The sequence below is a fragment of the Xanthomonas sp. NCPPB 4467 genome (assembly GCF_041475665.2).
Classification (GTDB): Bacteria; Pseudomonadota; Gammaproteobacteria; order Xanthomonadales; family Xanthomonadaceae; genus Xanthomonas; species Xanthomonas dyei.
Genome location: NZ_CM191260.1, coordinates 4,527,708 through 4,983,874, shown reverse-complemented (window position 1 = coordinate 4,983,874; position 456,167 = coordinate 4,527,708). Strand labels below are relative to the sequence as shown.

Sequence of the window (456,167 nt, the reverse complement as noted above, 5' to 3'; positions counted from 1 at the left end):
GGCCGGCGCAGCCGTGGCCGGCATCGATGCGGCCGCGCTGCAGCAGCGCATTCGCGACGCCATCCTCGCCTTCGAACCACGCCTGATCGCCGACACATTGCGCGTCAGCGTGCACGCCGACGCTGCACGCATGGACAAGCGCTCTCTGCTGTTCACCATCCAATCGGAGATGTGGGCGCAGCCGCTGCCGCTGAACCTGTATCTGAAGACCGCGCTGGACCTGGAAACCGGGCGGCTTGAAGTGATGGAGGGCCACGGCTAATCCCATGGACCCGCGCCTGCTCCCGTACTACACCCGCGAATTGCAGCACGTGCGCGACATGGGCGCCGAGTTTGCGCGCGAGTACCCCAAGATTGCCGGGCGGCTGGGGCTGGATGCGTTCGAATGCGCCGACCCGTATGTGGAGCGGCTGCTCGAAGGGTTCGCGTTTCTGGCCGCGCGTGTGCAGCTCAAGCTGGATGCGCAGTACCCGGTCTTCACCCAGCACTTGCTGGAAATGGTCTACCCGCATTATCTGGCGCCACTACCATCGATGGCAGTGGTGCAGTTGCAGCCGGATCTGAAAGACAGCGGCTTGAGCGCCGGTGTCGACGTGCCGCGGCATAGCGCGCTGCGCAGCCTGATCGGCGCCGGTGAGCGCACCGCCTGCGAATTTCGCACCGCGCATGCGGTGACGCTGTGGCCGCTGCAGTTGGCCGAGGCCAAGTATCTGGAATCGCCGGCTGCGCTGGCGGCGGCGGGTATCGCATTGCCCGCCGGTCGCAGCGTGCGCGCCGGCATCCGATTGCGCTTCGAGCTGGTGGGCGGTGCGCAGACCCAAGGCCTGGCATTGGATCGGCTGCCGCTGTTCCTTGCCGGCGCCGATGGCCTGCCCAAGCGTCTGTACGAACAACTGCATGCCGACACCAGCGCCGTCCTGGTACGTGGCAGCGATGCGCAGGGCGCGACCGTGCAGACGCTGCAAGGCGCCGATGCGTTGCAGATGCGCGGGTACGCCGACGAAGACAGCTTGATCCCGTACGACGGTCGCTCGTTCAGTGGCTACCGGTTGCTGCAGGAATACTTCGCCTGCCCGGAGCGCTTTCTGTTCGTAGAACTCACCGGTCTGCGCACTGCATTGCGTCGCCTGCACGGCACCAGTTTCGAGGTGGTGATCTTGCTGGAACGCAGCGTGCCCAGCCTGGCGGCCGCAGTGAGCGCCGAACACTTCAAGCTGTTCTGTACGCCGGCGATCAATCTGTTCGAACGCCGCGCCGACCGCATCCATCTGCAGACCGGCCAGCACGAGTATCACGTGCTGGCCGATCGCACCCGGCCGATGGATTTCGAGATCCATCATCTGGGCGAGGTGGAAGGCTTCGGCGACCGCCAGGAACCGGAACAACGCTTCACCGCATTCTATGGCGGCGACGCACGCACCTGGCATGCGCGGCATGGCGCGTTCTACACCATGCGCCGCGAGCCACGCCTGCTGTCGGCGCGGCAACGCCGCGATGGGGCGCGCTCCAGTTATGTGGGCAGCGAGGTGTTCGTCAGCCTGGTCGACGCAAACGATCAGGCGCATGCCAGCAACTTGCGTCAGCTCGGGCTGCAGTTGTGGTGCAGCAATCGCGACCTGCCGTTGCACATGCCGGTGGGCAAGGGCACCACCGACTTCAGCATGGACAGCGGTGTGCCGGTGCGCAGCGTGCGCTGCGTGGCCGGGCCGACCAAGCCGCGCCCGGCCGTGTCCGACGGACAAACCGCGTGGCGCCTGCTCAGTCAATTGCAGCTCAATTATCTGTCGCTGTTCGAAGATGGCCCCAACGGTGCGGCGGCGCTGCGCGAGATCCTCACCCTGTATTGCGACCCGTTCGATGCCTCGGCACAGCGGCAGATCGAAGGGGTCAAGCAGGTCACCGGCACGCCGATCGTGCGACGCATTCCGGTGCCGGGCCCGATCACATTCGGCCGTGGTCTGGAGATCACGCTCACTTGCGAAGACGCCGCCTTCGAAGGCACCGGCGCGTTTCTGCTGACCTCGGTGCTGCGGCACTTCTTTGCGCGCTATGTCTCGGTGAATTCCTTTACTGAAACCGTGCTGCGCACCACCGAACGCAACGAGGTGGCCCGATGGCCCGCCCAGCCCGGCTCCCGACCGCGCCTGTAAGCGCCGGTGCTGCCGCGCTGGAACAGGCGCTGCAGACCCGGCCCCAGGACTTCACCCCGTTTGCGGCGCTGCGCGCGATCGAGCGTTGCCATCCGTTGCAGCCGCGCCTGGGCGAATCCGCCCGTGCGGTGGACGACGTGGTACGCCTGCGGCACACCCCATCGCTGGCATTCGCGCCGCACGCACTGGACCGCTACACACCGGCGCACGACGCGCAACCGGCGGCGCTGTACGGGCTGTTTCTTGGCCTGTTCGGCCCCAACGCGCCGTTGCCGCTACACCTGACCGAATACGCCATCGAGCGTGCGCTGCAAGCCAAGGATGGCACCTTCGCTGCATTTGCCGATGTGTTCCATCACCGCATGCTCAGCCTGTTCTATCGCGCCTGGGCGCAGGCGCAGCCCACCGTGCAGGCCGAGCGACCGGCCAGCGATCAGTTCCGTGCGTGGCTGGATGCGCTGGTCGGTATCGCCAGCCCGCATCTGCGCAAGCGCGATGCATTGCCCGACGATGCGCGCCGCTATCACGCCGGCCGGTTTGGCGCTGCCACGCGCACACCGGAAGGCTTGCGCGCCGTGCTGCAGCAGCTGTTCGACTGGCCGGTGCAGGTGCAGGAATTCATTGCCGAATGGATGCGGCTCCCCGCCGATGCGCAGTTGCAATTGGGCCTTGGCCCACGCAATGCGCGGCTCGGTGTGGACAGCGTGGTCGGTGCGCAGGTGCGTGGTGCGCAACAGCGTGTGCGGATTCGGCTGGGGCCGCTGCCGCGCATCGCGTTTCAACGCTTCCTGCCCGGTGGCCACGCGCTACGCCAACTTACCGCGGCGGTACGCAGCTATCTGGGCGACGAATTCGGCTGGGAGCTGCAGCTGCTGCTCCAGGCCGACGAAGTCCCCACCCCGCACCTGGCACGCAATAGCCGCTTGGGCCTGGATACCTGGCTCGGCCGGCGCGCCTGGAGCGTTGCCGACGCCGACGAGGTGCTGCTCCGCCCCTCCGGCTGATCGCACCGCTACCACTGCCGCTCACACACACGCTCACACGCAACGTACCGACTTCGAAGGACGCATCATGGCCGAGATCTCCCGCAGTGCCCTGTTCGGCAAGCTCAATCCACTGGCCTATCGCGGCATCGAAAGTGCCACGGTGTTCTGCAAGCTGCGCGGTAACCCGTATGTGGAGTTGGTGCACTGGCTGCATCAGCTGCTGCAGCTGCAGGACTCGGACCTGCACCGCATCATCAAGCACTTCCAACTCAATCCTTCCACGCTGGCGCGCGATGTCACCGCCGCGCTGGACGGACTGCCGCGCGGCTCCACCGCCGTCACCGATCTATCGGCCAATGTCGAAGAAGCCGTGGAGCGTGGTTGGGTGTATGCCTCGCTCAGCTTCGGCGAGGCGCAGGTGCGCACCGGTTACCTGGTCGTCGGCATCTTGAGCGTGCGCGGTCTACGCAACGCGCTGCTGACGATCTCCAAGGAGTTTGACAAGCTCAAGCCCGCCGTGCTCAACGAGCACTTCGCGCAGATCGTGGCCGGCTCGCCGGAAGATGGACTGCTGCCCAGCGATGGGTTTTCGCTCGGTCACAGTGCGGCGCCGGGCGAAGCCAGCGGTGCCATCGCCCCGGCCGCGATGGGCAAGCAGGAAGCGCTGAAGAAATTCACCAGCGATCTCACCGCGCAAGCGCGCGAGGGCAAGCTGGACCCGATCATCGGCCGCGACGACGAGATTCGCCAGGTGGTGGACATCCTGATGCGTCGCCGCCAGAACAACCCCATCCTGGTCGGCGAGGCTGGCGTGGGCAAGACCGCGGTGGTGGAAGGCTTCGCGCAGCGCATCGCACGCGGCGACGTGCCGCCCGCATTGAAGGACGTGCAACTGCGCACGCTGGATGTGGGCCTGTTGCAGGCCGGCGCCAGCATGAAGGGCGAGTTCGAGCAGCGCCTGCGCGCGGTCATCGACGAAGTGCAGGCCAGCCCCAAGCCGATCATCCTGTTCGTGGATGAAACCCACACCTTGGTCGGCGCCGGTGGCGCGGCCGGCACCGGCGATGCCGCCAACCTGCTCAAGCCGGCACTGGCGCGCGGCACCTTGCGCACCGTGGGCGCGACGACCTTTGCCGAATACAAGAAGTACATCGAAAAAGACCCGGCGCTGAGCCGACGATTCCAGGCCGTGCAGGTGGACGAGCCGGACGAGGCCAAGGCCGTGCGCATGATGCGCGGCGTCGCTTCAATGATGGAGCAGCACCACAGCGTGCAGATCCTTGACGAGGCGCTGGAGGCGGCGGTCAAGCTCAGCCACCGCTATATCCCCGCGCGCCAGTTGCCGGATAAATCGGTGAGCCTGCTCGACACCGCGTGCGCGCGCGTTGCAGTGAGCCTGCATGCCACGCCAGCGGAAGTGGACGACAGCCGCCGCCGCATCGAATCGCTGGATACCGAACACGCCATCATCGAACGCGAGCGTGCGATCGGCATCGTGGTGGATGAGCGCGCGGCTGCGTGTGCCGGCTTGCTCGATGGCGAGCGTCGCCGCTTGCATGACCTGGAACAGCGCTGGGTGTCCGAGAAAACACTGGTCGATGAACTGTTGTCGCTACGCGCACAACTACGCAGCGGCAACGCCCCGGTCGAAGGCACCGGCAGTGCGTTGGAAGCCGAGGCAGAACAGGATGCCTCCGGCGATACCGCCGTGCTCGACGCACCGGTGCAAGTGGATCGCGACACGCTACTGGCGCGCCTGCAACTGGTGCAGGCCGAACTGGCCGCGTTGCAAGGCGAATCGCCGCTGATCCTGCCCACCGTCGATTATCAAGCCGTCGCCGCCGTGGTCGCCGACTGGACCGGCATCCCGGTCGGGCGCATGGCGCGCAACGAGATCGATACCGTCCTGCGCTTGCCGGAGTTACTGGCCAAACGCGTGATCGGCCAGGACCACGCCATGGAGATGATCGCCAAGCGTATCCAGACCAGCCGCGCCGGCCTGGACAACCCGGACAAACCGATCGGCGTGTTCCTGCTGGCCGGCACCTCCGGCGTCGGCAAGACCGAAACCGCACTCGCCCTGGCAGAGACGCTGTACGGCGGCGAACAAAACCTGATCACCATCAACATGAGCGAGTACCAGGAAGCGCACACCGTCTCCTCGCTCAAGGGCGCACCGCCCGGCTACGTTGGCTATGGCGAAGGTGGCGTGCTCACCGAAGCGGTGCGCCGTAAACCGTATTCGGTGGTGCTGCTGGACGAAGTGGAAAAAGCGCACCCGGACGTGCACGAACTGTTCTTCCAGGTCTTCGACAAAGGCTGGATGGAAGACGGCGAAGGCCGCCGCATCGACTTCCGCAACACCTTGATCATCCTTACCAGCAACGCTGGCACCGACCTCATCGCCAGCCTGTGCAAGGACCCGGAACTGATGCCGGATCCCGAAGGCATGGCCAAGGCCTTGCGCGAGCCATTATTGAAAGTATTTCCGCCGGCATTGCTCGGGCGCTTGGTCGCGATTCCGTACTACCCGCTGAGCAACGACATGCTCGGCCAGATCGTGCGGTTGCAGTTGAATCGCATCAAGAGGCGCATCGAGGCGCGCTACAAGATTCTGTTTGAGTACGACGACTCGGTGGTGGAGCTGGTGGTGAGTCGATGCACCGAGAGTGAGTCCGGTGGGCGGATGATTGATGCGATTTTGACCAACTCGATGTTGCCGGAAATTTCACAGGTATTTCTTGCCCGACTGAGCGAGAGCGAGGTGATTAACCAAGCGAGCGTCGGAGTGAGAGATGGTGCATTTCATTACGATTATTGATCATTTTTCTAGTGAAATACTGAAAATGCACCTCATGCATTTGCAGTACGCGAAGCTGACGTAAATAGAAAAAGGAGAATAATATGTTTGTAGGTCGATACGAAGGATTTACGCAGGAGCAGCAATTAGTAATAGGTTCCGCCTGTAACCGGATGCAGCAGCGTGCCGACCGCTCGTTGGATGACGGGACGCCGATTGCCGCATGGTTTGGCGCTGCAGATCGCAACCAAGTACTTCTCAAATTACGGATGATGTCCAATGTTATTGGCGACGCTGGCAGGACGGTTACCTTCGTGAATCGAACGGGTGGGCAGCTTGGGGTGACGTATACAGATGTCTATACGAAAAGTCTCAACCCGGTCGGGCATGGGATACCACTCGCCGGATCCGGAATCGTCGCCTACGTCTTTCCAGTGGATCGTCGCTATGGCGAGATCGGACCGCAATCGACAGTGTCACATGTAGGAAGCGGTATGCGCATCTATATCAACGATGTCTTCTTCGACATCGATCCCGTCATGCAGTCCGCTACGATTTATCACGAAATTACTCACAAAGTACTAGCAACAAATGATCACTGCTACGGTGCCGCAAGCTGTCGACTGCTGGCGACTCAGAATCCGGGAAATGCAATCGATAACGCCGACAATTTTGCTCTCTATCTTGCAAATTGCTGAAGGAAACAAAGGAAGCAAAGGGGCGGATGTAATTAGGCTGCATAAAAAATTGCTGTAGTTGTGGACTCGATATGTGCCCTGTGTGTTCAGCAGTTGAATGTCGCGAATGTAATGGGATGACCGACATTTGTATCCCGGTTCTGCCCCGTCATTTTAAGTCGATTCTAGGATTTCATCACGAAATACGAGGTGATTTATGGTTGATCTAGTATGCAGCGTCTGCAAGAAGACTGCCTCGGGATTGGTAACGAAGCCGGTGAATCCATCGGACCAGCGTCACCGCAAATGCGTCGGTGCAACGGTGGTTGTGCAGGAGAGCGTGGTTGTCCAGAAGTCCGCGCTTGCCGCGGAGGGAAGGATAAAAGCCACATCACGCAAAGCCCTGACTGGCCGCGAGCACCAGGGAAATCATGACAGCCTGACCAAACCGGAAGTGCGCGGAGGTCCCAAGGGCGACCGGCACGATCACGGACGTCGTCAGAATGGCTCGGCGGGGAAAAATTGAAAAGCTTTTAATAATCGTCCAAGCACGATCAATTTGCTTGCCGATTGTTTCTTCCAAAAAAGCTCACGTTCACCTTTAGAAGTCAACCTGACACCGTTCATCTCCCATTGAACGGGATCAAGAAGTGGGTCCAGGGGCGTTACAGGATTTCTTTCGAGTATGACGATGCGCTGATGGAACTGGTGGTGAGTCGGTGCGCTGCGGTAGTGAAACGGACCGACGAATTATTCATGCGGCTTTGGCGAACTCTTTGTTGTCAGAGATTTTTCGGGATTTGTTGACGCTTATTCGGATTGGAGGGCTATTATGATTAATATCAGTGTTAGAAGGCGGTGGTTTTGCTATCAGTCGAGTTATTTAAAGACAGGGTGCCTGGAATGAGAATCCTATTCTGGAATGTCCAGCGGCTTGGTACTGGAACGCCAGGCAGCAAGCAAAAAATAATGGAGCAAGTTGTCGCCGAGGCATTTCATCTGCACAACGCCGAATTTGCTGTCCTATGTGAAGTTACAAGCGACCTTGAGCTTGGAGGCGTGGCCATCAATAAGCAAGTAGTCACTGCTAAGCGGAGCGCAAAGGGGACCAAGGCCCAGCTTGGCTACGCAGCTATCGATGACGACCTGGATGAAAGTATATTAATGCGCTTTAATCCTCCTAGCTTCAGGGACGTTTTCGGGACTTCGCCTTGGAAAAAAGGTGGCGGTGAATTCACGAAGCAAAGTAAGCGTCATGTTGCGTGCTTGGGGGATTTGAACGGGATAAGTTTATATGTTTACCATGCTAATGCTAGCGGGAAGGCGGCTTTTTTAGTTGGGTGGGTAGCCGAAGCGCTGCATCAGCTGCACAACGGCTCCTTTGTGTTAATGGGGGATCTGAATTGTGAGCCTGCTGCTCTCATTCTCGCCATGCAGGAAAGTGGTTCCGATCTTAATTTTTTCAATGTCGCTTTTAATGGAAACACGCATAATGCTAAGATTGGAGTTTCTAAGGTGTACGATTATGCAGTTTCCGGAAGTAATGTTGCGACCAATGTCGAGGTGCTTAATATTGCTCCTGCAGTGGCTAACTTTTCTCAAAGCATCAACCCGCTCGACGACATATCAGACCACTGTCCAATCATTGTGACGTTTTGAAATCCACAGTTGTCAGCAAAGGACCGGAACGAAAAAAGGCACGAAGTAATTAAGCTGGTATCACCAAGCCAGGGTAACGGGGGCAGGTTCTTAGGTATCCCCACGTTTTTAAGGTACCAGGGTCATCTGCTCGCGCACTGCGTCGGGCAGTGAGCGCAAGCGTTCTAGCCAGCGTGAGACAGGTTCCATGGGCCAACGTCGGATCAACGCCTCGCGGCCGACACGCAGTGTCGAGTAGAGCTTGCGCTGACTGTTGCGGGGCGACAGCCAGTGCGCGATGCCGGTGGCTTCGCAGCCCAGTCCTGCCAGCCAGCTGGCGAAGGTGGCCAGCGTATTGAGCAACAACAGGATCTGCAAGCGCTCACCGCGACGGGTCAGGCTGTCTTCCATCGCCTGACCGTAGCGATGCGACTTCAGATCCCGAAATGCCAGCTCGATCTGCATCCTTCGTGCGTACAGGTTGACCAACTGCTTTGCGCTGGGCGCTTGCAGTTGTGGGGAGGCGACGATCAGCCACGGCTCGCGCTCACGCGCTGCTGCTTTCAAACTTGATGATGCGCGCGAGACCTTGGCAGGTGAGCGTCGATTGCGTTGCTGACGTCCCTGCGGTGTCTTGGCATAGAGCACCAGACGGCAATCGAGTGGATCGCTGCGATTGGCCTGCATCGGTGGCAATGCGTGTGCACGGTTGGACGCCAGCCCATGCAAGCGTCGGCTATCGATCCATTGCGCTGCATCATCGGGCACGTCTTGCGGCTTGACCTGCGTGCGTCCGCGCAGACGCCCGACCCAATCCCAGCCCATCGCCGAGACCGCGCGAAACCACGGCGTGCGGAATCCGGCATCCGTGACCAGGATTGGACGCACATCGTCTGGAATCAGTTCCTTGAGGTGTTGCAGAAAACGCTTCTCCGCACCAGGCGAGCCTTGCTGTTTCCCAGCAACCACCATGTCCAGCAACGTGAGCGTGCGCCCACCGATCGGCACGGCTGCGCGCAGCAGACACCATGACTTGTCCGGCTTTAGATCGCTCCAGTCGATGACGATCACCGGCTGCGCGCCGCGCAGCAGCCAATGCGCCATGTCCCGCTCGATCACGGATCGTTCGCCCTGCAACGTGCGATTGCGCAGCAGGCGGTCGCATGCCTTGAGGGGCGCACGTACCCGCCTCGCGCCTGGCCATGCGCGTGCAATGTCGATCAAGGTCAGCCGGCCTCCGTGCAACAGCGCCTCAACCGCGCCAAGCAAGGCGCGTCGACGTAATGCATGCATGCCAGAGAGTGAGTGAGACAGGCACTTCTGCAATACTTCGCTGGCGCGCATGGTCGGCACTCTTCTCTGGCTTAGTCACCTTGAAGCGTGCACCATGCGCGCACCTTCTTCCACACCCTGGCCCAGCAAGTACTTGATCTCGCAGGAAGAAATGTGGGGAAACCTCAGGGGCAGGTTAACCTATCGGTCGACAACGGCGACTTGCGGTGCCGACGAGCCGCTCAATGCTCGCAAAAAGATGCGTCGGCGGCGACTGTGCTTGCGCGTCGGCGGTAAATGTAGTTCGTTTGCGCTTCCATCGCCGGATGGAGCTGTATCTGGCGCAACAAAGGGTGCATGCGACATTGGTCGGCAAGCACTCTGCTTCCGCTTCGCGCTGCCATTGGTAACGCACAGGTGTTGCGACTATCCGGGCCGATCGGTAAAGCTGCCAGGTACGCCTTACCCATACTGGCGATCGAAGAGCCAACATGTACGGCTCCGAGGAATGAAGCCTCATTCCCTGCTATCGGTAAGCTATGCCGTTCCGGGGAGGGGCAAATGAAAAGAAGTCTTGCGGTGGTGATCTATCTGCTGGCGTTGCCGGCGGCGGCGCAGTCCGCCTACAAGTGCAGTGATGCAAAGCTGGGGACCGTGTACCAGTCCACGCCGTGCGCCGACGGCGCCGAGCAGAAGCGTTGGACCAAGCAGGCCGCGACGGCTCTGACGGCAACGTCGGCGGCGCAGGCAGGTGCACAAACGGCATCTGCCACGGCCCAGGAATCGAACCTGGGTTTACGCCTGATCAGTTACGAGCGCCAGCCCAGCCCGGAGGCGTGTACGCGCGCCACCCATGTGCGCGACGGCGCCCGCGCCGATGCCACGATGCGTCGCGACCCCGATTTCATGCAGGCCGTTGAGCGGGCGGTCGTGCAGGCCTGTCGCTAATCGGTCTTTCTAACTCGGGCATGGGCAATCAAGGCAATCCAGGGAGGATCGATGCAAGGACGTGAGGGGGCCTCTTCCAGGTGGGGCGAGTTGTTGATCGTGGTGACAGGCGCGTTCGGGCTGTCGATCTGGTCCAGTGTTTCGGCGCTGGCGCGGGATGCCGTCGAGCCTGTCTTTTCCGAGGCGAGCCTATGGGGCATGGTGTTTTACGAACTGCTTATTCTGGCGATCTTGTTGCCAGTACTGTGGTTCCGCGGCTGGACGCCGCAGTCGCTGGGGCTGCAGTGGCAGCTGCGCGACGTGGTGATGGGGCTCGGCTTGCTGGCAGTTTGCCTGGTGGCCACCTATCCGCTGACGCTGTTGAACGGGCTCATTGGCGGCGGAGAGAGTCAATTCGATGCGATGGTCGTCGGGCAGCTGTCGATCACGGCTGTGCTGGCGATCTCGCTGATCAATCCGATCTTCTAGGAAGGGTTCGTATGCGGTTACGTCATCCGCGCCCTGGAGCCGCGCCATGGCCGGGCGTTCGCAGTGAATGTCAGCGTGGCGATCCGCACGTCGTATCACCTCTACCAGGGCCGGATCGGCTCCATCAGCATATTGGTGATCAGGCTGATCCTGTTTGGCGGGTGGCTCGACGTGGGCGGCTGTGGCCGGCGATCCTGGCGCATGGCGCGCTGGATCTGCTGGGGTTGATGGTCTACACCTGACTGGCCTGGCGTCGCCGCGATGTCGCACACTTGCGCTCTGGTCGAACACAGGACGCGGCGATGGCGCGGCGATATGGATGGAGCGGGATACTGGCGTGGCTGATGACTTTCGGTGCGGTGGCGGCCGGTCCGACTCCGGGCGAATACAGCACCAAGCAAGGCTGGGGCAGCCTGCAGGTCAGCGACAAGGGTGGGGCGCGCCAGTTCGAAATTCTCACCATGGGCGCCAACGGCCACAGCTGCACGCTATCGGGCACCCTGCACGACGACAAGGCGGAAGTGAGCGATGTTGTCGATGCGCCCTGCAAGCTATCGTTCGAACCTGTGGCGGGCGGCTTCACCATCGCCGCACTGACCCAGGATAGCTGCCGCGACTACTGCGGCATGCTTGCCCATTTTGAAGGCGACTATCTGCAGTTGCCGGCCGGTTGCACGTCCGCTGCCAGCAGCCGACGACGTGAGGCGTACCTGCGGGACTATCGCGGCAAGCGCTATGCCGAAGCGCTCGCCGGCATGCAGGCATTCGCAGGCGAGTGCGGCGAGTTTCTCACCTGGCTCGATCGCGACCGTTTCGCCAACGACCGCGCCCTCACCCTGCTGCGCCTGAACCGTCCGCAGGAGTGCCTGGCGACGCTGGACCAGACCATGGCGGGTCGCAGCCGCGACGAGGCCTCGTTCCAGGCGGAGCTGGATCAGAACAGCACGATGCTTCCGCCCAGCGACTGGGACTCCTACCTGCCGATCGCCAAGTCCACATGGTTCAATCGCAAGCTATGCGAGGCGGCCAAGCGCTGAGCATGAGATGGGCTGTGTTGCTGCGCGCAGGTCAGCGCAGTCAGACGGGCTCGCGCCGATGGGCGTTTGTGCGTGACCGTTGCAGATGAAGGCGGATGCTGGCGAGGATGTCGCCGGAGATGGATTTATCGAGCAGGGCGCGTTAGGCGTTGGATCGATCAATCGAATCGGTGCCAAGCGCAAGCCAACAGGGATGTAGCGTTAGTGCGGAGTGCCCGCGCTGGCCAAGATTGGTCGGGCAACTGGACCAGCGATCCGCTGCGGGATCGTCGGTCAGGCGTACACGCACCGGGTTGAGTTGGATGTAGCGATAGCAGCGAAGGACGGAGTCCGCAGTGTCCACAAGGCAGGCTTTGTAGCAGCCTTCCCATAGCGAGCCAAAGCGCCTGGTATGCCCATTGAACGCCGCGTGAGCTCAGGTCGTAGCATAGGTGGGTATGAGGCTGCTATGTTCCCCGATTATGTATAGTGGCCAGGCGCCCTTTATCAGAGTCGCGCGCCGCCCGTGACCACTAGAGCAGAGGTAAGTATGCGGATGTTGACTGCGCTTCTTTCAGCTTCACTTTTATTGCCCAGCTGTAGCGCAGTGTCAGCTGCCAAGCCAGAGCAGTCCGTTGGATATCCCATAGAAATCCAGGGTATTTGGGATCTTGGTCCACAGTCCTGCAAGCTTCCTGTAAATCCTGATTCTGATTCTCCCATACGTATTGAGAAGGTCCGACTGCGTGGGTACGAGCACGAGGAGACACCAGTGTCGATCAGGCTCGTTTCTAACGAGCCGCATGCCTGGGTTGTTTCCGCTATGTCAGACATTGCGCCAGATATAAAAACGGATGACATCTATGTCTTGACTGGCGATAACCTGGTCATATCTGACGGTGAATCAGTTAAGCGGTACCGCCGGTGTAAATAAAAAATTTAAATTGGCATGATCAAGGAGAGACATCATGGCAAATGAAAATGTGGTTCAACCAACCCCGTACAGGCCTCAGCAATTTCATAGCCCCAGGCTTGGCAATCAGCATGTCGAGAATTTCGAAAGCTTGGTGACGCATCACCCGGGAGCGAATGCGCGTGCTCAAGTGGTGGATGGCATTCCAGTCAATGTCGAAAACACACGCACCCGCTCTTACGGTGTGATTGGCGGTGAAATTCAGGAGCTGGAGACACGTAGGACCGACGGAGGCCCATCTAGTGCGCTGGGCCCGGATCAGGTGCTACTGACCAAGGATTTCATGCTTGAAGATAGCCGCATCCCTCCAGGTGCCGCCAATGTTCGGGCAGTAGATGTTCCTTCGCCTATCGCAGGCTACATAGGGCGCGTTGATGCCGAACGGTTTGGTGCCGTCGATATTTATGACCGAAAGGGTGGCGAACTGGTCGCACGTATTTTGCATTTGGATCCAGTTGGCGTTTCGGTAAGTGACAGCGTGGAATATGGCCAGTCGCTCGGTACGCAGAGTAACAAAGGGCTGCCTAATGCCGGCAAGCATGTCCATATGGAGATGGATACACGCTACTACCAGCAATCTGAAAACTACATGGAGGACCTTGCGAGCGGTCGCCTATAGATCGACGCACAAACACGGGCGCATGGCATCGAACCAAGGCCAGTCGTTGATGATGGGACGATCCGCATCGGCGAATCGTCTGACATCGTGCGGCAGGTGCAGCGCACATTGAATGCAGAAGGGTTCCGTGGTGCGGATAACCAACCGCTTCAAGAAGATGGTATGTATCGCTTGTCGATGCAGCCTGCCGTTATTAATTACCAACAGGCTCATGGCTTGTCCCAGACCGGAGATATCGATCCTGCGACGTTGCAGCAAATCGCTCCGCGTGTATTTCCCCCAGAGCTCAATAGAGACGATCACAACGCATTTCCCACATATCGGAACCTGCAGGGCATCGCACCATCACAAGACCCGCTCCATCGCCAAGCTGAAGATGCTGTTCGCCCCCTTGAGCAAGGTTTGGGTAGAGAGTACGACGACAACAGCGCCCGTCTAGCCGCAAGTAGTGCCTATCTCGCCAAGGAGAACGGGCTGTCGCGGATCGATCACGTTGTGCTGAGCGAGAACACTAAGACCGCCCGACAAGGTGAGAACCTCTTCGTTGTCGAGGGTGCGTTGAACGACCCCGCACACAAGATGGCGCATATGAAGACCAACGACGCGATCGCACAGCCGGTTGAGCAGTCTCTTGCGCAATTGCAGTTTCTCAGTGAGACGCAGCAGCAACAGCAGTCACAGCAACAGGAGCAGCAGCGCGAGCACTCGGTCGCTCCCCAGCACCGGATGGTGTGAGGTGATAGTGGGATGACGGCGTCAGGTTCTGAGGTGTTCCCACCTTAAAATAACGGGCTCAGATTCTTTTCACCTACTGCATTGCTGCAGGGGCACCAACGAGAATCGCACCGGCGACGATCTCGAACAGGCGGCCGGACCGATCGGCATGCGAAGGCTGTTCGCGAAGCCAGGCCAAGGCGGCGATGAGGTCGAACAGTTCGTCTCCGTCGATGTCGGCACGCGCTTTGCCATCTGCCTGGGCGCGCGCCAGCAGTGCCGCGCCGGCGGAGCGGAGCCTGACGCAGGAGCTGTGCAGTGCCGACGATTCGTCTTCGATGGCCGACATCATCGGCGCAAGGACGCCGCGCTGGCGGTGCGTGAAGTCGATGATGTCCTGCAGCCACAACACTAATGCCCGGTCCGATGCGTCTGCCTGCTGCAAGCCATCGGCCTTGGTCGCCAGGTCTTCGAAGCTGCTGCGCAATAGCGCCTCCAGCAAGGCCTCGCGCGTGGGGAAGTGCCGGTACAAGGTGCCCAGCCCGACCCCGGCACGGCGGGCGATGTCACGCAGCGATGCCTCCGCGCCTGCTTCTGCGAGGGCTTCCCGCGCCACGTCCAACAAGCGCGCGTTGTTCTTCTGTGCGTCGGCTCTCATGCCAATCCTTTACAATCGGAGCAGTGCTCCGTATATTCGGATCACCGTTCCGTTAAGGATATCGCATGCAAGCCGCTACAGAAACGATGAAGACGATGAAGGCCGTCCGTCAAACCGCATTCGGCGGGCCCGACGTGCTCCGCTACGAAGACGCGCCGATGCCTGCGCTACAACCGGGGGAAGTGCTGATCCGGGTGCACGCCGTCGGCTTGAATCCACCGGACTGGTACCTGCGTGAGGGCTACAAGGCGCTGCCCGCGCAGTGGCGCCCGGCGGTGGATTTTCCGTTGATATTGGGCACGGACGTGTCAGGCGTGATCGAAGCGGTTGCCGACGACGTCGACGCGCTATCGGTGGGCGAGGAGGTCTATGCGATGGTGCGCTTTCCGAGCGGATTGGCAGGAGGCAGCCGTGCGTACGCGCAGTATGTGACCGCGCCAGCAGACGAGGTCGCCGTCAAACCCACCGGGATCGACCATGCACACGCTGCGGGTGCGCCCATGTCGCTGTTGACGGCCTGGCAGTTCATGATCGAGCAAGGGCACAACGCACCCAACCCGCTGCAACCGATGCCGCATGTGCCGGTGGAGCTGCATGGCAGGACCGTGGTAGTCAACGGTGCCGCCGGCGGCGTCGGTCACTTTGCAGTGCAGTTGGCGAAATGGAAGGGTGCGCATGTGGTGGCGATCGCCTCCGGCAGACACGAAGCATTCGTGCGTGAGTTGGGCGCGGATGTGTTCATCGACTACACCCGGGTAACGCCAGAAGATGCCATCAGCGACGCAGATCTGGTCGTGGATGCCGTGGGCGGCCCGGCGACGGGACGATTCCTGCGCACGCTCAAACGTGGTGGAGCGCTGTTTCCGATCTTTCCGCTCGGATTCGACGGCGGGCAAGCCGCCGACGCCTTGGGTGTGAGCGTCTCCACCACCCAGGTCAGATCCAGCGGCGCACAACTCGCTGCATTGGCGCCGCTTCTGCAAGACGGCATCGTGCGCGTGGCCATCGACAGCAGCTTCGATCTGTCGCAGGCGCGGCAAGCACACGAACGCGCAGCGCAAGGCCACATCCAGGGCAAGATCGTGATGACCGTCGAGTGATGGACGATCGCCAGACCATCGTGCGTGCGAATGTTCTCAAGGCTGCGGTGGAGGACTTGCTCAACAATCGTCAGCTGAGCGTGGAAGAGGCCATGGACCGGCACTTCAGCCCCGACTTTCGGCAATGCACTAACGGTCTCCGGGAAGACCGCACTGCCGTAAGCGAACGCATCGTGCAGCTGCGCGAGGATTTGCAGCACGCCACCTTCGTTGTGCGCGACGAGTTTTGCTGCGGCAATCGCTATGCGCAGCGGCACACGATTGCTCTTGCGATGCGTCATGGCCCAGCGCTCGCACTGGATGTCTACGTGTTCGCCGAACGCGATGCCGATGGACGGTTTCTCTGGATCGATGAGGCGGTTCATCCGGCTGCAGTGGCATAAGCCAGCTTGCCATGACGCCGACGCGCCGCCAACAAAACTGCCGCGCTCACCGCCAGGCGCGTGCAGCCGGTGCGTAGTGCGGCATGTACCAAGCGTACACTCCGGTTCCTCCGCGCCGTCCACACCTACCTGCCGGATGGCTGCCCGTTGCGTGTTGTAAGCCGATCGCCTAGAGCGACGTGAAAGCGCTCGGGATTCGCAAGCCCCGTCAGCGCTGCGGTTGTCACAGCGCCGGGTGCAGGTTGCGCACGGTGCTGACGCTTTCCAGTAGCGCTGCGACGTGCAGGATGGTTGATTCTGCCTGCCACTTGCCGACGATCTGCACGTTGATCGGCAAGCCGTCCCTGCTTGTGCCAAACCGCATCGCAACGCCAGGAAAGCCGGTGACTGTTGTGAACGGATAAGTCTGGAGTCAGCGGCCTTGGCGACGCGCAGCGTCATAGGTCACCACACAGCGGTACGCATCGCAGGCTTCACAGAAGCGGGGCATGGAGCGGTTGTCACTTAGCGCGATACGCATGCGATGCCATGAATGTCAAAGCCCGTGCTGTCGCCGTCGCTAGAAACAAGTCAGATGAAGCGGACCCTTTTGGAAGGGTGGTCCATTCTCAACGTTAGCCAGCACGTCCGGTCGAATTTTCATCCAACAAAGCGTCGCATGTCACATGTCTGCATCCCTGCAGATGATTGAGACGTTGTGTCGGGTGTGTGTTCTGCCGCTCGCTAAGGTTGGCTTGAGCCCTACCGGTGCTTGAGGACGACATGAGCCCTGTCGCTGCATCAAGTTCCTGTCGATGCTCTCCGGTCACGTTTTATGGTGACTCTGGAAGCATCAATCAATGTCCCTGACGCTGTAGGCATGGATAAGACGGTGGCGTTGAGTTTCCGGCATCAGAGCTTGGGCATGGCGCTGGCCAACTGCTTCGGAAGGATATTGGAAATCAGATACATCAGGAAATGTTGCGCTGAATAACCAGGTGTCACGCACGCTGCGTCCAACGTTGTGCCAGGGTGCCGGTTGATCGGTCATCCATGGCGAGAGGCGACTCGGGGCGGCCTTCCCAGCCCCCAAGAGGGTAATTATCATGGCTATCACGATCCTTTCCGCTGTGTACGGCACCAGCAAGGCAGGAGTCGATGTCACCCAGGTGTGCCAGAACATCGTCGACACAGGCAACGACGATATCACCGCAAGCAATGCCTTCTTCGGAACGGACCCCGACCCGGGTACGGTCAAGAGCTTTGCGCTTCTCTATAAGAATCCCGCGTTGAACAACGGCAATCCCATCGCGCTCGGTTGCGCGGAAAATGGACAGATCGATCTGGTTCCCAATCCGCCTACCGCCACGACGCCGGTTCCAGTGCCGGGTAAACCCAGTTTTACAGTGGTGCGTGCACTGTACGGCACCGGCAACAACGGGTACGACGTCACCGCAACATGCCAATGGCTGATCAACAATGGTGGTACAGCGATCACGGTGAGCAACGCAACGTTCGGTGGAGATCCCGATCCCAATGTCAAAAAGAACTTTGCCATCGTTTATACGGCTGTGGGCGGCGGCGCGCAGCAGTTTCGTGCCTGTGCAGAAGGCTCGACATTGAACCTGAGTTAGCCGGTTGCTGAGCAGAGTGCGTTGCGCTGATGTGACTCAAGATTGGCCCTGATCGGTAGTTCTCCAGTCCTTCTCCCGTCAGTGGGGAGGGACTGGAGATTATGTAGCGCAGAAGACGATGAGGATGAAGATGGTGCCTTGTCGACCAAGTCGTGGCTAACCATGTCCCAAGATTGCGCCAATAAGATCGGATTAGCCGGCTCTGATTCTTTCATGAATCAATCGCCGGTCATCGGCCACTGCGGCAAGCCGCTGTGGTTTTCCTGTCTTGTTGAAGGTTGAACGAATCATGCGCCCGCCGATCTCTGCCGCACGCTGTCTCCTCCTCGCATTGGTTGCATTGAGCGCAACCGCATTCGCCGCCGAACCGATCACCGGAAAGTGGCTCACCGATAACCAACAGGCACTGGTGGACATCCAGCCGTGCGGCGCAGCGCTGTGCGGCACCATCGTCAAGGTGCTGCGTGTCAAGCCGGGTAGCGCAAAGACAGATGTGTTCAATCCGGATCCTTCAAAGCGCCACAACCCGATGGAAGGAACAGTGATCCTCAGCGAGCTGGTGGATGCGGGGGATCTGTGGAAAGGCAAGATCTACAACCCGGAATCCGGCAAGCGCTATAACGCCAGGGCCAAACGCGATGCCGATGGCTCGTTGAAGGTGGAGGGATGTGTGGCCTTCATCTGCCAGGGCCCAACCTGGCAGCCTGCCAACTGATCGCCGCGCAGACGCACGGTCGGGGAGGCCCGCCAGCTCGATACAGGCAGCACGTTGCAACCTGGGCCGAGCCTCCAAGCGCGGCTAACGAAACGACTGGGTAGCCGCCCGGCGGACGCAGCCGATGTTCGAAATCGGCCGGCCCAACTCGGACACTACGGTTCCTGCGCGCCGTCCAAGCTCAGCTGATACCTGCCCACACGGCGTTGTTAGCCGTCTAAATCGTTACGTATTCAGCCGCCCACCAAGCTGACAATGCGGGATACTGCGCTTCCACGCAGGCGAGATGGACCGGATGTCCGAGCTGCCGATCACCGAGTTGTTGCAGGCCTGGCAGCACGATGCGCCCGGGGCGGGCGACGCGTTGGCGCGGCAGGTCTACGAAGTGTTGCGGGCTACCGCACTGCGCGAGCTGCGCCGCGATGCGCGCGCCGGGCTGCAGGCAACCGAGCTGGTGCACGAAGCGTGGATGCGGCTGGAGCAGGGCCAGCAAGGGTTTCGTTCGCGGACGCACTTCTACGCGGTGGCGGCGCTGCAGATGCGCCACCTGCTGGTGGATCTGGCGCGGCAGCAGGCCAGCGCCAAGCGGCTCGGGCAGGCGGTGACCTTGACGATCAGCTTGTCCGACGGCGCAGCGCGGCCGGAGGCGTTGATGGTGGTGGCCGATGCCTTCGACAAGCTGGCGCGGGTGGATGAGCGCAAGGCCAAGGCCTTTGCGTTGACCGAGCTGGTGGGCTTGAGCGTGGCCGAAGCGGCCGAGCAGCTGGAGGTGTCGGTGCCCACGCTGGAGCGCGACCTGCGGTTTGCGCGGGTGTGGCTGGCGGCGCAGCTGTGAGCGTGGCGGCCACTGCCTGGCAGCGGCTGGAAGCGCTGTTCCATCAGGCCTGCCAGTTACCGGTGCACGAGCGCGAGGCCTTTGCGCATGCGCAGGCCGGCGACGATGCGGTATTGCGCGATGAGTTGCTGGCGATGCTGGCGGTGGAATCGCAGGCCACGCTGCGCGTGCGTGCGCCGCTGAAGCAGGCCGCCGCCGCATTGCGCGCGCCCTTGCCGGAACTGCCGGCCGGTACGCGTTTTGGTGCTTGGGCGATCGACCGGCTGATCGGTGCCGGCGGCATGGGCCAGGTGTATCTGGGCCATCGCGCCGACGGTGCCTACGAGCGCGAGGTGGCGATCAAGCTGGTGGCTGCCGACGCGCTGGATGTGCAGGGCCGTGCGTTGTTCGAGTTCGAATGCCGGCTGCTCGCGCAGATGGTGCACCCGGCCATCGCGCAGATCCACGATGTGGGCACCGATGCGCACGACCGCCCCTACCTGGTAATGGAGTACCTGCGCGGCGAGCCGATCACCTGGTGGTGCGATGCGCATCGGTTGTCGTTGCATGCGCGTGTGTTGCTGATGTTACGGGTGAGCGAGGCGGTGCAGCACGCGCATCAGAAAGGCGTGATCCATCGCGACCTCAAGCCCAGCAACGTGCTGGTCAGCGAGATCGATGGGCGGCCGATGCCGGGCGTGATCGACTTCGGCATCGCCATCGATGCCGCCAACCCGGGCGTGACCTCGGCGCATGGGCGCGGCACGCCCGGCTACATGAGCCCGGAGCAGGCGCGCGGCGCGCAGCAGGTGGACGCGCGCAGCGACATCTACGCATTGGGAGCGATGTTCTACGAACTCAGCTGCGGGCTGGTGCCAGTGGCCGGGCGCGACGGGTTGCCGCAGCGGCCATCGCAGCGCGTGGCAGCGGTACCGCCCGATGCGCGTGCGCGCATCTGCGCGGCGCGTGCGACCACCCATACGCGTCTGCAGCAGCAACTGCGCGATGGCCTGGATGCGATCGTGCTGCGCGCGCTGGCGCCGGAGCCGGTGGCGCGCTACGCCTCGGTGTCGGCGCTGCTGGACGATCTGCATCGCTGGCTCGATGGCTACCCGCCGCGCGCGCTACGCGCTGGCCGGTTATTGCGGTTGCGCAAGTTCACCCAGCGCCATCGCAGTGGCGTGCTGGCCGGTGGCTTGGTGGCAATGGCCGTGATCACTGGCCTGGGCGCCACGCTGTGGTCGCTGCAGCAGGCCGCGCGCGACGCGCAACGCGCGCGCGTTACCGGCGATTTCATGGCCTCGGTGCTGTCCAGCGTGGACCCGGCGATTGCCAAGGACCTGGACAAGACGCTGATGCTGCGTGTGCTGGAGCAAGCCTCGCAGCGCGCCGCGCGCGAGCTGGCCAGCCAGCCCGATGCGCGCACCGATGTGGAAAAGACGCTGGGCGGCACCTTGATCGCGCTGGCCGATTTTCCACAGGCGGTGCTGCATCTGCGCACCGCTCACGCACTGGCGCAACAGAGCATGGGCGCGGGCAGCAGGCCGGCGTTGAAGACGGCCTCCATGCTGGGCCAGGCACTACGCGGTGCAGGCAAGCGCGACGAAGCGGTGCAGGTGCTGCGTCAGGGCATTGCGCAGGCCGAGCATGGCGATTTGCAGCAGCAAGCCATTGGCAATGAAATGCGCGCCTGGCTGGGCTGGACGCTGCGCGATCAGGGCCGCATGGCCGAGGCCATGACCGAGAGCCGGCGCGCTTATGTGGCGGCGCTGGCCAATCCTGCGAGCAGCGCAGATCAACGCATCGATGCCGGCAATGTCTATGCGGCGCTGCTGGCCGATAGCGGGCAACTGCTCCCGGCGATCGCCTTGCAACGCAGCCTGCTGCGCGAGCGCAGCGCCCTTCACGGTCCCGAGCATCCGTTGGTGCTGGCGATGCGCAACAGCCTGTCGGTCTATCTGTTGATGCAACGCGATTTTGCCGGCGCCGAGGCCGAACTTGCGCCGCTGCTGCAGATCACTCGCAGGCTCTACGGGAATAACGCCATGGATACCTTGATGGTGGAAGGCAACCTGGCCGGCGCGCTGCGTCAGCAGGGCAAGGTGGCCGAAGCTGGCCCGCATTATCGGGGGGCGCTGGAGCGCACGCGCGCCGTGTTTGGAGACGATGCGCCCGCCACCATCAGCATGCGCAGCAATCATGCGTTCTGGCTGCTGGACGCCGGGCAGGCGGCAGCCTCGCTGGCCGAGCAGCGGGCAGCACTGGCCACCAGCCTGCGCGTGCTGGGCCGCGCGCATCCGCAGACGGCCGAGATTCTGCGCGGTATGTCCGAAGCCGAGCGCACGCTCGGCCAGACCGCCGCCGCGCGTGCGCATGCGCAGCAGGCGGTGCAGGTGCTCACCGGCATCTTTGGCGATGCCGAAGCGCCGCTAAGTGCGGCGCGGCAGACCCTGGCGTTGGCGGAGCCGGCCGCTTCCAGCGTGGAGACGACGACGACGTCGGTGGCGCGGCGCTGAGACGAATCGTCGGGTAAGCCGCGCCACGCGCCCGGATAGTGCCCGCACTGCCAGCGCCGGAGCGCACCCGTGCAACCTGCCGCACGCCTGACCGATCTGCATGTCTGCCCGATGGTCACCGGTGTGGTGCCGCATGTGGGTGGGCCGATCATCGGGCCTGGCGCACCGACGGTGCTGATCGGTGGCCTGCCGGCCGCGCGCATCGGCGATTCGGCGGTGTGCGTCGGCCCGCCGGACAGCATCGTGATGGGCGCGCCCACCGTGCTCATCAGCGGCCAACCGGCGGCCCGCCTGGGCGATAGCACTGCGCATGGCGGGGTGATCGCCTTGGGCTGTTTTACGGTGTTGATCGGCTGATGACGTGGCCGGGGGCTGCGCGCGGCGATGGCTTGCATGGGTGTCGGGCGACGTCATTGCATGCGACACCTCAGCGATCTTCGATGCGGACTCAGCACTGCTATTGCAATGACCTTTGCATACGCATGCAGCTAAGTGGCTGCACTGCAGCGGCCAATGCACAGCGTGAGCGTGTTTCAAAACGCCGCTAGAAGAAGCCAGGCGCGGCCATTGCCGATACGCAGATGCGTCGCCAGAGATTGCGCGCCACCGTTCCGTTCCGCCGTCATTCGACGCAGCCCCTGCGTCCAATCCTCCTAGGAGATGTCACATGCAGCCTGCCCGTCACGCGACCGCCGAGATGCACGCCGATCTGGATACCGTGCTGCAGACCGCGATGCAGGCGCATCGCAGCGGCAAGCTCGACCAAGCCGCGCGGGCGTATGCCCAGCTGCTGGAGGCCCAGCCCGGCCATGCGCAGGCACTGCATTACCAGGGCGTATTGCTGCATCAGCAAGGCAATAGCGCAGCAGCGGTGGAGGCCATCAGCCAGGCACTGCAACTGGCGTCTGCGCAACCGGATGCCTGCAACAACCTGGGCAATGTGCATCGCGAATGCGGCCGGCTGAGCGAGGCCGAGCAGTGCTATCGACGTGCGCTTGCACTGGAACCTGCGCATGCCGATGCGCTGCCCAATCTAGCCGCCGTGCTCGAAGCGCAGCGCCGCCTCGAGGAAGCTTTCCTGACCTACGCCGCGTTGCTGCACCTCTATCCCGAATCGGCGCATGCGCACTACCTTCTCGGCGTGTTTCTCCGCAACAACGCGCAAGCCGCCGAGCACCTGCAGCAATCGGTGGAGTGCCTGCAACAGGCCTGCAGCCTGGCACCGGAGCATTTACACGCACGCGAAGCGCTGGGCACCGGGCTGTACCTGCTCGGCGAACACACCCAGGCGCAGGCGGTCTACCGTGCATGGCTGGCGCGCGACCCGGGCAATGCCGTGGCCGCGCACATGCTGGCAGCCTGCGGTGGCGCAGCACCGCCGCCACGTGCGGGCGACACCTATGTGCGTGCGCTGTTCGACGGTTTTGCCGATAGTTTCGACGAGCAACTGCTGCACAATCTGGACTATCGCGCGCCGCAGCGGCTGACCGAGGCGCTGGCCGCCTGTCTGCCTGCGCCGCAGGCTGCGCTCACCATGTTGGATGCCGGCTGCGGCACCGGGCTGTGCGCACCGCTGCTACGTCCGTATGCGCAGCAACTGGTCGGGGTGGATCTGTCGCCGGGCATGGTCGCCAAGGCGCGGCAGCGCGGCGGTTACGACGTACTGGAGGTTGCCGAACTCACCGCCTACCTGCAGAGCCGGCATGCGCACTGGGATGTCATCGCATCGGCAGACACGCTGGTGTATTTCGGGGCGCTGCAACCGGTGCTCGACGCTGCGGCCGCTGCGCTGCGGCCGGGCGGGGTGCTGGGCTTTACCGTCGAGGCGCTGGAGAGCGACGCCGATGCGGTGGAACTCGATGCCAGCGGCCGCTATCGGCATAGCCATGCGCATGTGCTGGCTGCGCTACATAGCGCCGGCCTGCAGCCGATTGCCATCGCGTTGGATGTGCTGCGCAGCGAGCGTGGCCAGCCGGTGCATGGCTGGGTCGTGACCGCACGCACAGCTGCACAGTGCTGAGACGAAATGTCGGCTTTGCCGGCTGTACGCGTGTGAGCATGACTCTGGCAGCAGCGGTCCGTTGCCGGCCCGCGGTGGTCTTTGCCGGCCGGTACGTCGGTGCTGCCGGTCAGCGCGTTGTGCGTTGCCCACTCACCTGTGGATGCTTCGATGCCGCGCACCATCACGCTGCACTCCGATCTTGGCGAGCGCCTGCTGCTGCACCGCATGCAGGCCAGCGAAGCGTTGGGGCAGCTGTTCGAGTTCCGCATCGAAGCCTTGTGCACGGATGTGCAGCCCAACCTGCGCGCGCTGCTGGCCACACCGGTCGCCGTCCAGCTGGCCGACGACAACGGTGAGCAACGCTGGTACCACGGCATGGTGGCCACGTGCACGCAGGCCGGCTCCACCGTGATCGATGCGCTCCCCTACACCGTGCTCGAGCTGCACGTGGTTCCGCGGCCGTGGTTGCTCACCCAACGCCGCGATTGCCGCATCTATCAGGACATGAGCGTGCCGGAGATCGTCGCCAGCGTGCTGAGCGAGAGCGGCTACAGCGACATCCAGCAGCGGCTCAGCGCGCACTACCCCAAGCGGGTGTATTGCGTGCAATACCGCGAAGACGACTTCAGCTTCATCAGCCGGCTGCTGGAGCAGGAAGGCATCTATTACTACTTCACGCATACGCGCAACGCGCACACGCTGGTGCTGTGCGACGCGCTGGGCGCGCATGCGGTGCGCAACGGGGTGAACACCCTGCCGTACGTACCACCGGACATGCAGCACCGGCGTCTCTTGCGCTCGGTGGTGAGCCAGTGGCGCAGCGCCCGTGCGCTGCATTCCACACGCCACGCACTGGCCGACTACGACCCGCAGCAACCACGCGCCTCCCTGGCGGCACAGGTCGCCGCGGGTGGCGACGATTTACACGAGGCCGACGGGTTGGACGTCTTCGATTATCCAGGCCCGCATGCGTTGCAAGCCGATGCCAGCCGCTACGCGCAAGTGCGCAACGAGGCGGTCAACGTGCAACGCGCCAGCCACCACGCCACCACCAATGCCTGCGGGCTGATGGTCGGTGCGCTGTTCACCTTGCGCGAGCATCCGTGCGCTCCGCTCAACCAGGAATATCTGGTGCTGTCGGCACACACCACGCTGGCCGCACCGGAGCATGGCGATGAGGCGCCGTTTTCCAGCACTGTGCAGGTGATGGAAAGCCGGCTGCCTTTCCGTAACCTGCGGCGCACGCCCACGCCCAGCATCGCCGGTCTGCAGACGGCCGTGGTGACCGGCGAGACCGACGAAGACATCGTGGTGGATGCACATGGCCGTGTGCAGGTGACCTTTCACTGGGCCAACGCTGCACGCCCGCACGCGGCGCCATCATGCTGGGTGCGCGTGGCCTCGATGTGGGCGGGCAAGGGCTGGGGCGCGATGAGCCTGCCACGTGTGGGACAGGAAGTGGTGGTGAGCTTTCTGGAAGGCGACCCGGACCGCCCGTTGATCGTGGGCAGCGTCTACAACGCCGATCATGCCGTGCCGTTCGCTTTGCCGGAAAACAAGACCCAGAGCGGCATGCGTAGCCGCAGCCTGCTCGGCGGTAGCGCGGATTTCAACGAGCTGCGTTTCGACGACAAGGCCGGCAAAGAAGAAGTCTATCTGCGCGCGCAACGCGACCTGCGCGAAGAAGTGCAGAACGACCACACCGCCACGGTGACCAACGACCAGGTGCTCACGGTCAACCACGATCGCAGCGCACGTATCGACAACAACGACAGCGTGGACGTGGGCAAGAAACTGTTGCTCAAGGCCGGCGAAGAGATCGAGCTGGTCACCGGCAGTTCGCGCCTGGTGATGAAGCGCAACGGCGACATCGTGCTCAGCGGCATCAAGATCCTGATCGATGCGACGACCGAAGCCAAGACCACCTCGATGGCGATCAAGTTGATTGCCGATGCACAGCTGCAGGCCACCTCGCCGGCCACCGAGGTGGTGGGCGATGGCACGCTCAAACTGTCGTCCGGCGGCATGCTCAGCGCCGAAGCCGGCGCGTCGGCCACCGTGAAAGGCCCGCTGGTCAACATCAAGGCCGACGCGCTGGTGCAGGTTGCCGGCGGCCTGATCATGATCGGATGAGCGCGCCCGGTCTCTCGCTGGCGCAGGCGTGTGCGGACATGCAGCTGTCCGCACCTGCACGTGCGCAGCTGGGTGCGCCGATGGCGCCGCAGGACGCGGTGCGTGCGTTGCTGGCGCAAGGGTATGGCGAGGATGCGATCAAGCTGCTCGCGCGTCTGTTGCCCAAGCGCTACGCGGTGGCCTGGCTGTGCCAATGCGCGCGCGGCGAAACGCTGGACGAGGAAGACCGGGTCGGCGCCGCGCTGGCCGAGAAATGGGTACGCGACCCCAGCGAAGCGCATCGCCGCGCGGCGCAGGCGTTTGCGCATGCAGGCGGTTACGTCTCGTTGGGTGCCTGGCTGGCGGCGGCGGTGGCTTGGTCCGGCGGCAGTCTGGCGCCACCGCAACAGGCCACGCCGGTGCCTCCGCCCGAGCACCTGACCGCGCGCGCGGTGGCCGCCGCAATCACCTTGCTTGCGGCACGTGAGCCGGCGCAGCTACAGGCGCGCCGCAACGGGTATGCCGCACATGCGCTGGAGTTGCTGACCAGTGCGCGCGCGCCATGACATCGCCCGTTGGTCATTGCGGCATATGCCAGGCAGACATGCCGTCCTTGAAGACGCCGGCAACCTCTACCTATGCATTGGTCGCAACGTTTTTCAGCCGCGTGAACATCTTGAGATGTCGATTGTGTGTAAGGCGATGACTGCGCCGGTGGCAGAGCGGATGATCTGCGCCGCCGCTGCAGAGCCCTCGCCCGCCCACCATCGCAGGACATGCCGCACGTATGTCCTCGCAGGCTCTTCCGCGGTATCCGTGCCGCGTAAGGTCCGGCGACGGTGGGCGGGCAATGACCAGTCGACACGGCCGGTGTGCGTAGATCTTCTCAACGCGGCCGACCTACTCCCTGGCGCGGTGTCCTCACCGCGCCCTCGACCAACCCCGCTCGGGACCACCTGGGTGACGCTGAGGATGGCTAAACAATCACTGCGTGGCCGCTCGCGACGTTCCATCAACCGCATCACGTTTTTCCCTGATATCGATCATCATTTGCAGGAGCCTGTGTCGTGTCCAGTTCGCAGTTGATCCTCACCGTGAGCGGCGCGTATGCCGCGCAGTTCGGGGCCAGCGCGCAAAAGCGCTTTGCCGGCACCGGCGGCAGCATTGGCCGCTCCGATGAAAGCGATTGGGTGCTGGCGGCGCCGGGCATCTCGCGCACGCATGCGGTGGTGCGTTTTCTCAATGGCATGTACTTCATCGAAGACCGCAGCACCAATGGCATGTCGCTCAATGGCGTGGGGTTGACGCGTGCCGACCCGTGCGCGTTGAGCGATGGCGACCGCCTGCAACTGGACAGCTTCGAGATCCAGGTGCAGGTGCACTCCCTGACTGCCGCATCCGACGTGACGCCTGCGTTCGATCCGTTGCTGGACGCCATGGACGACCGCACCCAGGTCGCGCCGCCGCCATCGCCGATACGCAACGCCACGCCTGCCAACGCGCACGCGTTCGACCTGCTGGACTTCGGTGCCCCGCTTGCGGCGCATCCTGTCACCGACGATCCGCTGGACGGCCTGCTGCTCGGCAGCACGCCACGCGAGCTCGATCCATTGCGGTTGCTCGACCCATTGCCGGCCCCACCCCCGAGCGTGGTGCCCAGCGCATGGAATCACAGCAACGCCAGCCACGATCACTTCCGCCCGCCGGGCAATGGCGACACGCGCGCCACCCTGCCGGAAAACTGGGACCTGACGATGGGCGACTTTGCACCGCCATCGTCGGCGGTGCCCGCGCCCACGCCTGCGTCACCGGTTGCAGCGCCCGCGCCGCAGGCATCAGCCAGCGCGGCTGCATCGACGCTGGCAGTGCCACCGGAGCTGGACCGCATCTTCACCATCGTCGTCGATGGGGTCATGGACGTGCTGCGCGCACGCGCCGAAATCAAGAACACCTTCCGCTTGCCGGTGACGGTGATCCAGCGCTCGGAGAACAACCCGCTCAAGTTCGCCGCCACGGCTGAAGACGCGCTGCAAAAATTGCTGGCTCCGCCAAGCGCTTCGTTCCTGTCCGGTGTGCCTGCCTTCGAGGACGCTTTCGACGACATCCGCTGTCACCAGATGGCGATGCTGGCCGGCATGCGCGCCGCCTTCGACGCGATGCTGTTCCACTTCAGCCCCGACCGACTGGAACAGGAAGTCGACGCCGGCGGCAAGCGCCTGAGCTTCGGCGGCAAGGGCCGCTATTGGGAGCGCTATCGCGACAACTTCGAGCAACTGCGCGGCGACCCGGACGACTGCTTCCGCCGTCTGTTCGGCGACGAATTCGCACGGGCGTACGAAGCGCAGTTGGCGCGGTTGAAATCGGCGCGGCGGCAGCCGGCGCGCGAGCGGTAACCCGATCCAGCAGCGGTAGCAGCGTGCCTGAGCGCGACCGAGCCATCCCGGTAACGCCCCGTCGCGCTCAGGCGCGCTCCTACGAAACGCCGCCCGTTCGGCGACGAGTTCGCCCGCGCCTCGCGCACGCTTAGTCCGGCAGCTGCTTGACGAATTCGATGAAGGCCCGCAGCGCCGGTGGCGTGAGGTTATGGTTGGGGTAGTACAGGTACGGCCCCTGAAACGGCTGCCACCACGGGCGGAGTACCGGTTCGAGCGCGCCGGAATCCAGATGCGGCTGCAGCCATTGCTCGAACAGATAGATGATCCCGCTGCCTGCGATCGCCGATTGAATCGCAAGCTCGATCCCTCCGCCGATTTCCACCAACAATTGCCCGCGCGGAACAATGGTGATCACCTCACCGTTGCGCTCGAACTCCCAATCGGCGATCGCACCGCTTGGGAAGCGGGCACGGATGCAGTCGTGGTCGACCAGCGCGCGGGGATGCGTCGGCCGGCCGCGTCTATCCAGGTAACTCGGCGCCGCGGCCGTGGCGCTGCGCTGCACCCGTGGGCCGATCGGGATGGCAACCATGTCCTGCTGCAGCCGCTCGCCGTAGCGAATGCCCGCATCGCATCCGGCGGCAACGACGTCGACAAAACTTTCTTCGGTCAGGATCTCCACGCTGATATCCGGATGCGCCGCCATGAACGGTGGAATGATCCGCGGCATCACCAGGTTGGCGGCACTGATCGGCACGTTGAGCCGAAGCGTTCCCGTTGGCGTGTTGCGGAACGCGCTCATCACGTCCTTGGCGCCATCCAGTTCGATCAAGGCAGGCTCGACCCGTGCCAGCAATGCCTTGCCCGCGTCGGTCAGCACCACGCTGCGCGTGGTGCGGTTGAACAGCCGCACGCCGAGCCAGGATTCCAGGCGCTTGATCGCATCGCTGAAGTTGGAGGCGCTGCCGCCCGCGCTTTTGGCGGCCTGGCGAAAACCGCCCGCCCGCGCAACGCGCACAAAGGCCTCCATCTCTGCCAGGTGGCTGCTCATTGTTCGAAATTCCGTACAGGCTGTCCAGTTTGTACCCAATTGTCGCACAGGCGCGGCGCCCGTAGATTGGCCATGCACCTCGCAGGCGAGGTCTTTCATCGCCGCAGTCAACGCGCCGCAGTGGCTCGGTTTCGCAGCGCGTTGCAGCCCTGTTACCGGAAAGATCCGGCACAGCCACTGCGCTCACTCAACTCAAGGACACTCCCATGCACAGCACGACGCGTCTTGGTGGCAGCTTTACCCTGCCCGGCACGACCCTTAGCCTCAAGCGGATGGGCTACGGCACCATGCAGCTACCCGGCCCGCACGTATGGGGCCCGCCGCGCGACAAGGCAGCAGCTCTGGCAGTGCTGCGCGAAGCGATTGCGCTAGGTGCCAATCACATCGATACGGCCGCGTTCTACGGGCCGCATATCGCCAACGCACTGATCCGCGAAGCGCTGCATCCTTACAGCGACGAATTGGTGATCGTCACCAAGATCGGCATCCGCCGGGGAAGCGATGCCTCCTGGAACATCGATCTTTCGCCCGAAAGCTTGACGCGGCAGGTGCATGACAACCTCGCCAGTCTCGGTCTGGAGGCACTGGATGTCGTCAATTTGCGGCTCGGCGCACCGATGGAGACCGACGAGCGCTCCATCGCCGAGCCGGTTGCGTGCCTGGCCGAGCTGCAACGCCAGGGCCTGGTGCGCCATATCGGTCTGAGCAACGTCACCGCGGGGCAGGTCGCGCAGGCGCAGTCGCTGGCCAAGATCGTGTGTGTGCAGAACCACTACAACCTGGTCAAACGCGACGATGACGCCCTGATCGATTCGCTCGCGCAACAGGGCATCGCCTATGTTCCGTTTTTTCCGCTGGGCGGCTTCTCACCGCTGCAATCGGACCGACTGTCGGCCGTTGCCAAGCAGATCGGTGCAACCGCGAAACAGGTGGCGCTTGCCTGGTTACTGCAGCGTTCGCCGAACATCCTGGTGATCGCCGGCACCTCCTCCGTGCCGCATCTGTGTGAGAACTTCGCGGCTTCTGCGCTGACCCTGTCCGCAGAGCAGGTGGCGACGTTGGACGGTATTGCGACCGAGGTCGGTACCTCGCACTGAAGTGCACCGCGTGCGCAGTTACCGCAGTTCGCAGTTCGCTGCCGAGACTGCAGGACGCACTTGCCATGCGTGCCGTGTCGGCGCGCTTGGCAGATCCCTGGACCGCGGCCGCTCACAGCCCTTCAATGCATGACGGGCTGACGGCCGTCTGTCCAAACCACATGCCGTGCAATGCCACGCGCAAGGCAACGCATCGCTATGATAGGCCAAGTGCAGCTGCGCGTCTGCCCAGCCGGATTTATTGCAATCAGCGCCGGCAACAACGCATCTCAGGCCGGCCGCCGCCAGCGCGCATCCTCGTCGGCCGACGGCGTCTGAATCTGTGCAGGCCACCTGGCGGGTGCAGGCAGCCGGGCAATCGTATCCAGCCAGGCAGGCGTGAGGCGACGCCAATGACGCAGCGGGCCACTGCGATGGTGTGCCAGCGCCAGCGTCAGTTCTTCGCGGCTTGGGGAAAGCCCGGCAACGGCAAGTGCGAGCGCCGGAAGAATCTCGCGTTCAAAAAACTGTTTGCGTGCCCGTCGAAATACCAAAAGCACCAGCCCCACATAGGCAGTGAACGCGGCAAACGCGATCCACGGGCCAGTCTGTGCAATGGGGACGCCGACGCGTTCGAGCAGGAACTCGATGGGCAGCAGGAGCAGGATCGCGCACGGCAGGCCAAACACCAGTGCCGCCAGTTGCCGCCAATCGAGTTGGGTGGTCGCAAAGCGCTGATCAAGCTGCGGGGACAGCAGTACGAAAGGGGCGTGCAACAGGTCGGCGCGTATCGCCGGATCCAGCGACGCGGCCGAGTCGCGCATCTGCTCCTCGATCTTCAGCCGGCGCGCATGGCGTACGGCGAGCGCCGGCTGCGTGATGTCGATCAATCTGTCGACGGTCTCTGGCGCTGACGCGCGTTGGGTGAACCACGCTGGATCGTGCGGGAGTGCTTGCCGGCAATGTTGGCACACTTGATGTTCATGCGTGTACGTCGCCGCGCCAAGACGCAGACCAAACATCGACCATGCCAGGCCGACGCGCTGGACCTCGAATACCCGGGCGGTGCGGCAGATCAAGCAGAAGTCCGCGATAAAGCCGCAGCCTTGCGCGACGGGACGCTTTTCGACAACAAACACCACGATCAAGGCGCTCTCCCCAGCGACGAATCCGCAGCGCATGGCACCTTTGATGATGTCTGCTGTGCGGGTGCGACAGAGCGTACCGATATCTCCGATGGCAGTCGATTGCCTGAGACATTTTGACGGGTGCGCCTGGCAGGTGCGCCGCAGAATCGCTCCATCGACGCGATCCATCGGGGCCTGGCGACTGCAGCCATCGCGATCGCCAGCGGCATGCAACCGACCAACAACATGACGATCGCGCATGGCACGCCGTGCGGTGGCGCGCGGCGTTTCCCTAGCGAGTGGATCATGCACAACAACAAGGTCGTGTGGAGCGAGGGGCTGTTTCTGCGCCCTCAGCATCTGCAGCAGCAGGAGCGGTACCTGGAGCGCTACGTCGATCTGCGTGCGGCACGGTTGCGGCCGTATGCCTGGGGATTGAGCGAGCTGGAATGGGAAACCGATCTATTGGCGGTGGGCAAGCTGGGCTTGCGGCGTGCGCGTGGGGTGTTTGCCGATGGCACGCCGTTTGCGATGCCCGGCGACGACCCGCTGCCGATGGCGTTGGAGGTAGACCCCAACTGCCGCGATCAGATCGTGTATCTCACGCTGCCGTTGCGGGTGCCTGCGCAACCGGAACTGGGGCGCCCGGAATCGCCGGCCGATCAGTTGTTCCGCTATCGCGTACGTGAAACCGAAAGCGGCGATGCGTCGGGCAGCACCAGCGAGGCGGTGCTGATGGAAGTCGGCGGGTTGAGTACGCGCCTGCTGCCGCAATCGCAGCCACTGGACGGGTTGGACCGCATCGCGGTGGCGCGCATCATCGAATCGCGCTCGGACCGTCAGGTGATCCTCGACCCGCACTTTATTCCCAGCGCGATGGTGTGCCAGGCCGCCTCAAGGCTGACCACGTTTCTGACCGAACTGCTTGGCTTGTTGCATCAGCGCGGCGAGGCGTTGGCGGCGCGGGTCACGCTCACCGATCGCGGTGGCGCTGCCGACATCGCCGATTTCCTGCTACTGCAAGTGGTCAACCGCTGGCAGCCGCAGATTGCGCATTGGGCTGCTGCACCACTGGCGCACCCGGAAGAACTGTTCCGTGCGCTGGTGGCGCTGGCCGGCGAACTCAGCACATTTACCGCGCCGGGCAAGCGCCCGCCGGCATGGCCGGCCTATCGGCACGAGGCGCAGCAGGACAGCTTCGAGCCGGTGATCGGCGCACTGCGCTCCAGTCTGAGCGCGGTACTCGAACAGACCGCCACCCCGTTGCCGATGCAGGCACGCAAATTCGGGGTGTGGGTGGCGATGGTGCCCGACCCGACCTTGCTGGACAGCGCCGCGTTCGTGCTTGCCGCAAAAGCCGACATGCCCAGCGAAGAGTTGCGCCGGCAGCTGCCTGCGCACGCCAAGATCGGGCCGGTGGAGCAGATCCGCGATCTGGTCAATCTGCAGTTGCCCGGCATCGTCGCAACGCCGATGGCGGTGGCCCCGCGGCAGATTCCGTACCACGCCGGCTATCTGTATTTCGAGTTCGACAAGAGCGCCGCGTTGTGGCGAACGCTGAAAACCTCTGGCGGCATCGCATTCCACTTCGGCAGCGAATTTGCCGGGCTGGACCTGCAACTGTGGGCGATCCGGAGTTGAACGCATGAGCCGTCCCGTTACCGACTTCGATGCTGCGTTGGTCGCGCCGCTACCGGCCAACCCGGTCGCTGCCGAACCGGTCGCTGTCGAAGACGCCGACATCAGCGAGCTGCTGGGCCGCAGCGTCAACCCGTTGGTGCAGGCGGCCACGCCGCTGTTGCTGCTGGCGGTGCAATTGCGCCACAGCGCACAACTGCCCGATGTGGCCCGCCTGCGCGAGCAGGTGATGGCGCAGATTCGCCGCTTCGAGCAACGCGCCCGCGATGGCGGCGCGCCGGTCGAAGCGGTCACCGCCGCGCGTTATGTGTTGTGCGCCTTGCTCGACGAGGCGGTGCTCAATGCACCGTGGGGCGAGCGTAGCGGCTGGTCGCAGAAGACATTGCTGGTGGTCTTTCATAGCGAATCGTACGGCGGCGCCAAGTTCTTCCAGATCCTGGAGCGGCTCTGCGCCGATGTGCCGCGGCATCTGGACCTGATCGAGCTGATGTATCTGTGCCTGGCGCTGGGATTCGTTGGCCGCTATCAGATCGAAGCCGGCGGGCTGGCCAAGCTCGGCGAGATTCAGGACGACCTGTTCCGCCGTATCCGCGCCGCGCGCGGCGCCGCGCCGGACAGTCTGGCGCCGCATTGGCGCGGGGTGGAAGACCGTCGCCGGTTGGGTCGCTTCTTGCCGCTGTGGGCCGCTGCGCTGCTGGGGCTGAGCGTGCTGGTGGTGGCCTTCGTGTGGATGCAGACGCGCTTGAACGCCTTGTCGGCGCCGATCAGTGCGCAGGTCGCGCAATGGGGGCTGGCGCCGGCCACGCCACCGGATGCAACCCCGTTGCCGCCGCCGCAGGTGCGCCTCAAACAATTGCTGTCGACCCAGGAGCGCGCCGGTCTGCTGAGCGTGGAGGAGCAGGCCGATGCGCAGACGCGCGTGCGCTTGAGCAGCGCGGCGATGTTCGCCTCCGGCGGCGTCGAGGTGGAGCCGGACCAACGTGGCCTGATCGCGCAGATCGCTGCGGCAATCGATCAATTGCCGGGCCGGGTGATCGTGGTCGGGCACACCGACGACGTGCCGGTGCGCTCGCTGCGCTTTGCCGACAACTACGCTTTGTCGGGGGCGCGTGCCGACGCGGTGGCGCAGCTGTTGCGCACGCATCTGCGCACGCCGGGGCGGGTGGAAGCGCTGGGCGCCGGTGACTCGCAACCGGTGGCGCAGCCAGTGCAATTGCCGGCCAATCGCGCGCGCAATCGCCGCGTCGAGATTCTGTTTCAGCCTGGGGAATGACGATGAAAACGCTGTTGTCCAAGCTGAGTGCCACATTGGTGGTGAGCGTGCTGGCGCTGTGCCTGCTGTCGTTGCTGTTGTGGGTGGGTGGCCCGTATGTCGCCATCGATGGCTGGAGCCCGCTGACCGGTGTGGCGGCACGGCTGTTGGCAATCGTGATGATGATTGCGGTGTGGCTGGGGGTGTTGGCATGGCGGCGTTGGCGCGCGCAGCGGCGCGCCGGCAGTTTGTCCAGCGCATTGGCCGCCCCGGGGCGCGATGACGACCGCGAACTGCGCAGCGGGCAGGAGCGCGCGCAGCTGCAGGCGCGCTTTCAGCAAGCCATTCAACTGTTGCGCAAGCGACGCGGCGGCAGCGATCTGTACACGCTGCCCTGGTATGCGCTGATCGGCCCGCCCGGCTCGGGCAAGAGCACCTTGCTGCAGCATTCCGGCCTGCAGTTTCCGCTGGCCGCGCGCATGGGCGATGCCGCGCTGCGCGGAGTGGGCGGCACCCGCGATTGCGAATGGTGGTTCACCGACGAAGCGGTGTTTCTGGACACCGCCGGGCGCTACACCACGCAGGATTCCGATCAAGCCGTCGATGCCGGCGCCTGGCGCGACTTTCTGCGGTTGCTGCGACGCCATCGCCCACGCCGGCCGCTCAATGGCGTGCTGGTGACCATGAGCATGTCCGACCTGTTGCTGCTGGACGATGGTGAACGCGACACGCATATGCAGGCGATCCGTCGCCGCCTGGACGAGCTGGCCGAGCAGCTGCAGGCCAGCGTGCCGGTGTATCTGATCTTTACCAAGTGCGATCTGGTCGGTGGCTTTGGCGAGTTCTTCGACGATCTCACGCCTGCGCAGCGCAGCCAGGTCTGGGGCATGTCGTTTCCGCTGGCGCACACGCTCGATGGCCGCGCCGCGCGTGGGTTTGCCGACGAATTCAACCTGCTGCAGCAGCAGTTGAGCGCACGCCTGTTCGAGCGTCTGAATCTGGAGCGCGACCGTTTGCGGCGTGCGGCGATCCTGTCGTTTCCGCAGCAGGTTGCCGCGCTCGGCGAGCGTGCACGGCAGTTTGTCGAAGGCACTTTCGCCGGCAATGCCTACGGGCCGGCACCGCTGCTGCGCGGGGTGTACTTCACCTCCGGCACGCAGGAAGGCACGCCGATCGATCGCATGATGAGCGCGGTGGCACGCACCTTTGGTGTGGACGATGCGCGGGTGCATGCCCCGGGCGCGCAACGCCGCACGTTCTTTGTCGAGCGATTGCTGCGCGAGGTGGTGCTGCGCGAATCCGGGCTGGCCAATACCCCGCCCACGCAGCAACGCCGCATGGCGTGGTTGCAGGCGGCCGCCTATGTGGGCGTTGCGGTGTTGAGTGGTGCGCTGCTGGCCGGGTTGAGCGTCAGTTATCTGGGTAATCGCGCCTATCTCCAGCAGGTACGTCAGGCGCTGGATGCACGCCCGGCAGTGCCCGACCCCAATGCCGCCACCGCCATGCCCGAGTACGTGGCGCGCACGCTGCAGCAGGCCGCGGCCACGCAGGCGGTGGTGCGGGTGGCACGGCAGTATCACGCGCGCACGCCGTGGTCGCTGCGGATGGGATTGTTCCAGGGCGCCGCGCTTGGCGATGAAGTGCAGGCCGGCTATCTGCGTCAGCTCAATGCCACCTTGTTGCCGGCGCTGGCGGTGCGCTTTCGCAACGGTCTGGTCGACAACGCGCAGGCGCCGCAGGCGTTGTACTACACGCTCAAGGGCTACCTCATGCTCGGCCAGCCGCGGCATCTGGATGCGGCACAACTCAGCGCGCTGGCGGCCATCGAAGCCGGCAAACTGTTTCCGCGCGATGTGGCGCAGCAGCAAGCGCTGAGCACGCAGTTGCAGGCCTTGCTCGATGCGCCCGAGCGCGTGCGCGCGCTGTCGCTGGACGGCGAGCGCATCGCACAGGCGCGCGCCAGCCTGCGTGCGGCCGATCTGTCGACGTTGATCTACGGCAACCTGCTGCTCACGCCGCCGGCCGGCACCCCGCTGCGGTTGGACAAGGCGTTGGGCTTGCTGGCCGATACCTTCGTGCGGCGCAGCGGCACCGCGCTGTCCACCGCGGTGCCGGCGCTATACACCCAGCCGGTGTTTGCCGGCCTGCAGCGCGATGGCATCGGCCAGGCGGTGGAGCGCTTCGGGCACGACGATTGGGTGTTCGGCGGCGCGCCGCTGGATACAGCCGCCAAGGCCGCGTTGGTGCTTGAGGTGGGCCAGCGCTACGAAGCCGACTACATCCGCTATTGGGATGCGCTGCTGGCCGATCTGCAACTGCGCCCGGCCGCCGATCTGGCCGCTGCCAGCGCAACCGCCGCCAAACTGGCCGGCCCCAGCTCGCCGCTGCGCCTGTTGCTCGGTGTGGTCGGCGAACACACCCAGGCGATGGACCGCGCACCGCCGGCAGACCCGGCGCAGCGCGCCGTGGCTGCAGCGGCCGGCAAGGCGGCTGCCAAGGCCAACGCGGCAGCGGCAAAGCTGCCGGGCGGCGCGGCGATGAGCGCGGCATTGGCCACCCCGGCCGACCCTGCCGCCGCCAACGCACCGGTACCGGGCGCGGCGATCAGCGAGCACTTTCTGGCGCTCAACGCGCTGACTGCCGGCGCACCTGGCGCCACGCCGCTGGATCATCTGCTGAGCGTGCTCGATCAACTGGGCAAGCAGTTGCTGGTGGTGTCGCAAGGCGGCGGCGATGCGGCGGCTGCCAACGCGCAGCTGGCAGTGGCCCGGCAGGAAATGGCGCAGCTACCGCCGCCGGTGACCGACTGGTTGCAAACCCTGGCTGGCAGTAGCGCCACCTTGATGACGCAGGGCGCACGCGCCGCGCTGGATGCGCAGGTGCGCCAATCGGTGGGCGAGGTGTGCAGCGATTTCGTACGCGGCCGCTATCCGTTCGACCCAACGGCGCAGGTCGATATTCCGCTGCAAAATTTTGGCGAACTGTTCGGTACCGGCGGGCGCCTGGATGCGCTCTACACCGGCACCGTGCAACCGCTGCTGGACACACAGGCGCCGCAATGGCGCTGGAAACAAGGCCCGGATGCGGTGGTCGGCGCGCCCGGCCTGCCTGTACAGCTGCAACTGGCGCAGCGCATCCGGCAAAAATATTTTCGCGGCGGGCCCACCCCGCAGATCGGCTTCACCGTGCTGGCGCCCACGCTGGGCGAGGGCGTCACCCGGCTGACGTTGGACATCGAAGGCCAGCGCTACGACTACCAACCCGGTGCGGCGCAGAGCATGCCGATGATCTGGCCCGGGCCGGTACCGGGGCATGTCTCGATTGCCGCCTTCGGCGCCGATGGCGTGGCGCTGGGCACGCTCGACTATCAAGGCGACTGGGCGCTGTTTCGCGCGCTGCAGGCCGGGCATCTGGAAAATCCGTCCGATCTGCGCTTCGTCGCCAGCTTCGCGCTCGGTGGCCACGACGTACAGGTGCCGCTGCGCGCGGGCAACCTGCGCCATCCATTTCTCGACAGCGACGTCCAGCAGTTTGCGTGCGGCGGATGACCATGCCGGCGACCGATCAGATTGGCTTCCATGGCAAGTTGCCCGGCGTGGGCGACTTCGTGCAGCGGCGCTTGCCGGCCAGCTTTGTGCAGCCGTGGGACGCGCATTTTGCCAATTGCCTGGACACGGTGCGCCAGCAGCTCGGCGAGCGCTGGCCCGGCGCATATCGCAGCAGCGGCTTGCGCGCGTTCGCCCTGGGGCCGGGCGTGTGCGGCCCGCAGGCCTGGGCCGGTGTGCTTGGCCCGGGCGAAGATCGCGTGGGGCGTTGCTTCCCGCTGGTCGTGGCGATGCCGTTGCCGCATGCCTGCCTGCCCACACACGTCTGGTTTGGCGCGTTAGCGGCGTGCCTGGGCCGTACACTGCGCGCACGCGCCGATGCGGTGAGCTTCGACGCCGCCGTGCGCGCGCTCGCGGTGCCTGCCACGTCATCCACCACGCATGCACCGGCGCACGGCCAGTCGCTGTGGTGGCCACTGGGCGGCGCTGTGCAGGCGCTGGACGGCCTGCCCGCAGCCGAACGCTATCTGGACTGGCTGCTCGCCGATGCGGACATCACCGAGGTGACCCGATGAGCGCGTTCTATCAATCGGCCGGGCATACCGAAACCGGCAAGGTGCGCCGGCTCAACGAAGACGCGCTGCTGCTGCGCGACGACGCCGGGTTGTGGGTGGTGGCCGACGGCCTGGGCGGCCACAGCGCCGGCGATTACGCCAGCCAGTTGCTGGTGCAGCGGCTGGGCGCGTTGGTGCGCCCACCGGACCTGTGCGACTTTCTCGACGCCATCGACGACACCCTGGCGCAGATCAACGCCGAGCTGCTGCAGGTCGCGCGGCAACGCCGCGTGGACATGATCGCCACCACCGTGGTGGTGCTGGTGCACGACCCGGATTTCATGCTGTGCGGCTGGGTCGGCGACAGCCGCATCTATGCGCAACACGGCGGCCCGCTACGCCAGCTCACCCGCGATCACGTGCATGGCGTGCGCGAGGACGTCACCCAGTTCGGCACTGCCCAGGCCGCCGCCGCCGCGGCCGGCGTGCTCACGCGTGCGGTCGGCGCGCAGGAGCCGTTGTTTGTCGATTGGGTGCTGCTGCCGAGTCTGCCGGGCACGCAATTTTTGCTGTGCAGCGACGGCATCAACAAGGAAATCCCCGACCCGGAGCTGGATGCCGAGTGCCATCGCTTCGGCGATCCCCGCGCGCTGCTGGCGCGGTTGTTCGAACTGGCGATGGGCAGGGCGGCGCGCGACAACGTCACCGCCATCGTCGTCCGCCTGCAGGAGTGAGCGCATGCACCAAGACACTGCCACCGTGACCGAACTGGTCACCGCCATGCGCACCGGCGCATTGAATCTGGAGGCCGTGCTGGCCGCGCTGGGCAAGCGCGCAGCCGTGCCGGATGCCGAATACCGCGACGGCGTGGAAACGCTGTCGCACCTGCAGCGCCAGCAACTACTGGACGATGTCACCGTCACCACGTTGATGCATCGGTTGGATGCATTGCACGCTGGCGCATCGGCAGCGCCGCCAGCAATTTCGCCAACCGCTGCAATCGCTGCAATCGCCGCGCCGCCAGCGGACGACGACGCCACCGTGGTGATGCCGCGCCGCGCTGCGGCGCCGGTCGAAGACGACATCACCCGCGTGCAACCGGCGCAGCCGCTGCCCGGCGATGTGCCCAGCCTCACCAGCCTGGGCCTGGGCACCCAGACCGGTGTGGGCACGCAAACCGGCACCGGTACCGGTACCGGCACCGGCACCGCAGGCACCGCCAGCCTGTCCAGTTGGCAACACCTGGCCGAGGCGGCCGGCGGCGACCATGCCAGTGTCGGCAGCTTGCTCAAGGGACGCTTCCTGCTGGAACGCGAACTCGGGCGCGGCGGCATGGGCGTGGTGTATCTGGCGCGCGACGAGCGCAAGGTGGAAGCGCGCGACCGCGACCCGTGGCTGGCCATCAAGGTACTCAGCGACGAATTCCGCCGCCATCCCGATTCGCTGGTCGCGTTGCAACGCGAAGCCCGCCGCTCGCAGAAGCTCGCGCACGACAACATCGTGCGGGTGTACGACTTCGACAAGGACCGCACCCTGGTCTTCATGACCATGGAGTACATCGACGGCAGCGACCTGAAAACGTTGATCCGCGAGCAGGCCTACAACGGCATGCCGCTCACGCAGGCGTGGCCGCTGATCGATGGCATGGGCCGCGCGCTGATCCGCGCGCATGCCGCCGGCGTGGTGCATTCGGACTTCAAACCCGGCAACGTCATGGTCACTCGCGAAGGCGTGGCCAAGGTGTTCGACTTCGGCATCGCACGCGCCGGCAAGCACGCCGCCGATGTGTCCGGCGAACAGACCGTGTTCGATGCCGCCACGCTCGGTGCGTTGACGCCGGCCTATGCCAGCCTGGAAATGATCCGCGGGCAGGCGCCCACCCCGGCCGACGATCTGTACGCGCTGGGTTGCGTGTGTTTCGAACTGCTCACCGGCAAGCACCCGTTCGACAAACTCAGCGCCGAAGTGGCGCTGCGCGATGGCCGCCGCCCGCCGCCGGTGCCCGGTCTGACCCGGCGCCAATACGCCACGCTGTGCGCCGCCGTCGCATTCCCCGCCGGCCAGCGCCTCAAGCGCGTGGATCAGTTGCTCGATGGCCTGCGCCAGGTGCCGCTGCGCGAACGCGCACTGCCCATGCTCGGTTACGGCGCCGCTGCGCTGGCGGTGCTGGGCACGGGCGGGTGGGGCGTGCAGCGCTACCTGCATCAGCAGCATCTGGCCGAGGTGGTCGCACGCTTCGGTGCGCAGGACCCGCAGCGCTATCGCGACGAAACCCAGGCCATGCAGGCGCTGTCCAGCCTGGAGCCGGACGACCGCCGCCGCCTGCTCACCGACCGTAGCGATCTGATCGAAGATTTCCTGCTGCGTCGCCTGGATGCAGTGTGGAATCCGGCCAACGGCCGCGACGATTACCGCGGCGCGTTGCAGGTGTTTGCGCTGCGCGACCGGCTGCGGCTGTATTCGCCGTCGCTGGATGCGCGCCGGCAGACCATCGAGCGCGAAAAAAACGAGCGCCTCAACGCGCTCGACACCACGCTCAATCGCCAACTCGACGCCGGTCTGCTGTTCCGCAATCAGGCCGACAACGCGCTGGCCACGCTCGACCAGGTGCGCCGCATCGACCCGGCCAGCAGTCTGTTGCATCACGCCGCGCTGGAAGTGCGGCTGGATGCGGCCATTGCACAGGCGGTTGCGGCAGGCCAGCTCAGCACCGCGCGGACCGAGAGCGATCAGGCACGTGCGGCCTTTCCCGACTCGCTGCGTCTGCAGTTGCGCAGCGCCGAGGTCGCATTGGCCGAACAGCAAGCCCGACGCAAGCCGGTGGCTGCGGCGCCGCGCGATGCGGCTGGCGCACGTCAAACGCTGGCCGCCGCGCTGGCACAGCCCGGCACCGATGCGGCGTGGCGCGACCGCGTGACTGCGGCATTGGCCGCCCTGCCGGCGGCCGAGCGCAGCACGCAACAGGGCGCAGTGGCCGAGGCCATCGCGGGCATAGTCGCCGCCCAGTCCGACCCGGCGCAACTGGCGGGCGCGCAGGCACTGGTCAGCTTCGGTCTGCAGCTGGCACCGCAGTCCAGCGCGCTGCTGGCGCAACGCACGCGCCTGCACACCCTGGAGCAACAGCTGCAGCAGGCGCTCGCCCGCGAAAGTGCCGAGGCCGAACTGGCCGGTCGGGTGGAGTCGCTGCGGCGTGCCGCCGCCGCTAACGATCTGGGCAAGACAGGCGATGCGTTGGCGCGTATCCGCGTGCTGCAGCCCAACCATCCGTTGCTGCGCAGCGAGGGCCCGCAACTGCTGTCGCAGGTGTATCGCAACAACGCCGGCGACGCCTTTGCGCAAGGCCGCTACACGCAGGCCGCCGACCTGCTCGCCCAGGGCTTGCAGACCCTGGGCCAACGCGCCGAGCTACGCAGTGCGCAGGCGCGCTATGCCGTCGCCGCCGCAGTGATGGCTGCAGGCACCTTGCCGGCCGCCGAGCGCCAGCAACTGGGTCAGCGCCTGCAGGCGCTGTATCGCAGCGATGCCACCGCGATGGCGCAACTGGAAGCGCAGATGAAAGCCGCCGGGCAACTGCCCGAAGGCACGCTGTCCGCACGCCTGAAACGTGCACCTGGCGTCGATGCGCCCGCATCCGACAGCGTGCCCGCTGGCAGCGCCACCGACGCACCGGCTACCGCGTCGCCACCAAAATCGACGCGCGGCACATCCACCGCCAAGCCCACCACGGCCACCACCGGTGCGGCCCGCAGCACCACGGCCGCTGCCGCACTGCCCACCAGCGTGGATGACGACGCCCTTCCGCCGGTGCCGACCGGCCCGGACCCGTGCGGCGGTGCCGGCCTGCCCGGCCGTGGCGCGGCCTGTTTCGACACGCTGGGCGACACCCGCGGCCCGATGCTGGTGGTGGTGCCCGGCATCGACGGCGGCACGCCGTATGCGTTGTCGCGCGGCGAAGTGGCAGTGGCCGATTTCAACCTGTTCTGCCAGGCCACCGGCCGCTGCACCGCGCAGGCCGCCAGCACGCCCGAGCTGGCGCGCGCGCCGGTGCGCAACATCAGCCTGACCCAGGCCCGCGCCTATCTGCGCTGGCTGACCATCGGCAGCGGCGGTTGGCGCTACCGCCTGCCCAGCGATGCCGAATGGCTGCATGCCGCGCAGGCCGCCAGCAATTGGCGGCAAGCCGAAGACAGCAACTGCGTGCCGCCCACCGCCAGCGCCACCGATGCGGTGCGCGCACCGGTGTCGGCGCGCGGCCGCGATGCCAACCCGTGGGGGCTGATCAACCTCACCGGCAATGTGTGGGAATGGGTCTCCAGTGGCGCCGGCGTGCAGGCGCGCGGCGGCAGCTTTGCCAGTTACTGGTCCGATTGCACCGTGCAGGCCAGTCGCGCCGACAACGGCTCGGCGCAGCCGGACGTGGGCTTTCGCGTGCTGCGGGAGCTGCCATGAGCGGCAGCACGCAGCACCCGGCCAACGTCCAGCTGCATGCGCTGGCCCAGGCGCACCAGCTTGGCCAGATCGATCGCGCGCAGTACCGCGCCCGTCGGCGCAGCGTGCTGGACGCCGCCCGCCAGGCGCAGGGCGCGACCTTGCGCAACCCGCAGCCGCGGTCGCTCGACGACCGCTCCAACCCGCCGTTGCCGCGTGATCGCGCCAGTCGATTGCGCAGGCGTGCCACGGCAATTGTCTTAACGGTGACGGCCGTCGCATTAATGTTGCTGACATTCCATAACTGTACGTCCGGGTTCGACCGGCGTTCAGTCAGGGGCGAGCGCAACCAGGCCGATCGCCATGCGGGCGTGCACACGTCCGCATGCGCAGCACGGCACGTCGGGCATGCGCAACAACGGATGTTTTCAGGGGTAAGTGACGTATGCGTATGACGTGTCTGGCCGCGGCGGTGTCTGCGTGCCTGTTGCTGGCCGCACCTGCGTGGGCGCAGGACCACAGCGCCTCCGATGGTGCGCCCGCAGGCGGCGCCGCGCTGCCGGCGATGAAGGACCGCGGCGATGCCGTCGTCGCCTTGCCGGTGCGCGGATTCCGCGTGCGCGATGTCGGCACCTATCCGGAGGCCGGCATCGACCCGGCGCGCGTGCAGGCGGTGGCCGATGCCGCGTTCGCCGCGTTGGCGCAGGGCCAGCCGGTGGTGGCGCTGCGCTTCGACCAGCTGCAGGCGGTGGCCGACACCGTCACCCGCGCCTATCGCGAAGCCGGCTTCATCGTCAGCACCGCCTACCTGCCGGCGCAGACGCCCGGCCCGGACCAGCTGATCGAGATCCGCGTGCTCGAAGGCCGCATCGGCCAGGTCACCGTGCAAGGCGCCGCGCGCTATCGCGGCACCACCTTGTCGGCGCCGCTGCGCCAGTTGCAGGGGCGCCCGCTGCGCAAGCAGGACGTGGACACCGCGCTGTTGTATGCGCGCGATCTGCCCGGCGTATCGCTGTCGTCGGTCCTGCAACCGGGCCAGAACGCCGGCGAAACCGATGTGGTGCTGGTCGCCAGCGAAGCCGCGCGCCCGTACGTGATCAGCCTGGGCGGCAACAATTACGGCACCGAACTCACCGGCCGCTATCGCGCCCAGGCCGGCATCACCTGGAATAGCCCGCTCGGCCTGGGCGATGTGTTCGCCGCCAACTACGCCTATTCGCTGGCGCCGCGGCAGAGCCAGATCGGCGCGCTGTCGTATGCGTTGCCGGTAGGGCAGGTGTCCGGCCTGAGCGCGGTGGTCGGTGCCAGCCGCAGCGAGCTGGAGGTACGCAACGGCGTGTTCGCCCGGCTCGGCCTCAAGGGCCCCACCTCGGTGGTGTATGCCGGCGCCGACTGGAAATTCATCAATCACGATCTGCTGCAGCTGCAAGGCTCGGCGCGGTATCTGCGCGAAAAATCGCGGCTGGATGCAGCCGGCATCACGCTGTCGGACCAATCCTTCGACGTGGCCGAACTCGGCGTCTCGCTGCGCCGCACCGATCTGCGCTGGCGCGGGGTGGACCTGCTGCAGCTCAGCGTGCGCCAGGCCCTGCGCGATGGCTCGGCCGACCCGGATCTGGTCAGCCCCGACCGCGACAGCCACTTCACCCTGACGCGCTTGTCGTACACGCGCCTGCAATACCTCACCCGCACCCAACGCCTGTATTTCAAGTTCAGCGGCCAGTACAGCAGCGACACGCTGGCGCCGCTGGAGCAATTTGCGATGGGCGGGCCGGACAGCGTGCGCGCCTATCCGGTGTCCGATGCACTGGGCGATCTCGGCTATTACACCGCGCTGGAATATCACGTCGATGCGCCCGGTTTTGCCGATGCTGCCTCGCCGTTCAATGGCCGGCCGTGGCGCGAACTGCTGGAGCTGGACGTGTTCGCCGATCACGCCCGCGTGTTTGCGGCCAATGGCGTCGCGGCGCCGACCAGCTTCGACGCCGCCGGTGTCGGCTTCACCTTCCGCTTGCCGCAGTACGCCAATTTCGAATGGCGCCTCACGGCCGCCCTGCCGACCGGACGCCGCAATGCGTCCGATGGACGCGACGACGCCCGCATCTACACGCGTTTCGGCTTCACTTTCTGAGGGATCTGCGCATGCACGCCAACCACACCGCTTCCACCGTTGCAGCCCGCCCCTGCGAACGCCTGCTGCGTCGATCGCCGCTTGCGCTGGCGCTGGCCGCCGCACTCATGCTCAGCGCACCGGCGATGGCGCAGGTCGCCAGCACCCAGCTGCCCACCGGCGGCAGCATCGTGGGCGGCACCGGCACGATCAATGCGCCCACCGGCACAACGCAGGTGATCGATCAGACCGGCTCGCGCATGGCGTTGAACTGGACGAGCTTCGATATCGGTTCGGCCGCCACGGTGCAGTTCAACCAGCCATCTGCGAGCTCGGTGATCCTCAATCGCGTCATCGGCGGCAATCCCACGCAGATCTTCGGCAACATCACCGCCAATGGTCAGGTGTTCCTGCTCAATTCCAACGGCATCCTCTTCGGCAATACCGCGCAGGTAAATGTCGGCGGCCTGGTCGCCACCACCCTGGGGGCCCAGGACATCAACTTCATCAACGGCAACGACGTCTTTGATGCAAACGGTGGGGTCGCCCGGGTGTCCAATGCCGGCACCATTACCGCCGCCGCCGGCGCGGTCAATCTGATCGGCGCCGAAGTGCTCAACAGCGGCACCATCACCGCCAACGCCGGCAACATCACCCTGGCCGGCGCCGACAAGGTCACCCTCAGTTTCGAGAGCGGTGGGTTTGGCGTGGTCATCGACAAATCGCTGGGATTCGCGCAAGGCACGTTCGCGGTGAATAACTCCGGCAGCCTGATCGCACCCGGCGGCACCATTTCCCTGAGCGCACGCGCAGCACAGGGCGTGTTCGACGCGCTGGTCAACAACAGCGGCGTTGTCCGCGCTGCAGCACTTGCCGGCGGCAGCGACGGCAGTGTCTCGCTGGTGGCCAACGGCGCCGTCAGCAACGGCATCGTCGGCAATGGCAGTATCGATGTCGGCAGCGGCGCCATCAGCTATGTCTCAGACGTCGCCGTACAGCAGGGCGGCGTGCTCACCGCCGGCAACGTGTCCGGCAGCATCGGCGGCAATGCCAGCTTCAGCGGCGCCAACAAGATCGCCAACCTCGGCTTCCTGCAGGTGGCCGGCAACCTGGGCCTGACCAACACCATCGGCCTGGCGCAACAGGGCGCGCTGACGGTCGGCGGCACCAGCACCTTTTCGCTGGGCAACCAGGCGCTGACGCTGAGCGATGGCGGCAATCATTTTGGCGGCAGTGTCGGCCTCACCAGTGGCGCCACCCAGATCACCGACAGCGGTGCATTGACGCTGAGCACGCTGACCACCGGCAACCTCACCGCCACCAGCACCGGCACGCTGAATCTTGGCAGCGGCACGGTGACCGGCGCGCTCAGTGCCACCAGCAACAATGGCGCGATCCAGCAGGCTGGCAACGCCGGCCTCACCGTCACCGGCACCAGCGATCTGCAGGCCGGCACGGGAGCCATCTCGCTGACCACTGCAGGTAACGATTTCCAGCAGGCGGTCAGCCTGCGCGGGGGCACCACCCAGATCAGCGACAGCGGCGCACTGACCCTAGGCACGCTGGCCACCGGCAACCTCACCGCCACCAGCAGCGGTGCGTTGAATCTCGGCAGTGGTGCGGTGACCGGGGCGCTCAGCGCCACCAGCAATGGTGGGCAGATCAGCCAGACAGGCGCGTTGACGGTGAACGGCACCAGCACGCTCGATTCCGGCAACGGGGGCACTGCGCTGAGCGATAGCGGCAACGACTTCGTTGGCGCGCTCACGCTGACCGGTATCGGTATCGCCGTACGCGATGCCAACGATCTCACCATCGTCGGGCTCACCAACGGCAGCAACGGCGCCATTACGCTCACCGCAGGCGGCGCGCTCAACTTGCCCGCGCAGGCCATTGCCACCGGCACCGGCGCGCTGTCGCTGAGCGCGCTCGGTGGCGGGCTCAGCACCGCGGGCGCACTGTCCGGCAACCAGGTGAGCCTGCGCGCGCGCGATGCACTGAACCTTGGTCACAGCGTCCAGGCCGGCGGCAACCTGCTACTGACCAGCGACACCGGGGCCATCACCCAGACCGCCGGCCTGCTCGCTGTCACCGGCACTACCAATGCCACTGCAGCAGCGGGCACCGGCGCCATCCGCCTGGACGGTGCCGGTAACGATTTCGGCGGCGCGGTCTCGCTCACCGGCAGCACGGCGGTGGTCAACGACAGCAACGCGCTCACCCTGGGCGCTATCGCCACCAACACGCTCACCGCCACCAGCCACGGCAGCTTGAACCTGGGCCAGGGCAGCATCGGCGGCATCGTCACTGCCAGCAGCAACGGTGGCGCGATCACCCAGAACGGCGCACTGACCCTGACCGGCCCGGCAACGCTCAATGCAGGCAGCGGCGCGATTTCGCTGGGCAACGGCGGCAACGACTTTCAGGGCGCGCTGACTCTGGTCGGCACCGGCATCGCGGTCAGCGATCTCGACACGCTCAGCGTGACCTCGCTCACCGCCGGTAGCGGCGGGGATGTCACCCTCACCGCTGGCGCCGACCTGGTGTTGCCAGCGCAGGCCATCGACCTCGGCGCGGGCAATCTGCGGCTAAGCGCGCAGGGCGGCACGCTGGCGACCAAGGGCGCGCTCAGTGCCAATCAGATCAGCCTGTCTGCTCGCGACGGGCTGACCCTGGACCACGACATCGATGCCACCAGCACGCTGGCGTTGACCACCACCAACGCCGCCATCACTCAGGGCGGTGGGGCGATCAGCGCTGGCGCACTGGGCACCGTCAACGCCGGAACCGGAGCGATCTCTTTGCTCGGTCCGGGCAACGATTTCACCGCCGGACTGGACGTGACCGGCGGCGCCATCGGCATCTACGATCGCAACGACCTGTCCATCGTCTCGCTGGTCAGCGCCGCCAACAGCGCGGTCGCGCTCACCGCAGGCGGCATGCTGAGCCTGCCGGCGCAATCGATCGACACCGGCAGCGCCACGCTGCAACTGCGTTCGAACAACGGCAGCTTGGCCACCAATGGCGCATTGCGCGGCGGCAATGTCAGCCTCAACGCGCGCACGGGCATCACGCTGTCGCATGACATCACCAGCAGCGGCAACCTGCAGCTGCGCACCACCAACGCTGCGCTCACCCAGCTCGCCGGCAGGCTCGCCATCGATGGCACCACCACGGTCGATACCGGCAGCGGCGCCGTGGCGTTGAACGGCCCGTCCAACGCCTTCATCGGCGCGCTGTCGGTGACCGGTGGCGCGGTGCAGATCAACGCGCTCAGCGCGTTGACCCTGGGCAGCTTCAGCGCCAACGCGCTCACGGTCAGCAGCGGTAGCGCATTGGATCTGGGGCAGGGCAGCGTGGTCACCACGCTGACCGCCACCAGCGCCAGCGGCGGCATCACCCAGACCGGCGGGCTTGAGGTGGGTGGCGCGGCGCAATTCACGGCCGGCACCGACAACATCACCCTGGATGCGAGCGACAACGACTTTCGCGGTGTCGTGGGCCTGAGCGGCAACGCCGTGCAGGTGGTCGATCGCGATCGGCTCACCCTGGGCAACAGCAGCGTCGGCAGCCTGCTGGTCGACAGCAACAACACTGCCATCGACCAGCAAGGCGCGCTGACCGTCAGCGGCAGCAGCCGCTTCGATGCCGGCAGCGGCAGCATCACATTGGCCGACAGCGCCAACAATTTCGCCGGCGCGGTGAATCTGGCCGGCGGCGCCGTGCAGGTGGTCGATGCCAACACGCTCACCCTGGGCACGCTCAACACCGGCGCACTCACCGTCAGCAGCACCGGTGCGTTGAATCTTGGTACCGGCAGCACCGGTGCCTTGACCGCCACCAGCAACAACGGCGCCATCAGCCAGACCGGTGCGCTCACCGTTAATGGGGGTGGCAGCATCAACGCCGGCAGCGGCACGATTGCACTGACCGACATCGGCAATCATTTCAGCAACACGGTGAATCTCACCGGCGGCGCGGCGCAGATCGTCGATGCCAACACACTCACCCTGGGCAGCCTCAACACCGGCGCGCTCACCGTCACCAGCAACGGTGCGTTGAATCTTGGTCAGGGCAGCGTCAATGCCGCGCTGACCGCCACCAGCAACAACGGCGCCATCACCCAGGCCGGTGCACTCACCGTCACCGGCGCAAGCACCCTCAACGCCGGCAGCGGCGCGATCGCACTGACCGATGCCAACAACGATTTCCAGGGCGCCGTCGGCCTGACCGGCAACGGCATCGCCATGACCGATCGCAGCGTGCTGGACGTCTCCTCGATCAATGGCAATAGCAACGGCGACATCGCGCTCACTGCGCAGACGCTCAACCTCCCTGTATCGGCGCTCTCCGCCGGCACCGGCAGCTTGACGCTCACCTCCACCGGCAGCGCCTTCAGTACTCGCGGCGCTATGAGCGGTGCCAACATCGTGCTCACTGCACGCGATGGACTGACACTTGCGCACACCATCAGCGCCGGCAACGCGCTCACGCTGCGCACCAGCAATGCCGCAATCAACCAGACCGGCGGTCAATTGCTGGTTGGCGGTATTACCACCGTCAACGCCGGCTCCGGCGCGATCGTACTGACCAATGCCAACGACTTCACCGACGCGGTCGCCCTCACCGGCGGCGCGGCGCAGATCGTCGATGCCAACACACTCACCCTGGGCAGCCTCAACACCGGCGCGCTCACCGTCACCAGCAACGGTGCGTTGAACCTGGGTACCGGCACCACCGGCAGCTTGACCGCCACCAGCAACAACGGCGCCATCACCCAGGCCGGTGCGCTCACCGTCACCGGCGCAAGCACCCTCAACGCCGGCAGCGGCGCGATCGCACTGATCGATGCCAACAACGACTTCCAGGGCGCCGTCAGCCTGACCGGCAACGGCATCGCCGTGACCGATCGCAGCGTGCTGAACGTCTCCTCGATCAATGGCAATAGCAACGGCGACATCGCGCTCATTGCGCAAACGCTCAACCTGCCTGCATCGGCGATCTCCGCCGGCACCGGTAACTTGACGCTCACCTCCACCGGCAGCGCGTTCAGCACCGGCGGCGCGCTGAGCGGCGGCAACGTCGTGCTCACTGCACGTGATGGCTTGACCCTGGCGCACACCATCAGCGCCGGCAACGCGCTGACGCTGCGCACCACCAATGCCGGAATCAACCAGAGCGGCGGCCAATTGCTGGTCGGCGGCCTCACCACCGTCAACGCCGGCACTGCCGCCATTACCTTGAACGGCGCAAATAATTTCCAAGGGGCAGTGAACCTCGCTGGTGGCGCCGTGCAACTCAACGATAGCGACGCACTGACGCTGGGCACGCTCAACACCGGCGCGTTTACCGTCACCAGCAACGGCACGTTGAATCTGGGCCAGGGCAGCGTCAACGGCGCACTGACCGCCATCAGCAACGGCGGTGTCATCGCCCAAACCAACGCGCTCAGCATTACCGGCGCCAGCACGCTCGATGCCGGCAACGGAGCGATTGCGTTGACCAACGCCAACAACGATTTCGTCGGTGCAGTCGCCGCCACCGGCGATGGCATTGGCTTGGTCGACCGCAACGACCTGCAGCTCGCCAGCGTGCAAAGCACCGGCACTGGCGCGGTAACGTTGGATGCCGGCGGTGCGCTGCTGCTCGCCTCCGCAATCGATACCGGCAGCGGTGCGCTCGATGTGAGCGCACGCGGCGGTACGCTCAGTACGGTCGGTGCGCTGCGCGGTGGCGACGTGCAGCTGACCGGTGCCAACGGCATCGTGCTGGGCAATACCATCGCTGCGTCGGGCAATCTGAGCTTGCGCAGCGACAATGCGGCGATCACCCAGAGCGCAGGCACGCTGCAGGTGGCAGGCAATAGCGTGGTCGATGCCGGCAGCGGCGCGATTGTGCTGGATGCGGCCGGCAACGACTTCCAGGGCCTGCTCGCGCTCAGCGGCGGTGCCACGCGTGTGCGCGATGCCAATGCGCTGACGCTGGATGCGCTGAACACCGGTTCGCTCGATGTCGCCAGCAACGGGGCGCTGAACCTGGGCTTCGGCCTGGTCAATGGCGATCTGGACGCCGCCAGCAACGGCGGTGCGGTGTCGCAGAGCGCCGCGCTGACCGTCACCGGCATCACCCGTATCGACAGTGCCGGCGCTTCCATCGCGCTGGCCGATGCCGGCAACGACTTCCAGTCGGCAGTGAACCTTCGCGGTGGCGACACCCGCGTACGCGACCGCAATGCGCTGACGCTGGGCAATGTAGATGTCGCTGCGCTGGAGGTGAGCAGTGGCCAAGCCTTGAATCTGGGCCAGGGTCGCATTGGCGGCACGCTGGTCGCGCGCAGCGGCGTTGTACCGGCTGCACGCATTCGCGCGCAGGCCCTGCCCACGCCGGCGGCAACCGATGCCGGCATCACTCAACAGGGCGCGTTGACCGTCTTGGGCAACAGCGTGCTCGATGCGGGCAGCGGTGCCATCGTGCTCACCGATGCCGGCAACGATTTCCAGGGCAGCGTGCAGGCCACCGGCGGCAGCATCGCCCTTGTCGATCGCAACGACCTGGCCGTGGCAGCGCAGGCGAGCGGTGCGGTTTCGCTGCAGGCGGGCGGCCAGCTCTCCACCAGCGGCGCGATTGCCGGCAACGCGGTGGCGTTGGGCAGCGGTGGCGCCATGCAGCTGGGGCACGACATCAGCAGCGCCGGCAACCTCAGCGTGCGCAGCGGCGGTGCCATCACCCAAAGTGGCGGCAGCCTGCGCGCAGCGCACCTTGCCGGCAGCGCCGCGGGTGCGGCCACGCTGACCAGCGCCGCCAATGCCATCGGTACGCTCGGCGACTTCCGTGCGCAGGGCCTGGATCTGTTCAGTGCCGGCGCATTGCAGGTGAGCGGGCGCGTGGATGGCGGCAACCTGTTGCGGGTGCGTATCGGTGATGCGTTGCTGCTGGATGGTCAGCTCAGCGCCGCGACCACCTGGCTGCAGGCGGTTGCCGGCATTCGCCAGCGCGCCGGCAGCGCCATCAGCACCAACCTGCTCAGCGGCAGCGCCGGTGGCCCGGTGGTGCTGGGCGATGCCACCACCTTCATCGACAACCGCGTGGTGCAGCTGGGCGATTTCACCGCCAGCACTGGCTTCAGCCTCACCAATGCCGGCGACCTCACCCTGGTGCTGGCCAACGGCAGCAGCGACAGCGTGGATGCCGGCAACAGCGCGTTGGTGCTGTCGGTGCGCGGCGATCTGCTGCAGGAAGGCCGCGCCACCTTGCGCGATGGCACCGGGAACTTCTCCGCCACCGGCCGCATCGGCACCCAGCAGGACCCGATCTACCTGGTCGGCACTGGCGCCCAGGTGATCGACGCGGTGGGCGCGCCACCGGCGTACTTCAACGCGACCACCGCCGAAGGCGGGCTGCTCGAGTTGAGCGGCGGTTCCAGCTTCAACGTGCCGGCTTCGGCGTTTGCCGGCCGCGCGCAGAGCTCGGCCAGCCGCACCATCGCCTTCGTCGATCTCTCTGCCAGCGGGACGCCGTATCGCGCCTTCGGCCTGGTCCGTCCCGGCCTGCGTCTACCCGACGACCAGCAACCGGCGTGCGACGCCGGCGACCCGGACGCGGTCTGCACCCCGCAATAAACCTGATGCCGCCGCCTACCGCGGCGGCTCTCCCCATGGAGCCTGCCATGCACGACGACACTTCCCTGCAGACCCTGCTGGCACCGGTCAGCGACGACGCCCCGGCCGGCCCGGACCTGGAATACGACCCGGACTTCCTGCGCCTGGAACGCGACTCGGCCGTCCGCGCCGAGCGCACCCTGGGCGAGAGCGTCATCGCCGCCGAGGAACCCGACTGGGACAAGGTGCAGGCGCTGGCGCTAGAACTGAGCCGACGCAGTCGCGACCTGCGCATCGCCGGCAAGCTGGGCGCGGCCTGGCTGCGCCTGCGCGGCCTGCCGGGCTGGGCCGACACCCTGGCGCTGATCCGCGGCCTGCTGGAACAGCACTGGGACAGCGTGCACCCGCAGCTGGATGCCGACGACGACAACGACCCGACCTCGCGCATCAACGCCCTGGTCGGCCTGAGCGACCCGATGGGCCTGCTCGGTGCGCTGCGCACCACACCGTTCGTGCAATCGCCGCGGTTGGGCCGCTTCAGCCTGCGCGACCTGCGCGTGGCCAACGGCACCCTCAAGCTGGCCGAGGGCCAGACCGGCCCCAGCCTGGCCGAGATCGAAGCCTGCTGCCTGGACTGCACGCTGGAAACGCTGGCCGCCTCCGCCCAGGCGATCAGCGCTGCATCGGAACATGCGCGCGCCATCGATACCTTGCTCACCGAACACCTCGGCACCGCCGCGCCGGACCTGCGCCCTCTGCTGACCGACCTGCGCGAGCTGGAACGTTTCGTGCTGCCGCACTGGCAGGCGCGCGACAGCAGCGCCAACCCCGCCGCGCCAGACGCCGACGCGGCGCCGGCGGGCGAGGGCAACGACGGGGCGGCCACCAGCGCCCGCCCGGCCGGCGCCATTGCCGGCCCGGACGATGTGCTGCGTCGTCTGGATGAAATCTGCGCCTATTACGCGCGCTGCGAACCTTCCAGCCCGGTGCCGATGTTGCTGCGGCGTGCGCAGCGCCTGGTGGGCTGCGATTTCCTGGCGTTGATGAAGGAGCTGGCCCCGGCCGGCATCGACGACCTGCAACGCGTCACCGGCCCGCTGGAAAACGGCTGAGCGCGGCGAACGCCACCGAGCAAGCCATCGTCAGTCGAGTGCGGATGGACCCGCGCGGAACCGCAGCCTACGCGTGATGCATGCCGACTCAGAGCAGCGGCCGCTCTGGCTTAGGGCGAGCGCAGTCGCTCCACCAGCGGTTCCATCCACAACAGCCAGCCGCACAAGGCGCGCCCGCACCACCATCGACGTCCCTTGCCCCACGGCGGCAGCCCAACCAGCCCGCCGCCCACCTCCAGCCAAAACGCAGTCACACCGCGCTGTTGCCAATCCCGACTCCCAACTCCCCAATCACCAACGATACAACTGCCAATACACCTTGTTGACCTTGTCCTTCTCGGCATCGGTATGCCCGTCGTGGTCGCGGTCGTACAGGAAGTAGGGCGCACCGCGGGCCGGCGTCACGCGCACCATTTCCAGCTGGCCGTTGACGCGGTATTCGTCGACCTTGTCGCCATTGCCCATGGTCTTGCTGGTGACATCCGCACCGGCCGGGACATCGCCACCGGCGCGGCCACCGCCGCTGGTGGCACAGCCGCCAAGCAGCAGCAACGGCAGCAGCAAAAGACGTGCTCTCTTCATCGTTGTCATCCGTTTTAGGTCGTCGGTCAGTATGCGCTGGCGCGGTGCGGCGTGGGTGTGCAGCGTAGAATTGAGGCATGAGCAGATTAGTCCTGATCGATGGGTCCAGTTACCTGTACCGCGCGTTCCACGCGCTTCCGCCGCTGACCAATGCCCAGGGCGAGCCCACCGGTGCGTTGTTCGGCGTGGTCAACATGCTGCGTGCCACCTTGAAGGAACGCCCCGCCTACGTCGCGTTCGTGGTGGACGCGCCGGGCAAGACATTTCGTGATGACTTGTATGCCGACTACAAGGCCAACCGCCCCTCGATGCCCGACGAGTTGCGCGCACAGGTGCAGCCGATGTGCGACATCGTGCATGCGCTGGGCATCGATATCCTGCGCATCGACGGCGTGGAAGCGGACGATGTGATCGGCACGCTGGCGCTGCAGGCCGCCGCAGACGGATTGAGCGTCACCATCTCTACCGGCGACAAGGACTTCGCGCAGCTGGTGCGTCCGGGCATCGAACTGGTCAACACCATGAGCGGCAGCCGCATGGATTCGGACGAGGCGGTGATCGCCAAGTTCGGTGTGCGGGCCGACCAGATCGTCGACCTGCTGGCGCTGATGGGCGATGCCATCGACAACGTGCCCGGCGTGGACAAGTGCGGCCCCAAGACCGCCGCCAAATGGCTGGCCGAATACGACTCGCTCGACGGCGTCATCGCCAACGCCGACAAGATCAAGGGCAAGATCGGCGAGAACCTGCGCGCCGCACTGCCGCGGCTGCCGCTCAACCGCGCGTTGGTCACCATCAAGACCGACGTGGCGTTGGCCAGCGGCCCGCGCGCGCTGGAGCTGCGCGAGCCCAATGCCGAGACCCTGGCTGCGCTCTATGCCCGCTACGGCTTCAGCCAGGCCCTGCGCGAGCTGGGCGGCACAGCGGCCGCCGGCGTGCAGACCGACGCCATGGCCGTGGCGCGTACCGAACCCGGCCGCGCCCGCGGCACCGGCTTCGTCTCCGGCCCGGCCAGCGCGCCGGTGGATCTGGACCCGGCCCTGGCCGCGCCCGGTCAGTACGAGACGATTCTCACCCAGCAACAGCTCGACAGCTGGATCACCCGCCTGCGCGCGGCCGGCCAGTTCGCTTTCGATACCGAAACCGACAGCCTGGACCCGCTGCAGGCCAACCTGATCGGCCTCAGCGTCGCTGCCGAGCCCGGCCAGGCGGCGTACCTGCCGTTCGGCCACGACTTCCCCGGCGCGCCGGTCCAGCTCGACCGCGCCCAGGCGCTGGCCCAGCTGGCGCCGCTGCTCACCGACCCTGCGCTGCGCAAGTTCGGCCAGCACGGCAAGTACGACCTGCACGTGATGCGCCGGCATGGCGTGGAGCTGGCCGGCTACAGCGACGACACCTTGCTGGAGAGCTTCGTGCTCAATTCCGGCAGCGCCCGCCACGACATGGACAGCCTGGCCAAGCGCTACCTGGGCTACGACACGGTCAAGTACGAAGACGTGTGCGGCAAGGGCGCCAAGCAGATCAAGTTCGCCCAGGTCAGCCTGGAAGATGCCACCCGCTACGCCGCCGAAGACGCCGATATCACCCTGCGCCTGCACCAGGTGCTCGGCCCCAAGCTGGCCGCCGAGCCGGGGCTGGAGCGCGTCTACCGCGAGATCGAGATGCCGCTGGTGGAAGTGCTCGCCCGCATCGAGGCCAACGGCGTGTGCGTGGACGCGGCCGAACTGCGCCGCCAGAGTGCGGACCTGTCCAAGCGGATGCTCGCCGCCCAGCAAAAGGCCACCGAGCTGGCCGGGCGCACCTTCAACCTGGATTCGCCCAAGCAGCTGCAGGCGCTGCTGTTCGACGAGCTCAAGCTGCCCGCCGTGGTCAAGACGCCCAAGGGCCAGCCCTCGACCAACGAAGAAGCGCTGGAAGCCATCGCCGACCAGCACGAGTTGCCGCGGGTGATCCTGGAATACCGCGGCCTGGCCAAGCTGCGCAGCACCTACACCGACAAGCTGCCGGAGATGATCCACCCGCAGTCCGGGCGCGTGCACACCAGCTACCACCAGGCCGGCGCCGCCACCGGGCGGCTGTCCTCGTCCGACCCCAACCTGCAGAACATCCCGATCCGCACCGAAGACGGCCGCCGCATCCGCCGCGCCTTCGTCGCCCCGCCCGGGCGCAAGCTGATCGCCTGCGACTACTCGCAGATCGAACTGCGCATCATGGCCCACCTGTCCGGCGACCCCGGCCTGGTGGGCGCGTTCGAGTCCGGCGCCGACGTGCACCGCGCCACCGCCGCCGAAGTGTTCGGCCGCACCATCGACACCGTCAGCAACGACGAACGCCGCGCCGCCAAGGCGATCAACTTCGGGCTGATGTACGGCATGAGCGCGTTCGGCCTGGCCCGCCAGCTCGGCATCGGCCGTGGCGAGGCGCAGGACTACATCGCGCTGTACTTCAGCCGCTACCCGGGCGTGCGCGACTTCATGGACACCACCCGCCAGCAGGCCCGCGACAAGGGCTACGTGGAGACGGTGTTCGGCCGCCGGCTGTATCTGGACTTCATCAATGCCGGCAGCCAGGGCCAGCGCGCCGGTGCCGAGCGTGCCGCGATCAACGCGCCCATGCAGGGCACCGCCGCCGACATCATCAAGCGCGCCATGGTCAGCGTGGATGGCTGGATCGCCGACCACGCGCAGCGCGCCCTGATGATCCTGCAGGTGCACGACGAACTGGTGTTCGAAGCCGACACCGATTTCGTCGACACGCTGCTGAGTGAAGTGACCGCGCGCATGTCGGCCGCTGCTGAATTACGCGTGCCGCTGGTGGTGGATTCGGGCGTGGGCGATAACTGGGATCAGGCGCACTGACGCAGCACATCACGCTGATATGCTGAATGCGCAGACCAGACATAGGCTGGTCAAAACATAATGCGGATGCAGCAGGATTGGAGGAATGAATAACCGTTAAATTCTACATTTTTTTAACAGTTATCTTCACGATCCATCAAGGTGGGAAATGGTGTTATATCCCTCGACGGGCGCAACGCCTGTCGGCAGATCTCTCCCATCCCCTGGAGCAGATCTCGGAGCGGAAACTCCTCCCCAAGTTTCCGTTCCCTGGCCCCGCCGACCTCCCCCTGGTCTGCGGGGCTTTTTTATGTTCGGCATTCAGAATAGGTGCAATCGCGGTGCGTTGCAGCACAGCACTTCGCAGATTGGGCAACTGCCCGATGCGCAATCACAAATTTAAATAGGAGCGATTAACTCGCTCAATCAACACAGCGTTTCACTTCCGCAATTCAGGTTTAACTATGAGTGAATCTGAACGCGTGAATATGCGCGGATGACCCAACGGATAAAGGCGCTGAAACCAATCCCCGCACGGGGAAGATTTCAGCGCCTTCGGATGCGTCGGGCGGAGCGCAGTGCCTCGCAGGGCAGCAACGCTGGCGGCCCCTGCAATCCGGCCCGCTCCGATCACGGCAACCTCACTGTCAGCCCAGCCAGTCGCGCGGCACCAGGTAGTCCAGCAACCGCGCCTCGGCGCTGCCGGGCTCGGCGGTGTAGCCGTATTCCCAACGCACCCGCGGCGGCAGGCTCATCAGGATGCTCTCGGCGCGCCCGCCGCTCTGCAGCCCGAACAGGGTGCCGCGGTCGTAGACCAGGTTGAACTCCACGTAGCGCCCGCGGCGGTACAGCTGGAACTCGCGCTCGCGCTCGCCAAACGGCGTGTCCTTGCGGCGCTGCACGAGCGGCATGTAGGCATCCAGGAAGCCATTGCCCACGGCCTGCTGGTAGGCAAAGTCGCGCTCGAAGTCCTGGCCCAGATCGTCGAAGAACAGCCCGCCGACGCCACGGGTTTCGTTGCGGTGGCGCAGGAAGAAGTATTCGTCGCACCAACGCTTGTGCGCGGCATAGCGCTCCTCGCCGAACGGCGCGCACAGCGTCTGCGCGGTGCGGTGCCAGTGCTGCACGTCTTCATCCACCGGGTAGAACGGCGTCAGATCGAAGCCGCCGCCGAACCACGCGGCAACCGCCTCGCCATCGCGCTCGGCGCGGAAGTAACGCACGTTCATATGCGTGGTCGGCACGTGCGGGTTGTTCGGATGAAACACCAGCGAGACGCCGCAGGCGCGCCAGGTGGCGCCCGCCAGCTCAGGCCGGTGGGCACTGGCCGAGGGCGGCAGGCGCGTGCCGGACACATCCGAAAAGCCGATGCCGGCCTGCTCGAAGACGGCGCCGTCGCGCAGGATGCGGGTGCGCCCCCCACCGCCTTCCTCACGCTGCCACAGATCCTCGGAGAACCGCGCTTGCCCATCGGCGGCTTCCACAGCGGCGCAGATGCGGTCCTGCAGGTCGGTCAGATAATCGCGTACACGGTCGAATTCGTTCATGGCCCAATTCTAAGCCGTGCATCGCGGCGGATGCGCCCACCCGAACGTGGCCGTTTGTCGCAGGGCGATGTGGAAGGTGGACAAGGTCCCGCAGCGGTTAGCGTGTAAGGATCAGTCGAGTTCGCTCTGTGTGTGAAGTTTCAGCACAGCAACCAAGCAAACCGCACGAACCGGTAGTTACGTTCTTCAGCAAAACCACCAACAAACTGTCTGGTGCGGTGTCCTCGCCGCTTGCGGGACCGTGTGGCGGCATGGATGCCGCCACCGAGCCTTATCTGTTCGGAATCTGGCAGTTTAGGTGTCGAGAGCCGGCGTGGGCTGCCGTCAGAGCCTGGATCTCAGCGATCGCCATGTAGCTTGGTACCCACGCCGGATTCTCCCTTGATTCGCCCGAACAGTTGCCCGAGCTGACACTCGAAACGATAAGACTGGGCAAGCGAGGGAGCTCTCGACATTTTTAGCCTAGCGGAGATTTCCCATGAGCGGAATCGGGATCGATGTGTGCAAACACTTTCTGGACGTTGCCATTTTTCGAGGCCAAACCCGTCAGTTCACCAACACTGCAGGCGGTCATCGGAAGCTTGTCGATTGGCTGAAGACGCTGTCGGTGCGGCAGGTGGTGCTGGAGGCGACCGGGGGCTACGAGCTGGCAGCGCTGGATGCCTTGCATCACGCCGCACTGCCGGTAGCGCGCGTCAATGCACAACGGGCACGCAACCTGGCCAACGGTTTGGGACTGGCCAAGACTGACCGGCTGGACGCGGCCATGTTGGCCTGCATGGCCGAGAAGATGGAACTCCATCGGTATGTTCCACTGGAACCCTGGCAGCGCGATCTGGGCGAGCATGTACGTGCCCGTCGGCAACTGGTCGAACTGCTGAAAGCAGCAAGGCAGCAGTTGCTGCAGGTTGCGGAAAAAGCGCTACGAAAGATCCTGCAGGGCAACGTGAACCAGCTTGTGCGCAGCGTGGCGCGGCTAGACAACCTGATCGCCGGGCAGCTGAAGACGCTGCTCATCGAGCAACCGCACCTGGCCGCGTTGAAGACGCTCAAAGGGGTCGGTCCGGTGCTGCTGGCCGTGCTGGTGTCCCGGTTACCGGAGCTTGGGACGCTCAGCGGAAAGCAAATCTCCCGATTGGTTGGCGTTGCCCCGCTCTCGCGCGACAGCGGCGCGATGCGTGGTAAACGGGGGATCGGCGGAGGCCGAGCCGATATCCGGCAGGCGCTGTATATGGCGGCGATGTCCTCGGCTCGGCACGAGCCAGGTCTGCGCGATTTTTACAGATCGCTGCGCACACGCGGCAAGGAAGGCAAGGTCGCCCTCGTGGCGGTGATGCGCAAGATGCTGGTCATCCTCAATGCGCGCGTGCGCGATCAAAGAGCCGCTCTGCAGCCCACCTGAGCGCGCTCGGCGGCCGTGAGTAAACGCAAAAGCGTGCTAGCCAGCGGCCGGCACCTACCGATGAACACGCCCGAAGGAAACCGATCAAAGGTCGCGGATTGAGGTCCTGACCAACACAGTTGCTCCATGGACGGACTCACGGCGTGTCCCGCGAGCGGTGAGGGCACCGCGCACTCGAGGTCTTTCGCGTTTGCTGCAGGGCCCTTGCCCGCCCACCCTCGCAGGACACGCTGCAAGTACGTCAGGGTCCCGCGACGGTGAGCGGGCAAGGACCAGTCGCGTTGATCGGTGCCCAGGGTTTCGGCACAGCAACCAGCAACCCCCGAAATCGCGCGACGCGGTGGTTTGGTTCTTCAGCAAAACCACCAGCAAACTGTCTGGTGCGGTGTCCTCACCGCGCCGTCGACTCCACAGGTTCGCAGATCGCCAGGCAGCCGATCTGCGCGCGGACTGCATGGCTCTCGCCTGCGCCAAAGTCACTGGACCTATGCAAACTCCGCGCGAACAGCTGGCGTGCACAGTCGCCAGGCGAGGGCTGCGTGCACGCAGCCGATGGCCAGTGCGCCCAGGCCGGTGAGTACCAACGCCATCTGTTGCGTGGCCTGCAGGCGTGCCTGCAGTTGCGGCCACTCCGGGCTGTGCAGTACATCGGCCGGCAGCATTGCCTGCACGCCGTCGAACAACGGCCCGATCAACGCCAGCCCGGCAAAATTGAGCAGCCCGGTCGCGATCAGCACCACCACAAAGCCGATGCGCGCCCACTCGCGTCGCTGCAGCAGCGCCCAGCTCAGCCATGCGAACACCACCGACAGCACCACGCCAATCACCGACAACGCCATGCCGTGGTCGATCACCCACTGCCACGACGGCGGCAAGGTCATCCCCGGTGGCAAGGCGAGCGTGGTGGCGTCGGGCACCGCCAGCAGCATCACGACCTGCAACAGGTTGGCCAGTGCGCTGACCACGCCTAGCAACAACGAGACCCATGCCAGCGGCGAGACGAAGCCGCCGCGCGGCTGGGGCGATGTGCGCAGCGCCGCGTTCATTGCAGCGACGCGATATGCGCGGCGACTGCGGCCTGCCCCGGCGGATCCAGCGCGGGTTGCAGCTGTGCGTACCAGCCGGGCAGGGCATCGGCCGGCAGGCACTCGCGCAGCAACGGCGTGCTGCGCTCCAGAAATGCGTCGAAGAACGGCAGGCCGCGGACGTACAAAAAATGACTGTCGGTGATCGACATGCCGGCATAGGCTTCGCGCAGCCACTCCAGATGCGGCAGGGCATGCGCACCGTGACCGGCGCGGGTCAGCGCGGTCAGGAAGCTGGTGCGCGCCGTGGCCGGCGAGGTGGAGCGTTCCTGCGCGTTGAGATCGTCGAAGGTCAGCAGCCATTGCTCGCCGCGCTCGATGTCGTTGCACATCACCGAGGTGGTGGCCAGCTGCAGCGCGTTGTGTGCGGTCGGCTCCAGCTCGTAGAGCGCCAGCCAATACGGATACGCCTCGTGGTAGCGGTCCAGCGCGCTCAATGCCAGCGCGCACAGGCGCTGCGCATCCGCACCGGCCTGCAGCTGCGCTTGCGCCGCGTTGTAGGCGCCCACGTGATCGCCGCGCTGAAACGCGCTCAGCGCCGGCTGCAGTGCGGGGTCGATCTCGGCAGCTGCCTCGCCGGCATCGTCGACAGGCGCCGTCGCGACGGTGGGTTCTGCACGCGGCGGCTTCGCCACGGCGATCTTGCGTCCAAACAAACGGTCCCACAGGCCCATCGCGTCTACCTTGTGTGCGCCAGCAATGAGTGGAAGGTCGCCGCCAGGCCGGCGGCGCACCGGTCCTGCGTCAGAGACCGGTGCAGAGGGCGCACGCACATACCCTCTGCCGATCCTGCGTCAAGCTTAGAGCCACTTGCGTAGGGAGAGGTGAGTGCAACGCAACCAACCTGCGTGCCGGCTGCGCGACGCGTTGCGTTCGGTTTGATTGCCGCAGGCGGTTGCACGCTGCGGCGATCGCTTGCGGACAAGGCGGCGGAAGCGAGCGCCCACAACAAGCTTCAAACGCGCATCTGCGACGTCGCCAGCGATGTGGCGCCTGGAAACGCTGCGCCCGGCACTGCAACCCTCTGTGTGTCGGTGCCTGCAACGCCCGCCTTGCAACGGGCGCAGCGCGTCGGTCAGCGCTGCGGCTTCACCTGCTCATTGAACAGTTTGAGGATGCGCTTGTACTCGTCCAGCCATGCGTCGGCCCGGGTAAAGCCGTGGCGTTCCAGCGGATACGGCGCCACCTGCCAGTTGTCCTTGTGCAACTCGATCAGCTTCTGCGTCATGTCCACCGAGTCCTTGAAGAACACGTTGTCGTCGATCATGCCGTGGGCGATCAGCAGGTGGTCCTGCAGCCCGTCGACGTAGTGGATCGGCGAGGAGGTCTTGTAGGCCTGCGGGTCGAGCTCGGGCGTATTGAGGATGTTGGAGGTGTACTCGTGGTTGTACTGCATCCAGTCGCCCACCGGCCGCAGCGCAGCGCCTGCCTTGAAGGTGCCGGGGCTACGGAACAGCGCCATGTAGGTCATGAAGCCGCCGTACGACCCGCCGTAGATGCCGGCGCGTGCACGGTCGCCCTGCTTGGTGGCGACCAGCCAGTCCAGGCCGTCCAGATAATCCTCCAGCTCCGGATGTCCCATGTTGCGGTAGATCGCGGTGCGCCAGTCGCGGCCGTAGCCTTCGGAGGCGCGGTAGTCCAGGTCCAGCACGATGTAGCCCTGCTGCACTAGCAGGTTGTGGAACATCTGCTCGCGGAAATACGGCGTGTAGCGTTGCGATACGTTTTGCAGATAGCCGGCGCCATGCACGAACATCACGATCGGATACTGCTTGCCCGGCTCGGGAGTCTGCGGCCCGTAGTACTTGCCCCAGACCGTGCCGGCGCCGTGTTTGGACGGCACCTGCACGTACTGCGGTGCGATCCACGTCTGCGCCTTGAAGGCCGGCGTGCGCGTGTCGGTGAGCAGCGTGGCCTGGCCGCCCGCCGCCGGCACCACCGCCAGCTGCGGCGGCAGATAGGCGCCGGAGTAGCGCACCAGCAACTGCTCCCCGTTCGGCGACAGGTCGAAGCCTTCCGCACCGTTCAAGGCCGTCACTTCGGTGAGCTGGTCGGTGCGCAGATCCAGCTTGCACACCTCGTAATCGCCCGGCCATTGCTGATTGCACAGGAAATACATGCCGCTGCCATCGGCGCTGGGCACCGGCATCGACACTTCCCACTTGCCACGGGTGCGTTGGTGCGGCTTGCCGTTACCTTCCACCGTGTAAAGCTGCGAATAGCCGGATTCTTCCGAGAGCAGCCACAGCGTGCGATTGTCGGGCAACCAGCCGAAATCGTTGAAGTCCCAGTTGATCCACGCGCTGTCGCTCAGCCGATGACGCGGCTGCAGCTTGGCGCTGTCCAGATCCACGCTGGCGATCCAGCGGTCCTTGTTGTCCACTGCGCGGATTTCCACCGCCACGTTGCGGCCATCGTCGCTCCAATGCACCGCCGGGCCGCTGCCGTCGCCATCGCTTTCCACGCGCACCGCCCGGTTGCCCTTGAGCGTGTCGCGCTTGGCGGCCTTGCGCAGTGCGGCCAGCGGGTCGGTGGCGATGCCGGGCAGCGCATCGAAGGACAGCTGGCGCGCGCTGCCGGCGACCACATCGACCAGCCACAGCGCATGCGCCACCGGTGCATTGCGACCGACGCGGGAGCGGGTTTCCTGGAATTCTTCGTAGCCGGATTCGGTCACGTACTTGGGCATCTTGCCGGCCTGGCCTTCGTCGGCGTTCTTGGCCTGGGTCACCACCAGCAGGTGGCGGCCGTCCGGCGACAATGCGCTGTCGACGATCTCCACCTCATCGCCCAGATACACCGGCGCTGCTGCGCGCGTGGCGTCTGCGCGGCGCCAGGCATCTTCCTGCGTGCGCAGCGCATCGCGCTGTTCGCGATCGCGACGCAGCGTGGCCAGCGTGGCCAGTTGCTGCTCGCGCAAGACATCGGCCTTGGGCGCGGCATTGGGGTCGCGCTCGGCCTTGACCACGGCCACCTGCGCGGTGCCGCCATCGGCCCGCCAGTGGTACCAGTTGTTGCCCGCGCGCCAGATCGCACCGCCATCGCTGGCGAATTGCGGACGCGATTCGACCTCGTTGCTGCGGGTCAGCTGGGTCAGCGCGCCCGAGCGCAGATCACGCAGGAAAATGTCGCCATTGCGCGCGAACAGCATGCGCTGGCGCGTGGCGTCGTAGCTGGGGTTGGCCGCATCCAGGCCGGCGCGCGCCGTGTCGGCCACGCGGTCCGCCGCCGCGCCGTCGATGCCCTGGCGATAGGTATCGCGTACCGGGCTGCCATCGCGCTTGAGCAGGTACTGCACCTGTTTGCCATCCCACTGCCACCACGCCTGATCGACCGACGGCCCGATCCAGTCCGGATCGGCCATCACCTGTTCGATGGTGAGCGGTGCGCTGGACTGCGCGTGCGCGGCGGCAGCCAGCAACAGAAGGGTCAACGGCAGCAATCTGGGCATCGGAAACAACTGGACGCAAAGGAGAACGCGCAAGCCTAGCAGTTCGCCTTTGCGACGGGCTTGGCCCACAGGTCATGTGTGGGCGGCGTAACGTAGGGTAACCGCATGGCGGGGGTGCCAGGCGGGCGCCACTGTTATTGGGTGCTGCACCTTATTGGAGCCGCCGCACATGGCAATCAGTGCGTTGCGCTCGTATGCAATGCGTCGCCGCACATGCATGGTCGCCAACATCCGCTGGAGAGTCTCTGCGCCTTACCGCCACGCAGGTTGAAGTGCTCGGCGCGCGATTGCGCTAACACAAGTATGCAGGCGACGTTCTACCGACCAATGTCCACGCCTGCGAACCTCGGCGCTAGCGCGCGCACGTCGGCCCGCACTGATCCAGAGCGGATTCACCCGCTCAGCCAGCTCCAGATGGTTGCCGGTCTGCACTTTGCGCCAGCAACGCGTCGCGGCCACGGACGGCCGCCGGGAACCTCCCGACTTGCCAGCGGCCCGGGTGGCGGCCAAGCTAACGCGCTTTTGCGATTGTCGATCCACATGTCCAGCCTGCCTGCTTCCGTTGTATCCCACCCCATGGCTGTCGGCGCGCCTGGTCGGCCGTTGGCGTGGCGCGCGGGGCAGTCGGTGGATCTGGCGACCTTCGTCGCGCATGTGCATGGCCTGGCGCAGCAGCTGCCGGAGGGCCGCCATGCGGTCAATCTGTGCGAAGACCGCTACCGCTTCATGGTGGCGTTCTATGCCTGCGCGCTGCGCGGGCAGGTGTCGCTGCTGCCGTCGTCGCGCGCGCCGGCGGTGGTGGGCGAAGTGCAGGCCGGTCACGCCGATGCCTATTGCCTGGGCGATCTGGCGTTGGAGCTGGCGCCGCCGCGCTACTGGCAACTGCCGGAGGCGCTGCCGCAGGCGGACGGCCCGATTCCGCAGCTGGCCGATGATGCACTGGTGGCGATCGGCTTCACCTCCGGCAGTACCGGTCGCCCGCAACCTAATCCCAAGACCTGGGGCAGTTTTCTGACCAGTACCCGGCAGGATCTGGTCGCGCTGCAAAGCCTGTGGGCGCACACCGACGCGGTGCCGCACGTGGTAGCCACCGTGCCGCCGCAGCACATGTACGGCATGGAATTGTCGGTGTTGCTACCGATGGTGACCGAGCTGGCAGTGCACGCGGGCCGCCCGTTCTTTCCGGACGATGTGGCGCGTGCGCTGGCCGACATTCCCGCTCCGCGCGTGCTGGTGACCACGCCCGTGCACCTGCGCGCCCTGGTCGAATCCGGGGTGGTGTTGCCGCCGTTGGCTGGTATCGTCTCGGCCACTGCGCCGCTGGCGCAGGAGGTTGCCGCCGCAGCCGAGGCGCGGTTTGGCGGCGAAGTGCGCGAGATGTTCGGCTCCACCGAAACCTGCGTATTCGCCGTGCGCCGCACCGCGCTGGAAGCCGCATGGACCCCGCTGCCCGGCGTGCGACTTGAAACCCAGGCCGCAGGCACCTTGGTGCATGCGCCGCATCTGGCCACGCCGGTGCTGCTGGCCGACATGATGGACGTGGCCGACGACGGGACCTTTCAGGTACGCGGACGCCAGGCCGATTCGCTGGAAATCGCCGGCAAACGCGCATCGCTGGCCGACCTCACCCGCCGTCTGCTCGCCATCCCCGGCGTGATCGACGGCATCATCGTGCAGCTGGCGCCGGACGCAGGTCAGTCGGTGGGCCGCATCGCCGCATTGGTGGTCGCCCCGACCCTGGACGAAGCGCAGATCCTGGCCGCATTACGCGTCAGCGTCGACCCGGTATTCCTGCCGCGCCGCCTGCGCAAGCTCGCCGTGCTGCCACGCAACGAAACCGGCAAACTGCCGCGCGATGCGGTGCTGGGATTGCTCAACGGCTGAGCAGGTTTGGGCAATGCCCTCTGCAGGCCGATGCCAACGGCTGCGTGAGTGGATTGCTTACTGGCCGGGTGCTGGATGAGCGCAGAGGTAGGCCGAGAAACGCGTCAGCAGCTGAGTTTTCTGCATCGCCTCCAGGGTCGCATGCACTTGGCAGGCCAATCCGTTCTGATCCGCACAGCGCGCATCGGCTGTGTTGGCCGCACTCAAGCGCGTGCGATCACGCTGCGTCAGCTGCGCCTGAAACTCGTCCTGCGCAAAATCCAGATCACCTGGCGTGATCGATCTGATCCGTTGGGCTGGGCAGCGCCGATCTGCCTGATCTGCCAGCGCTTCGAACGCCGCTTGCCCTGCGTATTTCTGCGCTCCGGCAGGGCTTGCGGCCGCCAGGAGGATTGCGAGAACAAGCATGCTGTCTCCGTGAGAGCGTCGTCTGCTCGACTGAGCGCACGATCTCACCGATGTCGACGCTCTGCCAGCGCCTGCGCCATGCATAGTCAGTGGCCAGATGGGTAACAGCCTGGCCGCGATGACGGCGGTATCTCGCGATGCGTGCCGCACGCGGTTTTCAGCGGGTAGCGGGTGGCCACGGTCTGCGGCACACCGGCACACACGGCATCACTCAGCCGTGCACACCATCGATCTCCACCGCCAGCTCATCGCGGCAGATCACCGCGTGCAGCAGCAGGCGCGGCACCGCGTCGCCGAAGCGGGCGTCCAGGGCCTGCGCGACCTTGGCCAGGTCGTCCTGCTCGCGGACATACACCTTCAGGCGGGTGCCGGCGCCGAACTGTGCGGGTAGCGCCGGTGCATGGGTGCGTGCGGCACCGAGCAGGGCATCGAAATTGGCGAAGGTTTCTTCCAACTGCGCCAGCAACTGGCCGGTATGCATCGAGGCATGGCCCACCACCGCGGCGGTGCCTGACAGCAGCAGCGGCATGTCGCTGCCGGCGGGCGGCAGCATGGCGCGCGCAAAACTCGGCGGCTGCGGGCCGTATTGGCGCGGGTAGTTGTAGGCGCTGACCTGGCGCGGGTTTTCCAGCGGCGTGCCGGCATCGGCGGCGGCCAGCCAATAGATCTGGATGATGCGTTCGGCATCGCAGCGGCCCACCGCAGTGGCGGCCGGCAACTGCGCGACGTCGAAAGCGCCCAGTCCACGCGCACGGCCCACGCAAAACTGGCGATAGCGCTCACGGTCGCCGCTGCCCAGGGTGATGGCATCCAGGTAGTTCCAGATGCGCAGCAGGCGCGGGGTCTGGCTGGTGGACACGAATGCGGTGATTTCCGCATAGGCCTTGGCCGCGGCGTCTTCGATGTCGACATCCTGCTCGTCGATCTCGATCACGCCGAACTGCAGATGCCCATCGCTGGACCAGGCAATGTTGCCGTCGCGGCCGCTGCGCACCTGCGCATCGGTCCGCCACACCTCCAGCACATCGGCCTGATACGGCTGCAGCGGCACGCGCAGATAGCGCGGGTCGTGCAGACGCGGCGCGGCATTGCCGAACCCGAACACGGCCAGCACCTGCGGATCGGTCAGCAGTGCGGCGGGGTCGGTCCGGTCGACATAATCGACCTGCAGGCGGGGATGGCGCAGCGGCTGCGCGGTCTGGGCCGGGGAAACGGTCATCGAATCTCTCGTTGCAAGGTGATGCCGTCGAAACCGGGCATGGACGGGCGCCGATGCGGGCGCCACGACTGCCACGCGCACGGCGTCGTCGATGGGAATGTGCGTGCAGCAATGGCACCGGTTGCGCGCTGGGAATCGCCGACACAGCGGCGCGGCGGCGGAACCTGACCGGGCTGCTGCGCCCAAGCGAGGCCGGTAGGCGCCATGGCCGCTGCGCGACCGGCGGGGCGGCGGTCACCGATCAGCGCATCCGGACACTCCGGTCCGGGAGCCGACCCGGCTGCCGGCTTGGCGGTCGGGGTGGGGCGCAACACAGTGGAAGTCATCCTGAAACGAACCTGCAGCGGGCGAGCGTCATGCAGTCATGATAGCCTGACCGACGGCCTGGACATCTGTGCGCCCGCCGAGATCCACCCACGCCGACCAACGCCGGGGCAGGGCGATCGACGGAAGCGACGCGGGCCTGGCGCTCGGAATCGACAGGTACCCCACGTACACTGCCGGCTCGACGTGCCGCCCGCCACCGGCCGCGCGCTGTCGATTGCCTGCTCCGACTTTGACCGACCCTTACCCTGGAAATTCTGGATGTCCTCGCAAACCGCTGCCGAACGTGAACTGGCCGAACTCCTGGTCGAAAGTCTGAACCTGGAAGACGTCCAACCCGCCGACATCGATCCGGAAGCGCCGCTGTTCAACACCGGGCTGGGCCTGGACTCGATCGACGCGCTGGAACTGGCGCTGGCGATCAGCAAGCGCTACGGCTTCCAGCTGCGCTCGGACAACGACGAGAACCGTCGCATCTTCGCGTCGCTGCGCGCATTGTCGGCGCATGTCGAAGCCAACAAAACCGTCTGAGGCTGCGACCGCCGCGCCCAGCGATGCCCCGCCGTGGGTGCTGGGGCTGGGCGTGCTGCTGGCGGTGGCGTATTCGCCGCTTGCCCACTGGGCCAACGCCAGCCACCGCTCCGACCTGGCCGTGATCGCCGGCGTCATGCTGGTGCTGATGGTGTTGATCGAGCCGATGGTCGCGCGGCGCGCGTGGGCCTGGGCGCTGGCGCTGCTGAGCCTGGCCGGCCTGGGCGCGTTGTGGCATTCCCCGCACGCCATGCTGGTGCTTGCCGCGCCACCGGTGGTGTTCACCGGATGGGTCGCCTGGTTCTTCGGGCGCAGCCTGCGGCACGGCCGCACCCCGTTGATCACCCGCATCGTGCAAGGCCTGTATGGCCGCGCCGGCATGGCGGTGACGCCGGCGCAATTGCGCTACACACGCGGCCTGACGCTGGCCTGGGCGCTGCTGCTGTGCGGGCTGACCCTGCTCAACCTGGTGCTGGCCCTGTGCGCCGAACCCAGTGGCGTGCTGGCGCAACTGGGTTATGCCTCGCCGCTGCCGATCAGCGACGAACGCGCCTCATTGTTCGCCAATTTGCTGGTGTACGGCGTGGTTGGCGGATTCTTTGTTGGGGAATATCTATTGCGCGGGCGCTGGTTTCCGCAGCGTCCCTATCGTAACCTGCCAGACTTCTTGCGCCAGATGGCGCGGCTCGGGCCGGACTTCTGGCGCGATCTGCTGCGCTGAGTGCGTGGCCAGGGGCAGCGACGTACGTGCACAGTTTCGGGGACAAGACAAAAATGCCGTTGGCAAGGATGCCGTCGCGCCTGGCGTGGGGTGTGTTCAATCTGCTGCAATTGGCGTTCACGCTGACGTTTACCGCCGGCGGGATTGTGTATGCGTTGGTGTTGCTGGCGATCACCCGCGACGCCGACCGCATGTTGCGCATGGGCAGCTGGATGTGGGCCCCGGTGCTGTTCCGCGGCGCGGGCGCCAAGGTGATCGTGGAAGGGCGCGAGCGGGTCGACTGGTCCAAGAACTATCTGTTCGTCAGCAACCACCAGTCCATCATCGATATCTGCGCCTTGTTCCACGCCTTGCCGGTGCCGCTGCGCTTCCTGCTCAAGGAAGAAATGCTCAAGGTGCCGTTCGTGAACTGGTATGCGCGCGCCACCGGCATGCTGTTCCTGGACCGCGACAGCCGCCGCGCCGGCGCGCTGGTCCGCCGGCAGGCGGCCGCGCTGTTGCGCGAGGGCAAACAGTTGTGTCTGTTTCCCGAAGGCACCCGTAGCCGCAGCGGCGCATTATTGCCATTCAAGGCCGGGCTACTGCAGGCCGCTATCGACGCTGGTGTGCAGGTTGTCCCGGTGGCGCTGGATGGGTGCGGCAAGGTGTTGCCGGTGGATGGTGTGTTCAGGGTGCGTCCCGGCATCATCCGCGTGCGCATCGGCGAGCCGATCGCGGTCACCGGGCCGGATGCACCGGATCGCCAACAATTGACCGAGCAGGCACACAAGGCCGTGGCTGCAATGCTTCAACCCAGGATCTGAGTTCCGCGCTTATGGATTTCGTCGTGCCGCATGATCATCCCTGCCTGCCCGGGCACTTTCCGGGTCGCCCCGTGGTGCCTGGCGTGGTCGTGCTCGACCATGTGCTGCAGGCCGTGGAAGCGCTGCATGGCCCGCGCGCCGCGGCACGGCTGCCGCAGGTGAAGTTTGTGCAGCCGTTGCTGCCCGGCCAGACCGCGTCGGTCATGCTGGAAGGCGAGGGGCCGCGCTGGCGCTTCCGCGTGCAGCGTGCCGGCGAGGTGCTGGTCAGCGGCGAACTGGTGGCGGAGGCCGCGGCATGAACAAGCATTGGAAACAACGCCCGGAAGGCGGTGGACGTTTTGCGTTGTGGCTGATCCGCGGCATTGCCCGGTACGCCGGGCGTTCGGTGGCGCGCGCGCTGCTGTACCCGATCACGTTGTACTTCCTGCTGGTGCGTGCTCCCGAGCGCGCTGCCTCGCGTGCCTATCTGGCGCGTGTGCTTGATCGCCCGGCCAGGCTGCGCGATGTGGCGCGGCATATCCATACGTTTGCGTCGACCATTCTGGACCGCGTGTACATGTTGTGCGGGCAGATGCAGCGCTTCCGCGTCGACATCACCGGGCTGGATCAATTGCACACGCAGATGGACCGCGGCCGCGGCGTGCTGATCTTCGGCTCGCATCTGGGCAGCTTCGATGCGCTGCGCGTGCTGGCCACCGAGCGCCCCGACGTGCAGGTCAAGGTGGTGCTGGACAAGGCCCACAACCGCGCGATGACCGACCTGCTGGGCGCGTTGAACCCGCAGCTGGCCGCCAACATCATCGATGCCGGCATGGATGCGACCTCGATCGTCATGGCGATCAAGGACGCCACCGACGCCGGCGCGCTGGTGGCGCTGCTGATCGATCGCCCGCGCGAAGGCGACCCGGCGTTGCCGGCGATGTTCCTTGGCCGCAATGCGATGTTCCCGACTTCGCCGTGGTTGATCGCCGCGGCGCTCAAGGTGCCGGTAGTGCTGGCGTTCGGCCTGTATCGCGGCGGCAATCATTACGAGCTGGCGTTCGAGACCTTCAGTGAAGGCCTGGATGTGCCGCGCCGGCAACGTGCGCCGGTGCTGGCGGTGCTCATGCGCGATTACGCTGCCAGGCTGGAACATTACACGCGCTACGCGCCGTACAACTGGTTCAACTTCTACGATTTCTGGAACACCCACCATGCCGATGCGCCGCACCCTGCCGTGGATGCTGATACTGCTGTTCAGCGCCGCACCGCTATGCGCCGCACCGCCTGAGGCCCTGGATGTCGGCCAGGTGCTGCAACGCCTGGCACGCCCGGTGCCTGCCAGCACCGAATTCGTCGAACTGCGCGGCTCCGCGCTGCTGAAAACGCCGTTGCGTGTGCAGGGCCATTACCGCCGTCCGGATGCGCAGACGCTGGTGCGCGAGGTCAGCGCGCCGTATCGCGAAACCACCACCTTGCGCGGCGACGAAGGCGTGCTCGAACGCGAGGGCAAACCGCCGCGCAAGTTCGCCTTGAGCCGCGTGCCCGAACTGGCCGGGTTGAAGTCCGGCTTCGGCGCGCTGCTGTCGGGCGATCGCGCGCTGCTGGAGCAGCAGTATCGCCTCAGCGGGCAAGGCACAGCGCAGGTCTGGCAACTGACCTTGCAGCCCAAGGACGCCGCAGTAGCCAAGCAGGTACGCGAGCTGCGTCTGTACGGCAGCAACGATGAGCTGCGCTGCATCGAAAGCATTCCGGCCAAGGGCGATGCACAACGCACGCTGCTGGCCGGTGCGGCACGTGCAGCGGCCAGCGTCAACGACGCCGCAGCGCTGACCACGCTCTGCCACGGCCCGGGCGCGTGACCACGCGCGGGCAGGTCTGGCTGCTAGCCGTCGTCAAAAACGCCAGATCGTGCGCTTGCAACCAAGTTGCTGTCGCCCTGCTGGCCGATGTCGTACGCGGCTTCAGCGTCGCCCGTTGCAGTGAGGCAGTTGCATGCCGTTTGAATTGAACGCAAACCGCCGCATTGGGCTGGCCTTGCTGTGGCTTGCCTTGCTGGTGGTGGCCGGGTTCTGGTTGAGCGAGACGCTCAAGGTCACTGGCGATCTGCGCAAGTTCATGCCCGCCCCGCGCACGCCTGCGCAAAAACTGCTGATCGAAGAACTCGGCGAAGGCCCGGGCTCGCGGCTGTTGCTGATGGCCTTGTCCAACAGCGACCCGGCCACGTTGGCCGAGCAATCGCAGCAACTGCACCAGGCATTGTCCGCGCAACCGGCGCTGTTCGAGCTGGTCGGCAACGGCGGCACTGCGGGGTTGGAGGCGATTCCGGAGCGCTTGCTGCCGTATCGCTATCTGCTTAGCGACAGTTTCGACACCGCACCGCTGGACGCGGCGACGCTTGAAGCGGCGCTGCAGTCACGCGTGCAGGATCTGGGTTCGCCGGCAGCGGCAATGGTGGAGCCGCTGCTGCCGCGCGACCCGACGCTGGAAGTACTGCATCTGGCCGAGACCCTGCAGCCGGCGGCCGCACCGCAAACGCGTAATGACGTGTGGTTCGATCGCGCCGGCACTTCGGCACTGTTGATCGTGCAGACGCATGCAGCCGGCTTCGATCCCACCGGCCAGCAGCTGGCCTACGACGCCGTGCAGGCGGCGTTCGCCACCGTCAGCAAGGGCACCACGACGCAGCTGACCTTGACCGGCCCGGGCGCATTCGCGGTGGAGATCACCGCGCGCACCCAGGGCGAGTCGCAGTGGATCGGCACACTGGATACGGTGGGTCTGGTGCTGTTGCTGATGATCGCCTACCGCAGCTGGAAGATTCCGGTGCTGGGCGTGTTGCCGCTGGCTAGCGCCGGCCTGGCCGGCCTGGGCGCGGTGGCGCTGGTGTTCGACGGCGTGCATGGCATCACCGTGGCATTCGGCTTCACGTTGATCGGCGTGGTGCAGGATTACCCGATCCATTTGTTCAGTCATCAACGCCCCGGCCTGGACCCGCGCGACAACGCGCGGCATTTGTGGCCGACGCTGGCGACCGGCGTGGTGTCCACCTGCATCGCGTATGTGACCTTCCTGTTTTCTGGCGTGGATGGCCTGCGCCAGCTGGCGGTGTTCACTATCGCCGGTCTGGCCACTGCGGCGGTGACCACGCGTTGGCTGTTGCCGTGGCTGATCGACCCTGCGCCGCGCGACTATGCCGACTCGCGTCTGTTGGCAACGCTGTGGCGCGGCATCGCGCGGCTGCCGCGGCCACGCATCAGCCTGGCGGTGATCGCGGTGATCGGCATGGCGGTGATCGCGTTCGCGCCCGGCCAGTTCTGGCAGAACGATCTATCCAAACTCACCCCGGTGCCGCCCAAGGCATTGGCGCAGGACACCCACTTGCGTCAGGAACTGGGCGCGCCCGATGTGCGGTATGTGCTCGCGCTGCCTGCCGCCAATGATGAAGCGGCGCTGCAGGCCAGCGAATCGCTGCGGCCGCGGCTGGATGCGCTGGTACGCGACGGCGCCCTGGCCGGCTACGACATGGCCGCGCGCTATCTGCCCAGTGCCAAGACCCAGCAGGCGCGTCAGGCGGGGTTGCCGGATGCAGCGCAGGCGCGCGCGCTGACCGATCGCGCGGTGGCGGCCACGCCATTCCGCAGCGATGCGTTCGCGCCATTCCTGCAGGATCTGGACGCCGCCAAGCGCGCGCCGCCGCTGCTGCCGAAGGATCTGACCGGCTCGCCGCTGGCCACCTCGGTGGGCGGCTTGCTGCTGGGCCGCGGCGATCGTACGACTGCCCTGGTGTCGCTGACCGGCTTGCACGACCCGGCGGTGTTGGCTGCGGCGGTGCAGGGCAGCGGCGCGCAGCTGCTGGATCTCAAAGACGCGTCCGAATCGCTGGTGGCCGCCTACCGCGGCCGCGTGCTGGGCGCCCTGGGTCTGGCGGCGTTGCTGCTTGCGGTGACGGTGGCGATCGCCTTGCGCAGCCCGCGCCGTATCGTGCGTGTGCTGTTGCCGATGGCGCTGACCACCGTGTTGATCCTGGCGATCCTGCGCGGCATCGGGGTGGAGCTCAATCTGTTCCACTTGATCGCGCTGATTCTTGCCGCAGGCCTGGGCCTGGATTACGCCTTGTTTTTCGATCACGCCGGCGACGATCGTGCCGATCAGCTGCGCACGCTGCATGCGTTGATCGTCTGCAGCCTGATGACATTGCTGGTGTTCGCCCTGTTGGCCGCCTCCAGCATTCCGGTGCTGCGCGCGATCGGCAGTACGGTGGCACTGGGCGTGTTGTTCAATTTCATCCTGGCGTTGCTGGTGTCGCGCGAACCGGCACTGGAGCGCACACGCAATGGAGAATCGCATGCAGGGGCGTGACGCAATCGCTGCCTTGATCCCGCATCAGGGCAGCATGTGCCTATGGGACGAGGTGGTGACCTGGGATGCGCAGCGGATTGTGCTGCGCAGTCATGCGCATTGCAGCGGCATGCATCCGCTGCGTGCCGATGGACGTCTGCGCGCGCTGCATCTGTGCGAATACGGCGCGCAGGCCATGGCCGTGCATGGCGGCCTGCTGGGCCGAGCATCCGGCAAGCCGGTGCGCCCGGGCATGCTGGTTGCGCTGCGTGGCGTGGAACTGCATGTAACGCATCTGGAGGCCTTGCCCGATGCCATCGAGTGCGAAGCGCAGGTGCTGATGCAGGGCGAGGACAGCCAGCAATACAGTTTCCGTCTGACCCATCAGGCGCAGCTGCTCGCCGAAGGCCGTGCCACGGTGATGCTGGGCGCGGCCTGAGATCTGCATCAGGGTGCGGCTTGTGTCTTCGTTGCAACCAGTGCGCTCAGTTTGACGACGCTAGGCAGGCGGTGCGCATACAGCCGCGCAATGTCGTCGCCGCTGTGTAGATGCTCGAAATGCTCCAAGCCGATAGAGAGGAATTCGGGATTATCATCGCGCGCGGGCTTGATCTCGCCGACTTCAAGTGCCTTCAATGCGCTGATCCAATGGAAGGACTGACCAGCATCCTGGCGATTGAAGTAGGCGTACCAAACCGGAATGCGGAACAGTCGTTCGAACGCTACCGCACGTTTGAGCTCGCTCTCGTAGGGAAGGCTGTAATACGCCTGATTGGCGTGCTTGAACTGGACGTAGTTTTTTACGTCGATGGCGATCAAGCCAATTGATTCCAAAAGCATCAGGAAATCCGGACGTTTAACCGCAGTGCCAAATAATGGCGCGAAGGTATCCGGCGCTTGGCAGATGGCTACCTAGCTGAAGCCATGCAATTGCAGCCAGGAATTCATCGCGTCCTCGCCTTGTTTGCCAAGGCCCGCCAAGTTCACTGCACTCATTTCGTTTCGTTCATCGCCGCGCATGCCTGGAAGCTACCAGCCAGATTCGAAGGTACTCAAGCGGCAGTGGTCGGATTTGCGGCATGGTCAGGCAAATACTGGATGGGTGCCAAGAGTCCGTCTTTCAGTAGCCAGCTTGCTCTACGATAACGCTCCTTCTCTGCTCATATGGTTCGTGGCTTATGAACTCAGCTGCACGACGCGCACTCGTCACCGGCGGCAGCGGCGATCTTGGCGGTGCGATCTGTCGCCATCTGGCGGCGCAGGGGCGGCACGTGATCGTGCATGCCAATCGCAATCTGGTGCGTGCGCAAGAGGTGGTTGCCGCTATCTTGGCCGACGGCGGTAGCGCCGAAGCGGTGGCCTTCGATGTGGCCGATGCGCAGGCCAGCGGTGTGGCGCTGGAGAACCTACTGGCGTCCGGCCCGATCCAGATCGTGGTCAACAACGCCGGCATCCACGACGACGCGCCGATGGCGGGCATGAACGCCGAGCAGTGGCATCGAGTGATCGATGTGTCGCTGCATGGCTTCTTCAATGTCACCCAACCGTTGTTGTTGCCGATGGCGCGCACGCGCTGGGGCCGCATCGTGAGTGTGTCGTCGGTGTCGGCAGTGCTGGGCAATCGCGGGCAGACCAATTACGCCGCAGCCAAGGCGGCCTTGCATGGCGCGACCAAATCCTTGTCGCGCGAGATGGCCAGCCGCGGCATCGCCGTGAATGTGGTGGCGCCGGGCGTGATCGAAAGCGACATGGTCGGCGAAAGCTTCGCGCCGGAGGTGATCAAGCAACTGGTGCCTGCCGGGCGCGTCGGCAAACCCGACGAGGTCGCCGCGCTGGTGGCCTTCCTGTGCTCTGAGTCTGCCGGTTACATCAATGGCCAGATCATCGGCATCAATGGTGGCATGGGCTGATTGGCCGACGTCTAGGCTGCAACGTTGCGCGGCTTAGCTGCGACGACGGCGCTGATCGATAAACGCATTGCGCTGCAGCCGATGGCGGCGGCGACGCTTAGCCGCCGGTTTCGTCTATCTTCATGAGCAAATCGCGCTCGCGTGAACCGCGCGTTGCGCTGCAGTGCACCGACACCGTATTGCCGTTTGCGCGTAAGCGACCATCCACATACAGGCCGTCGCCACGGTCATGGTAGGACGCTGTCCAGTTGTAAACACTTGCGCCTTGCGCAAGGTAGTGGGTCTCGGCGGCTCGCCGGCATACAGGTACCAGGTCGCTACCGTTCATCAGTAGCGGCTCGGGTACGTATTGCACGACGTTCTGTGCAACAGCTTGGGTTGCAGTGATACCGATTAGCGCAAGAAACGGGTAAGCAAATCTGCGATGCACGTGTCACCTCCTGTGAGAGATATGAGTGGGTAGATGTAGCGAGTATCTGCGCCTGGCTAACTTAAGAGCGGCTAACAAAACCTAGCGAGCAGTCGTCAGGTGGGTGCGGACAGCGCGTAGGAACCGGAGTGTACGCGTGGTACATGCCGCACCGAGCACCGGCCGCGCCCGCCTGGCGGTGAGCACAGTCGTTTTATTTGCTGCTCTAAGCCGCGTCCGCGTACCACGTCGCCGTCAGGATCGGGTCGCCGCTGGCGTTGGCGGTCAGCGCGTCCAGACCGTGGTCGGGTAGGTCGGGGTGACGGTGGCGCGCCTGCTGCAGGATCTCGCGCGCCAGCACCGCCATCTGCGCCACGTTGGTATGCAGACGTGCGGCAAACGCGTCGTCGTCCAGGGTGTCGTGCAAGGCGCCATTGAGCTCGTTGAACCAGCCGATCAGATACTGGTCCAGTAGACGGCCATCGCCGGTGGCGATGCCCTGTGCGGTGTTGTGCACGCCCCAGTCGTGCAGCACGCGCTGCATGGCCAGGTTCATGTCGCGCGCATAAAAGAAGTCGGCTTTCATGCGCGACAACAGGCTCAGGTCGGCGATGCGGCCGGAACAGAACAGCGGCGCCAGCAACGACCAGTAGTAGGTGTAATCCCAGATCACCTTGACCGGCATGACCTGCTCGTCGCCGAACAGCGCGTACTGATCCTGGTACAGGGTCAGGGTGTTTTCGTAGAACGAGAAATACAGCTGCTCATACAGCTCTGTGTATGGGCTGAGCGACCTGCCGGCGCGATCGCGGCCGATCAGTTCGCAGATATAGGTGTTGGAGATGGCGATGAAGTCGCTGCCCGGCGAATAGAACGGGTCCAGGAATACCCCTGCCTCGCCGGTGAGCGCCCAGCGCTGCGACGAGAACACCTGTTTGCAGCCATACGAAAAATTGCGCAGGAACAGAAAGTCCTGCAAGCGGTAGTCGGCCTTGTCCAATGAGGCGGCGACCTGCGGTTGATGCAGGCGCAGCCAGTCCATGGCCTTTTCGTGCGTGTTCATGGTCTCCAGCGGGTGCATCTGCGCATCGCACACGATGCCCAACGAGTGCGCGCCGGACGACAGCGGGATCAGCCAGAACCAGTAACCCGGCCCGCACATGTGATTGGTGGAACGCCAGCGGTCCGGCGGCGTGCAGCGCTGCAGCCAGCTGCTGTCCTGCGACCAGCCGTTCGGGTCGATCAGGCCTTCCACGCGCCACCACACCGCATTGGCGTTGTGCGCGTTGTCCTGTGCCAGGCCCAGCTTGCGCTTGAGCAGGCCGGCGCGGCCACTGGCATCGACCACCCAGCGCGCGCTCAGCGTGCCCTGCTCGCCGGCATGCTCGTAGCGCACCGCGTGGTCGGCGGCGTCCTCGGACAGATCCACGCCCTTGACGCTGCAGTTGTCCAGGAACGCGATGCCCTGCGCGCGGGCGCGCTCACCGAGGAAATTTTCGAAGCGGCCGCGGTCGATCTGCCACGACGGTGTCGGCAGGATCTGGCTGACGCCCAGCTCGGTGCAGCGGTCGATGTCGACGCGCTTGTCGGAGAAGAAAAAGCGGAAACCGAACTTGCGGATCTGCTCGGTCTCCAGATGCTCGCGCAGGCCCAGCACGTCGGCAAAATAATGCGCGCCGATTTCCACCGTGGATTCGCCCACCTTGAATGCCGCCTCGCGCACCGGGTGCGCACGGCGCTCCAGCACGGTGATCGCAAGCTCCGGATCGCGTTGCTTCAATTGCAGGGCCAGACTCAGACCGGCCAGACCACCACCGGTGATGACGACATCGCGACGCTGTGCATTCATGGGGATGGGTTGCTCTTGGTAGCCGCGGGCACAGTAGCAAATTCGCCGTCGGCATCGTCAATGATCACCGGGTTGGCGCGCACGTTGCGGTATTCGCGCCAGACGTGCCCGTAGGCCCACACCTGCTTGACCACGTGCGAGGTGATGTTCCACAGGTCGCGCACCAGCCGGAAATGGCTCTTGCGGAAGGTGCCCGGCGCGCTGCCCGCGTAGCGGGTTTCGATCGGCACCGCGACCACCCGTGCGCCGGCCTGGCGTGCGGCGGAAATCAGCAGCTGCGCTTCGAACACGAAGCCTTCGCCGGGCACGTTGGGCAGGGTAAACACCGAGGCCGGATACAGCCGTTGGCCGCTCTGGCTGTCCACCAGTCGAAAGCCGCAGCCCCAGGCGATACCCCAGTCGCCGAAGTCGTTGCCGATCCGGCGGATGGTGGGCTGGGTGGCGCGCTTGCGCATGCGCGCGCCGACGATCACACAGCCGGGGTGGCGGTTGGCCGCAGCCAGCAGGCGCGGGAAATCGGCGGCCTTGTGCTGGCCATCGCCGTCCATGCTCATCACCGCGCGCATGCCCATCTGCTGCGCCTGCGCAAAGCCGCTGCGCAATGCGGCGCCCTTGCCCATGCGCTGCGGATGGCGGATCAGGCGCACCGGCAGGTCGGCGATGCAATCGGCGGTGCCATCGTCGGACCCGTCGTCGATCACGATCACATGCGAGCAGTAGGTCAACGCATCGGTGACCACTTCGCGGATACGCAATGCCTCGTTCAAGGCCGGTACCAGAATCGCGGTGTCCTCGCGGGTCAGCGGCACCCGGCTCATCGCTGCAGCTCCACACGCAGCACTCGGCCAGGGCCGGCATACAGGGCGGCGCTGTCGCCGTGGCCGGCCAACAGCGCGAACAGCGGCAGCATCGGCGCCATCGCATTGGCGGCGACATGGCGCGCCAACGCGCCGTCACCGGCAGACGGCGCGCCATCGTCCAGCCACGCCTGCAGCTGCGGCTTGCCGGCCTGGCCGGCGCTGCCCAGCACCAGCGCGCCACCGAGCAGGCCCTGGCTGGGCGCGATGCGGCCAAGCGGCCCCACCGAGCGTGCGTCGTACCCGGCCAGCAGCACCGCATCGACGCCGGCGGTGAGTTGCACCAGCGCTTCCAACAGACCCTGCGCAAAACTGGCGTCGCGGGCGCTGATCGCCGTGGCCGGGGTCATCGCACCGGCGCCGATGGTCCAGTAGCCGGCCGCGGCGTTGTGCACCGAGTTGTGGAATTTGGTCGGCGAGATCGCCAGCGGGTCGCTGGCCAGCGTGGTGCACATGTAATCGGTAATGGCCAGATCGCCGTGCGTGGAGGTGAACACCGACGGCAAGCTGGCCGGATCGCGGCCGGCGGCGGCGCAGGCGGCCAGTGCGGCTTCCAGCGACACCGCCACCGTATCGGGCGCGCGGCGGCGTTCGTTGGCGGCCAGCAGCTGCGGCGCCGGACGTGCGGGCGTCTCCTGCAGCGGGCCGCCGTGCACGAACGCATGCGCAGCCTCCCAATTCGGCAGGCCCTGGGTCCAGAAGCCGATCCCTTCGATGGTGGCGGTCAGCATCAGCGTGCCCGCCCGAACAGCAGCGAACAGTTGTTGCCGCCAAAACCGAAGGAGTTGTTCATTGCGTAATCGATCCGGGAATGGGCGTTGTCGAAGCGGATCTGCGGGCCGCAGGCGGGGTCGGGCACGTCGCTGTTGAGCGTGCCCGGCAGCACGCCGTCGCGCAGCGCCAGCAGGGCGATCACCGATTCGACGATGCCGGCCGCGCCCAGGGTGTGGCCGGTCCAGGCCTTGGTCGAGCTGGCGTGCAAGGTGTCGGGGAAGATCGCCGCCACCGCTGCCGCTTCCACGCTGTCGTTGGCCGGCGTGGCGGTGCCATGCAGGTTCAGATAGCCCACCGCTGCCGCGTCCAGGCCGGCGCGTTCGAGCGCGCCGCGCATCGCCAGCTGCGCGCCCAGGCCCTGCGGATGCGGGGCGGACATGTGGTGCGCGTCGCTGGACTCGCCATAGCCGTACAGCCACAACGTCGCATCCGGGGCGGCGGCGGTGCGTTCGACCAGCGCAAAGCCACCGGCTTCGCCCAGGCTCAGGCCGACCCGGCGCGCGTCGAACGGCTGGCACGGTTCGGGCGCGACCACCTGCAGCGAGTTGAAGCCGAACAGCACGCTGCCGCACAAGGTGTCCACGCCGCCCACCAGGGCCGCGTCGATCACCCCGGCCTCGATCAGCCGCGCCGCCTGGGCAAACACCTTGGCGCTGGACGAACAGGCGGTGGCCACGGTCACGCTGGGGCCGCGCAGGCCGGTGGCGTGCTGGACGAAGTCGCCCAGCGAATGCGGGGTGTGCACGATGGGGCGGTCCAGATCGTCCGGAAACCGCGCGCCATCGGCGTCTTCCGCCAACCGCGTATAGGCCTCTTCGCTGGCACCGATGCTGGAGGTGGAGGTGCCGATGATCACCGCCACGCGCTCGGCGCCGTAGCGCTGTGCGGCCGCCTGCACGGCGTCTGCCATGCCGTCCTGCTGCAGGGCCAGCCAGGCCAGCCGGTTGTTGCGGCAGTCCCAGCCTTGCAGCGCAGCGGGCAGGACCACCTCTTCCACGCCGTCGACGCGGCCGATCCAGCATGGCAGCGGTTGCGGTCCGAAATCGTTGTAACGCAGGCCGCTGCGGCGCGACTGCAGCGCGGCGGTCTGGGCCGCGAGCCCGGCGCCGAGCGCAGTTGTGGAGGTGTAGGCGGTGACGGCGACCGGGGCCATCTGGGACGAATGCTGCGCTTGGCTCACGATGGTCTGGCTGGCAAAAAGTGCTCGCAGTATATCGGTGGCGTGCGCCAGCCCCGTCGATGGCGCAACTGAACGCGCCGGTCATGTCGCTGACGTGGCTGGGATTTTTCGCAGCGGCCGCGCTTTCGCCGTCGCCGCAATTGGGACACAATCCTGCGACCCACCGCTCTACGAGCGCGATCACGCGCGCATGCACGCCTACGTCTATAAAAGCCAACGCAAGCAGGACACCTTCGTCTACCTCGCCACGCGTGACGACTTCTCCGGTCTTCCCGCTGCCGTGCACGCGCCGTTGGCGCCATTCGCATTCGTGCTGGAGGTGGCGTTGACGCCTGAGCGCCGCCTGGCGCAGGCCGACGTGGTGACCGTGCGCGAAGCGCTCGCCAAGCACGGCTTCTACCTGCAGCTGCCCAAGACGGTAGTGCTGGCGGGCGAGTGCGACTATGACTGAGCCGCAGCGTGCCGCGCGATTGCGCGCCGCAGCGCTGGCAGGTGCAGCCGGCGTGGTGTTGTCCCTGCTCGGCGGCCTTGGCGGCGCCGTTGCCGCAGTGAGCCTGTGGCTGGCGCAGCCGGCCTTTGCATTGGCGGTGTCGTGGGCGCGTGGTACCCGCGCGCTGGCCACGCAGCCGCGTGCCATCGCACAGGCGCTGCCGCCGTTGCTGGCGATCTGGGGCGTGGGCCTGCTCGCCTTGGCAGCCTTGATCAGCTGGCCGCTGACCGCGCTGCGCGATAGCGGCAGTCTGGCCGCCGCCTTGGCCTTGAGCGTAGCCGTCAGCGCCGCTTTGTTGGGACTGTGGCGCACCTGTCCGTTATGGGGCGAAGTGGAACGCGACGGTGGCGCGCTGGCGCCACGCTGGCATGCGCTGGCCACGCAGGAGCTGCATGCCTGGCGCGGTCTGCTGGCCGCCGCGCTGGTGCTGGCGATATGCACCCTGGTGGTGGCGCTGGCCTGGCCGGGCTGGTTGTCCGGCGGTCTGCGCTGGGGCCTGGCGATTGCCGCTGCCGCGCTGCTGCCCGCCGTCCATCTGCTGTTGCAACGCACTGCCGCACCGGCGCGCAGCGATGCGCCGGTGGCCCGGCAGGCTGCCGATTTCTTCTCCGAAGCAGCCGCCGAACCGCGCCCGCTGGAGCCGGTCGCCCAGCATCAGCTGGTGCCCGAATTGTTCGAGGCCGCGCGTAGCGGCCGGGTGGATCGCGCGCTGCAATTGCTGGAGGCCGGCGCCGACCCGCAGGCCATGCCGCTGCCGGAATGGCGCGACCAACGCAGCCTGCCGGCGCTGGCGGCGGTGCTGCCGGATCTGCGCCTGTTGCGCGAACTGATCGTGCGCCGCGTGGACGTCAACCAGCCGCATCGCGGCATGACGCCGCTGCTGGCCGCCACCCGCGACAGCTGGCATGGCCGCCCGGATGCGGTAATGACCCTGCTGGCCAACGGTGCCGACCCGCGCTCCACCGACAACGACGGCAATACGCCGCTGCATCACGCAGTGCGCAGTTCCGACCCCGGCGTTGCCGCGTTGCTGCGCGATGCCGCCGCCGACCTGGACGCGCTCAACAACGAAGGTCATTCGCCGCTGGCGATGGCGTGCCAGGTCGGCAATTGGCGGCTGGCGAAATTTCTGCTGGAACGCGGCGCCCATTCCGAACCGGACGGCGGCGCGCCGGTGTTGCTGGCTGCCGCCGGTACCGAAGAAGACGACCCGGCCGGCGTGCAGCTGCTGCTCAAGCACAAGGCGCGCGTGGATGCGCGCGACCGCCAGCGGCGCAGTGCCTTGCACGAAGCTGCGCTGGCCGGTCATGGCGACATCGTCGAGGCGCTGTTGTCGGCCGGCGCCAATCTGGAAGCGCGCGATCTGCTCGGCCGCACGCCGTGGCTGGACGCCGCGCGTCAGGCGCGCAGCGCGGTGCTCGAACGCCTGGTCGCGCGCAAGGCCGATGTGCTGGCCATCGACGGCGACGGCCGTAACGCGGTGATGCTGGCCTGCGCTGCCGACAGCGTGTCGCCGGCGCTGATCCGCCGCCTGCTCGATCTGCAGGTGCCGGCCGACAGCGTCGATGTGCATGGCCGTCGCGCCGTGGACGTGGCCGCCGAAGCCGGGCGTTGGGCGATCGTGCAATTGCTCGACCCCAACTATCCCTTGCCGGCCGCCGTCAGCGATGCGCATGGCGACATCCCCGGCGTGGCGGTGCTGCCCGATCGCCCGCCGCTGGTGTTGCTGCGCGAAGGCCTGCAGTTCGGCCAACGCGATGGCCTGGACGCGCTGGCGCGGCTATGCGCCCCGGACGAACTCGGTGGCCTGCTGCACGACGCGCATCTGGCGCTCAACGCCGATGCGGTGGACTGGCTGCTGCGCCACGGCGCCGATGCCGAAGTGCGCGATGCCTGCGGCGACGTGCCGATGTTTGCGCTGCTCTCGCGTGGTGTGGAGGCGGTGCCGGCGCTGCAGGTGCTGCTGCGTCACGGCGTGTCGCCGGCCGGTGCAGGTGGCCTGACCCGGCTGCTCAGCGCCTGCGTGCAGCACGATGCGGCATCGCGCGGGCTGGAACAGTTCGCAGTGGAGTTGCTCGATCGCGGCGCCGACCCGTTTGCGCCGTCGGCGGCTGGCGACCCGCCGTTGTCGCTGGCCGTGCGGCTGGGCTGGCTGCGCCTGCAGCAGTGGTTGCTGGAACACGGCGTGGACCGCGAAGCGCGCGACAGCCACGGCATGACTGCGCTGCATCTGGCCACCGCGCTGGGCCGCGATGCGTCGCTGAAATTGCTGGTCAAGCAGGGCGCTTCGCCGGAAGCGCGCGCTGCAGACGGGCAGACCCCGCTGGGCGTGGCGTTGTCGATCGGCCGGCGCGATCTGGCCGACTGGCTGGACTGGCGGATCTGGTCGCTGCCAGGCCGCACGTTGCGCGAAGCGGACGTGCCTGCGGCTGCGATGACCGGCGATACCGATGCGGTGCGACGCCTGATCGACCTCGGTCTGCCGGTGGATGCCGTCGATGCGCAAGGCTGCACCGCGCTGCTGCGTGCGGCCGGTGGCGGCCACCTGGGCGTGGTCGCGCATCTGCTCGGCCGCGGTGCCGACCCGCAACGCGCAGCCAATAGCGGCGCCACGCCGTTGTCGGCGGCGGTGAGCATGCGCCAGACCGATATCGTCGCCGCCCTGCTGCAGGCCGGCGCGCAGATCGAACATCGCCTGCCCGGTGGCGTGACCGTGCTGATGCTGGCTTGCGCACTCGGCTTGCCGGATATCGTGGCGCGCTTGCTCACCGCCGCAGCCGACGTGCACGCCACCGACGATCAGGGGTTGGCGCCGCTGCATTGCGCGGCGCTGTACGGTTTCACCGCGCGCGACATCACCCGCCTGCTGGCGTTGCTGGACACCTTGTTGCTGGCCGGCGCCGACCCGGACACGCTGGCCGGCGGGCGGGTCAGCCCGTTGCTGCTGTTGCTGGGCGCGCGCGCCGAACCGGGTACCGCCTGCGACGAGAAGGTGGTGCTGGCCGGGGTCGAACGCCTACTCGACGAAGACGTCTCGCTGGACGTGGCCGATCAACGCGGCTTCGGCCCGCTGCATCTGGCCGCACTGCATGGCTTGCCGCTGCTGGTGCAGCGCCTGCTGCGCGCCGGTGCCGATGCCGACCGTCGCGATGCGCTCAACCGTACCCCGCGCGAGATCGCCATCATGCGCGGCTTCATCGATGTGGCCGGCCAGTTCGAACCGGCGCTGCCGGGCGTCTCTTCGATGGCGCGCTTCCTGCGCGAAGGCCGCTGAGCCAGCGCGGCGGCACACCGCTGCGGGTGCTGTTCGTATGCAGTCGCAACCGCCTGCGCAGCCCCACCGCCGAGCGCGTGTTCGCCGACTGGCCGGGCGTGCAGACCCAATCGGCCGGGCTGGCCGCAGACGCCGAAGTGCAGGTCACGCCCGAGTTACTGCATGAGTCCGACCTGGTGCTGGTGATGGAGCGCCGCCACCTGCAGTTGCTGCGCAAACGCTTCGCCGCGCATCTGCGCCATTGCCGCGTAGTGTCGTTGCAGATTCCCGACGACTACGCGTACATGGATCCGGCACTGATCCATCGGCTGGAACACACGGTGCCACCGTTGCTGCGTCTTCCCACGTATTCGTAACCCGATCCCGACACCGCGCATGTAAGACTGCGGATTCTTTCGCTGGAAGGAAACGCCCCTACGATGAGCGTGCGTATCGAGGACCACGCCATGCTGGGCAATTGCCACAGCGCGGCCCTGGTCGACCACCGCGGCACCATCGACTGGCTGTGTCTGCCACGCTTCGATTCCGATGCGGTCTTCGCATCGCTGCTGGGCGACGAACAACACGGGCAATGGGCGCTGGCGCCTGCCGCCGATTTCCGCAGCGAACGCGCGTACGAAGACGACAGCCTGGTTTTGCGGACGCGGCTGACCACCGACAGCGGCACGGTGGAGCTGGTCGACTTCATGGTGGACAGCGAAGACGGCGAGGTGCATCAGCATCTGGTGCGCATCGTGCGCTGCGTGCAGGGCGAAGTTCCCATGCACATGCGCCTGACCTTCCGTTTCAACTACGGCCGCACCGTGCCGTGGGTGACGCGTATCGACGGTGGCATCCGCGCCATCGCCGGCCCCGACCAACTCGCGTTGCGCTCGCCGCAGGAACTGCATGGCGAAGACCTGGGCACCGAAGCCGACTTCACGTTGCGCGAAGGCCAAAGCACCTGGTTTCTGCTCAGCCATGGCGTCTCCCATCAGCCCACGCCGCCGGCGATCGACCCGGAACAGGCGCTGCAACGTACCGCCGCGTTCTGGCATGGCTGGGCACGTCGCTGCACCGATGTCGGCCCGTGGACTGCGCAGGTGCGTCGCTCGCTGGTGGTGTTGAAAGGGCTCAGCTATCTACCTACCGGCGGCATCGTGGCCGCGCCCACCGCCTCGTTGCCCGAGCATCTGGGCGGCACGCGCAACTGGGATTACCGCTACTGCTGGTTGCGCGATTCGGTGTTCACGCTGATCGCGTTGCTGCAAGCCGGCTATCGCGATGAAGCCGCGGCGTTTCGCGACTGGGTCCAGCGCACCATCGCCGGGTCGCCGGATCAGTTGCAGGCGCTGTACGGTATCGGCGGCGAGCGCCGTCTGCAGGAATGGGAAGCGCACTGGCTGCCCGGCTACGAAAATTCCGCCCCGGTGCGCATCGGCAACGGCGCGGTCGATCAATTTCAGCTCGATGTGTATGGCGAGTTGATTGGCGCCTTCCACTACGCACGCGAAAAAGGCGTGGCATCGCCTGCCGATGACGATGGGTCCTCGGCGTCCTTGCTGGAAAAGATTCTCGACACGCTGGAAACCCTGTGGCGCCAACCGGACGAAGGCATCTGGGAAATCCGCGACGAGCGCCGGCATTTCGTGCATTCCAAGGTGATGGCGTGGCTGGCATTCGATTGCGGCAGCCGCGACGGCATCACCAATGCCGATGCCGACAAGCGCGCGCACTGGGGCCGGCTCGCCGAAGAGATCCGCGCTGAAGTACTGGAAAAAGGCGTGCATCCGGATGGCCACTTCGTGCAGAGCTACGGCTCCGATCGCCTGGACGCATCGCTGTTGCTGATTCCCATCGTCGGCTTTCTGCCGCCGGACGATCCGCGCATCGCCGCCACCGCCGATGCGATCGCACGCGATCTGACCATCGATGGCCTGGTCGAACGCTACCGTGCCGACGACAGCGCCGATGGTCTGCCGGCCGGCGAGGGCACCTTCCTGGCCTGCAGTTTCTGGCTGGTGGAAAACTATGCATTGATCGGCCGCACCGAACAGGCGCGCGTGTTGCTGGAGCGTCTGCTCGGGCTGTGCAACGACGTGGGCCTGCTCGCAGAAGAATACGACCCGCGCAGCAAACGTATGCTTGGCAACTTCCCGCAAGGGTATTCCCACGTGGCCCTGGTCAATGCGGCATTGCGCCTGCATGGACGCATGGGCGAAAAGGAACAACATCCATGAACGAGCAACAGACCACACCGCCGTGCATCATCGTTGTGTTCGGCGCACGCGGCGACCTGACCAAGCGCCTGGTGATGCCGGCGCTGTACAACCTGCGCCGCGCCGGTGCGCTGGGCGAGGAATTCGCCATCGTCGGCATGGACCATGGCGACATCAGCGAACGCGCGTGGCGCGGCAACATGGGGCAGTCGATGACGCAGCTGCTGAGCAGCCGCGACGCTGAATTCCAGACCGACGAATTCGACACCGACACCTGGGACTGGCTGCGCGAGCGCATGCATTACCTGCGCGGCGACTTTACCGACCTGGGCGCGTATCAAGCGCTGGGCGGCGTGCTGGAGAAACTGCACAAGCGCTACGGCACGCAGGGCAATGTGCTGTTCTACCTCGCCACCGCCGCGCGCTTTTTCGAGCCGGTGTTGTTGAATCTTGGCGAAGCCGGCCTGGTCAAGCAGCACGAAAATCAGGGCTGGCGTCGCGTCATCGTGGAAAAACCGTTCGGCCACGATCTGCCCAGCGCCAAGCATCTCAATGCCACCGTGGCCAAGGTGCTGCATGAGGATCAGGTGTTCCGCATCGATCATTTCCTGGGCAAGGAGACCGTGCAGAACATTCTTGCCTTCCGTTTTGCCAACGGGTTGTTCGAGCCGGTGTGGAACCGCGACCGCATCGATCATGTGCAGATCACTGCTGCCGAAACCATCGGCGTGGAAGGGCGCGGGCGCTTCTACGACCCCACCGGCTGCTTGCGCGACATGGTGCCCAATCACCTGTTCCAGTTGCTGGCGATGATTGCGATGGAACCGCCGGCCGCATTCACCACCGAGGCGATGCATCGCCGCCGCGCCGAAGTGATCGAAGCCGTGCGTCCGATCAAGCCGGAAGACGTGGTGCGTGGCCAATACGCGTCCGGCGCGGTCAATCGCAGCGCCGTGCCCGGCTATCGCGAAGAAGACACCGTGCCGGACGACTCGGAAACCGAAACCTATGTGGCGATGAAGCTGCAGGTCGACACCTGGCGCTGGGCCGGTGTGCCGTTTTATTTGCGCACCGGCAAACGCTTGCGCGAGCGCACCACCGAAATCGCCATCCGCTTCAAACCCGCGCCGCTGGCGCCGTTTCGCAGCACCGAAGTGGGCGGCTACGGCCCCGACTGGCTGGTGCTGCATATTCAACCTGATGAAGGCATTTCGCTGCAGTTCGATGTCAAGCGCCCGGGCGCGCAAGTGGCGCTGGCGCCGGTGCGCATGGACTTCCGCTACCGCGACTGGTTCCCCAAGGAATACACCGTGGGCTATGAGCGCCTGCTGCAGGACTGCATGAACGGCGAAGCCGGTTTGTTCCAGGACGCGGCGATGGTGGAAGGCGCCTGGCGCATCGTGCAGCCGATCCTCGATGCCTGGAAACAACCGGCCAGCGACTTCCCGAACTACGCCGCCGGCAGCGCCGGCCCCTCGGCCGCCGACGCGCTACTGGCCATGAACGGCGGACACGCCTGGCGCGCACTCACCCCAGGCCGCAAACCGCCGCCGCGCCGTCCGCCGGAAGTGCGTGCGGGTGCTGCAACGCCGGTGAAGAAAGCCGCGAAGAAAACTGCGAAAAAGACGAGCAAGGCGCCAGTCAAGCGCGCATCTGCATCGTCAACAAAGCCCGTGCGGGCGACCGAAGCAGCGTCTGCCAAGCCTGCAAAGAAGACGCCAGTCAAGCGCGTGAGCAAGCAGGTGCCGAAGGCCGCGAAAACCGTCAGTAAGGTAGCGGTCAGTCAGGTTGCAGCGAAGAAGTCGGCTGGTAAGACCGCAGCGCGCAAACCGCGCGGCTGAGTAACGCGATCGATACACAGCCGCTGCAGTTGTGCAGCGGCTGTGTGCGTCTTCAACATGCAACATCAGAACTGCCGCAGTCGCGTGCGGAGTACGTCCACACGATCTTGCGCGAGGCGCGCTACGGCATTGCCGGTAACGCCTCGTCGCGCGCAGGCACGCTCCTACACAAGCTCAACGATCGGGCATCGTCGGTTCCGGCTCAGCATCCACATCCGCCTTGACGTCGGCTTCGAACAGGCGCATCAGGTCTTCGCGCGCATCGCGCGAGGTCTGCAGCACCTTGGCTTCGTCGTCGTAGACCAGGTGTTGCGCACGCATCAGGTCTTCGTCGTGCTTGCGGAAGCGTTCGATGTGTTCGCGCGCAAGCGTGTCGGCCACGCCGAGCGAGGTCAGCACGCGTCCACCCAGTTCCAGGCTGGAGGCGAAGACTTCGCGGAACGGTTCGGCGCCCAGGTCCATCAGTTTCCAGGCGTGTTGGCGGTTGCGCGCGCGCGCCAGCACGGTGGCCTGCGGGTAGAGGCGGCGGATCAGCCGCACCGTCTTGATGTTGGTTTCCGGGTCGTCCACCGCAATCACGAACACCTTGATGCGATCGGCGCCGGCGGCGCGGAGCAGGTCCGGCCGGGTCGGGTCGCCGTAGTACAGCTCGCCGCCGAAGCGGCGGATATCCTCCACCGTGTCGGGGTTGTGCTCCAGCGCCACGAACGGCACATGGCGCGAGGTGAGCAGGCGGGCCACTACCTGGCCAAAACGGCCCACGCCGGCGATCAGCACCTGCGGCGACTGCGCATCGATGGTGTCGAAGGGGCGCTCGGACTTGGGCACCTGCACCCGCAACGGTCCGTTGAGCAGGCGCTGCATGCCGAGTAGCAACAGCGGCGTCAGCGCCATCGAGACGCCGACGATGGCCACCAGGCGGTCGTGATTGGCCGGATCCAGCAAGCCGACGCGATCGGCCTCGTTGAACACCACAAACGCGAATTCGCCGCCCAGCCACAACACGCTACCCAGCATCAGGCTACTGCGTAGCGGCAGCTTGGCGACACTGCCGATACCGACCAGCAGCGAGAACTTCACCACCAGCAAGATCGCCACGCCGGCGGCGATCAACCCCGGCTCGGCGACCACGCGATTGAGGTCGATGCCCATGCCCACCGAAATGAAGAACAAGCCCAGCAGCAAGCCTTCGAACGGTTCGATCTGCGATTCGAGTTCGTGGCGGAATTCCGAATCGGCCAGCAGCACGCCGGCGATGAAGGCACCCAGGCTGGCGCTCAGCCCGGCTTCCTGCATGATCCAGGCGGTACCCAGCACCACCAGCAACGCGCTGGCAGTGAATACCTCCGGCATGCGGGTGCGCGCCACCACGTTGAACAGATAGCGCAACACAAAGCGCCCGCACAGGATCACCAGCGCCAACGCGGCAATCGCCTTGGCCACATCCGGCCAGGCGAGGGTGGCGTTCTTGCTGCCGCCGAGCAGCGGAATGGCGGCCAGCAACGGGATCGCGATCAGATCCTGAAACAGCAGGATGGCGAAGGCCAGTCGTCCGTAATCGCTGCCCAGCGCCTTGCGTTCGGCCAGCAGTTGCAGGCCCACCGCGGTGGAGGACAGCGCCAGCGCCACGCCGACGATGAGCGAGGTTTTCCAGCCCAGGTTGCCCAGCATCAGCAGGCCGCCCAGGATCGTGGCCGTTACCAGCACCTGGGTGGCGCCGGCGCCGAACACCGAATGGCGCATCACCTTCAGGCGGGCCGGCGAGAGCTCCAGGCCGATCACGAACAGCAGCATCACCACGCCGATCTCGGCCGCGCCGCTGATGCGCTCGGCATCCTGCACCACGCCTACGCCATCCGGGCCCAGCACCACGCCGGCGACCAGATAGGCCAGCACCGCGCCGAGGCCGAAGCGCTTGAATACCGGCACCGCCACGATGGCGGCCAGCATCAGGACCAGAGCCAGTTCCAGACCACCGCTATGCATGTACGTTCTCCGTTGAGGTGCGCATTATGCCGCCCGCAGCGTCTAGTCAGCTTGCACCAACGTGCCGGAGCGCTGCCGATGCGCATCGCATGCCACGCGTGGTGCGCTGCTGTGACGTGCCGCATGGCCATGCAACCGGCTACGCCGGCACGCGCGGCCATGCGGCGACCGCAGTGTCGAGCATCCGCCACCTGGCCGAACCGGTGTGCCGGCTGCGATCAGATCGCACCCTCTAAGCGCGTAAAACCAGCGACTGCGCATGCGATAGCAGCACGCCGAGCGGCCTGCGCGGGGCCACTGCGCAGCTGCAAGAGGCGTGCGGCCGGTGTGTGTGCGGCGGAATGCACGGGGCATCTCACTGCGCCGTTCATCCTCGCCGTGTGGCCGCGTGGTCGCCCGCTGCGCTTGGTCAGCTCCGCTCAGTGGCTCTTGAGCAGGAAGCGTCGATCCAGCGGCTGCAGCGGCCGGGCGTTGAATGGGTAGACGCGCTCGAAGGCGTTGATCTGCTCTTCGGACACCTGCACCGGCTGCTCGAGCACCACCCAGTCCACCGTTTCGCTGCACGGCGGGGTGGTCAGCGAGCCTTCGTAGCGATAGAAGCGGCGTTGCTGCTTGGGCGGAAGGAAATCGCTGGCACGCACCGAGGCGTTGGCGACCTGCCGGGTCTGGTTCCTGTCCTTGGGCATGGCATCCAGCACCCGCTGGAATGCAGGATTGGCCTTGCCGGTTTCGAAGAAGACCGCCAGCACGCCCAGGGTTCCATCCGGGCCCTGGTGCACGATGTGCGCCTCCATCGGGAAGCGCCGCCCGTTCAACAGGTGCTCGCTTGGGTGATGGAAGTGCAGCTGCAACGCGGTGTACTGCTTGCCGCCGATGACCATGGTGCCGCCGTCATGCAACTCCAGCTGGATGGAATGGCCGGTGTTGCGCACCGCCAGCGGCACGGCGGCGTAGTTCAACTCCAGCGTGCCCAGGTTGGCGTCGACCGCCCCTTTCAGATCGATCGGGCTGTTCTGTTGGCCGTTGCCGCATAGCGCGTTTTCCTTGGCCAGTTCGGCCCAGTGCTCGGCGCCTTCCGGACCGGTGTAGCCCCACTCATGCCCGGCGTGTTCAGGGGTTTCGTGCGCCTCCACCGGCGGTGTTGCAGGCAGCGTGCTCTGCGCCATGCCGACCGTGCCCCAGCCCGCGGCGGCGCATAGACACACTGGACGGAAACGGCGTAGCAAGGACGAGAGAGAAGACGGCATTGGGGATCCCTGAGCAGCGACGGGAGCGGTTGGACGCGATGGCGCGCGCTCTTCCACGAGAATCTGCGATGGGTTGGCTGTGCCAAGAAGCCGACTGTACCGATTGCTGTGCGGCACACCACAGTTTTGCGACGGCCGGTGCGATGCCTCCGACCAGCTCGACCTCTTGGCGCGGCTGGCCTCAGCCGGCAGCATCGCGGCGACAGGTTGCAGGTGCGCGCCTGCACCCACGCGGAGGTGTCACGACGATGGCACCTCCACACAACCGCGCACTCGCCCTCTGCGCGGCGTCAGTCGCACGTTGTCGGTGTGGTGAGCGGCATGGCGTGCGCCAGCGACGTGCAGTGCAGGCTCGGCATGCTGGACGCCCAGTGAAGCGGGGCGGCTGCGAAGGATTGACCAGGCGGGCGCAGGCGCGCAGACTGCGCCGCGCCGCCGCCCGGATCACCGGTCGGTGCGCACCTTTCGGAGCCTTTACTCATGTCCAGCGACAGTCACCCTAGACCCGGGTCGATGACCCAGCTGGCGCGCGCCTGAGGCTCAGGTTCGCCGGCTGTCATCGACGACGGTCGTCACCAGGCGAACCACCATGTACAACGAAACCCTGCGCCTTGCCCAAGGCGTCGATGCCTTGACCGCACCCCTGGCCGAGCTCAACACGGCCGATGCGGTGGAATACCTCAACACGCTCGATCGCGACGATGCGGCGCATGTGCTGGCCGCGTTGCCGCCGCCGCGTGCGGTGAAGTTGCTCGAACAACCCGAGCTGCGCGATGCCAGTGCACTGGTCGCCCTGCTGCCGGCCGAGCAGGCCGCCTCCTTGCTCGGGCAGATGGCCGACGACCGCGCCACCGATATCTTCCACGGTCTGGATACCGAGCAGCGCCAGCCGCTGCTGTGGTTGCTCAGTGCCGAGGCGCGGCTGTCGATCCAGGCGCTGATGCGCTACCCGCCCAACACCGCCGGTGCGCTGATGACTACCGAATTCGTGGCGGTGTCCTCCGACTGGACAGTGGGCCGCACCTTGCAGCACATCCGCGAAGTGGAGCGCAGCCGCGAGACCGTCTACGCCATCTATCTGCTCGACCCGGCCACCCGCGTGCTGCAGCAGGTGGTCACCATGCGCCGGCTGATCACCGGCGCGCCGGAGGCACCGATCCTGGAGGTGGCGCAGGTCAATCCGCCGGTCACCGTGGACCCGGCGCTGGACCAGGAAGAAGTGGCGCGCCTGATCCGCCGCCACGACCTGCTCGCGATCCCGGTGGTGGATGCGCGCGGGCATGTGCTGGGCATCGTCACCGTGGACGATGTGCTCGACGCATTGATCGCCGAATCCACCGAAGACGTGCACAAGTTCGGCGGCATGGAAGCGCTGGACAAGCCCTACATGCACATTGGGTTTGGCCAGATGATCAAGAAGCGCGCCGGCTGGCTGAGCGTGCTGTTTCTGGGCGAAATGCTCACCGCCAGCGCCATGCAACACTTCGAGGACGAGTTGTCCAAGGCGGTGGTGCTGACCTTGTTCATTCCGTTGATCATGAGCTCGGGCGGCAACTCCGGTTCGCAGGCCACCTCGCTGCTGATCCGTTCGCTGGCGCTGCGCGAAATTCGCCTGGGCGACTGGTGGAAAGTGGCGCTGCGCGAGCTGCCCACCGGGCTGACCCTGGGCGCGATTCTGGGCGTGCTGGCGATCGTACGCATCGCCATCTGGCAAACCGCCGGCCTGTACGACTACGGCCCGCATTGGCAGATGGTGGCGCTGACCATCGGTGCGGCGCTGATCGGCATCGTCACCTTCGGCTCGCTGTCCGGCTCGATGCTGCCATTCGTGCTGCAACGCTTCGGCTTCGACCCGGCCAGCGCCTCGGCACCGTTCGTGGCCACGCTGGTGGATGTCACCGGCTTGGTGATCTATTTCAGCATTGCCGCGGCGATCTTGAGCGGCACGTTGTTGTAAGACAGGGCGATACAGGCCTGGCGAGCAGTCGCCAGGCCTGTCTCTATGTGGGACGTGTCTAGGTGGACCGAGAGGGTGATGTCTGCGCGCTGCGCGCACGGATATCGATGACTTCGTCCCTGGCGCATCAGATCAGCAGCATGGCGTATCGCCGAATGTGGCAACGCCTGTAGCGCACCCCCGGTTGCGGTAGGTCCCTAGGCTTGGCACACGCGTGCTGCACAGCGCGCCCATGCCTGGATCCATCAGTGCGTGTACCGTAGCGCGATGGCAGTGTTCTCCCCCGCACAATGAGTACCTATCACCTGCAACAGGTCTTCCGCCCCAGCACCGTTGCGGTGGTGGGTGGTAGTCCGCGCGATCGCTCGGCCGGGCGGGCGGTGGTGCGAAATCTGCGCGCGGCCGGCTTCCCCGGGCAGATCGGTTGGGTGAGCCCGCGCTACAGCGAGATCGATGGCGTGCGCACGGTGGCGCGCTTGACCGATCTGCCGTGGGTACCGGACCTGGTGGTGATCACCGCGCCGGCGCGCATCGTGCCGCGCATCGTCTCCATTGCCGCGCGGCGCGGGGTGGCAGCAGCCATCATCCTTACCGCCGGTTTGGGCCGTGGCCCCGGTTCGCCGGCCGCACGCATGGAAGCGGCCGCTCGCGCCAAGGGCATGCGCATCCTCGGCCCGCATTGCCTGGGGGTGATCGCCCCGCATGCGCGGCTCAATGCCAGCATCGCCGCGCACTGCCCGCAGGCCGGCGATCTGGCGCTGATCTCCGAATCCAGCGCCATTGCCGCTGCCTTGGTGGAGTGGGGTGTGGCGCGTTCGGTCGGGTTCTCGGCGGTGGTGTCGCTGGGCGATACGCTGGATGTGGACTTCGGCGATCTGCTCGATTACTTCGCCACCGACTACCGCACCCGTGCGATCCTGCTCTACGTCGAACGCATCGGCGATGCGCGCAAGTTCATGTCGGCCGCGCGTGCGGCCGCGCGTGCCAAACCGGTGGTGGTGGTCAAGTCCGGCCGCCAGTTCCGCATCAATCCCAATGCCGATACCCACGCGCAGGCGCTGGCCGGCTCGGACGCGGTGTACGGCGCCGCGTTCGCGCGTGCCGGGCTGTTGCGCGTCGGCGCATTGGACGAGTTGTTCGCCGCGGCCGAAACGCTGGGCCGGCTCGGCAGCTTCCCGGGCCGGCGTCTGGCCATCCTGAGCAATGGCGGCGGGGTGGGGCAGCTGGCGGTGGACCAGTTGGTGCTGCGTGGCGGCACGTTGGCCGAGTTATCGGCCAAGACCCTGGAGCGGCTGGACCAGTCGCTGCCGGAAGGCTGGTCGCGCAGCAATCCGGTGGACATCATTGTCGACGCCGATGGCGCGCGCTATGCCGCGGCGATCGAAGCGCTGCTGGACGATCCCGAAAACGACGCCTTGCTGGTGGTCAACGTGCCCACCGCGTTCACCTCCTCGGCCGACGCGGCCAAGGCGCTGACCCGCGCGCTGGAGCAACGCAACCGCTATCAGCGCGACAAGCCGGTGTTTGCGGTGTGGCTGGGCCAGGACGACGCGGCGATCGCCGCGCTCAACGCCGCGCGCGTGCCCACCTACGCCACCGAATCGGATGCGGTGCGCGGCTTCACCCACCTGGTGCGTTACCGCGAGGCGCAGGCGGCGCTGATGGAAACCCCGCCCAGCCTGCCGGAAGACTTCGTGGTGGATGCCGGCATCGCGCGCGCGGTGGTCGATGAAGCCTTGGCTGCGGGCCGGCGTTGGCTGGACCCGGTGGCGACCAACCGGCTGCTGGCCGCCTACGGCATCCCGATCGTGCCGTTGCAGGTGGCCACCACCGCCAACGAGGCCGCCTTGCTGGCCGACCCGCTGCTGGCAATGGGGCGCACGGTCACCTTGAAGGTGTTGTCCGGCGAGATCGCGCACAAGTCCGACGTGGATGGCGTGCGCCTTAACCTGTCCAGCGTGGCGGCGGTGCGCGAGGCGGCGGCCGGCATCCTGGCGCGTGCCCGCGCCGCGCTGCCGAATGCGGTCATCGAAGGGGTGATCGTGCAGCCCACCGTGCTGCGGCCCAAAGCGCGCGAGTTGATCGCCGGCATTGCCGACGACCCGGTATTTGGCCCGGCAATCGTGTTCGGCCGCGGCGGCACCGCGGTGGAGGTGATCAACGACCGCGAACTGGCGCTGCCACCACTGGATTTGCGCCTGGCCCACGAGCTGATCGGCCGCACCCGCGTTTCGCGCATCCTCAAGGCCTATCGCGACGTGCCGGCCGCCGACGAGCGCGCCGTGGCGCTGGTGCTGGTCAAGCTGGCGCAGCTGGCGGCCGACATCCCGGAAATCACCGAACTGGATATCAACCCGCTGCTGGCCGACCGCGATGGCGTGATCGCGCTGGACGCCCGCGTGGCGGTGGCGACGGCGCGCAAGCTGCACAAGGGCCGCGGCCATCCGCGTTTTGCGATCTTCCCGTACCCGAAGGAATGGGAGCGCCAGATCGCACTCGGCGATGGCACCCATGCGTTGGTGCGCCCGGTACGCCCGGAAGACGATGCGCTGTTCCGCGCCTTCTTCGCGCGGGTCACCGATGAAGACCTGCGGTTGCGGTTCTTCCAGTCGGTCAAGCATTTCAGCCACGAATTCATCGCCCGCCTGACCCAGCTCGATTACGCCCGCTCGATCGCGCTGGTGGCCATCGACCCCAAGACCGGCGACATGCTTGGCGCGGTGCGCCTGCATGCCGACGCCGATTACGAGCGTGGCGAGTACGGCATCCTGATCCGCTCCGACCTCAAGGGCCACGGCATCGGCTGGCAGCTGATGCGCATCATGATCGAGTACGCACGCTGGCTGGGCCTGAAGCAGATCGAAGGCCAGGTGCTGCGCGAGAACCGCACCATGCTGGCGATGTGCCAGAGCCTGGGCTTTGGCGTACGCCCGGATCCGGACGATGCGACCCTGATGGCGGTGACACTCCCTATAATGGGCGAGCCGCGCCCGGCCTGACGTTGCGTCACGCCGCGGTCCCCCATCCTCCACCGCACGCCGGATCTGCCGGGCTTTGCCCTGGCCCGTTGTTCCGGCTGTCGTCTCGGCCCGCCTGGGAGTGTCAATGTTTCGCGAGTTCAGAATGTCGTTGTTGGTCGCCGCCGTCTGCCTGGGCGTCGCCGCCTGGTGGGGCCACACCACCTCAATGGGCCTGTGGCAGGCGTTGTGGCTGTGCCTGGTGCTGAGCGTGCTGGAGGTGTCGTTGTCGTTCGACAACGCGGTGGTCAATGCCGGTGTGCTCAAGCACATGGACGCGTTCTGGCAGAAGCTGTTCCTCACCGTGGGCATCCTGATCGCGGTGTTCGGCATGCGCCTGGTATTCCCGATCGTGATCGTGTCGGTGGCCACCGGCATGGGCCTGGTGCCGGTGATGCAGATGGCGCTCAAGGAGCCGGACCGCTATAGCCAGGTGCTGACCGACAACTACCCGTCCATCGCCGCCTTCGGTGGCATGTTCCTGTTGCTGGTGTTCCTCAACTTCCTGTTCGACCAGGAGCGCAAGCTGCACTGGCTCGGCCCGGTGGAGCGGCTGGTCGGCAAGCTGGGCAAGGCCGATGCGATGTCGGTCATCGTGGCGGTCACGGTCCTGCTGTGCACCAAGCTGTTCCTGCCCGAGGCGATCTTCCAGAGCGTGCTGTTCGCCGGCTTGGGCGGCATCCTGCTGTATCTGCTGGTGGGCAGCGTGGATGCCTTGTTCGAGTCCGAAGAGAGCGAAGACGGCAGCATGGGCCCGGCCAAGCGCTCGGGCATTGCCGCGTTCTTGTACCTGGAAGTGCTGGACGCCTCGTTCTCGTTCGACGGCGTGATCGGCGCGTTCGCGATCACCCGCGACGTGGTGATCATCATGCTGGGCCTGGCGATCGGCGCGATGTTCGTGCGCTCGATGACGGTCTATCTGGTGCACAAGGGCACGCTGGACGAGTTCGTGTTCCTGGAGCACGGCGCGCATTACGCCATCGGCGTGCTGGCGATCATCATGCTGGTGGGCACCGTCTACCACGTGCCGGAAGTGCTGACCGGCCTGATCGGCGTGGCCTTCATCGCCGCCTCGGTGTGGTCGTCGATTCGCTACCGCAAGCGCCACCACATCGGCCCGACCGAGATCTGAAGCTGCGCACCGGCCGCGCCCAAGGCGTCACGCTGTTCACTTGAGAGCGGCCGGACTGCGCCTTCGTGGCCATCGGACGGACGTGTGCCGCTAGTTCTGTGGCTTGGCTGCAAGGCCCCTGCCTGCCCGCGGCGCTGTGAGTTTGCTGCAGGGCCCTTGCCCGCCCACCATCACGGGACACGCCGTGAATCCGTCCCTGGAGGCTCTTACGCGGCATCCATGCCGCGTAAGGTCCCGCGACGGTGGGCGGGCAAGGACCAGTCGAGATGGTCGGTGTGCACGGAAAAAGTAGTGCTTGATGCGCGTTGTCGGATCATGACGCGCCTGATCAACGTTTGATGTGCAACGCGCTACAAACAGCTTTCACGCGACCACCGACCAACGTTCTGGTGCGGTGTCCTCACCGATTGCGGGACCGTTGGCGGCATGGATGCCGCCACCGAGCCCCCAGGGACGGGTTCACGGCGTGTCCCGCGAGCGGTGAGGGCACCGCGCCCTCGGCCTGGATTCGGCAGTGGCGAGGTCCTCGCGTTGCCGGGCGTACCACGCGACATCGCTCCGCGTCGGTCAATCGCCCGGGCGATGCTTGGTTGCGGGGCTCCGTACTGATGAAGTGTGTTGGCGCGTGTTGCGGATATGCCGCCGTTTGAGCAGCGCGCCAGGCGTGCGGTGCCGGCTGAGGCAGTGGCGGCCAACTGTGACCGGCTTCAGTATCGATGCGTGTCGCAGCCAACCCAACCGAACCCAACTGGTCGGCAAAAATGCCGGTTTGGGCCTTGACTGCGCAGTCGACTTGGCGGGTCCTGCGGCCTGGCGACGACCGTTCGTCAGACAGTGCTTTGTGCCACAAGGGTTTGCGGGTTTTTCCCACATTTGGTGTTGACCCCTCCCAGGTACCCCACTATCTTGGGGCAGTCGGTGGTTGGTTGCCCAAGGTGGCCGGACCAGTGGGAGCATCTATCGCGGCAGGGTCGCGGTCGAAATGGCCTCCCAGCCGCGGTCTCACTCAAGACTACAAGCCATCCGGGCAGCGCCTGGACCTGGCGACGTGGTCCTGTTGCGCCGCTGTTGTTTCGCCACCGACCACCACGCGACAGCACACCGCGCGGTGGCGACCGTGGAATCTCCGGTAAGGAGATGGCTGGTGATGGCGATGCCGCCGCAGACTGCGTGTCTTGCGTGCTGGTCGTCCCGCACCGCCATCGCTGTCCAGGGAGTCCGGAACCGGTCGCAGCCCGTCCCCGAGCGGGTTCGTGTGCCTACGCATGGAGGACGCATGACCACCAACGACACCCTTGCCGCGATCGCCGCCGGTACCCTAACCAACACCAGCGTTCCCGCCAGTGTCAGCGCGCCCGCCCGCAGCGCGCCGGAGTTGACCGACCCGTCGGACGTCGTGCCGCCCCCCCGCCAAGCCATTGCAATGCACGCACAGACCATCGAAGAACAAACCGTCTCCACCTGGATCACCAAGGAAGCGGGCAACCGCAAGATTCCGTTCGAGGCCGAGCGCCTGGACCGCGCGATCGACCAGATCCATGCCGAGTTCCCGCAGCTGGACGTGGCCGACTACAAGCGCTCGGTGTTCGGCTTTGTCGAGCGCAAGGACAGCGTCAACGCCGATGACCTGGTCGACCATCTGATCCGCGAGGCCGAAGCCCGCGTCGATCTGACCACCCCGGAGTGGGAGCACTTCGCCGCGCGCCTGTACCTGCGCCGCCTCTACAAGCGCGCCAGCCGCAACCGGTTCTACGACGCTAGCCAGAAGTACGGCTCGTTCGTCGGCCTGCAGGAAAGCCTGGCCGACCGCAATGTCTATTCCAACGACATCCTGCGCCGCTATTCCAAGGACGAGCTGATCGAAGCCGGCAAGATGATCGAGCCCGAGCGCGACAAGCTGTTCGCCTATAACGGCCTGTATCTGCTGGCCACCCGTTACCTGGCCACCGACAACTCGCGCGGCGTGTTCGAGCTGCCGCAGGAGCGTTGGCTGACGATCGCGCTGTACCTGATGCAGGACGAGATCGGCACCGGCAAGGGCAGCCGCGAGCGCCGCATGCAGCTGGTGGGCGAGGCCTACTGGGCGCTGTCCAACCTGTACATGACCGTGGCAACGCCGACGCTGGCCAATGCCGGCAAGGTCGGCGGCCAGCTGTCGAGCTGCTTCATCGACACCGTCGACGACAGCCTGCAGGGCATCTACGACTCCAACACCGACGTGGCGCGCGTGTCCAAGCACGGTGGCGGCGTGGGCGCGTACCTGGGCTATGTGCGTTCGTCCGGCTCGGCGATCCGCGGCGTGTCCAATTCGTCCGGCGGCGTGGTGCCGTGGATCAAGCAGCTCAACAACACCGCCGTGTCGGTGGACCAGCTGGGCCAGCGCAAGGGCGCCATCGCGGTCTATCTGGACATCTTCCACCGCGACATCGAAGCGTTCCTGGACCTGCGCTTGAACAACGGCGACCAGCGCCTGCGCGCGCACGACGTGTTCACCTCGGTGTGCATCCCGGACCTGTTCATGGAAGCGGTCGAGCGTCGCGGCGACTGGTACCTGTTCGATCCGCACGAGGTCAAGCGGGTCAAGGGCTGGTACCTGCAGGATTTCTACGACGAGAAGAAGGGCGACGCCAACAGCAGCTTCCGTCGCAAGTACGAAGAAGTCGTTGCCGACGAGCGCATCACGCGCAAGACCGTCAAGGCGATCGAAATCTTCAAGCGCATCATGGTCAGCCAGCTGGAAACCGGCAACCCGTTCATGTTCTATCGCGATGAAGTCAATCGCAAGAACCCGAACAAGCACGAGGGCATGGTCTATTCGTCCAACCTGTGCACCGAGATCCTGCAGAACATGAGCCCGACGCGGATGATGCAGGAGATCATCAGCGGCAATCAGATCGTCACCACCAAGAAGGCCGGCGACTTCGTGGTGTGCAACCTGTCCTCGATCAACCTGGGCCGCGCGATCATCGCGCAGGACGACCAGGCCGATCTGCTGGGCGCCGACGTGCTGGAGCGGTTGATCCCGATCCAGGTGCGCATGCTCGACAACGTGATCGATCTCAACCAGCTGCCGGTGCCGCAGGCCACCATCACCAACCAGAAGTACCGCGCCATCGGCCTGGGCACCTTCGGTTGGCATCACCTGCTGGCGCAGAAGGCCATCCATTGGAATGCCAAGGAAGCCGAGGATTACAGCGACGAACTGTATGAGCGCATCAACTACCTGACCATCCAGGCGAGCATGGAGCTGGCCAAGGAAAAGGGCACCTACAGCGTGTTCCGCGGCAGCGACTGGCATAACGGCGAGTACTTCCGTGCGCGCGATTACAACAGCCCGCAGTGGCTGGAGTTGTCGGCACAGGTGGCCGTCAATGGCGTGCGCAATGCGTGGATGCTGGCCGTGGCGCCGAACATGAGCACTGCGCAGATCGCCGGCTCCACCGCCTCGATCGACCCGATCTACAGCGCGTTCTATTACGAAGAAAAGAAGGACTTCCGTCGTCCGGTCGCCGCACCCGGCCTGTCGCTGGAAACCTGGCCGTACTACGAAAAGGGCGCCTACAAGGTCGACCAGTTCGCCAGCGTGCGCCAGAACGCGCGTCGTCAGCGCCACATCGACCAGTCGATCAGCTTCAACTTCTACGTGCCCAGCACCATCCGTGCGAGCACGTTGCTGGATCTGCACATGACCGCCTGGCGCGAAGGCTTGAAGACCACGTACTACGTGCGCTCCAACGACATCGACATCAGTGAGTGCGAGTGGTGTTCGAGCTAAAGCGCATGCAGTAGCTAAGCGCATTCGCGCTTCGCTTCCACGGTTCGCGTTGCGAACCGTGGACCCTGCTTCATCAGCATCCACACCCCGCGCCTTAGGCGCGCCCCCTGACTTAGGGGGCTTTCCTCCAGAACGATTTGTTGTCGCCGTTCCCGTTTGTACGTGCGACGCCTGAAAGACGAGTAGAGACCCATGTCCGCAACACCGCTTGAGCGCATCAAGATCCTGGAGCCGCGTCACCCCAACCGCTCCACCGCCATCATCAATGGTCAGACCTCCGGCATCCTCAACTGGAACGACATTCCGTATCCGTCCTTCTATCGGGCGTACAAGGAGCTGTCGACCAACTTCTGGATCCCCGACGAGGTGGACATGAAGGGCGACGCGCGCCAGTACAACGAGCTGTCGGCGCGCGAGAAGAATGCCTACGATTCGATCATCGGCTTGCTGGCCACGCTGGATTCGCCGCAGACGCGCTTCATCTACAACGTCGCCGAATACATCACCGACCCGGCCGCACATGCCAATGCCGCGATCATCGGCCAGCAGGAAGTGATCCATAACGAGAGCTACAGCTACGTGCTGGCCTCGATCACCGGCCTGGCCGATCAGAACCGCGTGTTCGAGCTGGCCCGCACGCACCCGACCATCATCAAGCGCAATGCGCCGATCATGGGCGCCTACGACGACTTCCTGCGCGACAAGACCGCCGAAACGCTGATCCGCGCGCTGATCCAGTCCTCGATCCTGGAAGGCATCAACTTCTATTCCGGCTTTGCGTATTTCTACAATCTGGTCCGCCAGAACCGCATGACCGGCACCGGCAAGATCATCAGCTTCATCAACCGCGATGAGCTGGCGCATTCCAAGTTCATCAGCGAGCTGATTCGCGCCATCATCGGCGAGAACCAGGCGCTGCAGGGCGACCAGCTTACCGACTACGTGCACAAGGCGTTCGAGCACGCGATCGATCTGGAAACGGTGTGGACCGCCGAAGTGCTGGACGGCATCGACGGCATCGACGTGGACGAGATGATCCGCTACGTGAAGTACCGCGCCAACAAGATGGCCGGCATGCTCGGCATCGAGAAGCTGTACGAAGGCGCCAACGACAACGTGATGCCGTGGATCAAGGCCTACGCCGACAACTTCACCGAAACCAAGACCGACTTCTTCGAAATGCGCAATGCGTCGTACAAGAAGACCAATTCGGATAATGGGTTTGATGATCTGTAAGTAATTGGGAATAGGGAATCGGGAATGGCAAAAGCAGACAGCAGCGCGCTCTTCCGATTCTCCATTCTCCATTCCCTGCCCCCCACCAAATGAACATCCTGCTGGCACTGGCATCGTTGAGCGGCAATACCCGCGATGTGGCGCGCAGTGTCGCGCTGCACTGCGAGGCGGCCGGGCACACGGTGACCTGGTTGGAAACCGATGTGCAGCGGCTGCAACAGGTGCCGCATGCGCCGGGACAGTACGACTTGTTTCTGTTTGGCAGCTGGACCGACAACGGCGGGCGCACGCCGTCGGAGATGAAACGATTCATCGTCGAACTGGTCGAAACGCTGGGCAAGCCGCCGCGTGTTGCCGTCTTCGGGACGGGCGAAACGCAGTGGGGTGAGGACTATTTTTGCGGTGCGGTGCATCGCATCGCACAGTTTTTCGCCAGTCCATTTCCGCGCTTGACCATCGAACAGATGCCCCACGGCCAGCGCGACGCGCAGGCCATCGCCGCCTGGACCGACGAGGTTCTAGCTCAATGCAAACACGATCCCCATGATGCACACCATTACCGTCACGTCGCCTGAGCACTACACCCAGACCCTGGCCGCGCACCCGCGCGCGCTGGTGGATTTCTACAAGGACAATTGCCCAGGCTGCAAGATGCTCGACATGTCGCTGACCAAGTTCGCCAACAGCGACGCGGCCGAAGGCGTGGCCTTGTTGAAGGTCAAGCTGGAAGTGGTGGGCGAAGAATTTTTTCGCGACCTGGGCCTGCGTCAGACGCCGACCCTGGCGCTGTACCGCGACGGTAGCGAAGTGGCGCGCCTGCCTGGTTTCCAGTCGCCGGCGCAGGTAGAGACCGCGGTCAAGACCAGCCTCTGAACCAGCGTCTGTTCGCAACGCGCCGGCACGCCGTAGCGCTCCTGTAGGAGCGGCCCCGGCCGCGAGGCATTACCGAGACAAGCCATCGCACCAGCTCGTGCGTTGGATGCGCGGCGCACTGCCTGCAGCTGTCAATCGGCTGGCCGCCACGTGCAAACCGCACGCCGGTGCCCGCCCATGCGGCATGGCCTCCACTGCGCGCTCGCGCACGCCGCTGCGCCCATCGCGCCGCTTCCCGGCACCGCTGCTGCTGCAATGGCGTCTGCACGCATCGACCAACCAGCCTTCTCAACGGAATTCGCCATGTCAGTCAGCCCGCAGACGCCCCCGCCCACCGAAGTGCGCATGGTCGAAATCGTGTTCCCCAACCACACCAATCACATGGGCACGCTGTTCGGCGGGCAGGCGTTGGCGTGGATGGACAAGGCTGCGTTTCTGGCCGCCTCGCGCTATGCGCGGCGTGCGGTGGTGACCGCACGCTCGGACCAGGTGGATTTCAAGCTGCCGATCCGTCAGGGCCAAATGGTGGAAACCATCGCGCGGGTGGTGTCGGTGGGGCGCAGTTCGATCGAGGTGGAAGTGGAGCTGATCGCCGAAGACCTGCTCAGCGGCGCGCGCGAGCTGTGCACCCGTGGCCACTTCGTCATGATCGCGCTCGGTGACGAGGGCAAGCCGACGATGGTGCCGCCGTTGCCAGCTGCTGGCGCTAGCTGATCAGGACCGGCGCGGTCACAGCGTCGTGAGTACTCGTTTACTGCGAGCGGCGAGGGCGCACGCACCTTAGCGCGCACCCAGCACTCGCCGCCGCCACCCCCGCTCGATGATTGCGCAGTTGCCAGAGCGCCGCTGTTACTCCTCGACCTCGCGATCCTCGCGCTTGGTTTCTTCCATCGCTTCGGGTTCCAGCTCTTCGGCGCTGCGATTGAGTTTGACGAACACGCCCCAGGCGATCAGCAACAGCGCCGCGCACAGGCCGACGGCGGCGGCATACGGCAGCTTGGCCGGGTCGTCGTGCATCAGCTCGAAGATCGACACCAGCGTTTCGATCGCCAACGCGATCACGATCACCACGAAGAACCGCGACAGGTAACGCCGCACGCGCGTGGGGCCGCTGACCTTGACGTCGCGCAGGATCTCTTCTTCGAAGATGGTCTGGCCCAGTTCCAGGGTCACCAGCGCCACGGTGAGCAGGCCGATGGCTTCCAGCACCACGTTGAAGCGGTCGCGCACCACCATGTCGCCGCCCGGGGTGAAGCCATGCCACAACTCCAAGCCGGCCATCCCCACCAGTCCCGCCGCGCACAGCACGAAAAACGCCAGGATCACGAAGTGACCGGCACGGAACAGGTGGCTGAGCAGCTTCATGGCAGGCGACGCGGGCGGTGGGACGCAGAGCATCATGGGCACCGCGTCGTGATGGCGCGAAGGCTGCGCCAACCCGGCGCGCCCTCATCCGGCGCGTTGCGCCACCTTCTCCCGCAAGCCGGAGAAGGGAAGTGCTAGAGCAGCGAGGTGTAGCTCCCGCGTGCGGCAGAAGGGACGTGCCAGAGCAGCCAGGTGTAGTGGAGACGGAGGCCATCGGCCCAGTGCCGTGTAGCGACCGGCATTCTTAGGGCGGCTGCACAGTCGTTTTGTTCGCTGCTCTTAGTCCCCGCTCCCTTCTCCCGCGTGCGGGGGAAGGTGCCCGAAGGGCGGATGGGGGGACGGCGCACATGCGCAGCCCGCGCACCGTTGCCTGCCACCTTCTCAGCTATGCCGCAGCACCTGATACGCCTGTAGATGCACATTAGCCGCCATTAGCAGCGGTGCATTGCGACCGGTCTCGCGCACGCGCTTGAGCATGTCGCCGACGATCTGCGCCGCTTCCACCTCCTGGCCGGCTTCCAGGTCGCGCAGCATCGACGCCTTCAACGGCGAGTCCACCTGCAACAGCGTCTGCAACGCCTTGGCGCGTGCGCCTTCCGGAATCGGTTGTCCGGCCGCATCGGCCGCCCACAGGCATTCGTTGTACAGGCCGTTGATCAACGCTCGCCCGTCGTCGGTGGCCACGATCGCGCCGATCGGGGCGCGCATCAGGCAGGTGGCCCCCGCCAGCGCAGTGAGGAAGCTGTATTTGATCCACTGCTCCTGCGCGATCTGCGTACTGGCCACATGATCGATACCGGCCTGCGTGCACGCTGCGGCAAACGCCTGCACGCGCGCCGAGTCTGCGCTGCCATCGCGCTCGCCAAAGGTGAGCGCCGCCGGCTTGCCCAGATGCAGGATCTCGCCATGCTCGCCCTTGGTCGCGCTGATGAAGCACAGCCCGCCCAGCACCCGCGCCGCGCCGAAGCGCTCGTCCAGCGCCGCGTAATGGCGCAGGCCGTTGAGGATCGGCAGCACCGTGGTGTGCTCGCCCACGGCCGGTGCAATCGCATCGAGCGCGCTGTCCAGGTCGTAGGCCTTGCAGCTGAGGATCACCAGGTCGAACGGCTGCTGCGCCACCAGCGCTGGCAAGGCAGCGGCGGTGACATGCGCCACCTGCAGATCCGCATCGCCCAGCGGGCTGCGGATACGCAAGCCATCGGCCTGCAACTGCGCCGCCCGCGCATCGCGCACCAGGAAGGTGACGTCCACGCCGGCCTGCGCCAGCCGTCCGCCGAAATAGCCGCCGGTGCCGCCAGCGCCAAGGATGAGGATATGCATCAAAATCTCCGTTCAGCTTGATGGTTGGAGCGTGTCAGGGCAGGGTGGTAAAATCCCGACCGGATCGGGGATTCTCGGTCGGCATCAGGCTCTGGCGGAATCGCCGGAGCCTTTTGTTTTTACGGGTAGCACTTCAACCCGTAGCCGAGATAACGGCCAGATGCATCCTTGTCCAGCTTCTGCTCGATGACATCCCACGCGCGATTGGGTTGGTCGGGCCGCAACTGCCGCATGCCGATTGGACGTGCGACCAGATCAGCCAGCTGCAGTCCGATCGCGTTGCTTTTCTTGTCGCAGATCACCGGATCGAATGGCAGTTCGACACCGGAAAAATTGTCGCCGCCGCAGATCCGGCGAAATGCCAATTCCAGGTCCTGATCTTCGTTATGTCCACGCGCCTCGCACAGCACGTGCGTGATCAACGGCGCGCCGCGTTGCGCAACCTGGCCCTGCTTGCTGAGCTTGTAGTACATCCGCTCAAGGCAGAAACGCATCGAGATTTCGTACGGATTTTCGCCGCGCTGGCGATCCTGAAGACGACGTTTGTCGATGACAGCGGCAAAAACCGTCATCGGCGCGGAGGCCAATGCATCGGTCAGAGCATCGATAAACGCCTGCTTCTTGTCGCGATCACGCAACACCGAAAACGGCCCGATATCCCGGCGTATCTCACGTTCGTGCAGCACCACGGCATCGTGGCCGAACGTCGCAAACTTGATCCGTTGAATCGCCGGTACCACTGCAGCCATGTAATCGCGTTTACTGATCAGGCAGCAAGACAGCACGAACAACGGGAAGGCCGAATCGATGTTGGCCATCCCATGGTCACCGCTCTCATCCACGAACACGATGTAGTCGCTGAACTGCACTCTCAGCTCCGCAACCCCACGCCACGGCGCAGCAGCCACAGCGCCAGCGCGCTGAGTACCGCGACAAAGCCCAGCATCAGCGCGTAGGCCACCCAGATCGGCACGTCGGAGCTGCCGAGCAGGCCGTAGCGGAAGGCGTTGACCATGTAGAAGATCGGGTTTGCATGCGTGGCCGCCTCGGCCCAGCCGGGCAGCAACTTCACCGAATAGAACACGCCGCCCAGGTAGGTCAGCGGGGTCAGGATGAAGGTTGGCACGATCGCCACGTCGTCGAACTTCTTGGCGTATACCGCATTGACGAAGCCGGCCAGCGAAAAGATGATCGCGCCCAGCAGCACGGTGGTCAGCGTCACCAACGGATGCGGGATACGCACGGGGGTGAAGAACATGGCGATGACCAGCACCAGCGCACCGACCATCACCCCGCGCAGCACCGCGCCGGACACATAACCCCACAGGATCACCCAGTTGGGCATCGGGCTGACCAGCAGTTCTTCGACGTGGCGGCCGAACTTGGCGCCGAAGAAGCTCGATGAAATGTTGCCGTAGCTGTTCTGGATCACGCTCATCATCACCAGGCCGGGCACGATGAACTGCATGTAGGTGTAGCCGCCCATGTCGCCCACGCGCGAGCCGATCAGCCCGCCGAAGATCAAAAAGTACAGCGTCATGGTGATGGCTGGCGGCACCAGGGTCTGGCCCCAGATGCGCAGGATGCGCTGCACTTCGCGGCGCACAATGGTGCCTAGCGCGATCCAGTTGCGTTGGCGGGGTGTTGCGGGAACAGCGGACATCGAAGGCTCCGGGGAACTCATGGGTGACCTGCCGGGCGCACGGGCGCCGCTGCAGCAGGAGCCGGGTCGGCGAGGGTCTCACCGGGGCCGGTCAAACGAACGAACAATTCTTCCAGCCGGTTGCTCTTGGTGCGCATCGAGCGCACCCGGATGCCGGCATCGCCTAGCGCGGCGAACACGCGGTTGAGGTCCATCGCGCGCGGCATGTCCAGATCCAGCGTGTGGCTGTCGATGGCGGTGAGCGTGGTGCCTTCGATCGCCGGCAGCTGAGCGGGCAGGTCGCCGTCGATATCGAACAGGAAGCCTTCCACGTCGAGCTTGGCCAGCAGCTCGCGCATCGGCCCCTGGGTGACGATCTGGCCGTGGTTGATGATGGCCAGGTTGCGGCACAGGTGCTCGGCTTCTTCCAGGTAATGCGTGGTCAGGATGATGGTGGTGCCGGCGGCGTTGATCTCTTTCAGCACGCGCCACATGTCGCGGCGGATCTCGATGTCCACGCCGGCGGTGGGCTCGTCCAGGATCAGTAGCCGCGGCTGGGTCATCATCGCGCGGGCGATCATCAACCGCCGTTTCATGCCGCCGGACAGCGTGCGGCTCATCACCTGGGCCTTTTCCCACAGGTGCGCGCGGCGCAGCTCCACTTCGGCCAGACGCTCGGCTTCCGCACGCGGCATGCCGTAGAAACCGGCGTAGTTGACCAGGATGTCGAAGGGTTTTTCGAACAGGTTGAAGTTGACTTCCTGCGGCACCAGGCCGATCAGGCGCATCGCCTCGCTGCGATGGGCGACCAGATCGGTACCGAACACTTCCACCTGCCCGCCGGATAGGTTCACCAGCGAGCTGATGATGCCGATCAAGGTGGACTTGCCCGCGCCATTGGGGCCGAGCAGGGCGAAGAAGTCGCCCGGAACGACGTCCAGTGACACGCCCTTGAGCGCCTGGGTGCCGTTGTCGTAGGTCTTGCGCAGATCGCACACGCGCAGGGCGGGCGCACTGGGAGAGGGTGAATTCAAGATGGTCCTTCGCGCCAGGATGCCGGCGCAGCGAGTTGCAGACCGTTATTATAGAAGCCCGTGGGGGTTCGCCCCGATCACAGACTGTCCCAAATACGTTCGTGTCCGTTCAATTCCCCCTCAAGCTTGTCGACCGGCGTATGATTGCGCCCACCGTGGCCCACTGCCAGTTCGTGCGTGATGACGGGCAGCCGCTGGATTTCCAGCCCGGGCAGTTCATCCAGATCCACTTCAACGGCGCCGACGGCACCCCGACCAAGCGCAGCTATTCGCTGGCGACCATCCACGATCACGCGTTTGGCCCGGGCGAGGCAGTGGATATCGCGGTGAGCTTCGTGCCCGGCGGCTCGGCCACCGCGCTGTTCGAAGGCCTGCAGATCGGCGACCAGCTGCAGGCCAGCGGCCCCTACGGGCGTTTCTGCCTGCCGCCGGGCGATGCCAACCAGCGCTATGTGCTGATTGCCACCGGCACCGGGGTCACCCCGTACCGGTCGATGCTGCCGTTGCTGGCCGAGGCGATCGCCAGCCGTGGCGTGCAGGTGGTCCTGCTGCAGGGCGCGCGCACCCCGGCCGAGCTGCTGTACGGCGAGGATTTCCGCGCGTTTGCCGACGCGCACCCGCAGTTCCGCTACGTGCCGTGCCTGTCGCGCGCGCTGCCTGACTCGCCGCATGCCGATGTGCGGCACGGCTATGTGCAGCAGCATCTGCCCGAATTCGCGCCCGATGCGCAGACCGATATCGCCTACCTGTGCGGCAACCCGGACATGGTGGATACCTGCGTCGAGGCGCTGAAGGCTGCCGGTCTGCCGAATGCGCAGATCCGCCGCGAAAAATACGTCAGTCCGCCGCCGGCAAAGACCTGAGGACCGCCGGCGCCGCCGCGATGGCGCCGGCGACCGCAGGCGTGCTGCCCCGTCATGCAGCGTGCCTGCGGTTGCACGCGCGCGAGGCTATGCCCGCGCTGTGTGCAGTGGCGGGCGTTGCAGCTCGACCGTGATGTGCACCAGTTCTTCGTGGATCTGCAACGCAGCGCGGACCAGGTCCGCATCGATGTCTGCAGCAGTCACCAGGCTGAGCACGCAGGCATAGCGATCGCTGCCGACGCGCCACACATGCAGGTCGGCGATGTCGATCGCATGCGCAAGCTCGGCGATGACCTGCTTCACTTCCGCCACCACCGGCGCGTCCATTTCCGCATCCAGCAGCACGCGGCCGGTACTGCGCAGCAGCCCCCAGGCCCACACGGTGACCAGTACCGCGCCGACGATGCCCATGATCGGGTCCAGCCACGTCACCCCCCAATGCATGCCGGCGACCAAGGCCACGATCGCCAGCACCGAGGTGGCGGCATCGGCGACCACGTGCAGATACGCGGCACGTAGATTCAGATCGGCGTGACCGTCGTGGTGGTGAGCATGCTCACCATGCGTGTGACCGTGACCGTGAGCATGATGCGCGTGCTCATGCCCATGGCTGTGATCGTGCCCGTGCGCATGCGAGTCGCGTAACCACCACGCACAGATCAGATTCACCAGCAGGCCTATCACCGCGATGACCGTGGCTTCCTGATAGTGAATGGGCTTAGGCGAAAACAGCCGTTCCACCGATTGGAAAGCCATCAGGCCGGCGACACCCAACAACAGCATCGCGCTGCTGTAGCCACCCAGCACCTCGACCTTCCAGGTGCCGAAGGTAAAGCGCACGTCGCTGGCATGCCGCCGCGCAAAGCGGTAGGCGAACAACGCCAACCCCAACGCAAGCGCATGCGAGCTCATATGCCAGCCATCGGCGAGCAGCGCCATGGAATTGAGTGTCCAGCCGCCGACGATCTCCACCACCATCATGGCCACGGTCAGGATCACCGCCTTGCGGGTACTGCGCTCGGCCAGCGGGTTGCTGCTGGCAAAGCGGTGCGACTGCGCGCAGTGGGGTGCGGTGTGCGTGATCGACATCGGTATGAGCTCTGGCTACGATACCCCCATAGGGTATCTGAGATACCCCCACAGGGTATAGGGCAATGTCACATCTAAACCACGACAAATCCAAGCTCCTGGCGCGCGTGCGCAAGATCCGCGGGCAGGTGGAAGGGCTCGAGAAAGCCTTGGCGCAGGACGTGGACTGCACCGCGCTGTTGACCCAGGTCGCCGCGTTCCGTGGTGCGGCGCAGGGGTTGATGGTCGAGTTGCTCAGCGAGCATCTCAAGCATCACGTGGCCGCGCCGGATGCGCTGGCCGAGCGGGAGTTGGCGGTCGACGATGTCGCCGCCATCCTCAAGACCTATCTTAAGTGACGCCGCTGCTGGCCTGATATCGTGACGCGGATTGCCTGGGCACCGGCGCCAATCGCCGCGTCCATCCCTGCGCGCTGCCAGCCACGGCGATGACGTGACTGGCAGCATCGGCGGTGCACCGCTCAGCGCGGCTGCAAGGTCACCAGCACCACATCGTTGCTACGCATCGGCACATTGACCTCCACCAGGCCATCGGCGCCGACACGGATGCGAGTGTCCTGCTCGGGCGTGTCGCGTGTGGCTCGCTGCAGCTGGGTCAACTGGGTCTGGTTCAAGGCCTTGGGCAGGCCCATGTCGATGTACAGCGACAGCGGGTCGTTACGGCGGTAGCCGGTCTTGCGCACCTGCAAGGTGTAATTGCCTGCGGGCACGTTGGTCATGCGCAACTGCAGCGGTGCGCTCTCGGTGGCGGCCACCAGCTTGGTATAGAACGGCGTATTGCTCACCGCCTGCACCGGCTGCTGCCAATCCCATACCAGCGCGGCGATGCGCTTGCCATCCACCGCTGCCAGCGCATGCGCATCGGGTAGCGGAATTTCGCGGCCCTGCAGCGCGTTCAAATATTTGTAGGCAAACCAGGCCGGCTTGCGAATGCCTTCGCGATTCATCAGCCCGAACCCGCCATGGAACGGCGTCGGCGGCGGGCCGGGTTCTTCGAACAGATCGGTATAGGTCCAGTAGCTCATGCCCTGCACCAGCCCTTGCACCTGCTTGAGTTTGGTCAGGATGTAGGGCGCACTGATATAGCTGTCGTGGACATAATCGCGCGGCGTGTAGCTGCTGCTCCACTCGGTGAAATACAGCGGCAACTGCGGAAACGCCGATGCCTCGATCTGCGCATGCACGCGACGCACATCGCCCACGATGGCATCCGGCGATGCGGACAGCTTGACGTCCTGCTTGCCGTCTTCATCGAGAAAACCGCCGTCCACGCCATAGGTATGCGTGGTCACGAAATCGATGGGGAGTGTGTTCTTGGCAACGAAGGCCAGCAGCTCCGGCACCCAGTCCGCGCCGGCAGTGGACGGGCCGCCGACGCGCAGCTGCGGGTCGATCGCCTTGATGGTGCGCGCGGTGTTGGCATACAGGTCGAAGTAGGCCTGCTGGTCGGCGTTTTCCCAGAAGTCCTTCAAATTCGGCTCGTTCCACACCTCGAAGTACCACTGGCGGATTTCATCGGCGCCGTAGCGGTCGCGGATGTGCCGCACATACGCATCGATCAACTGTGTCCACTTGGCCGGATCCGGATGCGAGGTGTTGCCCTTCCAGTAGAACAATGTCTGCTCGGAGGTTTTCATCGCGCCTGGGGTAAAGCCCAGCTCGACAAACGGGCGGATACGCTTGGCCAGCAATGCGTCGTACAACTGGTCCAGCTTGGTCCAGTCGTACACCAGCTTGCCGTCCACTTCTTTGACGGTGCCAAGCGCATCGTGGAAGACATCGTGGAAGCGGATGTAGCGAAATCCCAGTTCCTGCACAGCAGGCACCAGATGCGCCTGCGTCTCGGCGCGGATCAGCGTGCCCGGAAAATCCGAGCCCACCGACAGCGTGGCGAAGCGATCCACCGGCTTGCCGGCGGTGGAGAGATCCACTGCAATGTCGCGCGGTGCGGCGGCGTGCGCCGGCGCCGGTAATGCCGTGCTGCAGGCCAGCGTCATCGCAAGCAAGATGGGTAACCGCATCGTCTCTCCTGATGGTGTGTGCAGCGGTCGATGCAAAACGCATCTGCGCGATGACGCGCGCAGGCGTTCTGCTGATGACCGTCGCCGGGCGCTCAAGAGTAACGGAAAGCGTGTGCTGGATTGCGCAAGCAGCTGTGGTATTTCCACCTGCGATGACACACCGCAGTCGCGTTCGTTAGCGGTCGCATCCGTTGCAGGAGGCGAGCAGCGGCGCCGCCATTGCAGCAGCGCGGTGCGATGGTGTGTGAGTGCGGGTTGTCCCAGCACGCTTGGCAGAAAAAATGCTTGGCAGCAGGGGGCGCACCTTCGAGCGACCACCGCCGGAGCCCTGTCGCAGCTGATCGACTTCGCCACGCCGCACGAGCAGCTAAGAGCAGCCAATAAAACCTAGCGAGCAATCGTCGGGGGGCGGTAGGGTACCGGAGTGCACGCGTGGTCCATGCCACACCGAGCATCGGCTGCACCCGCCTGGCTGTGCGCACAGTGGCTTTGTTAGCTGCTCTGCATCATCGCTATCCCCGGTGTGGACCACTTGGCCAATGCAATCTGGCTGACTCGGGCGCGCCGCTGCAATCGGTCGTGGGCTTTCGAACGTGGTCTTGACGATGCCAGACATCGTCAAGACCACTGCCTGCGCTACCACGTCCGCAAATCTGCTGCTAACCCTGCGGTTCTTCGGCGACTGCGATCGCCTGGTGAACCATCAAGCTATCGACATACTGCTCCATGCTCTGGATCTTGCCGTCCTTGAGCCGATACAGATGCGCGAAGGTTGCGCGCATGAATTTCCCGGTCTTTGCGTAGGTGCCGGAATACGCGCCAAATGCTGCGACGTAGTCCTTGTCGGCCAAGTACGTGTGGACCTCGGCCTTGTAGCCCACCCACTCGGTCGCCAGCCGATGAAACACCTGTTCGAAGACTTCTGCTGGACCGGTATAGGTCCCCGCGTAAGGGAAGCCTGCCGCCTCTGTCCAGGTGGCCTCAGGCGCTAGCGCTGCGGCTAGGTGCTTGCCGTTTTCTTCCGAAGAGCCTTCATAGGTGGCCCGGATGATGTCCAGATTGGTCTTCATCGGATCAACCCCACTTCATCTCGCCCTTGGCGACTTTCGCACCGATCTGCAGTGCCGTGCCCATGCCGGCTCCCGGATAGCGCTTGGTCATGGCGTCGATGAGCGCGGCGCTATTGGACGCCTTGCCCAGTTCTTCTTCGAATGCCAACAAATAGTCGCGCGTGTAGTGGATCGCCGACACGTCGGTCGCCGCGCCCGGTGCCATATGTCCAGGAATCACCAGCGCCGGGTTGCGCGCCGCCATCGCATCGAGTGTCTTGATCCATGCCTTACGTCCTTCCGCACTCGGCGTGTCGGCCGTCCAGACGTGCACGCCAGAGAACACCAGCACGCCACCGAAGATCGCATCGAGCGATGTGAGTGCGAGGTAACGGCGGTTGGCCAGACCGTCTGCATCGACAATGGCGATGGATTGGCCTTCCAGCGGGATCGCGTTGCCATCGAATGCGTCCGGCATGACGATGTCTGCAAGTGTCTGCGGCCCGTTCTCCTTGAGCTGGGGACCCCAGGTCGCAAGCTTTTTCTCGACGCTGCGCTTGATGGCCGCAACGGTGGCAGATGCGGCGATGATGCGTGCATCCGGAAACGCGGCCTTGATCGGGCCCAGGCTGAAGTAATAGTCCGGGTCGCTTTGGCTGACGTAAATGGCGGTCAGCGTTTTGCCGCCGGCCTTGATTGCATCAGCCAGCGCCTTGCCATCGGGTAGCGTGAAGCCGCCATCGATCAGCACCGCGTCGCGTGCGCCGGAGATCAGGACCGGGGCGCGAAAAAACCCGTTTTCACCTGCAGGAAAATGCTGCAGCTTTAAAGGCGCCTGTGCGGCGATTGCAGTGTTGACGGCGGGGAGGGCTGAGGCGATACCTGCCACGGCAATGGTTTTCATGAGGTCTCTGCGTGTCGTCATGGTTGGTTCCTTTTGGAAAGATGCAACGGTGTTTTCAAGCGGCCTGAAGTTGACGTACGAATGCGCCTGGATCGGTGTAGGCGGCATATGCATCGATCTGCCATCGCTTCCCGCCGGATTCTGCGATGAACGTCGGTACGCCTTGGACGCCGAACTCACGCATCAGCGCTTGCGCACCTTCAATGCGCGCCCGATCCACGGCGAGAAGCTCAGCATCTGCCTGCGCCAGCCGTGTGGCGGCGTCCGCAAGGTGCAGGTCTTTTAGAAGCCCGACCAGCCCGGCAGTGGTGGTCACGTCTTTCCCGTCGACGTAACGGGCTTGTTGAATGGCCGTCAGCGTTGTCAGTTGCTGTGCCGGTGCTACCAGGGAGACCGCGGTCAGCGCCAATGTGGCTGCACCACTGTCGAACTGGTGTTGGCGATCGCCGAGAACCTGCTGGCGATAGCGCTCAGTGAAACGCTGCCCGGTCAGATGTTCGATGCGCTGATCGTTCGCCCAGGCGAACGCGGCGAATTGATCGTCCATCGCCCGTGCACCCTTGCCGGCGAACAATCCCGAAGGCTGCAGCTGGACAGCGATGCCAGGCGCGGTGGCCAGTGCGGAAATGGTCGACGCTGCGCCGTAGCACCAGCCGCAAAGTGGGTCGAACAGATAGTGCAAAGTGGTGTTCATGCGCTTTCCTTGTGACTGTGAGACCTATCCTAGGGATCGATCATTGATCGATAAATACATACGTGGTAAATGAACCGTATGTTGAAAGCATCCAATCAAGCGGGGGACGGACCCGGCGACCTCGGCAATCTCCGCCGCCTGGCGTACTTCGTCGCCGTGGTGGACACCGGCTCGTTCACCGCTGCGGCCGAGCGCCTGGGCATCACCAAGGCGGTAGTGAGCCAACAAGTGGCTCGACTGGAACGCGAGTTCCGAACCTCTCTGCTGGTGCGCACCACGCGTAAAGTGCAACCCACCGAAGTAGGGCAGGAGTTCTACGCGCGCTGCGCATCGATTTTGCGCGAGGCCGAGCATGCGTTTGACGGCTTGGCCGATCGATCCGCCGAGCCGTCGGGGATGTTGCGGCTCACCGCACCGTTCGACTATGGCGTGGGCGTGGTGGTGCCTGCGATCGCTGCATTCACCAAGCGCTATCCCCTGTGCAAGGTGGATGCGGTGCTCAGCGACCAAACGCTGGATTTGATGTCCAGTCATATCGAAGTTGCCATCCGGGTCGGATGGCTGGCCGAAACAAGCGAACAAGCGCGAAAAATTGGCACCTTCCGCCAACTGCTTGTCGCTCCCGCATCCATGGCAGCAGAGCTCGCAACGCTCGATAGCCCGGCCGACATCCTCTCGCTGCCCTTTGTCGCCAATACGGCGTTGCGTGATCATTTGCGGTGGACCTTCTCGTCGGACCAGCGACAGACCCAGGTGGTACACGTGCAGGCATCCATTTTTCTGGATGCCACGATGGCGGTGCGCGAAGCGGTGTGCCAGGGCGCCGGCTTGTCCGTGCTTCCAGACTATGTAGTGGCAGCGGACCTCACTGCAGGGCGCCTGATTGAAGTACTGCCGCATTGGCACCTGCCTTCGGGCGGTATCCATGCGGTATTTCCTGCTGCCCGTTATCGCCCGACCAAGGTCCGCGCATTTGTGGACATGCTGGTCGAGCGAGAAGCCTTGCGACAATCTACCCAGCGCTAAGTCGCGGTTTGCCACGTGCGGCCTTGACCGCAGGCGCCACCGGGGCCGCTCCCCAACCGATCACGCTTAGAACTTTGCGTCGCTCAGTGCTGCCAGAAACGCCATCGGATTCCAGTATTCGCGGTAATTGACCACCAGGCCATTCTTGAACGTCGCCACCGTGGCATAGCTCATTTCATACGGGTTGCCGTTGGAGATGACCGTGCCCGACGCACTCCACTCGGCGATGGCCACGTTGGGATCGTCGGTGGCATGGATCTTCAGGCTCGGGATGGTCTTGACGTCGATCACGTTCGGGTAATTGCGCAGGTACTCGTAAATGGCGGCGCGACCTACCAGTTTTCTGGACGACACATCGGGTGCGAACGGGAACTCAACGACCACGTTCTCGTCGCAGAGTTCGGACCAACCTTTCATATCCTTGGCGAGAAAGGTGTCCAAGGTGCGTTGTAGAAGTTGGACAGCGGTGTGGGTGTTTGGCGTGTTCATGCGTTGCTCCGGTGGGTTGGTGGTGTGGTCAGGCGTTTGGCCAGATCCAGTTGGAGGCGATACGTTCGGCCAGCATCATGGTCGGGAATGCGGTCGCGACCGAAGGCACGTCGGGCCAGATCGATGCATCGACAACACGCAATCCCTCAATCCCGCGAACGCGGCCATCGATGTCGACCACGGCAGTCGGGTCGCGCTCGCCTCCCATCGGCACAGTGGAGGTTGGATGTTGGTAGGTCGCCACGCTGGCAGGCAGGGTGGCATCCAGCGCGGCGCGATCGCTCACAGCTGCACCCGGCGCGAGCTCGCCGCCGACCACATCTGCAAACGGCGTGTGCCGCGCGATTTCCCGGATCAGTTCCACGCCGTCGATCAAGCGCTCCCGATCGCCCGCGTCGCTGAGGAAACCCAGATCGATGATCGGTGGCGCCTGCGGGTCGCGGCTGGCGATGGTCACAGAGCCAACCGATCGCGGGCGCACCAGCGCCGCAAACAACAGGAACATGGCGTTGTCGGATGACTGCCCATCGTCGGGCAACGCCGCAGTGCTGATGTTGAGGTCGGCCTCATCCCCGACGGCATGCTGCGATCGCGTCCACAGCATGGCGCCAATGGGCGGATACGGCAGGCCGACGGCTTCCTTCTTAATCGACCACACGGTCGGAACCAGCGGGTGGTCCTGCAGGCGACAGCCCACCGGCAGATCGGCCACCACATCGATGCCGAGGTTACGCAGCGTGTCGGCAGGGCCGATCCCCGAGCGCATCAGGATCGCAGGACTGGCGTAGGTGCCTGCCGATAAAACGACTGTGTCAGCGCTGATCACTTCGCCACTGGCCAGACGGACTCCGGTGGCGCGCGTGCCTTGCAGCACGACGGCATCGACCAGCACCTGGTCGCGGATCGTCAGATTGGCGCGGCCACGCACCGCCTCGCTCAGCAGGGTCATGCCAGTGGTGAGCCGCACGCCCATGCGGGTGTTCATGACATAAGGGCCGACGCCCAGTGGGTGCGCGGTCGCAAACCCGGCCGAGCGCTCATGGCCTGCAGCGACCGCGGAGGCAATGAAGGCGCGGTGCTGGTCTGACACTTCTTCGTCGCCGAGTTGATGCACGGGAAACGGACCGTCATGGCCAGTCCCTCCGGTCCCGGAGGTACGCTCCAGCGACTGGTAGAACGGCTGTGTGGCGTCCCAGCTCAGTGCCGCCAGGTCGTGTTCCCGGGCCCAGCGGTCGTGGTCAGACTTCGGCAACCGCATCGCCACTGCGCCATTGATCGCGGACGAGCCCCCCAGCACCTTGCCGCGATTGAGTGGCATGCGCCTGCCGAGCAGGCCAGGCTCCGATTGAAAGCCCCAGTCGTGCTGTGGATCGCCGCCCACCAGATCCTGGCGCCGTACTGCGTCCGGATACGCGTTCGGTGCATAGGCCACGCCTGCCTCGATCAACAGCACGCGACGCGATGCATCGGCACTCAGACGGTTGGCCAATACGGCGCCGGCGGACCCGCCACCCACGATGATCAGGTCGTATCTAGCACCTGATGCATCGATGACGCCTGCCGCGACGTCTGCCGCATTGGAACGGGGCTGCGGTAGATCTATGCCGGTGCTTCCAGCGTCGTTGCGATCGATCATCGAGAGTGGCTTGTGAAGGTGTGACGGCGATGCTGACACCTGGGTGTTACTGCCAACAAGCCTGTATTTTTCGATGCGATCCATCGTTTAATCCGTTGGATGGGCGGGTAAGCAAAAATCACATAAGGCGCCGACATGCTGGATGGTCTATCGCTCGATCAACTGAGAACTTTTATCGCCGCAGCCGAAGAAGGAAGCTTTTCCTCGGCGGGCAGACGCCTTCGACGCACGCAGTCCGCCATCTCGGAAACGATGAATAATCTTGAACGGCAGCTCGGCGTCCTCCTGTTCGATCGGCAGGGCCGATATCCCAAGCTGACCCCGGAAGGGAAGGTGCTGCTCTCGGATGCAAGAGCCATCATCGCAGGCGTCGAGAATCTCAAAGCCCGGGCGAAAGGGATATCCGGCGGCCTGGAGCCTGAGCTTGTCGCAGTGATCGACGTTTTTTTCCCGATCATCGCCATGGCAGAAGCCGCGCACGAATTTCGTGTCCAGTTTCCGGACACGCCGCTGCGGTTATTTGTCGAGGCGCTTGGCGGCGCGATGCAGCCGGTGGTCGATGGCCGCGCCAGCTTTGGTGTTGTCGGGTCCTTGCAGATGTTGCCCAGTGGCCTGGAGTCGGAACAAATTGCCACGATCGACCTTGTCAGCGTGGCAGCCAGTCATCACCCGCTTGCCGCTTATGACGGGCCGATCCCGCGCGAGGAGCTCGCCAAGCATGTGCAACTGGTATTGACGGACCGCTCCAGCATCTCGGAAGGGCAGGAGTTCGGGGTGCTGTCTCCGCTGACCTGGCGGTTGGCGGACCTGTTTGCCAAGCATGCTTTTCTTCTCAGTGGTCTGGGGTGGGGTGGCATGCCGTTTCACGCGGTCTCCAACGACATCGCCGAAGGACGACTTGTCGTGCTTCCGATCGAGGCTACACCGGTGGGGGGATATCAGATGCCCATCTCGGCGATCTACCGGCTCAGCGCGCCGCCGGGCCCTGCAGGCCGCTGGATGATCGAGCGTCTGAAGCATTGCACCAGGGGCCGGCAGGTCGCCACGGACCTGCCGGACTAGCGGGGCATTGGATGATCGGTGCGTCGAATGGCGCCCAGACAGAGATCGAACAAAAAGATGGACACGCTCAACTATATGTATTAGTGTTAGTTACACACATTGACTAGATCCACTTCAACCCATGCCCACCAGCAGCCGTTTCGCCGTCGCCACCCATATCCTGACTGCGCTTGCAGTGGGCGATGGCACGCCGATGCGTTCGGAGGACCTTGCGTATTCGGCCAATACCGGTGCTGTGGTCATCCGTGGCCTGCTGTCGCGCCTCAGCGAGGCGGGGCTGACGCGCTCGCAACTTGGCGCCGGCGGTGGCGCGATGCTGGCCAAACCGGCCAAGCAGATCAAACTGCTCGATGTCTATGCGGCGGTGGAGGATACGGAGCTGTTTGCAGTGCATCGGACGCCGCCCTGCAAGAGTTGTGCGGTGGGCGGTAACATCCTGGCCGCGCTTGAACCGACATTGACCCGAGCGCGCAAAGCACTTGAAGGCGAACTCGGAAAAACCACCATCGCAGATGTGGCCACCGACGTCGCTCGGCTGGGAAACTTCTCGATTCCTCTGGTCCTGTAATTTTTCAGCTTAAATGTCGATAAGTCGACGACACATATATATTTCGATGGATTACGTCGACATCAGAGCCGCCAGTGTTTTGGGGTGCTGGCAACCTCTCTCACTTTAGAACCCCTCAACTTCAATCACATCAACAGGAATAGATCATGAGCATCGGCATTATTGGTTCTGGCGCGCTTGGCGCCAACGTCGCACGTGCACTCGCCAAAAAAGGGATTGCAGCATCGATTTCAAACAGCCGTGGACCGGCTTCGCTCGCTGCGCTGGTCGATGAGCTTGGCCCTTCGATTACCGCAGTCACCGCTGCCGAAGCGGCGAGCGCCGACATCGTGATCGCCGCGGTACGCTGGGTCGATGCCGAGAACGTCATGACTGGCCTGCCAGCGTGGAATGGGCGCATCGTGATCGATGGCACCAATCCAGTGGAGTTTATCGACCCGGCTTCTGCGGATGCCAACGATCCCAGCAATCCACTGGCGGCCTACGGCATCAAGGCCGTGGATCTGGCGGGCAAGCACTCGAGCGAGGTGTTCAAGCACTTCGTGCCAGGGGCGAGGGTTGTCAAAGCGTTCAATCACCTCGACGTCAACGTCCTGGCCGAACCGGAAGTAGCCGGCGGCAAGCGCGTGCTGTTCTATTCCGGGGACGACGCTGCCGCTAAGGCCGAGGTGCACGCGCTCATCGACGCGATGGGCTTTGCGCCGGTCGACCTCGGATCGCTCGATGTCGGCGGGACGCTTGCATCGCTGCCTTTCGGCTCGCTCTCTGCACAGAACTTCGTAAAGCTTTAGAGCGGCTAACAAAACGTAGCGAGCAGTCGTCAGGTGGGTGTGGACGGCGCGGAGGAACCGGAGTGTACGGGTGGTACATGAGGATTCCGAGCACCGGCCGCGCCCGCCTGGCGGCTGCACAGTAGTTTTGTTAGCTGCTCTTAATCACAAGGCGCCAGGTTGCGGGTGGATGGAACCTCTGTTCCATCCACCCGCACTGTTTTTGCAAACGATGAAGAGTGGCTGACACCACGTAGCGAGCAGTCGTCAGTGGGTGTGGACGGCGCGCTCCGAACCGGCGTGTACGCGTGGGCTATGCCGCACCGAGCACCGGCCGCGCCCGCCTGGCGGTGAGTACAGTCGTTTTTTTAGCTGCGTTAAAGTCAAAGCGGAAATGCTCAAGCCTCTGGTCGCTAGGCGCGCGTCTTGCCACGAAGGTGCGCAGTGCTGCGCTTCGCTCTTTCCAACACCTTAGGCAGCGCTCGCTGATGGCGCAGTGCTGGCATGCGATGCACACAATGAGCGGCATCTCAGTGCACGAGTAACGCCATCTTGGCCAATTCACCTCTATACGCGGCACGGATAGGAGGCGAATGATCGCTCCAATATCGTGTGCGCTAAGTCTTATGCGTACCGACTTGGAGTTGGCCTACAGTGGCATCCGCAACGATGACGGATCAACGCGCACATCCGCTCCACATCGATGTAAAGGACGCTTGACACGCCCCAGATCTGCGCGCACTCTGCGTGTCAAGGGAGCTTGACACAGGGGTGTGGGGTGAACAGCAGCGCAAACATGTCGCCGGTGCACGCATTGCCTTGCAGTGCTGTGATGCTCAAGGAATCCGCTTGTACTGCCATGCAGTGCACAGCGATCCACGCGCAGGCATCCACGATGCCGGTGGACGCACGATGAGCGCGAAGACAGCTGCACTGCGTGCACTGCCGGTGGGTAGCGTTGTCCTGATTCTGCTGGGCGCCTTGCGGCGCTGGCTGCCGTGGCAGGTGAGCGATTACGCGCAGGGGCTGCTGATCGGCGTCGGCATGGGTGGTTTGCTGGTGGCGCTGATGCTGCACCTGTCGCGCGACAGCCTGCGCGACAGTGCGCCGCCGGCACTGGTGCACCGTTACCGCATGGAGTTCGCGCCGCCGATGCTGGGCTATGTTGCGGTGATGCTGTGCTGGCGGCATCTGCTGGCCAGCGTGGACGCCAACTGGATCCGCGTCCTGATCGCATTGCTACCCGCGCTGCTGCTGATGTTCGTGGTCCGTGCGGTGGCGCGTTTTGTGCGTGATTCGGATGAAATGCAGCGCCGCATCGAGCTGGAATCGATCGCCATTGCCGCGGGTGTGGTGAGCATGGCGTACATGACTGCCGGCTTCCTGCAATCGGCGCAGCTGATCGCGGTGCCGGCAGCGGCGGCGATGATCTGGGTGTTTCCGGTGCTGTGCATCACCTATGGCCTCACCAAGGCCATCAATGCACGCCGCTATCAATGAAGAGTCGGGTACGTGCATTGCGCGAAGCCAGCGGCTGGTCGCAAGGCGAGTTGGCCGAGCAGTTGGGCGTATCGCGGCAAACCATCAATGCGCTGGAGACCGGCAAATACGATCCCAGCCTGCCGTTGGCGTTTCGCATCGCACGCTTGTTCGGCGAGCCGATCGAGCACGTGTTTCTGTATGACGATGATCAGTAGTTGCGGTGGTCACAACGACCGTCGGCAACGTCAGGCAATGGGCACCAGGAGAGGATGGACATGCTGAAACAACTGAATGTGGCCGCCGCCGTGCTAGTCGCGCTGCTGGCCGCAGGATGCCAGCGCGCACAGGCGCCCGCTGCCGGCAACGCCGGCACATCCGCGGCCGGCGCCGCGCAGCCGCGCACGACAAACACGCAGACAGACACTGCGGCCGGCAATCGCTATGGCAGCCTGCAATTTGCACCGTGCACGTTGAGTTCCGGCAGCGCGGCGGGCAATATCGAAGCGCAGTGCGCCAGCCTGCCCGTGCCGGAAAATCCGGCCGCCCCCAAGGGCCGCAGCATCGCGTTGAAGATCGCCTGGCTGGAAAGCGACGCCGGTGCGGGCAGCGCGGCGGACCCGGTGTTTTTCATTGCCGGTGGCCCAGGTCAGTCGGCAACCGAGGTGTCTGCCATTGCTGCCGCTGCCTTGCGCGAAGTGCGCAAAAAGCGCGACATCTTCCTGGTCGATCAACGCGGCACTGGCGGATCGCACCCACTGCGTTGCGAGACCGCGGACGGCAAGCCCTTGCAGGCGGACATGGCATCCAGCCCGGAACAGCTCACCGCCTATGCGCGTCAGTGCGCACAAGAACTGCAGCGCCACGCCGATCCGCGCTACTACACCACGGCCGAAGCGATCGGGGATCTGGATGCGGTCAGGGCAGCGTTGGGCGCGCAACGGATCGATCTGGTCGGTGTGTCGTACGGCACGCGTGTGGCGCAACAGTACGCCAAGCGCTTTCCGGCGCAGACGCGTGCGATCGTCCTCGACGGCGTTGCGCCCAGCGACCTGGTCATCAGCGGCGAGTTCGCGCGTACCTTCGAAGATGCGCTGATGTTGCAGGCCGAACAGTGCCGCGCCATCCCGGCCTGTCGCACGCGCTTTCCCACCGACGTCCGCACGCAATTGCGCACCGTCATGGAGCGGTTGAAGACCGACTCGCCGCAGGTGGAGTACCGCGACCTGCGCACCAACGCCATCAGGCGCGACCGGGTCACAGCCGATGCGGTGGTCGGCCTGGCGTTCACCTTCTCCTACGCACCGCAAAGCGCTGCCTTGCTGCCATTGGTGCTGGATGAAGCGGCCGCCGGCCATTATGCCCCGCTGATGGCGTTGTCGCATATGGACATGCAGATCAACCAGCCGATGCAGTGGTCGGTGGTCTGCGCCGAAGATGCCGACCGCTATCGTCCGGCACCGGAGCATCAGGCACTGCTGCTTGGCGAGGACGTGCCTCGCAGTGTGTTTGCCGCATGCCCGGTGTGGCCCACCGGCAAGCGCGCTGCGGACTTCACCGCACCGCTGCGCTCGCAGGTGCCTGCGCTGCTGCTGTCGGGGCAACTGGACCCGGTCACGCCACCGCGCTATGCCGAAACGGTGCTCAAGGGCCTACCGCATGGACGCCATCTGGTCGCACCCGGGCAAGGTCATAGCGTGATGGCGCTGGGCTGCATGCCGAAGCTGATGGCCCAGTTCATGGAAACCACCGACGCCAAGGCGCTGGATGCCAGCTGTGTGGCCAACCTCAACAACGTGCCTGCGTTCACCTCGTTCAACGGGTGGGAACCATGAGCCGCATCGACCACGCCACGGAGGCGCACGCATGATCGTCGTCGAGAATCTGCACAAATCGTTCAAGACCAAGAGCGGGCTGGTAAAGGCGGTCGATGGGGTCAGTTTCAGCGCCGCCGACGGCCAGGTCACCGGCTTGCTCGGCCCCAATGGCGCGGGCAAGACCACCACCTTGCGCATGCTCTACACCTTGATGTCGCCGGACCAGGGGCGCGTCACCGTGGATGGCGTGGACGCCGCGCGCGACCCGGTCACGGTACGCCGTGCGCTGGGCGTGTTGCCGGATGCGCGCGGCGTGTACAAGCGTTTGAGCGCACGCGAGAACATCGCCTATTTCGGCGAGTTGCACGGCATGTCGCGCAGCCAGATCGCCGAGCGCACGCGTGTGTTGTCCAGCGCATTGGACATGGACGATATTCTCGACCGCCAGACCGAAGGCTTCAGCCAGGGCCAGCGCACCAAGACCGCCATTGCACGCGCGCTGGTGCACGACCCGCGCAACGTGATTCTGGACGAGCCCACCAATGGCCTGGACGTGATGACCACGCGCGCGATGCGTGGCTTCCTGCAGCAGCTGCGTGCGGAAGGGCGCTGCGTGATCTTTTCCAGTCACATCATGCAAGAGGTGGCGGCGCTGTGCGATCGCATCGTCATCATCGCCAAGGGCACGGTGGTGGCGTCCGGCAGCGCCGACGAACTGCGCGCCGCCACCGGTGAAGACAACCTGGAAGACGCCTTCGTCAAGGCGATCGGCTCGGAAGAAGGACTGCACGCATGAGCAAGCGCTCCCTGTTGGCCACGTGGTGGACGGTGCTGCGCAAGGAACTGCGCGACATCTCGCGCGACCGCCGCACCCTGGCATTGGCGTTGCTGCTGTCGCCATTGCTGTATCCGATCCTGATCCTGGGCATGGGCGCCTTGAGCGAAAGCCGCGTGCGCACACAGATCGACAAGCCGCTGGACATCCCCACGCTCGGCCGCGAACACGCACCCAATCTGATGCGGTTTCTGGCCGCGCAAGGACTCAACGCCGTGGATGCGCCAGCCGACCTGACGACGGCCATTCGCAACCAGGATGTGGATGTGGCGCTGCGCATCAGCGACAGCTATGCCGACGATTGGCGCGAAGGCCGTCCGGCGCTGGTGGAAATCATCAAGGACAGCACCCGCCGCGAGGCCGACGTGCCCAGCCTGCGCTTGCAGGCAGCATTGAGCGGCTACAGCCAGCAGGTCGGCGCATTGCGTCTGTTGGCGCGTGGCATCGATGCGCAGGTGAGCCGGCCACTGGAAATCGCCGCGCAGGACCTGGCCACTGCCGAAGCCAAGCGAGGGCAGATGATGGCGATGCTGTTGCCGGTGCTGCTGGTGATCACCTCGTTCTTAGGCGGCGCGTCGTTGATCCTGGACGCCACCGCCGGCGAGCGTGAGCGGCAGTCGCTGGAACCACTGCTGGCAACGCCCGCGCCACGCAGTGCGATTGTCAGCGGCAAGATCGCCGCCGCCTGCGTGATCGGCATGGTGTCGTTGTTGCTCACCTTGCTGGCCTTCAAATTGAGCGCGCAGTTGTCCTCGTCCAATCTGGGGCGCCAGCTCAATGTGGGTTTCGTGCCGATGCTGCAGATACTCTTCATCCTGGTGCCGATGCTGTTTGTCGGTACCTCGCTGCTGACCTATCTGGCCGCCGCGGCCAAAAGCATGAAGGAAGCGCAGGCGCACATGACCTGGTTGCTGCTGTTGCCGATGCTGCCCGGCTACGCATTGATGGCGTATCCGCTGAAGACGCAGCTGTGGCATTTTGTGGTGCCGTTTTTGGCGCAGAACCAGATGTTGCTCAAGGTGATCCGCCACGAACCCATCAACGCGCAGACCTGGGCGGTGTATCTGCTGGCCGGCTTCGGCGTGGCTGGGCTGTTGTGGTATGCGGCGGTACGTCGCTATCACCAGGAGCGCTTGGCGATTTCGGGATAAGTGGCTCGACAAGCGTGCAGTGGCAGCGATGGTTTGCGCGTGGTGCGTTTGGTTTAGAGCGGCCAATACAACTACGGCGTGGCCACCAGGCGGGCACGGCCGTTGCCTGAAATCGGGGTGGGCTAGTCGCACACTCCGGTTATGGGCGGGCCGTTCGCACCCACCTGACAGCTGTTCGTTACGTGTTGTTGGTCGCTCTTGGTGCGTCGTGCGTAGCGAGTGGATGACGGTACGCACATGATGGCGAACGACTGGCTGTTCGGTTGGCATGGCTGGTGAGGTTGCTGATCGGCTGGCCGCTGCGTGGATTTGGCGACACCGTACCCGCACCCCAACCCCTCTCCCGGCAGGAGAGGGGCATGCGCGGCAACGTGATCGGCGGCTTGCGATGGCAGGCGCGGCGTTTCTGAGCGAGCCAAGCAGTTTCCGCTGTCATCGACAGGTGCTGCTTCGTTCTCACATTGAACGAAGTAGCTCCCTTCTCACACAGCGCCAGGCAGCTCCCTTCTCACACCGCGCCAAGCAGCTCCCTTCTCCCATCGGGAGAAGGTGGCGCGTAGCGCCGGATGAGGGTACGGCCAGCACGCCCCAGTATCGCTCCCGATGAGTGACGTTGCTGTCGGACATCCACGTGCAGCCACACACGTTCCACAACGCAAAAGCCCGCATCGCTGCGGGCTTTTGTGTTTCCAATAGTTGTTGCTTCAATCAGCAGCGGCGAAGTGCGGAAGAGCGCGTCGGCTGCGGTATTAAACGCCTCTCATCCCGGTGCGGGCGATCTCCGATCCCGCAACGTCCCGTGCCGATCCCTGCGCGCTCCTACTGCAGCGCGCCGGGATCGAGGGGCGTTGGATCCAGGGTGGCGCCGGCAAGCAGCGACGCCGTTCCCATCACGACCTCAGCCGCCAGGATTGAACGACAGCGTGCGGCGGGTGGTGACCGGTGCGGCGACCGGCTCGAAGCGCCAGCGCTTCACGGCGTTGAGCGCTTCGCGATCGAACACGCGCGGCGGGGTGGCGCGTAGCACGCGGGAGGCGGTGATCGAGCCATCGGTGCCCACGGTGAGCTCCACCAGCACTTCGCCGGAGGTGCCGGCGCGCAGCGCTTCGGGTGGGTAGCGCGGTGCCGGGGTGCTGATCGGACGTAGCGACTGTGCAGCGGGCGCTGCTGCTGCGGCGGCTGCCGGTGCCGGGCGTGGTGCGGCCGGGGTGGGGGCAGGGGCCTCCGCCTGACGGCGGGCAGCGGCCTGGCGCTCGGCCTCGGCGGTCTGCTGGCGGGCGGCTTCCTGCTGGGCGGCAATCTGCTGGGCAGCGGCGGCTTCGCGGGTCTGCTGTTCGGCCAGGCGCTTCTGCTCGGCGGCCTGCTTGGCCTTGTCCTCGACCAACTTCTTGGCCTGTTCGGCGTCCTGCTCGGAGCGGTTGGCGGCGGTCTTCATGCCCGTCTCCAGGCCCGACTTCAGGCGCGGCAGTGCCGGTGCCTTGGGGTCGACCTTTTCGATCAGCGCGATCAGGCGTTGCGCCTCGGGGAACTCTTCGCGGCTGATGCCTTGTTCGGCGGCGATCAGCGTGTACGGCAGCAGATCGGTCAGCGCGCTGTTGACGGTGGCGTCCTGCGGCTGCTTCTCACGCAGGGCCAGGTAGTACTCCACCGCGTTGTCGCCGGCCGGGGCGTACATGCGGTTGTCCTGCAGCGCCTTGGTGGCCGATGCGCGCAACTGGTCGGCGGCCATCGATTGCACCTGCGGCGACACCGCGGTGGCGGGCGTCGGCGCCGCAGCCGGTGCGGCCGGCGTGGTGCCGGTGGCAGGCGCGGTGGTGGCGGCCTTGTCTTCCTGCTTGGAGCAGGCAGCCAGGCCAACCAGCAAAATGACCGGCGCGATCCGGCGTGCCATACGGCCCTGTGTCAGATCCAACATGCGTCCCCCTTACCCCGAGTGCGAAAGATAACGTTGCTACGGCGAGCGCCGGCCATTGTTCCCGCAATGGACGGCAATGCCGCAATCTAGCATTGCTGGGGCGGTGTAAGCCAAGGGTTGCCGCAGCCGGATGCGAAATTCATCCTGCCGGGGCCGCCAGCGCCGCATCGGACGGCGCGCGGGCGGCCGGGTCGGGCAGCGGCGGGGCCGGGCAGTGGTGACGCAGGAAGTCCGCATGCGGCGGCAACGTGGCCACGGTCGCATCCACGCGCTGGCGGATGCGCTCCAGAAAATGGGCCAGCTCCGCATCGCCCATCAGGTCTGCGACCGGGTGGTGCTGCTGCGGGGTGATGCCCTGGCCCAGCATCACCTGCACCCAGGAGTTCTCTGCAAACAACTCGTTGCCCTGGTGGAACACGCGCCCGCTCTGGCGAAACAGCTCCATGCGATGGCGCAGCGAGTCGGGAATGTCCATCGCTGCGCAGTCGCGCCAGAACGGCGTGTCGCGGCGATCGGTGGCGTGGTAATGCAGGATCACGAAATCGCGGATATGCGCGATTTCATCGGCCGCCTGGCGGTTGTACTCGGCGATGTCCACCGCGTTGATCGTCTGCGGGAAGGTCTGCAGCAAGCGGACGATGCCGCGCTGGATCAGATGGATATTGGTCGACTCGATCGGCTCCAGAAACCCGCTGGCCAACCCCAAGGCGACGCAGTTCTTTTCCCACACGCGGTGGCGCTGATTGGGTGTGAAGCGCAGCGAACGCGGTTCGGTCAGCGCGCGCCCTTGCAGGTTGCGCTCCAGCACCGCCCGTGCGCTGTCCTGATCGGTATACCGGCTGGAATACACGATGCCGTTGCCCACGCGGTGCTGCAGCGGAATGCGCCACATCCAGCCCGATTGATCCGCGCGCGACCGCGTATAGGTCACCGGTGGGCCCACCGATTTGGTCTGCACCGCCAGCGCGCTGTCGGCAAACAACCAGCGCGACCAATCCTCGCTGCCCACGCCCAGCGTCTTGCCGATCAGCAACCCCGCAAAGCCGGTGCAATCGATGAATAGGTCGCCTTCCACGCGCGTGCCGTCCTGCAGCGTCAGCGCAGTGAGATAGCCGCTGTGCGGGTCGGTCTGGACCTCGCCGATGCGCCCTTCGATGCGCTGTACCCCAAAGCCTTCGCTGAAGCGGCGCAGGAAGCGCGCATACAGGCCCGCATCCAGGTGGTAGGCGTAATTCATGCCGCCGTTGGGCAGATGCGCAAAGCGGCCTTCCTGGGCGGCGCGCAACTCCAGACAGTAGTCGCCGAAGTCGCGTGCCACACGGCGCTGGCGGCCCTTCAACCAGAAGTGGTGGAACCCCGCGCTCCAGTGGTCGGTGCCGGTGTGGCCGAAGGAGTGGATGTAGTGCTTGTCCACATCGCGCCAATGCTCGAAGCCGATGCCGAGTTTGAAGGTGGCCTGGGTGGCAGCCATGAAGGTCGCCTCGTCGATCTCCAGCAGCCGGTGGAAGGTGACCAGGCTGGGGATGGTGGCTTCGCCCACGCCCACCGTGCCGATCTCGTCCGACTCCACCAGGGTGATCTGCAACTGCCGGCCCAGCAGCTTGGACAGTGCGGCGGCAGCCATCCAGCCGGCGGTGCCGCCACCGGCGATGACCACGCGCCGCACCGGGCGCTGCTGGGGGTCCAAGGGGGCGGTGTACGACATGCGTCAATCCTCAGCGGTTCAAGCGTTGCAGCAAGCGTGCGCGCAGGCTGCGGGCGCGGTTGTCGTCCATCGGGGCCAGCACACCGCGCGCCGCGTCGGGCACATGCGCGGCAGTGCGCTCATCGGCTTCGAATACGTAATGCCGGAACACCTCCTGCCAGGTGGCGCGTTGTTCCGGCGGCAGGTCACGCACGGTGAGCAACGCCAGCATCAGCGCGTTCATCGGCGAATCCATGTAGGCCGGGCTTTGCCGCCACCAGAAATTGACCAGCACATTGAAGCTTTCCAGCGCTTCCACGTGGTGCCACCACATGCTGGGAATGAACAGCGCATCGCCCGGTTCCAGCTCGGCGACCACGGCATGTTCCAGCGCCTGCGCATAGCGCGGAAAGCGCTGCAGATCCGGCGCGGCGATATCCACCAGGCTGACCGGCTGCCCGGCCGGGGTCAGATCCAGCGGGCCGATGTAGAGGTTGCTCAACTGCTCGGGCGGAAACAGCGTAAAGCGGCGTCGCCCGGCGACCACGCAGGCCAGGTTGTCTGGCAGGTCCTGATGGGCGGCGATCCGCGTGCGGTTGCCGATCCAGATGCTGGCCAGCGGCTCGGCCTGCGGCAGCACGATGGGATTGGCCGCGCGCAGGCCGGGCAGGTAGGTGTCCAGCGTGGTGGAGCCGACATAGATCGCCGGCGGCTGTGCGTTGTGCAGGTCGCGCAACAAGGTGTCCAGTACCACCGCCAGCGGCACGCGCTCGGGGCGGAAGTTGAAGCCGCTCATGTCCGCGTTGTAGAAGAACCGCCCGCCGATCTCCGGTGGCCCGACCTGCGCCACCACTGCTTCGCCGCGATCGAATCCCCGCAAATAGGCGGCGGCGGCCTGCGCGGACTGCGCACCGGCGCGGGCCAACGGCCAGTCGCGCACCAGCCCGCGCAACACCAGCGGTGTGGTCGAACGCAGCAGTGCTGGATCCAGCTGTTGCGGATCCAGACCGTGGCGTTCGTCGATGGCGCGCAGCTCAACCGGCATGGCGGCGATTCAGGCGTTCGAGCAGGTGGCGGAACTGCGCCACCGAGGCCACCGCCATGTACAGCGGCTCCAGATCGCCATGCCGGTGCAGGTCCAGCAGCGCCGTCTTGCCGAGCGCGCGCAGGCGTTCTTCGTGCACGGTGTGCAGGCCGGCCAGCCGGCAGTCCAGGCCGTTGTCGAGCGTGGCTTCGAACACGAATGGTTCCAGCAACTCGTAGCGCAGCAGGCGCTCGACGAAGGCCTCGCTCGCCGCCAGCCCATCGTGCAGCGTGCGCAGCAATTGGCTGATGTGATACAGAAAATCGGTGGTGCCGCCGTGTTCGCGGAACAGCAGCTCGCCGTCCTGGGTGCTGATGCGTGGGCTGTCCAGATCCACGTGCACCATCGGCCCCTCCGGTTGCTGGCCGATCAGAAACGGTTGGCGCTGGATCGCCAGTGGCACATACGGCGCATCCCAGCGCGCGCCATCCAGAAACAGGTTTTCGCCCAGGCGTAATCCCAGCAGGGCCAGCGGTTGAAACCGCCCGCTGTCGTTGCGGTGGAACACGATCGGGTACTGGCCCTGCAGCTGACGGAATTCCTGCGGAAACGTCGCCGCCGACATCACGTCATCGCCATAGGCGGCGCCATGGGCGGTGATCACGCGCAGATCGCGGTGATCGAGATTGTTCAACAACACAGCATTGGTCATGGGGGTCGCCACATCACGCGGGGGCGCGTGGCCCATGCTTGGACAGTTACCCCTCGCGCGGCAAGTGCCGCTGTCGTGCTGCACCTGTCGCAGGAAGGTCGTGCAAGCGTCCCGGCAGACGCGCTGCCGGGACGCTCGGTGCCGCAATTACATCACCAGAACTTGTAGCGCAGGCCCAGCATGTAGCGCGGGCCGGTCTGGGTGGCATAGACGATCTGATTCTTCTGCCGGCCGTGCTGGCGCTGCACTTCGTCGGTGAGGTTGATCGCCTCCAGGCTCAGCGACAGGTTCTCGTTCCACTGGTAGCCGATGCTCAGATCCAGCTGGCCATAGGCTTCGGTGTAGACCGGGTTGGGCTGGCCGCTGCCGTCGAAACGCGCGGCCAGAAACTCGTCGCGCCAGTTGTAGGCCGCACGCACCTGCCACTTGTCCTTGTCGTAGAAACCGACCAGGTTGGCCGAATCGCTCAGGCCTTCCAGCGCGAACTGCTCGCCGATCACCGCGTTGTCGTAGGTCAGCCCGGAGTCGACCTTGGTGTAGTTGGCCGACACGCCGAAGCCGCTGGCGCCGAACATGTGCTGCAGGTTGAACTCCCACCCGTCCAGCGACGCCGAGCGCTGGTTGGCCGGCGCGGTGATGGCGAAGTTGGCCACCGGGTCGCCCGGCTGCCCGCTGATTACGCCGGTGGCGTTGCCGTTGGCATCGTCGGCTCCGCGCACCACGCCGGGCGCGCCGCCGCGGTTGCGGAAGATGTAGTTGCGGATACAGGTCAGGTCGGCCGAGGCGCAGCCGTTGCCCAGCGCTTCGTTCCAGTACGCACCGCCCACCGGGGTGTTCAATCCCAGCGAGGTGTCGTTGCGCGTGGTCACGCCGATGTAGTTGTCGATGTTCTTGCGGAAAAAGCCCACCGAGGCGTAGCTGGCATCGCTGTAGTACCACTCCAGCGAGAAATCGATGTTGTGCGAGAGCAGCGGCTTCAGGCCGGGGTTGCCTTCCTGGCCGGTGCCGCCTTCCAGGCGTGCGATCTGGTTGAGCGTCTGCCCGCCCTGGATGTCGCCCCAGCCGGGACGGCCGATGGTTTCGCCGTAGCTGCCGCGCAGCACCAGGTCGTCGGTGAGCTTGAAGCTCAGATCCAGGCTGGGCAGCCAGTATTCGTACTTGCCGCTGCCGCCGGCGAAGGCGGAGTCGGACAGACGGATCGGCAATTCGTTGTTGGCGACCCAATCGATGCCGACGGCCACCGGCACCAGCGCCTGCGCGTCCACCTTGGTTTCTTCGTAACGCACACCGGCGGCCAGGCTGATCGGCACGCGCAACTCGTCCCAGCTATTGTTCCACTGCAGGTAGGCGTTCTTGGATTTTTCGGTCACGCGGCGGTCGGTGGTGAACACCGGCGCAATGCGGTACAGCGACTCATCGCCTGCGGCTTGCGCGGCGGCCTGACGTGCGCGCTCGAAGTCGAACAGGAACAACTGGTTGAATTGCGCCGGGTTGCCGCTGCCGCCGATCGCATCGAAGTACTGCGCGAATGAGCTGGGAATCCACAAATCGTCCGGATAATCGGCCGCGGTGCCGTTGCCGCCCCAGGTATCGCGCTGCACGTTCGAGAACGCCGAACGGTTCTTGACTTCGGTGCTGCCGATACCGAACTTCAACTGCGAATAATTTTCGAAGGTGAAGTCGCCGTTGACCTGCGCCTGGTCGATCTCGGATTTCATGTAGCTGTTGCGGAACGCCGAGCCGGTGACCAGCGTGCGCGAGGGGTCCAGCCCGTTCAGGCCGAAGCCCAACTGCTGCTGCAATACCGGGAAATCCTTGCTGAAATCCACTACCGAGGTGCCGCGGTAGAAGCCGGACACGCCCAGCGAATTGCTCGACCCGTACGGGCTGTCCGCGCCGGCTTCGGCGGTGGAGCGGTGGATATCGAAGTTGAGCTTGAACTGATCGTTCACCGCCCAATCCACGTTGAAGCCCAGCGACTTGTTCTGGTTGCGCGTGGCCGCGTTGGAGCCGGCGGTAGCCAGATCGCTGGTAGCCGGGTTGACGATTTCCGAGTAGGTGATCGGACCTGCCACCGGACCATTGGTCCAGGCGCTGGCGGAGGGGCCGTAGTTGAACCACACCGACATTTCGTTGCGCTGCTGCTGGATCTTGTTTTCCGAGTACGTGTAATCCAGCGTGGTGGTGATGTTGTCCAGCGGCTTGTACTGCAGCACCAGCTGGCCGTTGGTGCGCTGACGTTCGACGCCGACCACGCGGTAGTTGAGGTTCTGCGGCACCGAGTAGATATCGTTCGGGCCGGGGCGGTTGACGATGTTCTCCGAGCCCGGCGTGCCCGGCTGCGGGATGGTGCCGTAGGCGGTGGAATCGCCCCGGAACGAGCGCCAGCCGTTGGGCACGCCGACCTGGCTGTAGCCGAAGTCGCGTTCCTGGTAGCTACCGCTCAGCGACACGCCAAAGCGTCCGTCGGCCGAGGTGGTGCTGAAGATGCCGGAGATTTCCGGCGTCAGCGAATCGCCCTGCAGGCGGCCGGGCAGGTTCTCGTTGGACGCATCGTGCACGCCCTTGAGGCCCACATTGGCATGCATGCCCGGGTTGTCCAGCGGCCGGGCGGTCTTGATGTTGATGGTGGCGCCGATGCCGCCGGTGGGCGTGCTGGCGCGGCTGGTCTTGAACACCTCGATGCCGGAGATCGACTCGGACGCCAGGTTGGCGAAGTCGAACGCACGCGAGTTGGAGGCATTGGATTCTTCGATGCTGGCGCCCGGCATCTGCCGGCCGTTCAACAGCACCAGGTTGAAGTCCGGGCCGACGCCGCGCACGGTGACGCGCGAGCCTTCGCCCAGCGAACGGTCGATCGACACGCCGCTGATGCGCTGCAGCGACTCGGCCAGGTTGGTATCGGGGAACTTGCCGATGTCCTCGGCCACGATGCCGTCGACGATGCCCTGCGCGTCGCGCTTGACGTTCATCGACGAAGTGAGGCTGCCGCGGATACCGCTGACCTGGACGGTATCGAGCGTGGCAGGGTCGGCCTGGCTGGAGCCGGGGACGGTCGAGGCCGACTGCGGCGCCGGCGCGGTTTGCGCGGCCAGCGGCGTCGACAATGCGAACAACAAGGCAGACGTCAAGCGCCGCATGCGCGGCAGGGTGCGTAGCTCTCTCACGATGATTCCATCCCCAAGCAAAGAAAGCCGGCCCCAAACGGGACAGGCAAAGGTCGAACAGCAGTCGCGCATTTGTTAGCGCTGGCTTAACAAAGTCAATTTGCAGTGCAGCATCGGCCGCAAGCCAAAGACGTCACACATCGTTCCAGTGGGTGCGGCGTTCGACGCCGCCGCAGCCGATCGCTTGGCCGTACCATCGGGGGTCGATGGCACAGTGCCACCTACATCAGTGCGACCGGTCTGCGACTGCGCGCGTCCACGCAAGCGGCTTTGCGCAGCTTGGGCACGGCAGGTTGCCGACCTCAGGCAGCTTGCATGCGTGCCAAAGACTGCCTTGCATGCCGTCGGCCGCGCTGATTACCCCTTACGCACCGGAGCGAACCGAATGATCGACCTGTACTACTGGCCCACCCCCAACGGCCACAAACTCACCTTGTTCCTGGAAGAGGCCGGGCTGGACTACACGCTCAAGCCGGTCAACATCGGCAAGGGCGACCAGTTCGAGCCGGCGTTCCTGCAGATTTCGCCCAACAACAAGATGCCGGCCATCGTCGACCATGCCCCGGCCGATGGCGGCGCGCCGCAGGCGGTGTTCGAGTCCGGCGCGATCCTGCTGTATCTGGCCGAGAAGACGGGCCGCTTTCTGCCCCGCGACGCTCGCGGCCGCATCGCCGCACTGGAGTGGTTGTTCTGGCAGATGGGCGGGCTGGGCCCGATGAGCGGCCAGATGGGCCACTTCAACGTCTACGCACCCGAAAAGATTGCCTACGCAATCGACCGCTACAACGCCGAAGTCCGCCGCCTGCATGGCGTGCTCGACAAGCGCCTGGCCGAGCATGCGTTTTTGGCCGGCAACGATTACGGCATCGCCGACATGGCCAGCTACCCCTGGCTGGAGGCGTATGGCGACCTCAAGCCCGACTTCGAAGCGTTTCCGAATCTGCACCGCTGGCACACCGCCATCGCCGCCCGCCCGGCCACCCAACGCGCGTATGCGCTCAAGGAGCAGGTCAACCCCAACGCCGGCAAGCCGCTCAGCGACGAAGAGCGCAAGCACCTGTTCGGCAAGCGTTGAGGCAACGCGGTAGGAGCGTTCGCGCAGCAGTACACGCGGCGATCGCGGCGACTGTTGCAACTGCGCAGCAACAGCAAGCAACAACAGCAAGCAGCAAGCAGCAAGAGCAAAAGCAAAAGCACCAACAGCAAGCGTTAGCAGCTGCACTCGCGCACATCAACCGCACGCGACAAATCGAACGCGGCTGATCGAACCCCTCTCCCCCCGGGAGAGGGGTTGGGGTGAGGGTACGCAAGTAGCGCCAGACCTACCGCGCCCGGCAATCTGCTTCGCATGCAATGCGCATGCACCATCGGCAGCGCGCGAACTTCAACCACCAGCCCAAACGCACTTCTGCTCGCCCAAAGCAGAGCGATCACACCCGCAGCACAGCCCTGCAGCACCCGCATACAACCACGCGCATACCATCCCGTGGCGCACATACACCATCGCCACGCTTCTCAAACACTCCACGCCCCCGCATCCTGTGCGCTGTCTCCAGACAGGATCTTCGATGCGCGCCCTGTTCGCCGCCCTTGCCCTCATGCTCAGCACCGTCCCCATGGCCCACGCCGAAAAACTCACCCTGGAGGCCATCACCGGTCCGTTGCCGCTGTCGGGGCCGACATTGCTCAAGCCCAAGGTGGCCCCGGACGGCTCGCGCGTCACCTTCCTGCGCGGCAAGGACAGCGACCGCAACCAGCTGGATCTCTGGGAATACGACATCGCCAGCCGCCAGACCCGCCTGCTGGTCGATTCCAAAGTGGTGTTGCCCGGCACCGAAACGCTCAGCGATGTGGAAAAGGCCCGCCGCGAGCGCCAACGCATCGCCGCGCTCACCGGCATCGTCGACTACCAGTGGGCGCCGGATGCGCAGGCGCTGTTGTTCCCGCTGGGCGGCGAGTTGTATCTGTACGACCTGCACAAGACCGGCGCCGCCGCAGTGCGCCAGCTGACCCACGGCGAAGGCTTCGCCACCGACGCCAAGCTCTCGCCCAAGGGCGGTTTTGTCAGCTTCGTGCGCGAGCGCAATCTGTGGGTGATCGACCTGGCCAGCGGCAAGCAGCTGCAGCTCACCCGCGACGGCAGCGAGACCATCGGCAACGGCGTGGCCGAATTCGTCGCCGACGAAGAAATGGATCGCCACACCGGGTATTGGTGGGCGCCGGATGACTCGGCGATCGCCTTCGCGCGCATCGATGAAGCGCAGGTGCCGGTGCAAAAACGCCCGGAAGTCTATGCCGACCACACCGAGGTAATCAGCCAGCGCTACCCGCAGGCCGGCCAACCGAACGTCGCCGTGCAGCTGGGCGTGATCGCACCGCGCGCCGCCGCCGTACCGATCTGGATCGATCTGGGCAAGCAGCCGGACATCTACCTGGCACGTGTGGATTGGCGCGATGCGCAGCGGCTCACCTTTCAGCGTCAATCGCGCGATCAGAAAAGGCTCGAACTGATCGAAACGACGCTGGCCAGCGGCAAGCAACGCACGCTGATCACCGAGAGCTCGCCCACCTGGGTGCCACTCACCAACGATCTGCGTTTTCTCAAGGACGGCCGCTTCGTCTGGAATTCCGAGCGCAGTGGTTACGAGCATCTGTACCTCGCCTCCGAAGACGGCGCCACGCTCACGCCGCTGACCTCAGGCGCCTGGGTGGTGGACGCGCTGCTGGCCGTCGACGAGCAGGCCGGCCTGGTGTACTTCGCCGGCAGCAAGGACTCGCCCACGCAGACCCACCTCTACGCGGTATCACTGGCCGGCGGCGCCATCGAGAAACGCTCGATATCCAATGGCACGCATGCGGCCAGCTTCGCCAACAATGCCAGCGTGTATGTCGACACCTGGTCCAACACCACCACACCGCCGCAGATCGAGCTGTTTCGTGTCAATGGCGAAAAAATCGCCACCCTGCTCAAGAACGACTTGGCCGATCCGCACCATCCGTATGCCAGGTACCGCGACGCGCAGCGCCCGATCGATTTCGGCACGCTCACCGCCGCCGATGGCAAGACACCACTGCACTACCGGCTCACCAAGCCGGACAACTTCGATGCGAGCAAGCGTTACCCGGTCATCGTCTATGTCTACGGCGGCCCCGCTGCACAAACCGTGCTCGATGCCTGGCCCAGCCGTGGCGATGCGTTGTTCGATCAATATCTTGCGCAGCGCGGCTATGTGGTGTTTTCGCTGGATAACCGCGGCACCCCGCGCCGAGGCCGCGACTTCGGCGGCGCGCTGTATGGCAAGCAGGGCACGGTGGAGGTGGACGACCAGCTGCAAGGCATTGCCTGGCTCAAGACCCAGCGTTGGGTGGACCCGGCGCGCATCGGCGTGCAGGGCTGGTCCAACGGCGGCTACATGACGCTGATGCTGCTGGCCAAACACAGCGACGCCTATGCCTGCGGCGTAGCCGGCGCGCCGGTGACCGATTGGGGCCTGTACGACACCCACTACACCGAGCGTTACATGGACCTGCCGGCCGGCAACGCCGATGGCTATCGCAACGCGCGCGTCGCCACCCATCTGGATGGCCTGCACGCCAAGCTGCTGCTGATCCACGGCATGGCCGACGACAATGTGCTGTTCACCAACTCCACCGCGCTGATGAGCGAGCTGCAGCAGCGCGGCACGCCGTTCGAGTTGATGACGTATCCAGGCGCAAAGCACGGTCTGTCCGGCAGCACTGCATTGCACCGGTACAAGACCGCCGAGGCGTTTTTGCAGCGCTGCCTGATGCCGTCGCAGCAGTAGACGGTTGCCGCTGCGTCAGCCGTATCGCCTGTCGGTTTCCCCTGCGTTCGCACACGGAGTGCCATGTCGCTGCCGCCCCCCATTCCCGTTGCATCGCCGCAGCGTTTGCGCTCTGTCGAGTTCTGGAGCCGGCATTGGAAGTGGGTCGTTCCCGGCATCGGCATGGCGCTATTCCTGCTGCTGGCATTGGTGATCGGCGCGTTGATCTACGTGATTACCGCGGCAGTGAAATCCAGCGATGTGTACCGCGACGCGCTGCGCATCGCCAAGGCCGACACCCAGGTCGTGCAGACCCTGGGCACTCCCATCACCGACGCGTTTCTGCCCGATGGCAGCATCAGTTATGTCGCCGACATCGGCGAGGCGCATTTCAGCGTGGGCCTGCACGGGCCGCGCGGTAGCGGCAGCGTGCAAGTGGATGCCACGCGCAGGCACGGCCGTTGGACCTACCAGACCCTGACGTTTGCCGGTCCACGCGGCGACCCGATCAACCTGTCGCCAGCGACGTCTGCGACTCCCGCGCAGTCGCAGCCCTGCACGCCATGACCTAAGGCGGATTGCCGCCGCCTCCGTAGATGCGTAGGGTCGCGCTACTCAATTCGCGGATCTGCCTCATGAAGCCACTCGTTCTCGCCGTTGCGCTGGCGCTCGGTTCTTCGTTGCCGTTGCAGGCACAGACCGGCAAGACCGCGCCCACACAACCCGCCAGCCCGGCCTGGGTGCAGACCAGCAACGGCTATGCGCAGATCCTGCTCAACGCGCAGGCGCCGTTCCAGCCCGAATACGCCAGCTTCTTCGGTGTGCCCGGCTACGACGATCAGGTTGTCGACCTGGGGCCGGACAACGCCGCGCGTTATCGCGATGCCATGCGCGCCGCGCGCGCCACGCTGCAGACCAAGCTCGCCACCGAGCGCGATGCCAACGTGCGCCAGGACCTGCAGATCATGATCGGCGCTGCCGAGCAGAACATCGAAGGCAGCGAGCTCAACGAGCGGTATCTGTTGCCCTGGAGCGACGCGCCTGAGGCGGTCTTCAGTGGCCTCAATGGTCTGCTGTCCGACCAGACCGTGCCCGAGCGCCGCGCCAAGGCGCTGGACCGCCTCAAGCGGTATGTCGGCCTGGTGCCGGGGAGCACGCCCACCACCACGCTAGCGCGCCAGCGCTACGAGGAAAAGCTGAGCAACACAGCGTTGCTGCAGCCCACCCAGCGCGAAGTGGAACAGGCGCTGGCCAATGTTGACACCTATGTCGCAGGCATCGGCGAGCTGTTCGCCAAGTACAAGATCGCCGGCGCCGACGAAGCGCTCAAGGCCATGTCCACCCAACTAAAGGACTACGCCAACTGGACCCGCACCAAGGTACTGCCGAAGGCCCGCAAAGACACTCGCCTGCCCGAGCCGCTTTACGCGTACCAGCTCAAGCAGGTGGGCATCGATATTGCCCCCCAACAGCTGATCCAGCGCGCGCAACTGGAATTCATGGAGACCCGCTCGGCCATGCGGCAGCTGGCGCCGCTGGTGGCCAAGGCCAAGGGCGTGCAGGGCAGCGACTATGTGCAGGTGATCCGTGCGCTCAAGGGCAACACCATCGCCGATGACCAGCTGGAAACCTACTACCGCGGCGTGATCGACCAGATCGACCCGATCATCCGTCAGCAGCGCATCGTCGATGTACCCAACCGCCCGATGCAGATGCGCCTGGGCAGTGCCGCCGAAAGCGCCGCACAACCCGCGCCGCATTTCCTGCCGGCACCGCTGATCGGCAATACCGGCCAGCAGGGCCAGTTCGTGCTGCCGTTGGGCAACCCGACCGCCGACGGCAGCAAGAAGGAGCAGTATGACGACTTCAACTTCGGCTCGGCCGCCTGGACGCTCAGCGCGCACGAAGGCCGCCCTGGCCACGAACTGCAGTTCACCGCCATGGTCGAACGCGGCGTCTCGCTGGCGCGCAGCATGTTCGCGTTCAACTCGGTCAACGTCGAGGGCTGGGCGCTGTACGCCGAAGCCGAAATGGTGCCGTACGAGCCGCTCGACGGCCAGCTGATCGCCCTGCAGTTCCGCCTGCTGCGCGCTGCCCGCGCCATGCTCGACCCGATGCTCAACCTCGGCCTGATCGACCGCGAACGCGCCCGCCAGGTACTCGAAGACGACGTCGGCCTCTCGCCCGCCATGACCCGCCAGGAACTGGACCGCTACACCGTCCGCGCCCCCGGCCAGGCCGGCAGCTACTTCTACGGCTACACCCGCATCCTCGAACTGCGCATGCGCACCGAACTGGCGCTAGGCAAGCAGTTCGACCGCCTGGCCTTCAACAACTTCCTGCTCGACCAGGGTCTGCTCCCACCGGATCAGCTGGCCAAGGCGGTGGAGACGCAGTTCATTCCGGCACAGCGAGGTGATCGCGGTATCCCTCAGAATTAATTGCGCTTGGCGCTTGCATAGAACTTAAGTCTGCTGCGCGGTGCTGAGGACCGCGCTGACAGACTGACTTCGGTCCTCTGAATATTGCTGCTAAAACGATACAAATACTTGCGTCTTACATCGCTGGTCCCCCCTGGATACGACCCTATCGGTTCCCAGCGCGTTATGTCGTTCTTGGCCTGTGCGCGATGCCCCACAGCAACAACTCATCAGTGATCATAGGGAACGTTTTCGGGGCGCGACTTGCCGTTCCAATTACCTTGTTTCATCGCCTTGGGACAGATGGATTTATATTGATAATACGCAGTAATTGCAGTTGGAGTCCATGCTCCGCAGTACGGGCCTTTGCAACAGACAGTAGGACTAGGAGACACACAATAACCAAGTACCGGCGCCGTTGTCCCACTGATGGGGTCTACCGGCGTCCAATTTTTGTCTGCGCCTTTGCAACCCTGTGTGCAGAAAACGAAAGGGTCGTTATCGCGACAGACAAGTTTTTGGTAAACGCTTTGGGCTTGGATCTCTGCTTGGCCGGCAAAAAACAGTATTAATATCCATATCCAATTCTTCATCGTCAGTCCTTAAGTCTAGGAGACCATCACATGCATCATCATGCGCTTTGCCAGTTGATTAATCGCCAAAACGCAACTTAGTCCTTATCCAAGTTGCCAAAAGCAATACGCATCCCCGCTCATGGTAGCAAAATAACGCATCCTGACTAGGGTTTCATCCATTAAAGATGAGCCTGGGCTGTGGGTCACGCGGGTGCAATTTGGGGCTGTACGTGGGCGTTCACGAAGTCTTTTCGATGCCACACGGCAGGTCTGTAGCAGTCACACAGCAACGGCGGTTAGCGAGAATGCAAACCTTCGTTCAACCCTACTTCTCCGCCCCCGCCGGCACCCAGATCGCCATACCGGCCGCGCGCTTTTGCGTGGTCGGGATGCCGATCCCCAAACCGCCGCCGACGCGGCCGCCGTAGCTGCCGCCGCCGACCGACAGGCCGCCGCCGGAGCGCTCGGAGCCGACGCCGACGATGACCACGCCGTTGGCGCCGAGCTTGGCGGCTTCGCGCTTGAGCCGTTGCACGGCGGCGTCGGTCTGGCCTTGGGTGCCGAAGCCGGCGGCGCTGGTGGATTCGAGCTGGGCGATCTCCACCGAGCCGACCGGGGCATGCGAATAGACCTGCACCTGGGTGGGGTCGATCGGCGCGCGCGCCTGGCCGAGCATCACCTTGGAGCTGCTGGCGCAGCCGGCCAGCAGCAGGGCCAGTGCAGCGCCGACGACGAAATGCCTGTTCATGATGTGGCCCCCTGAATGTTGGTGATGACGACGATGATCCGGCGCCCGGACTGAAGAGTGGCTAACACGAGGTAACAACCCACCTTGAGATGGGTGCTGGCGACGCGTAGGAGCCACGGTGTCAGAGTGGTCCAGTCCGCGCCAAGCACCCGCCGCGTCACCTGTGGCGGCGGCTGCCCAATGGGTTTGTCAGTCGCACTGGATCGCTCCGTGCCTCGTCGCACCCTAGCCACGCCCATGTGAGGCTACCGCCAAGCCGCCATTGGTCAGGGTGACCACCCGCCCACGGCGTCTTGGCAGCCGCCCCGTTAAGCTCGGCGTTTCTTCGATAGACGAGGTGGCACGTGGGATTGATCAGCCTGCTCTGGGGCATTGTGGCGTTGCTGTGGATGGTGCTGGCCTTCATCCCGCTGCTGGGGTGGGGCAACTGGTTCCTGATTCCGTTCGCGGCAGTGGGTGCGCTGATCGCGGCGATCGCGCTGTTGTTCACCTCGGCCGGCAACCGCGGCCGGGCCAAGACCGGCTTGCTGCTCAACGGGTTGGTGATCGTGGTTGGAGTGATCCGCCTGAGCCTGGGTGGCGGGGTGATCTAGGGCGCTTTCGACAAGGCGCTGATGCAAATGTGCGTCGGCGTGTGTGTCGACGCACGCATCGGGCAGGGCTTGCATTCCCAGCCTTGGGAGCTCTGCCCGACCTGCAGATAGGCCACGCCGATCGCGGCCTGCCATGCCGTTGCAGCGCTGCGACACTGCGTCGCAGCGCGTCCCGCACGCAATGGCGGGCGTAAACTGACGCGCTATCTCAAGGAGCCGTGTCATGGCCCATCCGCACTATCGCCCCCGTCGCATGCGCCACGATGCGTTTTCGCGTCGGTTGATGCGCGAAAACACCCTGACCACCGATGATCTGATCTGGCCGGTGTTCGTGCATGAATTGTCCGGCCGCGCGCCCATCGCCTCGATGCCGGGCGTGGAGCGGCTGTCGCTGGACGAGCTGCTGCGCGAGGCGGAAAACGCGCTGGAACTGGGCATCCCGGTGATAGATCTGTTCCCGGTGATCGACCCGGCCGGCAAGAGTCTGGATGCCGCCGAAGCCTGGAACCCGGACGGTCTGGCGCAGCGTGCGGTGCGCGCGCTCAAATCGCGCTTCCCGGAGCTGGGGATCATGACCGACGTGGCGCTGGACCCGTACACCACGCACGGCCAGGACGGCATCATCGATCACACCGGCTATGTGCTCAACGAGATCACTGTCGAGGCGTTGGTCAAGCAATCGCTGTCGCATGCGCAGGCCGGGGTGGACATCATTTCGCCCTCGGATATGATGGATGGTCGCATCGGCGCGATCCGCCGCGCGCTCGATGCCGACGACCATCTCAACGTGCGCATCATGGCGTATTCGGCCAAGTACGCCTCGGCGTTCTACGGCCCGTTCCGCGATGCGGTGGGCAGCGCCGGCAATCTGGGCAAGGCCGACAAGACCACCTATCAGATGGACCCGGCCAACAGCGACGAGGCCATGCGCGAGATCGCGCTGGACCTGGAAGAAGGCGCGGACATGGTGATGGTCAAGCCGGGCATGCCGTACCTGGATGTGGTGCGCCGGGTGAAGGAAGAATTTCGCGTGCCGACTTTTGCGTATCAGGTCAGCGGCGAGTACGCGATGCTCAAGGCGGCCGCCGCCAACGGCTGGCTGGACGAACGCCGCTGCGTGCTGGAAGCGCTGATGGCCTTCAAGCGCGCCGGTGCCGACGGCGTGCTGACGTATTTCGCGCCGCAAGTGGCGCGCTGGTTGCGCGAAGGCTGAGCGCGTCCAGACGTGCTGCGTGGAGCGGCGCTGTGGCGGCATCTTTCGTGGATGCCGCTGCAGGTGGGTGCGATGTAGTGAAGTAGTCCGTCGATCTTTTGGTCGGATCTTCCGCGTGTTTGCACGGACCGGCACAGCCGGCCTGCTTCGCGCTGCAGCGATTGATCTGATGCCATGCGATCGACCTCCCGCACCTGGCACGGCGCCGGCCTGACAGGCCGACAACTAAGCATTGATTTAGATGCGCAGGAGCCGTAATCGGGCAGACCGCCTACGAGACCACGCAATCGCGATCGAACCAAGTGCGCCAACTGCGATAACGATTCTCATCTACAATGGCGAGCCTTGCTGCTCCAGGTTGTTCGCGCGTGTTCAAGACGGTTCTGTTCCAACTGCACTGGCTGCTCGGCATCACCGCCGGTCTGGTGCTGTCGGTGATGGGCGTGACCGGCGCGCTGATGTCCTTCGAAAACGAAATCGTGCGGCTGGCCAACCCGGCCATCGCGCAGCTGGCGGTGCGGCACGCCGCCGGCGAGCGTGCGTTGCCGGTGGATGTGTTGCTGCAGCGCCTCGACCTGCTGCCGCGCGACGCAGGAAAACAGCAGGCGGTGACACGCATGCTGATCGACCCCACCGGCGCGCGGCCATCCAACGCACGTCTGGCGGGCAAGGGCGGCAGGCGTGTCTATTTCGACCCGTACACCGGTGAGCGCGTTGACGCACCGCGCTTGAGTGGCGCATTTGCGTTTATCGAAGACCTGCACCGCCATCTGGCAGCGGGTAAGCGCGGCCAGGCAGTGACCGGGGCATGCGCCTTGATCCTGCTGTTTTTCTGCGCGTCCGGGCTGTATCTGCGTTGGCCGCGGCGCTGGTGGAGCCTGCGAACCTGGTGGGTGGTGGAATGGCGGCGGCAGGGGCGCAGTTTTCTGTGGAGCCTGCACGCGGTGTTCGGCACCTGGTGTCTGCTGGTCTACCTGCTGGTCGCGCTGACCGGGCTGACCTGGTCGTACGACTGGTACCGCGACGGCATGGCGGCCTTGCTCGGCAAGGAGCCGGCCATGCGCGGCGACGGGGGCGATCATCGGCCGGCGACGGTCGATTTCGCACGTGTGCAGCGCACCCTTGACGGCATCCCGGGGACTCATCACGCCGCGCTGGATCTACGCGTGCCCACCCGCGCCGGGCAACCGATGAGCGTGCGGTTTTTGCCGGATCGGCCCGACCACGACCGCGCCTACGACAATCTGGACATCGACGCGGCCAGCGGCGCCTTGCTGCAGCGCCAGGATTACGCGCGGTTGCCGCGCGGCCAGCAATGGCTGGTGAGCATGTTCCCGCTGCATTCGGGCAGTTTCTTCGGCTTGCCGGGGCGCATCGTGGTGATGCTGGCGAGCCTCGGCATGTCGGTGTTTTTCATCAGCGGCTGGATGCTGTACCTGGATCGCCGCCGCAAGAAGCGCGAGCTGCGCGCCGCACGCGTGGTGCTGCAGAACGCACCGCCGGCCTCGCAGGCCGAGCCGTGGTTGATCGCCTTCGCCAGCCAAAGCGGCTTTGCCGAACGGCTGGCCTGGCAGGCGGCCGGGCATCTGCAAGCGGCCGGCCTGCCGGTGCAGGTGCGCGCGCTGGCGCAGGTGGATGCGCAGCAACTGCAGGCCACCCGGCACGCCTTGCTGGTGATCAGCACGTTCGGCGATGGCGAGCCGCCGGATGCGGCGCGTGGGTTCGAGCGCGAACTGATGCGCCAACGCATCGGCTTGCCGCAGCTGGCCTACGCGGTGCTGGCATTGGGCGACCGCCAATACGCGCAGTTTTGCGGGTTTTCGCGGCGCATCGAGCAGTGGCTTGACGCGCAGGGCGCACGCGCGTTGTTTCCTGCCGTGGAAATGGACAACGCCGATCCGCAGGCGTTGGCGCAATGGCATGCGCAGCTGGCGCAGATTGCCGGCGCGCCGCTGGCCGCGGTTGCGCTGACGCGTCCGCGCCTGACCGAGTGGACGCTGTCGTCGCGCACCCATCTCAACCCGGGCAGCGAGGGCGCGCCGATCTGGCGCATCGCCCTGCAGCCACCGCCTGAGGCGCACTGGCAGGCGGGCGATATCCTCGAAGTGCAGCCTGCGCACGCCGATGCGCAGGTGCGTACCTGTCTGGCGGCGTGGGGCCTGTCGTCCGATGCGTTGGTGCATGTCGATGCGCAGTTGCTGCCGCTGCATCAGGCTGCTGCCGAGCGTGTGCTGCCGCCCGCGCCTGCGACGCCGCCAGCGCCGTGTCCGGATCCACAAACCTGGCTGGATGCCTGCGACTGGTTGCCCACGCGCGACTACTCGCTGGCCAGCGTGCCGGCCGATGGCGTGGCCACCGCAGTGGTGCGCCTGACCACCCGCAGCGATGGCAGTCCAGGGCTGGGCTCGGGCTGGTTGATCTGTCATGCGCCGCTGGGGGCGGCAGTGCGCGCGCGGTTGCGCACCAATCCCGGCTTCCATCGCATCGAAGCGGCGCCGATGGTGTTGATCGGCAACGGCACCGGCATCGCCGGGTTGCGCGCCTTGTTGCGCGAGGCCGAGCTGGCCGGCGTGCACGGGCATTGGCTGCTGTTCGGCGAACGCCATGCCGCACACGACCGGCTGTTGGCCGAGGAACTGCAGGCCTGGCAGGCAAGCGGTCATCTGCAACAACTGGACTGGGTGTTCTCGCGCGATCAGCCGCACAAGCGCTACGTGCAGCATCAATTGCGCGATGCCGGCGACGCGCTACGGCACTGGATCGATCGCGGTGCGGTGATCTACGTTTGCGGCAGCCTGGACAGCATGGCGCGCGCGGTCGACGTCACGCTGCGCGAACTGCTGGGCGACACCCGCATGGACGCGCTGACCGCAGCGGGCCGCTATCGGCGCGATGTGTATTGAACGCAGTCATGACCATTGCGTCGCAGCCTTGTAGGGGCTAAGGAACCTCTGAATAACTCATGACCCAGCGAGAGAGATTTGCAATCTGGCCTGATCACAACAATCGCCGTCGCTGAAAATCAAGCACTTGCGCGTGATTTAGTCTATCCAAGGCGTCGATCGGAAGCCTATGAAAGAGTTGTTCAGAGCTTCCCTAACAACATGTCAAAGCCTGGTTGGTCGAGTGTGCGGCGCCCTCACCGCTCGCGTGACACGCCGTGAATCCGTCCGTGGAGGCTCGGTGGCGGCATCCATGCCGCCACACGGTCCCGCAAGCGGCGAGAGCACCGAACCATAGAGTTTGCTGATTGTTTTGCTGAAAGCCATGCACACCGACCATCTCGACTGGTCCTTGCCCGGCTACCGTCGCGGGACCTTACGCGGCATGGATGTCGCGTAAGAGCTTACAAGGACGTACTTGCAGCGTGTCCCGCGATGGTAGGCGGGCAAGGGCCCTGCAGCCACGCCGCCGATCAAGCCGCAAGTCACAACCAAGCCGCAGCTCAGCCGCTCTGCATTGAAGACCTACACCATCCGCTCTGAAATAGACCAGCGCGGAGTGCTTTGCCAGCCGCTTTTATTTTGACTTCGCGCATCCATCCGCCCTCAGCGGCAGCTGGCATCGCCCTCCACCGCCGGCGCCTTCATCCGGTAGATATCCAGCTGGCCCGCGCGTGGTGCGCGTGCGCTGCCGGTCACCAGCAGTTCGCCCGGTTTGGCTGCATCCACCACCGGCGCAAACGTGCGCTCCTGCGGCCCGTTGAACGATAGCGGCAACGGCTGGCCCTGGGCGTAGTGCCCGTTGTTGCATGCGGCCAGCAGCAACTGGCTGGGGCCATCGACTGCGCCGCGCGCCCACACCAGGCCACGCCCGTCGCCGAGCCAGGCCGCATCCAGTTCGTCGGCGGCGGTATTGATGTCGCGCAGCGGCGCAGGTGCGGTGAACGCGCGCCCGTCCCAGCGCGCCACAAACACATCCAGGCCACCGGCGCCGCGATGGCCATCGCTGGCGAACAGCAGGCGCGTGCCGTCCAGCGACAGGCTCGGTGCGCGCTCGTTGCCGCGGCTGTTGATCGCCGCGCCCAGCGATTGCACCGCGCCCAGGCCGCCTTGCGCATCCACCGGCACACGGTACAGATCGCTGCCACCGGCGCCGCCGGGCCGCGACGAGGCGAACAGCAGCCAGCGTCCATCGGCACTGAACAGCGGCGTGATCTCGTCCTGGGCGGTGTTGAGCGGCAGCGGCTGCGCGTCCTGCCAACGCCCGCCGCGCAGCTGCGCCTGCCACAGGTCCCACCCCCCGACGCCGCCGGCGCGGTCGCTGGCCCAGACGATGCGCTGCCCATCCGGGCTGAGCGTGGCATGCGTCTCGTTGGCCGGCGTGGACACCACACCCATGCCTTCGATGCCGAACTCGGCAAGTCCCGACGCGGACGGGACGAAGAGTAAACTCGCCGCCAGCGCGAGCGGCGTCCATCGAAGTTGCATGCGGTGTTCCTGCTCCAAGTCGCGCACAGTCTAGTCAACCAGAGAGCGTTTCATGCCCGTATCCCGTTATGCCGTGTTCGGTCACCCTGTCGCCCATTCGCTGTCGCCGGCCATCCATGCCGACTTCGGCAAGCAGACCGGCATCGCGCTGGACTACACCGCCATCGATGCGCCGCCGGACGCGTTCGCCAGCACGCTGCAGCGCTTCGCCGACGAAGGCGGCAAGGGCGCAAACGTCACCCTGCCGTTGAAGGAGGCCGCCTTTGCGCTGGCCGCCAGCCTGAGCGATCGCGCGCAGCTGGCCGGAGCGGTGAACACGCTGGTGCGTAACGATGGCCAATGGCAGGGCGACAACACCGACGGCGTCGGCCTGGTGCGTGACCTCACCGATCGCCACGGCCTGGATCTGCGCGGTCGTCGCGTGTTGCTGCTGGGCGCCGGCGGCGCCGCACGCGGGGTGGCACCGGCGCTGCTGGATGCCGGCATCACCGAGATGGTGGTGGTGAACCGCTCGCCCGAGCGCGCCGACGCGCTGTGCGATGCGCTGGGCGAACCCGGCCGGGTGGTGTCGCGCTACATCGAAGACCTGCGCGAACTGGGCGACTTCGAGCTGATCGTCAACGCCACCGCCGCCGGGCGCGACCGCGACGCCGGTGCGTTCTCGTTGCCGCTGGGCCTGGTCAACAGCCTGACCGCCGCGGTGGATCTCAACTACGGCGAAACCGCCATCGCCTTCCTGGCCTGGGCACGCGCGGCGCACTGCCGTTACGCCATCGATGGCCTGGGCATGCTGGTGGAGCAGGCCGCGGAAAGTTTCGCGTTGTGGCATGGCGTACGCCCGGACACCGACCCGGTCTATGCCGCGCTGCGCGCGCGCGACGCCGTGCTGGTCAGCGCGGACTGAGCCGTTGGCCATGACCACCACCGACATCCTGCTCAGCCTGATCACCAGCCTGCTGTCGCGGGTGCCGATGCTGATCGCCTTGTTGCTGGGGCTGGTGCTGCTGTGGCGCGCCCCGCACGGGCCGCTGCGGCGTGCCGCGCTGGCCGGGCTGTGGCTGCTGCTGGGTTGTGTGCTGGCCGAAGTGGCCTTGCAGGCGATTCCGATGCTGTTGATGCAGCAGGGCAACGTGCGCCAGATCGGTCTGGTGATGGGCGTCGGCCGCTTCGTGCTGACCGCCGTGCAAGGCGTCGGTATCGGCGTGCTGGTGTGGACCCTGGCGCGCAGCCTGCAACGGCTTCCGCCTGCTGCCGGTCCGCGCGCATGATTCCGCTCAAGGCGTTGGCGCTCACCCTGGTCGGGCTGATCTGTGCAGGGCAGGGCGCTTGGACGTTGCTGCATCCGCAGGCGCTGGCCACCGTCAACCGGGCCGGCCTGCTGTACGAACGCTTCGGTCCGGCCGGTGTGGGCATCGGCATGCTGGCCGTGGGCGTGATGATGGCAGTGATCGGCCTGGTCTGGACGCGCTACGCCTGGCCGAAACGGGCTTGATCGCACTGTTCTGAACGTCTGGCGGTGCGTGGCGGTCGCCGGGCTTCAAGCGCGGCTCCGCAGCGCTGCGTGGCATTCGCAACGACCAGCATTACTCGACAACCACAAGCGCAGCGAGCACGCAGGCGCCTAGCGCAGCATTCGCCTTCACCCGCCGACGCCCGCCACAGGCGCTGGTCCCAGGCGATCCAACGGCAGCCGACAAACAGGTTCAGCTGCTGCGCGTATCGGTCGCAGGCGCTGCGCCGGTCCGTGCGAAAATAGCGCGATGAGTGACCTTGCCCCACCGGCTGCGCCGTCCGCGCCCGTCCCCGCCCAGCGTGTGCTGACCGACCCGATCAAGGCCGGCATCCGCGACGCTTATGCCAAGCTGCAGGCCAATACGCCCGGCTTTGCCACCCGCCGCGCGCAGAGCCAGATGATCGGCCTGGTCTCGCGTGCGCTGGCCACCTCCGGCGGCATCGGCATCGCCGAGGCGCCCACCGGGGTGGGCAAGAGCCTGGGCTATCTCACCGCCGGCGTGCCGATCGCCTTGGCGACCAAGAAAAAACTGGTGATCAGCACTGGCACCGTGGCGCTGCAGTCGCAGCTGGTGGAGCGCGATATCCCCGCCTTCCTCAAGGCCACCGGGCTGGAAGCGACCGTCGCCCTTGCCAAGGGCCGCACCCGCTATCTGTGCACGCGCAATGCCGCCGAGCTGGAAGGCGACACCAGCCAGAACGCCATGTTCGAAGACGAGCAGGCGCTCTACGATCGCCCGCTCAGCCCCGTCGATGCCGATCTGGCCAAACGGCTGGCCAAGGCCTACGCCGCGCGCACCTGGAACGGCGACCTGGACGATGCCCCCGAGCAGGTCTCGGTGCCGTTGCGCATGCGCATCACCACGCCCGCCTCCGGCTGTGCGGGGCGTCGCTGCAGTTATGCCGCGCAATGCCCGGTGCTCAAGGCACGTACCGATGTGCGCGAAGCGCAGATCGTGGTCACCAACCACGCCTTGCTGCTGTCCTCGCTGTCGCTGGGCGATGCCGAAAACGGCCAGCCGCTGATCGCGCCGCCATCGGACATGTTGCTGGTGCTCGACGAAGGCCATCACATCGCCGGCGTGGCCATCGACCAGGGCGCGGCCAATCTGCCGCTGGACGAGATGGCCAAGCGCACGGGCCGCATGCAGATTCTCATCGCCGCCGCGTACCGCGCGGTGGACAAGGACAAGATCGGCAACCTGCTGCCCAACGAAGCCATCGAGGTGGCCGCGCGGGTGTCCAAACTGCTCAAGGCCTTCCATGCCGACGTCGAGCGTGTGTGGAAGCCCGAGCCCGGCGAGCGCGACCCGTTGTGGCGTGCTGCCAACGGCAAGTTGCCGCCGCAGTGGGGCCCGGCCATCGAAGAGCTTGGCGAAGAAACCCGCGCGCTGTTCAACTGGGTGCATGCCGCGCACAGTGCGATCGCCAAGGGCAAGCAGGACGATGCCGCACGCGAACGGCTGCAACGCAACCTGGGCCTGGCGCTGGAAATGGCCGAGCAGCAGCACAATCTGTGGAGCGGCTGGCGGCGCGAAGATAAGGAAGGCCAGCCGCCGATGGCGCGCTGGATCACCCTCTCGCGCGACGGCGATCTGATCTGCCACTGCTCGCCGGTGTCGGCCGCGCAAGTGCTGCGCACGATGATCTGGAACGAAGTGGATTCGGTGGTGATGACCTCGGCCACGCTCACCGGCGGTGGCGATTTCCAATCCTTCGCCATCGACAACGGCCTGCCCGATCACGCCGAAATGGCCTCGCTGGCCTCGCCATTCGACCTGCCCAATCAGGCCGAACTGATCGTTCCCAATTTTCCGGTCACCCCGGACGACCGCGAAGGGCATCCCAAGGAAGTAGCCAAGTATCTGGTGCGCGAACTGGATTGGAACGCCAAGGGCAGCATCGTGCTGTTCACCTCGCGCTGGAAGATGGAGAAGGTCGCCGACCTGATGCCGCTGGCGCAGCGCAACCGTGTGCTGGTGCAGGGCGAAGGCAACAAGTCGCAATTGATCACCGAACACATGCGCCGCATCGCTGCTGGCGAAGGCTCGGTGTTGTTCGGTTTGAATTCCTTTGGCGAAGGCCTGGACCTGCCCGGCGACGCGTGCACCACGGTGGTCATCACCCAGGTGCCGTTCGCGGTGCCGACCGACCCGCAGACCTCGACCTTGAGCGAATGGCTGGAAAGCCGCGGCCACAACGCGTTCAACCTGATTGCGATTCCGCATGCGCTACGCACGCTCACCCAGTTTGCGGGGCGGCTGATCCGCAGCTCCAATGACCACGGCCGCGTAATCATTCTCGACTCGCGCCTGCTGACGCGTCGCTACGGCAAACGCATCATCGATGCCTTGCCGCCGTTCAAGCGGGTGATCGGCTAGTTGGGCTTGCCATGGATCTGTTCCACACATAGGTCGCCATAACGGCATGGCGTTATGCGACGCAGTGCGCTTTACCGCGTTTGTTTTGCTGATTAACTGAGCCTGAAGAAAATAGGCGTAGGTCGCAGCGAAGCAGGGAGTGCACATGCCAGGTGGGTTCTTCAGGGAAGAAGTCTTACGCGCCCGCCGCGATGCGTGGCTTGTACCAGTGCGTCTTCAGGCGCCGAAGTTCGGTTGGCCGTTGTTTGCTATTGCGCTAGTTCTTATTGCTGCCGTGTTTGGGCTGCTTTGCCTCGGAAGTTTTACGCGGCACGAAGCGGTCAACGGCGCGCTAGTACCGGACCGTGGTCTGCTGACCTTGACACCACTCAGTGCCGGCATCGTCTCCAACGCATTCGTTGCAGAGGGGGCGACGGTGCGGGCGGGCGAGCCGATAGTGGAAATTTCCGGAGAGCAGGACAGCACATCACTTGGTGACACCCAAGCATCGGTAATTTCGCAGCTGCAGATCAAGCGTGGTCGCCTGAATGCAGATCTGCAGGCCCAGAATCAGCTCTACGATGCCCAGCAGCGCGATCTGCGTCGCCGCGTAACCCTGCTTGAAGCGCAGATGGATAACACTGCCGACCAGATTCGCTTGCAACGCCAGCGCACAGAGAGTGCGCATCGACTCTACGAACAGTGGGTGAGCGCTGCAGAAAAGGGAATACTGACCAAGGTTCAATTGCTGCAGCAGCAAGACATTGCCATCCAGAATCAGGGGCAACTCAAAGAGTTGCAGAAACATGCGTTGGATCTGCGTGTTGAGCATTCTCAACTCCAGTCGCAGCTTGAACAAAACCCTGCAACCTTGGAAGCAAAGCGTAACGAGATCGCTAGGCAGATCGCAGATGTCGCCCAATCCCTCTCGGAAACCGAGGCGCGCCGCTCGGTGGTGTTGCGTGCGCCGACCGACGGAATCGTCACAAACTTGCTTGTGCACGTAGGGCAACCGGTCGGTGCGCAACAGCCTCTGATCACCTTGTTACCCAAGGGCATCAAGTTACGGGCTGAGCTGTGGGTGCCATCTAAGGCGATTGGATTCGTAGCACGCGGCGATCGCGTACTGCTGCGCTATCAAGCATTCCCTTATCAGAAGTTCGGCCGCCATGCAGGGCGCGTAGTTGAAGTCTCTCGTAGCGCGATCACCTCCAAGGAAGTGTCATCGCTGCTAGGGCAGCAGATCGATGATGCTCGCTATCGTGTGGTGGTCGAGCTGGAACATCAGCACATCGTGGCTAACGGAAGAAAGGAGTCGCTTCGTCCCGGCATGGTGCTTGACGCAGATATCCTGCTTGAGAAGCGTCGGTTGATCGAATGGATGTTTGAACCTGTCTACGAAATGACCGCGCGCCTCTCCGATGATTCGGCTGGGCAGCGCGGATGATCGACACCACGTCCGTTCACCAGCTGCTGTCGAATCGTGCGCATATCGTCCCGATCATGCAGACCGAGGCGGCCGAGTGTGGTCTTGCCTGCTTGGTCATGATTGCCCGCTATCACGGCGATAAAATCGATCTTGCGCAGGTTAGGCGGCGTTTCAACATCTCGCTCAGAGGTGTGCGCCTTGAGCGATTAGTACAGATCGGGCGCGCCATGGGGCTAGATGTCCGCGCTATGCGGGCCGAGCCTGGGTATCTAACAGAGCTTAGGCAACCCTGCATCCTGCACTGGGATATGTCGCATTTCGTCGTGCTGGAGCACGTCGTACGGGGCGTGGCACTGCTTCACGATCCTGCACGAGGGACGCTACGGTTGCCGATGACAGAGCTCGGCAAACATTTCACCGGCGTTTTGCTGGAATTGCAGCCTGGTGCGAGCTTCGAGCCTTCGGTCGAAACGCCAGCGTTGTCGTTGCGCGCGCTCACCGGACGCATTTTCGGACTCAAGCGCGGGTTGGTGCAGATATTCGGACTGGCATTGGCGATCGAAGCGCTGACGCTGCTGTTGCCCTTTCAGATGCAGTGGGTCATCGACCATGTGCTGGTTTCGGCAGACATGCCGCTGCTCAAGATACTGACCATCGCCTTTCTGTTGACCGTCGTCTTCCAGACGGTTCTCATGCTCGCGCGCAGCTGGGTGGTCAGCTGGCTTGGCGCATCGTTGAACACACAATGGATCACCAATCTGTTCGGCCACTTGCTGCGGCTTCCACTGGAGTATTTTGAAAAGCGGCATATGGGTGATGTGCTGTCGCGCTTTTCTTCGTTGAAGTCCATCCAGACGACGTTGACCGGCAGCTTCGTCGAGGCACTGCTCAACGGTCTGACCGGATGCCTGGCAGTGGCAGTCCTGCTGGCCTATAGCCCTGCACTCACGGGCCTGGTGCTGGCCGGCTTCGGCGTGTATCTCGGTTTGCGTCTGGCGTTCTATCGACTCCAGTTTGTGGTCAGCCGCGATCAGCTCACTTATGCCGCACGTCAGCAAAGCGAGCTGATGGAGTCGGTAAGGGGCATTCAAGCGATCAAGCTGGCCAACAAGCAGGGGCTGCGTCAAGGCAGATTGTTCGGTGCCACCGCGCAAAGTGTGCGCCTGGAAATGCAATCGCAACGCTTCGGCCTTGCATTCAACGCGCTCAATCAAGGTCTGTTTGGAACGCAGAGGGTGTTCCTGATTGCCATCGGCGGCTATCTGGCAATGACAGGGACGCTGTCTGCAGGCATGTTGGTCGCCTTCCTGGCCTTTGCAGATCTTTTTACCAGCAGGGCTGCGAGTCTGGTCGACAAGTTCATCGAGCTCAAGATGTTGCGCCTGCATGCCGAGCGGATCGCCGATATCGCCACAACTGCGCCAGAGCTAGACGAAATCTCGAGCTATAGCGGCCCGGAGCCGGTTCCCGAGATTCGCGTGAAAGGGCTGAGTTTTCGTTATTCTGACGACGATCCCTGGGTCATACGCAATCTTGACCTGCACATCGAAGCGGGTGAGTCGGTCGCTATCGTGGGCCCGAGCGGATGCGGCAAGTCGACATTCGCCAAGTTGTTGCTGGGCCTGATCGAGCCGACTGAGGGCACCATCGAGGTCGGTGGCGTCGATATCCGCAAGTTTGGGCTAGAGAATTACCGGGCAATGGTCTCTGCAGTCATGCAGGACGATCAGCTGTTTGCGGGATCGCTGGCCGATAACATCGCTTTCTTCGATCCTGAATCGAATATCGAGCGGATCGCCAGTGCCGCGCAGTTGGCAGCGATCCACGACGATATCGCGCGGATGCCCATGGGATACGAATCGCTCGTCGGCGACATGGGCTCGATTCTGTCGGGGGGGCAACGTCAGCGCGTCATCCTGGCACGTGCCCTGTATCGCCAACCAAAGATTCTGGTGCTGGACGAAGCAACCAGTCATCTGGATTCCACCAGGGACCAGGTCGTCAACGCTCATATCAAAGCGATGAAAATGACCAGGATCATCATCGCGCATCGCCAGGAAACGATCGCCTCTGCCGATCGCAGGATATCGCTTGTTGCCGAGTCGGGTGACAAGCCGGGCAGCCGTCATGGTGCCGACAGACTTGATGCCGGTCACGGCATCGAGAAGTGCGTCGGCAATCTCGCCGACGAACTACCCTGAAGCAGCCAAGGAGTAAGGAATGGAAAACTTTGAACTCATGGAAAACTCACGTCCCGTCGCCCAGCGCTTCGCACGTGAAATGACTCAGGAAGAAGTCAGTGCTGTGTCCTGCGGTGGTGCTGGCGATACGTTGATCATCATCATTGTCGAGGCTGTCGACACTGAGACCATCGTTATCGTCGGCTAAGCGTCCCCCGGCATGGCGGCATGAGAATGTCGCCATGCTTCGGTTGCACTATGGGATACATTGCGCCTATGCAAAACGATCTTAGGACGGTTTTGATCGTCGCTCCTCATCGCGATACGCACGCATTCACGATCGCGGCGATGATTGCGGCATCCGGGCATACGGTAAGCTTGTTGGATACGAGCCAATGGCCGTGTGGCCTCGAGGGTTCTTTGCTCTACGGGCAAAGCGGCGCGAGCGTGGTCCGAGAAGGCTCACCGGTTGCTTACGATGCGGCATGGAGCCGCCGTTTAATGTTCAACAAAACAGCGCCCGCACATGTTCACAATCAGGACATCAAGTTCATCAAGACAGAGGGGCTACTGTTCGATCTGGGAGCGGTCGCACTGCTTGGCGGCGGACATGGCGTCCAGCGCTGGGTCAACGCACCGCTCGCGGCACTTGCCGCAGATCAGAAGCCGTTACAGCTCGCCGCTGCTGTTGCCAGTGGCCTGGTGGTACCTGAGACCCTGATCAGCCGTTGTCCCGCCGACATTCATGCATTTCGTCAGCGACATACGAACGGCGTGGTCGTCAAGCCATTCAATGTCGGCGCGTGGGCAGACGGCGATAACTATAGCGTCTCCTACGCCACACGCATTTCTCACAAAGAGCCGTTGGCGGACGCCGATTTGCGCGCATGTCCAACGACCTATCAGCAGGTCGTCGACCATCAGGCCGATTTACGTATCGTCTGCATGGGCGGCGAGTATGCCTGTATGCAGATGCGTCACTCCCTGGAGGGTGAGATCGACTATCGTGCTATTCGGCACAAGACGACCATGCGCTATGACTGGGTGCCCTTGTTTCCTGGGCTTCAGGCCAAGCTTGATGCACTGAGGTCGGTGCTGAGTGTCGATTTTTTCTGCGCAGATTTCGTCGTGCCTGTCGGCGGCGGCGAGCCGGTGTTTCTTGAACTCAACCCGGGTGGGCAGTTTCTCTATCTGGACGAGAAAGCCCAGGGAATGGAGATCGCGAGTAAATTTTGCTCACTTTTGGTCTATGGTCGCATCGACAGATTCATGGAATTTCCACGCCTACCCCAATCGCCCGCGGTGAGCGATGGCCGGGCAAGGGCAAGATGTTCCTCAGAATCGGGAGCTGCGTGCTTATGAGAATGTTGTTGCTGGGGGTGCTGTTGCTGTGGCAAACGGCGACGCCCGGGCAGGCGTTTGCGAAAGACAGAGAGGAGCGACCGGCGAGGCATCAACCCATGAATGCGTCCTACCGTCAGCAATTGCTGGCACTTGCTGATGCCGACCAGAAGATCCGTGGAGACATTCGTGGTGCGGTCACAGCGCAGCAGTTGCAGGCCAATCAGGGGGCAGCAAAGGAAATGGCCATGCGCTTGGTTGCATCGCAGCGGGAAAACCAGGCCGCCCTGTCCCGCCTGATCGATCAATTTGGCTTTCCCGACATTGCCTCTGTCGGTGAGGATGGCGCGCATGCTGGATTTTTGATCGCGCAGCATTCGACCGATCGAGCATTTCGCGATGACTTTCTTCAAAAAATGCAGGCAGCGGCGGAACGTGGCGCCTACAGCGCCCCGGACCTCGCCTTATTCATCGATCGTAATCTCATCATGTCGGGTAAGCCGCAGCGCTATGGTACGCAACGTAAGGCCGACGGCAGCTTGTTCGAGTTAGAGAATCCTGCCGACTTAAAAAAGCGACGAGCAGAGGCAGGGCTGCCTGAGGAAGAGGGCAGCGCTGGCGGGCTCTGATCCGAATACGATGTGGGCCACTCACCAGCGCGCAGGTCTTGCGTCTGCTTATGGGTTGAAGCGTGAAGGATGAGCTCAGCGTCGATCCGTGTTCTCGACTTGCGGTTGCCGCTTGAGCGCGCGCGTGCCACCGAGCAAGGCGCGACCCGAAGAGTGTGATGCCCAATCGGCCTGCACACGATGTCGACCCATCTGCGATCTGGTGATCGTGCAGGCCGGCAGTATCTAACCGGGCGCTTGCGTGTGTCGGTGCAACGGATGATGGGCGCTCACTTTGGTTGCTGTGGCGCGCATAACAAGGACCGCATGATCGCCGCGCTGCAGCAACGGCATCCTCGTTAGCCAAAGTGTGAGTTCATTACGATGCTATTGCTCACCGAATATCGCAGGTTGGTACGCTGATTTAAGACTCGCGGCCAATGTTTAACGCGATGCATATCACGTAACGTAGTCATCATCATGTTCGCCTATCGCTGCGATCATAACTAACGACTTCTCACACTTCGGCCCGCTCGCCATGCTTCAGGTCCTTCAACACGAGCTGACGCCATGCGCCCTGGATCCCTCATGGTGCTAGCCCTGCTAGCCCCCACGCTGATCGCTCCGCCGGTCTTCGCCCAATCTGTACTGACCCGCGACAACGGCGCCAAGGTCGGCGACAACCAGAATTCGCAGACCGCCGGTGCCACCGGCCCGACCTTGCTGCAGGACGTGCAGCTGATTCAGAAGCTGCAGCGCTTCGATCGCGAGCGCATTCCCGAGCGCGTCGTGCATGCGCGCGGCACTGGCGTCAAAGGCGAGTTTACCGCCACTGCCGATCTGTCCAACCTGACCAAGGCCAAGGTGTTCAGCGCTGGCGAAAAGACCCCGGTGTTCGTGCGCTTCTCGTCGGTCGTACATGGCAATCACTCGCCCGAAACGCTGCGCGACCCGCATGGGTTTGCCACCAAGTTCTATACCAGCGAAGGCAACTGGGATCTGGTCGGCAACAACTTTCCCACCTTCTTCATTCGCGATGCGATCAAGTTCCCCGACATGGTCCACGCGTTCAAGCCGGACCCGCGCACCAATCTGGACGACGACTCGCGCCGCTTCGATTTCTTCTCGCACGTGCCCGAAAGCACGCGCACGCTGACCCTGCTGTATTCCAACGAAGGCACACCGGCCGGCTATCGCTTCATGGATGGCAACGGCGTGCACGCCTACAAGCTGGTCAATGCGCAAGGCGAAGTGCACTACGTCAAGTTCCATTGGAAGACGCTGCAGGGCATCAAGAATCTCGATCCCAAGCAGGTTGCCGCCGTCCAGTCCAAGGACTACAGCCACCTGACCAACGATCTGGTCGGTGCGATCAAGAAGGGCGATTACCCGAAGTGGGACCTGTATGTGCAGGTACTCAAGCCGGAAGACCTGGCCAAGTTCGATTTCGACCCGCTCGATGCCACCAAGATCTGGCCGGATGTGCCGGAGCAGAAGGTCGGCCAGATGGTGTTGAACAAGAATGTCGACAACTTCTTCCAGGAGACCGAGCAGGTCGCGATGGCGCCGGCCAATTTGGTGCCGGGTATCGAACCGTCTGAAGACCGCCTGTTGCAGGGCCGTATCTTCTCCTACGCCGACACCCAGTTGTATCGCATCGGTGCCAACGGCCTGAGCCTGCCGGTCAACCGTCCACGCGTGGCTGTCAACAACGGTAATCAGGATGGTCAGGGCAACATCGGTCAGACCAGCAGCGGCGTGAACTACGAGCCGAGCCGCCTGCAGCCGCGTCCGCAGGACACCGCCGCACGCTATAGCGAACTGCCGCTGTCGGGCACCACCCAGCAGGCCAAGATCACCCGCGAGCAGAACTTCAAGCAGGCCGGCGAGTTGTACCGTTCCTACAGCAAAAAGGATCGTGCTGATCTGGTGCAGAGCTTCGGCGAGTCGCTGTCCAACACCGACACCGAGAGCAAGCACCTGGTGCTGTCGTTCCTGTACAAGGCCGACCCGGAGTACGGCACCGGTGTGACCCGCGTTGCCAAGGGCGACCTGGCCCGCGTCAAGCAGCTGGCTTCCAGCCTGCAGGACTGATCCCTCCGACGGCATCGCGGCCACGCTGCGGTGCCGTCCCCGTCTTGGGAGAGCGATATGCGCACTCTGCTGTTTGTCGTGCTGAGCGCCCTATGCGCGCCAGCCATTGCTGCCTCGCCGTCTGCCACCCCCGCAGCGACCACCTCATCCACGTCCAGCCCCGAGCAGGTCAAGCTGCAGCTGCGTGAGTACTTCTTCGATGCCGCGCGCGAAGGCCGTCAGGACATGCTGGCCGAGTTCATTCGCTCGCATTACGACCTCAATACCCGCGACGAGAAGGGCTATACCGCGCTGATCCTGGCCGCCTACCACGGCCAACGCCCGGCGGTAGAACAGTTGCTCAGTGCCGGCGCCGACCCCTGCGCGCAGGACAAGCGCGGCAACACTGCGCTGATGGGTGCGATTTTCAAGGGCGAGCTGGGCATCGCCAAGCGCCTGATGCAGGCCGATTGCGCCCCCGACCAACGCAACAACGCCGGCCAGACCGCGGCGATGTACGCAGCGCTGTTCCAGCGGACAGACGTGCTCAAGGACCTGGCCGCCAAGGGCGCAGACCTCAGCCTCAAGGACGGGCAGGGCAACGATGTGACCAAGCTGCAGCGCGGCGAATTCGCCACCACCCCGGCACGCTGAGTACGTCAGCTGCGCGACCGGCATGTCTTGCATGCTTCGCCAGTTGCGCCCGTGCTCAAGCTGTTTTTGAGAGTGCGTGACACGTCGGGCGCGGACCATCGTTCGCAGCAACACTCGCCAGCCGGACCTTTGTCATCACCTGCGCTGACGCTTTGAGCGGCATCCATCTCGGCACGCGCATGCCCCCAACACGACCATCGGGCGGCCCTGCCGCGTAGCGCTTAGACAGGCGCAGCCGATGTGCGGATTCGGTATCGATCGCGCAGACGTTGCGGTATCTCCATCGCGTCTGCATCCACCCGATCCCGGAGCGCCGACGCGCACGGATGGCTCCCCATGGCACTGCGACGGTGTCTTACCGTCCCGGCAAGCGCGCGGACGGACAGGCCTTTGACTGGGCTGGCGCCCGCAGCTGTTAGTAGCGCGGCACGATGATCCCGGTTTGTTCCGCACGCAGCATTAGGGCAACGACCGCACACGTTCGTGACGTAAGCGGCGTCAATTCGGCCTCGCCAAACCGTGATGCCCATCGCGTCGGTTTTCCGCCGCGGCTGCGCTGGACGTCTGGCGGTGGTGATGATTTTCCGCCATCTCGTCAGGAGATTTCTGACGTCGAAACCCTGGTGCGCCAGGGCTTTGACATAAAACTGAGTGCGCGCTGACTTGCTTAAAATTGGTTCGGAAAAAGCGCAGAAAACAGTTCAAGAACGCGCCGGGAACGCCGATGCTGAAGCTATCGCACCTTGGAACCCCCGGCCATGAAGCTCGACCCTTCCATCCCTTTTCTGATGTCCCTGCTCGCCATGGTGCTGTGCACCGCCACTGCGGTCGTCGCGCTGGTGTTCGGCCAGGTGCACGTATTGGCCACCTCGTGGAGCTTCTACGCGGTGATGGGTACTGCCCTGATCACTCTGGCTGCTTCGTACCACGCCCTCGGCAAGCCGCTGAGCGCCGAAGAGCGTGTGGGCTTCCGCAACCCGTAATCGCCCTACGTCCGGCAGTGCACGGCTTTACGCCAGCACCGGACCAAAGCAACTGCGCTCGTCATTGACGACGCATCGCGTTCGCTCCGCATCGGCGAACGCCAACAGACACGCCGCAATCTCTCGCGATGCCACCCGATAGCGATCGTATTGGGCGAGCGAGGGAAACGAAAACATCGCCAACGCGATGTTGTTCGCCCCTTCCGATGCCAGAAGATAGCCGTGATGCTGGCCGCCGAAGCGCGCCGCCAGCGGGATCCACAACCGCGTGTCGTGTTCGAATTCGACCAGTTGGTAAGTCTCGATCACCTGGCGCAGCCAACAAGCGATCAGACAGTGAGCCCGGCAGTCGAGGGTGCCGCAACGTGCTATGCCGCACTGCCGCAGATTCATCGACGCCCGTGTAAGCTGTTGATCCTGCTTCGCATTCCAATGTCCGCTCGCCGCGGCCAACCGTCGATGACCGCTTCCGCCGATCGCTACGCCGCCTCCTTGCGCCTGTCCGTCGCCCCGATGATGGATTGGACCGACCGGCATTGCCGGGTGTTCCATCGCCTGCTGGCGCCGTCCGCACGCCTGTATACCGAGATGGTGCATGCCAACGCGGTGATTCATGGCGATCGCACGCGGCTGATCGGTTTCGATCCGGTCGAGCATCCGCTGGCGCTGCAACTTGGCGGCAGCGATCCGGCCCTGCTCGCGCAGGCGGCCGGCATTGCGCAGGAATGGAATTATGACGAAATCAACCTCAATTGCGGCTGCCCGTCCGACCGCGTGCAGGCGGGGCGCTTCGGCGCCTGCCTGATGCGCGAACCGGCGCTGGTGGCCGAGTGCGTCGCCGCCATGTGCGCGGCCACCGACCTGCCGATCACGGTCAAATGCCGTCTGGGCGTGGACGACGATGACGACTACGCGGTGTTCGCCCGCTTTGTCGATCAAATCGTCGCCGCCGGCGCGGCGATGGTGGTGGTGCACGCCCGCAATGCGTGGCTCAAGGGCCTGTCGCCGAAGGAAAACCGCGAAGTGCCGCCGCTGCGCTACGACTGGGCGTATCGCCTCAAGCAGGAGCGTCCCGGCGTGCCGGTGGTGCTCAATGGCGGTATTGCCGCCGTCGACACTGCGCTGGCGCACCTGCAACAGACCGACGGCGTGATGCTCGGTCGCGCCGCGTACCACGACCCGTATGTCCTGCATCAGCTCGATGCCGCATTGACCCGGCGCCCCGAACAGTCGCGCGAGGCGTTGCTGCGTGCACTGCGCCCCTATGTGGAGTCCCAGTTGGAACAGGGCCTGGCCCTGAAGCACATCACCCGGCACGTGCTGGGCCTATTTCACGGGCAGCCGGGCGGGCGGGCGTTTCGGCAGGTTTTGAGCGAAGGTGCACACCGTCCGGGCGCTGGCTGGGAGCTGGTGGAGCAGGCGTTGCAGCGGACCGACAGCCGGCCGTGGCGCATCGTCGCCTGACTGGCCCGGCACTTGCATCAGCTGAACAGGCAGGCCGGGTCCTTTCTTGATTGTGGTCTGGAGCCCGGCACCGAGCGGGAAAGCCTTGCTGGCAGGGCGTCTACTCTCCTGGCGGCATTCATTTGGCTGAATGGCGTTAACACGAAGCTAAAAAGTTCAGATCGGATTCACCCCCCAAAATCAAGAATTTGGCTCAATTTCCGTCGCCCGGCCGTTTGTGATGCATCGCCGGTTTCACGAATTTTGAATGTTCCTGAACAACCCGCTAGGATCCAGCTGTGACCGACTCGCTCAGCCGCGCCCGCTATGTCGTCCTGGTCGCCCTCTTGGGTGCCGTGGCCGCGCCGTCGGCGTGGGGCCAGGGGTACCCGATGGCGCAGGGTGGTCGCGAGGGCATGCCGGCATCGGCACGCGGCAACAGCCGCACCTTGTCGGACACCATTCGCCACGTGCAGCGGTCTACCGGTGGACAAATTCTGGGTGCCGAGCGTGTGCCGTTCGATGGCGGCAACCTCAATCGGGTCAAGTACATGAAAGATGGGCGCGTCCACACGGTGTACGAGCCGGAGCAGACGCAGGCCGCACCCCCGCGCAGCTCTCCGCCTCCCGACGCGCCACCACGCGACGATAACCACTGAACGTAGATAGTTTGGCGTTCAGTCTCATAAATTCCCCGGCCTTGGGCCGATAACGTTACTAGGGAGAGTGCATGCGTATTCTTTTGGTCGAAGACGAAGCTCCGCTGCGCGAGACCCTTGCCGCGCGTCTGAAGCGTGAAGGCTTTGCTGTCGACGCTGCACAGGACGGCGAAGAAGGCCTGTACATGGGCCGCGAAGTGCCGTTCGACGTCGGCATCATCGATCTGGGCCTGCCCAAGATGTCGGGCATGGAGCTGATCAAGGCGCTGCGCGACGAAGGCAAGAAATTCCCGGTACTGATCCTGACCGCGCGTTCGAGCTGGCAGGACAAGGTCGAAGGCCTCAAGCAGGGCGCCGACGATTATCTGGTCAAGCCGTTCCACGTCGAAGAGCTGCTGGCTCGCGTCAACGCGCTGCTGCGCCGTGCCGCAGGCTGGAGCAAGCCGACGCTGGAATGCGGCCCCGTGGCCTTGGATCTGGCGGCGCAGACGGTGAGCGTCAACGGCGCCAATGTCGACTTGACCAGTTACGAGTACAAGGTGCTCGAGTACCTGATGATGCATGCCGGCGAACTGGTCTCCAAGGCCGACCTCACCGAACATATCTATCAACAGGACTTCGATCGCGACTCCAACGTGCTGGAAGTGTTCATCGGTCGCCTGCGCAAGAAGCTCGACCCGGATGGTGAGTTGAAGCCGATCGAGACCGTGCGTGGTCGTGGCTATCGCTTCGCCATTCCGCGCACCGAAGGCTGAGTCCGCGCGTCGGCAAGCAGGAAGACTTAGGTGCCGATGCGCTCCAAATGGTACAAACGCTGGCGCCCGCGCTCGTTGCAGGCGCGCCAGCTGCTGGCCGCCAGCCTCAGCCTGGTGGCCTTCCTGGCGTTGGCCGGTTACGCGCTGGATGTCGCCTTTGCCGACACTGCCGAAAAGAACCTGCGTGAGCGGCTGAAGAACTACGCCTCGGCTTACGCCGCCAATATCGACTTTGTCCGCGACGGCTCGATCTATATCGGCGGGCAGCCGCCCGATCCGCGCTTCGACGTGCCCGGTGGCGGCTTGTATGTGGAGGTCGTGCGTCCCGACGAAAGCTGGACTTCGATGTCGGCCGAAGGCCCGAACATTCCGCATGGCCGCATGCTGGAGCCGCGCCAGGAAGAATTCATCGGCCCGCTGGAGATGACCCAGATCGATGGCAGCCTGGGCCAGTTGTATCGCTACGGCCTGGGCGTCAGTTACGTCGAACGCGAGCACGGCGGCGAGATCCCTTACACCATCTACGTGATGGAGGATGCGCGCTCGATGGGCGCGCAGCTGCGTGTTTTCCGTGGCGCGGTGTGGTTTTACCTCGGCAGTGCCGGCGTGGTGCTGCTGGTGCTGCAGGCGTTCATCCTGCAATGGAGCCTGCGCCCGTTGCGGCGCGTGATCAACGAGCTGACCAAGGTGCAGCGCGGTGAGATCCAGCGCATGAGCGAGCAGCATCCACGCGAGCTGGAGCCGCTGACCGACAGCATCAACGCCTTCATCGAGAGCGAGCGCGACAACCTGGAGCGCCAACGCAATACGCTGGCCGATCTGGCGCACAGCCTGAAGACGCCGATTGCGGTGCTGCGCACGCAGCTCGACAGCGGCGCCTCCGAGCACGATCTGCATAAAGAGATGGACGTGCAGCTGCGGCGCATGAACGATCTGGTGTCGTATCAGCTGGCGCGCGCGGCCTCCAGCGGCCACAAACTGTTTGCAGCGCCATTGCAGATCGAGCCGTCCGCCGAAGAAATCGTGCGCGGTCTGGAGAAGGTGTATTCGATCAAGGGCGTGCTGTGCGAGTTCGATATTTCGCCGGATGCGCGTTTTCATGGCGAGCCGGGCGATTTGCAGGAACTGCTTGGCAATCTGCTGGAAAACGGCTTCAAGTGGGCGCGCAGCCGGGTGCTGCTGACCGCACAGCCCGGTCCGACCACCGGTAGCCGGCGCGCCGGCCTGATCCTTTCGGTCGAAGACGACGGCCCTGGCATTGCGCCGGAAGATGTCGCCAAGATTCTGCAGCGTGGCGTGCGTGGCGATGAGCGCGTGCAGGGGCACGGTATCGGCATGTCGATCGTGCAGGATCTGATCAAGGCCTATCGCGGTGAGTTGCAGGTGGTGCGCTCGCAGGAACTGGGCGGCGCCCGCTTCGATGTGACCCTGCCTCCGGGGTTGTGACGCGCCTACGTGTCCGGATGAACCCGTGGGCAATGGCCTGCACTGCTCCGACAACCGTTTAACGCCTCGAGCGTTTGCTTGACCATACTGGTCAGGTCGCAGGCACCTGCGATGGAGAGCCGCATGATCGAGCGCGTTGCACAAGTCTCCTGCGCGGAAACGCGCCCTTTGCCACGGCGATGGCTGCACACTTGGGGCTGTGCGTTGCTGCTTGCCGGCTGCGCGTTCGCCGCGGTCGGCCATGCTGCCGAAACGCCGTTGACGCCAACCCAGACGCGCTGGCTGCAACGTGCCACCTACGGTGTGGATGCCGATGGCGCCGCGCAGTTACAACGGCTTGGCCCCAAGCGCTATGGCGCGCTGCTGCTCCAGCCCAGTGACGACGCTGTGTTACCGGCACCGATTCGCGCGCAGCTGCAAGGCTTCGATGCACTGCACACCCCGCTGGACACCTTGCTGACCGGCTACGAGGCCGACAAGATCCGGCTGCAAGCCATGCCTGATGGCGATGAAAAAGTCGCCTTGCGCAAGGATTGGCAGGCACGCGGCGGTCAGATGATTAATCAAGCGCGTCAGGCGCAATTACTGCGTGCGGTGTACGCACCGGACCAGCTGCGCGAGCAGCTGGTGTGGTTCTGGCTCAATCACTTCAGCGTGTATGCCGACAAAGGCCGCGTGAAGTGGATGGCCGCCGATTACATGGAAAACGCGATCCGTCCCAATGCCACCGGCAAGTTTGCCGATCTGGTGATGGCCACGCTGCAAAGCCCGGCGATGCTCGAATATCTGGACAACGCCAAGAATGCCAAGGGCAAGGTCAACGAGAACTACGCGCGCGAACTGATGGAACTGCACACCCTGGGCGTGCATGGCGGCTACACCCAGCAGGATGTGCAGCAGCTGGCATTGATCCTCACCGGCGCGGGCCTGGTGCCGATCAAGGCCGATGGTGCGCCGCCGGTGCCGATGACCGTGCCTGGTCAGCCACAGGTGGTGCGCAAGGGTCTGTTCGAATTCAACCCGGCGCGTCATCAGCCCGGCGACAAGATGCTGCTGGGTCAGCGGATTGCCGGCGGTGGACTGGATGAAATCGAACGTGCGGTGCGGCTGTTGGTGCGCCAGCCGGCATGTGCGCGCTTCGTCTCGCAGCGCATGGCCGAGTACTTCGTCAGCGACACGCCGCCGCCGGCACTGGTCGCGCGCATGGCCAGCACCTTCCAGCGCAGCGATGGCGATATCGGCAAGGTCATGCAGACCATGGTGAGTTCTGCGGAATTCGCGCAGGCGCAACCGCGCAAGTTCAAGGACCCCAATCGCTTCGTGGTCTCGGCGATGCGGCTGGCCTACGAAGACCAGCCCGTGATCAATGCCGGCCCGATGGCCAGTTGGGCGCAGCAACTGGGCGAGCCGCTGTTCGGGCGCATCACACCCGACGGATGGCCGCTGCAATCGCAGGCCTGGACCAGCTCCGGGCAACTGGCGCGCAGGTTCGAGGTGGCGCGCGCGCTGGGCAGCGGCCCCAAACAATTGTTCCGGCGCGATGGCGACAACGACACGCCGATTCCGCCGCTGACGCGCATCGACACGCGCGCGGCATATCGCTGGATCGCGCCGTCGCTGGCGACAAGTACGCAGCAGGCGCTGGAGCAGGCGCGCTCGCCGGCGGAATGGAACGGGTTTTTGTTGGCGTCGCCGGACTTCAACTACCGCTGATTCATACCGCTGATTCACCGACGCTGATCACCGAGTGCGATGCAGGCATCGCCGTGGGAGTACACCATGCAACGACGTCAATTTTTGCTTGCTTCTGCCGCCGCCGCCACAAGTCTGCCGTGGGCCGGTCGCCTGTTTGCCGCGCCACGCGATAGCGCGCGCATGCTGGTAGTGTTCTTGCGCGGCGGCTACGACAGCAACAATCTGTTGGTGCCGCATGGCAGCGATTTTTATTACCAGTCGCGGCCCACGCTGGCGATTGCGCGGCCGGATCCGGCCAATCCGGACAGCGCCATCGCGCTGGACGCGCACTGGGGGCTCAACCCGGTGATGCGCGATGCGTTGCTGCCGTTGTGGCAACGCAATCAACTGGCGTTCGTGCCATTTGCCGGCACTGATGATGTGTCGCGTAGCCACTTCGAAACCCAGGACGATATCGAATCCGGGCAAGCCGGTAAGCACCGCGACTATCGTTCCGGGTTCATGGCGCGGCTGTCGGGTGTCCTCAGTGGCGTGCCGGCGATTGCCTTCACCGATTCGTTGCCGCTGACCTTTCAAGGCGGCGGCGATCTGCCCAACGTCTCGCTGCGGGGCATCGGCAAGGGCGGGCTGGATGCGCGTCAGTCGCAGATCCTGTCGCAGATGTACGACGCCACGCCGCTGGCGACGGCGGCGCGCGAAGGACTTGCGTTGCGCCAGCAGGTCACCGCGCAGTTGCGCGAAGAGATGGAGCAGGCCGGCCGCGGCGCTGCCAGCGCGCGCACCTTTGCCGATGAAACCCGACGCATGGCAAGCTTGATGCGCGAGCGGTATCGGCTGGGATTTGTGGATGTTGGCGGTTGGGACACGCATGCCAATCAGGGCAGTGTGACGGGCGGACTGGCCAATAACCTGCGCAATCTTGGCGAAGGGCTGGCCGCCTATGCCGATGCCTTGGGCCCGGCCTGGGACGATACGGTGGTGGTGGTGATTTCCGAGTTCGGCCGCACTTTCCGCGAGAACGGCAGCAAGGGGACCGATCACGGGCATGGCACCACGTACTGGGTGCTGGGCGGCGGCGTGCGCGGCGGCCGGATTGCCGGCGAGCAGGTTGCGGTGGATCAGGCGCACCTGTTGCAGAACCGCGATTATCCGGTGCTCAGCAACTACCGCAGCGTGTTCGGTGGCGTGTTGCAGCGCTTGTGGGGCTTGTCGCCCGCGCAGCTGGAACGCGTGTTTCCAGACGCGACACCGCGTGATCTTGGATTGGTGTAAGCGCGATCGATGACATCGCGCCATTGAACGCTGCGCAGTGTCTGCCATTGCTCATCTTCGCGCTGAGTCTTTTTGTCTTGCCCAACTGTGTACGTGACGACCACTCGCCAGGTGTGACCAAGGGCTTGCAGCGCAGCGCTAACGCTCTAGCTCAGTGCGCACATCCAAAGACGATCAGGTTCACGCGACACGCGCAATCGACTTGACGCAAACAGCACTCGCGCCGTCAAACATCCACATACCTGCACGCAAACCAACGCGTAAGGCTTGCGCGGCGCAATCAACCGTGGCCATCCGATGCAAACGGCGAAGGCCCATACACGCTGACCAGATGCGCGGCGACCTCCGGCATCACGCGTTGCAGCACCTGCGGCGCCGAGAAGTGATATTCGCTGACCACTGCGAAGAATTCTTCCGGCGCTTCGGCTGCGTACGGGTCGATCTCGGTATCGTGGCCGGCGTCCACCCGTTGGCAGAACGCATCGAATGCGTGCTGAAAATCGCGTGCCCAGCGGCGTTGCCGATCGCGCGGCAGTGGCGGGGTGCCGTCGAGCGCGCCGTCCAGTGCATCGAGCTTGTGCGCCATCTCGTGCACGATCACGTTGAAGCCGGCCTGCGGGTCGTCCAGATCGGCTTGCACATCGGCCCAGCTGACGATCAACGGACCTTGTTCCCAGGCTTCCCCGATCAAGGTGTCGTCCCAGGCATGCATCACCCCGGCCGCATCCACATGGGTGCGCTGCACACGGAAGGCGTCCGGATAGACAATCAGCTGCGACCAGCCGCGCCACCCGGCTGCGCCGATTTCCAGCAACGGCAGGCAGCAGGTGGCGGCCAGCAACACGTGGTCGTGCGGCTGCAGCTGCAATCCATCGACCGGCGAAATGGTTTTTTGATGCAGAAACTGCGCGGTCAGCGCCCGCAGACGTTGCTGGCGCCGCGCATCGAGCGCGGCAACCCAGGCGCAGCGGTCACACACCGGTTGCCAAAGCGCATCAGGAATCTCGAGCGGCGGCCGGCGTAGCCAGCGCGTCAACCACTGGATCAGCGGAACATGCCCGGCAGAAAACTGTGCCAGCGCGGCATCATGCGCATGCGTGGGAACAACCCATCGCCATCGCTGCCACCACCGCCGGTTGCCGGTGCAGGCTTGTGTTGCGGCGCGCGTGCCGGTGTTGCCGGTTCGCCATTGGGCGTTCTGCCGCGTGCGGCCGAGTTGGTGCTGACGCAGCTCTCATGATCGCCATCGACCAACTGGTCCGATGCCAGGGCGGCAAGCGGAGCCAACAAGAACAGCAGGCAAACCGTGAGTCGGCGCATCGTCCACATCCAGGGCAAGCGGCGTGAGTCGTCGATCATAACGCGGTTTTCACTCCCTCACGCAAGCCGCGCTGGGCGGCCGCGAAGGCTTGGCGCATACTTTCACGGATAGATTTGGGAACCGTTGCCGTGGATGACCGCGCGTTGCTGGCCAAACTTGCGAGCGGCCGGCTGTCCGGCGATGCGCTGGCGCGCGATGCCGGGTTGACCCGTGCCGCCGTGTGGAAGCGCATCCAGAATTTGCGCGCTGCCGGTGTCGATATCGACGGACGGGCAGGCGATGGCTACCGCCTGGCCGCGCCGCTGGACCTGCTGGACGCCGTGCGCATCCGTGCCGCCATGGCGACCGACGCGGCAGCGGGCCTGGCTGCGCTGGAAGTGGCCTGGACGCTGGAATCCACCAACACCACGCTGCTGGCGCGCCCGGCGCCCGAACACGGCGTGTCTGTGTTGCTGGCCGAGCGCCAGACCGGCGGGCGCGGTCGACGCGGCCGCCAGTGGACCTCGCCGCTGGCCGCGCATCTCTATCTGTCGGCATCGCGTCGTTTCAGTGGCGGGCTGGGCCAGCTGGCCGGGCTGAGCCTGGCGGTGGGCGTGGCCGTGGCCGAAGCCCTGCGCGGGTGCGGGTTTGCCGATGTCGGTCTGAAGTGGCCCAACGACCTGCTGGCGCGCGAGCGCAAGCTGGGCGGCCTGCTGATCGAGGGCGGCGGCGAGATGGCCGGCAATGCACGTGCGGTGATCGGGCTGGGCTTGAACGTGCACATGCCGCCGGCGGCCGCCGCCACGATCGACCAACCGTGGGTGGATCTGGACACCCTGGCCGGCCGCACAGTCTCGCGCGACAGCGTGGCGGCAGCGGTGTTGTCCGGCCTGTTGCCGGCACTGGACCTGTTCGAAGCGCAGGGCCTGGCGCCGTTTCTGGCGCGCTATGCAGCGCTGGATGTGCTGAGCGGGCGCGCCGTGCAGGTTGAAGAAAGCGGCACCCTGCATCGCGGAGTAGCGCTTGGCCTGGCCGCCGATGGTGCATTGCGCGTGCAATTGGGCGAGACGGTGCGCCTGTTCCACTCCGGAGAAGTCAGCGTGAGACCTGCATGAGCGAGTGGTTGTTCGACCTGGGAAATTCGCGCTTCAAGTACGCCCCGCTGCACGGCCACCGCGCCGGCGACCTGCAGGCCTGGGCGCACGGTGCCGAGGCGATGGATGCGGCGGCGTTATCGGCGTTGCCGTCCGGGCGCATTGCGCACGTGGCCAGCGTGGCGGCGCCGGCATTGACGCAGCGGATGATCGCTTGCCTGCAGGAGCGTTTCGAGCAGGTCCGCATCGTGCGGACCGCAGCCGAATGCGCCGGCATCCGCATTGCCTATGCCGACCCGAGCCGCTTCGGGGTGGATCGGTTTCTGGCCTTGCTGGGCGCGCGTGGCGACGCACCGGTGCTGGTGGCCGGGGTGGGCACCGCCCTGACCATCGATGTGCTCGGTGCCGATGGGCAGCATCACGGCGGGCGGATCGCCGCCTCGCCCACCACCATGCGCGAAGCGCTGCATGCGCGTGCGGTGCAGTTGCCGGCCAGCGGTGGCGACTATGTCGAACTGGCCAACGACACCGACGATGCCCTGACCTCCGGCTGCGATGGCGCGGCGGTGGCGCTGATCGAGCGCAGCCTGCACCACGCACAACGCAGCCTGGGCGTGCCGGTACGGCTGCTGATGCATGGCGGCGGCGCGCCACCGCTGCTGCCGTTGTTGCCCGATGCCAGCTTTCGCGCGGCCTTGGTGCTGGATGGACTGGCAACCTGGGCGATGCATTCGTCCTCGCCGTAGAGCGCCTTGTGCGGGTCGGCTGAGAGGCATGGGGCCACCAGTGGTCCGAGTGGATGCACTGTGGCGCCGGCTTGACTGGCTGCCTAGGTTCTCAGCAGCAGGGTGCTGGCACACCGGCGACGTGGCCCCAGGCAGCGCTGCTGGGGGCACGCGTTGCCGCCGGCCGGCGCAAGCAAGGTGGCTTGTAGTTACGCACCGAGAGTGTGTTGCGCGCCTGGTCCCGCCGCGGCGCCGACGCTTCGCACTCCCCCCAAGCCACATGACACGCTCTAAAATCGACGCATGTACGTACGCGCGCTCATCGTTGTCCTGATCATCCTCAATGCCGGGGTGGCACTGTGGTGGGCGTTGCAGCCACCGCCGGCGCCACCGGCCGCACCGCCGCAACCGTCCGGGGTTGCCCGCTTGGACCTGCTGCCGATGTTGCCGACCAAGGCGACAGCAGCAGCGGTGCCGCGTCTCGAAGTGACAACCGCTGCAACGCCGGATGCCGGTGCTGCGGCTGATTCCACTACGCCGTCTCCTGCGCCGACGGCAGCACCAACGCCTGCGCCCGAACCTGTGCCAACACCGGCGGTGGCCGAGACGGCACCGCGGCCGGCCGACGCGGCAGCGGCAGCGAAGAACGTTTCCAAATCTGTTGAGGAAAGCACCGCCGTCGCCAAGCCGGCTCCAGTGCCGACACCGCCGGCCGCCCCGGAGGGCTGCGTCAGCGTCGGGCCGTATGCGGCACGCAGCGATGCCGATGCCGCGCTGGCGCGCGTTCGCGGCCAGGCCAGCCGCGCCAGCGTGCGCGAGGACACCGACGCCGGGGTCAGTACGTTCCGGGTGATGTTGCCCAATGTGGGCGACCGCGCCACGGCGCAGGCCCTGGTCAAGCGCATTGCGGCCGCTGGCATCGGCGACTATTACGTGATTGCCCAGGGCGAGGACAACACGGTTGCGCTGGGGCAGTACCAGAGCCGCGAGCGTGCCGAGCGGCGCCAGGCCAGCTTGGTCAGCGCAGGCTTTCCCGCACAGTTGGTGCCCAGCGGTAGCGGTCAATCGCGCTGGTGGATCGATCTGCGCAGCACGGTGGCGGCCGCTGCCTTGCAAAGCGCTGCGGGTGCGACGCGTCAACGATCGCTAGATTGCTCCGCGCTGCGCTAGAATGCGCACCGGCGCGCAACGCGCCTGCCTTTGCCGGCATAGCTCAGTTGGTAGAGCAACCGCCTTGTAAGCGGTAGGTCCCCAGTTCGAATCCGGGTGCCGGCACCAAGAAGGTCTTTCCGCTGCATCCCGGAAAGGCCTGTCCGCTGCCGGGCTTGGCGATCAGCGTCCCCAAAATGCGTCCTCCTGGATTTGATCGGCCGAGAACAGCCGGACTTCGACGATCTTGCCGTCTTCGATGCGCAGCAGATCCACGCCGGCCTGCTTGAGCGTGACGCCGTTGGCCTGGCCGGAAAATTCCAGCGTGATGGCCACCCAGTCGCCACTGGCCATGTAGTCATCGGCACGGCTGATGGCGAAGGTACCGTTGGAGACCTCCATCATCTTGCCCAGCATCGGCCCGACCACCGCCATGCCTTGGTGGGTGCCGGAGAATTGATGGTTGCCGGGCTGGTGCCAGATCACGTCGGGCGAAATGAGGCTGCCCAGCGTTGCGTGGTCGCCGGTCTGGACCGAGGTGATGTAGGACTTGGCAATGTCGATGGTGTTCATGGTGGTTTCCTCGGTTGGTTGAAATGTCAGCGTGCAAGGCCTGCAGGCGTGGGTGCCTGGTTGGCCGATCTTTAGTGGGAGTGAAGCGCGGTGCGGTCTGCGGCGATAGGTCAGGACATCAGGCTTTGCTGGGCGCCGGGATGTAACGTGATCGACCAATGGACGTGCACGACGCGCCAGCGTCCTTCGATGTAGCGGAAGACCTGTGTCGAATTCCAGGCAGTACCCGGCGTCTCACCGCCCTGGCCGTCGCCGAGGATGTTCTGCAGGTTGTAGTGCAACACAGCCATGTCGCGGTTGTCGCTGACCATTACCACCGGCTGGATATAGTCGTTGCGCAGGATCTTGAGCTTGCCCTCGAACACGTTGCGGAAGTAGGCCTCCACCGCCGCATGACCGTCCAGACGCAGCGCGGTCAGGGGATCGAAATACGACACCTCGTCGCTGTAGGCCTCCAGTGCGCCATCGACGTCGCCCTTGTTCGAGCGTGCGTTGATGCCGTTGTCCACGGCCAGAATGGCCTGGGTGATCCGTTCGATATCGGCGTGCATCGTCTGTTTTCTCAGGAAAGTGGGGGCGTGCTGTGGGAGTGATTATTGGACTTGATTGGCCGACGCGAGCGGTCCAAAGTGGACGGCGAATGATCATTTCCGGACATCTTTCAAATGGTGCAGGCCGATGACCAGTCCCGGACGCAGCCGTTCTCCGAAGGCGCAGGCGAGATCGCAGATCCTGCCGTTGGCCTATCACCCGCAGGCCCCCTATCGTCTCGACCTTGAAGTCTTCACGGTTGCCGATCTGCGTACCCGCGCACCCCGGGAAGCAGTGCAGGCGACGCACCGCTACGGATTCCACACCTTGTTGTGCGTGACCCAGGGCGTGTGCACCCAGCTGATCGACTTCAAGGCGATCGCCTGCGCGCCAGGTTCGCTAGTGATCGTGCGGCCCGGCCAGGCGCACAGCTATGGCATCAAGGACGACTGGGATGGGTGGAACGTGATTTTCCGCCAGGAGTTCGTGCTGCCGGCAGCAACAATGCCGGGCGATCTGAAGCTCGCCTTCGACCTGGGCAAGCTGCCGGACCATGTGCAGCTCGGTCGCGATGACTTGAAGCGGCTGACCGATGTGATCGTGCAGATGCGCCAGGACACGCTGATGGAGGCGCCGCAAGACGACGTGCACGCGCTGTTGCGTCATCAGCTGCATGCGTTGCTGACGCGGCTCAGCATTGTGCATGGCCGTACCCACGTGCGCGATGTTGCGGTGTCTGCGGCGCTGCGCCGCTTCCACCGGTTCCAGCAGCTTGTCGAAGACTGTTTTGCACAGTGGCATCAGGTTGCCGACTACGCCGATCGGCTCGGGTGCACGGAAAAGAGCCTGGCGCGCGCAGTGCAAGCGGCGATGGGCACCACCGCAAAGACCTTCATTGCCGCACGGATCAACCTGGAAGCCAAGCGCCTGCTGGTGCACACATCCCTGCCGGTTGCCGCAATCGCCGAAGAACTGGGCTTCGACGAAGCGACCAACTTCAACAAGTTTTTCAGGCGGGAAGTAAGTTGCACGCCGTCGGAATTTCGGCGGCGGTATCGCGTTGCCGAGCGATAGCGACCGCCTGCATGCGACTGCGCAAAGAGCGGCTGCCCGCCGCCATCTCCGCCCTCGGGACGTGATGGCGCGACGCGCCTGATGCGGCAGCGGCTTCGTCGGGACATCTGGCTGGCCGTGCCTTCAGCGCAACCGCGCTCCTTGGCAAGCGGGCCGAGCTCCCGTGTGCGGGTAAGTCGCGTGTAGCTCGCAGCTCGAAAATCTGCATCGCGCAGCGGTGGTGCTGGCTGCGCGGCAGGACGCTTGGCAGGTCAGGCCGGGCGACCAGCCGAGAGCAGTTCCAGCACGGCCTTGCCGGCGTCGCCGCTCAAGCGTTCGGCCAGGGCTGCCACGACAATGGCATGGGTTTGCCGCAAGACGCTGTCTGCATCGGCGCTGGCGTCCACGACATGTTTACCCGGCAATTGCAGCGCGGCGAAGATGGCACGGCAGCGTTCCAGGTTGTCCTGGGTTTCGAAGTGGTTGGGTGCGTCGCCGCGGGCGCGGATGCGGGCCAGGCCGGTGGGTGGCGGCAGGTCGAGCAGCAGCAGCACGTCTGGGCGCGGCGCGAAGGCATTGCGTTCCAGCAACTCGTCCAGCGGCAGGCCGGCGGCGCCCTGGTAGGCGACCATCGACGGAAAGTAGCGGTCCAGGATCACGATGTCGCCGCGTGCCAATGCGGGGGCAATGAGGGTGTCCACATGTTCGTGGCGGTCGCGGATCAGCAGCTCGGCTTCTTCGTCGGCGCTCAGGCGGCCGGTGGCGGCGGACTGACGCAGCTGGGTGCCCCAGGGGCCATTGGTCGGCTCCTTGCTCAGCACGACGCGGGCGCCGGCCGCTTCCAGTGCTTTGGCCAGGCTGCGGGCGAGGGTGGTCTTGCCGGCGCCGTCGATACCTTCGATCGCGATCAGCAAGCCACCGGGCTTCAGTTCGATTGTCATCGCGCTACTTTATCCGATCGTGGCAATGGATCCGTCGCTGGCGATCTTGCAGGGCGTTCGCCCTGCATTGCTGCGGGGGCGCTGGATCACGCAATGGCATGCACGCAAGCGACAATCTTCGTCCCACATGAGCACCTTGCGCAGGACGGTGACGATGGCGGCGCCCCGCTGGCACGTCATCGCGCAACGCTTGCCGGGCACGTCATGCGTGCGCATCCCGCCATCTGCCATCCACAAGCACCCAGCGTTCGAACACAGCCCGCCGTCGAAGATATCGATGGCGCATCTGATGCCGAGCGGACGTATCTACCAGTGCCTGGACACCTCACCCGCGCGCTGACAAGCGCGGCAATCGCCGCAAGACGTCGGTCTTTGGCTGTGTGCAGCGGCGATCACTGCATCTGCGCCAATAGTGCGGTTCACGCGTGATACCGCGGGTTGTTCAAGGGTTCCCCGGCCGTAGCGTTCCCTGGCGCTGCCGCTATTGCCGATTCACTATCACGGGTATGTCCTGCGCGATGTCGGGAATGTCCCGATGTCACCGCTTCTGTCCGCTCGGCATACTGAATAAGTCGGACACAGCGCTCATTCGTACCATGACTGAGTCGCGTTTCTGGCTTCAAGGAAGAAGGACGCGTCGCCGCCACCCTAGAGGCGGCATCCCCCGCGTGACGCCCTTTTAGGCCCGTCGTGACCGGATTCCTTGTTTATTTTTGCGCGGTTTACCGCTAGCCCGCCACACCATCACCGCGCGCCGGCAATCAGCTTGCCGAGGTATAGCGATAGGACAGCAGCGATTTCACCAGGAAGGTGATCTGGGTGGCCGAGCGCGCATCCACGCGCATGACCGGAATGCGGAAGCCTTCGGTCGCCAGCGCATCGCGAAATGGCGGCAGCAGAAAGTCTTCGACCTCGTCGGTCATGGTGATGCCCACGGCCAGGCTGGCGTCCGGTGCGATCTGCGAAAACTCACGCAGCAACGCCAGGGTCGCCTCCAGCATCTGCGGGTCGCGCGCATTGGTCAGCACGATCACGCCCAGTGCGCCGTCGCAGACCAGCGGCCACATGAAATCCAGATATTTCTGGCCGGGCACGCCGTAGACGTGCAGCAATTCGCCGTCTTCCAGCTCGATGGAGCTGTAGTCCAGCGCGACCGTGGTGTAGATCTTGTCGCCATAGGCATCCTGGCTGAGCGGCATTTCGGTGCTGACCGGCTCCACGTCGGAGATGGCGCGCACCGCGGTGGTCTTGCCGGCGCCCATGCCGCCAACGAACACCAGTTTGTTGGCTGGAAGACTCATGACTGCGCCTGCGAAAGAGAGAGGCCAAAGCGACGTGCGACCCAGGAAAAAAACCGGGAGTTGCTGCTGTCCGGACGACGCGGCGGTGACGGCACGGAAATCTCCGCAGTCTGGGTGAGGCCGCTGGCAAGTGCGGCGGCGAACAGGCATTCCACCGTCTGCAGCGGCAGCTTGCAAGCATTGGCCAGCGCCTGCGGGCGCCAGGGGCGCGCATGCAGGTGGGCAATGGCGAGCAGCTGCGCAGGCGAACTGGTATCGGCGCTCAGCTCCGGCCACTGCCGTAGCTGCAACGCACGGCTGGCCTCCACCGCCGGCAGCGCGGGGCGCAGGTGCTCGGGCAGGGCGAAATACAGCGCTTCGAAGGAGATGCGTTGCGTCAGTGCGGCATCGGCATCGCCGGTCACGGACTGCCAGCCGGGGCGATCCAATGCGGCAACGAGCTCCGATAGCGACAGGCCGGCTGGCAGGTGCAGGCAGCGACTGGATGGGTCCACGCGCACCTGCAGGTGCGCAGTGCGCAGCAGCACCAGGCCTGCGCCGAATTCGCCGCGGCAATGGCGCAGCAGCAGCGCCGGTTCGGCCACCTGGGCAGCGTGTGGCGAAGACAACAGCAGACGCATCTGTTCGTTGAGTTCGCGCACGGTGGCGCCGTGCTTGAGCCAGGCGCCGGCGACCGGCGTGCGCGAGACCACCAACACGCGCACCGGCTGGCCTTGCAATGCCTGCCATGCGGCCAGGCCATCGGCAGTTTCCAGACCCAGCACCACCACGTCGGCCGCATGCTGCGGCCATTCGCCCAACTGCACGTCGATGCGCTCGGCGAGCAGCAGCGAGCACGCCAGTTTCAGGCGCGTGGTGTGCAGCAGATCCAGGCCGGCCGTGGCGACCCGCATGGCGTGAATGGGTGTGGTCATGAGATGGCGCCGTCGTGGCGCAAAATAGCGACAACGCCTGCCGGTACGCACCGGCAGGCAGGGTCGGCGACGCGGATGCGCCGCTGGACAGGCATCAACTGAAATCCAGGGTCTTTTCGAACGCCTTGAGCTCGTGGCGGGCCATGGCCAGATTGGCCTTGGCGCGATCCAGCACGACATACAGAAACAGCGTGCCGTTGCTCTCGAGCGGACGCAGCAGGTGGTACTGGCGCGACAGCGTGATCAGGATGTCTTCGATGGTGTCGTGCAGACCGAGCTGCTCGGCGATGCGGCGCTTGGCACGCACCACTTCGGTATTGCCGGCTGCGGCCAGCTCGAGGTTGAGTTCGGTGCCGCCGGTCATGCCCAGGGCCATGCCGCTGTCGCTGTCGACCAGCGCGGCGCCGACGAAACCGGCGAGCGAATGCAATTGTTCCAGATTGAGTTTTGACATCGGTGGTCCCCTTCCAAACGGTGAGAAAAATCGGTGCGCTCGTGCAAGCACGAACAATGCCAACAGCATCAGCCGGCCGGTTGCGCCAGCGCTGCAGCCAGGCGGCCGGCGCAGTCGCGCGCGTTGAACAGCAGCGCGGCTGCATTGAGGTCGGCGCCGCCTACGGCGGTCAGCGTCAGCGGTTTGTCGGCACGGATGCGGATCAGCACCAGCTGCCCGCCACGCGTGCTGATGGTTGCGTAATCGGCCTCGCTCAAACTCGACTCGCGCGCCAGCGTCTCGCCCAGGGTCAGGAACGAATTGGCCATCGCGGCCAGGCGGCGCCCGTCCACATCCAGGCTGGATTGTTCGGTAATGGCGCGGCCATCGGCGGTGGACAGCATCAACAGCCGGATGCCCGGCTCGCGCTCGATGGTTTGCGCGAATTCGCGCCCGATCCGGTGCAGGTCGTACTGATGCGATGCCCGCGCGACTTCGCCCACGGCAGCCTTGACGACCTGGTTGACGGCGTTATGCGGCATGAAACTCCCCTGTTGCTGATGGCCCGAGCGCGTACGTGATGCGTGTGCTGCGCTGGCCGGCGCACCATACCACCGAGGTATTAGTGCTCAGTCACACCAGCCTCAGGCGCTTAACTGGGCGGTCAGACAAGCAGAATCTGCAATGTCCAGCGCGCCACAAACTGCCGTGGCACGTCACTGTAGCGGCGCGTCGAGGCAGATCTAAACCCGTCCGTTGTGCCGGCAGACAGATGCAAATCGCATGCCGTGTTGCGCTGCCGCGCGTCACTGCGCGGGCGCGCCACTAGACTGCATGGCTTTATCGATGCTGGAGCAATGCATGGCAACGCAGTACGTGCCGGTTTCCCTGATTGGCGTTCCCACCGACATCGGTGCCGGCCACCGTGGCGCACGGATGGGGCCGGAGGCGCTGCGCATCGCCGGCTTGCAGGAGGCCTTGATCGGCCGTGGCGTGGAGGTGCGCGATCTGGGCAACCTGGATGGCCCGCGCAATCCCTGGCAGGCGCCGCAGGCCGGTTACCGGCATCTGGACGAAGTCGTCGCCTGGAACCAGGCGCTGATGGACGCCAGCTACGCCGAGCTGCAGGCCGGACGCATGCCGATCATGCTGGGCGGCGACCACTGCCTGGGCATCGGTTCGATCACCGCAGTGGCCAAGTACTGCCGCGAACAGGGGCGCCCGCTGCGGGTGCTATGGCTGGACGCGCATTCGGACTTCAACACCAGCGAAGTGACCCCCTCGGGCAACGTGCACGGCATGCCGGTGGCCTGCCTGTGCGGGCTGGGCCCGCAGGCGCTGACGCATCTGGGTGGCAATGCGCCGGCGCTGCTGCCCGAGCAGGTGCGGCAGATCGGCATCCGCTCGGTGGACCCGGAAGAAAAACGCCTGATCAAGCAGCACCGCATCGACGTCTACGACATGCGTTACATCGACGAGGCCGGGATGAAGCGCACCATGGAAGCCGCGCTGCAGGGCATGAGCGCCGACACCCACCTGCATGTGAGCTTCGATGTGGATTTCCTCGACCCCAGCATCGCGCCGGGCGTGGGCACTACGGTGCCGGGTGGCCCCAACTACCGCGAGGCGCAGCTGGTGATGGAGATGATTGCCGACACCGGGCGCATGGGGTCGCTGGATATCGTCGAACTGAACCCGGTGCTGGACAACCGTAATGCCACCGCCGAGCTGGCGGTGGATCTGGTCGAAAGCCTGTTCGGCAAGTCCACCCTGATGCGAGATTGATCCAGCGCTGAACGAGGCAGGCCCTCGTTCACATCAAATCCACGTCCGCGCAGTCAGATTTGGCGCCAAGCGAGGTGCGTTGGCACCGGGCGCAGACCGAGGAAGAGCAAATGAAGCGACTGCTGACACTGATGGTGCTGGGCCTGTTCTCGGCCGGCGTGATGACTGGCTGCAATACCATGGCCGGCGCCGGCAAAGATATGCAGGGCGCGGGCGGCAAGGTCGAAAAGACTGCCGAGAAATGCAGCGACGGTAAGTGCTGATCCGTCACCGGTTGGTGGCGTTTGTCTGATTCGATTGATCTGCGGCAACGCGCCGCTTTACCCACGAAGGAGTCTGTTATGAAGCGTGCAATTGTGCTGCTGGTGCTGTCGATGTTCTCGGTCGCGATGCTGTCGGGTTGCAACACCGTCGCAGGTGCCGGCAAGGACGTGCAGGGCGCTGGCGAGAAGGTGGAAGACGCAGCGCGTAAGTGATCTGACGCCGCATGCAACAAAAAACGGGCCGCAAGGCCCGTTTTTTTTTGTCCGGCAGCTGTCGGGCCCCACCGATGCGCAGGGCGTGACCGCAGCGCGTCGCGCGGAGGCGCCGATGCGCTGTGACACGCCGGATGGGCCCGTTCAGTGCGGTGATTGCCGGCTTGACACCTCTTGATGCACAGCAAACGCCCGCGTAGGCAACCTGCCAGCACGGTCAATCGCGGCCGCATCAGCGGAGTCAACGCAATGAACACTGACGTCATTTCCGGCAAGTGGACCCAGCTCAAGGGCAAGATGCAGGCCAAGTGGGGTGATCTCACCGACGACGATTTCAAGGTTGCCGAAGGCAATGCCGAATATCTGCAGGGCAAACTGCAGGAACGCTATGGCTGGGACCGCGACCGCGCCCAGACCGAAGTGCGCGCATTCGAAAAATCGCTGCGCGACGACACCTGATCTGCGCACAGCGCCGCTCCGGCAACGGTGAGCGAGGCAGCTGAGCACCGATGAATGCAACGGGCCGCCATGTGCGGCCCGTTGTGCGTCTGTCAGGGGCGCATCCGGGGATGGGGCGATGAGCAGCGCACGGAACCGTTAAACTTGCGCGCTGACTCCCTGGCATTACGCAGATGACCACTCGCGTTCTCACCGGCATCACCACTTCCGGCACCCCGCACCTTGGCAATTACGTCGGCGCGATCCGTCCGGCCATCCAGGCCAGCGCCGGCGACGATGCGGAGAGCTTCTATTTCCTGGCCGATCTGCACAGCCTGATCAAGGCACAGGACCCGGCGCGCACGCAACGCTCCACGCTGGAAATCGCCGCCAGCTGGCTGGCCTGCGGCCTGGATCCGGACAAGGTCTGGTTCTACCGCCAATCGGATGTGCCCGAGACCACCGAGTTGATGTGGTTGCTCACCTGCGTGGCCGGCAAGGGCATCCTCAATCGCGCGCATGCCTACAAGGCGGCGGTGGACAAGAATCGCGCCGACGGCGAAGACGACGATGCCGGCGTGAGCGCCGGGTTGTTCATGTACCCGGTGTTGATGGCGGCAGACATTTTGATCTTCAACGCGCACAAGGTGCCGGTGGGACGCGATCAGATCCAGCACATCGAAATGGCGCGCGATTTTGCGCAGCGCTTCAATCATGTGTACGGGCACGAGTTTTTCACCTTGCCCGATGCGGTGATCGACGAGCAGGTGTCCACCTTGCCTGGCCTTGACGGCCGCAAGATGAGCAAGAGCTACGGCAATACGATTCCGCTGTTCGCTCCGCGCGAGGAACTGCGCAAGCTGGTGTTCTCGATCCTGACCGATTCGCGTGCGCCGGGCGAAGCCAAGGACACGCAAGGGTCGGCGTTGTTCCAGCTGTATCAGGCCTTTGCCACGCCGCAGGAAACGGCCGCCTTTGCGCAGGCATTTGCCGACGGCATCGGCTGGGGCGATGCCAAGCAGCAGTTGTTCGAGCGGATCGACCAGGAGATCGCACCGCTGCGCACGCGTTACGAGGCGCTGATGGCCGAGCCGGCCAAGATCGAAGCGATTCTGCGCGCCGGCGGAGTACGCTTGCGTGCGCGTTACGCCACGCCACTGCTGGCCGAGCTGCGCGCTGCGGTGGGTCTGCGCGATCTGTCCGATCAGGCGGGTCCTGCGGCCGCGCAGGCGGGCGAAAAAATCGCCTTGCCGGTGTTCAAGCAATACCGCGAGAACGATGGCCAGTTCTATTTCAAGTTGAACGACGGTGCCGGTGCGCTGCTGTTGCAGAGCGACGGCTTCGCCTCGCCACGCGATGCAGGCCAGCTGATTGCACGGCTGAAACAGGCCGAGCAGGCCAGCGATCTGCAACTGCCGGGCGTGCATGCGCAGGTGCAAGCCGATGCGGTCCTTGCGGCGATGCGGGTGCTGCGCGAGGCGTGATCGATGCGGGTGCGGCAAGGTGCGGCAACCGCCTTGCGCGCGTGGGGATTGCATCGCAGCTGCAATGCCGAGATCCGGCAGCACGTCTGCCTAGTGCTTGAAGTCGTCGTGTTAATGCATCGTTGCCTGGAATCATCGGCACACCGCGCGCCCACTGCCTGCGCCTACACTGCGGCTGTCTTTTTTAGAGCGGCTAGCGACACGTAGCGAGCAGTTGTCAGGTGGTTGTGGACGCCGCGCAGTGACCCGAGTGTGCGTGTGGTACATCCCACACCGAACAGAGGCCGTACAGTCGTTTTGTCAGTTGCTCTTATCGCCACGGAATATGAATGACCGCATTGAACGATCCCAGCATCCACACCATCGATACCGGCTTTGGCGGCCTGCAGTTCGACGCGGCGTATCTGATTGTCGAGGGGCAACGCGGGGCGCTGGTCGATTGCGGGACCTCGCTGTCGGTGCCGCACATGCTGGCGGCAGTGCGGGCCTCGGGGCTGACGCCGGCGCAGGTGGAATGGTTGATCCTGACCCATGTGCACCTGGATCACGCCGGTGGTGCCGGTGCCTTGCTGCAGCATCTGCCCAATGCGCGCGTGCTGGTGCATCCACGCGGTGCGCCGCATTTGATCGACCCCACACGCCTGATTGCCGGTGCGACCGCGGTGTATGGCGAGGCGGAAATGGCGCGCAGTTACGGCGAAATCGTGCCGGTACCGGCCGAGCGCGTGGTGGAGGCGGTCGATGGTCACTCGGTGTTGCTGGGCGAACGCGCGCTGCGCACGATCGATACGCCGGGACACGCGCGCCATCATCTATGCGTGTGGGATGCACGCAGTCGTAGCTGGTTCACCGGCGACACCTTCGGGCTGTCGTATCGCCAGCTCGATAGCGCGCAGGGCGCTTTCATCCTGCCGACCTCTTCGCCGGTGCAATTCGAGCCGGAGGCGATGCTGCAGTCGATCGCGCGGCTGATGGAGACCGCGCCGGAGGCGATGTATCTGACCCACTACGGGCGGGTCACTTCGCCGGAGCCATTGGCGCAGGCGCTGATCGAGCAGATCCATGCGATGACCGCCATCGCACTGAGCTGCGCACAGCATACGGACCGCCATTGCTGCATGGTGGCGGTGTTGACCGAACTGTATCTGGAGCGCGCCCGCCTGCACGGCTGCCGCCTGGACGACGCGGCGGTGGCGCAGCTGCTGGCCACCGATATCGAACTCAACGCGCAGGGCCTGGCGTGTTGGCTGGATCGCGCAACGCGGACCAGTTAGCGCGCTTGGAGTGGCTGGAAAAAACTTCTAGAACGCTGCATCAATGGCGGCGTGGATGCCGTCGAACCAGTCGATTAGCTCTGACGCTGACCTAGGTCGTGAGCGTCAGTGTCGGTTGGATGTTCCCAAGCCGAGCTAGTCGAGGGCGCGATGCCCTCGCCGCTTGCGGGACACGCCGTGAATCCGTCCGTGGAGGCTCGGTGGCGGCATCCATGCCGCCACACGGTCCCGCAAGCGGTGAGGACACCGCACCAGAAATAAGTCGGTTGCTTTCTTGAAAGCTTGTTGGTTGCTCGGCTTGCGTTGGAAGGCTCACCGAAACCACGGTGATCCGAACAACATGCATCGTGCGTTGCTTGCACCCTGCATACCGACATTCCCGACTGGCCCTTGCCTGCCGATCGTCTCTGGACCTTACGACGCGGCATGGATGCCGCGTAAGCGCCTTACAAGGACGGACTTGCGGCGTGTTCCGCGATGGTGGGCGGGCAAGAGCCCTGCATCCAAGCCGCAGATCGGCCGCTCTGCCCGCGATGCATCCATACCGTAGGAAAGATGTTGTGTGTGATCTGCTTCATCGGCGTTTGGCGAAATGAGACATTCTCGATGACGCTATCTGCGCGCTAGCTTCACTCAAACAGCGCCCCCGCGCTTTAGAGCGGCCAACAAGAGGACTGTGCTCACCGCCAGGCGGGCGCAGCCGGTGCTCGGTGCGGCATGTACCACTCGTACACTCAAGTTCCTCCGCCCCGTCCACACCCACCTGATGACTGCTCGCGACGTTTAGTTAGCCGCTCTAAGCCAGGCATGCAGTCCATGCAATTGAATGCATTCTCGTGTCGTTGCGCTCCGGTGTTGGCCGCACGCTTGTAAACTGTGTGTCATCTATCTGTTGCAAGGCCACGCCGTGAATCCGATGCGCATCCTGTTGTTGTCCGCCTGCCTGTTTGTGGGAGGTGTGGCGCAGGCCGCCAACGATCTGCCCGGTGGCGGCATCGATGCCGAGGCGTTGTCGCGGCATGTGCGGCTGCTGGCATCGGATGCATTCGAAGGCCGTGCGCCGGCCAGCGCGGGCGAGCAGCGCACCGTCGATTACCTGGTCGAGCAGTTCAAGGCCGCGGGCGTGCAGCCGGGCGGCGAACAGGGCGGTTGGACCCAGGCCGTGCCGCTGGTGCGCGCGCAGGTGGAGGGCCCGGTCAGCGCCACGCTGCGTGTGGGCGGCAAAACGCAGACCTTGGTCAACGGCACCGATGTGACCTTGCAGAGCCTGCGGCCGATCGACAAGGTGGCGTTGAAGAATGCGCCGCTGGTGTTCGTCGGCTACGGCATCAGCGCGCCGGAGCGGCAGTGGGACGATTACAAAGGCGTGGACCTGCGCGGCAAGATCGCAGTGGTGCTGATCAACGATGCCGACTTCGACACCGCACAGCCAGGCGCGTTCGACGGCAAGGCGGTCACCTACTACGGCCGCTGGACCTACAAGTACGAAGAAGCCGCGCGCCGCGGCGCCGCCGGTGTGTTGATCGTGCACGAGACCGCGCCGGCCGCGTATGGCTGGGCCACGGTGCAGAGCTCGGGCCTGTCGCCGCTGTTCGATATCGAACGCAGCGATGCCGATGCGCGGGCGCAGCACGTGCCGGTGCGTGGCTGGATGCAGCGCAGCTTGGCAGCGTCGTTGTTCACGCAGGCCGGGCTGGATTTCGAACAGGCCAAGCAGCGCGCGCAGCAGCGCGACTTCGCACCGATGGCGCTGGGCGATGCCACGTTGTCGGTGGACTTCACGCTCAAGCGCGAACGCGTGGTCACGCATAACGTGGTGGCCAAGCTCACCGGCACCCAGCATCCGGACGAGACGGTGATTTTCTCCGCGCACTGGGATGCGTTCGGGATCGGCAAGGCTGATGCCAGCGGCGATACGGTGCGACGCGGTGCGGTGGATAACGCCACCGGCGTGGCCAGCGTGCTGGAACTGGCGCGCGTGTTCGCCGCCGGCCCAAAGCCGCAGCGCACGTTGTACTTCATTGCATTGACCGCCGAAGAAAAGGGCTTGCTCGGTGCCAACTATTACGCGGCACATCCGCTGGCGCCGTTGGACAAGACCGTGGCGGTGCTCAACATGGAGATGTTCAGCCCGGATGGCCCGACGCGCGATATCGCCTCGTGGGGCCGTGGCCGCGTGTCGCTGGAAGGCGATCTGGAACAGGCCGCCAAAGCGCGCGATCGCACGTATTCGCCGGACCCGAATCTGGAAGCGGGCTTCTTTTACCGCGCCGATCATTTCGCCTTCGCGCGCATGGGAGTGCCGGCGATTACCGCAGGCCCGGGACTGGACATGCTCAACGGCGGCGTCAAGGCGGGCAAGGCATTGCGCGATACATACTTCGCCGACTGCTATCACCAGCCCTGCGATCGCTGGACTCCGCAATGGGATGCCACGGGACATGCGGCCGATACCACGCTGGTCTACGACGTAGGCGTGGCGCTGGCCAATGGCCGGCAGTGGCCGAGTTGGCAGGATGGCTCGGAATTCAAGGCCATCCGCGCCAAGAGCGATGCCGCGCGCAAGTAAGGCCTGACGGGTCAAACGCCCGCTGCGGTGTTATCGGGCCGGGCGTTGCATCGCTGGCGATGGCCGTGCTCAGCGCATCCAACCGCTAAGAGCAGCTAACAAAACGACTGTGCAGCCGCCGGGCGGGCGCGGCCGGTGCTCGGAATTGGCATGTACCACCCGTACACTCCGTTTCCTCCGCGCCGTCCACACCCACCTGACGATTGCTCGCTACGGTTTGTTAGCCGCTCTAAAGCGCGGAGCGTCGGCTGCAGTTTTATTTTTTGGGTTTGCCACAGGGATAGCGCTTGCGCAGCGCTTCGATGATGAGGCCGGGCGCGGCTTCGTCCAGGCGCGCATCGGGTAGCGCGGTGATATCGGCGATGATCGGCAGCAGATCCGGCGGGCCTGCCTTGCCCGCCGGCATGCACCATTGCGTGCGATAGCTGGTGCTGGCCACGCCGAGCACATAGGCGCCGGCGCGGCTGGCCGAAACCATGACCTTGAGTTCGGGCTGGTTTGGCGCATCGATCTCCGGCGCCAACGAGCCATCCAGCCCCGCCTCGATCAACTTGCGTCCGCTGAGTTCCCACGGCTCGAGTGTGCGTGCCGCTGCGGTGGTGGAGAGAACGGTCAGGGCGGCCATGGCCAGCCAGGGAAGGCGACGTAGCATCTGCGCTCCGGAAAGATGGGTGAGTTGCACCATAGCGCGCAAGGCGGCCATGAGCATGCATGTAACGCCTTGACGCGACCAGCAGCGACTGCGCGAACAGTAGACGCACGCGCCCGGCGGCCGGCATCGGCATGGCTGCGCGTAGGCTGCACTTGCTTTGCATGGTCCACATCGCGCCTTTCAGCCGCTCTTGCGTCGCGGCCAAACAGACGCAGCCGTGCGCATCATCGACACGCCAGCGCTGGCGTGGTGGTGCACGCCGTCCAGGCGCCTGATGCCTGCCTGCCAGGTGTGGTCAGCCGTTTTGGGGCTTGTGCAGGTGCTCTAGAATGACCGCTTCCGCTGCACTTGGCCCTGTTCCGATGTCTTCCTCTCACGACGCTGCAGCGCCTGCGCGCAGCGGGTTGGTCGCTCTCGCGTTGCTGCTGGTCTATGTGGTCTGGGGCTCGACCTATCTGGCGATCCGGTTTGCGCTGGAAGGCGGCGCGCAGCCGCTGACGATGGTGTCCGGCGCGCGCTTCATCATCGCCGGCAGCGTGCTCTACAGCGTGTTGCGTTGGCGCGGCGTGGCGGCACCGACGCGTGCGCAATGGAAGAACGTGGCCTTGATGGGCGCGGCCTTGTTGCTGCTGGGCAACGGCATGGTGGTGCTGGCAGAGCGCAGCGTGTCTTCGGGCTTGGCGGCCACGTCGGTAGCGTCGGTGCCGCTGTGGATGGCGTTGTTCGGCGCGTTGCGCGGGCAGCATGCCAGCGGCGGCGAATGGCTGGGCATCGTGATCGGATTTCTGGGCGTGGTGTGGCTCAACGCCGGCAGCAGTCTCACCGCAACGCCGGGGGGATTGGTGTTGTTGCTGATCGCGCCGATCGGCTGGGCATTCGGCTCGGTGTGGTCGCGTGGACGCGATCTGCCATCGCCCTTCATGACTGCTGCCGGGCAAATGCTGTGCGGCGGTGTGCTGCTGGTGAGCACCGGCCTGCTGATCGGCGAGCGCCCGCAGGCCTGGCCAACACCGCATGGCCTGATGGCGGTGGCGTACCTGTGCGTATTCGGCTCGATCGTGGCGTTCACTGCGTATGTGTGGCTGCTGCATCACGTCCGCCCGGCGCTGGCCGGCAGCTATGCCTACGTCAATCCGGTGATTGCGGTGGCGCTGGGGGCGTGGCTGGGGCATGAGCACTTCACCGCGCACGACATTGGCGCGATGGCGGTGATTCTGGGCGGCGTGCTGGTGGTCACCCTGGCCAAGGCGCGGCGATGAGCGCGCCCGTGCCGGTGTCGGCGGTGGAGGCGCGGCGTGGTCTGTCGATGACCGCCGCGAGCTTTGTGATCTGGGGTCTGGTGCCGCTGTATTGGCATCTGCTCAAGGCGGTGCCATCGCTGCAGATCATTGCGCACCGCATCGTGTGGAGCGCGCTGCTGGTGGTGGCGTGGCTGGTGGCGACCTCGGGCCTGCGTTGGTGGCGCACGATCGCCGCGCAGCCGCGCGCGTTGTGGATGCTGGCTGGCAGCAGCGTGGCGATCGCCTTCAATTGGGGCCTGTACATCTGGGCGATCAACGCCGGGCATGTGATCGAAGCCAGCCTGGGCTACTTCATCAATCCATTGCTGAGCGTGTTGCTGGGCGTGCTGGTGCTGAAAGAGCGCCTGCGCGGCATCCAGTGGCTGGCGGTGGCGTGCGCCGCAATCGGTGTGCTGTGGTTGACCATCGATGCCGGTGCGCCGCCGTGGATTGCGTTGGGGCTGGCGGTTTCGTTCGGTATGTATGGCCTGCTGCGCAAGCTGGTGGCGGTGGATGCGGTCGCCGGCCTGGGCGTGGAAAGCGTGTATCTGTTCGTGCCGGCGCTGCTGCTGGCGGGATGGGGCGAGCAGGGCCACGGCGGCGCGTTCCTGAGCGGCTGGGAGTTGCGCACCGATCTGCTGCTGATCTTCGGCGGCGTAGTGACGGCGGTGCCGCTGATCGGGTTTGCCTATGGCGTGCGGCGGATCCCGCTGTCGCTGGTGGGCATCCTGCAATACATCGGGCCGAGCCTGCAGCTGTTGCTGGGCGTGTGGTTCTTCCATGAGCCGTTCGATCAGGGGCGTGCGATCGGATTCGCTGCGATCTGGGTCGGGCTGCTGCTGTTTGTCGGCGACAGCGTGCTGCGCGCGCGGCAGCCGGTGGCGGTGCGCTGAGCGCGTGCCGGCTGCGTCCTGTGCGAAGGACGCAGCGAATGCTCGATCAGCTACTTGGTACCGGCATCGGCAACGCGACCGCCAGCGTGGAGGCCGGCAGTGCCTGCGGAGCGGGGCAGTGGCCGGGGCTGTGTTGAACCTGCGCCAGCCAGTGGTCGATCGGTGTGCCCAGCAGGTCCAGCCGCAACGGCAGGCTGAGATGGTTTTCGCCGCGCAACTCGACGTAATGCGCGCGTGTGCTGGCCAGCGCCAAAGTGCGGCCATGCGCCACCGGAATGTGCTGATCGGCATCGCCATGCAGCAACAACACGCAGCTGCGCGTGTCGGCCAGCGCCTGCGCCACATCGACATGGTCCAGATCCAGCTTGAGCTGGCTGTCGGCGGCGGCGATCACCGCATCGAGATTCTGGTCGGCATAGCGCCAGCGTGCGTACGCCGCCACCGCATGCCCGCGCCAGCCACTGGGCTGGCTGGTGAGCAGGTGCGGCACCATGTCGCGGATGCCGCGCCCGGCATTGGCGAAGGATTCCATCGCCACCACGCCGGCCACGCGCGGGCCGAGTTTGTCGGCGGTGAACAGCGCAGTGGCCGCGCCATAGGAAATGCCGAACAGATACAGCGGCCCGTGGATTTCGCCGCGCGGCTGCAGTGCGTTGATGACATCGATCACGTCGTCGGACTCGCGCGTGCCGTAGCCCGACGGCCCACCGCCGGAATGGCCGTGGTTGCGCAGATCGATGGTGATCACCCGGTAGCCTGCCTGTGCCAATTCCAGCGACCACGGCAGCAGCGAATCGCCATCCATCATCCAGCCGTGCAGCAACACCACGGTGCCGCGTGGCGTCGGCGGCGGTACGCGGGGCACGCTGAAGCTGAAGTCCACATCCAGCGCATGCGCCGGGTCGTTGCGCTGACCCAGGTAGCGGTAGTGCATTGCGTATTGGCCTGGGTCGATCGCACGCCAGAAAATCGGCACCGCATCGCGCGTGACCACATGGCCGCTGCGGTTGGGTACCGTGGCGATGGTGGCGGCGATGCGTTCTTCGTCCAGCAACGGCGACACGCCACCGGGCGCGACCAGGCGCTCGCTGAGCGAGGTGGAGGACGAAGAACAGCCGGCCAGCCACAGGCAGGCGCAGGCCAGCAGAAACAGGCGCGTCATGGCAGCACATCGTTGGATCAAACGGCCGAGCAGGCTACGGCCTGTCCGGCGCGCGCATCTACCGCACTGCGGTGACAAAACGATGACAGCCTGCAATACATTCAGCCGCAGTAGCGCACTTGCTCCGCTTTGGCTGTCACGAATCCCGATTCCCGGCTGGCCAAGGCCCGCGCTACACCTCGCGCAATGCGGTGGTGATCGGCAACCGCGCCGCGCGCAATGCCGGGAACAGCCCGCCGACCAGGCCAATGCCCAGCGCCCACTTCAACCCGCTCCACAGCAGCTCCGGCGACACCTTGAACTGGAACACCACCTGGCTGAAGTTGTTGCCCAGCGTGGAGACGGTGTAGCCGTTGAACACCGCCCAGGCGATCAGCCCACCGAGCAGCCCACCCAGCAGCGCCAGCAGCATGGTTTCCAGCATCAGCGCCATGATCACCGGCGTGCCGCGAAACCCGATCGCCCGCATCGTGGCGATCTCACGCGCCCGCGTGGCCACCGCCGCATACATGGTGTTGAGCGCACCGAACACCGCGCCCACCGCCATGATCGCGCCGATCACCGTGCCCAGGATGCTGATCAGGCGGTTCAACCCGCCGCCTTGCTTGCCGTAATACGCGCGGGTGGTTTCCACATCCAGCTTGAGCCGCGGGTCGGCCGCCATGGCCGTCTTGAACTGATCAAAGCCCGCCTTGCCAGCGGTGCGCACGCTGATCGACTGGTACGCGCGGCGGTTGTAGGTGGTGGCCAGCGTCTGCGCATCGGTCCACATCTCCGAATCGTGCGCATCGCCGGAGGCGAACACGCCCACCACCGTCCATTGCTGGCTGCCCAGGGTCAGCGTCTTGCCCAGCTCCAGGCCGCGGAACTGATTCAACGCACCTTTGCCGACCACCATTTCGCGCAGGCCGGTGGTGAAGCGGCGGCCCTGCACGATCTTGACCTTGTCATGCACGCCCCAGGCCTGCTCGCCCACGCCACGCAATTGCGCATTGACATCGGTGCCATCGGAGCGCGAAGCGATGTTGACCACTTGCGACAACTCCGGCGACACCATCGGGCGCCCGTTGGCATCGGTGGCGATCCCCGGCAGGCTGCCGATCAGCGGCACCAGGTCGCGGGTGATCACCGAGTTGGTCTCCGCCTGCGAGCCGCCACGCAAGACAATGGCGGTGGTGTCGTCGCCGGTGCTGTTGAGCGTGGCCTGGAAACCCTGGCCCATCGCCAGCATCGCCACCAGCACGCCGACCACGCCGGCAATGCCGACCACGATCACCGAGGTGGAGCCCCAGCGTTGCGGCAGGATGGCGATGCCGATGCGCGCGGCGGCCAGCGACAGGCGGCCACTGCGCGTGACCACCAACCACAGCGCCAGCAGCACCGCGATCGGCAGCAACCACATCCACGGCAGTGCGATCCACAGCCCCAGGCCGAGTGCCAGCAGCACCACGGACAACACGGTGACGCCACGATCTTTCCATTTGCGTTGCATGTGCATGCTCCTGTCAGCGGCCGGCGAGGGCATCGACGATCTTCAAGCGCTGCGCGCGTAACGCCGGCAGCACACCCACCACGATGCCGATGCCGGCCATCAAGCCGAACGCCACCAGCCAGGTCTGCAACGGCACGGTCTGGGTCGGCATCAGCCCGCCGCTGCGCGCGGATACCGCCGGGATGACCAATTCCGCCAAGCCCATGCCGATCAACCCGCCCAGGCCGATCAACAACACCGATTCGATCATCACCAGGCTCAGCACCGTGCGGTCCTGAAAGCCCAGCGTCTTGAGCGTTGCCAACTCCGGAATGCGCTCGCGCACCGCCTGCGCCATGGTGTTGCCGGTGAGCAGCAACAGGGTGAAAAACACCGCGGCCATGATCGAGGTGACGATAAGCCCGATATCGGCGAACTGCTTGACGAAGGCCTGCTGAAACGCCGATTCGGTTTGCGACTTGGTTTCGTGATCGGAGTTGGCCGACAGCGCATCGATGGCCTGCGCCACGCGCGAGGCCTGGTCGGGGTTGCTCAGGGTCACCGTCAACCAGCTCACCTGATTCTTGATGTAGTCGTTGGATTCGTCGAAGTATTTCCAGTTCATCATCAACTGGCGTTCCTGATTGGCCGCCACGGTGCGATCCTTCATCCGATAGATGCCGACCAGCTGCAACGGCCAGTCGTTGCTGCCGCCCCGCGGAAAGATGGTGGCCTGCAGCGGGATGGTGTCGCCGATCTTCCAGCCGAATTGCTTGGCCAGGGTTTCGCCGACCACCGCGCCGGTGCGCGTGGTCTGGAGGGCCTTGAGCTGCTCCTTGGGGAGCGCGTATTCGCTGTAGACGTCGAAAAAGTTCGGCGCCACCGAAAAGTTGGGAAAGAAATTCTTCGGGTCGCGGTAGATGCCGCCGAACCACATGGCCGAGGTCACATCGCGCACGCCCGGCACGCTGCGCACCTGCGCTTCCAGGCGGATCGGCAGCGATTGGGTGATCGACAGGCGCGAGGCCACCACCAGGCGATTCACCCCGCTGACGCTGCCGCCGGAGGTAAACGCCACACGCACCGAATCCAGCATGCCGAACAATAAGAACGCAGCCACCACCGACAATAGCGTCAGCAAGGTCCGTGTCTTGCTGCGAAATAATTGCGCCCACACCAGCGAGAAATACTTCATGGCAGCGCTCCCTTAGAGCGCGAGTGGCGCGTCGGCCAGCTCGCCCTTGTCCAGATGGATGGTGTGCGTGGCGTACTCGGCGGCCTTGGGGTCGTGGGTGACCATCACGATGGTCTTGCCGTGTTCGCGATTGAGTTCCTGCAGCAGGCGCAGGATTTCTTCGGCGTTGTGGCGGTCAAGATCGCCGGTGGGTTCGTCGCAGATCAAAAAATTGGGATCGGACACGATGGCGCGCGCAATCGCCACGCGCTGCTGCTGGCCGCCGGACAACTCGCTGGGCTTGTGGTTGCGGCGTTCCTGCAGGCCTACCAGGGTCAAGGCGATCTCCGCATTGCGCTTGCGCTGCGCGGCGTTGAGCGAGGTCAGCAGCAGCGGTAATTCCACATTCTTTTGCGCGGTGAGCATCGGCATCAGGTTGTAGAACTGAAATACGAAGCCGACGTGGTGGCTGCGCCAGGTAGCGAGCTGCCCACCGCTCATGCGGTCGATGCGCTCGCCCTCGATTTCGATCTCGCCACCGCTGGGGCTGTCCAGCCCGCCGATCAGATTGAGCAAGGTGGTCTTGCCCGAACCGGACGGGCCCATCAACGCGACGAAATCGCCGGCGGCAATGTCCAGATCGATGCCGTGCAGCACCTGCACCTGCTCCGGGCCGCGTTGGTAGGTCTTGGTGATGTTGCGCAAGCTGACGAGAGCGGTCATGGCGACTCCTGATGATGCAATGGGATAAGGAAGCGATGCGGCACAACAACTGCGATTGCGTGAGCGACGATGCGAGGCACGACGACGGTGAAGCGATCCAGCAGCAGCGTGGTGCTGTGCGGTGTGCGCGGAGAGCCAGCCGGATCGCCGTGTGCCGCACTCGCGCGACTCCCCGTGTTTGATGCCGTTCGAGGCCCCCTCAAACAGCACATAACACCTGCTGTAAGCGGATGGGCTGGATCGCCTTCCGCTCTCTAACGACGATATTTCATTGCAACAAGCCCATCCCGATGCAGCGTGATGCTGGCAACACCGATGCCGCGCACTACAGGCGATACCGCGGAACGGCGTTGTGCGTGCCGGGCCAGCCGTTACTGCGCAGCATCGGCATCCGCTTCGGCCACGATGTCGCCATCCTTCAGGGGCGTTGGGGGGTTCACCACCACGCTGTCGCCTGCACTCAACCCCGAGACCACCTGGCGATCCTCGCCCATCGTCATGCCGGTGGTGACGGCGCGCTCGCTGACCGCATTGCGCTCGCCGATCACGAAGGCCACGGTGCGCGTGTCGCGTTCCACCAACGCCGCTGCCGGCACGCGCACGCCTTGCGGCTTGGCCGCTTCCTGCGGTTTGGCCTGTTCCAGAAAACTCACCCGCACGCCCATTTCCGGCACGATGCGCGGGTCCTTGACCTTGAGCGCCACCCGCACCTTCACCGTCGCCTTGCCGCGGTCGGCGGTGGGGATGATGGCGATCACTTCGCCGGGAATCTTCCACTCCGGGTAGGCGTTGAGCACCGCTTCCACCGGCATCTGCGGTTGCACCCGGCCGATATAGGACTCGCCGACTTCCACCTCGATTTCCAGCGATTCCATATCGACGATGGTGCCGATGCCGGTGCGGGTGAAGCCACCACCGGCAGACAGTGGCGAGACGATTTCGCCCGGCTGCGCCGCCTTGGCGGTGACCACACCGGCAAACGGTGCGCGCACCACGTTGAAGTCCGAGCGGATGCCGGCAATGGCCAGTTGATCGGAGGCCACCTGCACGTTGCGCTGTGCGTTCTGCAACTGCGCGCGCAATGCGTCGCGTTGTGCGGTGGCTTGTTCGTACTGCGAGCGCGATACCAGTTGTGCGCCCACCAGCGATTGCAGGCGCGTGGCATCGGCATTGGCCACGGCCAGTTGCGCCTGGATGTTGTCGACCTGGCTGCGCGCGGCCGACACCTGCGATGCAGACAGCGTGCGCTGCGCATCGGCATCCAACGGGTCCAGCGTGGCCATCACCTGGCCCTGTTCGACGCGCATGCCTTCTTCGATCATCACCTCGCGCACCTTGCCGGTGACCTGCGCCGACACCGTGGCCATGCGCCGCGCCACCACATAACCCGAAGCATCCAGCACCGAGGCGCTGCTGCTGCCGGCGCTGATCGCCACCACCGGCGCGGTCTGCACCTTGATCACCGGTGTGCGGGTGAACCACCACGCGGCCGCAACGAGCACGATGACAATGACGACGGCGGCAATGATCCAGCCGGTGCGGCGCACGGGCGGCGGCGTGGCAGGACGCTGGCGGTCGATGCGGAGTTGCTTGAGCAGATCGGCGGATGTGTTCATCGATAACCAGGACAGAAGGCTGCGCAGAATGTGACTGCCTGCAGGGCGCGCCGCAAGCTGCCGGAAGTCACCAACTGCAGCGAGGCGACCAACGGTCGGCCGGTGCGGTGCAACTGCAAGGTGCTGCGCAGCATGCGACCAAGGCCGCCGTATCGACCAGTGACAGCTGTCACCTGCACGCCATGACAGGCGCAACTGTGCGTATCGGCGGCAAGCGACCACGCTTGCGCCACCGCCTGATTGCCGAAATCCCCATGCGCTGTCTCCGCCAATCCGACCTCGACGTCCCTGCTGCCGCACCATCACATCGCATGCCATCCACTAGCGGCGGTGACCCGCATGCATGAGGCCGCTCGTCCGCCGCGACCTGCCACGTGGCGTGCCCAGGCGAACCCGGCAGTGGCAGAATCCGCTCACTCCTACGGATCCATCCCGATGCACCTGACTCTCCCGGCCTGGCTTCGTCCGGCCGCAAATTCGCAAGTGGCCGCGCGCCTGGCGCAGGGCCAATCGCCATGGATGGATGCGGTGCATCTGCTGTGGTCGGCCTGGGTGTTTGTGGTGCCGGTGTTTTCTTCGCGTGGGTACGACAGCACCTGGTGGCTGTGCACGCTGTTGTCGTATCCGATCTTCCTGCTGCTGTACGCACGCATGTTGCTGGCACCGCGCGGCACCCTGTACCGCTATGCCTGGGCGATGGGCGTGCTCAGTGCCGCGCTGCTGCCGATATACGCCTCGGGTATCAGCTATTTCGTATTTGCCTGCCTGAGTCTGCGCCCGTCCACGCGGTACGCGTTGTGGCGGCACTTCGCCATGCTGTTGCTGATGAACGCGCTGTACCTGGGCTGGGCGCGTTGGCTCGGGCTGGGCTGGCAGTCGTTGGTGTGGTTGCCGGTGTCGGTGCTGGGCATGGCGGGGGTCGGCGCGGTGTACAGCATCAACGAGCGCAAGGACGCGCTGCTGCGGTTATCGCAAGACGAAGTCCGCCGCCTGGCCGCCACCGCCGAACGCGAACGCATCGGCCGCGATCTGCACGACTTGCTGGGCCATACCTTGTCGCTGGTGGCGCTCAAATCCGATCTGGCCGCACGCCTGATCGAGCGCGACCCGCAGGCCGCACGGAGCGAGATCGATGCGGTGGCGCAGATCTCGCGCGACGCACTGGCGCAGGTGCGGCGCGCGGTCACCGGCATCCGCGCCGCCGGGCTGGTGGCCGAGCTGGCATCGGCCAAGGTGTTGCTGGACATGGACGGCATCGCGCTGGAGCACACGCTGGAGGCGCTGCCGCTGCCGCCCGAACACGAAACCGCGTTGGCGCTGGTGGTGCGCGAGGCGGCCACCAACGTGCAGCGCCACGCGCAGGCACGGCGGGTGCGGGTGAGCCTGCGTGCACACGGGCAACAGGCACTGCTGGAAATCACCGACGACGGCCGTGGTGGGGTGGTCGTGCCCGGCAACGGCCTGGACGGCATGCGCGCACGCGTGCAGAGCCTGGGTGGTGCGTTGGAGGTGGAGGCGTTGCCGCGCGGCATGCGTCTGCGTGCCAGCGTGCCATTGCCGCAGTCGGGGCCGGAGCCGGAGCCGGCAAGTCCGCCGTTGTCGGCGCCGCTGATGCCGCAACCGCGCTGAGCGCTCCTGGCTGGCGCAGCGCTACCATGCACGTGATGGGTCAGCGCTGTTATCGTGCTCAGCCGTTGCACACAGACGAGCGCGCGCGATGATCCGGGTGTTGTTGGCCGAAGACCAGGCACTGCTGCGCGGCGCCTTGGTGGCCCTGCTGGGACTGGAAGACGACATCGAGGTGGTCGGCAGCGCCGGCGATGGCGAAGCCGCCTGGCGCGAGCTGCAGCGGCTGCAGCCGGATGTGCTGGTCACCGATATCGAGATGCCCGGGTTGAGCGGCCTGGAACTGGCGCAGCGCATCCAGCGCCTGGCGTTGCCGGTGCGGGTGATGATCGTCACCACGTTTGCGCGCCCGGGCTTTTTGCGGCGCGCGCTGGATGCCGGCGTGGCGGGGTATCTGCTCAAGGATGCGCCGGCCGAACAATTGGTCAGCGCGCTGCGTCAGGTGCATCGCGGCGGCCGGGTAATCGACCCGCAACTGGCGATGGATGCCTGGGTGGAAGCGGACCCGTTGAGCGAGCGCGAACGCACCGTGCTGCGGCTGGCCGGCGAAGGCCGCTCGGCCAGCGAGATCGCGCAACAGTTGCAGCTCTCGCACGGCACCGTGCGCAATTGCCTGTCCGAATGCATCGGCAAGTTGGGCGTGTCCAATCGCATCGAAGCGTATCGACTGGCGCGGCAGAAAGGCTGGTTGTAAGTGCCTGCAGGCGGTGCTGTGTGTGATCGCTACTGACGCGTTTCAGCTTGCGCCAATCGAACGCCGCTGATCGCAAAGCGGGCGCGGCCGGGGCGTTCAATCGTCAGAGCTCATGCGAACGGTTGGTGGTTTCACTGCAGCCATGCATGGCGTGTGCACGCGCGCGGCATCTTGTAAGCAAGCGCACTGCGACGTTGCACGTCGTGCGTGCTTTGCAATCGCTTCGATACGCGACGGTTTGCATCGGTCATGCGCTGCGGAAAGATCAACAGCTATTCCAACTGCGTGCGAAGGCATGCCGTCGCCGCGCAGGTACACTGCGCAGCGATCGTCGTCATCGCGAGTAACTGCATGAAATCTGTGTGGCTGTTGGGCTTGCTGCTGATCTGCGCATTCAATGCATCGGCCGAGCAATTCAAGATTCTGGTGGCGGCCATTCCCAACCAGTATCACCACGATTACATCCCGGTGGCCAAGCCGCAGTTCGAAGCGATGGCACGCAAGCAGTATGTCGAGCTGGTGTGGGCGTGGAATGCCAAGGCCTTCGATGGGGACCTCTCGCAATACGCCGCCATCGTGCTGCTCAATACTCCGGCCACGGATCTGGATCCGGCCCAGCGCGCCAACTTCCAAAAGTACGTGCGCAACGGCGGTGGCGTGGTCGCGGTGCACAAGGCGTTTGCGATCAAGCGCGGCGAGTGGGAGTGGTACGACCATCTGATCGGCCGCTCGTTCCGCACCCACCCGTATATGCAAACGGCGATGGTCGATGTGGTGGACGCAAACTTCCCCGCTACCGCCGGCCTGCCCAAGCGCTGGGTGTGGAGCGACGAATGGTACGAATACGACCCGCCCTACAGCGACGATCTGGTCACGCTACTCACGGTGGATGAAACCAGCTACGACCCCACGCTGATCTGGCCGGGCCAGGTCGCCAAGGGCATGGGCAAACAGCACCCGGTGGCGTGGTACCACCACTTCGAAGGTGGCCGCGTCTTCGCCACCGCCTTGGGCCATCTGGCCGAGGCCTACAACGATCCGCGCTATCTGGAGCATCTGTACGGCGGCATTTATTGGGCAGCGACGGGCAAGGGCATCGAAGCAGCCTCCGTAGAGGACTAGCTAAAAGCTCCGTTCATAAAAGCTATTCCTACCAGTAGAAGAACGCCATTCGAACACCAGAACCACATGCTTGCGGCTTTTATCCGCTCATCCTTATCGCCCTTGCCAAATGCGTATTTGGTGACAGTTGCAACGCTGAAGATCAGGCTGAAAAATGAGAATGGAAACGAGAAAAGCACCAACCAGGGAGCGCCGATCCAATAGTCCGAATGCCCGTCCTTGGGCGCGTTTGCCATGACTAGCAGGGTCGCCAAGATGCTGGGCCAGAAGCCTGTAAGTAAAACAAAAAGAGTTTTCAGCATGACATGCTTCCGTGCTATTCAAACATGGTGCCGTCGAAGGCGTGCAACGCGCCGAGTATAGCTATTTAGCGAACTCGGCAGTGAGTTGATGCATTTGCTGGGTGTTTCTGTCTAGTCGTCCTTGCCAGGCAGCCGCGAGCGCTTCTGATTGCTGTTGGTGATGTTGATGTTGATGCAGTGCTATTGCTCCCCGCGCGCCATGCTGGAAAACACGCCGTCGCGGCGCACCCATGCATGGAACAGCGCTGCGCTCAGATGAACAAGAACCGTGGCGAACAACAGATACGCCAACCAGCCATGCGCACTGCGTAGCCACGCGTACAGCGCTGGGTCGTGCGGGACGATCGCCGGCAAGTTCGCGCCGGGCCACAGCACGATCGGGTAGCCGCCGGCCGAGAGCATCGCCCAGCCGATCAGCGGCATGCCCAGCATCAAGGCATACAACAGCCAATGCGAGGCGATCGCGGCGGCTTTCTGCCAGGCAGGCAGATCCGCAGGCAAGGCCGGCGGCCGATGGCGCAGGCGGTTGATCAGGCGCAGCACCGCCAGGATCAGGATCGCGATACCCAGTGGGCGATGCAGATCGATCAACCACGGCCGCTGCGTCACCGAGGCCACCATACCCACGCCGACAAACAGCATGGTCAGGATCATCGCGGCCATCAGCCAGTGCAGCACGCGCGCGGGCAGGTTGAAGTGGGTGTGGCGGCTCATTGATGTGCTCCCTGGCCGGTAGCGGCGTTGCCCGTGCCGTTGGCGATCTCGTGCTCGCGGCGGTTGAACGATTGCGAATACACCGAGGAGCGTGCCGCCAGAATCGGATCGTTGGAAGCCGCGATGCCCTTGGGCAGGATCAGCGGGTCGTAATTCAGATCGCGGCATGGGCCGGTGGCTTGCGGTTGCGCGCGGTCCAGCGACAGCGTGCCGGCCACGATCTGTTTACGACTGGCTGGCCAGGGCTGCGAGGGGTCATCCACCGGGTCGCCCGGCTCGGCCACGGTCAGCACCATGTCCCAACGCAGCGGCCCCTGCGCCAGGCGCGTGTCCAGGTCGGTGGCCAAAAAATCGCCATCGGCCTGTTTGCGCTGTTCGGCGCTCAATTCCTTGAACGGCGTATGCGGGCGCATCGACCAACGGATGTAGCGTTCGCGTCCATCGGCGGCGATCGCGCGGAACGTGTTGACGCCGTTGTACTGCGTATTGGCCCAACTGTCCGACCACGGCGCGGTCTTGGCCCACTGCTGAAACTTTGCGGCCTCCGGATATTGCTTGCCGAAGGCGGCCAGTTTTTCCGGGTCCGGTTTGCCGGTGGCCGGGTCCGGCTTGGAGGCCACATTCAAGGCCTGGAAGCCGGCAGGCGTGGCCACCACGAAGAACGGAAAGCTGTTCATTGCGGTGCGCCATTCCTGGCCGTCGTCGCTGCGCAACAGCAGCGCCATGCTGCGCACGCGCGCCGCACCATCGGCACCGTGCGGGTCGCCACCGCCGATCGACATGCGCCCCAGCACCGGCGTGCTGGCCTGGCTGAAGATGCGCGCCGACGACACCCAGGTCGCCTTGCCGCTGGATTGGAACTGCCCGCTCACGCACACGCCCTTGCTATGCGCGCGGCGAAAGCCCGGATGCGGCGGCCCGCTGGATTCGATGGTATCGGTCATGCGCGCGGCGGTGAGCCGGTCGCTGCCAATCCAGCCGGCTGTCCAGGCAAACGCGATGGCGATGCCACCGGCAATCGCGGCGATGCCCAGCAACGGCGCCACGCGAACGTGTCTCTGCTGTGGCGGTGGGGAAGGAGGTGGCAAGGTCATGGCTGGCTCCAGTGGTCGGTGCGGTGAGTGGTCGATGCAGTGAGACGACGGGCAGGCCGACTTATTCCCGTCGTCGCCCAGGGCGGTGCGGCACGCGCATCAATCGTGGGAATAGTCCACGCTCCAGCGCGTCTAACGTGTGATGCCACCGCCGAACCTGCCAATGGATGCTCTGGACGATGACCAACTGCGTGCCGTGCTGCCGGCGCTGCGTCGCTTTGCGCACTCGCTGAGCGGCGAGCCCGCCAGCGCCGACGACCTGGTGCAGGCCACGCTGGAACGTGCGCTGCGGCGTTGGCGCACCCGCCACAGCGCCGAGGCGCTGCAGCCGTGGCTGTTCGCCATCCTGTACCGGCAGTTTCTGGACGGGCAGCGTCGCGCCGCGCGCTGGCAGCGCGTGGTGGGCCTGTTCGCACCGCAGCAGCCCAGCCAGTCCGCATCGGCCGAGCAGGTGCACGACGGCCGCGCCATGCTGGCCAGCCTGGCGTTGTTGCCGCCGCAACAGCGCGCCTTGCTGCTGCTGGTCAGCGTGGAGGGTTTCAGCTACCGCGAGGTGGCCGACACCCTCGGCATCCCGATCGGCACGGTGATGTCGCGGCTGTCGCGTGCGCGCGAACGCCTGCGCGCCTTGAACGAAGGTCACGTGAACCACGCACCTGCCTTGAGGATCCTGAAATGACCAGCACACCGCCGCCTGACGAACACGCATTGCACGCCTATGTCGATGGCCGCCTGGCGCCGGAGCAGCGTGCAGCGGTGGCAGCCTGGTTGCAGACGCATCCCGCGCAGGCCGCGCGCGTGGCCGGCTGGAAACGCGACGCCGAAGCGCTGCGCGCCGCCTACGCCGGCCTGGAACCGGAGATGGCCACGGTGACGCTGACGCCTGCAGCGATACGCCGTGGCCTGCAGCAACGCCGCCGGGCCATGTCCGCCATTGCCGCCAGTTGCGTGCTGGCGCTTGGCCTGGGCACCGGCCTGGGCTGGCAATTGCGCGAGAGCCGGCTCGCCAGCCAGCGCGTGCCGATGGCCGATGCCGTGGCCGCGTATCGCCTGTTTGCCGACGCCGACGCGCATCAAGGCGTTGCGTTGGATGTGCAGCGCCGTGCGGAGTTGGAGCCGTGGTTACGCACGCATTTCGGCAGCGCCGGTGTGGTGCCGGATCTGCGCGCGCAGGGCTATACGCTGCGCGGCGGGCAGCTGCTTTCCACACCGGAAGGCGCGGCAGCGATACTGCTCTACAGCGATGCCGACGGCGCGCGGATCGGCCTGTATCTGCGTCCGCGCAGCGGGCCGATGCCCACCGGCGAGCGTCGCGATGGCCGTCTACTGGCGCAGTACTGGGCCGAAGGCGAGACCGCGTTTGCGCTGGTCGGCCCGGCCACGCAGACACGTATGCGCACGATCGCGCCGTTGTTGCGCAATAAGGGATGACCGGCGCGAGGTGAGGCGCGCGGTGATCGCAGGCGCGTGTTGCCTGGTCGGCTAACTCAGCCGCCGTAACGCCCCTGCAGCATCGCAAACGCCGAGCGCAGCGCCAGGGCTTCGCCGCCAGCGGGGCGGCCGGGGCGGTCGCTGTCGTTCCAGGCGTAGACGTCCAGGTGCGCCCACTGCTGCCCCGGCGCCACGAAGCGCTCCAGATACAGCGCGGCGGTGACCGCACCGGCCATGCGCGAGCCGGCGTTGGCCATGTCGGCCACGTGGCTGTTGAGATAGCGCAGGTAGGGGCGCCACAGCGGCATGCGCCAGACCGGGTCGCGGGTCTGCTCGCCGGCGCTGATCCAGGCCTGCGCCAACGCATCGTCGTTGGCGAACAAGGCCGGCAGATCCGGGCCCAGCGCGATGCGCGCGGCACCGGTGAGGGTGGCGAAATCCAGGATCAGGTCCGGGCGTTGTTCGGTGGCATAACTGAGCGCATCGCACAGCACCAGGCGGCCTTCGGCATCGGTGTTGTCCACTTCCACCGTGACCCCGGCGCGCGTGGTGATGACCTCGCCCGGGCGGAACGCATCCGGGCCGACCGCGTTTTCCACCGCAGCGATCAACAGCGTCAGCCGCACCGGCAACTGCTGCGCCATGACCAGCCCGGCCAGCGCCAGCGCATGCGCCGCGCCGCCCATGTCCTTTTTCATGTTGCGCATGCCATCGGCCGGCTTGAGATCCAGCCCGCCGGTGTCGAAGCACACGCCTTTGCCGACCAGCACCAGATGCGGATGCGCGGCATCGCCCCATTGCAGCTGGATCAGCCGCGGCGCGCGATGCGAGGCGCGGCCGACCGCATGGATGGTGGGGAAGTTCTGCGCCAGCAACCCATCGCCCACGATCGCCTCGACCTGCGCGCCATGCGCCTGCGCCACTGCGCGGGTGGCATCTTCCAGCTGCTGCGGGCCCATGTCTTCGGTCGGCGTATTGACCCAGTCGCGTACCTGCAGGCACGCCGCGATCAGGGCGCGCGTGGCCGCCGAGGGCGCGGCCGCCAACTCGGCCGGCGCACGCGGCACCTTGCGATACCGCGCGAAGCGATAGGCGCCCAACCCCCAGCCCAGATGCAGCAACGCCAGTTCGGCATCGCTCAGGCTGTTGGCCAGCGTCCAGCGGCTGGCCGGCGGCAGCGCCATCGGTGCGTGCGCGTAGGCATACGCATCGGCGCGGTCGCCCACGCCCACGATCGCACCGGCCAGGCCTTGCTCGCCGGGCAGCAACAACACGCTACCGGGGGCGGCATCGAAGCGCTGCGCCTGCGCCCAGGACAACACTCGCGTGGGCTGCTCGGCGCACCAGCGCGCAAAGCCCTCGCGGTCGAGCACATACAGCGGCAACGCGGCGGCGGCGGGATCGGTAAAACCGGTGAGGTGCGACATGGACATCCTTCAATGGCGGTGTGCGCCGTCGGTTGAACTCAGGCGGGAATGCAGATGCCGTCGCGCGCGGCGCCCGGGTGCGGTTGCTGCGCGTCCAGCCAGTCGGCCAGCCCGGTCATGCTGTCGAACTCCAGGTCTGGCTGCTGGGTCGGATGCGACCACTCCGCGCCGTCGCGATTGATCCAGCATGCACGCAGGCCGGCATCCAGCGCGCCCAGCACGTCCATTCGCACGTGGTCGCCTACATGCAGCACCTGTGCGGGCGGCACGTCCAGACGCGCGCATGCAGCCAGAAAGATGCTCGCCTCCGGCTTGGCGCTGCCGTGTTCGCGCGCGCCCAGCTGAAACGCGAAGTGGTGCATCAGCCCGATGCGCTGCAGATCGGCATTGCCATTGCTGAGCGCGGCCACCGGCACATGCGCGGCGATGCGTGCCAGCGCGTCCAGCGCATCCGGATAGCATTCCACCTGGTTGCGCGCGGCATAGAACACTTCGTAGGCAGGTTCCACCAGCGCCAGATCGCCGCCGCTCTCGCGCAAGGCCATTTCCAGCGTCAACCGGCGTAGCGCACTGAGGTCGTGATGCAGCTGCGGATTGTCGGCAAAGCTGCGCTCACGCAGCTCGCGCATCGCCTCCACCGGGAACCGCTCGGCGGTGACCGGGCTGTGCTCGCGCATCCAGTCGTACAGCACCTGATCGATGCGCGCACCGATCGGCGCGAAGGGCCACAACGTGTCGTCGAGGTCGAGAGTGATGGCGCTGATGTGGAAGCTCATCGCGAGATTGTAATGCCGGGAATGGGGAGTCGGGAATCGACAATGGATACAGCGGCGCCTCGGCTCTCGCGATTCCCGATTCCCGGCTACTCAAGCAGCCTGGCCCAGCGCTGCATGCCTTCGACCCGGCTCAGCACCATCTTGATGCACACCAGCAGCGGCACCGCGAGCAGCAGGCCCACCATGCCCCACAGCCAGCCGAACAGCATCAGCGCCAGGATCAGCATCAATGGCGAGATCGCCATGCGCCGGCCCAGCACGATCGGAGTGACCACCTGGCCTTCGATGGTATGCAGCGCCAGATACAGGATCGCCGGCAGCATCGCTGACAATGGGGTGTGGAATTCCACAAAGCCCATCAACAGCATCAGCATCACACCGATTAGCGGGCCCACATACGGCGCAAAATTCAGCAGCGCCACCACTGTGCCCCAGAGCAGGGCCTCGGGCAGCGGAATCTGCAGCACGTACAAAATGCCTGCAAAAACCAGCCCGACCAGCGTATTGATCACGCTGATGGTGAGCACATACCGCGAGACCTCGCGCTCGATGTCCAGCATGATCTCGGTGGTGAAGCGTTGTTGCTGTCGATTGGGCAACAACGCAATCGCGTGCCGTTGCAGGCTTTCGCCATAGACCATGAAAAAGAACGTCAGCAGCACCACGGCCAGTACCGAGGCAGCCAGCTTGGGTGTGCGCACCAGCGCCTTGTACGGGTCGTCCATTTGCGTGCGCACGATCTGCACACCGCGTTGGCCTTCGCCACCGGCGGCACGCGCAAAGTTCTCCGCAGCCTGGTTGGCCTGCATCACCGGCTTGGTGAAATCGCGCACATCGCGCGCGATCTGGCGCATCTGGCGCGGCGCCTGCTGCACCCATTCGGCGGCAGGGCCGGCCAATTGCGCCGCCAACGTGACGGTGCCGGCCAGGCCCAGGCAGAGCACCAGCAAAGCGCCGAGAAAGCGCGGGATGTACAGCTTGCGCAGTCCGCGCAGGATGGGGTTGCCGATCAGTGCGAAGAATGCCGCCAGCATGACCGGCAGGATGATCGTCTGCGCCGCCCATAAGGTGTAACCGACAGCAAGTGTTGCCAGCACCACCAACGAAGCTGGTGCGCGCGGACGCGGTGCCGGAGGCGGCGGAAGCGGATCTGCCGGAATGGCAGCATCCAAAGACTCAACGGAGATAGACATGCGCGCCCTGACAGCAAACTGGCGTGCTGCCAGCGGTGGGCCATTATCGGCACAATACGTCAACGGCGCGCACAGAGCCTGTGCGTGCGGTGTCAGTGCAAGGACAGGTGGCTGGCGGTCTCGACCATGACAAACAGCGGCGCATTAGCGCCACATACAGCTGCAACTATCAGGCGGCACGCTCGGTGGGCACCTGCACCACGGTGACAGTCGGTTCGGCCGCCACTTCTTCGGCATTGTCAGCTGCACGCTCGGCCTGCTCGGAGGCTTCCTGCGCGCGGTGCGCCGTAAACAACGCAGAGATCGTGCTGATCATCTGCAACATCTTGGGAATGCCGCCCAGCTTGCCGGCGATACTGCCCAGCGCGGCCTGCGGTTCGTTGCGGCCGGTCACAAAGCCCAGCCCGAAGCCGATCATCATGATGCGTGCCGGCGACCAGCCCGCACGCCAGGTCTGGCGCAGTTCGCCCCAGTGCGTGCGCGTCTCCTGCGCGCGCCCTTCCACCAACACTTCGGCGCGTTCCACGCGCTGACGCAAGCTGCCGAACTTCATGAGTTGCCTCCACTGGCAGGCGCTGCGGCGGTGTCGTCATCGCTGGAATCGTCGAAGATGCCCAACTTGACCAACTGACGCCGCGTTGCATTCATGCCGGTGTGATCGAAGTAGAAGAACACCCGCCATGCCGCGATACCGGTGATCAGCAGACTGGCCAACGCTGTAAAAAACATCGCTTGAAACCACGACAACCCGGCGCGCTGCAGCAAGGCGATGATGGCGCCGGCCAGCAACAACCATGACGACGCGCCGAACACGACGGCCACGCATGCCCACGCCAGGCCACGCCCGAATGCACTGCGTGCCAGCCTCAGGTCGGCCGAGACCAGCCGGCGCAATGCGCGACTGGTCTCGTGAGCCGAGCCCAGCGTTGCACGGCCGGCAGCGCCGACCGCACGTACGCTTTCGTCCAGTCCCGGTGTCTCCGGATGCGCCTCAGGCGCGCCGGAACCGGCAGCTGTAGAAGCCTGATCGCTCACGACTTAGTTATCGTTGCTACGCGCAAGCTTGGCGATGACCCAGCCGGCGGCAAACGCAACGCCGAATGCGGCAAGCGGACGCTCGCGGATCAGGTCGGTGGCGCTGTCGAGCAGGTCGTTGCCCTTGGCAACCAGCACGTCCATCTGTTCCTTGGCAGCGGCGCCGCCAAATTCCGCAGCCGCCATGCCGGCCAGTGCGGTGTCTGACAGTTCGGCCTTGACGTTGGCACGACCGAGCTTGAGCTCGTCGCCCGCAGCGCTGGTGGCGCCCTTGACGGCTTCACCGGCGGCGCTGGCGGCCGACTTCAGGTGGGTGCCGGCTTCGCTCAGGTTTTCCTTCAGCTGATCGGTGTTGGTGGGGCTCATGCGATATCTCCTTCGGTGATTGAGGGCAGCCGCCACTCACGTGCGGTCGTGCAGTAGCAATAGCATCGGGGGGGTGTAGGAGGCGTTAGTGGGAACAGCGTGCAGTGCACGGCGCGTCAACGCATCAGCGCATCGTACTGCGCGTTGCCGCGCAGGATGCGCACCACCAGCTGTTGCGGTTTGCGTTGGAAATTGGCGCGCCAGCTGGCCAGATCCGCGAACTCGCCCACGCTGCTGGCCACGATCACATCGCCGGACACCAGGCCATTGGCCGCCGCGCGTCCGCCGCGTTTGACCTCGCTGACCATGACGCCGGTAATGCCGGACTGACGCAGCGACTCGGGCAGGTCCGCAAAGGTGGCGCCGCCCAGCCGTGGGTCCAGCATGTCGCCGGTGACTGCGCGGTCCTGTTCCTTCAAGGTGGCCTTGAGCTTGAGCGGCTTGCCGTCGCGACGGATGTCCAGCGTCACCGCACTGCCAACCGCCTGCAGGCCTTCGTAGTTGTGCAGCGCCTCGGCGCTGTCCACGCGTTGATCGTTGGCAGCCACCACCACGTCGCCCGGTTGCACGCCGGCCGCCGCCGCCGCCGAGCCTGGCAACACGCGCGTCACCAGCGCACCGCGCAGCGAGTCCACACCCAGGCCCTGCAGCATCTGCTGGGTGAGGTTCTGGGTTTCCAGGCCGAGCGTGCCGCGCACCACCACGCCCTTGGTTACCAGTTGCTCGACCACGTTGCGCGCGAGGTTGGAGGGAATCGCCAGACCCAGGCCGATATTGCCGGCCATGCTGCCCTGCGGATTGAAGCTGGCGGTGTTGATGCCCACCAGCTGGCCTTGCAGGTTGACCAGCGCACCGCCGGAATTGCCGGGGTTGATCGAAGCATCGGTCTGGATGAAGTTCTGGTAGCCCAAGCCGCGAATACCGCTACGCCCCACCGCCGACACGATGCCGGAGGTGACGGTCTGGGTGAAGCCGAACGGGTTGCCGATCGCCACCACAAAGTCGCCCACGCGCAAGGCGTTGCTGTCGGCCAGCTTGATGTCGGTGAGCTTGTCGGCCTTGATGCGGATCAGCGCGATGTCGGTGTCGGCATCGGACCCGATGAAGTCGGCCTTGACCGTGCGCCCGTCGCCGAGCGTCACCTGCACGTCGTCGGCATTTTCGATGACGTGATGGTTGGTCAGCACATAGCCTTTTTGCGCATCGATGATGACGCCCGAGCCCAGCGATTCGTTGATGCGGTCCTGCGGAATCTCCGGGAACAACCGGCGCAGGATCGGGTCGTTGAAGAACGGGTTGCGCACGCGCACCACCTGCTTGGTGTTGACGCTCACCACCGCCGGCATCGCCTGCTGCAGCATCGGCGCCAGCGAGGGCACCGGTTGCCCGGCAACCGCAGACGGTAACGCGGCAGCAGCCGGCAGGGTGAAGTTGGTGGCGCCGGCTGGCGTGGCTTCGGCGCGGTTGTCCAGCCACGCGTTGATGCCGGTGGCAGCAAAACCGCCGAAGGCGGCGGCCAGGGAGAGCGTCAGCAAGGTGGGAAGCGGTCGCATGGAACGGATTCCGGGTTACGCGGTGGGAAGAGGAATAGGGTGTCTGGCTGCGTAAATCAAGCTGAACGAGAGTGCCAGCCAGCAATTTAACTGCCGGTGAAAGAGTCGCGCATCCCTTGCCACCATTGCGTTGACAGCCCGCCGAGCCGGGCGTAGCGTCCGCTTGTTCCGATGCCTGTTCAGCAGATGCATGCCGTCGCGCATCGCCCGCGTTTACCGCACTGATGCCCTTAAGGAGGGTCTATGAGCAACGGCAATGGTGTAACCGCAACCCTGTCTGACGCCGTCGATAGCGTCAAGAGCACCGCAACTGAACTGACCGATACCATCGCCAGCACCACCAGCGAGGCGGTGACCAATGTGCAGGAAGCCGCAGGCGTGGCCGTGGCAGAGGTCAAGACGCGCGTTGCCAAGGCCCGCAAGGCGGTGGTCAAGGCGGAGAAGAACGTGGTTGCCAAGGCGGGCGAGGCGGCGACTGCGGTCAAGCGCAGCGTGGCCAAGACCAAGCGCTCATTGACCGCGACCAAGGACGCTGCAAAAGACAAGCTGACCGCCACCAAGGATGCTGCCAAGCAGAAGCTGCTCTCCACCAAGGATGCGGCCAAGCACAAACTGACGGCGACCAAGGACGCAGCCAAGCAGAAGTTGAGCAGCACCAGCGCCGCGGCCAAGAAAAAGATCTCCGATACCAAGGCCAACACCAAGCAGAAGCTGGAAACCGCCAAGGCCAACGCCAAGGCCGAAGCCGCCGCACTGAGCGCCAAGACCGCCGCCAAGAGCGCGGCGCGCAAGACCGCCGCCAAGAGCGCGGCGCGCAAGACCGCCGTGGCAACGGTGAGCGCGCGCACGGCCGCGAAGAAAGCCGCGGCCAAATCGGCGTCGCTCAAGAAGTCGGTCGCCAAAGGCATCGCCAAGAAAGCGCCGGCCGCCAAGCAGGCCGCGACCAAACAAGCTGCAGTGAAGAAGGTCCCGCTGAAAAAGGCCGTGACCAAGACTGCGTTGAAGAAGGCGGCCAAGGTCACCAAGACGCCTGCAACGCGCGCCGTGGCCAAGACCACTGCTGCCCGCAAGGCGGTGGGCAAAAAGGCCGTCAAGCGCGTCACACGCTGACGGTTGAGGGCGCATTGCGTGGCGCCGCTCGTGCTGGAGGCGCAGATGTGCGCCGCACGTTGAGAAGTACGTAGACGTTGAAACGTATCGAGAGAGGCCGACGCTGCCGTACAGCGTCGGCCTTTTTCATGCGTTTGCGCTGCTCCAACTGCACGAGGCTATGCACGCACCCTCATCCGCCCCTGTGGGGCACTTTCTCCCGATGGGAGAAAGGACGTGCCTAGGCTTCGTCTAGCACCTACTCGATCCCGTCAACCAGCTGCTCGGCGCCCTTGCGAATTCCCGCCTTCGCCGCGTCATACGCGCCCAGGCTGGCCTTGATGTTCATTGCGCTGGGATATTGCTTCTCGACATACGCGGCGAGCAGGCGATCGCTTTGCGCATCGAAGATCTCCACCGCATAGCTGACCGAGCCGGAAAATGCGCCCTGCTTGCCGCGTGCGGCCTGTACCGCGTTGTACGAACCGCCGCCTATGTCCACCTTCATGATGGTGCCCAACACGCGCTTGCTGGGCTTGGCGCCGGTCAGGGTGATGCGGACGCGCAAGGTCTCGCGATCAGCCGACGTCGTCGGGCGCCAGCGCCGCGCAATGGCGTTGCCGAACTCCTGCTGCATGACGTCGGCCAGCATGCGTTTGTCCTGCTCTGGCACGTTCTCGAACTGCGCATCCGGTCCGCGGTAAATGGCGACCGGCTCGATGATGGCTGCGCGGTAGTGCGTCCAATCCACATCGCTGTGATACGCGTACGGCATGCGGTCGCCGCGGCTGCCATCATGCGGGCGCAAGTAACTGGACGACGGCAACTGGCGATACGGCATGGGGCCGGTGCTGGCGCAGCCGATCAGGGTGATGCCGATAACGGCAAGCGTGCAGCAACGGGCGACGAAACGGACGGGCATGACAGGGGCCTGTAAGAAACGAAACGGTTGTGGGAAAGAGCAAGCGCGCAAATCTTCAACGCAGCAGAAGACGCATCAGCGCCAGCGCCAACAGCGCAGCCGCGGCCGTGAGCAACACGCCGCGCGTGGCCCAGCGTTGCAGGCGATGTGTCTGGCGTGCGCTGCGGATGTCAGGCAATGCGCACCAGATGTCGCGGTTACGCGTGCCGGTGCGGCCGCAGCGAAATTCTGCTGCCGGTACCAACGCAGTGGTAGACGCGATCACGCTGTCGTTGGCGGCGTTTTGCATAGCCAAGTGCGATAGCACGGTTGGAGCGCGTGGGGTGGGGCGGGTGGAGCGAATCATCACCATGCATCCTGGATGCGTGCGGTGAGTGCACTCTAGGCAGGCAGCTTTAGAAAGTTATTGGAAGCGAATAGCACGTCGTCAACATCGCGCTTGACCTCTAGCGCGACCCACAAACCACCTCGTGCGCATCGCCTACAACCGGCGATGACGTTGTGTGCTGCGTCCAAGCTTGCTGTTTGGCTGGTTCGATTCCGATCATCTTGCGCACGGAATCGGCAGGTGCCAAGCGCGTCCATCCCGGTTTTAGCGCAGCGAACGAAACGACTGCGCTCACCGCCGTGCGGGTGCGGCCGGTGCTCGGCGCGATATGTACCACGCGTCCGCTCCGATTCTGAGCGCGCCGTCTACACCCACCTGACGACTGCTTGCTACGTTTGTTAGCTGCCCTCATGCGCCGGCCGTAGGCGCGTGGTGGCCGCTCGCCAGATATTGTCAGCTGCTCTTGGCCGTCGGCGCGCTATTGCCGGCAAACACCACGCGCACGCACAGGCCGCGCCCTTCGCTGCCTTCGCAGGTCTCGATCGTTGCGCCATGCAGGCGCGCAATGCCGGCGACCAAGGACAGCCCGATCCCGCTGCCCTGCACTTCGCTACCGGGCACACGATAAAAGCGCTCGAAAATAGACGTATGCGCAGCCTCTGGTACACCCGGGCCGTCGTCGCTCACCTGGACGAAGGGGTGCAGCACGTCGGCACGCAGGCAGTAGCCGCAACTCACCTCCACTGTACCGCGGCTACGCCCGTAGCGGATGGCGTTGTCGACCAGATTGCGGATCAGGATGCCCACTGCATCCACATCGCAACGCAACAGACACGGCGATGCTTCCACTTGCAGATTGATCTGACGCGCGTCGGCCTGCACGCTGAACTCGTCGAGCACATGCGAAATCAGTTCGCCCATGTCGACCTGGTGATAGGCGGCCGAACTGATGCCGGCGTCGAGTCGCGCCAGATCCAGCAATTGCTCGGCCAGGCGGTTGCTGCGGCGTGCGGTCTCCAGCAACTGATGCAGCGCCGCGTCCTTTGCCTCCAGCGTGGGCGCACGCAGGGCGACCTCTGCATACGCATGCAGCGCCGACAGTGGCGTGCGCAGTTCGTGTGCGGCATCGGCAACGAAGTCGCGCTCGGCCTGTACGGCTTTTTCCACGCGCGCCAGCAAGGTGTTGAACGAGGCGATCAACGGGCGGATTTCATCCGGCACCCGCTCCAACGGCACCGGTTCGGTGTCCAGGCCGGTGCGCTGCGCGATGGCGAGCGACACCGCGCGCAGCGGACCGAGCGAGGTGCGTACCGCCCACCACACCAGCACGCCCAGGATTGCCAGCTGCAAGGTGTTCAGCACTACGGCGGTCAGCGTCTGGTTGAGGCTCATGCGCGAGGAGAGGGTGCCCGTAGCGGCGGCAACCCCCGGGGCGGCGATGGCATCGTTGGCCGTGTCGAAGCGCCGTTCCAGCGTATCGGGCAGCGCGCTGACCAGGCGGTCGCCGAGCAGGTTGAGTTCCTGCTCGACCACGCTGTGATGGCCCTGGGTGACCAGTGCAATCAGAATCCATAGCGACGTCGACCAGCTCAGCAGAACGATGGCCGCCAACGCCGCCAGCATGCGCGCCTGCAAGGACTTCATTCGGGTGCCTTGCCGACCATATAGCCCTGGCCGTAGACGGTGGAAATCAGCTCGTCGCCCAGCTTGCGCCGCAACTGATGCACATACACCGCAATCATGTTGCTGCCACCTTCCGACGGGCCGCCATACACGCCTTCTTCCAGCTGGTCCTTGGTGACCACGCGCCCGGCACGCTCCATCAATGCCAGCAACAAGCGATATTCATGTGCGCTCAACGCCACCCAGGTGCCGGCGCGGGTGACCTTGCGGCTGCTCGGATCCACGCAGACATCGCCCTGGCTGAGGACCGGCACCACGCGCCCCTGGCTGCGGCGGGTGATCGCGCGCAGCCGTGCCATCAGCTCATCGAACTGGAAAGGTTTGACCAGGTAATCGTCGGCGCCGGCATCCAGCCCGCGAATGCGGTCGGTGAGCTGGCCGCGCGCGGTCAGCGCAATCACCGGGGTGGCGTCGTAGTGGCTGCGCAGGAAGCGGATCACCGTCAGCCCGGATTCGCCGGGCAGGCCGATGTCCAGCAGTACCGCGGTGTAGCGGTGATCCACCAGCGCAGTCTTGGCCGCGTTGGCGCTGCAGACATGGTCGATGGTCCAGCTCTGCTGGCGTACGCCGTCGCAGATGGCATTGGCCAGCATGGTGTCGTCTTCGACAAGGAGCAGGTGCATATGGGGTCCGCTGGGCATCGGGCAATCCGAGATCCGCAGCACTGTCGAAGATGCGCGTTAGGGAAATATTAGTGCATGCCCCGTCCGGCGCGGTTGCATACCCGATGGGCGGCCCGGACGCCCGGGGCGCCTGGCCCGCCGGGCACCTCAGCGCTGCAGGATCGCGCGCAGCGCCGGCTCCAGTTGCGTGTACTGGAAGCGGAATCCGGCATCGAGCGCGCGCTGCGGCAGCACGCGCTGGCTGATCAGCAGCAGGTCGGCCATTTCGCCGAAGCCCAGCCGCAGCAGCCCGGCCGGCAGCGCCAGCAGCGCCGGGCGGTGCAGCACCTTGGCCAGGGTGCGCGCGAACTCGGTATTGCTGACCGGGTTGGGCGCGGTGGCGTTGTAGGCGCCGGGCTGGCCGTGCTGCAGCAGCCAGACCAGCAGCGCCACCATGTCGGCGCGGTGGATCCAGCTCATCCAGTGCCGGCCGTTGCCGAAGGGCCCGCCACCGCCCAGCTGAAATGCCGGCAGCATGCGTGCCAGCGCGCCGCCATCGCGGTCCAGCACGATGCCGGTGCGCACCCAGCTCACGCGAGGGCCAAGCGTGCCGATGCGGGCGGCTTCCGCTTCCCAGTCGCGGCACAGCACGGCCGAAAAGTCATCGCCCGCAGGATCTGCTTCGGTCAAGGCGGTGTCGCCGCGCTCGCCGTAATAGCCCACCGCCGAGCCGGAGATCAGCACCGACGGCCGCTGCTCGGCGGGCTGTTGCGCAATCCAGTCGTGCAGTTGGCGGGTGATGCCCAGCCGCGAATCGCGAAAACGTTGTTTGCGGGCCTCGGTCCAGCGGCCGGCCGCCAGCGGTTCGCCGGCCAGGTTGATGACCGCATCGGCCTGCATCCCGTCCAGCGTGTCGACGGCGGTCACGCCGGGCAGGGTACGGCTGGCGCGGCGGGTGTCGCGCGTGAGCACGCTGACCTGATGGCCGGCGTGCAGCAGCGCGGGGCACAAGGCCTGGCCGATGAAGCCGGTGCCGCCGGTGATGAGCAAACGCATGGGAGGCTCCTGGGCCGAGTCGATGCGGCACCATAGGCCACGGCGGACCGAAGCGGAGTGAAGCCGGCGCGCGCAGCGCCGGCGACCTTGCCGATGCTGTAGCCGATGTCTTGGTGCAGATGGATCGCGACGGCGGGGTCCATGCGGGTGCATGCAGTCGCGCCTGGCGTGGCGAGCACGGCGATGCAGCAGCGATGCAGCGCGCTCGATGCACTGCTCCCGCCAAACGCAAACGCGCCGGACAGGCCAGCGCGTTTGCGTGATGCAGCGGTGGGGCGCTTACTTCGACGACGATACCGCGTGGGCCCGTTCGAAGTGCGCCGACACCACGCGACGGGTCTCTTCCAGGTGCTGCTTGACCGGCGCGCTCTCTGCGGCGGGCAGCAGTTCGGCGTCGATGATCTTGATGGTGTCGCCGTGGTCCATGACCATGTTGCGCATGAAGGCATTGCGGTACGCATCCTTGCCGTCGGGCAGGGTGAGCGTCTTGGACAAGGCTTCCACGGCGGCCTTGCCCTTGGCGCGCATCGCATCCGCACGCGGGCTGTCTTTCGCGCCCAGCGCCTTGGTCTTCTCGAGGTTGGCTTCGTGGTCGTGCAACATCTGCTGTGCGAACTCGCTGGTGGCGCCGCCCAGGTCTTGTTCGATGGCTTGCGTGGCCAGCGCAATCTCGTTCTCATCGATCGCGGCCAGCACGCCCAGCGCGCCGCCATCGCCCTTGGCCAGCTCGGTGGCTCCGCTGCCGCTCACCGGCGCGGCAGTCGGTTCCGGCGACACTGCCGGTGCAGTGCGCGATGCATCGCCACCGGGGCGATCGCAGGCGGTAAGGGTCAGCATGGCCAGCAACGATGCAGCAACAAAAGTGGATTTCATGAAGGTCTCGGGGGTGGGTCGGCACTGCCGGCGATGAAATGCAAAGGAGCTGCTGCGCGGCTCCGGTACTGCGGTTACTACCTTGATCAAGCCCACTGCGGCTGGGCAACCGGCGCGATGCCCAGCGGTCTGATCGGTGTGCGGATCGCGTCCTGCGCGGTGCGGCACTGGCGTGCCATGCGCGTTGTACGCTCGCGAATCATGGCGTGCTCGCTGATCGGCGCGCTGCCCAGCAGGCTGGCCACATGGAAGCCAAGGATTTCCTCCGCGCGGTCGCCCTGGTCGCTGATGATGTGCGGTACCAACCGCTCCAATCGTTCCAGCTCCTGCTGCACTTGATACGGGGTTTTCATGACGATCTCCAATGAGTAACAGGTCTTGCGTACGACGGGCGTGCTCAGCTGTTGTGTGCACCCAGGCGCTGCCAGCAGTCGGTTGCCAGCTGTTCGTAGTTGGACTGCGTGTTGGACGAAATGAAGTGATGCTCAAGGCGGTCGCGAAACAGACGCAGACGTTCTTGGTCGCTCGAACGCGGTGCCTGCAGATAGATATCGCAGGCCATTTTCACCACCGGGGACAATTCGCTGAACTTGCCTGCGCCCAGATTTCCTTGGGCATGCCGCGCCTGCCAATGCGCGATTTCGGCTTGTACATCGATGACGGATGGGTCTCTGCTCATGACTTTGGGCGTTCCGGGGTTAAACAAACTTGACGTGCAGAGTAACTGCAGGTATGTCAACGAATGATCATCGAACGCGACCATTGCCTGCAGTTGCGCGGCACAACGCTTAATTAGTCAGCTTGTTTTTGCGTCTCTACACGCGTTGCATGCACACGCTGCGGCGCGACCTTGAGCTTCTGCTGACACGCAAACGTGCTGCACTGAGCGATCGCCTGCGATCGACCGGTCGCCGCGCAGCAAGGTGTCCTGTGTCAGTCGCTACCGTGGCCACTCCCTCGATGCGCCTGCGTTGCTTGTGAAAAAATTCTGCGTGCAATGCCGCATTTTACGGAAGATTCTGAACCGCTCCACACCTGTGTAACGTCTGATCCTTAATGTATGTCACGACGTAATGGAGAGAGCAGACAGGATGCAGGAGAGCGAAAGCAGTCGTCGTAAACCGCACCATGCCAGCGGCACACCAGAGGCACGGGTGTGGTGGCATGCCTTGTTGGAGCTGCGTGGTGGGCGCATGGTCATCAGCTTGATCGTGGTGGTGCTGATCGTGGTGGGTCTCTATCTGGCCCTGAAATAAGCGCAGACGCGCACCTGCAACATCGCATTGCGCCGCTCGGCGGTAACGAGCCGGCGCCGGGGTGCGGCCTTGCCGCAAGGGGATGTAATGGCGGATCCGCCATACGGGTTGGTGCGTGGGCACATCACGCGCGCGGTGTCTTCCGATGGACACGAGCGTGCCACGCATGCCTGGGTGTGCAGCGAAATTGCACGCCTGCTGGGCGCGCGCAATGGCGGGCTGGGCGATGTCGCGCTGATCGATGAGGGCATCGGGTGCCGCACCTTGCATGTTCCCGACGACACCTTGACCATCGAACAGGCGCGGGCATTGGGCATTGAAGATGCGAGCGGCTTGCTGGGTGGCATCGTGCCGCTTGCATTCGTCGCCACCAAGGTCATCGGCCACCCGTTGATTGGCGAGACGGCGGCGCGTATCGACGGCTGGAATCAGGCACTGGCGATCGCGCTGGTGCCGGCCACCTTGCCTGGCTACACGGTGTTTTCCCGGGACGATGCGCTGCATGCGCTGGACCTGTTGCTGACCGCCGGTGGGGTGCGTCTGAAGCTGCCCACCGGCGTGGGTGGCAATGGGCAATGGCGTATTGCCGACACCGCCGGGCTGGTGCGGGCGTTGGACACGTTGCCGGAGGATTACCTGCACACCCACGGCGCTGTGCTCGAGCGCGACGTCTTGCAGCCGGTGACGCATAGCGTGGGCGAGCTGTGCGTGGCCGGTATCCAGATCGCCTATTACGGCACGCAATGCAGCGTGCGCAATGCACAAGGCGATGCGGTCTACGGTGGATCGTCGCTGCACGTGCATCGCGGCTCGCTGGAAGCGCTGCTGGCCACCGCATTGCCGCCGTTGCAGCGGCGCGTGGTGGAACAAGCATGCCGCTACGATCGCTGCATCACGAATGCCATTGCCGGCCTGTACATTTCGCGGCGCAACTACGATGTGGTCAGCGGCGAAGATGCGCATGCCGGGTCTGTCTGCGGTGTGCTGGAGCAATCCTGGCGGATTGGTGGTGCGACGCCGGCCGAGCTGGCGGCGATCGCCTGTTTCCAGCAGCAGGCCGGCCTGCACTGGGTGCACGCATCCACGCACGAACTCTACGAGGGCGAACCACCGGCCGATGCGCAGGTGTATTACCGTGCAACCCAGCCCGGCGCCGGTCCGCGCTACAAATACCGAAGGATCTCAACCGACTGATGGAAGCCAAACTTTCCAGCATCGACATTGCGGTCGATCACGACGCGCTCAACGGTACCTTGCTCACGCCCACCGGCATTCCGGCGGTGCTGTTCGTCCATGGCTGGGGCGGCAGCCAGCATCACAACCTGCTGCGCGCACGCGAGGCGGTGGGCCTGGGCTGCATCTGCATGACCTTCGATCTGCGCGGTCACGAGGGCCATGCCTCGATGCGGCAGACCGTCACCCGCGCGCAGAACCTGCAGGACATCATCGCCGCCTACGACCAGCTGGCGGGCCTTCCGTATGTGGATCAACAGTCGATCGCCGTGGTCGGCTTGAGTTATGGCGGCTACCTGTCGGCGCTGCTGACGCGCGAGCGCCCGGTGGAGTGGTTGGCGTTGCGCTCGCCCGCGCTGTACAAGGACGCGCATTGGGACCAGCCCAAGGTCAGCCTCAACGCCGATCCGGATCTGACCGCGTACCGCCAACGTGCCCTGACACCCGACGACAACATCGCGCTGGCGGCCTGTGCTGCATATACCGGCGATGTATTGCTGGTCGAAGCCGAGAACGACGTCATCGTGCCGCATCCGGTGCTGCGCAACTATGCCGATGCCTTCGTCAACGCGCGTTCGCTGACCACGCGCGTGATTGCAGGCGCCGACCATGCGTTGAGCGTCAAGGAGCATCAGCAGGAATACACCCGCGCGCTGATCGACTGGTTGACCGAAATGGTGGTGGGCCGCCGGATTGCATTGGCCAAGGAAGTGGTGGCGGCGCGCAAGCAACTGCTCAAGCAGCAGGGCGACGCAGCGTCAACGGGGCAGGACGCGCTGGCGTTTCGCGGCGATATCCGGGCGGTGGAAAACACGTCCGTTTGATTTGTCGCGCGTTTGCGTCGCCGTGCAGGAACACGTGGTGCAGCATGTTGCGCGGCCATCCTGACCATGCGGAATGCGCAAGGCGTCGTGGTGCCGCAAGAGGCTACGAAGGCGCTGCAGGTTGTGGCCCACCGCAACCCACACAAACAAAGGGGCCCTCGCGGGCCCGTCTGGTCTACTGCGGATCACTGGCGTTTAGCGCGGCCAATGCGCCGCGGTCTAAACGCGCCGCAGATTACACGCGTGGATCTGTCGGATTGCGACGTGCCGCATCGCCATGATGATCCGAGTCGAACGCTTCACGCACGGCATGCTTGGCCTTTTCCCAGGTCAAGCGCGAGTCGGCCTTGAAGCGGTCCCAGCCATCGCCCAGGTCGCGTTCCAGATGGTCGTCCCACTGGCGGCCGGCATGCTGCTGACGCGCCTGCATGCCATAGCGGTAGGCAGGGCGATAGTCGTCGTACGAATAGTCGCTGTCGCGGTAGCTGGCATTGTCGAAACGGCCGGCATAGTGCATGTCGCCATCGCGATACACGGTGTGGGTGCGATCGGCGCGATCCCACGCATCGCGCGCCGCCAGGCGTGCTTCATCCCATTCCAGGCGCGATTGACCACGGTTACGCGGCCACTCGCCGGCCAGGGTGGCTTCGGTTTCTTCCCAGGTGCTGGTAGGGCGCGTCTCGCGTGCCTGCAGGCCGAAGCCATAGACGGTGGCGTAGTCGCGGTCGTAGTCGGTGCCTTCCTTGTAGTACGGGCGGTGTTGATGCTCCTGACGCCAATATTCGGTTTCTACGGTTGGGTCGAGGCGCTCGGCCACGCCCTTACCGGCAGCTGCGCCTGCCACCACGCCGGCAGCCGCACCGATCAAGGTGCCAAGCGGACCAAACACGGTGCCTGCCAGTGCGCCTGCCGCCGCACCGCCCGCGATGCCGCCCACACCCACGCCCACCGGATGCGAGCCCGGGGCACCGGAGATCGGGTCGCGGTTCAAATCCTGTGCGTCTGCCTTGCGTTCCTGCTTGTCGAGATTGCGCATGCCGCCTCCGCTTACCTGATGGATGCAACCTGCAAAAACAGGCCGCGAACGTGGCGCAACCATGGCGGCGCAAGAGTGAAACGCTTGTGCTTTGATGTGAGTGCCATCGCGACATGACTGAACTGTGCATTCGCATGTGCGGATGAGGTCGCAGACAGCTTGCAACCGAGACATCGCTAAAAACTTGGCGAAAGAGGGCCGCGACTGCGGCCCTCGGTTATCCCTTGATGCACACCACCTGGCGCAGCGTGTGCAGCACTTCGACAAGATCCTGCTGCGCCGCCATCACCGCGTCGATGGACTTGTATGCCGCCGGCGATTCGTCGATCACCGCCGCATCCTTGCGGCATTCCACATGTGCGGTGGCCTCGCGGTGCTGGGCCAGGGTGATCTGCGCACGCGCTGCGGTGCGGCTCATCACCCGTCCCGCGCCGTGGCTGCAGCTATGGAAGCTCTCTGCGTTGCCCAACCCGCGCACGATGAAGCTGCGCGTGCCCATGCTGCCGGGAATGATGCCCAGCTCGCCGGTACGTGCGCTCACCGCGCCCTTACGGGTGATCAGCAATTCCTCGCCATGGTGCGTCTCCCTCTGCACATAGTTGTGGTGGCAGTTGACCGCCAGCTTCTCCAGCTGGAACTTCGGCAGGCGGTGACGCATCTCCGCCAACACCCGCGCCATCATCGCTTCACGATTTTCGCGCGCGTAATCCTGTGCCCACGACACCGCTTCCACGTACTCATCGAACAACGGCTCGCCCTGCATGAAGAAGGCCAGGTCCTTGTCGGGCAGATGAAAGCCCAGCACGCGGTGTGCCAGTTGCTCACGCGCCCGCTCGATGAAGTAGGTGCCAATCAGGTTGCCGGTGCCACGCGAGCCGCTGTGCAACATCACCCACACCGCGTCGGTCTCGTCCAGACACAGTTCGATGAAGTGGTTGCCGCCGCCCAGCGTACCGATCTGGCACGCCAGCTTGTCGGTGCGGATGCGCTTGTGCTGCTGCTTGATCGCCTCCAGGCGCTGCACCAGCCCCGACTGCGCGATTCGCGTGTCGATGCTGTCGGGCAGGTTGCGATGCTCGCCGCCACGGCCGTTGCCGACCGGCACGCTACGCTCGATGCTGGAGCGCAGTTGCGCCAGGTTGTCCGGTAGGTCGCTGGCACGCAGGGTGGTGCGCACCGCCGCCATGCCGCAGCCGATATCCACGCCAACCGCCGCCGGGATGATGGCGCCGCGGGTCGGGATCACCGAGCCCACGGTTGCGCCCTTGCCCAGGTGCACGTCGGGCATCACCGCCACCCACGGCCCGACGAACGGGACGGCGGCGATAGTGCGCAACTGCGCATGCGCCTGTTCTTCCAGCGGCACGCCGCGCACCCAGCCCTTGATCGGGGTGGTGCTGCCTTCGGCATGCAGCCATTCGAAGTGTTGTGAAGTACTCATGTTGTTCATTCCTTTGCGCGGGTGTGCGGCCAATCCTTTCGCCGCACACCCGCATGCTTATCTGAGCGTCACCAACTGCTTCAGCACACCATCCAGGCCGCCGAACACGGTGAGCTTGTCGATCTTTTCGGTGACCTTCTCCAGCGCCTCCAGCTCCTTCAATCGCATCAATACCGGGCTGTCTTCGATCAGCTTGGCGGTGTTGAGCAGCGAGCGGGTGGCATTGGCCTCTTCGCGCCTGCGGATCACATTGGCTTGCGCCTGCTTCTCCGCCTGCACGACCGCATTGAGGATCTGGCGCATCTCACCGGGCAGGATCACGTCCTTGACTCCAACGCCAAGCACGTCGATGCCGAAACCGCCCACGCTGCCACGCACGTAGCCGAAGATATCCGCATCCAGCGATGCCTTGTCGCCCAGCAATTCGTCCAGCGTCTTGGCCGCAACCGCGCGGCGCAACCCGTACTGCAATTCCCGGTACAGGTAGTCGCCCGCCTTGGCCACACGCGTCCGCATTGCCACCGCATCGGTGACGCGCATGCTCGCTGCCAGATTGACCCGCAACGACACCTTGTCGCGCGTCAGCAATTCCTGGCCGGAGACCTCCACCGATTGCACGCGCAGGTCGATCACCTCGGTGGTCACGTTCTTCTGGAAATTCCAGAACGCGTACGCGCCGGGGCCGAAAGGTGCCATCAACCTGCCGTCGACGAACACCAGCCCTTGCGACTCGGCGGGCACGTCCATGCACACGGCCACGCGCGACACGGTGCCGAGCTGACGCAGGCGCCGCTGCACATCGCCTGGCACCTGCAGGCCGTCGCCCAACGGCAAGCTCTGCACCTCGACGGTGGCGGCGCCGCGCCAATACAGCGCGCGTGTGCCCGGTGGCAGGACCTGGTCGAGCTTGCCGTTGCGGATCAGCAGGCCCACGTGCGCGGTGCCGATGTCCGCCAGCACGAAGTGCTGCGGCAATGCGGCGCCCAGCGTGTCGATCAGCATGTCGGCATCGCGGCCGACCTCGTCGCCGCTGTGGATGTTGTGCACGCTGACCTCGGTCCGGCTCAGCGGGTCGAACAGGCGGTAGACACCGGGCACGAGCACGCGCTCGAACCGACGATTCCGATACACCAGGCCGCGCTCGCCGTCGCCGATCACGACCCTCTTGGTCCAGAACATGACACTTCTCCTTGGGTTGGCTCTGGTGGTCCGATCCGCAGGTACTGCCGTTTTGCCGCCCGGATCGGACTGATGGCCAAACGTGTGCCGATGCAACGCGGCGTTGGAAGGTGGAAACGCCGGTGACGGCGGCCGTGCGGGGCACGCTGCGCTGTTGGCGCCTGCCGATGCGTTGCCGCAGCTGCGCGATGGTGTGCGAAGGCAGGGCTGAGCGCAGGGTGACGCGTCCAGGGCAACCGCCCGGCGACGTCGCCGCTGCTGCGTGCATTCACGCGATGCATTGCTTGAATGCACGCAGCATGGGCGTTTCCGTAAAGGGACTTGCGTCCCCGAGATGACCGGAAAGGTCATTGCTTGGAGCGGGAGTCGAACCCGCGACAGACAGATGAGAAATCTGTTGCTCTACCCTCTGAGCTATCCAGTGGTGGGTAATGCGGAATTGAACCGCGCCTGCGGAGAGTGCCGCTGCTCGACCACGAGCCGATACCCAAAACGAGAAACACGAGAAAGATGATCGGTATACGCCACGGCATAGCCGCGCGCACCAGCTGGAATAAACTCCAGTGCGCTGACGATCTTTCGTACTGTTTCCGATGGCCGTTTTATTCAAACGGTCATTCAGTCGGTGCATGACCACATACCACCCGTGCCCGAAACCTGGGCACAGCGCTGTCGCGCCTCGTGGCAATCCAACATCCCTGTTGTCGGGCAGTCCGTGCCCGGGTTTCAACTGCGGTCATCCACAGGTTCACTACGAACGCACAACGAAAAACGCCCCCGGATGCTGCATCCGAGGGCGTTCGCGTGCCTCGGAGATCGGGTGACCGATCTCCTTGAATCAGGACATCAGCCGATGATGGTGCGCACGTGCTGTTTGGCCGTGCACGCAAACGATGCCGCGCGAAGCGCGCCGGGCAGTCGATTGCGTTGAATGAAATGGCTGGTGTGCATGAGCGTGGGTCAGGTCCGGGTGCAGGCAGTGCTGCGTAGGGCGCGAACATTACCTGCAGGTTTTTGGTTATGCAAGCACTTTATGAAAATAATTGATTATGTTTTTCTTCGTGCGTCGGGAATGTGGCGATTGGAAAGGCTGATCCGGAATGGATAATGCCGGGTCGATTGAATAATGATCGACACACGTTGTGCAGGAACTTTCGATACGCGGCTGTGCAGACAAGGGTATTCCCGTTACACGGATGCAGTCGGGCCTGCAGTTGCACTCGTGGCCGATGGTACGCGTTTAGTGGCATCTGGGAATGTGCGGTCGCACCCATGATGTACGGTGGTTGCCGCTGCCGACCTCGTGCCAGTCACGGCCCTGCTGCGTGCAACAGCGCGTGGGGTCATTCACTACGAAAGGCGCAACCCGGGCGCCGGCAGCAGGCTGCCGTACCAAGTGCGCGCGGCGAATAAAACGTCGGAGCTCAGCGCCAGGCGAACGCGATTGGTGCGTCATGCGGCGTGCGCCACGCATCCGCTGCGGTGATGAGCGCGCCGTCGACACCTGATCCGACCACTGCGCGCGATGCGCTGTGCGCCGCGCTCAGCCGCCGTGCGTGCCCAGCGTGCGCGCGCCGGTCAGGATCATGCGCAGCATCTGCGAGATCTGTTCGATCAGTTCCGGGTCCTTTTCCGGCGGCGAGTCCATCGCCACCGCGCCCATCGCAAAGACCAGGCGGGTGATCGCCTTGGACACCAGCGCCGGCGCGTGCAACTTGGCGTTGTCGGCGGCGGCCAGGCGGATCAGGTCCACGCGCAATTCGTCTTCGAAATAGGTGAGCTCGCGCTCCACCGCCTGCTTGAAGGCGTCCGAGCCCACCGCGCCTTCGCGCAGTAGCACGTGCAGCAGCTTGTCGTCGGCGCGTAATTGCTCCATGAACGCTTCCACGGACACGCGGATGACGCTGCGGTCGGTGGAGGTGGCGCGCTGGCGGGCCTGTCCGATGATGGTGCGCAGCGAGCGCCCGGCCAGATCGATCAAGGACACCGCGAGCTCATCCATATCGCGGAACTGGCGGTAGAAGCTGTTTGGCGCAATGCCGGCTTCGCGTGCCACTTCGCGCAGGCTCAGCGTGGACAGGCTGCGGTGCGGGCCGATCAGCGACAGCGCCGCGGCAATCAGGTCCTCGCGTGAGATCGCCGGCTTGCGTGACGGCGGCGCGTCGTGGGAAGGCAGGGCGATGGAGGTCATGAGGCGGCAGCCGGACGTGGGAATGAATCATAGCCCCTCTGGTCGATATACAACTGTATACACGCGTGTGCATGCATGCGTATAGTGCAACCTATGAGCCTGGCACCCACTCCCAAGAGCAAGTCCCCGCTGCCCGCACGGCTGGCGCGCCGCCTGGTGTCGCCGCAGCTGTTCGATTTCTGGGCAACCCGGATCAATCCGCTGTGGACGCTGGATCGGCCCATGGCCCGTCTGATCGAACGCAATACCGCCAGCCGCGACGCGGTGACCTTGGTCTTCCAGGCCAATGGCCACTGGCAGGGCCTGCAGGCTGGCCAGCACGTCAGCGTGGGCGTGGAGATCGACGGCCGCCGTCTGCTGCGCAGCTACAGCCCGACCGTGCTGGCGGATGGCCGCCTGGCGATCACCGTCAAGGCGATCGAAGGCGGGCAGGTGAGCCGGTATCTGGCGCACGATGCGGCGCTGGGCACGGTGGTGTCGCTGGACCCGGCCTTTGGCGACATGCTGCTGCCGGCCGCGCCCACCCCGCTGTTGCTGCTGGCCGCAGGCTCGGGCATCACCCCGATGCGCGCGCTGCTGCGTGCGGCCGCGCACGCCGGCATGCCGGTGGATGTGGACCTGCTGTATTGGGTGCGTCAGCGCGATGAAGCCTGTTTTCTGGACGAATTCGAGGCGCTGGCCGCCGCGCATCCGCGTCTGCGCGTGCAGGTGCTGACCACCCGCGAGTGTGCGACGCCGGCGGCGCGCGTGGACAGCTATCCGTTGGACCAGATCGCCGATCTGTCCGCACGCCACGTCATGGCCTGCGGCCCGGGCGGATTTGTGCAGGCGGCGCGTGCACGGTTGGAAGGCCAGGTAGCGGCGTTTCAGGCCGAAGCCTTCAGCGTGCCGACGCTGGACGACGGCGAAACCGGCGACGTCCAGGTCCAGCTGTCACGCAGCGGCCGTACGCTCACCCTGCCGCGCGGCCAGTCGCTGCTGGAAGGGCTGGAAGCGCAAGGCCTGCGCCCGAAGCACGGCTGCCGCATGGGCATCTGCAACAGCTGCGCCTGCGCGCGCCAGTCCGGCACCACGCGCCACCTGCTGACCGGCGAGCGCAGCAACGAACCCACCGCACAGGTGCGCCTGTGCATCAGTGCCCCGAGCACTGACCTGATCCTGGATCTGTAAGGAATCTTCATGAGCCGAGTTCATAACCGTGCCCTGTCCGCCGCCGAACTGCAGTCGTTTGGCGACGAACTCGATGCCATCCGCGCCCGCGTGCAGCGGCAGGTGGGCGCCGCCGATGCGCGCTACATCCGCCGCATCGTGGCTGCCGTGCGCTGGACCGGCGTGGCCGGCCGCGCGCTGCTGTTTTTGGGTGCGTTCGTGCACAGCGTGCTGATTCCGGCGTGGATTGCCGGCGTGGTGCTGCTGACCCTGTCCAAGATCCTGGAGAACATGGAGCTGGGCCATAACGTCATGCACGGCCAGTACGACTGGATGGGCGACCCGCAGCTCAACGGCAACACCTACGAGTGGGACATCGTTGCCACCGGCGACAACTGGCGCAAGACGCACAACTTCAAGCACCACACCTATACCAACGTGCGCGGCATGGATGACGACATCGGCTACGGCCTGCTGCGGATCTTCCCCGAGCAGCGCTGGCGCCCGTTCTACCTGCTGCAGCCGTTCATCGCGGTGGTGTTTGCGCTGCTGTTCGAATGGGGCGTGGCCATCCAGGACCTGCGCCTGGGCCGCTGGTTCGCGGGCAAGATGAAGGCTGCCGAGCTGCGCGCGTCGTTCCTGCCGGTGGGCCGCAAGATCGGCCGCCAGATGCTCAAGGACTACATCGTGTTCCCGCTGCTGGCCGGCCCGTTCTTCCTGACCGTGCTGCTGGGCAATCTGGCCGCCAACATGCTGCGCAGCATCTGGACCTTCGTGATCATTTTCTGCGGCCACTTCACCGCCGATGCGGAAGTGTTCCCGAAGGAATCGATCCGCAACGAGTCGCGCGGCCATTGGTATCTGCGTCAATTGCGCGGCTCGTCGAATCTGACCGGCGGCAAGCTGATGAACGTGCTGTCGGGCAATCTGAGCCACCAGATCGAACACCACTTCTATCCGGATCTGCCGGCCAATCGTTATGCGCAGATTGCGGTCGAGGTGAAGCAGGTCTGCGCGCGCTATGGCCAGCACTACAACACCGGCTCGCTGCCGCGTCAGTTTGGCCAGGTGATGTGGCGGATCGTGCGGCATGCCTTCCCGAGCCGGCCCAAGCCGGTGCGCCAACGCGGCGCTGCGCTGCAGAGCGCTTGAGGGATAGGAAGAGGCCGCCATTGGCGGCCTTTTTTTATGGGTTCGGGTTCAATCAGCTTGATGGAAGTTGATGCATCCCGACACGGTGAGCGTAGCGATGCGGCCACGTGTGCGCATGTAAGCGCACAGGCGTGATCGCATCGGCGAGCGATAGGCATCTCACCGGTGCGCGGGTGAGGTTGTCTGAGCGGCAGCGCAGTGATTGCGATTGTCGCTTCGACAACAGGCGACGTGCGTGGGTAATGCCGCCATGCATCTGCATGCAATACATGTGCGTCATGGGCGTCGGTAAGTGATGGGCACCGATCGTCGGCTCGATGTCGAAAGCCGTGGGATTCGGGTAGCGTCGGCAAGGAGCGACGCCAGTTGTTCGCTGTCCTGACGCGCTGGGCCCAGCAACAGCCAGTGGTTGCGAGCGCGACGTCGACACCACGCCATGGTGTGAGTGATTGGCTGGGTTGCGGCATTTCAGCCGATGACGGCGGTCCGCCGGAGCGTCCCAATCGTGCCAGGCGAAGACACGGATCACGCTGGTGCCAGCCGAAGCCTTGTATGGGATCTTCAAGGCATCGGAGCGGCGTGCCGGCCGGATGCCTTGAAGGCAGCGGTTGTCTATTTGAAACCGTGCGCGGCAACGGTGCGCGCCTGCGCGTGATATGCGATGAAGCCGGTCGCCGGCAGTGCGCGCGAGAACAGCCAGCCCTGCGCAAGATCCACGCCGTGGGCGCGCAGGTAATCCAGTTGCTCCTGGCGCTCCACGCCTTCGGCGATGGTGCGCAGCTGCAAGGTCTTGGCCATTTCGATGATGTGCGCGGTCACCGAGCTGGTGGCCGAGTGGGTGCCGATGGTGTCCACGAACGACTTGTCGATCTTCAGCGCATCCAGCGGCAGGCCTTGCAGATACTGCAGGCTCGAATAGCCGGTGCCGAAGTCGTCGATCGACACCGTGTGGCCGGCGCCGCGCAGGTGGGTGATGGTGGTGCGCGCCGCGTCGATGTCCATCAGGCTGCGCTCGGTCGCCTCCACCCACAGCTGCCCGCTGTCCACCCCGGTGCCATGCAGGGCCCGGGCCAGCACCGACTGCACGCGGCCGCTCTTGATGTCGCCGGCCGAAACGTTGATGGCCACATGCAAGGCCGGATCGGCAGCCAGCGTAGGGCCAAGGTCGCGGATGACTTCGGCCACCACCAGATCGGTGATCGGCAGGATCAGCCCGCTTTCTTCCGCCAGCGGAATGAAGGCATCCGGCGGCACCAGCACACCGTCCGGCTGTTGCCAGCGCACCAATGCCTCGGCGCCGACACAGCGGCCGTTGTCGAGCGCAATGATGGGCTGGTAGTGCACGATGAACTCGCCGCGCTGCACCGCAATCTCCAGCCGTGCCAGCGGCGACAGGCGCCGCCGTGACACCCACAGCACCACGCCGACCAGCAGCACTGCCAGGACGATGCCGCCGGGCACCACTTGCAGCCGTGCGGCCGCCAGCGGCCCGCGGAGATACGCCATCGGCTCGGTGACCACCGCGACCCAGTCGCCGCGCCGGTCGCGGCCGGACAGCACCTGCGGATGCGCGTCGGCGGCGGTGCGCGGACCGGTATCAGCGTCGTCGAGCGGGGCCACCAGCAACTGTTCGGCCGCGGTGCCGGTGCTGCTGAGAACCTGCCCGTCGGGCGTGCCGATCGCCAGCTGCAGACCCGGCGGAATATTGATGTCGGCCAGCGTATCGGGGTTGATCAGCACGTTGTAGTCGCCTAGCTGCAGCGCCATCAAGGGGTGCTGCGGATTGGCCAGCGGCAGCAGCCGGGTGGTCACCGCGATACCGCGCTTGACCACGAAGTCCGGGCTGGTCTGCGGGATGCTGTCGGGTAGCAGCCCCCACGAGGTACAGCGCAAGCGGCGTTGCTCGAAATGCCCCAGCTCGACGATGTAGTGACTGGTCAGCACCAGCGCGCGCATCTGCGCCAGGTGCATGGGCGAGCAGGGCGGCATCCGTGAGGTGGCCATGCTCAGCAAGGCGCCATGCGCCTCGTCGAAGGCGGTTTCGGTACGCCGGATCGACAGCGCCGCCAGTTGGCTGAGCCTGCTTTCCTCGCGCGATAGCGCCAGCCGCCATGCCAGGTAGTAGGACAGCCCGATGGGGAGCGTTGCGCACAGCAGCACCAGCAGCACGGTCAGACTGATGATGCGTTGACGCTTCACGTCACCACCCGCATCGGCGTGGGGGCCAGCTCATGCGCGCAGCCTGCTGGGTGGGCTGCGCACTACGGCCTGCGCGTCCGCAACGGCTGCGCCGCCACACGCAGCAGCGCGCCGTCGCGGCGTGATGTTGACCACAGATATGGACTGATGAGGCTGCACGTCGCGAATGTACGACACACGCGTGCATTGCGCGCGTCTGTCGAGCGAAGTGGATGTGATTTTCTGCCGGCCGCTGTCTCTGCACTGCAGCAATTGACGCGGTCGATGGATTCACGCGCTTGCACACACTTGCGCGCTAGGGTCGGTCGGTCTGCGCTCGCCACCTCGGGCTGCGGGGCCATCCGGTCCCCTGCAAGGCGCTCTCACTGGAGGAATCACCCATGACAACGCAGAAAGAACGCGTCGGCGGCACCGATGCGGTACCGATTTTCAAGATGCACGAAACCACGCGCGATGGCGAACTGGTCAAGTACGTGGTGGGCGACACCGGCGTGGCCTTCGACAGCCTGGAAGGCGCGCAGGCTGCCGCCAAGGATCTGGGCACGCTCAACGGCTGAGTAGGACAGTTGATTGCGACGATTGGCGCCAACGGGCGACCTGGTCGCCCCGGCAATCGCCGGAGTCAAGGCGGCTGGAGCAGAGGGCGGTGCAGCTGATGCGGCGCGGTTTCAATGCTCCGGCCGTTGTTTGTATGGGCTTGAGTAGTCGGGTCTGTCTACAGCGGAGTGCTCGATCGCAGTGGCGTCTTGGATCGGCTAACAAAACGTGGCGAGCGGTCGTCAGGTGGACATGGACGGCGCGCTCGGAACCGGAGTGAATGCGTGGTCCATGCCGGACCGAGCACCGGCCGCGCCTGCCAGATGGTTGCGCAGTCGTTTTGTTAGCGGCCCTCAGATCGCAATGCGGTCGGCAGCCCGCACGGATGCCTGGCGTGTGAGCTCGCCGCAGGACGGCTTCGTTCACAACACGTCGCGCTCAGCGCGTGTGAGCGAGCAGTGGCCATGTGGTGCATGCGCTGAGCGCAGCGCGCCGAGAGTCCAGGACCAGCCGCACCTTGCGGAGTGCATGCCCAGCCCGCGCCTGACGTGCGCCGCGCACTAGCGGTGATCGCCACGCATGCTCAAGGCAGTGGTTGCTCGGTCAGCTGCCCGGTGTGCGGGGTGTGGATCAGCGGCGCCAGGTCGAACCCCTGTTCGCGCGCATGCGCCAGATAGGCCTGCGCGATGTTTTCGTCCAGCTGCGGCAGGCGCGCCAGCAGCCACAGGTAGTTGCGGTCGGGGCTGCCGACCAAGGCGGCGGTGTAGCCCGCGTCGATGCGCATCACCCAGTAATCGCCCTTGGTGAAGGGAATCCAGCGCAGGCCTTCGGGCAGGAAGGTCACGTCGAGCCGGGCGTTTGTCGCGTCGATGGCGCGCGCCTGACCGACCGCTTCCTCCAGTTCGCCGGCTGCGGTCAGGCAGCGGTTCTGCACGCGCACGGTGCCGTCGTCTTCCAGAGAATAATGCGCCGACACATCGGTGCAGTCCGCGTCCTCAAAGCGGATCGGCAACCTGGCGATCTCGTACCAGGTGCCGAGATAGCGGTTCAGATCCAGCGATGCAACGGTGATCAACTCGGGAAGTCGGCTCATGACGGCCTCTGCGTAAAGGGATGGCAGACGTTGTACGTGCATGGCCATGAAGTGGATGTTGGCAAGCCCAGTGAGCAACTGCCAGCTGCATGCACTCGCTTGCGCCGTCACTGCCGGTGCCTGTTTATTTCCGACGCCGCGGGCCAGCTCTTGATTGGTGGGCCATCAAGTCGTGTTGGCAAGCGCGGCGACGGGCTATCAGGTGCTTGTCATCGCTTGCGCTGTCACTGTCGGCGCTTGTCTGTCGTCGACGCCTTACGCAAGCTATTGCTTGCTGGTAGAGCGACGAAGGGGCTTGTCTGCAGTGGACGGCATTGGCGGCGCCGCGCCGGGTGCGGCTTACTCTTTCTGCGCAGACAGCTAAGAGCGGCTCACAAAACGACTGCGCGACCACAATGCAGGCGCGGCCGGTATTCGGTCCGACATGGGCCATGCGTTCACTCCGGTTCCGAGCGCGCCGTCGACATCCACCTGGCCGATTGATCGCCAGGTTGCGTGAGCCTCACGATGCCGCACTGGCGGCGGTCAGTGCGCGATCCAGCTTGCGATAGCCGATCGCTTCGGTCAGGTGCCGTGTGGCAATCGTGGCGCTGTCGTCCAGATCGGCAATGGTGCGCGCCACGCGCAGGATGCGATGCATCGAGCGCGCGGATAGCTGCAGATGTTCGATCGCACGTTCCAGCAGCAGTTGGTCGTCGTTGTGCAGCCGGCAATGGCGATCGGTGTCGGGTTGGTCGAGTTGCGCATTAGGCAACGCCCCGCGCACGAGCTGGCGCTGCCGCGCGGCGACCACACGCGCACGCACGCTGGCGCTGTCCTCGCCGAGGTTGCCGCTGCGCAATGCTTGCGGCGGCAGACGCGGTACTTCGACATGCAGGTCGATGCGGTCCAGCAGCGGCCCTGAGATGCGGCTGCGATAGCGGCGGATGCTGTCGCTGCTGCAGCGGCACCGCCCGCTGCCATCGCCGGCCCACCCGCAGGGACATGGGTTCATGGCCGCCACCAGCTGAAACCGTGCCGGGAAATCCACGCTGCGCGCTGCCCGTGAGATCGTGACCAAGCCCGATTCCAGGGGCTCGCGCAGCACTTCCAGGGTCTGACGTTGCCACTCAGGGAGTTCATCCAGAAACAGCACGCCGTTATGGGCCAGCGAGATTTCCCCGGGGCGCGGATGCGTGCCGCCGCCGACCAGGGCGACGGCGCTGGCGGTGTGATGCGGGGCGCGGTAGGGACGCTGCCGCCAGCGGGCAAGGTCCAGTCCGCGGCCGCTGATGGAGGTAATGGCGGCGGTTTCCAGGGCTTCGGCTTCGCTGGCTTCCGGCAGCAGACCGGGCAGGCGCGAGGCGAGCAGCGTCTTGCCGCAGCCGGGGCTGCCGACCAGCAGCAGGTGATGGCCACCGGCTGCGGCGATCTCCAGTGCGCGACGTGCGTGCGGTTGGCCACGCACGTCGGCCATGTCGGGTAGCGCGCGCGCGCCCACGGCTGCCACCGCCAGTTCGGCAGTAGGCGCCTGCTGGGTGCCATTGAGGGCGGCGCAGACTTCCAGCAACGTGCGTGCAGTGAAGGCCTGGACGTGCCCGGCAATGGCGGCCTCGGCGCCGTTGGCCAGCGGCACGATGAGCCGTCGCCCGGCCTGCGCGGCGGCCAGGGCGGCCGGCAGTACGCCATCGACGCCGCGCAACTCGCCGGTCAGCGCAAGCTCGCCGATGAATTCGTAATCGGCCAGCGCCTGCCGGTCGATCTGCCCACTGGCAGCCAGAATGCCGAGCGCGATCGGCAGATCGAAGCGGCCGCCGTCCTTGGGCAGATCCGCCGGCGCCAGATTGATGGTGATGCGCCGGGCCGGGAATTCGAACTGTGCGCACAGCAAGGCGGCACGCACGCGCTCGCGCGATTCGCGCACCGCCGCCTCGGGCAGGCCCACGATCTGGGTGGAGGGAAGGCCGCCGGAAAGATGCACTTCCACCCGAACTTCAGGCGCGTGCACCCCCACGCGGGCACGGCTGTGCACCAGCGCCAGACTCATGGTGGAGGGCTCGGGTCAGGGAGTGTCGGAACCGGGCGCCGCACTGGGCGATGCGCCGGGTGCGCGCGCTTCCAGCGCGGCAACGGTCTGCTCCAGCGCGTCGAGTTTTTCGCGCGTGCGCAGCAGTACCGCGCGTTGCACATCGAATTCTTCGCGGGTGACCAGGTCGAGCTTGCCCAGGCCGGCCTGCAGTGCGCCCTTGAAGGTGCTCTGCAGTTCTTCGCGCGATTGGCGCAGGCCCGGCGGCACCAGGTCGCTGAGGCGGCGGGCGAGGTCGTCGAGCTGATTGAAATCGATCATGGTGTTCTCCGCAGGTCCGTAGGAAGCCTAGTGCAGGCCGGGATACGCGGGACATCGGCAAGGCAGTCGGCAGGCGGTAAGGATAGTCCCATTCGGTTGTGGGCCGCGGTGACGGCGGCTAAGCATGGGTGAGTGTTGCAGCCGTCCACGGTATGCTGCGCGCCCGTCATGCCCTGGGATCTGTACCGATGAAAATGATCATGGCCATCGTCAAACCGTTCAAGCTCGACGATGTGCGCGAAGCACTCGCCGGCTGCGGCGTTGCGGGCATCACGGTGACCGAGGTCAAGGGCTTCGGGCGGCAGAAGGGCCACACCGAGCTGTATCGCGGCGCCGAGTACGTGGTCGATTTCCTGCCCAAGGTGAAGATCGAAGTGGCGGTGACCGACGACCAGGCCGAGCGTGTGGTCGAAGCCATCGTGGCCGCCGCCGGCACCGGCAAGATCGGCGACGGCAAAGTCTTTGTGTACGACCTCGGCACAGTGGTGCGCATCCGCACCGGCGAGCTGGATAGCGACGCGCTGTAAGCCTTGTCGCGTGCGGCGCTGCGGTGCGGCGGCGCCTCTGCTGCGTGCTGAAAGAGGCTGGCGGCATCGACGCGCGCACCAGGGTTTTTTCAACGCCGACAGCGCATGCGCCGATCGATTGATGCGCTCGGCAAGGCCGTGCTGCAGGAAAAACGGGATGGCTGCAACGCGCCTGTCATTGGCATAGCGTTGGCGTGCGTCGGATGCTGAAAGTGCTGGCGCATGCCAATGCGCATCAGGACTTCTACGCCGCCGACACCACACATGCCGATCGACGGATGCATGCGGCGATGACGCGTTAGGGCAAAACGCAGCGGTGGGGATAACTGCCCTGCGCCTGCCATGGTGGGCTGCACGCGAGCCCGACCGCGCGACCGCTACATCTGATAGGCCACGACTCAGGTCGGTTCCGGCGCCAGCGTGGCGCCTCGATGGATTACGTCATGGCACCTGCGCTCTGCTTGAGCCTCGAGTACGCCCATGCCTCATCCGGGGATCTTGCTGGGCCTGCCGCCGCTTCAACTGGTCTACCCGCCACGGCGATGGTGATCCTGACGAAGCCAGTAGCACCGTTTCTCATACCATTTCAATACCGCAGCTCACGGCCGACGTGCTTGATCGGCTCCCGACCCAGCCGGTGCATACGTGCAAGCGATAAAGCCAAAACCAGGCTCGATCCCGTAAGACCAAGCCACGCTTGTCGCCACGCAACGACTTGCCTACTCTAGGCCGTAATACCATTCCAATACCGGAGTTCGGACATGAAGCGACGCAACAGGAAGTCGGGCTTGCGCCTGCTCTCGGTTTTGGTGGCAGTGGGACTGGCCGCCCCTGTGCTGGCCGAGCCGGTCACCCAGCCGGCGCTGTTTCCGACTCCGGTATCGATGGTGCTGGATGGGGAGACGATCAGCTTGGGCCGGTCGGTGGTGCTGGTCGTCGCGCCGGGCGCGGACCCGGCCTCGGTCGCGTTGGTGCGCAGCCTGCTCGGGTCGGCCGGCGTCAGCAAGATCGCCACCGCCTCGCGCCTTCCGGCCACGCTTGATCGCCCGCATATCGTCATTGGCACCGGCGAGGCGGCGGTGGTGCGCGATGCACTGACGCGCAGCAAGGCCACGCAGGACACCCATACCGAAGGCTACACGTTGACCAGCGTTGCGCTGGGCGGCGGCAGCCTGATCACGCTGGCCGGCCACGACAGCGATGGCCTGTTCCATGCCGTGCAGACGCTGCGTCAGTTGCTCGAGCGGCCGGCCATCCCGGCGCTGGTCATCCAGGATTACCCGGCCATGCCGATCCGCGGCACGATCGAAGGCTTTTACGGTGCGCCGTGGTCGATGGCCGACCGCAGCAAGCACCTCGATTTTCTGGCGCGCACCAAGGCCAACACCTACATCTACAGCCCCAAGGACGACCCGTACGCGCGCGACCGTTGGCGCGATCCGTACCCCAAAGCGACCTTGAAGGCGCTGGGCACGTTGGCGGCCACCGCCAAGCGCAACCATGTCGATTTCGTCTATGCGATCTCGCCGGGGCCAAGTGTGTGTTTTTCAGACCCGGCCGATGCCAAGGCGCTATTGCGCAAGTTCGATGCGTTCCGCGCGCTGGGCGTGCGTAGCTTCTATGTGGCGTTGGACGATATCGAATACACCAAGTGGAACTGCGAGCGCGACAAGACCACCTTCGGCGCGTCCGGTGCGCAGGCGGCGGGCATCGCGCAGTCGCATCTGCTCAATCTGGTGCAGGCCGATCTGGTCGCCCGCCACGATGCTGCGTCGGAACTGATCATGGTGCCCACCGAGTATTACGACGCCAAGGAAAGCCCGTACAAGGAGGCGCTGCGCAAGCATCTGGACCCGAAGATCGTGGTGCAGTGGACCGGCACCGACGTGGTGCCGCCGGCCATTTCCATCCCCGATGCGCGTGCGGCGACCAAGGCATTCGGGCGCAAGACGCTGCTGTGGGACAACTACCCGGTCAACGATTTCGAAACTTCCGCCGGGCGCTTGCTGCTGGCGCCGTATGCCCGCCGCGAGGCCGGGCTGTCGGCCGAGTTGTCCGGCATCGTGTCCAACCCGATGAACCAGGAAGTGCCCAGCCGCGTCGCGGTGATGGGGCTGACTGCGTTCGCGTGGAACGACAAAGGCTACGACGCGCAGCGCACCTGGCATGCGGCGGCGCGCGATCTGGCCGGTGGCGATGCGCGCGTGACGGCAGCATTGCTGACCTTCTTCGACACCCAGCATCTGGCGCCCACCTTTGGCAGCCAGCCGTGGCAGGAGCAGGCCCCGCGTCTGAAGGCCGTGCTCGACCAGGTGCGCGAGGCGATCGCGTTGGGCGATGCCACGGCGCGCAGTCAGGCCATTGCAACGCTGGCGCGCACCGCCGACGACATCGCCGCCGCGCCGCAGATCATTCGCGACGGTGTAACCGACAAGGGCTTTGCCGAGCAATCGCGCCCCTGGCTCGACGCGATGGAAAGCTGGGGCCGCGCGCTGCAGCAGACCGCCGCCGGCCTCGATGCCGCCAATCGCGGCGATACTGCCGCGCCAGCGTTGTTTGCCGATGCTGCTGCAGTGGCCGCCAAGGCCGCGGCCGTCCCCTCGATTCCCGGCGCCACGCGCTTCGGCGGGCCGGTCAAGGTCGCCGATGGGGTGCTCGACCGCTTTGTGGCAGACGCACCGACGCTGATCGCCTACAAGGTGCCAGCCGTATCGGCAGCGGTAGAGCACTGACGGAGCTGCTGGTGGTTAAAAGCAGCCAATAAAACGGCTGTGCTCACTGCCAGGGGCGCGCGGCCTGTGCTCGATCCGGCAATGCCACTCGGACATTCCGATTGCTCCGCGCCGTCCGCACCCACCTGACGACTGCTCGCCAGGTTTTGTGAGCCGCTCTTAGTGTTTACGCGTCGCGTTTGAGGCGGCGGTAGAGCCGCTTCCAGCCGCCGCGCAGGCCACGCACCCAGCCCGGCTCGGCACTGCGTGCGGCTTCGTCGGCGGTGGGTGCGATCCCGGCCAGGCGCTGGCGCATCTTCTGGAAATTGGCCACGTCGCTGCGTTGCAGCTGCCGTGCCACCGTGCCGCGCCGCAGCCAGTGGGGGAACCGCCACGCCGAGGTGAAATCGATCAGCACCGGCACCCCGGCACTGACCACCACGTTGGTGCCGTGCAGATCGTTGTGGGTGATGCCGAATGCATGCAGGCGACGCAGCGCCTGCTGCAATTGCTGGAAGACCTCCTGGCCCACCACCGCACTGGCGCTGAGCGTGTCGCCGGGAATGAACTCCATTCCCAGCGCCAGGCCGCCCAACGTACCGAGCAGGGCCGGGGCATGCCGCCAGCCGTGCAGGCGGCGCAGCATGCGCGCTTCATGGTGAACCATCAGCCGGGCGATGGGTGCCAGCAGCGTGCGGCGATAACGGCCGTAGTCCTTGACCACGGCCAGTTGCCCGTCCAGATGGGTGCGGTAGACGTTGGGCTCGAGCAGCCGTGTGCCCTGTTTTAGCAACACGGGAGTGACGACCTGCAGGCTGGACACATCCAGCGGTTGGTAATGCATGACAGTTCTCCGGACCCTGGCGACGCGGAGGTGTCACGCGTGACGCAGGTCCAAGGGGATCACAAAGGATCGGGGTCACGCAATTTTAGAACTTGCGAGTATTGAAATTACATTTGTTTAACAAATGAAATGTTCCGGACATGGAACGCCCTTGCAATTCAGTCGGTTGAAGCGCTCAGTTCCTTCCAAAATCGCTGGGCTGCTGCGCGCTGCGGAAGCGCCACTCCGCAGGTGCCGGCACGTGCGACGCCGCCCAGTCGCCATCCGCGCGAGACCGGGACGGGAGGTGGCGATCGGTTGGCGGGGTTGTCGGCCTCGGTTTGGAACACCTCAAAGCCGCACTCCAACGGACCGTCTGTCGACGCGCGTCTCGGCGCTTCTTGACAGCCAATGAGACTCCAGACACTGTGCGCGCTGCGGTCAGGGGGCTGCATCACGCGCGCGTCGCGCACATCCACGCCGATGTGCCACGGCCGCTGCCTTGGGCAGTGCAGTGATGCGGGGACGCTCCCGGAAAGATGACGGCAACTGCGCCACTTCCAGACGCCGTCGGGTCCGCCTGCGTGCGCACGGATGCGGGAACGAGGGAGGACCACTCATGGGGAATGCGATGAAAAAGACTGCAACACTGCTGTTGGCCTGCACGGCGCTTGGCGTCACGGCACAGGCCTCGGCGCAATCGTTGTCGCGCGGCTGGGACAGCTACCGGAAACAGCAAACGCAACCGCAGGCCGGCACGCAGGGCAACTCTGTACCGGCCGCGCCGCTGTCGCGGCCCTCGCACGCCGGCAACGTCGGCGCGCCGACGGCCGTCGGTGGAAGCGGAAGCGTAAGTGTGGCCGAGGAGACTGGCGGATTTGCCACCGTCACCACGCAGACGCCTGCGGTGGATGCGCCGCCTGCACCGACCTATGTGCCGCCAATGCCGCGCGAAGAGGATCAACGTCTGAAGAGCGGCGTTTTTCTGGGCGTGCAGGGTGGTCAGGGCAAAGTGTACGAAGGCATCGACCAAGACATGCTCGGCTTCAACGCAGGCTATCGTTGGAGGGCGGGTCCGGCGACGCTGGTCGGCATTGAGGCGGCAGTTGGGAAGCTGGCCCGTATCAGTGATCACGACGGCGCCTACGTCCCTAGCGTTGAGTTCGGAAGTCTGGGCGCCATGGCACGTTTCAACTTTGGCGACAGTCCACTGTTCGCCGTGGTGCGCCTAGGCTACTGGTCGGCCAACTCCAATGGCGAATCCAATGAACGGGTTTCCGGCGGGTATGCCGGTGCCGGATTAGGCGTAGATATTGGCCGGCATGCGAGTTTGAGCGTGCTCTATACGAACTATCTTTATGCCAACGACTATTACGATTCCGACGAAGACATCACCATCAATCGCGCCGACGTGTTCAACGTCGGCGCCGAAGTCCGCTTCTGAGTGAAGTGGATGCTCGCAGAAGGGCGGATGACAACATTCGCCCTTCTGCATTCAGATGCGGCATTCCAGTAGCGTTGTCTGGACACGGCTCGCACGCGTGCCTCACCTGGCCAGCCTGCGTTGCAAAGGCGTCCATGCAGCTTGCTGTAGTGTCGTGCGCAACGCGGTGATCAGCCGGTGGTGAGAGCAGATGAACGCAGTGGCGCAGTTGTTGACAGACGAACAGGACCCGGTGGCCGCCGGCAAGATCCTGCCCAAGGTGACCGAGTTGCTGACCGCAGACGAGCAGGTCGCCTATTTCGGGATCCAGAAAAAGATGGTGATGAATCTGTCGCCCGATGCGGTGGTGCTGACCAACCGTCGATTCATCGTGGTGCGGCCAACCCTGTTCGGCATGACGTTCCAGGATTTCCCGTGGCGCGATGTCCAGGATGTGCACCTGAGCGAGCAGATGCTGGGCGCCACCATCACCTGTCGCACCGTGCAAGGCCGTATCGCGGCGATCGACAGCCTGCCCAAGCGGCAGGCGCGACGCATCTACGCCTACGCGCAGCAGGTGGAAGAGGTGGCTTACGAAAAACGTCAGCAGCTGGAAATCGAAAAACTGCGCGTGGCGGCCGGTGGTGTGGTGGTGCATGCGCCGCCCGCGCACCTGCAAGCGTCCCCGGCAGCGCAACCGCCGGCGATGGACGACCCGGTGCAGGTGCTGGGCAAGTTGAAGCAATTGCTGGACGCCGGGCTGGTGACCCAACAGGAATTCGATGCCAAGAAGGCCGAGGTGTTGGCGCGGCTATGAGCTGCGTGCTCTGCGCGCACGCTTGATCGGACACGCGAGGCTGCCTGTGTAGGCCTTGAAGCGGCTGACAGGAGCTAGCGAGCGGTCGTCATGCGGATCGGCGGCGCACTTGGGACCAGGGTGGACGCGTGGCAGAGACCGATCCGGGCGCCGAACGTGCCTGGCTGGCAGTGAGCCCTCCAGTGTTGTTAGCTGCTCTTAGTGAGCCCCGCTGACCTGGTGGGCCAAAGCATTGCGGACAACCTTGGTCGCAGCAGTTGCCTCATCGCAACGATCTTTCAACCAGAACAGCCAGGTGTGACAGCGCCGTCATCGAAGTGATGGCTGCGGATCGTGTGATCAACGACCACCGCGAGCGCAGTGCCGCGCTCGTGGTGGTCGGACTGCCTTACTCGCCCAGCGCCTTGGCCACGAACGGCGGCGCAACCAGCACGCCGGTATGCAGGTGGGCGGTGTAATACAGCGTGTCGAAGCCCTTGGACTGCGCATCGGCCTGGCGGAAGGCGAAGTCGGCCTTGGGCTGCTTGCTGGCCATGGTCACGCTCCACCAGCCGGTGGGGTAGCACGGCTGCGGGAACGGCAGGGTCTTGAACGACTGGAAGCCGGCCTTGCCCATTTCGGTGCGCATTTCGTTGATCAGGTCCAGCAGCGCCAGCGGCGATTCGGACTGCTGCACCAGGATGCCGTCGTCCTTCAGCGCCTTGAAGCAGCTGTCGTAGAACGCCTTGTTGAACAGGCCTTCGGCCGGGCCCACCGGGTCGGTGGAGTCGACGATCACGATATCCACGCTGCCGGCCGGGCAATTGGCCATATAGGCCACGCCATCGTCGAACAACAGCTCGGCACGTGCGTCGTGGTTGGAGTCGCACAGCTCGGGGAAATACTTTTCCGACATGCGTGTGACCTGCTCATCGATGTCGCACTGGGTGGCGCTTTCCACGCCGGGGTGCTTGAGCACCTCGCGCAGCGTGCCGCAGTCGCCGCCGCCGATGATCACCACGCGCTTGGGCGCGGCGTGGGTGAACAACGCCGGGTGGCTGATCATCTCGTGATAGAAGAAATTGTCGCGGGTGGTGAGCATCACCGCGCCATCGATGAGCATCAGCTTGCCCCAATCGGTGGTCTGGTAGATCTCGATCTTCTGGAACGGGGACTGCACCTCGTCCAGCTTGCCGCTGATGCGAAAACCGATCGCCGAGCCGGTCGGCTGGAAGTGTTCGATGTACCAGTTGTCGTTGGCGCTCATGCGGACGTCCTAATTCTAAAAGAAGCGGGCTGTTCCTTCTCCCGGCGGGAAAAGGTGGCGCGTCGCGCCGGATGAGGGTCGGGCGTCGCCTCGTGCAGCGGAAACTGCGCAGCGGCTGACCCTTGCTCGGCCCCGATCCGATCAGGAGCGGGGCGTGAAGTCGGCGCGGATTGTAACGGACCCTGCGCGTGCCAGGCGTTACACTTCACGCCCTTTTTGCCCCAGCCGAGACAACGAAATGAGCGATTGGTCCCTTGACCAAGCCCGCAAGACCTACTCGATCCCGCATTGGGCCGATGGGTATTTCGATGTGAACGCCGCCGGCCACGTGGTGGTCACCCCCACCGTCGACGGCCCGTCGGTGTCGCTGCCCGAGGTGGTGGACGCCGCACGCGCGGCAGGCGCCAAGCTGCCGCTGCTGGTGCGCTTCCCGGACATCCTGGGCCAGCGGCTGGGCAAGCTGCAGGCGGCCTTTGCGCAGGCGCAATCGGAGTGGGACTACGCCGGCGGCTACACCGCGGTGTACCCCATCAAGGTCAACCAGCACCGTGGCGTGGCCGGCACCCTGGCCAGCCATCACGGCGACGGGTTCGGCCTGGAAGCGGGCAGCAAGCCGGAGCTGATGGCGGTGCTGGCGCTGTCGCGTCCGGGTGGGCTGATCGTCTGCAACGGCTACAAGGACCGCGAATACATCCGCCTGGCGCTGATCGGGCGCAAGCTCGGCCTGCAGACCTTCATCGTCATCGAAAAGCCTTCCGAGCTGAACCTGGTGCTGGAAGAAGCGCGCGCGCTGGACGTCAAGCCGGGCTTGGGCGTGCGCATGCGGCTGGCCTCGCTGGGCGCTGGCAAGTGGCAGAACAGCGGTGGCGACAAGGCCAAGTTCGGGCTGTCGCCGCGCCAGGTGCTGGATCTGTGGAAGACGCTGCGCGATACCGAATACGCCGACAGCCTGAAGCTGCTGCACTTCCATATGGGCTCGCAGATCTCCAACGTACGCGACATCGCCAATGGCATGCGCGAGGCCACGCGTTATTTCGTGGAACTGTCGCGGCTGGGCGCCAAGATCAGCCATGTGGATGTCGGCGGTGGTCTGGGTATCGACTATGAAGGCACCCGCTCGCGCAGCTATTGCTCGATCAACTACGGCCTGCATTCGTACGCCAGCAACATCGTGCAGCCGTTGGCCAGCGCCTGCGAAGAACACGGCCTGACCCCGCCGCGCATCGTCACCGAATGCGGCCGCGCGATGACCGCGCACCACGCGGTACTGATCGCCAACGTGTCCGAAGTGGAGCAGGCGCCGGAGGGCCGCGTGCCGGATGCGCACGACGACGAGCCGGCGGCGATCCGCCACCTGCGCGAGATCCATGACGAGCTCGACGTGCGCCCGGCGGTGGAGCTGTTCCAGGAAGCCCAGCACTTTCATGCCGAAGGCTTGAGCGCCTATGCGCTAGGCCAGATCGACCTGACCCACCGCGCCCGCATCGACGACCTGTTCTATGCCATCGCTCATGGCGTGCGTGCACGCCTGAGCTTCGACGAGAAGAGCCACCGCCCGGTGCTGGATGAACTCAACGAGCGTCTGGTGGACAAGTACTTCGTCAACTTCAGCGTGTTCGAGTCGATCCCGGATGTGTGGGCGATCGATCAGGTGTTCCCGATCGTGCCGATCGAACGCCTGAACGAAGCGCCGCAGCGGCGCGGCATCATCGCCGACATGACCTGCGATTCGGACGGCATGGTCAAGACCTATGTCGAGAACGAAAGCCTGGACAGCTCGATGCCGCTGCACACCTTGAACGCGGGTGAGAGCTATCGCATCGGTTTCTTCCTGGTGGGTGCCTACCAGGAAATCCTGGGCGATATCCATAACCTATTCGGCGATACAGATGCGGTGGAAGTGGCCGTGGACGGCGACGGATATCGCATCGTGCAGCAGCGTCGCGGCGATACCACCGATGTGATGCTGGATTACGTGGGGTATCAGCTGGACACCCTGCGCGCGACCTATGCCGAGCGCATCGCTGCAGCACAACTGCCACCCGAGCGTGCGCAGGAACTGCACGACGCGCTGGAGGCCGGCCTGACCGGCTATACCTATCTGTCCGACGAACCGTTGGGCTGATGCACGGCGCGCGCTGCGGGCCAGCACCGCAGCGCGCTGATCCTGATGTCAATCAAGCAACGGCTTCATGCACTACAGGCGTGAAAGCCCGCGCAGTGCACTCGCTCGCGGTATTGCCCAACGGCGCGCTGCTGCGGCCGGCATTCGCTGCGTCGCACTCGATCCTCGCTGCATAGCTGGCCGCCAGGCAGCCGTCATTGGCGTCCTGATGGCGCGCGATGGGTGAGCCAGTGCCAGGCAAGGCCAGCTGCAACAGACGCTGCGGTTTGCGCCGCGCCACATCAGCTAAACGCGGTCACGCGTCATGCCGATGACACGCAGACGACGCTTGCGTGATCGTGCGACCACCGACAACGCTGCTGCAGAAAACGCCGCGTTTCATGCAGTGATTTGCGCAATACGCAGCCCTATCAACGCTGGTGCGCGCACTGGTCTTATGTATTGCAATCGCTGAAGCACCGCGAACGCCGCATTCTGTCCATCGTCGCTTTCAGAAAAATCTACATCTCATACGCTACCGTTGCATGAGCGCGCGCACTTCCAAATACCCGCTGTTTTATGCAGTGATTTGCGCAATACGCAGCCCTATCAACGCTGGTGGGCGCACTGGTCTTATGTATTGCAATCGCTGAAGCGCCGCGAACGCCGCATTCTGTCTATCGTCGCCTTCAGAAAAATCTACATCTCATACGCTACCATTGCATGAGCGCGCGTACTTCCAAATACCCGCTGTTTTATGCAGTGATTCGCACGATATGCAGGCGTATCAACGCTAGTGCGCGAACTGGTCTTATACATGGTGCTCGTTTCGAGTAAACCCGAAAGGCGCAGCATCTGTTCGTTGCCGGGCGCTGCGCGTTTGCGCATTAGGTGCTGTGTTCGCAGCGTTTTCTTGCAACGCGCATCGGTGCCGCATCGCATTTGCTTGCGGCTATGCACATAGAACACTAGTTGAAATCACACTTCGGTCAAAAAATTTTGAACGTCACGCCCATTTCGTGATTTTTGCACGGTTCTGTCCGCAGACGAATTGTTAGTGTTTGTTTAACTTGTCGGGATACAAGTTGCTCCAATCAGACAGCGGCACATCGGGGTTTCGATTGTGCCTGTCGCCTCGTAGTGCGTGCCCATTGTGCGATTCCACTGTGTATTGCCGGCAGCTGCCGGCAGTCGATGGTGTTTTTTATCTTGCGTTTCATTACCGAGTGCTGATCCGGCGTCACTTTGACCGCAACGCGGCCAGGTCGCTCCGGGCGACTGCGCGCCACACACAAAAGGATGCTTGCCATGCACGCCGATGCCGCCCCGCTGTTTCCCTTGACTAGAGCGCAACGCGGCCTGTGGGTGGCCAGCAAGTTGCATACCGACAACACATTGATGTTGTCCGAAGCACTGGAGATGTTTGGTCCGTTGGACCCTGGGCTATTGGTCCGCGCCACGTTGCAGCTGGCGCGTGAGTTCGACACGCTGCGGCTGTGCATCGTGGAACACGACGGCGTGCCGCGGCAGGTGATCCTGCCCGAGTACACCGCGCCGGTGCCCTACTTCAACGTCAGCGAAGATCCCGCGCCGCGCAATGCTGCCGAGCACTGGGTGGACGAACAAATCCGTCAACCGGAAGACCTGGAGCATGGGCCGTTATGGCATTGCGCGGTGTTCCGTCTCGGCGAAGATCACCATATGTGGGTGCAGTGCGTGAGCCATCTGGTGATGGACGGCTATTGCGCATCGATCATGATGCAGCGCATGTCGGTGTTGTATAACGCGTACGCCGCAGATCTGGAGCCGGAACCTGCGCAGTACGGCAGCGCGTTGTCGCTGGTGGAGATGGAGCAGCAGTACCGCGCCTCCGACCGCTTCCAGCGCGATCGCGATTACTGGATGCAGCAGCTGGCCGACCTGCCGCCACCGGCAACCCTGGCGCGCCCGGGCAATCATCTGTCCTCCGGGCTGTTGCGCGGCACCGGGCAGTTTTCGCCGCAGCAGGTGGTGCGCCTGCGCGGGATGGGCAAGGACTACGGCGCCAGCTTGCCGCAGATGCTGATCTCGCTGATCGCGGCCTATTACTACCGCTGCACCGGTGCCGAAGATCTGGTGCTGGCGATGCCGGTGACCGGCCGCATCAATGCGCGCTACCGGCAGACCGCCGGGCTGGTGGCCAATGTGATTTCGCTACGCCTGAAGATGGACCCGCAGCAGCCGATCCACGCGTTGTTCGCGCAGGTCGCCTCGGTGGTCAGGCATGCCTTGCGGCATCAGCAATATCGCTTCGAGGACGTACGTCGCGACATCGGCATGTTCGGCATCGACCAGAAGTTCGCCCGCCTGGCCGTCAATATCGAAGCCTTCGATTACGCCCTGCGCTTTGGCGAGGCGTATGCGATACCGCACAACCTGTGCAACGGCCCGGCCGACGATCTGACCATCTTCTGCTACGAGCGTGGCGACGGCGCGGCCCTGCGCTTCGATCTGGACGCCAATCCGGCGTTGTACGACAGCGACGAGCTGGCCGAACACTGTCGCCGTCTGACCCACCTGGCCGATGCCGTGCTGGCAAACCCGGAATGCGCGCTGGGCGAGGTGGACGTGCTGGGCGATGAAGAGCGCCGCCGGCTGCTGTACACCTGGAATCACACCGCCGCAGCGCTGCCGGAACCGGCCACGTTGTTGCACGGCATGTTGCAGCGTGCCGAGATGATGCCTGCGGCCGTTGTCGTGCAATACGACAACCGCACCCTGGATTACGCCACGCTGTGCGAGCTGGCCTCGCGGATCGCTGCGCAGTGGGTGGCCGATGGGGTACGCCCCGGCGATGTGGTCGCTGTCGCATTGCCGCGCAGCGAGCATCTGTTGGTGGCCTTGCTGGCCATCATGTGGAGCGGCGCGGCCTATCTGCCGCTGGACCCGGAAAGCCCGGCGGCGCGCAATCGGCAGATGCTCAACGATTCCGGCGCCATTGCGCTGGTCTGCGAGCCGGCATTGTGCGAGCGCTATTTGCTCGGAGGCATGGTGTGGCTGGACCCGCGCCCAGCGCATCTGCCAGCGGCGATCGCCCCGTTGGCGACCCCGGATGGGACCGCGTATGTGCTCTACACCTCCGGCTCCACCGGCACGCCCAAGGGCGTTGAGGTCAGCCATCGCAACCTGTTCAATTTCCTGCATGCGATGGAACACGAGCTGGCGTTGCGTCCGCGCGACCGCGTGCTGGCGGTCACCACCATCACCTTCGATATCTCCGGGCTGGAGCTGTATCTGCCGTTGCTGGTGGGTGCCCGCGTGGTCATCGCACCGGCCGGCATCAGTCACGACCCGCGCAGTCTGTCGCGCCTGATCGTCAACGAGCAGATCAGCCTGGTGCAGGCCACGCCGTCGCTGTGGCGCATCCTGCTGGCCAATCAGGATCTGGCGCTGGATCGCCTCCATGCGCTGGTCGGTGGCGAGGCCTTGGTGCCCGAGTTGGCTACCCAATTGTTGAGCCGGGTCGGGCGCCTGACCCAGTTGTACGGGCCGACCGAAACCACCATCTGGTCGACCATCATGCCGCTGCAGCTGAGCGATGCGGCCGCACCGCCGATCGGCAGGCCGTTGCTCAACACACGTGTCTATGTGCTGGATGCGCAGCGGCAGCCGTTGCCGACCGGTGCGATCGGCGAGCTGTACATCGGCGGTGCCGGCGTGGCCAAGGGCTATCGCGGCAAGCGCCAGCTCACCAGCGAACGGTTCCTGCGCGATCCGTTCGCCAACGACGGCAGCAGCATGTACCGCACCGGCGACCGCGTGCGTCAGCGCCGCGACGGCCTGCTGGAATTCATCGGCCGCGCCGATGCGCAATTGAAGATCCGCGGTCACCGGGTGGAGCCGGCGGAAATCGAAAATGCGCTGCTGCTGCATGCGCAGGTGGCGCAGGTGGCGGTGGTTGCGCACAGCGATGGCGACAACACCGTGCAACTGCTCGCTTACGTTGTGGGCAAGCATGGCAACACGCCGTCGAGCGAGTTGCTGCGCGCCCATCTGCAACAGCGCTTGCCGGCGGCGATGATTCCAAGCCTGTGGATGCCATTGCCGGCGTTGCCGCTGACGGCCAATGGCAAGCTGGATCGCCGCGCCTTGCCTACGCCGGGCGCATTGCCCAAACGCGCGCATGTGCCGCCGCGCGACGCACTCGAACATCAGCTGGCGGCCCTGCTGCAGGAGGTGCTGGGCATCGAGGTGGTGGGGGTGGACGACAACTTCTTCGAACTCGGTGGCGACTCGCTGCGTGCGGCAGAAATGGCGGCACGCTTCCCGCAACTGTTCGGGGTCGAGCTGCCACTGGGTGCGCTGTTCCATGCGCCGACGATTGCCGGCCTGTCCGAGGTGATCAAACGCAGCGCGCAGACGCCCAACGACCCGCTGAGCGTGCTGTTGCCGATGCGTGCAGGCAGCGCGGGCGTCACGCCGTTGTTCTGCATCCATCCGGTCATCGGCCTTGGCTGGTCGTATCTCACCTTGCTTGGCCAGCTCGATCCGCAGTGGCCGGTGTATGCGTTGCAATCGCCGGCATTGAGCGACCCGCAGCACCGCCCGGAAAGCATCGAGGCGATCGCCCACGATTATCTGGCGCGTCTGCGCAGCGTGCAGCCGCATGGCCCGTATCGCTTGATGGGCTGGTCGTTGGGCGGCTTGATCGCGCACGCCATGGCCGCCGAATTGCATGACCTGGGCGAACAGGTCGAATTGCTGGCGATGCTCGACAGCTACCCGCATCTTGAACAGGCCGCCGCACTGCCCGAAGCGGAAAACGTGCGTGCATCGGTGCATGCGCTGGGGCTGACGCTGGCGCACGACCAGCCGATGCCGACCACGGTGGCCCAGCTGGCCAGCCTGCTGTGCGATCACTACGGGCTGACCACCTTGCCGGCGGTGCAGCAGTTGCTGGAGCAACGCCCCACGCTGCTGGACGACCTGGGTGCAGTGACCCAGCATCACCTGCACCTGGCGCGACGTCACCGGCCGCGCGCATTGAATCAGGATGTGCTGTTCATCGAAGCAGCCGTGCGCATGAGCTCCGGTGGTGACGAGGCGCAATGGGTGGATTACCGGCCGCAGGCATGGCGCCCCTATGTGCGCACGCTGCATCTGCACGCCCTGGAAAGCGATCACCACTCGATGTTGTCGGCCGCGCACTCGGCAACGCTGTGTGCGCTGTTGCACCAGGCAAGCGCACAGGTGTTACAGCGCGACGCCAGCATCGCCAGCGCCAACGACGGGGTGGCCGAATATGCCTGAGTCTCTTGCATCGGTTGCGGCCAACCGCCCGATCGTCATCGCCACCCTGGGCACGCACGGCGATGTGCGCCCGATCATCGCGCTGGGCCGCGGTCTGCAGCAGCGCGGTTACACGGTGCGGGTACTGACCAGCCACAACTTCGAGTCGCTGATTCGCGCCAACGGGCTGGAGTTTTTCCCGCTTAGCGGCGACCACCAGAAGTTGCTGCAGGGCAACCCGGATGTCGCAGAAATGCGCGGCGGCTGGCGTGGCATCTGGGGCACCTTGCGCGCGCAGCTGCTGACCTGGGCGCGCGATTGGGCAGAGCAGGGCCGGGCGGCGTGCGCCGACGCCGGCCTGATCCTGGGCGTGGGCAGCGCAAGTTTCCTGGCGCACAGCCTGAGCCAGGCCTATGGAATGCCGGTGTGCTTTGCACAACTGCAACCGCTCACTGCCTCGCGCCATCTGCCGTTGATGGTGATGCCCAACCTGCGCCTGCCCGGGCGGGTGAGCGTGGCCCTGCACCACGCGGTGCGTTTTGCAGGCTGGCAGCTGATGCGTCCTGCGCTCAACGGCATCGTGCGGCCGGCATTGGGGTTGCCGGCGTATCCATGGCGCGGCCCGGATCGCTCCGGGTTGCGTGTGATCTATGGCTACAGCGCGCAGCTGTGCCCGCGTCCGCCGGACTGGTCGCAAAGCGCGCAGATCTGTGGATTCTGGCAACTGCCGCAGCCGCAGTGGCAACCGCCGGCCGCGTTGCAGGCGTTTTTGCAGGCCGGGCCGCCGCCGTTGTACATCGGCTTCGGCAGCATGACCAGCCGCGATGCGGTGCAGCTCACCGCCACGGTCAAGGCCGCCGTGCGCCTGACCGGGCAACGGGCATTGCTGGCCAGTGGCTGGGGCGGGCTGGCGACCGCCGACACCGCCGCCGCGGATGACGCCGAGCGCTTCTTCCATCTGGAACAGGCGCCGCACGATTGGTTGTTTCCACGGGTGACCGCGGCCGTGCATCACGGCGGCGCGGGCACCACCGGCGCAGCGCTGACGGCGGGGATTCCGTCGGTGGTGTTGCCGTTTGGCTACGACCAACCGTTCTGGGCGCATTGCCTTGCGCAACGTGGCGTGGCGCCACCCGCACTGGCCCGAGTCGGCTTGCAGCCGGAGACGTTGGCCGAGGCGCTGCGCCAGGCCGGTACACCGACCATGCGCGCGGCGGCACGCGCACTGGGCCAGCGCATTCGCGACGAAGACGGCGTGCGCAACGCGGTCGATCAGCTGGAAGCTTGGGGGCTATTGACTCCCGTCGCGCGGGTGGCACGGGTCGAGCAGGCGGCGGTGGCTTGAGGCTGGCAGTGCTGTGTCAGCCTCAGGCCGCGCGTCGTGCTCGTCGATGGGGAGTGTCATGCCTGCGCTAGCAGGATAAGCGCGGCCAACAAAACGCCTGCGCTCGCCGTCAGGCGGGCACGCTCGGTGCTCGGTGCGGCATGGCTGTTCGTCATGCTGGTTCTGAGCGTGCGGTGCACCGCCACCTGACGATTGCTCGCTGTGTGTGGTTAGCCGCTCCAAGTCGCCGGCGTGATGCAACGGGGTTGCAGGCAGCGCGTTGAACGCAAGGCTGCCATCGCTCCGTGTCGGTCGCAGCGGCCAACCACATTGCCGTCGCATGGCGATGCGCCTCTGGCCATACGACGCGATGCAGCGGTACGACGTGATGTCAGGGCAACATTGCAACCGCACAGATCGCGCGCTGACATGCGGTTGTGTCTGTGCACGTTCGTCGCCGCGATCGTCTGCCGCTCAGTGCGGTGTCTCTCCATCTTCTCCACTTGTCTGCCTCCGTGCTCTGCATGCCAATGCGTGCGCCGGGCCGGCAGGCAGCATGCACTGCGTAGCCCTCGGCTGTGCCCGCATCACAGCGTCGCTGGCCACACAGCGCGCAACCTACGCATGGGCGGATGTCATGCGGCACAATCGGTGTTCCTCATTGCCGATCGCCCACATGCGCTATCCCGCCTTGGACCTGCTGCGTGGTATCGCCATCGTCTGGGTGATGCTGTTCCACGCGTTTGTGGTCGGTGGCCTGGGGCCGGACTGGGCGTGGCTGTCGCGCTATGGCTGGATGGGGGTGGACCTGTTCTTCGTGCTCAGCGGATTCCTGATCGGCAGTCAGGTGCTGACGCCGTTGGCGCACGGGCAGCGCCTGGACTTCAAGGATTTTTATCTGCGGCGCGAGTTGCGCATCCTGCCGGCGTTTGCGGTGGTGTTGCTGGTGTACATCGCGTGGCCCGGTGTGCGCGAAGCGCCCGGGCTGGCGCCGTGGTGGATGTTCGCCACCTTCACCTTGAATCTATTGGTCGATTACGGCCAGCAGGCGGCGTTCTCGCATGCCTGGTCGCTGTGCGTGGAAGAGCATTTCTATCTGGTGTTTCCGCTGCTGGCCACGCTGTTGTTGCGGCGTCCGTCGGCTGGGCGGTTCATCGCGTTATGCGTGGCCGTGGTGGTGGCCGGCATCGCGTTGCGTACCAGCGTGTGGCTGCACAACACGGCGCTGGATCAGCTGGGCGGCGGGCAGCAGCGCAACTGGTTTGTCGAAGATATTTATTACCCCACCTGGAACCGTCTCGATGGCCTGCTGGCCGGCGTGGTGCTGGCGGTACTCAAGGTGTTTCGTCCGCAGGTCTGGCAACGCCTGCAGCAGCGCGGCGGCACGTGGTTGCTTGCCGGCGTTGCGGTCATGGCGCTGGCACTGTGGTTGTTTCGCGAGCGCACCGGCCTGATCGGCAATGCGCTGGGCTGGCCGGTGCTCTCGTTCGGGCTGGCCTCGCTGGTGCTGGCAGGCACTGCCAATAGCGCGTTTGGCCGGTTGCGGGTGCCCGGTGCGGCATGGCTGGCGGCGATTTCCTACAGCCTGTATCTGACCCACAAGGCGATGTTCCATGTGACCCAGACCTGGTTCGGCGCGGCATTGGAGGGCCGTGGCGTGCTGGCATTTGCGGTGTATGGCGCTGTGGCGCTGCTGGCGGGCGCGTTGCTGCACTACAGCGTGGAGCGCCCCTTCCTGCGGCTGCGTGGCGTGCTGCTGCGCAGCCGTGCCCGATCGCGCGGCATGCCCGAGTCGGCGTAGCGCAGCTTGCGGAATCGTTGAACAGAATGGTTGAAAAGAAAAGCCGCGCAGTGCGCGGCTGTCGAGGATCGCTGTGCGTGTCTGCAGTAGATCGGCAGCGCGATGGGTGATCGCTCACCACGTGCGACGCTGGCTTGCCCCTTCGCTGCCACACCGCGGATGTGGCAGCGCATCTTCACTGCGCGTCCTCTCAGGCGCAGCGTCGCTTGCTCACTGCGCGTCGCGCGCCACCTGAAATCCTGCGAACGACTGCGTCACCGGCATGATTTCCAGCCGGTTGATGTTCAAGTGCGCCGGCAGGCTGGCGACGTAGAAGATCTGCTCGGCGATGTCCTCTGCCGTCATCGGGGTGGCGCCGCGGTACAGCGTGTCCGAGGCGGCCTGGTTGCCGCCGGTGCGCACCAGAGTGAACTCGGTTTCGGCCATGCCCGGTTCGATCGAGGTCACGCGTACGCCGGTGCCGTGCAGATCCGCACGCAAGCCCAACGAAAACTGCTGCACAAACGCCTTGGTGCCCCCGTAGACGTTGCCGCCGGTGTACGGGTAGGTCGCCGCGACCGAGGCGATGTTGATGATGGCGCCACGACGCGCGATCAGCGCCGGCAGCAGGCGGTGAGTGAGGGTGACCAGCGCGGTGACATTGGTGTCGATCATCTGCTGCCACTGCGCAAGGTCGGCCTGCTGCGCGGGCGCGGTGCCCAGCGCCAGGCCGGCGTTGTTGACCAGCACATCGATGTCGGCGAATGCGGCCGGCAGTGCGTCGATGGCGGCCGACAAGGCCTGCGCATCGCGCATGTCGAAGGCGGCGGTATGCACCTGGCCGGCAGGCAGTTCGGCCGCCAGTGCGTCCAGGCGGTCGGCACGCCGGCCGGTGGCGATGACCTTCCAGCCGGCGGCGGCAAAGCGACGCACCGCGGCGCTGCCGAATCCGGAAGTGGCACCAGTGATCAGGACGGTCTTGGACATGGGAACTCCAGGGGATGGGGGATGCTTACAGCGGCTAAAAAACGTGGCGAGCAGAGGTCAGATGGATGGTTAGCGCGCTCGGCGCCAAAGTGTACGAGTGGTCCATGCCACACCGGGAACCGGCCGCGCCCGCCTGGCGGCGAGCGCAGTGGTGGTGTCAGCGCGCTTAGGGAACAGGAACCGGGCGTGCAGCTGCGTCCTGACGTGCGCGCAGCATGTCCGCGGTGAGCGGTTCGCGGGCGATCACATGCCCCCGGCGCAGCCGCAGCAGCACATAGCCAGCCGGCGCGTCGGACGGTGCGTTCTCTGCGGCCGGCAGCGCGGCGATCAGCTCGCCATCCACCCACACCGCTGCGACCGGTGCGCGCTGGCCGGGAAACAGCACCGACAGCGGCAGCTCCGGTGGCGCCTCGGCGCAAGCACCCAGAACCACGCGATCGAGCACCAGTTGCTGGGCGTCCACGCGCCAGAAGGCCTGATAGCCACGCCAGTTGGCGCTGCAGCCGCCCAGGGCACTGCCCGCATGCGCCACGAAGCGCTTCCAGGTGGCGGGGTCGTCCAGCGGCCCGGACAGCGGCTCGGCCAGCAGCAGTGCCGGCTGACCATCGATCTGGATCTGGTCGGGAATCTGCTCGGTGGCTTGCGCCGTGCCGATCAGCGCAAGCAGTCCGAGCAACGCGCTGGCAAAGCGCCGCATCACCGTGCTTACTGCGCCTTGATCGCGATGGCAGGCAACCCGCTGCCGGTGAGCTTTTGCTTGGCTTCGGCCAGCTCGCTTGCGGTGCCGTAGGGCCCCATGCGCACGCGGTAGACCGTCTTGCCGCTGATGTCGGCCGATTCCACGCGCGCGGCCAGGCCCATCATCGCCAGCTTGGCCTTGGTCGACTCGGCGTCGCCGGAGGCGCCGAACGAGCCGGCCTGCAGGATGTAACGGGTGTTGTCGGTGACGGCCGGCGCTGCCGCCGCCGTTGTAGGCTTCGGAGCCGCAGCGGCCGGTGTGGTCAGTGCCGCGGTGCTGGCCGGTGCCGGGGTGGTTGCTGGCCGTGTCTGGGCGGCTTCCGGCAACGGCTTGGGCGCGCTGGCAGCGGTTTCTTTCAAGGGCATCGGCACGCTGGCTGCTGGCACGGCCGACGCGACGCTGGCTGCTGCACCTGGCGCCGGCGCGATGGGCTTGCCTTCCAGTGCGGCGCGCGCACGCGCGGCTTCTTCGGCACGCGCGCTGGCGGCCAGTTCGGCGTCGGACATCTGCACTTCCTTGCCGGGCAGCAAGGTGTAGAAGTCGTACTGGGTCTGCGCATCGCCTGGCTTGGGCTGCGGTTTGGGCAGTGGTGCGCTGGGCTTGGGTAATTCGGCCGGCGTGTCGGTGTCGGCGTCAGCCACCGGTTCGGGCTGCGCGTCCGGATTGGCGCGGGGACCCACACGCAGGAAGCCGTCGCCATCCTTCTTGAACAGGTTGGGGGCGGCCAGGAAGATCACTGCCGCAATCGCGGCGCCCGCCACCAACCACACCCAACCGGGCGTGCCATTGCTGGTGTTGCGTCGTGCCTGGCTCTTACCGCGTCGTGCTGCCATCTACCACTTCTCCGAATCGTGTCGTTGCGGGCGGTGCGCCCGGCTTGGTGCGGCGATCGCTGCGGCTGCGCCTGCCTTGGGCGGCGCGACGGACGCGCGCGGCGACGCAGACTGCTGCTGACTGCGCAGGCAGGCGTGCGCCTCACGCCTGCCTGGTTGCTGCCCGTCCTTACATCTTTTCCGGGGCGCTGACGCCGAGCAATTCCAGGCCGTTGGCAAGCACCTGTTGGGTCGCGACGGCGAGGGTGAGTTTGGCGTCGCGCTCTGCCGCATCGTCCACCAGCAGCTTGGTGTTGTGATACCACGTGTGGAAGGCATGCGCCAATTCACGCAGGTACTGCGCAATCTGGTACGGCTCCAGTGTCTGGCCGGCGATTTCCACTACTTCCGGGTAGCGCGACAGCTCCAGCATCACGTTGAGCGAATGCTCGTCGTCCAGCCTGGCGAGCTGTGCAAGACCATTGGCCTGCTCGTACTTGAAACCCTTTTCCTGCGCCTGGCGCAGCACGCTGCATACCCGTGCGTGCGCGTATTGCACGTAGAACACCGGGTTGTCGTTGCTCTGCGCGCGCGCCAGATCGATGTCGAAGGTGAGCTGCGAATCGGGCTTGCGCGCGATCAGGAACCAGCGCACCGCATCGGCGCTGGTTTCTTCGATCAGGTCGCGCAGGGTGACGTAGCTGCCGGCACGCTTGGACAGCTTCACTTCCTCGCCACCACGCATCACCGTGACCATCTGGTGCAGCACGTATTCCGGCCAGCCCTGCGGGATGCCCAGTTCCAGCGCCTGCAGGCCGGCGCGCACGCGGGTCAGCGAGCCGTGGTGGTCGGCGCCCAGCTCGGTGATTGCGCGCTCGTAACCGCGCTGCCACTTGGTCAGGTGATAAGCAACGTCCGGTACGAAGTAGGTGTAGGTGCCATCGGATTTGCGCATCACGCGGTCCTTGTCGTCGCCGAAGTCGGTGGACTTCAGCCACAACGCGCCGCCTTCCTCATAGGTATGGCCGGAGGCGATCAGCTTCTGCACCGCTTCTTCGACCTTGCCGTCCTTGTACAGCGAGCTTTCCAGGAAATAGATATCGAAATCGACGCGGAACGCGGCCAGGTCGTGGTTCTGCTCGTTGCGCAGATACGCCACCGCAAAGCGGCGGATCGATTCGAGATCGGCCGGATCCTTGCTGCCGCTGACCAGATGACCTTCCAGGTCGACGGTGTCGCCGGCCAGATAGGCGGTAGCGACATCGGCGATGTAGTCGCCGCGGTAGCCGTTTTCCGGCCAGCCGTCGCTGTCGGGGGTGAGCCCCTGCGCGCGCGCCTGCACCGACAGCGCCAGGTTCTCGATCTGCACGCCGGCATCGTTGTAATAAAACTCGCGCTTGACGTTCCAGCCATTGGCATCGAGCACGCGTGCCAGGCTGTCGCCGATCGCCGCGGCGCGGCCGTGGCCAACGTGCAGCGGGCCGGTGGGGTTGGCCGAGACGTATTCCACGCCGACCGAGCGCCCGTTGCCGGCCAGGCCGCGACCGTAGTCGTTGCCCTGCTTGATTACATGGGCAACCTCGCGCTGATACGCGGTGGGCGCCAGATGGAAATTGATGAAGCCGGGGCCGGCGATCTCCACCTTGGCCACGTCCTCGCTGGCCGGCAAGGCAGCTACCAGCGCCTGCGCCAGCGCACGCGGATTGCTGCGCGCGGGCTTGGCCAGCAGCATCGCGGCATTGGTGGCGAAGTCGCCGTGTTCGCGTGTCTTGGGTCGCTCGACCACAAAATCCGGCGGCAGGGTGTCGGCGGGCAGTGTGCCGTTGGCGCGCAAGGCTTCGATGCCTTGGCCGATCAGTGCGCGGAGGAGGGCTTTCACGTGGGATCTGCTTGGAACCAAACCAGCGATTTTACCCGACCGCGCGGCACCCGGTCCGGCCGATGGTTCAGGTCGGCGCGGCGGTCTCATTCCAGCCAGCCGCGCTCGGCCAGCGAGACGGGGCGACCATCGCCGATCACGAAGTGGTCGAGCAGGCGGATGTCCACCAGCTCCAGGCCCTGCAGCAGGCGCTGGGTGACCGCGCGGTCGGCCTCGGAGGGCTCCGGATTGCCGGACGGATGGTTATGCCCGACGATCACCGCCGCAGCGTTGTGCAGCAGCGCCCGTCGCACCACTTCGCGTGGATGGATGTCGGCGCCGTCGATGGTGCCGGTGAACAGCTCCTCGAAGGCGATCGCGCGGTGGCGGTTGTCCAGAAACAGTACCGCGAACACTTCGTAGGCCCGCGCGCGCAGCCGCTGCGAGAAATAGCGGCCTACGCTGGGCGGGTCGCTCAGGGCCTGGCCACGCTCCAGTTCGCTCATCAGGTGGCGATGCGCCAGTTCCATGGCGGCGCTGAGCTTGCACGCCGAGGCCGGGCCCAGCCCGGGTAGGCGCGCCAGGGCCTTGGCCGGGCGATCCAGCAACAGGCGCAGGGGGCCGTGGCGATGCAGCAGATCGCGCGCGGTCTGGACCGCATCCTGGCCGCGCAGCCCGGAACCGACAAAGATCGCCAGCAGCTCCGCATCGGAGAGGGCGGGGGCCCCGCGCGCCAGAAGTTTCTCGCGCGGGCGCTCATTGGTAGGCCAGTCGTGTATGTGCATATGGCGAGATTGCCGGTGCTCATCGCCGACGCCCATCAGTCCAAGCGGGGGCATCGGCTAATCTAGTTGTCCTTGTAACCGTAGGACGACTCCGACGTGATCGGCTCCACTCAGGCCCGCCCCCTGGACGGACAGCGTTTGCTGCTGTGTGTCGGCGGAGGCATTGCCGCTTACAAATCGCTCGAACTGGTCCGTCGCCTGCGCGACGCCGGCGCACAGGTGCAGGTCGCCATGACCAGCGGCGCGCAACAATTCGTGACCCCGCTGAGCTTCCAGGCGCTGTCCGGGCAACCGACCCGCACCACGCTGTGGGACAGCGCCGCCGAGCAGGCGATGGGGCATATCGAACTGGCTCGCTGGGCCGACCGGGTGATCGTGGCGCCGGCCACTGCCGATCTGCTCGCGCGCCTGGCGCACGGGCTGGCCGACGACCTGGTCACCACGCTGTGCCTGGCCACCGCCGCGCCGCTGACCGTGGCCCCGGCGATGAACCACCGTATGTGGCTGCACCCGGCGACCCAGGCCAATATCGCGACGCTGCGCGCGCGTGGCGTGGCGGTGGTCGGCCCCGACGACGGCCCGCTGGCCGAAGGCGAGTCCGGTCCCGGTCGCCTGGCCGAGCCGGCGGCGATCATTGCCGCGCTGGCCGGCACCGCCACCGCTGCCGAGGCGTCCCCAGCCACTGCCGCGCCGGCCTTCGTGCCCAGCAGCGCTGAGCTGGACGGCCTGCGCATCGTCATCAGCGCCGGCCCGACCTTCGAAGACCTGGACCCGGTGCGCTACGTCGGCAACCGTAGCAGCGGCAAGATGGGCTACGCGCTGGCCGCCGCCGCCGCGCGCCAGGGCGCCGAGGTGGTGCTGGTCAGCGGACCGGTGCACCAGACCACGCCGGTCGGCGTGCAGCGCATCGACGTGCGCTCGGCTGCGCAGATGCGCGATGCGGTGCTGGGTGCGTTCCCGGCGGACATCTACATCGGCGCGGCGGCGGTCGCCGACTACACGCCCAAGCACGTGGTCTCGCAGAAGATCAAGAAGACCGGCGAAACGCTGACCCTGGAACTCGTGCGTACCCCGGACATCCTGTCCGAGGTCGCTGCGCAGACCGGCGCGCTCAAGCTGGTGGTCGGTTTTGCAGCCGAAACGCACGACGTGGAGCATTACGCGCGTGGCAAGCTGGCAGCCAAGCGGCTGGATCTGATCATCGCCAACCAGGTGGGGATCGTCGGCGGCGGCTTTGAAAGCGACAACAATGCCGCCACCGCCTATTGGCAGGGCGGCGAGCGTGCGTTTCCCACCAGCAGCAAGACCGAACTGGCCGACCAACTGCTGGCCCTGATCGCGGAGAGATTGCAGGCATGAGCCACCCGACCCACTCCTTGCAGGTGAAGTTGCTCGACCCGCGCTTCGGCGATCTGTGGCCGCTGCCGGCCTACGCCACCGAGGCCAGCGCCGGCATGGACCTGCGCGCCGCGCTGGAAGCGCCGATGACGCTGGAGCCGGGCGATGCGGCGTTGATCCCCAGCGGTATCGCGATCCATTTGGCCGACCCGCAGGTGTGCGCGGTGATCCTGCCGCGCTCCGGGCTGGGCCACCGCCACGGCATCGTGCTCGGGAACGGAACCGGACTGATCGATGCCGACTACCAGGGTCCGCTGCTGATCAGCACCTGGAATCGTGGTCGAGAGGCCTTCACCATCGAGCCGGGCGACCGGATTGCGCAATTGGTGATCATTCCGATCGTGCGCGTAGGCTTGCAAGTGGTGGATACTTTCGTGGACAGCGCGCGGGGAGCGGGTGGATTCGGCCACACCGGCGTGCGCTGACGGGGGAGTCTCATGAGCAAGGCGAACGAGCGCAGGCAGGGGATGTCGGGCGTGCGTACGAGTGGTCCGGTGTTGGGGGGCGTGTTGTTGCTGCTGGCCGCCTGGTTCGGCTGGAACAGCTACGCGCAATGGCGTGAGGATGCGATCGCCCAGGACCTGGAACAGGCGCGCGACCGCGCCGTACAGGACGTCGGCAAGGCAATGGCGGCGCAGGCCACCCAGCTCGACGCCGTGCTCAAACAGCCGCCGGTCGCCAGTGCCTTGGCCAACGGCGACGCGCTGGCAGCCGCCTCGGCGATCCGCGAGCGTTTCAAGGGCGCCGAGGACGTGCAGGTGCTGCCCGGCGATCTGGCCGCCGCCTATGCCAGTCCCAAGGATTTCGGCTACGCGCGGCTGAGCCTGCTCGAATCGGCGCTGGTGGCCGACCGTGCGCAGGTGCACGTGGTCCGCGACGCCAAACAGGTGCGTCTGGGGGTCGCTGCCGCGGTGCGCCTTGGCGCGCAGCCCGCGGTGGCCTATGCACGGCTGCCGCTGCTGCGCCTGACCGGCCCGCTGGATGCGATCGCGGTGCCTGGCAGCGCCTATCTCGCGTTGCGCCAGGGCAGCTACAACGTGGCCCAGCAGGGCGATGCAGGCTTGGCCGATGCTGCCGAAACGCTGGCAAAGCCGCTTGGCACCAGCGGCCTGCGCGTGGCCGCTGCGGTCCCGCAGAACGACAGCGGGCCGCTGGGTCTGGGCGCGCTTGGTTGCGCCATCGTGGCCGGGTTGCTCGCCATCATCGCGGTCTTGCTGATGCTGGCCAGCCGTGGCCGGGTGGCGCTGCCGCGTCGCCGCGTTGCCGGCGAGGCGGCCACCGATGAACCGACCTTCAGTCAAAGCCTGCAGCACGACGCCAGCCTTGCCAGCGATGCGCGCGAACTGGATGAGGCGGCAGCGCCTGCGCCGCCGCCGCTGGTACCTGCGGTGCAGATCGCCACCGAGATGTTCCGCGCCTACGACATCCGAGGCGTGGTCGGCAAAGACCTCAATCCAGGCGTTGCCGCGTTGATCGGCCAATCCATCGGCAGCGTGATGCAGGCGCAGGGGCTGCGCGATGTGGTGGTGGGGCGCGACGGGCGTCTGTCCGGACCGGAGCTGACCAATGGCCTGATCGAAGGTCTGCGGCGTGCCGGCTGCAACGTGACCGACATCGGCCTGGCGCCCACGCCAGTGGTGTATTTCGGCGCCTATGAACTGCGCGCCGGCAGCTGCGTGGCGGTGACCGGCAGCCACAATCCGCCGGACTACAACGGCTTCAAGATCGTGATCGGCGGCGAGACGCTGTCCGGCACTGCCATTGCCGAGTTGCATCAGCGCATCAACGAAGGCCGCCTGCATACCGCAGCCACGCCGGGTGAGCTGGAACAGCGCGACATCAGCGATGCCTACATCCAGCGCATCGCCGACGACGTACAGCTGGACCGTCCGATCAAGGTGGTGGTGGATGCCGGCAACGGCGCGGCCGGCGAGATTGCGCCGCGTCTGCTGGAAGCCATCGGTGCCGAGGTCGTGCCGCTGTATTGCGATATCGACGGCACTTTCCCCAATCATCATCCCGACCCGAGCGAGCCGCACAACCTCGATGATCTGGTGAAGATGGTGCAGCGCTTCGATGCGGACATTGGCGTGGCCTTCGATGGCGATGCCGACCGTCTGGGTGTGGTCACCAAGGAAGGCAAGGTGGTCTTTCCCGACCGCCTGCTGATGCTGTTCGCCGCCGACGTGCTGCAGCGCAACCCCGGCGCCCTGGTCATCTACGACGTGAAGTGCACCGGCAAGCTGTCGGACTACGTGCTGCGCAACGGCGGCAGCCCGCTGATGTGGAAGACCGGGCATTCGCTGATCAAGTCCAAGATGCGCGAAACCGATGCCGAACTGGCCGGTGAGATGAGCGGGCATTTCTTCTTCAAGGAACGCTGGTACGGGTTCGACGACGGCATCTATGCCGCTGCGCGCTTGCTGGAAATCCTGGCCCAGCGCGAGCAAACCCCCTCTGAAGTGCTGGATGCCTTGCCGGAAAGCGTGTCCACACCGGAGATCAAGGTGCCGGTGGAGGGCGATGCGCATGCGTTGGTGGCGCGCTTTGTCGAGCGTGCGCAAGCCGGGGACGAGTCGCCGTTCGAATCGGCGCGCTTGTCGACGATCGATGGCTTGCGCGCGGATTTTGCCGACGGCTGGGGCCTGGTGCGTGCATCCAACACCACGCCGATTCTGGTGCTGCGTTTCGAAGCCGACAGCGAGGCCGCGTTGGAGCGCATCCGCGCGCTCTTCCGCAGCCAATTGCAGGCATTGCTGCCCGAGCACCCGCTGGGGTTCTGAGTCGCGCACGCTGAGGTAAGCGCGCCCACCGCGTGGGCCGCGCTCACGGTCAGCTGGGTTGCCTGATGCGCGGCAGAACAGCTGCGCATCGACTCGGCGCTTGCCGCCGGATATCGAGCGAGCGTGCACGATCACGTTCTTGTGCCGCCCGCGCTTGCCAGGCACGCTGGGCCGGCGTCCGGTGCAGGTTGCCGTGCCGCAGCGCGCGCATCGGGCAACAACCACACCGCATCCCAGTACGGGTACGCGCCGATCCGCTCCGCCAGGCCGGCGCGTAACGGCAGTGCGATCAGGCTGCGGGCGAATTGCCGACAATCGACCTGCAATGCCAGCGCGCTCGCCTCAATCTCCGGCTGCCAGACCGTGCCGCCGCGCCCGCGCGCACGATTGATCGCTTCGCCGGCGGCCTGCCGCGCAGCAGTCGCTGCGTGCAGCACGGTGGGTTTATCTGGCGCCTGCAGCAAGGCGCACCACATCTCTGGCAGCAACACCCAACACAGCACCTGCGCACTGAGCCAGCTGCTTGGCATCGCCAGAATCGCGGCCGCTGCACGCGCGCAGCGCCAGTCCGCAAACAACGGCACGTGCTGATGCGTGTGCAGACGCACGTGCCAATGCGGTGTGGCAAGCGCGGACACGGCAAACGGGCGGTGGAGCAGGGCGCTGGGCATGACCACAGCGTGCCCACGGCCTCAGCGCAGCGGCATCGGCCGCCGGCTTGGTCTCAGGTCAGTCAATCGCGCACCGCCATGTCCGGATAAACGCGTCGAGTTTGGGCGCCGCTGCGGGCAACGCCAGCCGCACAGTGACCAAACAGCACCCCCCAAGCGAATCGGCAGCATTACCTCAAACGCCCGACGCTTCCCGAACCCCAAATCCCGAATTCCCGTCCCTCAATGCCCGGCCCGGTCCCGCTTCCAGCCGCGATGCTTCACATCCAGATACAGGCTGTAGAACGCGGTAAATGCCGGGAACATGTTCTGTAGCACGCCCACCGAATCCTGCTTGGCCGAAAACACGAAGTAGCTCAGCGTCATCAAGCTGCCGACCACGCTCATGTACCAGAACATCCGCGGAATCACCGGCTTGCCGGCACGCTTGGAGGCGACGAACTGCACCAGCCAGCGCCCGCCGAACATCAGCGCGCCCACATACCCGATCAGCTTCCAGCCGGTGACGTGGATGCCGGTCCAGTACAGCCAGGTCAGTTGCTGGTCCAGCAGGCTCGTTTCCATCAACGCTCCTCCACCCCAGTGCGCTTGCTGCGGGTGATCAGCCACGCCACGCCGCGCAGGTCGCGGATGCCCACCAGCGCGCGATTGAGATTGTTGTACTTGGATACGCCAGCGGTGCGATGGCGGTGGTTGACCGGCACGCTCACCGTGCGCCAGCCGGCGCGCTGCATCAGCGCCGGCAGGTAACGGTGCATGTGGTCGAAGTAGGGCAGGTCCAGAAACGCGTCGCGCTCGAACAACTTGATGCCGCAACCGGTGTCGGGCGTGTTGTCCTGCAGCATGCGCGAGCGGATCGCGTTGGCCCATTTGCTGGCCCAGCGCTTGGATCCGGAATCCTGCCGGTTGACCCGCCAGCCGGCGAACAATTTCACCTGCGGCTCGGCCTGGCTGCGCGCGATCAACAGTTTGGGGATGTCGGCCGGGTCGTTCTGGCCATCGCCATCGAGCGTGGCGATCCAGCTGGCGCGCGCGGCCTTGACCCCGCTGCGCACCGCAGTGCTCTGCCCGCTCTGGGTCACGTGGTGCAGCACCCGCAGTTCCGGCGTGCTGGTCTTCAGGCCTTGCAGCACCGCCAGGGTGTCGTCGCGCGAATGGTCGTCGACGTAGACGATCTCGAAGGCCACCAGGCCACGCAAGGCGGCGACGATTTCGCCGATCAGGGCGGCGACGTTATCACGTTCATTGAATACCGGGACGACGACGGAAAGCTGAGGTTGGCTCATGGATTCGTGGTGGCCCGATGATGGCTGAGCAAAAAAGATCGCGCATTGTGCCCTGACCGTCTGAGCCAGGCATGAAGCCGACGCGCGTTATGTGCAGTGGAGCGCGCGCAAAACGGCCTGTCGCGTTCGGCGCAGGCGATCACCAGCAGTTGCAAGCCTGCATCCGTCGGCGGGCCCCCCCAGGACTCGCGACATCGTAGTGTACGAACACATGCAGGGCGCGTGCTGCCTGGTGGCCGCGCGGCTGCGATGGGCTCAGGCGCGCTCGCCGAAGTAGCTGCGGCACCAATCCACGACCTGCGGCAAGCCGCGCTCCACCGGGGTGGCCGGATCGAAGCCGAACGCGGCCCGCGCACGCTGCGTGTCGGCCATGGTGCGGATCATGTCGCCTGGTTGCATCGGCTTGTAGACTTTTTCGGCCGGGCGGCCCGCGGCCTGGGCGATCACATCGATGAAATATTCCAGTTCCACCGGGGTGTGGTTGCCCAGGTTGAACACCCGGTGCGGGATCGCCTCGCCGCTGGGCGTGTCCAGCGCGCCCAGCACGCCGGCCACGATATCGGCCACGAAGGTGAAGTCGCGCTGCATCTTGCCGTGGTTGAACACCTCGATCGGGCGTCCGGCCAGCACCGCGCGGCTGAAGATCAGCGGCGCCATGTCCGGCCGGCCCCACGGGCCATACACGGTGAAAAAGCGCAGCCCGGTGGCGCGCAAGCCGTATAGCTGCGCATAGGTGTAGCCCATCAATTCGTTGGCCGCCTTGGTGGCCGCGTACAACGAGCGTGGTTGGTCCACGCGCTGGTCTTCGGAAAACGGCGGGGTGGCCGAATCGCCGTACACCGAGCTGCTGGACGCATACACCAGATGCTGCACGCCGCGGTGCCGGCACAGCTCGAGCATGTTGACGAAGCCGACCAGGTTGCTGTCGACATAGGCAGACGGGTTTTCCAGCGAATACCGCACCCCGGCCTGTGCGGCCAGATGCACCACCCCGGTGGGCTGGATCTCGTCGAACAGCGCCGCCAGGCCCTCGCGGTCGGTCAGATCCAGCGTGCGGATGTCGATCTGCGGGCACAACGCCGCCAACCGATCGCGCTTGAGCTGCGGGTCGTAGTAGCTGTTGTAGTTGTCCAGGCCCACCACCTGTTCGCCACGCGCAGCCAGTGCGCGGCAGGTGTAGGCGCCGATGAAGCCGGCGGCGCCGGTGACGAGGATGGTCATGACAGTGGTCCTGAAAACATCAAAGGGAGGCGAGGAAGCAGCGCTCAGAACAGCCCGAAAAAGCGCTTCTTCGCTACATTGCGGCGGCGCAGGTCGATGGTGTCCTGAATGTTGCTGGCATCGAAGCGGTCCAGCAGTGCGTCGCTGCCCTGGCTCAGCTTCAACGCCATTTCTTCCGGATACAACGGCACCGCCGTCATGAAGGCGATGGTTTTGTCGGCATCGATACGCAGATGGGCGAACTCTGGCGGCGCGCTCAGCGGCGGCAGCACGATCGCGCCGTCGAAGGCAACGCCCGGCGCATACGGCTCGGCCGGGTTGCCATTGGGAACGGTATGGCCAAACCCCAGCCAGGTGTCGAACTTGTGCGGCAGCCGCGCGAGGTTCTTGAGCAGACGGATCGGCCAGTAATGGCGCTCGTCGTCGAAGTCGCGCTGGTCCATCGGCCAATCGGCCGGCAGGCTCAGCATCAGCTCCATGTAGCGCGGCGCCTCCACTCCGTCGGGCAGCGTCATCGGCAGATCGCTCATACCCGAGGACACCAGGCGCAGGCACGGCGAGTGCGCATTGGGCGGCACGATGGGCACGTCCAGATGCACGGTGTCGGAGAGAATTTCATGAAAGACGTTCGCAATCGGCCCGAGGTGCTGCTCGATATGCGCGCTGATCTGCTCGATGCATGCGTCGCCGCGTGCCGGCTCGAAGTCCTTGGCCTGCGCGTGATGCAGGATCGGGCTGCCGGACGGGCTGATCGTCGCGTCGGCGTGGCTCATGGGCGGTGTTTGTCGTCGCTGCTGCTGCCAGTGCTGGCGACACGGCGCGCCGGCAGCGGTGCAGTGGCTGGCGCCTCTGCGCGCTCGGCTGCCAACGTTGCCTTGCGCTCGGCGCTGAAGTCCCACCAATTGCGCGCCGGTTCGCCCTGCATGAAGCGCACCAGCGACAGGAACACATCGATCACGCACGGGTCATGGGTGACGCCGGTGCGCAGGCAGAGCTGCGCGTACATGTCGTAAGCATCGCGGCCGTGCAGCTGCGCCGGCATGCGGATGCCGATCCGCTGCAGATCCTTTTCGCAGGCCGGCCCGACGTTGGGCAAGTCGGTCAGGCGCAGCAGATGCGCGCGGTCCACTTTGGCGGGATGCATCGCTAATCCTCCTGCGTTGGCCGCATCACCCCTTGCGGGTGCGCAAGCGTTCCAGCACGCCTTCCAGGGTGTCCAGGTCGGTGTAATGGATCACCAGCTTGCCCTTGCCGCCGCGGCCGTGATTGAACACCACCTTGGTGCCCAGCGATTCGGACAGCTCGGTCTGCAGCGAGGCGATATCGGCCTGCGGCGCAGCGGTGACCGGCCTGCCCTTGCGCAGCGAGCCCGGCACCTTGCCGGCGGCGAACTGCTGCGCGCGGTGTTCGACCTCGCGCACCGACCAACCCTGATCGGCCGCTTCCTGCGCCAGCTTGCTGGCCAGTTCCGGCGCCAGGGTGAGCAGCGCACGCGCATGGCCCATTTCCAGGCGACGGGTTTCCAGCAGCACCCGGATCGCCACCGGCAATTCCAGCAGCCGCAGCAGGTTGGACACCGACGCCCGCGAGCGGCCCACCGCTTCGGCCGCCTCGGCGTGGGTCAGCGAAAATTCGTCGATCAACCGCTGCAGCGCCTGCGCTTCTTCCAGCGGGTTGAGGTCTTCGCGCTGGATGTTCTCGATCAGCGCCATCGCGATGACGGTGCGGTCGTCCAGCTCGCGCACCACCACCGGCACGTCGCTCAGCCCGGCCAGCTGCGAGGCGCGCCAGCGGCGTTCGCCGGCCACGATCTCGAACTGCGCCGGCCCCAATGCGCGCGCCACAATCGGCTGGATCACGCCCTGCGCCTTGATCGACTCCGCCAGCTCGGCCAGCTTGACTTCGTCCATCTCGCGGCGCGGCTGGTACTTGCCCGGCTGCAGTTGGTCCACCGGCAACTGGCGCAGGGTGTCGCCCGGCTGCAGCGCGTCTTCGCCGGTTGCGCCAGGTGCCGCTGCCGCTGCTGCGCCCTTCGGTCCCAATAGCGCTTCCAGGCCACGGCCCAGACCGCGCTTCTTTGCCAGGGGCGGCTTGCTCATCAGACGGTCTCCACGGGCCGGAAGGCCTTGTTGCGGTCGTTCTGGCGGCGCACGATTTCGCCGGCCAGCCCCAGGTACGCCACGCCACCGCGCGAGGTGCGGTCGTAACCGACAATGCTCTGGCCATGGCTGGGCGCCTCGGCCAGGCGCACGTTGCGCGGCACGATGGTGCGGAACACCTTGTCGCCAAAATGCTGGGTCAGCTCCGCCGATACCGCATTGGCCAGGTTGTTGCGGATATCGAACATCGTGCGCAGCACGCCTTCGATTTCCAGCGCCGGGTTGAGGTTGGCGCGCAGCGCTTCGATGGTTTCCAACAGGGCGGTCAGCCCTTCCAGTGCGTAGTACTCGCATTGCATCGGCACGATGATCGAGTCGGCCGCAGTCAGCGCATTGAGCGTCAGCAGCGATAACGCCGGCGGGCAGTCGATCAGGATGAAGTCGTACTCGTCGCGGATCGGCGCCAGCGCGCGCTTGAGCCGCTGCTCGCGCTCGCCCTGGTCCATCAGCTGGATCTCGGCAGCGGTCAGGTCGATGTTGCCCGGCAGCAGGTCGAAGCCTTCCGGCGCGGTCACCCGGATCTCGGCAGCGGTGTTCTCGCCCAGCAGCAGATCGCAGGTGGAGGCGGCCACATCGCGCTTGTCGATGCCGCTGCCCATGGTGGCGTTGCCCTGCGAGTCCAGATCCACCAGCAACACACGCTTGGGCGCGCGCGCCAGGCCGGCCGCCAGATTGACTGCCGTCGTGGTCTTGCCGACGCCGCCTTTCTGGTTGGCAATGGCGATGATCCGGGCCATGCGGGAGAGCCTCGTGGGCAAGGAGTAAGACCGGCCATTATGCGGGCAGGGCGTCGGATCGGGAAATGCCGCCCGCAGCGGCGCAGCGGGCGAGCGGGAATGCCGCCTGTGCGGTTCAGCCGGTGGGCGAGGTGGCGCCGGGCGGTTCCTTCATGGCGCGGTAGCGCTGCAGGATGTCGGCGATTTCGCCGTCCAGCGCGGTGCGCTGCTGCTCGAAGCTGGTCTGCAGCCGCAACTGCGCCATCAATTCGCGATGGCGTTGCTGGATGTCGCCGGCCAGCTTGTCGGCCACTGCCTGGCCTGCCAGCTCGCGGTCGCCGGCGGCGCGCAACATGCTGGCCAGGCCCTCGCGCAGGCTGGTGACATTGAAGCGCGCGGTGTGGATGTTGTTGTCCACGATGGCGATGCGCTCGTTGAACACCCGGCGCAGGTCGTCCTCGCTTTGATACGACATCAGCATGGCCTGATCGGTGCGCTGGCGCATCTGCTCGGCGGCCAGGTCGGCCAGGCGTTGTTGCTCATTGGCCGCGGCCGCAGTGCGCTCGTCGCTACTCAACGCGCGCTGTACCTCGGCGCTGCGCATGCCACTTTTGACGTTGAACTCGTCGCGCGCCTGATTCACCGCCTCCGGTGGCAGCGTATCGCTGCACACCCGCGCGCCGTTCTGGTTCCAGCAGTACAACTTCTTCGCGGCCGGCTTGTCCTGCGCAGCAACCGGCACGGCCATGACAGCCACGGTCACGGCAGCGAGTAACGCCAAACGTCTGTGTTTCGGCATCATCGCAGCCCCCTGTCGCCTGCCGTCAGCCTGTGGTGTCGGTTCCGTAGCGGCCACGATAGGCCAGCAGCGGTTCCCGGTAGCCCACAAGGTCGGCGTTTCCTGCCGCAAAAGCAAGCAGATCGGCCAGGTTGGCCACCGCGATCACCGGGATGCCGGCCTCGGCCGCTACCGCTTGCGCCGCCGAACGGCGGTCCTGCTCGGAGGCGATCTCCTGCCGGTCCAGCGCCACCACGATGCCGGACGGCGTACCGCCAGCGGCGCGAATGATGCCCAGCGCCTCGCGGATCGCGGTGCCGGCGGTAATCACGTCATCGACGATCAGCACCTTGCGCCCGGCCAGCGGTGCGCCGATCAGGCTGCCGCCCTCACCATGATCCTTGGCTTCCTTGCGGTTGAACGCCAGCGGCAGATCGCGCCCGCGCCCGGCATAGGCACAGGCCAGCGCGGTGGCCAGCGGGATGCCCTTGTAGGCGGGGCCGAACAGCAGGTCGAACTCCACCCCGGCCGCATCGATCGCATCGGCATAGCACTGCGCCAGCTGCGCGGTCTTGACCCCGGAATCGAAGCGCCCGGCGTTGAAGAAGTACGGGCTGAGCCGCCCGGACTTGAGCGTGAACTCGCCAAAGCGCAGGGCATCGGCGCCCAGGGCCAGCTGCAGGAAACGGGTGCGGTGGTCGGTCATTGGACGGGAATGGGGAATAGGGAATGGAGAATCGTAAAGCCTACCCCAGCCGCACAAGGAAGGCTGCTGGTGCACGATGCGTTTACCATTCCCTATTTCCCGACTCCCCATTCCCGGCCCCCAATGCGCATCATCAGTTTCAACGCCAACGGCCTGCGCTCGGCCGCCAGCAAAGGTTTCTTCGAGTGGTTCGCCACCCAGGACGCGGACGTGCTGTGCATCCAGGAAACCAAGGCGCAGGAGCATCAGCTGACCGGGCCGGAATTCCTGCCCGCTGGCTACAAGGCCTGGTTTCGCGATGCCAGCACCAAGAAGGGCTACAGCGGCGTGGCGATCTACGCCAAGCGCGCGCCCGACGAAGTGCGCACCGCGCTGGGCTGGCCGGAGTTCGACGAAGAAGGCCGCTATATCGAAGCGCGCTTCGGCAATCTGAGTGTCGTGTCCTTCTATATCCCGTCCGGGTCTTCCGGCGAGCTGCGCCAGGGCTACAAGTTCCAGGTGATGGAATGGCTGCGGCCGATCCTGGACGAGTGGCTGGCCAGTGGTCGCCAGTACGTGCTGTGCGGCGACTGGAACATCGTGCGCTCGGTGCTGGACATCAAGAACTGGAAGTCCAACCAGAAAAATTCCGGCTGCCTGCCGCCCGAGCGCGATTGGCTCAACGGCCTGTGCGCCGACACTGCAAGCGAAGCCAGCGCCGCCGACGGCCGTGGCTGGGTCGACAGCTACCGCGTCCTGCATCCGCAGGGCGAGGACTACACCTGGTGGAGCAATCGCGGCGCGGCGCGCGCCAACAATGTCGGTTGGCGCATCGACTACCAGCTGGTCACCCCCGGCCTGCGCGACGCACTGCAGGCCTGCGCGATCTATCGTGAGCAGCGCTTCTCCGATCACGCGCCGTATATCGTGGATTACGCGCAGTGAGTGAGCGCCTGCAGCCGGCCGGCGCTGCGACCGGCAAGGATGGACGGACGATTGGTTCGGTGCCTGCAACCAACAGCAACATGGCTGCGATGAGGATCGGCATGTGGACAGCACGTCGCTGCTGGGGTCCGGTCAGTGCAGGTATTGCGCATCCCGTCTGGACCGGCCTGCTCGCCTCCGGGAGCTCGACCTGCGCGCCGGCTGATGACAATCCACCGACCGTATCGCTCGCCAACCGCTTCCACCGGCCGCACGCATGACTACGCCTGCACCAAGATACAAAGGGCTACGCGGCATCCGGCAGGCATTCGCCACCCCATCGGCGGCGACCATGGCGCTGCTAGGTTTCGGCAGCGGGTTGCCATTTCTGCTGATCGCCTCGCAGACGCTGTCGACCCGGCTGCGCGATGTCGGCCTTGACCTGGGCAGCATCGGCCTGATCAGCCTGGCCAGCTTCTTCTACCTGCTCAAATTCCTGTGGGCGCCGCTGATCGACCGCTATGCGTTTCCGCTGACCGCCTTCCTGGGCCGTCGCCGGTCCTGGCTGCTGGTCGCGCAGATCGGCGTGACCATCGGCCTGGTCGCACTGGCGTTTTCGCGGCCGGACCTGAGCGTGACCGGGCTGGTGAGCTGGGTGCTGTTCGCCTCGTTCTGGGGCGCCACCCAGGATTCGGTCGTGGATGCCTATCGCATCGAGATCGCCCCGGAGACCGCACAGGCTGCGTTGGCCGCGACCTACACGCTGGGGTATCGCGTCGGTCTGATCCTGGGCGGCGCGGGTGCGCTGTACATGGCCGAATACCTCGACTGGACCTGGGCCTACCTGGGCATGTCGGCGTTGATGGTGCTGCCGATCATCACCACCCTGGTCTGCCGTGAGCCGGACCGCCCCGAAACGACCGTGGTACGCCGCGTCGACATTGCGGGTGCGTTCTGGCAGCCCATTTCCAGTTTCTTTTCCAGCAATGGCCTGGCGCTGGGGATTGTGCTGCTGCTGTTCGTCGGCCTGTACAAGTTCCCGGACCAGGTGATCGGCGTGATGGCTGGTCCGTTCTATCTGGACTCGGGCTATACCAAAGCCGACATTGCCACCGTCTCCAAGTTGTTCGGCGTCTGGATCGGCATTGCCGGTGCCTTCGCCGGCGGTGCCGCAGTGGCGGCGTTCGGCTTTCGCCGCATGTTGTTGGTGGCCGCGCTGGGCGTGGCGCTGTCCAATCTGGCCTTCCTGCTGATGGCGCATAACCCCGGCAAGCTGTGGGCGTTCTACGCCGCGCTCAGTGCCGATAACCTGTTCCAGGGCTTTGCTGCCACCGTGCTGGTGGCCTTCATGTCGTCGCTGACCGATCGCAACTTCACTGCCACCCAGTACGCACTGCTGGTGTCGCTGGCCAATCTGCCGGGCAAGTTCGCCGGCGGCGTGTCCGGGTTCCTGGTCCAGGCCACCTCATACAGCACCTTCTTCATCCTCAGCGCGCTCACCGTGATTCCCACCCTGGCATTGCTGGCCTGGCTATGGCCGCGCTTGCTGGCACACGACCGGCGGCCGGATTGAAACGTCCGCCAAGGTTGCCGATGATGCCGGCGGGGCAATCCATCGCACGAGGAAGGGCATGACCGATCTGGTGTTGCGTGATATCGATCCGGTGCTGGTAGACCGCATCCGCCGCATTTCCGTCGCACGCGGCTGGACCCAGCACCAGACCGTCATGCATCTGCTCGAACAAGGCCTGTTCGCCAGCGAGTTCGAAGTCACCGGTGGCCTGCAGCACCCCGAAGTCGATGCCCTGGCCGAAGCCATCGCCGCGCTCAAGGCACTGCCGGCCGGCAACACGCCTTAGAGCGGCTGACAGAAACGGCGCGGACAGTCGTCGGATGGGTGCCGTACGCGTGCTCAGAATCGCAGTTGCGAGTGGTAAGTGAGGCTTGCCAGCACTGCACGCGCCCGCCTGGTGGTGCGCGCAGTCGTCTTGCTTATCCGCTCTCCGCGGTCATTCTCTACCTGCGCGCCTTGCAAGGTGTTCGTCGTAACGCCTCAGCTCAATCGATGCATCCAGTTGCGCAGGCCAGGCCAGACCATGGCAGTCGTCATGTACGCAGTGGCCATGGATTACCGACCATGCATCACTCGCTGAGCGCTACGGCTCGATGGCGGCCGGCAAGCTTGCATGGTTTCAAAACCACCGCGCTGCGTTGGCCTTGCCAACCTGGCGCGTGGCGCCAGCGCGGGCCCCTGGCTAGGGGCGTCAGCGTTGGTCGTGTGGTGGTTCACGCCGGATAGATCGCCCCCAGCAGTCGCGGCCCTGCAGCCCCGGTGACCGAAGGCAGATTTGCCGGGCGCCCGGCCAGCAATTCGGCCGCCAGCCATGCAAACCCCATCGCCTCCAGATAATCCGGGTCCAGCCCGTGTCGTGCGCTGGATTCCACCACCACACCTGGCAGCCGCGCCGCCAGCCGCGCCATCAGCACCGGATTGCGCACGCCGCCGCCGCACACCAGCACGCGGCGGGTCTGCGGCTGCAGCCGTAGCAAGGCATCGGCCACGGTGGCCGCGGTGAGTTCTAGCAAGGTCGCCTGCACATCGGCGGGCTGCAGCGTCGCGTTGCCCATCGCCTGCTGCACCCAGGCCAAGTGGAAATGTTCGCGCCCAGTGCTCTTGGGCGGCGCCAGCGCAAACCACGGGTCGGCCAGCAACGCCTGCAGCAACGACGCATCCACATTGCCACTGGCAGCAAACGCACCCTCGGCGTCGAACGCCGTGCCGCGATGGTGCAGGCACCAGCTATCCAGCAACGCATTGGCCGGGCCGGTATCGAAGCCCAGCACCGTGCCATCGCGCGGAATCAAGGTCAGGTTGCCGATCCCGCCCAGATTGAGCACGGCGCGGTCTTCATCGCCAGCCCCCAGCATCGCCAGATGAAACGCCGGCATCAGCGGCGCGCCCTGACCCCCAGCGGCCACATCGCGGCGGCGGAAGTCGGCCGCCGTAGTGATCCCGGTGTGCTCGGCAATCCGGCTCGCATCGCCGATCTGCCAGGTAAAGGCCGGGTCGCCGGTCGGCCGATGGCGAATGGTCTGCCCATGCGAGCCGATTGCGCGGATGTGCTGTCGCGCGATGCCACAGGTGTCGATCAGTTGATTGGCCGCGTCCGCAAAGGCCAGGCCTACCTGCGCATCCAGCTGGCCCAGCGCATCGATGGCGATGGTCTCAGCGCCCTGGCCCAGCGCTACCAATGTCTCGCGCAGCTGCGGTGCCCACGGCACCGTCATGCCTGCCACCAGTTCGCAACGGCAGTGGCGGTCATCGGCAAAACGCACCAGCGCAGCATCGATGCCATCGGCGCTGGTGCCCGACATCAGGCCCAGATACAGCGGGGAGTTTTCGTGTTCCAGAACAGTCATGCCAGAGCCAGATGCGCAGCGGTCACCCAGCTTGTGCAGCTCAGGGAGGCCAGTCAACTGGCCTGTCGATGGGCTGGCCCGGAAGGGCGGTGACCCTTACAAGCGAAGGCCGCCAGCAGACAGGAATCCACGCGACCCTCTAAGAGCGGCGAGCAAAGCGTCGCGAGCAATCGTCACGTGGGGATGGACGACGCGGAAAACCGGAGTGTACGAGGGTGAGCTGCTGCACCGAGCACCGTCCGCGCCCGTCTGTTGGCTGCACCGCAGTTTTGTCAGCTGCTGTCAATGCGCCGCTGACGTCTTCACCGCTTCCGCTGATTGCAACAGTTTGCTGACGTGCTGGTCGGCGCGGACACGCGTGCCGACCAAGGGCACTGCCAAGAGCGCCCTGTAGATCTCAAGCAAACTCGCGCAACTGCAGTCGCTCGGCACGGCGGCACGCGGACCAGTGCGACCCGCACCGGTTAATGCCCGCCGCAGTCCTCAGCCGCGCGACTTGTTCTTGGCGGGTTTGTTGGCATCGGCATAGATCATCTTTTCCATGCCTTCGATGCGCGCCATGGCCGGTGCAGTCTGTGCACGGAAGGCCGCCAGTTCGGCGCCCTGCAGCGGCTCCGGCGGCGGCATCGTCACCGACATCGGGTTGCGCTGCTGCCCGGCGACGCGGAATTCGTAATGCAGATGCGGGCCGGTGGCCAGGCCGGTCATGCCGACATAGCCAATCACCGTGCCCTGATTGATGCGCTGGCCGGCCTTGACCTTGCCGAAGCGCGACATGTGCCCGTACAGCGTGCTGTAGTTCTTGCCGTGATCCAGGATCACGACATTGCCGTAGCCGCGCTGGGTGCCGACGAACACCACCCGCGCATCGCCGGCCGCCATGATCGGCGTGCCCGACGCGGCCGCGTAATCCACACCTTTATGCATGCGCATCGTGCCCAGCACCGGATGCTTGCGCGCACCGAAGGTGGAGCTGATGCGGCTATACGCCACCGGCATGCGGATAAAGCTCTTCTTCAACGGCCGGCCGGTGATGTCGTAATACTCGGCCGGCTTGCCGGCGCGCTCGAAGCGGAATCCGGTGTAGGTCTTGCCGCCGGTGGTGAAGGTCGCCGCCAGGATGTCGCCGGTGTTGATCCGCTCGCCCTCGCGCCAGGTTTCATCCATCACCACGCTGAAACGGTCGCCTGGCTGCAGATCCTTATCGAAGTCGATGTCGTACTTGAAGATCTCGTCGGTCATGATCGCCACCGCAGCTGGCGACAGCCCGGACTTGCCAGCCGATGCGGACAGCGAACTGCTGATCTCACCGCTGGCCACCACGGTGCGCGTGGTCGTCGCGCGCTCGGTCACCTTTTCGCGCACGCTGTCGCCAAGCAGCCGCAATTCCACCCGATGGCTGGCGTCGCGATCAAAGCGCAGTGCCCGCAACTCACCCGGCGTCGGCATGTCGAACGCAATCTCGGTCCCCGGACGCAGTTTGGTCAGCGCCTCCTTGGTGCCCGGATGCGCCAGTACCTGATACATCACCGCGGTCGGGATTCCCAACTCCCCGAACAAGGTGCTCAGCGTCTGTCCCGACTTGACCTGCAGGATTTCCCACTCGGTGCTCGGCGCTAGCTGCTTGCGGCTGGGCACCAGCGGAGGCAATGGCAATGCCAGTGTGGAATGGCTGGAGAGCGGGGTGTCGATGGCGTTGGAGAAACCCGGCACGATCGTCGCGACCATCGCGCCGATGGTCGCGAACAGGCTGGCGTGGATCCAGTGGCGGCGCGTCCAACGGTCGTTGAATGCGGCCGGGAGATGCTGCTTGAGCTTGCGATGCAGTGCAGTGTCGTGGAGGACGTGGAGGCGTTCTTGAAAGCGCCGCTTGCGTGCACGGCCCTGCTCTGAGTTCTGCATCGTTGGATTTCCTCGCTGGCTCGAAGTGCGAGCCCAATCGCCGGTACCATAGACAGCCTGTAACAGCGCGTCAAACCATTGAGCCTGTTCATTATTTTCACTTGGCGCGGAATTAACCCGCGTTTAACATCATTCACGTTGTTGACGGCAAACGCCGCTGGAGTCTGTGGTTGGCCACTATCGAAGAATCCCTCGCACTCATCGGCCGTGGCGCCGACGAGATTCTCAAGCTCGATCAGCTTGAAGCCCGCCTGACGTCGGGTGTCCCGCTGCGGGTGAAGGCCGGCTTCGACCCCACAGCGCCGGATCTGCACCTGGGCCACACCGTGTTGCTCAACAAGATGCGGCAATTTCAGGAGCTGGGTCACCAGGTCATCTTCCTGATTGGCGACTTCACCGGCATGATCGGCGACCCGAGCGGCAAGAACGCCACCCGCAAACCGCTCAGTCGCGACGATGTGCTGGCCAATGCCCGCACCTATGAAGAGCAGGTCTTCAAGATCCTGGACCGGGAGCGCACCGAAGTGCGCTTCAACTCCGAGTGGTTCGGCCAGATGAGCGCCGCCGACATGATCAAGCTGTCCGCCCAGCACACCGTGGCGCGCATGCTCGAGCGCGACGATTTCGCCAAGCGCTTCGCCGGCCAGCAGCCGATCGCCATCCACGAGTTCCTCTATCCGTTGGTGCAGGGCTACGACTCGGTGGCCTTGAAGGCCGACGTCGAGCTGGGCGGCACCGATCAGAAGTTCAACCTGTTGATGGGCCGTGGTCTGCAGGAGCATTACGGCCAGGCGCCGCAGGTCGTGCTGACCATGCCGTTGCTCGAAGGGCTGGACGGCGTTGCCAAGATGTCCAAGTCGCTGGGCAACTACATCGGTATCAATGAGCCGGCGATCGATATCGTCACCAAGACCATGAAGATCGGCGACGAGCTGACCTGGCGCTGGATCGATCTGTTGTCATTCGACATCGGCGTGGCCGAAGCGGCGCGCCTGAAAGAACAGGTCGCTTCCGGTGAACTGCATCCACGCGATGTCAAATTGCGTCTGGCCCGCGAACTGACGACGCGTTTCCACGATGCAGCGACAGCCGAACAGGCCATCGCCGGCTGGCACGCCGTGGTCACAGGGCAGGGCGACACCAGCCTGCTGCCGCTGCAGGAGGTCATGGTCCCGGCGGAAGGACTGCGGATCGCAAGCCTGCTGACGGCTGCCGGGCTTACGCCGAGCAACTCAGAGGCCAATCGCAAGCTCAAGGAGCGCGCGGTCAAGATCGACGGTGAGGTGATCGAGGATGCCGGCCGCGTGTTCGCCCCGGGATTCGAGGCGGTCATCCAGGTGGGCAAGCGCAATTTCGCCCGCGTGTCGCTGATTACTGGTTGACCCGCGACAGGGTTGCTGCAAAGCCGCAACGCCGGGCCGCTGCTGCGGCGCTCCATATAGAAGGCCGCAACCAACAGATCGATCTTCAAACATGTTCTAAGAGCCCGGCTGAGTGCCAGCGCACGTATTTGGCAATTCTGTGAAAAATTTTTCACAAAAGGCTTCCCAAACTCCGTTTGCGGGCATATAGTTCGCCTCCCCCGACGCAACGGACTCCGCAAACGCGGAACCAGAGCGAAAGGGTTCGAAAATTCCCTGAAGCCAGGGTGTTGACGAAACGCAAAAGCCGGCTATGATGGGCGGCTCGCTACACGGAAAGACGCTACGGCGGATTGAGGTGCAGCGGCGGCAACATTCTCTTCACGAGGGGTTGACGAAGATGAAAAGCCTGCTAATATGGCCGGCTCGCTTCGCAGAAAACCTTCGGGTTGAAATGAGGCAGCGTCAACCACCTCGGCAACAAGGTGTTGACGGCAAGAAAAAGTCCGCTATAATGGGCGGCTCGCTTCGACGGAAACGACGAAGCTGACGGGAACGGCGCTGAGGCCACTTCCCAATGTTCTTTGACAGTGTGCGCAGGTAATTTGTGCGGACGCCTGCAGGAAGGATGATTGTCCATCTTGCAGACGTTTAATCAAAAAGCAACATATTAATTGCTTTGCAAGCGATAAGTTGTCAGTGGTTGAACTTCTGCAGCTAAAGTAATTTGTCTTCGGACATGTAATTTTAAGTGAAGAGTTTGATCCTGGCTCAGAGTGAACGCTGGCGGCAGGCCTAACACATGCAAGTCGAACGGCAGCACAGTAAGAGCTTGCTCTTATGGGTGGCGAGTGGCGGACGGGTGAGGAATACATCGGAATCTACTCTTTCGTGGGGGATAACGTAGGGAAACTTACGCTAATACCGCATACGACCTACGGGTGAAAGCGGAGGACCTTCGGGCTTCGCGCGATTGAATGAGCCGATGTCGGATTAGCTAGTTGGCGGGGTAAAGGCCCACCAAGGCGACGATCCGTAGCTGGTCTGAGAGGATGATCAGCCACACTGGAACTGAGACACGGTCCAGACTCCTACGGGAGGCAGCAGTGGGGAATATTGGACAATGGGCGCAAGCCTGATCCAGCCATGCCGCGTGGGTGAAGAAGGCCTTCGGGTTGTAAAGCCCTTTTGTTGGGAAAGAAAAGCAGTCGGTTAATACCCGATTGTTCTGACGGTACCCAAAGAATAAGCACCGGCTAACTTCGTGCCAGCAGCCGCGGTAATACGAAGGGTGCAAGCGTTACTCGGAATTACTGGGCGTAAAGCGTGCGTAGGTGGTGGTTTAAGTCTGTTGTGAAAGCCCTGGGCTCAACCTGGGAATTGCAGTGGATACTGGGTCACTAGAGTGTGGTAGAGGGTAGCGGAATTCCCGGTGTAGCAGTGAAATGCGTAGAGATCGGGAGGAACATCCGTGGCGAAGGCGGCTACCTGGACCAACACTGACACTGAGGCACGAAAGCGTGGGGAGCAAACAGGATTAGATACCCTGGTAGTCCACGCCCTAAACGATGCGAACTGGATGTTGGGTGCAATTTGGCACGCAGTATCGAAGCTAACGCGTTAAGTTCGCCGCCTGGGGAGTACGGTCGCAAGACTGAAACTCAAAGGAATTGACGGGGGCCCGCACAAGCGGTGGAGTATGTGGTTTAATTCGATGCAACGCGAAGAACCTTACCTGGTCTTGACATCCACGGAACTTTCCAGAGATGGATTGGTGCCTTCGGGAACCGTGAGACAGGTGCTGCATGGCTGTCGTCAGCTCGTGTCGTGAGATGTTGGGTTAAGTCCCGCAACGAGCGCAACCCTTGTCCTTAGTTGCCAGCACGTAATGGTGGGAACTCTAAGGAGACCGCCGGTGACAAACCGGAGGAAGGTGGGGATGACGTCAAGTCATCATGGCCCTTACGACCAGGGCTACACACGTACTACAATGGTAGGGACAGAGGGCTGCAAACCCGCGAGGGCAAGCCAATCCCAGAAACCCTATCTCAGTCCGGATTGGAGTCTGCAACTCGACTCCATGAAGTCGGAATCGCTAGTAATCGCAGATCAGCATTGCTGCGGTGAATACGTTCCCGGGCCTTGTACACACCGCCCGTCACACCATGGGAGTTTGTTGCACCAGAAGCAGGTAGCTTAACCTTCGGGAGGGCGCTTGCCACGGTGTGGCCGATGACTGGGGTGAAGTCGTAACAAGGTAGCCGTATCGGAAGGTGCGGCTGGATCACCTCCTTTTGAGCATGACGTCATTCGTCCTGTCGGGCGTCCTCACAAATTACCTGCATTCAGAGATTCATACCGGCACAGGTCGGTATGCGAAGTCCCTTTTGGGGCCTTAGCTCAGCTGGGAGAGCACCTGCTTTGCAAGCAGGGGGTCGTCGGTTCGATCCCGACAGGCTCCACCATATTGAGTGAAAAGACTTCGGGTCTGTAGCTCAGGTGGTTAGAGCGCACCCCTGATAAGGGTGAGGTCGGTAGTTCGAGTCTACCCAGACCCACCACTCTGAATGTAGTGCACACTTAAGAATTTATACGGATCAGCGTTGAGGCTGGTACGTGTTCTTTTATAACTTGTGACGTAGCGAGCGTTTGAGATATCTATCTAAACGTGTCGTTGAGGCTAAGGCGGGGACTTCGAGTCCCTAAATAATTGAGTCGTATGTTCGCGTTGGTGGCTTTGTACCCCACACAACACATACATATAGCTCCGAGGCAACTTGGGGTTATATGGTCAAGCGAATAAGCGCACACGGTGGATGCCTAGGCGGTCAGAGGCGATGAAGGACGTGGTAGCCTGCGAAAAGTGTCGGGGAGCTGGCAACAAGCTTTGATCCGGCAATATCCGAATGGGGAAACCCACTGCTTCGGCAGTATCCTGCAGTGAATTCATAGCTGCTGGAAGCGAACCCGGTGAACTGAAATATCTAAGTAACCGGAGGAAAAGAAATCAACCGAGATTCCCTAAGTAGTGACGAGCGAACGGGGAACAGCCCTTAAGCTGGAATGGCTTTAGAAAAACAATCTGGAAAGATTGGCCATAGAAGGTGATAGCCCTGTATTTAAAAGGGCCACTCCAGTGAAGACGAGTAGGGCGGGGCACGTGAAACCCTGTCTGAATATGGGGGGACCATCCTCCAAGGCTAAATACTCCTGACCGACCGATAGTGAACCAGTACCGTGAGGGAAAGGCGAAAAGAACCCCGGAGAGGGGAGTGAAATAGATCCTGAAACCGTGTGCGTACAAGCAGTAGGAGCTCGCAAGAGTGACTGCGTACCTTTTGTATAATGGGTCAGCGACTTACTGTTCGTGGCAAGCTTAACCGTATAGGGGAGGCGAAGGGAAACCGAGTCTGATAAGGGCGCATAGTCGCGGGCAGTAGACCCGAAACCGGGTGATCTAGTCATGGCCAGGGTGAAGGTGCCGTAACAGGTACTGGAGGCCCGAACCCACGTCTGTTGCAAAAGACGGGGATGAGCTGTGATTAGGAGTGAAAAGCTAATCGAACCCGGAGATAGCTGGTTCTCCTCGAAAGCTATTTAGGTAGCGCCTCGGACGAATACTACTGGGGGTAGAGCACTGTTATGGCTAGGGGGTCATCGCGACTTACCAAACCATTGCAAACTCCGAATACCAGTACGTACTATCCGGGAGACACACGGCGGGTGCTAACGTCCGTCGTGAAAAGGGAAACAACCCAGACCCACAGCTAAGGTCCCAAATTCACTGCTAAGTGGAAAACGATGTGGAAAGGCACAGACAGCCAGGAGGTTGGCTTAGAAGCAGCCACCCTTTAAAGAAAGCGTAATAGCTCACTGGTCGAGTCGGTCTGCGCGGAAGATTTAACGGGGCTAAGCAGTGAACCGAAGCTTGGGGTGCATAAAACTTGTTTTATGCGCGGTAGAGGAGCGTTCCGTAAGCCTGCGAAGGTGGATTGAGAAGTCTGCTGGAGGTATCGGAAGTGCGAATGCTGACATGAGTAACGATAATGCGGGTGAAAAGCCCGCACGCCGAAAGCCCAAGGTTTCCTTGCGCAACGTTAATCGACGCAGGGTTAGTCGGTCCCTAAGGCGAGGGCGAAAGCCGTAGTCGATGGGAAGCAGGTTAATATTCCTGCACCTCGCGTGAGTGCGATGGAGGGACGGAGAAGGTTAGGTGTACCGGGCGTTGGTTGTCCCGGGGAAAGGCGGTAGGTTTGAATCTTTGGCAAATCCGGGATTCTTTAAGACCGAGCACCGAGACGAGCCTTTATGGCGAAGTCACTGATACCACGCTTCCAGGAAAAGCTCCTAAGCTTCAGCTCACGAAGACCGTACCGTAAACCGACACAGGTGGGTAGGATGAGAATTCTCAGGCGCTTGAGAGAACTCGGGTGAAGGAACTAGGCAACATGGCACCGTAACTTCGGGAGAAGGTGCACCCTTTTTGGTGGCTCATGCGAGCTATAGCTGAAGAGGGTCGCAGAAACCAGGCCGCTGCGACTGTTTATCAAAAACACAGCACTCTGCAAACACGAAAGTGGACGTATAGGGTGTGACGCCTGCCCGGTGCTGGAAGGTTAATTGATGGGGTCAGCCGCAAGGCGAAGCTCTTGATCGAAGCCCCAGTAAACGGCGGCCGTAACTATAACGGTCCTAAGGTAGCGAAATTCCTTGTCGGGTAAGTTCCGACCTGCACGAATGGCGTAACGACAGCGGCGCTGTCTCCACCCGAGACTCAGTGAAATTGAAATCGCTGTGAAGATGCAGCGTTCCCGTGGCAAGACGGAAAGACCCCGTGAACCTTTACTATAGCTTTACACTGAACGTTGAGTTCGTCTGTGTAGGATAGGTGGGAGGCTATGAAACTGTGGCGCTAGCTGCAGTGGAGCCATCCTTGAAATACCACCCTGTCGTGCTTGACGTTCTAACCTAGATCCGTTATCCGGATCAGGGACCGTGTATGGTGGGTAGTTTGACTGGGGCGGTCTCCTCCTAAAGAGTAACGGAGGAGCACGAAGGTACGCTCAGCGCGGTCGGACATCGCGCACTGTGTGCAAAGGCATAAGCGTGCTTGACTGCAAGATCGACGGATCAAGCAGGTACGAAAGTAGGTCTTAGTGATCCGGTGGTTCTGTATGGAAGGGCCATCGCTCAACGGATAAAAGGTACTCCGGGGATAACAGGCTGATACCGCCCAAGAGTTCATATCGACGGCGGTGTTTGGCACCTCGATGTCGGCTCATCACATCCTGGGGCTGTAGTCGGTCCCAAGGGTATGGCTGTTCGCCATTTAAAGTGGTACGCGAGCTGGGTTCAGAACGTCGTGAGACAGTTCGGTCCCTATCTGCCATGGGCGTTGGAAGTTTGAGAGGGGCTGCTCCTAGTACGAGAGGACCGGAGTGGACGAACCTCTGGTGTTCCGGTTGTCACGCCAGTGGCATTGCCGGGTAGCTATGTTCGGAAGCGATAACCGCTGAAAGCATCTAAGCGGGAAGCGCGCCTCAAGATGAGACTTCCCGGGGCACAAGCCCCCTAAAGGAACCATATAGACTATGTGGTTGATAGGTCAGGTGTGTAAGTACAGCAATGTATTGAGCTAACTGATACTAATGATCCGTGCGGCTTGACCATATAACCTCAAGTTGCCTTGGTCCCAACGAACGTTGGTAGATCACCAAACGCAAGCTACGTCACAAGTTAACTATGCGAGACGAGCGCCGTACGTGCTTCAACGCAAACGCTTGCACCCATGTGCAGTCGTTTGTCACGAAGCTCCGACTGGCGACTCTCCAACCGTCTCCCTGGTGAAATTAGCGCTGTGGAACCACCCGATCCCATCCCGAACTCGGAAGTGAAACGCAGCTGCGCCGATGGTAGTGTGGCTCAAGCCATGCGAGAGTAGGTCATCGCCAGGGGCTTTACCCGAAACCCTCAGTTCAACTGGACTGAGGGTTTCTTCTTGCGTCAAAATTGGAAATATAATCGCAACCCCCTCCCGCCGGTCGTTGCCATAGTACGTCCCCGACAAGCACCTCGTAGGCGGTACCTTATTCAAGCAATCAGCGTCCTCAACGCGCTGTAAACACGTCGAGGAAATGCGGTTAGCGCCACTTTCCCCAAGTCGTCGCGCTCCCATACTTTGGGCATCCAAGGGCATCGGTGCATCGACTTTGATGCCTCTCCGGCTATCGCGAGGTTTTCAACATCAACACCCAACGAAAAACCGTCAGCGCTGCCGTTGCGCAAGAATGGCTGACCCCCTTTTACTTACAACTGCGCCGACACAAACACCGCGCCCTGTTGGTATGTAGACACAACAAAAACCCCGCTTCAGCGGGGTTTTTGTCTTCTCAGCAGGCCAAAGCACCTGGCGAGGGGATGCTTAGTCGCCCAGTGTCAGTAGCGAGGCGTTGCCGCCAGCTGCGGTGGTGTTGACGGTGACGACCTTCTCGGTGGCGAAGCGCAGCAGGTAGTGCGGGCCGCCGGCTTTGGGGCCGGTGCCGGACAGGCCCTGGCCACCGAAGGGCTGGACACCGACGACGGCACCGATCTGATTGCGGTTGACGTAGACGTTGCCAACCGCGACGCGCGATGTAATGCGGTCGATGGTCTCGTCGATGCGCGAGTGCACGCCCAACGTCAGGCCGTAGCCGGTTGCATTGATCTGGTCGATGACAGCGTCGAGCTGATCTGCCTTCCAGCGGATGACATGCAGGACCGGGCCGAAGACCTCGCGTTGCAGCTGGCTGAGCGATGTCAGTTCATAGGCGCGCGGGGCGAAGAAGCTGCCATGTGCGGTGACGTCATCCAGCTTGGTGGTTCCGATCAGGCGGGCTTCGTGGTCCATACGAGCTGCGTGATCGTCGAGGATCTTGAGCGCATCTGCATCGATTACCGGGCCAACGTCGGTCGAGAGCAAACCAGGGTCGCCTATCTTCAGCTCACCCATGGCACCGGCGAGCATGGTCATGACCTTGTCGGCGATGTCGTCCTGGACAAACAACACGCGCGCCGCCGAACAGCGTTGCCCGGCGGAGATGAAGGCGCTGGAAATTGCATCCTTCACCACGGCTTCGGGCAGCGATGACGAGTCGGCGATAAAGGCATTCTGGCCACCGGTCTCGGCGATCAACACGCCGATGGCAGCATCGCGCGCAGCCAGGGTGCGATTGATGATGCGTGCGGTTTCGGTGGAACCGGTGAACGCTACGCCCGCCACGCGCGGATCGTTGGTCAGTGCAGCACCCACGGTGGCGCCGTCACCAGGCAGGAATTGCACGGCGGCTTCCGGTACGCCTGCTTCGTGCAGCAGCTTCACTGCGGCGTAGCCGATCAGATTGGTCTGCTCGGCGGGTTTGGCGATCACGCTATTACCGGCAACGAGTGCGGCGGCGACCTGGCCCAGGAAAATGGCGAGCGGGAAATTCCAGGGGCTGATGCAGACGAACACGCCGCGACCGTGCAATTGCAGTTCATTGGACTCGCCGGTCGGTCCGGGCAGGCGCTCGGGTGCGCCGAACTGCGCGCGCGCCTGACCAGCGTAGTAGCGCAGGAAGTCGACTGCCTCGCGGACTTCGGCCACGGCATCGGGCAGCGTCTTGCCCGCTTCCTTGACGCAAATTGCCATGAACTCGGGCATGCGCGCCTCGAGCAAGTCGGCGGCGTGTTCCAGGATGGTGGCGCGGCTTGCCGCCGGGGTGCGGTTCCAACCCGGTTGGGCTGCAGCTGCCGAGGCCAGCGCCTTCTGCACCGTCGCGGGATCGGCTGGCTGCCAGTGCCCAACCGTCTCGCGGCGATCGGCCGGGTTCAGTACCGCCTCGCTCGGGGTGCTGATCACCGCGCCGGGTACCAGTGGCGCTGCCTTCCACGGTTTGACGGCGGCATTGAGTTGCTCGGCCAGCTGCCGCAGATCGTTGTCGTTGGCGAGATTGGCGCCCATGGAGTTCTTCCTGTTCTGGTTCTGGCTGCGCAACAGATCGGTCGGCAGCGGGATCTTGGGGTGCGGGATGGAGACAAACGACGACACCGCTTCGACCGGATCGCGGATCAGGTCTTCGATAGCAACGTCCTCATCGGTGATGCGATTGACGAAGCTGGAGTTGGCGCCGTTTTCGAGCAGGCGACGCACCAGGTAAGGCAGCAGATCTTCGTGCGAGCCGACCGGTGCATACACACGACACGGCAGCCCCAGACGATCGGCAGGAATCACCTCGGCATACAGGTCATCGCCCATGCCGTGCAGTTTTTGATGCTCATACGTCTTACCCGCTGAAATCGCACGTACCGCAGCGATGGTCTGCGCGTTATGCGTAGCGAACATCGGATACAGCGCATCGCTGTGCGCAAACATGCGACGTGCGCAGGCCAGGTAGGACACGTCGGTGTTCTGCTTGCGCGTAAACACCGGATAGCCCGGGTGACCTTCGATCTGTGCGCGTTTGATCTCTGCATCCCAATAGGCGCCCTTGACCAGGCGCACCGGAATGCGTCGGCCAACGCGCCGCGCAAGGTCGGCCAGGAAGTCGATCGTATAGGGCGTGCGCTTCTGATACGCCTGCACCGCCAGGCCATAGCCTTCCCAGCCATCCAGCGATGGGTCGGAAAAGGTGGCCTCGATGATGTCCAGCGACAGCTCCAGGCGATCGGCCTCTTCGGCATCGACGGTGTAGCCGATGCCGTACGACTTGGCCAACTGCGCGAGCTCCAGCACGCCGGGCACAAGTTCGGCCATCACGCGTGCGCGCTTGGCATGTTCGTAGCGCGGATACAACGCGGAGAGCTTGATCGAAATGCTGGGCGCTGCGAACACATCGGTGTCGACGAAACTGCCGCTGCGGCCGATCGCATGGATGGCATCGCGATACGCCTGCAGATAGCGCTGCGCATCCTTCATTGTCAATGCGCCTTCGCCGAGCATGTCGAACGAATAGCGGTAATCGGCGTTGTCGCCCTTGCGCGAACGCGACAATGCCTCGCCGATGGTGCGGCCCATGACGAACTGGTGGCCCATGATCTTCATCGCCTGACGCACGGCCAGACGAATCACCGGCTCGCCGACGCGGCCGATCAGGCGCTTGAAAGCACCGGGCACATCCGCACGGGTGAGGTCGTTGAGTTGCACCAGCCTGCCGGTGAGCATCAGGCCCCACGTCGATGCGTTGACCAGCACCGAGTCGCTGCCGCCCATGTGCTTTTTCCAGTCCGCATCGCCGAGCTTGTCGCGGATCAGCTTGTCTGCGGTGTCCTGGTCGGGAATGCGCAGCAGCGCCTCGGCCACGCACATCAGCAGCACGCCTTCTTCGCTGCCGAGGTCGTACTGGCGCATGAAGGCTTCGATCGCGCCCTGGTCCTGGGCGCGTGTACGCACACGGGTGACCAGATCGGCGGCCAGTGCCTGCACCTTGGCCTGCTCTGCCGCGGGCAAGCGCGCCTGGTCGAGCAGTTCGTGCACGTGCTCGGCTTCGTCCTTGAGCCAGGCAGCGGTGATGGCAGCGCGCAATGCACCGGGCGCGACCGGGAGTTCGGGCGCGAGTAGCGGAGGCGCGGCGACGATGGAGGCAAGCGAGTCGAGCTGAGCGTTCATGCGAAAGGTGCCTGGGAATCCTTACGCATTCTAGAGAGCGGGAGCCCCGGCGCACTTGTGTGGAAGCGGCAGCTTTCCCGCCGTTTTATGCAGGTGGCCCCAGCGTGTGATGGCAGACCCGTTGAACGGCACGCCCAGTCGGCCGCTTTGGGTGAAGTAATTGATTTCCACGCGTTTTTAGCTGCACTGCAGCAAATTTTTGATCGGCGGAAACGCTTGCCGCATACGTTCGCGCGGGTCTACCATCGGGCTGTTCCCGCAGTCCGCTGCGTGTTGCCAATGATCGAAGTGCTGCCGTTGATGTCCGAAGGGGTTGGGACGCAATTGCGGTTGCGGCCTCCGCGGGCGCTGTCGGCCAGGCAATTCGTGCTGTTGTTTGCAGTATTGGCAGGAACGATGTGGTTATTTGCGGGCCTGGGGTGGTGGACCGGCAATGCATTCGCGCCGGTATTCGCCCTGTTGCACAGTGGTGTGGTGGCGTTGGCGCTACGGCAGTTATGGCGAAGTGGCGAGCGCGAAGAAGCGATCCGGGTAGGGGAGACCGCCGTTGAGGTGTTTCCGTCCGGGCATGCGCCACCAGCGTTTCAGGCACATCCGCACTGGGTGCGGCTATGCATGGAACGCGACGACAGGGTGCTGTTGGTGAGCAGCGGCAGGCAGATCGAGATCGGAAGTTTTCTCGGGCCGGCCGAACGTGTGGAACTGGCAGATACGCTGAAACGCTTGCTCGCGGCCGCCAATGGCCGTCACCGATGACGTAAGGGTCTAGGCAATGACGCAACGCAGCAGCTGGAAGTCGACGTACACAAGGTTGGGCCTGGCGCTTGCAGCGCTGGTCGGCGCGCCGGTCGTGTGGGCGCAATCGGCCGATCCCAAGGAATGGCAGCTCAATATGGGCCGCGGGGTGACGCAGACCGCACGCATGGCCTATGAGGCGCATATGGTGGCGCTGTGGGTGTGCGTGGTGATCGGCGTACTGGTGTTCGGTGCGATGGGCTATGCGATGTTCAAGTTCCGCAAGTCCAAAGGCGCGGTCGCCGCACAGTTCAGCCACAACACGCGGGCCGAAGTGCTATGGACGGTAATTCCGGTGGTGGTGCTGATTGCCATGGCATGGCCGGCGACGGCCAAGCTGATTGCGATGTACGACACCCGCGAGTCGGAAATGACAGTCAAGGTCACCGGCTACCAGTGGATGTGGAAGTACGAATATCTGGGCCAGGGCGTGGAATTCACCAGCCGTCTGGCGCGCGAATCGGATCGCATCCGGCAGAGCGGCGAACGCCCCACCGTGGCGTCGCAACCGCATTATCTGCTCGACGTCGATAATCGCCTGGTGCTGCCGGTCAATACCAAGATCCGCTTTGTGATCACCGCCGACGACGTGATCCACGCGTGGTGGGTGCCTGCACTGGGTTGGAAGCAGGACGCCATCCCGGGCATCGTCAACGAGGCGTGGACCAATATCGAGCAGCCGGGCGTGTATCGCGGCCAGTGCGCGGAATTGTGCGGCAAGGATCATGGCTTCATGCCGATCGTGGTCGAAGCGCTGCCCAAGGCCGAGTTCCAGCGTTGGCTGGCAGCGCGTCGCAGCGCCGCAAATGCAGTGCCCGCGGCATCGCCGGCAGCAACTCCCCCGTCGGCTGCACCAGCGACAGTACCTAACGGTGAGGCCGCTCCCGTGGCAGCACAATCTGCCGCACCGACCGCCGCTCTCTAATACCGCTCGCAACCGCACCGCTTCACAGAGGTCGTTCCGTCATGGCGCATACCGCAGTCGATCACCACGGACACCACCAGCCCGGCTTCGTCGAGCGCTGGTTCTTTTCGACCAATCACAAGGACATCGGCACGCTATACCTGCTGTTCTCCTTCGTGATGTTCATCATCGGTGCGGCGATGAGCGTGGTGATCCGCGCCGAGCTCATGCAGCCGGGCCTGCAGTTCGTCAAACCCGAATTCTTCAACCAAATGACCACCGTGCATGCGCTGGTGATGATCTTCGGTGGAGTGATGCCGGCCTTCGTCGGCCTGGCGAACTGGATGATTCCGCTGCAGATCGGCGCACCGGACATGGCGTTGCCGCGCATGAACAACTGGTCGTTCTGGTTGTTGCCGGTCGCTTTCACCTTGTTGTTGCTGACGCTGTTCCTGCCTGGCGGGGCGCCTGCCGGTGGCTGGACGCTATATCCGCCGCTGTCGCTACAGGGCGGCTACAACGTGGCCTTCAGTGTGTTTGCCATCCATGTGGCTGGCGTCAGCTCGATCATGGGTGCGATCAACATCATCGCCACCGTGCTCAACATGCGCGCGCCGGGCATCGATCTGCTCAAGATGCCGATCTTCTGCTGGGCCTGGCTGATCACCGCGTTCCTGCTGATCGCGGTGATGCCGGTGCTGGCCGGTGCGGTCACCATGCTGCTGACCGACAAGTTCTTCGGCACCAGCTTCTTCAACGCGGCCGGCGGCGGCGACCCGGTGATGTACCAGCACATCTTCTGGTTCTTCGGGCACCCGGAGGTGTACATCATGATCCTGCCGGCGTTCGGCGTGGTCAGCGAAATCATCCCCACCTTCAGCCGCAAGCCGCTGTTCGGCTATCAGGCGATGGTCTATGCGATCGCCGCGATCGCGTTTTTGAGCTTCATTGTGTGGGCGCACCACATGTTCACCGTGGGCATGCCGCTCGGCGGTGAGATCTATTTCATGTTCGCCACGATGCTGATCTCCATCCCGACCGGGGTGAAGGTGTTCAACTGGGTCAGCACGATGTGGAAAGGCTCGCTGACGTTCGAATCGCCGATGCTGTGGGCCGTGGCGTTTGTGATCCTCTTCAGCATCGGTGGTTTTTCCGGCCTGATGCTGGCGATCGTGCCGGCGGACTTCCAGTATCACGATACCTATTTTGTGGTGGCGCATTTCCATTATGTACTGGTCACCGGCGCGGTATTTGCCTTGATTGCGGCGGTGTACTACTGGTGGCCCAAGTGGACCGGGCGCATGTACAACGAGGCCTGGGCCAAGTTCCATTTCTGGTGGACGATGATCTTCGTCAACCTGTTGTTCTTCCCGCAGCACTTCCTCGGTCTGGCCGGCATGCCGCGGCGCATCCCCGACTACAACGTGGTGTTTGCCGACTGGAATCTGGTCAGTTCGATCGGTGCGTTCGGCATGTTTGCTACGCCGTTCCTGATGGCCGCCATTTTGCTTGCGTCGCTACGTAGCGGTGCCCGCGCCGATGCGCGCGCCTGGGAAGGTGCAAAGGGGCTGGAGTGGACGGTGCCTTCGCCGGCGCCTGCACACACCTTCACCGTGCCGCCGGTTATCAAGCCTGGAGATCTTGCGCATGAAGACATCGGCCACTGAGTCGGCATCGGAGCCGGCAGTGACGCGTCTGCTATCGGCTGCCGAGCGGCAGGCGCAGCAGCGCCGCGCGGTACGCCGCACGGCAATCACGGTGGGGATCATCGCGTTGCTGATCTATGCCGGCTTTATCGCCTCAGGCGTCATCGGCCGATGACTGCGCGCGCGCCCACGCATGCGCCGACCGCTGGCTTGTTCAAGCTGCTGGGCGTGGTGCTGGGCGTCTTCGTGCTGACCTTTTCGCTGGTGCCGCTGTACCGCATCGCGTGCGAAAAAGTTTTCGGCATTCGCATGGAGCGCGCACCGGGTAGCACCCGCGAGGGTGCGTCCAATGCGGTGGGCGGTGGCAAACGCACGGTGCGGGTGGAGTTCGATGCAGGGGTCAATTCGAAGCTGCCGTGGACCTTCCATCCCGAGCAGATGACGATGGACGTGGTGCCGGGCGAGCTCAACGAGGCGCTGTATTTCGCGCGCAACGACAGCAAGCGCGCGGTGGTGGGTAGCGCAGTACCGTCGGTTGCACCGGCGCGTGCGTCGGGCTACTTCAACAAGACCGAATGTTTCTGTTTCACCGCGCAGACGCTGCAGGCCGGGGAGACGCGCGATATGCCGCTGCGTTTCATTGTGGACCCTGCGTTGCCTGCGGAAGTCACCACAATCACCTTGTCTTACACGTTTTATCGCAATGACGCGTTGACCTCGGAACTGCAGGGCGGTGCCGTGTCCGGCACGCCGCGCGCGGCGCCGTAACCTTCATCCACCCGCACTACGACACGGAAGCAACGCCATGGCCGATCACAGTCCCAACGCCGATGCGTATTTCGTCCCGACCCAGAGCAAATGGCCCTTTGTCGGGTCGATTGCGATGTTCGTGATGATGATCGGCGTGGCCAGCTGGCTCAACGATGCGTCCTGGGGACGCTGGACATTCTTCGCCGGCATGGCGATGTTGCTGGCGACCTTGTTCATGTGGTTTGGCGACGTCATTCGCGAGTCCAACGCCGGCAACTACAACCGCCAGGTGGATGGGTCATTCCGGATGGGGATGGTGTGGTTCATTTTTTCCGAGGTGATGTTCTTCGGCGCCTTCTTCGGCGCCTTGTTCTACACGCGCGTGCTGACGCTGCCCTGGCTTGGCGGCGAAGGCGATGGCGTGATGACCAACGAGTTGCTGTGGAACGGCTATTCCGCTGCCTGGCCGACCAATGGTCCGGGCACGATCGGCGGGCAATTCCAGACCATTCCGGCCTGGGGATTGCCGCTGATCAATACGCTGATTTTGCTCAGCTCCGGTGTGACGCTCACCATTGCGCATCACGCACTGAAAGGCGGCCGGCGCGGTGCGCTGCTGCTGTGGTTGGGATTGACGGTGCTGCTGGGTTGCGTGTTTTTGTTCCTGCAAGCAGAGGAATACATTCACGCCTACACCGAACTCAATCTCACGCTGGGCTCGGGCATTTACGGTTCCACGTTCTTCATGCTCACCGGTTTCCACGGCATGCATGTGCTGTTGGGCACGATCATGCTGGCGGTGATGTGGCTACGCGCGGCCAAGGGCCACTTCAGTCGCGATAACCACTTCGCCTTTGAAGCGGCCGCATGGTACTGGCACTTCGTAGACGTGGTGTGGCTAGCGCTGTTCCTGTTCGTGTATGTACTTTGAGAATCGGGAATCGGGAATCGGGAATCGCCAGAGCGAGCCTGCTTTTGCTTCTACGATTCCCTACTCCCGATTCTCCAGTCCCGGCCGCGTCAGCGGCCGACGCCATGCGGCTTGATCCAGCCGGTGTAGATGCCGATGATCACGATGGCGATCAACGCGACTGACAAGCCAATGCGCCAGGTCAGTGCGTTGACGGTGCGTTTGGTCTGGCCGCGGTCGGTGAGCAGGTAGTAAAGACCGGCACCCAGGTTCCACAGGATCACGATCAGGAAGGCGACAATCAGCAGCGTCTTGAGCGAATCGTTCACAACAGCCCCGGTGGTCGTCGACGTGGTCCGGGCATTGCACGCTTTTTTGCGTCGCTTGTCATGACGCGCAAGCACACGGCGGTGTTGGGTTGGGTGCTGGCCGTGCTGGTCAGCGCGGGGTTTGCGGCGTTGGGGCAATGGCAGCTGCAGCGCATGCACAGCAAACAAGCGTTGTTGGAACGCGCCGCGCATGTGCGTGAGACACCGTTGACGCTGGCGCAGGCAGTGGCCGCGCGGCAGCAGTTGGCGTGGGTGAGCGGACGCGTACGGTTCTTGCAGCAGCAGGTGCTGCTGGACAATCAATTGCATGCCGGGCGTGCCGGTGTGCGCGTCTACCAGCTCGCCGCGGTGCAAGGCACATCGCGTACGTTGCTGGTCGACCTGGGCTGGCTGCCGCTGCCGGCGAATCGGCAACTGCCGACGCTCACTGCGCTCGAAGGTGGGCGCGACGTGCAGGGGCTGCTGAGCGCGCCGCCGTCATCCGGTCTGGCAATCGGGCCGGCGTTGGCGCCTACCGCTACGCCCAATACCTGGCTGGCGACACGTCTGGATGTGCAGGCGGTGCGCAGTACGCTGAAAAGGCGCGACATTTCGTCGCAGGTATTGCGCCTGGATCCAGCCATACCGGTCGGTTATGCGCGCGATCTGGAGATGCTGCCGAACACGCTGCCGCCCGCGCGGCACTTGGGTTACGCGGTGCAATGGTTCGGTCTTGCAGCGGCGGTGCTGGCCACTGCAACGCTGCTGAGCTGGCGTGCGCGGCGCCGTCGGCGGCGCGGGCACTGACCCGCGCGGCATGAGAAAATCACCGGCATGACCTCTCCTACATCGGCCACGCCGCACTCGGTCAAACGCGGCCGCAGGATGCTGATTGCCCTGGCAGTGCTGTTCTTCGGCTCGATGTTGCTGGCCGGCGTGCTGCGCTTCTCCGGTTGGCAGCCGGCGTCGATGCGCAACAACGGACAATTGCTCAATCCGCCCGCCGACCTGCGTGCGCTGGTGCCGGTGCGCGCGGACGGCAAACCGTACGCGTGGGCGCCTGGCGAGCGCATCTGGCGGATTGCGCTGGCGCCGCCGGCAGACTGCGCGCAGCGATGCGTGGCATTGGCTGCGGAACTGGACAAGGTCTGGCAGCTGCTGGGGCATCGTGCCGACAAGGTGGAGGTGCTGTGGATCGGTACGCCGCCCGCCGGTCTGCCGCCGATGCCGGCTTTGCGCGTGCTGCGCGACGATGCCGCGCTGCGGGGCGCACTGCCGCGTGGCAACGATGCGGCTGGCGTGCCGGTGTATGTGATCGACCCCAACGGCTTCGTGATCCTGCGTTACGCCCCGGGTTTCGACCCGGCCGGCTTGCGCGCGGATCTGGCCAAGCTGCTGAAATTGATGTGAGCCCGCCTCGATGAATCTGTTTGCGCCACCGGCATTGTTCCGCCACTTCCACCGCATGGCCTGGCTTGCGGCGCTGTTCACTGCGAGCACGATTCTGTTCGGGTCGTTCGTGCGCCTGTCCGATGCCGGCATGAGCTGCCCGGACTGGCCGACCTGCTATGGCCGCGTCACCTGGCCGCAGACCGCCGACGAAGCCAACACGCACGTGGCCAGCAAGATCCGCCCGCTGGAGTCGCACAAGGCCTGGCGCGAACAGGTGCACCGCTTCCTGGCCGGCGCGTTGGGCGTGGAAGTGCTGGTGCTGTCGCTGCTGGCCGCACGTCGCCGCCGCCTGGGCATTGCGCAGGTGGTGTCGGCAGCGGCGCTGGTGGCGCTGTCGATCCCCTTGTACATGTCCGGCTGGCACACGCTGGCGATGGGTGTGGCGATCGCCGGTGAGGCGATCCTGCTGCTGGCGGCGTTGCGCTGGAGCAATATCGATCTGGCGCGTGCCGGCGTGCTGACGCTGGCGGTGGTGATCTTCCAGGCGCTGCTGGGCATGTGGACGGTGACCTTGCTGCTCAAACCCATCGTGGTGATGGGCCATCTGCTCGGCGGCATGCTGATGTTTTCGCTGCTGGTGTGGATGGCGTGGCGAGCGACCCATTTGCCGATCACGCTGGCCGACGCTTCGCGGCTGAAGTGGCTGTTGCGCTTGGGTGTGGCGGTGCTGGGCCTGCAGATCGCGCTGGGCGGCTGGGTCAGTGCCAATTACGCGGCGCTGGCCTGCGGCGGCGGCAGCTGGTCTGCCGACAACTTCCCGCGTTGCGTCAGCCAGTGGTGGCCGACGCATGATTTCCGCGAAGGCTTCACGCTGTGGCGAGGGATCGGTGTGGATTACGAAGGCGGCGTGCTCGATGGCGCGGCGCGTATCGCCATCCAGATGGCGCATCGGTTGTGGGCGATCGCGACCGCGCTGTATCTGTGGTGGCTCGCGTGGCGTCTATCGCGTTCGCCGGGGATGCGCGTGTGGGCGAGCGCGCTGGCGGTGCTGGTGGCGGTGCAGGTGACGCTGGGCATGCTCAACGTCAAGCTGGCCTTGCCGCTGGAGGTGTCGGTGCTGCACAACGGCGGCGCGGTAGCCCTGCTGTTTGTGCTGGTGTCGCTATTGGCGCGGCTGCGCGCGCCGGAGTGAGCATGGCTGTCAGCGCACGCGATTATTGGGATCTGACCAAACCGAAGGTGGTGGCACTGATCGTGTTCACCGCATTGGTGGGCATGTTCCTGGCCATTCCCGGCGTGCCCACCTGGGCACAGGTGCGCGCGGGCACCTTGGGATTTGTGGGGATCTGGCTGGCCGCCTCGGCGGCGGCAGCGATCAATCAATTACTCGATGCCAAGATCGACGCGCAGATGGCGCGCACGTCCTGGCGTCCGTTGGTGGTGGGCAAGGTGCGGCCGTGGCAGGTGATGGTATTTGCCAGCGTGCTGATCGTGATCTCCATGACCATGCTGGTGGTCTGGGTGAATGTCATCACTGCGGTGCTGACTTTTGCCTCGATGATCGGCTATGCGGTGATCTACACCGTTTACCTGAAACGGGCGACCTCGCAGAACATCGTGATCGGCGGGCTGGCCGGCGCCACGCCGCCGATGCTGGGCTGGGCGGCGGTCACCGGGCTGCCGACCACGGCCGACTGGATCAATGCCTCGCTCCTGGTGCTGATCATCTTCATCTGGACGCCGCCGCACTTCTGGGCGCTGGCGATTTTCCGGCGTGCCGATTACGCCAAGGCGGCGATCCCGATGTTGCCGGTGACCCACGGGGTGCCGCACACGCGCAAGCAGATCCTCATCTACACGATCGTGTTGACGATCGTGACGCTGCTGCCGGTGGCAGTTGGCATGAGTGGGGTGTTTTATCTCGGCGGCGCGGTGGTGCTCAACGCGGTATTCCTCTGGTATGCGTGGCGCATGCTGGACCCGCCGGACGAATTGTTTTCGATGAAGATGTTCGGCTATTCCATCGTGTATCTGATGGCACTGTTCGCCTTCTTGATGGTCGATCATCTGCTGTTGCCGTGGGTGCGGTGAGAACCGCGTCAGACATCTGAGGCAGCCCGATTGCCGCCGCGCAGATGCCTGCCGGGTTGCGCCGGCTCAGCTCAGCCAACGACTGCACGCGCTGGAGTTCTTGTTGTCGCAGCTGGCCTGCATCTTCTGCCGGAGTCGTGCCAGCACCGCGTTGCCTTCCTGGTGATGCTGCGTGCTCCAGGTCTTCAATGAGGCGCCCAGCCGGTCGAAGCGCTGACGGGTGCGCTGCCGGTAGCCATCGGACTGTGCGGCCAGCTCGCCGATCACCTGGGTGGCGGCTGCTTCGATGCCGGCGATATCGTCGGGGCTAAGCCGGATCAGCCCGTCCAAGTACATCATGCTGACCCGCATGCGGATCGAGGGGCCATCGGCAGTTTCATAGGCCTTTTTGAGCCAGGACAGCGCGGTCTTGCGATCGCCGCGTTCTTCGGCGAGCTGGGAGAGTTCCGGCATGTAGTAGTACGGAGTCTTGCTGCGTCCCAGTTCGGCCAGCAGCAATTGCTCGGCGGCGCTGCTGTCGCCTACCTCGCTCAACAACGAAGCCGCGTCGCTGATGATGGATTGCCGTTCCTCGACGGTCTTGGCCGCATCCACTGCCGTTTGCACGCGCTGGTGCACGGCAGCGACCACCGCTGCCGGCAACGGCGGTTGTGGCCCCTTTGGCTCGGTCTCGGTCGGCTGCCCTTGCGCAAGGCGTGCAAGCTGTACTTTCGCGTACGCGGTGTCCAGGCGGTCGCTGATCGGTACGCTGGTATCGGCATAGACGGTGTCCAATGCCTGATCGAGCTTGGCCGACAGGGCGGCACGTTCGCCGGCGTCAGTGCTGGACGCACCGACCAGACGCGCGGCGACGTAGCTCAGCGTGCCGAGGTTGGCGCGCAGTTCGGCCGGATTGGCCAGGACCGCCTCCAACAGGGTGCGATAGGCCGGGTCTGGCGCGGGGGGCTTTTCCGCTGCGGCCAGCGCCGAGAGCGCAAACCGGTGTTGCAGTGCCGGTTGCGGGGCGGCCTTGGACAGGCGTGCGAGCAACCCGGCGGCGTCATCGGCCTTGATCAGCCGGTCGTCCATGCCCCAGGCATAGTTGCTGAGCACGGCCCAGTCGTCCGCGCTGAGTTCCTGTGGTGCGCGCTGCGCCTTGTCCAACAGCTGTTTGACGGTGGTGGTGCTGGTGGCCGCCACCCGCAGCACATCGGCAAGACGGGCGTTGTCGCTATCGCCGGCCAGACGGGTGATTTCGCTGCGGTCCGCGCGTAGCACGATGATGGTCGGGTAGCCCTTGACGCCGAATTGCTCGCCCCAGGCCTGCGCGCCTTGCGAGTCGCCGTCCAGGTGCACCGCGACGAACTGCCGCGTGCGCGCGATGAACGCCGGATCCTTGAACAAGGTGGCCTTCAACTGATTGCACGGTGGGCACCAGGCCGCGCCCCAGTACAGCAGGATCGGCTTGCCGCTTTCCTTGGCTTCGGCAAACGCGTCTTCGATGTCGCCTTCGTGCCAGGCGATCCCGGTGTCTGTGGCAGGTGCGGCGGCGGGTGTGATGTGTGCGGGTGCCGACGGTGGTGCGGGCTTGTCGCAGGCGGTCAGGGTCGCAAGCACCGCAAGCAGTGCGATCAAGCACGGGGAGGGGCGTCGGCGGGACAGCTTCATGGGATCACCAGGGGAGGCGGCAGGGGATGGATCAACGACTCTGGCGAGTGGGGCTGCGCCCGCGCCGATGGAGGTCATGACCGTTGTATCCCTGCACACACACCGGCAACAGCATCCGATGCGAATTGTTGTTACGCGCAACGCACCGGTCTGGGTGCATTCGACGGCCAGCGCACGGCCAATCGTGCGAGCGCAGGCGGTCGCATCGGCGCCGCCTGATCGCCGGGGTTCCCGCTTCAGTGGCGGCCGGTAGCCGGCGGCGGATCGCCCGGCGCGCTACGCGCGTAGCGCGCAGCCACGAACGCGCACACGATCAGCTGCAACTGGTGATACAGCATGATCGGCAACACGATCGCACCCAGGCCGCCACCTGCAAACATCACCTTGGCCATCGGCACACCGGTGGCCAGGCTCTTTTTCGAGCCGCAAAACACAATGGCGATTTCGTCGGCGCGGTTGAAGCCAAGCCGGCGCGCAAGGAAGGTGATCGACAGCATGGCCACTGCCAGCAACAGCGCCGCAGCGCCCAGCACCGCGAGCAATGCCGGTAACGGCGTCTTCTGCCACAGTCCTTCGTTCACCGATGCGCTGAAGGCGGTGTAGACCACCAGCAGGATCGTGCCCTGGTCGGTATAGCGCAGCACCGCGCGATGGCGCTCGACCCAACCGCCGATCCACGGGCGCATGAAATGGCCAGCCAAAAACGGCACCAGCAGCTGCAACAGGATCTTGCCGATGGCCTCGGCCGGGTGCGCCATCGCGCCCTGGCTGCCGACCATCGCGCCCATCAGCAACGGGGTGAAAAACACGCCCAGCAAGCTGGAAAGCGAGGCCGCGCACACAGCGGCCGGCACGTTACCGCGCGCCATCGAGGTGAAAGCGATCGACGACTGCACCGTGGAGGGCAGTGCGCACAAGAACAGCACGCCGATGTACAGCTCCGGCGTCAGTGCGATATGCGCCACTGGCTTGAACAACAGGCCGAGCAATGGAAACAGTACGAAGGTGCAGGCCAGGATCACCAGATGCAGGCGCCAATGCAGCGCGCCGGCCTTGACCGCTTCGCGCGACAGCCGTGCGCCATGCAGGAAGAACAGCGCAGCGATCGCCACATCGGTGACATCGTCCATGATTGCGGCGGCAGCGCCGGAGACCGGCAACAACGAGGCGAGCGTGACCGTGCACAGCAGCGCGAGGGTGAAAGGGTCAATGCGCAACCGCGCCAGCAGCTTCTTCATCGAGATCCGACGGTATCGCGCGAACGTGCGCGGGGAGCGGATCATTCTACGACGCGTGCGGGCGCTGCCTAAGAGCGGTCAACACAACGACTGCGCAGCCGTCAGGCGGCGCGGCCTGTGCTCGGTGCGGCATGTACCACTCGGACACGCCGGTTCCGAGCGCGCCGTCCACACCCGCCTGACGACTGCTCGCTACGTGTTGTTAGCCGCTCTAAGCCGTGAGTCGTTGTTGCCGCCAGTGTCCCCGCGGGGTCTCAGCGCTGCGGTTCGACGCCGAGTTGCTTACGCACCGCCGCTTCCAGCGATGGCTGCATGCCGGCTTCGCGCCCGATCTGCAGCGCCTGTTCGGGACTGGCGCCTTCGCGTGCGGCGAGCAGGGCCAGCAGGGCGCCGGCGCGATTGCCGCTGGCGCAATGCAGTAACACCGTGCCCTGCTGTTGTTGATCGAGCACCCGCTGCAAGACGCGTGCGGCCTCTGGCGTGAGTGCATCGGCGTTGCGGATCGGCAGGCGGACATAGCGCAGGCCCAGTGCGTCGGCGGCTGCGATTTGGGCGTAGCCGCGTGGCTCCTCGGGGGCGCGCAAATCGATCACGGTGGTCACGCCCCGGGCCGCAGCAGCACGTAGGTCCGCCTGCGTGGGCTGGCCGGAACTGACGAGATTGCGGGTGGTGCCTGCGGGCGTTTCCTGCGCGAACGCAATGCCGCTGAGCAGCGCAATGCACCAGGCCGCATGGCGTAGGCACTGATGCATCACAACGCTGCGAGCGCCTTCAGCAACTCGCGCATTTCGTATTTGTCGGTGTTGTCCAGGCCCTGCGCGCGCTGTTTGGCTTGCAGTTCTTCCACGCGCTGACGCAGTAACTGCTTGTCGAGTTGGGCGACGACGTCGTGCAACTCGATCGCCCAGCTGTGCTCGTCGCCGGGGAGCTCCTGCGCGGCGAGCTTCTGCAGCGCAACCAGTTCCTCGCGCTCGGCGAAGTGTTCCAGCAGCGCGCCGGTGCTGATTTCCGGCCGTTGCCGCACCAGCGCCAGCAGCTCCATCAACAGCTCGATGCCGGGCAGGCGCAGACCGGAAAAATCGTGGTCGCCTTCCAGGCTCATCGCCAGTGAGGGTTGTTGCAATAGGATGGCGATCGACGCACGCACCAGGCTGCGTTTCTGCGTGGGCGCCGCCATGCGCGCAGGCGGCCGCGCTTTTGGCGAGGACTGTTGCGCGGACATGCTCGCACCGACGCCGGTCATGCGCGCCAGTTCCTGCTTCATCAGATCGCCGAAGGCGCCTTCGGGAATCTGCGCCAGCATCGGCTTGGCACGCTCGGCCAGGCGCGCCTTGCCATCGAGCGTGTGCAGATTGATCTCGCGCGACATTTCGTCGAAGAAGAATTGCGACAGCGGCGTGGCCTGTTTCAGACGCTGATCGAAGGCCTGCGCGCCTTCCTTGCGCACGATGGTGTCCGGGTCTTCGCCATCGGGCAGGAACAGGAAGAACGCCTGGCGGCCGTCCTTCATGCGCGGCAGCACCGATTCGAGCGCGCGCCAACCGGCCTTGCGCCCGGCGTTGTCGCCGTCGAAGCAGAAGTACACATCCGGTGCATTGCGGAACAGCAGTTCGGCATGCTCGGGCGTGGTGGCGGTGCCCAGCGTGGCCACCGCCTGGGTGACGCCGAACTGGAACAGCGAGACCACGTCCATGTAGCCCTCCACCACGATCAGCCGCTCGATCTTCTGGTTGGCCTGGCGCACCTGCCACAGGCCGTACAACTCGCGGCCCTTGTGGAACAGCGCGGTTTCCGGCGAATTGAGGTACTTCGGCCCCGGGTCGCGGCCATCGGCCGGGGCGCCCATGATGCGACCGCCGAAGGCGATCACCCGGCCACGGCGGTCGAAGATCGGGAACATCACCCGGTCGCGGAATTTGTCGTAGACATGGCCGCGGTCGTTCTTGGAAAACAGCCCGGCACGTTCGAGCACGCTCATGCGGCGCGCATCGGTGCCCAGGGTGTCCTTCAATGCGCTGTAGCCATCGGGCGCATAGCCGATCTGGAAACGCGCGCGGTTGTCGGCATCCACGCCGCGCCCATCCAGATACTCGGCCGCGCGCGCGCTGCCTTCGAGCTGACGCTGGAAGAACTTGGTGGCCGCTTCCAGTGCCGAATACAGCTCGCGGCTGTCGTCCTGCTGCTGCGGCGTGCGCTGCTGGGTATCGCGCGGAATTTCCATGCCGGCGCGCTTGGCCAGCTCGTCGACCGCATCGAGAAATTCGAGGCGGTCGTAATTCATCAAAAAGCTGATCGCGGTGCCATGCGCGCCGCAGCCGAAGCAGTGATAGAACTGCTTGGTCGGCGAGACCGTGAACGAGGCCGAGCGCTCGTCGTGGAACGGGCAACGCGCCGAATACTCCTTGCCCTGACGCTTGAGCGGCACGCGGCCGCCCACCACTTCGACGATGTCGGTGCGTGCTAGCAGTTCGTCGATGAATGCGTCGGGGATGCGGGCCATCCCGCTAGGATATCGCAGCGGCCAGCGGCCGCCCTGTTTTAGAAGGCGCCCGCCTGCGCGGCCGCTGCCCGCATCAGCCCACGCTCAGCTGTGCTGCGACGATGTCGGTTGCGGGACTGCGGAAGCCACCTGCGCATCGGCTGGCGGCACGATCACCGGCGGGTGCTCCGGGTCCACGCCGGCCTCGCGCAACTTGCGGTGCGAGCGCACCCGTTCGTCGATCACCGCGGTGATCAATGCACCGACGAAGAACACTACCGAGGCGTAATACATCCACACCAGTAGGATCACCAGCGTGCCCATCGAGCCGTACGCGCTGCCGGGCGCCGCAGTGGCGATATACACGCCAATGGCATAACGGCCCAGCGCAAACAGCAGTGCGGTGATGACGCCACCCAGAAACGCCTGGCGCCAATCGACGGTGCGGTCGGGCAGATAGCGATACAAAAATGCGAACGCCAACGAATACAGGGCCAGCGTGGTGACGTAGCCCACGGCCGGCAGCACCGACGGCAGGCGCGCAAACACCACCTGCAACGCAGTGGTGGCGATCATCGACACGATCAGCAAGAAGCCCAATGCCAGGATCACGCCGAACGAGAACACGCGCTTTTTCAGCCACGCCATCAGGCCGTCCAGGCGTTGTTTGTCGGTGCGGAAAATCAGGTTCAGGGCGTTCTGCAACTGCGCAAACACCGCAGTGGCGCCGATGAACAGCAGCAGCGTGCTCCACAAGCCCGCCAGCGAGCCCACGCCGGGCTGAGCGGTGGCGTTGCGGATGATGGTCTGCGCAACTTCGGCCGCGCTGCCGCCGGCCAGTTGCGCAACCTGCTGCACCAACGCCTCCTGCGCAGGCGGATACAGCGAGGCCGTCAGCCATAACAGCAGCACCAACAGCGGTGCCAACGACAGGAGTGCGTAAAACGACAGCGACGCAGCCTGCGTCATGACGTCGATTTCGATAAAGCGGTTCAGCAGGGCCATCGGCACGCTGCGCTGCAGACGGCTCACATGCTTGTGCAGATAGGCGGTTGAAAGCGTCGTCACCGGCGGGAACATCCTTGGCGCATACCGTTGCGCGCGCAGGTGGGTCGGAGCAAGGTCGGTATGCGGGAAAACCTTGCCCACGCCTGCGCTGGCGTACCCGTTCTAGCAGGGCCAAATCGAAGGAGGGGTGAAAGCGCGCGCGCCGCGGGCGGTGCATACGTCAATCTGTGGGCGATGCGCTCGCTCGGTGCGCGATGCGGCTGCCGTATCGCGCCTTTGGATAAGGCGTTGCGTCTTCGAGGTGCGAAGCTTCTTCGTGAGTCTGGCCGACAGCGGCGTTGCGCTGTGGCGTGAGCGCGTATTTCGGCAACACCACGGGGCCGGCATCTTCAACGGACAGCGTCGTCGATGACGTATCACCGCCCCACTGCGGTCATGCAACACGCGCGGTCCGCAGTGCCCCGGCCGTTGGCGCAGGGCAGCGCGGACGCGTGGATCAGCCTGCCAGGTGCTGCTTGACCAGGGTCGAGACCAGGCCCATGTCGGCCTGACCGGCCAGCTTGGGCTTGAGTGCGCCCATCAGCTTGCCGATGTCGGCCGGGCTGCTGGCACCTGTTTCGGTGATGGCGGCCTGGATGGCGGCGACGATTTCGGCTTCGCCCATCTTGGCCGGCAGGTAGCGTTCGATCACCACGATTTCCTCGCGCTCGATCTGCGCCAGGTCCTCGCGTGCGGCGGCTTCGAACTGGGTGACCGAGTCCTTGCGCTGCTTGACCATCTTGTCGAGCACGGCGATCACCGCGGCGTCGTCCATCTCGATGCGCTCGTCCACTTCCTTCTGCTTGATCGCGGCGTTGATCAGCCGGATCACGCCCAGGCTGTGCTTGTCGCCGGACTTCATCGCGGCCTTCATGTCATCGGTGAGCTGCTGCTTGAGGGGCATGCGGTAACTCCTGGTTACGTAGTGATAGGTGTCGACGCGCTGCGGCTGGCAACGTGCGTCGGCGAAACAGATGGGGCGGGCGAGAGGGCTGTGCGTGGCGCGGGGCCGGCAGCGTCGTATCGCCCATGACGCAGTTCGATCCGGTCAACGGACCAACACAAAAAGCCGGCGACGCTTGCGCGTGCCGGCTCTTGGGTTCTGTTCCGATGGGCCGCGCCTACAGCGCAGACCCACCGGCAAGAACCGCGTTCGATCAGTACAAGCGCTGGCGCTTGGTGACGTCGCGCGAGGAACGACGCAACTGACGCTTCACAGCAGCGGCAGCCTTGCGCTTACGCTCCTGGGTCGGCTTTTCATAGAACTCGCGCTTGCGGGTTTCGGCCAGCACGCCGGCCTTTTCGCAGGTGCGCTTGAAACGGCGGAGCGCAAATTCGAAGGGCTCGTTCTCGCGGACTTTAACGCTGGGCATGGGTTCTCCAGATAATGGGATTTCCGTCCGGGAGCCCCGGGCGGGTGCGAGCGGACTCGCGTGACGGAATTTCCGGGTTGCCCCGGCGAGCCGCGCATTATAACGACTTGCCAACGACCTGCAAGCCCCTGCCGACATTTACCTCGACACGCCTGCCAGAGCGTGCGTTTGCGCCCGATCCGGCGCTGCGAATGCGGGCGCGCAGCATATCGCCAGCGGCGCATCTGCGCAGCACAAAAGCTGCGAAAATAGACGCTTGTTCTGCTTGCCGAGCTGCCGTGAAAGTCCTTGGGATCGAATCATCGTGCGATGAGACCGGCGTGGCGGTCTACGACACCGCCTTGTCCGGCGTGCCGGCGCTACGCGCCCATGCGGTCTATAGCCAGATCGCGCTGCATGCCGAATACGGCGGGGTGGTGCCGGAACTGGCCAGCCGCGACCATGTGCGCAAGCTGCTGCCGCTGATCCGCCAAACCCTGGGCGAGGCCGGGTTGCGCATCGACGAGCTGGATGGGGTGGCCTATACCGCCGGCCCGGGCCTGGTCGGCGCACTCTTGGTAGGTGCCGGCGTGGCGCGCTCGCTGGCCTGGGCGCTGGACGTGCCGGCGATCGGCGTGCATCACATGGAAGGCCATCTGCTTGCGCCGTTGATGGAAGACGACCCGCCGCAGCCGCCGTTCGTGGCGCTGCTGGTCTCCGGCGGGCACACCCAGCTGGTGTCGGTGAAGGCGCTCGGGCGTTACCAAGTACTCGGCGAGACTCTGGACGATGCGGCGGGCGAGGCTTTCGACAAGACCGCCAAGATGATGGGCCTGCCATATCCGGGCGGCCCGCAGCTGGCGGCCCTGGCCGAAACCGGCACGCCCGGGCGCTATAAGTTCGCTCGGCCGATGACCGACCGGCCGGGGCTGGATTTCAGTTTCAGTGGGCTCAAGACCCAGGTGCTGCTGGCCTGGCGCGCCAGCGACCAGTCCGACACCACGCGCGCGGACATTGCCCGCGGCTTCGAAGATGCGGTGGTGGAGACGCTGGCGATCAAATGCCTGCGCGCGCTGGACGCAGCCGGCTGCACTACGCTGGTGGTGGCCGGCGGGGTGGGCGCCAACAAGCGCCTGCGCGCGCAGCTGCACGAGGCTGCGCAGCGCCGGGGCGGCCGGGTCTGCTTCCCGCGGCCGGCCCTGTGCACCGATAACGGTGCCATGATCGCCTTCGCCGGCGCGCTGCGGCTGGAAGCCGGCGAGCGTGCCGGGGCCGAGGTGCATGTGACGCCGCGCTGGGATATGGCAGGTTTGCCGCCGCTAGCGGCGGCGCGGGATGCTGGAATCGGGAATCGGGAATCGTAAGAGCGCTATTCCGATTCGTTCCGTGCTGCTTTGCTGTTGCTTGTGCTTCTCACCATTCCCTAATCCCTATTCCCGATTCCCCACCCATGGACAAAGTTTTTATTGAAGGCCTGGAAATCGATGCGCTGATCGGCATCTACGACTGGGAGCGGCGGATCCGGCAGACCTTGCGGTTCGATCTGGAGATGGGGTTCGACAACCGCATTCCGGCGGCCAGCGACGACATTGCCGACACCTTGAACTACAAGGCGGTGAGCAAGCGCCTGATCGAATTCGTGCAGGCCTCGGACTTCGGGCTGGTCGAGACGCTGGCCGAGCGCTGCGCGGCGATCGTGCTGGACGAGTTTGGCGTGCACTGGCTGCGGTTGAAGCTGAGCAAGCCCGGCGCGGTGCGCGGCGCGCAGGCGGTAGGTGTGATCATCGAGCGCGCACGCGTTTCTGCTGACGTGCCACCCTCTCTATAGGGCGTATCTGCTCCCAGCCCGTACAGTAGCGCTCGGTCTTGTCGGCGACTGGGCCGTCTGGATGTTCCGGGCGCCCACCGATGGCAGGTATTGAACGGTTGCGGTGAAGCATGAGCGACTGCAGGGTAGATCGCCATTGTGCCGTTCAACGTCTGTCAACGGGACTGAACATCAGCCTGAACAGGCAGAAGAGTTGCATCCCCGCGGTCGCGTCAGGCTAGAATTGCCGGCCATGTAAACGTTTTCTCAAGGATCTCATGGCTGCTGATCGCATCGAAACCCTGATTGCCCGGATGACCGTCGAAGAGAAGGTCGGACAGTTGGGTGTGTTCGCCGACATGGTGCGGCCGTTCGCACCGGACGTGAATCCCGAAGCCAATGTGCTCAACGCCGACGAGGTGCTGCAGCAGGTGCGGCAGGGCCGGGTGGGCTCGCTGTTCAATGGCGTGGGCGCCGCGTTGGGCGTGCAGATCCAGAAGGTGGCGGTCGAAGAAAGCCGCCTGGGCATTCCGGTAATTCTGGCCGCCGACGTTATTCACGGCATGCGCACGGTATTCCCGATCCCGCTGGGCGAAGCGGCCAGCTTCGAGCCCGAGTTGGCCGAGCGCACCGCGCGCGCCACCGCGATCGAAGCCACCGCCGCCGGCCTGCACTGGACCTACGCACCGGCCGTGGACATCGCGCGCGACCAGCGCTGGGGCCGTGGCGCGGAAGGCGCCGGCGAAGACGTATTACTTGGCGCCGCGTTTGCCGCCGCGCGCGTGCGCGGTTTTCAGGGCAGCGACCTCACCGCCGACGATTGCCTGTTGGCGACCCCGAAGCACTTTGCCGCCTATGGCGCAGTGGCGGCGGGTATGGAATACAACACCGTCGATATCGCGCCGCAGACGCTGCGCGATGTGCATCTGCCGCCGTTCAAGGCCGCCTTCGATGCCGGCGCATTGACGGTGATGTCCTCCTTCAACGACATCAATGGCGTGCCTGCCAGCGCCAATCACGAGTTGCTGACCGAGATCCTGCGCGGGGAATGGCAGTTTCCGGGCGTGGTGGTTTCCGACTACACCGCCGACATGGAATTGATCGCGCATGGCTACGCCGCCGATGAGCGTGATGCGACCAAGAAGGCATTTCTGGCCGGGTTGGACCTGAGCATGCAGAGCGGTTTCTATGCCGCACATCTGCCGTCGCTGGTGGAAAGCGGCGAGGTGCCGATGGCCACGCTGGATGCCAGCGTGCGTCGCATGTTGCAGCTGAAAGAGGCCATTGGCCTGTTCGACAATCCATATCGCTCGCTGGACCCGGCGCGCGAAGCCGATAACGCTCACTTGCCTGCACACGATGCGTTGTCGCGCGATGCGGCGCGGCGTTCGATCGTGTTGCTGAAGAACGACGGCGCGCTGCTGCCGCTGAAGAAGAGCGGGCAGCGGATCGCGTTGATCGGCCCGTTCGTGCAGGATCGCGAGAACATCGAAGGGTGCTGGACCTTGTTCGGCGACAAGTCGCGTTACGTGACCCTGGAGCAGGGCGTGCGCGCCGTCGTCGGCACCGACGATCTGAGCGTTGTGCAGGGTTGTGGCCTGGAGGAGGCGTTGCCGGGCGGTATTTCGGCGGCCATCGATGCCGCGCAGGCCGCCGATGTGGTGGTGCTGGCACTCGGCGAGCCGCAGCGCTTCAGTGGCGAGGCGCAGTCGCGCACCGACATTACGTTGCCGCCGGCGCAGCAGGCGCTGGCCGAAGCGGTTGCCGCCACCGGCACGCCCATCGTTGTGCTGTTGCGCAATGGCCGTGCGTTGGCACTGCATGGCGCGGTACGCGACGCTGAGGCGATTGCGGTGACCTGGTATCTGGGCACCCAGACCGGCACCGGCGTGGCCGATGTGTTGTTCGGCGACTACAACCCGTCCGCGCGCCTGCCGATCAGCTTTCCGCAGGTCACCGGACAGCAGCCGTATTTCTACAATCATCTGCGCACCGGCCGTCCCGAGCTGCCGACGTTGTCCGAATACAAGGCGCGTTGGCGCGAAATGCCCAACGAGCCGCTGTATCCATTTGGGCATGGCCTGAGCTACACCACGTTTGCCTATGCGCAGCCGCAGTTGAGCGCCGCGCAACTTGGGTGGGACGACACGCTGACCATCACCACGCGCGTGACCAATACCGGAACCGTGGCCGGCGAAGAAGTGGTGCAGTTGTATGTGCGCGACCGCGTGGCAAGCCGGGTGCGCCCGGTGCGCGAGCTCAAGGGGTTCCGCAAGGTGTTGCTGCAACCTGGCCAACACAGGGATGTGGTGTTCACGCTGACGCGCGAGGCGCTGGCGTTTACCAATCCCAAGGGCGTGTTCGGCGCCGAGCCCGGCGTGTTCGATGTGTGGGTGTGCGCGTCGGCCAAGAGTGGCGAAGCGGTGACGTTCGAGTTGCTTGGCGCCTGAGCGCGCTGGTCAAGGCGGGTGGTGCACCGTTGCGTCGATAGGCGGTCTGTTGCAATGAGATCGCGCGCGAGACGTGGCCAACGCCACTGACTGTCGCCCGTGCGGGTAGCGGCGGGTAGCGCGTGATAGGACAGCGGGGAGCGTGGCCTGGCCTGCGGTCGCACCGCAGGTGCGTGTTGAGATCGGCGCACCCATGCATGCACGCGTTGAGGTCGTCGTCGCTGCGGAGACAAGCGCGTCCCAGCGCGTTAGCGCACAGGCTTACGCGGGCAGTGACAGATTGCGTTTGTGGCGCATGCAGCGCGCCGACGAGACAGAATCGCCGCCATTGATGTGACTGCTGACGCACGGCAGAACGCGCGCCGAGATGCCGCGGTGCACTGCCTGCGCATCTCGATGCGCAGGCAGTGCCGATAACGGCCGATCTCACGCCGCTTACGCGTCGTTTTCGACCGCAGCCTTGCTCTTGGGCGCGAGCTTGAGCAGACGCCCGGTGCTGCCGCTGGCTTCGTCTTCCAGCAGCCACAACGCGCCGTCGGGGCCTTGCTCCACTTCGCGGATGCGTGCGCCCATGTCGTAACGGGCCACTTCGCGTGGCTGATCGCCCAGCGAGACCTGCACCAGCGCCATCGACGACAGGCCGCCGATAAAGCCCTGGCCGCGCCACGCCGGGAACTGCGTGCCGTTGTAGATCACAAAACCTGCCGGCGAAATCACAGGTGTCCAGCTGATCTTGGGTGCGGCAAATTCCGGGCGTGTGTTGTGGTCGGGAATCGGCGTACCGTCGTAGTGGTCGCCATTGGAGACGATCGGGTAGCCATAGTTGGCGCCGCGCTGGATCAGGTTGAGCTCATCGCCGCCGGCCGGGCCCATCTCGTGTTCCCACAACCGGCCCTTGCCGTCGAATGCGATGCCCAGGATGTTGCGATGCCCCAGCGACCACACCTGCGCAGCCACGCCACCCTGCGCGGCGAACGGATTGTCGGCCGGCACGCTGCCGTCGTCGTTGAGCCGGATCAATTTGCCGAGATTGGCTTTCATGTCTTGCGCCGGATCGAACTTCTGGCGCTCGCTGGAGGTGATCCACAGCTTGCCATCCGGGCCGAACGCGAGCCGATGGCCGAAATGGCCATTGCCGGACACCTTGGGATTCTGTCGCCAGATCACTTTGAGATCGGACAAGGTGCCACCGCCGGTGGCATCCAGCGTGAGCTTGGCACGCGCGACTGCCGCGCCGCGGGTGTCGCCCTCGCCCGGTTCGGCGTAGCTCACATAGACCAGGCCATTCTTGGCGAAGCGCGGGTGCGCCAGGACATCGCCAAACCCGCCCTGGCCGCCGTAAGCGACCGCCGGCACACCGGTCACGGCGCTCTTGCGATTGGTCTTGGGGTCCAGACGCATCAGCGCGCCGCGTTTTTCGCTGACCAGCAGCGTGCCATCGGGCAAAAAGGTCATCGCCCACGGCTCGTCGAAGTCGGCGACGGTCGTGGCCTGGAAGGGCCATTGCGCCTTGGGAATGGAGGCCGCAGGAGCGGCAGCAGGTGCGGCCAGTACGGCGCTGGTGGTGAATAGGGTGGCCGAGCAGGCCAGAGCAAGCAGACGACGGATAGACATGAGGTCCTCCAGGGGATGGGCACGGTCACGCTGCAGCCCTCCCGCAACGTGTTCCGCGTCGGGTTTTCAAGTACCTTACACGACGCTATCGGGGTCGCCCTTGTCGCAAGTCACTCTCCGCAGGCGGGCCGCGTCTCACATCGTTGTTTCATCCTGCAATTTCACCATGAAAAGGAGTTTCCATGGCCACGCAAAAAACCTCGTCCGCCTTTATCGCCGCGTCGTGGGCCGCCTTGTTGGCGGGCGGCGCCGCGTATCTGATCGGCTTATGGAACGCGCAGATGCTGCTCAACGAGAAGGGCTACTACTTCACGTTGCTATTGTTTGGTCTGTTCGCATCGGTGTCGTTGCAGAAGAGCGTGCGTGACCGCGCGGACGGAATTCCGGTGACAGGTCTTTACTACGCCATCTGCTGGTTTTCGCTGATCATCGCGCTGGTGTTGCTGGCGGTCGGTTTGTTCAACGCCACCTTGCTGCTGAGCGAGAAAGGCTTTTACGCAATGGCCTATGCATTGAGCCTGTTTGGCGCGGTGGCCGTGCAAAAGAACACGCGCGATGCGATGGAAGCGGATGCGACGCCGTACAGCTCGCGCGTCGTACCGCCGCCGTTGGATTGATCGCGCATCGGTACTGAAACCACAACGCCACCTTGACGGTGGCGTTGTGGTTTACGGTTTGGATTTGCTCTCGCCAGAGACGAAATCGGCTGCGTTTTCCCACGCGCGCTTGACCGCGTGGCGTGCCTTGCTCCAACTCAGGCCATCGGTGCCGCGCTTGGCTTCCCAATCGCGATGCAGTTCGGCTTCGACCTGATCGTAGGCGCGCGCATTTTCGCGGATACGTGCTTCATGCCCGACCAGATAGGCGCTTTCGTAATCTTCGTAACGGTCTCCTTCGGTGTAATACGGCTCTTCGGTAAAACGTTCACGCCAGTAGCTGGATACGTTCTGGCTGCGGTCTTCGTCCGGCGCGCGGCCTGGAATCTGGTACGGCACGTTCATGCGCGTCTCCATCATTGCGAATGTGCGAATCAACCTAAGCAGCGCCGTGTTAACAGCGCGGCACGCTAGGTGATGGTTGGGTCAAGGCGAGGTTGCCGCTGCGCTCATGCATCTCTCCAAACAGGGGTGCTGCGTTTACCCGCGTGCGATGCCTTTCATACCGCAGCAGACGCGGCCTCATACAGCAGCGGTTTTGCGCCGGCAGCAAGGACTGACGCTTCCGCAGCCTGCAAGGCCTGTTCGTCGGCATCGATGACGACCAGGACACGGCCGGCTTCGATTTCGTCCTCGAACTGACGACGCACCGGGTCGGGCACGGTGGCGCCGATCAGAGCCGACGACCAACTGCCCACCAGCGCGCCGGCCAGTGCCATGACGCCAACGCCGGCCAGGGTCAGGCCGATTGGCGGCACAGCGACTGCAACCAGCCCTGCCACCAACCCGGCCGCGCCACCGGTGGCCGCGCCGCGCGCTGCGGCCGGCACGAAATCGGTCTTGGCGTCCTTGCGCTCGTCCGGGACGTCGTGCAGTTCGATATCCGCGCGGGCAATCAGCGACAACGCCTCGTTGCCGATGCCGGCACTGCGCGCGGATTGCAACACGCGCTGCGCGCTTTCAAGATCGGGTGTGCTGTAGACGCGGCGCAGTTTCATCGCAAGCTCCCATGCAGGTGAGAGCGCAGCGTTGGGCGTGCCCGGTTAGACGTGCGTGAGTGCGGCGCGAGCGTGTTGCGAAGCTGCTATACCGTCTTGCGCGGAAACAGGTAGAACGCCCAGCCCACCAGCAATGCCACGCCTGCTGCCGCAAGATTTTGCCAGCTGGCACTGGCCAGCAAGCCGAGCGACAGCAACAACGCAGCGGCGGGAATCAGCGGGCCTCCCGGTAGCCGTAGCGTGTCGGTACGTTGCCGATAGCGGCGCGCCAGCACGATCACCGCCGCCGCCGTGCCGATGTAGGCGAACAAGCGCGTGACCATCGACAGCAGCGCCAGCTGGGTGAACGAGCCCGACAATGCGAGCGCCAGCGACAACACGCCCTGGGTGAGCACCGCGGCTGCGGGAGTATGAAAGCGCGGATGCACGCGTGCCAGAAACGCCGGTCCGTAGCCGTCCTGCGCGAGCGCGAACAGAAAGCGCGGACCGAGCATCACCGTGTTGCTGGTCGTGCCCAGGATGGAAATGGTGGCGCCTACGGTGAGAATCAGCGCCAGCGCCTCGCCCCCGAAGCCGCTGGCCGCATCCGCCAACGGGGTGGGCGAGGCCGCAAGATTGGGCAGCGTCCCCTGCGCGACAACCTGCACCGCGGCATAGATCAGGGTCACCGTGACGATCATGGTGATGAGCGCAAATGGCACGTCGCGGCGCGGGTTGCGGTATTCGCCGGCAGCGGCGGGAATATTTTCGAACCCCGCATAGGCAAACAGCAGCAGCAGTGCGGCTTCGCCGAGATTGCCTAGGTCGCGCAGGTCAGGCGATTTGCCGGCAAACGCCCACGACCAGTCCACATAGAACAGCCCGATTGCCACGAACAACAGCAACGGCACCAGTTTGCCGATCACCAGGGCGATGCCGGTGCGCGCGGCCGACTTGACGCCGATGACGTTGATCGCGGTCAGCACACCTAGCGAGCCGACGACGACCAAGGTGCGCGCCCATGCATCGGTGGAAGCGGTGGGCCAGAACCGCGCCACCGCATCGGCCAGCCCGTTGCTTAAAGCCGCCGCCGAACTGATACGGGTGAGCCAGATCATCCAGCCGATCTGAAACCCGACAAAGGGGCCAAACGCCTCGCGCGTGTAGAGGTAACTGCCGCCGGGCGTATCGAAATAACTGGCTGCCTGCGCGTAACACAGCACCAGCAAGGCCACCGCCAGCCCGGCCAGCATCACCGCCCACAGGCTCATCGGCCCCAGCAGTGCCGCGGTGGCCGCGGGCAACAGATAGATGCCGCTGCCGATGACATCGTTGATCGATAAGCCGACGATCTGCCAGCGGCTGACCACACGCACCAGGCCGGTGCTATCGGACGGCGGCACTGGCGTGCTCATGGTGCGGCCTCGACCAGATCGGGCAACTGCCACTGCGCTTGCAGGCGCGCGTAGTCGGCACGCGGCAGCAACACGAATAACGGTTTGTCCGCAGGCTTCAACCACGCCAGCAGACGCTGCATGTCGGCAGGCGCCATCGCCGTGCAGCCCGCGGTGAACTGCCCTGGCGTGCGCCACAGATGCGCAAAGATGCAGCTGCCGCGCCCGGCGATATTGTTGGGGTTATGTGCGATGACGAAACCTTCGCGATACCGCGCATCGCCGGGATGGCGCAGGTCCAGGCGCATCGGCTCGGTGGACCCGGCCACCGCCGCGTCACCGACCTGCGCAGCATCGACGATGCGGTTGTACAGCGGCGAGCCGGGCACATCCATGCAGTAATGCGTGGCGCTCATCGCCTGATACGGCATGGCGCTGTCGATGCTGGCGGAATAGCCAAATGCCGGGCCGATGGCGAACACGCCGGCCGGGCTGCGGCCATCGCCTTCGCGCTTTTGCGGGCCTTGCGATTGCGCCGGATGCAGGCCTTCACCCCAGGCGCTGCCATGCCGGCCCAGTGCGACGGCAAATCCCGGTGCGGCCGGCGCCCACTGACCGTCCACACGCGTAAAGGTCTGCAGTCGCGCCTGGGTGCTATTCCAGTCCGGCGTGGTCACCACGATCAGCGCGCGTACCTGCTGCAGCGCCTGGATCGGTTCGCCTGCGGCGGCGCTATTGCTGCACGGTGCCAGCGCCAGGAGCAGGGTGGATCGCAACAGGATGGCAAGGCGCATGCGGGCTCCGGACGGCAGGGGACGAGCTGGTGAGGGATGCGGTGTATCGGTGTGGATGACGGCACGCTTACCGTAACCGAGGGTGTCGGGTGGGCAGGCCTACTGTACCCAGCAACGCGGGTATGTGGCGCATGGCGATGCTGAGTGCATTGCAGCGCTACGTTGGATCGCGATCGCTGTGTCCGTTGTTTTTACGGTGTGGATGGCGCAAGCAGGCGGCAAGGGCCCGCCTACGTCGGCGGTCAAGTGCGCCGTTGCTTGCCGCCCGACATGTCGCCTGCAACGGGCAGGTCAGTCGGACAACAGCTCCAGCCCGCGGATACGGCGGATGCCCAGACCCGGCGAGTCATCGATATGGATCTGCGCGTCCTCGAACTGCACGCCGCCCTCGGTGGGGTCGAATTGCCCCAACGCCGGCGCATCCAGATCGGCCAGGGTGATGCTGTCGGCCTTGGCCACCGCCAGATGCACGGCTGCCGCGACGCTGATGCTGGATTCGATCATGCACCCGATCATGCATGGCACAGCGTACAGCGCCGCGATATCGGCGATGCGGATGGCATTGGACAGGCCGCCGGTCTTCATCAGTTTGATGTTGACGATGTCGGCCGCGCGACGCTGGAGAAGGTCGATCACCTGCGATGGTGAGAACACGCTTTCGTCGGCCATCACCGGGGTGTCGATGCGTGCGGTGACGAAGGCCAGGCCATCGATATCGGCAGCTTTGACCGGTTGTTCGAGCAATTCCAGGACGAGGCCGGCGTCTTCCAGCAGGCGCATGCTGCGCACCGCCTGTTTGGGCGTCCAGCCCTGGTTGGCATCCAGGCGCAGCGATGCGCGCCCATCGACGGCTGCGTGGATCGCCTTGACGCGTTCCACATCCGACGCCCTGTCCTTCCCTACTTTGATCTTCAGCGACCGATAGCCGTGCGCCAATGCCGATTGCGCCTGCGCGACCATGATGTCGATGCGATCGGCGCTGATGGTGATGTCGGTGGTGATGCGCGGCGTGCCGCCACCGAGCAGCTGATAGAGCGGCGCACCGAAGGATTGCGCCCATAGATCGTAGAGCGCGATCTCCACCGCGGCCTTGGCGCTGGTGTTGCGTTCCAGCGCGTGGTGTACCAGGCCGCACAGCCGATTGAGATCGGCCATATCCTGGCCGATCAGCCGCGGTGCGATGCACTGCCGGATCGCGGCAATGATGCTGCCGTGCGTATCGCCGGTGATCGGCGCGGTCGCCGGCGCCGCGCCATAGCCGATATGTCCGCTATCGGTTTGCAGCAGCACCACCACGTCTTCGATCGTCTGCACGGTGCGCACCGCGGTCTTGAACGGTGTTTTCAATGGCACGCGCAGCATGCCGAGGCGGAAGCCGGTGATCTTCATGGGGAGCCGATCGGCGCGATGCGCCGGATGCGGGTGATGTGATCGATGAACGGTGTGCCATCGGTGGCCAGCAACGGCAACAGCGGTGTCACCGACACCCCGTTCAAGCCCGCACGCTGCACGCCGCCATCGGCAGCGCGATAGTTGGCACCGGCCACATCGTGGATCACCCATGGAGCGCCACGCTCGTGCCCGATCACCAGCATCACGTGGCCAGGGATGTAGATCAGGTCGCCGATGCGCAGCTGCGCCAGCTGTTGCAGGCGTTGCGGTCGCGGCGCGTGTGCATCGAACGCAACGGTGCGCAGCGCCGGGCTGCGCGCCTGATCGCCGGTGTTGCGCGGCAAAGTAATGCCCAGGCTGCGGTAGATATCCAGCACAAACCCACTGCAATCGCGGGCGTCGTAATCGTTGCCCCAGCCGTAGCGTTCGCCGAGAAACTTGAACGCCTGGCGCAGCAACGCGGCATCGGTCGCGGGCAAGGGTTCGGCGCGTACATCGGCGCCGCGCGGGATCAGGGCCGGCACCAACTGCAAGCGACCATCGGCATCGCGCACTGGGAGTTGCACCACGTAGGCTGCCAGCGGCAGTTGTCCGTTGACCTGCTGCTGCGATTGCCAGTCGGCATGCAGGGGCAGGCTGGTACCCATGTCCAGCGACAATGCCGAGAGGGCGGGCAGCTCCGGGGTGTACGCGGTCTGCACGCGGGCGCCGGTCACGAGCATGCGTGGGCCGCGCTGTGCGTACTGCAACACGTGCTCGCGACTGCCTTCGGCGACCTTGTCGGCAGCGATCCACGCCGCGTAGTTGGCCGCAAGCACAAACCGCCACGCGCCATCGGCACTGGTGTGCAGCACGGCCACCGGCGTGCCGGGATACAGCGCCGACTCCTGAAAGCGGTCGATATCACGATCGTCGGGACTGGTGAACACGCGCTGGGTGGTGGGGAAGGTGCGCAGCGCCGCGCGCTGGACGACCAGTGCGAACTGCGGCGCCACCGTTGCGGAGAGTGCATCCAGGGCCAGCGAGTGGCGCAGATCCGACAGGCGCGCTGCGTCGATACGATGTCCATCCGCGTCGTAGAGCGCACGCGTCGGTGGCGCCGACAGCGACTCGATCCGCGCACGCACCGCAGCGCCGGGCATGACCTCGGGTAGCTGCGACAGATCGTGCATGGACGCATCGTCGCGCAACAGGCGGGCATTGAAGGCGGCGATCTGTGCAGCGTTCAAATGCGGCACCTGTGCATTGCGGCTGCGCTGGATCCAGTAGTCCGGCGTCAGCTGCGCGTCGCTGACCGCAAATGGCGCGGCTGGCGACGCCAACGTACTCGCGGGCGCCGCGCGACCGGGCAGCGCAAGTGCGATCAACAGCAACATCAGCAAGCGGCGCGACAGGGGCATGAAAAGCTCTGGAGGAGTGCGCGTGGAGTGCAATACAACTTGGCTGGAGAGCGGCGCACCGATCTCCACGCACAGCAGTTGCGAGGGTGATCGGAAGTGTACGCGGGACAGCTCGCGGTGCGCAGACCGTAAGCGGTTATCGCTATCTAGAATCTGGTAATTCTCGCTGTTGCTATCACGTGCTGCCGCGATGGGAGGCGCGTCGATCGATTGATCGTTGCCACGCACCTTGCGTCGGCGGCAAGGCTGACATGTCGCTTTGCCATCCGCAGCGCCGGCAGCTAGGCAGACGTCAGCCTCGCCCGAACCTGGTGACGCGGCGAACCACCTGCGAGCGGCCATCAACGATTGCAGCCGCCGTCAGCGACCGCGGCCATGACCCGGCGTCGGCGTTTCCTCTCGTACACTGCAGCTGTCAGCATCTGCATCGTGCTGGCGACGATTCGCGGGCTGTTGTCAGCCGCTCCGAGTGCCCTCAAGAGAAACCCGATGTCGCCTATTTCCCATTCGTGTTCATCGGTCTGGCTGCGGGCACTGGTCTGCGTGGTCGCGCTGTCGCTGGGTGCTTGCGCGCATGCGCCGCAGCGCAACCCGCTTGCGCAGTGGGTGCCGTCGCCCAATTACGACACGCGGCGGCCGATTCTGATCGTGCTGCACTTCACCGACCAGCACTCGGTGCAGCAGAGCCTTAGCACGCTGCGCGGGCGCAACAGCGGCGGCCGCGTCAGTGCGCATTACCTGATCGGCGAGGATGGGCAGCGCTACCAGTTGGTCAGCGACGTGCAGCGCGCCTGGCATGGGGGGGCCGGCCGCTGGGGCACCATCACCGACATCAATTCGGCCTCGATCGGTATTGAGCTCGACAACGACGGCAGCGAAGCGTTCGCGCCAGCGCAGATCGACAGCCTGCTGGTCTTGCTGCAAGACCTGTGCACGCGTTTGCGCATCCCGCGCACCCAGATCGTCGGTCATGAAGACGTCGCTCCCACACGCAAGAACGACCCAGGCCCGCTGTTTCCCTGGAAACGCCTGGCCGATGCCGGCTTCGGCCGCTGGCCCGCCCCCGACGCGCCGCCGGCACCGGCAGGCTTCGATCCCTGGCAGGCGCTTGCGTTGCTGGGTTATGGCCTCGACGATCCCGCCGCCACGCTACAGGCCTTCCATCACCACTACCGCAGCAACAGCGCTAGTACGCTGGATGCCGAGGATCTGCGGATGTTGCATGCGTTGACGCAACCGGCAGGGAAGCGACCGAAGACCCTCGTACCGACAAGTGAGTCCGGCGTGGAATAGCGTTGCCTACGGTGGCTTCGTCAGAAAAACGCTCTGGGTAACGAACAAGCAAGTATCGTGAGTGCCGATCTTTGGCGCTGCTTGGGTCTCCTCTGTCGCGGTACTTTTCTGGAGCTGCATTGCATGACCAGGGCATCGGCTCATCGAGAGCTCAGAAGGGCGACGCGCGATGAGGCCCGGCAATCCCCTCACTTGGGTGCGTCCATCACCTGGATTTGACTGGAAAGGACCAATGGAAGTGCTCGATTGCGGTGCAACGCAATCCGGACAATCCCCTGGACACCAATCGTGCATACCTGGACAAGCAGCGGGCATGCCATCATGCGATGGAGCAGAGACAACAGCAATCCGCGTCCGAGACACAATGGCAACGTCAGGACGCCGATCCTTTTGCGTCGATCGCCTATGCTTCGCAAATGACGCATTCCGACCTGGTCAACATTCCCGCAATGCCTTCGAGCCATCAGAAGACTGCACTGCCTTGGCTGTTACTTGCAGTGGCGTTGGCAAGCACATGCTTCTCTGCCACAGCCGCACCTGCAATCTCGCCGGCGACCACTGCTGCACAAGCTGGACTGATCGATGTGCGCACCCTTGCGCCGGAGATCGCTGTCGACATGCGCTATGCGGGAAGTAATAACTTTACCGGGCGCGTGGTGCCTGGGTATCTCGCACCGCGGTGCTATCTGTTGCGGCCGGCAGCCGAGGCATTGGCGAAGGTGGCGCACACTCTCAAGGCGGCCGGCTATCGCTTGCAGGTGTTCGATTGTTACCGGCCGGTGCGAGCGGTGCATGCATTTGTGGCATGGGCGGCGGACCTGCAGGATCAGTCGACCAAGCCGCACTACTACCCGCGTGTGGACAAGCAGGCGCTGTTGGGCGACTACATTGCCGAGACCTCAGGGCATAGCCGCGGCGCGACCCTTGACCTGGGCTTGCTCGACTGCCGGCGCGGTGCGTGTCATGCCGTGGAGATGGGCACCGAGTTCGACTTTTTCGATCCGCGTGCGCACACGGCTGCACCCGAGATCAGCAGCGCGCAGCGTGCGCATCGCCAGCATCTGCTGCGTGCGATGGCCGCCGAGGGATTTGCCAACTATCCGATGGAATGGTGGCATTTCACTTTCCGTCCCGAGCCCACGCCTGATACCGCTTACGATGTACCGGTGGACTGAGCGCGCCCATGCTCGGCCGCAACGGCTGCCGGTCTGGTTCTACGCGTGCAGTCGGTCGCTCGCTCGTACATTGCAGTCCCTGGTGCGGCGTTTGCCGCTTCGCCGGCCACCGGCCGTGGTGTGCCGCTGCTTGAGGAATCGTCATGTCTGACCCGGAACGCTTTTTGGATGTCGCCTGCCCATATTGCGGGGAATGGATCACGCTGACGCTGGACCTCACCGGTGGCGATCAGCAGTACATCGAAGATTGCCAGGTGTGCTGCAAGCCGATCTCGGTCAGCGTGCAATGGGACGAGGATGGCGAGGCGCAGGTGACTGCGCGTGGTCAGGACGATTGAGGCGGCGTTGCCGACCCGGCCTGTATGCCGCGATGCAGCAGGCCGCAGAACATGTCGGACCCATTCGCGCTCGCGCCTTGCGCGCCATCGCCGCTGCTGCGTTCGCGCGCTCGTCCAGCGATTCGGCTTGCACCCGGATCTATTTTCCTTAGCCGCTAGACTGGCGCGCCTGCTGCCCGGATCGTCACGATGAATCTGCCCCTGCATTTCGGCCTGCTCGGTTCGCTGGAGGCCGGCCTGATTGCGCTGGTGCTTGGGGTGCTGTTGTTCGCCGCGGTCGAATACAGCGGTCGACGCCTGCAGTTCACCCACGGCCACACGCTGGGAATTGCCTGCCTGCTTGCCGTGGCCATCGGTGCCGGCTACGACATCTGGAATCTCGTCTACACCAGCATTGTGCGGTTGGAGTCGCCGTTGTACGCGCGGCTGGCGCTGGCGAAGATTCACGACCCCAATGAATTGGGCTCGCGCGTCATCCTCGAAGTCGCCGGTGCGATCGCTGGCGTCGTGGTGGGTTGGAAACTGTTCAGCTCCGGAAGCTGGGACGACGACGTACCAGGTGCGTAAACGGGATCGAAAAAACGCGGCATAGTTCTCAAAAATCTCTCTGTTGAATGCGCTGCTTCTGTTTGACTCACCAGTCGCTAACGCGGAGCTAAGCAGATCGTTCAGCGCTGTGGTTAAGAGGACGTTTGGTACGAAATTACGCCGGGTTGAGCGTTCATTTGCGATGGGTAGGGTGATGTCATGTGCGGCGACACCGCGCATTCCCAAGCCAAGGAGACCACCCAATGAACAATCGCAATCGCACCTCACTGCTCGCCGCCACCGCCGCCCTTGTCGCCGCTCTCGCGCTGCCGGCCATGGCGCAAAGCACCTCTCAGGATGCTGCAGCGCAGTCGGGAAGTTCGGCCACTGGCGCCCAGAGCGGTAGTTCGAATTCCGGGGGTGGCGGTCAGACCTGGGCCAGCGTCGATACCGATAGCGACGGTGCGATCAGCAAGCCGGAAGCGCAGGTCAACGCCGGGCTGGCACAGATCTTCGACCAGGCTGACGGCAATCACGATGGCAAGCTGACCCCGGATGAATACAAGGCCTTCGTTGCCACCCAGCAGAGCGGCGGCGCTGCAAGCGGCTCGCAGGGGAACTGATCGGCGTTGCTGCGATAAGAGGCTGTATTTTCACAGACCGCTTCTACCAGCCAAACAGGAGTCGGGTGCAGGTGAGGCAAACCGATCACGCCTCGTGCGCCGGATCGGGATGGAGACACGGGAGCGGCCTGCCAGGGCCGCTCCCGTTTTCTTTACGTCGCACGCGCTACGGTGAAACGCCCAAATTCCGGCCTTCTCCCATGGTGCAGCTGCGCGTGACCGTACTGGCGTGTCTATGCATCCCGCTGCTGGCGTTTGCCGCGCCGCCGGAGTTGCCGCCGGCCACCGCGCAGCAACCGCTGGTGCCGCCGGGTACCAATGCTCCGACCATGTCGCCCCTGCCGATCGAGCCGCCACCACCTGCAACGACGCCGCTGCTCCCCACCGATCCCGCTGGCCCGGTGCGTCCCAGCAGTGGTGCCGAGTTCTCTGTGGCGGCACCGGCCGGGACGCTGGCACCGCGCAGCTTCCGCAGCCTCGACAGCGATGCAGATGGCTCGCTGACGCGGGAGGAGGCCGGGGCCGACCCGATCCTGCGCGAGAAGTTCGCCGACTTCGACAGCAACGGCGATGGACGCCTGTCGCGCGACGAATTCGCCAGCTACCAGCCCGGTCCGGGCGACGCTGCAGGCGACTGACGCAGCAGCGCATCTGCGCGCTGCTAGACTGATGCGATGACCTCTCTGACACAGCGCGACGGCCAGGCGATCCAACTGGTCGGCTTCGACGGCGACGATACCCTCTGGAAAAGCGAGGACTATTATCGCAGCGCCGAAGCGGATTTCGAAGCGATCCTGGCCGGCTATCTCGATCTGGGCGACAGCCGCATGCAGCAGCATCTGCTGGCGGTGGAACGGCGTAACCTCAAGGTGTTCGGCTACGGCGCCAAGGGCATGACGCTGTCGATGATCGAAACGGCCATCGAACTGACTGACGCCCGCATCGACGCGCGCGATATCCAGCGCATCGTCGAGATCGGACGCGCCACGCTGCAGCACCCGGTAGATGTGATCGCCGGGGTGCGTGAGGCGGTCAGCGCCATCGCCGCCGACTATGCGGTGGTGTTGATCACCAAGGGCGATCTGTTCCATCAGGAGCAGAAGATCGCCCAGTCCGGCCTGACCGACCTGTTCCCGCGGGTCGAGGTGGTGTCCGAGAAAGACCCCACCACCTATGCGCGCGTGCTCGGCGAATTCGACCTGCCGGCGCAGCGCTTCGTGATGATCGGCAACTCGTTGCGCTCCGACGTGGAGCCGGTGCTGGCGATCGGCGGCTGGGGTATCTACACACCCTACGCGGTGACCTGGGCGCACGAACAGGAACACGGCGTTGCCGCCGACGAACCGCGCATGCGCGAAGTGCCCGATGCCGCAGGCTGGCCGGCCGCCGTGCATGCGCTGGATGCACTGGCTGGGCGGCACGCGCTAAGCTAAGCGCCGCGGCACGCGTCTGCGGTTAGAAGGAACGGTCGCGACCGCTTGGGGGCGTGCTCCGTGCCGACGCGCCTTCAGTGGTTGCACTGCTGTGGTACTGGCTGGATTTTCCACGTTTGCTGGACAATCCAGGGTGGTTGCTACGCAGGCGCCGGTTTGCAGATGCTATGAATCGACATGCGGGCACATTGCTGTGCCCGTCAACAGGACGTTCCGGCCAGCAGGCGTGCATGGCCGACTTTGGAGGGATTGCCCATGAACATGTTGTCCGTCACCCATCGTGCAGTGCTGGCCGTTGCGCTGGGGCTGCTCGCCGGCACCACGCCGCTTGCGGCTGCCGAGCTCGAAGAAGAAGTCATCAACCCCAGCGAGGTGATCTTTCGCGACGGGCAGCCGTACTACGAAGATGCGGGCGACTATGTGCGTCTTCGCACGCGCAAGGTGGGTGGGGAGATCGTGTATTTCCGCACCGTCCGCTTCGACAGTGAACAAGGCTATGTGAATGCGCACGGTGAGAGCATCGCGAAATTGCAGTCCCGCGCGACTGCAAGCGACCGCGGTTCTGCGTTTTGGCCCGGTCGATACTCTGACGTCCGCTACGGCGGTGGCTACAGCGGTTATGGCTATGGCCGCGAACTGCGGTTTGGGGCATCGCGCAACCGTCCGTATGGGCAGATCTACTACGGCAACGGCCTGTATGGGCCGGACCCGTACAGCAGCCCGCACAATCGCGATGCGCGCCAACGTTACATCGGTCCCGGCTACGTGGGCTCCTGCGATCTGAGCGGCTGCCGCGAAGTGCATACCATCGGTTTTTACGATCTGCGCTAATACGGGTGTGGCCTGACACCGGCGCGGGCATGCGGCATCATCTGGGCATGCCTGTCATACGTTCACCTCGCTCGCGATCGCTGCCATTGCTGGCTGCCCTGCTGGTTCCGGTGCTGGCGGTGGCACAGGGCGTGCCACCGCCGTCTGCCGGTACCCAGGCGCAGGAGGCCGCGCCGGCAGTGATGCCCGGTACGGGCGATGCGTGGGTGGACCAGCATCTGGCCGATATGGGCAGCTACGCGCAGCGCTACCCCGACAGCTTTATCGATGAAGTTGCCCGCTATACCGAGACCCCGCGCGGCTACGTGCAGGCGCTGCTGCAGGTGCATGGCTGGCATGCCGGCGATATCTACTTCGCCTGCGCGTGGGCGCACACGGTGCAGCTGTCGTGCCGCGACAGCGTGCGCGCCTACACGCGCGACCATCACGATGGATGGGAGGGGGTGATCACGCGGCTGTCGGTGGCGCCGGATAGCGCGCATTTGCGCGCGCTGCGGCATGCCATCGTTGCCAGCTACGACCGCTGGGAACGGCCGATCACTCTGGACGCGCTGCTGCGTCGCCAGCTCGGCGATCATGCGCAGCGGCTGGAGGCTGCGCGCGAGGCCAGCGAAGCGGCCGACGCCGCAGCGCAGGCCGGCTTGTAACGCGCAACCGTGCCGCCGGTCCCGGGGCGCAGCGGCTGTCTGCGCGCCAACGCGCGGTCGCGCTGCTGCCGTGCCGCTGGTCGCCGCAGGGCGCGGTCGGCGAGAATGCGGTAACGCTGGCGTCGGCCGGCCTCTGCCAAGACCATGCCATGCGCGATACCGTGTTTGTCTCTCCCGATCACATTCGCAGCCTGTTCGCGCAGGCGATGTCGGACATGTATCGCGCCGAGGTGCCGTTGTACGGCGACCTGATGACGCTGGTGGCGCGAGTCAACGCGCAGACGCTGGACGGCGATCCGGCATTGGCAGCGCGACTGCAGCGCAACGACGAGCGCGCCCGGCTGGATCTGGAGCGGCACGGCGCCATCCGGGTCGGCACGGCGGCCGAACTGGCCACCCTGGGGCGCCTGTTCGCGGTGATGGGCATGCACCCGGTGGGCTATTACGACCTCTCCGTAGCAGGCGTGCCGGTGCATTCCACCGCGTTCCGCCCGATCGACGAGGCCGCGCTGTCGGCCAATCCGTTCCGCGTGTTCACCTCGTTGTTGCGGCTGGAGCTGATCGAGGACGCCGCGTTGCGCGCGCAGGCGGCGCAGATCCTGGAGCAGCGGCAGATCTTCACCAACGGTGTCGTGGAGCTGATCGACCAGTGCGCGCGCGCGGGCGGCCTGGATGCCGCGCAGGCGCAACAGTTTGTGGCCGAAGCGCTGGAGACCTTCCGTTGGCATGGCGATGCCACGGTGTCGCTGCCCACCTATCGCGCCCTCAGCGATGCGCACAAATTGATTGCCGATGTGGTGAGTTTCCACGGCCCGCATATCAACCATCTGACCCCGCGCACGCTGGATATCGACGCGGCGCAGGCGCAGATGCAGCGCGCCGGCATCGATGCGAAGGCGGTGATCGAAGGGCCGCCGCGTCGGCGTGTGCCGATCCTGCTGCGCCAGACCAGTTTCAAGGCGCTGGAAGAGCCGGTGCGCTTTGTCGGCGACGGCGGGCAGCCCGAGCACGGCACCCATACCGCACGCTTTGGCGAGATCGAACAACGCGGGCTTGCGCTGACGCCCAAGGGCCGCGCGCTGTACGACGCGTTACTGGCGCAGGCGCGTGATGCCGAGGGCGCCGGCAGCACCGGTGCCGATTACGCCACCCGGCTGCAGACCGCGTTCGTGGCCTTTCCCGATGACGAGGCGCTGCTGCGTCAGGAAGGATTGGGCTATTTCCGTTATGCGTTGACCGATGCCGGCCGTGCCGATCCGGCCCAGGTGGCTGCAATGCCTGCGGAAACGGCGATTGCGCTCGGCCTGGTCAGTGCCGATCCGATCATCTACGAAGACTTCTTGCCGGTCAGCGCGGCCGGTATCTTCCAGTCCAATCTTGGCGGTGCCGAGCAACGCGCCTACGCCGCACATTCGAGCAAACGCGGTTTCGAGCAGGCGCTGGGCGCGCAAGTGCACGACGAGTTCGCGCTGTATGCGCAGCTGGAACGCGCATCGCTGCAGGCGTTGGTGGTGTAAGGCAGCAACCGGGCGGCGGTCTCAGGTGGGTGTGTGAGGTAGCGGTATCCCGCAGTTTCAGTTGCTGCATGCGATATCGCCCAACTGCACGCACGACGAAGGGCGACTGATAAAGTTCTCAACGCTGTCTCGATAGCGGCGGCGTGTTGGCCACACGCCCCTGCTTTGACGAATGAGTTGGTGTTGGAGGGAAGTGACATCGATCGGATAGAACTAAGCTGATCAGACCGCACCTAATCTAACTACCGCGCTCCATCCCCTGCGTGTAACCACGCACACCGACCATCTCCACTGGTCCTTGCCCGCCCACCGTCGCGGGACCTTACGCGGCATGGATGCCGCGTAAGCGCTGAAAACGACGTCCTTGCAGCGTGTCCCGCGATGGTGGGCGGGCAAGGGCCCTGCAGCCAACCCGCAAATCATCCGCTCTGCACCCCGCGGCATCTCAACACCGTTCGATTACCTCTCCAGGCGACCGGGATCTTGAGCTTCATCGTTGCTTGGATGTTCCGAAGCCGAGTGCGTCGAGGGCGCGATGCCCTCACCGCTTGCGGGACACGCCGTGAATCCATCCGTGGAGGCTCGGTGGCGGCATCCATGCCGCCACACGGTCCCGCAAGCGGTGAGGACACCGCACCAGAGAGTTGATCGGTAGCTTCGTTTAAAACCCTGCACACCGACACTCTCGACTGGTCCTTGCCCGCTCACCGTCGCGGGACCTTACGCGGCATGGATGCCGCGTAAGAGCTTACAAGGACGTACTTGCAGCGTGTCCTGCGATGGTGGGCGGGCAAGGGCCTTGCAGCCAAGCCGCAGATCAGCCGCTCCACAACCGCAACGCATCCACACCGTTCAATCACTTCTCTTCGGTTTTTGTCAGCCCAGCCTCAGTGCGCCGAGGCTGCTGGTCGCCGTGCTGCCGCGCGTTCTGCACGGCGTGCGCGCGCACGCGCACGGCGCGCTTTCCAGCGCTCGCTCAGGCACGAGAAGATCACGTAGAGCGCCGGGGTGCTGAGCAGGGTCAGGCTCTGCGAGAACACCAGGCCGCCGATCATCGCGATACCGAGCGGGCGGCGCAGTTCCGAGCCTTCGCCCAGGCCCACCGCCAGCGGCACCGCCGCCAGAATCGCCACCATCGTGGTCATCATGATCGGGCGGAAGCGCACGATCGACGCCTCACGTGCGGCCGCGCGCGCATCCATGCCATGCACGCGCTGCGCCACCAAGGCGAAGTCGATCATCATGATCGCGTTCTTCTTGACGATGCCGATCAGCAGCACCAACGCAATCATCGAGATCACCGACAGCTCGGTGTTGGTCAGGAACAACGCCAGCAGCGCGCCCACGCCAGCGGCCGGCAGCGTGGACAGGATGGTCACCGGGTGGATCAGGCTCTCGTAGAGCATGCCCAGCACGATGTAGACGGTGAGCACGGCAGCCAGCAGCAACACCCCCATCGAATTGGGGCTGAGCTGCACATTGAAGCTGTCGTCGCCGCTGAGGCGGATGCCGTCGGGCATCCGCAATCCGTCCACCGTGGACTTGATGATCAGATCCGCCTCGCCGGTGCTCACGCCCGGGGCGAGGTTGTAGCTCAGATCCATCGTGGTGTACTGGTTTTCGTGGATGATCTGCGGCGGCGCCAGGCCGGGGGTCTGGGTGGCCACCGCGGTGATCGGCACCATCTGCCCGGCACGGTTGGGCACGAAGATCTGATCCAGCGCCTTGGGGGTGGCGGTCTGCGAGGGCAGTGCATTGACCACCACGCTGTACTGGTTGAGATCCGAATAGATGGTGGAAATCGAGCGCTGGCCGAACGCGCCATACAACGCGCCATCGATCGCACCGACCGTAATCCCCAGGCGCGCGGCCTTGGCGCGGTCGATCACGATGTTCTGGCGCAGGCCGGCGGTATCCACGTCGGTGCCGACATCGCGCAGGCGTGGGTTCTTCTTCAACGCCGCCTGCAGCTTGGGCAGCCATTGCTGCAGCTGTGCAAGATCGTTGCCCTGCAGCGACACGCGGTATTGCGCGCCCTGGCTGGTGCCGCCGCCGCCGTCGCTGGGCAGGTCCTGGATGGCGCGCAGGCGCAGGTCCAGATCCGGGTAGCGGTCGGCTTTAGCGCTCAGGCGTGCGACCACTTGCGCGGTGGTGTCGCGGCGGCCCTCACTGCGTTTTTTTAGCTCGATATTGAACGAGGCGCTCGAGCCCTGGCGGCCGGAGCCCAGCCGCGCGCCCACGGTTTTCACCGCCGGGTCGGCCATCAGCATGTCGGTGATGCGGCGCTGGCGGCTGACCATGTCGGCAAACGACACCGTCGCGCTGGAATTGGCGCGGCCCCAGATCAGGCCGGTGTCCTGCGCGGGAAACGAGCCTTTCTTGACCGCACTACCCAGAAAAATGGTGGCGGCGATCAACAGCAACGGCGTCAGCGACAGCAACAACGCGTGGCGCAACGAAAAATCCAGCGCCACGGTGTACACGGCGAGCATGCGCTCGTGCATGCGGTCCAGCCAGGCGCCGAAACGGCCGGGTTTTTCCGGCTCGGTATGCGCCGACAAGAAGCGGCTGCACAGCGCCGGGGTCAAGGTCAGCGACACCAGCATCGACACCACGATCGCCGCCACCAGGGTGACGGTGAATTCGCGGAAAAACGCGCCGACCATGCCGCTGGCAAACAGCATCGGAATGAATACGGCCACCAGCGAGGCAGTGATCGAGACGATGGTGAAGCCGATCTCGCGCGCACCGGTCAGGGCGGCCTCCAGGCGCGGCATGCCTTCGTCCAGATGCCGCATGACGTTCTCGATCACCACGATCGCATCGTCGACCACAAAGCCAATGGCGATCACCAGCGCCAGCAGGCTCAAATTGTTCAAGGTGAAGCCCAGCACGTACATCACCAGCGCCGACCCGGCCAGCGACAACGGCACGGTGACCGCGGCAATGAGCGTGGGCGCGAGCCGGCGCAGGAACAGCGCCATGGTCAGCACCACCATCGCCAGGCTGATCATCAGCGTGGCCTGCACCTCGTGCAGCGAAGCGCGGATGGTGGGCGTGCGGTCGAAGTAGGGCGTGAGCGTGGTGCCGGGCTGCAGGTAGGCGCGCAACTCGGGAATCTGCGCCTTGACCTGGTCCACGGTCTCGACGATGTTGGCGCCGGCGCGGGTGAAGGCATACATCACCACCGCCGGTTTGCCGTTGAACCAGGCGGCTTGATACGCATCCTGCTGGCCGTCGTAGACGGTGGCCACATCGCCCAGCCGCACGATGCGCCCGTTGGATTGGGTGGAGATCGCCAACTGCGCGAAATCGGCGGCTTTGGCCACCGAATCGTTGGCGATGATGGCCATGGTGGTGTTGCCGTCGGACAAAAAGCCGGTCGGCGAGGTGACGTTGGCGGCGCGCACCGCGTTGCGTAGATTGTCCGGGGTCAGCCCGAGTGCGTTGAGCGCACGCAGGTCCACGTCCACGCGCACTGCCGGCGTGGACGCACCGGCGATATCCACCGAGCTGATGCCGGTGATCTGGCGCAAGCGCTGCGCCAGCAGCGAATCGGCCACGTTGTAGAGCTCATCGGCCGACTGGGTGTCCGAGGTCAAGGCGATGGCGATGACCGGGTCGTCGTTCGGATTGGCCTTGGAGTAAATCGGCGTGCCGAGCCCGGAAGGCAGGTCCGATTGCGATGCATTGATCGCGGTCTGGATGTCCTGCGCGGCCGAATCGATGTTGCGATTGCTCTGGAACACCAGCACCACCAGGCTGCTGCTCTCCGAACTGGACGAGCGCATGCGGTCGATGCCCGGCAGCTGGCCCAGGTGGCGTTCCAGCGGCGCGGTGACGGTGGAGGCCATGGTGCTGGCATCGGCGCCGGACTGCGTGGCGTGCACGAAGATCACCGGGATCTGGATGTTCGGCAACGCCGCCACGCCCAGCCGCAGATAGCACATCAATCCGATCACGAACAAACCGATCGCCAGCAGCGAGGTGCCGATCGGGCGCTTGATGAAGGGCGCGGAGATGTTCATTGGGACGATTCCGAAGCCGGGACCGTGGACCGGGGACCGGGGACTCGGGAAAGCGAAGGCAACTGCCGCTGCTCGCGCTGGTGGCTCGCTGCTTCCGGGGTCCTGGGGGCGTTGCTCAGCCTCCTGGCTTCATCCCGGGCCCCCGGTCCCGGGTCCCCGGTCCCGATTATTGCGGCGCCCATCCTCATGTCCGTTCTCCAGCATGCCCGAGCGCCGCAGCGGCACGCTGCGCGCGCCATGCGCGCAAGCGCTCGCCGGCGCGTTCCATGTACAGATAGATCACCGGGGTGGTGTACAGCGTCACCAGCTGCGACAGCAGCAAGCCGCCGACGATGGCGATGCCGAGCGGGCGACGCAGTTCCGAGCCGATGCCGGTGCCCAGTGCCAGCGGCAACGCACCCAGCATGGCGGCGGCGGTGGTCATCATGATCGGGCGGAAACGCAGCAGGCAGGCGCGGCGGATCGCCTCGTGCGCGTTGGCGCCTTCGCGGCGGGCGTCGATGGCGAAGTCGATCATCATGATCGCGTTCTTCTTGACGATGCCGATCAGCAGCACGATGCCGACGATGCCGTCCACCGACAGGCTCAGCCCGCACATCATCAATGCCAGCAACGCGCCGACACCGGCTGGCGGCAGGGTGGAGATGATCGTCAGCGGGTGGATGTAACTTTCGTACAGCACGCCCAGCACGATGTAGATCACCACGATCGAGGCCAGCAGCAGCCACACGATATCGGTCTGGCTGCCGGTGAATTCGGCCGCCTTGCCGACGAACTGCGCATGCACCTGGGTCGGGATCTTGAGGTCTTCGCGTGCCTTCTCGATCGCTGCTACCGCCTGCGACAACGAGTGCCCCGGCGCCAGATTGAACGAGATGGTCACCGCCGGCAGCTGTTGCTGGTGGCTCACCACCAACGGCGTGTTGGTGACCTTGGCTTGCGCCAGCGAGGCCAGCGGAATGATGCTGCCGGCACCGACCACGATGCCGGTGTTCTGGTTGCCCACGCCGGTGGCGGTGGACGAGTTGGACGAGGTCACCTGGCCGAAGCTGGTGGCATTGGTGCCGGTCAGTGCGCCGCTGCCGTTGCTGGCCACCGCCAGCTGATTCATCAATGCGGTGCTGCTGCGGAATTCCGGCGCCACTTCCAGCACCACGCGGTACTGATTGAGCTCGGTGAAGATGGTGGAGATCTGGCGCTGGCCGAAGGCATCGTAGAGCGTGTCGTCGATGGTCTGCATCGGCACGCCGAGCATGCTGGCCTTGTCGCGGTCGATGCTCAGCTCCAGCGCGCGGCCCTGGTTGGCCAGGTTGTTGTCCACATCGGCCAGCTCGGGCAGCTTGCGCATCGCCTCGGTCATGCGCCCGGCCCAGGTGGCCAGCTCGGTGCTGTCCACATCCGAGATCGAATACTGGTATTCGGTGGCGGCCACGCGGGTGTCCAGGGTGACGTCCTGCACCGGCTTGAGGAACAGCGCTACGCCCGGAATGCCGGACACGGCCTTTTGCAGGCGCGGCAGCACCTCGTCCAGGCCATCGCGGTCGCCGCGCGTCTTCAGCACGATCGACAACTGGCCCTGGTTGAGGGTCGGGTTCATGGTGCCGGCGCCGATGAAGGCGGCCACGCCGGTCACCGCCGGATCCTTCTGCAGCGCGGCGGCCACTGCCTGGGTGCGCTGTTCCATCTGCGGAAACGCCACGTTCTGGTCGGCCTGCACCACGCCGGTGATCAGGCCGGTGTCCTGTTCGGGCAGCAGGCCCTTGGGGATCGCCACATACAGCACCACCGTCAATGCCACCGCGCCGATCGCCACCGCCAGGGTCAGCGGCTGATGCGCAAGCACCCAATCCAGGCTGCGCTCGTACGCGCCCACCGTGCGCGTCCACAGATTGGTCTTGCCGGCCGCTGTTGCGCGTTCGTGCGCGTCTTCGCCTTCGGGGAGGGCATCTGGCTTGAGCAGGTAGGCGCACATCATCGGCGTCAGCGTCAGCGACACCAGCATCGAGATCACCACTGCAATCGACAACACCCACGCAAACTCATGGAACAGCCGTCCGGTGACGCCCGGCATCAGTAGCAGCGGCAGGAACACCGCCACCAGCGACACCGTCAGCGACAACACGGTGAAGCCGATCTGCTTGGCGCCGATTTCGGCCGCTTCCGGGCCCGTCTTGCCCTGTTCGATGTAGCGCACGATGTTTTCGATCATCACGATCGCATCGTCGACCACGAACCCCGTCGCCACCACCAGCGCCATCAGCGACAGGTTGTCCAGCGACATGCCGGCGAACGCCATCACCCCGAAGGTGCCGGCCAGGGACAGCGGCACTGCCACCGAGGGAATGATGGTGGCCCACAGCCGGCGCAGGAACACGAAGATCACCGCCACCACCAGCGCGATGGTCAGCACCAGGGTGAACTTCACCTCGTGCACCGAGGCGCGGATGGTTTCGGTGCGGTCGGAGAACACCTCCAGATGCACGTCGGCCGGCAACACCGATTGCAGCTGCGGCAGGATGCTGCGGATCTGCTCCACCGTCTGCACGATGTTGGCGCCGGGCTGGCGGCGGATTTCCAGCAGCACCGCCGGCTTGCCATCGGCCCACGCGGCGAGCTGGTCGTTTTCTACCCCGTCCACCACGTTGGCCACATCGGCCAGCCGCACCGGGCGGCCGTTGGCGAAGCTGATGATGGTCTCGCGGTACTGCGCCGCATCGGTGAGCTGGTCGTTGGTGCCGATGCTGTAGGACTGGGTCTTGCCGTTGAGCGAGCCCTTGGGCGCGCTGACATTGGTCTGGGTCAGCGCGCTGCGCAGCGACTCCATGGTCAGGCCCATGTTCGACAGCTGCGCCGGGTTGACCTGGATGCGCACGGCCGGGCGCACGTTGCCGGCGATCGACACCAGGCCCACGCCCGGCACCTGCGACAGGCGCTGGGCCAGGATCGCATCGGCGTAGCGGTTGACCTCGCGCAGCGGCAGCGAATCGGAGGTGAGCTTGAGGGTGAGGATGGCCGCATCGGCCGGATTGACCCGGTTGTAGACCGGTTGATACGGCAACGACGAGGGCAGGGTGGCCTGGCGGATCGCCGCCTGCACGTCCTGCGAGGCGATGTCGATGTCGCGCTCCATCGAGAACTGCAGAATGATCGTGGACAGGCCTGCCGACGAGTCGGAGGTCATCATCTGCAAGCCGGAGATCTGCCCGAACTGGCGCTCCAGCGGTGTGGTCACCAGCGAGGCCATGGTGGTCGCGTTGGCGCCGGGGTACTGGGTGGTCACGACCAGGCTGGGCGCGTCGATTTCCGGCAATGCCGACACCGGCAATTGCCGGTAGCCCAGGATGCCCAGCAGCAGGACGCCCGCCATCAACAACGAGGTGGCGATGGGGCGGCGGATGAAGATGGTCGAAAAGCCCACGGGGGAGTCCTTGCTGAAGACGTCAATCGGTGCCGGCGCGCAGGGCGCCGACGCGCACTGGCGGCGGGGTGTCCCGTCGCCAGTGGTCAGGCATTAGCGCGGGCCGCCGCCGCGTCGGCCACCGCCACCGCCGCTGCTCTTCTGCTTGTCCTGCGCCGCCTTGAGCTCGGCTTCGGTGGGCTCGGGCGGGGTTTCGCCCGGCTTGAGCGCGCTGACCTTGCTGCCCGGCTTGAGCCGGAACTGGCCTTCGGTGACCACGCGCTCGCCGGGCTTGAGGCCCTTGGTGACCTGCACATGGCTATCGTCCACTTCCACGCCCTGCACCACGGTGCGCATCTGCGCGGTGTTGTCGTTGCCCACCACGTACACGTAGTCGCCGTCCGGGCCACGTTGCACGGCCTGGGTCGGCACCACGGTGCCGCCGGAGATGGTGCGCAGCTGCAGCCGCACGTTGACGAACTGCCCCGGCCATAACGCGTTGTCGGTGTTGTCGAAGATCGCGCGCGCGCCGAAGGTGCCGCTGTCGGCGGCGATGCGGTTATCGATGACATCCAGCTTGCCGTCGCCGCTGACCACATGCGCATCGCCGCGATCCAGCGCCGCCACGCCCAGCGGCGACGCCGCCTGGCCGCTGCGTACGGCCTGCAGCTCGCGTTCGGGCAGGTTGAAGGACACGTAGATCGGGCGGATCTGGGTCAGGGTGACGATGGTGGAGCTGGCGCTGACGATGTTGCCCACGTCCACCCCGCGGATGCCGGCGATGCCGTCGATCGGCGCGGTGACGCGAGTGAACTGCAACTGCACCTGCGCCGAACGCATCTGCGCATCGTTGGCCGACACCGCCGCCTCGTACTGCGCCACCTGGTTGCGTTGGGTATCCAGGTCTGTGCGCGAGACGTACTGCTTGTAGGCCGGGTCGTTGGAGCGCTGGTAGTTCACCCGCGCCGTCGCCAGCAGCGCCTGGTTCTGTCGCTTGGCCGCCAGCGCCTGGTCGTAGCTGGCCTGCAGCGTGCGCGGGTCGATCTGCGCCAGCAGGTCGCCCTTCTTCACTTCCTGGCCTTCCTTGAAATTCAGGCTCATCAGCTGGCCGCCGACCTGCGGGCTGACCGTGACCGTATTGAGCGCGGTGACCGTGCCCAGCGCGCTGGCGTAGACCGGCACGTCCTGGGTGGTGGCAGCCACCACCGTGACCGGCACCGGGCCGCTGTTTTCGGTGCCATTGCCATCCGGCGCGTCCGCCCGCTTGCCGTGATTGCCCCCGCCCATCATCCGCATTGCGACAAACACCACGACAAGCACCGCTACGACCAGCAGTGTGATCTTCCAAAAACGCGACATGCGACAACTCCTGAGGGCGGGCCGGGCGCCTGGGGCGACCGTGGGGCGGCTTTGCGAAGCATATCGCTGCGTCCGGGCAATTGAGCGTTACTGAAGTAACGGCTCGCCGGGCGAAACGACCGCATGGTTCACGGATGCGTGCAGCGGCAACGCGTCAGCGCCGCTGCGGTTGACCGCCGGGCTGAATCGACCCCCACCGCGCCCCGGCGGCCCGTGGCGCCGGCCAATCAGGCGTTCGCCACCGGCCACGCTGCGCTCTGGCGGTGCGGTGCACTACAGTGACGGCCACTGATTGGAGGATTCTCGATGCGCCATTCCCGCCTGCTGACCAGCGCGCTGCTGCTGGCCCTGCCTACGCTTGCCGCCGCACAGGCTGCGCCACGGCCCGAGGTCCAGACCGCCGCCAGCGCGCTGCAGCCCAAGGTGGTGCAGTGGCGCCGCGACTTCCACCAGCACCCGGAGCTGTCCAACCGCGAGGAGCGCACCGCCGCCACCGTGGCCGCGCAGCTGCGCAAGCTCGGCCTCAAGCCGCGTACCGGCATCGCCCATCACGGCGTGGTGGCGATCATCAAGGGCGGCAAGCCCGGCCCCAGGATCGCCCTGCGCGCGGACATGGATGCGCTGCCGGTCACCGAGCAGACCGGGCTGGCCTTCGCCGCCAAGGCGACCGCCGAGTACCGCGGCGAGCAGGTCGGGGTCATGCATGCCTGCGGCCACGACGCCCACACCGCCATCCTGCTCGGTGTGGCCGAAGCGCTGGTGGGCATGCGCGACCAGCTGCCCGGCGAAGTGATGCTGATCTTCCAGCCCTCCGAAGAAGGTGCGCCGGGCAATGAGGAAGGCGGCGCCTCGCTGATGCTCAAGGAGGGCTTGTTTGCCGACTTCAAGCCGCAGGCGGTATTCGGCCTGCATGTGTTCTCCAGCGTGCAGGCCGGCAAGATCGCGGTGCGCAGCGGCCCGCTTATGGCGGCCTCTGACCGCTTTGCGATCAAGATGATCGGCCGCCAGACCCACGGCTCGGCGCCGTGGAACGGCATCGACCCGATCGTGGCCAGCGCCGACATGATTTCCACCGCGCAGACGGTGATCAGCCGCCGCGCCAACCTGTCCAAGCAGCCGGCGGTGCTGAGCTTCGGCGCGATCAAGGGCGGCATCCGCTACAACATCATTCCCGACGATGTGGAAATGATCGGCACCATCCGCACCTTCGACGAAGGCATGCGCCAGCAGATCTTCGCCGACCTCAAGACCGTGGCCGAGCACACCGCCGCCGCACACGGCGCCAAGGTGGATGCGAAGGTGCCCGACCAGGACGGCAACCCGGCCACGGTCAACGACCCGGCCCTGACCGCCAGGATGCTGCCCAGCCTGCAGGCCGTGGTGGGCGCCGACAACGTCTACGAGCCGCCGCTGCAGATGGGCGCCGAAGACTTCTCGTTCTACGCCCAGCAGGTGCCGTCGATGTTCTTCTTCGTCGGTTCCACCGCCAAGGGCATCGACCCGGCCACCGCGCCCAGCAACCATTCGCCGCAGTTCCTGCTGGACGAGTCCTCGCTGGACCTGGGCCTGCGCGCGCTGTTGCAGGTGTCGCTGGATTATCTGCATCAAGGTGAGACAGGCTGAATCGGGAATCGGGAATCGCGTGCAGTTGCACGATTCCCGCTGACCGTCGCCAATCAGGTGGGTCGGCGGGCTGCTTGAAGACCCGCTGCTGCTGTTGCCAGCTCGGTGCTCCAGCGTTCGCCATATAGCTCAGGGCCAGTCGGCTCGGCCTAAAATGGCGCGATGAATACCCCAGAAGAGTCCACCCTCGGTCGTGAGGTCGCTTACCCCAGCGGCTACGACCCGTCGCTGCTGTTTCCGATTCCGCGCGCGGCCGGTCGCGAGGCGATCGGCCTGACCGGCGCCTTGCCCTTTATCGGCCGCGATCGCTGGCACGCCTACGAGCTGAGCTGGCTGGATGCACAGGGCAAGCCGTGCGTGGCCACGGCCACCTTGCATGTGCCCTTCGATTCGCCGTCGTTGATCGAATCCAAATCGCTCAAGCTGTATCTCAACTCGCTCAATGCCACGCGCTTCAACAGTGCCGAAGCGGTGCGCACGCGCATCGTCACCGACCTGTCCACGCGCGCCGGCGCCGATGTATCGGTGGAATTCGGTTTGCCGCCGATCGATTCGGTGGGCGAAGGCGAGTCGATCGATACCCTGGATGTCAGCATCGACGATTACGGCCCGCCCAATGCGGCGTATCTGCGTGCGCAGACAGCGGCGGCAGTGGAAGAAGTGCTGACTTCTGCATTGCTCAAATCCAATTGCCCGGTGACCGGCCAACCGGATTGGGCCAGCGTCACGCTGCGCTATCGGGGTGCGCCGATCGACCGCGAAGGCCTGCTGCGCTATCTGGTGAGTTTCCGCGACCACGCCGAGTTTCATGAGCAATGCGTGGAGCGCATTTTCAATGACGTGCTGACCCGTTGCGCCCCTGAGTGGCTGGTGGTCGAGGCGCGTTATACCCGGCGTGGCGGGCTGGACATCAATCCGCTACGGAGCTCGCCCAGCGTGCCCACGCCGCTGTCGATCTTCCGCGATTTGCGTCAGTAAGTCGCTGCGCGACAGGATCGCGCCAGCTTCACGGTGGCGCGATCCATGCTTAACAGCGCTCCGCGCACCCTGCAGTCCTCGTGATGCATGAAGGATTGCAGCAATGAGTACCGATAAAAAAGCAGATTTCTCCAACGTGGCGTCGTCGGTCGATAGCACCGCCGACGTGACGCCTGCTCCGGATTTTTCCAACGTGCGCACCAGCGTGCAGAGCACCGCAGAGCTGGTCGAGGAATCAGTCACTGTGCAGGCAGGCGACAGTCTGTCCAGCATCGCCAAACGTCACTTGGGTAATGGCGCATTGTGGCCGCGCATTTTCGAAGCCAACCGCGAAACGCTCAAGGATCCGGACAAAATTTTCCCGGGCCAGGTCCTGCGTTTACCGCACAAGGCGTAGCTGCCTACGCGATCGTCACTGCATTGCGAGGTACACGGTGCGATGTGTGTGCGTCTTGCAAAAACATTCCAGAAACAACGATCTTTTCGATCATCGGAGATTGATCCATGCGTACCAAATCCGTTTCAAGCACGCTTGTGATTGCGCTTGCCGGCGTGCTCGCATTGTCCGGTTGCAAGAAGGACGAAGACGCCAGCGTTTCGAAGGATCCCACCTCCGGTGCTGCCACTGAGGCGATGCCGGGTCCGGCCGCCACGCCGCCGGCCAGCGACCAAGCCGGGCAGAGCACCGCGACCGGCGCCGCCAGCACCGACACCGCAGCCGCGATGGGTTCTGCGGTGAAGGTCTCCAGCGTCGTAGTCGGGACCAAGGCCGCCGCCGACAAGACGGTGACACCGTCCCCCACCATCGGCTCCAAGGACACCATCATTGTGTCGGTCAAGACCGATGGCAGCGCGAGCAACGTAGCGGTCTCGGCCAAGCTCACCTATCAGGACGGCCAAGTGGCCGGCGAGCAAAACGCCACGCTGACCACCACGGGTGCAGAAACCACCAACCTCAGCTTCAGCAAATCCGATGGCTGGCCCGCCGGTACTTACACCGCGCAGGTTATGGTCGACGGTAAACCGGCAGGTAACCCGCAGACCATTACGGTCAAATAATTGCCTTGATTGGCAGCCACCTGTGGCGACGGCTCTCTACGTGAGCACCGTCATGTCTGCCACTGGCAACCTCGGGCTGCATCAAGTTGCAACAAAAGGCGCGGTCGCATGATCGCGCCTTTCTGCTATGCGTTGGTTCGGCAATGGATTCGTTACAGCTGCATCCATGTCGATTGGCCGTGTGGCGGGATGAAGCGTCCGCCTGTGGTCGCTTTACCCGGGCGCGGCTCAGACGCGACAATGCCGTGCTGATCCAATGCCGCGTCCGCCGCGCTGGCCGATCGGCGTGCCGCTAGCGACCCCCGTCGTGCACGCCAACGTCAACGTCGCCGGGCATCGGCGCTCCTCCCGACCACAAGAGCCATCGCACCTCATGTCGAAGACACCGAAGATCCTCTACACGCTCACCGACGAAGCTCCCTTCCTGGCCACGCAGTCGCTGCTGCCGATCATCGATGCCTACACCGATACCGCCGGGATCGTGGTCGAAACGCGCGATATCTCGCTCGCCGGTCGCATTCTGTCGTTGTTCCCCGAGAGCCTGACCGACGCGCAGAAGATCGCCGACGACCTCGCAGAACTGGGCGAACTGGCCACCACGCCGGAAGCCAACATCATCAAGCTGCCCAACATCAGCGCCTCGGTGCCGCAGCTCAAGGCCGCGATCGCCGAACTGCAGAGCCAGGGTTATGCGTTGCCGGCGTATCCGGACGAGCCCAAGGATGCCGCAGAAAAAGACATCAAGACGCGCTACGACAAGGTCAAGGGCAGTGCGGTGAATCCGGTGCTGCGCGAAGGCAATTCCGATCGCCGCGCACCGCTGTCGGTCAAGAACTACGCACGCAAGCATCCGCACCGCATGGGCAAGTGGAGCAGCGACTCCAGGTCGCACGTGGCGCACATGGACGACGGCGATTTCTTCGGCAGCGAACAGTCCACCACGCTGGCCGAGGCCGGCACGCTGAAGATCGAATTCGTCGCTGCCGATGGCAGCAGCAGCGTGCTCAAGGACAAGGTTGCAGTAAAGGCCGGCGAGATCGTCGATGCCGCAGTGCTGAGCAAGCGTGCGCTGGCCAGCTTCATCGATGCGCAGATCGCCGATGCCAAGGCCAAGGATGTGCTGTTCTCGGTGCATCTGAAAGCCACCATGATGAAGGTCTCCGACCCGGTGCTGTTCGGCGTGGTGGTCGGCGAGTTCTACAAGGACACGCTGAGCAAGCACGCCGAGGTGCTCAAGTCGGTCGGCTTCGATCCCAACAACGGCATCGGCGATCTGTACGCCCGCATCGGCACGTTGCCTGACGCGCAGCAGGCGCAGATCAAGGCCGATATCCAGGCCGAATACGCGCAGCGCCCGGGGCTAGCGATGGTCAATTCGGACAAGGGCATCACCAGCCTGCATGTACCCAGCGACGTCATCGTCGACGCCTCGATGCCGGCGATGATTCGCGACTCCGGCCAGATGTGGAATGCGCAAGGCAAGCTGCAAGACACCAAGGCGGTGATTCCGGACCGTTGCTATGCCGGCGTGTATCAAGCGGTGATCGACGACTGCCGCACGCATGGCGCTTTCGACCCGTCCACCATGGGCTCGGTGCCCAACGTCGGCCTGATGGCGCAGAAGGCCGAAGAATACGGCTCGCACGACAAGACTTTCCAGCTGTCGGCTGCCGGTACCGTCAAGGTCACCGATGCCAATGGCAACACCGTGTTCGAGCATGCGGTGGAAGCCGGCGATTTGTGGCGCATGTGCCAGGTCAAGGACGCGCCGATCCAGGACTGGGTGAAGCTGGCGGTCGAGCGTGCACGCCTGAGCGATACCCCGGCCGTATTCTGGCTGGACAAGGCGCGCGCGCACGACGCGCAGGTCATCGCCAAGGTCGAGACATACCTCAAGGATCACGACACCAACGGCCTGGATATCCGCATCCTGCCGCCGGTGGAAGCCACCACGTTCTCGCTGGAGCGCATCCGCAAGGGCCAGGACACCATCTCTGTCACCGGCAACGTGCTGCGCGATTACCTCACCGACCTGTTCCCCATCATGGAGCTGGGCACCAGCGCCAAGATGCTCTCCATCGTGCCGCTGATGGCCGGTGGCGGCCTGTTCGAAACCGGTGCAGGCGGTTCGGCGCCCAAGCACGTGCAGCAGTTCGTCGAAGAGAACTGCCTGCGCTGGGATTCGCTGGGCGAATTCCTGGCGCTGGCCGCGTCGCTGGAACATCTGGGCAACCGCTACAACAATCCGTCGGCCACCGTGCTGGCCAAGGCGCTGGACGTGGCCAACGGCCAGTTCCTGGACAACAACAAGTCGCCGGCGCGCAAGGTGGGCGAGCTCGACAACCGCGGCAGCCATTTCTATCTGGCGATGTATTGGGCGCAGGCCCTGGCCGCGCAAACCGAAGACACCGCATTGCAGGCCAAGTTCGCACCGCTGGCCAAGGCGCTGACCGAGAACGAAGCCACCATCGTGGCCGAGCTCAACGGCGCACAGGGCAGGCCGGTGGAGATCGGTGGTTACTACCACCCGGACCTGGCCAAGGTCAGCGAGGCGATGCGTCCGAGCAAGACCTTCAATGACGTGCTGACCACGTTGAAGGCCTGATCCCCGCGCACCGCATGGCGGTGCGTGCAATCAGTGCGATATGCAGGGCCCGCCTCGTTGACAGGCGGGTCTTGTCGTTTCAGCGAAAGGGCGACAGCGCGGTCATTGCCCGCACCAGGCGGCGTGCACGCCGCGCCATGCGTTTCTCGGCATGCCGTTGTCGCGCAGCCTCGCTCGCGACCGGCGCGCTCTGCGCGGTCTGCTTTGCCGGTTCGGTTGTGGCGTCCGTTGCCACCTCCCTCGCGATCTCGGGTTCTGCCAACTGCTTTGCAAGCGCCACGTCGGCAATGTGCCCGTGCTGGAACAGCAACTCGGTAAAGATGCGCATGATCCTGCTCCCACTTGAGTGGAAGCCACAGTAGGCGCAGGCTGAGTCATGCAAAAGCGAGGCTTTTGCAAGTCTGCGTTGAATTCCATTCAAGGGTGAGCCATGTCGCGTCCGCCGCTTCACGCATTGCAGGGCTTCGTCAGTGCGGTGCGTCTGGGCAATCTGTCGCGCGCTGCCGCGTCGATGCATCTGACCGTCAGCGCGCTCAGTCACCAGGTGCGTGCGCTCGAACAGCGCCTGGGCTATCGGTTGCTGCAACGGCACGCGCGCGGCGTCAGCGCCACTGCGCAGGGGCAGCAATTGCTCGATCGCATTGCACCGCATCTGGATGCGATTGCCGAGGCGTTCCAGCCGTTCGCCGCGCGCCGCGAGGACACGCTCACTCTGAGCATTACTCCGTCGATGGCCTCGGCGTGGCTGGTGCCGCGCCTGAGCGATTTTCTGGCGGCCCATCCCACCATCGAGATCAATCTGTTTTCCAGCGAGCGACTGGTGGATTTCGAGCGCCAGCCGGACGTGGATGCAGCCATGCGCATCGGCGCCGGGCAATGGCCGGGCGTAATCGCCGAACCGTTGTTCGACGAATGGCTGGTGCCGATGGCCAGCCCGGCGCTGATCGCGCGCATGGGCGGCATCGATGCGCAGCCGCTGCAGCAATGGCCGCTGCTGGGCGACCCGGATGGCGACTGGCCGCGCTGGTTTACAACCTTCGGTGGCGAGCCGCCGCGTCGCTATGCCGCCGTGCTCGACGACTCCGAGTCCCATCACCGCGCGGCGCTGGATGGCGTCGGTGTGGCGATGGGGCGGGTGACGCGCGCACGCCTGTTGCTGGCATCCGGCCAACTGGTGGCGCTGTCCGCGCAACGGCTCAAGACCAGCTGGTCGCATTACCTGGTGTACCCGCCACGGTCGGCCGCACACACCGGCTTTCTCGCGTTTCGCGCATGGCTGCAAACACAGGCGCGCGAACATGCTGCGCACGCGCAGCAGGCAGCGGTCGCCCCGCATGCTGCGCTGCCCACCCCGCGTCGCCGCAAGCGCTGAGTACACTGCCGCCATGAGCCAGCTCCCGTTACCGCCGCAATCCGAACGCCGCGCGCTGGCGATCGCCCACGCCGTGTACGAAGCGTTCGAGGATTACCACGCACGGTTTTCAGAGATCACCGCACGTGCCAAGCAGCGCTTCGAAACGCGCGACTGGAGCGCTGCGCGCGATGACGCCGTCGCACGTATCGCGCTCTACGATCAGTACATCACCGAATGCATGCTGCGCCTGCGCGCCGTGCTGCTGGGGCAGGCGCACGACCGCGCGTTGTGGATGCGCGCACGCGGTCATTACGCCGCGCTGCTGGCCGGGTTGATCGATCAGGAGTTGTACAAGACCTTCTACAACACGCTGACGCGGCGTTACTTCGGCACTCATGGCGTGGATGCCGATATCGAATTCATCGCGCTGGATATTGAGCCCACCGATGCCATCACCGTGCCGGTCGCACGGCATACCTACGCCGTGTCGCCGGGCCGGCTGACCGACATGCTGGTGCGCGTGCTGGGCGATTACGCATTCGCCGTGCCGTATGCGCACCGCACCCGCTGCGCGGCGGCCATTGCGGTGCGTCTGCTCGACGATCTGGCGCATTGGGGCGAGCACCCGGTGCGCAGCGTCGAACTGCTGGAAACGGTGTTCTATCGCGAACGTCGTGCGTATCTGGTCGGGCGTGTGTTCGGCGAGCATCGGTTTTCGCCGTGCGTCATCGCGCTGATCAACGACGGTGCCGGCTTGCGCGCCGAAGCGGTGCTGACCAAGCGCAGCGATGTCGCACAACTGTTCAGTAACTCGCGCAGTTATTTTCAGGCCGATCTGTCCACGGTCGGCGATGCGGTGGTATTTCTGCGCAGCCTGCTGACCCACAAGCCGGTCGACGAGCTCTACACCATGCTGGGCCGCGCCAAGCAAGGCAAGACCGAGCGCTATCGCACGTTTTTCAGCCATTTTCAGGCGCAGCCGTCCGAGCAGCTGGTGCATGCCGATGGCACGCCCGGCATGGTCATGGTGGTGTTTACGCTGCCCAGTTATCCGCTGGTGTTCAAGCTCATTCGCGACCGTTTCGCCTATCCCAAGACCATGAGCCGCGCGCAGGTCGAAGGGAAATACGAATTGGTCTTCCAGCTCGATCGCATCGGCCGCCTGCTCGACGCGCAGCCGTACCGATTTCTGCGCTTTCCCAAGGCGCGCTTCTCGCCAGCACTGCTGGAAGAACTGCAGACCAGCTGCGCGATGAGCCTGAGCGAAGACGGCGACGATGTGCTGATTGCGCTGTGCTACGTCCAACGGCGCCTGCGCCCGCTCAATCTGTACCTGCGCGAGCAACTGCCCGAGGCCGCGCATGCCGCCGCGCTGGACTATGGCCAGGCGATCAAGGACATGGCGCGCAACAACATCTTTCCCGGCGACATGCTGCTAAAGAACTTCGGGATCACCCGCCATCAGCGCGCGGTGTTCTACGACTACGACGAGCTGTGCCTGATCACCGACTGCACCTTTCGCGACTGGCCCAAACCCACCACCTACGAAGAACAACTCGCCGCCGAACCCTGGTTCCATGTCGGCCCGCGCGATGTGTTTCCCGAACGCTTCGCCTTGTTCATGGGATTGCCGGCCTCGCAACTGGAGGCGGTCAAACACATCCACCCGGAACTGTTCGACCCGCAGTGGTGGCGCGACCTGCAAGCCCGGCTGCGCGAAGACGATTATCCGGACACGCCGCCGTATGCGGAGTCGCGGCGGCTTGCCTAGACCGTTTCGTTTACAGCGGCAGGCTGGTAAAACGTGCGATCAACCAATGGAGTAAGACAATGCAGTGGAAGCAACGTATGGGTCTGGGCATGCTCTTTTCGCTGGCAGCGATGGGCGTGGCGCACGCCAAGCCGGACGCTGCGCGTGCGCAGATCGAAGCGAGCATGAATGTCACCGGCGAGTTGACGCTGACACCCGACGGCACCGTGACCGCGGTGGCGCTCGCCGACGAGGCGCGTTTGCCTGCAGCCGTCCGCGAACGGATCAAGCACTCGGTGGCCGCGTGGCGGTTCGATCCGGTCAAGGACGACGGCAATGCCTTGCCGGCGCGGCTGCCGATGAGCTTGCTGCTGGTCGCCAAGCCGGCCGATGACAATCAGTACCAGGTGTCGATCCGCAGCGCGCATTTCGGCGGCCAGGCCCCGCAGGGCATCAGCGCACAACCCAACGGTATGGCGCCGCCGCCCTATCCGGTCAATGCCTTCAGGGGCGGCGCCACTGGCGTGGTCTACCTGCTGCTCAAGATCGGACGCGATGGCAAGGTGGAAGATGTGGTTGCCGAACAGGTCAACCTCACCGCACTGGTCCCTGAGTCCAAGCGTGCGCGCTGGCGCAAGGAATTTGCCGACGCCTCCATCGCCAAGGCGCGCAGTTGGACCTTCACTCCGGCCACTGCCGGGTCTGAGCGCAATGCGCCGTTCTGGGAGATGCGCGTGCCGGTGACGTTCGACATCGCAGCGTCCGAGAAGGACCTGGATGCCAAGCAGAAAAAATGGCAGTCGTATCTGCCGGGCCCGCGTCAGACCGCGTCGTGGCGAATGCAGAACGACGCAGCCGCCACGACCGACAGCCCGGACGCGCTGCCGGGATCGGGATTGTTTTCCGTCCGCGGCGAAGGCGTGCGCCTGATCACGCCGCTGCACGAAGGCTGAGACGACTGGCGGTTCCGAATCGATGCGGTGGGTGTCGCGCAGTCGGCCCGCCCTCAGATCAGCCATCCGACAGCCGCTTGCATCACGGACGATCGTCGAGCTCTCGGTCAACAAGGCAGTTGATCGGCAACGACCGCGCGCCAGTTCGAGCGAGCTCGGAAGACCAGGTGTTTTCTCACGCGAACGCCGCCCACAAAAAAGCCCCGCAGTGCGGGGCTTTTTTGTGGCGCTAATCCAGACCGACCTCAGCGCTTCATCGAACTGAAGAACTCGTCGTTGGACTTGGTGGTCTTCATCTTGTCCAGCAGGAATTCCATCGCCGCGATTTCGTCCATCGGATGCAGCAGCTTGCGCAGGATCCAGATCTTCTGCAGCAGCTCCGGCTCGATCAACAGATCTTCGCGACGCGTGCCCGAGCGGTTGATGTCGATCGCAGGGTAGACGCGCTTTTCGGTGATGCGACGGTTCAAATGCACTTCGCTGTTGCCGGTGCCCTTGAACTCTTCGTAGATCACCTCGTCCATCTTGCTGCCGGTCTCGACCAGCGCCGTGGCGATGATGGTCAGCGAGCCGCCTTCTTCCACGTTACGTGCCGCACCGAAGAAACGCTTCGGACGGTGCAGTGCGTTGGCGTCCACACCACCGGTGAGCACCTTGCCGGAGCTGGGCACCACGTTGTTGTAGGCACGTGCCAAGCGGGTGATCGAGTCGAGCAGGATCACCACGTCCTTCTTGTGCTCGACCAGGCGCTTGGCGCGCTCGATCACCATCTCGGCGACCTGCACGTGGCGCGCGGCCGGCTCGTCGAAGGTGGAGGAGATGACCTCGCCGCGCACGGTGCGCTGCATTTCGGTCACTTCTTCCGGGCGCTCGTCGATCAGCAGCACGATCATGTGCACTTCGGGATGATTGCTGGTGATGGCCGTGGCCACCTGCTGCATCATCATCGTCTTACCGGCCTTGGGCGGGGAGACGATCAGCGCACGCTGACCCTTACCCTGCGGCGCCATCAGATCCAGGATGCGGCCGGTGATGTCCTCGGTGGACCCATCGCCACGTTCCAGACGGAAACGGCGACGCGGGAACAGCGGGGTCAGGTTCTCGAACAGCACCTTGTTCTTGCTCGCTTCCAGCGGCTCACCATTGATGGTGTCCACGATCGACAGCGCGAAATAGCGCTCGCCGTCCTTGGGGAAGCGGATGCGGCCGGACAAATGATCGCCGGTGCGCAGATTGAAACGGCGGATCTGGCTGGGCGAGATATAGGTATCGTCCGGTCCGGCCAGGTAGCTGGCTTCGGCGGCACGCAGGAAACCGAAGCCGTCGGGCAGGATTTCCAGCACGCCGTCAGCGGCAACGCCTTCGCCATGACGGGTCAGCACCTTGAGCAGGGCGAAGATCACGTCCTGCTTGCGCGCGCGCGCCACGCCTTCCTGGATATTGAGCTGATCGGCGATGTCCAGCAGCTTCTGCGCCGGCATCCGCTTGAGATCGCTCAGCGAATACACCGGGAAGCCTTCCGGCACGGCCGGATGCGGACGCGCGATGAACGGCTCGTTGCTGCCATCGGAAGACGGCATGCCGCCGCTTTCATTGCCGAACCGATCGCGCGGACCGCGGTCGCGGCGGTTGCGGAACCGATCACGGCGGTTGCCCTGCTGGTTCTGCCCTTGACCCTGGCCTTGTTGATTCTGACCAGCGTTCTGGCCCTGGCCCGGTTGCTGGCCTTGACCCTGACCTTGGGTCTGGCCCTGGTTTTGCGCCTGATTCTGGTTCTGCTGTTGCTGCGCCTGATTGAAGCGCTGCTGCTGCGACTGGCCGCCTTCGCGGGCCTCGCCGTAGCTGTCGCCGCCCTGGCTGTTTGCGCTGTTGCCGGGTGAGCTACCGGCGCCTGCACCATCGCCGGACGTCTGCGCCGGTGCCGAATCGGCAGCGTGCGACGGTGCCTGCGGGGCGCGTGGAGCGTCGGGTACGGGACTGGCTGGCAAGGGCAGGTTGGGCTGCTGTGCGCCGCCATCGTCATGGGAAGCGGCGGTCTTGCTCACGCGCGGCTTGCGCGCGCGCTTCTCGACGGGAGCGTCGACGCTGCTCCCGGTATCGGAGGAAGGATGATCGGACAAGTGCGTGATTCCTCGCTAAGGTGCGAGCGCCCGGCTGGGGGGCGAACTATTGGTAGATGGGAGTCTAGAAGAAGTTTCTAGAGGGGTACGGCGGCGCACGAACGTGTGCCGGACCAACTGACACTATCACCGCGACGCGCAACCGCGCAAGCGTCCGCCGTTGCAGGGTTTAACTACCGGCGAACCGCCGGGCGTCCATCGCTGGACGCCCGCTCACTCAGGCAGCCGCGCCGCCCAGGGTCTTGTCGATCATCTGGGTCAGCTGGCCCTTGCCGACCGCCCCGATCTGACTCGCCTGTACTTCACCGTCCTTGAACAGCAACAGCATCGGGATCGAGCGCACGTGGTACTTGATGGCCAGGGCGCGGTTCTGGTCCACATTGACCTTGGCAACCTTGAGCCTGCCTTGGTATGTATCGGCCAGATCGTCCAGCACCGGTGCGATCATCTTGCACGGGCCACACCACTCGGCCCAGAAATCCACCAGAACCGGTTCGCCGGATTGCAGTACTGCTGTATCGAAGTCGGCATCGCCGACATGTTGAACCTTGTCGCTCACGTTGGGTCTCCTGGAAACCAAACGGCCCACCCGATCGGGCAGGCCGCCACATTGCGTTAAACTGGGGCATTGCGCGACTGAATCAAGTGTCAGTCCTGAAGCCGCGCTGTCCGCCACAAGAGCCGCAGTTTGCGACGCTGTCGGCATCGATGCAAGCCGCGCCCGGGCTGCCCAGGGCGCCTCACGAAGACGGAATAATGAGCGACAAACCGCTGACCGATTTGACTTTTTCCTCGTTCGACCTGCAGCCGGCGTTGGTTGCCGGGCTGGAGGGCGCCGGGTTTACCCGCTGTACCCCGATCCAGGCGCTGACCCTGCCGGTGGCGTTGCCGGGCGGCGATGTCGCCGGCCAGGCCCAGACCGGTACCGGCAAGACGCTGGCGTTTTTGGTGACGGTGATGAACCGCCTGCTGATCCGCCCGGCGCTGGCCGACCGCAAGCCGGAAGACCCGCGCGCGCTGATCCTGGCGCCCACCCGCGAGCTGGCGATCCAGATCCACAAGGACGCGGTCAAGTTCGGCGCCGACCTGGGCCTGCGCTTTGCGCTGGTCTACGGCGGGGTGGACTACGACAAGCAGCGCGAGCTGCTGCAGCAGGGCGTGGACGTGATCATCGCCACCCCGGGCCGGCTGATCGACTACGTCAAGCAGCACAAGGTGGTTTCGCTGCATGCCTGCGAGATCTGCGTGCTGGACGAAGCCGACCGCATGTTCGACCTGGGTTTCATCAAGGACATCCGCTTCCTGCTGCGGCGCATGCCCGAGCGCGGTACCCGGCAGACGCTGCTGTTCTCGGCCACGCTGAGCCACCGCGTGCTGGAGCTGGCCTACGAGCACATGAACGAGCCGGAAAAGCTCGTGGTCGAAACCGAGACCATCACCGCCGCACGCGTGCGCCAGCGCATCTATTTCCCGTCCGACGAAGAGAAGCAGACGCTGCTGTTGGGCCTGCTGTCGCGCAGCGAAGGCGCGCGGACCATGGTGTTCGTCAATACCAAGGCGTTCGTCGAGCGCGTGGCGCGCACCCTGGAGCGCAACGGTTACCGGGTCGGTGTGCTGTCCGGCGACGTGCCGCAGAAAAAGCGCGAATCGCTGCTCAACCGCTTCCAGAAGGGCCAGCTCGAAATCCTGGTCGCCACCGACGTGGCCGCGCGCGGCCTGCATATCGACGGGGTCAAGTACGTCTACAACTACGACCTGCCGTTCGACGCCGAAGATTACGTGCACCGCATCGGCCGTACCGCGCGCTTGGGCGAAGAGGGCGATGCGATCAGCTTCGCCTGCGAGCGCTACGCGATGAGCCTGCCGGACATCGAGGCCTACATCGATCAGAAGATCCCGGTCGAGCCGGTGACCACCGAGCTGCTGACGCCGTTGCCGCGCACACTGCGCGTGGCGGTGGAAGGCGAAGAGGTCGACGACGACGCTGGCGACAGCGTGGGCACCATCTTCCGCGAAGCGCGCGAGCAGCGTGCGGCCGAAGAACAGCGCCGCGGTGGCGGTCGCAGCGGTCCGGGCGGCGCATCGCGCAGTAGCAGTGGCAGTGGCGGCGGTCGTCGCGACGGTGGCAGTGCCGACGGCAAGCCGCGTCCGCGTCGCAAGCCGCGCGTCGAGGGCGAGGCTCCGGTTGCTGCCGTTGCAGCGGCTGCATCGGTTGCCCCGGTGGTTGCCGACGCCGCTGCCGTTGCGCCGTCCATCGACGTCGAGGGCGAGCGCGCACCGCGCAAGCGTCGTCGCCGTCGCAACGGCCGTCCGGTCGAGGGCGCCGAGCCGGTCGCATCCACGCCGGTGCCTGCACCCGCTGCGCCGCGCAAGCCGACCCAGGTGGTCGCCAAGCCAGTGCGTGCCGCCGCCAAGCCGGGCGGCAGCCCGTCGCTGCTGAGCAGAATCGGCCGCCGTCTGCGTTCGTTGGTCTCGGGCAACTGACCACTGACGGCATCAATCGCATCGCCGGTCTTCGGCGATGCGACGTAAGCGCTGGCGCTCCGGCATAATCGCTGGATGACCGTTCTGCGTTTCGACAACGTCAGCAAGCACTACGCCGGGGGCCACCAGGCGCTGACCGATGTCAGCTTCGAAGTGGCCGATGGCGAGATGCTGTTCGTGACCGGCCACTCCGGCGCCGGCAAAAGTACCTTGCTCAAATTGATCCACCTCAGCGAGCGTCCGAGCCAGGGCGCCGTGCTGTTGGGCGAGCGCAACCTGCTCAAGGTGCGTGGCCGGCAGATTCCGCTGCACCGTCGCCAGGTGGGCGCGGTCTATCAGGACCATCGTCTGCTCAACGACCGCAGCATCGCCGAGAACGTGGCGTTGCCGTTGATCCTGCGCGGCACCCGCCGCGCCGAGATCGGCAAGCGGGTGCGCTCTGCATTGGAACGCATCGGCCTGGCCCATCGCGAAAAAGCCTTGCCGTCGCAGCTGTCGGCGGGCGAGCAGCAGCGCGTGGGCATTGCGCGTGCCATCGTCGGTGAGCCGCGTCTGCTGGTGGCCGACGAACCCACCGGCAATCTCGACCCGGCACTGGCCGCCGAAATCATGCAGTTGTTTGCCGAGTTGCCCGCGCGCGGCACCAGCGTGCTGGTGGTCAGCCACGACCTTGCCTTGCTCAAGCAGATGCGCAAACGCGTGCTGATCCTGGATCACGGCCGCCTGGTCGACGACATCTCGCCGCAGGATCTGGCCGAATGAGCAAGCTCGCCAATACCGAAGCCGTGGCGCCGTCGCGCTTCGGCGTGTGGATCGACCACCACCTGCACAGCATCGCCTTCAGCCTTGGCCGCGCCATGCGCAAGCCATGGGCAACGCTGCTGACCATCGTCGTGATGGCCTTGGCGCTGGCGTTGCCGCTGGGGCTGTCGATCGCGCTGGACAACGTCAAGCTGCTGGCCGGCAGCGTGCAGCAGTCGCGCGAGATCAATCTGTTCCTCAAGGTCGATGTCGCCGCCGATGCTGCGCAGGCGCTTGCCGGCGAATTGCGTGCGCGCCCCGATGTGGCGCAGGTGACGCTGCGTACGCCCGAGCAGGGGCTGGCCGCGTTGCGCGAGAGCGCAAAACTCGACGAAGCCGCCGATGCGCTGGGCGAGAACCCGTTACCGACGCTATTGATCGTCACCCCCACCGATGCGGCAGACGATGCGCAACTGGCTAGCGCATTGCAGGCCCTGCCGCAGACCGACCAGGTGCAGCACGACGCACTGTGGCGCAAGCGTCTGGATGGCTGGCTGCACTTCGGCGAACGCCTGGTGCAGGTGCTGTCGGCGCTGCTTGGCATCGGCGCGGTGCTGGTGGTCGGCAACACGGTGCGGCTGGATATCCAGTCGCGGCGCGAAGAGATCGGCGTGCTGCAATTGCTCGGTGCCAGCGATGGCTTCATCCGTCGCCCGTTCCTGTATCTGGGCGCGTGGTACGGGCTGGGCGCCGGCGCTGTTGCGCTCGCTTTGATCGCCGCCTCGGGCTTGGCATTGCGCGCGCCATTGGCCACATTGGCCGATAGCTACGGCAGTTCCTTTACCCTGCACGGACTGGATCTGCTGCATTCTGTGATGGTGCTGATCGGCACCCTGGTGCTGGGTTGGCTGGGCGCCTGGCTGGTAACCGGCCATTTCCTTCGTCAGACCCGTCCCACCGAGACCTGAGGCCTGCCATGCATCCACCAGATCTCAAACACCTGATCAGCGACGCACCACGTGTGATGGTCGTCGATGGTTCGAAGCTGGTACGCAAGCTCATTGCCGACGTGCTCCGGCGCGACCTGCCCAATGTGCAGGTGATCGGTTGCGCCAGCATCGCCGAAGCGCGCGCTGCGCTGGAGTCCGGTGCGGTGGATCTGGTCACCACCTCGCTGTCCTTGCCCGATGGCGATGGCCTGACCCTGGCGCGCAGCGTGCGCGAAGCGGCCGGGCAGGCGTATGTGCCGGTGATCGTGGTCTCCGGCGATGCGCAGCAGCATCTGGTCGAGCGTCGTTTTACCGAGTACGTCACCGATTATTTCGACAAGGCGTTGGGCCATGAAGCCCTGGCGACCTTTATCCGCGGCTATGTGCAGCCCGAGCCGGTGGTTGGCGCCACCGTGCTCTACATCGAAGACAGCCGCGTGGTGGCCGAGGCGACCAAGCGCATGCTCGAGCGCCAGAGCCTGAAAGTGGTGCATGTGCTCACCGCCGAAGATGCGTTTGCGCTGCTTACCGCCGAATCGCTGGGCCGCACCGAGCGCCGTATCGACGTGGTGTTGACCGACGTGACCCTGAAAGGCGAGCTCAACGGCCGCGATGTGGTCGAGCGCATCCGCATCGATTTCGCCTACGGCAAGCGCCGCCTGCCGGTGCTGGTGATGACTGGCGACACCAATCCGCGCAATCAGTCCGAACTGCTGCGCGCCGGCGCCAACGATCTGGTGCAAAAACCCATCGAAGAGCGCCTGCTGGTGACCAAGGTGTTGTTCCAATTGCGGCTGGCACGCCTGGAAGACCAGGCCATCACCCTATGACCGAAGTGGAAGGGCGTATCCAGCTGGAACCGTCGTGGAAGGCAAAGGTGGGCGATTGGTTGCTGCGCCAGGAGATGCAGGAATTGTCTGCCTTCCTGCGCCAGCGCAAGGCGGCCGGCGCGCGGGTGTTCCCGCCCGGCCCGCAGATCTTTGCGGCCTTCGACGCCACCCCGTTCGAGCAGGTCAAGGTGGTGATCCTGGGCCAGGATCCGTATCACGGCGAGGGCCAGGCGCACGGGCTTTGCTTTTCGGTCCTGCCAGGCGTGCCGGTGCCGCCGTCGCTGCTCAATATCTACAAAGAAATTCAGGACGACCTCGGCATCCCGCGTCCCGATCACGGCTATCTGATGCCGTGGGCGCGCCAGGGCGTGCTGCTGCTCAATGCAGTGCTGACGGTGGAACAGGGCCGCGCCGGCGCGCACCAGAACAAGGGCTGGGAAGGTTTCACCGATCATGTGGTGGAGACGCTCAACCGCGAGCGCGAAGGCCTGGTGTTCCTGCTGTGGGGCAGCTACGCGCAGTCCAAGGGCAAGGTCATCGACCAGGCCCGCCACCGCGTGTTCAAGGCGCCGCATCCCTCGCCGTTGTCGGCGCATCGCGGCTTTCTGGGATGCAAGCATTTCTCCAAGACCAACGAGCACCTGCAGCGCCGCGGCATCCCGGCGGTCGATTGGTCGTTGCCGCCGCGCAACGCATTGGAAACAACGTCGGCCGCCGGCTGAACAACACGGCTGCAGACGCATTTCGCCACAGGTTTGTCACGGTCTGCGCAGGGGCACGGTGCTACCGCAAGGCTCGAATTCGGGAAGCGGTACGGTAGAACGCCGCCAAGGCCGGAAGCCCGAACGTCCTATAAATGGAACGCTGGGAACTCTTCCTGTACCCGGCAGTCCAATAGTTCGACTGCTAAGATGATGCCCATGAACCAGACTACCTCGACTGCCCTTGTGGCAAACAATCTCCCGATTCCCAGTGCGCTCGGTTCGCTGGACGCCTACATCGGTGCCGTGCACCAGATCCCGGTGCTGTCGGTCGATGAGGAACAGAATCTGGCCCGCCGCTTCCGCGACGAGCTGGACCTGGACGCAGCGCGCGAATTGGTCCATTCCCACCTACGCTTCGTGGTGCACGTGGCCCGCGGCTACAACGGTTACGGCCTGCCGCTGGGCGACCTGATCCAGGAAGGCAATATCGGCCTGATGAAGGCGGTCAAGCGCTTCGACCCGGAAATGGGCGTGCGCCTGGTCAGCTTCGCAGTGCATTGGATCCGTGCCGAAATGCACGAGTTCATTTTGAAGAACTGGCGCATCGTCAAGGTCGCCACGACCAAGGCGCAGCGCAAGTTGTTCTTCAACCTGCGCAAGTCCAAGACCCGTCTGGGCTGGCTCAACGCCTCCGAAGTGACCGCGGTCGCCAAGGACCTGAACGTCTCCGAGCGTGAAGTGATGGAGATGGAGTCGCGCCTGTCCGGCCGCGATATCGGCTTCGACGCGTCGTCGGATGAAGACGACGATCATGGTCCGCCGTCGCCGGTCAGCTACCTGGTGGCCAACGAAGAAGATCCCTCGCAGGCCTATGAGCGGCACGATAGCGAAGACAACCAGCTGCAGTTGCTGCGCGAAGGCATGGCTGGTCTGGATACGCGCTCGCGCGACATCGTCAAGCGACGTTGGCTGGATTCGGAGTCCAAGGTAACGCTGCAGGAGCTGGCCGACGAATACGGCGTGTCGGCCGAGCGCATCCGCCAGATCGAGGCGAACGCGCTGAAGAAGATGAAGGCGCTGTTCGTCGCCTGATCGGTTCGATCACGCGGAACAAGCTGCACAAACGGCCCGGTTCTCCGGGCCGTTTGCGTTGCAGGTGTGCAGCGCAAATAGTTTCGTAGAAGCTGATGCACCGTCCGGATGATGCGGACGGTATCGCGGCGTTGGTCGACAACGATTATTCCGGCAAGCGCGCCACCGGCAGATGCCAGCCATAACGGATCGCCATGAAGCGCAGGCCAAAACACACGCCGGCACCGGTTGCCAGCGACCAGGCTTGCGGCACGCCGAGTACATGGCCGATGGCCACCAGACCGCCGCCTGCTAGCGCGGCCACTGCATAAAGCTCGGCCTGCAACACCACCGGTGTGCGTGCGACCAGCAGGTCGCGTGCGATGCCGCCGCCGATGCCGCTGAGCATGCCTAACAACGTGGCACTCAGCGGGCTGAGGTTGTAGTCCAGCGCCTTGCTGGTGCCGTAGACCGCAAACAGCGCCAGACCCGCCGCGTCGAAAATCTGTACCGGGTTGCGCAGCCGTTCCACTGCGGAGTGCCAATAGAAACCGGCGACGCCGGCCAAGCAGGCGGTGAGCAGATACTGCGGGTGCACCAGCGCTGCCGGTGGGGTGGCACCGATCAGCACATCGCGCACGATGCCGCCGGAGACAGCGGCCGCACACGACAGCACCAGCACCCCGAACAGGTCCAGGCGGTTGCGCACCGCCACGGTCGCGCCGCTCAGGGCGAACACGAAGGTGCCGAGCAGATCCAGCAGGAACAGGACAGTTGCCACGCGTAGACCGTCGAATCAGGCCGCACAGCATCGCGCACGGCTGGTGGCGCTGTCATCCGTCCTTGGTGTTGTTGGGCGGCGGGTCGTCGGTTGCGCCACCGAAGATGATGCGTGCGGCGCGTTGATAGCTCCAGTACGCCATCGCCCAGTTCACCAACACCACGAAGCGGTTGCGGAAGCCGATCAGGAAGTAGACGTGCGCGGCCAGCCAGAACCACCACGCCACGATGCCGGACAGCTTGAGCTTGCCCACGTGCACGATGGCGGCCATGCGGCCGATGGTGGCCAGGTTGCCGAAGTCCTGATACCGGAACGCGGCTGCTGCCTGACCGCGCTGACGCGCACGGATCGCCTTGGCGATGTGCTTGCCCATCTGCTTGGCCGCAGGCGCCACGCCCGGCACCGGGCGACCGTTCTGCTGCACCGACGCCAGATCGCCGCCGACGAAGATCTCCGGGTGGCCGGGCACGCTCAGGTCCGGCGCCACCAGCACGCGGCCGGCGCGATCCAGCGGCACGCCCAGCGTGCGCGCCAGCGGCGAGGCGGCCACGCCGGCGGCCCATACCACGGTGCGCGCGGGCACGAAGGTGTCACCCAGCTGGTAGCCCAGCGCATCGATATGCGTCACCGGTGTGCCGGTGTGCACTTCCACGCCCAGCCGCTCCAGCTGCTTGCGCGCCTTGTCGGTGAGATCGTCAGGGAACGACGGCAACACGCGTGGGCCGGCTTCGACCAGGCGCACGCGCGCCTGGCGCGGGTCGATATGGCGGAATTCGTTCTTGAGCGTGTGGCGGGCGATCTCGGCCAGGGTGCCGGCCAGCTCGACACCGGTGGGGCCGCCGCCGACTACCGCAAAGCTCAGCCAGGCCGCACGCGCGGCTGGGTCGGATTCGGCCTCGGCGCGTTCGAAGGCCAGCAGCAGCTTGCGGCGCAGCACCAGCGCGTCGTAGAGGGTTTTCAGGCCGGGCGCATGTTCGGCCCACTGGTCGTTGCCGAAGTAGGCATGGGTGGCGCCGGTGGCCAGCAGCAGCATGTCGTAGCCGAGCGTCTTGCCATCGGTCAGTACCACCTCGCGACGAGCTGCCGCGATTTCGGCCACATCGCCAAGCAGCACTTCGACATTGCGCTGCTCGCGCAGGATGTGGCGCAGCGGTGCGGCGATATCCGGTGCCGACAGCCCGGCCGTGGCCACCTGGTACAGCAACGGCTGGAACAGATGGTGGTTCTGCCGGTCGATCAAGGTGATGCGGATGCCGGGGTCGTCGAGTGCGCGGGTCGCCCACAAGCCGGCGAAACCGCCGCCGACCACGACCAGGTGCAAGGGAGCGGGGGAGGGAGATGGGGGCATCGTAGGGTCCGATGGGAGGCAACGCTGGCTGGACAGGATGCCAAATCCGCAATGAACATGATGCGTCGGCGTCGCGTGGCTGCGGCATCATGGTGCATCCATTTCTGACGGCCATCGCATGTCCTCATTGCCACCGCCCTTGCCACCGCTGTCGTCCACCGCCATGCCCAACGCAGCGCCGGCTGCCACACCTGCGCCTGCGGCGAAGAAGGAGCTCAGCGGTGTGGCGATCGGGCTGATTGGCGTGCTGGCCTGCGCGACGCTGTTCGGGGTCGTGGTGCTCGCCGCGAGCCTATGGCTGATCGGCACCGGCTGGTCGCTGTTTGCCGATCAGGCGCGCACTGCGCTGCAGGCAGACGCCGTGGTGCGGGAACATATCGGCCAGATCCGCACGATGCGGGTCGATCTGTACCGCACCGGTCTGGCGCAGGGAGGCGAGGAGTTTGTGTTCAATGTGGAAGGCGATCGCGGCGCCGGCCGCGTACAGGCCACCTGGGTCAGTGCCGGCTCCGAGCAGGAGATTCTGACCGACGGAGAACTCATTCTGCGCGATGGCAGACACTTCGCGCTGCCGGCCGCGGACGATAGCGAGCTCGAAACCGAAACCGAATCAGAGATAGAAACCGATTCGGAGATGCAAACCGACGCGGGCACGTCTTTGGAGGAACGCGCATGACCGACAATCCCGACAAACGGATCGCCTTGCTGATCGATGCCGACAATGCGCCGGCCGGCAAGATCGATGTGGTGCTGGCGGAAGTGGCGCGCTACGGCGTGGCCAACGTGCGCCGCGCCTACGGCAACTGGAAGAGCCCGCACCTGAAAGGCTGGGAAGCGGCCTTGCACGATTATGCGATTCGGCCGATCCAGCAGTTTGCCTATAGCTCCGGCAAGAATGCCTCGGATATGGCGATGGTGATCGATGCGATGGACCTGCTGTATGCGCGCAATCTGGATGGGTTTGCGATCGTCTCCAGCGATGCGGATTTCACCCCGCTGGTGATGCGCCTGCTCACCGATGGCATGAAGGTCTATGGCTTTGGCGAGAAGAAAACCCCGGCGCCGTTCGTCAATGCCTGCTCCAAATTCACCTACGTGGAAGCGCTGGGCGAGCAAGCCGCCGCGGCCCGCGATACCGCTGCCGGGCGCAAGGATGCCACCGCGTTGCGCAGCGACACGCGCCTGGTGCAGATGCTGCGCAACGCCATCGTCAGCGCATGCGAGGACGATGGGTGGGCGTTGTTGAGCGCGGTGGGCAAGCAGGTGGCTAACCAGGCTTCGTTCGACCCGCGCAATTACGGCTATCGCAAACTCAGCGATCTGGTGCGCGCGATCGGCCTGTTCGAGCTCAAGCTGGACGAGCAGGCCTTGTGGGTACGCGATACGCCCAAGGGCAGCGGCAACCGTGCGAAAACCGCGGCGCCTGCGGTTGCACCGGAGCCGCAAGCCAGCCCCAAGCGTGCAGCGCGCGCAACAGCCAAATCTGCCACAGGAAAATAACGATGACGCACGATGCGATCGCACCCGCACAGCCGACGATCACGCTCTGGGGGCGTCGCAATTCCAGCAATGTGCGCAAGGTGTTGTGGTGTGCCGAAGAAGCCGGTGTGGCCTATACGTCGATCGAAGTGGGCGGTGCCTTCGGCGGCAATGACACGCCGGCCTATCGCGCGCTGAATCCGAACGGCGTGGTACCGACCTTGCAGGATGGGGCGGTGGTGGTGTGGGAATCCAATGCGATCGTGCGGTACCTCGCCGCGCAGTACGCGCCGGCGTTGTATCCGTCATCGCCGGCCGAACGTGCCTTGGGCGACCGCTGGATGGACTGGACCACCTCGACCTTTGCCGGCGTCTTTCGCGACCTGTTCTGGGGCGTGCTGCGCACACCCGAGGCCGAGCGCGACGCCGCACGTATCGCTTCAGCACTGGCGCACTCGGGCGAGCTGCTGGCACGCGCCGATGCGGCGTTGGCGCAGCAGCCGTATCTGTCTGGCGAGCGCTTTGCGATGGGCGATATTCCGCTGGGCAGTTTTATTTATGCATGGTTTGAAATGCCGATCGAACGGCCGGCATTGCCGCATCTGCACGCGTGGTACCAGCGTTTGCGCGCACGGCCTGCCTACCAGCGCGGCGTCATGACCGCGCTGACCTGAGTTTCGAGCCACCGCTCAGGCCAGCGTTGTTCATTGCGGGCATCGCACGCGCCTTCGACCTCGCACGCGTCTGCACGTGAAGTGGGCCTTGGACACGACGTGCCCTGGCAGCTCGCGTTGCCGTAGGAGCGCACCTGGGCGCGATACACGTTATCGGGAATGCCCTCGCGCCCAGGTGCGCTCCTACGAAATCGGGGCACTCCTAGCAACGTGCGTCTGGCTGCAACTCCGTATGCGATACGTCCTGCGCTAATACAGATCGATCGGGTCCACATCCAGCGACCAGCGCACGCGGCGCGCCTGCGGAAGCGCATAGACGGCCGGCAGCTGCGCATCGAGCAGGCGATGCAGCGCCGAGCGTTGCTGTGCGGACAGCAACAACTGGGTGCGCTGGAAGCCGGCGCGGCGCGGCATCGGCGCGGGCATCGGGCCGTAGCACTCCACGTCCGCAAACGCGGGCGATTGCGCGCTGGTGTCGGCCGTGGCCAGGTCGCGTACCGCCATCAGGAACTGGTTGGCCGCCGCGACATCCTTGGCTTCGGCGCGGAACAGCGCCAGATGCGCAAACGGCGGGAAGCCGGCGGCCTCGCGCTGCTGCAGTTCGGCATCGGCGAAAGCGTGATAACCGCCGTGGACCAGGGTCTGTAGCAGCGGATGGTCGGGGTGGTGCGTTTGCAGCCAGACCTCGCCGGGGCGATCGGCGCGCCCGGCGCGCCCGGCCACCTGGATCAGCTGCTGGGAGAGTTTTTCGGCGGCGCGGAAGTCGGCGGAGAACAGGCCTTCATCGATGCCGACCACCACCACCATGGTCAAGCGCGGCAGGTCGTGGCCCTTGGCCAGGATCTGGGTGCCGACCAGGATGCCGGCCTCGGTGCCGAGTCGGGCGAGTTGGGTTTCCAGGGCGTCGCGGCGCTGGGTGGTGCTGCGGTCGATACGCACCACCGGGAACGCCGGAAACGCCTCGGTCAGCCGTTCTTCCAGTCGCTCGGTCCCGATGCCCTGCGGCTGCAAGGCCAGGCTGGCGCAGGCCGGGCAGGCCAGCGGCGCCTGCTGGCGGGCGCCGCAGTGGTGGCACTGCAGGCGGCGGCCGCCGGCGTGCACGGTCATCGGGGTCTGGTGCAGCGGCGTGCTGCAGCGCTGGCAGGCAGCGGTCCAGCCGCAGTCGTGGCATAGCAGCACCGGCGCATAGCCGCGGCGGTTCTTGAACACCAGCACCTGCTCGCCGCGCGCCAAGGTGGCGCCGATGCCGGCCAGGACCTCCGGCGACAAGCCGTCCTTGAGCGGACGCTTGCGTACGTCCAGCACGCGCACCCGCGGCGGGCGCGCGTCGCCGGCACGCTGCGACAACCGCAGGTGCTGGTAGCGGCCGGAATAGGCGTTGTGCAGGCTTTCCAGCGACGGGGTCGCGCTGCCCAGGATCACCGGCACGTCCAGCGCCTTGCCGCGCACCAGGGCAAAGTCGCGGGCGTGGTAGCGGATGCCGTCCTGTTGCTTGTAGCTGCCGTCGTGTTCTTCATCGATCACGATCAGCCCGGCGTTGGGCAGCGGGGTGAACACCGCCGAACGGGTGCCGACGATCAGTTTGGCTTCGCCGCGCCAGGCCGCCGCCCAGACGCGGGCGCGTTCGCCATCGGACAGGCCCGAATGCAGCGCATGTACCGGCACGCCCAGGCGCGCGCGGAAGCGGCCGAGCGTCTGCGGGGTCAGGCCGATTTCCGGGACCAGCACCAGCGCCTGCTTGCCGGCGGCCAGGCAGTCGGCGATCGCCTGCAGATAGACCTCGGTCTTGCCGCTGCCGGTGACGCCGTCGAGCAGATAGGTGGCAAAGCCGGTGTGGGCCCGGATCGCGGCGGCGGCGGCGCGTTGTTCGTCGTTGAGTGCGGGGCCAGTGCCGGGCCGTGGTGCGATGGCATTGGCCGGCACCGCCACGCGTTCGGCGTGGCCGCGCTTGGCCAGGTTGCGTGCAGCCTCGCGCCATTGCGGCAGCAGCGGGTCCAGCTGTTCTTCGCCCACCGCACCGGTCTGCAACAGGGCGGCGAGCAGGGCGGGCCGGCTGCCCGCGCGCAGGCTGCTTGCCCCGGTACGCCCGGCCTCGGTGAGCTGCCAGGCCCAGGCATGGGTGTCGGCCAGCGGCTCGCCACGGCGTAGCGGGCCAGGCAGGGCACTGGCCTGGGCCTCGCCGAGGGGAGCATGGGTATAACGGGCCAGCCACTGCAGCGAGCGTGCCAGTTCATCCACCAGCAGCGGGGCCTGGTCGCACCATTCCAGCGCCGCGCGTAGCCCCTCGGCCGACGCCAGCTGGCCGATCTCCACCACCACCCCGATCAACTCGCGCGGCCCGAACGGCACCCGCACACGGCAGCCGACCTGCGCCGGGTCGGTCAGCGGGGCGTCGGCAGGTGGCAGGTAATCGAACAGCTGGGGCAGCGGTACCGGCAAGGCGACGCGCAGAGTGAGGACGGTGGAAGGCATGCGCTCAGTCTACCGACACTGTCCAGCGGCCCCGACTTGCGCAATTTCGATCGTGAAGGCGGTGTGATCACTTGTGGCGTCTTTCTGTGACCCAAGTGATAAATACGACGTAAACCTATGTGAGGCCTGAGGAAACGGGTTTATCCACACTGCCTGTGGATAAGCCTGTGAATTAGTCTCGTGCTCCACGCGGTGACGGCGGATTCACTTGCCTTGGCAACCTCTTGGACATTTTTTCGCCACACATGGAAAGTTTATATATATCAATCGCTTAGGCGTGAAACACGATTGCAACAAAGAAAAAACAACAGTTGACAGACGGTCGCGTATCGGTGTGTCTGCCGCTGTGCACAACGTACGCGGATAGCGCTCGCGACCGGATCGAGGGTCGTGCGATCTGTCAAGCGGTCGGCGCGGCCGACCTGCGTCGGTATCATGCCGGCCGATGCTGGAGTTCACATGACCGTAGTCCCCGACGCCCCCGTCACCCCCGCCGCGTTGTCAGCCTTCCTGCGGGGTGTGGAACGCCGGGGCCTGGTACTGGCGCAGCTGCAATGCGGCGACGTGGCGGCAGCCGAGCGGGCGTTGGCGGCCGCGCTACGCGCCTTCAGTAGCCAGGCCGCCGGGCGGCCGATGGCTGGCTGGCCGATGCGCTTCTGGAGCCTGCTGGCAACCGCGCCGCCGCTGCGCCGCGAGCCGATGCCTGGCACCTGGCTGCCGCCCTTCACCGCGCTGGGCCGGATGCAGACCCCCGACCGGCTGGCGCTGCTGCTACGGATTGTGGCCGGGCTGGAAGAGGAGGCCGCCAGCGACGTGCAGGGCATCGCGGTGGCGGACTATCGGCAGTCGCTGGCGCGTGCCTGTCCGCGCGACTCGGCCGGCAATCCCGATGCACAGGCGTGGCGGGTGCTGGCCGAGGCGGCGCAAACGGAGCTGCGCGATCTCACCCCGTCCCAGCTGACCCGGCTCAGCCAATTGCGTGACGCCTCGCTGGCCGGCGTCGCGCTGCAACCCGCCATCCCGGCAGAGGCGCCGCCCGCGCCGCGCCGCGCCACACCGGCACGGGCCCGCCCCAAGCGGCAGTGGCACTGGCCACAGCTGGATCGGCGCCATGCCGGTATTGCCCTGGGGGGACTCGCGCTGGCGCTGCTGCTGACGGTGCTGGGCTGGTGGTGGACCCACCGACGGCCCAGCTTGCCGTCCGAGCCGGTCTCGCAGGCGCCGGCCGGCGTGCTGCATGTCACCGACGCCGCGCCAGTGCTGGTGGAAGAACTGCCGGCATCCGACCTGCAGAAAGCTCCTGCCGCCCCGGGCATGGATCCGCGCGACCAGACGATGCTGGCCGACCCGGATCTTGAGTTGGCACGTGTGGCCGACTTTTACGCCTGGTACGCCGCCGGCCACCCGGTGCCGGCGGACGAATCCGGCGCGCATGCCACCGCGGCCGAGCAGCCCTCCGCCCCTCTGGAGACGGTCGATGACGACAACTAAGTGGTTCGGCCTGCTGATGCTCGCCAGTGCCGGCATCGCCAGCGCGCAGGCCCTGCCAGCGGCATTGGACGAAAGCGGGCACACCGAACCTGCCAGCGCCCCCGCCCCGGCGGCAGCGCCCAGTGCCGCGCAGCAACGCGCGCGCTGGGCGGCACTGACGCCGGCACAGCAGGCCGACCTGCGTGCGCGCTATGCCGCGTGGAAAGACCTGACCGCCACCGACCGTGTGGTGTTGCGGCAGGCGCGCGAACGGCTGCACAGCCTGCCCGAGGACCAGCAGCGCGCCTTGCGCACCCAGTTCAGCGCGATGGATCGCCTGCATCGCGATGGCTGGCGTCTGGGGTCGCAGGTGGGCGCGTTCTATCCGCAGCTGCAGCCGTTGATCGGCTATGTGCCGGTCGACCAGCGCGAGCGCTTGCTGGCGTTGCTACGCAGCCTGGATGCCGGCCAGCTGGAACAGCTGGCGGTCCTCGCCCAACGCACCCCGCCGCAGGACCGCGATGGGTTACGCGACGCCTTGCTGGCCGAAGCCCCGGCCAGCCGCAGCGCCTGGCTGAAGCGGCAGCTGGCGCGCTGATCGCCGATGCGCGGTTCACTGCCGCGCGTCGGCCTGGCAGGTAGTCACTGACCTGAGTCGCGCCAACGACGCTGTAATCCGTCGCGCATGTGGGATTGCATAGCACTGCCAAGCACGTACGACCGCAGTGGCAGGGTGCAGCGTCAAAGACGCGCCAGACTCGCCACCATCAAGAACGCGGCAGCAAACGTGACCACGACGAAATAGATGCTGCCCAGGCCGAGGTATTTCAGCACCGTGACCGACCACGATTGGCCGTACACGTGGCGCTGCATCCCCAGCAGATACAGCGGCATCCACGCTGCCAGCCCGAACTGGAGCAGGCCGATGCTCCAGGCGATCGGCGGAGCCAGCTGCGCCACCGATTCCCTGAGCAGCGACAGCAGCAGCATCGCCAGCAGGTTCAGGCAAAGAAACGCATGGCTGTAGAGCGCCACCACCAGATGTTCCAGATACACCCGCCCGCTGCGCAGGTAGAACACGCGCAACAGCAGTGCAAACAACGGCACCAGCACCAGCAAGGTGGATGGCACCGCGGCGAAGAACGCGTTGTAGAGCAGTTGCGGATTGCTGCGCAGGCGCGGCAGGTTGGCGCGGATGTGGTCCAGCTGCACGTTGAGCCAGCGGTTGGCGAACTGCGGCAACGGCGCAACCGTCAGCGGGTTGCTCACCGGGTCCCAGGGTTTGCCTCCCAGCGAAAAGAACGTGTTGTTGTCGGGGGCACCGACCGCCGGCGCAGCGCTTTCCAGCCGTGCGCCCTGGTGCAGTTGCGCCAGACGCTTGCGCGCCTCGCTCTCGGCGCGGGCGATGCCGGCATCCACGCCGTCTCGCGCGATGCCGGCCGGCACCACCTTGCGGGTCTGGGTGAGCGTGCCGACGATCTGCGTACGCACCGCTTCCACCTGCGCTGGCGTGCGCGCATGCGCAAAATCCTTCGGTACGGCGTTGTGCGTGGTGCCGGGCGCCGCGACATCGGAGTCCTCGTCAGAGGCATGCACCGCGATGCGTGCAATGAAAAAGGTCAACAGGCTGACCACCAGGAACAGCCGCATCGGCGCGACATAGCGCACCCGTTGCCCAGTCAGAAACCGCAGCGCCACGCGGCCGGGCACCAGCAGATCGCGCAAGGTGCGGAAGATCCGCCCATCCAGATGCCAGAGCGACTCGAAGACTTCTTCCACCGCGTGCGCGACGCTACGCACCGGGCTATGCGCGCTTTGCCCGCAGGCGTGGCAAAACGCGCCTTGCAGAGCGGTGGAGCAGTTTTCACAGTCCGATGGATGCAATGCGGTCGGGTGCAGGGACATGAGCCAGGTCCGGTTGGCGGTGGTGGAGAGGCCGCGTGCCCGATGCGATACCCCGAAGGCACGCGCCTGGCACACGGTATAACGTCATCATGCGGCTGCCTGAAAACATCGGCAGCTGCTGTTTGTTGCCGCGCACGCAGCAGCGAGCGCGGCGGGAACCACCAAGCGCGCGTCAGGCCGCAGTCGGAAAGTACGCGTAAGATAGCGGCCCCACGCGACCCGGTGCCAGCGCCTCCCGGCACGGCCGTAGTCCGCGCAGCAATCGGTGTGTCATGTCTGTTTCTCCTGCCTCCGCGTCTGCGACGCCAGGCTTCGCCGCGGAAGTGCGTACCACCGGCCTGCTGGCCTTGCCGCTGGTGCTCGGTCACGTCTCCACCGGCTTGATCGGATTTGTCGACAACGTCATCGCCGGCCACCACGGCACTGCGACGCTGGCGGCGGTGACCATCGGCACCGCACTGCTATGGCTGCCGATGCTGGTGCCGATCGGGACGCTGATTTCCTTGACCGCTTCGGTGTCGCAATTGCGCGGCGCCGGGCGCGAGCGTGAGATCGGCCCGTTGTTTCGCCAGGCGTTGTGGCTGTCGCTGGGGCTGAGCGCATTGATGTTCGCGTTTCTGAGCGTGGTGCCGCCGCTGCTGCCCACCTTCGGGATCGCGCCGGACATCGTGCCGGGTGCCACCGACTTTCTGCATGCGGTGCGCTGGGGCGTGCCGGCGCTGACGTTCTACTTCTGCATGCGCTATCTGAGCGAAGGCATGCACTGGACGCTGCCGACCATGCTGCTGGGGTTTGGCGGCTTGCTGGTGCTGGCGCCGCTGGGCTATGTGCTGACCTACGGCAAGTTCGGGTTTGCCGAGCACGGTGCCGAAGGCCTGGGCATCGCCTCGGCCATCACCATGTGGGTACAGGCCAGCGTGTTCGCGCTGTATCTATGGCGCGCGCGGCGCTTTGCGCATCTGGAGTTGTTCACCCATCTGGAAGGGCCGCGCTGGCGCGCCATCGGCGACCTGTTGCGCACGGGCCTTCCGATCGGCATCACCGTGCTGATGGAAGGCGGCCTGTTCATCGTCACTGCGCTGCTGATCGGCCGGCTGGGCTCGACCGAAGCGGCCGCACACCAGATCGCCATCAATGTGGGACAACTGTGTTTCATGGTACCGATGGGTGTGGCCGAGGCCACCACCGTGCGCGTCGGCCATGCGGTGGGGCGTGGCGATGCGCTGGCCGTGCGGCGTGCCGCCTGGGCCGGCTACGCCATCGTGCTGGGCACGCAGGCGCTGTCGGCCAGCACGCTGCTGCTTGGCCACGACGCCATCGTCGGCGTGTATACCAATGATGCGACGGTGGCCGCGCTGGCGTCGGTGCTGCTGCTGTTTGCCGCCACGTTCCAGTTTCCCGACGGCATCCAGGTGCTCTCGGCCGGCGCGCTGCGCGGGCTCAAGGACACCCGCGTGCCGATGTTTCTGGCGATATTTTCGTACTGGTGCGTGGGCATGCCGATCGGCGCAGGGCTCGGCCTGGGGCTAGGCTGGGGGCCGCGCGGCATGTGGATCGGCCTGATTCTGGGCCTGACCACGGCATCGATCCTGATGGGCCTGCGTTTCCGGCAAACCAGCCGGCGGCTGACTGCCAACGCGACCCCCTGACTTTCAGCGCATGCCGCGCGCCCGGCGCAGCCGGTATGCTGGACACCAATGATTCGTACGTTTCGTACGTAGCGTCTTTTCGACGGAGTTTTCCATGAACCACCCCGTGCGTCGCAGTCCCATCGCCAGTTTCTTCGTCGGCCTGTGGGACGTGATGAATTTCACCCGGCGCCTGATCTTCAATCTGGTGTTCTTCGGTTTTCTGTTCCTGTTGCTGCTGGTGCTCGTGGTGGCGATGGCGCGCGGCGACGGCACCAAGCCGCTGGCCGAGCGCACCACGTTGGTCATCAACCCCGAAGGCACCCTGGTCGAGCAGTTCAGCGCCGACCCGGTGAGCCGCTCGCTGGCCAAGGCCGTGGGCGACAAGAGTGCCGAAGAGGTGCAGTTGCGCGACCTGGTGCGGGTGATCGAAGCGGCCGGCAAGGACCGCAAGATCGAGCGGGTGCTGTTGAATCTGGACAAGCTGCAGCCGTCCGGCTTCGCCTCGCAGCGCGAAGTGGCGACTGCGCTGCAAAAGCTGCGCGCGTCCGGCAAGCAGATCGTGGCCTTCAGCGAGAGCATGAGTCAGGGTCAGTACCTGCTTGCCGCGCAGGCCAACGAGGTCTATCTGGATCCGATGGGCAGCGTGTTGCTGGAAGGCCTTGGACGCTATCGCCAGTACTTCCGCGAAGGCCTGCAGGACAAGCTCGGCGTGGACGTGCACCTGTTCCGCGTGGGCGAATACAAGTCCGCGGCCGAGCCATACATCCTCGACGCGGCCTCCGCCGATGCCAAGGAAGCGGACCTGTTCTGGATGAACGACGTGTGGCAGCGTTACCTGGCCGACGTCGGCACGGCGCGCAAGCTCACCCCGGCGCAGCTGACCGCCGGCATCGACACGCTGCCTGAAGGCGTGGTGGCGGCAGGTGGCGATCTGGCCAAGTTTGCGCTGCAGCAGAAACTGGTCGACGGGCTCAAGACCCGCGAGGACGTCGATGCGCTGCTGACCAAGCGCGGCGTGGCCGACAGCGACGCCGACAGCGGCTTCCGCAATATCGGCTTCAACGATTACCTGAGCCAGTTGCAGGCGCAGCGCTCGCCGATGGACAGCCGCCCGCAGGTGGCCGTTGTTGTGGCGGCCGGCGAGATCAGCGGCGGCGAGCAGCCGGCCGGCCGCATCGGTGGCGAGTCCACCGCCGCGTTGCTGCGCCAGGCGCGCGACGACGAAAAGATCAAGGCGGTGGTACTGCGCGTGGATTCGCCCGGCGGCGAAGTGTTCGCCTCCGAGCAGATCCGTCGCGAAGTGGTCGCGCTCAAGCAGGCCGGCAAGCCGGTGGTGGTGTCGATGGGCGATCTGGCCGCCTCGGGCGGGTACTGGATCAGCATGAATGCCGATCGCATCTATGCCGACCCGTCGACCATCAGCGGCTCGATCGGCATCTTCGGCATGGTGCCCAATCTGACCCGTGCGCTGGACAAGATCGGCGTGCACACCGACGGCGTGGGCACCACGCGTTTTGCCGGTGCGTTCGACATCACCCGTCCGCTGGACCCGTCCGCCGGCCAGGTCATCCAGGCGGTGATCAACAAGGGCTACGCCGATTTCACCGGCAAGGTCGCGCAGGCGCGTCACCAGTCGGTGGAGGCCATCGACAAGGTCGCCCGCGGCCGCGTGTGGAGCGGTGCACAGGCCAAGGAACATGGTTTGGTGGATGCGTTCGGCGGCATGTCCGAAGCGGTGGCCGATGCAGCTAGTCGCGCCAAGCTGAGCCGCGGCAAGTTCCGCGTGCAGTACGTGGAAAAGCCGGCCACGCCGTTCTCGCAGTTCATGAGCGGATTTGCCGGCAGCCGTATGGGTGCGTGGATGCTGAGCGACTCGGGCATGGCGCGCGCCATGTTGGCGCGCTCGCTGCCGGAAGTGGACACGCAGCTGCGCTTCGTCGAAAGCGCCGTGCACGACAGCAAGGCCGGTGGCACGCCGGTCAAGGCGCTGGCGTACTGCTTCTGCGGGATCTGAGGCGGCAAACCACGCCACTGGACGTCGCGATGACGCCGGCCTTGTGCCGGCGTCGTTGTTTTTGCATCGCCTGATGCCGGCCGCTCGCCACGTGCGAGCCGCCCGACAGCGGCGTCGCGGTGTTGATCGCGCCTATCGCGCCTCGCGCTTACTGCGTGGCGGCATCGATGGCCTTGCGCTGATCTTCTGCGGCCTGGTCGGTAGCGGCCTGTACCGCGTGCGCCTTGTTCAACGGCTGCTGGATGTGATCGCGCAACGCGGTAGCCTGCGGGTCGGGCTTCTGGTCGGTGGGCGCCGGTTGCGGACGCTGACAGGCAGCCAGCGGCAACGTCAGAACGGCTGCAAGCATCCAGTGAAGTTTCATCGTCGTGACCTCGCGAGCGGTGGCGGTATCCTAACGCCGGTGCCGCAGCTGCGCGTCAACTGCGCTGCAGCGGCCGTCTTCCCGCGTTTCGAAAGAGGATCACCCACGTGACAACGCAGCGTTGGCGGCTGGATGGACAGACCGCCCTCATCACCGGCGCCAGTGCCGGTATTGGATTGGCCATCGCACGCGAACTGCTCGGCTTCGGGGCGGACCTGCTGATGGTGGCGCGCGATGCCGATGCGTTGGCGCAGGCACGCGACGAACTGGCCGAAGAATTTCCCGAGCGCGAGCTGCATGGGCTGGCGGCCGATGTGTCCGACGATGAAGAGCGTCGCGCGATCCTGGACTGGGTGGAAGACCACGCCGACGGCCTGCATCTGCTGATCAACAACGCCGGCAGCAACATCACCCGCGCAGCCATCGATTACACCGAGGACGAGTGGCGCGGCATCTTCGAAACCAACGTGTTCTCTGCATTCGAATTGTCGCGGTATGCGCATCCGCTGCTGACCCGGCATGCCGCCTCGGCCATCGTCAATGTGGGCAGCGTCTCGGGCATCACCCATGTGCGCAGCGGCGCGCCGTACGGCATGACCAAGGCCGCGTTGCAGCAGATGACGCGCAATTTGGCGGTGGAATGGGCCGAGGACGGCATCCGCGTCAACGCGGTCGCGCCGTGGTACATCCGCACGCGCCGCACCTCCGGCCCGTTGTCGGATCCGGACTACTACGAACAGGTGATCGAGCGCACCCCGATGCGCCGCATCGGCGAACCCGAAGAAGTCGCCGCGGCCGTGGGCTTTTTGTGCCTGCCTGCGGCCAGCTACATCACCGGCGAATGCATCGCGGTGGATGGCGGGTTTCTGCGGTACGGGTTTTAGCCTCACCGGCACACAATGCGGCCACCGGTGCCGGCCGCAGGCACGTGCTCGCGTGACGCCTGTCAGCTCCTTGCGCGCTGTGGTGATGGCAGACGTTGGCCGGGTGTTGCCGCCAGTCAGGGGAGTCTTTGCTACGTAAGCAAAAGGAACCCCGCGTCGGCAGCAGATGCATCCCTACCCCCGCATCGCGGGGGAAGGTGCCCGAAGGGCGGATGGGGGTATCGGTAATGTGCAGGCATGACGCACTCGCCATCGATCGCCTTCCGTACCAACCGGTGCCGGCGGCAAGCACGGGCTCGCGTGACGCCTGTCAGCTCCTTGCGCGCTGTGATGATGGCAGACGTTGGTCGAATGTTGCCGCGAGTGAGGGGAGTCTTTCCTACGTAAGCAGAAGGAACCCCGCGTCGGCAGGAGATGCATCCCTTCCCCCGCATCGCGGGAGAAGGTGTCCGAAGGGCGGATGGGGGTATCGGTGATGCGCAGGCATGACGCACTCGCCATCGATCGCCTTCCCGCACGCAGCCCTGCAGAGTCGGTCAGGGCGCAGCGGATGGATTGGCGCAGCGGCTTTCGTCCAGCACCCGGCGCATTTGATCGTAGCGCTGCTTGCGCTCGGCCGATTGCGCCTCGTCGGAGAAACGCCAGGTCGCCTCGGCCTGCTCGGCGCGTTTGCGCCAGGCTTCGCACAGGCTCTGATCCGGTACCGGTGCGCAGCGGTCGGTGACCACTTCGCAGGCGCTGCCGCCGCCGATCGCCGGCCCGCCGGCCAGGTTGGTGGTCTGCATCGGCAGGCAGCGTGTGGCCGGCTCGCGGTCTTCGGTGAAGTAGCGGCCATTGTCGTGTGCGGTGCATTCGAACAACGGCGGCGGAGGCAGCGTGGAGGTGGGCGTCATCGGCGGTGGCGTGGATGCGGCTGTTGGCGCGGGTGGTACGGCAACAGGCGAGGCGGGCGCTGGCTTCGCAGCTGGTGCAGCACGCACTGGCGCGGGCGCAGGCGTGCCGCCCGGCGCAAACGGCACCGCCGCCGGTGCGGTCATCATTTTCTTTTGTTGCTGCATGCCCTTCGGGCACGGCATGTTCTGCACGGTGAGCGCGCCGGCGGGATCGGTACAGCGGTAGATGGCTACATCCTGGGCGTTGGCGCCCGCAGCAATCCATCCCAGCAGCAGCGTCAATAACAGGGTACGGCTCATGCGCCGCCGCAATCGCGTTGCTGGCGCGCTTCGATGCCGCGTTGTTCGCGGCTGAGGTCCTGGCGTTCGCTCTGCAGCGCGCTGTTGTAGCGGCGGATCAGCTCCCAGCGGCGGTCTGCCAGTCGCGCGCACACCTCTTGTTCGGGCAGGGCATGGCACTCGTCGCGGATCTGCACATTGCCGTAAGGCACGATCACCGTACCGCCGTAGCCGCCGCCGTGGTAACCGTCCTGATAGCTACCTCCGCCGAAGCTCGCACTGCCGCGGATGCTGCCCCGCCCGGCGCCGCCCTGCACCGCAATCGCCGGGCGCGGGCTGACCGAGATCGGTGGACGCTGGATGCCGCCGCCGCTGATCGGCGGGCCAACCGCATTGCCCACATAGGCCGGCCCCCAGGTCGGCACCCAGCGCGGATTGCCTTCCGGGCTGTCGCTGGTGTAGCGCTTGCCGTCTTCGGTGGTGCACTCGTACATCGGCTGCGGCGGTTGCACGGTGACGATGCGCACTTCGCGCGATGGCGCGGCGGGAACGGCGGCGGGTGCCTCCACGCGTTGCGGTCGCGGCGGTGGGTCCTGCGGACGCTGCATGTCCAGCACCTGCTGGCGACCGCTGCTGCATGGCGCGTCCTGCAGAGCCACAGTCCCGGTGCTGCTGACGCAGCGGTAGACCCGCACGTTCGGGTCTGGCTTGGCGGCCGTGCTCGCTGCCAAGGCGGGCAGCGCGCAGGCCAGCAACAAAAAGGTTGGAAGAGTGCGCATGCGCCGAGTGTGCGCGCTTGGCGGCCGCGCAGCAAAGTGCGCGGACGGGCGCTGCTCAGGCCCGCGTGCGTGAAAGCGGGCGGGCCGGTGGATTCTGCGTCTGGGGCGTGGCGATGTGGCCGTTCGGCGGCCTGCTGCGTGACGTTGTCAGTTGGAGCTGGCGCTAGACCTGGAGCACGGGGATCTGTGTACGCCGGTTTGAAAGCGCCCTCGCCATGACATCACGTCGGTGCACGCCAGCAGCAGCTTGTTGTGATTGAAACGGTGACCTTCGGTCGGCGCGTAGGCGCCTTGCACGATCTTCACGGTGCCTGGCATCTCTGACGCGCCAGACGCCCGCTGCTGCAATGCCAGAGGCCGCCCACACATACCGCAGGCTCAGTCGCGCAGGCTCTGACCGGTGCGTGCATCGCGGATCGGGGTGGGCTGCGCCAGCCCGCCGACATCGCCTGCCAGCACGCCATCGAGGGTCGCCAGCAGCGCCGGGTCCAGGGCCTCGCGGCTGCGTGCCGGTGGCTCCCCGGCCAGGTTGGCACTGGTCGACACCAGTGGCGCGCCCCAGGCCCCGCACAGCGCTGCCACCACCGGGTGCGCGCTGATGCGCACGGCCAGCCCGTCATGCGTGCCGGTGACCCAGCGCGGCGCGCGTTTGGTGATCGGCAGGATCCAGGTATGTGGGCCGGGCCAGCTGGTCAAAACTTCATCCCGGCGGGCCGGTTCCAGCGCGTCGAGATCGACCCAGTCGCGCAGCACCTCGATGCCGGATGCCACCACGATCACGCCCTTGTCGACCGGGCGCCGCTTGATCTCCAGCAGGCGCAGCACGGCGGCCTCCTGCGCCGGGTCGCAGCCCAGCCCCCAGACCGCCTCGGTCGGGTAGGCGATCAAGCCGCCCTTCTGCAGGGTGGCGACGGCGCTGTCCAGGCTCAGCGTGTGATCCATACGCTGCCTCAGCCTGCTGCCTTGCTCACGGTTTTCTTGACGACGCGCTTGGCCGCTTTCTTGGCCGCAGTCTTCTTGGCCGGCGCCTTCTTCGCAGCGGTTTTGGTGGCCGCTTTCTTCACCGCGCTCTTCTTGGCTGCGGCGTCCTTCGCGGCGGCGTCCTTGGCCTCTTTTGCCGAATCCTTCACCGCATTCTTCTTGAGCGTGGCCTTCTTGGCGCCGAAGCCTTTGCGCACCGGCTTGCCGGTGTCGGCCAGCAACTGCTGCACTTCTTCGAAAGTCAGCGATGCCGGCTCGCGATCCTTGGGAATCTTGCCGTTGAGTTTGCCGTCGCTGATGTACGGGCCGAAGCGGCCGTTGAGCACCTGGATGTCGCTGCCGTCGAATTCCTTGATCACCCGATTGCGCGCGATCTCTTCCTTCTCTTCGATCAGGAACACCGCGCGCTCCAGATCGATGGTGTACGGGTCGTCCTCTTTCTTCAGCGACGCATACACGCTGCCACGGCGCGCAAACGGCCCGAACCGGCCGATGCCGACGCTGACGTCCTGGTCCTTGTCCTGGCCCAGCGCGCGCGGCATCTTGAACAGCTCCAGCGCGTCCTCGATCGAGATCGAATAGATGCTCTGACCCGGACGCAGCGAAGCAAAGGTGGGTTTTTCTTCGTCTTCCACGGTGCCGATCTGCACCATCGGGCCGAAACGGCCGATGCGCGCGCTGACTTCCTTTCCGCTGACCGGGTCGGCGCCGAGCACGCGTACGCTGCCGGCGTCGGTCTTGTCCAGCGAATCCTTCTTGTCCTCGACCAGTTCCTTGAACGGGCCCCAGAACTTCTCCATCAACGGGATCCATTCCGCCTCGCCGCGCGAGACCGCATCCAGGTCGTCTTCGAGCTTGGCGGTGAAGTCGTAGTCCACGTAGCGGGTGAAATGCCCGGACAGGAACTTGGACACCGCACGGCCCACGTCGGTGGGGCGGAAGCTGCGGCCTTCCATTTCCACGTATTTGCGGAACTGCAAGGTCTGGATGATCGAAGCATAGGTGGAGGGACGGCCGATGCCGTATTCCTCCAGCGCCTTGACCAGCGCCGCTTCGGTGAAGCGCGGCGGCGGCTGGGTGAAATGCTGATCGGTGACGATGCGATCCAGCGGGATGTTGTCGCCGGCCTTCATCAGCGGCAGCTTGCGGCCTTCGTCCTCGTCCTCGCTGCTCTTGGTGTCTTTGCCTTCCTCATAGACCGCCAAAAAGCCCGACACCACCACGGTGGTGCCGCTGGCACGGAACACGTGCTCGCTGCCGGCCGACAGATCGACGCTGACGGTATTGAGCGTGGCCGGAATCATCTGCGAGGCCACAGCGCGGCGCCAGATCAATTCGTACAGGCGACGCTCGTCGTCGGACAAAAAGCGCGCCACCTGCGCAGGCGTACGCAACGCGGAAGTCGGGCGTACCGCTTCGTGGGCTTCCTGCGCGTTCTTGGATTTGGTGGTGTAGGCGTTGGGCTGATCCGGCAACGACGCGGTGCCAAAATCGCGCGCGATCACGTCGCGGATCTCCACCAGCGCGTCCTGCGACAGGTTCACCGAGTCGGTACGCATATAGCTGATCAGACCGACCGAGCCCTCGTCGCCGAGTGCCACACCTTCGTACAGCTTCTGCGCCACCTGCATGGTCTTGCGGGTGGTGAAGCCGAGCTTGCGCGAGGCTTCCTGCTGCAGCGTGGAGGTGGTGAACGGCGGGGCGGGGCGGCGCTTGCGCTCCTTGCTGGCCACGTCGGTGACATGCAGCACGCCTTGCGCGGCCTGCTGGATGCGCAGGCGCGCCGCTTCGGCGGTGTCGCCGTCGGTCACGGTGAATTGCTCGAACTTCTGCCCGTCCAGCTTGATCAGACGCGCGTTGAACGGCTGCGACGGATGCCGGCAATGCGCATCGATGGACCAGTACTCGCGTGCGATGAAGGCTTCGATCTCTTCTTCGCGCTCGACGATCATGCGCAGCGCCGGCGACTGCACGCGGCCGGCCGACAGCCCGCGCTGCACCTTGCGCCACAGCACCGGCGACAGGTTGAAGCCGACCAGATAGTCCAGTGCGCGGCGGGCCTGCTGCGCGTCCACCAGATCGACGGCGATCGCACGCGGCTTGAGCATGGCTTCCTTGATCGCGCGGGGCGTGATCTCGGTGAACACCACGCGCTGCATCGTCTTGTCCTTCAACAGGCCGCGCTCTTTCAGGATCTCGGCGATGTGCCAGCTGATCGCCTCACCCTCGCGGTCCGGGTCGGTCGCCAGATAGATGTCGTCGGCGCTCTTGGCGGCACGGGCGATGGCTTCGACATGCTTCTCGTTTTTTTCGATGAGGTCGTACCGCATCGCAAAGCCGTTATCCGGGTCGACCGCGCCCTCCTTGGGGACGAGGTCGCGCACGTGCCCATACGAGGCCAGGACGGTGAAGTCCTTGCCGAGGTATTTATTGATCGTCTTGGCCTTGGCGGGCGATTCGACGATGAGCAGGTGCTTGGGCATGGTGGCAAATTCTTGGGGCGGAGCCCGGGGGGCAGGTAGCGTGGCCTAATTGGCCGGTCGAGGGAAGCAGATCGGCCGTTTCCCACACGTTAACGCCCGGGAATGCTCCCGGGCGTTCAGTCTGTCTTATTAGAAAGATCACGGCGGACGCCGCCGTGTCAAGCGGCGGGCGCGGCGAACTGTTAGCTCTGGCTCATTCCGATCGTCGCCAGCATGATCACCACGACCACGATCGACAACACCAGCATCACCCCGTAAATGGCCAGCACCACGATCGACACCGTGTCCAGACCGCGCGACTGCAGCTCCGGGCGGTCGGTGAAGGCCCAGCGGTCCACAACCAGCGTGTCGCAGATCTTGTCGTGCGGAGTCTGCTTGCGCTGCGACATGCCGGCCATGAAGGCCGCCACCACGGCCCCGATGCCAAGGGTGAGGACGCTGATCAGCATGTAGGCCAGATAGCGCAACACATTGCGCCAGAACCCGACCCGCGCTCCGTTGCTGTCGGCGCGCACCACCTTGATGCCGCAGGCGAGCTTGCCCAGGCTGGCCTGAAGCCGGCTGGACTGCATCCAGGCGAAATACAGCGTCGGGATGGCCAGGCCGATGCCGTAGGACATCACCACGATGGCGATGCCCAGCGCGCTGCCGTCGTCCATCGACGACGCGGAATCGCCCATGCTGGTGCCGAGCGCCACGACGAACACCAGCGGAATCACGATCAGATAGACCGCGAAGGTGGTGATCAGGCTATCCAGGATGCTGGCCGCCACACGCCGCCATAGGCCCGCGTAGACCACTGGCGCGTCATGGGTGACGACTGCAGCAGTGGGCAATGCCGCTACCGGGGTATCCCAGGCACTTGGCAACGGCGTGGCGGCCGGGGCTGGCGGCGGTGGGGTGGTCGCCGCGGTCGCCGCTGGGGTTGGCGCATGCACGGCGGGATCCACAGCGCCAGGCGTGCCGGGCCACGACTCGTTGCCCTCGGACGCGACCGGCGCAGAGGCAGTCAATTGACCGGCTGGCACGTGCTCAGCCGTGTGCGGCGGATGGTCTGCGGCGTCCCCAGGCGCGCCCGTCCAGGACACGGCCTCCTGCGACGCACTGGAGTGAGTCGTAGATGACCCGGGTCCGGACAGCGCATCCGCATCCGCCGCGGCAGGCTCTGCTTGTCTCGACCAGGCCTGCGACGAAAGGTCCGACGCCGGGGCTCCGGCAACCGGTGTCGCATCCCGGAGCGTGATGTCAGCAGGCGGTGCGACGGCCGGCGCAGCCTCGCCCTGCGCTGGCACAGGCGCATCGGCTGCGGTGGGCGGGGATGCTGGCGCCAGCGTGTCCAGGCCCAGTTCGGACGCAACCTCGCTCAGGGTCACCCACTGCGGCAGACCCTCGCGCCAGACCAGGCTGGTGTGATCGATGATGCCCTGCGACAGGCGCGCGGCAAGCGTGTCCGTGTCGACCGGCCCCTGGCGTTGCCGCTGTGCGTCGGCGTAGTACCACTGCGTCATGATGTCCCCTTGGATGATGCGTTGTGCGTGTAGCTACCGGTCAGCCGCGGCAATCCTGCGGAAGTTGGTTGTCGTCGATCTCGGAACTGCACTGCCAGGTGCCGGCATCCGCATCCAGATCCAGCCACAGCGCCTTGCCGTCGATCTTGGGCGAGCCAGGCGCATGCAGCAGGGCCTCGACGCCGCAGGCGCTGGTATCGAAGCGGCCGATCTGCACGCTGGCCAGCACGCCAGTGGCGTAGTGCTCGGGCGTCTGGAAGCCGGCGTCCCCATTCTCCGGGCAGCGGCCTTCGCGCGCGAGAAAGTCGGCGATCAGTGGCTTCAGTGGCGCCAATGCAGCAACTGCCGCGGTGACCTTGGCGCGGGTCTGATAGTCCTTGTAGGCCGGCAATGCGATCGCCGCGAGGATACCGAGTACGGCCACGATGACAAACATGCCAACCACCGCGCCCAGCACCAACAGCAGTGGCCATGCTGGCCCCTTGGCAGGCTGGCGCAGGTGCGGTGACGCAGGGTTGACCGGCGGGGCGCCCGCCGCAGCCTCAGGCAGTGGCGGCGGGGCCGCAGCAGCGTGCAGATCGGTAGAAACCGGCGGGCCGAGCGCATCGGCACAGGCGGCCAGCGGCAGCCACTGGTCCAGGCCTTCGCGCCAGACCAGCGTGTCCAGGGCAATCTGACGATCGCGATACAGGCCCAGCAGAACCTCGTCGGCCACCGGGCCACGCCGCTGGCGGTTGCCTTCGGCGTAATACCAACTGCTCATCCCCGTCCCCTCGCACGCACGTCCGTGGCGGCTTCAGCCCTCAGTGTACGGGTTCAGGCTCGTCCAGGAACATCTGGGTTTCCATCCAGGCATAGGCAGCTTCCGCGCCCGGCTGGTTGAACAACACCATCAGCACCACCCATTTGAGGTCGTCCAGATCCAGTTCGTCCTGGTCCAACGCCATGGCGCGGTCCAGCACCAACTCGCGCTGGTCGGCATCGAGAATGCGGTGCTGCTCGAGGAACAGCAGAAATCCACGGCAATCGACATCGAGCTTGTCCAGCTCCGGGCCGTGATAGATGCGCACGGGACCATCGACATGCGGACGCGCCACGCTGGGGCGCTGCTCGGAGAGCGCGTCCAGCCAGTCGAACGCCTTGCTGATTTCTGCGGGACTAAAGCCGGCCTGGATCAGGCCATTCTGAAGCGAGTCACGGTCACGGACCAGGTCCGCGTCTTCGCTGAAATAATGTTCAAACAGGTACAGCAGTACATCGAGAATGCTCTCTTTCATTGCCCCTCGGCCTGCGTCGCGCGACGCTGTGGAGGTGAAGAAACTAGGGATTGCGGGTATAGCGACCGTGCTCGGTGACCACGTCTCCCTCCAGTTCCATGATGAGCAGCATGGAGGACAGCGCGGCGGCCGTCAATCCGGTGCGTTCGACCAGGGAATCCATAGGGGTAGGGTCGTGGCCCAGTGCCTGCCACAAGCGCTGGTAGTCGGGGTCCGGGCGCGTGGAAGTGGTGGTGCGCGTCGTCCTGGGCACCTGAGTGGGGGCGGCCAGGCGCTCGCGCAAGGCGGTGGCCAACTCGCCCGACAGCAGTTGTAGTCCCTCGATGACCTGGGCCGGTTCCTGCGCCAGCGTTGCGCCCTGGCGGATCAGGTGGTGGCAGCCGCGCGCGAGCGGGTTGTGCAGCGAGCCGGGCAGGGCGAACACCTCGCGTCCGGCCTCGGCCGCCAGGCGCGCGGTGATCAGCGCGCCCGAGCGCATCGCCGCTTCGACCACCAAGGTGCCCAGCGCCAGCCCGGCAATGATCCGGTTGCGCGCCGGGAAATGCGCGGCCACCGGCCGGGTGCCGGGCAGGTATTCGCTGACCACCGCGCCGCGTGCGGCAATGCGATCGCGCAATGCCTGGTGATGCGCGGGGTAAGCCACGTCGGCACCGGTGCCGACCACCGCCACTGTGATGCCGTCAGTCTGGGCGAGCGCGGCGTCGTGTGCGATCGCATCCACGCCGGCGGCCATCCCGCTGATGATGCCAAGCCCTGCAGATGCCAGGCGCGATGCGAAGGCGCGGGTGTGGTCGCGTCCGCCGGCTGTGGCGGAGCGGCTGCCGACCACGGCCACGCCGGGATGCCAGAGTGCGTTGGGGTCGCCGTCCACGAACAGCGCCAGTGGCGGGTTGACGATGTGGCGTAGCAGCGCCGGGTAGTCCGGGTCTTGCCAGCCGATCAGGTGGTGGCCGGGCTGTTCGCACCAGCGCAGCGCCGCATCCAGCGCTTGCGGGTCGGGCGACTGCAGCCGTTCCGATTGCACGTCGTCGCAGCCGGCCGCGCGCCAGGCGCCGGGCCCGGCAGTCAGGATGTCGGACGGGCTGGCGTGGGCGCTCATCAGTGCGCGACGCGGTGGGCTGCGGCCGCCAGCCAGCAGCAATATCAGCAATGCGCGCGGATCGGGAGAAGTCAGAGCCATGTGCACAGCCTGGGCCGTAAACGACGACGGCGCCCTCAGGCGCCGTCGCGTTAGACCATCGGACTTTCCGATTACTGCGCGTCAGGATGCTTGACGAAGTAGCCCAGGCCGGTCGGTTTGACGCTTTCCATCACAAGCGCGTAGCTGACCTTGTCGAAGGTGCGGAACACCATCGCATGCGAGGCATATTCATCGGGCAGGCCGACGGTGGAGCTGGACGGGCCGCTGAAATCGTCATCGGTGCGTGAGAAGCGCGAATGCTTCACGCGGTCGCTGACGGTGCGGCCCTTGCGCCAGATCGAGAACACCGTGCCGTTGTTGATACCTTCGCGCGCGCCGCCGGAAATGGCGATCACGTCGCGGGTACCGCCAACGGTGAAGGCGTCGGCAATGGCCAGCACGCGCAGCTCGGTCTGCAGCGCCTGGTCGGACGGCGGATGCGGGATGAACTGCAGATCGTACGGCTGCGCTTCCACCGCAACGATGCGATCGCCGGCGCGCACTTCGCGGCCGCTGTCCTGCAACAGCAAGGTCGCCGCCTTGGAATTGCCGCCCGCCGCGCTGCGGGTGATGGTGCCGATGTTGACCTGGGTCAGCTCGTAGCCGAGGAATTCACGGCGCGTGCTCGGTGCCGCATAGAACTTCCACAGCGAACCCGACCCCGGAACCGTGTCGCCGGCGGCATCCAGGTCTTCATTAGGCTTGGGTAGGCTGAACTTCATGGTCGGACGCACCACTGCGAAGCGCTGGCCTGGCTTTGCGTCGTCCAGACCGACTACATAAGCGACCTGCTCGGCAGACGCGCGAAGGCGACCGCCTTCCAGGCCGACCACATAGGGCAGCTGGTCGAAGTCTTCGACCACGCGCAGGTTTTTCAGGAACGGCTCGACATCGGCCAGCGGAATCGCGTTGATCGGCGCTTCCTGGCGCGGGCCGGGCTGGATCGTGCCTTTCCCCACGCGGTCCAGGTAGGCCAGGCTGATCACGTCACCCGGATAGATCAGGTGCGGATTCTGGATCTGTGGATTGGCTTGCCAGATTTCCGGCCACAGCCATGGCTTTTGCAGAAAACGCCCAGCAATGTCCCAGAGGGTATCCCCCTTGCGGACCACATAGGTGTCTGGATGCTCGCCCACCGCTTGCGCGGCAGCGTAGGTCGCGGCGGTCAGCATCGCCGCAGCGACGACCGTACGAAGTCGGTTCAACATGAGTGCCTTCTTGCCTGATTCCCCAACAGGTCCGCGCACTATAGTCCAGAAACCGGGGCGCCACGCAAGCATTGCGCTAGAATGAGACCGTCTTGCCGGCGCCGCGCCGGTGTTCCCAGACGGGTAACCCCATGGCTTTGCTCCCTATTCTCGAATTTCCCGATCCGCGGCTGCGCACCAAGGCTGTGCCGGTCGATGCGGCCGAGGTCACCAGTCCGGCGTTCCAGACGCTGCTGGATGACATGTTCCAGACCATGTACGAGGCGCCCGGCATCGGCCTGGCTGCCAGTCAGGTGGATGTGCACAAGCGCTTCATGGTGATCGACGTCAGCGAGGAAAAAAACGCCCCGCAGGTGTTCATCAACCCGGAAATTGCCACCCGGCAGGGCGAGCAGGTGTATCAGGAAGGCTGCCTGTCGGTGCCGGGTATCTTTGCCGATGTCAGCCGCGCCGATGCGATTACCGTGCGCTACCTCGACCGTCAGGGGCAGGCCCATGAGCTGAGCACCGAGGGCCTGCTGGCAGTGTGCATCCAGCACGAGATGGACCATCTGGACGGCAAGCTGTTCGTGGACTACCTGTCCCCGCTCAAGCGCGAAATGGTGCGCAAGAAACTGGCCAAAATGCGCAAGCATGTGGCTTGACGGCGGGGATTGGGGGTTCGGGAGTGGGGATTGGCAAATGTGGTCCCCGTGCACGCGTTGATGCCGGTGTGCAGTCCGTTTGTTCAACAAGCCTGATTGACGGCGTCATGCATGGGGCGCGAGATCGTGTGTCTCTGCACAGATCTGGTTTGAAGCCCATTTCTGTCTAGGGACTGAGAGCACCAGCCAATCGCTGTTGCCACTGCCTAACCCCACCTCTCCAATCCCCACCCATCGGCCCGCCGATTCCGTTCGGCCGCAGCACCCGCCGTTGTCAATCCCCAATTCCAACTCCCACATCCCAGCCCTATGAGAATTGTCTTCGCCGGTACGCCGGACTTCGCTGTCGCTTCATTGCGCGCTGCTGCACAACGGCATGAAGTGGTGGCGGTCTACACCCAGCCGGATCGGCCAGCCGGCCGTGGCCGCGGGCTGACGCCGTCGCCGGTGAAGCTGGAGGCGATCGCGCGCGGCATTCCGGTTTATCAGCCGCAGACGCTGCGCTCGCCCGAGGCGCTGGCCACGCTGCGCGGGCTCAATGCCGATTTGATGGTGGTGGTGGCCTACGGGCTGATCCTGCCCAAGACGGTGCTGGCTGCGCCGACCCACGGCTGCTGGAATGTGCATGCCTCGCTGCTGCCGCGCTGGCGTGGCGCCGCGCCGATCCAGCGTGCGATCGAGGCCGGCGATACCGAAACCGGCGTGTGCCTGATGCAGATGGAAGCCGGTCTGGACACCGGCCCGGTGCTGTTGTCGCAACGCATCGAGATCGGTGAGCAGGAAACCGGCGGCCAGCTGCACGACCGCCTGGCCGCGCTGGGTGCGCAGGTGCTGTCCGATGGCCTGGGCTTGCTGCGTGCCGGCATTCGTCCGGTAGCGCAAGCGCAGCCGGACGAGGGTGTGACCTACGCGCACAAGCTGGATAAGGCGCAGGCGCGGCTGGACTGGGCGCAGCCGGCGCAGGAACTGGCGCGGCGCGTGCGTGCGTTCAATCCCTGGCCGGTGGCCGAAGCCACGCTGGCCGGCGAGCGGGTGCGTCTGCATGGCGCGGTTGCGCTCGAGTTGGCCCATCAACAGCCGCCGGGCACCCTGTTGGCCGCCAGCAAACAGGGCATCGACATCGCCTGCGGGCAGGGCGCGCTGCGGGTGCGCGTGTTGCAGCGTGAGGGCGGCAAGGCGATCACCGCCGCCGATTACCTCAACGCGCGTCGCGACCTGCCGGCGCTACGCTGATGGCCGCCGACACCGCGGCGGCCGGCGTCGCCTCACGGCTGGCGGCAGCGAAAGTGCTCACGGCCGTGTTCGACCAGGGCCGTTCGCTGAAGGCCGAACTGACCGCTGCGCTGCCTGGCATTGCCGATCCGCGCGATCGCGCGCTGGTGGAGGCGATCTGTTTTGCAGTGCTGCGGCGCCGCCCGGCCTACGACGTCGCCTTGCGGCAATGGCTGGAGCGGCCGCTGCCGCCGCGCGATGCCGAACTCAAGGCATTGTTGATGGCCGGCTTCGCCCAGCTCGACGTATTGCAACTGCCAGCGCACGCGGCGCTGTCTGCCACCGTGGAGGCGTGTCGCGCGCTGGGCCGGCCGCGCCAGGCCGGCATGGTCAACGCGATCCTGCGGCGTGCGCAGCGCGAAGGATTTCCGGCGGTCTCGGACGATGCCGGTTGGCCGTCGTGGTTGCGCAAGCAGCTGCGTGCCGATTGGGGCGAGCGGGCCGAAGCGATCTTCGTCGCAAGCGCGCAGATGGCGCCGATGTGGCTGCGCGTGCATCGCGGGCGCACCGATCCAGCCGCCTATGTGGCGCGGCTGGCAGAGGTGGGCATCTCCGCACAGACCGACACGGTGCTGCCTGATGCGCTGCGGTTGCACAGTGCGGTGCCGGTGAGCCAGTTGCCGGGCTTTGCCGAGGGCGATGTCTCGGTGCAGGACGGCTCTGCGCAGCAAGTGGCCGATGCGCTGACGCTGACACCGGCGGCGCGGGTACTCGATGCCTGCGCTGCGCCCGGTGGCAAGGCGGCGCATCTGCTGGAGCGTTACCCGCAGTTGCAGCTCACCGCGCTGGATGTGGATGCGCGCCGGCTGGAGCGCGTGCAACAGACGTTGCATCGCACCGTGCCGAACGCGCAGGTTGCGTTGCATGCGGCCGATGCTGCCGACCCGGCCGCCTGGTGGGACGGTCAGCCCTTCGATGCAGTACTGCTGGATGCGCCGTGTTCGGCCACCGGCGTGGTGCGTCGTCAGCCGGATGTGCTGCTGCACCGTCGCGCCGACGACATCGATGCGCTGTGCGCCCTGCAGGCGCGTCTGCTGCATGCGAGCTGGCGCACGTTGCGTCCGGGCGGCCAGCTGCTCTACACCACCTGCTCGCTGCTGGCGCGCGAGAACCAGGGGCAGGTCGAGGCCTTCCTGCAACGCACGCCGGATGCGCAGGCGCAGCCCTTGGGTGCGCAGTTCGGCCATGCGGCGGGCCCGGGACGTCAGCGGTTTCCTGGCGAGCAGCACTGCGACGGTTTCTTCTACGCGCTTTTGCTAAAAGCTTCCTGATCGCGCGCCGATGCCGGCGCTCCCTTTTCGCGTCCCATTGCCGCCCGCCATGCTCAAGACCCGTGCTTCAAAGGATTTCTGGTTGCTGGCCATCACCGCGGTGCTGGTGATCGGTGCCGGGCTGGGCCTGCGTGACCCCTGGCCGTCGGACGAGCCGCGTTTTGCGCTGGTCGCCAAGCAGATGGTGCTGAGCGGGGACTGGTTGTTCCCGCATCGCGGCAACGAGCTGTATTCGGACAAGCCGCCGATGCTGATGTGGCTGCAGGCGTTGTTCTACGCGCTGCTGGGCAATTGGCGGGTGGCGTTCCTGCTGCCGTCGCTGCTTGCGGCGCTGGGCACGCTGGCCTGTGTGTACGACCTGGGACGGCGGCTGTGGACCCGGCGGGTGGGGGTGTATGCCGCGTGGCTGCTGTTGTTCACCCTGCACTTCACCTTTCAGGCCAAGAAGGCGCAGATCGACCCGCTGGTGGTGTTCTGGATCACCCTGGCCAATTACGGGCTGCTGCGGCACCTGTTGCTGGGCCCGGCCTGGCGCTGGTGGACGCTGGGCTGGTTTGCCGCCGGGCTGGGTGTGATCACCAAGGGCGTGGGCATCATCGCGCTGCTGATGCTGATCCCGGCCGGCATTGCCGCCGCACGCGGTTGGCCGGGTGTGCGCGTGCATGTGCGCGACCGCCGCTTCTGGCTCGGGCCGCTGTTCTTCTTCGTGGCGATCGCGCTGTGGTTCGTGCCGATGATGGTCACCGCGCTCACCGCCGGCCAGCCCGAATACCGGGTGTATCTCAACGACATCCTGCTGCGCCAGACCGCCAAGCGCTATGCCAGTTCGTGGGATCACGCGCAGCCGATCTGGTACCACCTGCAAAGCATGGCCACGATGTGGATGCCGACCATCCTGCTGTTGCCGTGGGCGATTCCGGCGTGGCGGCGGCGGTTGCGCCGGCGCGATGCGCGCTATCTGCTGCCGTTGGCGTGGTGGCTGCTGGTGCTGGTGTTTTTCACCATCCCCAGCGGCAAGCGCGATGTCTACATCCTGCCGGCGTTGCCGATGTTCTGTCTGGCGCTGGCGCCGTTGGCCGCGGGCCTGCTGCGCCGGGTCGGGGTGCAGCGGGTGCTGTTCGGTTTTGCGCTGCTGCTGACTGTGGTCTTCGCCGCAGGCGGGGCGGCGATGCTGATCGGGCACCCCGGATTCGAGCAGAAGATCATGGACAGCCGCGGGGTCGGCAGCGAAGCCACCGACCCGCTGGGCTGGCTGCTGCTGGCGGTGGGTACCTGGGGCGTGGCGAGCCTGCTGCTGTTGCGCGTGCGCCGCTCCGCGCTGGCGGTGGTGTCGCTGCTGGGCGCGTGGTGGGTGGCGTTCGGGCTGGTCTGCTATCCGATCTTCAACGAGTCCAGTTCGGCCGGCGCGGTGATGCGCGAGGCCGGGCGCCGTATCGGCCCGGATGCCCAACTTGGCCTGGTGGCATGGAAGGAGCAGAACCTGCTGATGGCCGACCGCCCTGCGCAGACCTTCGGCTTCAAGGTGCCGTGGGAAGCACAGCTGCGACGCGGCGTGGCCTGGCAGGCCGAGCAACCGGGCCAGCGTTGGCTGATGGCGCAGGAGACGGCGCTGTTGGGCTGCGTGGACCGCAGCCGCAGCCAGCTGGTCGGTGTGGCCAATCGCCGGCGCTGGTGGCTGGTGCCGGGCGATGCGGTGCGCGGCGACTGCGTGGCCAACTCCACGGAGAAGGCGGTCGAAGCAAAGGAGCAGGGCAACCTGGACGTCGAATGAGCCCTTCACACGTGCATTCCAGGTCCTGCCTGCATCACGCCGCTGTATGGGCTGGCGATTGTCTAGCAGTCATTCATGCGCGACATCGTTAGCTTGGCCGGCGCCGCTGACGCGCGGTGCCTGTCCTGCCCCCTTTCGCCACCGATCTTTCGATGAATTCATTGCGTACCCAGCCCGCGTCGCTCCCGCAGTCCGTCCCCGCCGCATCGCGCGCGGGCGTGGGCATCGCCGAGCTGGGCGTGTTCACGCTGACCGCGCTGGTGGTGAGCATGCCCAGCGGGTTGGCGCCGTTCGGCCTGTGCCTGTTGCTTGGCTCTCTGGTCGGTTGGCGTAGCCTGCGGGCCGGCATCGCGGCGCGCAGCGGCGCGTTGCGCACGGTGGGATGGCTGACGGTGGTGGTGATCGCAATGTCGCTGCTGTCGATCGCCTTGTTCGAGCACGGCCTGCGCGATGTGGGCAATCGTTCGCGCTTTCTGGTGCTGCCCTGGGCGGCGCTGTGGGCCTATGCCTTGCAGCCGCGCCAGGTCTGGCTGTGGCGGGGCGCGCTGGCCGGCGTGGCCGCGGCCATGGCGATCGCGGTGCTGCAGGTGATGAAGGGTGCCGACCGTGCGGAAGGCTTTACCAACGCCATTGTGTTTGCCGACATCGCGATGATGTTGCTGGTAGTGGCAGCGTTTTGTCGTCCGGTTGGCGCGGTGCGCTGGCTGGTGGGCGCAGCGGTCGCAGCGGTGGTGGTGATCGTGCTCAGCGGCAGTCGCGGCGTGTGGCTGGCGTTGCTGGCCACCGTGGGCGTACTGGCCTGGGGCGCGCCGTGGCATAGCACGCGCATGCGGCTGCTGACCTTCGTCGGCGGTGCGGTGCTGGCAGTGGGCGTGGTTGCCAGCGTGCCTGCGTTGACCGACCAGATGCGCCTGGGCGAGTTGCAGAGCGATCTGCAGCGCTACGAAGTGGGCGACAGCGATTCGTCCGCCGGGGCCCGCATCGAGCGCCTGCATGTGGCCTGGGATACCGTGCGTGCGCATCCGCTGACCGGCGTCGGCGTGGGCCGATTCGACGATGCGATGCACGAGTTGCCTGTGTGCGCCGCGGATAACGCGTTGTTTCGCTGCCATCTAGGCCATGCGCACAACGATCTGGCCGAATGGGCCGCCACCCAGGGCGTGCCCGGGCTGTTGCTGCTGATTGCGGTCTATGGCGTGCCGCTATGGGTGTTTGTGCGCTTGCATCGGCGCAGCGGGCAGGTGCAGTTCCGCGGGCCGGCGGCGGCTGGGGTGATGATCGTGATCAGCTATGCGCTGTGCGGGTTGACCCAGTCGATGTTCGCGCACCAGGTGGCGGCGAGCTTCTACTCGGCAATGGTGGGCGTCCTGGTGGGCCTGGCCGCGCGTCAGGCGCAGCCGGCAATACCGAAGGTTGTCGGCAACGCGTAGCGAGCAGTGGTGAGTTGGAGACGCTTCGCGTGTGCGCAACCTGATCGGCTGAGAGCGGCCAACACGCATTCAAACATTGGCAAGCCGTCATGCGTCTGGCCACCCATGCGAAGCGATTCATCTGCGCGACGAGTCCGCGGCCACCGAGCGCATCGGTCGCGCTGCCTGGCGATGAGCGCAGCAGCCGTGTTGGCTGCGCTCAGTCGCTGCGTCCATCCGCGGCGCGCGGCGGGTCCTGTACCGGCTGGTTGTGCTGCAACAGCCACAGCATGATGGTCTTCTGGCGCACGTAGTTGGCGCGCACGTAGGCGTAGATCAACCCATGCCAGCCATCGCGAAACCCGCCGCGCAGCAGATAGCCGCGCCAGAAGCGCCAGGCCGGCGCCAACACCAGCTTGCTCCAGGTCGCGCGCTTGCCGCGGGCGTAATCGTGCTCGGCCATCATCTGTGCGTAGCGCTGGGTCTTGGCCAGCTGCTGCATCAGCGACCGGTAGGGGTAGTGGATCAGGTCGCCGCGCAAGGTGACCACGGCACCATCGACGCTGGCCGCTTCGTGGATCTCGCGCTTGCCGCGCCAGCCGCCACGGCGTCGGTCGAACAGGCGCAGCACGCGGTCCGGATATGCATTGCCATGGCGCAAGAAGCGGCCGAAGTACTCGGAGAGCCGCGCAAACCGGTAGCCGGCCGCGTCGGCAAAGCCGGCATCGCGCGCGGCCAGGATCGCTGCACGCAAGCTGTCGCTGATGCGTTCGTCCGCATCCAGGCACAGCACCCAGTCGTGGCTGGCTTGCGCCACGCAATACGCCTTCTGGCTGCGGTAGCCATCGAAGGCGCGTTGCAGCACGCGCGCGCCATGCGCGTTGGCAATGGCAGCAGTGGCGTCGGTGGAACCGGAGTCCACCACCACGATCTCATCGCAGAACGCCAGCGAGGTCAGGCAGTCGCATAGGCGATCGGCCTCGTTGAACGCGATAATGCAGGCGCTAATGCGAGGCCGTTCGTCGGGTGCGGTCGAAGAGGACATGTGATGGCCGATTACCTGCTGTTCGCAACGGAGCGTTACGCGTTGCCTATTCTGGCGCCATTGGCGCAGGCATTACAGGCCCGCGGCGACACCGTTGCTGCCTGGTACGAAGGCGGCGCGCGTGGGCTGGTGCTGCCGGGCGTGCGCGAAGTGGGGTTGCGCGAGGCGCTGGCCCTGCGTCCGCGTGCAGTGTTCAGTGCGGCCAACTGGGTGCCGCTGTTTATCTCCGGCGCCAAGGTGCAGCTCTTCCATGGCTTCAATGTGCAAAAGCGCGAGGACAATCGCGGCCACTTTCGCGTGCGCGGCTTGTTCGATCTGTATTGCACGCAAGGCCCGGCCACCACTGCGCCGTTTCGTGCTCTGGCGGCGCGCGAAGGTCATTTTGCGGTGGTGGAAACCGGCTGGCCCAAGCTCGATCCGGTGTTCCGCGATGACGGCGGGCACAGCGCCGCGCTGCGTGCGTCCGCCAACGGACGGCCGGTGATCCTGTTCGGTTCCACCTTTACCGAGCGGCTGAGCGCGGCACCTGTGCTGTATGAGGAAATCGCCGCCGATATCGCGCGCGGTGCGCACTACTGGCTGCTCACCTTGCATCCCAAATGCGCGCCGGAATTATTCGACCGCTATCGCGCATTGGCCGGTGCCAATGCGCGGTTCGTCGAGCCCGAAGAGGTTGTGGCGGCGCAGCGCGCGGCCGATGTGCTGGTCTCCGATACCTCATCGATCGTCTCCGAGTTTGTGGTGCAGCACAAACCGGTGGTGACCTTCCGCAACCGCGTGCCGCAGCCGCATATGCTGGATTTTCTGCAGCCGCAACAGCTGCCGCAGCAGCTGGCGCGCGCGCTGGCGCCGGATGCCGAACTGCGCAATGCGCTGACCAGCTATGCCGATGCGATCCATCCGTATCGCGATGGCAGATCGTCGGAACGCGTGATCGCCGCCACCGAAGAGTTCATCGCTGGCAAGCTCGGCACGCTGCGACGCAAGCCGCTGGGCGCCCTGTGGCGTGGCCTGCAGATTCGGCGTGAACTCGGCTATTGGGGTCCGGCGCAGCGCTGATCGTCGATCGTGGGCGATCTCCCTGCCGACCAGCCACGCTGGTCCAATCACCAATCACCAATCACCAATCACCAGCGCAGCTTACGCCGTGCCAGCGCGGCGCCCAGTTGCGTTTGCAGCGCCTGCGCCTGCGCCAATGGCACAAAGCGCAGGCGCAGCGCCGGGCCGGTGGTGCTGGCACCTGCGGTGTCCAGCCACAGCGTGGCAGTGCCGGTCAGGCGATCCAGCGGCGAGCGTTGCAGCTGCAGCGCCTGCAGCTTGTCCAGCTCGGCCAGCCGCCACCAGCGCTTCCACCAGCCGCCGCGCACCGCCACATAGCGCGCGTCCACCGCATAGCCCATGCGCTGCACCTGACGATGCGCCTTGAAGGCGCTCCACGGCAGCCACAGCAGCAACCACGCGGCCTGACTGCCGAACTGCCACGCCAGCCCGGCCACCAGCGGCAGCAGCATCAGCAGCGTCGGCAGACTCAGCCGCCACCAGCAGTGCGTGGCGATTGCCTGCCACTGCGCCGGCGGCCAGGCAATGTCGGGCAGCAGACGCTGCAGCAAGGCATCGCACCGCTGCGGTTCGGCGATCGGCGCCAGCTCCTTCAATGCGCTGTCGTGGTTGTCGCCGGCGCTGGTCACGGCGGTGTCCACGCGCAGCTGGCGGCGGCCGAACAGGCGATGCAGGCGGCTTTCGTACACCGTCCACGACTGGATCCGCCGTAGCGCCACGCTGCTGCGGATACGTGTCAGCAGGCCGCGCTCCACGGTGAGGCGCCGCTCCGATTCGCTGAGATGAAAGCCGTGGTACTGCGCCACGGCCAGGGCTACCGACAGCGCGCGCATGGCCAGCAGCACCGCCGCGACGGCAATCGTCACCAGAATCGTGGTGACGGCCGCACCCGGATGGACCTGGTTGACGTAGCGGTACGCAAGCTCGCCATTGGTCTCGATGAAGTTGGACGCCACGCGGCGCGGAATCATCTGATAGATCACGCCGAAGCTGGCGGCGACCACCACCATGCCGCGGTTGGAAATCAGGCCCAGCCGGATCACTTCTCCCATCGGCAGGCGCAACAAGGTGGTGCGGTCGTCGGTCTGCACAACCGCCGCATCGGCGTGGTGGGCGCGGCGCCGTATCAGATCTTCCAGCGCCAGCGCCTGATCCAGTCGCAGTACGCGCATTTCCGCTTCGGGCTTGTGTCCGCCGGCCGATTCCAGCCGCACTTCCGCCACGCCGGCCAGCCGATGCAGCAGCGATTGATGCACCACCACGTTGTGAATGCGGGCAAATGGAATGTCGCGCCGGCTGCGCTCCAGCAGGCCACTGCGGATCGCCACGCTGTCTTGCCCGATGCGATAGCGATAGGTGAAGTAACGCAACACCGAAATCGCCACCAGCACGGCGATCACTACGGCGGTGGCGATGTGGTCGGCAAAATCGCGGCTGCCGTCGCGGCTGCCGAACACGACCAAAGCGACCAACGGAATCAGGAACTGGCGAATCTGCTGCAGCAGCACGAACACCCACGACAGCGGATGCAGGCGCTGCTCGTCGTGGCCGGGGTGTTCGATGGCATTCACAGCGCGTCGTCGTGGTGATCGAGCTGGCGGGCGAGGCGGTCGCGCAGATGCTCGGCATCGGCCTGATCCAGCCCGGACAGCGCCACCGCATTAAGTCGGCTGCCGGCGGTGTGCACCACCAGCGTCGTCAGGTGTGTGGCGCGTTCGATCGGGCCGCGGCGTAGATCCACGTGCTGCACGCGCGAGATCGGCACGCGGGTGTCGCTCTGCCACAGGTGCCCGCGTTGCAGCGCCAAGCCATGCTGGTCGAGTTTCCACAGCGTGAGCCGGTGCCGTTTGACTGCCAGCCATGCGCACAGCATCGCCAGCACCAGCGTCACCCCCAGCACCGCCGGCCAGTAGTGCCAGGCATGCAGCGCAGTGACGGCGACACCGGCCGCGATCAGGCCGGCACAGCCACCGCCAAGTGCGCCATTGACCGCGGCCACGTAGGCGCCACGGCGTGGCAACTGCTGCCAGTGCGCGTGGTCCACCGGCGGCGTCTCGGCAGGCGCGGCGCGGACCAGGATGTCGGGGTGCGGCGGTGGAGCGTCGTGCACGAGGCGGGCCTGCAGAAGCGGTGCGCAAGCATAGCCGGGTGCCCGGTCAGGGCGCATCCGCTCTGGCCTTGGCTTGCGAGGAACTGGGTAGGACGGCTGACAGACGCCGTCGCAGTGCTCGGGCAAACACGTTCGGTGGTCGAGATTGCTCTTAGAGCGGCTAAGGAGACGTAGCGAGCAGTCGTCAGGTGGGAGTGGACGGCGCGCTCAAAACCGGTGTGTACGCGTGGTCCATGCCGCACCGAGCATCGGCCGCGCCCGCCCGGTGGCTGCGCAGTCGTTTTGTTAGGCGATCTTATCAGTGCGCGCGTTTGCGCTACACGGCGGGGATCGCAGACCGACACCCACGCCGATGGCGCCCAGCGATGGAGATCGAACACGCAACATTGATCAGGCAGAGGCCAACAGTGGGCACGCATCAGGCGCCGATGGCCGGATGCATCGGCCCCGGCACGCACCGCCTGCGTGCCAGCGGCACCGATCAGGCAGCCCTGCTGCCCGCGCTTATTGCGCAGCCAGAATCAGCGCATCCACATCCAGCGCATGGCCAGCGCGCGCGGCCTTGGTGCGCAGATATTGCTCGTTTTCAGGGGTGATATCGCCGGTGATCGGGATGCGATCTTCGACAGCGATCCCGGCGGCGCGCAGCCGCTCGGCCTTGGCCGGGTTGTTGGTCAGCAGACGGATACGGCCGATGCCCAGGCCGCGCAACATCGCCACCGCGCTGCCGTAGCGGCGCTCGTCCGGGCCGAAGCCCAGCTGCGCATCGGCGTCGATGGTGTCCAGGCCTGCATGCTGATAGCCGTAGGCGCGCATTTTGGCGGCGATGCCGGTGCCGCGGCCTTCCTGATCCAGATACAGCAGCACACCGCCGCCGAGATCCTTCAACTTGGCCAGGCCGTGCCGCAGCTGGTCGCCGCAGTCGCACTTGAGCGAGCCGAACAGATCGCCGGTGAGGCACGACGAGTGCACGCGCACCGGTACCGCGCCCGACAGGTCGGGCTGGCCGACCACGATCGCCACCTGGTCGCGCTGCGCGACGCCGCCGCGGAACACCACAAATTCGCTCATGCCCAGGCCGCGCAATGGCACCGGCGTGCGGGTGACGAGCTCAAAGCCGGCCGCGGCCGATTTGGCGCAGCCACTGCTCAAATCGTCCAGGCTCAGCGATTGGCATCCGGCAAAGGCGGCGTGGGCGTGCACGTCGCGCAGCTCCACGGCCAGCAGGGCCGGCAGCAGCAATCCCAGCCGCGCGATCTCCACCCCGCCGGCATCCAGCGCATCGCCCGCCGCCCACTGCGCCGGCACCGGGGTGTCGCGCAGATAGGCCAGTGCGGCGAGTTGGTCGTAGCTGTAGTCGGCCAGGGCCACGCGTGCGCCCTGCGGCGCAGTCAGCCCCAAGACCTGGGCGCGGGTCGGCGTGACGAACAGATAGTGACGGCCCTGCGCGGCACGTGCGAACGCGGCATACGACTGCGCCGTGCTGCTGTCCAACGCCAATACCGCACGCGCCTGCCCGTCGGCGGCGGTCAACAGCACCGGCCGGCCGGCGCGCAACTCGGACGCGGCGCGCTCGCAGCGGATGGCTGCCGGATCGCCGAAGGCCTGTGCGCTGGGGGAGGGGACGGGGCTGCTCATGCACGACTCCAGATGGGGATTGCCACGGCCGCTTCAAGGCGGACGCCGCCGCGCCAGTGCCGGCCGCATGCCGCCATTGTCGCGTGGTTCGCAACTGCCGGCTGCCACCATCGGGGGGAACGCTGCATCCAGTGGCTGCGATTGAGTGACAGCACAGGCGCCGATTGGTTGTGCGCCGCGCGCATTGTTCAGCGCCCGGCAATGCTTTCTAATTCAACGACTCCTCAGCTCAGCGGATCCCATGCGCCTTATCGACTGCAGTGAGTCGCGTCACGCCAGCGCGATCCTGGACATCTTCAACGAGGCCATCGCCAACTCGACCGCATTGTACGACTACCGGCCGCGCCTGCCGGAGAGCATGGTCGGCTGGTTCGCCACCAAGCGCGCGGGCGGATTTCCGGTGATCGGTGTCGAAGATGCCGAGGGCACGCTGATGGGTTTTGCCAGCTACGGCACCTTTCGCGCCTGGCCGGCGTTCAAGTACAGCGTCGAGCATTCGATCTATGTGCACCAGGACCATCGTGGCAAAGGCCTAGGGCGGGTGTTGCTGCAGGCGCTGATCGCTGCCGCTGAAGAGCGTGGCGTGCATGTGCTGGTCGGTGGCATCGATGCCAGCAACCAGGCCAGCATCGCGTTGCACGAACAGTCCGGCTTTACCCATGCCGGCACCGTGCGCGAGGCCGGCTTCAAGTTCGGGCGCTGGCTGGATCTGGCGTTTTATCAACGTCTTCTGGCGACCCCTGCAGACCCGCACGACGATTGAATGCGCTCAACCCAGGCTGCCGCGCTCGATCAGGCGGGCGCGGCGCGGCGATCAATGCGGATGCCGTTCGGTCGCATACGGGTTGGCCTCGCCGCTGCCGGGCGGGCGCAGCGTGTAGCGCTTGTAGGTCCACTGATACTGCGCCGGGTCGCGCCGGGCGATCTGTTCGATGCCGGCATTGAGTGCGCTGGCGGCACGCACGGGGTCGGGGTCGGCCACTGCCGGGTCGGCCGGTTGCACGTGCAGGGCGAACTGCAGGTCCCCGCCAGCGCGCTCGCACCAGCCGTACAGCACCGTAGCGCCGGTGCGCTCGGCCAGCCGGTTGACCAGGGTCATGGTCAAGGCCGGAATGCCGAAGAACGGCGCGAACACGCCATCGCCCATCTTCGGCTGCTGGTCGGGCAGGATGCCGACCGCGCCGCCGTCCTTGAGGACTTTGAACAACTGCCGCACCGCCGGGCCTTCGGCACGCACCTGGCGCACGTTGTCGCCGCCGCGTGCCAGCTGCAGAAACCCATCCACTGCCTCCGACTCGGGCGGCCGGTACACGATGGCGATCGGCCCGCGCTCGGACAGCCACTGGTTGAGCAGCTCCCAGTTGCCGAAGTGCGGCGCCGCCACGATCACGCCACGCCCGGACGCCAGCGCCGCGTCGTAGAGCTCTTGCCCATTGCGATGCAGGCGCGCCAGGTTGTCGGCTGGCGGGCGGGTCCAGGTGCGCAGCACTTCCAGCGTCTGGCGCGCGGTCGATTGCAGGATTTGCGCATGCAGCTGCGCGCGTTGGGCGGCGGGTAATTCCGGGTAGGCCAGTTCCAGGTTGCGGCGTGCCACGCGGGCTTCGCGCGCGTTGAGCTTGCGCCAGCTCCAGGCCAGCGCGTCGGCCATGCGTTTGAGCAACGGCCACGGCAGGCGGCCCACGGCGGCGGCGGCGGTATAGAGCAGTCTGGCGCGGACATCGGGTTTCATCCATACAATTCTAAACAGCGCAGCCGGCGAAGGCCCGCGCGTGACAGTGCCGGTCGTGCTGGGCATGCTGCGCGACACAGTTTGCTGCCCGAGAAGGCCGATGCTTGCACTGATCCAACGCGTTACCCGGGCCTCGGTCAGTGTCGACGGCCGGGTCGTCGGGCACATCGGTTCCGGGTTGCTGGCGCTGATTGGCGTGGAGCCGGGCGATAGCGATGCGCAGATCCGGCGGCTGGCCGAGCGCCTGCTCAGCTACCGGGTGTTCGGCGACGACGCCGGCAAGATGAATCGCTCACTCACCGATACCGCCGGCGGTCTGCTGCTGGTCAGCCAGTTCACCCTGGCCGCTGACACTAGCTCAGGCAACCGTCCTGGCTTCAGTACCGCCGCGCCGCCTCAGGAGGCTGAACGGGCGTTCAATCAATTAGTGGCGATCTGCCGCGAAAACCACCACGCCGGGGTGGAAACCGGGCAATTCGGTGCCCATATGGTTGTCGACCTGGTCAATGACGGCCCGGTGACCTTCCTTCTCAGACCCTAGCCAGCGCAGTTCTACCAGCGGTCCCGTCTTGATTCCGGCAGACCGGGCTTCACGCTGGTATAATGCTAGGTTCTCTTTCCAATCTCAAAGCCGGTGGCGCGAGCACTCATGGCCAACGAACGTCCTGCCCAGCAATCCGACATCAAGCTACTGATCAGCAAGGGCCTGGAACAGGGCTATCTGACCTACGCCGAAGTCAATGACCATCTGCCCGACGACCTCGTCGACCCGGAGCAGATTGAAGACATCATCAGCATGATCAACGGCATGGGCATCGATGTCCATGAAGTTGCCCCCGATGCCGAAACCCTGCTGCTCAACGATGGCAACACCGGCAACCGCGAGGTTGACGACACTGCCGCCGAAGAAGCCGCCGCAGCGCTGACCGCGCTCGATACCGAAGGTGGCCGTACCACCGACCCGGTGCGCATGTACATGCGCGAAATGGGCACGGTCGAGTTGCTGACCCGCGAAGGCGAAATCGCCATCGCCAAGCGCATCGAAGAAGGCCTGAGCCAGGTCCAGGCAGCACTGGGCGTGTTCCCGCTGTCGACCGAAATGCTGCTCGCCGATTACGAAGCGCACAAGGAAGGCAAGAAGCGTCTGGCCGAGATCGTGGTCGGCTTCAACGACCTGATCGAAGAAGCCGACGCCGCCGCCGCTGCACTGGCCGCCGCCGGCCCGGTTGCCGTGGACGAAGACGCGGTCGATGAAGACGACGACGAAGACGGCGATGACGACGCTGCCGAAGAAGAGGCCGGCCCGACCGGTCCGGACCCGGTGGAAGTCGCCACGCGCATGGAGAACCTGGCCAACGAATACGCCAAGTTCAAGAAGATCTATGCCAAGAACGGCGCCGAGCACAAGCTGGTGGTCAAGGCGCGCGAAGACATGGCCGCCATCTTCACCACGCTCAAGCTGCCGCTGCCGCTGACCGACGCGCTGGTCACCCAGCTGCGTGGCGTGGTCAACGGCATCAAGGACCACGAGCGCAAGGTGCTGCACCTGGCTACCACCGTGGCGCGCATGCCGCGCAAGGACTTCATCCGCTCCTGGGAAGGCAATCAGACCAACCTGGAATGGGTGGAAGACGCACTCAAGCGCAAGCAGAAGTGGTCGTCCGCGCTGCGCGACGTCAAGGACCAGATCGTGTCCGAGCAGCAGGGCTCGATCGAGATGGAAAAGGCCAACTACCTGACCCTGGGCGAGATCAAGGAGATCAGCCGTGCGATGGCTTATGGCGAAGCCAAGGCGCGCAAGGCCAAGAAGGAAATGGTCGAGGCCAATCTGCGCCTGGTCATCTCCATCGCCAAGAAGTACACCAACCGCGGCCTGCAGTTCCTGGACCTGATCCAGGAAGGCAACATCGGCCTGATGAAGGCCGTGGACAAGTTCGAATACCGTCGCGGTTACAAGTTCTCCACGTACGCGACGTGGTGGATCCGTCAGGCCATCACCCGCTCGATCGCCGATCAGGCGCGCACCATCCGTATTCCGGTGCACATGATCGAAACGATCAACAAGTTGAACCGCATTTCCCGTCAGATGCTCCAGCAGTTCGGCCGCGAGGCCACGCCGGAGGAACTGGCCAAGGAAATGGACATGCCGGAAGACAAGATCCGCAAGGTGATGAAAATCGCCAAGGAGCCGATCTCGATGGAAACCCCGATCGGCGACGACGAGGATTCGCACCTGGGCGACTTCATCGAGGACACCAATGTGGAGTCCCCGATCGACAACACCACCAACATCAATCTCTCCGAGACGGTACGGGACGTATTGGCCGGCCTGACCCCGCGCGAAGCGAAGGTGTTGCGGATGCGCTTCGGGATCGACATGAACACCGATCACACGCTGGAAGAAGTCGGCAAGCAATTCGACGTCACCCGCGAGCGGATCCGTCAGATAGAAGCCAAGGCGTTGCGCAAGCTGCGTCACCCCAGCCGCTCGGAACAGTTGCGCTCGTTCCTGGACATCGACTGACCTCACGTCGCCGCTGCAAAGTGGTCACACAACAGCCCCGCAGATGCGGGGCTGTTGCGTTTCAGGCACCCGCCCGGCGATGCTTTGCGGGCAGCAGGAGCGTAGATTTGGAGGCGCCTGGCTTCACGCCTTTGCGACGAAGCCGCACCGCAACGCACTATTAAGTAGATGTTTCCTTCAATCTCACGCGAGATTGCAGCCGGCGTTTTACCTTCGAGCGCGACAGGAACCCGAGACCGTCCAATGAGCAGACAAAGCCGCTTCGAAACCACCACGTACCGCGATCATGAGATCCGCGTGCGCGTCGAACAGGCTTCGCCGACCGCCAGATGGACATTGTGGGTCGATGTCTATGCCGAGGGCGGCAGCAAGCGCCTTCCGCGCATCAACGACCAAGCAGAGACCTGGGACACCTACCAGGACGCCATCGCGCAGGGATTCAGTGCAGGTCGTCAGCTGATCGATAAGCAGCGCCAGACAGCGGATGCTTGATGGTTGTGGGTGCACGGGTGCGTGTGTGTTGTCCAGGCGCGTGCATCTCGTTGTAGACAGACGCTCACGTAGCTGTTGATGCCGGACGGGTATTGGGTACTCTGATCGACAGCAGGCTGTTAGCCAGGAATTGCCGTTGTGAGACGCGGCGCCTGTGTATGTAGCCGAGCCTTTCAGATGTGCGTGCACATGGGATATGTGGCGGCATCGCTCGCACTGACCTGAGCACGAGCGGGACATCTTGTCTGGCAGAACATCGCGCGCAATACGCGCAGTGGATGCGCGCTGCGCGTGCGGCGAGCTAGTAAGCAGCCAACAGAGACAGCAGTGGCAGAACCGCAGCGAGCGGGCGCAGACACTGACCCGTAGAGAAGAGCCCGTAGAGAAGAGCGGGTACGGACACCGGCCCGCAGAGAAGACGGGTCCGCAGCAGACAAGCCCGCGGACAGACAGGTAAACTTGCCCGACTCCTGTGAGCCCGACGCATTGCATGCGGCACCAGCGAGCGCTGTGCAGCAGGGCCTATAGCTCAACGGTTAGAGCAGAGGACTCATAATCCTTTGGTTGAAGGTTCGAATCCTTCTGGGCCCACCATAAAATCAAGGGCTTAGCTTGTGCCAAGCGCCCTGATTTTGGGCTGCCGGGAAAATTGCCGGGAAAATTAGCTGCGTTTTGGCGGCTTTACCACTGGCAGTGCATGGTCATAGCGACCTGTCGTTGCTGGTGTTACGTGCCCTGCAGCATCTTGTTTGTCGCCTCGGTTTCCAACTGTGTCGGTAATGCCGCGATGCTTGAGGCCATGCAGAGAAAAGCGCTCCTGCTTCGTGATGATCCCTTCGGTCATTGCGAGCGTGATGAATCGTTGCCAGGCACTATCCAGAGATGACTTAGCCATGGGGCTACCAGTCTGTTCAACGAGTAGCCGCCGATCCTCGGCCTTGATAGGGACTGGAAAGCTTCGGCCTTTCTTAGTCCAGATCGCGGTACGCCGCGCTGCGAGGAAATCCCACGCTTCGATCATCTCAGGATCCCACTCGGTAAGCGTGTCGCGTGATCCTTTGCGCCGCTGAGCATGTATGCCTGTTGGCTGCTTATGTGTGTCGTTGAGGGTGCACACCTCGATGCCGCGTAGGCGCGCGCTATACGCGAGCACCATGACTGGCGCCAGGTAGCTCGGGCAACTGCCCTTTGTGTGTGGTGGACGGGAGCCGCGTTCACGAGCGAAGGTCAGCACCTTGTCGAATGCAGCCGGCGTTGGCATACGGTGCTTCTTTGCTTCGCGTGCTTGCCTCACGCCGATGGCTGGATTTGATCTACATAGGCCGACACGCATGCCCCATGCGAGTGTGCGACGTAAGTAGCGGTGAAGGTGATTTGCTTTACTGGGCGTTGCTGGAAGCGCGGGTTGGTGACCGTTTGCAAGCCGTCCCATTGCGAAAACTTCCACGAGTCGCTGGATCACAGGCGTGGTGATGCGATCAACCTGCACCGAGCCCAGTTTCGATCCGTCCTTGCGCAGATAGTCGGCAATGGAGTTGGCGTAGCGCTTGTAGTCATCTTGCGTGTCGGTCGCTAGTTCCTTGAACTCCAACGACTCATGGAAGCGATCAAAGAGATAACGCAACGTACCGCGCATGCCCTTGCCTGCACGTTCCTCAATGATTCCGTGCAATTCCGATAGACGAGCTCCAGCGTAGGCCACGGTTTGCTTTCGTCTGGCCCCACCTTCGGGATGCGGCTCGACGACGTACCACCGGCCATCCCCCCAATAGAGGCCGCGCGGGAGCGCGGCCTGGTCAATGTGGGATGGTATGAGGGGATTGAATTTGCGCTTGCGGCCTCTTGCCATTACATCAGCTCCTGTTCTGTATCCATCTCGATGTCGTTGTGTTGCTGCAATCCCAGCGCGGCGTTGAGCGCGTCTAGCGTTGTCCAGATACCCCCTCGACCGTCGTACTTGTATCGGATGCCTTGATCATTGGCCCAACGCACGACGGTCGCGGTACGGGGGGAGGGTCCAATCGGTGCGCATAGCCGCCGCAGATCCTCAAACGTAAGTACCCCACCGCTCATGCATCTTGCTCCTTGGTCCACTCCCGCCTGTGCCGCCACTGCTCGCGCATTTCCTCCACGAGCAAGTCAGCAGCGGCATAGCCGCGCTGAGCGGCAATGCGGAGCCGTAGCTCTCGCACCTTGGCTGCATCCGTGTAGCCCTGCCGTAGCCAGTGACGCGCTTCGCAAACCCTGCGAAACCCCTCCATGTTTGCGCCATCGATCATCGCTGGCGCGTACCGATGAAGCGCAGGCCGAGCTGCACGACGTTCTGGGCGCAGGGCCGTGGCTGACGAGGTGTGCGGATGCGATGAGCACGCCGCCATTCGGTCATGGCCAACTCGAAGCTGGGATGCTTCTGTGTGCGCCCACACACGCACTCGATGAAGTGCCCGCCGCCTGCCTCAAGGCGGCGGGCATCGAGCATGTGGCGAGCCACGTGGCCATTCGTGCAGGGCGGCAGAGGGGTGTCGTGGTCGACCTGACGCTGCGTCACGGTACCTCCATGCGCAGCACGCGCTCGGCATCCCGCAGGTGCTGCACGGTGTCGGAGTCGATCCGGTCCAGTGCCTCGGCGATGGTGTAGTCCATCTCGGCCAGCCAATCGGCACGATTCAGCACCAGAGCGGCGGTCAGCGCCTCCCCGGTGGACAACGGGCCAGGCGCCCCCATCCGCGCGGCGGCGCGAGCAACCTCGATCGTGCGCTGCAGGTTCATGGCTGCGTCCTCCATGCGGCGCCGCGCTGGGCGCGTGTTTCCTCGACACGGATGACGCGCAGGCCCCAGCGAACCGACCAGGTCCGCGCCTGCTGTTCGTCGCAAGTCAGGATCAGCTGCCCGACAGGCTCCAGGCGATCAGCGCGGAAAGTAAACAAGAGATTCTCAAGCTCGATGACCTCCTGCAGGCCGAGCTCCTGACATAGAGCCTTCGCGTTGAGAGATTTGCCGCTGCCCTGCGGGCCGAGAAGGATGACGGACTCAGCCATGAGCAGCCCCCCGACGCACAGCCATGCGAGTGCGGCGACGCAGGCGCTGTGGCACCTGACCAACGGCCAGGCCGGTCTGGGTGAGGCGCGGGCGGCGCGACGTCCACAGCCTGTAGAACAGTGCGCCGCCGGCCGCCGGCGCCAGGATCATTGCCAACGCGAGCAGCTCAACCATGTGCCACCTCCCTCGCGGCCTGTGCCACAGCAGCCGCAGCAGCTGCAGTCGGCCTGCGCGGCAGCATGTTGGCCAGGTCGAACGGGAAGTCCAGGCCGTCCATGAACTCGGCCAACTCCGTGCTGATGCGGTCTTCTGCCGTGGTCCACAGGCGGGGGCCGTCGATGAGCTTCCAGCCGGTGCCGGTGCCGCGACGCCGCTCCCAGGACTGACGCACCTGGCGAAGCGGTCCCATGTTCAGGGTCGCAGTGACCACGACCGCACCATGCGTGACGTGCATGGTGATCGTAGCTGAGCAGTCGCCCATGTTGCGATCGTAGGCGACGACGGGGGGCGTGCTAGCCTCCGCGTTAGGTCCGGTGCCCAAAGCCAACAGACGTGCTGCCGTGGCTGGACATGTTCCAGTTTGCTGTTGCATATCGACTCTCCAAAGTTGCGTTGGTGGAGGGCCTTGGGGCGGTGTTACAGCACCGCCCGCCGGCCCGCTGAAACGGGGTTAGATCAGGTCGGCGCCAGAGGGCGGATTGCTGGGATCAGGCTCGCGCAAACGCTGCGCGCCGCTGAGGACATCCAGCAGTTCATGGCGGATGTACTCGGCAACGGCTGCCGGTCCGTCGTGATTGATGCCTGCCTCGATCGCGACATCATTCGTCAGCGCGGCAAGCAATGTGGTCGCGTGGTAGGCGAGCCAAAGGCGGGACTGATCTTCTTCACTGATCGAGAAATCAGCGTCTTCGGGTAGTTGTAGGTTTGGGCGTGCAGCGTCCATCACGCCACCTCCAATGCAGGCATGCGCTCAATAACCCATTCCTGCAGGGCAGCGGCCTCTGCTTCCGGCATCACCACGTGCAGCGAGCCGATGACCAGCCCGGTGCCGTCATCGACAGGGAACAACTCGCAAGCGTCTTCGATCGCGCTGCAGGCGAACATGACTGGTGGACGGTCATGCAGACCGTCGGCATACAGTTCGGCCAGCACGTCGGTCGCGCGGATCTGCAGGAGCATGTAGACGCCTGGAGCTATGCGCAGCGCCTTGTGCAGGTCGCGGCGGCTCACTGGCGCACCTCGGCCAGGTCGGCATTGATGCTGGAAATAGCGGCTTCGACATCTGCCAGCGTCAGCGCCTCGGGCGCTTTACCAATGGCCTGCAGCTTCGCCTGCAGGGCGAGCCAGGCGGTGTGATTCCAGTCGAGGGTGTCGGCGATCAGGCCGAAGAAATGGGCGATCTGGCGCGCGGCATTAGCCGGCGCTTCTTGAGCGTCGTAAGACATGCGAGATTCCTCATGCGTGAAGGAATCCGCCGCCTCGCTTCCAAACGAGGTGGCGGACGGTACGCGGTTGGAAGACCGGCATGAGGACCGGCGGGCCTTGCAGCCCCCACGCACCGCCCGCCATTGAACTGGCTGGCACGCACCCGCAACGACGATGCGGGCAATAAAAAAGCGCCATGCATCGGTCGATGGGCGCTGTTGCGCCTCATGATTCGGGCTTCCACACCCGGTCGCCGATTGTGCGGCGACACGGTAATGGTTGCTCTGCTCCTGGGTAGAAGTCAACGAAAATTTCCCAAAGTTTCCAACATGAGAAAGCGCGCTCATTTCTGGAACACCCAGCACTTCACGGTGGTGCCGACGCCGGTCAGATCGTCCTTGAGGACAGCACTGTTGACGGCCACGTTCGCGCCGATGAACTTGTGCCGGCGCGAGTCACCGAGCAGCGCACGCAGCACCTTGAGATCGGGCACGGCCTGGCTGAACTGCGCAGCACGTGCAGCGAAGTGATTGAGGTTGATCGCAATCCGCTGCGCGTCGCGGCTGTGGTTGACCACAGCTTTGCCGTGGCCGGTGGCCTCGAGGTATTCGTAGACCTCCCAAAATTCGTTGACCATCGCGTGGTCGGCGCTGATCGCCTTCTGCCGTTCCAGGGCCATGTCCAGCAACGCGAGCCGCGTCTGCTCGACCATGTCGTCGGGAATCGTGAGAACCAGGCGCAGACAGTCGAACAGCGCCAGCATCTGCGCGTGGTTCTTGATCACGCGTTCCAGGCGCAGATCCTGCTGCGCGCGCAGCTTGGCCTCGAATACCTTTACCCGCTCGGCGAACAGGTCGAGGATGGCGCGTTCCTGGCGAATGGCGCGCACAAGAAAGTGGCTGACTTCTTCGACCTGCAGCGCATTGAGGTTGTCGGCCGCGATGCGGCTTTCGGTCGTAACCTGCGGGCGTTTGAAATGCAGCTTCACGATGCGCGTGAGGATCGCCTCGCTGGCGTCCACCGCTGCGTTCTGGGTGATGACGATCGTTCCGCGAAATGGCGGCTCGTACGTCTCGTTGCCGCCATTGCGTACGCCGCGTGTTGCCAGCGTGCCGCCACCGAAAAAGTCCTTCAGCTCATCCCACTCGAACGTCTTTGAGTGCGCCTTGTCTGGCTCGCTGCGATCGGCCTCCAGCAGGACGACGGGCATGCCAGACACCTGGCCCATGGCGCGTGCACGGCCGGCCTTAGAGGACTTAGCCGGGTCAAAGCCCTCATAGTCCGAGCGGCCCAGTAGCTTCCATAGGAACGTCAGTAGCGTGGTCTTGCCGGCGCCGGCTTCGCCGGTGGCTTCAAGAAACGGGAAGCTCTTGTGCCCGGCGCGGATTTGCTCGGCGAACAAGGATCCAAACCAGAACGTCATGGCGACCATGCCGTGCGTGCCGAAGCACTGCCACAGCCACGGCAGCCAATCCACACGGAACGCCTCGGCGTCGCGTTGGATCTCCAGGCGGATGGATTTTTGCGTGGTCTTCAAGCGCAGCTTGTCGAACTCGAAGTAGTCCTCTTCGTTCGCTGTCACCAGCTCGCCATCGCGCACAGCCATATCGCCGAGCAGGTAGGCGCGGTGCTCTTTGCTGTAGCCGACGAAGTCGATGGCATCCACCGTCTTGATCGCTTCGGTTTGTTCTTCGATCAGGCGGTCCAGCTGGTGACCGGTGCCAGTGAACATGGCGCCGGCTGCCAAGGAGATCAGGCGCTTTTTGAACTCGGACGCGCTGGCGACATGGCCGCCGGTAAAGGTGCCTTTGACGCTGGGGCCGTCGTGCGGAAAGTCGACGCGGAAGTAGTACCAGCTTTCGTCGGTGACCTCCTGACGCTGGAAATACAGCGCCTCGGGGTAACAGTTGGCGATCTTCTGGACGGAGCACGCAGCACGTTTGATCTTCCTCAGATCCTCGGCCGCCACCTCGTCGCCGTCGTCGGCATCGAGGTCGCCCAGCTTCTCCTTGCGCAGCTTGTCGAAGCGCTGGGTGTCGAAGTCAAACCAGTACAGGCGCGAGCGGTACTCCAGCCAGAAGTCGTTACGGCCGTCGTGCTCAAACATCAGCAGGCCTTTGTCCACCGCCGAGCGGGCCACGAGCAGGTCGCCCTGGTACCGAGCTTCCTTGACGTCGTTGTCCCACTGCTTGGGATCATCGGACGCGATCGCACGCAGATGCAGGTCGTTCCAGTCGGTCTTTCTGCTGTCGCGCTGGACGATCTGCGCGGCCCGCGAGTCGAAGCCCAACGCCGCTGCACGCTTGATGTGCTTGTGCGTGTACGCACGGGCGCCTGGCTCGTTGTCCAGCGCCCATACCAGCGTCGGAAGATCCGCCATACGCGCCTTTGCCAGCTCGCGCAGTGACTCTTCCGGAAATGCGTTGGAGGACATGGCCGACACTGCACACATGCCGTGCTGCAGGAGCGCGATCGCATCAAAGATGCCCTCAACGATCCAGACTTCTCGTGCCGTCTGCATCGCGGTAAGCGCTGCGGGTGCTGCCCACCACACGCCCGCATAGCTCTGGCCTGGCGCAAAGCGCGCCTTCTGCTTGCCGAAGCGGTGCGGACGATCGATCAGGCGTTCCCACCAACCACCTTTGACCAACGGAAACCGCACAGTCGCAGTGCCCGCGCTGATCTTGCGGTCGTAGTGGCTGTCCTGGGTGTAGAGACCTTTCAGCGGCGCCAGGTCGAAACCACGCGAGAACTGCAGGTATGCATCGGCCGCAGCATTGGGGGCGGCTGCCGTGGGCTGGAAGCGCTTGGACCAGTCGTCAAACAGGTCGTCGTACAGATCCTTGACGTGCAGTTCGCGCCCGCACTTGGATTGCCGGCCGCACTTCACCACCCATGGCTTCAGATGGTGGGTGTAGAGTTCTTTCTTGCTGCATGACGGGCACTTGCCGCCGCGCATGTACTCGGTACCGCTACGGTGCTTGAGTCCGTAATCCCGCTCCAGACGGGATAGCACCTGTTGTCGCAGATCCTCTTGCATCGAACTTCCTTAGACGCCGAGCCGGCGCGCAGACGCGGGCACAGAGGTGGCGGTTTCGATCACGACATAAGCGCCGCCTGCACGACGGTGCGCGTCAACGGCTGCAGCGAGCAGGCGTGCTTCTTCGTGCTTGGCGTGCGGCGCGACGCGCTGCGGGACATTGCTTGCCGCATCCACGAAGCGCGACTCTTGTGCGGTGAACCAACTGCTGGCGTGCATTACGAGCCGACCTCGGTGTTTACGTGCGGGAGATGGAACAGAACGGCTGCGGCATCGGTCAGCGCGACCCGGCGCTCATCCAAAGCATCAGAAGTGGCAAGCCCCTCGCGCATGAGCGCGGCGACTAGGACCGCACCAAAGCGTTGCGCGGTCTCCGGCGCGGCAGTGCTGCCGATGTAGCCGTTGTCGGTCTTCACCAATCCGCCGTGGATGAGGGCGACTTCCAGGCAAAGCTTCGCCGTGGGCGGCAATGCCGCCCAATCAAGGGTCTTTCGCATTAGGGATGGCTCAGATGTGAGGGAAGAACGACTCGCCGCCGACTGGAATCAGATCCAGCTGGCGGTCACCTAGCGACTCGCGGTAGGCCTGCAGCGCCTGGGCGCGCTCATACGCAGGGGTCGGTGGAAGCTCGCTGTGCGAGGTAGGCACACCACTTGGGCTGGCAATGCCGGTCAACTCCGAATGACCGGTGTACGTCGCACCACACATCGGGTTCTCGCAGACATAGGAGTCATGTCGAAGGAACTTATGCGCGAGGAAGCTGGTGCGTTTGATGAGTCTTGCGCTGCATGCCTCGCAGCGAAAAACAATTTTTTTCCGACCGAACATGCTCACCCCCTTGAGCGCTTGGAAGTTTGGACTTTTGCGGCATAATCTGGCGGTGCTTTGAGGCCAAGAGCAATGGCAGCCGTGTGCGCATCGCCGTACTTGCCCTGTGAGCGGCCTCGAAGCAGATCGTCGACAACAGTGCGATTCACCCCAAGTTGCTGGGCGAATCCAGAGACCGTAATGCCGTTGGACACCAGCCATTCCCGCGCCTCCGCTGTGGTTCGGGGGTGGAACTGCTGCTGAGCTTGCACTTTAGGGGGCATCGGTCGCGGTGGTCTGTGGTTTTGGAAATTGTTGGTGTTAACACCAATTTTGTCAATATGAGGAAAAACCTGAGTGACTGTAGGGAAACGCCTGAAGGAAGAACGCAAACGCCTGCGCTTGACGCAGCAGGAGATGGCGGATGCGTGTGGCATCTCGAAGTGGGCGCAGTTGTACTTCGAGAAAGACCAGAACATGCCGGGTGGAACCTACCTATTGGCCGCGCATGCTCGCGGCGTAGACATCGTGTATGTGTTGTTAGACCAGCGGACCGAATTGGATCCATCCGAGGCTGCGCTAGTGGCTGCGTTCCGCTCTGCATCGCAGGAGGTGCGCACTGCGATGCTGTCCAATCTTGGATCGGCACGCGGGTCTGCTGAAAACGTTGCGCCTGTCGTGACGTTCAACGACAACAGCCACGTCTCTCAAATGCTGACTACGACAGGTGCGATCGACCAGAGATACATGCAGATCAACATGGGTGGCCGGAAAAAAAAGAAGTCCTGATCAAGCTTCAGATAGGACAGCTGGTCCTCGCAAAAGAGTGCGTTATCGGCATGCATCCGATGATGTGAAGGCGGCAGTCCTCAGAGATGTCAGTAATGGAATCCAATTCGCACAACAGACCTATGAAGCTTGACGTGAATGACTCCGAGGTTGGGCAGTTAAACGTTGCTGAGCGTATCGAGCAGCACTACCACGTTGACACTGCTGCGTTCTCTCCACCATCGCTCTCAGACATGCAGTTCGCCTACCAGACCTCCGAAGACACATTGCGAAAAGCTCGCTTCTGGTTTGCAGTGTGCGAATCAGCGTGGATGGCATTGACAGCATTCATTTGGGCTGCAATGCCCCACCAGATGCCCCCGCGCTTCACCGCGCTCGATCAATTCATCTACGTACTGGTGTTTGCATTTATCCCGTTCATGACTCGCGCTTGTATGCCCGATCAGCTGAAGGTGAAGCGAGCTCAGTGGAAGCATGTGATCGAAGTGGAAGCGCAGTGCATGAAGGACCTGCATCACCAGATCGTCCGTGAACAAGCCCGCCTGCGGCTACTCGCGCGGAGTTAGCGGCAATGCATTGGATTGACGGGGAACTTCACCAAGTCAACGTTGCCTTGCGTGCAGATGAAGCTCGGTCGGAAAAAAAGCCGCCGGTGGTGCCGGCGGCTTTCAAGGTGTCGGCGCATAGCTCCTTGCGATCCAGTCGCCGCCGTCCTGGCAGCGCGAGATGACCTGACATCCACGATGCAAACTACGCGAGCCACATCCGGTCAGCTATCAGGAAATTCCCACAGATGTTGTAAGGGATGCGCCGATGCAGCAGAGGGTGCGCTACCTTAGAATTCGTGAACTAGTGAAGCAACTACGCATGGATGCCTGCATGATTCGACAGATTGGCGATTACATATTGACTGCGCACGCCACGACGACCGGAGCTATGTTCTTTCCGGAAATCCTAGTATCAAAGAGTGGTGGCATAACACTACATCGGCACCCATTGCCCGGGTCTGGGTATGGCACATATTCACAAGCTGTCGCATCTGTCGCAAGTGAGCTGGGACTCTATAGGGTGCTGAGCAATGGTTCCCTGTTGCTATGTCACTCACGGGATGCCGCTGCCGGGTAAGCAGCGTGGTGCGAGCGCTTACGTCGTGGCTTCCAGTTCGAGTGACGTGTTAAAACCGCTGGAACCGCTCACCGTGTGGGTGGTCTTTGCAATCAACCAGCGTTGCCCATCAATTTGCGGCTTGAAGCCGCTCACCGTGACGCTCTGCTCTGGGAATAGATCCGCCCGCCCGATCGCCAGCGTGTAGTCGAACTTCGCCACGCCACGCTTCACCCGCTCCAGCTCCGCGTGCGCATGCTGGCGCGCTGTTGCCTCATCGGCATACGACTCGCGCAGGCGCTTGGCGTTGTCGTCTGTGCCAACTAGCACCGACTGCCGCCGCGCCTTGCCTTTGTCGACCCAGTACGCACGCACGCCGGTATAGGCGTCGCGGTCGGCCACCGAGTAGCGGTGTTGGTCGCCATCGCGACGCGTCAGCGTGACGCTGGGCAACGGTTTGCCGCTCGCTGTGGTACCGCCGCCGATCGGTGCAAACAGTAGCGAGCCGGCTTTGACCGTCGCTACCGCATCGAAACGCTGCCCCAGCCGCGTGAGCAAATTCATGTCGCTCTCGTTGGCCTGGTCGAGGTGCGGTAGTTTGGTCCGCGCCAATGCCTCGGCGACGCGCGGCGTCAGGCCATGTTCGCCGGCCAGCGTGTTGAGCACGGCGCCCAGCGTCGTGTTATGCCAGCTGCGTTCGCGGCGTGTGCGCATGTTTGCAGTGAGATCTGCGCTGCGCGCACGCACGGTGATGACGTCCGGCGCGCCGCTGTACTCCACCTCATCCACGATGAAGCTGCCTTTTTCGACCAGGCCGGTGTCTTTCCAGCCCAGGGCGACGGACAGACGCACGCCGCGTTTGGGCAGCGCCATCTTGCCGTCGTGGTCGTGGATGCGTAGATCCAGTTGATCGGCTTCGCCGCCACGGCATTCGGTGAGGGTGAGATCGAGCAGGCGGGGTGCGATGCGCTCGGTGAGGTCGACGCCATCGAGCACCACGCGCCACTGCGGGATCGGGTAGCTCATGCGGCAGCCGCCTCCGGGGTGATGTCGTCGGCGCGGCGCAGGCTCAGTTGGAACTCGATCCGGCGCGGGGTGCCGTCCTCGAAGAACAGCGAGGCGGTCTCGTTGATCGTCAGCAGCAGATACGGCCCGTAGACCACGCCCGCACCATCGACCAGCGGCAACGGCTCGCCATCGGTAGCCAGCGTGCGCAACGTCTCCAGCGAGGCACGTGTGCCCGTGAGTTCGGGAGCGATCAGGCCAGACAGCTCGATGGTGTCATCGCCTGGACCCAGGAATTGGCTGGCCGCGCGCGCACCGACGCGCTCGCTGGTGGCATGGCGCCAACTCATCTGCCGTTGCAGCTGCAGGAACGCCGCGCTGTCGAGCGCAAAGACGAACGTGCCGTAGGACATCATCATCGGGGTGGATCCTCAGTCGTCGCGCAGGCTGGAGCGGCGGGTTGCCGCTGCGCGCCGGTCGCGTTCTTCAAGTTGGCGGGCCACTTCGCGCGCCAGGGCGGTGGCATCCATGCCCGGTGCGGCATGGACGTGGATGACGTAGCTGTTGCCGCCTGCAGGCGCGCTGGCGGCGCGCGTCGGGGCCGACAGCGGCGCGCGGCTATCGATCGCCGTCACTGGCGCTGTGGCCGTCGCCAAGGCCAGGCCCGCGCCCACCGCACGCATGCGGGCGCCGAGCGCGGTCACGGCCTGCACAGGCGCGCCCTGGCCGCGCTGCAAGCCGACGGTGAGGCCTTGCATGGTGAAGTCGCCCAGCTGGGCAAACACGCGCGAAGGGCTGTGGATGCCCAGCAGGCCCTTGAAGCGGTCGACCACGCCGCTGCCGACGCTGGCGATCGCGTCGCCGGCGGCGCCGAGCTTGGAGCGGATGCCCTGGACAAGGCCGCTGATCATGTCGGCGCCGGCCTGCAGCATCCGCGCCGGCCAGTTCGCCAGTTGCAAGTTGATGCCGTCCCACAGCTGCAGCAGCCCCTGGCGGATGCGATCGCCGTTGCCGGTGAACACGCCCACGATCAGCGACCAGGTGCCCTGGACCGTTTGCCACACGCCGCCGAGGATTTGCTTGATCACCGGCAGCACGAACACAAACGCCTGCACCAACCAGCCGATCGCTTTGACGGCCAGCTGCAGCTGGGTGACCAGTACCGCACCCAGGATCTGCCCGAAGCCACGACCGGCGTCAGTTGCACCGTGCAACTGCGCGGTGGTGGCCTCGAAGGGCGTCAGCAGCTGCTTGACCCACGCCCAGGCCTGGCCCATTGCAGCGGCCACGGTCTCCCACACTGGCCCCAGCGGCGCGAGCGCGGCCTGTAGCTCGGCCAGCACCGGGGCGGCCACATCGAGGATGCCTTGCCACACCCCGATGGCGAAGGCCTTGATCGGCCCCCAGTACTTCCACACCAGCAGCGCCACGGCGGCGACGGCCGCACCGATCGCCAGCACCGGCAGGCTGACCCCGCCAAGCAGTGGCAGCAGCAGGCGCGCGCCATTGGCGAGCATGGGGAGGAAGCGGCCGGCGAGCGATCCCACACGCGCCAGCAGGCCGCCGAAGCCTGTGCCGCCGCTGAGCAGGTTGACCACACCATAGATGTGGCCGAGTGCCGCCGCACCCAGGCCGCCGACAACCAGCAGCCCGCCCAGGGCCGTGGCTGCTGCGGCTCCGGCGACGGACAGCTTGGCGATGCTACCGACCAGTGCGGGATTTGCCCGGATCCACGTCGTTACGCGCTCCACCACCGCAGCCGTGCGCTCGGTCAACTGCTTGAACTCCGGCAGCAGGGTCCGTCCGATTGACTGCGATACCACGACCACGGTGTTCTTCAGCAGCTGCAGGGAGTTGGCCGATGTCGCAACACGCGAGCCGTATTCGGCGGACATGGAACCAGCGTAGCGCTGCTCATCGGCGACCTTGGCGAAGTTGTTCCGTAGCAGCTCCAGATTGGTGAGCAGCGGGGCAATCGCGCCGATCGACTCGCGGCCGAACAGCTGGTTCATCGTCGCGGCTTGTTCCACCTTGGGTAGCGCACGCAGTTTCTGCAGCACACTCATGATGGCGCCGCCGGCATCGTCCTGCATGGCCTGCGCCATGGCTTTTGCCTTGAGACCGAGCTTGGTGAAAGCGCCGATCTGCGCCTTGGTCGCCGAGTCGCCAGACGACAGGGTCAGCAGCATGTTTTTGATGCCGGTGGCAGACACCTCCGATTCGATGCCCATGCCGGCCACCGTGGCGCCCAGTGCGGCCAAGGGGTCGGACTGCAGGCCGGCCACCTCGCCCAAAGCGCCAATGCGGTTCACCACATCGCTGATTTTCTTGACGCTGGCCGGGCCGGTATTGCCGAGGTAGTTGATCTGATCGGCCAGCTCCACGACCTGGCCCTGACCCATGCGAAAGGCCGTGCGCCAGGTCGCCATGGTCTGGCCTGCGTCTTCTGCGGTGGTGTCGAAGGCCACGGCCATTTTTGCCGCGTCCTGGGCGAAGCCCAGCAGTTCCTTGCGTGGGATGGCAGCCTGGCCTGCTGCGGCCACGATCTTGGCAATGTCGGTTGGGATCAGCGGCAGATGCATCGACAGGTTCTCGATGTCGCGCCCCATCTCCTTGAACTGCTGCGGAGTGTCGAAGTTCACCACCTTGCGCACATCGGCCATGGCCGACTCGAAGCGCATTGCTTCCTCGACCGGGATGTAGGCACCACGCAGCGCGACCAGACCTGCAGCCATTGCAGCCACGCCTTTGCCGACGGCCTCCATGCCTGCGCTCTGCATGTTGGTGGCACGCTGTTGACCGGCCGCGATGGCGGCCAAGCGACGCTGCTGTTCGCGCATCGCTGTATTGGTCGCCTCGATCTGATCACGCAGGCGTCGCTCACGGGTGACGAGGTCGGTGGTGCTCACGCCGGCTGCGTTGAGGCGTGTGCGCAAGCCCTGCAGCGCCGCCTCTTGAGCCTGATGCTTTTGTTTGAGTTCCGCTGCCAGCTTCTTGGCCCGCTCGAACTGGGCATTGAGTGCGGCGGTGGGTGTGCCGGCCGCGCGGATCTGCTGCGCCAGGGCTTGCACCGCAACGCGCTGTGCATCGAGCACCGCTTTGGCCTGGCGGGCCTTCTCGTGTTGCGCGCGAAACGCGCCCACATCGCGTTGCTGGGCGTTGAGCGCGCGTAGCGCATCACGCTGCTGGCGCAGCGCGGTGGCAACGCCGCGGCTACCGCTCAGCACGCGCCGGAACGGTCCGGTGGCGCGATCGACGGCGGCCAGGATGACCTGCAGGCGCAGATTGTCGGAGGCCGCCATTTAGGCGGCCTCGCGGGTCAGGGGGTGCAGCATCATTCGGCTCCGCTTCGTAGGCGGGCACGCTCGCGCCACGCCGTGAGTTCGTGCAGCGACCAGCCGTCCATTTCAGACGGCGGCCAGTGGAAAATGGCCGCGATATCGGCCATCGCATCCTCTACGCAGTCGGGAAGTCCGCTTCCCTCTGCACCTTCGGCAAGAAAAAAATCTGCACCTCCTGGCCGACCGCCAGCAGGTCGGCCGGATCCATTGCATTGACGTCTGCAGTGGTCAGCGTGGGCGAAGAGATGCGCGGTAGCAGCGTTGCCAGCGCGGTGACATCCAGCTGCAGCACGTCGACGAGCTTGAGGCCGCGTAGCTCACCGGCGCCAGGCTTGCGCACCTTGAGGTCAGTGATGGTCTGCTCGCCGCGCACGATGGGCTGGTCGAGGGGAATGGCTGGGGAAAACGTCGGGGTCATCGGAAGGTCTCAAGGCAAAGGCCCGGCGGCGCCGAGCCGGAAAGGTCAGGCGCCGATGGCGCGGCGTTGGGCGGCGAGCAGGTCCACGCCGTTGACGATCTCGGTCATGTTCACCAGATCGATCTCGATCACGGTGGCGCCGTTGATGGTCAGCTTGTAGTAACTGGCCGAGGTCTTCACCGAGAACTCGGTGTCATCGCCGGACTTACCGGTACCCGGATCGATCTCGCTGTGGCGGCCGCGCACGACCACTTCCACTGCATCCACATCGCCGCTGTCATCGCGCTGATAGGCGCCGGCAAAGCGCAGCTGCACGGCGTTGTGAGTCGTGGCGCCGTATTGATTCAGCACGCTGCGCATCAGGCCGCCGCACTTCCATTCGAGCTCGATCTTCTCTTGACCGAAGTCGATATCGACCGGGCCATTCATGCCGCCGCCACGGTATTCCTCCATCTTGCGCGACAGCGTGGGCAGCTTTACTTCGACGACTTGGCCGAGATAGCTCTCACCGTCGTTGAACAGGTTGAGCGCTTTGAGTTTCTTGGGCAACGCCATGGGGTTCTCCGGAAATCTAGGGCGGGTGCGTTACGCGTTGACGCGATCGGCGAAGTCGGCCAGGTAGCTGGTGGTGATCTTCTGGTACAGCTGCAGGTTCTCCAGCGGCGGCACCGGGGTGTAGTTGTAGTCGATGCGCAGCGCGCCATCGGCGAGCGTGGTGGCGCTGTTGACCGTGCCGTCGTACCAGGCATTGGCATCGATCAGGTAGCCGGACGACTTGAGGTCGCGGAACTTGGCGTTGATCGTTTCGAGCAGGTCTTTCACCAGCGAGGGATGCATCGGCTTGTCGACGTAGAACGCCACGCCCTCGGCGATGGTGTCGGCCAGGATCTGCGCGGTGCGCGTGGCCGTCTCGAACGCGAACATGCTGTCTTCGGCGCAGGTGCGCGACCCCCAGAAGCGCTGACCGTTGAAGGTCACCAGCGTGGTGATGTCGCCCTCGTTGAGGACGCCGGCATCGGTGGCTGGATCCTGCAGATCCCAGTGCACATCCTTGGAAATGCCGGTGACGCCGGACACGGGCACGTTGGACAGGCTCTTGTGCCAGCCTTGCTCGGTGTCGATCTTGGCGCGCAGGCCGAGCGCACGCGCTGTGGCATAGGCAGCCGTGGTGGTGCTGGTAGCGGTATCGAAGGCCAGGAAGTCCGGCCAGATCAGCATCAACTCGCGGTCGCTGAACTGGCCCCGGTAGGTGACCGCCTCGGCGACGGTGTCGGCGACCGGGCGCACATAGGCCATGGCGCGCAGCTTCTTGGCGATGGTTGCCAATGCCTTGGCGACCGGCAGCGTGTCCAGGCCAGGCGCGCCCAGGATGCGCGGGCGCACGCCTAGCTGCGCCTGCGCGGCCAGCAGTGCATACAGGCCGGTGTAGCCGCTGGACTTGGCCTCGCCGATGACGTTGCTCGATGTCTTGCCAGCATCTTCGCCATCGCCCACACGCACGACGATTGTCACTGGGTTGGTTTGGTCTGCGATGCCCTGCAGCGTGGCCCGCAAGGTGCCCTTGGTACCGGCGCTGGTGATCGCGCCCAGCACGTCGGTGATCAGCACCGGCTTGTTGAGCGGAAAAATGGTCTCGTCCGCATCGGCGGCCGTGGCGACCAGGCCGACGACAGCGGTGGAGACGGTGCGAATGGTGCGCGTGCCCGCGCTGACTTCGATGACGCGAACGCCGTGGTGGTAGGCAGTGGACATAGGTTCCTCGATCAGGACGAGCGGAAGCGGAGCGGGATGGTCAGGCGCGAGCGCGCATTGGCTGGGGCAACGTCAGTGCGCTGGCCCTCGATGGTCAGCACAAAGCTGCCGGGCGCATCGCCGACGACCAGGCCGACGCGGGTCAGCCGCAGGCGCGGCTCCCAGCGCATCAATGCGGTGGCCGTGGCGCCGTAGAGCAGCGTGCGGGTGGCGCCGTTGAATGGCTGGTCGATCAGCTCCGGCAGCAGCGAGCCGAAGTCGCGGCGCTGCTCACGTGTGCCGATGGGCGTGGTGAGAATGCAGACGATCGACTGGGCCAGGTGCTGTTCGCCCTCGATCACACGGCCGGTGATGGCATCGACGCCGATCATTGCGGTGGGCCACTGAGCGCGCTGCCGGCGGTGACGTCGGTGGTCTTGTGGTGCTTGAGGCTGATCCCGCCGCCCACCACGTCGGTGTCGACGGTGGCGGTGCCGGTGATGCCGACGTCGCCATTGATCTGCGTAGCGCCGTTGACCGTCAGCGGGCCGTTGAGCGTGATGCCGCCATCGGCGGTAATGGTCGCGGTGCCGCCGCTGGGCAACGTGGCCTGCAGCGCATGCGCCTCGGTGTCGTAGTGGATCTGCGCACCATCGGCAAAGCGCAGCACGTGCAACGTGTCAGACGCTGCCGGCGCTGCAAATTGATCTGAGTACAGGCCACGGAGCACCAGGCCATCGGCCAGGTCGCCGGCCGGCGATAGCACCACGACCTGTTCGCCGATTGCCGGCGCCGACCAGATGATGGTGGTGCCGGCCAGGGTGACCACCCAGGGTAGATAGTCGGTCAGCATCTCGCCGACCTGCACGCGGCACCGTGCAATCCGCAGATCTACCTCGGAAACGGTGCCGAGGCGAATGGCGTTACTCAGTGCGGAGGATGCGTTGCCCATGCAGCCATGGTCGATGGCTGCACGCGATGACGCACCGCAGTTGATGCGTAAAGCGCAGGGCTACACAGCGGCCGTCTCGGGCGCCTGTGGCTGCACCGACCACGCCTGTACATCTTCGTCCCAGACTAGCGTGCCGTCGACCGTCATCGGCGGCGCGACGGTGGTCAGTTGCCCGGGCAACACGATGCCGGCGGACAGGCGTGGCGCGATCGCACCGGTAGCCTTCTCCCAGACCAGCGCGGCGCTGTAGTCCGGATCCGCACGCCAACTCGCGCGTGCCTCGTCCCAGACATTGCGCCGGTGATCACTGGGCAGAAAGGCGATCGGCTGCGAGGTGGTGTAACCCTGCGGCAGTGCATCGCCCAAGGCAAGCGTGTTGGCGATCGGGGCGGCGGTCTCGGTGCTGTAGAGCATCACCCCGCGATAGTCGGCCACCAGCTCCCACGTCCCCGAGAGCGGGGACAGGCGGTGGCGTTGATACAGCCCTGCAGGCGGCGCGGGTGCGATCGCAACGGTGTTGGGCGGCAGTGGATAGCGGCCTTCCAACTCGGACAGGTAAACCGTCACCGGGCCGGTGTATTCACCGGTGGCGGGATCAAAGGCGAAGGCAGTGCTGGTGCGCGGGAGAGGATTGGTCATGGTCGGTCTCAGTAGGCGATGCAATAGCTCATACGCAGGCCAGCGGGCAGGTTATCTGCGCCGCCTGCTGCGTTGACGGTGATGGTGTGTGCGTGGGCGCCTGCGCCACGGTGGTCCACCGCGTGCACGTGATTGCCGCCCTCAGCGATGCCGATCCCGTGGGTGTGGTTACCGACACCGTTCATGCCGATGTTGTGGGTATGGTTGCCTGCGCCATCGGTGCCGAAACTATGGGCATGGTTGCCGCCTGCGCCCGTCCATCCGTCCGAGGGGGCCGCATCGTTGTCGCGTTCTCGATACACGCCGTAGCCATTGATCGAACCGGATGGAATGACGCCGGGGTGCTGGTGGTCGCCCGAGGCGCTGGTGCTGCCGCTGTGACCGTGGTGGCCCTGCGTATCGGTCCAGGCACCGTGTACGTGGTCGCCGCCTGGATTGACGCTGGCGCCGTGTGCGTGGATGCCGGCTGCACCGAGTGCGGTGTAGTGCGCATGGTCGCCCACAGCGGCCGAGCTGGCACCGTGCGTGTGGCTCAGCACCTGCCCAGTGCTGTGGACGCCCACGAACTGCGCGGAGTTGGTGTGCGTGACGGTGGTGCCTTCGCGCATCAGTGGCAGGTTGAAGGTGGTGCTGCCATCGCCGGCGCCATAGACGGTGCCGATGGCAGCGAAGAGCGCTGCGTATTTCGTGCGCGAGACTGCTGCGCCATCACACAGCAGCAAGCCGCTGGGCGGGTAAAGCGTCGCCATCACCACGATCTGCCCTGGAAGCATGAACGACTGCGGGACATTGAGCATGTTACGGAAGTCGCGATACCAGTCGCCCTGGCGTCCATCCAGGGTGTCTGCGTCCAGACCATTGCCGTGACCGGTGTCGCTCAGTGCAGCGGTGCGAATACCCAGCACATTGCGTGCGGCCGCAGCATTGGCACGCGACAGCAGTTGCTTGATGAATTCGGTGGGTCCTGACTCTCCCAGGCGCTCATCGAATGCGGCAAGCAAGTTGGCCGGCGATAGCGCCCGGTCTTTGTCCACACCAGCGATGGCTTGCGCATCGGTGGATAGACGCACCACACCCGGCACATCGACCGTCGCTGCTGGATCGGTGAAGTTGGTATCGCCGAAGGTGATTTGCGCGGTGTCCACGTCAGCCAGCACAACGTCGATTGCCAGCAGCACGGATGCGGCGCCGGATTTTTCCACCAGCAAGGCGGGCTGGCCGTAGGCGGCGAACAGCGTGCCATCGGCCAGGTACAGGCCGAATCCATAACAGCTGTAGACCGCGTTGGATTCGTCGCGCACCGACACGTGCATCGCGTCCTTGGCGGTGACCGTACCGCCGACGGTGGTCAGGCGCTTGATCTCGGACGGTAGCGCGGTGAGTGCGGCATTGGCATCGAACGCAGCGCTGGTCAGGCCGACAGCGGCGATGGTGACCGCTTGGGTGCCTGTCTGTTTGAGGTTCACCAGCGCCTGGCGACCGGCGGTGGTGATCTTGAGTTTGAGTCCTGGCATCTGTGCTCTCTAGCTCGCCTCGCCCTGCAGGCGCAGGAACAAGGTGGTTCTGCCGCGCGCAACGATGTTGAGTCGTGCCTCGGCCTGGAATCCTTGGGTAAACGTGAAATGCGAGCGCACGGGCTTGGTGCGTTCGACCTCGGCGATGACTTCCTCAACGAACCGGGCGCTGGCGCTTTGCCCATCGGCACCGGTCAGCGTTAGCGCCAGCTCGAAGGTATGCGGCTCACCGCGCGGCTCGGTCTGCCACCACTCGCGGATGGCCACCGCGCCGCCGAACGACTCGACCACCATCCGCACACTGTTGGCGGTGCCCTTGCGGCGCTGAATTGCCATCGCGCTGCGCAGGCGCGAGCGCTTGACCGCATCGCTCCAGTCGGCCTTCCAGTCGTCCACTGACAGCGTCCAGGCTAGCCACGGCAGATGACCGGCCGGGCACGTGTCCGGATTCCACAGATCCGGGTACGGCAACGGGATCGCTTCCAGGCGAGCGGTGACGGCGGCCAGGGCGCGCTCCATCGGCGTGGCGTTGGGCGGCAGCGGGGAGTTACTCATCGATGCCGGCGTGCACGATGTCGATCGCGATGCAGTAAGCGGCCTGCGTGCGGCTGATCCGGATGTCAGCGGCAGGCGAGTCCAGCTCAACACGCTGCACGCCATCGACAAATAACTTGGCCTTGATGGCTGACTCGGGGACGTCGCGGCCGATGCGGTGTGCCTCAGCAAGATAGGTCAGCAGGCTGCGCATCGCCTCGCGCATGACCACCGCCGAGTCGGGGCCAGCGTAGGTGTAGACGCGCCCACGAATGGCGTACAGGACGATCTCGGCGCTCTGGACAGCTACCTCGTCGGTCAAAGGGCGCACGTCGGCATCCGTCAGGACGGCGGCCACCTCGTCGAGCAGTGCCTGCGGCGCGGTGCCATCGCCGGTGCGTGATTGCACGGTGACCAGCACTTGCCCAGGCGCGGGGCTGGTGGCGCTGGCGTCCATGACATCCGCCGACGCGCTGAGTGCGTGATAGATGTAGGCGCCCTCGGGGCCGGCGACGCTGAAGCCTTCGGGCGCCAGTTGGATGCGGCGGCGGAAGTCCACGTCCGACTCTAAAGTCGGTGCAATGCCGTTCTCGGGCTGCCCCGGATCGAGCACCAGGCGCGTGACACCGAACAGGGCGCCCAGGTGATCGAGGTTGCTGCCGGTGGCGAAGGCCAGCATCGTCTGCTGTGCCTTGTCGTTGGCGCGCTGGCGGATCAGCAGCTCGCGTGCTGCAAATAGCTGCAGGAGCTTGTAGACCGGATCCGCCTCGGTGAGTGCGGAGAACTGTGGCAGCAGCCTACGGAATTGAGCAAGCGCTTCGGCGAAGATCGTCTCAAAGTCCAGCTCTTCGATCAGAGCTGGTGCTTCAAGTTTGGACAGGTCTACAGCAGTGAAGGAAGCCATTGCCGACAGCGGAAGGAGTTCCCGACCACGTTCGGCGGTTTCAGACGTCAAGCCAATTCAAGTGCGCTGTGCTACTTCCCGCTACAGCGTCGGATGCCTGTAAAGATCACTGGCCGCTTTGCGCCAGACAGATTAAAAGATCCCGCCGGAGTTCTCCCGCCAGTGCGTCCAGAATTCTTCGTGAAAGCGTTGGCGGCTGTCATCCAACTGCCTTTTGAGGCGAAGTAATGAAATTTTCTTCTCACCAGTTGCTGGTGACAGATGTCTGTTTAAGACGGTCCTGAGTTGGCCTATTCCGGGAACATCCTCGTCTGTTCTTTGGTCTGGCACCAATAGGCTAGCTGGCATGGCCACCTCCGTGCCCACGGCTGGGTCATGGTACGTGCTACTGAATATACTAAAGCTGCCTGATGACTTGGGGCTGCAAATGACCAGGCTGCTTGGCATGAGTGAGCGAATTCCGTCCAAGAGCTCGTCGGTGGCGTCTTTCAGATATACATGGGCGGTTGAGGTGTTGTAGGCGTCGCCGATCAAGGTGCCGATCACTGCTGATTGCCTACTCCATTCCTCTGTCAACAGCGTCAAGCTCTCGATTGCCTTGAGGTTGTTCACCGTTGCCGCTTCTCTCTGCGTGAAATAGCGTTGCTCTTGCGCCTCTTTTCGCATCCTGCGGCGTTCTAGCAGATCCAAGTCCTGGGGCTTTGGCTGTCGTGGCTCATAGACCTTCGGCGGAATTGGTTCCGGTACGCCAATCCCAAGGCGATCTCGTTGTTCGTCCAGAAATTTAAGGACATCGCCGAGCGCGTCCACCGCAAACCACTCTGTATAGCCATCGCCGCGGGGCATCTCGAAGGAGTGGCTTTGAAAAAGGTAGTGCAATATTTTTTCGACCTTGATGGCCGACCCGCCACTCATCGGTATTTGAAGGCTCTTCTCCGAGTCGATGGATTGGGGAAGCTGCGCCCCCCGGGTCAGCGGCTGAAATGCCACGCCAATCTTGAAAGCGGTCGCTTCTCTATTTAGAAGCAGATACAAGTACTGTTCGGCCATGCAGTTGCACCTTCTATCCATGAGCTGCCGTTACGAATGCCCCGTGAGTTAACCGCGACAATCATTTGATCGATGAGCCACCACAGTGGCGACTACGTAAAATTAGACTTCACTCCCTCGGTTGCAAGAATCGCATCAAGTTGGCTGAAGCTGTAAGGCTTCAGGGAATTTTGTTTGGCAAGCTCGCTAACCATCTGGGACAGAGTTCTTTTCTTTACATCCTTACCTATGATCGTGTTGATAGCTTTTACCTGGCTGGGCAGCGGAGGCCTATCCGAGAACTTTTCTAGCTTACTTTTGATGTCAAAAAGGGCTGGGCCTGGCGGGGATGACCAGCACACAACCAGAAGATTAATTGAGTCGTGCAGCTGCTTGGCGGCAACGTCCCATTTTTTTTGTAGTCCCTGGGGTGTTCCGTTGGTGCTTGTGCCTCCGGTTCCGCCGTGGGAGACCAACGGATTGAATAAAGGCAGCCCTGCATGGCCGATAAGTTGCAGGAAATGGTCCGCTGCATGTTCGCCGCAAGTAATGGTTCCAGTGTCGGAGCCTTGGCGAGCCTTGTAGTAAAAGCAGTAGTAGGCCTTGGTGAGTTCGTCTCCGGTACAGCTTTTCTTGATTTGCCCCGCCAGTAAATGTACATGTGCAAGAGGATGTAACTCATAATTTTTGACGATATCCCGTCTTGTGTCTTCGCCTCGACAATACATGTGCATCCTTCTAGATAGCCAACACATGAATCAAGCCGCACCGCAAATCGGCGTCGGCTTGAATGAATTATTGGAACTCAATTTTCGGAGGTGATCTGCTTAACTTTCATGTAACTAAGCGCGGCCATGCATATCTCAATATCCGACTTAATTCCCGGTTCATTGCTGAAGTTGTCTAGATCGAAATCTGGCTTGAGAGAGTAGATGACATTCTCCATTATGCGTAGCAGAGCTCCAACTGATGTCGGGCCATTCAAGTCATCAACAATAAGGGAAAGTAGTTGTTTCTGACTATCATCGAAAGTGTCGGGGTCAACCATCGAAAATCCTTGATGTTATTTCTAAAGTAAGAGGCAAGCCGTCCTCAGATATCGTTTGGATTGACTGCCGTGTCAGGGTTTATAGCCAGTTCTGAGCGTGCGTAGAATGACGCGACCATGAGGCTCTTCGCCGTCACCTTGGACAACTACAATTGGCGTGGCGCCAACGCATTTTTCGATGCGTTTATCAATAAGTTCTTTAATTCGCCAGCTTTCATCCGCGGCCTTTTTGTAGCTGTAATCTTCTACAAGAGTATTTTGGTCAACTCGGAGGACTATGCGAACACCTTCAATTGCCCATACCTTATCTTCGAAATCGGCTGCTTTTATTTTTGGGGACTTTACTTTCGGTTGCGTTGCCATTTATTAATCCTTTTTGATGGCTTGGTGGTGATTTACATGTCAGGCGCTTCGAGTTAGATGGGAATTCGAGGTCAAAATAGAAATTAATTTCGATATATAACCCGAAATTTATTGCAGTATCTTCTAGGGATATCCTTTATCCATCTACATCCTGTTTCCGGGTTAGCTCTGTGATCCACCCTACCATTCTGTTCGGACGCCCTCAACGGCTGGGCAAGGTCGGGGCTTTTTCTAAGCGGGCTCGACAACCCAGTTCTAGCCAATGTGATTCAAGAGTTGATCGCGGATGAGCCGCCGATCTTCTGCGGAAAGGCCCACCAGCACGCGCTTCTCGTAACGTGCCATCGGACCGCCAGGCCGCACCCGCTCGGTCAAACCGTCTTGATGCACGCGCGCAATGCGCGACACGCGCCCCACGAATCCCACGCTCACCTGGTTAGGGCTGGCGCTGACCTTGAAGTACTTGGCCTGCCGCAGCTTTGCAAACATCTTCTTGCGTTTGACTCTGCCCGCCTTGTCCCGCAGTTGTTCCTTGCGCGGCGCATACGGTGTGCCATCGGGCGCCTGTTGCTTGCCGATGCGCTGGCTCTGCGAGCGTCGCAACGCGGTGCCGATCTTGCGTGCCAGCTTGCGCCGCTCGGCTTCCTGCAGGCGCGCCAGTAGCGGCGCGGCCCAGGTCTCCAGTGCGGTCAGCTCATCCATGTGGGATCGATCTGCGGCTCGGGCGCATGGGTCATGTCATAGCCGCCGCCATCCTTTGCGGTCACGACCACGCGTTCGGTCAGCGGCAGCTTGATCGACAGATCCACCGCATCGTTGGCGAGGATGTCGGCCTCGAAGGCGATGTCGCCGCGCCGCGCCGGATTGGACAGGAGCTCGGACTGGTTGGCCTGTACCCACTCCAGCAGCGGCAGCATCACGCTGTCGGGGTGGCCGGCGTAGTCGGTCACGATCAGGTTGAGCGTGTACTGGTACTCGAACGATAGCCCCGGCTGGAACGTGCTGACCAGGCTGCCGGCGTCGATAAACACCAGCAGCCGGTCGGCATCGCGGGCCAGATCCGGCAGGGCCGCGACCAGATGCGCGCGCAGGCTGGCGGGCTTGATCACGGTGGTGCCGCCGGCAGATGCAGGTCGATCCAGTCCTGCAGCGCGCTCAGCTGCGTGGCGGTGGCGTGGCAGCGGGTGTAGTTGTCGGCGACGGTACCGGCAATGCCAGAGAGCGTAATGCCGGTGGCCGGCGCATCAGGATCTCCGGTGGGCGGCCCGGGAGGGTCGCCCGAGGCGGCGGCGTCGTGCAGCCGCACAAAGCCAGCAGGGATAGCGCAAGCAGCGTCTGCTTTCTGGGTGACATAAATCGGTATCTCGCGGGTGATGGTGGCTCCGGCCTCGCGCACGATCTGCACGCGGTCGACGTACTGGGTGACGATGGTGGTGGAGCCTTTGGCGCTGTCGCGTTCCGCCTCGGCCTGGCGCTTGGCCTGCAGCGCGGTATCGCGGTCTTGCTGGGCGGCACTGACGCGGTGCTCCTGCCACACGCAGCCACCGACGAGCACTGCAATCAGCGCCAGCAAAATGATCAGGCGCGTGACCATCAGCTGACGCCCAGTATCTGCAGGGCGCGCTGCGTGCGGGTGACGCGATCGCTGTGGCCTTCCGGCAAGCGCTTGGCGCGCACGTTGCCCAGGTTGATCTTGCGGCCCAGGCCGAGCACATCGCCCGCATCGGCCAGCACGTTGAGGCCGTTGTCCTGCCAGTACGCAGCCGCGCCCAGTGCGCTCGGTTCGACCTGCAGCAGCAGATCCGGCTGCTCTTCCACCGGCAGGCCGATCAGCACGCCGATGCGGCGGTAGTTGCCCCGGAAGGTGTGTTGCATCGGCCCACGGCCCCGGTGGCGATAGCCATCGCCGCTGGCTTCGTTGCCGTTGCCCAGGCGATCGGCGTAGACGAAGTTGGCCAGGCCCACCGCATTGCGCAGGAACTTGGGCGCTTGTGCTGGGGTGATGCGTGCACCAAACACCTCCAGCAAGCGGGCGCTGGTGGTGTAGTGCAAGCCTTCTTCCATGCGCGACAAGCTCAGGCTCTCGTGGCCGACCTGGCCGAGCCAGTGCGCGGCGCGGCGCTTGGTAGTGATGCCAAACCGATTGGCGGCGGTGAGCAATGGGCCATGCCAGCGCTGGGCGCGCTGTGGCGAGCACTGCATGATCGAGGCGAGCTGGGTATCGGTGAACATCAATCGACCTTCAGGATGCGCGCCACATTGCCCTGGGCGCGGTAGGTGAGCACTGCCAGCACGGTCAACGTGCCCAGGTGCCAGGGACTGACCTGCGAGCCGGCGCCCGCAAGCAAGATGTGCAGCGCCTGGCCGCCGGTGCTGGCGATCAGCAACCAGGCGCACCAGCCCGCGCCACGTCGATGCCGGGCATCGGCGGGACGGTGATAGGTGAGCAGGCGGACGCAGATGGCGAGCGAGGCCATCAACGTCAGGACGGTGACCAGGCTATGCACTGGGCGGACCTCCACGACGTAGGAAGGAAAAGTCGAGCGACTTGCTCTTTTCGATCAGGCCCAGCGTGACGGTGATGGCGCATGCCGCGCTCGCAAAGGCGGCCACGCCGCTGGACTTGATGGGCAGCCAGCGCAGCAGCTCCGGCGCCAGCTGGTAACCGGCAATCACGCTCACCGGGAAATAGATCAATCGCGCCAACAGCGGTTGCTTGGCGGCGGACACCACGAACAGCGCGCCACCCGCGAAGGCGCCGATCAGCGCATCGCCGTCGATGCCAGGCAGCACCGAGGCAAGGCCCACACCGGTGGCGATCAAAAAGCCGCTCGATACGGAGGTGGGTTCGGTCATCAGGTCAGTCCCATAGCTGCACAAGCGGCGTCATCGCCGCCGTGGTGGTGGTTACCTCGGGCAACTCCACCGGCGTGCCATGCGGTAGCACGGCGCCCAGTTCGGCCAGGCCGGGATTGAGGAGATAGGTGCGCTCGACCAGGCCGGCCGTGCTGCCCAGGTGGCGCCAGCACAGCAGGTCGACGGTGTCGCCTTGTTGGGCATGCACGCGCATCAGATGAGCTCCACCGTGCTGCGCGGCAGGTTCTGCAGGTCACGTACGGCCCAGCGCTGGTCGCGGCGTAGCTCGGTGATGCTGGGCGACAAGTCATCGGCGCGCTGGTTAGCGCTGTCAGTGGCGTCGAAGCTGCGATAGCGCTCTGCCACCTCGACAGCGGTCGCACATGCCACCGCGCGCAGATACAGCTGCACGCGGCGCGAGAGGCCATCCACGGTGGTGCTGGGAACATCAGCCAACGCGGCCCAGCCGGCGGCCTGCTGCGCCTGCGCCCAGGCACCCAGCTCATCGTTCACCGCGAGCATTGCGGCGACGATCGCGTGGCGCAGACGCGCATCGGTGACGGTGCCATCCAGGCGCATGCTCGCGCGCACAGTGGCCGGTGCGATCGCCGGCCAGAACGGCGCGTTGGCGATCGCATCAGGCGTGGCGCTGGTGGTGCCGGTGGCCGTGAATCCGCTCATGGATGGCTCGGAAGAGATCGCCGGTGGTCGGGGCGTCACCGCAGCGAACAACTGCTTTGGATCGGCCCCGAGCCGGCGAGGGTTGCGGAGACGCTCGGTTAGGCGCTGGCGCCCGCAGGCTCAGCGCTGAACTTCTTCAGGAGACGCTCGGCGCGCTCCAGATCCTTCTTGCCGCCGCAGCTGCCATGCAGTGCGATGGCGCGCTGCAGGTCCGCCACGGCCGCGGCCACGATGGGCTGCGCCTGGTCGGCGGGCGTCTCATCGGTGATGCCGGCCAGGCATGCACGTGCGAGTGCCAGGTGGAGCTTGGCGCGCACCTCATCGGGCATGTCCTGCTCGGCGGTCAGGGCAGCGGTGTCGGCCAGCACGGCCGCATCGAACACCTGGCCGGTCTTCTGCGCCGACAACGCTGCCTCGGCGATCTCTTCGGCCAGCACGCAGCCCACGGTGCGGGTGAAACGGTCGGGCATCTGCAGCTGGTGCTTGAGCACATAGGCGCCCAGCTCCAACGCGCCGGCATAATCGCCGGCATCAATGCGCCACACCATGCACGTGGTAACGATCTCGTCCTGCGCGCCCTGGCCGCCAGCCAACACCCCGGCCAGGTACGGCACGTAGGCCGGCAGCAGTTGCACCTTGAGCGCAGCCTTGCCCTGGTCGGACTGGATCTGCTTCAAGCGCAGGCGATCGCTCTGCAGCTGCGCCATGTGCTGTTCGTAGGCGGTGGCACCGGCCATCAGCTGGTGCGGTGCACGTTGCGCGGCTTCCAACTCGGCCAGCACGCGGCTGTGGTGACGCTTGGCGGGACTGTCAGCCATGGCTTAGGCCTCGATCTCGATGTGTTCGACCACGCAGCCGAGGCCGTAGTCCTCGACCACGTACGCATCGTTGGAGGACTCGTAGTTCTCGATGCGATCGCGCGCGGGCACTTCCTGGATGTAACGGCGACGGCCGCCGGTCTGGTAGTAGATCGACAGGTTCGCCAGCGAGGTCACCATCAGCGCGCCGTCCGGCAGGTACGGCACCTCGGCCACCTGCAGGCCGCCGACGCGGCGCTGGCTCAAGATCAAGTCGGTGGCGATCTTCTCGCTGGCCGGCTGGTCCTTGTTGACCATCGGGAAATACTTGTCGTGCATCAGGTCGCGGCCCAGCACCACCACCAGGCTCGGATCCTTGCGGTGCCACGGGTCCAGCAGGTTGCTCACGACGTCATACACCAGCGCGTCGAGGTTGCCGTAGTCGGCACCGGCGCCGCCGATCACGACCTTGCCGGCCGCCTTGCCGCTCGCCAACACACGCTGGGCAGCGTTGGTGCGGTACTGCTGCAGCCAGCCGATGTTGACGTCCTCCAGCAGCGGGAACGCGGCGCGGTCGGTGTCGGCAGCGGCGTGCGTACCGTTGAATCCGATCTGCAGACGGTCCAGCGCCTGGCGCTTGACGATGGCATCGCGCAGGCGCGCCTGGAAGTCGGGGAATTTGGCCCAGGCATCGAGTAGCGCATACGGGATGGCGGTGTCGAAGTCGGTCTTCTTGGCGAGGTATTCGTTCTTGTCGAGCGCGGCCACGTTGCGCGGGGTGCGGGTCTTGCCGGCGCCGGTATCGGTGCGGCTCGCGATGCTGCCGGTGACGCCGATGCCCACCTTCTGCCCGGACAATTCGTCCACCGGGATGATGTTGATCTTGGACAGGAACTCGCTCGATTCCTGCATGCGTGTTTCCAGCTTCTGCTGCACGGTCGGATCGACGGTGAAGGAGTGGGACGGGTTGGTGATGCCATTGAGCTTGGCGATCTGCTCGGCGAACTGGTTGAACTGCAGGCGGGTGGCGTTTTGCATGGTGGCTCCGAAGGTGGTGCGCTGGCGGCGTGTGCGTTGGGTGGTGTGGGATCAGCAGTCGGTCAGCACGGCAGCGCCGCTGCCGGTGACGACCGGGCGTGCGGGCTGTGCCGGATCCGGCTGCTGCGACAGCGACTCGCGCAGCTGTGCCAGGTCGTTTGCCAGCTGTGTGTGCTCGCCCTGCAGGCGGTTGAAACGCTCGTCTTGGCCGCGCACGTGCTCGGCGATCTGTTCGATGCCTTCGCCGAGGTCTGCGAACTGCTCGGCAGTGATGCTGGTGGCGTCTTCGCTCTTGAGCGCGGTGCGGATCCGGCTGAGCAGACTGGCGACCGGGCCTTCGCTGACCTCGCTGAATTCCAGCGCGGTTTCCTCGGCAACGGTGAACAGGTTGCCCGGCGACTGCTTGCGATCGGCCAGCGGATTGGCGTCAGGGTGTTGGCTGGCGAAGGTAAGCATCGAGGTGCCCAGGCTGGCCGGTGAATCGGTCACCGCCAGGCCAACCAGATAGGCCTTGCCGGTGTTGGCGAACTTTTCCTGCACCTCGATGCTGGTGTAGAGCTTCTGCTTGGCTTTGTTGATCGTGATCAGGTCGGTGGTCGGCTCGATCTGGGCGAACAGCGCCAGGCGCTTGGTGCCATCGATCTCCACTTCTTCAGCCTTGACGGCGGTGACATCGCCATAGGCGCGGAACGGCGAGTCCGGCAGCAGGCTGCGCATGTGCTCGATCCAGATGCGGGCGCTGTAGGTCTCGCGGTTGTAGGTGGCGGCCATGTCGTCGATCCAGCTGCGCTGAATCGTGCGGCCATCGGTGGTGGCGCCTTCGACGGCCACGCGGAACCAGTTGGAACGGAACTTCTTGGTCTTGCCCGACATGGGTGTCCTCTGCGCTGGATGCGTTTGCGATGCGATGGATGCATGGTCAAACGCGGCGCACAGCGCAGCAACGAAAACGCCGTGTAAACCAGGCGATTACGTGTCGATACGCTGTCGAGAATAGAAGGAGCGCTTCACCCTGGTGGCATGCAAAGCGTTGCCACCCAGCTCCCGATGGACACCCGCAGACAGGCCAAGTTCCTGTACTGGATGGGATGGCGCGTGACCGAAATTGCGCAGGCCATCGGCGAGAACGAGAAGACTGTACACAGCTGGAAGTCGCGTGACGAGTGGGATCGCGCAGACAACGTTGAGCGCATCGGTGGCGCGCTCGAAGCGCGGCTGGTCGTGCTGATCATGAAGCCGGAAAAATCCGGCGGCGACTTCAAGGAAATTGATCTGCTGCATCGACAGTTGGAGCGCCAGGCGCGCATCCAGCGCTACCAGGGCGGCGGCAACGAAGCCGACTTAAATCCGGCCGTTGCCAACCGCAATGCCGCGCCGAAGAAGAAGCCCAAGCGCAACGACTTCACCGAGGAACAGGTCGAGCAGCTGACCACCGCGTTTGTCGACGGCTGCTTCGACTATCAGCGCGATTGGTACCGTGCCGGCAATGAGCGCACGCGCATCATCCTCAAGTCCCGCCAGATCGGTGCCACGTTCTACTTCGCACGCGAGGCGCTGATCGATGCACTCACTACCGGGCGCAATCAGATTTTCTTGAGCGCCTCCAAGGCGCAGGCGCATCTGTTCCGCGGCTATATGCAGCAGTTCGTGCGCGAGACGATCGACGAGACGCTCTCCGGCGGCGACAGTATCGTGTTTCCCAATGGCGCCGAGCTGTTCTTCCTGGGCACCAATGCGCGCACCGCGCAGGGCTACCACGGCAATTTCTACTTCGACGAATTCTTCTGGACCTACGGGTTCAACGAATTGAACAAGGTCGCCAGCGGCATGGCGATGCACAAGAAGTGGCGCAAGACCTACTTCAGCACGCCATCGAGCATGGCGCATGAGGCCTACACGTTCTGGACCGGTGAGCGCCGCAACAAGGGCAAGCCGGCAGCGCAGCGGATCCAGATCGATGTCTCGCACGACGCGCTGGCCGGCGGGCGCCGCTGCCAGGACCGCGCGTGGCGGCAGATCGTCAACATCCTCGACGCCCAGCGTCGTGGCTGCGACCTGTTCGACATCGACGAGCTGCGCGAGGAATACAGCCCGGACGCCTTCGCCAACCTGTTGATGTGCGAGTTCGTCGACGACGGTGCCAGCATCTTCCCGTTGGCGATGCTGCAGCCGTGCATGGTCGATAGCTGGGTCGAGTGGGGCCAGGACTACAAACCGTTCGCCGCGCGCCCTTATGGCGATCGCGCGGTGTGGATCGGCTACGACCCGGCCGAGAGCGGCGACACCGCCGGCCTGGTCGTGCTGGCGCCACCGCAGCAGCCGGGCGGCAAGTTCCGGCTGCTGGAGCGCATCCAGTTCCGTGGCATGGACTTTGCCAAGCAGGCCGCCGAGATCGAGCGCATCACGCGCCGCTACTGGGTGACCTATATCGGCATCGACACCACCGGCATGGGCAGTGGCGTGGCGCAGCTGGTGAAGCAGTTCTTCCCGAATCTGGTCACCTTCAGCTACTCGCCCGAGGTCAAGACGCGCCTGGTGCTCAAGGCGTTCGACGTGATCCACAACGGCCGGCTGGAATTCGATGCCGGCTGGACCGATGTCGCCCAGTCGTTGATGGCCATCCGCAAGACGATGACGGCCAGCGGCCGGCAATCCACCTTCACCGCCGGTCGCTCGGAAGAAACCGGGCACGCCGATCTGGCGTGGGCGCTCTTCCACGCGCTGCAGAACGAACCGCTGGAAGGGCGCACCGCGCGCAACTCCGGCTTCATGGAGATCTCTTGATGTTGACCGACCAGCTGCCCGCCACCGCGCCTGCAGCGCCCGCACGCGCCGAGGCCTTCACCTTTGGCGACCCGACACCGGTGCTCGATGGGCGCGGCGTGCTGGACTATCTGGAGTGCTGGCAGAACGGGCGCTGGTACGAGCCGCCAGTGGCGCTGGATGGCCTGTCCAAGACCACGCGCAGCAATCCGTTCCTGCAGTCCGGGCTGATCTTCAAGCGCAACATGCTGGCGCGCACCTTCAAGCCGCACCGGCTGCTGACCCGCGAGGCTTTCGAGCAGCTGTCGCTGGACTGGATCACTCTGGGCAATGGCTATCTCGAACGTCGCCGCAACCGCTTGGGCAATGCGCTGTCGTTGGCGGCGCCGTTGTCGAAGTACATGCGGCGCGGCATTACCGAGGGCGAGTACTTCCAAGTGCGCACCTGGCACGACGAGCACGTGTTCGAGCCAGGCAGCGTGTTCCAGCTGCGCGAAGCCGATGTCGATCAGGAACTCTACGGCCTGCCCGAATGGATGCCGGCGATGCAGTCGGCGCTGCTCAACGAGTCGGCCACGCTGTTCCGGCGCAAGTATTACAACAACGGCTCGCACGCCGGTTTCATCCTGTATCTGACTGACCCGCAGCAGAGCCAGGAGGATGTCGACGCGCTGCGCAACGCCATGAAGGGCGCCAAGGGGCCGGGCAACTTCCGCAATCTGTTCCTGTACTCGCCAGGCGGCAACAAGGATGGCTTGAAGCTGATCCCGGTCAGCGAAGTGGCGGCCAAGGATGAGTTCAGCGGCATCAAGGGCATTACCCGCGACGACATGTTGGCCGCGCTGCGCATCCCGCCGCAACTCATGGGCATCGTGCCGCAGAACGCAGGCGGCTTCGGCTCGATCCGCGAGGCTGCTGCCGTGTGGGCCGCCAACGAGCTCGAACCGCTGCAGGCGCGCATGTTGAAGATCAACGACTGGGTGGGCGATGAGGTCATCGCCTTCACCCCCTACGCGCCGCCAGCGGCTGCGTAATCCTTTCCCACCGCAAGACCACGCAATGCTCAAGAACCTCCGTTGTGGCGACTGCGCCCGCCTGCTGTGCAAGGCCGGCGCCTTCGATGAAATCCAGATCAAGTGCCCGCGCTGCGGCACGCTCAATCACCTGAAGGCCGAGAGCCTCACCTCCGATCGCCGCGAGCGAATCCAAGAAGGCTCTCACCATGAAAAACCAGCTGCTGCAGGGCGACGCTCTGACCATCCTGCCCACGCTCGAGGCGAATTCGTTCGACGCGCTGATCACTGATCCGCCCTATGCGAGTGGCGGCCTCACCGCTGCGGCACGGGCCAAGCCACCATCGCAGAAGTACGTGCAGGGCGGCGGCGCGCAACTGCATGCTGACTTCGTCGGCGACGAGCGCGACCAACGCTCGCACTTGAAGTGGATGCACCTGTGGCTGTCCGAGTGCGCGCGCGTGCTCAAGGACGGCGCGCCGGTGCTGCTGTTCACCGACTGGCGGCAGCTGCCGCTGACCACCGACGCGCTGCAGATTGCCGGCTTTACCTGGCGCGGCATCACGGTTTGGGACAAGACCGAAGGCGTGCGCCCGCAACTGGGCCGCTTCCGCAACCAGGCCGAATATATCGTGTGGGGCAGCAAGGGCAATATGCCACTGGACCGCCGCGCGCCGGTGCTGCCGGGTGTTATCCGTGAGTCGGTGCGTAAGGCCGACAAGCACCACCTGACCGGCAAGCCGACCGAGTTGATGCGCCAGTTGGTACGCATCTGCGAGGCTGGTGGTCGAATTCTTGACCCATTCGCCGGAAGCGGAACGACCCTGGTGGCGGCGCAGATGGAGGGTTACTGCTTCACAGGTATGGAAATGACTTCGCTTTACGCTGATGTTGCAAGGGCGCGGCTTAGAAACTGAGAGCCGTGCAGGCGGTCGCTCGACGCCCAATAGCAAAGCGCCGCACGGAGGCGGCGCCTTACTATCTGAAGAAGTAACCAGAACCCACTCGGAGTGCTGATGGCACAGGCCGATGTGCTGAACGCTGACCTGTGCCACTCCATTCGGCAGGCGTCAACCGCTTGCCTCAGCCGTCGGCCGGTGCCAGTTCCCACCCAGCGTTTTCGCCACTCGGAGAAAGCGGGTTGTCGTCGCCGGCAGCGGTAGGCAGATCGGCCGGAGCGAGGGTGTAGCTATAAAGCTCGTGCAGCACCTGTTGCATCGGCGTGTAGTAGACGATCGAACGGCCCTCAGGTTCACCGGAGGAAATGATCCCGACTCTGAGGTTTCCCCACATTTCTTCCTGCGAGATCAAGTACTTGCTGGGCCAGGGTGTGGAAGAAGGTGCGCGCATGGTGCACGCTTCAAGGTGACTAAGCCAGAGAAGAGTGCCGACCATGCGCGCCAGCGAAGTATTGCAGAAGTGCCTGTCTCACTCACTCTCTGGCATGCATGCATTACGTCGACGCGCCTTGCTTGGCGCGGTTGAGGCGCTGTTGCACGGAGGCCGGCTGACCTTGATCGACATTGCACGCGCATGGCCAGGCGCGAGGCGGGTACGTGCGCCCCTCAAGGCATGCGACCGCCTGCTGCGCAATCGCACGTTGCAGGGCGAACGATCCGTGATCGAGCGGGACATGGCGCATTGGCTGCTGCGCGGCGCGCAGCCGGTGATCGTCATCGACTGGAGCGATCTAAAGCCGGACAAGTCATGGTGTCTGCTGCGCGCAGCCGTGCCGATCGGTGGGCGCACGCTCACGTTGCTGGACATGGTGGTTGCTGGGAAACAGCAAGGCTCGCCTGGTGCGGAGAAGCGTTTTCTGCAACACCTCAAGGAACTGATTCCAGACGATGTGCGTCCAATCCTGGTCACGGATGCCGGATTCCGCACGCCGTGGTTTCGCGCGGTCTCGGCGATGGGCTGGGATTGGGTCGGGCGTCTGCGCGGACGCACGCAGGTCAAGCCGCAAGACGTGCCCGATGATGCAGCGCAATGGATCGATAGCCGACGCTTGCATGGGCTGGCGTCCAACCGTGCACACGCATTGCCACCGATGCAGGCCAATCGCAGCGATCCACTCGATTGCCGTCTGGTGCTCTATGCCAAGACACCGCAGGGACGTCAGCAACGCAATCGACGCTCACCTGCCAAGGTCTCGCGCGCATCATCAAGTTTGAAAGCAGCAGCGCGTGAGCGCGAGCCGTGGCTGATCGTCGCCTCCCCACAACTGCAAGCGCCCAGCGCAAAGCAGTTGGTCAACCTGTACGCACGAAGGATGCAGATCGAGCTGGCATTTCGGGATCTGAAGTCGCATCGCTACGGTCAGGCGATGGAAGACAGCCTGACCCGTCGCGGTGAGCGCTTGCAGATCCTGTTGTTGCTCAATACGCTGGCCACCTTCGCCAGCTGGCTGGCAGGACTGGGCTGCGAAGCCACCGGCATCGCGCACTGGCTGTCGCCCCGCAACAGTCAGCGCAAGCTCTACTCGACACTGCGTGTCGGCCGCGAGGCGTTGATCCGACGTTGGCCCATGGAACCTGTCTCACGCTGGCTAGAACGCTTGCGCTCACTGCCCGACGCAGTGCGCGAGCAGATGACCCTGGTACCTTAAAAACGTGGGGATACCTAAGATCCCGACTAGATGCCGGTCATAGGTGACGACGGGTCCGCCGGAGTCGCCGTTGTCAATGCTATTGAGCTCGGACGAGTGGGCCGTACTGATGTGCTCATAAGCCGGTCTCCAAATTCCCGGGACGAGCGAGAAGCCTTGCCATACGCAGCGGACGCCAGTGCGCCATCCGCTTGTGCAGAACTGCCCATCCGGTGCGTTCGACCACCCGGTAACAGCAAGCCGTGCCTCCCGCCCGGCGCGCGGCATGAAGACCTGGTTGTTCGCCCGAGGAGTGTAGGACTGGATTGGATTACAGAACGCCACGCTACGGTGTGAGGCGCAGTACAGCACCGCCGCCTGATCCGGCTGGGGCGAAACTCGTACAAGCTCAATGTCCGAGGTGGCCGACTGCCACACCACATTGCCGATGGAAGCGATACCCACGTGGATGCTCGCGTACAACGGTGCACAGTGCTTGGCTAGTACGATCCATCGCGTTGCACGTTGGTAAGGCGTCAGTCTGTGAAAGATGCTCGTGGGCACCAGTACCGCGCCTACGGTGCATGACCCCAAGGGAACGCTGACTTTTGAGCCGGAGATAACCGGGAGGACCGCGCGATCGGGATTTCGAGGCGCAACGATGCCGGGGGTTTGAGCGGTGGCGACGGAGGATGCAAGGATGATTGCAATGCCAATTGCCAGGGCTGCCGCATGCTTTTGCAGCAATAGATTCTTCATTAGGTATCGAGTTTTCTCAGGGGTGTCGGGATTGGGAAAGTGGTAGTACGCGAGTCCCATGCGCGAACTTTGGATAGGTGGCGTCCTTGCAGTAGCAGGATCGAAACGGTGCCCGATATCGCCATCTTTGTTGCCGCCAACGCACAAGATGATCGGCATTCCCAGCCTTCACTTCTTGGTCGTTGTTCTAAGCAGTCCATCATCTGCGTCATCGCCTGCACCGCGCTGCTCGCCTACGAACTGTGGGGTCGTGCAACGAAGGCGGCGACTGGTGCGACGTCGGCTTCGGCAGCAACGCGGCAAGTACCGCACTGTCACAATTGATGCAGCGATGATCAAGTTGGGGCGAGGCTGCGATGTGGCCGCTGTGCGTTCAGTGCCTGCTTGCGGGCATCGTCTACCTACAGGAGCTCAGCAACACCAGGGCATCCGCGACCTAGCTGTGAGGCTCCAAGGTGTTTGTTGCCCTCTGAGCCAGCACAGTAAGCTGACGTACGCTCTCAGCAGTGCGTATCTGCGAATCAGATGTGTGCGTGCTCGATCCGTGTGCCGAGGCGCACCACTTTGGTGGTGACTCAACTGGTAGGCTTGGAGACGGTCGGCATCAAGATAACCGATCAATATGCCGCCGTTACCCGCGACCGGTTGACCGCCCTTTAATCGAAGCCACCGAGCCGTCCCGCGTGGCGGCTCGGTTCTTATTGCGGGGTGGACGGGCGCAAAGTGATCGCCCGATATTGCCCGCGATCACCGTAGCGCGTTCCTTTCTTCTCCAGCTCTGCGCACAGCCTGTCTTCGCCACATGGAATCAGATTGGCGCGCACGACCCGGTCCAGATAGGCGATTTCCGCCTTGCGCTTCTCGGCTTCCGCGATGGCCGCCTTCGTGCTGTAGGCCGCGTAGCCGGCGACGATCACGCTCATGACACCCGCCACCAGCAGGGCAATCGATGCGATCCACATGCGCCGCGTTGCCGTTGTTTCTAGAGAGCGCTGCGCGTGGACGTAGCGCTGGGTGGCCTGCTGGACCGCCTGCTCCGCGTTTCCCAGCTTCTTGTTGAATCGCTCGGCCGCCGGTTCCAGCGTCTGCATCAGCGCCTGATTGCTCAATTGCGTTAGCCGGGGCAGCGCATTTTCCACCAAGCCGCTGACGCGCTGATCGGCGTGTTTGACGGCAATCTGCAGAAGCTGCAGCTGCTCCTGGACTAGATCTTCCAATGCGTGCTCTCGCTGCTGCAGCACCCCGATCACCGCCGCCAGGGCGTGGATCGATTCTCTCAGAGTGCGTTCCGACCCGTTGACATCGGGCAGCGCGGAGGTGTTCTGCATGTCCATAGTGTTCTCTCGATGATTCAACTTGCTGCACGTGTTTCGGCTAGCCACCACCACCACCACCGCCTCCACCACCTCCGCCGCCATCTCCGCCACCACCACCGTCACCCTGCGGACCTTGCATCGCCGGTCCGTTGGCGAACTGCGGCAGTGTCATCACCATCACCGGGCCACGGCTGGTCTGCACCTCTGTCGAGACGTCCATGTTCAGTGCCTGGCGCGTACTCGCCTGCTCCTGGGCTTCCTGCATCGCCTGGGCATCCAGAAATTCATGCCCCTGTTTGGCAAGGGCATGGCTGTAGGGGCTGTTGGCGACCCGTTTCAAGGCTTGTTCGATCGCAAGTTCGTCCTTGCAGTCGATGGCGTACAGCAACTCGTCCACATCCGGATCGCCGGTGATGTTTTTACGCTGGGGCTGCGGCCGATCTTCCTGCTCGCCAGCGGCAATGGACTGTGGCGCGGTGTCTGCCGGCGGGGCGCGTGGTGGTCTCAGTCCAGAAGGGCCATCCGGATCGTACCCATCACGCAATTCCAACTCGGTAAACGGCCGCTCACCACGATCCACGCGCGCCTGCCGCGCTTCTGCGACGCGGTTTTTCTGTTTCGAGATCCTGTTCGAGTTGGATGCGCAGCTCACGCATGGAGCGCTCTAGTTCCTCCCAGGAGTCCGGATCCGCGGGCACCGCGGCAGGACGGTCCTGCGCATCTGCCAGGGACGCAGAAAGCGGCTCGCGCGCATCGGCCGCGCCCTCGGGTGCGTCGGCGGAGCGGCCAGCGGTCGGCATGTCCAGCGATGGCCCTGTCGCTTGCGCGAGGTGTGCGGATACTGGCAACGCTGCAGGAGCATCTGATGCTTCCAGTGTTTGAGCCTGTGGCGTGCGCGCCTGTTGATCGTCGCGCTGTTCTGCGGCGACCGGCGTGGCGAGCGATGGCGCGGAAGGCGCGTTCGCCGCCTGAGCCAGGTGCCCGTCCGCCGGCTGCTCGGGCTGCTGTGCAGGTGCATCTTGCTGCGCTTCCGAGGCTTGCGCCGTCATCGACCGTTGGCCGTTGTGCAGGTCCGCAACCTGCTGCTGATCTGCCGGTGCTGTCTGCGCGCTCGCCGCGCTCTGCGCTGTCTGCTGCTGGACTTCCTGCGGGCGCTCTTCTTGCGCGTGTTGGCTTTGCGGCCGCTGCTGCGCTATGTCGGATGCATGTGTTTGTGCAGGTTCTGCCAGCTGCTCCTGGGGTCGTTGGGCGACGTCATCCGGGGTAGACCGCTGCTCGGGTTGGCGCGGCGATGTGTTTTGCGCATGGAGCGACGACGGCTCGCGCGAGACGGCCTCATTCTCCGGCTCCTGCTCGCGTTGTGGAGCCGCTTGGGCGTGCAGCGGCTGTTGCTCGGCATGTTGCACCGTCTGCGCCTGCAGGCGTTCTTGCAGGCGTTCTTGCTGGCTCTGCTGGGCATCCTGTGCCTGGCGGGTTTCCTGCTGGCGCTGCTGCGTCTCCTGGGCTTGCTGCTGCGCTTGTTCGCGCTGTTGGGTGTCGTGCGCCTGCTGCTGGACTTGTTCGCGTTGCTGCGCGTCCTGCACCTGGCGTTCTTGCTGCTCCAGTTGTTGCGACTCTTGCTGGCGAAATTCCAGCACGGCGTGCGCCTGCAGCGCCTGGGTGGCCTGCGTCCGGTCCTCGTGCGACACCTGCTCCTGCAGCGCGTGGTCGCGTGCCTGTGCCAGCTGCTGATCTTGCGCCTGCCGGTCTTGCTGTTGCTGTTCCTGACGCGCCTGCGCTGCACTGGCGGCCTGGACCTGCGCGTGTCCGTCGAGTGCGTGCTGGTTGGAGGGGGACGATGCCGACGTATCCGCATCTGTCGTGCCATCGGAGGCGCGTGCGTTGGTGGTTAACGGCTGCCCCGGTGGGATTGGCGATTGCCCCGCCTGGACCTGCTGCAACGCCTGGCGGATGTCCTCGCTGCTGGTGACCGCCGCGATGCGCTCCACGCCATCGGCACCGCGCTGCAGATGCGCGATCGGGCTATCGGCGCCAAACGTGCCACTTGGGCCGCGTTGCAACTGCAGCGCGCCATCGCCGGTGAGTCCCTCTGTCTCGCGCGTGCGCTGCGTCGCCAGCTCGATCGCTTCGCGCCATTGCGGCTGCAGCTCGGTGCCGACGATGCGGTAGCGGTACTGCGTTTCCTCGCGCTGCAGATCCTGCGCTGACGGCGGTGATAGGCGGATGGCGGCAATCGTCTGCGCCTGCTCGGCCAGTGCCGGTTGCAGCAGTGCGCGCGTGGTTTCCAGTTCCAGTATGCGATTGCCATCGGGTGGGTCACCGTTGCTGGTCCACCGGCCCTCCATGTCGCGGTAATAGCGCTGGCCGTCGGAGGCGGTCAACGCATCCGGGTCGGGCAGCGCCTGCTGCACGGCCGGCGACATCGGTAGCCCATCGGCCGCCCACCCGCTGCGGTGATGTGCCAGTTCGTAGCGTGCGGCGATGGCGCCTGGGCTGTTGGCGATGTTGCGGGCGATAACCTCCTGCGCTTGCGCCTCAAGTTGCGCAGCGCGTTGCGGGGACGCCGTTTCCTGTTCGTAGAGACCGCGATCGTTCGCGCCCGCAACTGCGGTCTTGACCTGGCGATGCCATTGCCCGTCGGCGCTATCGCGCATCCAGTCGGCGCTGCTCAGGCTGGGACGGTCAGTGGCATTGGCCGGCTGGCGATACGGATCCTGCGGAGCGGGCGCGTCTTTTAGCGCCAGCGCGGCAGCAGCGTTGGTCGCTTGGTAATTGAGTTCGCGCGCCTTTTGGTAGCTGGCGACGATGGGCGTGGAGGTGGGGTTGTTGACGCCATCGTTGGTGGTGTCGGCCTTGCCCTCGCGTGCCCAGGCGACGCCGTTGAACGACCACTGCGTGCCCTCGCGATCGGTCTGGGTGTAGATGGCGCGGTTGTCGAGCAACGCGGCGGCTTTTTCGCCAGCGGCACCCAAGAAATACGCATCGGCCGCGATCAGCACCATCGGTCCCGCACCGGAGCTGCCCAACGCGTAAGCAGCAGCGGTACCGCCGGCCCAGCCGCCGACGTTGCGCCCGGCGAAGTGCGCCAGCTCCGATTGTGCGGCGAGCGGGTTGTCCTCCCCAAGCAAACGTGTGGCGCGTTGGCCGGTCATCACCGTGTCGGCGGCGGTGGCGAGCAGGCCGGCGGTGCGTAGCGCCTGGCCTGCAGATAGATCACCGGCCAGTAGCTCTGCGGTGGCGAAGCCGCGTTGCGAGACTGGTGTGTACGGCGCATGCGGTGCGGCGCCTGCGCCTTGGCCAATGCTGCGCGCAGTACCGCCGATGGTTGTCGGCGTGTCATCTAATACATGCTGGACCAAGGCCGCATTGGGCTCAGACAGCGTTATTCGCCCGGCATCCTCTGCGTGCGCGATCGCCATGCGAAATTCCTCGCGGCCGGCGATCTCGCGGACGACGGCATCGCGTTCATTCGGGACAGCGACCAGATTTTGGCCCGTCGTGCGCGCGGCATCGATCACCTTTGCGATCCGCTGCTCGGAATGCGTGATCGCGGCCCATTCGGATTCGACAGTGCTCATCGAGCGCAGCGTCTTCAACTGGTCGGCGTTGGCAGTACGGTATTGATCAATCTCGGAGAGGGTGCTGCGGTTTTGCGCGTTGGTCTCGGACTTGGTCAAGCGATCAGGGGTGGTTGTAAAGGCGTCGCCGTTGATCAATGCGACTTTTAGAGTGTCTTGAAGTTCGGCTACTTGGACAGAGATTCTTTTAAGAGCGGCCGCGTCTCCGTTGATTGCGGAAATGCCGTCCGAGGATTGCTGGATCTCGATCAGGACATCCCTAATTCCTTGCGTGTAGGAACTCCGAGTCCTCCCTCTATGTGGCGATACTTCAAGATCTTCTGCAAGCTTGCCCTCGACTGGTAAATAGAGGCGATTAGATGAAGCGTGCGGGTCGATCAACCCATTTTCGGCAAGCTCTTTAAGTAAAATATTACTATCGAAAAATTTCTGTTCGATAACGTGATGGCTTTGCAGAATAGTCCTGCTTTCTGACATGGTCAGTAGTCCGCAGCATCAATTAGCCACACTCCACGCGAATTTCGCGGTTCACCAAAACCATTATCGATTAGCGCATCTCTAAAGGCTCGGTCGCAGAACGAGTCCGCAGTATAAGGTGTACGGAAGATGTGTGAAGAACCTACCAATTCCTTCCTGAAAGCAAGTTTTGCCCCGCCAGTAAGGCTATAAAATTTTCCTTTTGGATAACCTTCAGTCAGTACCTTTACTTGTGATGACTGCTCGTCGATTGCATCTATTTCCCTTACAACTTCGCAGAGATAATGTGGTGGGGCTTGTGACCCGTCATGCAAGATAAAGTCGCATTTCGCAAAATCGAATGCTTTCGGATCGATTGATTCGAATATTTTTTTAAGAGGCTCCGATACTAACCAATATCCTCGGAAACTGGAGTCCAAATCATTTGGCATGGATACAGCGCTGCCTTGGCGTAACCGAGGTGTTTCTTTTATATCTTTCAATCCTGCAGCAGACGCATCCTGGCTTATATGTTTCGGAAGTGGTATGGATAATTTGTTTTCAAGAGTAATTCCATGCCCCGGACCGCCGCCACGTACATCTGGGATAAGAATGTAGAACTCACCTTTGCGAGGCGTGTTCTCAGCAGGAGCTTCAACTTCGTTCATATTCATGAATTTGATTGTCTCATTCATACAGCCGCTCCATGTGCGCATCTTCAGCTGGAACGCTGCAGCTGCTGATCGCAGCCGCGTTCAAGCCATCAATGCAGTGTTCTACGGCATCGTAGTGCCCAAGCTCGTGCCTTCATGATGCCTGCCTTGTGCGGCGGGCGCAGTAGGGAAACTCCGAACCCCGCAACTGGAGCTGCCTTCCGGCGCCTGCAAACGGTGCCTCACACGTATCGAGCAGCCGTGTGGCCGGGCTACATCAGCCCACATCTGGGCTGATGTCCTGACTGACTTGGGAGACCCACCGCCGACGTGGGGAGGGGGTGGGGGGAAGCCGGTGCCGGAATCATGCCCGCTGCCCCGGCGCGCGCAATCGTCGCCCCGCCACGCCTGCGGTCTTTGTGCATGGTTTTCGCTGCACCCCTGCAGGGTGGGCCTAGGCCGCGCTGCTGTTACCGATCCGTGTAACTCAAGGGGGCCTTTCTTCCCCGCAGATCCCTGCGCGCCTGGGGGGCTTTGCGGGGCCGCGCGGCTGCGTTCCGTGTTTAGGCCTCCCGGCGCATTTCGGCAGATGACCATCGGAACCAGGTAATCGGTAATCCGGGGCCTAAAACAACACCTAAGCGATTGATGCCAATGGGAACTTCTGGATTACCTTTTGGGGTGATTTAAGGTAATTGGGCTCCTATAGAAAAGTTATGTTATTGAAATTTAAGGGTATTTTTTGGGGATTCGATTACCTCCCCAAAAGGTAACCCCATTACCTCCCAATTACCCTTTAATTACCTTTGATGTTACTACATAAGTTATTGATAAATATAAAAATATATGCATTTCTAGGGGCTGATTATCTGAATTACCTCTTCCCGGTGGTCATCTGAAAAATTGAGATTAGGGCGCGCTAGAGTGGGTTGCCGCACCGACTCGCTAACTCCGGATCCGCCACAATGTCACTAGTCCGCAATGCCCTGCAGACGCACCTCGATCTCGTCGACGCGGCCGGCGGGAACCACAGGCGGCAGGTAGACCAGGCGGTGGTCAGGCTTGAGCGCGGCCAGTTGGCCAACAAGTGCGATAGCCAGGAGCACACCTTATATATGTGGGTGGCTGCCGCATGAGTGCGGTCGATGCCGGCGATGAGCCTGTGCTGCCGCCTGGCTTTCGCTGGGACATGCCTTGGCAGGGCGCAAAGGGAGCGCCGACGGCGCTTTTCTTCGAGGGTGAAGAGGTTGCCAGGTTGGTGCAGAGACTCACCGGCGAGTGGTACGTGCTGCTGGAGCGCCAGAGGCCGGCTCCAGCCGGCGAACCCTTCGCGCGTTTTGTCCAACGCGACTGCAGCAGCTTCGACCAGGGTCGACGGGGAACTGTCATGTGGGCCACGCGCCACGAGGCGCGGATCCGAGCTGAAGTGACTACCCGGACGCCGCGTGCCCGAGTCATCTAGTGTGGGGTCGGTGTCCACGAGGATCGGGAAAATTGGCTGGACGCCCAAGCGCGCACTAGGTCTCCGGCGCTAGCCGCCGGGAAAAATAAGCCATGCAAGTTACTGATTTGTAAGCTCAGTAAAGCTAACTCATAATCCTTTGGTTCCAGGTTCGAATCCTGGTGGGCCCACCAATTAAATCAATGATTTGCTGACGCGCCTCATCTTAAGAGAGAGGCCAAAGGTACATTTTCGGTACAGTCCGGACACTAGAGAACTATGGCGGCACCTGTAAAAAAGCCCGCAGCCTCTTGGAAAGCGGTCACGCGCCCAGAACTTGCGTTGCTCGGTCACATGTACGGTGGCATTGAAGGAATGGGGCCTAAGGCTCGTTCACAGCACGGTGCTGGGCATTCGGTGCCTGCCACCTGACCCTGTGCGAGATGGCCGTTTGACTCCTCACGAAGCGCAGCGCTTGCGTCGCGCGGTGGATGCCGATTCAAGGATGCATGCGCGCAATGCGCGACAATTGGCCCACAAATCCCACGCTTACAGTATCGGCGCTTGCGCCGACCTTGAACAACTTGGTGTGCCGGGGCTTGGCAAACACCTTCGTGCGCTTGACGCGTCCGAGCTTCTTCCGCAGCAGCTGTTTGCGCGTTGCGTAGGGTGAGCCATCGGGCGCCTGTTGCTTATTTAATGCGCTCTGCGAGCGTCGCGGCGCAATGCCGACATCACTTGCCAGCTTGCCTCGTTCGTTCGTAATCGTGACAGCAGTGGGAGGAATCCACTCCTCAAAGACGCTTTAATCTTTGATGTGAGGCATCAAATAAAATATTAAAATGATTGAATATATGAATTCAACTGATTCAAGAAAGTTTAGGTAAATATTTAGCGTGCGAATCTATGTAGATAGGAGCGAACATATTTTTCGCCGAGGCTTGGATTTTTATTAATATATATGTACGGCAATAACTGACTTAAAATCAATGAATCCGCATGAGCAAAATGGCAAGATCGATTGTCATTTTTGTTCTAGTCGTCGCGCTTTCGATATCCGTATCCACGAGGGCTTGCATAGTCGGTCACGCTCAGGTTGAGCGTGTACTGCTACTCGAAAGATAGCCCCTTTTGAAACGTGCTGGTCAGACTGCCTGCATCTATAAACACCAGCAGCCGGTCTGCCTCGCGGTCCATCTCTGGCAAGGCCGCGACCAGATGCGTCCGCAGTCTTGCGGGCTTGATCGCCGCACTACCGCCGGTTAAAGCCGCAATTCTAAAAGGTGCGCAGAGCATCTTTTTCTTAATGAGAAAATTGACCTATGAAAATGCAAGCTTTTAACCATGTTTTGAGCCGGTTGGCGCTAATGACACTTACAGCGCTACCCTATACGGCAACTGCAGCAACTCAGCGCGGCGACGTCATCAGCAGTCGTGTACTGACTACCTTTACTAGTGCTCAAATCGCCAAACAATTGGGTACACAAGGCGACGCACCACCACCACGCTGCGACGTCAGCGTCGCGGAAATCGTCTATGCGACCATCGGCGTGCATGACGAACCCACAACCGCTTCTGCCGCTGTGCTGATTCCCTCCGGCATCAACTGCGCGACCTCGTATCCCCTGCTGGGATGGGGACAAGGCGCACAGCTTAAGAGGAACAGTTCGCAGGCAGAAGGATTCCGCGCATCGCGCGGCAACCATGAGGTCATCAGCCAGTTTGCGGCACAAGGCTATGCTGTGGTGGCTACCGACTACTTGGGCATTGGCAAGTCCAGCTATCCCTTTGCACCCCATCTTCAAGCCGCACCTGAAGCCAGCGCTATCGTGGATGCGCTACGCGCCGCGCGCGTCTTGCTTGCACAGCAGCATGCGCCGCTCTCGGGCAAGGTCATGCTCTCCGGTTTTTCCAGTGGTGCCCACGCCGTGATGGCTGCACAACGCGAGATCGAGCAGCACCTGTCCAGCGAATTCAATTTGGTCGCAAGTGGTCCTATCTCCGGGCCCTACTCCCTGTCCAAGACCGTGCTGAAAAACTGGGGCGGCCCCAAGGCCGAGGGACTCAACATACTCACGCTCGTACTCGACACCTTTACCTTGATCGGCATGCAGCACACCTACTCCAATCTCTACACGGCACCCGTGCAGGTGTTTCAGCAGCCACTGGCGAACAAGGTCGAGAGTCTGTTCCCCGGCAAATTCGACGCGATCACGCTTGGCCTCGAACAACTGACCGAAGTCAAGGACGTGTTTCAGCCGGAATTTGCGCGCGACGTCTTCAGCAATACCAAAAACGCATTCATCAAAGACTTGGTGCGCAACGATCTAGTCAATTGGGCCCCGCACACGCCCACACTGCTATGCGGAGTACAGGCAGACAATGTAGTGCCCTTCAGCGTTGCACAGCAGGCCGTTGCAGACTTCAGGCGTAATGGCAGCACCCACGTGAAGCTCATCGCCGTGACACCCGATGACTCCCTGCTTGTACACGCCGCCAGCAAGACGCCCTGCATGAAGGCCGTGCGCACTCAATTGCTGGACAAGCAGCGTTGAACATATCGTGCATGCATCTCGTTGCACGCGCGCTTCACTGTGTGAGAGTCGATGGAGTCGTGAAAACTAGCGCTCAGGCAGCGCGACTGCATGACACCTCCGTAAATTGGCAGACACACGTCACTGCGGAACAGGCGAAGCCCCCTCCGATTTTGAGTGGCGCCCAAGTTTGGAGTCCAATTCCCTACACCAAGGAAATTGGGCGTGAACAAGCGTTTTACCGAAGAATAGACCATCGGCTTCCTGCGCGAAGCAGAAGTCGGTGTCGCCATCAAGGATCTGTGCCGTTGCCGTGTTTTCAGCGAGGCATCCTATTAGATGCGGTGCAGCGAGTTCGGCGAGATGAGCGTGCCCTATGCCAATCGGCTCAAGGAGCTTGAGTCCGAGAATGCGCGGCTGAAGCAGGTGCTGGCCGAGCAGCTGCTCGAGAACGATCTGCTCAAGGATGCTCTGCGAAAAAAGTTGTGAGCGCATCTGTGCATCATGTGCTGTTGAGCCAGTGGATCGGGCGTGGCGCCGGCGAGCGCCATGTGTTGGCAGCGAGCAGCATGAGTGCCGGTGCGCTGTGCTATTGCCCTCGCGAAGACCGTAATGGCGAACTGCGCGAGCGCATTGTTGCGTTGGCGCATCGCCACCGCCGGTATGGCATGGGAATGATCTGTCTCAAACTGCGACAGGAATGCCGCATCGTGAACGACAATCTGGTGGAGCTGCTGTACCGCGAGAAGCAGTTGCAAGTCCGCCGTCGCAAGCACAAGAAGATCTCGATAAGCGAGCGTCAACCGCTGCTGCGGCCATCGCAGGCCAACCAGGTGTGGTCGATGGACTGCGTGTTCGACCGCACTGCCGAAGCCCGGGTGATCAAGCGTCTGATGATCGTGGACAACGCGGCACACGAAGCGGTCGCCATCGAGGTGGAGCGTGCACTCTCGGGCCATGGAGTGACGCGCGTGCTGGATCGGCTGGCCATCAGTCGCGGCTTGCCGCAGGTAATCCGTATCGAAAACGGCGAGGAGTTCTGCGGCCAGGTCATGGACGCCTGGGCGCATGCCCGTGGTGTGCAGTTGCGACCGATCCAACCAGGCAAACCGAACCAGAACGCCTACGTCGAATCCTTCAACGGCCGGCTCCGGGAAGAATGCCTCAACGAACACTGGTTCCCAACCCTGCTGCATGCGCGCACCGAGATCGAGCGCTGGCGACGAGAATACAACGAGGAACGGCCCAAGAAGGCCATCGGCGGCATGGCACCAGCTGCGTATGCCCAACATTTAGCAAACATCGATATCATCAACCCCGGACTCTAAACCCGACCACTAATCAGGGCGGGGGGCGTCCTAGCTTCACCACCACTTCGTAGGCGCAACAACGAGGCGAGCAGCGCCGAATCGACCGTGGAGCGGTGTACCTTCGCATCGGTATGGCCGAGCGCTCGCATGAGCATCTCCCAGCGCTTCCCTAGATTTTTCTCTCTTGCCGTTTTCAGATGGACGGCGTTAAAAGCCTTGTAGCCTAGGGTAGGCAACGCGTCCGCCGTCACTGGCTCGGCAGTGTGCAAGTGTACGAACCATGGCGCAGGGCGCTTGCCATTGGACAATGGTGCGTGGTCGATACGTATCTCGAACAGCGTGCCGCGATCTCCATTGTCGTGGTCGGAGGGTAATCGAATTGGTGAAGTTACGCAGGTAACCTCGCTCATCTTCAGCAAGCGCGAAAGATGCAACGAACGGGGCTGCGGGTCGCTCTTCAGTGCATCTGCTTCGCGGGTCTGCACACGCTGCTCGATCATGTTCACCAGCTGCAACCGCTCGGTGAGTTGGGCAACCCGATCGTCTTCTGGCGACAGTTTCGCCTTTGTTTGCAGCAATCGATCCCTTGCGAACCAGTCCCGGACCGACGCACGTACGGACGTGAAAGCAATCGCCGCATCTTGTCCGGAACGATGCATCACACTTTCGACGCTGCTGGTGTCCTTTCCCAGCATTTTCGCAATCAGCACGAAGTCCGCGTCCAGTTCGGTCACCATGGATCGTTCCAGCGGAATGCTCTTCAATAGCGCGTCCGCTTGTTTTTGTACAAGCGTCCGTGTATCGCTAAAGATGGCAGGGGATGCAGGGACGAGGCTAGACTCTTCGGTCGCTCGATTACCGGGCTTGCGATGCTTGCGGGACGGCCTCGGCGACGCCCTCGGCACGGGCAGCTGCTCGATCGTTGCAGATGGCGACGTGACGACCTCGCGTTTTCCGGCGACAACGGAACTGGTCAGGTCAAGAATACACTGCCGATACTCGGTCAGTGCTTGCGCCAAATCGAGCATTGATCGCCAGATATGATCGTCGCAATCATTATCAATGAGAGCAGCGACATCCACGCATAGCTTCAGGCCGATGCGCCCAAAGTGCTCTGCATAGTCCTCAAGAACTTCTTTGTGCTGTGCCACCACCTGCGGGGTCAACGCAACGCCGGCTTCCGATGGGCATATCGATTCGATCAAGACTTGGCTCAGCGCCGTAAACGCTGCTAACAGGCTGTCGCCGCGGTAGTTCTTGGCCTCGTCCAATTCGTGCAATCTAACCATGACTTCCGATATGCCATTGGCCTCGACCTGACGCTCCAGCTGCAGCCGATGGATATCGACGAGCAGACTTCGGATTGACTGCATCGTTTCATGACAAAAACCCAGATTGGTCCTAATCAACGGCACCATGGCTGAGACATTTTCGCGTATTTTCTTGTGTGTATCCGGCGCCTTCATGCGTCTCAGCAACTCATCCATTGCTCCTCGGTACTGTTCGATTTCGCTCAAATACCCCCGCCACTCTTCGGTTTTCTGACGCTCAACATCACTGTTGTGCAGCTCCACCTGCACAGTGATGTCGCCGATCGCCGGCTCAATCGGCTGAATGAGGCCAAATTGCTTCATCCACTTGTCTTCCAGCAGTTCGTCACGTGCTGCATAACCGACTGCAGCGGAAGTTCCGAGAAGCGTCAACAATGCACGTTCGTGTTCCACTGCAGCTTTAGACTGCAACCGCCCCTGCACTTTCAAATCGGCGACAGCCTGCAATCCTTCGCGGGCAGACTTCATGGCAGCCAGCGATAGCTTGACCTTCTGTTCCAGATCCACTTTTGACACAGCTCCGCGTTGTCCCTGTGGGTTTTCATTACTGCCGATCAAATCTCTAAAGATCTTGGCCTTGCCAAGCGCTTTTCTCAGTATTTCGCCCGGGTCAATGCGCTGAAGCTGCATGGCAGCCGCGGGTAATAATGCAAGGTGTGATGGCCCCGGCAACACATCAGACGAGCCCACAACGGCCTGCCTTACGGACTTGGGAGGCCTGGAGGCAAGTCCCTGGAGTTGCGGCGACTGCGTGGCAGGGCCGTCGCCACTAGTGTTTGTTGCCGTCGCGGAGTCTGTCGGCACAATGGCAAGGTTCGTCGGCTCAGCCAACTCTGTAGAGCCCTTCCTGATTATTTCGACACGATGCATATTTCTTCCTGTCTTCTGGTGTTCGTAACGCCGTCACTGATTAACTGCGCGCTACGCTAGATTGGCTATTTTTAATCAGGTTGCCGGCAATTGAAGTTAACTAATGAATATAGTGAATAGCTGTGCTCAGCGTGCGCAATTCATGAACATAAGCATTAGGAATGGCCGCTGATTTTTCTGTCAGCTTCCGCGATTAAAGATGGTGCTTTCACTCCTTCGAAGAATGCTGGAAGAGGCTCCTTCTGGAACATGTGGTCGAGCTACTCGTGAGTAAGGGTGCGTGCTTCCTTTAAAAATTTTTGTAAGTTCATTTACGAATATTCATCGACGAAATCGCGGGAACAATAAGTTAGTCAGAACCGATCCGGCGCTGCGCAAGAAGATGCGAACGAACGATTGCGCATCCGAAGCTATGCCCTGCTGGTCAGCAATGCAAAGAATCCGTTTAAAATACGGCGTCCGAATCGGATGCGTAGTTTGCCCATGCCTGCAAACTAGGTGCGCTTGACGACCCAGCGATAGCCCCTTAGCTGGTCATTGCGCTCAATGCTTTTGCGTGCGATGCGCGCAATTGTGCCGCGCTGCTTGAAAGTGCGATTCCGTTGGATGTCGTAGGCTTTGTCGGCATGCAGTTTGTTTGATCAGCGTCGCTGGCAGCCTTGTTTTCCGGCGATTGTAGATAAGGGAATTCATCGACGCGCTACTGTTCGATTCGTCTTAGAACCTGGTTACGATCTTTTGAGTAATAGCGCCAAGAAGGCCAAATGGATGAACTGCAGGCTGGTGTTGAGTTTGCGCTCGCGGTTCTTCCATCGCCTTCGGTTGTTCTCCAGCCACGCAAAACTACGCTCGACGATCCAGCGCTTTGGCCTGACCTGAAGGTGTGCAGTTCGCTGCGCCTGGCAATCTGCACCGTGAGCTGCTCGCCTAGAATCTCTCGCACACCGTCTGCAAACGGCATGCCGGTGTAACCGCTGTCACGCAGTAGGCTTTACGGGCGTTCCGGTATTGCATGTGCGTCACGAGGCGGCGGCGTATTCCCCGTTCCTTGTCGCCGGTTCGCAGGGTGCGCAGACACATGACACAGTTGCGCCACAGGATGGTGAAGTGGTCATCGTCAAGCAGCACGTCAACGCTTCTCGCGAGACGCCGCTTGTGCAGCAGCTGCAGCAACACGGCGTGACGGACGTGGTGATTGTCGGCGCGATGAGCCACATGTGCGTGGATGCTTGCGTGCGCGCTGCCGCCGACATGGGCTATGCGGTGACAGTGCTGCACGATGCCTGCGCCACGATGGACCTGGACTTCGATGGCACCAGGGTACCTGCCGCCCACGTGCAGGCGACGATGATGGCGGCGTTTCAGTTTGGCTATGCGGCGGTGCGATCCACGCAGGAGTCTCTGCAGCGTCAGTGAAGCAACGGTGCGCGCGCCGTCTTCGGTGCCAATGGGGCAGGCCGATCGCCGCGTCCGGTGCATGCGTCTGGCCGGGAGACTGTGCGCAGTGCATGCAGCGCGCAGCGGCGCGCGCACCCAGGTGTCAGGCTGCGACGAAGGGTCGCAGGTGGCGCGCGGGTTTTTCATTACACTTCGCGGGTGCGCTTCTGTCCCTCGCCCTTGTTCAGCATGATGCAGCGCCTGGCTTGCCTGGCGCTGCTACTGCTGTTGGTCGCGCCTTTGGTAAGCCGCACGCTCGAGAACGCCTCCGGCGTTCTTGACGGGCCGCTTTGCCATAGTCAGCCCTGGCCAGCTGGCAAGGTGGCCGATGCCGTCGGTGGCAATGTACATGCCGCGCAGCTGTCGGCAGACGCCCAGGCCGGGACAGCCAAGCGATGGCCGAGCGCCGCACACGATCTGCACCATACCGATGGTGGCCATGCGTTTGCCTGCGATTACTGCCTGCTCGCCGCGCGGCTGCTGCCCTGGCTGCTGATCGCATGCGTGCTGTTTGCGTTCAGTCGCGGCCGGCGTGCGGTTGAGCGTCTTGCCGCTGCGGCTCCATCAGCCGCCCGCTGGTGGGCACATGCGCCACGCGGCCCACCGCTGTTTGCCTGAAACATCGGATGTAGAGCCGCACCCGTCAGTGGTGTGATGTTGGATGTGTTGGAGCGTGTAGATGACGTACTTTGCTTTGCCGCCCCGCGCGGCGGCGACGCCTTGCCTTGCCCTTGTGACGCTGCTGCCGACACTGGCGTTGATTGTCCCTGCCCAGATGCGCCTGCTTGCCGCGGGCGAACCACAATACTCAAGTCTTGATGATTCGAGCGATAGCGCTTCGAACCCGCAACATCGCGATCTGGCCGTTGGCGTACAACCGCGGGATCACCGGTGAATAGCACTGCGCGCCCATGCGCGGAAAAGCTGCCGGGTGCAGCCCACTTCGCGATGAATGGCGCGCGACAGAACGGCAAACGCAAGGCCGCTTTTAACGAAAGGATCGGAATCAGGAGGCAAGCAATGCGATCTGTGTGGAAGCGACGGCTGTCGCACGTAATGCTGGGGTGTCTGGTCTGCGTATTGGCGGGATGTGGGCAATGGGGCGGTGGGTTCGCTCCCAATGGCGCAGACCTCAGCGCGATGGCGCGAGGAATGGATTTTTACCTTTACGACACCGAAGGCACGCCGCGACCATTGCGCAGTTTTCGTGGCAAGGCGTTGGTGTTGTTCTTCGGCTTCACCCATTGCCCGGATGTGTGCCCGACGACGCTGGCGCGTGCGGCGCAGGTCAAGCGCAAGTTGGGTGCGGATGCGGCGAAGGTACAGTTCGCGTTCGCCACGCTGGACCCGCAACGCGATCAGCCAAACGTGCTCAGAACCTACGTGAAGGCATTCGATCCGGACTTTATCGGTTTGACCGGTAGCGAGGGCGATATCCGCGTGGCAGCGGGTAATCTCAAGGTGAGCTATGCAAAGGTGCCGATGGGGCCGACATACACCATCGATCACTCCACCCGCAGTTTTCTCTTCGATCGCGACGGACAGCTGCGCGTGGGCCTGACCCACGAGCAGACGGTGGACTCGGTTGTGCACGATATCCGGCAAGTACTCTGACTGACGCAAGAGCGACCTGCCGGCTTCCAGAATTTCAACGTCGATGACCGCGATGCAAGGCGCTGTGGCGCACGCACGGCTCGACCCAAGGAGAACGAAATGAAATTACATCTACTGATGGTGAGTGCCCTGTCTGCCTTGTCGATGGTGGCCTGCGAGCGCGCACCTGCGCCCGAGGCCAACCCGGCGCCGGCTGCCGTGGCACCTGCTTCGACCACGGCGCCGGCGACGGCGACGGCACCTGTGGTGGTGGCGAGCGGGGCATGGTCGCGCGCAACGCCGCCGGGCGCGCCGGTGGCGGGCGGCTACCTCACCTTGCGTAATCAATCGGCAACGCCAGATCGTCTGGTGGCGGTGGAATCGCCGGCCAGTGCGCAGGTGGAAATCCATGAGATGACGATGGACGGGGGCGTGATGAAAATGCGCCACCTGGAGCAGGGATTGGTCTTGCCGCCGGGCAAAGACGTGGTGCTTGGTACCGGCGGCACGCATCTGATGTTCATCGCACCGCACGCGCCATTCGAACAAGGCAAGCCGGTGGTGGCTACGCTGGTGTTCGAGCATGCGCCACGCGTCCAGGTGCAGTTCGACGTTCGTGCCCTAGGCGCGTCGGCGCCCGATGCCGAATCGCACGATCAACATATGCACTAGGCAGCGTCGTTGGGAATCAATGTGCCAGCACGGCGGCGTGCTGGCAGCCATGGGTCGTCCATTTCCAGGATCAGCCAGCCGATGGAACGGTCAACAGCTCCGTGTTGTGGTGTCGCGCGTTTTTTCCAATTGCTGCAGGGGCCGTGGGCGTCGCCGATCGTGCGCGAGCTGCTTGCAGGGCCGCTCCGGTTCACCGAACTCAGGCAGGCATTGCAAGACATCGGCGCACATACGTTGACCAGCCGCCTGCGGTAGTTTAAGGCGTGTGGTCTGGTGGTGCGCACCGCGTATGCGCGGATGCCGCCGCGTCTGGTGTACGACCTCACGCCATTGGGTGAAGGGCTGCGCGAGCTCTTCGATGCACTGCGCGAATGGGGCGAGTCGGTGCCAGCGCAAACCGTTGCGATCATCCAACCAAGGGATGGCGTGGCAATGAGCATGCGGGAGATTGCAATGAGCTGCCCGCTGACCAAGCCTTGAGTGGGCGTTTGGCGTAGCGCCAGGGCGCCGTCTGCAGGTAAGTGCGATGTCGTGGCGGTGTTCTAGCGATTGATGCACCGACCGCCGCTGCAAGCCTGAAACATGCAGCAGTGCGCACATCCGCCACTCTGCCAGCACGCATTGTGTGGATGGAGCATGGCCACCAAGCCGCTCCTGCTGCACGTCTTGGCGCGTGGCTTGTTGTGGAATATACGATTCGTATACGATATGTATATTCCACGATAAGCCAGGAACCACCATGGGCATCGTCAATATCGATGACGACCTGCACGATCAACTGCGCCGCGCCTGTACCGTCACCAGCCGGTCGATCAATGCGCAGGCCACCTTCTGGATCAAGGTCGGCATGTTGTGCGAGATGCATCCGGAATCCTCGTTCCAGGACATCGTGGCGCAGGAGCTGCGCGCGGCAGGTGTGAGGCCGCAAACCTTCAAGCCGCCTACCGCAAAACCAGCACGCGCATGATCAAGTCGCCGGATGAGATCGCATTGATGGCGATCTCCGGGCAGCTGTTGGCGCAGGTGTTTCATGCGCTGGATCGGCTGCCGCTGGAAGGACGCAGTACGCTGGAACTCAATGCATTTGTCGAACGCATGATTGTGGATGCGCTCGACGCGCGGCCCGCGAGCAAGGGGCAGTACGGGTTCGAATTCGTGCTCAACGCGTCGATCGACGATGTGGTCTGCCACGGTGTGCCATCGGCAGACGATGTGCTGCGCAGCGGGCAGATCGTCAATCTGGATATCACGCTGGAAAAGAACGGCTTTATCGCCGATTCCAGCACGACGTATCTGGTGGGCGAGGTTGCCTATCCGGCGCGGCGGCTGGTGCAGACCGCCTATCAGGCGATGTGGAAAGGCATCGCTGCGGTACGGCCCGGTGCGCGCCTGGGCGATATCGGGCAGGCCATTGCGCGGCATGCGCGCGACCACGGCTATAGCGTGGTCAAGGAGTATTGCGGCCACGGCATCGGGCGCCAGATGCACGAAGCGCCGCAGATTCTGCATGACGGCCGCGCAGGAACCGGTCTGGCGCTGCAGGAAGGCATGGTGTTCACCATCGAGCCGATGATCAATCAGGGGCGCGCGGCGATCCGTTCGCAGCCTGACCAGTGGCCGGTGTACACCCGCGATGGCAAGCTGTCGGCGCAGTTCGAGCACACGGTGGCGGTGACGCGCACCGGCGTGCGCGTGCTCACGCTAAGGCCCGACGAAAAACCGCTGTGCCCGGTGCAGTGATGCACGGCAACGCGCGGCGCGCTACAGCTGTCATTCCGGCGATGCGTGTCTGGATGCGTCCGGCGCGCGTGGGATGAGCGGGGTGGTGTTGGTCTGCAGCAGTGTCTGTACGGCTGTTTCGACACTGATGAAGCGCCTGCGTTGCAGCAGATAGACCGCCATGAGCATAGCCACGAACATCAGCGTTACGCCTAGCTTGATGATGGCAGCAGGAACCAGAATCCCAATCACTAGATATACCATGGTCCAGTTGCAGTCGCCGGTGATCGTGATCTCGCGGTGCCTGCGGTCGACCGCGATGCGCCCGCGCATGATCGGTGGGTACACCGGGCCGACGATCACCAGAAACGTCTCGCGAAACGCGTACACATGCTCGGACAACGGATGGAATCTCAGTGCCGGCCAACGCGATTGATCGAGCGCCTGTTCCACCTGCGCCAGCGAAAAACAGTCCAGCGCCTGACGGCTTGCCGGAATCCGGCGCCGGAACACCGGCAGGCCCCATCCGAAGTACATGCGGTTCCAGGTGAGCGATAGAACGCCTTCTATCGCCATCACGACCAGCAGCAGGTTGAACATCGAGGCTCCTTGTTGTCTGTCGAACACTGCTGCAGGGCGTCGCCATGGCCCGCAGCCATGCGGCGCCAGCGCCAACTCTAGCAACCAAGCATGCCGCGCAGGGCGATCCAGACTCCAGCGCAGGGGACGGGGGGCTGTGGCTGCCGGATTGGGTCAGGTCAGCAGCGCTGATGCACACTAGGTACCACAGCCGACGTCGCCACTTCCGACGTGCTGATCCAGTCACCCCTGGTGCCATGCAGCCACAGTCTCACAACATCCTTCCCGGGCAGCCGTCCACTGCCGCGCAGCTGCGCCGACCCGTCGAGTGGTTGCGCCGGCAGTTGCGCGCCAACGACCTGTGGTTTATCGGGCTGGCTGCGCTGGTGGGGTTGGTGGCTGCCGCCTTGATGGTGCTGCAGGCTGGGATCGCGCACGCGTTGCAGGCCTGGCTGTACGGGCTCGGGCCGGATGCGCGGCTCAGCACGGCAACCTCGATCACGCCCACGCAATTGCTGGTGCTGCCGCTGGGCGGGCTGCTGGTGGGCCTGGTGGCATTGATGGCGCGACGGCGCAAGCGGCCGCTGGTGGATGCGGTGGAAGCCAATGCGCTGCACGGCGGGCGCATGTCGATGCGCGATAACCTGATCGTTGCGGTGCAGACCTTGTTGTCCAACGGCTTCGGCGCATCGGTCGGGTTGGAGGCAACGTATACGCAGATGGGGTCCGGCGCCGGCTCGCAGCTCGGTCGCATCTTGCGGGTGCGTCGCGCGGATATGCGCACCCTGGTCGGTGCCGGTGCGGCGGGTGCCATTGCCGGCGCTTTCGGTGCACCGCTGGCGGGTGCGTTCTACGCGTTCGAGATCGTCATCGGCGCCTACACGCCATCGGCGTTGGCGCCGGTAGCGGCTGCGGCATTGGCCGGCGCGTTCATGGCCAGTGCGCTGGGCGCAGCGCCGTATTCGTTACCGGCGGCGGTGGCGTACCAGTTGCAGCCACGCGACTACGCGATCTACGTCGCACTGGGATTGGTGTGCGCGTTGATCGGCATCGCCGTCATGCGCCTGGTGGCTGGCATCGAGCGCAGCGTAGGGCGCATCAATCTGCCGCTGTGGGGGCGTCCGGTCATTGGCGGGTTGCTGCTGATTCCGTTGGCGATGTATTCGCCACAGGTGCTGTCCTCCGGCCACGGCGCGTTGCACCTGGATATGACCAGCAGCACCACCTTGCAGGTGCTGGCCACGCTGCTGGTGCTCAAGTGCGTTGCCTCGGGCATTTCGCTGGGTTTCGGCTTCCGTGGCGGCTTGTTCTTTGCATCCCTGTTCATGGGCTCGTTGGTCGGCAGTTTGTTCGCAGTGGCCGTGAACCTGTTGGTGGGCGCGGCGGTGGTGGACGCGACCAGCGCCGCGTTGGTCGGTATGGCCGCCCTGGCGGCGGCAATCGTGGGTGCACCGATGACCATGGCGATGCTGATCCTGGAGGGCACGCACGATTTTGTGTTGGCCAGCGCGGTGATGGCGGCGGTGCTGGTGGCCAATACGGTAGTGCGTCAGGTGTTCGGTTATTCGTTCTCGACCTGGCGGCTGCATCTGCGTGGCGAAAACATCCGCAGCGCGCGCGACGTGGGCTGGGTCCGCAATCTGTCGGCCGGCAAGATGATGCGCAAGGACGCCAACCACACCGCGCACGACATCAGCGTTGGCGAATTCCGGCGGCGTTTTCCGCTAGGTTCGACCCAGCGCGTGGTGCTGGAAGATGCAGCCGGGCACTATGCCGGTGTGGTGCCGCTGGCAGTGCTGTATGCCGACAACGTGCAGCCGGATGCGCCGGTCAGCGACTACGCCAGACATCGCGATGCGGCGCTGCGAGCAGACACCGACATCGTGGCGATCATGAAGGTCTTCGATGCGACGCAAGCCGACGAGCTGGCGGTGATCGATACCGACCGCCGGGTGCTGGGCGTGTTGTCTGAAGGATTCGTGCGCAAGCGCTACGCCGAAGAGCTGGAAAAGCGCGAGCGCGAATTGATGGGCGAGCGGGCCAGCGGCGACGACTGAGGCCATCTATCCGGATGCGGTGTGCCGCAGTTTGCTGGGGTGCCCGGAATAGTTGTGCGATATGCGGTATCGCTGGCCGTGCGGCATGCGCCGGCCAGCGACTTCACCGCTGCGCAGGTGCGATGACGCGTGAAACTACACGGCAGCTTCCGAGCTAGTTGTCGAGTTGCTGGTCGCGGCGGTGCTCGATGCGTTTGGCACAAGCGCATGCGCAGCCATCAACCCGGTGAGCCGTCGGTGGCAATCGCGCACGGCAAGTGCGGACGCCGGCATGTTGCAGGCGTCGAAGGTGTGCGCTTCCGCCTTCCAGGCGGCGAGCAGGTCTTCCAGATCGCAGAGCAGGCTCGGCATGGGCGTTTCTCGATTAGTTTTTTGTATTTACGGCGGCAGATCGCGGGCGGATGCAAGGCCGCTGCGCTGCAGGCTGACTCAGTTATCTAACGACACAGCGTGGCAAGCCGCTCCCAACCCTAAGCGCCTCGCCGCCGCCACTTGACCTGTGTCCTTCCGGCCTTGCCCTAGCCCGCCGAGGTCGCAAAACCGACCACAGCTGCAATGTGTTCGTGCGCTGATGACGAGGCACGTCGCCATACGCAAACCACACATGCATATCACGGCGCCGGGAGGAGGGTGGCCAGGCGGCCTTCTGTCGCAGGAGATGAGCATGCGTACCCAGGAAAACGGCAACGAGCGGATCGATGATCCCAGCCCGCCCAACGGAGTCAAGGCACCCGGCAAGAACGAAGACCTGTTGCAGGAGGGCCCGGCGCAGGACAGCGAGATCGATGACGACGACAGTATCGAAGGCGATATCGACGAAGACGCATAGCCTTTGAGGCAGCACAGCTGCACGGACTTTTGAGCAGGTGCAGCGGGATGCGTAAGCACAAGCAATACTGCGCCGATGTCGGGGCAGACCGTCGCAGCTGGATATCGCGTCGACAATCCAGACGCCGCCACCGGCCTGCGTGCCCGACTGCCGTGCGGCGTGGCGTTGTCGTACCACGCGTGGGCATGCAGACGCGGATCCACGCGCACCTGGCTCGTCAGCACACAACGCCCGCCCTACACTGCACAGCCACCGATCGCGTTGAATACCATGGATATGTTGCCGCCATTACCCACCATTGCGCTGGGCGAGTACCGCCACTTCAAGGGCGGCCGCTACGAGGTGCTGGGCGTCGTTCGCAGTAGCGAAACCCTGGAGCCGTTGGTGCTGTATCGGCCGCTGGACAGCGAAATCGGCCTTTGGGTGCGGCCCTACGCGATGTTCGTGGAACAGGTGGACGTGGATGGCGTGATGCGGCCGCGCTTTGCGCCTGTGGCGTGACCGGCGCTTGCCATGAGGCATGTGTCCGGTATAGGGCCATGAGCACCGCCCACGTGCCGCTCACCACGCCAGACGGGGCCTACCTCATCGTCCGTGGCCGGCTGTGGCGCACGTCCAATCCGCATTTGAGCGCAGAGGTGTGGGTGGCCCTGGTCGGCGCGCTGATGGATGCACGCCGTGCGGTCAAGGCGGCCAAGCGCTGCGATGATGCGCAGCAGCTGGCACGCGCACGCGCCAAGGTCGATGCGGCCAAGAGTGCGTTGGGAGCACGCGGCCCGGTGTGGTGGACCGACGGTGCCGACGACCTCACTCGGCATCTGGTCAAGAACACGCCGTCTGCGGACTGGTTTGATGGTCTCGACGCCGCGCATTAGCGTGCATGCAGCAGCATGCTGCAAATCTCGATCGCCAGCAGAAGCGGTTGAACCGCAGCGATGGCAGTACCGCAGGGCACTGCGCATATCCTGCCTCGCGCAACCTTGTAAGCACTTATCGGCACGCTAGTTGCCACACGGACAACTGCGACCAGTTGCAAACGGCCCAGCCCGACGTCACCGGGCTGGGCCGTCGCTGCCTGCGTAGGCGACTCAGCCCAGGTCGCAGTTGCTCGGCTGCGGCCAGGTGGTGGCGGGCAGCATCGCCTTGACCGCGGCCGGTGCGGTGATGCCGATGGTGCTGGCACCGTACAGGTCTTCAAGCTCGTCGATGCTGACGATGTAGCTGTCCAGCGAACCCAGATTGGCGCTATTGGGAATCAGCCAGCTGATGGCGCGCGTGCCGCCGCCCGGGTTGGCGGTGATGATGGTCTTCCAGAAGAAATCCGGCGTGCGAATGCCGTGGCTGCTCAGAAAATAGTCGTTGCTGGTGTCGCTGTAGATCACCCCGCCATAGACCTGCACGCTGGCGATATCGCGATAGCACTCGGCCACGTTTTCTGCGCGCACCCAGATGCCCTGATTGAAGCTGGATACCTGCGGCACGATGTTGGACATCAGATTGGCGCGACGGATATAGGTCGCGTTGTAATCCATGTGGTTGGAAGTCACCAGGTGGCCGCGATCGTAGCCGCTGCGCACGCTGGCGTACGACGCCGAGGTGGTCTGTCCGCCGCAGCCGCTGGGCAGTTCGGTGTCCAGGTTGAAGCTGGATGGACGCGCGGCCGATCCGGTGTCGGCTTGCAGTACGTATTCGTAGCGCAGCGCGGTGTGGTTGGTGCAGTCGTAGCGCAGCGTGTAACCGCCCTTGTTGAGGGTGACGACTTGTGCCTGGGCCGCGGCACTGAAACCGGTGAGTAGCAGAACGGCAAGCAGGGTCCTGAAGCGCATGGGAGTGAATCTCCTTGGAATCGTTCGGACGCACAACGCCACCGCCGACTGCTCGTTTAGCAGATCGACGTTCAGCGGAAAGTGCGCTGGTCGGGGGACAGGTTGGCTCGGTCTCTAGCGAGCGCAACAGCTATCGCACGCAAATGTTTCTTGTTGGTGACGTAAGCGTGAGGAATGTGCGCTTGCACCATTTTTTTCGACGGAGGTGCGATGGGTGTCACGCATTTTCGTGCATACATGGCGCGAGCGATAAGCCAACGGGTATGCCTGGAGCGGATGTATACGCAACTGAATCACGCGTTTCAGACAGCGTGTCGGAGCACATTGCGATACGCCGCGATTAGCGTCTGGGCAGCCACGGACGCCAAGAGTCGGCAGTGGCATCCGTACCCTCTGGTGCGTGGGCATGGTCGGTCTCCACGCCGCGAAGCTCATCGATGCGCCAAGCAAGC

At 64.7% G+C, this 456,167-nt stretch carries 404 protein-coding genes, 5 tRNA genes, 3 rRNA genes, 16 other RNA genes and 12 pseudogenes (1 of these 440 only partly in view); 230 read left to right on the top strand and 210 right to left on the bottom strand.

What is annotated here, in order from left to right; translation table 11 throughout:
* From tssE to ACCQ06_RS21895, 5 genes are all read left to right on the top strand, one after another.
* Positions 1–262 carry the 3' portion of a type VI secretion system baseplate subunit TssE gene (tssE, locus tag ACCQ06_RS21915; protein WP_115514269.1) on the top strand. Its footprint begins 242 nt before the window's first position, so only the last 262 of its 504 coding nucleotides appear in the window; its start codon lies off the left edge, out of view; it ends in the stop codon at positions 260–262.
* Between the two features lie 4 nt (positions 263–266).
* Positions 267–2,150, top strand: a complete 1,884-nt coding sequence (gene tssF, locus ACCQ06_RS21910; protein WP_316689318.1) for a type VI secretion system baseplate subunit TssF — start codon at positions 267–269, stop codon at positions 2,148–2,150.
* Positions 2,114–3,154 (top strand): type VI secretion system baseplate subunit TssG, encoded by a 1,041-nt coding sequence (gene tssG / locus ACCQ06_RS21905; protein ID WP_104615123.1) that lies wholly within the window; start codon positions 2,114–2,116, stop codon positions 3,152–3,154. The genes tssF and tssG overlap by 37 nt, the downstream gene beginning before the upstream one ends.
* 67 nt (positions 3,155–3,221) lie before the next feature.
* Complete coding sequence (gene tssH / locus ACCQ06_RS21900) at positions 3,222–5,957, top strand: type VI secretion system ATPase TssH (RefSeq protein WP_228323746.1); 2,736 nt, start codon at positions 3,222–3,224, stop codon at positions 5,955–5,957.
* 83 nt (positions 5,958–6,040) lie between these two features.
* On the top strand, positions 6,041–6,634 hold the full coding sequence (locus ACCQ06_RS21895) for a M35 family metallo-endopeptidase (RefSeq protein WP_228323747.1): 594 nt from the start codon (positions 6,041–6,043) through the stop codon (positions 6,632–6,634).
* Positions 6,635–6,839: 205 nt separating this feature from the next.
* Here the strand turns inward: ACCQ06_RS21895 and ACCQ06_RS21890 are convergent.
* Positions 6,840–7,103: pseudogene (locus ACCQ06_RS21890) on the bottom strand (hypothetical protein).
* Between the two features lie 413 nt (positions 7,104–7,516).
* Here ACCQ06_RS21890 and ACCQ06_RS21885 point away from each other — a divergent pair.
* Entirely contained in the window at positions 7,517–8,272 is a 756-nt protein-coding gene (locus ACCQ06_RS21885; RefSeq protein ID WP_228323748.1) for an endonuclease/exonuclease/phosphatase family protein, read from the top strand.
* A 108-nt stretch (positions 8,273–8,380) separates the two neighbouring features.
* On the opposite strand, the gene ACCQ06_RS21880 is transcribed toward ACCQ06_RS21885, so the two are convergent.
* Positions 8,381–9,595, bottom strand: coding sequence for an IS4 family transposase (locus ACCQ06_RS21880; protein WP_316686182.1), 1,215 nt, complete (start codon positions 9,593–9,595; stop codon positions 8,381–8,383).
* A 507-nt stretch (positions 9,596–10,102) separates the two neighbouring features.
* On the opposite strand from ACCQ06_RS21880, the gene ACCQ06_RS21875 reads away from it, so the two are divergent.
* The 5 genes and pseudogenes from ACCQ06_RS21875 (at position 10,103) to ACCQ06_RS21855 (ending at position 14,282) form a co-directional block, all read left to right on the top strand.
* Positions 10,103–10,471 (top strand): DUF4124 domain-containing protein, encoded by a 369-nt coding sequence (locus ACCQ06_RS21875; RefSeq protein ID WP_228323750.1) that lies wholly within the window; start codon positions 10,103–10,105, stop codon positions 10,469–10,471.
* A 51-nt stretch (positions 10,472–10,522) separates the two neighbouring features.
* Entirely contained in the window at positions 10,523–10,939 is a 417-nt protein-coding gene (locus ACCQ06_RS21870) for a hypothetical protein (protein ID WP_228323751.1), read from the top strand.
* A gap of 63 nt (positions 10,940–11,002) precedes the next feature.
* Positions 11,003–11,167 carry a hypothetical protein gene (locus ACCQ06_RS21865; protein WP_316689316.1) on the top strand — a complete coding sequence of 55 codons (165 nt, stop codon included), beginning with the start codon at positions 11,003–11,005 and terminating at the stop codon, positions 11,165–11,167.
* A gap of 74 nt (positions 11,168–11,241) precedes the next feature.
* The gene (locus tag ACCQ06_RS21860; RefSeq protein ID WP_316689315.1) at positions 11,242–11,976 is read left to right on the top strand and encodes a hypothetical protein; all 735 of its coding nucleotides are present in this window, start codon (positions 11,242–11,244) and stop codon (positions 11,974–11,976) included.
* A 1,499-nt stretch (positions 11,977–13,475) separates the two neighbouring features.
* A pseudogene (locus ACCQ06_RS21855) lies at positions 13,476–14,282 on the top strand (XVIPCD domain-containing protein).
* 73 nt (positions 14,283–14,355) lie between these two features.
* Here the strand turns inward: ACCQ06_RS21855 and ACCQ06_RS21850 are convergent.
* Complete coding sequence (locus ACCQ06_RS21850) at positions 14,356–14,919, bottom strand: TetR/AcrR family transcriptional regulator (protein WP_316689313.1); 564 nt, start codon at positions 14,917–14,919, stop codon at positions 14,356–14,358.
* A gap of 95 nt (positions 14,920–15,014) precedes the next feature.
* Here ACCQ06_RS21850 and ACCQ06_RS21845 point away from each other — a divergent pair, with 95 nt between their 5' ends.
* The 3 genes from ACCQ06_RS21845 (at position 15,015) to ACCQ06_RS21835 (ending at position 16,565) form a co-directional block, all read left to right on the top strand.
* Positions 15,015–16,019: an NADP-dependent oxidoreductase gene (locus tag ACCQ06_RS21845; RefSeq protein WP_316689312.1), complete on the top strand. Its 1,005-nt coding sequence runs from the start codon at positions 15,015–15,017 to the stop codon at positions 16,017–16,019.
* Between the two features lie 92 nt (positions 16,020–16,111).
* Positions 16,112–16,402, top strand: coding sequence for a nuclear transport factor 2 family protein (locus ACCQ06_RS21840; RefSeq protein WP_316689311.1), 291 nt, complete (start codon positions 16,112–16,114; stop codon positions 16,400–16,402).
* Positions 16,403–16,485: 83 nt separating this feature from the next.
* Positions 16,486–16,565: non-coding RNA, sX9 sRNA (locus ACCQ06_RS21835), on the top strand.
* 60 nt (positions 16,566–16,625) lie between these two features.
* Here ACCQ06_RS21835 and ACCQ06_RS21830 read toward each other — a convergent pair.
* A complete protein-coding gene (locus tag ACCQ06_RS21830; protein ID WP_316689310.1) occupies positions 16,626–16,739 on the bottom strand; it encodes a glutamyl-tRNA(Gln) amidotransferase in 114 nt (37 codons plus the stop codon).
* A gap of 495 nt (positions 16,740–17,234) precedes the next feature.
* Positions 17,235–17,390, bottom strand: a complete 156-nt coding sequence (locus ACCQ06_RS21825; protein ID WP_316689309.1) for a hypothetical protein — start codon at positions 17,388–17,390, stop codon at positions 17,235–17,237.
* 97 nt (positions 17,391–17,487) lie between these two features.
* On the opposite strand from ACCQ06_RS21825, the gene ACCQ06_RS21820 reads away from it, so the two are divergent.
* The 10 genes from ACCQ06_RS21820 to tagH all read left to right on the top strand — a co-directional run bounded on the left by ACCQ06_RS21820 (position 17,488) and on the right by tagH (position 28,567).
* Positions 17,488–18,015, top strand: a complete 528-nt coding sequence (locus ACCQ06_RS21820) for a hypothetical protein (RefSeq protein WP_115554921.1) — start codon at positions 17,488–17,490, stop codon at positions 18,013–18,015.
* 340 nt (positions 18,016–18,355) lie between these two features.
* Positions 18,356–18,730, top strand: coding sequence for a DUF2147 domain-containing protein (locus ACCQ06_RS21815; protein ID WP_228323370.1), 375 nt, complete (start codon positions 18,356–18,358; stop codon positions 18,728–18,730).
* 139 nt (positions 18,731–18,869) lie between these two features.
* Positions 18,870–18,945: non-coding RNA, sX9 sRNA (locus ACCQ06_RS21810), on the top strand.
* 80 nt (positions 18,946–19,025) lie between these two features.
* Positions 19,026–19,565, top strand: a complete 540-nt coding sequence (gene ecfK, locus ACCQ06_RS21805; RefSeq protein ID WP_316689308.1) for an ECF-type sigma factor EcfK — start codon at positions 19,026–19,028, stop codon at positions 19,563–19,565.
* Positions 19,544–22,060: a serine/threonine-protein kinase gene (locus ACCQ06_RS21800; protein WP_316689307.1), complete on the top strand. Its 2,517-nt coding sequence runs from the start codon at positions 19,544–19,546 to the stop codon at positions 22,058–22,060. Before ecfK ends, ACCQ06_RS21800 begins: the two co-directional genes overlap by 22 nt.
* A 111-nt stretch (positions 22,061–22,171) precedes the next feature.
* The gene (locus ACCQ06_RS21795) at positions 22,172–22,417 is read left to right on the top strand and encodes a PAAR domain-containing protein (protein ID WP_228323380.1); all 246 of its coding nucleotides are present in this window, start codon (positions 22,172–22,174) and stop codon (positions 22,415–22,417) included.
* 310 nt (positions 22,418–22,727) lie between these two features.
* The gene (locus ACCQ06_RS21790; protein WP_316689306.1) at positions 22,728–24,080 is read left to right on the top strand and encodes a tetratricopeptide repeat protein; all 1,353 of its coding nucleotides are present in this window, start codon (positions 22,728–22,730) and stop codon (positions 24,078–24,080) included.
* A gap of 150 nt (positions 24,081–24,230) precedes the next feature.
* On the top strand, positions 24,231–26,195 hold the full coding sequence (locus ACCQ06_RS21785) for a type VI secretion system Vgr family protein (RefSeq protein ID WP_316689304.1): 1,965 nt from the start codon (positions 24,231–24,233) through the stop codon (positions 26,193–26,195).
* Positions 26,192–26,740 carry a DUF6931 family protein gene (locus ACCQ06_RS21780; protein WP_316689303.1) on the top strand — a complete coding sequence of 183 codons (549 nt, stop codon included), beginning with the start codon at positions 26,192–26,194 and terminating at the stop codon, positions 26,738–26,740. Before ACCQ06_RS21785 ends, ACCQ06_RS21780 begins: the two co-directional genes overlap by 4 nt.
* Before the next feature lie 501 nt (positions 26,741–27,241).
* Positions 27,242–28,567, top strand: a complete 1,326-nt coding sequence (gene tagH / locus ACCQ06_RS21775) for a type VI secretion system-associated FHA domain protein TagH (RefSeq protein ID WP_316689302.1) — start codon at positions 27,242–27,244, stop codon at positions 28,565–28,567.
* A gap of 130 nt (positions 28,568–28,697) precedes the next feature.
* Here the strand turns inward: tagH and ACCQ06_RS21770 are convergent, their stop codons facing one another.
* Positions 28,698–29,579, bottom strand: a complete 882-nt coding sequence (locus ACCQ06_RS21770) for a LysR family transcriptional regulator (RefSeq protein WP_316692720.1) — start codon at positions 29,577–29,579, stop codon at positions 28,698–28,700.
* A 227-nt stretch (positions 29,580–29,806) separates the two neighbouring features.
* Between ACCQ06_RS21770 and ACCQ06_RS21765 the strand changes: the two genes are divergently transcribed.
* Positions 29,807–30,697, top strand: coding sequence for an aldo/keto reductase family oxidoreductase (locus ACCQ06_RS21765; protein ID WP_316689301.1), 891 nt, complete (start codon positions 29,807–29,809; stop codon positions 30,695–30,697).
* A gap of 269 nt (positions 30,698–30,966) precedes the next feature.
* Here the strand turns inward: ACCQ06_RS21765 and ACCQ06_RS21760 are convergent, their stop codons facing one another.
* Positions 30,967–31,992: a hypothetical protein gene (locus tag ACCQ06_RS21760; RefSeq protein WP_316689300.1), complete on the bottom strand. Its 1,026-nt coding sequence runs from the start codon at positions 31,990–31,992 to the stop codon at positions 30,967–30,969.
* A gap of 117 nt (positions 31,993–32,109) precedes the next feature.
* Between ACCQ06_RS21760 and tssK the strand changes: the two genes are divergently transcribed.
* The 10 genes from tssK to tssA are packed head-to-tail and all read left to right on the top strand — an operon-like array spanning position 32,110 to position 54,040.
* A complete protein-coding gene (gene tssK, locus ACCQ06_RS21755) occupies positions 32,110–33,444 on the top strand; it encodes a type VI secretion system baseplate subunit TssK (RefSeq protein ID WP_316692719.1) in 1,335 nt (444 codons plus the stop codon).
* Between the two features lie 4 nt (positions 33,445–33,448).
* Complete coding sequence (gene icmH / locus ACCQ06_RS21750; RefSeq protein ID WP_316689299.1) at positions 33,449–34,714, top strand: type IVB secretion system protein IcmH/DotU; 1,266 nt, start codon at positions 33,449–33,451, stop codon at positions 34,712–34,714.
* The gene (gene tssM / locus ACCQ06_RS21745) at positions 34,711–38,241 is read left to right on the top strand and encodes a type VI secretion system membrane subunit TssM (RefSeq protein ID WP_316689298.1); all 3,531 of its coding nucleotides are present in this window, start codon (positions 34,711–34,713) and stop codon (positions 38,239–38,241) included. Before icmH ends, tssM begins: the two co-directional genes overlap by 4 nt.
* A complete protein-coding gene (gene tagF, locus ACCQ06_RS21740) occupies positions 38,238–38,813 on the top strand; it encodes a type VI secretion system-associated protein TagF (RefSeq protein WP_316689297.1) in 576 nt (191 codons plus the stop codon). Before tssM ends, tagF begins: the two co-directional genes overlap by 4 nt.
* Entirely contained in the window at positions 38,810–39,526 is a 717-nt protein-coding gene (locus ACCQ06_RS21735) for a PP2C family protein-serine/threonine phosphatase (protein WP_316689296.1), read from the top strand. The genes tagF and ACCQ06_RS21735 overlap by 4 nt, the downstream gene beginning before the upstream one ends.
* A 4-nt stretch (positions 39,527–39,530) precedes the next feature.
* Positions 39,531–43,241 carry a protein kinase domain-containing protein gene (locus tag ACCQ06_RS21730; protein WP_316689295.1) on the top strand — a complete coding sequence of 1,237 codons (3,711 nt, stop codon included), beginning with the start codon at positions 39,531–39,533 and terminating at the stop codon, positions 43,239–43,241.
* Positions 43,238–43,675, top strand: coding sequence for a hypothetical protein (locus tag ACCQ06_RS21725; protein ID WP_316689294.1), 438 nt, complete (start codon positions 43,238–43,240; stop codon positions 43,673–43,675). The genes ACCQ06_RS21730 and ACCQ06_RS21725 overlap by 4 nt, the downstream gene beginning before the upstream one ends.
* On the top strand, positions 43,672–45,351 hold the full coding sequence (locus ACCQ06_RS21720) for a ShlB/FhaC/HecB family hemolysin secretion/activation protein (protein ID WP_316689293.1): 1,680 nt from the start codon (positions 43,672–43,674) through the stop codon (positions 45,349–45,351). Before ACCQ06_RS21725 ends, ACCQ06_RS21720 begins: the two co-directional genes overlap by 4 nt.
* Positions 45,352–45,362: 11 nt before the next feature.
* Positions 45,363–52,949 carry a two-partner secretion domain-containing protein gene (locus tag ACCQ06_RS21715; RefSeq protein WP_316689292.1) on the top strand — a complete coding sequence of 2,529 codons (7,587 nt, stop codon included), beginning with the start codon at positions 45,363–45,365 and terminating at the stop codon, positions 52,947–52,949.
* Positions 52,950–52,996: 47 nt separating this feature from the next.
* Positions 52,997–54,040: a type VI secretion system protein TssA gene (tssA, locus tag ACCQ06_RS21710; protein ID WP_228323353.1), complete on the top strand. Its 1,044-nt coding sequence runs from the start codon at positions 52,997–52,999 to the stop codon at positions 54,038–54,040.
* A gap of 110 nt (positions 54,041–54,150) precedes the next feature.
* Here tssA and ACCQ06_RS21705 read toward each other — a convergent pair whose 3' ends face one another.
* Together ACCQ06_RS21705 and ACCQ06_RS21700 are read right to left on the bottom strand one after the other, a co-directional pair.
* A complete protein-coding gene (locus ACCQ06_RS21705; RefSeq protein WP_316689291.1) occupies positions 54,151–54,294 on the bottom strand; it encodes a hypothetical protein in 144 nt (47 codons plus the stop codon).
* A gap of 37 nt (positions 54,295–54,331) precedes the next feature.
* Positions 54,332–54,622 carry a DUF2782 domain-containing protein gene (locus tag ACCQ06_RS21700; protein WP_104616436.1) on the bottom strand — a complete coding sequence of 97 codons (291 nt, stop codon included), beginning with the start codon at positions 54,620–54,622 and terminating at the stop codon, positions 54,332–54,334.
* Between the two features lie 77 nt (positions 54,623–54,699).
* On the opposite strand from ACCQ06_RS21700, the gene polA reads away from it, so the two are divergent.
* Positions 54,700–57,480, top strand: a complete 2,781-nt coding sequence (polA, locus tag ACCQ06_RS21695; protein ID WP_316689290.1) for a DNA polymerase I — start codon at positions 54,700–54,702, stop codon at positions 57,478–57,480.
* Between the two features lie 626 nt (positions 57,481–58,106).
* On the opposite strand, the gene hemF is transcribed toward polA, so the two are convergent.
* Positions 58,107–59,006, bottom strand: coding sequence for an oxygen-dependent coproporphyrinogen oxidase (gene hemF / locus ACCQ06_RS21690; RefSeq protein ID WP_228323352.1), 900 nt, complete (start codon positions 59,004–59,006; stop codon positions 58,107–58,109).
* Between the two features lie 478 nt (positions 59,007–59,484).
* Between hemF and ACCQ06_RS21685 the strand changes: the two genes are divergently transcribed.
* The gene (locus ACCQ06_RS21685; protein ID WP_316689289.1) at positions 59,485–60,408 is read left to right on the top strand and encodes an IS110 family RNA-guided transposase; all 924 of its coding nucleotides are present in this window, start codon (positions 59,485–59,487) and stop codon (positions 60,406–60,408) included.
* A 485-nt stretch (positions 60,409–60,893) separates the two neighbouring features.
* Here ACCQ06_RS21685 and ACCQ06_RS21680 read toward each other — a convergent pair whose 3' ends face one another.
* From ACCQ06_RS21680 to ACCQ06_RS21670, 3 genes are all read right to left on the bottom strand, one after another.
* Positions 60,894–61,454 carry a hypothetical protein gene (locus ACCQ06_RS21680; protein WP_228323351.1) on the bottom strand — a complete coding sequence of 187 codons (561 nt, stop codon included), beginning with the start codon at positions 61,452–61,454 and terminating at the stop codon, positions 60,894–60,896.
* Positions 61,451–62,167 (bottom strand): SH3 domain-containing protein, encoded by a 717-nt coding sequence (locus tag ACCQ06_RS21675; RefSeq protein WP_104616441.1) that lies wholly within the window; start codon positions 62,165–62,167, stop codon positions 61,451–61,453. The genes ACCQ06_RS21680 and ACCQ06_RS21675 overlap by 4 nt, the downstream gene beginning before the upstream one ends.
* 401 nt (positions 62,168–62,568) lie before the next feature.
* Positions 62,569–64,935, bottom strand: coding sequence for a S9 family peptidase (locus ACCQ06_RS21670; RefSeq protein ID WP_316692717.1), 2,367 nt, complete (start codon positions 64,933–64,935; stop codon positions 62,569–62,571).
* Between the two features lie 549 nt (positions 64,936–65,484).
* On the opposite strand from ACCQ06_RS21670, the gene ACCQ06_RS21665 reads away from it, so the two are divergent.
* Entirely contained in the window at positions 65,485–66,828 is a 1,344-nt protein-coding gene (locus ACCQ06_RS21665) for an AMP-binding protein (RefSeq protein WP_316689288.1), read from the top strand.
* A 619-nt stretch (positions 66,829–67,447) separates the two neighbouring features.
* Here the strand turns inward: ACCQ06_RS21665 and ACCQ06_RS21660 are convergent.
* Positions 67,448–68,455: a chorismate transformation FkbO/Hyg5 family protein gene (locus ACCQ06_RS21660; RefSeq protein WP_228323349.1), complete on the bottom strand. Its 1,008-nt coding sequence runs from the start codon at positions 68,453–68,455 to the stop codon at positions 67,448–67,450.
* Positions 68,456–68,634: 179 nt separating this feature from the next.
* Positions 68,635–68,781, bottom strand: a pseudogene (locus tag ACCQ06_RS21655) (hydroxylase); the annotation flags it as partial.
* A gap of 259 nt (positions 68,782–69,040) precedes the next feature.
* Between ACCQ06_RS21655 and xanC the strand changes: the two are divergent.
* The 8 genes from xanC (at position 69,041) to ACCQ06_RS21615 (ending at position 75,593) form a co-directional block, all read left to right on the top strand.
* The gene (gene xanC / locus ACCQ06_RS21650) at positions 69,041–69,310 is read left to right on the top strand and encodes a xanthomonadin biosynthesis acyl carrier protein XanC (protein ID WP_011260626.1); all 270 of its coding nucleotides are present in this window, start codon (positions 69,041–69,043) and stop codon (positions 69,308–69,310) included.
* 37 nt (positions 69,311–69,347) lie between these two features.
* A complete protein-coding gene (locus ACCQ06_RS21645) occupies positions 69,348–70,031 on the top strand; it encodes a COG4648 family protein (RefSeq protein ID WP_170068672.1) in 684 nt (227 codons plus the stop codon).
* Between the two features lie 53 nt (positions 70,032–70,084).
* On the top strand, positions 70,085–70,834 hold the full coding sequence (locus ACCQ06_RS21640; protein ID WP_104616447.1) for a lysophospholipid acyltransferase family protein: 750 nt from the start codon (positions 70,085–70,087) through the stop codon (positions 70,832–70,834).
* An 11-nt stretch (positions 70,835–70,845) separates the two neighbouring features.
* On the top strand, positions 70,846–71,133 hold the full coding sequence (locus ACCQ06_RS21635) for an ApeI family dehydratase (protein WP_104616448.1): 288 nt from the start codon (positions 70,846–70,848) through the stop codon (positions 71,131–71,133).
* Positions 71,130–72,104: a lysophospholipid acyltransferase family protein gene (locus ACCQ06_RS21630; RefSeq protein WP_104616449.1), complete on the top strand. Its 975-nt coding sequence runs from the start codon at positions 71,130–71,132 to the stop codon at positions 72,102–72,104. The genes ACCQ06_RS21635 and ACCQ06_RS21630 overlap by 4 nt, the downstream gene beginning before the upstream one ends.
* Positions 72,028–72,675: a LolA-related protein gene (locus tag ACCQ06_RS21625; protein ID WP_104616450.1), complete on the top strand. Its 648-nt coding sequence runs from the start codon at positions 72,028–72,030 to the stop codon at positions 72,673–72,675. Before ACCQ06_RS21630 ends, ACCQ06_RS21625 begins: the two co-directional genes overlap by 77 nt.
* A gap of 133 nt (positions 72,676–72,808) precedes the next feature.
* Positions 72,809–75,175: an MMPL family transporter gene (locus ACCQ06_RS21620; protein ID WP_316689256.1), complete on the top strand. Its 2,367-nt coding sequence runs from the start codon at positions 72,809–72,811 to the stop codon at positions 75,173–75,175.
* Complete coding sequence (locus ACCQ06_RS21615; RefSeq protein ID WP_228323345.1) at positions 75,162–75,593, top strand: hotdog family protein; 432 nt, start codon at positions 75,162–75,164, stop codon at positions 75,591–75,593. Before ACCQ06_RS21620 ends, ACCQ06_RS21615 begins: the two co-directional genes overlap by 14 nt.
* A gap of 8 nt (positions 75,594–75,601) precedes the next feature.
* On the opposite strand, the gene ACCQ06_RS21610 is transcribed toward ACCQ06_RS21615, so the two are convergent.
* Positions 75,602–76,060: a hypothetical protein gene (locus ACCQ06_RS21610; RefSeq protein ID WP_316692716.1), complete on the bottom strand. Its 459-nt coding sequence runs from the start codon at positions 76,058–76,060 to the stop codon at positions 75,602–75,604.
* 272 nt (positions 76,061–76,332) lie between these two features.
* Here ACCQ06_RS21610 and fabG point away from each other — a divergent pair, with 272 nt between their 5' ends.
* Positions 76,333–77,064: a 3-oxoacyl-ACP reductase FabG gene (fabG, locus tag ACCQ06_RS21605; protein WP_228323344.1), complete on the top strand. Its 732-nt coding sequence runs from the start codon at positions 76,333–76,335 to the stop codon at positions 77,062–77,064.
* 97 nt (positions 77,065–77,161) lie between these two features.
* Here the strand turns inward: fabG and ACCQ06_RS21600 are convergent, their stop codons facing one another.
* The 6 genes from ACCQ06_RS21600 to ACCQ06_RS21575 all read right to left on the bottom strand — a co-directional run bounded on the left by ACCQ06_RS21600 (position 77,162) and on the right by ACCQ06_RS21575 (position 82,106).
* Entirely contained in the window at positions 77,162–77,494 is a 333-nt protein-coding gene (locus tag ACCQ06_RS21600) for a hypothetical protein (protein WP_244907829.1), read from the bottom strand.
* 69 nt (positions 77,495–77,563) lie between these two features.
* A non-coding RNA gene (locus ACCQ06_RS21595) (sX9 sRNA) lies at positions 77,564–77,639 on the bottom strand.
* 60 nt (positions 77,640–77,699) lie between these two features.
* A complete protein-coding gene (locus tag ACCQ06_RS21590; protein WP_228323342.1) occupies positions 77,700–79,322 on the bottom strand; it encodes an NAD(P)/FAD-dependent oxidoreductase in 1,623 nt (540 codons plus the stop codon).
* A complete protein-coding gene (locus ACCQ06_RS21585; protein ID WP_104616457.1) occupies positions 79,319–80,140 on the bottom strand; it encodes a glycosyltransferase family 2 protein in 822 nt (273 codons plus the stop codon). Before ACCQ06_RS21585 ends, ACCQ06_RS21590 begins: the two co-directional genes overlap by 4 nt.
* Positions 80,137–80,910, bottom strand: a complete 774-nt coding sequence (locus tag ACCQ06_RS21580; RefSeq protein ID WP_316689251.1) for a beta-ketoacyl synthase chain length factor — start codon at positions 80,908–80,910, stop codon at positions 80,137–80,139. Before ACCQ06_RS21580 ends, ACCQ06_RS21585 begins: the two co-directional genes overlap by 4 nt.
* On the bottom strand, positions 80,910–82,106 hold the full coding sequence (locus ACCQ06_RS21575) for a beta-ketoacyl-[acyl-carrier-protein] synthase family protein (protein ID WP_316689250.1): 1,197 nt from the start codon (positions 82,104–82,106) through the stop codon (positions 80,910–80,912). The genes ACCQ06_RS21580 and ACCQ06_RS21575 overlap by 1 nt, the downstream gene beginning before the upstream one ends.
* 217 nt (positions 82,107–82,323) lie before the next feature.
* Between ACCQ06_RS21575 and ACCQ06_RS21570 the strand changes: the two genes are divergently transcribed.
* The 5 genes from ACCQ06_RS21570 (at position 82,324) to zwf (ending at position 89,936) form a co-directional block, all read left to right on the top strand.
* On the top strand, positions 82,324–82,584 hold the full coding sequence (locus ACCQ06_RS21570; RefSeq protein ID WP_104616460.1) for a YcgL domain-containing protein: 261 nt from the start codon (positions 82,324–82,326) through the stop codon (positions 82,582–82,584).
* A complete protein-coding gene (locus ACCQ06_RS21565; RefSeq protein ID WP_316689249.1) occupies positions 82,577–85,897 on the top strand; it encodes an ankyrin repeat domain-containing protein in 3,321 nt (1,106 codons plus the stop codon). Before ACCQ06_RS21570 ends, ACCQ06_RS21565 begins: the two co-directional genes overlap by 8 nt.
* Before the next feature lie 26 nt (positions 85,898–85,923).
* Positions 85,924–86,253, top strand: coding sequence for a low molecular weight protein tyrosine phosphatase family protein (locus tag ACCQ06_RS21560; RefSeq protein ID WP_316689248.1), 330 nt, complete (start codon positions 85,924–85,926; stop codon positions 86,251–86,253).
* Between the two features lie 63 nt (positions 86,254–86,316).
* Positions 86,317–88,116 carry a glycoside hydrolase family 15 protein gene (locus ACCQ06_RS21555; protein ID WP_104616463.1) on the top strand — a complete coding sequence of 600 codons (1,800 nt, stop codon included), beginning with the start codon at positions 86,317–86,319 and terminating at the stop codon, positions 88,114–88,116.
* A complete protein-coding gene (gene zwf / locus ACCQ06_RS21550; RefSeq protein WP_228323336.1) occupies positions 88,113–89,936 on the top strand; it encodes a glucose-6-phosphate dehydrogenase in 1,824 nt (607 codons plus the stop codon). The genes ACCQ06_RS21555 and zwf overlap by 4 nt, the downstream gene beginning before the upstream one ends.
* A 174-nt stretch (positions 89,937–90,110) precedes the next feature.
* On the opposite strand, the gene ACCQ06_RS21545 is transcribed toward zwf, so the two are convergent.
* On the bottom strand, positions 90,111–91,922 hold the full coding sequence (locus ACCQ06_RS21545; RefSeq protein ID WP_228323335.1) for a monovalent cation:proton antiporter-2 (CPA2) family protein: 1,812 nt from the start codon (positions 91,920–91,922) through the stop codon (positions 90,111–90,113).
* Positions 91,923–92,341: 419 nt separating this feature from the next.
* Positions 92,342–93,169 (bottom strand): carbonic anhydrase, encoded by an 828-nt coding sequence (locus tag ACCQ06_RS21540; RefSeq protein ID WP_316689245.1) that lies wholly within the window; start codon positions 93,167–93,169, stop codon positions 92,342–92,344.
* Between the two features lie 589 nt (positions 93,170–93,758).
* On the opposite strand from ACCQ06_RS21540, the gene mgtE reads away from it, so the two are divergent.
* The 8 genes from mgtE (at position 93,759) to ACCQ06_RS21500 (ending at position 105,873) form a co-directional block, all read left to right on the top strand.
* The gene (gene mgtE, locus ACCQ06_RS21535) at positions 93,759–95,126 is read left to right on the top strand and encodes a magnesium transporter (RefSeq protein ID WP_104614749.1); all 1,368 of its coding nucleotides are present in this window, start codon (positions 93,759–93,761) and stop codon (positions 95,124–95,126) included.
* Between the two features lie 290 nt (positions 95,127–95,416).
* On the top strand, positions 95,417–98,125 hold the full coding sequence (locus ACCQ06_RS21530) for a bifunctional acetate--CoA ligase family protein/GNAT family N-acetyltransferase (protein WP_228323333.1): 2,709 nt from the start codon (positions 95,417–95,419) through the stop codon (positions 98,123–98,125).
* Positions 98,126–98,231: 106 nt separating this feature from the next.
* Positions 98,232–99,275: a DUF475 domain-containing protein gene (locus ACCQ06_RS21525; protein WP_104614751.1), complete on the top strand. Its 1,044-nt coding sequence runs from the start codon at positions 98,232–98,234 to the stop codon at positions 99,273–99,275.
* 1,276 nt (positions 99,276–100,551) lie between these two features.
* Entirely contained in the window at positions 100,552–103,050 is a 2,499-nt protein-coding gene (locus tag ACCQ06_RS21520; RefSeq protein WP_316689244.1) for a ribonucleoside-diphosphate reductase subunit alpha, read from the top strand.
* A gap of 192 nt (positions 103,051–103,242) precedes the next feature.
* Positions 103,243–104,286: a ribonucleotide-diphosphate reductase subunit beta gene (locus ACCQ06_RS21515; RefSeq protein ID WP_006448529.1), complete on the top strand. Its 1,044-nt coding sequence runs from the start codon at positions 103,243–103,245 to the stop codon at positions 104,284–104,286.
* Between the two features lie 89 nt (positions 104,287–104,375).
* Complete coding sequence (locus ACCQ06_RS21510) at positions 104,376–104,861, top strand: flavodoxin (RefSeq protein ID WP_115514208.1); 486 nt, start codon at positions 104,376–104,378, stop codon at positions 104,859–104,861.
* Positions 104,833–105,159 (top strand): thioredoxin family protein, encoded by a 327-nt coding sequence (locus ACCQ06_RS21505; protein WP_228323331.1) that lies wholly within the window; start codon positions 104,833–104,835, stop codon positions 105,157–105,159. The genes ACCQ06_RS21510 and ACCQ06_RS21505 overlap by 29 nt, the downstream gene beginning before the upstream one ends.
* A 303-nt stretch (positions 105,160–105,462) precedes the next feature.
* Entirely contained in the window at positions 105,463–105,873 is a 411-nt protein-coding gene (locus tag ACCQ06_RS21500; protein ID WP_228323330.1) for an acyl-CoA thioesterase, read from the top strand.
* 135 nt (positions 105,874–106,008) lie between these two features.
* On the opposite strand, the gene ACCQ06_RS21495 is transcribed toward ACCQ06_RS21500, so the two are convergent.
* The 5 genes from ACCQ06_RS21495 to ACCQ06_RS21475 all read right to left on the bottom strand — a co-directional run bounded on the left by ACCQ06_RS21495 (position 106,009) and on the right by ACCQ06_RS21475 (position 110,520).
* A complete protein-coding gene (locus ACCQ06_RS21495; RefSeq protein ID WP_005989851.1) occupies positions 106,009–106,524 on the bottom strand; it encodes a hypothetical protein in 516 nt (171 codons plus the stop codon).
* A 381-nt stretch (positions 106,525–106,905) separates the two neighbouring features.
* A complete protein-coding gene (panE, locus tag ACCQ06_RS21490; RefSeq protein ID WP_316689234.1) occupies positions 106,906–107,844 on the bottom strand; it encodes a 2-dehydropantoate 2-reductase in 939 nt (312 codons plus the stop codon).
* A 119-nt stretch (positions 107,845–107,963) separates the two neighbouring features.
* A complete protein-coding gene (locus ACCQ06_RS21485) occupies positions 107,964–108,752 on the bottom strand; it encodes a DUF3800 domain-containing protein (protein WP_228323328.1) in 789 nt (262 codons plus the stop codon).
* Positions 108,716–109,528 (bottom strand): ABC transporter permease, encoded by an 813-nt coding sequence (locus ACCQ06_RS21480; RefSeq protein WP_316689232.1) that lies wholly within the window; start codon positions 109,526–109,528, stop codon positions 108,716–108,718. Before ACCQ06_RS21480 ends, ACCQ06_RS21485 begins: the two co-directional genes overlap by 37 nt.
* Complete coding sequence (locus ACCQ06_RS21475; protein ID WP_316689231.1) at positions 109,525–110,520, bottom strand: ABC transporter ATP-binding protein; 996 nt, start codon at positions 110,518–110,520, stop codon at positions 109,525–109,527. Before ACCQ06_RS21475 ends, ACCQ06_RS21480 begins: the two co-directional genes overlap by 4 nt.
* Positions 110,521–110,555: 35 nt before the next feature.
* On the opposite strand from ACCQ06_RS21475, the gene ACCQ06_RS21470 reads away from it, so the two are divergent.
* Positions 110,556–111,383, top strand: coding sequence for a ferredoxin--NADP reductase (locus tag ACCQ06_RS21470; RefSeq protein ID WP_170068534.1), 828 nt, complete (start codon positions 110,556–110,558; stop codon positions 111,381–111,383).
* Positions 111,384–111,470: 87 nt separating this feature from the next.
* On the opposite strand, the gene dmeF is transcribed toward ACCQ06_RS21470, so the two are convergent.
* Positions 111,471–112,472, bottom strand: coding sequence for a CDF family Co(II)/Ni(II) efflux transporter DmeF (gene dmeF, locus ACCQ06_RS21465; RefSeq protein WP_316689229.1), 1,002 nt, complete (start codon positions 112,470–112,472; stop codon positions 111,471–111,473).
* A 65-nt stretch (positions 112,473–112,537) separates the two neighbouring features.
* Here dmeF and ACCQ06_RS21460 point away from each other — a divergent pair, with 65 nt between their 5' ends.
* Positions 112,538–112,810 carry a metal/formaldehyde-sensitive transcriptional repressor gene (locus ACCQ06_RS21460; RefSeq protein WP_316689228.1) on the top strand — a complete coding sequence of 91 codons (273 nt, stop codon included), beginning with the start codon at positions 112,538–112,540 and terminating at the stop codon, positions 112,808–112,810.
* Positions 112,811–112,932: 122 nt separating this feature from the next.
* Here the strand turns inward: ACCQ06_RS21460 and ACCQ06_RS21455 are convergent, their stop codons facing one another.
* The 4 genes from ACCQ06_RS21455 to ACCQ06_RS21440 form a co-directional block, all read right to left on the bottom strand.
* Positions 112,933–114,492: a GH39 family glycosyl hydrolase gene (locus ACCQ06_RS21455; protein ID WP_316689227.1), complete on the bottom strand. Its 1,560-nt coding sequence runs from the start codon at positions 114,490–114,492 to the stop codon at positions 112,933–112,935.
* Positions 114,493–115,151: 659 nt separating this feature from the next.
* The gene (locus ACCQ06_RS21450; protein ID WP_104614765.1) at positions 115,152–115,562 is read right to left on the bottom strand and encodes a nuclear transport factor 2 family protein; all 411 of its coding nucleotides are present in this window, start codon (positions 115,560–115,562) and stop codon (positions 115,152–115,154) included.
* 4 nt (positions 115,563–115,566) lie between these two features.
* A complete protein-coding gene (locus tag ACCQ06_RS21445; protein ID WP_316692715.1) occupies positions 115,567–116,445 on the bottom strand; it encodes an MBL fold metallo-hydrolase in 879 nt (292 codons plus the stop codon).
* A 55-nt stretch (positions 116,446–116,500) separates the two neighbouring features.
* Positions 116,501–117,139 (bottom strand): DsbA family protein, encoded by a 639-nt coding sequence (locus tag ACCQ06_RS21440; RefSeq protein WP_316689226.1) that lies wholly within the window; start codon positions 117,137–117,139, stop codon positions 116,501–116,503.
* A gap of 69 nt (positions 117,140–117,208) precedes the next feature.
* Between ACCQ06_RS21440 and ACCQ06_RS21435 the strand changes: the two genes are divergently transcribed.
* A complete protein-coding gene (locus tag ACCQ06_RS21435) occupies positions 117,209–118,165 on the top strand; it encodes a LysR family transcriptional regulator (RefSeq protein ID WP_316689225.1) in 957 nt (318 codons plus the stop codon).
* A gap of 66 nt (positions 118,166–118,231) precedes the next feature.
* On the opposite strand, the gene ACCQ06_RS21430 is transcribed toward ACCQ06_RS21435, so the two are convergent.
* Positions 118,232–118,654, bottom strand: a complete 423-nt coding sequence (locus tag ACCQ06_RS21430; RefSeq protein WP_316689224.1) for a nuclear transport factor 2 family protein — start codon at positions 118,652–118,654, stop codon at positions 118,232–118,234.
* 28 nt (positions 118,655–118,682) lie between these two features.
* Entirely contained in the window at positions 118,683–120,290 is a 1,608-nt protein-coding gene (locus ACCQ06_RS21425) for a GMC family oxidoreductase (protein WP_316689223.1), read from the bottom strand.
* 135 nt (positions 120,291–120,425) lie between these two features.
* On the opposite strand from ACCQ06_RS21425, the gene ACCQ06_RS21420 reads away from it, so the two are divergent.
* From ACCQ06_RS21420 to ACCQ06_RS21410, 3 genes are all read left to right on the top strand, one after another.
* Positions 120,426–121,352, top strand: a complete 927-nt coding sequence (locus tag ACCQ06_RS21420) for a LysR family transcriptional regulator (protein WP_316689222.1) — start codon at positions 120,426–120,428, stop codon at positions 121,350–121,352.
* Between the two features lie 121 nt (positions 121,353–121,473).
* On the top strand, positions 121,474–121,920 hold the full coding sequence (locus ACCQ06_RS21415) for an Rrf2 family transcriptional regulator (protein WP_104614772.1): 447 nt from the start codon (positions 121,474–121,476) through the stop codon (positions 121,918–121,920).
* Positions 121,921–122,066: 146 nt separating this feature from the next.
* Positions 122,067–122,711: an NADPH-dependent F420 reductase gene (locus ACCQ06_RS21410; RefSeq protein ID WP_104614773.1), complete on the top strand. Its 645-nt coding sequence runs from the start codon at positions 122,067–122,069 to the stop codon at positions 122,709–122,711.
* A gap of 3 nt (positions 122,712–122,714) precedes the next feature.
* On the opposite strand, the gene ACCQ06_RS21405 is transcribed toward ACCQ06_RS21410, so the two are convergent.
* Positions 122,715–122,790, bottom strand: a non-coding RNA gene (locus tag ACCQ06_RS21405) — sX9 sRNA.
* 141 nt (positions 122,791–122,931) lie between these two features.
* Positions 122,932–123,007: non-coding RNA, sX9 sRNA (locus ACCQ06_RS21400), on the bottom strand.
* 595 nt (positions 123,008–123,602) lie between these two features.
* Between ACCQ06_RS21400 and ACCQ06_RS21395 the strand changes: the two genes are divergently transcribed.
* The 6 genes from ACCQ06_RS21395 to ACCQ06_RS21370 all read left to right on the top strand — a co-directional run bounded on the left by ACCQ06_RS21395 (position 123,603) and on the right by ACCQ06_RS21370 (position 128,166).
* The gene (locus ACCQ06_RS21395) at positions 123,603–124,190 is read left to right on the top strand and encodes a hypothetical protein (RefSeq protein ID WP_104614856.1); all 588 of its coding nucleotides are present in this window, start codon (positions 123,603–123,605) and stop codon (positions 124,188–124,190) included.
* On the top strand, positions 124,187–124,387 hold the full coding sequence (locus ACCQ06_RS21390; protein ID WP_055847119.1) for a helix-turn-helix transcriptional regulator: 201 nt from the start codon (positions 124,187–124,189) through the stop codon (positions 124,385–124,387). Before ACCQ06_RS21395 ends, ACCQ06_RS21390 begins: the two co-directional genes overlap by 4 nt.
* 54 nt (positions 124,388–124,441) lie before the next feature.
* Complete coding sequence (locus ACCQ06_RS21385; RefSeq protein ID WP_316689221.1) at positions 124,442–126,004, top strand: alpha/beta hydrolase; 1,563 nt, start codon at positions 124,442–124,444, stop codon at positions 126,002–126,004.
* A gap of 31 nt (positions 126,005–126,035) precedes the next feature.
* Entirely contained in the window at positions 126,036–126,782 is a 747-nt protein-coding gene (locus tag ACCQ06_RS21380) for an ABC transporter ATP-binding protein (protein WP_104614775.1), read from the top strand.
* Complete coding sequence (locus ACCQ06_RS21375; RefSeq protein WP_316689220.1) at positions 126,779–127,972, top strand: ABC transporter permease; 1,194 nt, start codon at positions 126,779–126,781, stop codon at positions 127,970–127,972. The genes ACCQ06_RS21380 and ACCQ06_RS21375 overlap by 4 nt, the downstream gene beginning before the upstream one ends.
* Positions 127,973–128,089: 117 nt before the next feature.
* Positions 128,090–128,166: non-coding RNA, sX9 sRNA (locus ACCQ06_RS21370), on the top strand.
* A 704-nt stretch (positions 128,167–128,870) separates the two neighbouring features.
* Here ACCQ06_RS21370 and ACCQ06_RS21365 read toward each other — a convergent pair.
* From ACCQ06_RS21365 to ACCQ06_RS21345, 5 genes are all read right to left on the bottom strand, one after another.
* Positions 128,871–129,887 (bottom strand): energy transducer TonB, encoded by a 1,017-nt coding sequence (locus tag ACCQ06_RS21365; RefSeq protein ID WP_316689219.1) that lies wholly within the window; start codon positions 129,885–129,887, stop codon positions 128,871–128,873.
* Between the two features lie 139 nt (positions 129,888–130,026).
* Positions 130,027–131,592, bottom strand: a complete 1,566-nt coding sequence (locus ACCQ06_RS21360) for a tryptophan halogenase family protein (protein ID WP_316689218.1) — start codon at positions 131,590–131,592, stop codon at positions 130,027–130,029.
* A 10-nt stretch (positions 131,593–131,602) separates the two neighbouring features.
* Positions 131,603–132,616: a cupin-like domain-containing protein gene (locus ACCQ06_RS21355; protein WP_316689217.1), complete on the bottom strand. Its 1,014-nt coding sequence runs from the start codon at positions 132,614–132,616 to the stop codon at positions 131,603–131,605.
* Positions 132,606–133,307 carry a SapC family protein gene (locus ACCQ06_RS21350; protein WP_228323309.1) on the bottom strand — a complete coding sequence of 234 codons (702 nt, stop codon included), beginning with the start codon at positions 133,305–133,307 and terminating at the stop codon, positions 132,606–132,608. Before ACCQ06_RS21350 ends, ACCQ06_RS21355 begins: the two co-directional genes overlap by 11 nt.
* A gap of 152 nt (positions 133,308–133,459) precedes the next feature.
* Positions 133,460–136,474 carry a TonB-dependent receptor gene (locus ACCQ06_RS21345; RefSeq protein ID WP_316689216.1) on the bottom strand — a complete coding sequence of 1,005 codons (3,015 nt, stop codon included), beginning with the start codon at positions 136,472–136,474 and terminating at the stop codon, positions 133,460–133,462.
* Between the two features lie 385 nt (positions 136,475–136,859).
* On the opposite strand from ACCQ06_RS21345, the gene ACCQ06_RS21340 reads away from it, so the two are divergent.
* The 4 genes from ACCQ06_RS21340 to ACCQ06_RS21325 all read left to right on the top strand — a co-directional run bounded on the left by ACCQ06_RS21340 (position 136,860) and on the right by ACCQ06_RS21325 (position 142,700).
* Entirely contained in the window at positions 136,860–137,549 is a 690-nt protein-coding gene (locus ACCQ06_RS21340; protein WP_316689214.1) for a glutathione binding-like protein, read from the top strand.
* 493 nt (positions 137,550–138,042) lie between these two features.
* Positions 138,043–140,280 (top strand): S9 family peptidase, encoded by a 2,238-nt coding sequence (locus tag ACCQ06_RS21335; protein ID WP_316689213.1) that lies wholly within the window; start codon positions 138,043–138,045, stop codon positions 140,278–140,280.
* A 63-nt stretch (positions 140,281–140,343) separates the two neighbouring features.
* Positions 140,344–140,826, top strand: a complete 483-nt coding sequence (locus tag ACCQ06_RS21330; RefSeq protein ID WP_316689212.1) for a cytochrome c oxidase assembly factor Coa1 family protein — start codon at positions 140,344–140,346, stop codon at positions 140,824–140,826.
* A gap of 68 nt (positions 140,827–140,894) precedes the next feature.
* Positions 140,895–142,700, top strand: a complete 1,806-nt coding sequence (locus tag ACCQ06_RS21325; RefSeq protein WP_228323303.1) for a DUF885 domain-containing protein — start codon at positions 140,895–140,897, stop codon at positions 142,698–142,700.
* Positions 142,701–143,579: 879 nt separating this feature from the next.
* Here ACCQ06_RS21325 and ACCQ06_RS21320 read toward each other — a convergent pair.
* A complete protein-coding gene (locus ACCQ06_RS21320) occupies positions 143,580–144,002 on the bottom strand; it encodes a hypothetical protein (RefSeq protein ID WP_316689211.1) in 423 nt (140 codons plus the stop codon).
* 350 nt (positions 144,003–144,352) lie between these two features.
* Between ACCQ06_RS21320 and ACCQ06_RS21315 the strand changes: the two genes are divergently transcribed.
* From ACCQ06_RS21315 to ACCQ06_RS21305, 3 genes are all read left to right on the top strand, one after another.
* Entirely contained in the window at positions 144,353–144,595 is a 243-nt protein-coding gene (locus tag ACCQ06_RS21315; protein ID WP_005989387.1) for a hypothetical protein, read from the top strand.
* Positions 144,596–144,818: 223 nt separating this feature from the next.
* Positions 144,819–145,808 carry a porphobilinogen synthase gene (hemB, locus tag ACCQ06_RS21310; protein ID WP_316689210.1) on the top strand — a complete coding sequence of 330 codons (990 nt, stop codon included), beginning with the start codon at positions 144,819–144,821 and terminating at the stop codon, positions 145,806–145,808.
* Positions 145,809–146,176: 368 nt separating this feature from the next.
* On the top strand, positions 146,177–148,711 hold the full coding sequence (locus tag ACCQ06_RS21305; protein ID WP_316689209.1) for a PepSY domain-containing protein: 2,535 nt from the start codon (positions 146,177–146,179) through the stop codon (positions 148,709–148,711).
* A gap of 645 nt (positions 148,712–149,356) precedes the next feature.
* On the opposite strand, the gene ACCQ06_RS21300 is transcribed toward ACCQ06_RS21305, so the two are convergent.
* Positions 149,357–150,238 (bottom strand): TolB family protein, encoded by an 882-nt coding sequence (locus ACCQ06_RS21300; protein WP_316689208.1) that lies wholly within the window; start codon positions 150,236–150,238, stop codon positions 149,357–149,359.
* Between the two features lie 52 nt (positions 150,239–150,290).
* Here ACCQ06_RS21300 and aroE point away from each other — a divergent pair, with 52 nt between their 5' ends.
* The 12 genes from aroE to ACCQ06_RS21240 all read left to right on the top strand — a co-directional run bounded on the left by aroE (position 150,291) and on the right by ACCQ06_RS21240 (position 163,378).
* Positions 150,291–151,142, top strand: coding sequence for a shikimate dehydrogenase (gene aroE / locus ACCQ06_RS21295; protein ID WP_055847161.1), 852 nt, complete (start codon positions 150,291–150,293; stop codon positions 151,140–151,142).
* Positions 151,143–151,152: 10 nt separating this feature from the next.
* Positions 151,153–151,506: a hypothetical protein gene (locus ACCQ06_RS21290; protein WP_104614787.1), complete on the top strand. Its 354-nt coding sequence runs from the start codon at positions 151,153–151,155 to the stop codon at positions 151,504–151,506.
* Positions 151,503–151,730, top strand: coding sequence for a hypothetical protein (locus tag ACCQ06_RS21285; RefSeq protein WP_104614788.1), 228 nt, complete (start codon positions 151,503–151,505; stop codon positions 151,728–151,730). Before ACCQ06_RS21290 ends, ACCQ06_RS21285 begins: the two co-directional genes overlap by 4 nt.
* Positions 151,731–151,998: 268 nt before the next feature.
* Positions 151,999–154,131 (top strand): ATP-dependent DNA helicase DinG, encoded by a 2,133-nt coding sequence (gene dinG / locus ACCQ06_RS21280; RefSeq protein ID WP_316689206.1) that lies wholly within the window; start codon positions 151,999–152,001, stop codon positions 154,129–154,131.
* 145 nt (positions 154,132–154,276) lie between these two features.
* Positions 154,277–155,557, top strand: coding sequence for a beta-barrel domain-containing protein (locus tag ACCQ06_RS21275; RefSeq protein WP_244907771.1), 1,281 nt, complete (start codon positions 154,277–154,279; stop codon positions 155,555–155,557).
* A complete protein-coding gene (locus ACCQ06_RS21270) occupies positions 155,554–157,740 on the top strand; it encodes a peptidase domain-containing ABC transporter (protein WP_228323296.1) in 2,187 nt (728 codons plus the stop codon). The genes ACCQ06_RS21275 and ACCQ06_RS21270 overlap by 4 nt, the downstream gene beginning before the upstream one ends.
* A 19-nt stretch (positions 157,741–157,759) precedes the next feature.
* Complete coding sequence (locus ACCQ06_RS21265) at positions 157,760–157,927, top strand: hypothetical protein (RefSeq protein ID WP_017156254.1); 168 nt, start codon at positions 157,760–157,762, stop codon at positions 157,925–157,927.
* Positions 157,928–157,947: 20 nt separating this feature from the next.
* Positions 157,948–159,081 carry an ATP-grasp domain-containing protein gene (locus ACCQ06_RS21260; protein ID WP_316689204.1) on the top strand — a complete coding sequence of 378 codons (1,134 nt, stop codon included), beginning with the start codon at positions 157,948–157,950 and terminating at the stop codon, positions 159,079–159,081.
* Positions 159,078–159,689, top strand: coding sequence for a DUF6624 domain-containing protein (locus ACCQ06_RS21255; RefSeq protein ID WP_104614861.1), 612 nt, complete (start codon positions 159,078–159,080; stop codon positions 159,687–159,689). The genes ACCQ06_RS21260 and ACCQ06_RS21255 overlap by 4 nt, the downstream gene beginning before the upstream one ends.
* Positions 159,690–160,256: 567 nt before the next feature.
* Positions 160,257–161,762, top strand: coding sequence for a catalase KatB (katB, locus tag ACCQ06_RS21250; RefSeq protein ID WP_228323295.1), 1,506 nt, complete (start codon positions 160,257–160,259; stop codon positions 161,760–161,762).
* 57 nt (positions 161,763–161,819) lie between these two features.
* Positions 161,820–162,395, top strand: coding sequence for an ankyrin repeat domain-containing protein (locus ACCQ06_RS21245; protein ID WP_316689200.1), 576 nt, complete (start codon positions 161,820–161,822; stop codon positions 162,393–162,395).
* 758 nt (positions 162,396–163,153) lie between these two features.
* The gene (locus ACCQ06_RS21240) at positions 163,154–163,378 is read left to right on the top strand and encodes a hypothetical protein (protein WP_170068538.1); all 225 of its coding nucleotides are present in this window, start codon (positions 163,154–163,156) and stop codon (positions 163,376–163,378) included.
* A 27-nt stretch (positions 163,379–163,405) separates the two neighbouring features.
* Here ACCQ06_RS21240 and ACCQ06_RS21235 read toward each other — a convergent pair whose 3' ends face one another.
* Positions 163,406–163,771, bottom strand: a complete 366-nt coding sequence (locus ACCQ06_RS21235; protein WP_228323294.1) for an NIPSNAP family protein — start codon at positions 163,769–163,771, stop codon at positions 163,406–163,408.
* 66 nt (positions 163,772–163,837) lie between these two features.
* Here ACCQ06_RS21235 and dusA point away from each other — a divergent pair, with 66 nt between their 5' ends.
* The 6 genes and pseudogenes from dusA (at position 163,838) to ACCQ06_RS21205 (ending at position 170,648) form a co-directional block, all read left to right on the top strand.
* Entirely contained in the window at positions 163,838–164,842 is a 1,005-nt protein-coding gene (dusA, locus tag ACCQ06_RS21230) for a tRNA dihydrouridine(20/20a) synthase DusA (RefSeq protein ID WP_316689197.1), read from the top strand.
* 335 nt (positions 164,843–165,177) lie between these two features.
* A complete protein-coding gene (locus tag ACCQ06_RS21225) occupies positions 165,178–165,480 on the top strand; it encodes a hypothetical protein (protein ID WP_316692714.1) in 303 nt (100 codons plus the stop codon).
* Positions 165,481–165,551: 71 nt separating this feature from the next.
* Positions 165,552–166,235, top strand: a complete 684-nt coding sequence (locus tag ACCQ06_RS21220; protein WP_002808458.1) for a response regulator transcription factor — start codon at positions 165,552–165,554, stop codon at positions 166,233–166,235.
* A gap of 75 nt (positions 166,236–166,310) precedes the next feature.
* Positions 166,311–167,681: an ATP-binding protein gene (locus ACCQ06_RS21215; protein ID WP_211287651.1), complete on the top strand. Its 1,371-nt coding sequence runs from the start codon at positions 166,311–166,313 to the stop codon at positions 167,679–167,681.
* Positions 167,682–167,918: 237 nt separating this feature from the next.
* Positions 167,919–169,394 (top strand): annotated as a pseudogene (locus tag ACCQ06_RS21210) (DUF1800 domain-containing protein); the annotation flags it as partial.
* A 66-nt stretch (positions 169,395–169,460) separates the two neighbouring features.
* Positions 169,461–170,648: a DUF1501 domain-containing protein gene (locus tag ACCQ06_RS21205; RefSeq protein ID WP_316689047.1), complete on the top strand. Its 1,188-nt coding sequence runs from the start codon at positions 169,461–169,463 to the stop codon at positions 170,646–170,648.
* A 280-nt stretch (positions 170,649–170,928) separates the two neighbouring features.
* On the opposite strand, the gene ACCQ06_RS21200 is transcribed toward ACCQ06_RS21205, so the two are convergent.
* Both ACCQ06_RS21200 and ACCQ06_RS21195 read right to left on the bottom strand, forming a co-directional pair.
* A complete protein-coding gene (locus ACCQ06_RS21200; protein ID WP_316689046.1) occupies positions 170,929–171,684 on the bottom strand; it encodes a M90 family metallopeptidase in 756 nt (251 codons plus the stop codon).
* Between the two features lie 8 nt (positions 171,685–171,692).
* Positions 171,693–172,007, bottom strand: a complete 315-nt coding sequence (locus ACCQ06_RS21195) for a hypothetical protein (protein WP_104614799.1) — start codon at positions 172,005–172,007, stop codon at positions 171,693–171,695.
* A 90-nt stretch (positions 172,008–172,097) separates the two neighbouring features.
* Here ACCQ06_RS21195 and birA point away from each other — a divergent pair, with 90 nt between their 5' ends.
* The 4 genes from birA (at position 172,098) to ACCQ06_RS21175 (ending at position 175,045) form a co-directional block, all read left to right on the top strand.
* Positions 172,098–173,063, top strand: a complete 966-nt coding sequence (birA, locus tag ACCQ06_RS21190; RefSeq protein WP_503297925.1) for a bifunctional biotin--[acetyl-CoA-carboxylase] ligase/biotin operon repressor BirA — start codon at positions 172,098–172,100, stop codon at positions 173,061–173,063.
* Positions 173,060–173,788 carry a type III pantothenate kinase gene (locus ACCQ06_RS21185; RefSeq protein WP_316689043.1) on the top strand — a complete coding sequence of 243 codons (729 nt, stop codon included), beginning with the start codon at positions 173,060–173,062 and terminating at the stop codon, positions 173,786–173,788. The genes birA and ACCQ06_RS21185 overlap by 4 nt, the downstream gene beginning before the upstream one ends.
* Before the next feature lie 282 nt (positions 173,789–174,070).
* Complete coding sequence (locus ACCQ06_RS21180; protein ID WP_316689042.1) at positions 174,071–174,937, top strand: SPOR domain-containing protein; 867 nt, start codon at positions 174,071–174,073, stop codon at positions 174,935–174,937.
* A 32-nt stretch (positions 174,938–174,969) separates the two neighbouring features.
* A tRNA-Thr gene (locus ACCQ06_RS21175) sits at positions 174,970–175,045 on the top strand.
* 54 nt (positions 175,046–175,099) lie between these two features.
* Here ACCQ06_RS21175 and ACCQ06_RS21170 read toward each other — a convergent pair.
* Together ACCQ06_RS21170 and ACCQ06_RS21165 are read right to left on the bottom strand one after the other, a co-directional pair.
* Positions 175,100–175,489 (bottom strand): nuclear transport factor 2 family protein, encoded by a 390-nt coding sequence (locus tag ACCQ06_RS21170; protein ID WP_104614802.1) that lies wholly within the window; start codon positions 175,487–175,489, stop codon positions 175,100–175,102.
* Between the two features lie 110 nt (positions 175,490–175,599).
* Positions 175,600–176,040: a YybH family protein gene (locus ACCQ06_RS21165; protein ID WP_316689039.1), complete on the bottom strand. Its 441-nt coding sequence runs from the start codon at positions 176,038–176,040 to the stop codon at positions 175,600–175,602.
* Positions 176,041–176,167: 127 nt separating this feature from the next.
* Here ACCQ06_RS21165 and ACCQ06_RS21160 point away from each other — a divergent pair, with 127 nt between their 5' ends.
* Positions 176,168–177,094, top strand: a complete 927-nt coding sequence (locus ACCQ06_RS21160; RefSeq protein ID WP_316689037.1) for a helix-turn-helix domain-containing protein — start codon at positions 176,168–176,170, stop codon at positions 177,092–177,094.
* 251 nt (positions 177,095–177,345) lie between these two features.
* Here the strand turns inward: ACCQ06_RS21160 and tmk are convergent, their stop codons facing one another.
* The gene (gene tmk / locus ACCQ06_RS21155) at positions 177,346–178,014 is read right to left on the bottom strand and encodes a dTMP kinase (RefSeq protein ID WP_228323280.1); all 669 of its coding nucleotides are present in this window, start codon (positions 178,012–178,014) and stop codon (positions 177,346–177,348) included.
* 25 nt (positions 178,015–178,039) lie between these two features.
* Between tmk and ACCQ06_RS21150 the strand changes: the two genes are divergently transcribed.
* Positions 178,040–178,354 carry a hypothetical protein gene (locus tag ACCQ06_RS21150; protein ID WP_316689034.1) on the top strand — a complete coding sequence of 105 codons (315 nt, stop codon included), beginning with the start codon at positions 178,040–178,042 and terminating at the stop codon, positions 178,352–178,354.
* Between the two features lie 421 nt (positions 178,355–178,775).
* Here ACCQ06_RS21150 and ACCQ06_RS21145 read toward each other — a convergent pair whose 3' ends face one another.
* From ACCQ06_RS21145 to ACCQ06_RS21130, 4 genes are all read right to left on the bottom strand, one after another.
* A complete protein-coding gene (locus ACCQ06_RS21145) occupies positions 178,776–179,315 on the bottom strand; it encodes a GTP-binding protein (protein ID WP_316689032.1) in 540 nt (179 codons plus the stop codon).
* Complete coding sequence (locus ACCQ06_RS21140; RefSeq protein ID WP_316689030.1) at positions 179,312–180,229, bottom strand: hypothetical protein; 918 nt, start codon at positions 180,227–180,229, stop codon at positions 179,312–179,314. The genes ACCQ06_RS21145 and ACCQ06_RS21140 overlap by 4 nt, the downstream gene beginning before the upstream one ends.
* 94 nt (positions 180,230–180,323) lie before the next feature.
* A complete protein-coding gene (locus tag ACCQ06_RS21135; protein WP_104614809.1) occupies positions 180,324–180,683 on the bottom strand; it encodes a roadblock/LC7 domain-containing protein in 360 nt (119 codons plus the stop codon).
* A gap of 68 nt (positions 180,684–180,751) precedes the next feature.
* Positions 180,752–181,204 (bottom strand): roadblock/LC7 domain-containing protein, encoded by a 453-nt coding sequence (locus tag ACCQ06_RS21130; protein WP_104614810.1) that lies wholly within the window; start codon positions 181,202–181,204, stop codon positions 180,752–180,754.
* A 319-nt stretch (positions 181,205–181,523) separates the two neighbouring features.
* Between ACCQ06_RS21130 and rocF the strand changes: the two genes are divergently transcribed.
* From rocF to ACCQ06_RS21105, 5 genes are all read left to right on the top strand, one after another.
* Positions 181,524–182,447 carry an arginase gene (rocF, locus tag ACCQ06_RS21125; protein ID WP_104614866.1) on the top strand — a complete coding sequence of 308 codons (924 nt, stop codon included), beginning with the start codon at positions 181,524–181,526 and terminating at the stop codon, positions 182,445–182,447.
* Between the two features lie 110 nt (positions 182,448–182,557).
* A complete protein-coding gene (locus ACCQ06_RS21120) occupies positions 182,558–182,710 on the top strand; it encodes an entericidin A/B family lipoprotein (RefSeq protein WP_055847227.1) in 153 nt (50 codons plus the stop codon).
* 78 nt (positions 182,711–182,788) lie between these two features.
* Entirely contained in the window at positions 182,789–182,923 is a 135-nt protein-coding gene (locus ACCQ06_RS21115; RefSeq protein WP_005989324.1) for an entericidin A/B family lipoprotein, read from the top strand.
* Positions 182,924–183,172: 249 nt separating this feature from the next.
* Complete coding sequence (locus ACCQ06_RS21110) at positions 183,173–183,382, top strand: CsbD family protein (RefSeq protein ID WP_104614867.1); 210 nt, start codon at positions 183,173–183,175, stop codon at positions 183,380–183,382.
* Positions 183,383–183,555: 173 nt separating this feature from the next.
* Entirely contained in the window at positions 183,556–184,845 is a 1,290-nt protein-coding gene (locus tag ACCQ06_RS21105) for a tryptophan--tRNA ligase (RefSeq protein ID WP_104614811.1), read from the top strand.
* A gap of 191 nt (positions 184,846–185,036) precedes the next feature.
* On the opposite strand, the gene ACCQ06_RS21100 is transcribed toward ACCQ06_RS21105, so the two are convergent.
* A non-coding RNA gene (locus ACCQ06_RS21100) (sX9 sRNA) lies at positions 185,037–185,112 on the bottom strand.
* Positions 185,113–185,174: 62 nt separating this feature from the next.
* Here ACCQ06_RS21100 and ACCQ06_RS21095 point away from each other — a divergent pair.
* The 4 genes from ACCQ06_RS21095 (at position 185,175) to ACCQ06_RS21080 (ending at position 188,914) form a co-directional block, all read left to right on the top strand.
* A complete protein-coding gene (locus ACCQ06_RS21095; protein ID WP_228323275.1) occupies positions 185,175–186,119 on the top strand; it encodes an MBL fold metallo-hydrolase in 945 nt (314 codons plus the stop codon).
* A gap of 717 nt (positions 186,120–186,836) precedes the next feature.
* Positions 186,837–186,912: non-coding RNA, sX9 sRNA (locus ACCQ06_RS21090), on the top strand.
* 123 nt (positions 186,913–187,035) lie between these two features.
* Positions 187,036–188,688, top strand: coding sequence for a M28 family metallopeptidase (locus ACCQ06_RS21085; protein ID WP_372365886.1), 1,653 nt, complete (start codon positions 187,036–187,038; stop codon positions 188,686–188,688).
* Positions 188,689–188,838: 150 nt separating this feature from the next.
* Positions 188,839–188,914, top strand: a non-coding RNA gene (locus tag ACCQ06_RS21080) — sX9 sRNA.
* 30 nt (positions 188,915–188,944) lie between these two features.
* Here ACCQ06_RS21080 and ACCQ06_RS21075 read toward each other — a convergent pair.
* Positions 188,945–189,373 carry a Rap1a/Tai family immunity protein gene (locus ACCQ06_RS21075; protein WP_372365884.1) on the bottom strand — a complete coding sequence of 143 codons (429 nt, stop codon included), beginning with the start codon at positions 189,371–189,373 and terminating at the stop codon, positions 188,945–188,947.
* 329 nt (positions 189,374–189,702) lie between these two features.
* Between ACCQ06_RS21075 and yedA the strand changes: the two genes are divergently transcribed.
* Together yedA and rarD are read left to right on the top strand one after the other, a co-directional pair.
* Entirely contained in the window at positions 189,703–190,599 is an 897-nt protein-coding gene (gene yedA / locus ACCQ06_RS21070) for a drug/metabolite exporter YedA (RefSeq protein WP_228323274.1), read from the top strand.
* A complete protein-coding gene (gene rarD / locus ACCQ06_RS21065; protein WP_228323273.1) occupies positions 190,596–191,513 on the top strand; it encodes an EamA family transporter RarD in 918 nt (305 codons plus the stop codon). Before yedA ends, rarD begins: the two co-directional genes overlap by 4 nt.
* Positions 191,514–191,559: 46 nt before the next feature.
* On the opposite strand, the gene ACCQ06_RS21060 is transcribed toward rarD, so the two are convergent.
* The 5 genes from ACCQ06_RS21060 to ACCQ06_RS21040 all read right to left on the bottom strand — a co-directional run bounded on the left by ACCQ06_RS21060 (position 191,560) and on the right by ACCQ06_RS21040 (position 197,659).
* Complete coding sequence (locus ACCQ06_RS21060) at positions 191,560–192,675, bottom strand: alpha/beta fold hydrolase (RefSeq protein ID WP_228323272.1); 1,116 nt, start codon at positions 192,673–192,675, stop codon at positions 191,560–191,562.
* A gap of 172 nt (positions 192,676–192,847) precedes the next feature.
* A complete protein-coding gene (locus tag ACCQ06_RS21055) occupies positions 192,848–194,173 on the bottom strand; it encodes an ABC transporter permease (RefSeq protein WP_316689024.1) in 1,326 nt (441 codons plus the stop codon).
* Between the two features lie 7 nt (positions 194,174–194,180).
* Entirely contained in the window at positions 194,181–195,341 is a 1,161-nt protein-coding gene (locus ACCQ06_RS21050; protein WP_316689022.1) for an ABC transporter permease, read from the bottom strand.
* A gap of 12 nt (positions 195,342–195,353) precedes the next feature.
* A complete protein-coding gene (locus tag ACCQ06_RS21045) occupies positions 195,354–196,043 on the bottom strand; it encodes an ABC transporter ATP-binding protein (RefSeq protein ID WP_228323269.1) in 690 nt (229 codons plus the stop codon).
* A 371-nt stretch (positions 196,044–196,414) separates the two neighbouring features.
* Entirely contained in the window at positions 196,415–197,659 is a 1,245-nt protein-coding gene (locus ACCQ06_RS21040; protein ID WP_316689020.1) for an efflux RND transporter periplasmic adaptor subunit, read from the bottom strand.
* 435 nt (positions 197,660–198,094) lie between these two features.
* Here ACCQ06_RS21040 and ACCQ06_RS21035 point away from each other — a divergent pair, with 435 nt between their 5' ends.
* The 3 genes from ACCQ06_RS21035 to ACCQ06_RS21025 all read left to right on the top strand — a co-directional run bounded on the left by ACCQ06_RS21035 (position 198,095) and on the right by ACCQ06_RS21025 (position 201,101).
* Positions 198,095–199,288, top strand: coding sequence for a sensor histidine kinase (locus tag ACCQ06_RS21035; protein WP_228323267.1), 1,194 nt, complete (start codon positions 198,095–198,097; stop codon positions 199,286–199,288).
* A gap of 88 nt (positions 199,289–199,376) precedes the next feature.
* Complete coding sequence (locus tag ACCQ06_RS21030; RefSeq protein WP_316689018.1) at positions 199,377–199,979, top strand: response regulator; 603 nt, start codon at positions 199,377–199,379, stop codon at positions 199,977–199,979.
* Positions 199,980–200,330: 351 nt separating this feature from the next.
* Positions 200,331–201,101 carry a ThuA domain-containing protein gene (locus ACCQ06_RS21025; RefSeq protein WP_316689017.1) on the top strand — a complete coding sequence of 257 codons (771 nt, stop codon included), beginning with the start codon at positions 200,331–200,333 and terminating at the stop codon, positions 201,099–201,101.
* On the opposite strand, the gene ACCQ06_RS21020 is transcribed toward ACCQ06_RS21025, so the two are convergent.
* The 3 genes from ACCQ06_RS21020 to ACCQ06_RS21010 all read right to left on the bottom strand — a co-directional run bounded on the left by ACCQ06_RS21020 (position 201,098) and on the right by ACCQ06_RS21010 (position 203,211).
* Positions 201,098–201,403, bottom strand: coding sequence for a hypothetical protein (locus ACCQ06_RS21020; protein WP_316689016.1), 306 nt, complete (start codon positions 201,401–201,403; stop codon positions 201,098–201,100). The genes ACCQ06_RS21025 and ACCQ06_RS21020 overlap by 4 nt on opposite strands.
* A 180-nt stretch (positions 201,404–201,583) precedes the next feature.
* Positions 201,584–202,117: a cytochrome b gene (locus ACCQ06_RS21015; protein ID WP_316689015.1), complete on the bottom strand. Its 534-nt coding sequence runs from the start codon at positions 202,115–202,117 to the stop codon at positions 201,584–201,586.
* Positions 202,114–203,211, bottom strand: coding sequence for a catalase family peroxidase (locus ACCQ06_RS21010; protein WP_228323264.1), 1,098 nt, complete (start codon positions 203,209–203,211; stop codon positions 202,114–202,116). Before ACCQ06_RS21010 ends, ACCQ06_RS21015 begins: the two co-directional genes overlap by 4 nt.
* A gap of 163 nt (positions 203,212–203,374) precedes the next feature.
* On the opposite strand from ACCQ06_RS21010, the gene ACCQ06_RS21005 reads away from it, so the two are divergent.
* On the top strand, positions 203,375–203,890 hold the full coding sequence (locus ACCQ06_RS21005; protein WP_228323263.1) for an RNA polymerase sigma factor: 516 nt from the start codon (positions 203,375–203,377) through the stop codon (positions 203,888–203,890).
* The gene (locus ACCQ06_RS21000; protein WP_104614826.1) at positions 203,887–204,642 is read left to right on the top strand and encodes an anti-sigma factor family protein; all 756 of its coding nucleotides are present in this window, start codon (positions 203,887–203,889) and stop codon (positions 204,640–204,642) included. Before ACCQ06_RS21005 ends, ACCQ06_RS21000 begins: the two co-directional genes overlap by 4 nt.
* Before the next feature lie 56 nt (positions 204,643–204,698).
* Here the strand turns inward: ACCQ06_RS21000 and ACCQ06_RS20995 are convergent, their stop codons facing one another.
* From ACCQ06_RS20995 to ACCQ06_RS20965, 7 genes are all read right to left on the bottom strand, one after another.
* Positions 204,699–206,069 carry a leucyl aminopeptidase family protein gene (locus ACCQ06_RS20995; RefSeq protein ID WP_228323262.1) on the bottom strand — a complete coding sequence of 457 codons (1,371 nt, stop codon included), beginning with the start codon at positions 206,067–206,069 and terminating at the stop codon, positions 204,699–204,701.
* A gap of 38 nt (positions 206,070–206,107) precedes the next feature.
* Positions 206,108–206,845 (bottom strand): HAD family hydrolase, encoded by a 738-nt coding sequence (locus tag ACCQ06_RS20990; protein WP_104614827.1) that lies wholly within the window; start codon positions 206,843–206,845, stop codon positions 206,108–206,110.
* A gap of 86 nt (positions 206,846–206,931) precedes the next feature.
* Positions 206,932–208,038 carry an AI-2E family transporter gene (locus ACCQ06_RS20985; protein WP_228323261.1) on the bottom strand — a complete coding sequence of 369 codons (1,107 nt, stop codon included), beginning with the start codon at positions 208,036–208,038 and terminating at the stop codon, positions 206,932–206,934.
* A gap of 169 nt (positions 208,039–208,207) precedes the next feature.
* Positions 208,208–208,591 (bottom strand): hypothetical protein, encoded by a 384-nt coding sequence (locus ACCQ06_RS20980; RefSeq protein WP_104614829.1) that lies wholly within the window; start codon positions 208,589–208,591, stop codon positions 208,208–208,210.
* Positions 208,588–209,073: a hypothetical protein gene (locus ACCQ06_RS20975; protein ID WP_104614830.1), complete on the bottom strand. Its 486-nt coding sequence runs from the start codon at positions 209,071–209,073 to the stop codon at positions 208,588–208,590. The genes ACCQ06_RS20980 and ACCQ06_RS20975 overlap by 4 nt, the downstream gene beginning before the upstream one ends.
* A gap of 3 nt (positions 209,074–209,076) precedes the next feature.
* Positions 209,077–209,439, bottom strand: a complete 363-nt coding sequence (locus ACCQ06_RS20970; protein WP_046965216.1) for a hypothetical protein — start codon at positions 209,437–209,439, stop codon at positions 209,077–209,079.
* 116 nt (positions 209,440–209,555) lie between these two features.
* Complete coding sequence (locus ACCQ06_RS20965; protein ID WP_316689011.1) at positions 209,556–210,992, bottom strand: Do family serine endopeptidase; 1,437 nt, start codon at positions 210,990–210,992, stop codon at positions 209,556–209,558.
* Positions 210,993–211,235: 243 nt separating this feature from the next.
* Here ACCQ06_RS20965 and ACCQ06_RS20960 point away from each other — a divergent pair, with 243 nt between their 5' ends.
* Complete coding sequence (locus ACCQ06_RS20960) at positions 211,236–212,102, top strand: histidine biosynthesis protein HisIE (RefSeq protein ID WP_316689010.1); 867 nt, start codon at positions 211,236–211,238, stop codon at positions 212,100–212,102.
* 238 nt (positions 212,103–212,340) lie between these two features.
* Here ACCQ06_RS20960 and ACCQ06_RS20955 read toward each other — a convergent pair whose 3' ends face one another.
* Positions 212,341–213,003 (bottom strand): DUF3313 domain-containing protein, encoded by a 663-nt coding sequence (locus ACCQ06_RS20955; protein ID WP_228323258.1) that lies wholly within the window; start codon positions 213,001–213,003, stop codon positions 212,341–212,343.
* A gap of 55 nt (positions 213,004–213,058) precedes the next feature.
* Positions 213,059–213,349 carry a hypothetical protein gene (locus ACCQ06_RS20950; protein ID WP_372364547.1) on the bottom strand — a complete coding sequence of 97 codons (291 nt, stop codon included), beginning with the start codon at positions 213,347–213,349 and terminating at the stop codon, positions 213,059–213,061.
* Positions 213,350–213,659: 310 nt separating this feature from the next.
* Between ACCQ06_RS20950 and ACCQ06_RS20945 the strand changes: the two genes are divergently transcribed.
* A non-coding RNA gene (locus ACCQ06_RS20945) (sX9 sRNA) lies at positions 213,660–213,735 on the top strand.
* Between the two features lie 49 nt (positions 213,736–213,784).
* Here ACCQ06_RS20945 and ACCQ06_RS20940 read toward each other — a convergent pair.
* The 6 genes from ACCQ06_RS20940 to ACCQ06_RS20915 all read right to left on the bottom strand — a co-directional run bounded on the left by ACCQ06_RS20940 (position 213,785) and on the right by ACCQ06_RS20915 (position 218,224).
* Entirely contained in the window at positions 213,785–214,975 is a 1,191-nt protein-coding gene (locus tag ACCQ06_RS20940; protein ID WP_316689008.1) for an ATP-binding protein, read from the bottom strand.
* A complete protein-coding gene (locus tag ACCQ06_RS20935; protein WP_104614835.1) occupies positions 214,972–215,637 on the bottom strand; it encodes a response regulator transcription factor in 666 nt (221 codons plus the stop codon). Before ACCQ06_RS20935 ends, ACCQ06_RS20940 begins: the two co-directional genes overlap by 4 nt.
* A gap of 147 nt (positions 215,638–215,784) precedes the next feature.
* Complete coding sequence (locus ACCQ06_RS20930; protein ID WP_104614836.1) at positions 215,785–216,672, bottom strand: TIGR01777 family oxidoreductase; 888 nt, start codon at positions 216,670–216,672, stop codon at positions 215,785–215,787.
* Positions 216,673–216,951: 279 nt separating this feature from the next.
* A complete protein-coding gene (locus ACCQ06_RS20925; RefSeq protein WP_316689006.1) occupies positions 216,952–217,545 on the bottom strand; it encodes a DUF4142 domain-containing protein in 594 nt (197 codons plus the stop codon).
* Positions 217,546–217,631: 86 nt separating this feature from the next.
* Entirely contained in the window at positions 217,632–217,898 is a 267-nt protein-coding gene (locus ACCQ06_RS20920; RefSeq protein ID WP_228323252.1) for a hypothetical protein, read from the bottom strand.
* 44 nt (positions 217,899–217,942) lie between these two features.
* Positions 217,943–218,224 (bottom strand): hypothetical protein, encoded by a 282-nt coding sequence (locus tag ACCQ06_RS20915; protein WP_104614839.1) that lies wholly within the window; start codon positions 218,222–218,224, stop codon positions 217,943–217,945.
* A gap of 412 nt (positions 218,225–218,636) precedes the next feature.
* Here ACCQ06_RS20915 and ACCQ06_RS20910 point away from each other — a divergent pair, with 412 nt between their 5' ends.
* From ACCQ06_RS20910 to ACCQ06_RS20900, 3 genes are all read left to right on the top strand, one after another.
* Positions 218,637–218,801: a hypothetical protein gene (locus ACCQ06_RS20910; protein WP_170068544.1), complete on the top strand. Its 165-nt coding sequence runs from the start codon at positions 218,637–218,639 to the stop codon at positions 218,799–218,801.
* A gap of 87 nt (positions 218,802–218,888) precedes the next feature.
* Positions 218,889–219,995, top strand: a complete 1,107-nt coding sequence (locus tag ACCQ06_RS20905) for a DUF3182 family protein (protein ID WP_228323251.1) — start codon at positions 218,889–218,891, stop codon at positions 219,993–219,995.
* Positions 219,995–220,858, top strand: coding sequence for an alpha/beta hydrolase family protein (locus ACCQ06_RS20900; RefSeq protein ID WP_316689002.1), 864 nt, complete (start codon positions 219,995–219,997; stop codon positions 220,856–220,858). The genes ACCQ06_RS20905 and ACCQ06_RS20900 overlap by 1 nt, the downstream gene beginning before the upstream one ends.
* Before the next feature lie 235 nt (positions 220,859–221,093).
* On the opposite strand, the gene ACCQ06_RS20895 is transcribed toward ACCQ06_RS20900, so the two are convergent.
* The 5 genes from ACCQ06_RS20895 to fabR form a co-directional block, all read right to left on the bottom strand.
* Positions 221,094–221,894: a hypothetical protein gene (locus ACCQ06_RS20895; RefSeq protein ID WP_228323248.1), complete on the bottom strand. Its 801-nt coding sequence runs from the start codon at positions 221,892–221,894 to the stop codon at positions 221,094–221,096.
* 217 nt (positions 221,895–222,111) lie between these two features.
* Positions 222,112–223,335, bottom strand: a complete 1,224-nt coding sequence (locus ACCQ06_RS20890) for an RtcB family protein (RefSeq protein ID WP_316689001.1) — start codon at positions 223,333–223,335, stop codon at positions 222,112–222,114.
* A 57-nt stretch (positions 223,336–223,392) separates the two neighbouring features.
* Positions 223,393–224,514: a slipin family protein gene (locus ACCQ06_RS20885; RefSeq protein WP_316688998.1), complete on the bottom strand. Its 1,122-nt coding sequence runs from the start codon at positions 224,512–224,514 to the stop codon at positions 223,393–223,395.
* Between the two features lie 354 nt (positions 224,515–224,868).
* Positions 224,869–224,935 (bottom strand) — tRNA-Arg (locus tag ACCQ06_RS20880).
* Positions 224,936–226,057: 1,122 nt separating this feature from the next.
* Entirely contained in the window at positions 226,058–226,705 is a 648-nt protein-coding gene (gene fabR / locus ACCQ06_RS20875) for an HTH-type transcriptional repressor FabR (protein WP_055847328.1), read from the bottom strand.
* Positions 226,706–226,798: 93 nt separating this feature from the next.
* On the opposite strand from fabR, the gene ACCQ06_RS20870 reads away from it, so the two are divergent.
* On the top strand, positions 226,799–227,875 hold the full coding sequence (locus ACCQ06_RS20870) for a ferredoxin reductase (protein ID WP_228323243.1): 1,077 nt from the start codon (positions 226,799–226,801) through the stop codon (positions 227,873–227,875).
* Between the two features lie 9 nt (positions 227,876–227,884).
* Positions 227,885–229,006 carry a fatty acid desaturase family protein gene (locus tag ACCQ06_RS20865; protein ID WP_104614845.1) on the top strand — a complete coding sequence of 374 codons (1,122 nt, stop codon included), beginning with the start codon at positions 227,885–227,887 and terminating at the stop codon, positions 229,004–229,006.
* A 612-nt stretch (positions 229,007–229,618) separates the two neighbouring features.
* Here ACCQ06_RS20865 and ACCQ06_RS20860 read toward each other — a convergent pair.
* Positions 229,619–231,205: an EAL domain-containing protein gene (locus ACCQ06_RS20860; RefSeq protein ID WP_316688997.1), complete on the bottom strand. Its 1,587-nt coding sequence runs from the start codon at positions 231,203–231,205 to the stop codon at positions 229,619–229,621.
* Between the two features lie 380 nt (positions 231,206–231,585).
* On the opposite strand from ACCQ06_RS20860, the gene ACCQ06_RS20855 reads away from it, so the two are divergent.
* Complete coding sequence (locus tag ACCQ06_RS20855; RefSeq protein WP_005989247.1) at positions 231,586–231,762, top strand: hypothetical protein; 177 nt, start codon at positions 231,586–231,588, stop codon at positions 231,760–231,762.
* Positions 231,763–231,958: 196 nt separating this feature from the next.
* Here the strand turns inward: ACCQ06_RS20855 and ACCQ06_RS20850 are convergent.
* Positions 231,959–232,035: non-coding RNA, sX9 sRNA (locus ACCQ06_RS20850), on the bottom strand.
* 290 nt (positions 232,036–232,325) lie between these two features.
* Positions 232,326–232,835 carry a lipocalin family protein gene (locus ACCQ06_RS20845; RefSeq protein ID WP_170068546.1) on the bottom strand — a complete coding sequence of 170 codons (510 nt, stop codon included), beginning with the start codon at positions 232,833–232,835 and terminating at the stop codon, positions 232,326–232,328.
* A gap of 424 nt (positions 232,836–233,259) precedes the next feature.
* Here ACCQ06_RS20845 and ACCQ06_RS20840 point away from each other — a divergent pair.
* A non-coding RNA gene (locus tag ACCQ06_RS20840) (sX9 sRNA) lies at positions 233,260–233,337 on the top strand.
* Here ACCQ06_RS20840 and ACCQ06_RS20835 read toward each other — a convergent pair.
* Together ACCQ06_RS20835 and ubiK are read right to left on the bottom strand one after the other, a co-directional pair.
* Positions 233,338–234,861: a YifB family Mg chelatase-like AAA ATPase gene (locus ACCQ06_RS20835; protein WP_316688995.1), complete on the bottom strand. Its 1,524-nt coding sequence runs from the start codon at positions 234,859–234,861 to the stop codon at positions 233,338–233,340. It lies immediately after the preceding RNA gene.
* Positions 234,862–234,876: 15 nt separating this feature from the next.
* Positions 234,877–235,161 carry a ubiquinone biosynthesis accessory factor UbiK gene (ubiK, locus tag ACCQ06_RS20830; protein ID WP_104614848.1) on the bottom strand — a complete coding sequence of 95 codons (285 nt, stop codon included), beginning with the start codon at positions 235,159–235,161 and terminating at the stop codon, positions 234,877–234,879.
* A gap of 152 nt (positions 235,162–235,313) precedes the next feature.
* On the opposite strand from ubiK, the gene ACCQ06_RS20825 reads away from it, so the two are divergent.
* From ACCQ06_RS20825 to ACCQ06_RS20815, 3 genes are all read left to right on the top strand, one after another.
* The gene (locus ACCQ06_RS20825; protein WP_280523185.1) at positions 235,314–235,688 is read left to right on the top strand and encodes a P-II family nitrogen regulator; all 375 of its coding nucleotides are present in this window, start codon (positions 235,314–235,316) and stop codon (positions 235,686–235,688) included.
* A gap of 761 nt (positions 235,689–236,449) precedes the next feature.
* On the top strand, positions 236,450–238,420 hold the full coding sequence (locus ACCQ06_RS20820) for a glycoside hydrolase family 84 protein (protein ID WP_316688991.1): 1,971 nt from the start codon (positions 236,450–236,452) through the stop codon (positions 238,418–238,420).
* 81 nt (positions 238,421–238,501) lie between these two features.
* Positions 238,502–238,575: non-coding RNA, sX9 sRNA (locus tag ACCQ06_RS20815), on the top strand.
* Positions 238,576–238,586: 11 nt separating this feature from the next.
* Here the strand turns inward: ACCQ06_RS20815 and ACCQ06_RS20810 are convergent.
* Positions 238,587–239,243: an RIO1 family regulatory kinase/ATPase domain-containing protein gene (locus ACCQ06_RS20810; protein WP_316688988.1), complete on the bottom strand. Its 657-nt coding sequence runs from the start codon at positions 239,241–239,243 to the stop codon at positions 238,587–238,589.
* 610 nt (positions 239,244–239,853) lie between these two features.
* Here ACCQ06_RS20810 and ACCQ06_RS20805 point away from each other — a divergent pair.
* Together ACCQ06_RS20805 and ACCQ06_RS20800 are read left to right on the top strand one after the other, a co-directional pair.
* Complete coding sequence (locus ACCQ06_RS20805; RefSeq protein ID WP_316688986.1) at positions 239,854–240,666, top strand: outer membrane beta-barrel protein; 813 nt, start codon at positions 239,854–239,856, stop codon at positions 240,664–240,666.
* 190 nt (positions 240,667–240,856) lie between these two features.
* Positions 240,857–241,462: a PH domain-containing protein gene (locus tag ACCQ06_RS20800; protein ID WP_316688985.1), complete on the top strand. Its 606-nt coding sequence runs from the start codon at positions 240,857–240,859 to the stop codon at positions 241,460–241,462.
* A 388-nt stretch (positions 241,463–241,850) separates the two neighbouring features.
* Here the strand turns inward: ACCQ06_RS20800 and speE are convergent, their stop codons facing one another.
* Positions 241,851–242,708, bottom strand: coding sequence for a polyamine aminopropyltransferase (gene speE, locus ACCQ06_RS20795; RefSeq protein WP_316688984.1), 858 nt, complete (start codon positions 242,706–242,708; stop codon positions 241,851–241,853).
* A 238-nt stretch (positions 242,709–242,946) separates the two neighbouring features.
* Here speE and speA point away from each other — a divergent pair, with 238 nt between their 5' ends.
* From speA to ACCQ06_RS20775, 4 genes are all read left to right on the top strand, one after another.
* A complete protein-coding gene (speA, locus tag ACCQ06_RS20790; RefSeq protein ID WP_316688982.1) occupies positions 242,947–244,833 on the top strand; it encodes an arginine decarboxylase in 1,887 nt (628 codons plus the stop codon).
* A gap of 1,344 nt (positions 244,834–246,177) precedes the next feature.
* Entirely contained in the window at positions 246,178–250,101 is a 3,924-nt protein-coding gene (locus ACCQ06_RS20785) for a non-ribosomal peptide synthetase (protein ID WP_316692711.1), read from the top strand.
* Complete coding sequence (locus ACCQ06_RS20780; protein WP_316688980.1) at positions 250,094–251,425, top strand: glycosyltransferase; 1,332 nt, start codon at positions 250,094–250,096, stop codon at positions 251,423–251,425. The genes ACCQ06_RS20785 and ACCQ06_RS20780 overlap by 8 nt, the downstream gene beginning before the upstream one ends.
* 655 nt (positions 251,426–252,080) lie before the next feature.
* On the top strand, positions 252,081–253,205 hold the full coding sequence (locus ACCQ06_RS20775) for an acyltransferase family protein (protein WP_316688978.1): 1,125 nt from the start codon (positions 252,081–252,083) through the stop codon (positions 253,203–253,205).
* A gap of 210 nt (positions 253,206–253,415) precedes the next feature.
* On the opposite strand, the gene ACCQ06_RS20770 is transcribed toward ACCQ06_RS20775, so the two are convergent.
* The 6 genes from ACCQ06_RS20770 to radC form a co-directional block, all read right to left on the bottom strand.
* A complete protein-coding gene (locus tag ACCQ06_RS20770; protein ID WP_104617266.1) occupies positions 253,416–254,171 on the bottom strand; it encodes an SDR family NAD(P)-dependent oxidoreductase in 756 nt (251 codons plus the stop codon).
* A 32-nt stretch (positions 254,172–254,203) separates the two neighbouring features.
* Positions 254,204–254,277, bottom strand: a non-coding RNA gene (locus ACCQ06_RS20765) — sX9 sRNA.
* Between the two features lie 60 nt (positions 254,278–254,337).
* The gene (locus tag ACCQ06_RS20760; RefSeq protein ID WP_228323231.1) at positions 254,338–254,871 is read right to left on the bottom strand and encodes a hypothetical protein; all 534 of its coding nucleotides are present in this window, start codon (positions 254,869–254,871) and stop codon (positions 254,338–254,340) included.
* 5 nt (positions 254,872–254,876) lie between these two features.
* Positions 254,877–255,743: an SPOR domain-containing protein gene (locus ACCQ06_RS20755; protein WP_104617267.1), complete on the bottom strand. Its 867-nt coding sequence runs from the start codon at positions 255,741–255,743 to the stop codon at positions 254,877–254,879.
* A 169-nt stretch (positions 255,744–255,912) separates the two neighbouring features.
* Positions 255,913–257,601 (bottom strand): arginine--tRNA ligase, encoded by a 1,689-nt coding sequence (argS, locus tag ACCQ06_RS20750; protein ID WP_104617268.1) that lies wholly within the window; start codon positions 257,599–257,601, stop codon positions 255,913–255,915.
* Between the two features lie 86 nt (positions 257,602–257,687).
* Positions 257,688–258,365, bottom strand: coding sequence for a RadC family protein (gene radC, locus ACCQ06_RS20745; protein WP_104617269.1), 678 nt, complete (start codon positions 258,363–258,365; stop codon positions 257,688–257,690).
* A gap of 96 nt (positions 258,366–258,461) precedes the next feature.
* On the opposite strand from radC, the gene coaBC reads away from it, so the two are divergent.
* From coaBC to ACCQ06_RS20730, 3 genes are read left to right on the top strand one after another with little or no spacing between them, the layout of a single operon-like run.
* On the top strand, positions 258,462–259,724 hold the full coding sequence (gene coaBC / locus ACCQ06_RS20740; RefSeq protein ID WP_316688973.1) for a bifunctional phosphopantothenoylcysteine decarboxylase/phosphopantothenate--cysteine ligase CoaBC: 1,263 nt from the start codon (positions 258,462–258,464) through the stop codon (positions 259,722–259,724).
* Positions 259,721–260,188 carry a dUTP diphosphatase gene (gene dut, locus ACCQ06_RS20735; RefSeq protein WP_104617271.1) on the top strand — a complete coding sequence of 156 codons (468 nt, stop codon included), beginning with the start codon at positions 259,721–259,723 and terminating at the stop codon, positions 260,186–260,188. Before coaBC ends, dut begins: the two co-directional genes overlap by 4 nt.
* A gap of 12 nt (positions 260,189–260,200) precedes the next feature.
* Entirely contained in the window at positions 260,201–262,546 is a 2,346-nt protein-coding gene (locus tag ACCQ06_RS20730) for a phosphomannomutase/phosphoglucomutase (protein WP_316688971.1), read from the top strand.
* A gap of 131 nt (positions 262,547–262,677) precedes the next feature.
* On the opposite strand, the gene ACCQ06_RS20725 is transcribed toward ACCQ06_RS20730, so the two are convergent.
* The 10 genes and pseudogenes from ACCQ06_RS20725 to pyrE all read right to left on the bottom strand — a co-directional run bounded on the left by ACCQ06_RS20725 (position 262,678) and on the right by pyrE (position 270,083).
* Complete coding sequence (locus ACCQ06_RS20725) at positions 262,678–263,217, bottom strand: hypothetical protein (RefSeq protein ID WP_316688969.1); 540 nt, start codon at positions 263,215–263,217, stop codon at positions 262,678–262,680.
* A gap of 222 nt (positions 263,218–263,439) precedes the next feature.
* Positions 263,440–263,781 carry a lipid-A-disaccharide synthase N-terminal domain-containing protein gene (locus ACCQ06_RS20720; RefSeq protein ID WP_316688967.1) on the bottom strand — a complete coding sequence of 114 codons (342 nt, stop codon included), beginning with the start codon at positions 263,779–263,781 and terminating at the stop codon, positions 263,440–263,442.
* Positions 263,781–264,503, bottom strand: coding sequence for a glycosyltransferase family 2 protein (locus ACCQ06_RS20715; protein ID WP_316688965.1), 723 nt, complete (start codon positions 264,501–264,503; stop codon positions 263,781–263,783). The genes ACCQ06_RS20720 and ACCQ06_RS20715 overlap by 1 nt, the downstream gene beginning before the upstream one ends.
* 255 nt (positions 264,504–264,758) lie before the next feature.
* The gene (locus ACCQ06_RS20710; RefSeq protein WP_372364521.1) at positions 264,759–265,724 is read right to left on the bottom strand and encodes an SDR family NAD(P)-dependent oxidoreductase; all 966 of its coding nucleotides are present in this window, start codon (positions 265,722–265,724) and stop codon (positions 264,759–264,761) included.
* A 44-nt stretch (positions 265,725–265,768) separates the two neighbouring features.
* Complete coding sequence (locus ACCQ06_RS20705) at positions 265,769–266,497, bottom strand: suppressor of fused domain protein (RefSeq protein WP_316688962.1); 729 nt, start codon at positions 266,495–266,497, stop codon at positions 265,769–265,771.
* Positions 266,498–266,580: 83 nt separating this feature from the next.
* A pseudogene (locus ACCQ06_RS20700) lies at positions 266,581–266,868 on the bottom strand (helix-hairpin-helix domain-containing protein); the annotation flags it as partial.
* Positions 266,869–266,893: 25 nt separating this feature from the next.
* Positions 266,894–267,823 (bottom strand): ParB/RepB/Spo0J family partition protein, encoded by a 930-nt coding sequence (locus tag ACCQ06_RS20695; RefSeq protein ID WP_228323217.1) that lies wholly within the window; start codon positions 267,821–267,823, stop codon positions 266,894–266,896.
* The gene (locus ACCQ06_RS20690; RefSeq protein ID WP_104617279.1) at positions 267,823–268,620 is read right to left on the bottom strand and encodes a ParA family protein; all 798 of its coding nucleotides are present in this window, start codon (positions 268,618–268,620) and stop codon (positions 267,823–267,825) included. The genes ACCQ06_RS20695 and ACCQ06_RS20690 overlap by 1 nt, the downstream gene beginning before the upstream one ends.
* A gap of 115 nt (positions 268,621–268,735) precedes the next feature.
* Complete coding sequence (locus ACCQ06_RS20685; protein ID WP_211287757.1) at positions 268,736–269,401, bottom strand: hypothetical protein; 666 nt, start codon at positions 269,399–269,401, stop codon at positions 268,736–268,738.
* Positions 269,402–269,423: 22 nt separating this feature from the next.
* Entirely contained in the window at positions 269,424–270,083 is a 660-nt protein-coding gene (pyrE, locus tag ACCQ06_RS20680) for an orotate phosphoribosyltransferase (RefSeq protein ID WP_104617280.1), read from the bottom strand.
* 123 nt (positions 270,084–270,206) lie between these two features.
* Between pyrE and ACCQ06_RS20675 the strand changes: the two genes are divergently transcribed.
* The 4 genes from ACCQ06_RS20675 to ACCQ06_RS20660 are packed head-to-tail and all read left to right on the top strand — an operon-like array spanning position 270,207 to position 272,845.
* Entirely contained in the window at positions 270,207–271,007 is an 801-nt protein-coding gene (locus ACCQ06_RS20675) for an exodeoxyribonuclease III (RefSeq protein WP_316688959.1), read from the top strand.
* Positions 271,004–271,267: a hypothetical protein gene (locus ACCQ06_RS20670; RefSeq protein ID WP_228323214.1), complete on the top strand. Its 264-nt coding sequence runs from the start codon at positions 271,004–271,006 to the stop codon at positions 271,265–271,267. The genes ACCQ06_RS20675 and ACCQ06_RS20670 overlap by 4 nt, the downstream gene beginning before the upstream one ends.
* The gene (locus ACCQ06_RS20665) at positions 271,264–272,559 is read left to right on the top strand and encodes an AmpG family muropeptide MFS transporter (RefSeq protein WP_228323213.1); all 1,296 of its coding nucleotides are present in this window, start codon (positions 271,264–271,266) and stop codon (positions 272,557–272,559) included. Before ACCQ06_RS20670 ends, ACCQ06_RS20665 begins: the two co-directional genes overlap by 4 nt.
* Before the next feature lie 58 nt (positions 272,560–272,617).
* The gene (locus ACCQ06_RS20660) at positions 272,618–272,845 is read left to right on the top strand and encodes a hypothetical protein (RefSeq protein ID WP_055847421.1); all 228 of its coding nucleotides are present in this window, start codon (positions 272,618–272,620) and stop codon (positions 272,843–272,845) included.
* A gap of 427 nt (positions 272,846–273,272) precedes the next feature.
* Here ACCQ06_RS20660 and ACCQ06_RS20655 read toward each other — a convergent pair whose 3' ends face one another.
* Together ACCQ06_RS20655 and ACCQ06_RS20650 are read right to left on the bottom strand one after the other, a co-directional pair.
* The gene (locus ACCQ06_RS20655) at positions 273,273–274,406 is read right to left on the bottom strand and encodes an anhydro-N-acetylmuramic acid kinase (RefSeq protein ID WP_316688958.1); all 1,134 of its coding nucleotides are present in this window, start codon (positions 274,404–274,406) and stop codon (positions 273,273–273,275) included.
* A gap of 483 nt (positions 274,407–274,889) precedes the next feature.
* Entirely contained in the window at positions 274,890–276,308 is a 1,419-nt protein-coding gene (locus ACCQ06_RS20650; RefSeq protein ID WP_316688957.1) for a M23 family metallopeptidase, read from the bottom strand.
* A 170-nt stretch (positions 276,309–276,478) separates the two neighbouring features.
* Between ACCQ06_RS20650 and tyrS the strand changes: the two genes are divergently transcribed.
* From tyrS to rrf, 6 genes are all read left to right on the top strand, one after another.
* Positions 276,479–277,690, top strand: a complete 1,212-nt coding sequence (tyrS, locus tag ACCQ06_RS20645; protein WP_316688955.1) for a tyrosine--tRNA ligase — start codon at positions 276,479–276,481, stop codon at positions 277,688–277,690.
* A gap of 727 nt (positions 277,691–278,417) precedes the next feature.
* A 16S ribosomal RNA gene (locus tag ACCQ06_RS20640) occupies positions 278,418–279,964 on the top strand.
* A gap of 94 nt (positions 279,965–280,058) precedes the next feature.
* A tRNA-Ala gene (locus tag ACCQ06_RS20635) sits at positions 280,059–280,134 on the top strand.
* A gap of 19 nt (positions 280,135–280,153) precedes the next feature.
* A tRNA-Ile gene (locus ACCQ06_RS20630) sits at positions 280,154–280,230 on the top strand.
* 228 nt (positions 280,231–280,458) lie between these two features.
* A 23S ribosomal RNA gene (locus ACCQ06_RS20625) occupies positions 280,459–283,339 on the top strand.
* 169 nt (positions 283,340–283,508) lie between these two features.
* Positions 283,509–283,623 (top strand): 5S ribosomal RNA (gene rrf / locus ACCQ06_RS20620).
* Together the 16S, 23S and 5S rRNA genes with 2 tRNA genes alongside form the textbook arrangement of a ribosomal RNA operon.
* A gap of 467 nt (positions 283,624–284,090) precedes the next feature.
* Here rrf and putA read toward each other — a convergent pair.
* Positions 284,091–287,291: a bifunctional proline dehydrogenase/L-glutamate gamma-semialdehyde dehydrogenase PutA gene (putA, locus tag ACCQ06_RS20615; protein ID WP_316688953.1), complete on the bottom strand. Its 3,201-nt coding sequence runs from the start codon at positions 287,289–287,291 to the stop codon at positions 284,091–284,093.
* 279 nt (positions 287,292–287,570) lie between these two features.
* On the opposite strand from putA, the gene ACCQ06_RS20610 reads away from it, so the two are divergent.
* From ACCQ06_RS20610 to ACCQ06_RS20585, 6 genes are read left to right on the top strand one after another with little or no spacing between them, the layout of a single operon-like run.
* Positions 287,571–288,047 carry a DUF2244 domain-containing protein gene (locus tag ACCQ06_RS20610; protein WP_170068618.1) on the top strand — a complete coding sequence of 159 codons (477 nt, stop codon included), beginning with the start codon at positions 287,571–287,573 and terminating at the stop codon, positions 288,045–288,047.
* Between the two features lie 16 nt (positions 288,048–288,063).
* The gene (gene coxB, locus ACCQ06_RS20605; protein WP_316688951.1) at positions 288,064–289,011 is read left to right on the top strand and encodes a cytochrome c oxidase subunit II; all 948 of its coding nucleotides are present in this window, start codon (positions 288,064–288,066) and stop codon (positions 289,009–289,011) included.
* Positions 289,012–289,052: 41 nt separating this feature from the next.
* On the top strand, positions 289,053–290,657 hold the full coding sequence (gene ctaD / locus ACCQ06_RS20600; protein WP_046964238.1) for a cytochrome c oxidase subunit I: 1,605 nt from the start codon (positions 289,053–289,055) through the stop codon (positions 290,655–290,657).
* A complete protein-coding gene (locus tag ACCQ06_RS20595) occupies positions 290,638–290,811 on the top strand; it encodes a hypothetical protein (RefSeq protein ID WP_003484652.1) in 174 nt (57 codons plus the stop codon). Before ctaD ends, ACCQ06_RS20595 begins: the two co-directional genes overlap by 20 nt.
* Complete coding sequence (locus ACCQ06_RS20590) at positions 290,808–291,404, top strand: cytochrome c oxidase assembly protein (RefSeq protein WP_316688948.1); 597 nt, start codon at positions 290,808–290,810, stop codon at positions 291,402–291,404. Before ACCQ06_RS20595 ends, ACCQ06_RS20590 begins: the two co-directional genes overlap by 4 nt.
* 37 nt (positions 291,405–291,441) lie before the next feature.
* Positions 291,442–292,317 carry a cytochrome c oxidase subunit 3 gene (locus ACCQ06_RS20585; protein WP_228324707.1) on the top strand — a complete coding sequence of 292 codons (876 nt, stop codon included), beginning with the start codon at positions 291,442–291,444 and terminating at the stop codon, positions 292,315–292,317.
* Between the two features lie 89 nt (positions 292,318–292,406).
* Here the strand turns inward: ACCQ06_RS20585 and ACCQ06_RS20580 are convergent, their stop codons facing one another.
* Positions 292,407–292,625 carry a twin transmembrane helix small protein gene (locus ACCQ06_RS20580; protein ID WP_104543860.1) on the bottom strand — a complete coding sequence of 73 codons (219 nt, stop codon included), beginning with the start codon at positions 292,623–292,625 and terminating at the stop codon, positions 292,407–292,409.
* 60 nt (positions 292,626–292,685) lie between these two features.
* Here ACCQ06_RS20580 and ACCQ06_RS20575 point away from each other — a divergent pair, with 60 nt between their 5' ends.
* Genes ACCQ06_RS20575 through cyoE form a run of 4 tightly spaced genes read left to right on the top strand, consistent with a single transcriptional unit; the run spans position 292,686 to position 296,087 of the window.
* Positions 292,686–293,411: an SURF1 family protein gene (locus ACCQ06_RS20575; RefSeq protein ID WP_316688945.1), complete on the top strand. Its 726-nt coding sequence runs from the start codon at positions 292,686–292,688 to the stop codon at positions 293,409–293,411.
* Positions 293,412–293,438: 27 nt separating this feature from the next.
* Positions 293,439–294,014 (top strand): redox-active disulfide-containing membrane protein, encoded by a 576-nt coding sequence (locus ACCQ06_RS20570; RefSeq protein ID WP_104615766.1) that lies wholly within the window; start codon positions 293,439–293,441, stop codon positions 294,012–294,014.
* Positions 294,015–294,024: 10 nt separating this feature from the next.
* On the top strand, positions 294,025–295,188 hold the full coding sequence (locus ACCQ06_RS20565; RefSeq protein WP_316688943.1) for a COX15/CtaA family protein: 1,164 nt from the start codon (positions 294,025–294,027) through the stop codon (positions 295,186–295,188).
* Positions 295,189–295,190: 2 nt separating this feature from the next.
* A complete protein-coding gene (cyoE, locus tag ACCQ06_RS20560; protein ID WP_316688941.1) occupies positions 295,191–296,087 on the top strand; it encodes a heme o synthase in 897 nt (298 codons plus the stop codon).
* Between the two features lie 66 nt (positions 296,088–296,153).
* Here cyoE and ACCQ06_RS20555 read toward each other — a convergent pair whose 3' ends face one another.
* A complete protein-coding gene (locus tag ACCQ06_RS20555) occupies positions 296,154–297,734 on the bottom strand; it encodes a thioredoxin family protein (RefSeq protein ID WP_316688940.1) in 1,581 nt (526 codons plus the stop codon).
* A gap of 236 nt (positions 297,735–297,970) precedes the next feature.
* Entirely contained in the window at positions 297,971–299,017 is a 1,047-nt protein-coding gene (locus tag ACCQ06_RS20550) for a bile acid:sodium symporter family protein (RefSeq protein WP_055847460.1), read from the bottom strand.
* Between the two features lie 86 nt (positions 299,018–299,103).
* Between ACCQ06_RS20550 and ACCQ06_RS20545 the strand changes: the two genes are divergently transcribed.
* A non-coding RNA gene (locus ACCQ06_RS20545) (sX9 sRNA) lies at positions 299,104–299,180 on the top strand.
* Positions 299,181–299,226: 46 nt separating this feature from the next.
* Here ACCQ06_RS20545 and ACCQ06_RS20540 read toward each other — a convergent pair.
* The 5 genes from ACCQ06_RS20540 to rpsU form a co-directional block, all read right to left on the bottom strand.
* A complete protein-coding gene (locus ACCQ06_RS20540; protein WP_316688939.1) occupies positions 299,227–299,724 on the bottom strand; it encodes a fused DSP-PTPase phosphatase/NAD kinase-like protein in 498 nt (165 codons plus the stop codon).
* On the bottom strand, positions 299,724–301,472 hold the full coding sequence (dnaG, locus tag ACCQ06_RS20535; protein ID WP_316688938.1) for a DNA primase: 1,749 nt from the start codon (positions 301,470–301,472) through the stop codon (positions 299,724–299,726). The genes ACCQ06_RS20540 and dnaG overlap by 1 nt, the downstream gene beginning before the upstream one ends.
* 84 nt (positions 301,473–301,556) lie before the next feature.
* A complete protein-coding gene (locus tag ACCQ06_RS20530; protein WP_425611860.1) occupies positions 301,557–302,519 on the bottom strand; it encodes a YihY/virulence factor BrkB family protein in 963 nt (320 codons plus the stop codon).
* Between the two features lie 436 nt (positions 302,520–302,955).
* Positions 302,956–303,402, bottom strand: coding sequence for a GatB/YqeY domain-containing protein (locus tag ACCQ06_RS20525; protein WP_055847470.1), 447 nt, complete (start codon positions 303,400–303,402; stop codon positions 302,956–302,958).
* A gap of 253 nt (positions 303,403–303,655) precedes the next feature.
* The gene (gene rpsU, locus ACCQ06_RS20520) at positions 303,656–303,871 is read right to left on the bottom strand and encodes a 30S ribosomal protein S21 (protein WP_002808376.1); all 216 of its coding nucleotides are present in this window, start codon (positions 303,869–303,871) and stop codon (positions 303,656–303,658) included.
* 278 nt (positions 303,872–304,149) lie between these two features.
* Here rpsU and tsaD point away from each other — a divergent pair, with 278 nt between their 5' ends.
* The 3 genes from tsaD to ACCQ06_RS20505 all read left to right on the top strand — a co-directional run bounded on the left by tsaD (position 304,150) and on the right by ACCQ06_RS20505 (position 308,107).
* Positions 304,150–305,214, top strand: a complete 1,065-nt coding sequence (tsaD, locus tag ACCQ06_RS20515; protein ID WP_104615758.1) for a tRNA (adenosine(37)-N6)-threonylcarbamoyltransferase complex transferase subunit TsaD — start codon at positions 304,150–304,152, stop codon at positions 305,212–305,214.
* Positions 305,215–305,300: 86 nt separating this feature from the next.
* The gene (gene folB / locus ACCQ06_RS20510) at positions 305,301–305,678 is read left to right on the top strand and encodes a dihydroneopterin aldolase (protein WP_316688936.1); all 378 of its coding nucleotides are present in this window, start codon (positions 305,301–305,303) and stop codon (positions 305,676–305,678) included.
* A 257-nt stretch (positions 305,679–305,935) separates the two neighbouring features.
* Positions 305,936–308,107, top strand: a complete 2,172-nt coding sequence (locus ACCQ06_RS20505; protein WP_316688935.1) for a glycoside hydrolase family 3 N-terminal domain-containing protein — start codon at positions 305,936–305,938, stop codon at positions 308,105–308,107.
* 435 nt (positions 308,108–308,542) lie between these two features.
* Here the strand turns inward: ACCQ06_RS20505 and ACCQ06_RS20500 are convergent, their stop codons facing one another.
* Positions 308,543–309,721, bottom strand: coding sequence for a PQQ-dependent sugar dehydrogenase (locus ACCQ06_RS20500; protein WP_104615755.1), 1,179 nt, complete (start codon positions 309,719–309,721; stop codon positions 308,543–308,545).
* 182 nt (positions 309,722–309,903) lie between these two features.
* Here ACCQ06_RS20500 and yiaA point away from each other — a divergent pair, with 182 nt between their 5' ends.
* Complete coding sequence (gene yiaA, locus ACCQ06_RS20495) at positions 309,904–310,338, top strand: inner membrane protein YiaA (protein ID WP_104615754.1); 435 nt, start codon at positions 309,904–309,906, stop codon at positions 310,336–310,338.
* Between the two features lie 51 nt (positions 310,339–310,389).
* On the opposite strand, the gene ACCQ06_RS20490 is transcribed toward yiaA, so the two are convergent.
* From ACCQ06_RS20490 to ACCQ06_RS20465, 6 genes are all read right to left on the bottom strand, one after another.
* Positions 310,390–310,722 carry a hypothetical protein gene (locus ACCQ06_RS20490; protein WP_170068616.1) on the bottom strand — a complete coding sequence of 111 codons (333 nt, stop codon included), beginning with the start codon at positions 310,720–310,722 and terminating at the stop codon, positions 310,390–310,392.
* A 155-nt stretch (positions 310,723–310,877) separates the two neighbouring features.
* Entirely contained in the window at positions 310,878–311,375 is a 498-nt protein-coding gene (locus tag ACCQ06_RS20485) for a hypothetical protein (RefSeq protein ID WP_316688933.1), read from the bottom strand.
* Between the two features lie 86 nt (positions 311,376–311,461).
* Positions 311,462–312,769, bottom strand: coding sequence for an APC family permease (locus ACCQ06_RS20480; protein WP_316688932.1), 1,308 nt, complete (start codon positions 312,767–312,769; stop codon positions 311,462–311,464).
* Positions 312,766–313,542 carry a L,D-transpeptidase family protein gene (locus ACCQ06_RS20475; RefSeq protein WP_316688931.1) on the bottom strand — a complete coding sequence of 259 codons (777 nt, stop codon included), beginning with the start codon at positions 313,540–313,542 and terminating at the stop codon, positions 312,766–312,768. Before ACCQ06_RS20475 ends, ACCQ06_RS20480 begins: the two co-directional genes overlap by 4 nt.
* Before the next feature lie 291 nt (positions 313,543–313,833).
* Positions 313,834–314,931, bottom strand: coding sequence for a dipeptide epimerase (locus ACCQ06_RS20470; RefSeq protein WP_316688930.1), 1,098 nt, complete (start codon positions 314,929–314,931; stop codon positions 313,834–313,836).
* On the bottom strand, positions 314,928–316,334 hold the full coding sequence (locus ACCQ06_RS20465; protein WP_316688929.1) for a C40 family peptidase: 1,407 nt from the start codon (positions 316,332–316,334) through the stop codon (positions 314,928–314,930). Before ACCQ06_RS20465 ends, ACCQ06_RS20470 begins: the two co-directional genes overlap by 4 nt.
* A gap of 489 nt (positions 316,335–316,823) precedes the next feature.
* On the opposite strand from ACCQ06_RS20465, the gene ACCQ06_RS20460 reads away from it, so the two are divergent.
* The 10 genes from ACCQ06_RS20460 to hglS all read left to right on the top strand — a co-directional run bounded on the left by ACCQ06_RS20460 (position 316,824) and on the right by hglS (position 324,719).
* On the top strand, positions 316,824–317,627 hold the full coding sequence (locus ACCQ06_RS20460) for an N-acetylmuramoyl-L-alanine amidase (RefSeq protein WP_316688928.1): 804 nt from the start codon (positions 316,824–316,826) through the stop codon (positions 317,625–317,627).
* A gap of 449 nt (positions 317,628–318,076) precedes the next feature.
* Positions 318,077–318,802, top strand: coding sequence for a M15 family metallopeptidase (locus ACCQ06_RS20455; protein WP_316692709.1), 726 nt, complete (start codon positions 318,077–318,079; stop codon positions 318,800–318,802).
* A 143-nt stretch (positions 318,803–318,945) separates the two neighbouring features.
* Positions 318,946–319,140 (top strand): CPXCG motif-containing cysteine-rich protein, encoded by a 195-nt coding sequence (locus tag ACCQ06_RS20450; protein ID WP_046964265.1) that lies wholly within the window; start codon positions 318,946–318,948, stop codon positions 319,138–319,140.
* A gap of 189 nt (positions 319,141–319,329) precedes the next feature.
* Complete coding sequence (locus ACCQ06_RS20445) at positions 319,330–319,707, top strand: hypothetical protein (RefSeq protein WP_104615745.1); 378 nt, start codon at positions 319,330–319,332, stop codon at positions 319,705–319,707.
* Between the two features lie 224 nt (positions 319,708–319,931).
* Positions 319,932–320,291, top strand: a complete 360-nt coding sequence (locus ACCQ06_RS20440) for an EF-hand domain-containing protein (RefSeq protein WP_228324689.1) — start codon at positions 319,932–319,934, stop codon at positions 320,289–320,291.
* A 200-nt stretch (positions 320,292–320,491) separates the two neighbouring features.
* Positions 320,492–320,929: an EF-hand domain-containing protein gene (locus tag ACCQ06_RS20435; protein WP_316688927.1), complete on the top strand. Its 438-nt coding sequence runs from the start codon at positions 320,492–320,494 to the stop codon at positions 320,927–320,929.
* Between the two features lie 36 nt (positions 320,930–320,965).
* Positions 320,966–321,724: an HAD family hydrolase gene (locus ACCQ06_RS20430; protein WP_316688926.1), complete on the top strand. Its 759-nt coding sequence runs from the start codon at positions 320,966–320,968 to the stop codon at positions 321,722–321,724.
* A gap of 255 nt (positions 321,725–321,979) precedes the next feature.
* Complete coding sequence (locus tag ACCQ06_RS20425; RefSeq protein ID WP_316688924.1) at positions 321,980–322,555, top strand: hypothetical protein; 576 nt, start codon at positions 321,980–321,982, stop codon at positions 322,553–322,555.
* A 29-nt stretch (positions 322,556–322,584) separates the two neighbouring features.
* Positions 322,585–323,202, top strand: a complete 618-nt coding sequence (locus ACCQ06_RS20420) for a hypothetical protein (RefSeq protein WP_316688922.1) — start codon at positions 322,585–322,587, stop codon at positions 323,200–323,202.
* A gap of 149 nt (positions 323,203–323,351) precedes the next feature.
* On the top strand, positions 323,352–324,719 hold the full coding sequence (gene hglS, locus ACCQ06_RS20415; RefSeq protein ID WP_228324685.1) for a 2-oxoadipate dioxygenase/decarboxylase HglS: 1,368 nt from the start codon (positions 323,352–323,354) through the stop codon (positions 324,717–324,719).
* Positions 324,720–325,606: 887 nt separating this feature from the next.
* On the opposite strand, the gene ACCQ06_RS20410 is transcribed toward hglS, so the two are convergent.
* The 3 genes from ACCQ06_RS20410 to ACCQ06_RS20400 form a co-directional block, all read right to left on the bottom strand.
* Positions 325,607–328,747, bottom strand: a complete 3,141-nt coding sequence (locus tag ACCQ06_RS20410; RefSeq protein ID WP_104615738.1) for an efflux RND transporter permease subunit — start codon at positions 328,745–328,747, stop codon at positions 325,607–325,609.
* 184 nt (positions 328,748–328,931) lie between these two features.
* Positions 328,932–332,165: an efflux RND transporter permease subunit gene (locus tag ACCQ06_RS20405; RefSeq protein WP_228324683.1), complete on the bottom strand. Its 3,234-nt coding sequence runs from the start codon at positions 332,163–332,165 to the stop codon at positions 328,932–328,934.
* Positions 332,166–332,258: 93 nt separating this feature from the next.
* Positions 332,259–333,503 carry an efflux RND transporter periplasmic adaptor subunit gene (locus ACCQ06_RS20400; RefSeq protein WP_104615736.1) on the bottom strand — a complete coding sequence of 415 codons (1,245 nt, stop codon included), beginning with the start codon at positions 333,501–333,503 and terminating at the stop codon, positions 332,259–332,261.
* Between the two features lie 306 nt (positions 333,504–333,809).
* Between ACCQ06_RS20400 and ACCQ06_RS20395 the strand changes: the two genes are divergently transcribed.
* The 5 genes from ACCQ06_RS20395 to ACCQ06_RS20375 all read left to right on the top strand — a co-directional run bounded on the left by ACCQ06_RS20395 (position 333,810) and on the right by ACCQ06_RS20375 (position 339,768).
* On the top strand, positions 333,810–335,126 hold the full coding sequence (locus tag ACCQ06_RS20395) for a M20 family metallopeptidase (RefSeq protein WP_316688921.1): 1,317 nt from the start codon (positions 333,810–333,812) through the stop codon (positions 335,124–335,126).
* 162 nt (positions 335,127–335,288) lie between these two features.
* Positions 335,289–336,104, top strand: a complete 816-nt coding sequence (gene queF / locus ACCQ06_RS20390) for an NADPH-dependent 7-cyano-7-deazaguanine reductase QueF (protein ID WP_316688919.1) — start codon at positions 335,289–335,291, stop codon at positions 336,102–336,104.
* A gap of 103 nt (positions 336,105–336,207) precedes the next feature.
* Positions 336,208–336,501, top strand: coding sequence for a LysM peptidoglycan-binding domain-containing protein (locus ACCQ06_RS20385; RefSeq protein ID WP_316688918.1), 294 nt, complete (start codon positions 336,208–336,210; stop codon positions 336,499–336,501).
* A 107-nt stretch (positions 336,502–336,608) separates the two neighbouring features.
* Entirely contained in the window at positions 336,609–337,163 is a 555-nt protein-coding gene (locus ACCQ06_RS20380; protein ID WP_104615732.1) for a hypothetical protein, read from the top strand.
* A gap of 373 nt (positions 337,164–337,536) precedes the next feature.
* Positions 337,537–339,768 carry an NADP-dependent isocitrate dehydrogenase gene (locus tag ACCQ06_RS20375; RefSeq protein ID WP_228324680.1) on the top strand — a complete coding sequence of 744 codons (2,232 nt, stop codon included), beginning with the start codon at positions 337,537–337,539 and terminating at the stop codon, positions 339,766–339,768.
* Positions 339,769–339,847: 79 nt separating this feature from the next.
* Here ACCQ06_RS20375 and ACCQ06_RS20370 read toward each other — a convergent pair whose 3' ends face one another.
* On the bottom strand, positions 339,848–340,096 hold the full coding sequence (locus ACCQ06_RS20370) for a hypothetical protein (protein ID WP_104615730.1): 249 nt from the start codon (positions 340,094–340,096) through the stop codon (positions 339,848–339,850).
* Between the two features lie 102 nt (positions 340,097–340,198).
* On the opposite strand from ACCQ06_RS20370, the gene ACCQ06_RS20365 reads away from it, so the two are divergent.
* The 3 genes from ACCQ06_RS20365 to ACCQ06_RS20355 are packed head-to-tail and all read left to right on the top strand — an operon-like array spanning position 340,199 to position 343,825.
* On the top strand, positions 340,199–341,140 hold the full coding sequence (locus ACCQ06_RS20365) for a LysR substrate-binding domain-containing protein (protein WP_104615729.1): 942 nt from the start codon (positions 340,199–340,201) through the stop codon (positions 341,138–341,140).
* Positions 341,141–341,153: 13 nt separating this feature from the next.
* Positions 341,154–342,893, top strand: a complete 1,740-nt coding sequence (aceK, locus tag ACCQ06_RS20360; protein WP_316688917.1) for a bifunctional isocitrate dehydrogenase kinase/phosphatase — start codon at positions 341,154–341,156, stop codon at positions 342,891–342,893.
* A gap of 59 nt (positions 342,894–342,952) precedes the next feature.
* Positions 342,953–343,825, top strand: a complete 873-nt coding sequence (locus ACCQ06_RS20355) for an energy transducer TonB (RefSeq protein ID WP_316688916.1) — start codon at positions 342,953–342,955, stop codon at positions 343,823–343,825.
* A 245-nt stretch (positions 343,826–344,070) separates the two neighbouring features.
* On the opposite strand, the gene rho is transcribed toward ACCQ06_RS20355, so the two are convergent.
* Positions 344,071–345,945 (bottom strand): transcription termination factor Rho, encoded by a 1,875-nt coding sequence (rho, locus tag ACCQ06_RS20350; protein WP_316688915.1) that lies wholly within the window; start codon positions 345,943–345,945, stop codon positions 344,071–344,073.
* A 217-nt stretch (positions 345,946–346,162) separates the two neighbouring features.
* Entirely contained in the window at positions 346,163–346,504 is a 342-nt protein-coding gene (gene trxA, locus ACCQ06_RS20345) for a thioredoxin TrxA (protein WP_005987953.1), read from the bottom strand.
* A gap of 197 nt (positions 346,505–346,701) precedes the next feature.
* Here trxA and rhlB point away from each other — a divergent pair, with 197 nt between their 5' ends.
* The 6 genes from rhlB (at position 346,702) to rpoH (ending at position 352,785) form a co-directional block, all read left to right on the top strand.
* Positions 346,702–348,429: an ATP-dependent RNA helicase RhlB gene (rhlB, locus tag ACCQ06_RS20340; protein WP_316688913.1), complete on the top strand. Its 1,728-nt coding sequence runs from the start codon at positions 346,702–346,704 to the stop codon at positions 348,427–348,429.
* Positions 348,430–348,504: 75 nt separating this feature from the next.
* Positions 348,505–349,191, top strand: a complete 687-nt coding sequence (gene ftsE / locus ACCQ06_RS20335; RefSeq protein ID WP_003484499.1) for a cell division ATP-binding protein FtsE — start codon at positions 348,505–348,507, stop codon at positions 349,189–349,191.
* Positions 349,188–350,138 (top strand): permease-like cell division protein FtsX, encoded by a 951-nt coding sequence (gene ftsX, locus ACCQ06_RS20330; protein ID WP_104615725.1) that lies wholly within the window; start codon positions 349,188–349,190, stop codon positions 350,136–350,138. The genes ftsE and ftsX overlap by 4 nt, the downstream gene beginning before the upstream one ends.
* An 8-nt stretch (positions 350,139–350,146) precedes the next feature.
* The gene (locus ACCQ06_RS20325) at positions 350,147–350,989 is read left to right on the top strand and encodes a response regulator (RefSeq protein ID WP_055847573.1); all 843 of its coding nucleotides are present in this window, start codon (positions 350,147–350,149) and stop codon (positions 350,987–350,989) included.
* Positions 350,986–351,711, top strand: coding sequence for a uracil-DNA glycosylase (gene ung / locus ACCQ06_RS20320; protein ID WP_228324676.1), 726 nt, complete (start codon positions 350,986–350,988; stop codon positions 351,709–351,711). Before ACCQ06_RS20325 ends, ung begins: the two co-directional genes overlap by 4 nt.
* 198 nt (positions 351,712–351,909) lie before the next feature.
* Positions 351,910–352,785: an RNA polymerase sigma factor RpoH gene (gene rpoH / locus ACCQ06_RS20315; RefSeq protein WP_005987961.1), complete on the top strand. Its 876-nt coding sequence runs from the start codon at positions 351,910–351,912 to the stop codon at positions 352,783–352,785.
* Positions 352,786–352,930: 145 nt separating this feature from the next.
* Here rpoH and ACCQ06_RS20310 read toward each other — a convergent pair whose 3' ends face one another.
* Positions 352,931–353,545, bottom strand: a complete 615-nt coding sequence (locus tag ACCQ06_RS20310; RefSeq protein WP_104615723.1) for a trimeric intracellular cation channel family protein — start codon at positions 353,543–353,545, stop codon at positions 352,931–352,933.
* A gap of 52 nt (positions 353,546–353,597) precedes the next feature.
* Positions 353,598–354,893, bottom strand: a complete 1,296-nt coding sequence (locus ACCQ06_RS20305; RefSeq protein ID WP_228324675.1) for an NAD(P)/FAD-dependent oxidoreductase — start codon at positions 354,891–354,893, stop codon at positions 353,598–353,600.
* A gap of 118 nt (positions 354,894–355,011) precedes the next feature.
* Here ACCQ06_RS20305 and ACCQ06_RS20300 point away from each other — a divergent pair, with 118 nt between their 5' ends.
* Genes ACCQ06_RS20300 through ACCQ06_RS20290 form a run of 3 tightly spaced genes read left to right on the top strand, consistent with a single transcriptional unit; the run spans position 355,012 to position 357,046 of the window.
* Positions 355,012–355,569, top strand: coding sequence for a hypothetical protein (locus ACCQ06_RS20300; protein WP_316688910.1), 558 nt, complete (start codon positions 355,012–355,014; stop codon positions 355,567–355,569).
* Positions 355,566–356,393, top strand: coding sequence for an NYN domain-containing protein (locus ACCQ06_RS20295; protein WP_104615720.1), 828 nt, complete (start codon positions 355,566–355,568; stop codon positions 356,391–356,393). Before ACCQ06_RS20300 ends, ACCQ06_RS20295 begins: the two co-directional genes overlap by 4 nt.
* Positions 356,394–356,395: 2 nt before the next feature.
* Positions 356,396–357,046 carry a glutathione S-transferase family protein gene (locus tag ACCQ06_RS20290; protein ID WP_228324673.1) on the top strand — a complete coding sequence of 217 codons (651 nt, stop codon included), beginning with the start codon at positions 356,396–356,398 and terminating at the stop codon, positions 357,044–357,046.
* Between the two features lie 249 nt (positions 357,047–357,295).
* Here the strand turns inward: ACCQ06_RS20290 and ACCQ06_RS20285 are convergent, their stop codons facing one another.
* Positions 357,296–359,518, bottom strand: coding sequence for a primosomal protein N' (locus ACCQ06_RS20285; protein WP_228324672.1), 2,223 nt, complete (start codon positions 359,516–359,518; stop codon positions 357,296–357,298).
* 459 nt (positions 359,519–359,977) lie between these two features.
* Between ACCQ06_RS20285 and ACCQ06_RS20280 the strand changes: the two genes are divergently transcribed.
* Together ACCQ06_RS20280 and ACCQ06_RS20275 are read left to right on the top strand one after the other, a co-directional pair.
* Positions 359,978–361,009 carry a hypothetical protein gene (locus tag ACCQ06_RS20280; protein ID WP_104615717.1) on the top strand — a complete coding sequence of 344 codons (1,032 nt, stop codon included), beginning with the start codon at positions 359,978–359,980 and terminating at the stop codon, positions 361,007–361,009.
* Entirely contained in the window at positions 360,996–361,586 is a 591-nt protein-coding gene (locus ACCQ06_RS20275) for a DUF3106 domain-containing protein (RefSeq protein WP_316688909.1), read from the top strand. Before ACCQ06_RS20280 ends, ACCQ06_RS20275 begins: the two co-directional genes overlap by 14 nt.
* A gap of 143 nt (positions 361,587–361,729) precedes the next feature.
* Here the strand turns inward: ACCQ06_RS20275 and ACCQ06_RS20270 are convergent, their stop codons facing one another.
* Entirely contained in the window at positions 361,730–362,893 is a 1,164-nt protein-coding gene (locus tag ACCQ06_RS20270; protein WP_316688908.1) for a DUF3667 domain-containing protein, read from the bottom strand.
* Between the two features lie 272 nt (positions 362,894–363,165).
* Between ACCQ06_RS20270 and ACCQ06_RS20265 the strand changes: the two genes are divergently transcribed.
* Together ACCQ06_RS20265 and sppA are read left to right on the top strand one after the other, a co-directional pair.
* Entirely contained in the window at positions 363,166–364,542 is a 1,377-nt protein-coding gene (locus ACCQ06_RS20265; RefSeq protein ID WP_104615715.1) for an MATE family efflux transporter, read from the top strand.
* A 94-nt stretch (positions 364,543–364,636) separates the two neighbouring features.
* The gene (gene sppA / locus ACCQ06_RS20260) at positions 364,637–366,538 is read left to right on the top strand and encodes a signal peptide peptidase SppA (RefSeq protein ID WP_316688907.1); all 1,902 of its coding nucleotides are present in this window, start codon (positions 364,637–364,639) and stop codon (positions 366,536–366,538) included.
* Positions 366,539–366,686: 148 nt separating this feature from the next.
* Here sppA and ACCQ06_RS20255 read toward each other — a convergent pair whose 3' ends face one another.
* A complete protein-coding gene (locus ACCQ06_RS20255) occupies positions 366,687–366,902 on the bottom strand; it encodes a hypothetical protein (protein WP_046964303.1) in 216 nt (71 codons plus the stop codon).
* 107 nt (positions 366,903–367,009) lie between these two features.
* Here ACCQ06_RS20255 and ACCQ06_RS20250 point away from each other — a divergent pair, with 107 nt between their 5' ends.
* Positions 367,010–367,786, top strand: a complete 777-nt coding sequence (locus tag ACCQ06_RS20250; protein WP_104615713.1) for an SDR family oxidoreductase — start codon at positions 367,010–367,012, stop codon at positions 367,784–367,786.
* Positions 367,787–368,322: 536 nt separating this feature from the next.
* On the opposite strand, the gene ACCQ06_RS20245 is transcribed toward ACCQ06_RS20250, so the two are convergent.
* The 9 genes from ACCQ06_RS20245 to ACCQ06_RS20205 form a co-directional block, all read right to left on the bottom strand.
* The gene (locus ACCQ06_RS20245) at positions 368,323–368,979 is read right to left on the bottom strand and encodes a DUF4124 domain-containing protein (protein ID WP_372364457.1); all 657 of its coding nucleotides are present in this window, start codon (positions 368,977–368,979) and stop codon (positions 368,323–368,325) included.
* On the bottom strand, positions 368,976–369,737 hold the full coding sequence (locus tag ACCQ06_RS20240; RefSeq protein WP_316688906.1) for a DUF4124 domain-containing protein: 762 nt from the start codon (positions 369,735–369,737) through the stop codon (positions 368,976–368,978). The genes ACCQ06_RS20245 and ACCQ06_RS20240 overlap by 4 nt, the downstream gene beginning before the upstream one ends.
* A gap of 378 nt (positions 369,738–370,115) precedes the next feature.
* Positions 370,116–370,679 carry an L-threonylcarbamoyladenylate synthase type 1 TsaC gene (tsaC, locus tag ACCQ06_RS20235; RefSeq protein ID WP_316688905.1) on the bottom strand — a complete coding sequence of 188 codons (564 nt, stop codon included), beginning with the start codon at positions 370,677–370,679 and terminating at the stop codon, positions 370,116–370,118.
* An 8-nt stretch (positions 370,680–370,687) separates the two neighbouring features.
* Positions 370,688–373,201 carry a DNA topoisomerase I gene (locus tag ACCQ06_RS20230; RefSeq protein ID WP_316688904.1) on the bottom strand — a complete coding sequence of 838 codons (2,514 nt, stop codon included), beginning with the start codon at positions 373,199–373,201 and terminating at the stop codon, positions 370,688–370,690.
* 182 nt (positions 373,202–373,383) lie between these two features.
* The gene (locus ACCQ06_RS20225) at positions 373,384–374,709 is read right to left on the bottom strand and encodes an RDD family protein (protein ID WP_228324663.1); all 1,326 of its coding nucleotides are present in this window, start codon (positions 374,707–374,709) and stop codon (positions 373,384–373,386) included.
* 40 nt (positions 374,710–374,749) lie between these two features.
* On the bottom strand, positions 374,750–375,472 hold the full coding sequence (locus ACCQ06_RS20220) for a pilin (RefSeq protein ID WP_228324662.1): 723 nt from the start codon (positions 375,470–375,472) through the stop codon (positions 374,750–374,752).
* 40 nt (positions 375,473–375,512) lie between these two features.
* Complete coding sequence (locus ACCQ06_RS20215; RefSeq protein ID WP_003484452.1) at positions 375,513–375,986, bottom strand: DUF494 family protein; 474 nt, start codon at positions 375,984–375,986, stop codon at positions 375,513–375,515.
* Positions 375,987–376,029: 43 nt separating this feature from the next.
* Positions 376,030–377,166: a DNA-processing protein DprA gene (dprA, locus tag ACCQ06_RS20210; RefSeq protein ID WP_316688895.1), complete on the bottom strand. Its 1,137-nt coding sequence runs from the start codon at positions 377,164–377,166 to the stop codon at positions 376,030–376,032.
* 71 nt (positions 377,167–377,237) lie between these two features.
* Positions 377,238–378,374 (bottom strand): LysM peptidoglycan-binding domain-containing protein, encoded by a 1,137-nt coding sequence (locus ACCQ06_RS20205; RefSeq protein WP_316688894.1) that lies wholly within the window; start codon positions 378,372–378,374, stop codon positions 377,238–377,240.
* A gap of 131 nt (positions 378,375–378,505) precedes the next feature.
* Between ACCQ06_RS20205 and def the strand changes: the two genes are divergently transcribed.
* From def to ACCQ06_RS20180, 5 genes are all read left to right on the top strand, one after another.
* A complete protein-coding gene (gene def, locus ACCQ06_RS20200) occupies positions 378,506–379,018 on the top strand; it encodes a peptide deformylase (RefSeq protein ID WP_104615704.1) in 513 nt (170 codons plus the stop codon).
* Positions 379,019–379,327: 309 nt separating this feature from the next.
* A complete protein-coding gene (fmt, locus tag ACCQ06_RS20195; RefSeq protein WP_228324659.1) occupies positions 379,328–380,251 on the top strand; it encodes a methionyl-tRNA formyltransferase in 924 nt (307 codons plus the stop codon).
* A complete protein-coding gene (rsmB, locus tag ACCQ06_RS20190; protein WP_228324658.1) occupies positions 380,251–381,561 on the top strand; it encodes a 16S rRNA (cytosine(967)-C(5))-methyltransferase RsmB in 1,311 nt (436 codons plus the stop codon). Before fmt ends, rsmB begins: the two co-directional genes overlap by 1 nt.
* Before the next feature lie 49 nt (positions 381,562–381,610).
* Positions 381,611–383,332 (top strand): ArnT family glycosyltransferase, encoded by a 1,722-nt coding sequence (locus ACCQ06_RS20185; protein ID WP_228324657.1) that lies wholly within the window; start codon positions 381,611–381,613, stop codon positions 383,330–383,332.
* Positions 383,333–383,484: 152 nt separating this feature from the next.
* The gene (locus tag ACCQ06_RS20180; RefSeq protein ID WP_104615700.1) at positions 383,485–384,762 is read left to right on the top strand and encodes an O-antigen ligase family protein; all 1,278 of its coding nucleotides are present in this window, start codon (positions 383,485–383,487) and stop codon (positions 384,760–384,762) included.
* Positions 384,763–384,961: 199 nt separating this feature from the next.
* Here the strand turns inward: ACCQ06_RS20180 and ACCQ06_RS20175 are convergent, their stop codons facing one another.
* Entirely contained in the window at positions 384,962–385,786 is an 825-nt protein-coding gene (locus tag ACCQ06_RS20175; RefSeq protein WP_104615699.1) for a glycosyltransferase family 2 protein, read from the bottom strand.
* Here ACCQ06_RS20175 and ACCQ06_RS20170 point away from each other — a divergent pair, their 5' ends adjacent.
* Positions 385,787–386,845, top strand: a complete 1,059-nt coding sequence (locus tag ACCQ06_RS20170; protein WP_316688893.1) for a CDP-glycerol glycerophosphotransferase family protein — start codon at positions 385,787–385,789, stop codon at positions 386,843–386,845.
* A gap of 68 nt (positions 386,846–386,913) precedes the next feature.
* Here ACCQ06_RS20170 and ACCQ06_RS20165 read toward each other — a convergent pair whose 3' ends face one another.
* From ACCQ06_RS20165 to ribA, 4 genes are all read right to left on the bottom strand, one after another.
* Positions 386,914–388,416, bottom strand: coding sequence for a PH domain-containing protein (locus tag ACCQ06_RS20165; protein WP_316688892.1), 1,503 nt, complete (start codon positions 388,414–388,416; stop codon positions 386,914–386,916).
* Positions 388,413–388,889 carry a PH domain-containing protein gene (locus ACCQ06_RS20160; protein ID WP_316692705.1) on the bottom strand — a complete coding sequence of 159 codons (477 nt, stop codon included), beginning with the start codon at positions 388,887–388,889 and terminating at the stop codon, positions 388,413–388,415. Before ACCQ06_RS20160 ends, ACCQ06_RS20165 begins: the two co-directional genes overlap by 4 nt.
* Before the next feature lie 224 nt (positions 388,890–389,113).
* Positions 389,114–389,190: non-coding RNA, sX9 sRNA (locus ACCQ06_RS20155), on the bottom strand.
* A gap of 269 nt (positions 389,191–389,459) precedes the next feature.
* A complete protein-coding gene (gene ribA, locus ACCQ06_RS20150) occupies positions 389,460–390,593 on the bottom strand; it encodes a GTP cyclohydrolase II RibA (protein WP_311239046.1) in 1,134 nt (377 codons plus the stop codon).
* A gap of 241 nt (positions 390,594–390,834) precedes the next feature.
* Between ribA and ACCQ06_RS20145 the strand changes: the two genes are divergently transcribed.
* Complete coding sequence (locus ACCQ06_RS20145) at positions 390,835–391,356, top strand: GNAT family N-acetyltransferase (protein WP_316688891.1); 522 nt, start codon at positions 390,835–390,837, stop codon at positions 391,354–391,356.
* Between the two features lie 51 nt (positions 391,357–391,407).
* Here the strand turns inward: ACCQ06_RS20145 and ACCQ06_RS20140 are convergent, their stop codons facing one another.
* The gene (locus ACCQ06_RS20140; protein WP_316692704.1) at positions 391,408–392,424 is read right to left on the bottom strand and encodes a lauroyl acyltransferase; all 1,017 of its coding nucleotides are present in this window, start codon (positions 392,422–392,424) and stop codon (positions 391,408–391,410) included.
* Between ACCQ06_RS20140 and dtd the strand changes: the two genes are divergently transcribed.
* From dtd to ACCQ06_RS20120, 4 genes are all read left to right on the top strand, one after another.
* Positions 392,423–392,863 (top strand): D-aminoacyl-tRNA deacylase, encoded by a 441-nt coding sequence (gene dtd / locus ACCQ06_RS20135; protein WP_316688890.1) that lies wholly within the window; start codon positions 392,423–392,425, stop codon positions 392,861–392,863. The genes ACCQ06_RS20140 and dtd overlap by 2 nt on opposite strands.
* Before the next feature lie 108 nt (positions 392,864–392,971).
* The gene (gene rpoD, locus ACCQ06_RS20130; protein ID WP_016902493.1) at positions 392,972–394,846 is read left to right on the top strand and encodes an RNA polymerase sigma factor RpoD; all 1,875 of its coding nucleotides are present in this window, start codon (positions 392,972–392,974) and stop codon (positions 394,844–394,846) included.
* A gap of 168 nt (positions 394,847–395,014) precedes the next feature.
* The gene (locus ACCQ06_RS20125) at positions 395,015–395,338 is read left to right on the top strand and encodes a DUF6566 family protein (RefSeq protein WP_343236048.1); all 324 of its coding nucleotides are present in this window, start codon (positions 395,015–395,017) and stop codon (positions 395,336–395,338) included.
* Between the two features lie 518 nt (positions 395,339–395,856).
* Positions 395,857–395,932 (top strand) — tRNA-Ile (locus tag ACCQ06_RS20120).
* Between the two features lie 67 nt (positions 395,933–395,999).
* On the opposite strand, the gene ACCQ06_RS20115 is transcribed toward ACCQ06_RS20120, so the two are convergent.
* The 16 genes from ACCQ06_RS20115 to ACCQ06_RS20040 form a co-directional block, all read right to left on the bottom strand.
* On the bottom strand, positions 396,000–397,187 hold the full coding sequence (locus ACCQ06_RS20115) for a site-specific integrase (RefSeq protein ID WP_316688888.1): 1,188 nt from the start codon (positions 397,185–397,187) through the stop codon (positions 396,000–396,002).
* Entirely contained in the window at positions 397,187–397,411 is a 225-nt protein-coding gene (locus ACCQ06_RS20110) for a hypothetical protein (RefSeq protein WP_316688887.1), read from the bottom strand. The genes ACCQ06_RS20115 and ACCQ06_RS20110 overlap by 1 nt, the downstream gene beginning before the upstream one ends.
* Positions 397,408–397,617, bottom strand: a complete 210-nt coding sequence (locus ACCQ06_RS20105) for a DUF7696 family protein (RefSeq protein ID WP_316688886.1) — start codon at positions 397,615–397,617, stop codon at positions 397,408–397,410. The genes ACCQ06_RS20110 and ACCQ06_RS20105 overlap by 4 nt, the downstream gene beginning before the upstream one ends.
* Positions 397,614–397,886: a hypothetical protein gene (locus tag ACCQ06_RS20100; RefSeq protein WP_316688885.1), complete on the bottom strand. Its 273-nt coding sequence runs from the start codon at positions 397,884–397,886 to the stop codon at positions 397,614–397,616. The genes ACCQ06_RS20105 and ACCQ06_RS20100 overlap by 4 nt, the downstream gene beginning before the upstream one ends.
* Positions 397,883–398,107, bottom strand: coding sequence for a hypothetical protein (locus ACCQ06_RS20095; protein ID WP_115528378.1), 225 nt, complete (start codon positions 398,105–398,107; stop codon positions 397,883–397,885). Before ACCQ06_RS20095 ends, ACCQ06_RS20100 begins: the two co-directional genes overlap by 4 nt.
* Positions 398,104–398,376, bottom strand: coding sequence for an AAA family ATPase (locus tag ACCQ06_RS20090; protein ID WP_316688884.1), 273 nt, complete (start codon positions 398,374–398,376; stop codon positions 398,104–398,106). Before ACCQ06_RS20090 ends, ACCQ06_RS20095 begins: the two co-directional genes overlap by 4 nt.
* Entirely contained in the window at positions 398,369–398,551 is a 183-nt protein-coding gene (locus tag ACCQ06_RS20085) for a hypothetical protein (protein ID WP_228325137.1), read from the bottom strand. The genes ACCQ06_RS20090 and ACCQ06_RS20085 overlap by 8 nt, the downstream gene beginning before the upstream one ends.
* Positions 398,544–398,969: a hypothetical protein gene (locus ACCQ06_RS20080; RefSeq protein ID WP_316688883.1), complete on the bottom strand. Its 426-nt coding sequence runs from the start codon at positions 398,967–398,969 to the stop codon at positions 398,544–398,546. The genes ACCQ06_RS20085 and ACCQ06_RS20080 overlap by 8 nt, the downstream gene beginning before the upstream one ends.
* 78 nt (positions 398,970–399,047) lie before the next feature.
* The gene (locus ACCQ06_RS20075) at positions 399,048–399,320 is read right to left on the bottom strand and encodes a hypothetical protein (protein WP_316688882.1); all 273 of its coding nucleotides are present in this window, start codon (positions 399,318–399,320) and stop codon (positions 399,048–399,050) included.
* Entirely contained in the window at positions 399,320–399,607 is a 288-nt protein-coding gene (locus ACCQ06_RS20070; protein WP_316688881.1) for a hypothetical protein, read from the bottom strand. The genes ACCQ06_RS20075 and ACCQ06_RS20070 overlap by 1 nt, the downstream gene beginning before the upstream one ends.
* Complete coding sequence (locus ACCQ06_RS20065; RefSeq protein WP_104567594.1) at positions 399,604–399,822, bottom strand: hypothetical protein; 219 nt, start codon at positions 399,820–399,822, stop codon at positions 399,604–399,606. Before ACCQ06_RS20065 ends, ACCQ06_RS20070 begins: the two co-directional genes overlap by 4 nt.
* A 323-nt stretch (positions 399,823–400,145) precedes the next feature.
* A complete protein-coding gene (locus ACCQ06_RS20060; RefSeq protein WP_316688880.1) occupies positions 400,146–402,842 on the bottom strand; it encodes a toprim domain-containing protein in 2,697 nt (898 codons plus the stop codon).
* 9 nt (positions 402,843–402,851) lie between these two features.
* Entirely contained in the window at positions 402,852–403,061 is a 210-nt protein-coding gene (locus ACCQ06_RS20055; protein ID WP_316688879.1) for a hypothetical protein, read from the bottom strand.
* On the bottom strand, positions 403,061–403,339 hold the full coding sequence (locus ACCQ06_RS20050; protein ID WP_316688878.1) for a hypothetical protein: 279 nt from the start codon (positions 403,337–403,339) through the stop codon (positions 403,061–403,063). Before ACCQ06_RS20050 ends, ACCQ06_RS20055 begins: the two co-directional genes overlap by 1 nt.
* A 10-nt stretch (positions 403,340–403,349) precedes the next feature.
* Complete coding sequence (locus ACCQ06_RS20045) at positions 403,350–403,670, bottom strand: ogr/Delta-like zinc finger family protein (RefSeq protein ID WP_104616865.1); 321 nt, start codon at positions 403,668–403,670, stop codon at positions 403,350–403,352.
* 2 nt (positions 403,671–403,672) lie between these two features.
* Positions 403,673–403,933, bottom strand: a complete 261-nt coding sequence (locus ACCQ06_RS20040; protein ID WP_316688877.1) for a helix-turn-helix domain-containing protein — start codon at positions 403,931–403,933, stop codon at positions 403,673–403,675.
* A 73-nt stretch (positions 403,934–404,006) separates the two neighbouring features.
* Between ACCQ06_RS20040 and ACCQ06_RS20035 the strand changes: the two genes are divergently transcribed.
* Complete coding sequence (locus tag ACCQ06_RS20035) at positions 404,007–404,438, top strand: helix-turn-helix domain-containing protein (protein ID WP_316688876.1); 432 nt, start codon at positions 404,007–404,009, stop codon at positions 404,436–404,438.
* Between the two features lie 95 nt (positions 404,439–404,533).
* Positions 404,534–405,004 carry a hypothetical protein gene (locus ACCQ06_RS20030; protein WP_372364431.1) on the top strand — a complete coding sequence of 157 codons (471 nt, stop codon included), beginning with the start codon at positions 404,534–404,536 and terminating at the stop codon, positions 405,002–405,004.
* A 577-nt stretch (positions 405,005–405,581) separates the two neighbouring features.
* On the opposite strand, the gene ACCQ06_RS20025 is transcribed toward ACCQ06_RS20030, so the two are convergent.
* From ACCQ06_RS20025 to ACCQ06_RS19890, 28 genes are all read right to left on the bottom strand, one after another.
* Positions 405,582–406,568, bottom strand: coding sequence for a phage late control D family protein (locus ACCQ06_RS20025; RefSeq protein ID WP_316688874.1), 987 nt, complete (start codon positions 406,566–406,568; stop codon positions 405,582–405,584).
* Positions 406,565–406,966, bottom strand: a complete 402-nt coding sequence (locus tag ACCQ06_RS20020; protein ID WP_316688873.1) for a phage tail protein — start codon at positions 406,964–406,966, stop codon at positions 406,565–406,567. Before ACCQ06_RS20020 ends, ACCQ06_RS20025 begins: the two co-directional genes overlap by 4 nt.
* Positions 406,967–406,978: 12 nt before the next feature.
* Positions 406,979–409,849: a phage tail tape measure protein gene (locus ACCQ06_RS20015; protein WP_316688872.1), complete on the bottom strand. Its 2,871-nt coding sequence runs from the start codon at positions 409,847–409,849 to the stop codon at positions 406,979–406,981.
* Positions 409,850–409,881: 32 nt separating this feature from the next.
* A complete protein-coding gene (locus ACCQ06_RS20010) occupies positions 409,882–409,995 on the bottom strand; it encodes a GpE family phage tail protein (RefSeq protein ID WP_005922203.1) in 114 nt (37 codons plus the stop codon).
* Positions 409,996–410,003: 8 nt separating this feature from the next.
* Complete coding sequence (locus ACCQ06_RS20005) at positions 410,004–410,306, bottom strand: phage tail assembly protein (RefSeq protein ID WP_104617419.1); 303 nt, start codon at positions 410,304–410,306, stop codon at positions 410,004–410,006.
* Positions 410,307–410,351: 45 nt separating this feature from the next.
* Positions 410,352–410,861, bottom strand: coding sequence for a phage major tail tube protein (locus ACCQ06_RS20000; RefSeq protein WP_316688868.1), 510 nt, complete (start codon positions 410,859–410,861; stop codon positions 410,352–410,354).
* A gap of 30 nt (positions 410,862–410,891) precedes the next feature.
* Positions 410,892–412,058: a phage tail sheath protein gene (locus ACCQ06_RS19995; protein ID WP_316688867.1), complete on the bottom strand. Its 1,167-nt coding sequence runs from the start codon at positions 412,056–412,058 to the stop codon at positions 410,892–410,894.
* 11 nt (positions 412,059–412,069) lie between these two features.
* Positions 412,070–412,429 carry a GPW/gp25 family protein gene (locus tag ACCQ06_RS19990; protein ID WP_316688866.1) on the bottom strand — a complete coding sequence of 120 codons (360 nt, stop codon included), beginning with the start codon at positions 412,427–412,429 and terminating at the stop codon, positions 412,070–412,072.
* Positions 412,426–412,989, bottom strand: coding sequence for a phage baseplate assembly protein V (locus ACCQ06_RS19985; RefSeq protein WP_316688865.1), 564 nt, complete (start codon positions 412,987–412,989; stop codon positions 412,426–412,428). The genes ACCQ06_RS19990 and ACCQ06_RS19985 overlap by 4 nt, the downstream gene beginning before the upstream one ends.
* A gap of 60 nt (positions 412,990–413,049) precedes the next feature.
* Positions 413,050–413,628: a phage tail protein gene (locus ACCQ06_RS19980; RefSeq protein ID WP_316688864.1), complete on the bottom strand. Its 579-nt coding sequence runs from the start codon at positions 413,626–413,628 to the stop codon at positions 413,050–413,052.
* Positions 413,629–413,636: 8 nt separating this feature from the next.
* Entirely contained in the window at positions 413,637–415,142 is a 1,506-nt protein-coding gene (locus ACCQ06_RS19975; protein WP_316688863.1) for a phage tail protein, read from the bottom strand.
* 9 nt (positions 415,143–415,151) lie between these two features.
* Positions 415,152–415,697, bottom strand: a complete 546-nt coding sequence (locus ACCQ06_RS19970; protein WP_316688862.1) for a phage tail protein I — start codon at positions 415,695–415,697, stop codon at positions 415,152–415,154.
* The gene (locus ACCQ06_RS19965; RefSeq protein ID WP_316692703.1) at positions 415,690–416,580 is read right to left on the bottom strand and encodes a baseplate assembly protein; all 891 of its coding nucleotides are present in this window, start codon (positions 416,578–416,580) and stop codon (positions 415,690–415,692) included. The genes ACCQ06_RS19970 and ACCQ06_RS19965 overlap by 8 nt, the downstream gene beginning before the upstream one ends.
* 132 nt (positions 416,581–416,712) lie before the next feature.
* Positions 416,713–417,630: a GIY-YIG nuclease family protein gene (locus tag ACCQ06_RS19960; protein ID WP_316688860.1), complete on the bottom strand. Its 918-nt coding sequence runs from the start codon at positions 417,628–417,630 to the stop codon at positions 416,713–416,715.
* A gap of 92 nt (positions 417,631–417,722) precedes the next feature.
* Complete coding sequence (locus ACCQ06_RS19955) at positions 417,723–418,337, bottom strand: UCP028583 family protein (RefSeq protein WP_316688859.1); 615 nt, start codon at positions 418,335–418,337, stop codon at positions 417,723–417,725.
* 77 nt (positions 418,338–418,414) lie between these two features.
* Positions 418,415–418,657 carry a hypothetical protein gene (locus ACCQ06_RS19950; protein WP_316688858.1) on the bottom strand — a complete coding sequence of 81 codons (243 nt, stop codon included), beginning with the start codon at positions 418,655–418,657 and terminating at the stop codon, positions 418,415–418,417.
* A gap of 72 nt (positions 418,658–418,729) precedes the next feature.
* Complete coding sequence (locus ACCQ06_RS19945; RefSeq protein ID WP_316688856.1) at positions 418,730–419,020, bottom strand: hypothetical protein; 291 nt, start codon at positions 419,018–419,020, stop codon at positions 418,730–418,732.
* A 255-nt stretch (positions 419,021–419,275) separates the two neighbouring features.
* On the bottom strand, positions 419,276–419,722 hold the full coding sequence (locus ACCQ06_RS19940; RefSeq protein ID WP_316688854.1) for a phage virion morphogenesis protein: 447 nt from the start codon (positions 419,720–419,722) through the stop codon (positions 419,276–419,278).
* Positions 419,710–420,129 carry a phage tail protein gene (locus tag ACCQ06_RS19935; protein ID WP_316688852.1) on the bottom strand — a complete coding sequence of 140 codons (420 nt, stop codon included), beginning with the start codon at positions 420,127–420,129 and terminating at the stop codon, positions 419,710–419,712. The genes ACCQ06_RS19940 and ACCQ06_RS19935 overlap by 13 nt, the downstream gene beginning before the upstream one ends.
* Positions 420,126–420,614, bottom strand: coding sequence for a hypothetical protein (locus ACCQ06_RS19930; protein ID WP_316688850.1), 489 nt, complete (start codon positions 420,612–420,614; stop codon positions 420,126–420,128). Before ACCQ06_RS19930 ends, ACCQ06_RS19935 begins: the two co-directional genes overlap by 4 nt.
* Entirely contained in the window at positions 420,614–421,252 is a 639-nt protein-coding gene (locus ACCQ06_RS19925) for a glycoside hydrolase family 19 protein (RefSeq protein ID WP_316688849.1), read from the bottom strand. Before ACCQ06_RS19925 ends, ACCQ06_RS19930 begins: the two co-directional genes overlap by 1 nt.
* On the bottom strand, positions 421,252–421,527 hold the full coding sequence (locus ACCQ06_RS19920; RefSeq protein ID WP_055821119.1) for a phage holin family protein: 276 nt from the start codon (positions 421,525–421,527) through the stop codon (positions 421,252–421,254). Before ACCQ06_RS19920 ends, ACCQ06_RS19925 begins: the two co-directional genes overlap by 1 nt.
* On the bottom strand, positions 421,520–421,876 hold the full coding sequence (locus ACCQ06_RS19915; RefSeq protein WP_039410542.1) for a phage holin family protein: 357 nt from the start codon (positions 421,874–421,876) through the stop codon (positions 421,520–421,522). Before ACCQ06_RS19915 ends, ACCQ06_RS19920 begins: the two co-directional genes overlap by 8 nt.
* A gap of 4 nt (positions 421,877–421,880) precedes the next feature.
* Positions 421,881–422,090, bottom strand: coding sequence for a tail protein X (locus tag ACCQ06_RS19910; RefSeq protein ID WP_104617432.1), 210 nt, complete (start codon positions 422,088–422,090; stop codon positions 421,881–421,883).
* Complete coding sequence (locus tag ACCQ06_RS19905; RefSeq protein WP_316688848.1) at positions 422,090–422,557, bottom strand: head completion/stabilization protein; 468 nt, start codon at positions 422,555–422,557, stop codon at positions 422,090–422,092. Before ACCQ06_RS19905 ends, ACCQ06_RS19910 begins: the two co-directional genes overlap by 1 nt.
* Positions 422,558–422,655: 98 nt before the next feature.
* Positions 422,656–423,375 (bottom strand): phage terminase small subunit, encoded by a 720-nt coding sequence (gene gpM, locus ACCQ06_RS19900; protein WP_316688847.1) that lies wholly within the window; start codon positions 423,373–423,375, stop codon positions 422,656–422,658.
* 3 nt (positions 423,376–423,378) lie between these two features.
* On the bottom strand, positions 423,379–424,392 hold the full coding sequence (locus ACCQ06_RS19895; protein ID WP_316688846.1) for a phage major capsid protein, P2 family: 1,014 nt from the start codon (positions 424,390–424,392) through the stop codon (positions 423,379–423,381).
* A 51-nt stretch (positions 424,393–424,443) separates the two neighbouring features.
* On the bottom strand, positions 424,444–425,265 hold the full coding sequence (locus ACCQ06_RS19890) for a GPO family capsid scaffolding protein (protein ID WP_316688845.1): 822 nt from the start codon (positions 425,263–425,265) through the stop codon (positions 424,444–424,446).
* A gap of 147 nt (positions 425,266–425,412) precedes the next feature.
* Here ACCQ06_RS19890 and ACCQ06_RS19885 point away from each other — a divergent pair, with 147 nt between their 5' ends.
* Genes ACCQ06_RS19885 through ACCQ06_RS19870 form a run of 4 tightly spaced genes read left to right on the top strand, consistent with a single transcriptional unit; the run spans position 425,413 to position 429,085 of the window.
* A complete protein-coding gene (locus tag ACCQ06_RS19885; RefSeq protein WP_115528346.1) occupies positions 425,413–427,176 on the top strand; it encodes a terminase ATPase subunit family protein in 1,764 nt (587 codons plus the stop codon).
* The gene (locus ACCQ06_RS19880; RefSeq protein WP_316688842.1) at positions 427,176–428,189 is read left to right on the top strand and encodes a phage portal protein; all 1,014 of its coding nucleotides are present in this window, start codon (positions 427,176–427,178) and stop codon (positions 428,187–428,189) included. Before ACCQ06_RS19885 ends, ACCQ06_RS19880 begins: the two co-directional genes overlap by 1 nt.
* Positions 428,143–428,460, top strand: a complete 318-nt coding sequence (locus ACCQ06_RS19875; RefSeq protein WP_316688840.1) for a Com family DNA-binding transcriptional regulator — start codon at positions 428,143–428,145, stop codon at positions 428,458–428,460. The genes ACCQ06_RS19880 and ACCQ06_RS19875 overlap by 47 nt, the downstream gene beginning before the upstream one ends.
* Positions 428,378–429,085: a DNA-methyltransferase gene (locus ACCQ06_RS19870; protein WP_316688838.1), complete on the top strand. Its 708-nt coding sequence runs from the start codon at positions 428,378–428,380 to the stop codon at positions 429,083–429,085. Before ACCQ06_RS19875 ends, ACCQ06_RS19870 begins: the two co-directional genes overlap by 83 nt.
* A 166-nt stretch (positions 429,086–429,251) precedes the next feature.
* Here the strand turns inward: ACCQ06_RS19870 and ACCQ06_RS19865 are convergent, their stop codons facing one another.
* Positions 429,252–429,518: a hypothetical protein gene (locus ACCQ06_RS19865; RefSeq protein WP_372364426.1), complete on the bottom strand. Its 267-nt coding sequence runs from the start codon at positions 429,516–429,518 to the stop codon at positions 429,252–429,254.
* 43 nt (positions 429,519–429,561) lie between these two features.
* Between ACCQ06_RS19865 and ACCQ06_RS19860 the strand changes: the two genes are divergently transcribed.
* Both ACCQ06_RS19860 and ACCQ06_RS19855 read left to right on the top strand, forming a co-directional pair.
* Entirely contained in the window at positions 429,562–430,776 is a 1,215-nt protein-coding gene (locus ACCQ06_RS19860) for an IS4 family transposase (protein ID WP_316686182.1), read from the top strand.
* A gap of 846 nt (positions 430,777–431,622) precedes the next feature.
* Positions 431,623–431,838 carry a hypothetical protein gene (locus tag ACCQ06_RS19855; RefSeq protein ID WP_316688836.1) on the top strand — a complete coding sequence of 72 codons (216 nt, stop codon included), beginning with the start codon at positions 431,623–431,625 and terminating at the stop codon, positions 431,836–431,838.
* A gap of 374 nt (positions 431,839–432,212) precedes the next feature.
* Here ACCQ06_RS19855 and ACCQ06_RS19850 read toward each other — a convergent pair whose 3' ends face one another.
* From ACCQ06_RS19850 to ACCQ06_RS19820, 7 genes and pseudogenes are all read right to left on the bottom strand, one after another.
* Positions 432,213–432,932: a hypothetical protein gene (locus ACCQ06_RS19850; protein ID WP_316692702.1), complete on the bottom strand. Its 720-nt coding sequence runs from the start codon at positions 432,930–432,932 to the stop codon at positions 432,213–432,215.
* Positions 432,889–436,591, bottom strand: a pseudogene (locus ACCQ06_RS19845) (hypothetical protein). The gene ACCQ06_RS19850 and the pseudogene ACCQ06_RS19845 overlap by 44 nt, the downstream one beginning before the upstream one ends.
* A 102-nt stretch (positions 436,592–436,693) precedes the next feature.
* A pseudogene (locus ACCQ06_RS19840) lies at positions 436,694–436,885 on the bottom strand (AHH domain-containing protein); the annotation flags it as partial.
* 2 nt (positions 436,886–436,887) lie between these two features.
* Positions 436,888–437,559 (bottom strand): imm11 family protein, encoded by a 672-nt coding sequence (locus tag ACCQ06_RS19835; protein WP_316688834.1) that lies wholly within the window; start codon positions 437,557–437,559, stop codon positions 436,888–436,890.
* Positions 437,560–438,488: 929 nt separating this feature from the next.
* The gene (locus tag ACCQ06_RS19830) at positions 438,489–438,623 is read right to left on the bottom strand and encodes a hypothetical protein (RefSeq protein WP_316688833.1); all 135 of its coding nucleotides are present in this window, start codon (positions 438,621–438,623) and stop codon (positions 438,489–438,491) included.
* Positions 438,624–439,457: 834 nt separating this feature from the next.
* On the bottom strand, positions 439,458–439,685 hold the full coding sequence (locus ACCQ06_RS19825) for a phage virion morphogenesis protein (RefSeq protein ID WP_372365877.1): 228 nt from the start codon (positions 439,683–439,685) through the stop codon (positions 439,458–439,460).
* Positions 439,686–440,071: 386 nt separating this feature from the next.
* Positions 440,072–440,254, bottom strand: a pseudogene (locus ACCQ06_RS19820) (phage tail protein); the annotation flags it as partial.
* Positions 440,255–440,325: 71 nt separating this feature from the next.
* On the opposite strand from ACCQ06_RS19820, the gene ACCQ06_RS19815 reads away from it, so the two are divergent.
* Both ACCQ06_RS19815 and ACCQ06_RS19810 read left to right on the top strand, forming a co-directional pair.
* Entirely contained in the window at positions 440,326–441,513 is a 1,188-nt protein-coding gene (locus ACCQ06_RS19815) for an alpha/beta hydrolase family protein (RefSeq protein WP_228324711.1), read from the top strand.
* Positions 441,514–441,747: 234 nt separating this feature from the next.
* Positions 441,748–442,820 (top strand): annotated as a pseudogene (locus ACCQ06_RS19810) (IS3 family transposase).
* Here the strand turns inward: ACCQ06_RS19810 and xopP are convergent.
* From xopP to ACCQ06_RS19795, 3 genes and pseudogenes are all read right to left on the bottom strand, one after another.
* A complete protein-coding gene (xopP, locus tag ACCQ06_RS19805) occupies positions 442,817–445,003 on the bottom strand; it encodes a type III secretion system effector XopP (RefSeq protein WP_316688831.1) in 2,187 nt (728 codons plus the stop codon). The pseudogene ACCQ06_RS19810 and the gene xopP sit on opposite strands and share 4 nt — an antisense overlap.
* 410 nt (positions 445,004–445,413) lie before the next feature.
* Positions 445,414–445,686 (bottom strand): annotated as a pseudogene (locus ACCQ06_RS19800) (IS5/IS1182 family transposase); the annotation flags it as partial.
* Between the two features lie 45 nt (positions 445,687–445,731).
* Positions 445,732–445,994, bottom strand: a pseudogene (locus ACCQ06_RS19795) (transposase); the annotation flags it as partial.
* Positions 445,995–446,017: 23 nt separating this feature from the next.
* Here ACCQ06_RS19795 and ACCQ06_RS19790 point away from each other — a divergent pair.
* The 8 genes and pseudogenes from ACCQ06_RS19790 to map all read left to right on the top strand — a co-directional run bounded on the left by ACCQ06_RS19790 (position 446,018) and on the right by map (position 450,445).
* Positions 446,018–446,419: an isochorismatase family protein gene (locus ACCQ06_RS19790; RefSeq protein WP_316692700.1), complete on the top strand. Its 402-nt coding sequence runs from the start codon at positions 446,018–446,020 to the stop codon at positions 446,417–446,419.
* Positions 446,420–446,629: 210 nt separating this feature from the next.
* Positions 446,630–447,058, top strand: a complete 429-nt coding sequence (locus tag ACCQ06_RS19785) for a DUF2946 family protein (RefSeq protein WP_316688830.1) — start codon at positions 446,630–446,632, stop codon at positions 447,056–447,058.
* Between the two features lie 61 nt (positions 447,059–447,119).
* Positions 447,120–447,335, top strand: coding sequence for a hypothetical protein (locus ACCQ06_RS19780; RefSeq protein WP_316688829.1), 216 nt, complete (start codon positions 447,120–447,122; stop codon positions 447,333–447,335).
* A 257-nt stretch (positions 447,336–447,592) separates the two neighbouring features.
* Positions 447,593–448,054: an SCO family protein gene (locus tag ACCQ06_RS19775; protein WP_228325562.1), complete on the top strand. Its 462-nt coding sequence runs from the start codon at positions 447,593–447,595 to the stop codon at positions 448,052–448,054.
* A gap of 99 nt (positions 448,055–448,153) precedes the next feature.
* Complete coding sequence (locus tag ACCQ06_RS19770) at positions 448,154–448,705, top strand: copper chaperone PCu(A)C (RefSeq protein ID WP_316688825.1); 552 nt, start codon at positions 448,154–448,156, stop codon at positions 448,703–448,705.
* 81 nt (positions 448,706–448,786) lie between these two features.
* Positions 448,787–449,185: pseudogene (locus tag ACCQ06_RS19765) on the top strand (winged helix-turn-helix transcriptional regulator).
* Between the two features lie 259 nt (positions 449,186–449,444).
* On the top strand, positions 449,445–449,672 hold the full coding sequence (locus tag ACCQ06_RS19760; RefSeq protein WP_316688823.1) for a ParD-like family protein: 228 nt from the start codon (positions 449,445–449,447) through the stop codon (positions 449,670–449,672).
* Entirely contained in the window at positions 449,669–450,445 is a 777-nt protein-coding gene (gene map / locus ACCQ06_RS19755) for a type I methionyl aminopeptidase (protein ID WP_316688822.1), read from the top strand. The genes ACCQ06_RS19760 and map overlap by 4 nt, the downstream gene beginning before the upstream one ends.
* Before the next feature lie 30 nt (positions 450,446–450,475).
* Here map and ACCQ06_RS19750 read toward each other — a convergent pair whose 3' ends face one another.
* Positions 450,476–451,024 carry a hypothetical protein gene (locus ACCQ06_RS19750; protein ID WP_316688820.1) on the bottom strand — a complete coding sequence of 183 codons (549 nt, stop codon included), beginning with the start codon at positions 451,022–451,024 and terminating at the stop codon, positions 450,476–450,478.
* A gap of 236 nt (positions 451,025–451,260) precedes the next feature.
* Here ACCQ06_RS19750 and ACCQ06_RS19745 point away from each other — a divergent pair, with 236 nt between their 5' ends.
* On the top strand, positions 451,261–453,060 hold the full coding sequence (locus tag ACCQ06_RS19745) for a chloride channel protein (RefSeq protein WP_104617459.1): 1,800 nt from the start codon (positions 451,261–451,263) through the stop codon (positions 453,058–453,060).
* A 135-nt stretch (positions 453,061–453,195) separates the two neighbouring features.
* Here the strand turns inward: ACCQ06_RS19745 and ACCQ06_RS19740 are convergent, their stop codons facing one another.
* Positions 453,196–453,411: a hypothetical protein gene (locus tag ACCQ06_RS19740; protein WP_316688818.1), complete on the bottom strand. Its 216-nt coding sequence runs from the start codon at positions 453,409–453,411 to the stop codon at positions 453,196–453,198.
* 313 nt (positions 453,412–453,724) lie between these two features.
* On the opposite strand from ACCQ06_RS19740, the gene ACCQ06_RS19735 reads away from it, so the two are divergent.
* The 3 genes from ACCQ06_RS19735 (at position 453,725) to ACCQ06_RS19725 (ending at position 454,764) form a co-directional block, all read left to right on the top strand.
* Positions 453,725–453,889, top strand: coding sequence for a hypothetical protein (locus tag ACCQ06_RS19735; protein WP_316688816.1), 165 nt, complete (start codon positions 453,725–453,727; stop codon positions 453,887–453,889).
* A gap of 270 nt (positions 453,890–454,159) precedes the next feature.
* Positions 454,160–454,390: a DUF1653 domain-containing protein gene (locus ACCQ06_RS19730; protein WP_104617462.1), complete on the top strand. Its 231-nt coding sequence runs from the start codon at positions 454,160–454,162 to the stop codon at positions 454,388–454,390.
* Positions 454,391–454,428: 38 nt separating this feature from the next.
* The gene (locus ACCQ06_RS19725; protein ID WP_104617457.1) at positions 454,429–454,764 is read left to right on the top strand and encodes a hypothetical protein; all 336 of its coding nucleotides are present in this window, start codon (positions 454,429–454,431) and stop codon (positions 454,762–454,764) included.
* Between the two features lie 213 nt (positions 454,765–454,977).
* Here the strand turns inward: ACCQ06_RS19725 and ACCQ06_RS19720 are convergent, their stop codons facing one another.
* On the bottom strand, positions 454,978–455,715 hold the full coding sequence (locus ACCQ06_RS19720; RefSeq protein WP_228325558.1) for a DNA/RNA non-specific endonuclease: 738 nt from the start codon (positions 455,713–455,715) through the stop codon (positions 454,978–454,980).
* Positions 455,716–456,167 lie beyond the last annotated feature (452 nt).

Bases quoted from the DNA above. Each gene is read 5' to 3' on its own strand.
- ACCQ06_RS20525 (WP_055847470.1), bottom strand. From the start codon at position 303,402: ATGCCCCTCAAGCAGCAGCTCACCGATGACATGAAGGCCGCGATGAAG.
- ACCQ06_RS20185 (WP_228324657.1), top strand. From the start codon at position 381,611: ATGCTCAAGACCCGTGCTTCAAAGGATTTCTGGTTGCTGGCCATCACC.
- ACCQ06_RS21140 (WP_316689030.1), bottom strand. From the start codon at position 180,229: ATGACCACACCCATTCACGCCATGCGGGTCGCCACGGCCGGCCTGGAT.
- ACCQ06_RS21435 (WP_316689225.1), top strand. From the start codon at position 117,209: ATGAACCGTATGTTGAAAGCATCCAATCAAGCGGGGGACGGACCCGGC.
- ACCQ06_RS21150 (WP_316689034.1), top strand. From the start codon at position 178,040: ATGGATCCGTCGCTGGCGATCTTGCAGGGCGTTCGCCCTGCATTGCTG.
- ACCQ06_RS21330 (WP_316689212.1), top strand. From the start codon at position 140,344: ATGTCGCTGCCGCCCCCCATTCCCGTTGCATCGCCGCAGCGTTTGCGC.
- rhlB (WP_316688913.1), top strand. From the start codon at position 346,702: ATGAGCGACAAACCGCTGACCGATTTGACTTTTTCCTCGTTCGACCTG.
- ACCQ06_RS20590 (WP_316688948.1), top strand. From the start codon at position 290,808: ATGACTGCGCGCGCGCCCACGCATGCGCCGACCGCTGGCTTGTTCAAG.
- ACCQ06_RS20440 (WP_228324689.1), top strand. From the start codon at position 319,932: ATGAACAATCGCAATCGCACCTCACTGCTCGCCGCCACCGCCGCCCTT.
- hemB (WP_316689210.1), top strand. From the start codon at position 144,819: ATGGCCCATCCGCACTATCGCCCCCGTCGCATGCGCCACGATGCGTTT.
- ACCQ06_RS20455 (WP_316692709.1), top strand. From the start codon at position 318,077: ATGCCTTCGAGCCATCAGAAGACTGCACTGCCTTGGCTGTTACTTGCA.
- ACCQ06_RS21410 (WP_104614773.1), top strand. From the start codon at position 122,067: ATGAGCATCGGCATTATTGGTTCTGGCGCGCTTGGCGCCAACGTCGCA.
- ACCQ06_RS20180 (WP_104615700.1), top strand. From the start codon at position 383,485: ATGAATTCATTGCGTACCCAGCCCGCGTCGCTCCCGCAGTCCGTCCCC.
- ACCQ06_RS19915 (WP_039410542.1), bottom strand. From the start codon at position 421,876: ATGACCGAACCCACCTCCGTATCGAGCGGCTTTTTGATCGCCACCGGT.
- ACCQ06_RS20555 (WP_316688940.1), bottom strand. From the start codon at position 297,734: ATGAAGCTGTCCCGCCGACGCCCCTCCCCGTGCTTGATCGCACTGCTT.
- ACCQ06_RS19750 (WP_316688820.1), bottom strand. From the start codon at position 451,024: ATGTTCAACCTGCTGCTGGTCGTGATGGCGATAGAAGGCGTTCTATCG.
- ACCQ06_RS20585 (WP_228324707.1), top strand. From the start codon at position 291,442: ATGGCCGATCACAGTCCCAACGCCGATGCGTATTTCGTCCCGACCCAG.
- ACCQ06_RS21440 (WP_316689226.1), bottom strand. From the start codon at position 117,139: ATGAACACCACTTTGCACTATCTGTTCGACCCACTTTGCGGCTGGTGC.
- ACCQ06_RS21005 (WP_228323263.1), top strand. From the start codon at position 203,375: ATGGATGCTCTGGACGATGACCAACTGCGTGCCGTGCTGCCGGCGCTG.
- ACCQ06_RS21545 (WP_228323335.1), bottom strand. From the start codon at position 91,922: ATGCATAGCGGTGGTCTGGAACTGGCTCTGGTCCTGATGCTGGCCGCC.
- ACCQ06_RS21035 (WP_228323267.1), top strand. From the start codon at position 198,095: ATGCACCTGACTCTCCCGGCCTGGCTTCGTCCGGCCGCAAATTCGCAA.
- ACCQ06_RS20485 (WP_316688933.1), bottom strand. From the start codon at position 311,375: ATGAAACTGCGCCGCGTCTACAGCACACCCGATCTTGAAAGCGCGCAG.
- ACCQ06_RS20820 (WP_316688991.1), top strand. From the start codon at position 236,450: ATGAAGCGACGCAACAGGAAGTCGGGCTTGCGCCTGCTCTCGGTTTTG.
- ACCQ06_RS21220 (WP_002808458.1), top strand. From the start codon at position 165,552: ATGCGTATTCTTTTGGTCGAAGACGAAGCTCCGCTGCGCGAGACCCTT.
- ubiK (WP_104614848.1), bottom strand. From the start codon at position 235,161: ATGATCGATTTCAATCAGCTCGACGACCTCGCCCGCCGCCTCAGCGAC.
- ACCQ06_RS20000 (WP_316688868.1), bottom strand. From the start codon at position 410,861: ATGGCGTTGCCCAAGAAACTCAAAGCGCTCAACCTGTTCAACGACGGT.
- ACCQ06_RS20375 (WP_228324680.1), top strand. From the start codon at position 337,537: ATGTCGAAGACACCGAAGATCCTCTACACGCTCACCGACGAAGCTCCC.
- ACCQ06_RS21055 (WP_316689024.1), bottom strand. From the start codon at position 194,173: ATGCACATGCAACGCAAATGGAAAGATCGTGGCGTCACCGTGTTGTCC.
- ACCQ06_RS20500 (WP_104615755.1), bottom strand. From the start codon at position 309,721: ATGTCTATCCGTCGTCTGCTTGCTCTGGCCTGCTCGGCCACCCTATTC.
- ACCQ06_RS21335 (WP_316689213.1), top strand. From the start codon at position 138,043: ATGCGCGCCCTGTTCGCCGCCCTTGCCCTCATGCTCAGCACCGTCCCC.
- ACCQ06_RS21660 (WP_228323349.1), bottom strand. From the start codon at position 68,455: ATGACCGTTTCCCCGGCCCAGACCGCGCAGCCGCTGCGCCATCCCCGC.
- ACCQ06_RS20650 (WP_316688957.1), bottom strand. From the start codon at position 276,308: ATGCAGAACTCAGAGCAGGGCCGTGCACGCAAGCGGCGCTTTCAAGAA.
- ACCQ06_RS21060 (WP_228323272.1), bottom strand. From the start codon at position 192,675: ATGACGCGCCTGTTTCTGCTGGCCTGCGCCTGCCTGTGGCTGGCCGGC.
- ACCQ06_RS21375 (WP_316689220.1), top strand. From the start codon at position 126,779: ATGAGCAAGCGCTCCCTGTTGGCCACGTGGTGGACGGTGCTGCGCAAG.
- ACCQ06_RS21480 (WP_316689232.1), bottom strand. From the start codon at position 109,528: ATGAGTTCCCCGGAGCCTTCGATGTCCGCTGTTCCCGCAACACCCCGC.
- ACCQ06_RS21115 (WP_005989324.1), top strand. From the start codon at position 182,789: ATGAAGCGTGCAATTGTGCTGCTGGTGCTGTCGATGTTCTCGGTCGCG.
- ACCQ06_RS19960 (WP_316688860.1), bottom strand. From the start codon at position 417,630: ATGGCCGAACAGTACTTGTATCTGCTTCTAAATAGAGAAGCGACCGCT.
- ACCQ06_RS21360 (WP_316689218.1), bottom strand. From the start codon at position 131,592: ATGTCGTACACCGCCCCCTTGGACCCCCAGCAGCGCCCGGTGCGGCGC.
- coxB (WP_316688951.1), top strand. From the start codon at position 288,064: ATGACGCAACGCAGCAGCTGGAAGTCGACGTACACAAGGTTGGGCCTG.
- zwf (WP_228323336.1), top strand. From the start codon at position 88,113: ATGAACGAGCAACAGACCACACCGCCGTGCATCATCGTTGTGTTCGGC.
- ACCQ06_RS20050 (WP_316688878.1), bottom strand. From the start codon at position 403,339: ATGCGAAAGACCCTTGATTGGGCGGCATTGCCGCCCACGGCGAAGCTT.
- ACCQ06_RS21020 (WP_316689016.1), bottom strand. From the start codon at position 201,403: ATGCTGAAAACTCTTTTTGTTTTACTTACAGGCTTCTGGCCCAGCATC.
- ACCQ06_RS20305 (WP_228324675.1), bottom strand. From the start codon at position 354,893: ATGCCCCCATCTCCCTCCCCCGCTCCCTTGCACCTGGTCGTGGTCGGC.
- ACCQ06_RS19880 (WP_316688842.1), top strand. From the start codon at position 427,176: ATGTTGACCGACCAGCTGCCCGCCACCGCGCCTGCAGCGCCCGCACGC.
- ACCQ06_RS21095 (WP_228323275.1), top strand. From the start codon at position 185,175: ATGACCGCATTGAACGATCCCAGCATCCACACCATCGATACCGGCTTT.
- ACCQ06_RS20730 (WP_316688971.1), top strand. From the start codon at position 260,201: ATGAGCAAGGCGAACGAGCGCAGGCAGGGGATGTCGGGCGTGCGTACG.
- dtd (WP_316688890.1), top strand. From the start codon at position 392,423: ATGCTTGCACTGATCCAACGCGTTACCCGGGCCTCGGTCAGTGTCGAC.
- ACCQ06_RS20280 (WP_104615717.1), top strand. From the start codon at position 359,978: ATGACCGTAGTCCCCGACGCCCCCGTCACCCCCGCCGCGTTGTCAGCC.
- ACCQ06_RS20685 (WP_211287757.1), bottom strand. From the start codon at position 269,401: ATGATGCCGAAACACAGACGTTTGGCGTTACTCGCTGCCGTGACCGTG.
- ACCQ06_RS21735 (WP_316689296.1), top strand. From the start codon at position 38,810: ATGAGCGCGTTCTATCAATCGGCCGGGCATACCGAAACCGGCAAGGTG.
- ACCQ06_RS21790 (WP_316689306.1), top strand. From the start codon at position 22,728: ATGCAGCCTGCCCGTCACGCGACCGCCGAGATGCACGCCGATCTGGAT.
- ACCQ06_RS19760 (WP_316688823.1), top strand. From the start codon at position 449,445: ATGGGCATCGTCAATATCGATGACGACCTGCACGATCAACTGCGCCGC.
- ACCQ06_RS20870 (WP_228323243.1), top strand. From the start codon at position 226,799: ATGAGCCTGGCACCCACTCCCAAGAGCAAGTCCCCGCTGCCCGCACGG.
- ACCQ06_RS20040 (WP_316688877.1), bottom strand. From the start codon at position 403,933: ATGCCCCCTAAAGTGCAAGCTCAGCAGCAGTTCCACCCCCGAACCACA.
- ACCQ06_RS20475 (WP_316688931.1), bottom strand. From the start codon at position 313,542: ATGCGCCTTGCCATCCTGTTGCGATCCACCCTGCTCCTGGCGCTGGCA.
- ACCQ06_RS19890 (WP_316688845.1), bottom strand. From the start codon at position 425,265: ATGTCGGGCAAGACCAAGAAGTTCCGTTCCAACTGGTTCCGCGTGGCC.
- ACCQ06_RS20420 (WP_316688922.1), top strand. From the start codon at position 322,585: ATGCGGCATCATCTGGGCATGCCTGTCATACGTTCACCTCGCTCGCGA.
- cyoE (WP_316688941.1), top strand. From the start codon at position 295,191: ATGGCTGTCAGCGCACGCGATTATTGGGATCTGACCAAACCGAAGGTG.
- ACCQ06_RS20890 (WP_316689001.1), bottom strand. From the start codon at position 223,335: ATGAGTACTTCACAACACTTCGAATGGCTGCATGCCGAAGGCAGCACC.
- ACCQ06_RS21685 (WP_316689289.1), top strand. From the start codon at position 59,485: ATGAGCGGAATCGGGATCGATGTGTGCAAACACTTTCTGGACGTTGCC.
- ACCQ06_RS21885 (WP_228323748.1), top strand. From the start codon at position 7,517: ATGAGAATCCTATTCTGGAATGTCCAGCGGCTTGGTACTGGAACGCCA.
- fmt (WP_228324659.1), top strand. From the start codon at position 379,328: ATGAGAATTGTCTTCGCCGGTACGCCGGACTTCGCTGTCGCTTCATTG.
- ACCQ06_RS21520 (WP_316689244.1), top strand. From the start codon at position 100,552: ATGACCACCAACGACACCCTTGCCGCGATCGCCGCCGGTACCCTAACC.
- ACCQ06_RS20275 (WP_316688909.1), top strand. From the start codon at position 360,996: ATGACGACAACTAAGTGGTTCGGCCTGCTGATGCTCGCCAGTGCCGGC.
- tssA (WP_228323353.1), top strand. From the start codon at position 52,997: ATGCACGACGACACTTCCCTGCAGACCCTGCTGGCACCGGTCAGCGAC.
- ecfK (WP_316689308.1), top strand. From the start codon at position 19,026: ATGTCCGAGCTGCCGATCACCGAGTTGTTGCAGGCCTGGCAGCACGAT.
- ACCQ06_RS20265 (WP_104615715.1), top strand. From the start codon at position 363,166: ATGTCTGTTTCTCCTGCCTCCGCGTCTGCGACGCCAGGCTTCGCCGCG.
- ACCQ06_RS21445 (WP_316692715.1), bottom strand. From the start codon at position 116,445: ATGAAAACCATTGCCGTGGCAGGTATCGCCTCAGCCCTCCCCGCCGTC.
- ACCQ06_RS21110 (WP_104614867.1), top strand. From the start codon at position 183,173: ATGAACACTGACGTCATTTCCGGCAAGTGGACCCAGCTCAAGGGCAAG.
- ACCQ06_RS20090 (WP_316688884.1), bottom strand. From the start codon at position 398,376: ATGGCTGAGTCCGTCATCCTTCTCGGCCCGCAGGGCAGCGGCAAATCT.
- ACCQ06_RS20955 (WP_228323258.1), bottom strand. From the start codon at position 213,003: ATGCCCGTCCGTTTCGTCGCCCGTTGCTGCACGCTTGCCGTTATCGGC.
- ACCQ06_RS21135 (WP_104614809.1), bottom strand. From the start codon at position 180,683: ATGTCAAAACTCAATCTGGAACAATTGCATTCGCTCGCCGGTTTCGTC.
- ACCQ06_RS20660 (WP_055847421.1), top strand. From the start codon at position 272,618: ATGACCGATCTGGTGTTGCGTGATATCGATCCGGTGCTGGTAGACCGC.
- fabG (WP_228323344.1), top strand. From the start codon at position 76,333: ATGAACTCAGCTGCACGACGCGCACTCGTCACCGGCGGCAGCGGCGAT.
- ACCQ06_RS21355 (WP_316689217.1), bottom strand. From the start codon at position 132,616: ATGCCGGTTGAGCTGCGCGCCATCGACGAACGCCACGGTCTGGATCCG.
- ACCQ06_RS20065 (WP_104567594.1), bottom strand. From the start codon at position 399,822: ATGTCTTACGACGCTCAAGAAGCGCCGGCTAATGCCGCGCGCCAGATC.
- aceK (WP_316688917.1), top strand. From the start codon at position 341,154: ATGAGCCAGCTCCCGTTACCGCCGCAATCCGAACGCCGCGCGCTGGCG.
- ACCQ06_RS21265 (WP_017156254.1), top strand. From the start codon at position 157,760: ATGGAAAACTTTGAACTCATGGAAAACTCACGTCCCGTCGCCCAGCGC.
- ACCQ06_RS19870 (WP_316688838.1), top strand. From the start codon at position 428,378: ATGAAAAACCAGCTGCTGCAGGGCGACGCTCTGACCATCCTGCCCACG.
- ACCQ06_RS20695 (WP_228323217.1), bottom strand. From the start codon at position 267,823: ATGAGCAAGCCGCCCCTGGCAAAGAAGCGCGGTCTGGGCCGTGGCCTG.
- folB (WP_316688936.1), top strand. From the start codon at position 305,301: ATGGACAAAGTTTTTATTGAAGGCCTGGAAATCGATGCGCTGATCGGC.
- ACCQ06_RS20970 (WP_046965216.1), bottom strand. From the start codon at position 209,439: ATGAGCCCCACCAACACCGATCAGCTGAAGGAAAACCTGAGCGAAGCC.
- xopP (WP_316688831.1), bottom strand. From the start codon at position 445,003: ATGCATCGTGTCGAAATAATCAGGAAGGGCTCTACAGAGTTGGCTGAG.
- ACCQ06_RS21160 (WP_316689037.1), top strand. From the start codon at position 176,168: ATGACCAGTCCCGGACGCAGCCGTTCTCCGAAGGCGCAGGCGAGATCG.
- ACCQ06_RS21275 (WP_244907771.1), top strand. From the start codon at position 154,277: ATGCCAGGTGGGTTCTTCAGGGAAGAAGTCTTACGCGCCCGCCGCGAT.
- ACCQ06_RS20865 (WP_104614845.1), top strand. From the start codon at position 227,885: ATGAGCCGAGTTCATAACCGTGCCCTGTCCGCCGCCGAACTGCAGTCG.
- ctaD (WP_046964238.1), top strand. From the start codon at position 289,053: ATGGCGCATACCGCAGTCGATCACCACGGACACCACCAGCCCGGCTTC.
- ACCQ06_RS21495 (WP_005989851.1), bottom strand. From the start codon at position 106,524: ATGAAGCTGCTCAGCCACCTGTTCCGTGCCGGTCACTTCGTGATCCTG.
- katB (WP_228323295.1), top strand. From the start codon at position 160,257: ATGGTGCTAGCCCTGCTAGCCCCCACGCTGATCGCTCCGCCGGTCTTC.
- rpsU (WP_002808376.1), bottom strand. From the start codon at position 303,871: ATGCCCAGCGTTAAAGTCCGCGAGAACGAGCCCTTCGAATTTGCGCTC.
- ACCQ06_RS20395 (WP_316688921.1), top strand. From the start codon at position 333,810: ATGCGCCATTCCCGCCTGCTGACCAGCGCGCTGCTGCTGGCCCTGCCT.
- ACCQ06_RS20990 (WP_104614827.1), bottom strand. From the start codon at position 206,845: ATGAGCTTCCACATCAGCGCCATCACTCTCGACCTCGACGACACGTTG.
- ACCQ06_RS20575 (WP_316688945.1), top strand. From the start codon at position 292,686: ATGACGCGCAAGCACACGGCGGTGTTGGGTTGGGTGCTGGCCGTGCTG.
- panE (WP_316689234.1), bottom strand. From the start codon at position 107,844: ATGCATATCCTCATCCTTGGCGCTGGCGGCACCGGCGGCTATTTCGGC.
- ACCQ06_RS19925 (WP_316688849.1), bottom strand. From the start codon at position 421,252: ATGTTCACCGATACCCAGCTCGCCTCGATCATGCAGTGCTCGCCACAG.
- ACCQ06_RS20960 (WP_316689010.1), top strand. From the start codon at position 211,236: ATGAGCAACGGCAATGGTGTAACCGCAACCCTGTCTGACGCCGTCGAT.
- ACCQ06_RS20490 (WP_170068616.1), bottom strand. From the start codon at position 310,722: ATGAACGTGCCGTACCAGATTCCAGGCCGCGCGCCGGACGAAGACCGC.
- ACCQ06_RS20550 (WP_055847460.1), bottom strand. From the start codon at position 299,017: ATGATCCGCTCCCCGCGCACGTTCGCGCGATACCGTCGGATCTCGATG.
- ACCQ06_RS19930 (WP_316688850.1), bottom strand. From the start codon at position 420,614: ATGGTCACGCGCCTGATCATTTTGCTGGCGCTGATTGCAGTGCTCGTC.
- ACCQ06_RS20895 (WP_228323248.1), bottom strand. From the start codon at position 221,894: ATGCGCAATCTCGACAAGCAGGAACGCAAGGCAGACGCACAGGATTTG.
- ACCQ06_RS21675 (WP_104616441.1), bottom strand. From the start codon at position 62,167: ATGGGCCTGTGGGACCGTTTGTTTGGACGCAAGATCGCCGTGGCGAAG.
- ACCQ06_RS20240 (WP_316688906.1), bottom strand. From the start codon at position 369,737: ATGCGCACTCTTCCAACCTTTTTGTTGCTGGCCTGCGCGCTGCCCGCC.
- yiaA (WP_104615754.1), top strand. From the start codon at position 309,904: ATGGCCACGCAAAAAACCTCGTCCGCCTTTATCGCCGCGTCGTGGGCC.
- ACCQ06_RS20430 (WP_316688926.1), top strand. From the start codon at position 320,966: ATGACCTCTCTGACACAGCGCGACGGCCAGGCGATCCAACTGGTCGGC.
- ACCQ06_RS21715 (WP_316689292.1), top strand. From the start codon at position 45,363: ATGCACGCCAACCACACCGCTTCCACCGTTGCAGCCCGCCCCTGCGAA.
- queF (WP_316688919.1), top strand. From the start codon at position 335,289: ATGAATACCCCAGAAGAGTCCACCCTCGGTCGTGAGGTCGCTTACCCC.
- ung (WP_228324676.1), top strand. From the start codon at position 350,986: ATGACCGAAGTGGAAGGGCGTATCCAGCTGGAACCGTCGTGGAAGGCA.
- ACCQ06_RS19720 (WP_228325558.1), bottom strand. From the start codon at position 455,715: ATGCGCTTCAGGACCCTGCTTGCCGTTCTGCTACTCACCGGTTTCAGT.
- ribA (WP_311239046.1), bottom strand. From the start codon at position 390,593: ATGAGCAGCCCCGTCCCCTCCCCCAGCGCACAGGCCTTCGGCGATCCG.
- ACCQ06_RS20930 (WP_104614836.1), bottom strand. From the start codon at position 216,672: ATGCGTTTGCTCATCACCGGCGGCACCGGCTTCATCGGCCAGGCCTTG.
- ACCQ06_RS21085 (WP_372365886.1), top strand. From the start codon at position 187,036: ATGCGCATCCTGTTGTTGTCCGCCTGCCTGTTTGTGGGAGGTGTGGCG.
- ACCQ06_RS20075 (WP_316688882.1), bottom strand. From the start codon at position 399,320: ATGGACGCTGCACGCCCAAACCTACAACTACCCGAAGACGCTGATTTC.
- ACCQ06_RS20410 (WP_104615738.1), bottom strand. From the start codon at position 328,747: ATGAACATCTCCGCGCCCTTCATCAAGCGCCCGATCGGCACCTCGCTG.
- ACCQ06_RS20770 (WP_104617266.1), bottom strand. From the start codon at position 254,171: ATGTCCAAGACCGTCCTGATCACTGGTGCCACTTCCGGATTCGGCAGC.
- ACCQ06_RS20055 (WP_316688879.1), bottom strand. From the start codon at position 403,061: ATGCACGCCAGCAGTTGGTTCACCGCACAAGAGTCGCGCTTCGTGGAT.
- hglS (WP_228324685.1), top strand. From the start codon at position 323,352: ATGCGCGATACCGTGTTTGTCTCTCCCGATCACATTCGCAGCCTGTTC.
- ACCQ06_RS20905 (WP_228323251.1), top strand. From the start codon at position 218,889: ATGGCGGATCCGCCATACGGGTTGGTGCGTGGGCACATCACGCGCGCG.
- ACCQ06_RS21385 (WP_316689221.1), top strand. From the start codon at position 124,442: ATGGACATGCTGAAACAACTGAATGTGGCCGCCGCCGTGCTAGTCGCG.
- ACCQ06_RS20965 (WP_316689011.1), bottom strand. From the start codon at position 210,992: ATGCGACCGCTTCCCACCTTGCTGACGCTCTCCCTGGCCGCCGCCTTC.
- ACCQ06_RS21000 (WP_104614826.1), top strand. From the start codon at position 203,887: ATGACCAGCACACCGCCGCCTGACGAACACGCATTGCACGCCTATGTC.
- ACCQ06_RS21880 (WP_316686182.1), bottom strand. From the start codon at position 9,595: ATGCGCGCCAGCGAAGTATTGCAGAAGTGCCTGTCTCACTCACTCTCT.
- pyrE (WP_104617280.1), bottom strand. From the start codon at position 270,083: ATGACCGACCACCGCACCCGTTTCCTGCAGCTGGCCCTGGGCGCCGAT.
- ACCQ06_RS21120 (WP_055847227.1), top strand. From the start codon at position 182,558: ATGAAGCGACTGCTGACACTGATGGTGCTGGGCCTGTTCTCGGCCGGC.
- ACCQ06_RS21325 (WP_228323303.1), top strand. From the start codon at position 140,895: ATGAAGCCACTCGTTCTCGCCGTTGCGCTGGCGCTCGGTTCTTCGTTG.
- ACCQ06_RS20450 (WP_046964265.1), top strand. From the start codon at position 318,946: ATGTCTGACCCGGAACGCTTTTTGGATGTCGCCTGCCCATATTGCGGG.
- ACCQ06_RS20780 (WP_316688980.1), top strand. From the start codon at position 250,094: ATGCCTGAGTCTCTTGCATCGGTTGCGGCCAACCGCCCGATCGTCATC.
- speA (WP_316688982.1), top strand. From the start codon at position 242,947: ATGAGCGATTGGTCCCTTGACCAAGCCCGCAAGACCTACTCGATCCCG.
- ACCQ06_RS19910 (WP_104617432.1), bottom strand. From the start codon at position 422,090: ATGCGCGTGCATGCCCAACAAGGCGACACCGTCGACCTGCTGTGCTGG.
- tssH (WP_228323746.1), top strand. From the start codon at position 3,222: ATGGCCGAGATCTCCCGCAGTGCCCTGTTCGGCAAGCTCAATCCACTG.
- ACCQ06_RS20675 (WP_316688959.1), top strand. From the start codon at position 270,207: ATGCGCATCATCAGTTTCAACGCCAACGGCCTGCGCTCGGCCGCCAGC.
- ACCQ06_RS20845 (WP_170068546.1), bottom strand. From the start codon at position 232,835: ATGAGCCGACTTCCCGAGTTGATCACCGTTGCATCGCTGGATCTGAAC.
- ACCQ06_RS21620 (WP_316689256.1), top strand. From the start codon at position 72,809: ATGCCGTTTGAATTGAACGCAAACCGCCGCATTGGGCTGGCCTTGCTG.
- ACCQ06_RS21665 (WP_316689288.1), top strand. From the start codon at position 65,485: ATGTCCAGCCTGCCTGCTTCCGTTGTATCCCACCCCATGGCTGTCGGC.
- ACCQ06_RS20300 (WP_316688910.1), top strand. From the start codon at position 355,012: ATGTCCTCATTGCCACCGCCCTTGCCACCGCTGTCGTCCACCGCCATG.
- ACCQ06_RS20220 (WP_228324662.1), bottom strand. From the start codon at position 375,472: ATGAGCAGTTGGTATTACGCCGAAGGCAACCGCCAGCGGCGTGGCCCG.
- ACCQ06_RS20985 (WP_228323261.1), bottom strand. From the start codon at position 208,038: ATGTCTATCTCCGTTGAGTCTTTGGATGCTGCCATTCCGGCAGATCCG.
- ACCQ06_RS21580 (WP_316689251.1), bottom strand. From the start codon at position 80,910: ATGCTGACCGCCACCATCGAAGGGATCGGCTTCTGGACCCAGGGCCTG.
- ACCQ06_RS20005 (WP_104617419.1), bottom strand. From the start codon at position 410,306: ATGACCCCGACGTTTTCCCCAGCCATTCCCCTCGACCAGCCCATCGTG.
- ACCQ06_RS20370 (WP_104615730.1), bottom strand. From the start codon at position 340,096: ATGCGCATCTTTACCGAGTTGCTGTTCCAGCACGGGCACATTGCCGAC.
- ACCQ06_RS19945 (WP_316688856.1), bottom strand. From the start codon at position 419,020: ATGGCAACGCAACCGAAAGTAAAGTCCCCAAAAATAAAAGCAGCCGAT.
- ACCQ06_RS21260 (WP_316689204.1), top strand. From the start codon at position 157,948: ATGAGAATGTCGCCATGCTTCGGTTGCACTATGGGATACATTGCGCCT.
- ACCQ06_RS21760 (WP_316689300.1), bottom strand. From the start codon at position 31,992: ATGGATCGCGTCGATGGAGCGATTCTGCGGCGCACCTGCCAGGCGCAC.
- ACCQ06_RS19875 (WP_316688840.1), top strand. From the start codon at position 428,143: ATGAGGTCATCGCCTTCACCCCCTACGCGCCGCCAGCGGCTGCGTAAT.
- ACCQ06_RS20725 (WP_316688969.1), bottom strand. From the start codon at position 263,217: ATGCCCAGCGCCCTGCTCCACCGCCCGTTTGCCGTGTCCGCGCTTGCC.
- ACCQ06_RS20505 (WP_316688935.1), top strand. From the start codon at position 305,936: ATGGCTGCTGATCGCATCGAAACCCTGATTGCCCGGATGACCGTCGAA.
- ACCQ06_RS21450 (WP_104614765.1), bottom strand. From the start codon at position 115,562: ATGAAGACCAATCTGGACATCATCCGGGCCACCTATGAAGGCTCTTCG.
- ACCQ06_RS19850 (WP_316692702.1), bottom strand. From the start codon at position 432,932: ATGGCGGCGGAGGTGGTGGAGGCGGTGGTGGTGGTGGTGGCTAGCCGA.
- dnaG (WP_316688938.1), bottom strand. From the start codon at position 301,472: ATGGCCCGCATCCCCGACGCATTCATCGACGAACTGCTAGCACGCACC.
- rpoH (WP_005987961.1), top strand. From the start codon at position 351,910: ATGAACCAGACTACCTCGACTGCCCTTGTGGCAAACAATCTCCCGATT.
- ACCQ06_RS21245 (WP_316689200.1), top strand. From the start codon at position 161,820: ATGCGCACTCTGCTGTTTGTCGTGCTGAGCGCCCTATGCGCGCCAGCC.
- icmH (WP_316689299.1), top strand. From the start codon at position 33,449: ATGAGCCGTCCCGTTACCGACTTCGATGCTGCGTTGGTCGCGCCGCTA.
- ACCQ06_RS20425 (WP_316688924.1), top strand. From the start codon at position 321,980: ATGAACATGTTGTCCGTCACCCATCGTGCAGTGCTGGCCGTTGCGCTG.
- ACCQ06_RS21870 (WP_228323751.1), top strand. From the start codon at position 10,523: ATGCAAGGACGTGAGGGGGCCTCTTCCAGGTGGGGCGAGTTGTTGATC.
- ACCQ06_RS19860 (WP_316686182.1), top strand. From the start codon at position 429,562: ATGCGCGCCAGCGAAGTATTGCAGAAGTGCCTGTCTCACTCACTCTCT.
- ACCQ06_RS20950 (WP_372364547.1), bottom strand. From the start codon at position 213,349: ATGATTCGCTCCACCCGCCCCACCCCACGCGCTCCAACCGTGCTATCG.
- ACCQ06_RS20095 (WP_115528378.1), bottom strand. From the start codon at position 398,107: ATGAACCTGCAGCGCACGATCGAGGTTGCTCGCGCCGCCGCGCGGATG.
- ACCQ06_RS21570 (WP_104616460.1), top strand. From the start codon at position 82,324: ATGCACGCCTACGTCTATAAAAGCCAACGCAAGCAGGACACCTTCGTC.
- ACCQ06_RS21165 (WP_316689039.1), bottom strand. From the start codon at position 176,040: ATGCACGCCGATATCGAACGGATCACCCAGGCCATTCTGGCCGTGGAC.
- ACCQ06_RS19835 (WP_316688834.1), bottom strand. From the start codon at position 437,559: ATGAATGAGACAATCAAATTCATGAATATGAACGAAGTTGAAGCTCCT.
- tssK (WP_316692719.1), top strand. From the start codon at position 32,110: ATGCACAACAACAAGGTCGTGTGGAGCGAGGGGCTGTTTCTGCGCCCT.
- tagF (WP_316689297.1), top strand. From the start codon at position 38,238: ATGACCATGCCGGCGACCGATCAGATTGGCTTCCATGGCAAGTTGCCC.
- ACCQ06_RS19950 (WP_316688858.1), bottom strand. From the start codon at position 418,657: ATGGTTGACCCCGACACTTTCGATGATAGTCAGAAACAACTACTTTCC.
- ACCQ06_RS20020 (WP_316688873.1), bottom strand. From the start codon at position 406,966: ATGATGATGTCCTACGGCACGTTCGTCTTTGCGCTCGACAGCGCGGCG.
- fabR (WP_055847328.1), bottom strand. From the start codon at position 226,705: ATGACCTCCATCGCCCTGCCTTCCCACGACGCGCCGCCGTCACGCAAG.
- ACCQ06_RS21420 (WP_316689222.1), top strand. From the start codon at position 120,426: ATGCTGGATGGTCTATCGCTCGATCAACTGAGAACTTTTATCGCCGCA.
- ACCQ06_RS20365 (WP_104615729.1), top strand. From the start codon at position 340,199: ATGTCGCGTCCGCCGCTTCACGCATTGCAGGGCTTCGTCAGTGCGGTG.
- ACCQ06_RS21050 (WP_316689022.1), bottom strand. From the start codon at position 195,341: ATGAAGTATTTCTCGCTGGTGTGGGCGCAATTATTTCGCAGCAAGACA.
- ACCQ06_RS21820 (WP_115554921.1), top strand. From the start codon at position 17,488: ATGGCTATCACGATCCTTTCCGCTGTGTACGGCACCAGCAAGGCAGGA.
- ACCQ06_RS19985 (WP_316688865.1), bottom strand. From the start codon at position 412,989: ATGGGCAACGCATCCTCCGCACTGAGTAACGCCATTCGCCTCGGCACC.
- ACCQ06_RS20805 (WP_316688986.1), top strand. From the start codon at position 239,854: ATGAAAAAGACTGCAACACTGCTGTTGGCCTGCACGGCGCTTGGCGTC.
- ACCQ06_RS20855 (WP_005989247.1), top strand. From the start codon at position 231,586: ATGACAACGCAGAAAGAACGCGTCGGCGGCACCGATGCGGTACCGATT.
- ACCQ06_RS21575 (WP_316689250.1), bottom strand. From the start codon at position 82,106: ATGGCCCCGGTCGCCGTCACCGCCTACACCTCCACAACTGCGCTCGGC.
- ACCQ06_RS20205 (WP_316688894.1), bottom strand. From the start codon at position 378,374: ATGTTGAACCGACTTCGTACGGTCGTCGCTGCGGCGATGCTGACCGCC.
- ACCQ06_RS20325 (WP_055847573.1), top strand. From the start codon at position 350,147: ATGCATCCACCAGATCTCAAACACCTGATCAGCGACGCACCACGTGTG.
- tssF (WP_316689318.1), top strand. From the start codon at position 267: ATGGACCCGCGCCTGCTCCCGTACTACACCCGCGAATTGCAGCACGTG.
- radC (WP_104617269.1), bottom strand. From the start codon at position 258,365: ATGCACATACACGACTGGCCTACCAATGAGCGCCCGCGCGAGAAACTT.
- ACCQ06_RS20060 (WP_316688880.1), bottom strand. From the start codon at position 402,842: ATGCAAGAGGATCTGCGACAACAGGTGCTATCCCGTCTGGAGCGGGAT.
- ACCQ06_RS20110 (WP_316688887.1), bottom strand. From the start codon at position 397,411: ATGAGCGGTGGGGTACTTACGTTTGAGGATCTGCGGCGGCTATGCGCA.
- ACCQ06_RS21795 (WP_228323380.1), top strand. From the start codon at position 22,172: ATGGTCACCGGTGTGGTGCCGCATGTGGGTGGGCCGATCATCGGGCCT.
- ACCQ06_RS21390 (WP_055847119.1), top strand. From the start codon at position 124,187: ATGAAGAGTCGGGTACGTGCATTGCGCGAAGCCAGCGGCTGGTCGCAA.
- ACCQ06_RS20460 (WP_316688928.1), top strand. From the start codon at position 316,824: ATGTCGCCTATTTCCCATTCGTGTTCATCGGTCTGGCTGCGGGCACTG.
- ACCQ06_RS20835 (WP_316688995.1), bottom strand. From the start codon at position 234,861: ATGAGTCTGGCGCTGGTGCACAGCCGTGCCCGCGTGGGGGTGCACGCG.
- ACCQ06_RS21640 (WP_104616447.1), top strand. From the start codon at position 70,085: ATGCCGTTGGCAAGGATGCCGTCGCGCCTGGCGTGGGGTGTGTTCAAT.
- ACCQ06_RS20255 (WP_046964303.1), bottom strand. From the start codon at position 366,902: ATGAAACTTCACTGGATGCTTGCAGCCGTTCTGACGTTGCCGCTGGCT.
- ACCQ06_RS20885 (WP_316688998.1), bottom strand. From the start codon at position 224,514: ATGTTCTGGACCAAGAGGGTCGTGATCGGCGACGGCGAGCGCGGCCTG.
- ACCQ06_RS20995 (WP_228323262.1), bottom strand. From the start codon at position 206,069: ATGTCGCACCTCACCGGTTTTACCGATCCCGCCGCCGCCGCGTTGCCG.
- ACCQ06_RS20030 (WP_372364431.1), top strand. From the start codon at position 404,534: ATGGAATCCAATTCGCACAACAGACCTATGAAGCTTGACGTGAATGAC.
- tmk (WP_228323280.1), bottom strand. From the start codon at position 178,014: ATGACAATCGAACTGAAGCCCGGTGGCTTGCTGATCGCGATCGAAGGT.
- ACCQ06_RS19955 (WP_316688859.1), bottom strand. From the start codon at position 418,337: ATGTATTGTCGAGGCGAAGACACAAGACGGGATATCGTCAAAAATTAT.
- ACCQ06_RS19865 (WP_372364426.1), bottom strand. From the start codon at position 429,518: ATGCGCGCACCTTCTTCCACACCCTGGCCCAGCAAGTACTTGATCTCG.
- tssM (WP_316689298.1), top strand. From the start codon at position 34,711: ATGACGATGAAAACGCTGTTGTCCAAGCTGAGTGCCACATTGGTGGTG.
- ACCQ06_RS20470 (WP_316688930.1), bottom strand. From the start codon at position 314,931: ATGAAGATCACCGGCTTCCGCCTCGGCATGCTGCGCGTGCCATTGAAA.
- ACCQ06_RS20690 (WP_104617279.1), bottom strand. From the start codon at position 268,620: ATGGCCCGGATCATCGCCATTGCCAACCAGAAAGGCGGCGTCGGCAAG.
- ACCQ06_RS21630 (WP_104616449.1), top strand. From the start codon at position 71,130: ATGAACAAGCATTGGAAACAACGCCCGGAAGGCGGTGGACGTTTTGCG.
- ACCQ06_RS20225 (WP_228324663.1), bottom strand. From the start codon at position 374,709: ATGACGCAGTGGTACTACGCCGACGCACAGCGGCAACGCCAGGGGCCG.
- ACCQ06_RS20940 (WP_316689008.1), bottom strand. From the start codon at position 214,975: ATGAAGTCCTTGCAGGCGCGCATGCTGGCGGCGTTGGCGGCCATCGTT.
- putA (WP_316688953.1), bottom strand. From the start codon at position 287,291: ATGAACGCTCAGCTCGACTCGCTTGCCTCCATCGTCGCCGCGCCTCCG.
- ACCQ06_RS21895 (WP_228323747.1), top strand. From the start codon at position 6,041: ATGTTTGTAGGTCGATACGAAGGATTTACGCAGGAGCAGCAATTAGTA.
- ACCQ06_RS21025 (WP_316689017.1), top strand. From the start codon at position 200,331: ATGAAATCTGTGTGGCTGTTGGGCTTGCTGCTGATCTGCGCATTCAAT.
- ACCQ06_RS19940 (WP_316688854.1), bottom strand. From the start codon at position 419,722: ATGGATGAGCTGACCGCACTGGAGACCTGGGCCGCGCCGCTACTGGCG.
- ACCQ06_RS19965 (WP_316692703.1), bottom strand. From the start codon at position 416,580: ATGGCTTCCTTCACTGCTGTAGACCTGTCCAAACTTGAAGCACCAGCT.
- ACCQ06_RS20920 (WP_228323252.1), bottom strand. From the start codon at position 217,898: ATGAAAACCCCGTATCAAGTGCAGCAGGAGCTGGAACGATTGGAGCGG.
- ACCQ06_RS19730 (WP_104617462.1), top strand. From the start codon at position 454,160: ATGGATATGTTGCCGCCATTACCCACCATTGCGCTGGGCGAGTACCGC.
- dprA (WP_316688895.1), bottom strand. From the start codon at position 377,166: ATGGCTCTGACTTCTCCCGATCCGCGCGCATTGCTGATATTGCTGCTG.
- gpM (WP_316688847.1), bottom strand. From the start codon at position 423,375: ATGGCTGACAGTCCCGCCAAGCGTCACCACAGCCGCGTGCTGGCCGAG.
- ACCQ06_RS20480 (WP_316688932.1), bottom strand. From the start codon at position 312,769: ATGAGCACGCCAGTGCCGCCGTCCGATAGCACCGGCCTGGTGCGTGTG.
- ACCQ06_RS21255 (WP_104614861.1), top strand. From the start codon at position 159,078: ATGAGAATGTTGTTGCTGGGGGTGCTGTTGCTGTGGCAAACGGCGACG.
- ACCQ06_RS20385 (WP_316688918.1), top strand. From the start codon at position 336,208: ATGAGTACCGATAAAAAAGCAGATTTCTCCAACGTGGCGTCGTCGGTC.
- ACCQ06_RS21565 (WP_316689249.1), top strand. From the start codon at position 82,577: ATGACTGAGCCGCAGCGTGCCGCGCGATTGCGCGCCGCAGCGCTGGCA.
- ACCQ06_RS19815 (WP_228324711.1), top strand. From the start codon at position 440,326: ATGACACTTACAGCGCTACCCTATACGGCAACTGCAGCAACTCAGCGC.
- ftsX (WP_104615725.1), top strand. From the start codon at position 349,188: ATGAGCAAGCTCGCCAATACCGAAGCCGTGGCGCCGTCGCGCTTCGGC.
- ACCQ06_RS19725 (WP_104617457.1), top strand. From the start codon at position 454,429: ATGAGCACCGCCCACGTGCCGCTCACCACGCCAGACGGGGCCTACCTC.
- ACCQ06_RS21860 (WP_316689315.1), top strand. From the start codon at position 11,242: ATGGCGCGGCGATATGGATGGAGCGGGATACTGGCGTGGCTGATGACT.
- ACCQ06_RS21395 (WP_104614856.1), top strand. From the start codon at position 123,603: ATGAGCGCGAAGACAGCTGCACTGCGTGCACTGCCGGTGGGTAGCGTT.
- yedA (WP_228323274.1), top strand. From the start codon at position 189,703: ATGTCTTCCTCTCACGACGCTGCAGCGCCTGCGCGCAGCGGGTTGGTC.
- ACCQ06_RS20105 (WP_316688886.1), bottom strand. From the start codon at position 397,617: ATGATCGATGGCGCAAACATGGAGGGGTTTCGCAGGGTTTGCGAAGCG.
- ACCQ06_RS20245 (WP_372364457.1), bottom strand. From the start codon at position 368,979: ATGAGCCGTACCCTGTTATTGACGCTGCTGCTGGGATGGATTGCTGCG.
- ACCQ06_RS21425 (WP_316689223.1), bottom strand. From the start codon at position 120,290: ATGATCGATCGCAACGACGCTGGAAGCACCGGCATAGATCTACCGCAG.
- ACCQ06_RS20755 (WP_104617267.1), bottom strand. From the start codon at position 255,743: ATGGCAGCACGACGCGGTAAGAGCCAGGCACGACGCAACACCAGCAAT.
- ACCQ06_RS19780 (WP_316688829.1), top strand. From the start codon at position 447,120: ATGACGTACTTTGCTTTGCCGCCCCGCGCGGCGGCGACGCCTTGCCTT.
- hemF (WP_228323352.1), bottom strand. From the start codon at position 59,006: ATGAACGAATTCGACCGTGTACGCGATTATCTGACCGACCTGCAGGAC.
- ACCQ06_RS21320 (WP_316689211.1), bottom strand. From the start codon at position 144,002: ATGAACAGGCATTTCGTCGTCGGCGCTGCACTGGCCCTGCTGCTGGCC.
- ACCQ06_RS19970 (WP_316688862.1), bottom strand. From the start codon at position 415,697: ATGAGTAACTCCCCGCTGCCGCCCAACGCCACGCCGATGGAGCGCGCC.
- ACCQ06_RS21170 (WP_104614802.1), bottom strand. From the start codon at position 175,489: ATGAACACCATCGACATTGCCAAGTCCTACATCACCTCGGTCCAGACC.
- ACCQ06_RS20935 (WP_104614835.1), bottom strand. From the start codon at position 215,637: ATGCACCTGCTCCTTGTCGAAGACGACACCATGCTGGCCAATGCCATC.
- ACCQ06_RS21530 (WP_228323333.1), top strand. From the start codon at position 95,417: ATGAGTACCTATCACCTGCAACAGGTCTTCCGCCCCAGCACCGTTGCG.
- speE (WP_316688984.1), bottom strand. From the start codon at position 242,708: ATGAGCGCCAACGACAACTGGTACATCGAACACTTCCAGCCGACCGGC.
- ACCQ06_RS21205 (WP_316689047.1), top strand. From the start codon at position 169,461: ATGCAACGACGTCAATTTTTGCTTGCTTCTGCCGCCGCCGCCACAAGT.
- ACCQ06_RS21045 (WP_228323269.1), bottom strand. From the start codon at position 196,043: ATGACCGCTCTCGTCAGCTTGCGCAACATCACCAAGACCTACCAACGC.
- ACCQ06_RS20290 (WP_228324673.1), top strand. From the start codon at position 356,396: ATGACGCACGATGCGATCGCACCCGCACAGCCGACGATCACGCTCTGG.
- ACCQ06_RS21680 (WP_228323351.1), bottom strand. From the start codon at position 61,454: ATGAACGCGGCGCTGCGCACATCGCCCCAGCCGCGCGGCGGCTTCGTC.
- ACCQ06_RS20230 (WP_316688904.1), bottom strand. From the start codon at position 373,201: ATGCCCAAGCACCTGCTCATCGTCGAATCGCCCGCCAAGGCCAAGACG.
- ACCQ06_RS20800 (WP_316688985.1), top strand. From the start codon at position 240,857: ATGAACGCAGTGGCGCAGTTGTTGACAGACGAACAGGACCCGGTGGCC.
- ACCQ06_RS21785 (WP_316689304.1), top strand. From the start codon at position 24,231: ATGCCGCGCACCATCACGCTGCACTCCGATCTTGGCGAGCGCCTGCTG.
- ACCQ06_RS20215 (WP_003484452.1), bottom strand. From the start codon at position 375,986: ATGAAAGAGAGCATTCTCGATGTACTGCTGTACCTGTTTGAACATTAT.
- ACCQ06_RS20045 (WP_104616865.1), bottom strand. From the start codon at position 403,670: ATGTTCGGTCGGAAAAAAATTGTTTTTCGCTGCGAGGCATGCAGCGCA.
- ACCQ06_RS20015 (WP_316688872.1), bottom strand. From the start codon at position 409,849: ATGGCGGCCTCCGACAATCTGCGCCTGCAGGTCATCCTGGCCGCCGTC.
- polA (WP_316689290.1), top strand. From the start codon at position 54,700: ATGAGCAGATTAGTCCTGATCGATGGGTCCAGTTACCTGTACCGCGCG.
- ACCQ06_RS21850 (WP_316689313.1), bottom strand. From the start codon at position 14,919: ATGAGAGCCGACGCACAGAAGAACAACGCGCGCTTGTTGGACGTGGCG.
- rsmB (WP_228324658.1), top strand. From the start codon at position 380,251: ATGGCCGCCGACACCGCGGCGGCCGGCGTCGCCTCACGGCTGGCGGCA.
- ACCQ06_RS19905 (WP_316688848.1), bottom strand. From the start codon at position 422,557: ATGAGCGGATTCACGGCCACCGGCACCACCAGCGCCACGCCTGATGCG.
- ACCQ06_RS21180 (WP_316689042.1), top strand. From the start codon at position 174,071: ATGTACGTACGCGCGCTCATCGTTGTCCTGATCATCCTCAATGCCGGG.
- ACCQ06_RS20705 (WP_316688962.1), bottom strand. From the start codon at position 266,497: ATGAGCCACGCCGACGCGACGATCAGCCCGTCCGGCAGCCCGATCCTG.
- ACCQ06_RS20295 (WP_104615720.1), top strand. From the start codon at position 355,566: ATGACCGACAATCCCGACAAACGGATCGCCTTGCTGATCGATGCCGAC.
- ACCQ06_RS21235 (WP_228323294.1), bottom strand. From the start codon at position 163,771: ATGAATCTGCGGCAGTGCGGCATAGCACGTTGCGGCACCCTCGACTGC.
- ACCQ06_RS21430 (WP_316689224.1), bottom strand. From the start codon at position 118,654: ATGAACACGCCAAACACCCACACCGCTGTCCAACTTCTACAACGCACC.
- rocF (WP_104614866.1), top strand. From the start codon at position 181,524: ATGGCAACGCAGTACGTGCCGGTTTCCCTGATTGGCGTTCCCACCGAC.
- ACCQ06_RS20285 (WP_228324672.1), bottom strand. From the start codon at position 359,518: ATGCCTTCCACCGTCCTCACTCTGCGCGTCGCCTTGCCGGTACCGCTG.
- ACCQ06_RS21350 (WP_228323309.1), bottom strand. From the start codon at position 133,307: ATGACCAATGCTGTGTTGTTGAACAATCTCGATCACCGCGATCTGCGC.
- ACCQ06_RS21515 (WP_006448529.1), top strand. From the start codon at position 103,243: ATGTCCGCAACACCGCTTGAGCGCATCAAGATCCTGGAGCCGCGTCAC.
- map (WP_316688822.1), top strand. From the start codon at position 449,669: ATGATCAAGTCGCCGGATGAGATCGCATTGATGGCGATCTCCGGGCAG.
- ACCQ06_RS21075 (WP_372365884.1), bottom strand. From the start codon at position 189,373: ATGGTGCAACTCACCCATCTTTCCGGAGCGCAGATGCTACGTCGCCTT.
- ACCQ06_RS21770 (WP_316692720.1), bottom strand. From the start codon at position 29,579: ATGGAGGCCTTTGTGCGCGTTGCGCGGGCGGGCGGTTTTCGCCAGGCC.
- ACCQ06_RS20435 (WP_316688927.1), top strand. From the start codon at position 320,492: ATGGTGCAGCTGCGCGTGACCGTACTGGCGTGTCTATGCATCCCGCTG.
- dmeF (WP_316689229.1), bottom strand. From the start codon at position 112,472: ATGTCGATCACGCACACCGCACCCCACTGCGCGCAGTCGCACCGCTTT.
- ACCQ06_RS20775 (WP_316688978.1), top strand. From the start codon at position 252,081: ATGCGCTATCCCGCCTTGGACCTGCTGCGTGGTATCGCCATCGTCTGG.
- ACCQ06_RS21720 (WP_316689293.1), top strand. From the start codon at position 43,672: ATGACGTGTCTGGCCGCGGCGGTGTCTGCGTGCCTGTTGCTGGCCGCA.
- ACCQ06_RS20710 (WP_372364521.1), bottom strand. From the start codon at position 265,724: ATGACCATCCTCGTCACCGGCGCCGCCGGCTTCATCGGCGCCTACACC.
- ACCQ06_RS21285 (WP_104614788.1), top strand. From the start codon at position 151,503: ATGATTCCGCTCAAGGCGTTGGCGCTCACCCTGGTCGGGCTGATCTGT.
- ACCQ06_RS21195 (WP_104614799.1), bottom strand. From the start codon at position 172,007: ATGATCGACGACTCACGCCGCTTGCCCTGGATGTGGACGATGCGCCGA.
- ACCQ06_RS20270 (WP_316688908.1), bottom strand. From the start codon at position 362,893: ATGTCCCTGCACCCGACCGCATTGCATCCATCGGACTGTGAAAACTGC.
- ACCQ06_RS20025 (WP_316688874.1), bottom strand. From the start codon at position 406,568: ATGAGCTACCCGATCCCGCAGTGGCGCGTGGTGCTCGATGGCGTCGAC.
- ACCQ06_RS20925 (WP_316689006.1), bottom strand. From the start codon at position 217,545: ATGAAATCCACTTTTGTTGCTGCATCGTTGCTGGCCATGCTGACCCTT.
- ACCQ06_RS19745 (WP_104617459.1), top strand. From the start codon at position 451,261: ATGCAGCCACAGTCTCACAACATCCTTCCCGGGCAGCCGTCCACTGCC.
- ACCQ06_RS21700 (WP_104616436.1), bottom strand. From the start codon at position 54,622: ATGAAGAGAGCACGTCTTTTGCTGCTGCCGTTGCTGCTGCTTGGCGGC.
- tsaC (WP_316688905.1), bottom strand. From the start codon at position 370,679: ATGGATCACACGCTGAGCCTGGACAGCGCCGTCGCCACCCTGCAGAAG.
- ACCQ06_RS20980 (WP_104614829.1), bottom strand. From the start codon at position 208,591: ATGAAGTTCGGCAGCTTGCGTCAGCGCGTGGAACGCGCCGAAGTGTTG.
- ACCQ06_RS21010 (WP_228323264.1), bottom strand. From the start codon at position 203,211: ATGACCTTGCCACCTCCTTCCCCACCGCCACAGCAGAGACACGTTCGC.
- ACCQ06_RS19775 (WP_228325562.1), top strand. From the start codon at position 447,593: ATGGATTTTTACCTTTACGACACCGAAGGCACGCCGCGACCATTGCGC.
- ACCQ06_RS20715 (WP_316688965.1), bottom strand. From the start codon at position 264,503: ATGAGCCAACCTCAGCTTTCCGTCGTCGTCCCGGTATTCAATGAACGT.
- mgtE (WP_104614749.1), top strand. From the start codon at position 93,759: ATGTACAACGAAACCCTGCGCCTTGCCCAAGGCGTCGATGCCTTGACC.
- ACCQ06_RS21030 (WP_316689018.1), top strand. From the start codon at position 199,377: ATGATCCGGGTGTTGTTGGCCGAAGACCAGGCACTGCTGCGCGGCGCC.
- dinG (WP_316689206.1), top strand. From the start codon at position 151,999: ATGAGTGACCTTGCCCCACCGGCTGCGCCGTCCGCGCCCGTCCCCGCC.
- ACCQ06_RS20665 (WP_228323213.1), top strand. From the start codon at position 271,264: ATGACTACGCCTGCACCAAGATACAAAGGGCTACGCGGCATCCGGCAG.
- rpoD (WP_016902493.1), top strand. From the start codon at position 392,972: ATGGCCAACGAACGTCCTGCCCAGCAATCCGACATCAAGCTACTGATC.
- ACCQ06_RS20145 (WP_316688891.1), top strand. From the start codon at position 390,835: ATGCGCCTTATCGACTGCAGTGAGTCGCGTCACGCCAGCGCGATCCTG.
- ACCQ06_RS20465 (WP_316688929.1), bottom strand. From the start codon at position 316,334: ATGCCCCTGTCGCGCCGCTTGCTGATGTTGCTGTTGATCGCACTTGCG.
- dusA (WP_316689197.1), top strand. From the start codon at position 163,838: ATGACCGCTTCCGCCGATCGCTACGCCGCCTCCTTGCGCCTGTCCGTC.
- ftsE (WP_003484499.1), top strand. From the start codon at position 348,505: ATGACCGTTCTGCGTTTCGACAACGTCAGCAAGCACTACGCCGGGGGC.
- ACCQ06_RS21615 (WP_228323345.1), top strand. From the start codon at position 75,162: ATGCAGGGGCGTGACGCAATCGCTGCCTTGATCCCGCATCAGGGCAGC.
- ACCQ06_RS20810 (WP_316688988.1), bottom strand. From the start codon at position 239,243: ATGCATTACCAACCGCTGGATGTGTCCAGCCTGCAGGTCGTCACTCCC.
- ACCQ06_RS19740 (WP_316688818.1), bottom strand. From the start codon at position 453,411: ATGCCGAGCCTGCTCTGCGATCTGGAAGACCTGCTCGCCGCCTGGAAG.
- ACCQ06_RS21415 (WP_104614772.1), top strand. From the start codon at position 121,474: ATGCCCACCAGCAGCCGTTTCGCCGTCGCCACCCATATCCTGACTGCG.
- ACCQ06_RS21730 (WP_316689295.1), top strand. From the start codon at position 39,531: ATGCACCAAGACACTGCCACCGTGACCGAACTGGTCACCGCCATGCGC.
- ACCQ06_RS20400 (WP_104615736.1), bottom strand. From the start codon at position 333,503: ATGTCGCGTTTTTGGAAGATCACACTGCTGGTCGTAGCGGTGCTTGTC.
- ACCQ06_RS20540 (WP_316688939.1), bottom strand. From the start codon at position 299,724: ATGCATCAGTGCCTACGCCATGCGGCCTGGTGCATTGCGCTGCTCAGC.
- ACCQ06_RS21525 (WP_104614751.1), top strand. From the start codon at position 98,232: ATGTTTCGCGAGTTCAGAATGTCGTTGTTGGTCGCCGCCGTCTGCCTG.
- dut (WP_104617271.1), top strand. From the start codon at position 259,721: ATGAGCCACCCGACCCACTCCTTGCAGGTGAAGTTGCTCGACCCGCGC.
- ACCQ06_RS20115 (WP_316688888.1), bottom strand. From the start codon at position 397,187: ATGGCAAGAGGCCGCAAGCGCAAATTCAATCCCCTCATACCATCCCAC.
- ACCQ06_RS21845 (WP_316689312.1), top strand. From the start codon at position 15,015: ATGAAGGCCGTCCGTCAAACCGCATTCGGCGGGCCCGACGTGCTCCGC.
- ACCQ06_RS21455 (WP_316689227.1), bottom strand. From the start codon at position 114,492: ATGCGGTTACCCATCTTGCTTGCGATGACGCTGGCCTGCAGCACGGCA.
- ACCQ06_RS20910 (WP_170068544.1), top strand. From the start codon at position 218,637: ATGCAGGAGAGCGAAAGCAGTCGTCGTAAACCGCACCATGCCAGCGGC.
- ACCQ06_RS19990 (WP_316688866.1), bottom strand. From the start codon at position 412,429: ATGATCGGCGTCGATGCCATCACCGGCCGTGTGATCGAGGGCGAACAG.
- ACCQ06_RS20380 (WP_104615732.1), top strand. From the start codon at position 336,609: ATGCGTACCAAATCCGTTTCAAGCACGCTTGTGATTGCGCTTGCCGGC.
- ACCQ06_RS21240 (WP_170068538.1), top strand. From the start codon at position 163,154: ATGAAGCTCGACCCTTCCATCCCTTTTCTGATGTCCCTGCTCGCCATG.
- ACCQ06_RS21585 (WP_104616457.1), bottom strand. From the start codon at position 80,140: ATGAGCCGGGTGCCGCTGACCCGCGAGGACACCGCGATTCTGGTACCG.
- ACCQ06_RS21290 (WP_104614787.1), top strand. From the start codon at position 151,153: ATGACCACCACCGACATCCTGCTCAGCCTGATCACCAGCCTGCTGTCG.
- ACCQ06_RS19785 (WP_316688830.1), top strand. From the start codon at position 446,630: ATGATGCAGCGCCTGGCTTGCCTGGCGCTGCTACTGCTGTTGGTCGCG.
- ACCQ06_RS21270 (WP_228323296.1), top strand. From the start codon at position 155,554: ATGATCGACACCACGTCCGTTCACCAGCTGCTGTCGAATCGTGCGCAT.
- ACCQ06_RS21765 (WP_316689301.1), top strand. From the start codon at position 29,807: ATGCACAGCACGACGCGTCTTGGTGGCAGCTTTACCCTGCCCGGCACG.
- ACCQ06_RS20085 (WP_228325137.1), bottom strand. From the start codon at position 398,551: ATGGTTGAGCTGCTCGCGTTGGCAATGATCCTGGCGCCGGCGGCCGGC.
- ACCQ06_RS21145 (WP_316689032.1), bottom strand. From the start codon at position 179,315: ATGAGTCTTCCAGCCAACAAACTGGTGTTCGTTGGCGGCATGGGCGCC.
- ACCQ06_RS21460 (WP_316689228.1), top strand. From the start codon at position 112,538: ATGTCACATCTAAACCACGACAAATCCAAGCTCCTGGCGCGCGTGCGC.
- xanC (WP_011260626.1), top strand. From the start codon at position 69,041: ATGTCCTCGCAAACCGCTGCCGAACGTGAACTGGCCGAACTCCTGGTC.
- ACCQ06_RS21130 (WP_104614810.1), bottom strand. From the start codon at position 181,204: ATGCCGCATAACGCCGTCAACCAGGTCGTCAAGGCTGCCGTGGGCGAA.
- ACCQ06_RS21555 (WP_104616463.1), top strand. From the start codon at position 86,317: ATGAGCGTGCGTATCGAGGACCACGCCATGCTGGGCAATTGCCACAGC.
- ACCQ06_RS20595 (WP_003484652.1), top strand. From the start codon at position 290,638: ATGAAGACATCGGCCACTGAGTCGGCATCGGAGCCGGCAGTGACGCGT.
- ACCQ06_RS21625 (WP_104616450.1), top strand. From the start codon at position 72,028: ATGCCGATGCGCCGCACCCTGCCGTGGATGCTGATACTGCTGTTCAGC.
- ACCQ06_RS21780 (WP_316689303.1), top strand. From the start codon at position 26,192: ATGAGCGCGCCCGGTCTCTCGCTGGCGCAGGCGTGTGCGGACATGCAG.
- ACCQ06_RS20655 (WP_316688958.1), bottom strand. From the start codon at position 274,406: ATGACTGTTCTGGAACACGAAAACTCCCCGCTGTATCTGGGCCTGATG.
- ACCQ06_RS20565 (WP_316688943.1), top strand. From the start codon at position 294,025: ATGAATCTGTTTGCGCCACCGGCATTGTTCCGCCACTTCCACCGCATG.
- ACCQ06_RS19995 (WP_316688867.1), bottom strand. From the start codon at position 412,058: ATGTCCACTGCCTACCACCACGGCGTTCGCGTCATCGAAGTCAGCGCG.
- ACCQ06_RS21635 (WP_104616448.1), top strand. From the start codon at position 70,846: ATGGATTTCGTCGTGCCGCATGATCATCCCTGCCTGCCCGGGCACTTT.
- ACCQ06_RS19975 (WP_316688863.1), bottom strand. From the start codon at position 415,142: ATGCCAGGACTCAAACTCAAGATCACCACCGCCGGTCGCCAGGCGCTG.
- ACCQ06_RS19885 (WP_115528346.1), top strand. From the start codon at position 425,413: ATGCAAAGCGTTGCCACCCAGCTCCCGATGGACACCCGCAGACAGGCC.
- ACCQ06_RS21015 (WP_316689015.1), bottom strand. From the start codon at position 202,117: ATGAGCCGCCACACCCACTTCAACCTGCCCGCGCGCGTGCTGCACTGG.
- ACCQ06_RS20610 (WP_170068618.1), top strand. From the start codon at position 287,571: ATGATCGAAGTGCTGCCGTTGATGTCCGAAGGGGTTGGGACGCAATTG.
- aroE (WP_055847161.1), top strand. From the start codon at position 150,291: ATGCCCGTATCCCGTTATGCCGTGTTCGGTCACCCTGTCGCCCATTCG.
- ACCQ06_RS21040 (WP_316689020.1), bottom strand. From the start codon at position 197,659: ATGAACACATCCGCCGATCTGCTCAAGCAACTCCGCATCGACCGCCAG.
- ACCQ06_RS19980 (WP_316688864.1), bottom strand. From the start codon at position 413,628: ATGACCAATCCTCTCCCGCGCACCAGCACTGCCTTCGCCTTTGATCCC.
- ACCQ06_RS20010 (WP_005922203.1), bottom strand. From the start codon at position 409,995: ATGGCCGATATCGCGGCCATTTTCCACTGGCCGCCGTCTGAAATGGAC.
- ACCQ06_RS21380 (WP_104614775.1), top strand. From the start codon at position 126,036: ATGATCGTCGTCGAGAATCTGCACAAATCGTTCAAGACCAAGAGCGGG.
- ACCQ06_RS20915 (WP_104614839.1), bottom strand. From the start codon at position 218,224: ATGAGCAGAGACCCATCCGTCATCGATGTACAAGCCGAAATCGCGCAT.
- ACCQ06_RS19770 (WP_316688825.1), top strand. From the start codon at position 448,154: ATGAAATTACATCTACTGATGGTGAGTGCCCTGTCTGCCTTGTCGATG.
- ACCQ06_RS21725 (WP_316689294.1), top strand. From the start codon at position 43,238: ATGAGCGGCAGCACGCAGCACCCGGCCAACGTCCAGCTGCATGCGCTG.
- ACCQ06_RS20570 (WP_104615766.1), top strand. From the start codon at position 293,439: ATGACCTCTCCTACATCGGCCACGCCGCACTCGGTCAAACGCGGCCGC.
- ACCQ06_RS20175 (WP_104615699.1), bottom strand. From the start codon at position 385,786: ATGTCCTCTTCGACCGCACCCGACGAACGGCCTCGCATTAGCGCCTGC.
- tssG (WP_104615123.1), top strand. From the start codon at position 2,114: ATGGCCCGCCCAGCCCGGCTCCCGACCGCGCCTGTAAGCGCCGGTGCT.
- ACCQ06_RS20355 (WP_316688916.1), top strand. From the start codon at position 342,953: ATGCAGTGGAAGCAACGTATGGGTCTGGGCATGCTCTTTTCGCTGGCA.
- ACCQ06_RS21510 (WP_115514208.1), top strand. From the start codon at position 104,376: ATGAACATCCTGCTGGCACTGGCATCGTTGAGCGGCAATACCCGCGAT.
- sppA (WP_316688907.1), top strand. From the start codon at position 364,637: ATGAACCACCCCGTGCGTCGCAGTCCCATCGCCAGTTTCTTCGTCGGC.
- ACCQ06_RS21340 (WP_316689214.1), top strand. From the start codon at position 136,860: ATGATCGACCTGTACTACTGGCCCACCCCCAACGGCCACAAACTCACC.
- ACCQ06_RS21365 (WP_316689219.1), bottom strand. From the start codon at position 129,887: ATGTTGGATCTGACACAGGGCCGTATGGCACGCCGGATCGCGCCGGTC.
- ACCQ06_RS21540 (WP_316689245.1), bottom strand. From the start codon at position 93,169: ATGCCGTCTTCTCTCTCGTCCTTGCTACGCCGTTTCCGTCCAGTGTGT.
- ACCQ06_RS20125 (WP_343236048.1), top strand. From the start codon at position 395,015: ATGTTTCCTTCAATCTCACGCGAGATTGCAGCCGGCGTTTTACCTTCG.
- ACCQ06_RS19735 (WP_316688816.1), top strand. From the start codon at position 453,725: ATGCGTACCCAGGAAAACGGCAACGAGCGGATCGATGATCCCAGCCCG.
- ACCQ06_RS20080 (WP_316688883.1), bottom strand. From the start codon at position 398,969: ATGCAACAGCAAACTGGAACATGTCCAGCCACGGCAGCACGTCTGTTG.
- ACCQ06_RS21840 (WP_316689311.1), top strand. From the start codon at position 16,112: ATGGACCGGCACTTCAGCCCCGACTTTCGGCAATGCACTAACGGTCTC.
- ACCQ06_RS20825 (WP_280523185.1), top strand. From the start codon at position 235,314: ATGCTGCGCGCCCGTCATGCCCTGGGATCTGTACCGATGAAAATGATC.
- ACCQ06_RS19895 (WP_316688846.1), bottom strand. From the start codon at position 424,392: ATGCAAAACGCCACCCGCCTGCAGTTCAACCAGTTCGCCGAGCAGATC.
- def (WP_104615704.1), top strand. From the start codon at position 378,506: ATGGCTTTGCTCCCTATTCTCGAATTTCCCGATCCGCGGCTGCGCACC.
- ACCQ06_RS20720 (WP_316688967.1), bottom strand. From the start codon at position 263,781: ATGGAAACGAGCCTGCTGGACCAGCAACTGACCTGGCTGTACTGGACC.
- ACCQ06_RS20445 (WP_104615745.1), top strand. From the start codon at position 319,330: ATGAATCTGCCCCTGCATTTCGGCCTGCTCGGTTCGCTGGAGGCCGGC.
- ACCQ06_RS21590 (WP_228323342.1), bottom strand. From the start codon at position 79,322: ATGAATGCACAGCGTCGCGATGTCGTCATCACCGGTGGTGGTCTGGCC.
- ACCQ06_RS21185 (WP_316689043.1), top strand. From the start codon at position 173,060: ATGAGCGAGTGGTTGTTCGACCTGGGAAATTCGCGCTTCAAGTACGCC.
- ACCQ06_RS21505 (WP_228323331.1), top strand. From the start codon at position 104,833: ATGCACACCATTACCGTCACGTCGCCTGAGCACTACACCCAGACCCTG.
- ACCQ06_RS21105 (WP_104614811.1), top strand. From the start codon at position 183,556: ATGACCACTCGCGTTCTCACCGGCATCACCACTTCCGGCACCCCGCAC.
- ACCQ06_RS21300 (WP_316689208.1), bottom strand. From the start codon at position 150,238: ATGCAACTTCGATGGACGCCGCTCGCGCTGGCGGCGAGTTTACTCTTC.
- rarD (WP_228323273.1), top strand. From the start codon at position 190,596: ATGAGCGCGCCCGTGCCGGTGTCGGCGGTGGAGGCGCGGCGTGGTCTG.
- ACCQ06_RS21500 (WP_228323330.1), top strand. From the start codon at position 105,463: ATGTCAGTCAGCCCGCAGACGCCCCCGCCCACCGAAGTGCGCATGGTC.
- ACCQ06_RS20900 (WP_316689002.1), top strand. From the start codon at position 219,995: ATGGAAGCCAAACTTTCCAGCATCGACATTGCGGTCGATCACGACGCG.